General features: G+C 60.8%; 421 protein-coding genes, 10 tRNA genes, 4 pseudogenes and 2 riboswitches (1 of these 437 only partly in view). Of the genes and pseudogenes, 151 read left to right on the forward strand and 284 right to left on the reverse strand.

Translation table 11 applies throughout. From position 1 onward, the window contains the following. The first annotated feature begins 26 nt into the window (after positions 1-26). From pmrG to RB216_RS18895, 3 genes are all read left to right on the forward strand, one after another. Positions 27-701 (forward strand): lipopolysaccharide core heptose(II)-phosphate phosphatase PmrG, encoded by a 675-nt coding sequence (pmrG, locus tag RB216_RS18885; RefSeq protein ID WP_028617017.1) that lies wholly within the window; start codon positions 27-29, stop codon positions 699-701. A gap of 177 nt (positions 702-878) precedes the next feature. Next, positions 879-2,534, forward strand: coding sequence for a lipid IV(A) 4-amino-4-deoxy-L-arabinosyltransferase (arnT, locus tag RB216_RS18890; protein WP_308907728.1), 1,656 nt, complete (start codon positions 879-881; stop codon positions 2,532-2,534). Then, entirely contained in the window at positions 2,534-4,054 is a 1,521-nt protein-coding gene (locus RB216_RS18895; RefSeq protein WP_308907729.1) for an ArnT family glycosyltransferase, read from the forward strand. The genes arnT and RB216_RS18895 overlap by 1 nt, the downstream gene beginning before the upstream one ends. 3 nt (positions 4,055-4,057) lie before the next feature. Here RB216_RS18895 and RB216_RS18900 read toward each other — a convergent pair whose 3' ends face one another. Beyond that, positions 4,058-4,984 (reverse strand): ATP-binding cassette domain-containing protein, encoded by a 927-nt coding sequence (locus RB216_RS18900; RefSeq protein WP_236318141.1) that lies wholly within the window; start codon positions 4,982-4,984, stop codon positions 4,058-4,060. 557 nt (positions 4,985-5,541) lie between these two features. Here RB216_RS18900 and RB216_RS18905 point away from each other — a divergent pair. Continuing rightward, positions 5,542-5,850 carry a DUF6124 family protein gene (locus tag RB216_RS18905; protein WP_028617021.1) on the forward strand — a complete coding sequence of 103 codons (309 nt, stop codon included), beginning with the start codon at positions 5,542-5,544 and terminating at the stop codon, positions 5,848-5,850. Positions 5,851-6,313: 463 nt separating this feature from the next. Here RB216_RS18905 and RB216_RS18910 read toward each other — a convergent pair whose 3' ends face one another. Next, a complete protein-coding gene (locus tag RB216_RS18910) occupies positions 6,314-12,523 on the reverse strand; it encodes a non-ribosomal peptide synthetase (protein ID WP_308907730.1) in 6,210 nt (2,069 codons plus the stop codon). A gap of 490 nt (positions 12,524-13,013) precedes the next feature. Between RB216_RS18910 and RB216_RS18915 the strand changes: the two genes are divergently transcribed. Both RB216_RS18915 and adeC read left to right on the forward strand, forming a co-directional pair. Continuing rightward, positions 13,014-13,805: a helix-turn-helix transcriptional regulator gene (locus RB216_RS18915; RefSeq protein ID WP_068937186.1), complete on the forward strand. Its 792-nt coding sequence runs from the start codon at positions 13,014-13,016 to the stop codon at positions 13,803-13,805. After that, entirely contained in the window at positions 13,805-15,283 is a 1,479-nt protein-coding gene (adeC, locus tag RB216_RS18920) for an AdeC/AdeK/OprM family multidrug efflux complex outer membrane factor (RefSeq protein ID WP_308907731.1), read from the forward strand. The genes RB216_RS18915 and adeC overlap by 1 nt, the downstream gene beginning before the upstream one ends. Here adeC and RB216_RS18925 read toward each other — a convergent pair. Beyond that, positions 15,216-15,620, reverse strand: a complete 405-nt coding sequence (locus RB216_RS18925; protein ID WP_308907732.1) for a RidA family protein — start codon at positions 15,618-15,620, stop codon at positions 15,216-15,218. The genes adeC and RB216_RS18925 overlap by 68 nt on opposite strands. An 87-nt stretch (positions 15,621-15,707) precedes the next feature. Next, entirely contained in the window at positions 15,708-17,048 is a 1,341-nt protein-coding gene (locus RB216_RS18930) for a PQQ-dependent sugar dehydrogenase (protein WP_308907733.1), read from the reverse strand. Positions 17,049-17,342: 294 nt separating this feature from the next. Between RB216_RS18930 and RB216_RS18935 the strand changes: the two genes are divergently transcribed. After that, positions 17,343-17,819, forward strand: coding sequence for an Sbal_3080 family lipoprotein (locus tag RB216_RS18935; RefSeq protein ID WP_308907734.1), 477 nt, complete (start codon positions 17,343-17,345; stop codon positions 17,817-17,819). Here the strand turns inward: RB216_RS18935 and RB216_RS18940 are convergent. The 6 genes from RB216_RS18940 to RB216_RS18965 form a co-directional block, all read right to left on the reverse strand. Then, positions 17,794-18,726 (reverse strand): pyridoxamine 5'-phosphate oxidase family protein, encoded by a 933-nt coding sequence (locus RB216_RS18940; protein WP_308907735.1) that lies wholly within the window; start codon positions 18,724-18,726, stop codon positions 17,794-17,796. The genes RB216_RS18935 and RB216_RS18940 overlap by 26 nt on opposite strands. A 79-nt stretch (positions 18,727-18,805) precedes the next feature. Then, positions 18,806-19,690 carry a LysR family transcriptional regulator gene (locus RB216_RS18945; protein WP_068937183.1) on the reverse strand — a complete coding sequence of 295 codons (885 nt, stop codon included), beginning with the start codon at positions 19,688-19,690 and terminating at the stop codon, positions 18,806-18,808. Beyond that, positions 19,690-20,610 carry a LysR family transcriptional regulator gene (locus tag RB216_RS18950; RefSeq protein ID WP_308907736.1) on the reverse strand — a complete coding sequence of 307 codons (921 nt, stop codon included), beginning with the start codon at positions 20,608-20,610 and terminating at the stop codon, positions 19,690-19,692. Before RB216_RS18950 ends, RB216_RS18945 begins: the two co-directional genes overlap by 1 nt. 18 nt (positions 20,611-20,628) lie before the next feature. Further along, complete coding sequence (locus RB216_RS18955) at positions 20,629-21,249, reverse strand: glutathione S-transferase family protein (RefSeq protein ID WP_028617052.1); 621 nt, start codon at positions 21,247-21,249, stop codon at positions 20,629-20,631. Between the two features lie 112 nt (positions 21,250-21,361). After that, positions 21,362-22,153, reverse strand: a complete 792-nt coding sequence (locus RB216_RS18960; RefSeq protein ID WP_308907737.1) for an ABC transporter permease — start codon at positions 22,151-22,153, stop codon at positions 21,362-21,364. Next, entirely contained in the window at positions 22,150-22,827 is a 678-nt protein-coding gene (locus RB216_RS18965; protein ID WP_122684059.1) for an ABC transporter ATP-binding protein, read from the reverse strand. The genes RB216_RS18960 and RB216_RS18965 overlap by 4 nt, the downstream gene beginning before the upstream one ends. 163 nt (positions 22,828-22,990) lie before the next feature. On the opposite strand from RB216_RS18965, the gene RB216_RS18970 reads away from it, so the two are divergent. From RB216_RS18970 to RB216_RS18980, 3 genes are all read left to right on the forward strand, one after another. Then, the gene (locus RB216_RS18970) at positions 22,991-23,704 is read left to right on the forward strand and encodes a hypothetical protein (protein ID WP_308907738.1); all 714 of its coding nucleotides are present in this window, start codon (positions 22,991-22,993) and stop codon (positions 23,702-23,704) included. A gap of 170 nt (positions 23,705-23,874) precedes the next feature. After that, on the forward strand, positions 23,875-25,071 hold the full coding sequence (locus RB216_RS18975) for a DUF1835 domain-containing protein (protein ID WP_308907739.1): 1,197 nt from the start codon (positions 23,875-23,877) through the stop codon (positions 25,069-25,071). Positions 25,072-25,116: 45 nt separating this feature from the next. After that, the gene (locus tag RB216_RS18980) at positions 25,117-25,941 is read left to right on the forward strand and encodes an HAD family acid phosphatase (protein WP_028617057.1); all 825 of its coding nucleotides are present in this window, start codon (positions 25,117-25,119) and stop codon (positions 25,939-25,941) included. On the opposite strand, the gene RB216_RS18985 is transcribed toward RB216_RS18980, so the two are convergent. Further along, a complete protein-coding gene (locus RB216_RS18985) occupies positions 25,910-27,283 on the reverse strand; it encodes an LLM class flavin-dependent oxidoreductase (RefSeq protein WP_028617058.1) in 1,374 nt (457 codons plus the stop codon). The two genes, RB216_RS18980 and RB216_RS18985, sit on opposite strands and share 32 nt — an antisense overlap. Positions 27,284-27,581: 298 nt before the next feature. On the opposite strand from RB216_RS18985, the gene RB216_RS18990 reads away from it, so the two are divergent. Further along, positions 27,582-27,959, forward strand: a complete 378-nt coding sequence (locus RB216_RS18990; protein WP_028617059.1) for a c-type cytochrome — start codon at positions 27,582-27,584, stop codon at positions 27,957-27,959. 3 nt (positions 27,960-27,962) lie between these two features. On the opposite strand, the gene RB216_RS18995 is transcribed toward RB216_RS18990, so the two are convergent. From RB216_RS18995 to RB216_RS19080, 18 genes are all read right to left on the reverse strand, one after another. Further along, entirely contained in the window at positions 27,963-28,397 is a 435-nt protein-coding gene (locus RB216_RS18995) for a RidA family protein (RefSeq protein WP_122726345.1), read from the reverse strand. An 11-nt stretch (positions 28,398-28,408) separates the two neighbouring features. Continuing rightward, complete coding sequence (locus tag RB216_RS19000; RefSeq protein WP_308907740.1) at positions 28,409-29,992, reverse strand: flavin monoamine oxidase family protein; 1,584 nt, start codon at positions 29,990-29,992, stop codon at positions 28,409-28,411. Between the two features lie 12 nt (positions 29,993-30,004). Next, complete coding sequence (locus RB216_RS19005) at positions 30,005-30,928, reverse strand: ABC transporter substrate-binding protein (RefSeq protein WP_308907741.1); 924 nt, start codon at positions 30,926-30,928, stop codon at positions 30,005-30,007. 18 nt (positions 30,929-30,946) lie between these two features. Continuing rightward, complete coding sequence (locus tag RB216_RS19010; RefSeq protein WP_016978457.1) at positions 30,947-31,720, reverse strand: amino acid ABC transporter ATP-binding protein; 774 nt, start codon at positions 31,718-31,720, stop codon at positions 30,947-30,949. Next, a complete protein-coding gene (locus RB216_RS19015) occupies positions 31,713-32,678 on the reverse strand; it encodes an amino acid ABC transporter permease (RefSeq protein WP_028617063.1) in 966 nt (321 codons plus the stop codon). Before RB216_RS19015 ends, RB216_RS19010 begins: the two co-directional genes overlap by 8 nt. 16 nt (positions 32,679-32,694) lie before the next feature. After that, positions 32,695-35,088, reverse strand: coding sequence for a TonB-dependent receptor plug domain-containing protein (locus tag RB216_RS19020; protein WP_308907742.1), 2,394 nt, complete (start codon positions 35,086-35,088; stop codon positions 32,695-32,697). Positions 35,089-36,218: 1,130 nt separating this feature from the next. Next, entirely contained in the window at positions 36,219-38,330 is a 2,112-nt protein-coding gene (gene gspD, locus RB216_RS19025) for a type II secretion system secretin GspD (RefSeq protein ID WP_308907743.1), read from the reverse strand. Between the two features lie 5 nt (positions 38,331-38,335). Continuing rightward, positions 38,336-38,854, reverse strand: coding sequence for a type II secretion system protein, XpsN-like (locus tag RB216_RS19030; protein ID WP_308907744.1), 519 nt, complete (start codon positions 38,852-38,854; stop codon positions 38,336-38,338). Beyond that, a complete protein-coding gene (gene gspM / locus RB216_RS19035; protein WP_028617067.1) occupies positions 38,851-39,453 on the reverse strand; it encodes a type II secretion system protein GspM in 603 nt (200 codons plus the stop codon). The genes RB216_RS19030 and gspM overlap by 4 nt, the downstream gene beginning before the upstream one ends. Next, positions 39,428-40,420 (reverse strand): PilN domain-containing protein, encoded by a 993-nt coding sequence (locus RB216_RS19040; protein WP_308907745.1) that lies wholly within the window; start codon positions 40,418-40,420, stop codon positions 39,428-39,430. The genes gspM and RB216_RS19040 overlap by 26 nt, the downstream gene beginning before the upstream one ends. Beyond that, a complete protein-coding gene (locus RB216_RS19045; protein WP_308907746.1) occupies positions 40,417-41,118 on the reverse strand; it encodes a type II secretion system minor pseudopilin GspK in 702 nt (233 codons plus the stop codon). Before RB216_RS19045 ends, RB216_RS19040 begins: the two co-directional genes overlap by 4 nt. After that, positions 41,115-41,684, reverse strand: a complete 570-nt coding sequence (locus tag RB216_RS19050) for a prepilin-type N-terminal cleavage/methylation domain-containing protein (protein WP_068937171.1) — start codon at positions 41,682-41,684, stop codon at positions 41,115-41,117. Before RB216_RS19050 ends, RB216_RS19045 begins: the two co-directional genes overlap by 4 nt. Next, the gene (locus RB216_RS19055) at positions 41,681-42,013 is read right to left on the reverse strand and encodes a type II secretion system protein (RefSeq protein WP_068937170.1); all 333 of its coding nucleotides are present in this window, start codon (positions 42,011-42,013) and stop codon (positions 41,681-41,683) included. Before RB216_RS19055 ends, RB216_RS19050 begins: the two co-directional genes overlap by 4 nt. Further along, positions 42,010-42,435: a GspH/FimT family pseudopilin gene (locus RB216_RS19060; protein WP_068937169.1), complete on the reverse strand. Its 426-nt coding sequence runs from the start codon at positions 42,433-42,435 to the stop codon at positions 42,010-42,012. Before RB216_RS19060 ends, RB216_RS19055 begins: the two co-directional genes overlap by 4 nt. 7 nt (positions 42,436-42,442) lie before the next feature. Further along, positions 42,443-42,832 (reverse strand): type II secretion system protein GspG, encoded by a 390-nt coding sequence (locus RB216_RS19065; protein WP_016978124.1) that lies wholly within the window; start codon positions 42,830-42,832, stop codon positions 42,443-42,445. Between the two features lie 13 nt (positions 42,833-42,845). Then, a complete protein-coding gene (gspF, locus tag RB216_RS19070) occupies positions 42,846-44,042 on the reverse strand; it encodes a type II secretion system inner membrane protein GspF (RefSeq protein WP_028617074.1) in 1,197 nt (398 codons plus the stop codon). Then, complete coding sequence (gspE, locus tag RB216_RS19075; RefSeq protein WP_305381833.1) at positions 44,039-45,730, reverse strand: type II secretion system ATPase GspE; 1,692 nt, start codon at positions 45,728-45,730, stop codon at positions 44,039-44,041. Before gspE ends, gspF begins: the two co-directional genes overlap by 4 nt. 222 nt (positions 45,731-45,952) lie before the next feature. Next, positions 45,953-46,993 carry a LacI family DNA-binding transcriptional regulator gene (locus RB216_RS19080; protein WP_028617076.1) on the reverse strand — a complete coding sequence of 347 codons (1,041 nt, stop codon included), beginning with the start codon at positions 46,991-46,993 and terminating at the stop codon, positions 45,953-45,955. A gap of 208 nt (positions 46,994-47,201) precedes the next feature. Between RB216_RS19080 and RB216_RS19085 the strand changes: the two genes are divergently transcribed. Genes RB216_RS19085 through RB216_RS19095 form a run of 3 tightly spaced genes read left to right on the forward strand, consistent with a single transcriptional unit; the run spans position 47,202 to position 51,654 of the window. Beyond that, a complete protein-coding gene (locus RB216_RS19085; RefSeq protein WP_308907747.1) occupies positions 47,202-49,391 on the forward strand; it encodes a TonB-dependent receptor in 2,190 nt (729 codons plus the stop codon). A 2-nt stretch (positions 49,392-49,393) separates the two neighbouring features. Beyond that, on the forward strand, positions 49,394-50,725 hold the full coding sequence (locus RB216_RS19090) for an LLM class flavin-dependent oxidoreductase (RefSeq protein ID WP_308907748.1): 1,332 nt from the start codon (positions 49,394-49,396) through the stop codon (positions 50,723-50,725). Then, complete coding sequence (locus RB216_RS19095) at positions 50,722-51,654, forward strand: sulfonate ABC transporter substrate-binding protein (RefSeq protein WP_308907749.1); 933 nt, start codon at positions 50,722-50,724, stop codon at positions 51,652-51,654. Before RB216_RS19090 ends, RB216_RS19095 begins: the two co-directional genes overlap by 4 nt. Before the next feature lie 110 nt (positions 51,655-51,764). On the opposite strand, the gene fecE is transcribed toward RB216_RS19095, so the two are convergent. The 20 genes from fecE to thrS all read right to left on the reverse strand — a co-directional run bounded on the left by fecE (position 51,765) and on the right by thrS (position 71,672). Further along, a complete protein-coding gene (fecE, locus tag RB216_RS19100; RefSeq protein ID WP_068937164.1) occupies positions 51,765-52,556 on the reverse strand; it encodes a Fe(3+) dicitrate ABC transporter ATP-binding protein FecE in 792 nt (263 codons plus the stop codon). A 4-nt stretch (positions 52,557-52,560) separates the two neighbouring features. Next, entirely contained in the window at positions 52,561-53,529 is a 969-nt protein-coding gene (locus RB216_RS19105) for an iron chelate uptake ABC transporter family permease subunit (RefSeq protein WP_308907750.1), read from the reverse strand. Beyond that, positions 53,526-54,515, reverse strand: coding sequence for an iron-dicitrate ABC transporter permease FecC (gene fecC, locus RB216_RS19110; protein ID WP_068937162.1), 990 nt, complete (start codon positions 54,513-54,515; stop codon positions 53,526-53,528). The genes RB216_RS19105 and fecC overlap by 4 nt, the downstream gene beginning before the upstream one ends. Before the next feature lie 2 nt (positions 54,516-54,517). After that, positions 54,518-55,432, reverse strand: coding sequence for a Fe(3+) dicitrate ABC transporter substrate-binding protein (locus RB216_RS19115; RefSeq protein WP_372514814.1), 915 nt, complete (start codon positions 55,430-55,432; stop codon positions 54,518-54,520). Positions 55,433-55,797: 365 nt separating this feature from the next. Continuing rightward, positions 55,798-58,188, reverse strand: coding sequence for a TonB-dependent receptor (locus RB216_RS19120; protein WP_028617084.1), 2,391 nt, complete (start codon positions 58,186-58,188; stop codon positions 55,798-55,800). A gap of 84 nt (positions 58,189-58,272) precedes the next feature. Then, entirely contained in the window at positions 58,273-59,883 is a 1,611-nt protein-coding gene (locus RB216_RS19125; protein WP_068937160.1) for a gamma-glutamyltransferase family protein, read from the reverse strand. A gap of 21 nt (positions 59,884-59,904) precedes the next feature. Continuing rightward, on the reverse strand, positions 59,905-60,684 hold the full coding sequence (locus tag RB216_RS19130; RefSeq protein WP_028617086.1) for an amino acid ABC transporter ATP-binding protein: 780 nt from the start codon (positions 60,682-60,684) through the stop codon (positions 59,905-59,907). Positions 60,685-60,686: 2 nt separating this feature from the next. Then, the gene (locus RB216_RS19135) at positions 60,687-61,463 is read right to left on the reverse strand and encodes an amino acid ABC transporter permease (protein WP_010209179.1); all 777 of its coding nucleotides are present in this window, start codon (positions 61,461-61,463) and stop codon (positions 60,687-60,689) included. A gap of 11 nt (positions 61,464-61,474) precedes the next feature. Beyond that, entirely contained in the window at positions 61,475-62,281 is an 807-nt protein-coding gene (locus tag RB216_RS19140; protein WP_028617087.1) for an ABC transporter substrate-binding protein, read from the reverse strand. Positions 62,282-62,346: 65 nt separating this feature from the next. Then, on the reverse strand, positions 62,347-63,015 hold the full coding sequence (locus tag RB216_RS19145; protein WP_308907751.1) for a GntR family transcriptional regulator: 669 nt from the start codon (positions 63,013-63,015) through the stop codon (positions 62,347-62,349). A 434-nt stretch (positions 63,016-63,449) separates the two neighbouring features. Next, on the reverse strand, positions 63,450-63,881 hold the full coding sequence (locus RB216_RS19150; RefSeq protein WP_122687056.1) for a hypothetical protein: 432 nt from the start codon (positions 63,879-63,881) through the stop codon (positions 63,450-63,452). Between the two features lie 334 nt (positions 63,882-64,215). After that, positions 64,216-64,292 (reverse strand) — tRNA-Pro (locus tag RB216_RS19155). Between the two features lie 90 nt (positions 64,293-64,382). Further along, entirely contained in the window at positions 64,383-64,739 is a 357-nt protein-coding gene (locus tag RB216_RS19160; RefSeq protein WP_010209127.1) for a MerR family transcriptional regulator, read from the reverse strand. After that, on the reverse strand, positions 64,720-65,022 hold the full coding sequence (ihfA, locus tag RB216_RS19165) for an integration host factor subunit alpha (RefSeq protein WP_002553164.1): 303 nt from the start codon (positions 65,020-65,022) through the stop codon (positions 64,720-64,722). The genes RB216_RS19160 and ihfA overlap by 20 nt, the downstream gene beginning before the upstream one ends. Before the next feature lie 3 nt (positions 65,023-65,025). Further along, positions 65,026-67,404, reverse strand: coding sequence for a phenylalanine--tRNA ligase subunit beta (gene pheT, locus RB216_RS19170; protein ID WP_308907752.1), 2,379 nt, complete (start codon positions 67,402-67,404; stop codon positions 65,026-65,028). A gap of 26 nt (positions 67,405-67,430) precedes the next feature. Further along, positions 67,431-68,447, reverse strand: a complete 1,017-nt coding sequence (pheS, locus tag RB216_RS19175; RefSeq protein ID WP_236318792.1) for a phenylalanine--tRNA ligase subunit alpha — start codon at positions 68,445-68,447, stop codon at positions 67,431-67,433. Positions 68,448-68,556: 109 nt separating this feature from the next. Then, complete coding sequence (rplT, locus tag RB216_RS19180; RefSeq protein ID WP_003174975.1) at positions 68,557-68,913, reverse strand: 50S ribosomal protein L20; 357 nt, start codon at positions 68,911-68,913, stop codon at positions 68,557-68,559. A 30-nt stretch (positions 68,914-68,943) separates the two neighbouring features. Further along, a complete protein-coding gene (gene rpmI / locus RB216_RS19185; protein WP_002553160.1) occupies positions 68,944-69,138 on the reverse strand; it encodes a 50S ribosomal protein L35 in 195 nt (64 codons plus the stop codon). Positions 69,139-69,198: 60 nt separating this feature from the next. After that, positions 69,199-69,750: a translation initiation factor IF-3 gene (infC, locus tag RB216_RS19190; RefSeq protein WP_169850653.1), complete on the reverse strand. Its 552-nt coding sequence runs from the start codon at positions 69,748-69,750 to the stop codon at positions 69,199-69,201. Then, positions 69,750-71,672: a threonine--tRNA ligase gene (gene thrS / locus RB216_RS19195; protein WP_028617090.1), complete on the reverse strand. Its 1,923-nt coding sequence runs from the start codon at positions 71,670-71,672 to the stop codon at positions 69,750-69,752. The genes infC and thrS overlap by 1 nt, the downstream gene beginning before the upstream one ends. Positions 71,673-72,040: 368 nt before the next feature. On the opposite strand from thrS, the gene RB216_RS19200 reads away from it, so the two are divergent. Both RB216_RS19200 and RB216_RS19205 read left to right on the forward strand, forming a co-directional pair. After that, a complete protein-coding gene (locus RB216_RS19200; RefSeq protein ID WP_308907753.1) occupies positions 72,041-72,355 on the forward strand; it encodes a hypothetical protein in 315 nt (104 codons plus the stop codon). Between the two features lie 289 nt (positions 72,356-72,644). Beyond that, the gene (locus RB216_RS19205) at positions 72,645-72,857 is read left to right on the forward strand and encodes a cold-shock protein (protein ID WP_003234260.1); all 213 of its coding nucleotides are present in this window, start codon (positions 72,645-72,647) and stop codon (positions 72,855-72,857) included. Between the two features lie 73 nt (positions 72,858-72,930). Here RB216_RS19205 and RB216_RS19210 read toward each other — a convergent pair whose 3' ends face one another. Next, positions 72,931-73,251, reverse strand: a complete 321-nt coding sequence (locus tag RB216_RS19210; RefSeq protein WP_025857833.1) for an I78 family peptidase inhibitor — start codon at positions 73,249-73,251, stop codon at positions 72,931-72,933. Between the two features lie 144 nt (positions 73,252-73,395). After that, positions 73,396-73,704 carry a hypothetical protein gene (locus RB216_RS19215; RefSeq protein ID WP_028617091.1) on the reverse strand — a complete coding sequence of 103 codons (309 nt, stop codon included), beginning with the start codon at positions 73,702-73,704 and terminating at the stop codon, positions 73,396-73,398. 170 nt (positions 73,705-73,874) lie between these two features. Between RB216_RS19215 and RB216_RS19220 the strand changes: the two genes are divergently transcribed. Further along, complete coding sequence (locus tag RB216_RS19220; RefSeq protein WP_010209115.1) at positions 73,875-74,087, forward strand: hypothetical protein; 213 nt, start codon at positions 73,875-73,877, stop codon at positions 74,085-74,087. A 33-nt stretch (positions 74,088-74,120) separates the two neighbouring features. Here RB216_RS19220 and RB216_RS19225 read toward each other — a convergent pair whose 3' ends face one another. From RB216_RS19225 to RB216_RS19255, 7 genes are read right to left on the reverse strand one after another with little or no spacing between them, the layout of a single operon-like run. Beyond that, positions 74,121-75,149, reverse strand: a complete 1,029-nt coding sequence (locus RB216_RS19225) for a nucleoside hydrolase (protein ID WP_068934153.1) — start codon at positions 75,147-75,149, stop codon at positions 74,121-74,123. Between the two features lie 25 nt (positions 75,150-75,174). Then, positions 75,175-75,579, reverse strand: coding sequence for a D-ribose pyranase (gene rbsD, locus RB216_RS19230; protein WP_068934151.1), 405 nt, complete (start codon positions 75,577-75,579; stop codon positions 75,175-75,177). Further along, positions 75,576-76,493 carry a ribokinase gene (gene rbsK, locus RB216_RS19235; protein ID WP_068934149.1) on the reverse strand — a complete coding sequence of 306 codons (918 nt, stop codon included), beginning with the start codon at positions 76,491-76,493 and terminating at the stop codon, positions 75,576-75,578. Before rbsK ends, rbsD begins: the two co-directional genes overlap by 4 nt. 23 nt (positions 76,494-76,516) lie before the next feature. Continuing rightward, positions 76,517-77,539 carry a LacI family DNA-binding transcriptional regulator gene (locus RB216_RS19240; RefSeq protein WP_016978154.1) on the reverse strand — a complete coding sequence of 341 codons (1,023 nt, stop codon included), beginning with the start codon at positions 77,537-77,539 and terminating at the stop codon, positions 76,517-76,519. A 3-nt stretch (positions 77,540-77,542) separates the two neighbouring features. Beyond that, positions 77,543-78,520, reverse strand: coding sequence for an ABC transporter permease (locus RB216_RS19245; protein ID WP_010209107.1), 978 nt, complete (start codon positions 78,518-78,520; stop codon positions 77,543-77,545). Next, positions 78,517-80,070 (reverse strand): sugar ABC transporter ATP-binding protein, encoded by a 1,554-nt coding sequence (locus RB216_RS19250; RefSeq protein WP_016978156.1) that lies wholly within the window; start codon positions 80,068-80,070, stop codon positions 78,517-78,519. The genes RB216_RS19245 and RB216_RS19250 overlap by 4 nt, the downstream gene beginning before the upstream one ends. A gap of 57 nt (positions 80,071-80,127) precedes the next feature. Further along, positions 80,128-81,084, reverse strand: a complete 957-nt coding sequence (locus tag RB216_RS19255) for a sugar ABC transporter substrate-binding protein (RefSeq protein WP_016978157.1) — start codon at positions 81,082-81,084, stop codon at positions 80,128-80,130. Between the two features lie 554 nt (positions 81,085-81,638). Between RB216_RS19255 and RB216_RS19260 the strand changes: the two genes are divergently transcribed. The 3 genes from RB216_RS19260 to RB216_RS19270 all read left to right on the forward strand — a co-directional run bounded on the left by RB216_RS19260 (position 81,639) and on the right by RB216_RS19270 (position 83,915). After that, positions 81,639-82,727: an asparaginase gene (locus RB216_RS19260; RefSeq protein WP_010209102.1), complete on the forward strand. Its 1,089-nt coding sequence runs from the start codon at positions 81,639-81,641 to the stop codon at positions 82,725-82,727. Positions 82,728-82,969: 242 nt separating this feature from the next. Further along, entirely contained in the window at positions 82,970-83,221 is a 252-nt protein-coding gene (locus tag RB216_RS19265) for a DUF1654 domain-containing protein (protein ID WP_028617096.1), read from the forward strand. Between the two features lie 4 nt (positions 83,222-83,225). Continuing rightward, a complete protein-coding gene (locus tag RB216_RS19270; RefSeq protein ID WP_308907754.1) occupies positions 83,226-83,915 on the forward strand; it encodes an endonuclease in 690 nt (229 codons plus the stop codon). Positions 83,916-83,946: 31 nt separating this feature from the next. Here the strand turns inward: RB216_RS19270 and RB216_RS19275 are convergent, their stop codons facing one another. Next, on the reverse strand, positions 83,947-84,312 hold the full coding sequence (locus RB216_RS19275) for an SPOR domain-containing protein (RefSeq protein WP_032864195.1): 366 nt from the start codon (positions 84,310-84,312) through the stop codon (positions 83,947-83,949). A 262-nt stretch (positions 84,313-84,574) separates the two neighbouring features. Between RB216_RS19275 and csrA (RB216_RS19280) the strand changes: the two genes are divergently transcribed. Next, the gene (gene csrA / locus RB216_RS19280) at positions 84,575-84,769 is read left to right on the forward strand and encodes a carbon storage regulator CsrA (RefSeq protein WP_003192511.1); all 195 of its coding nucleotides are present in this window, start codon (positions 84,575-84,577) and stop codon (positions 84,767-84,769) included. 293 nt (positions 84,770-85,062) lie between these two features. Here the strand turns inward: csrA (RB216_RS19280) and RB216_RS19285 are convergent, their stop codons facing one another. Further along, positions 85,063-85,740 (reverse strand): HAD-IA family hydrolase, encoded by a 678-nt coding sequence (locus tag RB216_RS19285; protein ID WP_028617099.1) that lies wholly within the window; start codon positions 85,738-85,740, stop codon positions 85,063-85,065. Between the two features lie 206 nt (positions 85,741-85,946). On the opposite strand from RB216_RS19285, the gene RB216_RS19290 reads away from it, so the two are divergent. The 5 genes from RB216_RS19290 (at position 85,947) to RB216_RS19310 (ending at position 89,536) form a co-directional block, all read left to right on the forward strand. Next, positions 85,947-86,717 (forward strand): alpha/beta fold hydrolase, encoded by a 771-nt coding sequence (locus tag RB216_RS19290; protein WP_028617100.1) that lies wholly within the window; start codon positions 85,947-85,949, stop codon positions 86,715-86,717. Positions 86,718-86,828: 111 nt separating this feature from the next. Continuing rightward, a complete protein-coding gene (locus RB216_RS19295; RefSeq protein ID WP_028617101.1) occupies positions 86,829-87,074 on the forward strand; it encodes a DUF2790 domain-containing protein in 246 nt (81 codons plus the stop codon). Between the two features lie 42 nt (positions 87,075-87,116). Beyond that, positions 87,117-87,788: a heavy metal response regulator transcription factor gene (locus tag RB216_RS19300; protein WP_028617102.1), complete on the forward strand. Its 672-nt coding sequence runs from the start codon at positions 87,117-87,119 to the stop codon at positions 87,786-87,788. Then, positions 87,785-89,185 carry a heavy metal sensor histidine kinase gene (locus RB216_RS19305; RefSeq protein ID WP_308907755.1) on the forward strand — a complete coding sequence of 467 codons (1,401 nt, stop codon included), beginning with the start codon at positions 87,785-87,787 and terminating at the stop codon, positions 89,183-89,185. Before RB216_RS19300 ends, RB216_RS19305 begins: the two co-directional genes overlap by 4 nt. Positions 89,186-89,311: 126 nt before the next feature. Beyond that, positions 89,312-89,536: a hypothetical protein gene (locus RB216_RS19310; RefSeq protein ID WP_028617104.1), complete on the forward strand. Its 225-nt coding sequence runs from the start codon at positions 89,312-89,314 to the stop codon at positions 89,534-89,536. A gap of 15 nt (positions 89,537-89,551) precedes the next feature. On the opposite strand, the gene pcp is transcribed toward RB216_RS19310, so the two are convergent. The 3 genes from pcp to RB216_RS19325 are packed head-to-tail and all read right to left on the reverse strand — an operon-like array spanning position 89,552 to position 91,864. Then, positions 89,552-90,193 (reverse strand): pyroglutamyl-peptidase I, encoded by a 642-nt coding sequence (gene pcp, locus RB216_RS19315; RefSeq protein ID WP_028617105.1) that lies wholly within the window; start codon positions 90,191-90,193, stop codon positions 89,552-89,554. 7 nt (positions 90,194-90,200) lie between these two features. After that, entirely contained in the window at positions 90,201-91,151 is a 951-nt protein-coding gene (locus RB216_RS19320; RefSeq protein ID WP_122687061.1) for a DUF979 domain-containing protein, read from the reverse strand. Then, a complete protein-coding gene (locus RB216_RS19325) occupies positions 91,148-91,864 on the reverse strand; it encodes a DUF969 domain-containing protein (RefSeq protein WP_028617107.1) in 717 nt (238 codons plus the stop codon). The genes RB216_RS19320 and RB216_RS19325 overlap by 4 nt, the downstream gene beginning before the upstream one ends. 324 nt (positions 91,865-92,188) lie before the next feature. Here RB216_RS19325 and RB216_RS19330 point away from each other — a divergent pair, with 324 nt between their 5' ends. Together RB216_RS19330 and RB216_RS19335 are read left to right on the forward strand one after the other, a co-directional pair. Further along, entirely contained in the window at positions 92,189-92,731 is a 543-nt protein-coding gene (locus tag RB216_RS19330) for a DUF4410 domain-containing protein (RefSeq protein WP_122687063.1), read from the forward strand. 9 nt (positions 92,732-92,740) lie between these two features. Beyond that, positions 92,741-92,926, forward strand: coding sequence for a hypothetical protein (locus RB216_RS19335; protein WP_122687064.1), 186 nt, complete (start codon positions 92,741-92,743; stop codon positions 92,924-92,926). An 86-nt stretch (positions 92,927-93,012) separates the two neighbouring features. On the opposite strand, the gene RB216_RS19340 is transcribed toward RB216_RS19335, so the two are convergent. After that, a tRNA-Val gene (locus RB216_RS19340) sits at positions 93,013-93,089 on the reverse strand. 184 nt (positions 93,090-93,273) lie between these two features. Between RB216_RS19340 and RB216_RS19345 the strand changes: the two genes are divergently transcribed. Then, positions 93,274-94,557 carry an NAD(P)/FAD-dependent oxidoreductase gene (locus RB216_RS19345; protein ID WP_236321141.1) on the forward strand — a complete coding sequence of 428 codons (1,284 nt, stop codon included), beginning with the start codon at positions 93,274-93,276 and terminating at the stop codon, positions 94,555-94,557. A gap of 200 nt (positions 94,558-94,757) precedes the next feature. Here the strand turns inward: RB216_RS19345 and RB216_RS19350 are convergent. The 19 genes from RB216_RS19350 to leuC form a co-directional block, all read right to left on the reverse strand. Next, positions 94,758-94,834, reverse strand: a tRNA-Asp gene (locus RB216_RS19350). Between the two features lie 105 nt (positions 94,835-94,939). Next, positions 94,940-95,016, reverse strand: a tRNA-Asp gene (locus RB216_RS19355). Positions 95,017-95,071: 55 nt separating this feature from the next. Continuing rightward, positions 95,072-95,147: transfer RNA gene (locus RB216_RS19360), tRNA-Val, on the reverse strand. 107 nt (positions 95,148-95,254) lie between these two features. Then, positions 95,255-96,019: an SDR family oxidoreductase gene (locus tag RB216_RS19365; protein ID WP_020372640.1), complete on the reverse strand. Its 765-nt coding sequence runs from the start codon at positions 96,017-96,019 to the stop codon at positions 95,255-95,257. Positions 96,020-96,030: 11 nt separating this feature from the next. Further along, positions 96,031-97,242 carry an O-succinylhomoserine sulfhydrylase gene (locus RB216_RS19370; protein ID WP_028617111.1) on the reverse strand — a complete coding sequence of 404 codons (1,212 nt, stop codon included), beginning with the start codon at positions 97,240-97,242 and terminating at the stop codon, positions 96,031-96,033. A gap of 65 nt (positions 97,243-97,307) precedes the next feature. Beyond that, entirely contained in the window at positions 97,308-98,813 is a 1,506-nt protein-coding gene (purF, locus tag RB216_RS19375; RefSeq protein ID WP_015884965.1) for an amidophosphoribosyltransferase, read from the reverse strand. A gap of 41 nt (positions 98,814-98,854) precedes the next feature. Continuing rightward, complete coding sequence (locus RB216_RS19380; RefSeq protein ID WP_028617112.1) at positions 98,855-99,412, reverse strand: CvpA family protein; 558 nt, start codon at positions 99,410-99,412, stop codon at positions 98,855-98,857. 202 nt (positions 99,413-99,614) lie between these two features. Beyond that, positions 99,615-100,274 (reverse strand): SPOR domain-containing protein, encoded by a 660-nt coding sequence (locus RB216_RS19385; RefSeq protein WP_308907756.1) that lies wholly within the window; start codon positions 100,272-100,274, stop codon positions 99,615-99,617. After that, a complete protein-coding gene (gene folC / locus RB216_RS19390; protein WP_068934125.1) occupies positions 100,258-101,565 on the reverse strand; it encodes a bifunctional tetrahydrofolate synthase/dihydrofolate synthase in 1,308 nt (435 codons plus the stop codon). The genes RB216_RS19385 and folC overlap by 17 nt, the downstream gene beginning before the upstream one ends. Then, positions 101,562-102,482: an acetyl-CoA carboxylase, carboxyltransferase subunit beta gene (gene accD / locus RB216_RS19395; protein WP_016976632.1), complete on the reverse strand. Its 921-nt coding sequence runs from the start codon at positions 102,480-102,482 to the stop codon at positions 101,562-101,564. The genes folC and accD overlap by 4 nt, the downstream gene beginning before the upstream one ends. Before the next feature lie 244 nt (positions 102,483-102,726). After that, positions 102,727-103,359, reverse strand: coding sequence for a phosphoribosylanthranilate isomerase (locus tag RB216_RS19400; protein WP_028617115.1), 633 nt, complete (start codon positions 103,357-103,359; stop codon positions 102,727-102,729). A 64-nt stretch (positions 103,360-103,423) separates the two neighbouring features. Continuing rightward, positions 103,424-104,248 carry a tRNA pseudouridine(38-40) synthase TruA gene (truA, locus tag RB216_RS19405; RefSeq protein ID WP_078049422.1) on the reverse strand — a complete coding sequence of 275 codons (825 nt, stop codon included), beginning with the start codon at positions 104,246-104,248 and terminating at the stop codon, positions 103,424-103,426. A gap of 230 nt (positions 104,249-104,478) precedes the next feature. Beyond that, on the reverse strand, positions 104,479-107,061 hold the full coding sequence (locus RB216_RS19410; RefSeq protein WP_308907757.1) for a FimV/HubP family polar landmark protein: 2,583 nt from the start codon (positions 107,059-107,061) through the stop codon (positions 104,479-104,481). 162 nt (positions 107,062-107,223) lie between these two features. Continuing rightward, entirely contained in the window at positions 107,224-108,234 is a 1,011-nt protein-coding gene (locus RB216_RS19415; protein ID WP_308907758.1) for an aspartate-semialdehyde dehydrogenase, read from the reverse strand. Positions 108,235-108,409: 175 nt separating this feature from the next. Next, entirely contained in the window at positions 108,410-109,522 is a 1,113-nt protein-coding gene (gene asd / locus RB216_RS19420; protein ID WP_016976627.1) for an aspartate-semialdehyde dehydrogenase, read from the reverse strand. Between the two features lie 64 nt (positions 109,523-109,586). Further along, positions 109,587-110,669, reverse strand: a complete 1,083-nt coding sequence (gene leuB / locus RB216_RS19425) for a 3-isopropylmalate dehydrogenase (protein ID WP_028617119.1) — start codon at positions 110,667-110,669, stop codon at positions 109,587-109,589. Between the two features lie 53 nt (positions 110,670-110,722). Then, entirely contained in the window at positions 110,723-111,487 is a 765-nt protein-coding gene (locus tag RB216_RS19430) for a class I SAM-dependent methyltransferase (RefSeq protein ID WP_028617120.1), read from the reverse strand. Positions 111,488-111,622: 135 nt separating this feature from the next. Further along, a complete protein-coding gene (leuD, locus tag RB216_RS19435) occupies positions 111,623-112,267 on the reverse strand; it encodes a 3-isopropylmalate dehydratase small subunit (protein ID WP_017256547.1) in 645 nt (214 codons plus the stop codon). A 10-nt stretch (positions 112,268-112,277) separates the two neighbouring features. Further along, positions 112,278-113,696 carry a 3-isopropylmalate dehydratase large subunit gene (gene leuC, locus RB216_RS19440; RefSeq protein ID WP_028617121.1) on the reverse strand — a complete coding sequence of 473 codons (1,419 nt, stop codon included), beginning with the start codon at positions 113,694-113,696 and terminating at the stop codon, positions 112,278-112,280. A 139-nt stretch (positions 113,697-113,835) separates the two neighbouring features. On the opposite strand from leuC, the gene RB216_RS19445 reads away from it, so the two are divergent. Together RB216_RS19445 and RB216_RS19450 are read left to right on the forward strand one after the other, a co-directional pair. After that, positions 113,836-114,726, forward strand: coding sequence for a LysR family transcriptional regulator (locus tag RB216_RS19445; protein WP_028617122.1), 891 nt, complete (start codon positions 113,836-113,838; stop codon positions 114,724-114,726). Positions 114,727-114,792: 66 nt separating this feature from the next. Continuing rightward, entirely contained in the window at positions 114,793-118,089 is a 3,297-nt protein-coding gene (locus RB216_RS19450) for an EAL domain-containing protein (protein ID WP_308907759.1), read from the forward strand. On the opposite strand, the gene RB216_RS19455 is transcribed toward RB216_RS19450, so the two are convergent. The 13 genes from RB216_RS19455 to uvrB form a co-directional block, all read right to left on the reverse strand. Next, complete coding sequence (locus RB216_RS19455) at positions 118,086-120,011, reverse strand: hypothetical protein (RefSeq protein ID WP_308907760.1); 1,926 nt, start codon at positions 120,009-120,011, stop codon at positions 118,086-118,088. The genes RB216_RS19450 and RB216_RS19455 overlap by 4 nt on opposite strands. 57 nt (positions 120,012-120,068) lie before the next feature. Further along, on the reverse strand, positions 120,069-121,019 hold the full coding sequence (locus RB216_RS19460; protein ID WP_268964266.1) for a hypothetical protein: 951 nt from the start codon (positions 121,017-121,019) through the stop codon (positions 120,069-120,071). 80 nt (positions 121,020-121,099) lie between these two features. Next, entirely contained in the window at positions 121,100-122,056 is a 957-nt protein-coding gene (locus RB216_RS19465; RefSeq protein ID WP_122687070.1) for a hypothetical protein, read from the reverse strand. A 551-nt stretch (positions 122,057-122,607) separates the two neighbouring features. Then, positions 122,608-123,585, reverse strand: coding sequence for a tRNA dihydrouridine synthase (locus tag RB216_RS19470; RefSeq protein WP_308907761.1), 978 nt, complete (start codon positions 123,583-123,585; stop codon positions 122,608-122,610). A 55-nt stretch (positions 123,586-123,640) separates the two neighbouring features. Then, complete coding sequence (locus RB216_RS19475; RefSeq protein ID WP_028617128.1) at positions 123,641-124,075, reverse strand: acyl-CoA thioesterase; 435 nt, start codon at positions 124,073-124,075, stop codon at positions 123,641-123,643. A gap of 39 nt (positions 124,076-124,114) precedes the next feature. Next, positions 124,115-124,948, reverse strand: a complete 834-nt coding sequence (locus RB216_RS19480) for an alpha/beta hydrolase (protein WP_028617129.1) — start codon at positions 124,946-124,948, stop codon at positions 124,115-124,117. A gap of 15 nt (positions 124,949-124,963) precedes the next feature. Then, positions 124,964-125,503, reverse strand: coding sequence for a TetR/AcrR family transcriptional regulator (locus RB216_RS19485; RefSeq protein WP_010209050.1), 540 nt, complete (start codon positions 125,501-125,503; stop codon positions 124,964-124,966). Positions 125,504-125,685: 182 nt separating this feature from the next. Then, positions 125,686-125,761: transfer RNA gene (locus RB216_RS19490), tRNA-Glu, on the reverse strand. 77 nt (positions 125,762-125,838) lie between these two features. After that, positions 125,839-125,914 (reverse strand) — tRNA-Ala (locus RB216_RS19495). Between the two features lie 50 nt (positions 125,915-125,964). Then, a tRNA-Glu gene (locus RB216_RS19500) sits at positions 125,965-126,040 on the reverse strand. 78 nt (positions 126,041-126,118) lie between these two features. Next, a tRNA-Ala gene (locus tag RB216_RS19505) sits at positions 126,119-126,194 on the reverse strand. A gap of 147 nt (positions 126,195-126,341) precedes the next feature. Next, on the reverse strand, positions 126,342-127,823 hold the full coding sequence (gene gltX, locus RB216_RS19510; RefSeq protein ID WP_015884987.1) for a glutamate--tRNA ligase: 1,482 nt from the start codon (positions 127,821-127,823) through the stop codon (positions 126,342-126,344). Positions 127,824-127,943: 120 nt separating this feature from the next. Then, on the reverse strand, positions 127,944-129,959 hold the full coding sequence (uvrB, locus tag RB216_RS19515) for an excinuclease ABC subunit UvrB (RefSeq protein WP_010209048.1): 2,016 nt from the start codon (positions 129,957-129,959) through the stop codon (positions 127,944-127,946). Between the two features lie 344 nt (positions 129,960-130,303). Between uvrB and RB216_RS19520 the strand changes: the two genes are divergently transcribed. Next, positions 130,304-131,500 carry an amino acid aminotransferase gene (locus RB216_RS19520; RefSeq protein WP_028617132.1) on the forward strand — a complete coding sequence of 399 codons (1,197 nt, stop codon included), beginning with the start codon at positions 130,304-130,306 and terminating at the stop codon, positions 131,498-131,500. A gap of 188 nt (positions 131,501-131,688) precedes the next feature. Next, positions 131,689-131,898, forward strand: a complete 210-nt coding sequence (locus tag RB216_RS19525; protein WP_028617133.1) for a hypothetical protein — start codon at positions 131,689-131,691, stop codon at positions 131,896-131,898. 105 nt (positions 131,899-132,003) lie between these two features. On the opposite strand, the gene ptrR (RB216_RS19530) is transcribed toward RB216_RS19525, so the two are convergent. Beyond that, positions 132,004-132,876: a putrescine utilization regulator PtrR gene (gene ptrR, locus RB216_RS19530; protein ID WP_068932731.1), complete on the reverse strand. Its 873-nt coding sequence runs from the start codon at positions 132,874-132,876 to the stop codon at positions 132,004-132,006. A 104-nt stretch (positions 132,877-132,980) separates the two neighbouring features. Here ptrR (RB216_RS19530) and RB216_RS19535 point away from each other — a divergent pair, with 104 nt between their 5' ends. Then, positions 132,981-134,363, forward strand: a complete 1,383-nt coding sequence (locus RB216_RS19535; RefSeq protein ID WP_028617135.1) for an aldehyde dehydrogenase family protein — start codon at positions 132,981-132,983, stop codon at positions 134,361-134,363. 31 nt (positions 134,364-134,394) lie between these two features. Here RB216_RS19535 and RB216_RS19540 read toward each other — a convergent pair whose 3' ends face one another. Further along, entirely contained in the window at positions 134,395-135,303 is a 909-nt protein-coding gene (locus RB216_RS19540; RefSeq protein WP_236318774.1) for a LysR substrate-binding domain-containing protein, read from the reverse strand. A gap of 110 nt (positions 135,304-135,413) precedes the next feature. Between RB216_RS19540 and RB216_RS19545 the strand changes: the two genes are divergently transcribed. Beyond that, a complete protein-coding gene (locus tag RB216_RS19545; protein WP_028617137.1) occupies positions 135,414-136,613 on the forward strand; it encodes an MFS transporter in 1,200 nt (399 codons plus the stop codon). 3 nt (positions 136,614-136,616) lie between these two features. On the opposite strand, the gene RB216_RS19550 is transcribed toward RB216_RS19545, so the two are convergent. Both RB216_RS19550 and RB216_RS19555 read right to left on the reverse strand, forming a co-directional pair. Then, positions 136,617-136,922 (reverse strand): protealysin inhibitor emfourin, encoded by a 306-nt coding sequence (locus RB216_RS19550; RefSeq protein ID WP_028617138.1) that lies wholly within the window; start codon positions 136,920-136,922, stop codon positions 136,617-136,619. Between the two features lie 13 nt (positions 136,923-136,935). Beyond that, a complete protein-coding gene (locus RB216_RS19555; RefSeq protein WP_308907762.1) occupies positions 136,936-138,000 on the reverse strand; it encodes a M4 family metallopeptidase in 1,065 nt (354 codons plus the stop codon). A 128-nt stretch (positions 138,001-138,128) separates the two neighbouring features. Here RB216_RS19555 and RB216_RS19560 point away from each other — a divergent pair, with 128 nt between their 5' ends. After that, the gene (locus RB216_RS19560; protein ID WP_308907763.1) at positions 138,129-139,055 is read left to right on the forward strand and encodes a DNA/RNA non-specific endonuclease; all 927 of its coding nucleotides are present in this window, start codon (positions 138,129-138,131) and stop codon (positions 139,053-139,055) included. Positions 139,056-139,359: 304 nt separating this feature from the next. Here RB216_RS19560 and RB216_RS19565 read toward each other — a convergent pair whose 3' ends face one another. After that, positions 139,360-139,803, reverse strand: coding sequence for a hypothetical protein (locus RB216_RS19565; protein ID WP_028617141.1), 444 nt, complete (start codon positions 139,801-139,803; stop codon positions 139,360-139,362). Positions 139,804-139,906: 103 nt separating this feature from the next. Continuing rightward, positions 139,907-140,101, forward strand: a riboswitch (cobalamin riboswitch). A gap of 101 nt (positions 140,102-140,202) precedes the next feature. Here RB216_RS19565 and RB216_RS19570 point away from each other — a divergent pair. Genes RB216_RS19570 through RB216_RS19580 form a run of 3 tightly spaced genes read left to right on the forward strand, consistent with a single transcriptional unit; the run spans position 140,203 to position 142,987 of the window. Beyond that, positions 140,203-141,213: an ABC transporter substrate-binding protein gene (locus RB216_RS19570; RefSeq protein ID WP_028617142.1), complete on the forward strand. Its 1,011-nt coding sequence runs from the start codon at positions 140,203-140,205 to the stop codon at positions 141,211-141,213. An 8-nt stretch (positions 141,214-141,221) separates the two neighbouring features. Next, positions 141,222-142,226 carry a FecCD family ABC transporter permease gene (locus RB216_RS19575; protein ID WP_308908891.1) on the forward strand — a complete coding sequence of 335 codons (1,005 nt, stop codon included), beginning with the start codon at positions 141,222-141,224 and terminating at the stop codon, positions 142,224-142,226. Next, complete coding sequence (locus tag RB216_RS19580) at positions 142,223-142,987, forward strand: ABC transporter ATP-binding protein (protein ID WP_028617144.1); 765 nt, start codon at positions 142,223-142,225, stop codon at positions 142,985-142,987. Before RB216_RS19575 ends, RB216_RS19580 begins: the two co-directional genes overlap by 4 nt. 47 nt (positions 142,988-143,034) lie before the next feature. On the opposite strand, the gene RB216_RS19585 is transcribed toward RB216_RS19580, so the two are convergent. From RB216_RS19585 to RB216_RS19595, 3 genes are all read right to left on the reverse strand, one after another. Next, positions 143,035-143,532 carry a GNAT family N-acetyltransferase gene (locus RB216_RS19585; protein WP_308907764.1) on the reverse strand — a complete coding sequence of 166 codons (498 nt, stop codon included), beginning with the start codon at positions 143,530-143,532 and terminating at the stop codon, positions 143,035-143,037. Next, complete coding sequence (locus RB216_RS19590) at positions 143,529-143,753, reverse strand: hypothetical protein (RefSeq protein ID WP_068932742.1); 225 nt, start codon at positions 143,751-143,753, stop codon at positions 143,529-143,531. Before RB216_RS19590 ends, RB216_RS19585 begins: the two co-directional genes overlap by 4 nt. Positions 143,754-143,853: 100 nt before the next feature. Then, positions 143,854-144,393 (reverse strand): hypothetical protein, encoded by a 540-nt coding sequence (locus RB216_RS19595; protein ID WP_308907765.1) that lies wholly within the window; start codon positions 144,391-144,393, stop codon positions 143,854-143,856. Positions 144,394-144,539: 146 nt separating this feature from the next. On the opposite strand from RB216_RS19595, the gene RB216_RS19600 reads away from it, so the two are divergent. Beyond that, the gene (locus RB216_RS19600) at positions 144,540-145,226 is read left to right on the forward strand and encodes a hypothetical protein (RefSeq protein WP_068932745.1); all 687 of its coding nucleotides are present in this window, start codon (positions 144,540-144,542) and stop codon (positions 145,224-145,226) included. 2 nt (positions 145,227-145,228) lie between these two features. After that, entirely contained in the window at positions 145,229-145,663 is a 435-nt protein-coding gene (locus RB216_RS19605; protein ID WP_308907766.1) for a DUF6678 family protein, read from the forward strand. Here the strand turns inward: RB216_RS19605 and RB216_RS19610 are convergent. Beyond that, positions 145,639-146,583, reverse strand: coding sequence for an alpha/beta hydrolase fold domain-containing protein (locus tag RB216_RS19610; protein WP_308907767.1), 945 nt, complete (start codon positions 146,581-146,583; stop codon positions 145,639-145,641). The two genes, RB216_RS19605 and RB216_RS19610, sit on opposite strands and share 25 nt — an antisense overlap. Next, positions 146,583-147,023 carry a tryptophan-rich sensory protein TspO gene (gene tspO / locus RB216_RS19615; RefSeq protein WP_028617148.1) on the reverse strand — a complete coding sequence of 147 codons (441 nt, stop codon included), beginning with the start codon at positions 147,021-147,023 and terminating at the stop codon, positions 146,583-146,585. Before tspO ends, RB216_RS19610 begins: the two co-directional genes overlap by 1 nt. A 193-nt stretch (positions 147,024-147,216) precedes the next feature. Here tspO and chrA point away from each other — a divergent pair, with 193 nt between their 5' ends. Beyond that, on the forward strand, positions 147,217-148,404 hold the full coding sequence (gene chrA, locus RB216_RS19620) for a chromate efflux transporter (protein WP_068932750.1): 1,188 nt from the start codon (positions 147,217-147,219) through the stop codon (positions 148,402-148,404). Here the strand turns inward: chrA and RB216_RS19625 are convergent. The 3 genes from RB216_RS19625 to RB216_RS19635 all read right to left on the reverse strand — a co-directional run bounded on the left by RB216_RS19625 (position 148,393) and on the right by RB216_RS19635 (position 150,274). Next, on the reverse strand, positions 148,393-148,965 hold the full coding sequence (locus tag RB216_RS19625; RefSeq protein WP_028617150.1) for a nucleotidyltransferase family protein: 573 nt from the start codon (positions 148,963-148,965) through the stop codon (positions 148,393-148,395). The genes chrA and RB216_RS19625 overlap by 12 nt on opposite strands. A 25-nt stretch (positions 148,966-148,990) precedes the next feature. Then, a complete protein-coding gene (locus RB216_RS19630) occupies positions 148,991-149,224 on the reverse strand; it encodes a hypothetical protein (protein ID WP_028617151.1) in 234 nt (77 codons plus the stop codon). Between the two features lie 105 nt (positions 149,225-149,329). Further along, positions 149,330-150,274 (reverse strand): hypothetical protein, encoded by a 945-nt coding sequence (locus RB216_RS19635; RefSeq protein WP_308907768.1) that lies wholly within the window; start codon positions 150,272-150,274, stop codon positions 149,330-149,332. A gap of 222 nt (positions 150,275-150,496) precedes the next feature. Here RB216_RS19635 and RB216_RS19640 point away from each other — a divergent pair, with 222 nt between their 5' ends. The 4 genes and pseudogenes from RB216_RS19640 to RB216_RS19655 all read left to right on the forward strand — a co-directional run bounded on the left by RB216_RS19640 (position 150,497) and on the right by RB216_RS19655 (position 154,132). Beyond that, positions 150,497-151,486: a zinc-dependent alcohol dehydrogenase family protein gene (locus tag RB216_RS19640; protein WP_028617153.1), complete on the forward strand. Its 990-nt coding sequence runs from the start codon at positions 150,497-150,499 to the stop codon at positions 151,484-151,486. A 340-nt stretch (positions 151,487-151,826) separates the two neighbouring features. Then, positions 151,827-152,066 carry a DUF6124 family protein gene (locus RB216_RS19645; RefSeq protein WP_305381930.1) on the forward strand — a complete coding sequence of 80 codons (240 nt, stop codon included), beginning with the start codon at positions 151,827-151,829 and terminating at the stop codon, positions 152,064-152,066. Between the two features lie 273 nt (positions 152,067-152,339). Further along, positions 152,340-152,558 (forward strand): hypothetical protein, encoded by a 219-nt coding sequence (locus RB216_RS19650; RefSeq protein WP_068937482.1) that lies wholly within the window; start codon positions 152,340-152,342, stop codon positions 152,556-152,558. Between the two features lie 142 nt (positions 152,559-152,700). After that, positions 152,701-154,132: pseudogene (locus RB216_RS19655) on the forward strand (IS1182 family transposase). Between the two features lie 392 nt (positions 154,133-154,524). On the opposite strand, the gene RB216_RS19660 reads toward RB216_RS19655, so the two are convergent. The 5 genes from RB216_RS19660 to RB216_RS19680 all read right to left on the reverse strand — a co-directional run bounded on the left by RB216_RS19660 (position 154,525) and on the right by RB216_RS19680 (position 157,229). After that, positions 154,525-155,043 carry a GNAT family N-acetyltransferase gene (locus RB216_RS19660; protein ID WP_308907769.1) on the reverse strand — a complete coding sequence of 173 codons (519 nt, stop codon included), beginning with the start codon at positions 155,041-155,043 and terminating at the stop codon, positions 154,525-154,527. 70 nt (positions 155,044-155,113) lie between these two features. Then, the gene (locus RB216_RS19665) at positions 155,114-155,275 is read right to left on the reverse strand and encodes a hypothetical protein (protein WP_308907770.1); all 162 of its coding nucleotides are present in this window, start codon (positions 155,273-155,275) and stop codon (positions 155,114-155,116) included. Positions 155,276-155,315: 40 nt separating this feature from the next. Continuing rightward, positions 155,316-156,047: a hypothetical protein gene (locus RB216_RS19670; protein ID WP_236321657.1), complete on the reverse strand. Its 732-nt coding sequence runs from the start codon at positions 156,045-156,047 to the stop codon at positions 155,316-155,318. 123 nt (positions 156,048-156,170) lie between these two features. Beyond that, positions 156,171-156,857 (reverse strand): hypothetical protein, encoded by a 687-nt coding sequence (locus tag RB216_RS19675; RefSeq protein ID WP_305381964.1) that lies wholly within the window; start codon positions 156,855-156,857, stop codon positions 156,171-156,173. A gap of 45 nt (positions 156,858-156,902) precedes the next feature. Beyond that, positions 156,903-157,229 carry a hypothetical protein gene (locus RB216_RS19680; protein ID WP_308907771.1) on the reverse strand — a complete coding sequence of 109 codons (327 nt, stop codon included), beginning with the start codon at positions 157,227-157,229 and terminating at the stop codon, positions 156,903-156,905. Between the two features lie 118 nt (positions 157,230-157,347). On the opposite strand from RB216_RS19680, the gene RB216_RS19685 reads away from it, so the two are divergent. Next, positions 157,348-157,647 (forward strand): hypothetical protein, encoded by a 300-nt coding sequence (locus tag RB216_RS19685; protein WP_028617167.1) that lies wholly within the window; start codon positions 157,348-157,350, stop codon positions 157,645-157,647. A gap of 17 nt (positions 157,648-157,664) precedes the next feature. On the opposite strand, the gene RB216_RS19690 is transcribed toward RB216_RS19685, so the two are convergent. Further along, on the reverse strand, positions 157,665-158,273 hold the full coding sequence (locus RB216_RS19690; protein ID WP_122687155.1) for a LysE family translocator: 609 nt from the start codon (positions 158,271-158,273) through the stop codon (positions 157,665-157,667). A 112-nt stretch (positions 158,274-158,385) separates the two neighbouring features. On the opposite strand from RB216_RS19690, the gene RB216_RS19695 reads away from it, so the two are divergent. The 3 genes from RB216_RS19695 (at position 158,386) to RB216_RS19705 (ending at position 160,977) form a co-directional block, all read left to right on the forward strand. Then, positions 158,386-159,249: a LysR family transcriptional regulator gene (locus RB216_RS19695; protein ID WP_305381969.1), complete on the forward strand. Its 864-nt coding sequence runs from the start codon at positions 158,386-158,388 to the stop codon at positions 159,247-159,249. 47 nt (positions 159,250-159,296) lie between these two features. Then, positions 159,297-159,659, forward strand: coding sequence for a hypothetical protein (locus RB216_RS19700; RefSeq protein ID WP_308907772.1), 363 nt, complete (start codon positions 159,297-159,299; stop codon positions 159,657-159,659). Positions 159,660-159,729: 70 nt separating this feature from the next. Beyond that, on the forward strand, positions 159,730-160,977 hold the full coding sequence (locus RB216_RS19705) for a hypothetical protein (RefSeq protein ID WP_068932068.1): 1,248 nt from the start codon (positions 159,730-159,732) through the stop codon (positions 160,975-160,977). Here RB216_RS19705 and RB216_RS19710 read toward each other — a convergent pair whose 3' ends face one another. Further along, positions 160,978-161,565 carry a TetR/AcrR family transcriptional regulator gene (locus RB216_RS19710; RefSeq protein ID WP_016976475.1) on the reverse strand — a complete coding sequence of 196 codons (588 nt, stop codon included), beginning with the start codon at positions 161,563-161,565 and terminating at the stop codon, positions 160,978-160,980. Positions 161,566-161,673: 108 nt separating this feature from the next. Here RB216_RS19710 and RB216_RS19715 point away from each other — a divergent pair, with 108 nt between their 5' ends. After that, on the forward strand, positions 161,674-162,912 hold the full coding sequence (locus RB216_RS19715; protein ID WP_308907773.1) for an epoxide hydrolase family protein: 1,239 nt from the start codon (positions 161,674-161,676) through the stop codon (positions 162,910-162,912). A 67-nt stretch (positions 162,913-162,979) separates the two neighbouring features. Next, entirely contained in the window at positions 162,980-164,155 is a 1,176-nt protein-coding gene (gene solA, locus RB216_RS19720) for an N-methyl-L-tryptophan oxidase (RefSeq protein ID WP_028617173.1), read from the forward strand. 273 nt (positions 164,156-164,428) lie between these two features. On the opposite strand, the gene RB216_RS19725 is transcribed toward solA, so the two are convergent. Continuing rightward, complete coding sequence (locus RB216_RS19725; protein ID WP_028617174.1) at positions 164,429-165,151, reverse strand: BPL-N domain-containing protein; 723 nt, start codon at positions 165,149-165,151, stop codon at positions 164,429-164,431. Positions 165,152-165,277: 126 nt separating this feature from the next. Between RB216_RS19725 and RB216_RS19730 the strand changes: the two genes are divergently transcribed. After that, entirely contained in the window at positions 165,278-165,904 is a 627-nt protein-coding gene (locus RB216_RS19730; protein WP_236321169.1) for a LysE family translocator, read from the forward strand. Here the strand turns inward: RB216_RS19730 and RB216_RS19735 are convergent, their stop codons facing one another. Together RB216_RS19735 and RB216_RS19740 are read right to left on the reverse strand one after the other, a co-directional pair. Further along, on the reverse strand, positions 165,905-166,531 hold the full coding sequence (locus RB216_RS19735) for a glutathione S-transferase family protein (RefSeq protein WP_305381976.1): 627 nt from the start codon (positions 166,529-166,531) through the stop codon (positions 165,905-165,907). A 68-nt stretch (positions 166,532-166,599) separates the two neighbouring features. After that, a complete protein-coding gene (locus RB216_RS19740; protein ID WP_068932071.1) occupies positions 166,600-167,238 on the reverse strand; it encodes a TetR/AcrR family transcriptional regulator in 639 nt (212 codons plus the stop codon). Between the two features lie 135 nt (positions 167,239-167,373). Here RB216_RS19740 and RB216_RS19745 point away from each other — a divergent pair, with 135 nt between their 5' ends. Continuing rightward, entirely contained in the window at positions 167,374-167,814 is a 441-nt protein-coding gene (locus tag RB216_RS19745) for a hotdog fold domain-containing protein (protein WP_068932072.1), read from the forward strand. Between the two features lie 38 nt (positions 167,815-167,852). Here RB216_RS19745 and RB216_RS19750 read toward each other — a convergent pair whose 3' ends face one another. From RB216_RS19750 to RB216_RS19770, 5 genes are all read right to left on the reverse strand, one after another. Then, positions 167,853-169,589 carry an OPT family oligopeptide transporter gene (locus RB216_RS19750; protein WP_068932073.1) on the reverse strand — a complete coding sequence of 579 codons (1,737 nt, stop codon included), beginning with the start codon at positions 169,587-169,589 and terminating at the stop codon, positions 167,853-167,855. Positions 169,590-169,769: 180 nt separating this feature from the next. Further along, complete coding sequence (locus tag RB216_RS19755; protein ID WP_308907774.1) at positions 169,770-171,827, reverse strand: methyl-accepting chemotaxis protein; 2,058 nt, start codon at positions 171,825-171,827, stop codon at positions 169,770-169,772. Positions 171,828-172,047: 220 nt separating this feature from the next. Continuing rightward, positions 172,048-172,338 carry a DUF3144 domain-containing protein gene (locus tag RB216_RS19760; RefSeq protein ID WP_028617181.1) on the reverse strand — a complete coding sequence of 97 codons (291 nt, stop codon included), beginning with the start codon at positions 172,336-172,338 and terminating at the stop codon, positions 172,048-172,050. Positions 172,339-172,377: 39 nt separating this feature from the next. Continuing rightward, the gene (locus RB216_RS19765; RefSeq protein ID WP_308907775.1) at positions 172,378-173,073 is read right to left on the reverse strand and encodes a tRNA (adenine(22)-N(1))-methyltransferase; all 696 of its coding nucleotides are present in this window, start codon (positions 173,071-173,073) and stop codon (positions 172,378-172,380) included. Beyond that, positions 173,070-173,789 (reverse strand): FadR/GntR family transcriptional regulator, encoded by a 720-nt coding sequence (locus tag RB216_RS19770; protein WP_028617183.1) that lies wholly within the window; start codon positions 173,787-173,789, stop codon positions 173,070-173,072. Before RB216_RS19770 ends, RB216_RS19765 begins: the two co-directional genes overlap by 4 nt. Before the next feature lie 382 nt (positions 173,790-174,171). Here RB216_RS19770 and RB216_RS19780 point away from each other — a divergent pair, with 382 nt between their 5' ends. Next, entirely contained in the window at positions 174,172-175,533 is a 1,362-nt protein-coding gene (locus RB216_RS19780) for an MFS transporter (protein ID WP_308907776.1), read from the forward strand. 19 nt (positions 175,534-175,552) lie between these two features. Continuing rightward, positions 175,553-176,878: a glucarate dehydratase gene (gene gudD, locus RB216_RS19785; RefSeq protein ID WP_305381987.1), complete on the forward strand. Its 1,326-nt coding sequence runs from the start codon at positions 175,553-175,555 to the stop codon at positions 176,876-176,878. Positions 176,879-176,997: 119 nt separating this feature from the next. On the opposite strand, the gene RB216_RS19790 is transcribed toward gudD, so the two are convergent. Continuing rightward, positions 176,998-177,921, reverse strand: a complete 924-nt coding sequence (locus tag RB216_RS19790; protein ID WP_308907777.1) for an ABC transporter substrate-binding protein — start codon at positions 177,919-177,921, stop codon at positions 176,998-177,000. Between the two features lie 241 nt (positions 177,922-178,162). Between RB216_RS19790 and RB216_RS19795 the strand changes: the two genes are divergently transcribed. Continuing rightward, positions 178,163-179,404 (forward strand): acyl-CoA dehydrogenase family protein, encoded by a 1,242-nt coding sequence (locus RB216_RS19795; protein WP_308907778.1) that lies wholly within the window; start codon positions 178,163-178,165, stop codon positions 179,402-179,404. A gap of 105 nt (positions 179,405-179,509) precedes the next feature. Here RB216_RS19795 and argE read toward each other — a convergent pair whose 3' ends face one another. From argE to RB216_RS19830, 7 genes are all read right to left on the reverse strand, one after another. Next, a complete protein-coding gene (gene argE, locus RB216_RS19800) occupies positions 179,510-180,673 on the reverse strand; it encodes an acetylornithine deacetylase (protein WP_308907779.1) in 1,164 nt (387 codons plus the stop codon). Further along, positions 180,670-181,344 carry a DUF1028 domain-containing protein gene (locus RB216_RS19805; RefSeq protein ID WP_068932080.1) on the reverse strand — a complete coding sequence of 225 codons (675 nt, stop codon included), beginning with the start codon at positions 181,342-181,344 and terminating at the stop codon, positions 180,670-180,672. The genes argE and RB216_RS19805 overlap by 4 nt, the downstream gene beginning before the upstream one ends. 9 nt (positions 181,345-181,353) lie before the next feature. Next, entirely contained in the window at positions 181,354-182,085 is a 732-nt protein-coding gene (locus RB216_RS19810; RefSeq protein ID WP_028617190.1) for a class II aldolase and adducin N-terminal domain-containing protein, read from the reverse strand. Between the two features lie 54 nt (positions 182,086-182,139). Continuing rightward, the gene (locus RB216_RS19815; RefSeq protein ID WP_068932082.1) at positions 182,140-182,970 is read right to left on the reverse strand and encodes an ABC transporter substrate-binding protein; all 831 of its coding nucleotides are present in this window, start codon (positions 182,968-182,970) and stop codon (positions 182,140-182,142) included. Positions 182,971-183,012: 42 nt separating this feature from the next. Then, positions 183,013-183,885 carry a phytanoyl-CoA dioxygenase family protein gene (locus RB216_RS19820; protein WP_068932083.1) on the reverse strand — a complete coding sequence of 291 codons (873 nt, stop codon included), beginning with the start codon at positions 183,883-183,885 and terminating at the stop codon, positions 183,013-183,015. 25 nt (positions 183,886-183,910) lie between these two features. After that, the gene (locus RB216_RS19825; RefSeq protein ID WP_068932084.1) at positions 183,911-185,428 is read right to left on the reverse strand and encodes an amino acid ABC transporter permease/ATP-binding protein; all 1,518 of its coding nucleotides are present in this window, start codon (positions 185,426-185,428) and stop codon (positions 183,911-183,913) included. A 312-nt stretch (positions 185,429-185,740) separates the two neighbouring features. Next, on the reverse strand, positions 185,741-186,715 hold the full coding sequence (locus RB216_RS19830) for a LysR family transcriptional regulator (RefSeq protein ID WP_028617194.1): 975 nt from the start codon (positions 186,713-186,715) through the stop codon (positions 185,741-185,743). 182 nt (positions 186,716-186,897) lie between these two features. Between RB216_RS19830 and RB216_RS19835 the strand changes: the two genes are divergently transcribed. The 4 genes from RB216_RS19835 to RB216_RS19850 all read left to right on the forward strand — a co-directional run bounded on the left by RB216_RS19835 (position 186,898) and on the right by RB216_RS19850 (position 189,785). Continuing rightward, positions 186,898-187,320, forward strand: coding sequence for a RidA family protein (locus RB216_RS19835; RefSeq protein ID WP_028617195.1), 423 nt, complete (start codon positions 186,898-186,900; stop codon positions 187,318-187,320). Between the two features lie 17 nt (positions 187,321-187,337). Beyond that, on the forward strand, positions 187,338-187,778 hold the full coding sequence (locus RB216_RS19840; RefSeq protein ID WP_028617196.1) for a type II 3-dehydroquinate dehydratase: 441 nt from the start codon (positions 187,338-187,340) through the stop codon (positions 187,776-187,778). Between the two features lie 184 nt (positions 187,779-187,962). Beyond that, entirely contained in the window at positions 187,963-189,213 is a 1,251-nt protein-coding gene (locus tag RB216_RS19845) for a flavin-containing monooxygenase (RefSeq protein ID WP_236321108.1), read from the forward strand. A 125-nt stretch (positions 189,214-189,338) separates the two neighbouring features. Further along, positions 189,339-189,785, forward strand: a complete 447-nt coding sequence (locus tag RB216_RS19850; protein WP_028617198.1) for a hypothetical protein — start codon at positions 189,339-189,341, stop codon at positions 189,783-189,785. Between the two features lie 56 nt (positions 189,786-189,841). On the opposite strand, the gene msrA is transcribed toward RB216_RS19850, so the two are convergent. Continuing rightward, positions 189,842-190,348 carry a peptide-methionine (S)-S-oxide reductase MsrA gene (gene msrA, locus RB216_RS19855; protein ID WP_028617199.1) on the reverse strand — a complete coding sequence of 169 codons (507 nt, stop codon included), beginning with the start codon at positions 190,346-190,348 and terminating at the stop codon, positions 189,842-189,844. A 132-nt stretch (positions 190,349-190,480) separates the two neighbouring features. Between msrA and RB216_RS19860 the strand changes: the two genes are divergently transcribed. From RB216_RS19860 to RB216_RS19870, 3 genes are read left to right on the forward strand one after another with little or no spacing between them, the layout of a single operon-like run. Continuing rightward, positions 190,481-191,524, forward strand: a complete 1,044-nt coding sequence (locus RB216_RS19860) for an alpha/beta hydrolase family protein (protein WP_236321106.1) — start codon at positions 190,481-190,483, stop codon at positions 191,522-191,524. Between the two features lie 27 nt (positions 191,525-191,551). Beyond that, positions 191,552-192,070 carry a DUF2569 domain-containing protein gene (locus RB216_RS19865; protein WP_308907780.1) on the forward strand — a complete coding sequence of 173 codons (519 nt, stop codon included), beginning with the start codon at positions 191,552-191,554 and terminating at the stop codon, positions 192,068-192,070. Positions 192,071-192,076: 6 nt separating this feature from the next. After that, positions 192,077-193,471 carry an aminotransferase-like domain-containing protein gene (locus RB216_RS19870; protein ID WP_236321105.1) on the forward strand — a complete coding sequence of 465 codons (1,395 nt, stop codon included), beginning with the start codon at positions 192,077-192,079 and terminating at the stop codon, positions 193,469-193,471. Here the strand turns inward: RB216_RS19870 and panB are convergent. After that, positions 193,459-194,274, reverse strand: coding sequence for a 3-methyl-2-oxobutanoate hydroxymethyltransferase (gene panB / locus RB216_RS19875; protein WP_068932090.1), 816 nt, complete (start codon positions 194,272-194,274; stop codon positions 193,459-193,461). The two genes, RB216_RS19870 and panB, sit on opposite strands and share 13 nt — an antisense overlap. A 139-nt stretch (positions 194,275-194,413) precedes the next feature. On the opposite strand from panB, the gene RB216_RS19880 reads away from it, so the two are divergent. Then, positions 194,414-194,575: a DUF2986 domain-containing protein gene (locus RB216_RS19880; protein WP_068932091.1), complete on the forward strand. Its 162-nt coding sequence runs from the start codon at positions 194,414-194,416 to the stop codon at positions 194,573-194,575. A gap of 1 nt (position 194,576) precedes the next feature. Here RB216_RS19880 and RB216_RS19885 read toward each other — a convergent pair whose 3' ends face one another. The 6 genes from RB216_RS19885 to RB216_RS19910 form a co-directional block, all read right to left on the reverse strand. Next, positions 194,577-195,788: a YeeE/YedE family protein gene (locus tag RB216_RS19885; RefSeq protein ID WP_308907782.1), complete on the reverse strand. Its 1,212-nt coding sequence runs from the start codon at positions 195,786-195,788 to the stop codon at positions 194,577-194,579. A gap of 240 nt (positions 195,789-196,028) precedes the next feature. Then, a complete protein-coding gene (locus tag RB216_RS19890; protein ID WP_308907783.1) occupies positions 196,029-196,826 on the reverse strand; it encodes a DNA/RNA non-specific endonuclease in 798 nt (265 codons plus the stop codon). Positions 196,827-196,959: 133 nt separating this feature from the next. After that, entirely contained in the window at positions 196,960-197,979 is a 1,020-nt protein-coding gene (locus tag RB216_RS19895; protein WP_068932093.1) for a sensor histidine kinase, read from the reverse strand. Between the two features lie 8 nt (positions 197,980-197,987). Next, entirely contained in the window at positions 197,988-199,448 is a 1,461-nt protein-coding gene (locus RB216_RS19900; protein WP_028617207.1) for an ATPase domain-containing protein, read from the reverse strand. Then, positions 199,445-199,879 (reverse strand): hypothetical protein, encoded by a 435-nt coding sequence (locus RB216_RS19905; protein ID WP_122687114.1) that lies wholly within the window; start codon positions 199,877-199,879, stop codon positions 199,445-199,447. The genes RB216_RS19900 and RB216_RS19905 overlap by 4 nt, the downstream gene beginning before the upstream one ends. A gap of 61 nt (positions 199,880-199,940) precedes the next feature. Further along, positions 199,941-201,152, reverse strand: coding sequence for an MFS transporter (locus tag RB216_RS19910; protein WP_308907784.1), 1,212 nt, complete (start codon positions 201,150-201,152; stop codon positions 199,941-199,943). Between the two features lie 121 nt (positions 201,153-201,273). Here RB216_RS19910 and RB216_RS19915 point away from each other — a divergent pair, with 121 nt between their 5' ends. After that, positions 201,274-201,978, forward strand: coding sequence for a TetR/AcrR family transcriptional regulator (locus RB216_RS19915; protein ID WP_236318877.1), 705 nt, complete (start codon positions 201,274-201,276; stop codon positions 201,976-201,978). Here the strand turns inward: RB216_RS19915 and RB216_RS19920 are convergent. Both RB216_RS19920 and RB216_RS19925 read right to left on the reverse strand, forming a co-directional pair. Beyond that, complete coding sequence (locus tag RB216_RS19920) at positions 201,881-202,804, reverse strand: LysR family transcriptional regulator (RefSeq protein WP_236318878.1); 924 nt, start codon at positions 202,802-202,804, stop codon at positions 201,881-201,883. The genes RB216_RS19915 and RB216_RS19920 overlap by 98 nt on opposite strands. Positions 202,805-202,949: 145 nt before the next feature. After that, positions 202,950-203,408: an Hsp20 family protein gene (locus tag RB216_RS19925; RefSeq protein WP_028617212.1), complete on the reverse strand. Its 459-nt coding sequence runs from the start codon at positions 203,406-203,408 to the stop codon at positions 202,950-202,952. Between the two features lie 446 nt (positions 203,409-203,854). Here RB216_RS19925 and RB216_RS19930 point away from each other — a divergent pair, with 446 nt between their 5' ends. From RB216_RS19930 to RB216_RS19940, 3 genes are all read left to right on the forward strand, one after another. Then, positions 203,855-204,838, forward strand: coding sequence for a DUF1852 domain-containing protein (locus tag RB216_RS19930; protein ID WP_308907785.1), 984 nt, complete (start codon positions 203,855-203,857; stop codon positions 204,836-204,838). Positions 204,839-204,864: 26 nt separating this feature from the next. Continuing rightward, a complete protein-coding gene (locus RB216_RS19935) occupies positions 204,865-205,893 on the forward strand; it encodes a methionine synthase (protein WP_068932097.1) in 1,029 nt (342 codons plus the stop codon). A 100-nt stretch (positions 205,894-205,993) separates the two neighbouring features. Beyond that, positions 205,994-206,506, forward strand: a complete 513-nt coding sequence (locus RB216_RS19940; protein ID WP_308907786.1) for a flavin reductase family protein — start codon at positions 205,994-205,996, stop codon at positions 206,504-206,506. Positions 206,507-206,775: 269 nt separating this feature from the next. On the opposite strand, the gene RB216_RS19945 is transcribed toward RB216_RS19940, so the two are convergent. From RB216_RS19945 to RB216_RS29890, 4 genes and pseudogenes are all read right to left on the reverse strand, one after another. Beyond that, a complete protein-coding gene (locus tag RB216_RS19945) occupies positions 206,776-207,183 on the reverse strand; it encodes a HEAT repeat domain-containing protein (RefSeq protein ID WP_308907787.1) in 408 nt (135 codons plus the stop codon). Between the two features lie 21 nt (positions 207,184-207,204). Continuing rightward, positions 207,205-207,495 carry an immunity protein CdiI family protein gene (locus RB216_RS30010; RefSeq protein WP_500809289.1) on the reverse strand — a complete coding sequence of 97 codons (291 nt, stop codon included), beginning with the start codon at positions 207,493-207,495 and terminating at the stop codon, positions 207,205-207,207. Between the two features lie 224 nt (positions 207,496-207,719). After that, positions 207,720-208,061: an Imm2 family immunity protein gene (gene imm2 / locus RB216_RS19950; protein WP_204941201.1), complete on the reverse strand. Its 342-nt coding sequence runs from the start codon at positions 208,059-208,061 to the stop codon at positions 207,720-207,722. Positions 208,062-208,072: 11 nt separating this feature from the next. Continuing rightward, a pseudogene (locus RB216_RS29890) lies at positions 208,073-208,222 on the reverse strand (deaminase domain-containing protein); the annotation flags it as partial. Between the two features lie 53 nt (positions 208,223-208,275). On the opposite strand from RB216_RS29890, the pseudogene RB216_RS19955 reads away from it, so the two are divergent. Together RB216_RS19955 and RB216_RS19960 are read left to right on the forward strand one after the other, a co-directional pair. Further along, positions 208,276-208,409, forward strand: a pseudogene (locus RB216_RS19955) (tyrosine-type recombinase/integrase); the annotation flags it as partial. Between the two features lie 205 nt (positions 208,410-208,614). Beyond that, complete coding sequence (locus tag RB216_RS19960; RefSeq protein ID WP_068932100.1) at positions 208,615-209,136, forward strand: hypothetical protein; 522 nt, start codon at positions 208,615-208,617, stop codon at positions 209,134-209,136. An 86-nt stretch (positions 209,137-209,222) separates the two neighbouring features. On the opposite strand, the gene RB216_RS19965 is transcribed toward RB216_RS19960, so the two are convergent. From RB216_RS19965 to RB216_RS19985, 5 genes are all read right to left on the reverse strand, one after another. Next, positions 209,223-209,897 carry a hypothetical protein gene (locus RB216_RS19965; protein ID WP_032864257.1) on the reverse strand — a complete coding sequence of 225 codons (675 nt, stop codon included), beginning with the start codon at positions 209,895-209,897 and terminating at the stop codon, positions 209,223-209,225. 308 nt (positions 209,898-210,205) lie between these two features. Further along, positions 210,206-225,142, reverse strand: coding sequence for a two-partner secretion domain-containing protein (locus tag RB216_RS19970; protein WP_308907788.1), 14,937 nt, complete (start codon positions 225,140-225,142; stop codon positions 210,206-210,208). 33 nt (positions 225,143-225,175) lie between these two features. Continuing rightward, entirely contained in the window at positions 225,176-226,897 is a 1,722-nt protein-coding gene (locus tag RB216_RS19975; protein WP_308907789.1) for a ShlB/FhaC/HecB family hemolysin secretion/activation protein, read from the reverse strand. Positions 226,898-227,103: 206 nt separating this feature from the next. After that, positions 227,104-227,179 (reverse strand) — tRNA-Asn (locus RB216_RS19980). A gap of 60 nt (positions 227,180-227,239) precedes the next feature. Continuing rightward, positions 227,240-228,136, reverse strand: a complete 897-nt coding sequence (locus RB216_RS19985; RefSeq protein ID WP_308907790.1) for a LysR family transcriptional regulator — start codon at positions 228,134-228,136, stop codon at positions 227,240-227,242. A gap of 102 nt (positions 228,137-228,238) precedes the next feature. Between RB216_RS19985 and lldD the strand changes: the two genes are divergently transcribed. Beyond that, a complete protein-coding gene (gene lldD / locus RB216_RS19990) occupies positions 228,239-229,369 on the forward strand; it encodes an FMN-dependent L-lactate dehydrogenase LldD (RefSeq protein ID WP_010208917.1) in 1,131 nt (376 codons plus the stop codon). Here the strand turns inward: lldD and RB216_RS19995 are convergent. From RB216_RS19995 to RB216_RS20005, 3 genes are read right to left on the reverse strand one after another with little or no spacing between them, the layout of a single operon-like run. Then, the gene (locus RB216_RS19995) at positions 229,366-230,598 is read right to left on the reverse strand and encodes a CaiB/BaiF CoA transferase family protein (RefSeq protein ID WP_028617227.1); all 1,233 of its coding nucleotides are present in this window, start codon (positions 230,596-230,598) and stop codon (positions 229,366-229,368) included. The two genes, lldD and RB216_RS19995, sit on opposite strands and share 4 nt — an antisense overlap. 26 nt (positions 230,599-230,624) lie before the next feature. Then, entirely contained in the window at positions 230,625-232,154 is a 1,530-nt protein-coding gene (locus tag RB216_RS20000; RefSeq protein WP_308907791.1) for a 3-hydroxyacyl-CoA dehydrogenase, read from the reverse strand. Between the two features lie 2 nt (positions 232,155-232,156). After that, entirely contained in the window at positions 232,157-232,942 is a 786-nt protein-coding gene (locus RB216_RS20005) for an enoyl-CoA hydratase (RefSeq protein WP_305382041.1), read from the reverse strand. A gap of 262 nt (positions 232,943-233,204) precedes the next feature. Here RB216_RS20005 and RB216_RS20010 point away from each other — a divergent pair, with 262 nt between their 5' ends. The 4 genes from RB216_RS20010 to RB216_RS20025 all read left to right on the forward strand — a co-directional run bounded on the left by RB216_RS20010 (position 233,205) and on the right by RB216_RS20025 (position 237,837). Beyond that, positions 233,205-234,050, forward strand: a complete 846-nt coding sequence (locus tag RB216_RS20010) for an IclR family transcriptional regulator (RefSeq protein ID WP_122555173.1) — start codon at positions 233,205-233,207, stop codon at positions 234,048-234,050. Positions 234,051-234,119: 69 nt separating this feature from the next. After that, positions 234,120-235,274 carry an acyl-CoA dehydrogenase family protein gene (locus tag RB216_RS20015; protein ID WP_028617230.1) on the forward strand — a complete coding sequence of 385 codons (1,155 nt, stop codon included), beginning with the start codon at positions 234,120-234,122 and terminating at the stop codon, positions 235,272-235,274. 54 nt (positions 235,275-235,328) lie between these two features. Then, positions 235,329-236,603: an MFS transporter gene (locus RB216_RS20020; RefSeq protein ID WP_028617231.1), complete on the forward strand. Its 1,275-nt coding sequence runs from the start codon at positions 235,329-235,331 to the stop codon at positions 236,601-236,603. 307 nt (positions 236,604-236,910) lie between these two features. Then, positions 236,911-237,837 carry a GGDEF domain-containing protein gene (locus RB216_RS20025; protein ID WP_308907792.1) on the forward strand — a complete coding sequence of 309 codons (927 nt, stop codon included), beginning with the start codon at positions 236,911-236,913 and terminating at the stop codon, positions 237,835-237,837. A 21-nt stretch (positions 237,838-237,858) separates the two neighbouring features. Here RB216_RS20025 and RB216_RS20030 read toward each other — a convergent pair whose 3' ends face one another. From RB216_RS20030 to RB216_RS20060, 7 genes are all read right to left on the reverse strand, one after another. Continuing rightward, a complete protein-coding gene (locus tag RB216_RS20030) occupies positions 237,859-238,659 on the reverse strand; it encodes an iron-containing redox enzyme family protein (RefSeq protein ID WP_308907793.1) in 801 nt (266 codons plus the stop codon). Between the two features lie 46 nt (positions 238,660-238,705). Then, the gene (locus RB216_RS20035; RefSeq protein ID WP_308907794.1) at positions 238,706-241,168 is read right to left on the reverse strand and encodes an EAL domain-containing protein; all 2,463 of its coding nucleotides are present in this window, start codon (positions 241,166-241,168) and stop codon (positions 238,706-238,708) included. A 71-nt stretch (positions 241,169-241,239) separates the two neighbouring features. Continuing rightward, entirely contained in the window at positions 241,240-243,042 is a 1,803-nt protein-coding gene (locus tag RB216_RS20040; protein WP_028617235.1) for an ABC transporter ATP-binding protein, read from the reverse strand. After that, positions 243,035-243,637 (reverse strand): DsbA family protein, encoded by a 603-nt coding sequence (locus RB216_RS20045; protein ID WP_174890965.1) that lies wholly within the window; start codon positions 243,635-243,637, stop codon positions 243,035-243,037. The genes RB216_RS20040 and RB216_RS20045 overlap by 8 nt, the downstream gene beginning before the upstream one ends. Positions 243,638-243,673: 36 nt before the next feature. Next, positions 243,674-244,615, reverse strand: a complete 942-nt coding sequence (gene trhO, locus RB216_RS20050; RefSeq protein WP_028617236.1) for an oxygen-dependent tRNA uridine(34) hydroxylase TrhO — start codon at positions 244,613-244,615, stop codon at positions 243,674-243,676. A gap of 117 nt (positions 244,616-244,732) precedes the next feature. Next, positions 244,733-245,029 (reverse strand): BolA family protein, encoded by a 297-nt coding sequence (locus tag RB216_RS20055; protein ID WP_236321042.1) that lies wholly within the window; start codon positions 245,027-245,029, stop codon positions 244,733-244,735. Between the two features lie 6 nt (positions 245,030-245,035). Further along, positions 245,036-245,554, reverse strand: a complete 519-nt coding sequence (locus RB216_RS20060) for a DUF2059 domain-containing protein (RefSeq protein ID WP_014719258.1) — start codon at positions 245,552-245,554, stop codon at positions 245,036-245,038. Between the two features lie 193 nt (positions 245,555-245,747). On the opposite strand from RB216_RS20060, the gene RB216_RS20065 reads away from it, so the two are divergent. Then, positions 245,748-247,130, forward strand: coding sequence for a class II fumarate hydratase (locus tag RB216_RS20065; protein WP_122725772.1), 1,383 nt, complete (start codon positions 245,748-245,750; stop codon positions 247,128-247,130). On the opposite strand, the gene RB216_RS20070 is transcribed toward RB216_RS20065, so the two are convergent. The 3 genes from RB216_RS20070 to pap form a co-directional block, all read right to left on the reverse strand. Continuing rightward, positions 247,127-248,083 carry a DMT family transporter gene (locus RB216_RS20070; RefSeq protein ID WP_068932110.1) on the reverse strand — a complete coding sequence of 319 codons (957 nt, stop codon included), beginning with the start codon at positions 248,081-248,083 and terminating at the stop codon, positions 247,127-247,129. The two genes, RB216_RS20065 and RB216_RS20070, sit on opposite strands and share 4 nt — an antisense overlap. A gap of 70 nt (positions 248,084-248,153) precedes the next feature. Further along, the gene (locus RB216_RS20075; protein WP_308907795.1) at positions 248,154-249,338 is read right to left on the reverse strand and encodes a thiolase family protein; all 1,185 of its coding nucleotides are present in this window, start codon (positions 249,336-249,338) and stop codon (positions 248,154-248,156) included. A 206-nt stretch (positions 249,339-249,544) separates the two neighbouring features. Beyond that, positions 249,545-251,059, reverse strand: coding sequence for a polyphosphate:AMP phosphotransferase (gene pap, locus RB216_RS20080; protein WP_028617241.1), 1,515 nt, complete (start codon positions 251,057-251,059; stop codon positions 249,545-249,547). A gap of 141 nt (positions 251,060-251,200) precedes the next feature. On the opposite strand from pap, the gene mnmC reads away from it, so the two are divergent. Then, a complete protein-coding gene (gene mnmC / locus RB216_RS20085) occupies positions 251,201-253,183 on the forward strand; it encodes a bifunctional tRNA (5-methylaminomethyl-2-thiouridine)(34)-methyltransferase MnmC2/FAD-dependent 5-carboxymethylaminomethyl-2-thiouridine(34) oxidoreductase MnmC1 (RefSeq protein WP_028617242.1) in 1,983 nt (660 codons plus the stop codon). Positions 253,184-253,195: 12 nt separating this feature from the next. On the opposite strand, the gene RB216_RS20090 is transcribed toward mnmC, so the two are convergent. Then, positions 253,196-257,785, reverse strand: a complete 4,590-nt coding sequence (locus tag RB216_RS20090; RefSeq protein WP_308908892.1) for an NEL-type E3 ubiquitin ligase domain-containing protein — start codon at positions 257,783-257,785, stop codon at positions 253,196-253,198. Between RB216_RS20090 and RB216_RS20095 the strand changes: the two genes are divergently transcribed. The 5 genes from RB216_RS20095 (at position 257,711) to RB216_RS20115 (ending at position 263,314) form a co-directional block, all read left to right on the forward strand. Continuing rightward, on the forward strand, positions 257,711-257,980 hold the full coding sequence (locus tag RB216_RS20095; RefSeq protein ID WP_308908911.1) for a hypothetical protein: 270 nt from the start codon (positions 257,711-257,713) through the stop codon (positions 257,978-257,980). The genes RB216_RS20090 and RB216_RS20095 overlap by 75 nt on opposite strands. A gap of 328 nt (positions 257,981-258,308) precedes the next feature. Next, positions 258,309-260,081 (forward strand): N-acetylglutaminylglutamine amidotransferase, encoded by a 1,773-nt coding sequence (locus RB216_RS20100; protein WP_028617244.1) that lies wholly within the window; start codon positions 258,309-258,311, stop codon positions 260,079-260,081. 3 nt (positions 260,082-260,084) lie between these two features. Further along, entirely contained in the window at positions 260,085-261,818 is a 1,734-nt protein-coding gene (gene ngg, locus RB216_RS20105) for an N-acetylglutaminylglutamine synthetase (protein WP_028617245.1), read from the forward strand. Between the two features lie 24 nt (positions 261,819-261,842). Continuing rightward, positions 261,843-263,027, forward strand: coding sequence for an osmoprotectant NAGGN system M42 family peptidase (locus RB216_RS20110; RefSeq protein WP_308907796.1), 1,185 nt, complete (start codon positions 261,843-261,845; stop codon positions 263,025-263,027). 59 nt (positions 263,028-263,086) lie between these two features. Continuing rightward, complete coding sequence (locus RB216_RS20115) at positions 263,087-263,314, forward strand: YheU family protein (RefSeq protein WP_003192759.1); 228 nt, start codon at positions 263,087-263,089, stop codon at positions 263,312-263,314. A 7-nt stretch (positions 263,315-263,321) separates the two neighbouring features. Here RB216_RS20115 and csrA (RB216_RS20120) read toward each other — a convergent pair whose 3' ends face one another. Together csrA (RB216_RS20120) and RB216_RS20125 are read right to left on the reverse strand one after the other, a co-directional pair. Next, entirely contained in the window at positions 263,322-263,525 is a 204-nt protein-coding gene (gene csrA / locus RB216_RS20120) for a carbon storage regulator CsrA (RefSeq protein ID WP_028617247.1), read from the reverse strand. Positions 263,526-263,654: 129 nt separating this feature from the next. Then, positions 263,655-264,470 (reverse strand): SDR family oxidoreductase, encoded by an 816-nt coding sequence (locus RB216_RS20125; RefSeq protein WP_028617248.1) that lies wholly within the window; start codon positions 264,468-264,470, stop codon positions 263,655-263,657. Between the two features lie 328 nt (positions 264,471-264,798). Between RB216_RS20125 and RB216_RS20130 the strand changes: the two genes are divergently transcribed. Then, a complete protein-coding gene (locus tag RB216_RS20130) occupies positions 264,799-264,951 on the forward strand; it encodes a DUF3309 family protein (RefSeq protein ID WP_015885095.1) in 153 nt (50 codons plus the stop codon). A gap of 166 nt (positions 264,952-265,117) precedes the next feature. Here the strand turns inward: RB216_RS20130 and RB216_RS20135 are convergent, their stop codons facing one another. From RB216_RS20135 to RB216_RS20155, 5 genes are all read right to left on the reverse strand, one after another. Then, positions 265,118-267,205, reverse strand: coding sequence for an LTA synthase family protein (locus tag RB216_RS20135; RefSeq protein WP_028617249.1), 2,088 nt, complete (start codon positions 267,203-267,205; stop codon positions 265,118-265,120). Between the two features lie 358 nt (positions 267,206-267,563). Beyond that, positions 267,564-267,755, reverse strand: a complete 192-nt coding sequence (locus RB216_RS20140) for a PLDc N-terminal domain-containing protein (RefSeq protein ID WP_003172956.1) — start codon at positions 267,753-267,755, stop codon at positions 267,564-267,566. 68 nt (positions 267,756-267,823) lie between these two features. Then, positions 267,824-268,354 (reverse strand): hypothetical protein, encoded by a 531-nt coding sequence (locus RB216_RS20145; protein ID WP_308907797.1) that lies wholly within the window; start codon positions 268,352-268,354, stop codon positions 267,824-267,826. 42 nt (positions 268,355-268,396) lie between these two features. Continuing rightward, positions 268,397-268,912 (reverse strand): ankyrin repeat domain-containing protein, encoded by a 516-nt coding sequence (locus RB216_RS20150; protein WP_028617251.1) that lies wholly within the window; start codon positions 268,910-268,912, stop codon positions 268,397-268,399. A 111-nt stretch (positions 268,913-269,023) separates the two neighbouring features. After that, the gene (locus RB216_RS20155; protein WP_028617252.1) at positions 269,024-270,850 is read right to left on the reverse strand and encodes a long-chain-acyl-CoA synthetase; all 1,827 of its coding nucleotides are present in this window, start codon (positions 270,848-270,850) and stop codon (positions 269,024-269,026) included. A gap of 352 nt (positions 270,851-271,202) precedes the next feature. On the opposite strand from RB216_RS20155, the gene RB216_RS20160 reads away from it, so the two are divergent. Beyond that, positions 271,203-271,481, forward strand: coding sequence for a DUF3509 domain-containing protein (locus tag RB216_RS20160; RefSeq protein ID WP_122687130.1), 279 nt, complete (start codon positions 271,203-271,205; stop codon positions 271,479-271,481). A gap of 60 nt (positions 271,482-271,541) precedes the next feature. Here RB216_RS20160 and RB216_RS20165 read toward each other — a convergent pair whose 3' ends face one another. The 4 genes from RB216_RS20165 to aroC form a co-directional block, all read right to left on the reverse strand. Continuing rightward, positions 271,542-271,811 (reverse strand): response regulator transcription factor, encoded by a 270-nt coding sequence (locus tag RB216_RS20165; RefSeq protein ID WP_068932116.1) that lies wholly within the window; start codon positions 271,809-271,811, stop codon positions 271,542-271,544. Between the two features lie 212 nt (positions 271,812-272,023). Continuing rightward, complete coding sequence (locus RB216_RS20170) at positions 272,024-272,554, reverse strand: 1,2-dihydroxy-3-keto-5-methylthiopentene dioxygenase (protein WP_068932117.1); 531 nt, start codon at positions 272,552-272,554, stop codon at positions 272,024-272,026. After that, entirely contained in the window at positions 272,551-273,711 is a 1,161-nt protein-coding gene (locus RB216_RS20175; RefSeq protein ID WP_308907798.1) for an MFS transporter, read from the reverse strand. The genes RB216_RS20170 and RB216_RS20175 overlap by 4 nt, the downstream gene beginning before the upstream one ends. Before the next feature lie 10 nt (positions 273,712-273,721). Beyond that, entirely contained in the window at positions 273,722-274,813 is a 1,092-nt protein-coding gene (gene aroC / locus RB216_RS20180; RefSeq protein WP_068932118.1) for a chorismate synthase, read from the reverse strand. A 143-nt stretch (positions 274,814-274,956) separates the two neighbouring features. On the opposite strand from aroC, the gene RB216_RS20185 reads away from it, so the two are divergent. Beyond that, positions 274,957-275,919, forward strand: coding sequence for an alpha/beta hydrolase (locus RB216_RS20185; RefSeq protein WP_122687131.1), 963 nt, complete (start codon positions 274,957-274,959; stop codon positions 275,917-275,919). 99 nt (positions 275,920-276,018) lie between these two features. Continuing rightward, the gene (locus tag RB216_RS20190) at positions 276,019-276,825 is read left to right on the forward strand and encodes a hypothetical protein (protein ID WP_305382076.1); all 807 of its coding nucleotides are present in this window, start codon (positions 276,019-276,021) and stop codon (positions 276,823-276,825) included. A 61-nt stretch (positions 276,826-276,886) separates the two neighbouring features. Here RB216_RS20190 and prmB read toward each other — a convergent pair whose 3' ends face one another. Beyond that, positions 276,887-277,795, reverse strand: a complete 909-nt coding sequence (gene prmB, locus RB216_RS20195; RefSeq protein WP_016976374.1) for a 50S ribosomal protein L3 N(5)-glutamine methyltransferase — start codon at positions 277,793-277,795, stop codon at positions 276,887-276,889. 238 nt (positions 277,796-278,033) lie between these two features. Between prmB and RB216_RS20200 the strand changes: the two genes are divergently transcribed. The 5 genes from RB216_RS20200 (at position 278,034) to RB216_RS20220 (ending at position 280,816) form a co-directional block, all read left to right on the forward strand. Then, on the forward strand, positions 278,034-278,624 hold the full coding sequence (locus RB216_RS20200) for a cysteine hydrolase family protein (protein WP_016976373.1): 591 nt from the start codon (positions 278,034-278,036) through the stop codon (positions 278,622-278,624). Between the two features lie 141 nt (positions 278,625-278,765). Then, positions 278,766-279,086 carry a hypothetical protein gene (locus RB216_RS20205; protein ID WP_028617257.1) on the forward strand — a complete coding sequence of 107 codons (321 nt, stop codon included), beginning with the start codon at positions 278,766-278,768 and terminating at the stop codon, positions 279,084-279,086. Between the two features lie 75 nt (positions 279,087-279,161). Further along, on the forward strand, positions 279,162-279,719 hold the full coding sequence (locus RB216_RS20210; RefSeq protein ID WP_068932120.1) for a Smr/MutS family protein: 558 nt from the start codon (positions 279,162-279,164) through the stop codon (positions 279,717-279,719). Between the two features lie 78 nt (positions 279,720-279,797). After that, positions 279,798-280,343, forward strand: coding sequence for a GTP cyclohydrolase I FolE (gene folE, locus RB216_RS20215; protein WP_003442011.1), 546 nt, complete (start codon positions 279,798-279,800; stop codon positions 280,341-280,343). 101 nt (positions 280,344-280,444) lie between these two features. Next, positions 280,445-280,816, forward strand: a complete 372-nt coding sequence (locus RB216_RS20220; protein WP_028617259.1) for a glutathione S-transferase N-terminal domain-containing protein — start codon at positions 280,445-280,447, stop codon at positions 280,814-280,816. Between the two features lie 93 nt (positions 280,817-280,909). Here the strand turns inward: RB216_RS20220 and RB216_RS20225 are convergent, their stop codons facing one another. The 3 genes from RB216_RS20225 to RB216_RS20235 are packed head-to-tail and all read right to left on the reverse strand — an operon-like array spanning position 280,910 to position 283,843. Further along, complete coding sequence (locus RB216_RS20225) at positions 280,910-281,227, reverse strand: AtuA-related protein (protein ID WP_236320547.1); 318 nt, start codon at positions 281,225-281,227, stop codon at positions 280,910-280,912. Next, positions 281,224-282,549, reverse strand: coding sequence for an acyclic terpene utilization AtuA family protein (locus RB216_RS20230; protein ID WP_028617261.1), 1,326 nt, complete (start codon positions 282,547-282,549; stop codon positions 281,224-281,226). The genes RB216_RS20225 and RB216_RS20230 overlap by 4 nt, the downstream gene beginning before the upstream one ends. A 1-nt stretch (position 282,550) precedes the next feature. Further along, positions 282,551-283,843 carry a CitMHS family transporter gene (locus RB216_RS20235; RefSeq protein ID WP_016976366.1) on the reverse strand — a complete coding sequence of 431 codons (1,293 nt, stop codon included), beginning with the start codon at positions 283,841-283,843 and terminating at the stop codon, positions 282,551-282,553. Positions 283,844-283,967: 124 nt separating this feature from the next. Here RB216_RS20235 and RB216_RS20240 point away from each other — a divergent pair, with 124 nt between their 5' ends. Beyond that, a complete protein-coding gene (locus tag RB216_RS20240) occupies positions 283,968-284,855 on the forward strand; it encodes a LysR family transcriptional regulator (protein WP_308907799.1) in 888 nt (295 codons plus the stop codon). A gap of 74 nt (positions 284,856-284,929) precedes the next feature. On the opposite strand, the gene RB216_RS20245 is transcribed toward RB216_RS20240, so the two are convergent. Beyond that, positions 284,930-285,532 carry a glutathione S-transferase family protein gene (locus tag RB216_RS20245; protein WP_028617263.1) on the reverse strand — a complete coding sequence of 201 codons (603 nt, stop codon included), beginning with the start codon at positions 285,530-285,532 and terminating at the stop codon, positions 284,930-284,932. A gap of 10 nt (positions 285,533-285,542) precedes the next feature. Next, positions 285,543-286,709 carry an aminotransferase-like domain-containing protein gene (locus RB216_RS20250; RefSeq protein WP_028617264.1) on the reverse strand — a complete coding sequence of 389 codons (1,167 nt, stop codon included), beginning with the start codon at positions 286,707-286,709 and terminating at the stop codon, positions 285,543-285,545. Positions 286,710-286,790: 81 nt separating this feature from the next. Between RB216_RS20250 and RB216_RS20255 the strand changes: the two genes are divergently transcribed. The 3 genes from RB216_RS20255 to RB216_RS20265 all read left to right on the forward strand — a co-directional run bounded on the left by RB216_RS20255 (position 286,791) and on the right by RB216_RS20265 (position 289,384). Further along, a complete protein-coding gene (locus RB216_RS20255; protein WP_028617265.1) occupies positions 286,791-287,222 on the forward strand; it encodes a MarR family winged helix-turn-helix transcriptional regulator in 432 nt (143 codons plus the stop codon). A 177-nt stretch (positions 287,223-287,399) separates the two neighbouring features. After that, a complete protein-coding gene (locus tag RB216_RS20260) occupies positions 287,400-288,746 on the forward strand; it encodes an NCS2 family permease (RefSeq protein WP_028617266.1) in 1,347 nt (448 codons plus the stop codon). A gap of 11 nt (positions 288,747-288,757) precedes the next feature. Continuing rightward, positions 288,758-289,384 carry a LysE family translocator gene (locus RB216_RS20265; protein WP_028617267.1) on the forward strand — a complete coding sequence of 209 codons (627 nt, stop codon included), beginning with the start codon at positions 288,758-288,760 and terminating at the stop codon, positions 289,382-289,384. Between the two features lie 358 nt (positions 289,385-289,742). Here RB216_RS20265 and uraH read toward each other — a convergent pair whose 3' ends face one another. Further along, positions 289,743-290,096 carry a hydroxyisourate hydrolase gene (uraH, locus tag RB216_RS20270; RefSeq protein ID WP_028617268.1) on the reverse strand — a complete coding sequence of 118 codons (354 nt, stop codon included), beginning with the start codon at positions 290,094-290,096 and terminating at the stop codon, positions 289,743-289,745. A 345-nt stretch (positions 290,097-290,441) separates the two neighbouring features. Here uraH and puuE point away from each other — a divergent pair, with 345 nt between their 5' ends. The 8 genes from puuE (at position 290,442) to RB216_RS20310 (ending at position 297,683) form a co-directional block, all read left to right on the forward strand. After that, positions 290,442-291,368 (forward strand): allantoinase PuuE, encoded by a 927-nt coding sequence (gene puuE, locus RB216_RS20275; RefSeq protein WP_028617269.1) that lies wholly within the window; start codon positions 290,442-290,444, stop codon positions 291,366-291,368. Next, on the forward strand, positions 291,365-291,880 hold the full coding sequence (gene uraD, locus RB216_RS20280) for a 2-oxo-4-hydroxy-4-carboxy-5-ureidoimidazoline decarboxylase (RefSeq protein WP_028617270.1): 516 nt from the start codon (positions 291,365-291,367) through the stop codon (positions 291,878-291,880). The genes puuE and uraD overlap by 4 nt, the downstream gene beginning before the upstream one ends. Positions 291,881-291,921: 41 nt before the next feature. Next, a complete protein-coding gene (gene alc / locus RB216_RS20285) occupies positions 291,922-292,917 on the forward strand; it encodes an allantoicase (RefSeq protein WP_028617271.1) in 996 nt (331 codons plus the stop codon). A 121-nt stretch (positions 292,918-293,038) separates the two neighbouring features. Beyond that, complete coding sequence (locus tag RB216_RS20290) at positions 293,039-293,542, forward strand: ureidoglycolate lyase (RefSeq protein ID WP_028617272.1); 504 nt, start codon at positions 293,039-293,041, stop codon at positions 293,540-293,542. Between the two features lie 51 nt (positions 293,543-293,593). Continuing rightward, on the forward strand, positions 293,594-294,895 hold the full coding sequence (locus RB216_RS20295) for a urate hydroxylase PuuD (protein WP_028617273.1): 1,302 nt from the start codon (positions 293,594-293,596) through the stop codon (positions 294,893-294,895). Positions 294,896-295,100: 205 nt separating this feature from the next. Then, on the forward strand, positions 295,101-296,447 hold the full coding sequence (locus RB216_RS20300) for a nucleobase:cation symporter-2 family protein (protein WP_068937429.1): 1,347 nt from the start codon (positions 295,101-295,103) through the stop codon (positions 296,445-296,447). Between the two features lie 58 nt (positions 296,448-296,505). After that, a complete protein-coding gene (locus RB216_RS20305) occupies positions 296,506-296,874 on the forward strand; it encodes a hypothetical protein (protein WP_126570984.1) in 369 nt (122 codons plus the stop codon). A 23-nt stretch (positions 296,875-296,897) separates the two neighbouring features. Beyond that, positions 296,898-297,683: an outer membrane protein OmpK gene (locus tag RB216_RS20310; RefSeq protein ID WP_028617274.1), complete on the forward strand. Its 786-nt coding sequence runs from the start codon at positions 296,898-296,900 to the stop codon at positions 297,681-297,683. A gap of 91 nt (positions 297,684-297,774) precedes the next feature. Here the strand turns inward: RB216_RS20310 and RB216_RS20315 are convergent, their stop codons facing one another. Then, positions 297,775-298,908, reverse strand: coding sequence for a patatin-like phospholipase family protein (locus tag RB216_RS20315; RefSeq protein ID WP_308907800.1), 1,134 nt, complete (start codon positions 298,906-298,908; stop codon positions 297,775-297,777). A gap of 30 nt (positions 298,909-298,938) precedes the next feature. Further along, entirely contained in the window at positions 298,939-299,874 is a 936-nt protein-coding gene (locus RB216_RS20320; protein WP_308907801.1) for a lipid A biosynthesis lauroyl acyltransferase, read from the reverse strand. Between the two features lie 119 nt (positions 299,875-299,993). On the opposite strand from RB216_RS20320, the gene minC reads away from it, so the two are divergent. From minC to RB216_RS20360, 8 genes are all read left to right on the forward strand, one after another. Then, on the forward strand, positions 299,994-300,731 hold the full coding sequence (gene minC / locus RB216_RS20325) for a septum site-determining protein MinC (protein WP_028617277.1): 738 nt from the start codon (positions 299,994-299,996) through the stop codon (positions 300,729-300,731). 166 nt (positions 300,732-300,897) lie between these two features. Then, entirely contained in the window at positions 300,898-301,710 is an 813-nt protein-coding gene (minD, locus tag RB216_RS20330) for a septum site-determining protein MinD (protein ID WP_003175251.1), read from the forward strand. A gap of 3 nt (positions 301,711-301,713) precedes the next feature. Beyond that, positions 301,714-301,968 carry a cell division topological specificity factor MinE gene (minE, locus tag RB216_RS20335; protein ID WP_003175252.1) on the forward strand — a complete coding sequence of 85 codons (255 nt, stop codon included), beginning with the start codon at positions 301,714-301,716 and terminating at the stop codon, positions 301,966-301,968. Between the two features lie 97 nt (positions 301,969-302,065). Beyond that, positions 302,066-302,701 (forward strand): RluA family pseudouridine synthase, encoded by a 636-nt coding sequence (locus RB216_RS20340; protein WP_308907802.1) that lies wholly within the window; start codon positions 302,066-302,068, stop codon positions 302,699-302,701. Positions 302,702-302,898: 197 nt separating this feature from the next. Then, entirely contained in the window at positions 302,899-304,188 is a 1,290-nt protein-coding gene (locus RB216_RS20345) for a M18 family aminopeptidase (RefSeq protein ID WP_028617280.1), read from the forward strand. A 100-nt stretch (positions 304,189-304,288) separates the two neighbouring features. After that, positions 304,289-304,465, forward strand: coding sequence for a hypothetical protein (locus RB216_RS20350; RefSeq protein WP_010208820.1), 177 nt, complete (start codon positions 304,289-304,291; stop codon positions 304,463-304,465). Between the two features lie 52 nt (positions 304,466-304,517). Further along, positions 304,518-306,683 (forward strand): mechanosensitive ion channel family protein, encoded by a 2,166-nt coding sequence (locus tag RB216_RS20355; protein ID WP_308907803.1) that lies wholly within the window; start codon positions 304,518-304,520, stop codon positions 306,681-306,683. A 17-nt stretch (positions 306,684-306,700) separates the two neighbouring features. After that, complete coding sequence (locus RB216_RS20360) at positions 306,701-308,038, forward strand: amidohydrolase (RefSeq protein ID WP_308907804.1); 1,338 nt, start codon at positions 306,701-306,703, stop codon at positions 308,036-308,038. A 182-nt stretch (positions 308,039-308,220) separates the two neighbouring features. On the opposite strand, the gene RB216_RS20365 is transcribed toward RB216_RS20360, so the two are convergent. From RB216_RS20365 to RB216_RS20385, 5 genes are all read right to left on the reverse strand, one after another. Further along, a complete protein-coding gene (locus RB216_RS20365; protein ID WP_028617283.1) occupies positions 308,221-308,445 on the reverse strand; it encodes an MbtH family protein in 225 nt (74 codons plus the stop codon). Positions 308,446-308,527: 82 nt separating this feature from the next. Next, the gene (locus RB216_RS20370; RefSeq protein ID WP_305382096.1) at positions 308,528-309,922 is read right to left on the reverse strand and encodes an aspartate aminotransferase family protein; all 1,395 of its coding nucleotides are present in this window, start codon (positions 309,920-309,922) and stop codon (positions 308,528-308,530) included. 263 nt (positions 309,923-310,185) lie between these two features. Further along, a complete protein-coding gene (locus RB216_RS20375; protein ID WP_122687139.1) occupies positions 310,186-310,953 on the reverse strand; it encodes an N-acetylmuramoyl-L-alanine amidase in 768 nt (255 codons plus the stop codon). A gap of 123 nt (positions 310,954-311,076) precedes the next feature. Continuing rightward, the gene (locus RB216_RS20380) at positions 311,077-312,399 is read right to left on the reverse strand and encodes an ATP-binding protein (protein WP_028617286.1); all 1,323 of its coding nucleotides are present in this window, start codon (positions 312,397-312,399) and stop codon (positions 311,077-311,079) included. Beyond that, entirely contained in the window at positions 312,396-313,076 is a 681-nt protein-coding gene (locus tag RB216_RS20385) for a response regulator (protein ID WP_028617287.1), read from the reverse strand. The genes RB216_RS20380 and RB216_RS20385 overlap by 4 nt, the downstream gene beginning before the upstream one ends. Before the next feature lie 161 nt (positions 313,077-313,237). On the opposite strand from RB216_RS20385, the gene dsbD reads away from it, so the two are divergent. From dsbD to dsbG, 3 genes are read left to right on the forward strand one after another with little or no spacing between them, the layout of a single operon-like run. Next, positions 313,238-314,965, forward strand: a complete 1,728-nt coding sequence (dsbD, locus tag RB216_RS20390; protein WP_308907805.1) for a protein-disulfide reductase DsbD — start codon at positions 313,238-313,240, stop codon at positions 314,963-314,965. Then, the gene (locus RB216_RS20395; protein WP_028617289.1) at positions 314,966-315,808 is read left to right on the forward strand and encodes a TlpA disulfide reductase family protein; all 843 of its coding nucleotides are present in this window, start codon (positions 314,966-314,968) and stop codon (positions 315,806-315,808) included. Then, positions 315,784-316,545 (forward strand): thiol:disulfide interchange protein DsbG, encoded by a 762-nt coding sequence (dsbG, locus tag RB216_RS20400; protein WP_122687140.1) that lies wholly within the window; start codon positions 315,784-315,786, stop codon positions 316,543-316,545. Before RB216_RS20395 ends, dsbG begins: the two co-directional genes overlap by 25 nt. Positions 316,546-316,608: 63 nt before the next feature. Here dsbG and RB216_RS20405 read toward each other — a convergent pair whose 3' ends face one another. Continuing rightward, positions 316,609-329,499 (reverse strand): non-ribosomal peptide synthetase, encoded by a 12,891-nt coding sequence (locus RB216_RS20405; protein ID WP_308907806.1) that lies wholly within the window; start codon positions 329,497-329,499, stop codon positions 316,609-316,611. A 53-nt stretch (positions 329,500-329,552) separates the two neighbouring features. Further along, positions 329,553-330,305 carry a thioesterase II family protein gene (locus RB216_RS20410; protein WP_028617292.1) on the reverse strand — a complete coding sequence of 251 codons (753 nt, stop codon included), beginning with the start codon at positions 330,303-330,305 and terminating at the stop codon, positions 329,553-329,555. Positions 330,306-330,607: 302 nt separating this feature from the next. On the opposite strand from RB216_RS20410, the gene RB216_RS20415 reads away from it, so the two are divergent. Further along, the gene (locus RB216_RS20415) at positions 330,608-331,159 is read left to right on the forward strand and encodes an RNA polymerase factor sigma-70 (RefSeq protein WP_005789991.1); all 552 of its coding nucleotides are present in this window, start codon (positions 330,608-330,610) and stop codon (positions 331,157-331,159) included. 42 nt (positions 331,160-331,201) lie between these two features. Here RB216_RS20415 and RB216_RS20420 read toward each other — a convergent pair whose 3' ends face one another. Both RB216_RS20420 and RB216_RS20425 read right to left on the reverse strand, forming a co-directional pair. After that, the gene (locus tag RB216_RS20420) at positions 331,202-331,990 is read right to left on the reverse strand and encodes a substrate-binding periplasmic protein (protein WP_073860026.1); all 789 of its coding nucleotides are present in this window, start codon (positions 331,988-331,990) and stop codon (positions 331,202-331,204) included. 94 nt (positions 331,991-332,084) lie between these two features. Then, complete coding sequence (locus tag RB216_RS20425; protein ID WP_028617294.1) at positions 332,085-332,708, reverse strand: TetR/AcrR family transcriptional regulator; 624 nt, start codon at positions 332,706-332,708, stop codon at positions 332,085-332,087. Between the two features lie 153 nt (positions 332,709-332,861). On the opposite strand from RB216_RS20425, the gene RB216_RS20430 reads away from it, so the two are divergent. The 8 genes from RB216_RS20430 (at position 332,862) to ppnP (ending at position 342,176) form a co-directional block, all read left to right on the forward strand. Next, positions 332,862-334,640 carry an acyclic terpene utilization AtuA family protein gene (locus tag RB216_RS20430; protein ID WP_308907807.1) on the forward strand — a complete coding sequence of 593 codons (1,779 nt, stop codon included), beginning with the start codon at positions 332,862-332,864 and terminating at the stop codon, positions 334,638-334,640. A gap of 13 nt (positions 334,641-334,653) precedes the next feature. Next, entirely contained in the window at positions 334,654-335,526 is an 873-nt protein-coding gene (locus RB216_RS20435) for an SDR family oxidoreductase (RefSeq protein ID WP_028617296.1), read from the forward strand. Positions 335,527-335,529: 3 nt separating this feature from the next. Continuing rightward, complete coding sequence (atuC, locus tag RB216_RS20440; RefSeq protein ID WP_308907808.1) at positions 335,530-337,146, forward strand: geranyl-CoA carboxylase subunit beta; 1,617 nt, start codon at positions 335,530-335,532, stop codon at positions 337,144-337,146. A 45-nt stretch (positions 337,147-337,191) separates the two neighbouring features. Next, positions 337,192-338,349 carry a citronellyl-CoA dehydrogenase gene (atuD, locus tag RB216_RS20445; RefSeq protein WP_308907809.1) on the forward strand — a complete coding sequence of 386 codons (1,158 nt, stop codon included), beginning with the start codon at positions 337,192-337,194 and terminating at the stop codon, positions 338,347-338,349. Further along, entirely contained in the window at positions 338,346-339,107 is a 762-nt protein-coding gene (locus RB216_RS20450; protein ID WP_308907810.1) for an enoyl-CoA hydratase/isomerase family protein, read from the forward strand. Before atuD ends, RB216_RS20450 begins: the two co-directional genes overlap by 4 nt. A 221-nt stretch (positions 339,108-339,328) precedes the next feature. Beyond that, positions 339,329-341,212: an acetyl/propionyl/methylcrotonyl-CoA carboxylase subunit alpha gene (locus RB216_RS20455; RefSeq protein WP_308907811.1), complete on the forward strand. Its 1,884-nt coding sequence runs from the start codon at positions 339,329-339,331 to the stop codon at positions 341,210-341,212. A 73-nt stretch (positions 341,213-341,285) separates the two neighbouring features. After that, entirely contained in the window at positions 341,286-341,828 is a 543-nt protein-coding gene (locus RB216_RS20460) for a 3'-5' exonuclease (protein WP_236318607.1), read from the forward strand. A gap of 63 nt (positions 341,829-341,891) precedes the next feature. Continuing rightward, positions 341,892-342,176 carry a pyrimidine/purine nucleoside phosphorylase gene (ppnP, locus tag RB216_RS20465; protein WP_010208796.1) on the forward strand — a complete coding sequence of 95 codons (285 nt, stop codon included), beginning with the start codon at positions 341,892-341,894 and terminating at the stop codon, positions 342,174-342,176. A gap of 66 nt (positions 342,177-342,242) precedes the next feature. On the opposite strand, the gene RB216_RS20470 is transcribed toward ppnP, so the two are convergent. Together RB216_RS20470 and RB216_RS20475 are read right to left on the reverse strand one after the other, a co-directional pair. Next, entirely contained in the window at positions 342,243-343,049 is an 807-nt protein-coding gene (locus RB216_RS20470) for an MOSC domain-containing protein (RefSeq protein ID WP_028617302.1), read from the reverse strand. Positions 343,050-343,088: 39 nt separating this feature from the next. Further along, the gene (locus RB216_RS20475; protein ID WP_028617303.1) at positions 343,089-344,024 is read right to left on the reverse strand and encodes a chemotaxis protein CheV; all 936 of its coding nucleotides are present in this window, start codon (positions 344,022-344,024) and stop codon (positions 343,089-343,091) included. A 540-nt stretch (positions 344,025-344,564) separates the two neighbouring features. Here RB216_RS20475 and RB216_RS20480 point away from each other — a divergent pair. From RB216_RS20480 to RB216_RS20490, 3 genes are all read left to right on the forward strand, one after another. Further along, entirely contained in the window at positions 344,565-345,014 is a 450-nt protein-coding gene (locus RB216_RS20480) for a hypothetical protein (protein ID WP_028617304.1), read from the forward strand. A gap of 370 nt (positions 345,015-345,384) precedes the next feature. After that, a complete protein-coding gene (locus RB216_RS20485) occupies positions 345,385-346,275 on the forward strand; it encodes a sensor histidine kinase (protein ID WP_308908893.1) in 891 nt (296 codons plus the stop codon). Continuing rightward, a complete protein-coding gene (locus tag RB216_RS20490; protein WP_028617306.1) occupies positions 346,272-346,931 on the forward strand; it encodes a response regulator transcription factor in 660 nt (219 codons plus the stop codon). The genes RB216_RS20485 and RB216_RS20490 overlap by 4 nt, the downstream gene beginning before the upstream one ends. Here RB216_RS20490 and yegS read toward each other — a convergent pair. The 15 genes from yegS to flhA all read right to left on the reverse strand — a co-directional run bounded on the left by yegS (position 346,890) and on the right by flhA (position 362,888). Then, complete coding sequence (yegS, locus tag RB216_RS20495; RefSeq protein WP_236321611.1) at positions 346,890-347,810, reverse strand: lipid kinase YegS; 921 nt, start codon at positions 347,808-347,810, stop codon at positions 346,890-346,892. The genes RB216_RS20490 and yegS overlap by 42 nt on opposite strands. An 865-nt stretch (positions 347,811-348,675) precedes the next feature. Continuing rightward, positions 348,676-349,068 carry a DUF2802 domain-containing protein gene (locus RB216_RS20500; protein ID WP_028617308.1) on the reverse strand — a complete coding sequence of 131 codons (393 nt, stop codon included), beginning with the start codon at positions 349,066-349,068 and terminating at the stop codon, positions 348,676-348,678. Continuing rightward, entirely contained in the window at positions 349,069-349,551 is a 483-nt protein-coding gene (locus RB216_RS20505) for a chemotaxis protein CheW (RefSeq protein ID WP_010564003.1), read from the reverse strand. A gap of 80 nt (positions 349,552-349,631) precedes the next feature. After that, positions 349,632-350,423: a CheW domain-containing protein gene (locus RB216_RS20510; RefSeq protein ID WP_122685399.1), complete on the reverse strand. Its 792-nt coding sequence runs from the start codon at positions 350,421-350,423 to the stop codon at positions 349,632-349,634. Next, positions 350,423-351,211 (reverse strand): ParA family protein, encoded by a 789-nt coding sequence (locus RB216_RS20515; protein WP_028617310.1) that lies wholly within the window; start codon positions 351,209-351,211, stop codon positions 350,423-350,425. Before RB216_RS20515 ends, RB216_RS20510 begins: the two co-directional genes overlap by 1 nt. Positions 351,212-351,262: 51 nt before the next feature. Further along, positions 351,263-352,150, reverse strand: a complete 888-nt coding sequence (gene motD / locus RB216_RS20520) for a flagellar motor protein MotD (RefSeq protein ID WP_028617311.1) — start codon at positions 352,148-352,150, stop codon at positions 351,263-351,265. Positions 352,151-352,292: 142 nt separating this feature from the next. Further along, entirely contained in the window at positions 352,293-353,033 is a 741-nt protein-coding gene (locus tag RB216_RS20525; RefSeq protein WP_016976609.1) for a flagellar motor protein, read from the reverse strand. Next, on the reverse strand, positions 353,033-354,163 hold the full coding sequence (locus tag RB216_RS20530) for a protein-glutamate methylesterase/protein-glutamine glutaminase (protein WP_028617312.1): 1,131 nt from the start codon (positions 354,161-354,163) through the stop codon (positions 353,033-353,035). The genes RB216_RS20525 and RB216_RS20530 overlap by 1 nt, the downstream gene beginning before the upstream one ends. A 48-nt stretch (positions 354,164-354,211) precedes the next feature. Then, a complete protein-coding gene (locus tag RB216_RS20535; RefSeq protein ID WP_122554742.1) occupies positions 354,212-356,407 on the reverse strand; it encodes a chemotaxis protein CheA in 2,196 nt (731 codons plus the stop codon). Positions 356,408-356,418: 11 nt separating this feature from the next. After that, positions 356,419-357,207 carry a protein phosphatase CheZ gene (locus RB216_RS20540; protein WP_028617314.1) on the reverse strand — a complete coding sequence of 263 codons (789 nt, stop codon included), beginning with the start codon at positions 357,205-357,207 and terminating at the stop codon, positions 356,419-356,421. Positions 357,208-357,225: 18 nt separating this feature from the next. Continuing rightward, positions 357,226-357,600, reverse strand: coding sequence for a chemotaxis response regulator CheY (locus RB216_RS20545; protein WP_015885173.1), 375 nt, complete (start codon positions 357,598-357,600; stop codon positions 357,226-357,228). 168 nt (positions 357,601-357,768) lie between these two features. Continuing rightward, the gene (gene fliA, locus RB216_RS20550; protein WP_016976604.1) at positions 357,769-358,509 is read right to left on the reverse strand and encodes an RNA polymerase sigma factor FliA; all 741 of its coding nucleotides are present in this window, start codon (positions 358,507-358,509) and stop codon (positions 357,769-357,771) included. Then, positions 358,506-359,339: a flagellar synthesis regulator FleN gene (fleN, locus tag RB216_RS20555; RefSeq protein WP_003192912.1), complete on the reverse strand. Its 834-nt coding sequence runs from the start codon at positions 359,337-359,339 to the stop codon at positions 358,506-358,508. The genes fliA and fleN overlap by 4 nt, the downstream gene beginning before the upstream one ends. A gap of 105 nt (positions 359,340-359,444) precedes the next feature. Continuing rightward, a complete protein-coding gene (flhF, locus tag RB216_RS20560) occupies positions 359,445-360,761 on the reverse strand; it encodes a flagellar biosynthesis GTPase FlhF (RefSeq protein ID WP_028617315.1) in 1,317 nt (438 codons plus the stop codon). A gap of 12 nt (positions 360,762-360,773) precedes the next feature. Further along, a complete protein-coding gene (gene flhA / locus RB216_RS20565; RefSeq protein WP_218168778.1) occupies positions 360,774-362,888 on the reverse strand; it encodes a flagellar biosynthesis protein FlhA in 2,115 nt (704 codons plus the stop codon). Between the two features lie 481 nt (positions 362,889-363,369). Here flhA and RB216_RS20570 point away from each other — a divergent pair, with 481 nt between their 5' ends. After that, positions 363,370-363,612 carry a DUF6124 family protein gene (locus RB216_RS20570; RefSeq protein ID WP_032864218.1) on the forward strand — a complete coding sequence of 81 codons (243 nt, stop codon included), beginning with the start codon at positions 363,370-363,372 and terminating at the stop codon, positions 363,610-363,612. Positions 363,613-363,656: 44 nt separating this feature from the next. Here the strand turns inward: RB216_RS20570 and RB216_RS20575 are convergent, their stop codons facing one another. The 37 genes from RB216_RS20575 to RB216_RS20760 all read right to left on the reverse strand — a co-directional run bounded on the left by RB216_RS20575 (position 363,657) and on the right by RB216_RS20760 (position 400,621). After that, the gene (locus tag RB216_RS20575) at positions 363,657-363,857 is read right to left on the reverse strand and encodes a cold-shock protein (RefSeq protein ID WP_028617317.1); all 201 of its coding nucleotides are present in this window, start codon (positions 363,855-363,857) and stop codon (positions 363,657-363,659) included. Between the two features lie 15 nt (positions 363,858-363,872). Continuing rightward, on the reverse strand, positions 363,873-364,082 hold the full coding sequence (locus tag RB216_RS20580) for a S1 domain-containing protein (RefSeq protein ID WP_016976562.1): 210 nt from the start codon (positions 364,080-364,082) through the stop codon (positions 363,873-363,875). 128 nt (positions 364,083-364,210) lie between these two features. Then, positions 364,211-365,347 carry a flagellar biosynthesis protein FlhB gene (flhB, locus tag RB216_RS20585; RefSeq protein WP_028617318.1) on the reverse strand — a complete coding sequence of 379 codons (1,137 nt, stop codon included), beginning with the start codon at positions 365,345-365,347 and terminating at the stop codon, positions 364,211-364,213. Between the two features lie 3 nt (positions 365,348-365,350). Further along, a complete protein-coding gene (gene fliR, locus RB216_RS20590; RefSeq protein ID WP_028617319.1) occupies positions 365,351-366,136 on the reverse strand; it encodes a flagellar biosynthetic protein FliR in 786 nt (261 codons plus the stop codon). 4 nt (positions 366,137-366,140) lie between these two features. After that, positions 366,141-366,410, reverse strand: a complete 270-nt coding sequence (gene fliQ, locus RB216_RS20595) for a flagellar biosynthesis protein FliQ (protein WP_010208761.1) — start codon at positions 366,408-366,410, stop codon at positions 366,141-366,143. Positions 366,411-366,414: 4 nt separating this feature from the next. Beyond that, positions 366,415-367,158: a flagellar type III secretion system pore protein FliP gene (gene fliP, locus RB216_RS20600; RefSeq protein WP_016976565.1), complete on the reverse strand. Its 744-nt coding sequence runs from the start codon at positions 367,156-367,158 to the stop codon at positions 366,415-366,417. Next, complete coding sequence (gene fliO / locus RB216_RS20605; protein WP_016976566.1) at positions 367,158-367,601, reverse strand: flagellar biosynthetic protein FliO; 444 nt, start codon at positions 367,599-367,601, stop codon at positions 367,158-367,160. Before fliO ends, fliP begins: the two co-directional genes overlap by 1 nt. Before the next feature lies 1 nt (position 367,602). Next, entirely contained in the window at positions 367,603-368,070 is a 468-nt protein-coding gene (gene fliN, locus RB216_RS20610; RefSeq protein WP_016976567.1) for a flagellar motor switch protein FliN, read from the reverse strand. 34 nt (positions 368,071-368,104) lie between these two features. Beyond that, complete coding sequence (gene fliM, locus RB216_RS20615; RefSeq protein WP_027603859.1) at positions 368,105-369,073, reverse strand: flagellar motor switch protein FliM; 969 nt, start codon at positions 369,071-369,073, stop codon at positions 368,105-368,107. A 9-nt stretch (positions 369,074-369,082) separates the two neighbouring features. Next, positions 369,083-369,583, reverse strand: coding sequence for a flagellar basal body-associated protein FliL (fliL, locus tag RB216_RS20620; RefSeq protein WP_028617320.1), 501 nt, complete (start codon positions 369,581-369,583; stop codon positions 369,083-369,085). A gap of 97 nt (positions 369,584-369,680) precedes the next feature. Beyond that, positions 369,681-371,021, reverse strand: a complete 1,341-nt coding sequence (locus tag RB216_RS20625; protein WP_028617321.1) for a flagellar hook-length control protein FliK — start codon at positions 371,019-371,021, stop codon at positions 369,681-369,683. 862 nt (positions 371,022-371,883) lie between these two features. Further along, a complete protein-coding gene (locus tag RB216_RS20635) occupies positions 371,884-372,231 on the reverse strand; it encodes an Hpt domain-containing protein (protein WP_236319071.1) in 348 nt (115 codons plus the stop codon). Between the two features lie 30 nt (positions 372,232-372,261). Next, entirely contained in the window at positions 372,262-373,980 is a 1,719-nt protein-coding gene (locus RB216_RS20640; protein WP_308907812.1) for an ATP-binding SpoIIE family protein phosphatase, read from the reverse strand. Next, a complete protein-coding gene (locus tag RB216_RS20645) occupies positions 373,977-374,282 on the reverse strand; it encodes an STAS domain-containing protein (protein WP_028617324.1) in 306 nt (101 codons plus the stop codon). The genes RB216_RS20640 and RB216_RS20645 overlap by 4 nt, the downstream gene beginning before the upstream one ends. Before the next feature lie 166 nt (positions 374,283-374,448). Continuing rightward, positions 374,449-374,898, reverse strand: coding sequence for a flagellar export protein FliJ (gene fliJ, locus RB216_RS20650; protein ID WP_028617325.1), 450 nt, complete (start codon positions 374,896-374,898; stop codon positions 374,449-374,451). A gap of 3 nt (positions 374,899-374,901) precedes the next feature. Next, positions 374,902-376,260 carry a flagellar protein export ATPase FliI gene (gene fliI / locus RB216_RS20655; protein ID WP_308907813.1) on the reverse strand — a complete coding sequence of 453 codons (1,359 nt, stop codon included), beginning with the start codon at positions 376,258-376,260 and terminating at the stop codon, positions 374,902-374,904. Then, complete coding sequence (gene fliH, locus RB216_RS20660; protein WP_308907814.1) at positions 376,250-377,014, reverse strand: flagellar assembly protein FliH; 765 nt, start codon at positions 377,012-377,014, stop codon at positions 376,250-376,252. The genes fliI and fliH overlap by 11 nt, the downstream gene beginning before the upstream one ends. Before the next feature lie 10 nt (positions 377,015-377,024). Further along, positions 377,025-378,044 (reverse strand): flagellar motor switch protein FliG, encoded by a 1,020-nt coding sequence (gene fliG, locus RB216_RS20665; protein WP_010208743.1) that lies wholly within the window; start codon positions 378,042-378,044, stop codon positions 377,025-377,027. Beyond that, on the reverse strand, positions 378,037-379,815 hold the full coding sequence (fliF, locus tag RB216_RS20670; RefSeq protein WP_028617328.1) for a flagellar basal-body MS-ring/collar protein FliF: 1,779 nt from the start codon (positions 379,813-379,815) through the stop codon (positions 378,037-378,039). Before fliF ends, fliG begins: the two co-directional genes overlap by 8 nt. Before the next feature lie 16 nt (positions 379,816-379,831). Continuing rightward, positions 379,832-380,161: a flagellar hook-basal body complex protein FliE gene (fliE, locus tag RB216_RS20675; protein ID WP_015885194.1), complete on the reverse strand. Its 330-nt coding sequence runs from the start codon at positions 380,159-380,161 to the stop codon at positions 379,832-379,834. 132 nt (positions 380,162-380,293) lie between these two features. Continuing rightward, positions 380,294-381,670 carry a sigma-54-dependent transcriptional regulator gene (locus RB216_RS20680; RefSeq protein ID WP_122554744.1) on the reverse strand — a complete coding sequence of 459 codons (1,377 nt, stop codon included), beginning with the start codon at positions 381,668-381,670 and terminating at the stop codon, positions 380,294-380,296. A gap of 7 nt (positions 381,671-381,677) precedes the next feature. Next, a complete protein-coding gene (locus RB216_RS20685; RefSeq protein WP_308908894.1) occupies positions 381,678-382,889 on the reverse strand; it encodes a sensor histidine kinase in 1,212 nt (403 codons plus the stop codon). 110 nt (positions 382,890-382,999) lie between these two features. Beyond that, entirely contained in the window at positions 383,000-384,475 is a 1,476-nt protein-coding gene (locus RB216_RS20690) for a sigma-54 dependent transcriptional regulator (protein WP_028617331.1), read from the reverse strand. Positions 384,476-384,645: 170 nt separating this feature from the next. Next, positions 384,646-384,942: a flagellar protein FliT gene (fliT, locus tag RB216_RS20695; protein ID WP_078049623.1), complete on the reverse strand. Its 297-nt coding sequence runs from the start codon at positions 384,940-384,942 to the stop codon at positions 384,646-384,648. A gap of 25 nt (positions 384,943-384,967) precedes the next feature. Next, the gene (gene fliS / locus RB216_RS20700; RefSeq protein ID WP_308907815.1) at positions 384,968-385,372 is read right to left on the reverse strand and encodes a flagellar export chaperone FliS; all 405 of its coding nucleotides are present in this window, start codon (positions 385,370-385,372) and stop codon (positions 384,968-384,970) included. A gap of 140 nt (positions 385,373-385,512) precedes the next feature. Continuing rightward, positions 385,513-386,904 carry a flagellar filament capping protein FliD gene (fliD, locus tag RB216_RS20705; protein WP_028617334.1) on the reverse strand — a complete coding sequence of 464 codons (1,392 nt, stop codon included), beginning with the start codon at positions 386,902-386,904 and terminating at the stop codon, positions 385,513-385,515. An 80-nt stretch (positions 386,905-386,984) separates the two neighbouring features. Further along, entirely contained in the window at positions 386,985-387,338 is a 354-nt protein-coding gene (locus tag RB216_RS20710; RefSeq protein ID WP_122687325.1) for a flagellar protein FlaG, read from the reverse strand. A gap of 73 nt (positions 387,339-387,411) precedes the next feature. After that, the gene (locus RB216_RS20715) at positions 387,412-388,836 is read right to left on the reverse strand and encodes a flagellin N-terminal helical domain-containing protein (protein WP_308907816.1); all 1,425 of its coding nucleotides are present in this window, start codon (positions 388,834-388,836) and stop codon (positions 387,412-387,414) included. A gap of 264 nt (positions 388,837-389,100) precedes the next feature. Then, positions 389,101-390,030, reverse strand: a complete 930-nt coding sequence (locus RB216_RS20720; RefSeq protein WP_010208730.1) for a ketoacyl-ACP synthase III — start codon at positions 390,028-390,030, stop codon at positions 389,101-389,103. 275 nt (positions 390,031-390,305) lie between these two features. Continuing rightward, a complete protein-coding gene (locus tag RB216_RS20725; RefSeq protein ID WP_028617338.1) occupies positions 390,306-391,928 on the reverse strand; it encodes a flagellar hook-associated protein 3 in 1,623 nt (540 codons plus the stop codon). A gap of 14 nt (positions 391,929-391,942) precedes the next feature. Continuing rightward, complete coding sequence (flgK, locus tag RB216_RS20730; protein WP_122687322.1) at positions 391,943-393,991, reverse strand: flagellar hook-associated protein FlgK; 2,049 nt, start codon at positions 393,989-393,991, stop codon at positions 391,943-391,945. Positions 393,992-394,001: 10 nt separating this feature from the next. Continuing rightward, positions 394,002-395,273: a flagellar assembly peptidoglycan hydrolase FlgJ gene (flgJ, locus tag RB216_RS20735; RefSeq protein WP_061449189.1), complete on the reverse strand. Its 1,272-nt coding sequence runs from the start codon at positions 395,271-395,273 to the stop codon at positions 394,002-394,004. 4 nt (positions 395,274-395,277) lie between these two features. After that, positions 395,278-396,366 (reverse strand): flagellar basal body P-ring protein FlgI, encoded by a 1,089-nt coding sequence (locus tag RB216_RS20740; protein WP_033901075.1) that lies wholly within the window; start codon positions 396,364-396,366, stop codon positions 395,278-395,280. Between the two features lie 27 nt (positions 396,367-396,393). Further along, the gene (gene flgH, locus RB216_RS20745) at positions 396,394-397,089 is read right to left on the reverse strand and encodes a flagellar basal body L-ring protein FlgH (RefSeq protein WP_028617341.1); all 696 of its coding nucleotides are present in this window, start codon (positions 397,087-397,089) and stop codon (positions 396,394-396,396) included. A gap of 52 nt (positions 397,090-397,141) precedes the next feature. Continuing rightward, positions 397,142-397,927, reverse strand: a complete 786-nt coding sequence (gene flgG, locus RB216_RS20750) for a flagellar basal-body rod protein FlgG (protein ID WP_005790105.1) — start codon at positions 397,925-397,927, stop codon at positions 397,142-397,144. Between the two features lie 63 nt (positions 397,928-397,990). Continuing rightward, positions 397,991-398,731, reverse strand: coding sequence for a flagellar basal body rod protein FlgF (locus tag RB216_RS20755; RefSeq protein ID WP_015885209.1), 741 nt, complete (start codon positions 398,729-398,731; stop codon positions 397,991-397,993). Positions 398,732-399,058: 327 nt separating this feature from the next. Further along, positions 399,059-400,621 carry a sigma-54-dependent phenylalanine hydroxylase transcriptional regulator PhhR gene (locus RB216_RS20760; RefSeq protein ID WP_028617342.1) on the reverse strand — a complete coding sequence of 521 codons (1,563 nt, stop codon included), beginning with the start codon at positions 400,619-400,621 and terminating at the stop codon, positions 399,059-399,061. Positions 400,622-400,878: 257 nt separating this feature from the next. Here RB216_RS20760 and phhA point away from each other — a divergent pair, with 257 nt between their 5' ends. The 3 genes from phhA to RB216_RS20775 all read left to right on the forward strand — a co-directional run bounded on the left by phhA (position 400,879) and on the right by RB216_RS20775 (position 403,320). Then, positions 400,879-401,670, forward strand: a complete 792-nt coding sequence (gene phhA, locus RB216_RS20765; protein ID WP_028617343.1) for a phenylalanine 4-monooxygenase — start codon at positions 400,879-400,881, stop codon at positions 401,668-401,670. A 97-nt stretch (positions 401,671-401,767) separates the two neighbouring features. Continuing rightward, positions 401,768-402,124 carry a 4a-hydroxytetrahydrobiopterin dehydratase gene (locus tag RB216_RS20770; RefSeq protein WP_010208721.1) on the forward strand — a complete coding sequence of 119 codons (357 nt, stop codon included), beginning with the start codon at positions 401,768-401,770 and terminating at the stop codon, positions 402,122-402,124. Beyond that, a complete protein-coding gene (locus tag RB216_RS20775) occupies positions 402,124-403,320 on the forward strand; it encodes an amino acid aminotransferase (RefSeq protein WP_068937100.1) in 1,197 nt (398 codons plus the stop codon). The genes RB216_RS20770 and RB216_RS20775 overlap by 1 nt, the downstream gene beginning before the upstream one ends. 90 nt (positions 403,321-403,410) lie before the next feature. Here RB216_RS20775 and RB216_RS20780 read toward each other — a convergent pair whose 3' ends face one another. Further along, positions 403,411-404,220, reverse strand: a complete 810-nt coding sequence (locus RB216_RS20780) for a UDP-2,3-diacylglucosamine diphosphatase (protein ID WP_068937101.1) — start codon at positions 404,218-404,220, stop codon at positions 403,411-403,413. A 137-nt stretch (positions 404,221-404,357) separates the two neighbouring features. Here RB216_RS20780 and RB216_RS20785 point away from each other — a divergent pair, with 137 nt between their 5' ends. The 3 genes from RB216_RS20785 (at position 404,358) to RB216_RS20795 (ending at position 406,505) form a co-directional block, all read left to right on the forward strand. Beyond that, a complete protein-coding gene (locus tag RB216_RS20785) occupies positions 404,358-405,107 on the forward strand; it encodes an AraC family transcriptional regulator (protein ID WP_068937102.1) in 750 nt (249 codons plus the stop codon). A 99-nt stretch (positions 405,108-405,206) separates the two neighbouring features. Next, the gene (locus RB216_RS20790) at positions 405,207-406,091 is read left to right on the forward strand and encodes a DMT family transporter (RefSeq protein ID WP_308907817.1); all 885 of its coding nucleotides are present in this window, start codon (positions 405,207-405,209) and stop codon (positions 406,089-406,091) included. Positions 406,092-406,223: 132 nt separating this feature from the next. Next, positions 406,224-406,505, forward strand: coding sequence for a hypothetical protein (locus RB216_RS20795; protein ID WP_308907818.1), 282 nt, complete (start codon positions 406,224-406,226; stop codon positions 406,503-406,505). Between the two features lie 33 nt (positions 406,506-406,538). Here the strand turns inward: RB216_RS20795 and RB216_RS20800 are convergent, their stop codons facing one another. Next, entirely contained in the window at positions 406,539-406,826 is a 288-nt protein-coding gene (locus tag RB216_RS20800; RefSeq protein WP_028617348.1) for an Rdx family protein, read from the reverse strand. A gap of 84 nt (positions 406,827-406,910) precedes the next feature. Between RB216_RS20800 and RB216_RS20805 the strand changes: the two genes are divergently transcribed. Continuing rightward, positions 406,911-409,100, forward strand: a complete 2,190-nt coding sequence (locus RB216_RS20805; RefSeq protein ID WP_308908895.1) for a patatin-like phospholipase family protein — start codon at positions 406,911-406,913, stop codon at positions 409,098-409,100. Positions 409,101-409,330: 230 nt separating this feature from the next. Here the strand turns inward: RB216_RS20805 and RB216_RS20810 are convergent, their stop codons facing one another. Both RB216_RS20810 and recQ read right to left on the reverse strand, forming a co-directional pair. Beyond that, entirely contained in the window at positions 409,331-409,765 is a 435-nt protein-coding gene (locus RB216_RS20810) for a MarR family transcriptional regulator (RefSeq protein ID WP_028617350.1), read from the reverse strand. A gap of 121 nt (positions 409,766-409,886) precedes the next feature. Next, positions 409,887-412,013, reverse strand: coding sequence for a DNA helicase RecQ (gene recQ, locus RB216_RS20815; protein WP_016976542.1), 2,127 nt, complete (start codon positions 412,011-412,013; stop codon positions 409,887-409,889). A 275-nt stretch (positions 412,014-412,288) separates the two neighbouring features. On the opposite strand from recQ, the gene RB216_RS20820 reads away from it, so the two are divergent. From RB216_RS20820 to RB216_RS20830, 3 genes are all read left to right on the forward strand, one after another. After that, on the forward strand, positions 412,289-412,876 hold the full coding sequence (locus tag RB216_RS20820) for a UPF0149 family protein (RefSeq protein WP_028617351.1): 588 nt from the start codon (positions 412,289-412,291) through the stop codon (positions 412,874-412,876). 20 nt (positions 412,877-412,896) lie between these two features. After that, positions 412,897-413,304 carry a YbaN family protein gene (locus tag RB216_RS20825; RefSeq protein WP_308907819.1) on the forward strand — a complete coding sequence of 136 codons (408 nt, stop codon included), beginning with the start codon at positions 412,897-412,899 and terminating at the stop codon, positions 413,302-413,304. A 73-nt stretch (positions 413,305-413,377) separates the two neighbouring features. Next, positions 413,378-416,848 (forward strand): hybrid sensor histidine kinase/response regulator, encoded by a 3,471-nt coding sequence (locus tag RB216_RS20830; protein ID WP_236318671.1) that lies wholly within the window; start codon positions 413,378-413,380, stop codon positions 416,846-416,848. 107 nt (positions 416,849-416,955) lie between these two features. Here the strand turns inward: RB216_RS20830 and RB216_RS20835 are convergent, their stop codons facing one another. Both RB216_RS20835 and RB216_RS20840 read right to left on the reverse strand, forming a co-directional pair. Beyond that, positions 416,956-418,320: a DNA recombination protein RmuC gene (locus RB216_RS20835; protein ID WP_174890966.1), complete on the reverse strand. Its 1,365-nt coding sequence runs from the start codon at positions 418,318-418,320 to the stop codon at positions 416,956-416,958. A 175-nt stretch (positions 418,321-418,495) separates the two neighbouring features. Beyond that, on the reverse strand, positions 418,496-418,819 hold the full coding sequence (locus RB216_RS20840) for an SEL1-like repeat protein (protein WP_025855837.1): 324 nt from the start codon (positions 418,817-418,819) through the stop codon (positions 418,496-418,498). Between the two features lie 457 nt (positions 418,820-419,276). Between RB216_RS20840 and RB216_RS20845 the strand changes: the two genes are divergently transcribed. The 4 genes from RB216_RS20845 to RB216_RS20860 all read left to right on the forward strand — a co-directional run bounded on the left by RB216_RS20845 (position 419,277) and on the right by RB216_RS20860 (position 422,445). Beyond that, positions 419,277-419,582, forward strand: a complete 306-nt coding sequence (locus RB216_RS20845) for a hypothetical protein (RefSeq protein WP_028617356.1) — start codon at positions 419,277-419,279, stop codon at positions 419,580-419,582. Positions 419,583-420,025: 443 nt separating this feature from the next. Next, the gene (locus RB216_RS20850; RefSeq protein ID WP_005790139.1) at positions 420,026-420,250 is read left to right on the forward strand and encodes a hypothetical protein; all 225 of its coding nucleotides are present in this window, start codon (positions 420,026-420,028) and stop codon (positions 420,248-420,250) included. Between the two features lie 282 nt (positions 420,251-420,532). Then, positions 420,533-421,015 (forward strand): hypothetical protein, encoded by a 483-nt coding sequence (locus RB216_RS20855; RefSeq protein WP_308907820.1) that lies wholly within the window; start codon positions 420,533-420,535, stop codon positions 421,013-421,015. Between the two features lie 146 nt (positions 421,016-421,161). Further along, the gene (locus tag RB216_RS20860; RefSeq protein WP_068937109.1) at positions 421,162-422,445 is read left to right on the forward strand and encodes an OmpP1/FadL family transporter; all 1,284 of its coding nucleotides are present in this window, start codon (positions 421,162-421,164) and stop codon (positions 422,443-422,445) included. A gap of 65 nt (positions 422,446-422,510) precedes the next feature. Here the strand turns inward: RB216_RS20860 and RB216_RS20865 are convergent, their stop codons facing one another. The 18 genes from RB216_RS20865 to RB216_RS20950 all read right to left on the reverse strand — a co-directional run bounded on the left by RB216_RS20865 (position 422,511) and on the right by RB216_RS20950 (position 438,875). Beyond that, positions 422,511-423,062 (reverse strand): glutathione peroxidase, encoded by a 552-nt coding sequence (locus RB216_RS20865; protein WP_028617359.1) that lies wholly within the window; start codon positions 423,060-423,062, stop codon positions 422,511-422,513. A gap of 150 nt (positions 423,063-423,212) precedes the next feature. Continuing rightward, on the reverse strand, positions 423,213-424,412 hold the full coding sequence (locus RB216_RS20870) for an MFS transporter (protein ID WP_163002072.1): 1,200 nt from the start codon (positions 424,410-424,412) through the stop codon (positions 423,213-423,215). A 63-nt stretch (positions 424,413-424,475) separates the two neighbouring features. Continuing rightward, positions 424,476-424,880, reverse strand: coding sequence for a MarR family winged helix-turn-helix transcriptional regulator (locus tag RB216_RS20875; RefSeq protein WP_016976530.1), 405 nt, complete (start codon positions 424,878-424,880; stop codon positions 424,476-424,478). A gap of 42 nt (positions 424,881-424,922) precedes the next feature. Next, positions 424,923-425,651 (reverse strand): adenosylcobinamide-GDP ribazoletransferase, encoded by a 729-nt coding sequence (locus RB216_RS20880; protein WP_028617361.1) that lies wholly within the window; start codon positions 425,649-425,651, stop codon positions 424,923-424,925. A 2-nt stretch (positions 425,652-425,653) separates the two neighbouring features. Then, positions 425,654-426,229, reverse strand: a complete 576-nt coding sequence (gene cobC / locus RB216_RS20885) for an alpha-ribazole phosphatase family protein (RefSeq protein ID WP_308907821.1) — start codon at positions 426,227-426,229, stop codon at positions 425,654-425,656. Beyond that, the gene (cobT, locus tag RB216_RS20890; RefSeq protein WP_028617363.1) at positions 426,226-427,281 is read right to left on the reverse strand and encodes a nicotinate-nucleotide--dimethylbenzimidazole phosphoribosyltransferase; all 1,056 of its coding nucleotides are present in this window, start codon (positions 427,279-427,281) and stop codon (positions 426,226-426,228) included. The genes cobC and cobT overlap by 4 nt, the downstream gene beginning before the upstream one ends. Beyond that, on the reverse strand, positions 427,278-427,799 hold the full coding sequence (gene cobU / locus RB216_RS20895) for a bifunctional adenosylcobinamide kinase/adenosylcobinamide-phosphate guanylyltransferase (RefSeq protein WP_068937112.1): 522 nt from the start codon (positions 427,797-427,799) through the stop codon (positions 427,278-427,280). The genes cobT and cobU overlap by 4 nt, the downstream gene beginning before the upstream one ends. 91 nt (positions 427,800-427,890) lie before the next feature. Continuing rightward, positions 427,891-429,342: a cobyric acid synthase gene (locus RB216_RS20900; protein WP_308907822.1), complete on the reverse strand. Its 1,452-nt coding sequence runs from the start codon at positions 429,340-429,342 to the stop codon at positions 427,891-427,893. Next, on the reverse strand, positions 429,339-430,328 hold the full coding sequence (gene cobD / locus RB216_RS20905) for a threonine-phosphate decarboxylase CobD (protein WP_028617366.1): 990 nt from the start codon (positions 430,326-430,328) through the stop codon (positions 429,339-429,341). The genes RB216_RS20900 and cobD overlap by 4 nt, the downstream gene beginning before the upstream one ends. Beyond that, positions 430,321-431,229, reverse strand: a complete 909-nt coding sequence (gene cbiB, locus RB216_RS20910; protein WP_308907823.1) for an adenosylcobinamide-phosphate synthase CbiB — start codon at positions 431,227-431,229, stop codon at positions 430,321-430,323. The genes cobD and cbiB overlap by 8 nt, the downstream gene beginning before the upstream one ends. Beyond that, on the reverse strand, positions 431,226-431,876 hold the full coding sequence (bluB, locus tag RB216_RS20915; protein ID WP_068937115.1) for a 5,6-dimethylbenzimidazole synthase: 651 nt from the start codon (positions 431,874-431,876) through the stop codon (positions 431,226-431,228). The genes cbiB and bluB overlap by 4 nt, the downstream gene beginning before the upstream one ends. Continuing rightward, complete coding sequence (locus RB216_RS20920) at positions 431,873-433,204, reverse strand: cobyrinic acid a,c-diamide synthase CobB (protein ID WP_308907824.1); 1,332 nt, start codon at positions 433,202-433,204, stop codon at positions 431,873-431,875. The genes bluB and RB216_RS20920 overlap by 4 nt, the downstream gene beginning before the upstream one ends. After that, positions 433,201-433,812, reverse strand: a complete 612-nt coding sequence (cobO, locus tag RB216_RS20925) for a cob(I)yrinic acid a,c-diamide adenosyltransferase (protein WP_010208674.1) — start codon at positions 433,810-433,812, stop codon at positions 433,201-433,203. Before cobO ends, RB216_RS20920 begins: the two co-directional genes overlap by 4 nt. Before the next feature lie 79 nt (positions 433,813-433,891). Continuing rightward, positions 433,892-434,142: riboswitch (cobalamin riboswitch) on the reverse strand. A gap of 154 nt (positions 434,143-434,296) precedes the next feature. Further along, positions 434,297-434,833: a C40 family peptidase gene (locus RB216_RS20930; protein WP_028617370.1), complete on the reverse strand. Its 537-nt coding sequence runs from the start codon at positions 434,831-434,833 to the stop codon at positions 434,297-434,299. 144 nt (positions 434,834-434,977) lie between these two features. Then, positions 434,978-435,607 (reverse strand): C40 family peptidase, encoded by a 630-nt coding sequence (locus RB216_RS20935; RefSeq protein WP_016976518.1) that lies wholly within the window; start codon positions 435,605-435,607, stop codon positions 434,978-434,980. 213 nt (positions 435,608-435,820) lie between these two features. Next, positions 435,821-436,525 carry a DnaA regulatory inactivator Hda gene (gene hda / locus RB216_RS20940; RefSeq protein ID WP_010208669.1) on the reverse strand — a complete coding sequence of 235 codons (705 nt, stop codon included), beginning with the start codon at positions 436,523-436,525 and terminating at the stop codon, positions 435,821-435,823. A gap of 203 nt (positions 436,526-436,728) precedes the next feature. Then, positions 436,729-437,802 (reverse strand): AI-2E family transporter, encoded by a 1,074-nt coding sequence (locus RB216_RS20945; RefSeq protein ID WP_028617371.1) that lies wholly within the window; start codon positions 437,800-437,802, stop codon positions 436,729-436,731. A 32-nt stretch (positions 437,803-437,834) separates the two neighbouring features. Then, positions 437,835-438,875, reverse strand: coding sequence for a DUF2066 domain-containing protein (locus tag RB216_RS20950; RefSeq protein WP_028617372.1), 1,041 nt, complete (start codon positions 438,873-438,875; stop codon positions 437,835-437,837). 342 nt (positions 438,876-439,217) lie between these two features. On the opposite strand from RB216_RS20950, the gene purM reads away from it, so the two are divergent. From purM to RB216_RS20970, 4 genes are all read left to right on the forward strand, one after another. Further along, positions 439,218-440,276 (forward strand): phosphoribosylformylglycinamidine cyclo-ligase, encoded by a 1,059-nt coding sequence (purM, locus tag RB216_RS20955; RefSeq protein WP_016976515.1) that lies wholly within the window; start codon positions 439,218-439,220, stop codon positions 440,274-440,276. Further along, the gene (gene purN, locus RB216_RS20960; protein ID WP_028617373.1) at positions 440,276-440,926 is read left to right on the forward strand and encodes a phosphoribosylglycinamide formyltransferase; all 651 of its coding nucleotides are present in this window, start codon (positions 440,276-440,278) and stop codon (positions 440,924-440,926) included. The genes purM and purN overlap by 1 nt, the downstream gene beginning before the upstream one ends. An 8-nt stretch (positions 440,927-440,934) precedes the next feature. Then, positions 440,935-441,648, forward strand: coding sequence for a DUF3108 domain-containing protein (locus RB216_RS20965; protein ID WP_308907825.1), 714 nt, complete (start codon positions 440,935-440,937; stop codon positions 441,646-441,648). A 264-nt stretch (positions 441,649-441,912) separates the two neighbouring features. After that, positions 441,913-442,101, forward strand: coding sequence for a hypothetical protein (locus RB216_RS20970; RefSeq protein WP_016976512.1), 189 nt, complete (start codon positions 441,913-441,915; stop codon positions 442,099-442,101). 81 nt (positions 442,102-442,182) lie between these two features. Here RB216_RS20970 and RB216_RS20975 read toward each other — a convergent pair whose 3' ends face one another. The 8 genes and pseudogenes from RB216_RS20975 to RB216_RS21010 form a co-directional block, all read right to left on the reverse strand. Then, on the reverse strand, positions 442,183-442,728 hold the full coding sequence (locus RB216_RS20975) for a DUF2058 domain-containing protein (RefSeq protein ID WP_028617375.1): 546 nt from the start codon (positions 442,726-442,728) through the stop codon (positions 442,183-442,185). Positions 442,729-442,753: 25 nt separating this feature from the next. Continuing rightward, positions 442,754-443,587 (reverse strand): nucleoside triphosphate pyrophosphohydrolase, encoded by an 834-nt coding sequence (mazG, locus tag RB216_RS20980; protein WP_028617376.1) that lies wholly within the window; start codon positions 443,585-443,587, stop codon positions 442,754-442,756. 8 nt (positions 443,588-443,595) lie between these two features. After that, positions 443,596-445,839, reverse strand: a complete 2,244-nt coding sequence (gene relA / locus RB216_RS20985) for a GTP diphosphokinase (RefSeq protein WP_028617377.1) — start codon at positions 445,837-445,839, stop codon at positions 443,596-443,598. 119 nt (positions 445,840-445,958) lie between these two features. Beyond that, entirely contained in the window at positions 445,959-447,311 is a 1,353-nt protein-coding gene (gene rlmD / locus RB216_RS20990) for a 23S rRNA (uracil(1939)-C(5))-methyltransferase RlmD (protein ID WP_308907826.1), read from the reverse strand. Next, positions 447,311-448,213 carry a cysteine synthase CysM gene (cysM, locus tag RB216_RS20995; protein ID WP_028617379.1) on the reverse strand — a complete coding sequence of 301 codons (903 nt, stop codon included), beginning with the start codon at positions 448,211-448,213 and terminating at the stop codon, positions 447,311-447,313. Before cysM ends, rlmD begins: the two co-directional genes overlap by 1 nt. A gap of 111 nt (positions 448,214-448,324) precedes the next feature. Continuing rightward, positions 448,325-448,921 (reverse strand): tRNA-uridine aminocarboxypropyltransferase, encoded by a 597-nt coding sequence (locus RB216_RS21000; protein WP_028617380.1) that lies wholly within the window; start codon positions 448,919-448,921, stop codon positions 448,325-448,327. Positions 448,922-448,927: 6 nt separating this feature from the next. After that, a complete protein-coding gene (locus RB216_RS21005; protein ID WP_028617381.1) occupies positions 448,928-449,821 on the reverse strand; it encodes a LysR family transcriptional regulator in 894 nt (297 codons plus the stop codon). Between the two features lie 8 nt (positions 449,822-449,829). Further along, positions 449,830-449,931 (reverse strand): annotated as a pseudogene (locus RB216_RS21010) (outer membrane lipoprotein carrier protein LolA); the annotation flags it as partial. Positions 449,932-450,078: 147 nt separating this feature from the next. Between RB216_RS21010 and speB the strand changes: the two are divergent. The 4 genes from speB to RB216_RS21030 are packed head-to-tail and all read left to right on the forward strand — an operon-like array spanning position 450,079 to position 454,401. Next, a complete protein-coding gene (gene speB / locus RB216_RS21015) occupies positions 450,079-451,029 on the forward strand; it encodes an agmatinase (protein ID WP_065909690.1) in 951 nt (316 codons plus the stop codon). Further along, positions 451,029-451,451 carry a YybH family protein gene (locus RB216_RS21020; protein WP_308907827.1) on the forward strand — a complete coding sequence of 141 codons (423 nt, stop codon included), beginning with the start codon at positions 451,029-451,031 and terminating at the stop codon, positions 451,449-451,451. The genes speB and RB216_RS21020 overlap by 1 nt, the downstream gene beginning before the upstream one ends. A 21-nt stretch (positions 451,452-451,472) precedes the next feature. Then, positions 451,473-452,984 (forward strand): purine-cytosine permease family protein, encoded by a 1,512-nt coding sequence (locus RB216_RS21025; RefSeq protein ID WP_028617384.1) that lies wholly within the window; start codon positions 451,473-451,475, stop codon positions 452,982-452,984. A gap of 34 nt (positions 452,985-453,018) precedes the next feature. Continuing rightward, positions 453,019-454,401 carry a sodium:solute symporter family protein gene (locus tag RB216_RS21030; RefSeq protein ID WP_028617385.1) on the forward strand — a complete coding sequence of 461 codons (1,383 nt, stop codon included), beginning with the start codon at positions 453,019-453,021 and terminating at the stop codon, positions 454,399-454,401. 443 nt (positions 454,402-454,844) lie between these two features. Here RB216_RS21030 and RB216_RS21035 read toward each other — a convergent pair whose 3' ends face one another. The 3 genes from RB216_RS21035 to ptrR (RB216_RS21045) form a co-directional block, all read right to left on the reverse strand. Then, a complete protein-coding gene (locus tag RB216_RS21035) occupies positions 454,845-455,447 on the reverse strand; it encodes a peptidoglycan recognition protein family protein (RefSeq protein WP_028617386.1) in 603 nt (200 codons plus the stop codon). Positions 455,448-455,681: 234 nt separating this feature from the next. After that, positions 455,682-455,804: a PA1414 family protein gene (locus RB216_RS21040; protein ID WP_003193089.1), complete on the reverse strand. Its 123-nt coding sequence runs from the start codon at positions 455,802-455,804 to the stop codon at positions 455,682-455,684. 142 nt (positions 455,805-455,946) lie between these two features. Beyond that, the gene (gene ptrR / locus RB216_RS21045) at positions 455,947-456,840 is read right to left on the reverse strand and encodes a putrescine utilization regulator PtrR (RefSeq protein ID WP_028617387.1); all 894 of its coding nucleotides are present in this window, start codon (positions 456,838-456,840) and stop codon (positions 455,947-455,949) included. Between the two features lie 103 nt (positions 456,841-456,943). Between ptrR (RB216_RS21045) and RB216_RS21050 the strand changes: the two genes are divergently transcribed. Next, complete coding sequence (locus RB216_RS21050; protein ID WP_308907828.1) at positions 456,944-458,152, forward strand: MFS transporter; 1,209 nt, start codon at positions 456,944-456,946, stop codon at positions 458,150-458,152. Here RB216_RS21050 and RB216_RS21055 read toward each other — a convergent pair. After that, positions 458,064-459,113 carry the 3' portion of an NCS1 family nucleobase:cation symporter-1 gene (locus tag RB216_RS21055; protein ID WP_308907829.1) on the reverse strand. It continues 393 nt past the right edge of the window, so only the last 1,050 of its 1,443 coding nucleotides appear in the window; its start codon lies off the right edge, out of view; its stop codon occupies positions 458,064-458,066. The genes RB216_RS21050 and RB216_RS21055 overlap by 89 nt on opposite strands.

Raw genomic sequence — 459,113 nt, forward strand, 5'->3', positions numbered from 1 at the left:
ATTAATAGAACATTGCCAACACTACCATGGTGAATAAAGTGGTTGACCTTACCCTGACCAAACCGCGCTCGCGATGGGCCTTTATCAGGCGCCTGCGACGGCTGTGGCTGGGCTTGTTCGTGGTGGGTTTGCTGCTTGCCGCCAGCCTGCTTTGGCACGCATCGCCAAAGGACCTCGGTATCGGCAATCGCCTGTTGACCTCCCACGTGCTGCCCCTCTGGCGTGACGGCGACCTGATCGTGCTGGTGCGTCATGAAGAGCGTTGCGACCGCTCGACCAACCCTTGCCTGGGCCCCGTGGAAGGCCTCACGATTCATGGCAGCCAACAGGCCGAAGAGCTCGGAAACGCCTTTAAATCATTGGGCATGGGCACAAGCGACGTACTTGCCAGCCCCACGATTCGCACTGCGCAGACCCTGCGTTTCATGTTCGGCAAAAACGAGTTGACCTCCGGCCAGCAGGCCGTCTGCGGCACGGCCATGGGCGAAGAATTGCTCAGTCATAAGGCCCCTGGACGCAACCTGGTGTTCGTCACCCACAGTGGCTGCATCGCCGACTTCGAAAAAGCCCAGGGTTTCCCCCATGCTGCGTTCCCCGAATACGGCAGCGCGTTGTTTGTGCAGACATTACCCAACGGTAAGTTGAAGATCCTGGGCATCGTCAATGGCCCGGACTGGCCCGCCGCATTGAAACAACTCTAGAAATATTCCTGTCCGGTTGTTCAGCAAAAAGACAGCCCTGTTCTGGCATGTTTAGTTGCGCCCTTTAACTAAGGACGTCATGAATATTTTCCGTCATTCAGTGAACATTGTGATTTGCTCTTCTATTACTTCATTACTTGAAATCCCCACAACTAAACGTCAGGGAGCGACGTTTGCATGACTCATTTAAAACCCCTGCCAGTCTTATTACTGGCCTTTGTCGCGTTTTACCTGTTGCCCCTGGGCCTGCACGGCTTATGGATCCCGGACGAAACCCGCTACGCCCAGATCAGCCAGGAAATGCTCCAGAGCGGCAACTGGGTAGCGCCGCATTTCATGGGCATCCGCTATTTCGAAAAACCCGCTGGCGGCTATTGGTTGATCGCCTTGGGCCAGTCGGTGTTCGGCCAGAACCTGTTCGGTGTGCGCATCGCCTCGGCCCTTACTTCCGGCTTGAGCGTGCTGCTGGCCTACTTGATCGCCCGCCGCCTGTGGAATGACCCGCGCAAAAGCTTCGCCTGCGCCCTGCTCTACCTGAGCTTCGGCCTAGTGGCCGGTCAAGCGGGCTATTCCAACCTGGATCCGCAATTCACCCTGTGGGTCAACCTGAGCCTGGTAGCCCTGTGGTTTGCCCTCGACAGCCACACAGTGCGCGGTCGTCTGTGGGCCTGGGCCGTCGTGGGCCTGGCCTGCGCCCTGGGTTTCCTGACCAAGGGGTTCCTGGCCTTGGTTCTGCCGGTGTTGATCGCCGTGCCTTACATGCTCTGGCAACGCCGCCTGGGCGAACTGCTGCGCTATGGCCCGCTGGCCATGCTGGTGTGTTTGCTGGTGTGCCTGCCTTGGGCGTTGGCGATCCATCTGCAGGAACCGGACTTCTGGCGGTTCTTTTTCTGGAATGAACACATCCGCCGCTTCAGCGCCGACAACGCACAGCACGTGCGGCCGTGGTGGTTCTTCCTGCCGATCATCGCGGTGGCTTGCCTGCCCTGGGCTGGGCTGCTGCCGAACACCCTGTGCAAGACCTGGCAGGAAAAGCGCCAGCCGGCGATCGCTTTCCTGGCCCTGTGGCTGTTGTTGCCGCTGGGTTTCTTCAGCCTGAGCAACGGCAAGCTGCCGACCTACATCATGCCGTGCCTGCTGCCCCTGGCCTTGTTGATGGGGCATACGCTGGTCGGCCTGATCAACCAGCATAAAGCCCGCACGATCTGCCTCAATGGCCTGCTCAACTTCGTGATCGGCATGGCGGCCATGATCGTGCTGATCTACCTGCAAATCGCTCGACCGCTGTACAGCAACAGCCATGCGGAAATGTTCAGCCTGTCCCTGGCGTTTATCGTGTTGCTGGGGTGGATCCTCACCAACCTGCTACAAGCCTTCCGCCCGCTGACGCTGTGGGCGATGCCGGCCCTGGGCATCGGCTTGCTGGTGATCCTGCTGCCGGCAAGCATGCCGGAGTGGATCGCGGACAACGAAATGCCCGACCAGTTTGTGCTCGAACACTTGGAAGAACTGCAACAGACCCAAGCCCTGCTGAGCAATGAACTGGGGAATGCCAGTGCCTTGGCCTGGCGCCTGAAACGCCCGGAAGTCGCGTTGTATGACACCGAGGGCGAGCTGCGTTACGGCTTGCAGTACGCAGGGTCAGTGCATCGCAAAGTGGGGTTGGACGACGTGCAGACCTGGCTCAAGGAAAAGCGCCAACAGGGCTCGGTCGGCGTGCTTCTGCGCGTCAACAGCACCAGTGAAATGCGCGAAGCCGGGCAACTGCCACCGGGTGGCAAACGCTACTACAAAGGCTCCCTCGAACTGATCATCTACCCGCAATCGCCTTGATGTCAGCTTTCTGGAAGACCGAACGCGGCGCCCTGCTGCTGTTGCTGGGCGTCACCGCCCTGCTTCTGCTGGCCGGTTTGGGCGCGCGCGACCTGTGGGGCCCGGAGACCCGATGGGCGAACATCACCTTGCAGATGCTGCAGAGCGGTGACTATTTCGATCCCTACCTCAAGGGCGCGCCCTATTACGACAAACCCCTGCCCTCCTACTGGCTGATCACTGCCAGTGCCCACATGCTGGGTGGCCTCGGTCCCTGGTCACTGCGCTTGCCGTCCGTGATCGGCGCCTGGCTGAGCGTGTGGCTGGTCTACCTGATCGGCGAACAGCTACTACGCAAGGGCACCGGGCTGATTGCCGGCTGGATGCTCGCCACCACCTTCTACTTCCTGTTCTGGGCGCGCGTGGCCACGGCGGACGTGCTGACGGTGTGTGGCGTGCTGGCGGCGGTCTGGTGGTACTGGCGCGGGCCGGAGGACACGCGGCTCGGTCGCTATACCGTGTTCTTCCTGCTGCTGGCCGTGACATCGCTGTTCAAAGGGCTGATCGGTTTTGTGCTGCCCGGCCTGGTGCTGCTACCGCACCTGCTGGCTGAACATCGCTACAAACGCCACCTCAACCTGCGCCTGGTGTGTGCCTTGCTGATCGCTGCAGCGGTGTATGCCGTGCCCTTCGTGCTGTCCCATGTCTACGGCGCGCCCACCTATGGCGAAAGCGGCCTGGCGCTGGTGTTTCGCGAAAACGTGGTGCGGTTCTTCGATCCCTTCGACCACATGGGCCCGATCTACACCTACCTGATCTACCTACCCGCCTACACCCTGCCCTGGGTGCCCTGCTGGCTGCTCGGTTTGTGGCTGGCGCTGCGGCACTGGCGCCAGACCCCACCTAATGTGCGCTGGCTGGTGTGGGGCCTCGGTCTGTTGTTCGTGTTCTTTACCGCCAGCGGCAGCCGCCGCAGCTACTACGTACTGCCACTGGTGCCCTTCGCCCAATTGCTCGGCGCCTGGTGGGTCAGCGAACGCCTGCTGGCCAGGCCTGACAGCACACCGCGTTGGTTCAAGGGGTTCGCCATTGCCGCCACGCTGATGCTGTTGATACTCGGCGTGGTCTACCCCTGGAGCAACGGCAATGGCGGCGTGACGCGCTTTGCCGAGGACGTGCGAACCGAAGCGACGCAAAGCGCGCCGTGGGAGCAATGGCAACTCGTGTTGGTGGAAGCGGACAACAAAGTGCCGATGTACCTGCAAAACGGCGGCAAGCCGTTCTACTACGTGGCCGAGACCCAGGACTTCCCGCGCCAGGGCGATAGCGCGGCATTCCTGGCCTGGCTGGAAAAAACCAGCGGCAAGGCCTTCAATCCGCAACGCACGATCATTGTCGCGCAGTACACCAAGGACGATCCCGCGCCACTGGCTTATCTGGGTAAGGATCATCGGGTCATTAGCACCCAGCTGGATAATGGCGAGCGCCTTTTCCACAGGCGGGAGAATGGGAGCGTGGCGTTCATTCCCACGGTCCACTGAGCATCAGGGGTGTTTGTTTTTCCCTGGGGTCGGGACGTCGATGGGCGCAACGCTGCTGCTCAACCCCGCCACCTGCTCCTGCACCGCCCGCCCCTCCGCCCGATTGCGGATAAACCCAGCACGGGTAAACCGCTCCAGGAACGGCACCGGCAGGGTTTTGTCCGGTATCACTGCCGGCTGCTCGGCCACATCACCGAACAGGGTATACGCGGCACTTGGCAAGTGCCGGGTGTTGAGGTCGCTGGTCAGCCTTCCTTCCTGCAACACGATCGCGCGGTTGGTGACCCGTTGCAGGTCGGACAGGCGCTGGGAAATGTAGAGGATCGCCACGCCCCGTGCGCGCTGGCTATCGATCAGGCCAAGCAGGCTTTCGGCGTCGGCTTCCGACAGGGCGGCAGTGGGTTCGTCGAGAATCAGGAATCGGGGTTTCTGGGCAAAGGCGCGGGCCAGCACCAGCAGTTGGCGGTCCGCCTGGCCGAGGCGTTCGACCGGGTGTTGCAGCGGCAGGTCCAGGCCCAGCCCGGCGGCGATGGCTTCGGCACGTTGCAGCAGGTTTTTGCGGTTGAGCAAGAAGTCGGCATCGGGTTGGCCCAGTTCATCGAGCAGCAGGTTCTCCGCCACACTCAGGCCGGGGGCGATCCCATCGTCGGGACGTTGGTGCACCGCCACGATGCCGACCCGGCGCGCCGACAACGGTGAGGTGAAACGTTGGCGCTGGCCATCGACCCACAGCTCACCGGCGTCCGGCGCCAGGGTGCCGCTGAGGATCTTTACCAGGGTCGATTTTCCCGCCCCCGTGGCGCCGAGCAACGCCACGCCTTCGCCCGGATAAATATCCAGGCTGACCTGATCCAGCGCCCGTTGGGCACCAAAGGTTTTGCACAGGCCAAGCAGGCGAATCAGGAACTTGGGGGCAACGGGGTTGCTCATGGCTCATCTCTAAGGCGGAACGGTGACTCATTACAACGCTCTGCGGCGCTGATTTATTCCGAACAACAATGAGTTATGTCCCGAATTAAATGCATTACCTCATGAACAATCCAATAGCTGAATCGCATAGCCAAAATCTTTTGAGTTATAAGGCACTTGTCAGCAGTTTGATGAATGCTTTCAGCAGGGCAACCATCAATCCCACGCGGGCCGCGGTAGAGTAGTGAGCGGTAGGATTGGTGGCATTTGGTCATGGTTTGTAAAGGGCCAGCAAGGCGTGTCGCTTTTAATTGCAGGACGTTTCCTAGACAATCCTCGCCGCCTTGTGCCTGTTGGGGTCGGTGGCTAGTCTTCGCTCCGTCACTGAACTTCAGTGATCGGGTTTAGCAGCCTGACTTCAATGGGCACACGGTTCACATCTGCGTTTATGGTGGCTGTGCGCGGGGCACCTTCGGGTGCGCTGGTTTTCCTATTGACCGGTCTGCTAACCCGCGTACAGCTGCCACCCGCGTTTAGCAGCGTCGGCGGTAGCTCCTTTACTCAATAGGAGTTGCACCATGAACAAAGCCCTACCCGACCCACCCTGTGACCCCGCCAAAGACCGCGCCGCCTTCAACCGCGCCATTGACCATTACCTGCCTTCACAGGGTTTCCACGCCATCAACGAAGACCTCAGCTTCGAAGACGCCCTGCTCTACACCGCCAGTTTGCTCGACAGCGCTTCAGCGACTGCATTGGATTGCGGCGCGCTGCTGCCCAGCCCCGAGCGGGCCAAGATCCTGGCGGTGTGGCATTTACTCGAAATTGCCAAGACGACGGTGGATCGCTCCATCGCATGCTTGAAACCGTCGCCTACCCCTGCCTGAACGCGATCAAAAAATGTAGGAGCTGGCTTGCCGGCGATGGTCTTCAACGATGACGCGGGGAACCAGACAGAACGCGGCGTTCTCACGTTTTTCGCCGGCAAGCCGGCTCCTACAGAAAACGAAAAGCGTATCTACGATGCGAAGCGAGTCGCTCTTGATCTTGATTTTGATCTTAGGCGCCCCGTCAAACACGCTGGCCGAACGCAGGCTTGAATCCATGGGTAACCCGGCAGGACGCCGGGTTAGCCGCGCTGGGCCAAGGATGGCCCATCGCGGCGGCCCACGGATTCAAGCCGGAGTGAGGGCACACCGAGCCTAAGCGAGGTGCCGAGTGTTGGGGCAAGAGCGTTTTGCTTACTTTTGCGCTCTATCAAAAGTGAGCCGCCGTAAGGGCGGAACCCATACCCGCCGTTACCGCAGCAATGGATATGTACACCACCAAACCAGCTCCCACAAAAACACATCAGATCCTGCGACGCCGGTTGAGCTGGGGAATGGCCGCCTGAGGAACCTCCACCCGCTCCACCTGCGTCGCCGTCTGCGCCGCCAATTGCGCCAACGTCGGATGACTGAACAACGTCCGCGCATCCACCTCCAACCCCGCCTTGCGCATCCGCGCCACGAGATTCACCGCCAACAACGAATGCCCCCCCAACTCAAAGAAATGGTCATGCCGCCCCACCCGCTCAAGCTTCAGCACCTCAGCCCAAATACCGGCCATCAACGTCTCAACTTCCCCCACCGGCGCTTCATAAGCCCGACTCACCACCGACTCCAACCCCGGTTCCGGCAACGCCTTACGGTCAAGTTTTCCCGCAGGATTGAGCGGCAATTCATCCAACTGCACAAACGCCGCCGGCACCATGTACTCCGGCAACTGCTCCAGCACATGCGCGCGCAGGGCTTCCAGGCTCGGCGCCTCCCCACGCACAGTGAAATAGGCGACCAAACGCTCATCCCGAATCAACACCGCCACTTCCCGCAACGCCGGATGCGCCATCAACCTTGATTCAATTTCCCCCAGCTCCAAGCGCACGCCGCGCAGTTTGACCTGGAAGTCATTACGCCCAAGGAACTCAAGGTTGCCGTCCGGCAGGTAACGCACCAGGTCGCCAGTCCGGTACAGCCGGTCGCCGTCAACAAACGGGCTGTCGATAAACCGTTCGGCGGTCATCTGCTCCAGCCCCAGGTAACCACGGGCCACGCCGACCCCGCCGATATGCAATTGGCCACTGACCCCCATGGGCGTCGGCCTGTCATGTTCGTCCAGCACATACAGACGCGTGTTGTTGATCGCCCGGCCAATCGGCAGTTGCAGCGCAGGCACCGGCGCGTCGGGCTCCAGGGTCCAGGCGCTGCTGTCTACCGTGGCCTCGGTAGGTCCGTAGACGTTATGCAGGCGCACCTTGGGCAAGCGCGCCTGCACGCCACGGGACAGGGCTTCGGTGAGTTCGCCGCCGCCACACAGCACATCAGTAAGGCTGGTGCACAGGGCCGACTCTTCCAGTTCAAGAAACTGCTGGAGCATGGCCGGCACGAACTTGATCACGCTGATCTGCTGCTCGCGAATCACCTGCGCCAGGTACGCAGGCTCACGGTGACCATCAGGCCGGGCGAGCACCAACCGCATGCCGTTGGTGAGCGGCCAGAACAGCTCCCACACTGAGCCGTCGAAGCTGAAGGGCGCCCGTTGCAACAGGGCCCCGCCCTCGGCGTTGGGGCACAACTGCGAGCCCCAGTGCATCAGGTTACCGAGGCCCCGATGCTCGATCATCACGCCTTTGGGCGTGCCGGTGGAGCCCGAGGTGTACATCACGTAGGCCAGGTTGGCGACGCTCAAGCCCGGCACCAACGGATTGCCGATGGGTGCCTGGCTCCAGGCGCAGTGGTCGAAGTCGATCACCGGGATCGACACATCACCCGGCAAGTCGCGGGTTGCCGCGTGCACCAGCAGTGCAACCGGTTGGCTGTCGTGGAGCATGTAGGCCAGGCGCTCGCGCGGGTAGCCAGGGTCCAGCGGCACATAGGCGCCGCCGGCCTTTAGGATCGCCAGCAAACCCACCACCAGATCCAGCCCGCGCTCGACGCACAGCGCCACGCGGGAATCCGGCTGCACCCCGCGTTCGCGCAGGTGGAAGGCCAGTTGATTGGCGCGTTCGTTAAGCTCGCGGTAGGTCAGTTGCCGCTCGCCGGCCTGCACCGCCACGGCGTGGGGAATGTGCCGCGCGTGGGCTTCGAACAGCGCCTGCACGGTGAAGGTTTCGGGGTATGCGGTTTCAGTGGCGTTGAAGTCCACCAGCAAGGTGTTCAACTCGCGGGCGGGTAGAACCTGAATTTCACACAGTGGCGTTTGCGGTGCCTGCTCCAGCGTATCCGCCAGGTTGACCAGCACGGTTTCGAGGTAATCCAACAAGCGCTCGGCGCCGACCTGGCGCGGGGCCTTGGCCTTGATCCGAAAGCCGCTGGCGATGTCGTCCACGGTCAGCATCAGCGGGTAACTGAGGATGTCTTCACTGCTGAGCAAGGCGATGCCCGGCACCAGGATCAGGTCACGATCGGCGTCGGTGTGGCGGTAGTTGAGCAGGCTGTTGAAGAGTGGCGATGCACTGCTGCAACGCTGGGCCAACGCCAGCGATGCCTGTTCATGGGCGAGCAAGGCGCTGAGCCGAGCGTGGGTATCGATCAGGGCATCGGCGACGTTTTTCCCGGCCAGGCGCACTCGCAGCGGCAAGGTGTTGATGAACATGCCCAGGGCCCGATCAGCGCCCTCGCCTGCCTGCAAACGGCCGAGCAAAACCGTGCCGAACACCACGTCATCGCGGCCCGCTACGCGGCTGAGCACCTGGGCCCAGGCCAGATGGAACAGGCTGGCCGCGCTCACGCCCAACCCGCGCGCCTGGGCACGCAGGCGCTGATTGAGCCGGTCGCACAGTGCGCGTTCGGCTTCACCGGTGTGCGCCCGGTCCGCCTGGCGTTCCTGAAGCCCGAAGGCCAGCGTCGGCTCGTCGATATCACCCAGTTGCTCGCGAAAGAACGCCTCATGCCCGGCCTGACGTGCCGGCGAACGGGCTTGCGTCACCACATTGCGATATGGCACCGGCACCGGCAGTTGTGCCTGCTGGCCGAGTAAATGGGCACGGAGTTCCTGCATCAGGATCGTGGTGGACGTAGCATCGTTGACCAAGTGATGGAAGCGCAGACGAGCGATCCAGCGTTGGTGCTGCGGTTCTTCGGCATAGTCCAGGGCCATGAGTGGCGCCTGGCGCAAATCCAGCGGTAAATAGTCCTCGCGCAACGGTTCAACACGTAACAGCGCCTCGCGCCACACCACTTGCATCGGCTGCTCCAGGGCATCCCATACCAGGCTGGTGCGCAGGATATCGTGGCGATTGATCACCTGTTGCAGGGCCTGGGCAAACGCGTCCAACTGCTCACGTCGGGCAAAACTGAACAACGCTTGTTGCTGGTACGGATCACGCTCGTCGGTGATGTGGTGGTAGAGCAAGCCCTCCTGCAGCGGCGCCAGCGGGTAGACGTCCTGCACGTTGGCCGCGCCGCCGGGAATGCTCGCGACAATGCGCGCCAGGCTCGCCGGATCCAGTTCGGCCAGGTGAGGTTCGTCCACCTCGCCGTATTCACTGGCCGCCGCCAAGGCTGCCAGGGTCGGCTGGCCGAACAGCACCTGCACATCGGCACGCAGCCCGACCTGGCGCATGCGCTGCACCAATTGCACGGCCAGCAACGAATGCCCGCCGAGTTCGAAAAAGTGGTCGTGGCGCCCGATCTGCTGCACGTGCAACAGCTCGGCCCAGAGTTGCGCCAACAGGGATTCCACCCCGGCGTGCGGGGCTTCATACACGCGCGTGACAAAGGCATCCTGGGTCGGCGCCGGCAACGCCTTGCGGTCGAGTTTGCCGTTGGCGGTCAGGGGCAGCGCGTCCAGTTGCGTGTAGGCGGCGGGCAGCATGTAATCGGGCAGCGAGGCCTGCAGGTGGGTGCGCAGGGCTTCGATCTGCACCGCTTCGCGGGGGACGAACCAGGCGAGCAATTGCCCATCGCGTGACTGCACCACCGCCTCCTGCACGTGCGGATGAGTGGCCAGGGCGGATTCGATTTCGCCCAGTTCGATGCGCATGCCACGGATTTTCACTTGGTCGTCGTTGCGCCCCAGGTATTCAAGGTTACCCTCCGGCAGCCAGCGCGCGAGATCGCCGGTGCGGTACATGCGGCCTTCGATAAACGGGTCGTCGAGGAAGCGTTCGGCACTGAGCTCGGGGCGGTTGAGGTAGCCCCGTGCGACACCTTTGCCGCCGACGTACAGCTCCCCCGGTACACCGATGGGCACCGGGCGTTGCTGTTCATCCAGCAAATACACTGTCGCATTGGCGATGGGCGCGCCGATGTGCAGCGGCTGGCCCACTTCCATGGGACCGGAGGTGGCGACCACCGTGGCTTCGGTGGGGCCGTAGTTGTTGATCACCGCAAAGGACTGCGCCTGGGTAAAAGACCGCAATCGGTCGCCGCCGATCAGCAGGGTGCGCAGGGTCGGATGTTGCAGGCCTTGGCTGAAAGCGTACTCGGCCACGGGCGTCGGCAGGAAGCCTACTTGCAGCGGCTGCGCTCGCCACCAACTGAGCAGCGCGTCGATATCTTCGGCGCCGTCATGAGCCGGCGGCAGGTGCACGGTGGCGCCCACGCACAGCGCAGGCCAGATTTCCCAGGCCATCGCGTCAAACCCGAAGCCGGCGACACTGGCGGTGTGGCTGCCGGCGCGCAGGTCAAAGGCCTGGCAATGCCAGTCCACCAGGTTCGAGACGGTGTGATGCTCGACCATCACGCCCTTGGGCAGGCCGGTGGAGCCTGAGGTGTAGATCACATAGGCGAGGTTGGTGGCGCTGACCGGCACGCGGGGGTTGGTGCCCAGGTGGAAGGTCGGGCGATCCAGCTGGATCACTGGCACCTCCAGCGCAGGCAAACGCGTCAGCAGATCGTGCTGGGTGAGCACCACCACCGGATCGCTGTCTTGCAGCAAATAGCTCAGGCGCTCGGCGGGATGGGCCGGGTCTACGGGTACGTAGCAGGCGCCGGATTTCAGGGTCGCCAGCAACCCCACCAGCGTCTCCAACCCGCGCCGCGCCAGGATCACCACGCGGTCGTCCGGCTGTACACCACGCTCCAGCAGTTGATGGGCCAGCGCATTGGCCTGCTGGTTGAGCTGGGCGTAGCTCAACTGCCGGCCTTGGTACACCGCCGCCACGGCGTCCGGCGTGCGTGCGGCCTGGGCTTCGACGCGGCCGTGCAGGGTTTGCACCGGCGCGTTGGCCTGGGCGGTGGCGTTCCAGAGTTGCAGCTGGGCCTGTTCGGCGGGCGTCACCAGGGAGAAGTCACTGATCTTCAGCGCGACGTCCTCCAACCCTTGCTCCAGCAGCCAGGTAAAGCGCTGCGCCAGGGCGAGTACTTCATCGTGCTGGAAGTACGCTTCGTTGTAGACGCAATGCAGGCACGCGGTGTCCTGGTAACGGTTGCTGCGCAGGTGGATCGCCAGCGGCAACGGCTCATGATGGTTGGACACCTTGACCGCACGGGCCTCAGTGGTGCCGTAGCGCAGTTCATGATCGTCCTGTTCGAAGGACACCGACAGGTCGAACAACTGACCGCGATCGGTGCGGCGCAAGCCCAGCTCACGGTTCATCTCGCTCAGGGGAAAACGTTGGTGGCGGAAGTCCTGCTTCAGCTGGTCGCGAACCCCACGGACTAAAGCGCTGAACGGCAACTGCTCATCGAACTGCAAACGCACGGCGCTGACCTGGGTGAACAGCCCGACGGTGGAACGAAAACGCGCATTGGAGCGGTTAAGAATCGGCAGCCCCACCACCCATTCCGGGCGCTGGGCGGTGCGGGTGAAATACACATACATCGCCGCCAGCAGTACATGAAATGCCGAGGACTGGTAACGGTTCGCTACTTGTTCCATGCGGTTGAGCAGCGCCACCGGAAACGCTTGGGCCAGCGTATTGCTGGACGCCTTGGCATTATTCCGCGGCGTCAGCAATGGTTCCGGCAGCACCTGGTATTTGCCCAGCCAATACCCACGGTCGCGGGCGTAGCGGGCCGAGGCGTGATAGCGCTCATCCGCGTCAATAAAGTCGATGTAGGACGGCGCAAGCAGCTCCGGTTGCCGAGCTTGTTGCAGGTCGGTGTACAGCCGGGCCAGGGATTGCAGCATCTGGCCGAAGCCCCAGCCGTCGAGGATCAGGTGGTGGGCCTGGGTGCCAAGGCGGTAGTGGTCGTCGTCGAGTTTGACCAGAAAGAAGCGAAACAGCGGCGCGCCCTGCAGGGTGAATGGCCAGGCCATTTGCGCCTGCATCAGCGCATGGCTTGCAGCCTTTGGATCAGGCTCGCCGGAAACATCATGCAGGGCCATGTCGACAGGCACCGTGGTAGCGAAGGTCTGCCGAGGCAAACCGTTGGCGTCGGTATGCAGTTGCGCGCGTAACGCATCGTGCTTGAGCACCAGCAACTCGATGGCGCGCTGCATCAGGCCTTGCGCGATGGGGCCGGCAAAATCCACATAGCCGCCGATGTTGTACAGCGGCGAATCGCCCACGCGCAGTTGGTCGAGCCAGATGTCCTGTTGGGCGGCGGTGAGGGGGAAGCTGGAGGAATGCTTCATAAGATCCTTCTCATGGGGTTCAGGCACTGGCCGCGCAGGGAGGCCCATTACGACGAATAGGCCGGATTGGAGCATGAGGGATCGAGGCTGTCTGACACCCTAAACCCGGACATCCAAATGGATAGATTGAGCTTGGCTGAAGGTTCACTGCTGAAACGATTAAAGCTGTGTAGGAAATTGGCTACACCTGGCCGCTGTAAGTATTCATCGATAGTTTTTAAAAATAATTATTTTTCTTTATTTATCAATTTGTTAAATAAATATAAACGTCTCTTCTGATTTATTTCGGCCGGAATTGCCTCTCAGAAACGTCGAATTAATGACGTGGTTTTTATGGCAGGTTGTGTCCCTCGTTTCAGCTACATACGTAGGACGAATCCCCTGGCTAAATACAATCTCGACTACCGACTCTGGTGTGTGAGCAACGGATCGCCCCCGCAGTGGCCCAGAGAGTCTGTTGAAGGTTTTCGATTTCAAGGATGAGATGGCTATGAGTTTGACCAGCAGTATTGCCAACCCGCAAAGCCCGAATTTCTATGCCGAAATGGGCGAGTTAATTGCCAGTAGTGGCCAAACGGATTTCGCCGCACACATGCTGCACCTGGTGGACAAGTGGGTGTCGATCCATCTGGTGGACCTCAGCGAATGGACCCTCGACGAGCTGCGCGACCGCGTGCTCGATATCAAGCTGCTTGGCAGCGCCGGCCAGACCCAGGACCTGCCGCCGCTGGTGCTGAACTCCATGGACGACCACCCGTTGCTGCGGGAAATGCTTGGCATGCAGGACCCGCTGTTGATCCAGTTGAAGGCCAAGGCCAAGAGCGTGTTCCCGCGTGGCGCCTCACACCAGTGCAACCTGGTGTCGCGCCAGGGCAACCGGCGCTGCGTGATTTCGTTTTATCGCCCACCTAACCATCGCGGATTTTCCCTGGCCGAGTTGTCGTTTCTCAAGTGCCTGTCGGACACCCTGCTGCCACTGATCGAATGCCACGCCCAGAGCCTACGCCAGGCGCCCCATCCCGAGGCCGAACCGGCCCACACTTTGCTGGAGCAATCCCAATTGCAGCGTGAGTTCTACAAGCGCTTGTCCCTCGGTGAAATCACCCTGTCGGCACGCGAACAAGAGGTGTGCCTGGGCCTGCTGACCGGTGGCACCGTGCCGCAAATGGCGGAAAAACTCAGCGTGAAGAACAGCTCCATCGAAACCTACCTCAAGCGCGCCGCCGCCAAGTTGGGCGTGAGTGGCCGACATGGCCTGGCCAAATGGATGGTTGGCGCCTGATGAATAAATTGAGCGCATTGGCGATGGCAGGGCTGCTTGGCGGCTGCTCGTTGATACCGGATTATCACCGGCCTGCGGCGCCCGTGCCGGCGCAGTATCCCCAGGAAGGGGTGTACGCGCTGGCGCAATCCGGCACGTCGGACTGGCGGCAGTTGTTTCATGACCCGGCGTTGCAACGGTTGATTGGCGAGGCCTTGGTCAACAACCGCGACCTGCGGGTGGCGGCGCTGAACGTCGAGGCGTTCCAAGCGCAGTACCGCATCCAGCGTGCGGACCTGTTTCCGGCCGTTTCTGCCACCGGGGCCGGGCAACGCCGGCGTTTGCCGGGGGATGTGACCGGCACGGGCAAATCTGCCATTACGTCGAGCTATTCCGCGACCCTGGGCATCAGCGCCTATGAACTGGATCTGTTCGGCCGCATCCGCAGTCTCAGCGAACAGGCGATGCTCACCTACCTCGGTACCGAAGAGGCCCGGCGCAGCGCGCAGTTGAGCCTGGTGGCCAACGTCGCGAATGCCTACCTGACCTGGCGCGCCGACCAGGAACTGCTGGCCCTGGCCCGACAAACCCTGGAGGCCAACGAGCACAGCCTGCGCCTCACCAGCCGCAGTAAAACCGCCGGCAAGGCGTCGGCACTGGATGTGGTGCAAGCCAGCACCAGCGTCGAAAGCACCCGCGCCAGCGTGGCCCGTTATGAGCGCCAGGTCGCCCAGGACCTCAACAGCCTGGCTCTATTGGTGGGTGGCCCGGTGGACGAACAACTGCCGTCGCGCCCACTGGCGGATGACTTGGTCGCAAGGGTACCGGCCGGCCTGCCTTCGGACCTGCTGCAACGCCGTCCGGATATCCTCCAGGCCGAGTACCAACTGCGCGCCGCCAATGCCAATATCGGCGCCGCACGCGCTGCGTTTTTCCCTTCCGTGAGCCTCACCGCCAATGCGGGCAGCACCAGTACAGAGCTGTCGGGGCTGTTCAAGGGCGGCTCCGGCAGTTGGACGTTCCAGCCGCAGATCAACCTGCCGATCTTCAACGCCGGCAGCCTGCGCGCCAGCCTCGACTACGCCAAGCTGCAAAAGGACATCACGGTGGCGCAGTACGAAAAATCCATCCAGACCGCCTTCCAGGAAGTCGCCGATGGCCTCGCGGCCCGGCAGACCTATACCGACCAGTTGGAGGCACAACGGGATTTCGTCGCGGCCAACCAGCAGTATTACAACCTGGCCGAACACCGCTACCGCAGCGGTGTGGACAGCAACCTCACCTTCCTGGATGCGCAACGTACGCTGTTCAACTCGCAGCAGGCGCTGATCGTCGACCGCCTGGCGCAGTTGGTGGCCGAGGTGAAGTTGTACACGGCGCTGGGCGGTGCGTGGGGAGAAGCCCTTGCGGACGCGGGCGGGGTTGTCGCGTTTAACCCTGAGGAATCACCGCCTCCGCCTCGATCTCGATCAACCACTCCGGCAACGACAACCCGCTGACGATAATCCACGAAGACGGCGGCGGGTTGTGCCGGAAGCGCTGCCGCAGCGCCTGTGCGATGGGTTCCTGCTGGTCGCGGGCGGACTCGGCGATATACAGCCTCAACATGATCACATGGGACAGATCACCGCCGACTTCGGCCAGCACCTTGCCGATATTGTCCAGCGCAGCGGCGGTCTGCTCGGTAATGCCTGGGCCGACCGTGCGCTCGTCCGCATCCACCCCCACCTGGCCGGACAGCATGATGCGCCGACCCTGTGGCACCTCAAGGGCCTGGCTGAAGCCGTATTGCAGGGAGTTGAATACCGTCGTGGGATTGATGACCTTTCGTTGCATGACGCTTCCTTGTTGTCGGTAGGAAAACAAGGCTAACCCAAAAGCATCGCTCAATCTGACGGTTCAACATCCCGCAACATATCGGGGTCAGGGCTTGCTCTGTGTCACCCGCCACACCGTGTTCCCCACATCATCCGCCACCAGCAATGCACCCTGCCCGTCCAGGGTCACACCCACCGGCCGGCCTTGCGCTTCGCCTTCGGCATTGAGAAAACCGGTGAGGAAGTCGACCGGCGCACCCGACGGCTTGCCCTCCTTGAACGGGATAAATACCACCTTGTAGCCCGCTTGCGGGTTACGGTTCCAGGAGCCGTGCTCACCGACAAACACCCCATCGGCAAAGGCAGCCGGCATGCCGCGCGCATCGGAAAAGGTCAGGCCCAGCGGCGCGACGTGCGTACCCAGGGCGTAGTCCGGCGCGATAGCCTGGGCGACCTTGTCCGGGCGTGGCGGTTGGACGCGCACATCGACGTGGCTGCCGTAATAGCTCCACGGCCAACCGTAGAATGCACCGTCCTGCACTGATGTGAGGTAGTCGGGCACCAAGTCGCTGCCGATTTCGTCGCGTTCGTTGACCACCGTCCACAGTTGGGTAGAACCCGGTTTCCACGCCAGGCCGTTGGGGTTGCGCAAACCGCTGGCGAACAGGCGTTTCTCGCCGCTGGCCACGTCCAGTTCCCAGATCGCGGCACGCCCCTCTTCAGCGTCGAGGCCGTTTTCGCCGACGTTGCTGTTGGACCCCACCGTCACATACAGCCGGGTGCCTTCGGGGTTGGCCAGCAGGTTTTTGGTCCAATGATGGTTGATGCCGGCCGGCAGGTCGGTGACCTTGACCGGAGTGGCGTCGATATGGGTCTGGCCTGGGGTGTAAGGCACCTTGACCACCGCGTCGGCATTGGCGATATACAAGTCGTTGCCCACCAGCGCCATGCCGAACGGCGACATCAGGCCGCTCAAGAACTCGGTCCGTACTTCGGCATGCCCATCGTGATCGGCATCGCGCAGCAAGGTGATGCGATTGGCGCTCGGTGTATCCGCGCCGACACGCCCCATTACCACACCCATCGCCGTGCGCTTTGCCCAGGCGATCATACCCGTGCCGCCGTCGTTGGCGCCTTCGGGCATGGGCGGGTGATTACTTTCAGCGACCAGCACATCACCGTTGGGCAGGGTGTAGACCCAGCGCGGGTGATCGAGGTTATCGGCCAGGGCCGTGACGGTGAAACCTTGGGGGACGGTGGGTTGCACGCCGTCAGACCAGCCAACGGCCTTGGAGACCTTGAGCGTAGGGATCAAAGAAGTGCTGGGCTCGGGCAGTTGCGGCGCAGGCCCGACTCCGGCTTGAAACGGTATTTTGGACGCTTCGCCACAGGCACTGAGAACAGCAGCGGCGGCAATCAGGAGCGCAAGGCGGCTCGGTACATTCATGGTGCAAACCTCGGGGCAGAAACCTGAGGGAGTATTGCCCTATAACGCGCGGGTAGCCACCGGCCGTGGCGCAATTGAATGTTAACCATGGGGCACGAATGGCATCGAAGTCTCTCTTTTGTCGGACTGCTCTTACACAACTATAGAGCTGGGGCCGCTTCGCGACACAACGGGACGGTGCGACGGTTCGACAAGCCAGCTCCCAACACATGATCCCTTGCGTCTGAAATGCTGCGCTCGCCATCAGACCTTCACTGCTATCATCAAGCCACTACTGAAGATATGGACGTCGCTATGCGCCTGATAATAGCTCCCGCTTGTTTGCTGGCCGCCTTAACCCTGGCTGGCTGCAGCATCAAGCAAACCGTCACGCCGGTTGCCTTCAGCGGCGCCCAGGCGCCTGAGATCTGCATGATCCCCGCCGAAGGCTTGCGTGCCGGGTTCAATGCCACCTACACCGCGCAGTTGCGCAGCAAAGGGTTCCAGACTCGTGAGCTGCGGCCCGGCACCCCACCGGCCAGTTGCGCGCTTTCGACGACCTACATTGGTCAATGGAGCTGGGACCTGGCGCTGTACATGAGCTATGCCGATATCCAGGTGTTTGAAAATGGCCGCCAGGTGGGCAAGGCGCTGTATGACTCGACCTCGGGTGGCGCTCGAATGGGCAAGTTTATCGATGCACAAAGCAAGATCATCGAGATGACCAACCAGTTGTTCCCGAATGCGTACTATGGTCCGGGACTGCCTACCAACTCCCCATCGCCAGACTGAACGGCGAAAACTCCGCGAACTGCCACCGCAACGCCAACGCCGCCGGGCGGCGCACCACGTGTTCCACCGTCACCGTCCACAACCGCTGGGCGCCCTCGAATAGCGCCACTTCCGGGCCGTCGAGGATCAACGTGGTACGCCCGGCCACTTGCAGCACATCGCCCGATTCAAAGTCGATGAACAACAGCCCGGCCACCGGATTGGCTTGCAGGTTGCCCAGGGTGGCGAAAAACAGGTTGCCGGCAAAGTCGGGGATGGTCAGCACGTTGCCTTCGACCCGCACAAAACCCGTGTTGCCACCTCTATGAGAAACGTCCACCGAGCGTTGAGCGTCCACCTCGACGTAGCTGGCGACGAACAGCGTGTCGGCGTTGCGGATCAGGGTTTGGGCGGCAGCGTCCAAGTCGTTGAAGCGTTCGACCGCCGTGCCGGGTTTACGGGCAATGCCATCGACCGGGCGCAGTTGGATGTACTTGGGGCAATTGCCGAAGGTGTGTACCACGTCGACCGAAAAGCCATCGTGATCGAGTGCACCCACACGGCCGTTCATGCGATTGCGACGCCGGGTGTTGAGGTCGATGCCCAACAGGCCGACAGCTGCCCCCTCACGCAGAGCGTTGCGGGCCGGGTCGGTCGCGGACGGCAGGCTGTCGATCTGCAGGGTCTGCGGGCCCGGCGAGTGGGCAAAGCCTGGCGCGCCTTCGATCATCGTCGCCCAAGGGATGCCCTGCTCGTCCACCGCACCCAGTATCAGGTAAGGCAACAAGGGATAGAAATCCCGGTGCTGTTCCGGCAGGTGATCGCGGATCACCTTCGGCCCGACCACGGCCATGCGGTCGGCCACGCCCACCGCCTCTTGTATGTGCCGTTCGCCGGCATGCCAGGGAGATTGTTCGATCAGGTTCATGGCAAGCACCTCAGGTTGGATGTGTCGATGCTGCACCCTGCCAGCCGGCGTGAGAATCAACACGCCAGGCAATCCACTATTACGCCAGCTGAAATGCCGGGTGTTCGCGCAGCGCCATTACGCAGTGGTCGACAAAGCTGCGCACGCGCATCGGTGCATTGCGACCTTCGCGGTACACCACCTGCACCGGCAGTGGCGGCAGTTCAAAATCCGGCAATACGCGATGCAGTTGCCTGCTCAGCAGGTGTTCGTGCACCGGATAACTCAGGCAGCGAATCAACCCCGCGCCCTGCACCGCCGCATTGATCGCACCCTGTACCGTGGCGCAGCCCAGACGGGCACGGGCCTTGAGTTGATAGCCCGGGAAATCCCAATGCACCTGATCGGCGCTGGCGATCAGCCGGTGCTGCTTGAGGTCGTCCGGGTGTTGGGGCTCGCCGTGAGCTGCAAGATAGTCGGGGCTGGCGCAGAGAATATGCCGCACCTGCCCCAGCGGCCGGGCGATCAATGACGAGTCGGGCAGTTCACCGACGAGGATGGCGACGTCGAGCCCTTCTTCGTGCAGGTTCGGGTAATAGTCGTGGTAGCTGACGATCAGGTTCACCTCGGGATAGCGGTCCAAGTAGTCGGCCAGGACCGGCGCCATCACATAACGGCTGAACAGGAACGGCAAAAACACCCGCAGATTGCCCTGGGCCTGCACATGCAGCCCCTTGGCCGAGGCTTCGGCGGCGTCCACCGCAGCGAGCAGGCGCACGCAGTCCGCCAGGTAGGCCCTGCCGGCGTCGGTAAGGCTCACGCCACGCGTGCTGCGCGCCAGCAACGGCACGCGCAAACGCGCCTCCAGGCGGGCGATCGCGCGTACCAGGGTCGGGCCGGAGACCTGTGCGTCACGCGCCGCCGACGCCAGGCTCGGCTGCCCGGCCAGCGCGGCGAACAACTGCATATCGCGATAACGCTCCATCAACTGCGCCGTTTCATCGCCGGGTTCAGGGCGGCGTCCTGGCCCAGGCGATGGGTAAGGAAGTCGACAAAGGTGTTGATCTTGGCCGGCACCCGGCCGCTCTTCTGGAACACCACCTGGATCGGTAACGGCGCCGACTCATAGGCTTCGAGGATAATTTCCAACTCTCCCGCCGCCACCGCGGCTGCGACCTGATAGGACAACACCCGCGTCATGCCCCAGCCCAAGCGCGCCAGGTTGATGGCCGCATTGTTCGCCGTGACCACCAGACGTGGCTCGATGGTCACAGTCAAGGGTTGGCCGCCGTCCACAAATTCCCAGCCACTCACCAAGGAACTGGACGACGACGTGGCGATCTTGGCCTCATGCAACTGCGACGGATGCGTAGGCCGCCCGTGCTGTTCGAGGTATGCCGGCGATGCGCAGACCACCCGGCGCACTTCGCCGACCTTGATCGCCTGCTGCCCCGGTTCATGCAAGTGACCGATACGCACCGCCACGTCCACACCTTCGTCGGTCATGTTGACCACGCGATCGACCAGTAAGGCGTTGATGTTCACCAAGGGGAACCGGTCCAGGTACTCCCCCAGTACCGGCGCCACATACAGCTCGCCAAACAGTACCGGCGCCGTCAAGGTCAGGTGACCACAAGGGATGGAATAACTGCCTGCCGCCGCTTCCTCGGCCTCATCGAGCTCCGCCAGGATGCGCCGGCAATCTTCCAGGTAACGCTGGCCGGCTTCGGTGAGGTGCAAGCTGCGGGTGGTACGCGCCAGCAATTGGGTGCCGATGCGTTCCTCCATGGCGGCGATGGCCCGCGTCACACTGGGTGGCGAGGTTTTCAGGCGACGCGCGGCGGCGGCGAAGCCCTCCTCCTCGGCCACCGCCAGGAACACCTGCATTTCATGAAATCGGTCCATCGGCGCGCCTCTAGAAAGTTATTGCGACTGCAAGCCTACCGCCGTGCGCGGCATGCCCACGAACCCCGGCAATCCCTCAATGCTGGCGAGCCAGGCGCGCACATGAGGGTAGTCGGCCAGCGACACATTGCCTTCTGGCGCATGGGCGATGTAGGTGTAGAAGGCCACATCGGCAATGGTCGGCTGCTCACTGGCCAGGAAGCGGCTTTGGCCCAGCTGCGTTTCCATCAGTTTCAGCAACGCGTGGGACCGGCTGATTGCGGCGGTGGTGTCCACCTGGGCACCAAACACCAGGGCAAGGCGTGCAGTCGCGGGTCCCGCGTGGAGTTGCCCGGCGGCGGCCGAGAGCCAACGCTGCACACGGGCCTGGCCCACCGGGTCGCTCGGCAGCCACTGGCCTTTGCCGTAGGTGTTCGCCAGGTAGACCAGGATCGCATTGGAGTCCGCCAGTACCACACCGTTGTCATCGATGGCTGGCACCTGGCCGAAAGGGTTGATGGCAGCAATGAACTCGGGCGCTTTGTGGGCGGCTTGCTTGAGGTCCACCAACACATAGTCCGTGGGCAAGCCGAGCAGCGACAGCATCAGCTCGACGCGGTGGCTGTGGCCGGACAACGGGAAACCGTAAAGTTTGATCATGAGGGGCTCCAATCAAGTGGGGTATCAACGCCCCGCATGTTCCGCCGCTGCACCGGCCGTTGGAATCACCAGGATTTACAATCCAGCATTTCACCCGATGAAACAATCCCATTCAGCGCTCTTCCAGCCTATCCCGCAAGAACCGATGGCTCACGGAAAACAACCGCCGATACGTGAGCAACACCGCCCCCACCGTGCCCAGCGCCGACGCTGCGGCAATCAGAAACATGATCACGATCTGATACCGCACCGCATCCACCGGGCTCTCCCCCGCCAGCACCTGCCCGGTCATCATGCCGGGCAGGCTGACGATGCCTACGACGGTCATCTGGTTCAACGTCGGGATCATCCCGGCGCGCACGGCCTGGCGGATGGCTTCCTGCGCCGCCTCCCAGCGCAAGCCGCCGAGGGCCAGGATCATTTCGATGGTGTTGCGGCCCGACGTCAGCTCCTGGGTCATGCGTTCGATCCCCAGGGACACGCCGGTCAGGGTGTTGCCCAGGATCATGCCGAGGATCGGAATTGCATACTGCGGCTCGTACCACGGGTGGATGCGAATCACCGCAAACAAGCCCACCGCCGTCACCAGCCACGAACTGCCCCACACCGACAGGATGCTGTCCACACGCTGCCCCCGGTAAGTGCGCCGCCCGCGCCCCGCCGCCGAGATGCCGGCGATCAAGGTCATGGCGCACATCAACGGCAGCACCACGTACCAATAAGCAAATTCGAACACCCAGCCCAGCAGGTAACCGATGGCCAGCAGTTGCACCACGGTGCGCACCGCCGCCCACAACAACTGGCGCTCCAGGCCCAGGCGCAACAGCAGGGAAAGCGCGCCGTTGATCAGGATCAGCGAGGCGGCGATGCCCATGTCCAGTGCGGTGAGATTTTGATAGTTCATGGCTGGGCCACTGCGCTCAATACACCGGCGCTCATCTGCAAATGGATGTCGCTCATGCGCCGCGCCTGTTCCAGGTCGTGGGAGACCCAGATACAGGCGCGGGAGGGATCCCCGGCAAACCAGGCGTCGATCAGCGCTTCCACTTCGCGGGATGAGGTGGGGTCGAGGGCGGCGGTGGGCTCGTCCAGCAGCAGCACTTCGGGATTGAGTTGCAGAGTGCGGATCAACGAAACCACCTGGGACTCACCGCCCGACAGGTCGGCGGCGCGCTTGGCCAGAAAGTCAGGATTCTTGCCGGCGTGGCCCAGCAGTGTGGTCACCGTCGTAAGGTCAAAGTGGCGTTTGCGCGACGTCTTGAGGCTGAAGGGGAAACGCAGGTTGTCTTCCACGGTGCCGTCGAGCAGCGCCGGACGTTGCGACAAGTAGCTGATGTGGCAGCGGTAGTGGGGAATCTGCGCGTTGTTAATCGGCTGGCCATTCCACAGGATCTGCCCGGAACTGGGCGCATCCAGCAGGGCGAGTGCGCGCAGAAACACGCTTTTGCCGGAGCCGGATGAGCCGGTGATCGACACGCGATCGGCGGCATTCAAGGTGAAATCGGTGGGCTGGAGCAAGGCCACGTGGCGGCGCTCGTCCATGCGCGTGAGGGCGCGGGTTTCGATCAGTGCGCTCATGAACGCGGTGTTCCTCTGAATCTGGATGGTGCAATGGTGAGGCACACTGGCCGGGATTTCATTCAAAAAATTCAAACTTATGTGCATGACCCGATGCGCGCAGACGGCCTGGGCAAAGCACATCCTGCTCGCTAGACTTGCGCCCCTATAAAAAGGAGCCCTCATGGACGAACAGAAAGCATCCGATGCCCCCGTTTCCCGCTTGAGCGCAGCGTGGTTGTGGCGACTGATAAAGCGTCAAAGCCTGCCGATCATGCTGTTGTTGTTCGCGCTGTTTTACTCAAACGGCTACGCCTATCTGGAAACGTATAACAACGCGCTCGGCGTACCCGTCAACCGTCTCGGCTACGACGCTTATCACTACGTGGTGTACGGCGGAAACGACATTCTGGTCAAACTGGCTGCCTTGCTTATCTTCACCGCAGCGGTCCTGGTTTTCGCCTGCCTGATGTACTTCACCGAAAACCCTGACCGTGTTTTACCCACCCGGGAATTGGCCCCCCACACACGTCGCTATCGGATGCTGCGCAGGCTGGAGAAGAGCTACAGAAAAGCCACGACGCCGATATCCGGCGCACTGCTGATCAGTCTTCTGGCATTTTTCGCCTGGATCATCTGGTCGCTGGCGTACGCGCAGTCGATGGCACATGGCAAGCTGAGGGCCTACGAAGTGATTCATGATTGCACGCCATCAATCCTCCAGCTCAACAACCTCGATGTGGTCACGGCCTGTATCGTCGGCGAAAGCGACGATATGTTGTATCTGGTGGAAAAACACAGGGAGGGCGGCGAAATCCAGTTTCAGAAACGCCGAGTTCCCAAAGACCGTATTCGTTCGACCACAGGACCCACTACGCTGCTGAAAAAGCCCGACTGACCCCTGTGGGAGCCGGACATTTGCAATCGGGCGCAGCACTGCCTATATTTCCCGCCTGGCGCTCTCTACGCCACCTTCCGCGGAAAGGGCTGCGCCCAAGACACTGCAACACCCTCTTTTTTCTACGACTCCCCACCTTGAAGCGGAAAAGGTTTGTGCAAGGAGATCGTATGTCCCGCCACTTCAATTCCGATGGCCGCCTCAACCTTGAACAGCAGCGCAAGCGTGCCAAGGAACTGCTGCCACGCCTCAAAGCCCAAGACCCGAACGCGACCTTGTCCCTGGCCCAATGGGAAATCGCCAAGCAGCTGGGTTTCAGCAGTTGGCCAAAGCTCAAGGCGCATATCGATGCTATCGAATTCGCCGCCCGCCACCCCGACTTTACTGCCAGCGACGAAGCCCGCACCACCCATTGGCGCTGCGGCAATGACATTGCCCACAGCCTGCAGCTGGCGGGGTTCAAGGGACAGTTTCGGATGCTCACCGACCCGCTGTGCATGGGCCCGGTCCGCGATCTGCCCAGCCAAGCCTTCCGCGCCATGCGCAGCGCTTTTATCAGCCAGGCCTTTGCCATCGATGAAGCTGATGCGGCACGTCGTGTCGATGCTGAATACGACCACCTCGAAGCCTTGGCCAGCGCCGATCACAGTGTGCTGTGGTGCGAAGCGGATGCGTATGACCAACTGTTCCTGATTCGCGCACTGGCGGGTCTTGAGCAAGCACCGCGCAAGCTGGAACTGATCGAGGTCGACCGCATTCCCGGCGTGCAGCGTTTTATCGGCATCGGCCAACTGGCGCCGGATGTGTTGGCCTGGCTGTGGCCGCAACGGCGCTTGATCGATGATCACGCCGTGCAACTCGCCAAAGAGGCCTGGTCGGCATATTGCGACAGCTCGCCAGTCAAGTGGGCGCAATTGGCCCATGGCAGCCATCCCGCCTTGCCATTGCTGGCCCCGGCGCTGTTGCGTCAGTTGCAGGAGTTGCCAGGTCTGCGCGATGGGCTGTCGCTGACCGAACGCCTGACCCTGACTTACCTCGCCGAGGCTGGACCAACGCCATTCGGCCGGGTCTTTGCCGAGTTGATGGCCAAGCGCGAACCGCTACCGTTTCTGGGGGACATGATGTTTCACGCGCTGCTGCGGCCGCTAATCGATGGCGACAACCCTTTGCTGACGGCCACCGAGACGCACCTGGAATGGCCACACCAGGTGCTGGCGTTGACTGCGCTGGGGCAAACCGTGCTCAACGGCCATGCCCACTGGCGGGATCATGCCAGTCATGCGCGATGGGTGGGGGGTGTATGCCTGCGACCTGGCCAGCCGCATTGGGCGATTGATGAAAACATCCTGCCTGTATGGCGCACGTGATTAGGCTAATGTGCGCCCATCCAACTTTCATCTGCGAGACTGTCCATGCGTAACCTGATCTTCGCCAGCCTCTGCCTGCTGGCGGGCTGCCAACAAACGCCACCCGCCAACGACCAACTCGACGCCGTGCTCTGGACACAGACCTCCATCGAGCATGAGCTGATCTACCGTCAGCTCTTCGCCAATGCCACCCGCCAACTCGACGTGGCGCTGGCTGATCCGACCTGGGACGCCCTGCCCTTCCCCCCGCGCAACCTCAAAGGGTTGCCGCCGGCGATCGTGGTCGATATCGACGAAACCCTGCTGGACAACGTGCCGCTCAACGCCCGCGATGTGGTCAACAACCAGGTTTATTCCTACGACCGCTGGAACACCTGGGTCGACCAGGCCAAGGCCCAGGCATTGCCCGGCGCAGTCGCCTTCGTGCAAGCGGCCCAGCAGAAAGGTATCGCGGTCTACTACCTGACCAACCGCGAACACAGCCAGGTCGCCGCCACCGTGAAAAACCTGCGCCTGCGCGGTTTCCCGGTGGAAAGCGACGTACGTGTCCTCGCCGCCAGCACGCCCACCGGCCATTGCGAAAGCGCCGGCTACGGCAAGAACTGCCGCCGCCAATGGGTCGCCGCCCATGCCCGCGTGTTGTTGATGGCCGGTGATTCCCTGGGGGATTTCGTCCAGGCCGAGCACAACACCGTCGCGGATCAACGCAAGGCCGTGGCGCCTTATGTGAACTGGCTGGGGCAGCGCTGGTTTCTGTTGCCCAACCCGACGTATGGCAACTGGTACAGCGCGCCGTATGGGGATGATGAGAAGTTGCCGTTTGAGCAAAAGCGCATGCTCAAGCAACAGGCGTTGCAGTTGCAGCAATAGCCCGCGCGGCTGAACGGGCCTGGGATGCTGCCGTATGCCGATTCACCGGCACCGGCAGCCCCAAGTGCCCGCGCAACGTGCTGTGACTGTACTCACTGCGAAACAACCCGCGCTCGCGCAACAGCGGCAACACCTGATCGGTAAACCGCGCAAAGTCCTCCGGCGCGCCCACATGGATGTTGAACCCATCCACCGCGCCCTCCACAAACCAGCGCTCGATCTCATTCGCCACGGTCTTGGGCGAGCCGACGAAACTGGAAAACGGCTTGGCAAACCGCAGCGCCGCCTGACGCAACGTCAGACCCTGTTCACGGGAGACTTGCTTGATGTTCTCCGCATGCCCGCGATAGCCATTGCTGCCCAAGTCACCCAATTCCGGAAACGGCTCATCCAACGGATATTGGCTGAAGTCGTGGTAATTGAATGGCCGGCCTAACTGCACCAACGCTTTGTGCAGATCCAGCTCGCCATTGCGCTCGCGGTCGATGGCCTGGGCCTGCTCATCGGTATCCGCAATGATTGGCGAAATACCCGGCAGGATGGTTACGTGGTCAGGGTTACGTCCAGCGGCGGCGGTGCGTTTTTTGATGTCGCTGTAGTACGCCTGGGCATCTTCGAAATTGCCCACGCCAGCAAAAATTCCCTCGGCATAGTTGGCCGCCAGGCTGCGCCCGGATTCGGAGATTCCCGCCTGGAAAATCACCGGTTGGCCTTGGGCTGAACGGGCTATATTCAGCGGCCCGGTGACCGAGAAAAACTCGCCATGGTGATCGAGGCGGTGTTGGCGCTGCGGGTCGAGGAACACCTTGGTTTGCTTGTCACGCACAAAGGCGTCGTCTTCATAGGAGTCCCACAAGCCCTGCACCACCTCCAGGTGTTCGGCTGCGCGGCGATAGCGCTCGGTGTGGTCGATGTGTTGCTCGCGGCCAAAGTTACCGGCCGCGCCTTCCAAGCCGGTGGTGACCACGTTCCAGCCGGCGCGGCCGCCGCTGATGTGGTCCAGGGACGCAAACTGCCGCGCCACGTTGAAGGGTTCGGTATAGGAGGTCGTAAGGGTCGCCACCAGGCCGATTTTCGAGGTCGCCCCGGCGATGGCCGAGAGCAGCGTCAAGGGCTCCAGGCGGTTGAGGAAATGCGGCGCGGAATCCGGCGTGATGTAGGGGCTGTCGACGATGAACACCAGGTCGAACTTGGCCGCTTCTGCCTGCTGGGCCTGGGCGCGGTACCAGTCGATATCCACACTGGCATCGCCGGGGATCTGCGGGTGCAGCCATTCGTTTTGTGCAGTGCCGACACCGGTGAGAATGGCGCCGAATTTGAGTTGCCGGGGTGAGGTGGGCATCAGGGTATTCCTCCGTGGATGGCCGCGGTGCTGGCCTGTGGAGATCGACCTTAATGCCCGCGAGCGGGGCTTGTGAAAGGCTTTGTAGATCTATGCTAATTATTAAAATTACTGATCTAAACCAAGCAAAAACCTCCGAAACAGGCATAACAAACAACAGCGCTGTCGCGGGGCGTTGAAGCGGCTTTGGACACGATCATGAGAAAACAAGGAGAATGGCGACCTTTCAAACTCAACGCGCTGGCATCAGGTTCTTCCCTCGATCCCAATCTGATTCAAGCCACAAGGTCATATGGATATGAAACGGGTACTTATCGCTTGGCTCGGCCTGTTATCGCTCACCCAACCCTCACTGTCCTTCGCGGATAACCTCAACGGGAAAACTCTCTTTTCCCAGCGGTGTGCGATGTGTCACGGCGCCGATATCAAAGGCACAGGCCCCTTGGCCAACAAGAGCAATCCCCCCACCCCTGACCTGACCACCGCCGCGTTCAAAAAACGCCTGAATGATTATCCAGGCGTTATTGTCTCGTCGATCATCCTTCGTCCCAATGGCGACTTGATCCCAAGAACCTTGCGAGAGAACGGCGTGAAGCTGGCACCGTTCGCTTGGAGGGTTAACGACTTCCGCGATTTGAACCAGTACATGAGCAGTGTGATCGCAAAAAGTCGATGAGTCTCACACCGCTCTTGCCGCGATCGCCTCCACTTCGACCAACGCTCCGGGCAACGGCAATGCCACCACCTGCAACGCCGTGCGCGCCGGTTTATTCGGTTGCTCAGGCGTGCCAAAGAACTGCGTGTAGCCTGCCTGCAAGCCGGCGAAATCCAGCTTGCCGCCTGTCTCTTCGGCTCCTACCAGAAACACCCGCAACTGCACGATGTCGCCCAGGTCCAGGTCTTGCTGGCGCAAGATCTTGCGCAGCTTGTTGAACACCGACACCGTCTGCACTTCGGTAGTGCCATAGGCGGCCGGCGTGCCCGCCGGGGCGTTTGCGTCGTGCAGATCGGGCAGGGTGCCGCTGACAAAAATCAGGCTGGCGGAAGCCGGTACGGTGACCGTCTGCGAGATTGGGAAATCGCCGACGCTGGTACGTTGAATGCTGTTGCTCAAGATGACTCTCCTTATGAAGCGGCAAGTGCCGCGCTGTGCCGTTGTTGGGTAACCCGTTCCGCCAGTTGCCCGACCACATGGCGCGCCGAATTGGCCGCCGATTCCTGCCAGATGCCCACGCCGCTCTGCACCAACCCATCACCGGCAAAGTACACACGGCCGTGGCCGGCTTCGAGCAAGGCGCTGGCGTCGGCCGGAAAGTGTTCGCGTTGCAGCCACGGGCCTTCGCTGTAGGGGATCTGTTCCCAGGACACCGCCAACGGATTGCGCAAGTGTTTGGAATAGCCGGGGTGCAGCAGCTCCACAGCTTCTTTCGAGGTGGCGTACTGCTGGTCGAACGGTTGCGCACCAAATACGTCGGCGCCCTCCCCGGTCACATAGCCCGCCACCAGCAAGCCTTCGCGGGTGTTGAGGTCGTTGCTCGGGTACCACAGCAGGCGCGCCGGGTGTTCGATCCACGACAGGCCCCCGTAGGTGCGGTAGTCGGTTTCCCAGAATCGCGGCGACTGCCACGCCACTTTGGTTGCCTGGTCGCTGCGGGTGCTGAGCAAGGCGGCCTTGATCGGGTCGCTGAAGTCAGTGTCGAGCTTGGCCAGCAGCGGCAACGGCAGGGTCGAGATCAGGTAATCGGCACGTACCACTTGTTCGCGACCGCTGAGCTTGTCGTGATAAGTAACGGCTACACCGTCTTCCAATTGGCGGATCTGCCGCACCTGGGCGCCCAGTTGCACCTGGCCCCGGACGCGCTTGTAGAAGGCATCCGTGATGCGGTCCATACCGCCCACCGGCTGGAACATGGTGGCGGAGAACTCCGGGAACTCCGTGTGCAGCAACGCGCCCCACAGCTCCGGATGCAGCAGTTGATCGAGTGATAACGGGCTACGACTGGCGGGCAAGGCGCCGGGGTGCGCAGGTGATTCCAGGTGCCCCGAACGGATCGTGCCCTCGAAGGCCAGCGCCTGTGACAGGTCGCCATACACCTGCAGGAACACCAGCAATCGCCTGCGTTCCTCACCGCTCAATACATCATCGAGGGCATCACGCTGCACCGCCTTGGCCAGCAAGCCGGACACATGCCCCCGTGCATCGTTGATGGCCTGGCCCACCGTGAATGCCGGCTTGCTCACATCCGGCCGCACCTGGGCGCCATGGCTGCTGTTGACCAGCACCTCCAGCGGCACGCCCAACTCGCTGCAATAGTCGAGAATGGTGCGATGCTGGCTGGGAATCCGCGCCGGCCCGGCGTTGAAGTAGTGCCCTTGTTCGAACGTTGCGGTTTGCGTGCGGCCGTCCTTGTAATCCACACGATCGCCGTTGCGGATCGTCCAGGTGCGGCCGCCCACGCGGTCACGCGCCTCCAGCACTTGCACCTCGAACCCGGCGCGGCTCAACTCCAGTGCCGTCACCAGCCCCGCGATCCCGGCGCCCAACACCAGCACGCGGGTGCCCTGCCCCAGGCCTTCCTTGAGTTTCAGCGGTTGCGGGCGACGGTGTGACGACGGCCCCAGGCCCAATACCGCCAGTGCCTCCTTGACTGCCTTTTCGCCGCCTACCGCAGCAATGCTCGACAGCGCTTCACGTCGTGTCAGTCCCATGTTCGATGCTCCTTAATCCGGTAGGCCCGGTGGGTTGATCAACGACTGGTCGACGCGCTCGATATCCAGGCCCCAGCGTTGCAGCACCTGTTCGTATTGGCCGCCGGCAATCGCGCCTTCCAGGGCGGTGTGGATCGGCTTGACCAGGCCGTTGTCCTTGCGCGTGGTCACCGCGATGTCGGCTTTTAAAGGCCAGCCACCATTGACCGTGCCGACAAGCTTGATACCTCCGGTGATTGCCGCCGAATAGGCGTACACCGAGTTAGGCCCGAACAGCGCATCGCTGCGCCCGGATTGCACCGCCAGTTGCGCGGCGGCCTGGTCGTCGAAGTACTGCAACAGCGCCGGTTTGAGGCCGGCTTTTTCATTAGCGTCGTTCCAGGCCAACAGGACCTTTTCCTGGTTGGTGCCGGAGCCAACGATGATCTTCAGCCCGGCAATGTCTTCGGCCTGCTTGATCGCGCTGATCTTGCTGGTGCTCTTCACATAGAACCCGAGCACGTCCTGGCGATAAGTCGCGAAGTCGAAACGCTTCTTGCGCGCCTCGGTCACCGTGACGTTACTGATCACCGCGTCGTACTTGCCCGAGCTGACGCCCAGGGGCCAGTCTTCCCAGCTGGTCTGCACCACGTTGAGTTGTAGGCCCAGGCTGTCGGCGACCAGTTGCGCAGTGTCGGCCTCGCTGCCGATGGTGGTTTTGTCATCGCTGGCCAGCAGCGCCAGAGGCGGCCCGGCCACACCGGACACGGCCACGGTGAACTTGCCCGGCTGGGCGAACTTGAAGCCCGGCGGGATCTGCGCGATGGCCGCTTCGTTACGCGGTACATGAATGCGCGCACGGTCGGGGCTGAGGTCGACCTGTTGCACGGCGAACGCGCTTTGTGCGGTGCTGACGGTCAGCGTCAACAGGGCGATACGGGCGGTAGAGATAATCATGGGCAGTCACTCCTTGAACTAAAGCACCTTGCCGAGAAAAGCCACGGTGCGGGGATGTCGGGGTTGGCGGAAAATCTGCTCGGGCGGCCCTTCTTCGATCAACTGGCCGTCGCAGAGGAACACCACGTGATCGGCCACTTCACGGGCAAAGCCGATTTCGTGGGTGACGATCACCAGGGTCACGCCCAGTTGGGTCAGGCCCTTGATCACATCGAGCACTTCGCCCACCAGCTCCGGGTCGAGCGCCGAGGTGGGTTCATCGAACAGCAGCACTTTGGGGTCCAGCGCCAAAGCGCGGGCGATGGCGACACGCTGTTGCTGGCCGCCGGAGAGCTGGCGCGGGTAGGCATCGACCTTATCCGCCAGACCCACCTTGGCCAGCAGCTCGGCCGCCTTGGTTGGGGCCTCGGCCTTGTTCCAGCGCTTGTGGGCCAGGGGCGCCTCAGCGACGTTCTCCCAGGCGGTGAGGTGCGGGAACAGGTTGAAGTTCTGGAACACAAAGCCCACGTCGATGCGGCGCTTGAGAATTTCGCGCTCTTTGAGCTCGTAGAGCAGGTCACCCTTGCGGCGATAGCCGACGTATTCACCGTCGATGGTGATATGCCCGCTGTCGATCTTTTCCAGGTGGTTGATGGTGCGCAGCAAGGTGGACTTGCCCGAGCCGGATGGCCCGAGGATCACCGTGACCTTGCCCGGATCGATGGTCAGGTCGATGTCTTGCAACACCTGTTGGTTGCCAAAGCGCTTGCCCACGCCCTGGATCTGAATGCGCCCGGCGCGTGCTTCAGCCATGGGTTTTCTCCTTCAACCAACCGCGTAGGCGTTGCAACGGCGTGGGCGGCAGCACCCGTGCGGTGCCACGGGCGAAATGGCGCTCGACGTAGTACTGCGCGCTGGTCAGCACAGTGGTGATGATCAAGTACCAGACCGTCGCCACGATCAGCAGCGGGATCACCGCCTGGGTGCGGTTGTAGATGACCTGCACGGTGTAGAACAGCTCAGGCAAGGCCAGCACATAGACAATCGAGGTACCCTTGACCAGGCCGATGATTTCATTGAAACCCGACGGCAGGATCGAACGCAGCGCCTGCGGCAGGATGATCCGGAAAATCCGTCGCGAGGCAGGCAAACCCAACGCCGCAGCGGCTTCGTGTTGCCCGGCATCCACACCGATCAGCCCGCCGCGAATGATCTCCGCCGCGTACGCCGCCTGCATCAGGCTCAAGCCCAATACGGCCACGGTGAACTGGCTGAGCACGTCCACGGTGGACCACTCGGCGAACACCACCGAGGTGAACGGCACGCCGAGCACGATGTGGTCATACAGGTAGGCAAAGTTGTACAGGATGATCAGCACCAGCAACGCCGGCATCGAGCGGAAGAACCAGATATAGCCCCAGGCCAACGCCGCCAGCAGCGGCGAGCCTGACAGTCGCGCCAACGCCAGCGCCGTGCCGAGAATGATGCTGAACACCGTGCTCAACAGCGTCAGCAACAGCGTCTGCCCCAGCCCACGCAGCACCGACGGCGAGAAAAACCACTGGCCGAACACACCCCACTCCCAGCGCGGGTTGGTGGCCAGGGAATGCACGATGGCCAGCAGCACCAGCGCCGCGAAGATCGACCCGGCCCAGCGCCAGGGATGCCGTGCGGGCACCACTTGCAGGGCCTTGATCGGCGTGGAGACACGGGCCTGGCGCACCGGGCTGGGCGAGTCAATCAGGTCATAGGATTTGGCGACGATGGGCATGGTGTGTTCCTCGGCCTCAGAAGGCATAGGTCAAGCGGGTGTAGTAGTACCCGCCGGTAAAACCGTAGGGCGAATAGACGCCGTAACTGCTGACCATGGTGCTGCTCGGCACCCCTTGTTTCTTGGGGTAGATATCGAACAGGTTCTTGGCGCCAACAGCGATATTCAGGTCTTTGGTGAGGTTGTAGCCAAGGTCGAGATCGGTGATCCACTTGGCACTGTAGATACGGTCCAGGTCGCGATTGGCCGACGCGTTCACTTCTTTGTAGGAACCGTAGCGAGTCAGGGCTAGGTTGAGGTTGAAGCGATCGATGCTCCAGTCGCCGCCGAGGATCAGCTTGGTGCTGGGCTGCACGCCGGTGATCAGGTTGCGCGCCTCGCGGTTCATCAACTCGTAGGACGTGCCCAGGATATTGGTGGACTCCTTGTAGTTGAGGATCCGCGTCTGGTTCCAGTTGAACGCGGCGGTCCACTTCACCGCGCCGTACTGGCCGAGGTCCTGGCTGTAGTTGCTGACCAGGTCCAGGCCTTTGGTGCGGGTGTCGGCGCCGTTGATGAAGTACTGGCCGCCGGAGGTGGAGTTGATGCCGTTGTTCTGCAATACCTGGGTGATCTCGGGGCCGAGCAAGGTGCCGGTGAGCGTGATGCGATCGCGCAGGTTGATCACATAGGCATCGGCGGTGAAGCTCAGGCGATCAGTGGGCGTGAGGGTGAAACCGAGGCTGAAGTTGGTTGAGCGCTCCGGCTTCAACTCCTGGGCGCCGAGGGCCTGGGCGGCAGCTGAGCCCACCGGCAACACGCCGTAGTTGATCGACTGGTACACGCCGTCAACCACGCCATACGTGGTGGAGCGCGCACTGAACAGGCTGTTGGCGAGGGACGGCGCGCGGAAGCCGTTGCTGACAGTGGCGCGCACGGCGAACTGCGGGGTGAAATCATAACGGGTGGTCAGCTTGCCGCTGCGGGTGGCGCCGACGCCCTGGTTGTAGTGTTCGTAGCGGAACGCCGTGCCAACGTACCAGTCGGGCACCGGGTTGAAGCCCACATCGACATAACTGGCCAAGCTGTTGCGCGACGCGCTGCTTTCTTCATCCGGCGAAATGCCGTTGGTGACCTGCGCGCCCGACGACGCACAGTTGCCCGGCGCCACGCAGTAGCCGCCATTGGCATAGGACTCATAATCGCCGGCCTGCACCTCATAGGTGTCGCGCCGATGTTCGAAGCCGACGCTCAGGTCCAAGGGTTTTTGCAGGCCGATATCGAAGCCGCGCTTGAAGTCGAGGTTGGTGGTCAGCTCGGTGGAAATCCAGGTGCCGGAGGTGAAGTGATTCGGCGTGGCCTCGCCCAACGACGGGTTCTGGTTATGGGTGGTGCCCTGCTCCGCGTCGTTACGCCCGTAGGTGGTGGACAGGTCCCAGTTCCACTCGCCAATGGTGCCTTTACCGCCGAATGCCGCCTGGAAATCGTCTTCATCAATGAACCAGGTCGGCGTGTAGCCAGCGGGATAACCGTTCGGCCCGGTGGTGATGGTGTTGGTGATGGTCGGCAGGCGAAAGTTCTGGCCCTGCTCGGCCTTGCGGCGAGAATAGGTGGTAAAGGAGTACAGGCTGAAGCTGTCATCGATCGGCAGTTCGGCGTTGTAGCCCAGGGTCAGCAGGTTGGTCTTGGGTGTGCCGTAGCCACCATAAGTCGACCGCCCGGCTTGCTCGTAGGCTTGCGCGTAGCTGTAGCCGTTGGCGCTGGCCTTGTTGTCGTCATTCTGGCTGCGGGCGTCCAGGGCCAGTTGGACAATGCCGCCGTTGCCGATCTCGAAACCCTTGTTGAGGCTTTGCTGCACGGTCTGTTTCTTGCCGTCATAACCCTGGCCGACGTTGGTCACCGAGGTGCCGCTGGTGTCGGCCTTGAGGATCACGTTGATCACCCCGGCAATGGCGTCGGAACCGTATTGGGCGGCGGCGCCGTCGCGCAGGACTTCCACGTGATCGATGGCACTGATAGGGATCAGGTCAAGGTCGGCCGGGGCTGCGCCGGTGTTGATGCCGTTGATGTTGAGGGTGGCAGCGGTATGACGGCGCTTGCCGTTGACCAGCACCAGCACTTCGGCGGCGCTCAGGCCACGCAGGTTGGGGGCGCGGGCGATGCCGCTGGCGTCCCAACCGGTTTTTTCCGGCAGGGTCAGGGACGGGATCACGGCGCTCAGAGCTTCCATGAGGCCGGGCTTGCCGGTGTTCTGTAATTGCTTGGCGCTGACTACATCGATCGGCACCGGACTGCTGGTGACGGTGCGTTGCTCGGCGCCGCGGTTACCGGTGACCACTACGGTGGACAGGGTGCTGTCGTCCTGGGCTTGGGCGGTGTTGGCCAGGATGGCCAGGGCCAGTGCGGCGGTGGGTTGTAGGGCTCGCTTCATATGCATTCCTGCGTTTCCAAATCGCGAAGTCGGGCAGTCACGCGGGTGGGCGCGGTGCTCGGGTTTTTTCTGGGGTGTCAGGGCGATTTGGGGCTAGGTGTGGGGCGAGGTTTGAATTGGCAACATACGTTGAACTCCCTTCCAACGATTCTGCTGCGGGGTGGCAGCGCAGAATCCGAATCTAGATTGGTACCATCCGAGGTCAGGGGTAGGCTGTTGAGTTCAAACATAACGGAATGGATTTTAAAAATATAATGCTATTTGGGCATAAGCTAATATTCTTAGATTTCATTATTTATTAGATATTTTATTCGTATTGGTAATGTTTTTTTGAAACTGGGCATGAGTACATATCCGTTGTTGCGGTAACGGCTGCTTATGGTTCCGCTCTTACAGCGGGTCACTTTTGGAAAAGAGCCCGGAATGCCGGCCCAGCCAAAAGTAACCAAAAGGGCTCTTGCCCCAACACTCGGCACCTCGCCTAGGCTCGGTGTGCCCGTAATCCGACAGTGATTTGGGGGGCCGCCGCCACGCGCCATCCATGGCGCGGGGCGGCTAAACCGGCATCCCTGCCGGTTTACCCCCCAAATCCCTGTCGAATTCCGGCCAGCGTGTTTGACGGGGCGCCTAAGATCAAAATCAAAAGCAAAAGCACAGCGGCCTGACAGCCGGCTTGAGTGGTGTAGAGCAAAAGCAAACGCGGTCCTGTAGGAGCCGGGGGGACGCCTAGTTCTTGCCGGCGATGGTCTTCAACGATGACGTGGGGGAACCAGACAAAACGCGGCGGTCTCACGTTTTTCGCCGGCAAGCCGGCTCCTACAAGTCCGCGTATCCACGATGCGAAGCGAGTCGCTCTTGATCTTGATCTTAGGCGCCCCGTCAAACACGCTGGCCGAACGCAGGCTTGAATCCGTGGGTAACCCGGCAGGACGCCGGGTTAGCCGCGCTGGGCCAAGGATGGCCCATCGCGGCGGCCCACGGATTCAAGCCGGAGTGAGGGCACACCGAGCCTAGGCGAGGTGCCGAGTGTTGGGGCAAGAGCGTTTTGCTTACTTTTGCGCTTTTCAAAAGTGAGCCGCTGTAAGAGCGGAACCATAAGCCGCCATTACCGCAGCAACGGATATGTACACCTACTGACCAGGCCGCAACAACTGCATCTGCTGCCGATAATCATCCGTCACCTGCCGCGCCTGCCCACTACTGGTAATCACCTTAGGCGTAATCAACACAATCAACTCCGTCCGATCCTTCGACTTGCTAGTACTCCCAAACAACCACCGCAACCCCGGCACCCTACCCAGATACGGCACCGCACTCACACTCTCCCCGTTGTCCTGCTTGATCAACCCCCCCAGCAACACCGTCTGCCCACTCTGCACCGCCACCTGCGTCGACACCGAACGCGTCGAGATACGCGGGTTCACCGGCGTGTCGCTGTTACCACTCTGGTTCTCGGCATCACTGACCTGCTGCTGGATATCCATATACACCAAGCCCCCCGGATTGATCCGCGGCACTACGTCGAGGATCACCCCGGTCTGCACATACTCGACGCTGCTCAAGGTGGTATCCGCATCCCCGGTGTTGACGGTGGTCTGGCTGATGGGAATGTTGTCCCCCACCTGAATCTGCGCCGGCTGGTTGTTCATCACCACCAGCGACGGCGCCGACAGCACCTGGGTGCGGCCATTGGTTTCCAGCGCATGCAACGCCACCTGCAGATTCGAACTGACAAACGAGTAGAACAACGAATCCGTCGCCCCCAACCCCGCCCCACCACCGCCGAGTGCGCCCTGGCTGCCGGAAGCATTGGCGACGGTGGTGCTGGAGGAATTACCCGCCAGCCGCCCCAGGTACCACTGCACGCCCAAGTCCAGTTCACCGGTGAGCTTGACCTCTAGGATGCGCGTCTCGATCTGTACTTGCAGCGGCGGGTTATCGAGCCGCTTGATCGCCGCTTCGATCTCTTTCCATTGCGCGGGCCGGGTGCGCACCAGCAGTTGATTGCTGCTCTTTTGCGCGGTAATGCGGGTGCCGGCTTCGAGCGCGCTGGTGGGCGCGACGTCCTTCTCGTCCGGTTCCGGCGCTTCGCCAGCAGGCGGATTGTTCTGCAAGCCGCCGGTATTGAGTGACGACAGGGTCGTGGTGCGCAGGCCAGGCGCGACCTTCGCCGGTGTGTCGTCCTTGATCGCCCCGGTGCCGTAGATCTGCCGAAGGTACTTGGCCAGGTCGGCGGCCTTCATGTTGCGCACGTCGTAGACGTACATCTGCGGCTCGTTGCCGCCGCCCTCGTCGATGGTGCGGATCCAGTCGCCCACTTCGCTGAGGTACTGCGGCTGGGAAGAAATCGCCACCACCGAGTTGGTCCGTTCAATCGGCAGAAAGCGCAGCATACCGGCCAGGGGCATGCCGCTGTCAGGGCCGAACAGGCTTTGCAACTGGGGCATCAATTCGGCCACGGAAGCCCGTTGCAGGCCGAACACGCCCACCGACATGCCCTTGAGCCAGTCCACGTCAAACGTGTCGATGGTGTCCTGGTAATTGGCCAGCTCATCCGGAGTGCCGGCCAGGCTCAACACGTTGCGGGCTGGGTCGACCAGTAAAAATGCATTCTCACGCGCGAACGGCTTGAGCAATTTCTGCATCTCGGTGGCGGAGATATAGCGCAGTGGGAACAACCGCGCCGACAGGCCGCTGGACGGTTGCGCCACGCTCATCTGCGGCACCAGCTTGCCCGCCACCGCCTGGCTGGCGGGCAGGATCACGTAGCGGTCACCCTGTTTGATCATGGCGTTGTCGGTCCAGGACAGCAGGGTTTCGAGGATCGACAGCGCCTGTTGTTTGTCCACCGGCTTGGAAGTGGAAAAGCTCACATTACCCTTCACGCCTTGGGCGATGCTGTAGTTTTCATGCAGCAGGTCGCCCATCACGCTGTTGATCACGGCTTCGATGGGCTGGTCGGCGAAGTTGAAGACGATATCGCCGCCCTCCTCTTTCGCCACCGGCTGTGCTGCCGGCCCGCGCACGAACTGCTGGTTGCCACGGATCAGTTGGCGCTGCGTTGGTGTTTTAACCGCAGGCGGTGGACTTTCCGGCGCGGCTTGCTCCGTCGGCAAGCGTTGCGAGCCGGTGCCTTGCATCGCTTCGTGCAGCAGATCGTCGTCCGCATCCAGACGGTCGGGAAAGGATCCACAACCGCTCAGGACAAAAGCGGTCGCCAGGCAAAACGTTGAGGTGCGCATGTCGATCAAGGGAGGGGCTCGCGGGGCAAAGTGATGGGGGGCCGGTTGGACGGCGGCGGCAGGCGCTTGGCGTAGAGGCTCAAGGTTTGCGTGCGGCCATTCAGGCTGAATCGGGCGTATTGCGGGCTGAGGTGGTCCAGGCGCCAGCCGTTGGGCAGGGCCTGACCGAGGCGGACGGTCAGGGCGCGGCCGTCGGTTTGCTTAAGCATGGCCATTTGCAGGTTGCCGGTGATCATGATGCCGCTGAGGGTCAGGTTGGCCAGGCTGGTGACCTGGGCTTTGCCCACGACGCGATCCGGACTGCGGTCGGGGCTGAACAGCGGTGCTTGCCAAGTGGCGGCCAGGTTTTCCAGCGGGACGCTCGGCGCGACCTGTACCTGGGCGGTGGGATGGGCGTGCGCGGGCGCTTCAGGCAGCCATTGCGGTTCATCACCGATGCTGCTCAGGATCACCGCCATCAACAGGCCCAGCAAACCCGACAAGCCGAGCAGGCCCCACTCCACGGGGCGTAATCTGCTGATCATGGCGTCACCCGCGCCGGTTGCAGGTAACCGCGCACCAGCAGGTGCACCACCAGCTTGCCCGCACCGCCACTGGCCGGCGCCTGTTGGCTACGGCGGATGCGCAGTTCATCCACAAACAGGAACGGCGGCTGGTACTCCAGCTCATGCAGCAGCGCTTCCAGCGGTTCGATGGCGCAATCGAGGGTCAGGCTGACCTTGACCTGGCGATACGGCTCGCCGTCGTCCTGCTCCGGCGTGATGGGCTTGCGCTGGGTCAGACTGCAACCGCCGCCGAGGTTGGCGTGGCTGTTGATCAGGTCGGCAAGACGCTGCATCAGGTCGGCGGCCACCACGTCTGGGTCATCCCCCGGCAACAGGCTGGTGCTGCTGGCCGGGTCCTGGCGGGCTTGCTCAAGCTGTTGGCGCAGCGCATCACGTTGACGCAACACGCCGGCATAGCGCTGCTGTTGCTCGCGCAACTGTTCGGCCTGTTCGCCCATGTCGCGCAGGGGGCCGGCGAACCAGCTGTCGATCAGCAGCCAGTAGGCCGTGCCGAGTACCAACGCCAACACCAGCAAGGCAGCGCCACGGCGTTCACGGGGTGTGAGGGATCGGCGCATCGGCGGCCTCCTGGCGTAGGTGGGCACGCAAGGCAAACTGGTCCTTGCCGGTGCGGGCATCGGGTTGGATCACCCCTTCGAACTGGGCGTTTTCCAGGCTGCGGCAGCCTTTGATGCGGGTAATCAGTGCGCTGGCCTTGGCGCTTTGACCGGAGAAGGAAATCTCGCCGTCCTTCACGTCCAATTGATCCAGCCAAGTGTCGGCGGGCAGGCAGGTGGTCAGGTCGTTGAGCAGCGCGGCGAGGGGCGGTTGCGCCAGTTTGCGTCGGGTAAGGTACTGCGCCGCGCCCCGGGTATTGAGCAGTTGCTGGCGCAGGGCATGCACCTCGGCGACCTCGGCTTTCTGTTGCTGCACACTGGCGTGCATGGCGTCGATGACGCGTTGGCGGTCGTTGAGCCACAGCAGCATCGCTGCGATCAGCAAGGCCCCGCACAACCACGGCAGGCTGCGTTGCAAACCCATGCCCGGCGGGCGTTGGCGCGGGCGCAGCGGCGGGGGCAGCAGGTCGATGCCGAGGTTGGCCGCATCCACGCGATGGGGATGCAGGCCTAGGGCGGTGCAGTCGCTGAGAATCTGGTCCAGGCGTTCGCGCAGGATCGCTACCAGCGTGACCTCAAGGTGGGTGGACGTACGCCGTTCCTGACGCGCGACGAAGTAGAGTTGGTCGGCCTCGAACGGGGTGTAGCGGTCCAGCTCATAACCGACCACCGCGTTGAGGTTGCGTCCGGCGGCCAAAGGCAGTTGCACGCGCTGCAGCAGCACGGCATCCGCGCCAAGCATCAGCACCTGGCGCGCGCTGTCCGACGTGGCTGGCGCCGCTAACGGCCAGTGGTGGATCTGCTCCGGCGGTTCTGGCCGTGCCAACCAACTCGGCACACAAGCGCGCAACTCCGCGAGCCACAAGCGCCAACCCTGTTGCAACAGGCTGCCGCGCCAGTGTCGGGCAATGGGTTCCAGTCGATTCATTCTTGCCAACGCAGCACCCGGTAGGGTTGTGCGCTGTCCTCCGATGGGCTCAATAAAACAGTGACTTGCAGCCGCGCCTGATAACCGCCAGGGCGCTCGGCGCGGCTGTCGACGACCAGCACTTCTCCCGGATCGGCACCTTCGGCGTTCTGGCGCGGCAGGTTCAGCGCCTTGCGCATCAGCGGGCTGGCGAAGGCGGGATCGGGGCGGTCCAGGTCGCTCCACAGGGTGATCTCGGGCAGCAATTGGCTGTAGAGGAGTTGGGTCATGCCGGGCAGTTGGCGCACTTCTTCCAGCACCCGGAACGGCGCCAGGCCTTGTCGGCGGCGCGCGTCGAGGGCCTTGGACAGTTGCGTCGCCTGGGCTGGGGTGGCGCCGCAGGCCAGGGCCAGGCGCGTGAAATCCTGTGCCTCGGCGTTGATCAGGTAAAGCTTGCCGCGCTCGCTGCGCAGGCTGACGTGCAACTGGGCGTCATCAAACACCAAAGGAATCTCGCGGCCCTCGGCCACCCAGCGCCGGTCAGCCATGACCAGGGCGATACCGGCTTCGGCGGCCAGCACGGTTTGTGTGTGCTGGCGCAGCCACAGGGCCTGTCGGCTTTCCAACTGCACCCAGCCGGCCAGGCCGCCGAGCAACACGCTGAGCAAGGCAAGCACCCACAGCACCAACAGCAGGGCCGCACCGCGTTGGCGCCTCACTCTTCCACGCTCCCGCTGGACAGGTTCAAGCGCAAAGCAATCACCTGGGTGACCCAGGTCACCGGGCCGTCGACGCTGGCGGCGATGCGCACGGCCGCAGGCAGGCGTTTGGGCCATGGCCATTCACTGACCCAGCCGGTGGGTTGACCCAGCGGTGACACGCCGCGATAGCTGAACTGCAACCCTTCGATGTTTCTCAGCAGCACCTGCGGTTCACGCTGAGAAAAGCCGACCTGCAAATCCTGTTCGACCCGTTGCAGGCTGAACCGGTGGATCCCACCACCGAGCACACCGGGCAAGGTCGAGACAAACTCCAGCCGCTGCGCCGTGCCAACAAAAAAACCATCGCCCTCGCCCACCGCCAGCGGCAACGCCTCGCTGATCGCCGTGCGTAAAAACTGTTGAGCGGCGCGCACTTCATCCAGGCTCACGGTATACGCCTGGGCCTTGGACACGGCACGATTGGCACCCAGCAATGCGCCCCCAACCAGCACCAGCAAAACGCCCAACAAACTGAGCACTACGAGGATTTCCAGCAAGGTAAAGCCCTGCTCGCGGCGCTTCACAGGCGCGCCTTCAAGGTGCTGAAACGGGCCTGGTGCGGGCCTTCGCTGAGCGTCAGGTCGAGGCGAAACACATGCGTCTGTTGCCGGGTGCTGATCAGTTGCCAGTGAATACCGTCGAGCTCGCCTTGGCTGACGCCGTTACTCAATCGTCCCGCTGCCTCCTGATCGAAAATCGTCAGCGCCGCCTGGGTAAGCCGATCACTGTGGGCCACCTGGGATAACGAGCGCGCGCTCTGGCCGAACGCAACCAGCAGCACCGTGCTGCACACCGCCATCAGTGTCAGCGCGGCGAGCATTTCCAGCAGCGTGAACCCGGCCTGGTGCTTCATGGCAGCGCCTTGGATTGCACGCTGCCGGTGAGCCAGCCGATATCGATGCGCCAACGCCGGGTGCCATTCGCCAATAGAAGATTGCCGCCCGTGGAGCTACCGTCGGGATAGAACTCGACGGAGGGGCCCACCTGCTCGGCGGTGTGCAGTGTCACTTGCAGCTCGGACGGCCACCGTTGCAGCGCACGTCCCGGCGCCTGGAACGTACGGTCTTGCATATCGAATGAAGTCCGTGCCGCCTGCCCGCTGACTATCGCCCCCGCCCGCGTGGTGCGCAGCGCTTCCACCACCTGCCCCACCGCGCGGCGCTCTTTTGCCGCCTGCAGGCCCTGGCGCACGCCCAGCCCCAGCAAGCTGGCGGCGAGGCTGATCAACAGGATCACCACTAGCATCTCCAGCAGGGTAAAGCCGCGCTGGACCATGGCCGCGTTATTCCCAATTGCCCAGGTCGGCGCTATAACCTTCGCCGCCCGGCTGGCCATCCTGACCGTAAAAGATCAGGTCGAAGGCCCCGTGCTCGCCGGGAAAACGATAGCCAAAGGCATGCCCGAACGGGTCCTTGAGGTCAGAAGGCTTGGCATAACCGCCGGGCCTGTCCACCAACTGTTGCAGGCTGGTGGGCGGCGCGCCGACGTCGAGGGCGTAGCTGTCGATCTTCATGCTCAGGCTGGCCAGCTGCGCCTTGCCCGCGCCGTACTTGCCCTTGTCGACATTGCCGCCGACCTGGCGCACGACGATGGTGGCAACAATACCCAGCAACACGATCACCGCGAGCATCTCCAACAGGGTGAAACCGCTTTGGCGGCGTGGTTTTCTCATGGGTCAAGCTCCTTCATATATTGCTGGTCAGGCTCATCAGCGGCAGCATGATCGCCAACATGATCACCGCCACCAGCACCGCCATGACCACGGTCAGGGACGGCACCAGTGCGGCAAGCAGGCGGTCGATGCCGCGCTTGGCTTCGACGTCGAAGATGTCGGCGACCTTGAGCAACATGCTGTCGAGTTCGCCGGCCTGTTCACCGACGTCAATCATTTGCAGGGCCAGCTCGGGCAACAGCGGCTGGCTGCCGAACGCGCTGGCGAGAGTACCGCCGCCTTTTACCGATTCCGTCGCATGGCCCACTTGAGCCCGCAACGCGCGGTTGGTGCAGACGTGCCGCGCAATCACCAAGGCTTGCAGCAACGCCACGCCATTGTTGAGCAGCGTGCCGAGGGTGCGCGTCAGGCGTGCCGCTTCGACCCGTTGCAACAACGGGCCGATCACGCGAATGCCGAGCAGGCGTCGATCGTATTGTTCTCGAAATGCCGGATTGCGCAGGCGTACGGCCCAGCAGCCACCGCTGACGATCAGCCCGGCCAACACCACCAGGCCATAGCTGCCCAGGAACTCACCCAAGGCCAGAATCACCTCGGTAATCAACGGAATCGGCACGCCCAGGTCCTGGAAGATCGGCACGAACTGCGGCACCACATACGCCAGCAACAACGCCAGGGAACCCAGCACGCCCACCACCAGAAAGGCCGGATAGATCAGCGCATTGATCACCTCGCCGCGCAGCCGCTCGCTGCGTTCCAGGTAATCGCTGAGCTGACGCAGGGTACTTTCCAGCGCGCCACCGGCCTCACCGGCACGCACCATGCTCAGGTACAACGGTGAGAAGCTGTCGCCCTCGTGTTCCAACGCGGCGGACAGTGGTTTGCCGGCCTTGACGTGATCGCGGATGCGCTCGATCAGCGCGCGCACCTGAGCGGGGCCGGGTTGCTTGAGCAACAGGGTCAACGAGCGTTCCAGAGGCTGGCCGGCCCCCAACAGCGTCGCCAACTGCTGGGTAAAACTCACCAACGCCGTGCCCTTCAACTGCCCACGTGGGTTGCGCAGCAGGGGTCTGCCGGCTGCTTCAATCTGCAACAGCAACAGGCCGCGCTTGTGCAAGGCGGCGACGGCGGCAACTTGATCCGTGGCTTCCAGCGTACCGTTCTGCGGCATGCCCTGGTTGTCCAAGGCGCGGAACTTGAACAGGCTCACGCGCTGTCCCCACGGGTGACGCGCAGCACTTCTTCCAACGAGGTAATACCGGCCAAGGCCTGGCGCAGCCCTTCTTCATACAGGGTGCGCAAACCGGCGCGGCGTGCGGCCTGTTCCAGCGTAGCGGCATCGGCGTGACGCATCAGCAGGCTGCGCAGCTCATCGTTCATCACCAGCAGCTCAGTGAGCGCACTGCGACCGTGATAGTCCCCGCGATAGAGCAGGATCGGACGCTGCTCGGTCAGACGATCCAGGCCATGTTCTGCGATCAGTTCCGACGGCGCTTCAAAGGCCACGCGGCTGGCCGGGTCCAAGCGCCGCACCAGGCGCTGGGCGAGAATGCCGCTGACGGTCGAGGCGATCAGGTAGCTTTCCACGCCCATGTCCAGCAGCCGCGTGATACTTGCCGCGGCGCTGTTGGTGTGCAGGGTGGAAAGGACGAGGTGCCCGGTCAGCGACGATTGAATGGCGATGCGGCAGGTTTCCAGGTCGCGGATCTCGCCGATCATGATCACGTCCGGGTCCTGGCGCACGATGGAACGCAGTGCCCCGGCGAAGTCCAGGCCGATGGCGGGCTTGACCTGGATCTGGTTGATGCCTTCGAGCTGGTACTCCACCGGGTCTTCCACGGTGATGATCTTGCGCTCGGCGGTGTTGAGCCGCGACAGGGCGGTGTAGAGCGTGGTGGTCTTGCCGGAACCGGTGGGCCCGGTGACCAGCAGGATGCCGTGAGGCCGCTCGAGCAGGTCGAGGAAAGCGGTCAGGCGCTGGCCGTCGAACCCCAGGCTCGGGAAGTCGAACTGCACGGTTTGCCGGTCCAGCAGGCGCAGCACCACCGACTCGCCGAAACTGGTGGGCACCGTGGACACCCGCAGGTCGAGCTCCTTGCCCTGGATGCGCAGCATGATGCGCCCGTCCTGGGGTAGCCGACGTTCGGCGATGTCCAGCCGCGCCATGATCTTCACCCGCGAGATCACCGCCGCCGACGAACTGACCGGCGGCGCTTCGGCATCGTGCAGTACGCCGTCGATGCGATAGCGTACCTTGAGTTGGTTCTCGAAGGGTTCGATATGAATATCCGAGGCGCGCTGCTCCACGGCGCGTTGCAGAATCAAGTTCACCAGCCGGATCACCGGCGCTTCGGAGGCCATGTCCTTGAGGTGTTCGATATCTTCCTGGGCGCCGCCCTGCTCATCGAGGTTCTCGATCAGGGTGCCCATGGCCGAGCGGCCTTGGCCGTAGTATCGCTCGATCAACGTGTCGACTTCATTGCGCGGGCCGATCGCCAGCCACACCGGCACCTGGCACGCATAGGCCAGGGCCTGGAACGGATACCGTTGTGCCGGATTGGCGGCCAGCACCCGCAGGCCGTTCTGGTGCCAGCCCATGGGCACCACTTGGTAGTGACGCATGAAGCGTTCGGTCAGTGCAGGCAAGGGATCGAGCAGCGGCGGCGCGGCGTCGGCCAGCAACAGCGGCGCGTCGAGCAACGCCGCCCAGGCACGGGCCAATTCAACTTCGGAGACCAGGCCCAGACGCGTCAGCAGACTCAACAGATCGTCCGTGGACAGGCGTCGGGCGCGCTCCAGGTCCACGGTTTTCAGCCCGGCATGCTGCATCAGCCACGCACACACCTGCTCGGTGTGCGGGATCTGCATCTGGCAGGCATCGATAGGCGCTGACGACATAATGTTCAGGTATCTAGTGTTACGAGAAAGTATGGCTATTTGAAACTACGGAAACATGCCATTAGTTAGCCATAACCCAGGGAAAAGTAAGCCGGGGTTATCGACTGGAAGTTATAGACCTAGTTCCTGAAACAGGGGAATAAAATAAACATAATCGCCAAGAACCTTGCGCCAGAGCCTTAGCAGCTAATAGCCATCATCCCACTAGTTGCAATTAGCCACTTAGGCGCTTTCACGCGCAATCAAACGGCATTCCAATAAATTCAAACGCGTTACTTCATCTTCTACAGGCAGCACACCCAAACTTTCAAGGACGCGGGTAGCGGCCAACACACCTATTTCCAATGCGGGCGGCTTGATCGTACTCAGGCTCGGCAACAGCATTTCGGCGAACGGGTAATCGCCGAAACCGAGCACCGCGCACTTCTCGGGGATCTTCAGCCCGGCCCGCTGCCCAGCCAGCAGACCACCGGCCGCCAGGTTGTCATTGGCGAAAAATATCGCATCCGGCGGCGTCGCGTGACTCATCAGCGCTTCCATCGCCTGTTTGCCGGCGTCGAAAGGCGCGCGATCCGCGTCGGGAGCGAAGACCCAGGGCTGCACACCCAACGCGATCAAGGTCGCGGCGAAGCCCTCACCCCGCTCCATGGCGCTGAAGTCACCGGCTGCGCTGTTCTGCACGAAAGCAATGCGCCGATAACCCTGCCCATGCAGATAACGCGCAGCGGTGACGCCCACTTCGTAGTGGGAAAACCCGATCTGCAAGGGCGCGCGCTCGGGCACGTAGTCCCAGGTTTCTACCACCGGAATATCCGCGTCGGCGATCATCTTTTCAGTCGCCGCGCTGTGGAAGCGGCTGGTCAGCACCAGCGCCGCCGGCGACCAGCCAAGGAACGCACGCACCGCGCTCTCTTCCTGCTCGGCGCTGAAGTAACTCGACGCCAACAACAGTTGATAGCCATGCCGGCTGAGGGTGTCGCTGAAGCCCTGGATGGTATTGGCAAAGATCGGCCCCGAGATGTTCGGGATCACCATCGCCACGATGCGCCCACGCGCCGACGCCAGCCCGCCGGCCACCAGGTTGGGCACGTAACCCAGCTCGGCCACCACCTCGGCGATGCGCTCGCGGCGTTCGGGTGACACCTGTTCCGGCTGGTTGAAGTAACGCGACACGGTAATCGCCGACACCCCGGCCTGGCGGGCCACGGTATTCAAGGTGACACGCCCGGCGCCACGGCGTTTGCGCGGTTTGTCTTCGCTCAAGGGATAATCCTGTTAAAAACCAAAAAGAATATAGGACTAATTTTTCAGTATTTGACGTTCTAAACCAGACCTACCAATAATGCCGATGTTAGCGCTAACAAAGCGCGTTGTCTGCTACTCGCTCGAGCGAATGCCAAAGACATTTCACAGGCGCTGACGGTCGCAAGAACCGCAGCGGTTCAGGGCAATCTTTTCGAGCGGGCACAGCATGCACACCTTCCAACGCAGCACTTTCCTGATACTGGCCGGGTTGACCGCCCTGCCCGCCCCCGGTGCCTTTGCGGCCGACGCGCAGGAGCCGACACTCAAATCCGTGACCGTCACCGCCACCCGCCGCGAAGAATCACTGCAAAAAGTCCCGGTGGCCGTCTCGGTCCTCGATGGCGAACAGCTGGAGCGCGACAACCGCAACGGCGTGGCGAGCATCGCGCAGCAGGTACCGTCGCTGAACTTCCGCACCGGCGCCTCGAACAAGGACACCTCGCTGTTCGTGCGCGGCGTGGGCACCATTTCCACCTCCCCCGGCGTCGAGCCGACGGTGGCCACGGTGATCGACGGCGTGGTCTACGCCCGCCCCGGCCAGGCCACCCTTGACCTGCTCGACCTGGAACGCATCGAGGTGCTGCGCGGCCCCCAAGGCACGCTGTTCGGCAAAAACGCCTCGGCCGGTGTGCTGAACATCACCAGCAAGGCGCCCACCGCCGAGACTCATGGCTATATCGACCAGTCGTACTACAGCGGCAACGAGAGCCGCACCCGTTTCGGCATCGGCGGCAGCCTGGTGCCGGATGTACTCAAGGGTTCGATCAGTACGCTGTTCGGCAGCTACGACGGTAATGTCGACAACCAGCACAATGGCCAGGAGGTCAACGGCTACAACCACAAGGGCATTCGCGGCAAGTTGGAATTCACCCCCAACGACGACCTGAAACTGACCCTGATCGCCGACTACATGCAGTCCCACGACGACGCGCCGAACGGCGTGGTCAGCAAGTCCCTGACCCCGGCGTTCGCCAACGCGCTGAGCCCGGTGCGGGCCTCCAGCGACAACCGCGACATCAACACCGATACCCGCAGCCATGTGGAAGACACCAACAAGGGCCTGTCCGCCCAGTTGGACTGGAACCTCGGCGAGTACACCCTGACGTCGATCACCGCCTGGCGCGGTTGGGACAACACCCAATACCAGGACGGCGACCGCCTTGGCACGGTGACCGCCGTGTTTCCCGGTACCGCCGACAAAGGCCAGCTTGAGTTCAACCAATACTCCCAGGAACTGCGCCTGGCCTCACCTAAGGGTGAGTTCCTGGAATATGTCGGCGGCCTGTTCTACATGCACGGCAAGGATGAAGAAACCTATCAGCGCGCCCTCACCACCACCACGCGTACCGACCGCGGCATCGCCGACTACAGCACCACCAACGACAGCTACGCCGTGTTCGGCGAGACCACGCTGAACTTCACCTCGCGGTTTCGTGGCATCGCCGGCCTGCGCTACACCCACGATGACCTGAAATACGATCACCGCCGCACCTCCACTTCGGCCACCACGGTCAGTGGGATTCAGCCGGCCACGTCCAGTTCCGGTTCCGTGGACGAAGACGGTTGGTCCGGTCGCCTGGGCGTGCAGTACGACATCAGCGATAGCGTCACCAGCTACCTGACCTATTCGCGCGGCTACAAAGGCCCGGCCTACAACGTGTTCTTCAATATGCAGCCGCGTGACACCGACGCGCTCAAGCCGGAAACCTCCAACACCTGGGAAGCCGGGATCAAGGCCACCGCCTGGAACAACCGCCTGACCACCAACCTGGCGGTGTTCCACAGCGATTACGACAACTACCAGGCCAACTTTTTCGACACCGTCGCCGGGCAAGTGGTGACGCGCCTGATCAACGCCGGCAGCGTCAGCACCGAAGGCGTCGAGCTGGATTACGCCTTGCAGGCCACCCAGCAACTCAAGCTGTCCGGGGCCCTGGCCTACACCCGCGCGCGCATCGACGAATTCGCCTGCCCGGCCGGTGCCGCCGCGACCTGCAACGTGAATGGCAAGCCGCTGCCTTTCAGCCCGGACTGGAAAAGCTACGTGCGCGCCGACTACAGCATCCCGCTGGATAATGGCCTGGACATCGAACTGGGCACCGACTACAGCTGGCAGAGCGAAGTGCAGTACGACATCAGCCAGAACCTTGACACCAAACAAGGTGCCTACGGCATCTGGAACGCCAGCGTGGCCCTGGCCGACTACAGCAATGGCTGGCGCGTCGCATTCCTGGCGAAGAACCTCGCCGACAAATCCTACTCACCGCTGCTGGCCAGCGGCGGCAACTACATCTACCGCGCCGTGCCCCGTGACGACGAACGTTACTTCGGCGTGCAACTGCGCAAGGATTTCTAAGCATGAGCCGTCAACTGAAACTCGGCGCCTTCCTCATGGCCACCGGGCACCACGTCGCCGCCTGGCGCCACCCGGACGTGCCGGCAAATGCCGGGCTGGATTTTGCCCAGTACAAGCACCTGGCGCGGGTGGCTGAAGCGGCCAAGTTCGATGCGCTGTTCGTGGCCGATAGCATTGCGGCAGCCACGGGTGAAATCGCCAGCCATATGGCGCGTTCAGATCACTTCGAACCGCTGACTCTGCTTTCGGCGTTGAGTGCGGTGACGGACCACATCGGCCTGATCGCCACGGCGACCACCACCTATAACGAGCCCTACCACGTGGCGCGCACATTCGCCTCGCTGGATCACCTGTCCGGAGGCCGTGCAGGCTGGAACCTGGTCACCTCGGACGCCGCTGCCGAAGCGCAGAATTTCGGCCGCGATGAACACCTCGGCCACGCCGAGCGCTACAGCCGCGCCAGGGAGTTTCATCACGTCGTGACCGGGTTGTGGGACAGCTGGGAGGACGATGCCTTCGTGCGGGACAAGGCCAGCGGCAACTACTACGACCCGGCGAAACGGCATGTGCTGGACCATGTCGGTGAACATTTCCGCGTCAAGGGCCCGCTGAACGTGGCGCGCTCGCCGCAGGGCCACCCGGTGATCGTGCAGGCGGGATCATCGGAAACCGGCCGTGAACTGGCGGCGCAAACGGCAGAAGTGGTGTTTACCGCGCAAACGTCGCTGGAAAATGCGCAGGCGTTTTATGCGGATCTCAAAGGGCGGCTTGAGCCATACGGGCGTGAGCCGGACTCGCTGAAAATCATGCCGGGGGTGTTTGTGGTGGTCGGGCAAACCGAGGCCGAGGCCCAGGCTAAGTTCGAAGCGTTCCAGGAATTGGTGGAACCCGAAGTGGGCGTCGCCCTGTTGGGCCGCATGCTGGGTAATTTCGACTTGTCCGGCTATCCATTGGACGGGCCGTTGCCGCAATTGCCGTTGACCGACAGCGGGCAGCGCAGCCGTCAACAATTGCTGAGTGACCTGGCCCACCGCGAACAACTGACCCTCGGCCAGCTGGGCCGACGGATCGCGGGTGGTCGCGGGCATTACAGCCTGATCGGCACGCCCGCGCAGATCGCCGATGAGCTGCAACGCTGGTTCGAAAACGGCGCCGCCGATGGCTTCAACATCCTGGTGCCGCACCTGCCGGGCGGGCTGGAGGATTTCGCCCAAGGGGTCGTGCCGGAGCTGCAACGGCGCGGCCTGTTTCGCAATGAATACACTGGCACTACCTTGCGTGAAAACCTCGGGTTGGCGCGCCCCGAAAACCGCTTCAAAAAGGATGATGCATGAAGATTCCAGCGCTGTTACTGGCCCTGCTGGCCGTCACTCAAACCGTACTGGCGGCCGACCCCGCGACCCTGCGCATCGGCTACCAGAAAGGCTCCATCGCCCTGGTGCTCGCCAAGGAACATAGCCTGCTGGAAAAACGCTTCCCGCACACCGAAGTGAAGTGGATCGAATTCCCCGCCGGCCCGCAGATGCTTGAAGCATTGAACGTAGGCGCACTGGACGTGGGCTCGACCGGCGACATCCCGCCGCTGTTCGCCCAAGCGGCGGGCGCGGACCTGGTCTACATCGGCGCCGAACCGCCCAAGCCCAGCGCCGAAACCATCCTGGTGCGCAACGACAGCCCGCGGCATTCAGTGGCGGACCTGAAGGGCAAGAAAGTCGCCTTCCAGAAGGGTTCCAGTTCCCACAACCTGATCCTGCGCGCCCTGAACAAGGCCGGGCTGAGCTACAAGGATATCCAGCCGGTGTACCTGCCACCTGCCGACGCGCGCGCGGCGTTCGAACAAGGCAGCGTGGATGCCTGGGCCATCTGGGAGCCCTATTCATCCTTGGCATTGAGCCAAAGCCCCAGCCATGTGCTGGCCAATGGCGAAGGCCTGGGTTTGTCGGGGCCGGTGTATACCGCGCGGCGCGACTATGCGAAGGCCAATGGCGTGTTTGTACATGACCTGCTAGATGAGCTCAGCGCTGCCGAAGCGCTCACCCGCAGCCAGCGTGAAGACAGCCTCAAGGTGTTGACCGAATTCATGGGCCTGCCCGCTGAGGTGATCGCACGGTACATGGACAACCGCCCGCCTTCGCCGATTTTGCCGATTAACGAGAAGATCATCCAGGCACAGCAAGCCACGGCAGATTTGTTTTATCAGAATCGGTTGTTGCCCAAGGCAATTGACGTCAGCAAAGTCGTATGGAGATCTGCAGGCAACTGAGGTCAAGAATGTGGGAGCTGGCTTGCCTGCGATGAGGCCGTGTCAGTCGATGCATGGGGTGACTGACACACCGCTATCGCAGGCAAGCCAGCTCCCACATTTGAACCGCGTCAGGCGTGACAACGGGTGCTTTTTTCCACTACGCACATCGGCGCGCCAGACACCGGCTCATTGATGATCTGCACCTGCACATCAAACACCTGCCGCATCAACTCGGCATTGATCACTTGCCCCGGCGCACCATCAGCCACCAACTTGCCGCCGTGCATCACCACCAAATGGTCGGCGTAGCGGCAGGCCTGGTTGATGTCGTGCAACACCGTGATCACGGTCTTGCCTTCAGCGGCCAATTCGCCCATCAAGTCCATGAGTTCGACTTGATGGCTGATGTCGAGGTAGGTGGTGGGTTCATCCAGCAACACCACCGGCGCATTCTGCGCCAACACCATCGCCAGCCAAGCACGTTGGCGCTGGCCGCCGGACAGATCGGCCAATGCGCGGTCAGCCAACACGTCCAGTTCCAGGCGCTGCATGGCTTGGGTCACGTGGGATTGATCACTGCCGCTCAAGCGTCCCCACAGCGAGTTATGCGGGCTGCGGCCATAGGCGACCAACTGACGCACGCTGACACCTTCCGGCACCGGCAGCACCTGCGGCAAGAACGCGATCTGCCGCGCCAACTCGCGGGCGGACAGGCTGGCGTAGGCCTGGCCATCCAGGGTCAACTCGCCCTGGGTCGGCTTGAGGATGCGCGCGAAGGCCTTGAGCAAGGTCGACTTGCCGCAGCCATTGGGACCGATCAAGGCGGTGACCTTCCCGGTCGGCGGCGCAAAGGACAGGCCTTGCACGATGCGCGTGGTGCCGTAGCCAATGTCGAGCTGCCGTGCGTGAAGAATACTCATGTGATCAGCCCTTGAACCGTGCCAGCAACCAAAGAAAATACGGCGCGCCAATCACCGCCGTGAGCACCCCGGCGGGGATTTCGCTGGGCGCGATCAACGTGCGCCCCAACGTGTCGGCCAGCACCAGCAGCAACGCACCGATCAGCATCGCCGCCGGCAGCAGGTACTGGTGATGCCCGCCCACCAACCGCCGCGCCATGTGCGGCGCGACCAGGCCGATAAAACCGATCGGCCCGATCACCCCCACGCCCAGGCTGGTCAGCAGCACCGCGCAGGCCATCGCCAACCAGCGTGTGCGACTGAGTGGCGTGCCGAGGCTATGGGCCGCTTCATCGCCGAGGGCGATCAGGTTCAGCGGCTTGGCCAGGCACAGCCCCACCGGGATCAACACCAGGAACGGCAACACCAGCGCCACATGGTGCCAGTTGCGGCTCCATAGGCTGCCGGTGAGGGCGAGCAAGGCGGTGTTGATATCCAGCGGATGGGACAGGATCAGAAATTCGGTAACACTGGACAAAGTCACCGCAATCGCCACCCCGGAGAGCGCAAAACGCACCCCGGAAAAACTCACCCCTGTGTTGTACAGCGCCAGCAACAACGCCCCGCCGGCCCCGCCCAGACAAGCCACCAGCGGCAGCCACACCATCGGCAAATGCGGCCAACTGATGATCGCCACGGTCAGCGCCAGCCCGGCGCCTTGGGTCACACCGAGGATTTCCGGTGAGGCCAGCGGGTTGCGGATCACACCCTGCACAATCGCCCCGGCCAGGCCGAAGGCTGCACCTGCGAGAATCGCGATCAGGCTGCGGGGCAGGCGGTGGTTCCAGACTTCGAAGTCGAGGGCGTCGTGGGCCAGCAGGCGGTCCAGCACAGTGTCTGGGGTGAGCCACACAGTGCCGGCGCTGAGGCTGATCGACGTCGCCAGCAGCAACAGGCCGAGCAGCAGCCATAAGCGCAAGGGAGGCCGGGTCATAGGGCGCGCCTGGCAAGAAAAAGGAAGAACGGCGCGCCAATCAGCGCGGTGACCACACCCGCCGGGGTCTCCACCGGAAACGCCACAGCGCGGCTGAGCAAGTCGGCGCCCAGCACGATCACCGCACCCAACGCGGCGCTCAGCGGGATCAGCCAGCGGTAGTCATTACCGAGGAACTGGCGAAGGATATTCGGCGCGATCAACCCGACAAACCCGATCGGCCCCACCGCGCAGACGCTCGCCCCCACCAGCAAAAGGCTGGCGATGAATACCTGCAAACGCAGGCTAGCAATGCCCACGCCCAGGGAGCGTGCGGCGTCTTCGCCGAGGTTGATCAGGTTCAAACGCGGCGCGCACCACAGCGCCCACAGGCCGCCGATCAAGGTGCACGGCCACAGCAGTTGCACCTGGGCAGCGCCGACATTGGCCAGGGAACCGGCCAACCAGTTGAGCACGCTTTGCGCCTGGGCCTCGACCAGAATCACGGTGAGCCGGGTCAATGCCGCGCACAACGCAGCCACGGCCACGCCGGCCAATACCAGGCGTCCCTGGGCGGTGGTCGGCGACCAGGCGCCGCCGAGGCTGAACACCGTGATCCAGGCCAGGGCGCCACCCAGGCAGGTCATCAACAAGGCACCACCGGCAAACGGCGGCGCGACCAATCCAGTGGAAAACAACGCCAGCCCCAACGCCGCACCCGCCGTCACACCAAACAAGGACGGCGAGGCCAGGCGGTTGCGGGTAATGCCCTGCATCAACGCACCGGCCAGCCCCAGGCAAGCGCCGACCAACGCGGCACACAGCGCCCGTGGCACGCGCAACTGGGCGACGATGTAGGCCATATTGCCGCCCACGCTGCCTTGGTGAACCAGGCCATTCCACGCATCCGCCGCCGTGATCGTGAACGGTGACCAACTGTACAGCGACAGCCAGAACAACCCACCACCCAGCAGCACAATGCCGGCCGCCGCGAAACTTCGCCCCATGCTTATTGGCTGAATACGGCTTTACCGCCCTTGAGAATCGCCAGCGCATCCTCGGCGATCTGCTCCGACGCCAGCACACCGCGATTGCGTGCCCAGCTGTCGCCGTCCACTTCCGCAACCTGTTTATTACGCACCGCCCCCAACACTTGCCACAGCGGCTGCTTGCTCCAGTTGTCGACGATGCTGGGGCGACGGTAATGACCGACCAACAACCAACCAGGGTCGAGGGCGAGCAGTTGCTCCAGGCTGACAAACTCGGTGGGCGCCGCATTGGCGCGTACCGAGGGGACTTTCAGGCCAATGGCTTCGAGCACGCTGCCGGCGTAGGAGTCCGGGCCGTGCACGGAGAAACTGTCTTCACGGGCGACGCCAAACAACACGCTGGCGCCGGCCGGAATCTGTTGCGCGATGGCCTTGAGGTTCTCGCGGTTCTTCTGGATCCGCGCTTCCATCTGCGCGTTCTTGCCCAGCGCCTTGCCGATCAGCTCGGCGGATTTCAGGCTGCCCTGGTAATCCTCGCCGCGTGACGGCAACAACAGGGTCGGCGCGATGCTCGCCAGGTCGCTGTACAAGGCCTGATGACGGTTGAGGTCGGCGACGATCAAGTCGGGCTTGAGCCTGGCGATTTCCTCGATACTCGGCTGCGAGCGCAAGCCCACGGACGTCCACTGGCCGATGGCCTGGCGCACACGGGGCAACACGCGATTGGCGTCGCCATCATCGGCAGCGCCGACGGGCGTTACCTCGACGGCGGCCAGGCTGTCGAGAAAAGAGAATTCCAGCACCACCACACGCTTGGGCACATCGGGCAGATGCACCGCGTGCTGGCCGTCGTTGAGGTCGATGGGGGCGGCGCTCAGCAGGCTTGAAGACAACGCCAGGACGCAGGCGGCAAGGGTGGGGATGGAGCGCAGCATTCGCATGACAAGGACCTCGGCGTTAAAACACCCCAGCTAGACAGGCCGGGGAAAACGGCGGGTACTATTCCATATCGGGACGGCGTGATCAAAAAACATTCTCATTAACGCCGAAATCGAGTGTGTGTTTGTTGTGGTAACTGGCTTGTTGTGGTGAGCGGGCTTGCCCCGCACTGCGTGGCGAAGCCGCCCCAAAACCTGGCACCTCGCTCTACCTGACACGATGTGGTGTTCTTGTTGGGGCTGCTGCGCAGCCCAGCGCGGGGCAAGCCCGCTCACCACAACAAGCCACTCACCACAGCAAGCCAAGTCACTACAAACAGCCTGCTCACCTCAACAAGCCAGTCCCCACAACAAGACTCGTGTTAGAAGTCGACCGTGGCCGACAGCAGATAGGTACGCGGCGTAGACAAGGTCAGGCCTGGCTCGCTATCGTCCGACGCACCCGCCGAACTCCAGTAGCGCTTATCGGCGACGTTCTCCACATTCGCCCGCAAGGTGATGTGTTTATCGTCCACCTTGAACCCGTAGCGCGCCCCCACGTCGAGGCGGTTCCAGGCGTCGATTTCCTTGACGTTGGACTGGTCCAGGTACTGCGAGCTGGAATAGATCCCACGGCTGGTCAGGGTCAGGCCTTCGAGGCCCGGCACATCCCATTCAGCGCCCAGGTTGACGTTGTACTTGGGCGTGGCCGGGGCGCGGTTGCCGTCCCAGGTGCCGTTGGTGGTGTCTTTCAGCTCACTGTCGATGTACATCACCCCGCCAAGCAGGCGGAAGCCCTTGAGCGGTTCGCCGAACACGCTCAGTTCTACGCCTGAGTTCTCGCGCTTGCCGTTAGGCCCGAATACACGCGTGGTGGCGTTGGTTTCATAGGCTGGTTGCTTGATGCGGAACACCGCGGCGGTCACGGCGAACGCGCCAGCGTCGTATTTGGCGCCCACTTCCACCTGGCGACTGATGAACGGCGGGAAGATCTGGTCTTCGTTGATCGAGGTGGACGGCGCGATCTTGCCCTGGCTCAGGCCTTCCATGTAATTGGCGTACAGCGACAGTTTGTCGGTGGCCTTGAACAGGATGCCGCCCGACGGCGAAACCTTTTCTTCGTCGTAGGCCGTGGCGCCTTTGACGCCGTCGCTCCAGTCATCGACCTTCACGCGCTGCCAGCGTGCACCGAGGGTGAGCAGCAGACGGTCGTCGAAAAAGCCCAAGGTGTCGGACAAGGCGACGCCGGTAAATTTGTTTTCGGTATAGACCTTGGGATCAAACCGCGTCGGCCGTGAAGGCGTCGGGGTTTGCACGGGATTGTAGAGGTTGCTCGAGGGTGACGTATAACGCGCGCCGCCGTTGGTGAAGTCCATGTCGAAGTAACTGGCGGCCAGGTTGACCTCATGGCTTACCGGCCCGGTGTGGAACCAGTTGCGCACGCCAGCGGTGTAGGTGCGCACGTTTTCATCGCGCGTGAAGTCGCGAGGCGACACTGCGAAATCACCGGCCGCATTGCTGACGGATACCGCGTGACGCAGGAAATCGTGGTTGCTTTTACGCGCGCCCACGCCGCCGTAGAGCATCACGTTGTCGCTGAGGTCGTACTCGGCATTGACCGTGCCGAACGTGTCGTTGGTGCGGGCCTTGCTCCAGGATTGCGCATAGTTGCGGCGCACGTCATTGGCACTGGGCACCGGCGCTGCGGCCGCCACCTGTACGCGCTCTTGCGGTGCATCGGTGTCGCGCTCGGTGTGGCCGATGTCGGTGGAAAGGCGCAGGCGTTCGCCACGGAAATCCAGGCCCAGCACGGCCATTTCGCGGTCGACGCTTTGGTGATCCCACTCGGTGTCGCCGGACTGCTTCACGCCGTTGAAGCGGATGCCGAACTGGTTGTCTTCGCCAAAGCGCCGGCCAATGTCCACCGCGCCGCCGGCCTGGCTGTCGGACGCCCAATTGCCGGTAAACGAGTTGATGTCCTTGTCAGTGGCGCGCTTGGGCACCACGTTGATCCCGCCGCCCACGCTGCCACGCGGCGAGATGCCATTGATCAACTGGCTCGGGCCCTTGAGGATGTCGACGCGGTCGGCCATTTCCATGTCGATGGTGTAGGTCGGCAGCACGCCATACAGGCCGTTGTAGGCCACGTCACTGTTGAACAGGCTGAAGCCGCGAATGGTGAATTGCTCGTAGCGTCCACCCGCCGGGTTTGTGGCGCGCACCGAGGGGTCGGCGGCGATCAGGTCGCCTAGGGTGCGGGCCTGTTGGTTCTTTACCGCGTCAGCGGTGTAGGTGGTGATGCTGAACGGGGTTTCCATGAAGTCCCGCGTGCCGAGCATGCCCTGGGCCGTGCGGCGCGCTACCTGGCCGCCGGCGTAGGTGTCGCCGTCATACAGGCCGGTGGTGCCGAGGATCGACGTCGGGGCCAACTCAAGGCTGCTGCCGTCCGGCGCCGGTATCAACATGTAGGCCTGCGCGCCCATCGACTGCAGTTGCAGGCCAGAGCCTTGCAGCAAGCGGGCAAAGCCCTCCTCTACCCCATATTCGCCGGACAAGCCGCTGCTACTGCGCCCGCTGACCAAGGCCGGGTCCACCGACAGGTTTACGCCCGCCAACCCGGCGAAGCGGGTGAGCGCCGCACTCAGGCTGCCGGCGGGCACTTGGTAGCTGCGGCGGGTGGCGGTGTCTTCGGCGTAGCTGACGGCGGCGAAGAACGGACTGGCGCTGAGGCTCAGCAGCAGGCTCAGTTTCAGCAAGGGGCGGACGACGGGCATTGGCGGAAGCTCTCAATAGTGTTCACTTGCCTGGAATGACAGGCGAGATGAAAAAATGGGACAGGCTCCGCCAATTTTTTTTGCTTACCACACTGCGATCGTTGAATCCGCCCTCGGCTCGGTGCCGCCGCACAATACACCACTGACCGGGTCGCGCAGGATGATCTGCCCGCGCCCGTAGTCAGTGAGGTCGCTGGCGATCTGCACCTGATGTCCGCGCCGTGCCAAGGCGTTGGCCAAGTCGCGGGACGCGCCCTGTTCGATGCCGACCTTCATGTCACCCAGCCATTGCCAGCGTGGCGCATCCAGCGCCGCTTGCGGGTTGAGGCCGAAATCCACCAGGTTCATCACCATCTGCACGTGACCCTGGGGCTGCATGTAGCCGCCCATCACGCCGAACGGGCCGAGGGCCTGGCCGTCCTTGGTGAGAAAGCCGGGGATGATGGTGTGGAAGGTTTTCTTGCCCGGTGCCAGGCAGTTGGCGTGCGTCGGGTCGAGGCTGAACTCCTGCCCACGGTTTTGCAGGGCGATGCCGCTGTCGGGCAGCACCACGCCGGAGCCGAAGCCGTGGTAGTTGCTCTGGATAAACGAAACCATATTGCCTTCGGCGTCGGCCGTGGCCAGGTACACCGTGCCGCTGGCGTGAGGGTCGCCGGGTTTGGGCGCCTGGGCCTGCTCGCCGATTTGTCCACGGCGACGGCGGCTGTAGTCATCGCTGAGCAGGTCAGCGACGGCTACGCGCATGTGCAGCGGGTCGGTGATGTAGTGCAGGCCGTCGCTGTAGGCGAGTTTCATCGCCTCCAATTGGCGGTGCCAGGTCTGCTGGCTGTCGCGGTGATCGAAGCTGAAGCCTTCGAGGATTTTCAGCGCCATCAACGCCACCAAACCCTGGCCGCTGGGTGGGATTTCCCACACGTCCACGCCCCGGTAACTGACGTGGATCGGCTGCACCCACTCGGCGCGGTAATCCTTGAGATCGCTGGCGCGCAGGTAGCCGCCGCTGGCCTTGGAGTGCGCGTCCAACCGTTCGGCCAGGGCACCGCGATACAGGCTTTCGCAACGGGTGTTCGCCAGTTCTTCGAGGGTACGGGCCTGGGCCGGGTTGCGAAACATCTCCCCGGCCCGTGGCGCGCGGCCGTCGATCAGGAAGGTGTCGAACCAGGCGTCCAGCGCCCCGTCACGATGGGGCGCGAATTCTTCCAGGGTGAGTTGCCATTGATGGGCGACTACCGGCGACAGCGGGAAACCGTCGCGCGCCAGGCGGATGGCCGGTTGCAGCAACTGGGCAAACGGCAATTTGCCGAAACGCTGGGACAGCTCGGCCCAAGCCGACGGGCAACCCGGCACCGTAACCGGCGTCCAGCCATACAGCGGCATTTGGTCATGCCCGGCGGCCTTGACCGCCTCGACACTCAAGGCAGCCGGCGCATGGCCGTTACCATTCAAACCGTGCAACTGGCCCTTGCACCAGACCAGGGCAAACGCATCGCCGCCGAGGCCGCAGCCGGTGGGCTCCACCACCGTCAAAGCGGCCGCCGTGGCAATGGCAGCGTCGATGGCGTTACCGCCCTTCTGCATGACCTCGATACCGGCCTGGGCGGCCAGGGGCTGGGACGCCGCGACCATGCCACGCTGGGCAAACACGCTCTGGCGCTGCGAGGGATAAGGGTACTCATGAGCAGAAAATTCAAACATGGCAGAGGCTCTTCCAAAAGGTCATAACACGCGGCTGAGAAAAGCTCGGGTACGGGGATGGCTGGGGCGGCTGAAAATCTGCTCAGGCGGCCCTTGTTCGATGAGTTCGCCCTGGTCGAGCACCACCACGCGGTCGGCCACTTCACGGGCGAAGCCCATTTCGTGGGTGACCACCACCATGGTCATGCCCTCCTCGGCCAGCTCCTTCATCACCTGCAGCACTTCGCCGACGGTTTCCGGGTCGAGGGCACTGGTGGGTTCGTCGAACAGCATGGCCTGGGGTTTCATCGCCAGGGCACGGGCGATGGCCACCCGTTGCTGCTGGCCGCCGGAGAGCATCGATGGGTAGTGGTTGGCTTTGTCCGCCAGACCGACCCGCGCCAGTAATCCACGGGCCTGTTCCAAGGCTTCGGCGCGTGGCGTGCCGAGTACCTGGATCGGCGCTTCGATGATGTTTTCCAGCGCGGTCATATGCGGGAACAGGTTGAAGCGCTGGAACACCATGCCGATGTCGCGGCGCTGGCGGGCAATGTTACGCTCCGAGTCGCGCACCAGGCTGCCGTCGCTGCGCTCGCGATAACCCATGGCGCGGCCGTTGACGCGGATACGCCCGCCCTGGATGTCTTCCAGCAGGTTGATGCAGCGGATAAAGGTGGTCTTGCCCGAACCCGAGGCGCCGATCAGCACCACCACCTCACCGCGCCGTACTTGCAGGGAAATCCCCTTGAGGATCTGCAGCGTACCGAACGACTTGTGGATATCCAACGCTTCGATGATCAGTTCTTCACTGTGGTGCGCCATGGTTATCGTCCCCTCAGCAGTTTCAAGGTGCTGCGCCCGAACATGCGGCTGGACGCCGGTGGCGGCGCGGAAGGCCGGTCGGACTGGCCGAAACGCGCCTCCAGCCAGCGCTGGAAGAAGCCCCAGAGCGTGGTGAGCATCAGGAAGTAGATCGCCACCACCAGGTACAGCTCGAACACGCGGAACGTGGCCGAGGTGACCATCTGCGTGCTGAGCAGTAATTCCTGCACGCCGATCACGCTGACCAGGGTGGTGTTCTTGAGCATCACGTTGAACTCGTTGCCCAGCGGCGGCACGATCACGCGGAACGCCTGGGGCAGCACAATGCGCCGCATCAGCTTGGCAAAGCCCATGCCCAGGGAGCGCCCGGCTTCGTATTGGCCCTTGTCGACCGCACCGATGCCGGCGCGGATGATTTCGGCCATGTAGGCGCCTTCGTTGAGGCCCAGGGCGATGATCGCCGCCTGGATATTGCCGGGCACGACCAGGCCGAACAGGTCGATGTCCTCAAAGCGGAAAATCCCGCCCGCCGCCAGCGCGGTGTAGAGAAACACGATCTGCACCAGCAACGGCGTGCCGCGCATCAACCACACGTAAAAGCGCACCGGCAGGTGCAGCAGCGGGTTCTTTGACAGGCGCAACAGCGCCGCCGCCAGGCCCAGCACGCAGCCCAGCAACATCGCTGACACCGCGATCAGGCAGGTCAGCCACAGCCCGGTGAGGTACACCCCGCTGGGCTGCAACAGGTACTGCCAGAACACATCCCAATTGAAGTTCATGGCGGGCAACCTCAGTCGAGAGTGTCACTGCTGACATGCCATTTGTTCAGCAACGCCACATAGCTGCCATCGCTGCGCATGTCACTGATCACTTGCTGCACGGCGGCGGTGAGTTGCGGGTCGTCCTTGCGCATGCCCAGGCCGGTGAGGATGCGGCTGAAGGCCGGCACGCCTTCCTCGAACAGGTCCGGGGCCATCGCGGCGTAGTAACCGGCGGTTTCCACGGTGGTGCCGTAGGCGTCGACCTGGCTGATGCGCAGGGCCTGGAAGGCATCGGTATCGGTGTTGTACACCACCAGCTTCATCGGCGGCTTGCCGGCCTTGGTCAGGCTGTCGTTTTGCGCGTCCAGCAGGGTCTTGATGGTGGAACCGTTGAGCACCGCAACCTTGTGCCCGGACAAGTCATCCAGGGCCTTGATGCCTTTGGGATTGCCCTTGGGCACCACCACCGACTGGCTGGAATACATGTAGTTGACGATGTCGATCACCTGCCGCCGCTCGGGCTTGTCGAACAGCTGGTCGACGATCATGTCACACTGCTGCGCAAGCAACGCCGGCACCAGGCCGGAGAACGGAATCACCCGCCACTGCAGCTGTTTGTCGCCCAGGCGCTTGGCAATCTCGAGCCCGAGGTCGACGGTGAGTCCGCGCGGTTTCTGCGCTTCATCGAAGGACACCAGGGGCGGCGAATCCATCCCCGAGCAATACACCAGTTTATCGACGCTCTTCAGGCGCTCCGGCACCTGGGGCGCGGCAATGGCCCATTGGGTACAGAGGCCGAGGGAGACAGCCACCAGCAAGGCGCGGCGTTTATGCATGACCAGACACTCCAGTTCGTTGGTTAACGGGGCAGGACTCAAAGTCAAAACACAGCAGGTCTTTCTTATTGTTCGGCTTGCAGGAATTGGATCAGCGCTGGCACGGTCCCCTCGATGTGCTCGCGCACGACCGCCTCGGCGCGGGCCGCGTCACCGGAACGGATGGCATCGAGGATCACCGCGTGTTCCTGGCGGGCGCTGAGGGTTTTTTCGCCGTGCTGCAGCCACAGGCGCATGGGCGCTTCCACCAGCGAGTACAGCGCCGAGATCTGTTTCATCAAACGCGGGCGGCCACTGAGGCTGCACAGGTATTCGTGGAAGGCGCGGTGGCGGCTGACCCAGGCGGCACTTTCGTCGCGGTAATCGTCCATCTCGTCGAGCAGGCGCTCCAGTGCGGCCAATTGGCGTTCGCCGATGCGTGCGACTGCCACGCGCACCGCCAGGCCTTCGAGGGCACTGCGCATCTCGAACACTTCGTGCAATTCATCGATATCCAGGCCGCTGACCACGGCGCCCCGGTTGGGCCTGAGGGTTACCAAGCCTTGGGCATCCAGACGACGGAAGGCTTCGCGCACTGGCATGCGGCTCATGCCGATTTCGCTGGCGATGTCTTCGGCAATCAGCCGGTCGCCCTTGCGGTAGCGACCACCGCAAATGGCGTCGAGCAGGAAGTTGTAGGCCTCCTCCTCGGCGGTGAGAGGCTGGCGGTCAACATAAGCGGGGGCAAATTGCATCGGCAGCACCTTTTGAATTTTTGTATCCAATTATCCATAAATACAAAAAAGCAGGATGTGTGCCAACTGACCTGGCGATGGCCAAGTGATTGATTCAGATGAAGTCGCGGAAAAATGTTGGTAGTTGAGTGAAAAGCATACGTAGGAGGCTGCTACCAAATGGCTCAGAAAGCGCCCCATCTGTGGGCGGAAGTAACGGGGTCGATCAGCGCGACTTCACGCGGATACTGCCGTCGTTCGAATTGATGTCGATAAGGTTATGGGTGATGACATCGGGGTTTAAACCTGTCTGACACCTCGATAACTCCGGACAGTATTGTTCCCCATGCCACCCTGGCGGATGTTGAGGGCAGGTCCCCGTGTTGATAGCTCTACAAATGGCAGATACAAGAAGCCCGGCGCTGGGCCGGGCTTCAATGTAACAACGTCAGGGGCTAACGATGCTTGTTCTTGTGTTTATGCTTGTTGTTGCTTTTGTGCTTCTTACCATCCGATCGATGACTGTTCTCATCATCTGCCAGGTTATTCCCCAGCGCGCCGCCTGCTGCACCACCTACACCGGCGCCGATAGTCGACCCAGTTGTGCCTCCGAGGCGATTACCAATGAGCGAGCCGCCGGCTGAGCCAATACCGCCACCTAGCGCAGCTTCCGCTCTGTTGCCTCGTTGAGCGCCGACAGCACTGCCGGCGGCACCACCAACACCTGCGCCTACCGCTGCGCCCGTTGAGCCACCGAGCTGTTGACCTACGATATTGCCAAGTGCACCACCAACGCCGCCTCCAAGAGCGGCTGTGCCATCTCCGGCGGCCATCGCTCCTTGCGAAATGAAGGCGCCCAAAACCAGGGCGGGTAGTGTCATTTTCATTGTGTGAACCTCTGTGGGTTGTCAGCAGGCGCTCACGGTTTAAAACACGCCTGGAATTTGGAGGAGAACAAAAGGCCGAAGTTCTATGCCGACTATGCCCAAGGGCGAATGGTTGTAACAAGGTATTCCGTGATGGTGCGAGGGGGAACGCTTAACGCCAAAGGCCCTGCCAAACTCGCTATCAAGAAGCATTCTTGTCAGTGCTAAATATCTCGCGCGCTTACAACGAGGCGACATCACGAAATGGTCGAAAATTCTGCAGGGGTCAATGTGGTTTTTTTTCGGGCATGAAAAAGCCCAACCTTTTCAGGTTGGGCTAAGTCATTGAAATATATGGTCGGGACGGAGTGATTCGAACACTCGACCCCTAGCACCCCATGCTAGTGCGCTACCGGACTGCGCTACGCCCCGACTAGGCGTGTTACTGGGTTTGCTTCTTGACGAAGCGATCCGGAATATACCGCAAGCTTTTGAAATGTGGAAGTATTTTAAAAGCTTGAATCACTTCTTCAGCACTACCAGCACATCTTCAAGTTCTGCAATCATCTGGCGGATCATTTGTTTGTATTGGGTGGTGTCGTCTTTGGCTTCATCACCGGACATACGCTGGCGCGCGCCGCTGATGGTGAACCCTTGGTCGTACAGCAACGCGCGGATCTGTCGGATCATCAGCACATCCTGGCGCTGATAATACCGACGGTTCCCGGTGCGTTTGACGGGGTTGAGTTGAGGAAACTCCTGCTCCCAATAGCGCAGCACGTGCGGTTTTACCGCACAGAGCTCGCTGACTTCACCAATGGTGAAGTAGCGTTTGCCTGGGATGACGGGTAGCTCGTCGTTATGACTTGGTTCCAGCATAAGCCTCAACTCGGGCCTTCAACTTCTGCCCTGGACGAAAGGTGACCACACGGCGAGCCGTGATCGGGATTTCTTCTCCCGTTTTTGGATTGCGGCCAGGCCGCTGGCGTTTGTCCCGCAGGTCAAAGTTGCCGAAACCGGACAATTTGACCTGCTCATTGTCTTCCAGAGCGTGTCTGATCTCTTCAAAAAACAGCTCGACCAATTCCTTGGCCTCGCGCTTGTTCAGACCCAACTCTTCGTACAGACGTTCCGCCATCTCAGCTTTCGTCAAAGCCCCCATACGTCACTTCCTTAACGTGGCGTTCAACCTTTGTTCAAGCGAGGTGAGGATATTTTGTGTCGTGGTATTCACCTCATCGTCATTAAGAGTGCGCGATGGATGCTGCCAGGTCAAGCCAACTGCAAGGCTTTTTCTATGCGGATCAATACCTTTACCCTGATAGACGTCAAATAGCCTGAGGTCTGTCAGCCATTCCCCTGCATTTTCACGGATTACATCCAGCACGGCAGTGGCGGCCACTTCACGGTCGGCAATCAAGGCCAGGTCACGGCGCACTTCAGGAAAGCGAGACAGCTCGCTGAATTTAGGCATTTTGCCCGAAGCCACTTCAGCCAAAACCAGTTCAAATACGAAGACCGGACGGTCGAGACCGAGGGTTTTCGACAGCTCAGGGTGGATGGCACCGACGAAGCCCACCAGACGGCCTTCACGCTCGATGCGCGCAGTCTGGCCCGGGTGCAACGCTGGATGGCTGCCCGGCAGGAAGGTGAATGCATCCAGCGCACCGGCAAAACCCAGTACCGCTTCCACGTCAGCCTTGACGTCGAAGAAGTCCACGGCATCGCGGCCTTGCGCCCAGCCTTCCGGCAGACGGCTACCGCAGACCACGCCAGCCAACATCGGTTCTTGTTTCAGGCCGTCCAACTGTCCTACGAAACGCAGGCCACTTTCGAACATGCGCACCCGATCTTGCTGACGGTTCAGGTTATGGGAAAGGGCTTTCACCAAGCCTGGCCAAAGCGACGAACGCATGGCTGCCATGTCGTTGGAGATCGGGTTGGCCAGCAACAGTGGCTCGACGCCTGGGTTGAACAGCTCGAACTGCTTGGGATCGATGAAGCTGTAGGTCACCGCTTCCTGATAACCACGGGCAACCAGCAGGCGACGCAGCTCAGGCAGGTGCGCACGCGCCTCGGCCTTTGGTTGTGGCGCCAGGCGCGCTTGCGGATAACGGACCGGCAGGCGATTGTAGCCGTAGAGGCGGGCCAGCTCTTCGATGAGGTCGACTTCCAGGCTGATATCGAAGCGATGGCTTGGTACTTCAATGTGCCACTGCCCTTCCCCACTCGAGGAAATAGCCAGGCCGAGGGCCGACAACAGTTGCTCGATTTCAGCCGGCTCGATGACCAGGCCAAGCATCTGCTCGACGCTCTTGGCGCGCAGAGTGATCGGTGCAACGGACGGCAGGAACTGTTCGTTGACGGTTTCGGTGATCGGGCCGGCTTCGCCACCGGTGATTTCCAGCAGCAGGCCAGTGGCGCGCTCCATGGCTTCACGGGCGAGATTCCAGTCCACGCCACGCTCGTAGCGGTGCGAAGCATCAGTGTGCAGGCCATAGGAACGGGCCTTGCCGGCGATGGCGATCTGGTCGAAGAACGCACTCTCAAGGAACACGTCACGGGTAGTAGCGGACACACCGCTGTGCTCGCCACCCATCACGCCGGCAATCGCCAGGGCGCGGGAGTGGTCGGCGATGACCAGGGTGTCGGCACGCAGGCTGACTTCCTGACCATCAAGCAACACCAGTTTCTCGCCTTCTTCGGCCATGCGTACGCGGATGCCGCCGTTGATTTCGGCAAGGTCGAACGCGTGCAGCGGCTGACCCAGTTCCAGCATCACGTAGTTGGTGATGTCGACGGCAGCGTCGATGCTGCGTACGTCGGCACGGCGCAGGCGTTCAACCATCCACAGCGGGGTTGGCTTGGACAGGTCGACGTTGCGGATCACACGGCCCAGGTAACGCGGGCAGGCGTTTGGCGCCAGCACGTCAATTGGGCGTACTTCGTCGTGCACAGCCGGCACGGCGGCAACCACTGGACGGGTGACTGGGGCGTTGTACAGCGCGCCCACTTCACGCGCCAGGCCCGCCAGGGACAGGCAGTCGCCGCGGTTCGGGGTCAGGTCGACCTCGATGCTGGCGTCTTCCAGGTCAAGGTAAACGCGGATGTCCTGGCCCACAGGCGCGTCGGCCGGCAGCTCCATCAAGCCATCGTTGCCCTCACCGACTTGCAGCTCCGCCTGGGAGCACAGCATGCCGTTGGACTCAATGCCACGCAGCTTGGCCTTCTTGATCTTGAAGTCGCCCGGCAACTCGGCACCGATCATGGCGAACGGAATCTTCAGGCCCGGGCGCACGTTTGGCGCTCCGCACACGACCTGGAAGGTTTCCGCGCCATTGCTGACCTGGCACACGCGCAATTTGTCGGCATCGGGGTGTTGTTCGGTGCTTAGCACCTCGCCCACGACCACACCGCTGAAAACACCGGCGGCCGGCGTAACGCTATCGACCTCAAGACCGGCCATCGACAGACGCGCAACCAACGCGTCGCGATCTACCTGCGGGCTTACCCAGCCACGCAGCCATTGTTCACTGAATTTCATCCTGCTCTCCTAAAGATTCGTTACGACTAGCGAAATTGCGCGAGGAACCGCAAGTCGTTGTCGAAGAACAGACGCAAGTCGTTCACGCCGTAACGCAGCATGGCCAGACGCTCAACGCCCATGCCGAAGGCAAAGCCCGAGAACTCTTCTGGATCGATGCCGGACATGCGCAGCACGTTAGGGTGAACCATGCCGCAGCCCATGACTTCCAGCCAGCCGGTCTGCTTGCAGACGCGGCAGCCTTTGCCGCTGCACATCACGCATTCCATATCGACTTCAGCGGATGGCTCGGTGAACGGGAAGAACGATGGGCGGAACCGCACCGCCAACTCCTTCTCGAAGAACACCCGCAGGAATTCTTCGATGGTGCCTTTGAGGTCGGCGAAGTTGATGTCGCGATCAACCAGCAGGCCTTCGACCTGGTGGAACATCGGCGAGTGGGTGATATCGGAGTCGCTACGGTACACACGGCCTGGGCAGACAATGCGGATCGGCGGCTTGTTCGCTTCCATGGTGCGGACCTGTACCGGAGAGGTATGGGTGCGCAACAGCATGTTCGCGTTGAAATAGAAGGTGTCGTGCATCGACCGGGCCGGGTGATGGCCTGGGATGTTGAGCGCCTCGAAGTTGTGATAATCGTCTTCGACCTCGGGGCCTTCGGCAATGCCGTAGCCAATGTGGGTGAAGAACTGCTCGATACGTTCCAGAGTCCGGGTGATCGGGTGCAGACCGCCCGAGGCCTGGCCGCGACCAGGCAAGGTTACATCAATGGACTCGGCGGCGAGTTTGGCCGCGAGATCGGCCTCCTCCATGGTCGCCTTGCGCGCATTGAGTACCTCTGTGACACGCTCCTTGGCGACGTTGATCAGCGCACCGACTTGCGGACGCTCTTCTGCCGGCAAATTCCCCAGGGTCTTCATCACCTGAGTCAATTCACCTTTCTTGCCAAGGTAGTGAACCCGGATTTGCTCCAGGGCATTGATATCTTCAGCGCTTTGCACAGCCGCAAGGGCTTGGGCGACGAGCGCGTCCAGGTTTTCCATGTACAGACTCCAGATACAAAATAGGGGAAGAGCTTGAAGGCTCTTCCCCTATTTAAGACGTTTACCACCTTGGGCTACAGACGTAACCCAGGGTGATTGTCGGGGGTACTTAAGCCAGAGTGGCTTTAGCTTTCTCGACAATCGCAGCAAACACCGCTTTTTCGTTCACTGCCAGTTCGGCCAGAACCTTACGGTCGATCTCGATGGAAGCTTTTTTCAGGCCAGCGATGAAACGGCTGTAGGACAGACCGTTAACACGTGCACCAGCGTTGATACGAGCGATCCACAGAGCGCGGAACTGACGTTTTTTCTGACGACGGTCGCGGTAGGCGTATTGGCCTGCCTTGATTACCGCTTGCTTGGCAACACGGAATACGCGTGAACGCGCGCCGTAGTAGCCTTTAGCAAGTTTCAGAATTTTTTTGTGACGTTTACGGGCAATGACGCCACGCTTTACACGAGCCATGAGTTACTTCCTCTATTCTTGATCCAAAAATTAACGAAGGCGCAGCATGCGCTCGACTTTTGCCACGTCAGACGGATGCAGCAAGCTGCTACCGCGCAGTTGACGCTTACGCTTGGTCGACATTTTGGTCAGGATGTGGCTCTTGAAAGCGTGCTTGTGCTTGATACCGTTAGCAGTTTTCAGAAACCGCTTAGCAGCACCACTTTTAGTCTTCATCTTTGGCATGTTCGGATACTCCGCATTCAGTTGATAAACATAATCAGAAGGCCTGCCGTGCCCTGTTGATTACTTCTTCTTTTTCGGGGCGATGACCATGATCAGCTGGCGTCCTTCCATCTTAGGATGCTGTTCAACGGAACCGTACTCCAACAGGTCAGCTTCAACCCGCTTGAGGAGTTCCATGCCCAGCTCCTGGTGGGCCATCTCACGGCCGCGGAATCGCAAGGATACCTTGGCCCTGTCCCCATCACTCAGGAAACGTACCAGGTTGCGCAGTTTTACCTGGTAATCCCCTTCCTCCGTCCCTGGACGAAACTTGATTTCTTTTACTTGAATCTGCTTCTGGTTCTTCTTCGCCGCTGCAATCTGCTTCTTCTTTTCGAAGATCGACTTGCCGTAGTCCATCACCCGGCAAACAGGCGGGACTGCGTCGGCGGAGATTTCCACCAGGTCCAATTTGGACTCTTCAGCGATACGAAGCGCTTCATCAATCGAGACGATGCCAATCTGCTCGCCGTCAGCGCCAATTAACCGAACCTCGCGTGCCGAGATATTCTCGTTGATCGGGGCTTTCGGTGCAGCTCGTTTATCTTGTCTCATTTCACGCTTAATAATAATTACTCCGAATCTGGGCGACCACGCCGGGAAACCGCTTGCGCGAGGAACTCAGCGAACTGGGCGACGGGCATCGAGCCCAGGTCAGCACCTTCACGAGTACGCACAGCGACAGTCTGCATCTCGACTTCCCGATCTCCGATAACCAAAAGATAGGGAACCTTGAGCAAAGTATGCTCGCGGATTTTAAAGCCGATCTTTTCATTTCTCAAGTCGGACTTGGCACGAAACCCGCTTTCGTTGAGAGTTTTTTCAACTTCGGCGGCAAAATCTGCCTGTTTATCAGTGATATTCATGATCACTGCCTGGGTCGGAGCCAGCCACGCAGGGAATGCACCCTCGTAGTGCTCGATCAGGATCCCGACGAACCGTTCGAACGAACCGAGGATCGCCCGGTGCAGCATAACCGGGTGTTTACGGCTGTTGTCTTCGGACACGTATTCGGCGCCCAGACGGATCGGCAGGTTAAAATCGAGCTGCAGGGTACCACACTGCCAGACGCGGCCAAGGCAATCTTTCAGCGAGAACTCGATCTTCGGACCGTAGAAGGCGCCTTCGCCAGGCTGCAGATCATACGCAAGGCCCGCGCTGTCGAGCGCAGCGGCCAGTGCCGCTTCGGCGCGATCCCATAGCTCGTCGGAACCGACGCGTTTTTCCGGACGAGTGGACAGCTTCATCTCGACTTCGGTAAAGCCGAAATCGCGATAAACGTCCATGGTCAGCTTGATAAACGCGGCGGATTCGGCCTGCATCTGCTCTTCGGTGCAGAAGATGTGGGCGTCATCCTGGGTGAAACCACGCACGCGCATGATGCCGTGCAGCGCACCCGAGGGCTCGTTACGGTGGCAGGCACCGAACTCGGCCAGGCGCATCGGCAACTCGCGGTAGCTTTTCAGGCCTTGGTTGAACACCTGCACGTGGCATGGGCAGTTCATTGGCTTGATCGCGTAGTCGCGGTTTTCCGACTGAGTCGTGAACATGTTGTCGGCGTAGTTGGCCCAATGCCCGGATTTTTCCCAGAGGCTACGGTCAACAACCTGGGGCGTCTTGATCTCCAGGTAGCCATTGTCGCGCTGTACTTTGCGCATGTACTGCTCAAGCACCTGGTACAGGGTCCAGCCGTTCGGGTGCCAGAACACCATGCCCGGCGCTTCTTCCTGGAGGTGGAACAGGTTCAGGCGCTTGCCGATCTTGCGGTGGTCGCGTTTCTCAGCTTCTTCGATGCGCTGGATGTAGGCCGCCAGCTGCTTCTTGTCAGCCCAGGCGGTGCCGTAGATCCGCTGCAGTTGCTCGTTCTTCGCGTCGCCACGCCAGTAGGCGCCGGACAGCTTGGTCAGCTTGAACGACTTGAGGAAACGTGTGTTCGGCACGTGTGGGCCACGGCACATGTCGACGTATTCTTCGTGGTAGTACAGGCCCATGGCCTGCTCTTCCGGCATGTCTTCCACCAGGCGCAGCTTGTAGTCCTCGCCACGGGCGGTGAACACGTCGATCACTTCGGCGCGCGGCGTGACCTTCTTGATCACGTCGTAATCTTTTTCGATCAGCTGGTGCATGCGCTGTTCGATCGCAGCCAGGTCGTCCGGAGTAAAAGGCCGCTCATAGGCGATGTCGTAATAGAAGCCTTCTTCAATGACCGGGCCGATCACCATTTTCGCGGTTGGATACAGTTGCTTGACCGCGTGGCCAATCAAATGCGCGCAAGAGTGGCGAATGATCTCCAGCCCCTCTTGATCCTTGGGCGTGATGATTTGCAGGCTGGCATCGCCGGTGATCAAGTCGCTGGCATCGACGAGCTTGCCGTCGACCTTGCCGGCCACGGTGGCCTTGGCCAGGCCAGCACCAATGGATGCGGCGACCTCGGCTACGGAAACCGAATGATCGAATGAACGTTGACTGCCGTCGGGAAGAGTAATAGTTGGCATGGCGCCTCCTCTCCTAGTGGTGACCCCTACCAAAGGTCACGTGGGTTGGGATGAGCCAGTACAAGATCCAACACCAGGCCGTTCAATGATGAACGCCTGCCTTACAGCGGCAGGAGCCTTTCGGCCAACCGATAATCGAACCAGAGTGACTGGAGTGAGCTAAAAAAGAACCTGGCAAGGCGGCAATTGGCACGCCTGGAAATAGCCAAGCGCAAGATGCTAGCACAGATGAACGGTCATCGCGGCGCTGCTATCTTGCGTAAATACAAATTCCGCCCTTTATAGCTGCAAAAGTGAACTTGGGCTGTACGCGAGCCCTCAAACCCTCCGAGAATCGCCGTTCGTCCTCGACCCAAAGGAGCATCCTCATGATGCGTTTTACCTCTACCCTCGCTCTCGCCGCCTCCCTGACCCTCCTTTCCTTCGGCGCACAGGCGGCAGCCCCGTCGAACTGGCCAGCCGGTGCACGCGACAGCTTCGTCAGCGACTGCAGCGCCGCCGCCAGCCAGAACGTAGACGTCAAAACCGCCAAAGCCCATTGCGAATGTGGCGCTGACAAGATCAACGCCGAACTGAGCACTGCCGAAATCAAAGAACTGATGACCAATCAGAACGCTAGTCCGGAGCTTAAAAACAAAGCTGTCGCGGCTATCTCGTCCTGCAAAGTCGTGAAGAAAAAGTAAGATTTGCGACTGATCACACAGCTGTTTTGCCGGAAAAATGGCCCGAAAACTGCCATTTCTCACAAATTACACAGGTTTTACGGCTTTTTTTACCAGCTGATATTTCGAGCTTAAGCCCCGTAAATCGGGGCTTTCAGCCGATCAAGGCACTAAACGCAACGCTATTGATTAGCAAACAATGCCTTGGGGGGGCTCCCAAGCCGAACATTTCGACTATGATAGCCCGGTGTGCCCAGTTGGCCTGAGCAGCACAGCACTACTGAAAATATATGTTTCTTGGAGATACACCATGTCTAATCGCCAAACCGGCACCGTTAAATGGTTCAACGATGAAAAAGGCTTCGGCTTCATCACTCCTCAAGGTGGCGGTGACGACCTGTTCGTACACTTCAAAGCTATCGAAAGCGACGGTTTCAAAAGCCTGAAAGAAGGCCAAACCGTTTCCTTCGTGGCTGAGAAAGGCCAAAAGGGTATGCAAGCTGCACAGGTTCGCGGCGAGTAATTCTCCGCTGAGCTAAAAAAACCCCGTCCATGTGACGGGGTTTTTTATGGGCGCTGCAAAAGCCTGGAGCGACTTATCCGCAATTGACCCGTGTGATCACCAGATTGTCGTCGGTGTTCAGGTTCAAGCGATCGGAGCGGTACTCCAGGGTGATCATGTCGTTCGGCTTGAGGATGCGCGCATTCTGCGCACCGGCACGGGTACGCGCCTGCTCCAGCAACTGGGGCGAAGCTTTCTGGCCGATGGTGAATTCGGCGGCCTTCGACTCACAGCGGCTATGACCGGCATCGGCCACGGCGGCGTCTTTGGCTGGCTCAGAGGCACCCGGGGTGCTGCAACCCGCCAACGCGAGTGCTGCCAACAAAGTACCGAATGATGCGAGCTTCCAAGGCATGAAGCCTCCTATGATAAAAAATGGACAGAGATCGTGCGACAGCGATTGTGCGGATTGGTTTCAAGACGTAAACCGCCGCTGGGCAAGTCTGCCTGACTCTCGACAGGCATTCGCCCGGTCAATCGTGACCAGATATGAATGTATTCAGTAGATGTCGATGTAGTCGAACGCCGGCTTCGGCCAGTTTTCCTTCAGCGCATTGAAAATCTGCGTCACCCAGACTTCGTCGCTGGCGGCCACATTGCCTACGTACCCGGAACCCTTGGCCCAGGTCTCCAGGCGAAACAGCAGCCCGTCGATGTCTACACCGCCTACAACCTTCCCAGAGGAGATGTAGGCGATTCCAGCTTTGGTCACCCGTAACTGGGTATGTTCGTCGTCGTTGGCACTGGCGAGCAGTTGGCGCACATTCGCCAATGTCAGGTTCTCGGGGTTGCTCAAATCGATCTGCACGTGGTGTCCCCGGCAATTAAACAGGCGGACAGTGTCGCACAGCGCTGCCGTCATTCCGAATCGCCTCATGCCTAAGTATCAGTGCCAAACGCGATACAAAATGGTTAACTGGCCCGGTAAGCACCGCGTTCCAGCGCACTACCCAGTACTTTCAGCCCCGCGAGACAGTCATGACCACCGTAACGCTCCAAGCCGACATCAAAGCCAAGTGGCCCCAAGGGCAAAGCTCATACAGCCCCGGCAGCCCAGAGGAATTGGCAATCATCGGTATCGACCTGCTGGTCAAGGAACTGGGCACGCAGGCGGCACAAGCGTTCATCGGCCAGATATTCGAGAAATATCCGGCCGATCACATGGGGGCACACGACCCCGAGCGCGAATAAGAACCGGCCGGCGAACGCCGACCGGTAGAACCATTACTTCAGACGCGCCAGGCGCTCGGTCAGCAGATCGAAAAAGCCCTGGGCGTCGCCGTTCTCAACCCAGAACACATTCTTTTCCTGCTTCAGGCCGTCGTACCAATCGACGATGGTCTGGCCAAAGGTCGGCCCCTCACGGCTATCCACCACCATATTGGCCTGACGACCACTGAACAGCGAAGGCTTGAGCAGGTAAGCAATGACGGTAGCGTCATGCACCGGACCACCTGGAATACCGTAGTGCTCCATGTCGCCCTTGACGTATTCGTTAAGAATATCGCCCACCACCTTGCTCGCGTTGTTCTTGATGTCGGCGATCTTTTTCAGGCGTGCTTCGCTGGTCAGCACCTTGTGGGTCACGTCCAACGGCAGGTAGGTCAGCTTGACGCCGCTCTTGAGCACAATCTCGGCTGCCACCGGGTCGGCGAAAAGGTTGAATTCCGCCACCGGAGTGATATTGCCGCCATTGAAGTGCGCGCCACCCATCACCACCACTTCCTTGATGCCTTGGGTGATTTCCGGCGCCTGGGTCAGTGCCAGCGCCAGGTTGGTCTGCGGGCCGAGCATGGCGATGGTGATGCTGTGCGGCTTGGCGGTGCTCAGGGTCTTGATCAGGTAGTCAACGGCATTGCCGTCCGCCAGGCCCTTCTTGGGCTCATGCACGGTGACGCCGGAAATACCCTCCTTGCCATGGATGTTCTCGGCGTAGATCGGCTTGCGCAGCAGCGGCGCTGGCGCACCGGCGTACACCGGGATTTCCTCGCGCCCTGCCCACTCGCGGGCCAGGCGCGCGTTGCGGGAGGTCTTGTCCAGGCGCACGTTGCCGGCGACGGTGGTCAGCGCACGGATATTCAGCTCATCCGGGGAGGCCATGGCGAACAGCAAGGCCACTACATCATCAGCACCGGGGTCGGTATCGATGATCAGATCGATCTTTTCCGCCGCCTGGGCGCTTGCAGCAGTGAGTGCGGACAAAAGCAGAACACTCCGGAACAGGTTTTTCAGGGTTGGGAGACCACGTTGCATAAAACACTCCTTGTCGTTGGGAACGCTAGAACGTTACGCCGGATACCAGCGCGATATTGCAGTAAGGCTGACATTCGCCAGTGCGCACCACGGCGCGCGCCTTGCGGCTGAGCTGCTTAAATTCTTCATGGCTGACCAGGCGTCGCTCACCGAGGGCAGCCTGTTCTGTGAGCGTGTTGAGTTCAGCCAGCGCCGGCGGTTGCTTGAGCAGGATTTCTTCGGCCAACACATGGCACTCCACCTGCATTTCACTGAGCACGATACGCAAGGTGCTGATGAAGTCCGGGATGCCTTGGGTCAACGCCAGGTCAATCAGCTCGACGCCAGGGGGCACCGGCAGGCCGGCATCACCGATCACCAGGATGTCGCCGTGCCCAAGTGAGGCGATCACACGCGACAGGGCAATATTGAGCAGAGGTGTCTTTTTCATGAGTGCACAAAACCTTGTACGTCGTGCAGCGTTGGAATAGAGGGTTGCGCGCCGGCACGGGTGACCGACAACGCCGCCGCGACCTGGCCAAAACGGATGGCCTCTGCCTCGCTCTTGCCGTTGGCCAGTGCCGCCGCAAAGCCGCCGACGAAGGTGTCGCCCGCGGCCGTGGTGTCGACCGCCTTGACCTTTGGCGCTTGCAGATGCTCAAAGCGTTGGCCGTCGGTAAACAGCGTGCCCTGAGACCCCAGGGTGATGATCACTTTACCGGCTCCGGCCTGGATCAGTTGGGTCGCCGCCACCTTGGCGCTGTCAATTGAGTCGACCGTCACGCCGCTCAGTGCAGCGGCTTCGCTTTCATTGGGAATGAGGTAATCGATCGACGCGTACCACTCAGCCGGCAATGGACCGCTGGCCGGGGCTGGGTTGAGGATCACCGTCTTGCCCAGCTCGCGGCCGCGCTTGAGGGTGTAGCCCACTGTATTCATCGGCACTTCCAGTTGGCAGACGATCACGTCAGCCGCCTGCAGCACCGCGTCGAACGCCTGCAACGAGGCCGGCGTCAGTTCACCGTTGCTGCCCGCCACGATCACAATCGCGTTCTGGCTGCTGTCATCCACCACGATCAAGGCCACGCCACTGGAGCCATCCACGGTACTGACGGCCTGGCAATCAATCCCCTCAACCAGCAATGCGTCACGCAATTGAGTGCCATAGGCATCGGTGCCGACGCAGCCGATCATCGACACATCGGCGCCCAGTCTCGCCGAAGCGACGGCCTGGTTCGCGCCCTTTCCGCCAGGCACGGTGGAAAATGTCTGCCCGATGAGTGTTTCACCGGCACGCGGCAGCCGGCTGGCGCGGGTCACCAGGTCCATGTTCAAGCTGCCTACTACCACTACTTTTGCTGGCATACATCAGTACTCATCAATTCGGTTCAGCGGTATTGCGCGAATGTTCCGGCGACGGGCGCCGTCGACTCACGCAATACGATGCTCGGCGTCACGATGCGTTGATCGATCGGCATGTGGGGTGTCGCAATTCTTCGCAGTAACAGCTCGGCCGCCGTCTCGCCCAGTTGCACGATCGACTGCCCGACCGTCGTCAACGCTGGGTAGACGTAACGGCCCATTTGGATATCATCAAAACCGATCACTGACAGCTCGCCCGGCACGCGGATATTGCGCTCGGCTGCTGCGCGCAACACGCCGAAACCGATCATGTCGTTGCTGGCAAAAATCGCGCTGGGCGGATTGTGCGCCAACAACTGCACGGCGGCGGCATAACCGCCCGTGCTGGTGAAGTCGCTCTCCTGGGTGCGATTGGCTGCCACGTCGACTCCCGCCTCTCGCAGCGCGCGGTGATACCCCGCCAGACGCATCTGCGCGACCCGGGTATGGGCCGGACCGCCGATGCAGGCGATGTCTCGGTGGCCCAGTTCGAGCAAGTGTCGGGTCGCCAGGTAGGCGCCCTCCTCATGGTCGATACGCACCAGGTCCACGTCAATGCCATCCAGCGCCCGGTCGACGATCACCATGGGCGTACGCACCGCGCTCAAGCCGGCGGCAAGACCGCTGTCGTCGCCGCCCACCGAGGTCACGATCAAGCCGTCGATGCGTTTTTCCAGTAACACACGCAAATAGTTGCGCTGCTTTTCAGCGTTGTCGTCGGAGTTGCACAGGATCACGCAATAGCCGTTACGCTCGCAGTAATCCTCGATGCCGCGGGCCAGTTCCGCAAAATACGGGTTGAGGCTGTTGGGCACCAGCAAACCGATGGTGGCCGTGGTCTTGGCCTTGAGCGAACGCGCTACGGCACTGGGCACGTAGTCGAGCTGCTTGATCGCCGCTTCGACCTTGATACGTACCGGCTCGCTGACCGGGCGCGTCTTGTTCACCACATGGGACACCGTGGTGTAGGAAATACCCGCAAGCGCTGCCACATCCTTGATCGTTGCCATAGTTCAGCCTCGCCGACTGGCGCGCTGACTGCGGTAGGTATCGAGGACCACGGCAATCACGATCACGGCGCCGGTAATGATGCGCTTCGTGGGCTCCGTGGCACCGATCTGCGCCAGGCCGGCGGCCAATACTGAAATAATCAACACACCAAAAAAGGTGCTGATCACTGAGCCGCGCCCGCCCATCAGGCTGGTACCGCCGATCACCACCGCCGCAATCACTTGCAGCTCAAGGCCGGAGCCGGCATTCGGGTCTGCCGCTTCCAGGCGCGAGATCTGGAACAGCGCGGCCACACCGGCCAGCAGGCCCATGAGGCTGAACACCAGGATCTTGTAGGGCTTGGGATTGATCCCTGCCAGACGCACGGCCTCTTCGTTGGTGCCGATACCGATCAGGTAACGACCAAACACGGTACGCGTCAGTACAAGCTGCGCAGCGATGATCACCAGCAAGGCAATGATGAATGACGGGGAGATGCCAAAGGCAATCGGGTTGGACAGCCAGGCAAACGAATCACCGATGTAAGCGGTACGCGAGCCGGTCATTTGGTACGCCACGCCACGGGCCATTTCCAGCACGCCCAGGGACACGATGAACGACGGAATGCGCCAGGCCACGGTGATCGAGCCGGTAATGGTGCCCGCCAACGCCGCACAGCCCATGCCCAGCACGGCAGCCGGCAACACGCTCCAGCCCCAGCCGAGAATCGCCACGCTGACAGCCGACGCCGCCAGGGCCAGTACAGAACCTACCGACAGGTCGATGCCGCCGATGATGAGGATGAAGGTCATGCCCACCGCCAGCACCATCAGGTCTGGAATCTGGTTGGCCAGGGTGCTGAAGGTGTCATAGGACAGGAAGTGGTCGCTAAGTACCGAGAACAGCGCAATCATCGCCAGCAAGGCGCCCGCCAGCCCCAGGTAAGTACCCAGGCCATAGAAATTGCCGCCAGTCTTGCCGGGGGAAGTTGTGGTTTTCATGGGGTATCCCTAAGTACTGCGTCGTTGAGCAGCGCATCACGTTTCTGATAGCCGGCGAAAGCGGCGGCGAGCAATTCGTCCTGGGTCCAGCTGTCGCGCTCGAAGGTCTCGATCAAGCGCCCGGCGGACAACACACCGATGCGGTCGCAAATCAGCATGAGTTCACGCAGGTCGCTGGACACCACCACCAGCGCTTTGCCCTGGCGGGTCAACTCGCCCAGCAAGGCATAAATATCGAACTTGGCACCGACGTCGATGCCACGGGTCGGCTCATCGAACAGCATTACCGAGCAATCACGCTCCAGCCAGCGGCCTATCACCACTTTCTGCTGGTTACCACCGGACAGCTCGGAGACCAACTGCGCCGGACTGGAACTGCGGATGCGCATGGCATCGATCTGACGCTTGGCCAGCGCGGTTTCATTGCGGCTGTTGACGACGCCACCGCCGGAAATTTCCGGCATGTTGCCCAGGGCAATGTTGGCGCTGATGGATTGAGTCAGCAGCAGGCCTTCGCCTTTGCGGTCCTCGGTTATCAGGGCAATGCCATGACCCACCGCGTCCACCGGCGAGCGAATGCTCACCACTTGGGCTGGCGAGCCGAGCGCCACGGTACCGCTGTCGGCCAGGTCGGCGCCGAAGATCAGGCGCAACAGTTCAGTACGACCGGCACCGATCAGGCCGGAGATGCCGTAAATCTCGCCCGCACGCACTTCGAAGGACACGTCGCGGACTTTGTCCGAGCGGGTCAGGCCTTTCACCGTCAGGGCCGGGCCACCAATGGTGCGCGGGCCCAGGTCGATGTGCTCGCCCAGCTCGCGACCTACCATCAAAGTGACCAGTTGTTCGCTGTTGTAGTTGGCCATCGGCTCGACACAGACCAGCTTGCCGTCGCGCAATACCGCAATGCGTTGAGCCACACGGGCCAGCTCTTCCAGCCGGTGTGAAATGTAGATGATCGCCACGCCCCGGGCCTGCAGGCGGGTGATTTGTTCAAATAGCATCTCGACTTCACGCGCCGTGAGCATCGCCGTGGGTTCGTCGAGGATCAGTACGTGGCAGTCGCCAATCAGGTTACGGGCGATCTCGACCATCTGCTGATGGCCAATACCCAGGCTGCCGACCAGTGTGTCCGGGTCGATAGCATCCAGGCCGACTTGGGCCATGGCCTCGATCGCAGCCTTGCGCAGTTGTTTGCGGCTGATCCAACCACAGTGGCTGGGCAGGTTATCCAGGAACAGGTTTTCGGCGACGGTCAGTGTCGGCAGCAGGTTGAGTTCCTGCATGACCATGCGCACGCCCAGTTCTTCGGCCTGGGTGCGACTGCCGGGGCGATAGTCCTGCCCATTGAACTGCATGTGCCCGGTGGTCGGCGTGACCAGCCCGCCGATGATCTTCGACAAGGTGCTTTTGCCTGCGCCGTTCTCACCGGTCAACGCCAGCACTTCCCCGCGATTGAGCGTCAGGGTGATGTCGGACAGAACCGGCTGGGCATAGGTCTTGCCGATACCGCTGACCGAGAGGACAGCGTTCGGGGCGGAAGATGACATAGGAAAATCTCCAGGCGCCCGCTCAGGACGAGCGGGCGCTGTTGGGTACTGCCAGGATTACTTCTTGAGAACGAGCTCGACCGGGGTTTCGATCACGCCATCTTTGGCATCGACTTTCTCACCCTTGACCAGCTTGAGCGCGTTCTGGATACCGAACACGGCTTGCTGGGCAGCGGCCTGGTCAGCGGTGGCGAGTACGCGGCCGTCTTGCAACATCGGCTTGATGGCTTCGATGTTGTCGTAGCCCACGACCAGTACTTTGCCGGCCTTGCCTGCCGCACGTACGGCGGAGACAGCGCCCAACGCCATGTTGTCGTTACCGGCCAGCAGGGCCTTGAGGTCCGGGTACTCACTCAGCATGGCGGACGCGACCTTCTGGCCCTGGTCGATTTCCCAGTTGCCGGATTGGGTGGAGACGATCTTCATGCCGGCAGCGTCCATCGCATCCTTGTAGCCTGCGGTACGCTGCTGGGCGTTGGTGGTCGTCGGCACGCCTTCGATGATGCCGACCTTGTCACCCGAGGCCAGCTGCTTGGCCAGGTAGTCGCCCACCAACTTGGAGCCTTTGCGGTTGTCCGGACCTACGAACGGAATATCGAGGTTTTTGCTTTTGAGCACATCCGGGTCCAGGCGGTTGTCGATGTTGACGACCTTGATACCGGCATCCGAAGCCTTCTTCAGCACGGTGACCAGCGCCTTGGAGTCAGCCGGCGCGATGACGATGGCATTGACCTTGGCGAGGATCATCTGGTTGACGATATCGATCTGCGCACTGGTGTCGGTTTCGTTCTTGATCCCGTTGGTGATCATGTCGAAATCGGCGGCGTGTTCTTTCTGATAGGTCTTGGCACCGTCTTGCATGGTGACAAAGAATTCATTGGCGAGGGATTTCATGACCAGGCCGACCTTGGGTTTGGCGGCGTCATCGGCAAATGCAGAGGAGAGAGGCAAGGCAGCGGATGCGGCAGCAAGCACAGCGACAGCAAGAAGACGTCCAGCGAATGGCAGCTTCATGGGTTCACTCCGATCTTATGATTATTGTGAGCAACGCTTGCACCGAAGATCGCTTCGGCAGCCTTCCCACCCGGGTGGCTGATACGAGCTGTCACGATACTCCAGGAGTAATCCGTGAAACATCCCGCAAACGTTTGCGTTGTTCAAACTATGAGAACCTTGTCGAGATTTGTCAACGGTTGAAAACTGCCTTTCATCCACGCCCTCCCTTACGCCTGACCTTGGGTGCAGTTAAACATTGCACGCTTCCGGTCGTTCTCTAAAACGACAGGCTGCGCGACATCATTCATGCAAACTCAAAAGCCAAGCGGTCAACACTTTTCGGACAACCGAACGCAATACCGCCCGATGTTCGGAAAGCCGGACGCCTACTTCATCCCAGTCACCAGAAAAATAGCAAAAACCGTTATATATCAAATATTTATTTTATAACCATAAACACAATCAGCCTGGTACAGATCCTGCTCTACTCCATCACCTCGTGGCATTCAGAACCGCCCGGGTGTTCTAGATGAACCTGCTACAGCACTCATCAAAAACCAGAGAGAAAAATAATGAAATCTGCACTGAAAAACTTTGTTCCGGGCGCTTTAGCCCTCCTGCTGTTGTTCCCCGTTGCCGCCCAGGCAAAGGAAGTTGAATCCAAGACCAAACTGTCCAATGTGGTGATCCTTGCCACCGGCGGCACCATTGCCGGCGCCGGCGCCAGCGCGGCCAACAGTGCCACCTACCAGGCGGCCAAGGTCGGCATCGAGCAATTGATCGCCGGTGTTCCTGAGCTTAGCCAGATCGCCAATGTACGCGGCGAACAAGTTATGCAAATTGCGTCCGAAAGCATCAACAATGAAAACCTGCTGCAACTGGGGCGTCGCGTCGCCGAACTGGCTGACAGCAAGGACGTGGACGGCATCGTGATCACCCACGGTACCGACACCCTGGAAGAAACCGCCTACTTCCTGAACCTGGTGGAAAAAACCGACAAGCCAATCGTAGTGGTCGGCTCCATGCGCCCAGGCACCGCCATGTCGGCAGACGGCATGCTCAACCTGTACAACGCCGTGGCCGTGGCCGGTAGCAAAGATGCACGCGGCAAGGGCGTGCTGGTCACCATGAACGACGAGATCCAGTCGGGTCGCGACGTCAGCAAGATGATCAATATCAAGACCGAAGCATTCAAGAGCCCATGGGGCCCGCTGGGCATGGTGGTTGAAGGCAAATCCTACTGGTTCCGCTTGCCAGCCAAGCGTCACACCATGGATTCTGAATTCGATATCAAAAACATCAAGAGCCTGCCCGATGTCGAGATTGCCTATGGCTATGGCAACGTGAGCGATACCGCTTACAAGGCTCTGGCTCAAGCTGGCGCCAAAGCGATCATCCACGCTGGCACCGGCAATGGCTCAGTGTCCTCCAAGGTCGTGCCTGCTCTGGTAGAACTGCGCAAGCAAGGTGTGCAGATCATTCGTTCTTCCCATGTGAATGCCGGCGGCATGGTGCTGCGTAACGCCGAACAGCCTGACGACAAATACGATTGGGTCGCGGCCCTCGACCTCAACCCACAGAAAGCCCGCATCCTGGCGATGGTCGCCCTGACCAAGACCCAGGACAGCAAAGAGTTGCAACGGATGTTCTGGGAATACTGATTCCTGCTGTCCTCTGTAGGAGCGAGCTTGCTCGCGAAGGTCGTTAACACTGACGCTGTTTGTCTGGATTAACCCATCGCCCTCAAGCTTCTCGCGAGCAAGCTTGCTCCTACAAACCCCTTCTACCGCCCTACACGAAATTGCCTGAATTGCTGTCAGACGGACTTCTTGAAGTTTAAGTAGTTGCGAAATCACCTACAGTTAAATACTGTATGTGCGTACAGCTTATTAAGGAATACTCCGTGGCAAAGTCCTCTCCCGCAGTGCCAACCCCACCTGGTGCCTACGAACGCCTGGCCATTCGTGTGCAAAAGATCATCAATTCGACCAACGCGCAGAAAGCCAAGGCGGCCTTGATCTTCCGTTTGCCTGACGAACCTGAAGATGAGTGGGCGCGTTTGCTGGAGGAAATCGCGGAAAACGACAACGTCACCCTCGCTTATCGCGACGACGGCGGTGTGCAGATTTTCTGGGTTGTGCCGAAGGAAGATTGATTCAATGAGTGTCCGTTTTATCGCTGTGTTCTGTCTGTTTTTTGCCATCACCGCCCACGCCCAGGCGCCCCGCACCTTCAGCGAAGCCAAGAAGGTCGCCTGGAAACTCTACGCTCCCCAATCTACCGAGTTCTATTGCGGCTGCAAGTACACTGGCAACCGGGTGGATTTGAAAGCCTGCGGCTACATCCCACGCAAAAACGCCAACCGCGCTGCGCGCATTGAGTGGGAGCATATCGTTCCGGCTTGGCAAATCGGGCATCAGCGCCAGTGCTGGCAAGATGGCGGGCGCAAGAACTGCACGCGCCACGATAATGTGTTCAAGCGCGCCGAGGCCGACCTGCACAACCTGGTGCCGAGCATCGGCGAGGTCAATGGAGACCGTAACAACTTCAGTTTTGGTTGGCTGCCAGTGCAAAGCGGGCAATACGGCTCATGCCTGACCCAGGTGGACTTCAAAGCCAAGAAGGTGATGCCACGCCCATCCATCCGGGGAATGATCGCCCGCACGTATTTCTACATGAGCAAGCAGTACGGCTTGCGCCTGTCAAAACAGGATCGCCAGTTGTACGAAGCCTGGAACAAGACCTACCCAGTGCAAGCCTGGGAACGCCAGCGCAACCAGACCGTGGCGTGTGTGATGGGGCGCGGCAATGAGTTTGTCGGCCCGGTGAACCTTAAAGCCTGCGGTTGAATGTGTGCGGGGCTTGCGCCCCGCCAGGCTATTACTGGGCGGCCTTGTGCTCAATGATCTCTGACACCGTGTCAGTTTTCTTGGCACGGGCCATCTTCTCGTTAAGTAGCGTCTGCTTGGCCTCAGCCTCCGCCTTGGATGCGAACGGCCCCAGCAGGACTTCATCCTTGCCGTCCATCTTCACGATATAAAAATTGAAACCATGTTCCAGCAACCAGGCCGTGAGGTCGGTGATTGCCTGCAGCTTGTGGTCGGGCGGGCCTACCCGAATATCCCATTCCTGAGCGGCAATTGCGCCGGTTTGAGGCTGGCTTTCAGTCACGGCAGGCTTGGCCTTGGGCGCATCGACGCTTTTGCCTTCACCGCAACCGGCCAATGCCAACACCGCAATTGCCATCGCTACTTTACGCACTGCCCTGCTCCTTCAAAGATAAAGAGGCGACTTTATCATTCACTGTCTATTCTGGCCGTCATAAACGTTGGCTTAAACAATGCGAATCATGTATCGCAGACCTGTATGATGCCGCCATGGGAATTAATGTCGCCTCTATGCGTCCTAAAAGAGGCAGTCACAGGGAAGCGCTTAGCAGTAAGCTACACACATCCGACACCTGCCCTGTCTGAAACATGTGTCCTTAAAAGTAATCAAGGAGAAGTCCATGCTTATACTCACCCGCAAAGTTGGTGAAAGCATAAACATCGGTGATGACATCACGATCACCATCCTGGGCGTAAGCGGCCAGCAAGTACGAATCGGCATTAACGCACCCAAGGATGTTGCCGTGCATCGCGAGGAAATCTACCAGCGCATTCAGGCTGGCCTGACTGCTCCGGACAAAAACCAGACGCCTTGAAGCCCTCCCAGTAGCCAGCCCTTTCGTTCACTGTAACGGCTGGCGAAAACCTCCTTGAACGGCTCTGTCTTTGTTGCGTGAATCACGTCCTCTCTGCGTTCATCTTCATGGAAAGATGAAGCTGTGTTCACGCCTGGAACTGACGCCTGGAACTGTTAGTTTCACTCACGGCCGAATCGCTTGCCTGCCCTCCCACCATCCGTGTGTATTCAGGAATACATCCACGAGGATGTGAACGGATCCAGCCAACGCCCAACAAAGCCAAGCCCCATTACGGACTCGACCTTTTCATGTCAGGCGACCCCGTCCTGCAAGTACAGCAAACCGTCCGCGTCACGCAGCACGCTTAGCTGTTCGTACCCGTCTATCGAAGAATGCTCGGTGAGCATGGGCGCATGATGCGTCGACGTCACAACCATCACGTCCGCCCCCGCAGCCTCTCCCGCCCGGATGCCTACTGTCGCATCTTCAAACACCAGGCAATCCTGCACCGGTACGCCCAATCGTCGCGCCCCCAGCACGTAACAGTCGGGGTTCGGTTTGCCAATCGCGACATCTTCGGCGGTGACCATTATTGCCGGCGGCGCAATGCCTGCCGCTTGCAGTCGACGTAGCGCCAGCTCCCTGGGCGCCGAGGTAACCAGCGCCCATTGAGCATCCGGCAGACTGTTCAAAAACGTGACGGCGCCGGGAATCGCCACGACACCTTCGACATCATTGATTTCAGCCTGGGTAATCCACTCTGCCTCCACCTCGGGATCGACGCCCGGCAATGCCTGACGGGTGATGGTATCGATCGCACGGGCACCGTGAATGGTGGCCAGGAACGCCGCCACTTCCAGACCATGGTTCTTAGCCCAGATGCTCCACACCCGCTCGGCGGCGGCAATGGAGTTGAGCAACGTCCCGTCCATATCGAACAGAAAGGCACGGTAACGGCGGTTGTATACGGCTGAACCTCGGATGGACACTGCGCAGTTTCCTCATGGGCGGAGACAAATAATGGGCCCACTGCAATCTACGGATCACCTGGACGGTTGTAAACGCCACCGACGCGATTGCATTACAGCTTTGTAATCAAGCGGTAAGTCTTTCCACCACCCTCACTTCATACAGTTAAGTCGTCAGTCGCCCACATCGGATGACGCCACTTCCTACTGATGAAAAGGGTCCACCTATGAAACCTGCTAGCAAACTCTGCCTGATCGCCGCCAGCCTGCTGATGCTGGGCACTGGCAGCGCCATGGCCGGCACCATCGCACCGGTCAAAGCCAAGAATGTGGTGCTGGTGCACGGCTCCTGGGCTGACGGTTCGAGCTGGTCCGAGGTGATTACCCGCCTCCAGGCCGCGGGGCTGCACGTCACCGCCGTGCAAAACCCGCTGACCTCGGTGGCCGACGATGTTGCCGCCACCCACCGTGTGCTGGATCAACAAGACGGCCCGACCGTGCTGGTCGGCCATTCCTATGCAGGCACCGTGGTCAGCGACGCCGGGGTCAACCCGAAAGTCAGCGCCCTGGTCTACGTGGCCGCCAGGGCTCCAGACGCCAACGAAGACTTCGTCGCGCTCTCAGCCAAGTACCCGACCATGCCTGTTCGCGCTGGCGTCGAAGACCACGACGGCTACCTCACCCTGAGCCAGGACGCCTTCCTCAAGTACTTCGCCGCCGATGTGCCACACGCCAAGGCCATGGAGCTGTACGCCGTGCAGCAACCCATCACCAAGACCCTGTTCAGCGGCCGCACTGTCAATGCGGCCTGGCACACCAAGCCATCGTGGTATGCGGTGTCGGCGAATGACCAGACCATCAACCCTGACCTTGAGCGCTTCCTCGCCAAGCGTATGAACGCCACCACCATCGAGCTGCCATCGAGCCACTTGTCACTGGTGTCCCACGCCAAGGAAATCACCGACCTGATCCTCGAAGCCTCGGGCCGCCAGCCTTAAGCCTTGCATTACAAACTTGTCATCATCCTGTTGGTTGGCTGTTCGGGGCGCCTGGTTACTGTGAAGTCACTGCCATGACCTGGCAGCCAACCCTTTAAGAGAGATACCACCATGAAACTGTTTATCCTCGGCTTTACCGCTTTGCTCGCTACCGGTTCCGTACTTGCCGCTGAACCTGTCATCCACGACAAAACCGGCTTCTTCGTCCACCTGGACGTGGCCAAAGTGCTGTCGAGCACCGACACTTATGGCCAATGCGGCATCGTCCCCGCCCGCCTCAACTACCTCGACAGCCAAGGCCGCGAACACGTGTTGGACTACCAGGTGCAGGGCATCGGTTGCGCCAGTGACAATTGATCGGGCTACACTTGCGCCACGCATTGAAACAGGGCATTACCCATGAACATCCTCGTAGTCGAAGACGAACCCAAGGCCGGCAACTACTTGCTCAATGGCCTGCAGGAGCTGGGCTATTCCGTCAGTCTCGCCCGCGACGGCGTGGACGGCTTGCACCAGGCCCTGGAAACCCCGTTCGACGTGATCGTACTGGATGTGATGATGCCGAAAATGGACGGCTGGGAAGTGCTGCGCCGCCTGCGCAAGGAAGCCGACACACCGGTACTTTTTCTGACGGCTCGCGATGACATTGCCGACCGCATCAAGGGCCTGGAACTGGGCGCCGACGATTACCTGATCAAACCGTTCTCCTTCGCCGAACTGGTAGCACGCTTGCGTACGCTGACCCGCCGTGGCCCGAGCCGGGACGAGGAACAGCTGCACATCGCTGACCTGCAGATCGACGTACTGAAGCGCCGCGTTACCCGTGCCGGCACGCGCATTACCCTGACCAATAAAGAGTTCGCCCTGCTGCACCTGTTCGCAACTCACCAGGACCAGGTGCTGTCCCGTTCGATGATCGCATCGCGGGTGTGGGACATGAACTTCGACAGCGACACCAACGTGGTAGACGTCGCCGTACGGCGCCTGCGCTTGAAAATCGACGATCCGTTCCAGCTCAAGCTGATCCACAGCGTGCGCGGCATCGGCTACCGCTTCGATACCCAGCCATGAACAAACGTCGCCATTACTCCTTGACGCTGCGTCTGGCGCTTGTCTTCGCCCTACTCGCCTTCGCCTTGCTGGCAACCCTGGGTGTGGCGCTGTACCGCGAGCTGGAGCGAGAGTTGATCAAGCGGGACGATGCCGCATTGATTTCCCGCGTCGACCAACTGCGCAACCTGCTCAACGACAGCAATACCCTGGACCTGATCAAGACCAAGCCGGAGCTGTTCCAGAACATGCTGGGCAACCGTGAATCGATACTGAGCATCGCCGCGCCTGGGCAAAAACCTCTGCTGACGGTCAATCCCGGTAATATCGACCTGCCTTCCGTTCCCCCGGTGCCCAAGAACCACGAGCTGACGTTTGCCGACGTGCACCACTTCCCCAGCATTAACGGTGTGCCGTTCGCGACCGTGGCCGCGTCCATCGACTCCGGCGACCTGGGCAGCCTGCAAGTCACCACGGGGCGCCTGATGACAGAGCGCACCGCCATGCTCGCCAGCTATCGCTTGAGCGTTTATATCCTGGCGAGCATCGCCGCAATCATTCTGGCGGTGGCCGGTTATCTACTGGTGCATCGTGGACTTGTACCGTTGCGCCGCCTGGCCCGGCACGCCCAAGGCATCGGCGTCGGCAATCTCGCCGAACGCCTCGACAGCCGCGGCGCACCCAAAGAACTGCTACCGATGATTGATTCGTTTAACACCATGCTAGAGCGGCTAGCCAAGGGTTTTGTCCAACTGGGCCAGGTGTCCACCGACATGGCCCACGAACTGCGCACCCCCATCAATAACCTGCTGGGCGAAACCCAGGTTGCCCTGCAACAAAACCGCAGCATCGAGAGCTATCAGCAACTGCTGGCGTCCAATGTCGAAGAGCTTGAACGCCTGGCGCGGATGCTCGACAACATGCTGTTCCTGGCGCGCACCGACCCGGCCAGCGCCCTGCGCCAGCGTCAGGAACTCAATGCCGCAAATGAAGTGGAACGCATCGCCGAGTACTTCGAAGGCTTGGCGGCGGATCGGGATATCAGTATTCGCGCTGAAGGTGACGGGGTGATCTGGGCGGAGCCGATGCTACTGCGCAGGGCCCTGGCGAACCTGTGTGCCAACGCCATTAAATATGGTGCGCCGAGCACCGAGTTGGTGATACGGGCGATTCCCGATGCCGAGGGCATTCACCTGAAAGTCAGCAACCGCGGTGAGACCATCGCTGCCGAGCATCTGCCGCGACTGTTCGAACGTTTTTACCGTGTGGATGAATCACGGGAACGGTCAGCGCAATCCAACGGGTTGGGCTTGTCGATTGTGGCGACCATCATGCAGTTGCATAACGGGCAATACAGCGTGAGCAGTGAGGCCGGGGTGACGTGTTTTGATTTGTTCTTTCCGAAGCGGGAAGACTGAGCAGCAGACCCCCGGTGTTATTTTGCAAAGGTTTGTCCCTTATCGCTGGACGAAAGCCACACTATTCTGGCTTCCCAAGGGGCTCAAGGCAGAGCCGGCAACAGTAAAAACCATGGAGATTCGGGAATGGAAATACGATTAGGTCTACTGGAAAAGGGGCTGGCTGAAATGAACGAGAAGCTGATCACCGTTTCGAGCAAGGCAGACGCCATGGATAAACACTTCGCTTCCAAGGCAGACCTGGCAACCACTGAGCTGAACCTTATCAAGTGGTACGTGGCAACCGCATTCGCAATGACAGGCCTGGCTTGCGCCATCACCTTCGGACTTACCCGATTGTTTGCGATGTGAGAGGCGCTGGGCCGGTCAACCGACCTGCCCGCCCGCCTCCTTTACATCCACAAGCGTTTGCCACGCAGCCAGTAAAGCTACCTGCAATCCCGCAACCATCATACCCAGCGCCATTGAAGGCTGCTGCGAACCCGCCACCTGCTCTGGCAGAAACGGTACGTGGATAAACCCACTGCGCACTCCCGACCCTGCAAGCGCATGCTGCAAGAGATAAAACACCTGATTACACACAAATGTCCCCGCCGTCTGTGATACCGAGGCTGCGATCCCCGCTTCACGCACGGCCTTGACCATCGCCTTGATCGGCAGCGTCGTGAAGTAGGCCGCCGGGCCATCAGCGATGACCGCCGTATCGACAGGCTGCTCGCCCAGGTTATCCGGAATACGAGCATCGTTGACATTAATCGCCACCCGCTCGATAGAGAGAGTGCTACGGCCTGGTCCCAGACCAGTAGCGATCACCATCGCCGGACGCAACTCATCGATCAACCGGTTCAGGCACTCACCGGCAGTGGCAAATGCGCAAGGCAATCGACGCGCAACTATCTGCACATCGGGCGCCAGTTGCGCACCGTCCAGTTGGCGCACAGCCTCCCAGGACGGATTAACCAAGTCTTTATCAAAGGGCTCAAAGCCCGTCAGCAATACGGTTTGCATCTTGACCTCACATCAACACGTAGAGCAGCACAATATTGACCACCAACATCATCAGCGCCGTGGGCAGTTGAGCCTTGATCACGGCGTTCTTGTCCGGCAGTTCGAGCAACGCAGCGGGCACGATATTGAAGTTGGCGGCCATCGGCGTCATCAGTGTGCCGCAGTAGCCGGAGAACATGCCAATCGCTGCCATTACGGCCGGGTTCCCGCCGTAGATACCCACCAGTACCGGCACGCCAACACCGCCCGTCATCACTGGGAAAGCCGCGAATCCATTACCCATGATCACCGTAAACAAGGCCATGCCCAGCACATAGACCATCACCGCCACCAACTTGAAATCCATGTTGATGTAGGTCGTGGTGACGTGCGCAACGGCCGTACCGACCCCGGCTTCGTTAAACAGCAAGCCGAGCATCGCGAGCATTTGCGGAAGCACCATCGCCCAGCCGAGGGCTTCGGTGAGACGGCGGGATTCGCGCAAGGCTTGCACCGGCGTATCACGAGTGAGCCAGCAGGCCAGGCCAAGTGCGATCAAGCAGCCGATGCCAAGGGAAACGAAGGTGGTGTTTTTCGGATCCAGCAGCGGCACGCCGCCGATCTCGGTGCGTTTGAGCAATACCGAGCCGATCACCGTGGTCAGCGGAATAGCCAACGCAGGAATGAAGAGTTTGTGACCCAGGCGACCGGCACTGGCGCGGGATGCCTTGTCATGCAACTCGGCATGCTTGCCACGGCCGACGCCGCCCATGCCGGCGATCAATGCCATCACCACGACGCCAGCGCCGATGGCGACCGACGGCAGGCGCTCGCCGATCAGGAACGGAATAGCGAACAACAGCCAGAACAACGCACTGGACCAGCGCTTGGGATGGCTCCGGTCCATCAAAATCATCCCCGCGGTGATCAGCAGCAGAACCCCAGCGAGCCAGTACAGGTATTGAATGGAAATGATCATTGCGCGGCCTCCGCTGGCGTAGTGGCAGATGTCATCTCACGGGTGAGCCTTCGATCAAACCGATGCAGACGGATTGCATGAATGATGAAGGCACAGATCGCAGTAGGGATGCCCCACACCGCAATGTGCAGAGGCTCAACATCAATCCCTGAGCCGAGCAGGAAGGTGTGCATCAATGCGATGGCGCCAAATGCGACAAAAATATCTTCACCAAAAAACAGGCCGACGTTGTCAGTCGCGGCGCACATGGCCAACACCTTGTGACGCAGCTTGTCCGGCAACTTGCCGTAGCGTTTTTCTGCTGCACCTTCGGCCATCGGCGCCAGCAGCGGGCGCACCATCTGCGGGTGCCCACCCAAGCTGGTCAAGCCCATGGCAGCAGTGGATTCACGTACAAACAGATAGATGATCAGCAGGCGCCCCACCGTGGCGCGTTCGAAGCGTGCGATCCAGTTCTGCGCATGCAGGCGCAGCCCGTGACGCTCCAGCAGGCCGATAACGGCAAGGGGCAACAACAGGATCAATTGCAGGGCACGGGTCTGAAGGAAGCCATCGCCCATGGTCGCGAGGATTTTTTCCAGTGGGAAATGGGCGGCAAGCCCGGTGGCGATGGCGGCGGCGGTGACCACCAACAGCGGGTTGAAGCGCAAGATAAAGCCAACCACGATCACCAGTACGCCGATCAACGGCCATAAGTTCACAACAGTTTGCATGGCGTGAGGTCCTTAAGTGCGCGCTGCGGCGCCATTACAGCAGGATGTGAACAAAGGGTTCACAGCAAGAAGTGGCGTGCAGTCGGCTCAGTTTTTTATTGTTGACCCGAAAGGTCGAGCGTCAGTGGCGGCAACTTTGCTGCCTGGGGACGGGAGGTGTCCAACAAGAAAAATTGTTGCTGCGAACCAATAATTCTTGTGGGTGATTGGACGCGGTACACGTAACAAGATGTGGACAGACCTGACGGGATTCGCGCATCTTAGCGCCGCCCGTTTCTCAGGCCTTTGCGGCCCTCCCGTTAACGTTGTGGATATGGAAATTCAATGAAAACCCAAAAAATCCTGATCGCTATCTCCTGCGCCGTTGCGCTGTCCATGCTGGGTGGTTGCGCCGCCAAGGTGAAAAGTGGTGGCGGCGCCCTAGCGATCCCGGACGCCGCCAAACACAACTTGGTGGTGAGCATCAAAGGCGAAGGCCAGGTCGAGCAAAACCCGGACTGGAACCTGCTCAAGCGCGACTGGAACAATGCGCTCCAGGTCGAAGCCCGCCAAGCCGGCTTCAATGTCACTGAAAGCTCCGCGGTGGCTCCCAGCGGCGAAGACGGTGTCGGCATCAACATCAATGTGAGCAAGTTCCGTTACATCGAGCCGGGCTCGCGCTACGTCGCGGGTGCGCTGGTAGGTAATGCCTGGGTGTTCTCTCGCGCCGATTACTCTGACCTTAAATCCGGCGCACCGATTGGCTCGCGCACCTACGACACTTCGTCGTCCGCCTGGGAAGGCATTGCCTCGGCCATGACACAGAAGCAAGTACAGGCGATCGCCAAGCAGATGATCAGTGATATCAAAAGCGCCAAGGCCAAGTAAATCGCCACCGTGAGCGAATTTCTAGAATTTATCTGGCGGCTCATCGGCACGCTGTTCAATCTGCTCGAGTTAGCGAGCGATTACACACCACCACGGCGAAAACGCGTGTTCTCATTCGGGTTCGTGATGTTTTTGCTGTTGGTGGCGCTGGTTGAACTGGTGTTGTTGCAGATGTTTCTTGGCGAGACCGGCTGAGGCGGGGTTTTAGAAATCGCAGACAACAAAAAAGGGCCCACCTTTCGGTGAGCCCTTCTAGACCGCCCAGCAGAGCGGATTTTGTTTGGTAGGCGCGATTGGACTCGAACCAACGACCCCCACCATGTCAAGGTGGTGCTCTAACCAACTGAGCTACGTGCCTGCTGTGAGGCGGCATTCTACGGAATTCCGGAGGGGTGTCAACATCTTTTTTGCAGCTAACCCTATGAATATGCGAATTTTTTATTTGCGCGGAGCACACCCGTGAATTTCGGGTGGCTGGCAGGCAATTTTCAACTCAGGTAGGATCGACGCACTCGTAAAAAATATAAAACAGAGGTTCCAGGATGGCGAACACCCCCTACCCCCAATCGTATTACGCCGCATCCGCGAATGCCGTTCCGCCTCGCCCGGTACTGCAAGGTGAGGTCGAAACCGATGTGTGCGTGATTGGCGCCGGCTACACCGGCCTCTCCAGTGCGCTGTTTCTGCTGGAGAACGGTTTTCGCGTGACGGTGCTCGAAGCCGCCAAGGTGGGGTTCGGCGCCTCGGGCCGCAACGGCGGGCAGATCGTCAATAGCTACAGCCGCGATATCGACGTGATCGAGCGCAGCGTTGGGCCTAAACAGGCGCAACTGCTTGGGCAGATGGCATTCGAAGGCGGCAAGATCATCCGCGAACGCGTGGCCAAGTACCAAATCCAGTGCGACCTGAAGGATGGCGGCGTATTCGCCGCACTCAACAGCAAACACATGGGCCACCTGGAGTCGCAGAAGCGCCTGTGGGAGCGCTACGGCCATACACAGCTGGAGCTGCTGGACGAGCGCCGCATCCGTGAAGTGGTGGCCTGTGACAACTATGTAGGTGGCTTGCTAGACATGAGCGGAGGCCATATCCATCCACTCAACCTGGCACTCGGCGAAGCGGCGGCCGTGGAATCTCTGGGCGGCACGATCTACGAACAATCGGCAGCCGTACGAATCGAGCGCGGTGCCAATCCGGTGGTGCATACCGCGCAGGGCAAGGTCAGGGCCAAGTTCATTATCGTCGCGGGCAATGCCTACCTGGGCAACCTGGTGCCGGAGTTGGCGGCCAAGTCTATGCCGTGCGGCACGCAAGTGATCACTACCGCACCCCTCGGTGACGAACTGGCAAAAACGCTGCTGCCGCAGGATTACTGCGTCGAAGACTGCAACTATTTGCTCGACTACTACCGTCTCACCCGCGACAAGCGCCTGATCTTCGGCGGTGGCGTGGTGTATGGCGCGCGCGACCCGGCAAATATCGAGGCGATCATCCGTCCGAAGATGCTCAAGGCCTTCCCGCAACTCAAGGACGTGAAGATCGATTACGCCTGGACTGGCAATTTCCTGCTGACCCTGTCGCGATTGCCGCAGGTGGGACGCCTGGGCGATAACATCTACTACTCACAGGGCTGCAGTGGCCATGGCGTGACGTACACGCACCTGGCCGGCAAGGTACTGGCAGAGGCGCTCAGAGGCCAGGCAGAGCGTTTTGACGCGTTTGCCGACCTGCCGCACTACCCTTTCCCGGGCGGGCAACTGTTGCGTACGCCGTTTGCAGCGCTGGGTGCCTGGTATTACGGCCTACGCGACAAATTAGGATTCTGACTCGAAACCTGTAGGAGCCCGCTTGCGGGCGATGGCGTCCTGAAGTCGCCATCGCCCGCAAGCGGGCTCCTACAGGGCGCGCGCATCAAATCGCAGACACAAAAAACCCCGGTCTTTCGACCAGGGTCTTTGCTATCGGATCAAAGTAGCCAGAGGCTTGCTTCGTGCTTCAAGGCGTTCAGTGGGCCTTGAGGCAGATATGGCGCAGCGGACGGGACTCGAACCCGCGACCCCCGGCGTGACAGGCCGGTATTCTAACCGACTGAACTACCGCTGCGTATCGCTTGACTGATTGAGTGAAAACCCTCAACCGTCTTTGAACATCTGATCGATCAACCTTGGTTGTTCAATCTCAAGCCCGACGAATCAGACCTGGAAAATATGGCGCAGCGGACGGGACTCGAACCCGCGACCCCCGGCGTGACAGGCCGGTATTCTAACCGACTGAACTACCGCTGCGCGTCGGTGCAACCTTTAACGTTGCGTCTTGCCCTGGGGCAAAACTCTCAAGAAGTGGTGGGTGATGACGGGATCGAACCGCCGACCCTCTGCTTGTAAGGCAGATGCTCTCCCAGCTGAGCTAATCACCCTTTGCTTCGTTGAGGCCGCGAAATTTACGCAGGTAGCGGACCTAAGTCAATAGCCTGCTTGAAGTTTTTCTGAAAAAGACAAAATTGCTTCAAGACGGCTACCCGCCCTACTCGCTGTAAATCATCTTCTTGCTCATGCCACCGTCCACGACAAACTCTTGCCCGGTAACAAACCCCGCCTGGCGCGACAGCAGCCACGCCACCATCGCCGCCACGTCTTCTACAGTGCCTACCCTGCCCGCCGGATGCTGCGCATGATCAGCATCACTCAACGGCTCGGCCCGACGTGCAGCCGGATCACGCGCATCGATCCAGCCAGGGCTGACCGCATTGACCCGTACTTCCGGCCCCAGGCTCATCGCCAAGGCATGCGTGAGGGCCAGCAGACCACCTTTGCTCGCCGCGTAGGCTTCGGTGTCCGGTTCCGACTGGCGGGCGCGGGTCGAGGCCAAATTGACGATGGCACCGCCATGGGCACGCAAGTAAGGCGCACAGTGCTTGGCCAACAACATCGGCCCACTGAGGTTCACAGCAAGCACCCGATTCCAGTACGCCAGGTCGAGGCTTTCCAGGGTGATATTGCGCGGGTCAGCCACCGCCGCATTGCAGACCAACGCGTCCAGGCGCCCAAACTGCCCCAATACCTCGGCAACACCTTGGGCCACTTGCTTCTCGTCGGCCACGTCCATGCTGATGAACCAGGCGTTTTCACCCAGCACCTTGGACACCTTGGAGCCGCGCTCGCGGTCCAGGTCAGTCAACACCACCTGCCAGCCTTCGCTGATCAGCCATGCGGCAATCCCGAGACCAATGCCTCGCGCCGCACCTGTGACCAGCGCAACGCGCCCGTTAGTGGCAGCCGCCGCTTCCATGGACCACTCGATCACAAGGCCGCCAGCCCGCGAGCCAAGTCAGCTTGCAAGTCAGCTACGTCTTCCAGGCCAACCGCAATGCGGATCAGGCTGTCACGGATACCCGCCGCTTCACGCTCCTGCGGCGCCAGGCGCCCGTGGGAAGTGGTACTCGGGTGGGTAATGGTGGTCTTGCTGTCACCCAGGTTGGCGGTGATGGAAATCAGGCGAGTCGCATCGATAAAGCGCCAGGCGCCCTCTTTGCCGCCCTTCACCTCAAAGCTCACCACAGCGCCGAAACCACGCTGCTGGCGCTGGGCCAATTCGTGCTGCGGGTGGCTCTTGAGGCCGGCGTAATGCACCTTCTCGATACCGTCCTGCTGTTCCAACCACTGCGCCAGAGCCTGGGCGTTGGCGCAGTGGGCCTTCATCCGCAGGTTAAGGGTCTCAAGCCCCTTGAGGAAGATCCAGGCGTTGAACGGGCTCAAGGTCGGGCCAGCCGTGCGCAGGAAGCCGACGATTTCTTTCATCTGCTCGCTGCGACCTGCAACCACACCGCCCATGCAACGGCCCTGGCCGTCGATGAACTTGGTCGCCGAGTGCACGACGATGTCCGCCCCCAGCTTCAACGGCTGTTGCAGCGCCGGGGTGCAGAAGCAGTTGTCCACGACCAACATGGCACCTTTGGCATGCGCCACTTCAGACAACGCAGCGATGTCCACCAACTCAGCCAATGGGTTGGACGGCGACTCGACGAACAGCAACTTGGTGTTGGCCTTGATTGCCGCATCCCAGCCGGAAAGATCCGCCAAGGGCACGTAGTCCACTTCGATACCGAAGCGCTTGAAATACTTCTCGAACAGGCTGATGGTCGAACCAAACACACTGCGCGACACCAACACATGGTCGCCAGCACTGCACAGGCTCATCACCACCGCCAGGATCGCCGCCATACCAGTGGCCGTCGCTACCGCCTGCTCAGCACCTTCCAGTGCCGCAATACGCTCTTCGAACGCGCGTACCGTCGGGTTGGTATAACGCGAATACACGTTGCCCGGCACTTCCCCAGCGAAGCGCGCAGCGGCATCGGCGGCGGTGCGGAACACATAGCTGGAAGTGAAGAACATCGGATCACCGTGCTCACCTTCCGGGGTGCGGTGCTGGCCGGCGCGCACAGCCAGGGTATCGAAAGCTACGCCATCGAGGTCGCTGTCCAACCGACCGGCATCCCATTCCTGACTCATGCTGCGACTCCTTACTCAATTCTTTATTTAAGATACAAAACCGGCCCCTCAGGGCCGGTTGTCACTCAGTTGTTGTACAGGTCGATGATCGCGCTGACCGCCTGGGTCTTGATCTTCGACGAGTCGTTACGCGCCTGCTCGATCTTGTTCAGGTAGGCCTCGTCGACATCACCGGTCACATACTTGCCGTCAAACACGGCGCAGTCGAACTGGTCGATCTTGATCTTGCCACCACCGACCGCCTCGATCAGATCAGGCAGGTCCTGGTAGATCAGCCAATCAGCACCGATCAGGTCGGCCACGTCCTGGGTCGAACGGTTGTGAGCGATCAGCTCATGGGCGCTCGGCATGTCGATGCCGTAGACGTTCGGGTAACGCACCGCTGGGGCTGCAGAACAGAAGTACACGTTCTTCGCACCGGCTTCGCGGGCCATCTGGATGATCTGCTTGCAGGTAGTCCCGCGCACGATGGAGTCATCCACCAGCATCACGTTCTTGCCGCGGAACTCCAACTCGATGGCGTTGAGCTTCTGGCGCACCGACTTCTTGCGCGCAGCCTGGCCCGGCATAATGAAGGTACGGCCAATGTAGCGGTTCTTCACAAAGCCTTCGCGGAACTTGACGCCCAAGTGGTTGGCCAACTCCAGCGCAGCGGTGCGGCTGGTGTCCGGGATCGGGATCACTACATCGATGTCGTGTTCAGGACGCTCGCGCAGGATCTTCTCGGCCAGCTTCTCGCCCATGCGCAGACGCGCCTTGTACACCGAAACACCATCGATGATCGAATCCGGACGCGCCAGGTAGACGTGTTCGAAGATGCACGGGGTGAGTTTCGGCGCCACGGCGCACTGACGGGTGTGCAACTTGCCGTCTTCGGTGATGTACACCGCTTCGCCCGGCGCAAGGTCGCGAATCAGGGTGAAACCCAGCACGTCCAGGGATACGCTTTCGGAAGCGATCATGTACTCGACGCCTTCGTCAGTGTGACGTTGGCCGAACACGATCGGACGGATGCCATGCGGGTCACGGAAACCGACGATGCCATAACCGGTGACCATGGCCACAACGGCGTAACCACCGACGCAACGATTGTGCACGTCAGTGACGGCGGCGAACACGTCTTCTTCGGTCGGTTGCAGCTTGCCGCGCTGGGCCAGCTCGTGGGCGAACACGTTGAGCAGCACTTCCGAGTCGGAACTGGTGTTGACGTGGCGCAGGTCAGATTCGTAAATCTCCTTGGCCAGCTGTTCAACGTTGGTCAGGTTACCGTTATGCGCCAGGGTGATGCCGTAAGGCGAGTTGACGTAAAACGGTTGAGCTTCAGCCGACGTAGAGCTACCGGCGGTCGGGTAACGCACATGGCCAATGCCCATGTGCCCGACCAGGCGCTGCATGTGACGCTGATGGAACACGTCACGCACCAGACCATTGTCCTTGCGCAGGAATAACCGGCCGTCGTGGCTGGTCACAATACCGGCAGCGTCCTGGCCGCGGTGCTGGAGGACGGTTAGCGCGTCATACAGCGCCTGATTGACGTTCGACTTACCGACGATACCGACGATGCCACACATGCGACGCAACCCCTACTTAATGAATCTTGACTGAACACAGCTTACTGAGGCGTTTTGGCCGGTAAGAGGTGCTCCTTGAACGGTATATCAGCGGGTACGCTGATTCCGCTGGCCAGCCACTGACTGCTCCACCCCAATATGAGGTTCTTGGACCAATCTGCAACCAATAGAAATTTTGGCACGAGCACAGACTCCTGCCACCACGAATCCTGCTGTACCGGCCCCAGGCTCAACAGCCCGACCGCCACGACCACCAGCAACGCGCCACGCGCGGCGCCGAAGGCCATGCCGAGGAATCGATCGGTACCGGAGAGGCCGGTGACACGTATCAACTCGCCAATAAGATAATTGACCATTGCTCCCACCAGCAGCGTGGCGATGAACATGATGGCGCAGCCCGCGATGACGCGAGCCGAAGGTGTCTCGATGTATCCGGCCAGGTAGACCGACAACGAACCGCCGAACATCCAGGCTACGACTCCTGCGATGATCCAAGTCAGCAACGACAGTGCTTCTTTTACGAAGCCGCGGCTGAGACTGATCAAAGCGGAGATGGCGACGATTGCAACAATCGCCCAGTCAACCCAGGTAAATGGCACGTTTGAGCCTACGGACAGATAAGGCGGCGCATTTTAGCAGAGCGTCGGGCTATCGGTAAGCTGTGATTACGGCTGCTTTGCAAATCAACGGGTTGTACCCCTGAATGTAGGAGCCCGGCTTGCCGGCGATAGCGATTTTATAGATGCCATCGCCGGCAAGCCGGGCTCCTACAGGTCAGCCACACGTCAAGCAGGGATCAAATCAGCCGCGTTCAGGCTGGAAACGGGTCACAAAACCCTTGAGGTTCTGCTGGCGATCCAACAAGTCCCGCAGGCGATCCGCCTCGGCGCGCTCGATCAGCGGCCCAATAAACACGCGGTTTTTGCCGTCGGCGCTGCGGATATACGCGTTATAGCCCTGGCTGCGCAGCTTCTTCTGCAAAGCATCAGCGCCTTCGCGGTTACCCAGGCTGGCCACTTGAATCGACCAACTGATCGGCAAGCCATTCGGATCAATACGGCTCTGGCCCACATCCGGCTTGCCCGGTGCCGCAGGTTGCGGCGCTACCGGCTTCGGTGCGGGCGCAGGCGCGGCAGGCTTGGCCGCTACGGTCGGCGCAGGCGCCGGCTTGACCACCGGCACGCTCGGCTGAACCGGCATCGACGGCGCTTGCTGGGCCGCAACCTCAGCATCGCTCGGCACCGGCTCTTCTTCCGGCAAGGCCTGGGGCTCAGGCACCACCACCGGTTCAACCTGTACTTGCGGCACCGACGGCGCCTGCGGGGCAGCCGGCGCTTCGACGACTAATTGACGCTCCTCGTCCTGACGCGAAAACAACATCGGCAGGAAAATCACCGCCAACGCCACCAGAACTAGGGCTCCGACCATTCGCTGCTTGTATGCGCTATCCAGTAATGCCATGTGCAGCTTCCTCCGTGGAGCGCCGGGCCAACCACTCGAGCGCCTCGGCAACACAATAAAATGACCCGAACAACAGAATCTCATCATCGGGGGTGGCAAGGGCGCACTGTGCTTCAAGGGCAGCGGTCACGCTTGCATACGACGCCACCGGCGCACCAAGGTTCTGCAAGGCCACTTCCAGCTCGGCGGCCGGACGGCTGCGCGAGGTATCCAGTGGCGCTACAGCCCACGCCTGGACATTGCCCAGCAAGGGTGCAACTACACCGTCCAGATCCTTATCGGCCAGCAAGCCAAAGACTGCAAGGCGACGACCGACCGGCGGCGTACGCGACAGGCGTTGTGCCAGGTACTCGGCCGCATGGGGGTTATGCCCCACGTCCAGCAACAGATTCAGGCACTTGCCTTGCCATTGGAACGCACGACGATCCAATCGCCCGACCACACGGGTCGATAGCAAGGTGGCGGCAATCTGCCCGGCATTCCACGGCAAGTCCAGCAACAGATAGGCCTGCAGTGCGAGCGCGGCGTTTTCCATTGGCAGGTTCAGCAGCGGCAGGTCGCGCAGCTCTACTGCCTGGCCGCGAGCATCGTGCCCACGCCATTGCCAGTGTTGCGCACCGATTTCGAGATTGAAGTCGCGACCGCGCAGGAAAAACGGGCAATCCAGCTCGCGCACCTTGTCGAGCAAGGTGTGCGGCGGATCCAGGTCGCCGCACAGCGCAGGCTTGCCCTGGCGGAAGATCCCGGCTTTTTCATAGGCCACGGATTCGCGGGTATTGCCCAGGTAATCGGCGTGGTCCACACCAATACTGGTGACCAACGCCAGGTCGGCATCTACCACGTTGACCGTGTCCAGACGCCCGCCCAGGCCGACCTCCAGCACCACCACATCCAGTTGCGCACGCTCGAACAGCCAGAACGCCGCCAGGGTGCCCATCTCGAAGTAAGTCAGGGAAATCTCGCCACGGCCGGCATCGAGCGCAGCAAAGGCTTCGCAGAGTTGCTCATCGGTGGCTTCGACACCATTGAGCTGCACCCGCTCGTTGTAACGCAGCAGGTGCGGGGAATTGTAGACGCCAACTTTCAGCCCTTGGGCCTGCAGCAGCGCCGCGACAAAGGCACAGGTAGAGCCCTTGCCGTTGGTGCCGGTCACCGTGATCACGCGCGGTGCCGGCCGGCCCAACCCGAGGCGGGCCGCTACCTGTTGCGAGCGCTCCAGGCCCATGTCGATGGCGGACGGATGCAACTGCTCAAGGTAGGCGAGCCATTCGCCCAGGGTACGCTGGGTCATAGGTTTGCAGGCACCGGCGGCACGACAATCGGTTCAACCTTAGGCGCGACGTACACAGGCGTCGGCAGGCCCATCATTTGTGCCAGCAGGTTGCCCAGGCGTGGACGCAGTTCACCGCGCGGAATGATCAAGTCGATCGCACCGTGCTCCAGCAAGAATTCGCTACGCTGGAAACCTTCCGGCAGTTTTTCACGCACGGTCTGCTCGATCACACGCGGGCCGGCAAAGCCGATCAGGGCCTTTGGCTCGCCGACGATCACATCACCCAGCATCGCCAGGCTGGCGGAAACGCCGCCGTAGACCGGGTCGGTCAGCACGGAGATGAACGGGATGCCTTCTTCGCGCAGACGCGCCAGTACCGCAGAGGTCTTGGCCATTTGCATCAGGGAGATCAGGGCTTCCTGCATGCGCGCACCACCGGAGGCGGCGAAGCAGATCATCGGGCAACGGTTTTCCAGGGCGTAGTTGGCGGCGCGAACAAAGCGCTCACCGACGATGGCACCCATGGAGCCGCCCATGAAGGAGAACTCGAACGCCGACACCACGACAGGCATGCCGAGCAGTTTGCCGCTGACGGAAATCAGCGCGTCCTTCTCGCCAGTCTGCTTCTGCGCGCCGACCAGACGGTCCTTGTACTTCTTGCTGTCGCGGAACTTGAGGCGGTCAACCGGCTCCAGGTCTGCGCCCAGCTCGTTGCGGCCTTCGGCGTCCAGGAAGATGTCAATGCGGGCGCGAGCGCCGATACGCATGTGGTGGTTGCACTTGGGGCAAACGTCCAGGGTCTTTTCCAGCTCCGGACGGTACAGCACCGCGTCGCAGGATGGGCACTTGTGCCACAGACCTTCAGGAACCGAGCTTTTCTTCACCTCGGAACGCATGATCGAAGGGATCAGTTTGTCTACTAACCAGTTGCTCATGCTTTCTTTCTCCAGTACCGGTGGCTTGAACACAGCCCCGCGTATGCCCTTGAGCTAAATTCATATGTGGCGATGAAACATGCTGGACGGGGTCAGACGTTCGACCGGCCTTTTCCCGCATGTCCCCTCAGCCTTCCAGACAACCTGCCAGCGCAGGGTTGCCACTTCGTTTCCAGGCCACCCTCAGGCGGCACCGGGCTGTTTTACACAGTGGTAGTTATGGACGGCGGCAGACTGCCAGCCGTCACATCCGGTCACTGCTGTTGCGCACGGCCTGCATGAATGCGCGAATCTTGCTGTGATCCTTGATGCCCTTGCCCTGCTCCACGCCGCCGCTGACATCCACGGCATAGGGTCGCACCTGCTCTATCGCCGACCCGACATTGCCGGGGTTGAGCCCGCCGGCCAGGATGATCGGCTTGCTCAAGCCAGCAGGAATCAGCGACCAATCAAACGCCTCACCGGTTCCACCGGGCACGCCCTCGACATAGGTGTCGAGCAGAATCCCACGGGCGCCACCGTAGGCGGCACACGCTGCCGCGATGTCATCCCCGGCCTTCACGCGCAACGCCTTGATGTACGGACGCTGGTAGCTTTCACATTCGTCGGGCGTCTCGTCGCCGTGAAACTGCAGCATATCCAGCGGTACGGCATCCAAGGTTTCGTTGAGTTCGCAACGGCTGGCGTTGACGAACAACCCCACGGTGGTCACGAAAGGCGGCAAGGCGGCGATGATCGCCCGCGCCTGCAACACATTCACCGCCCGCGGGCTCTTGGCATAGAACACAAAACCGATGGCATCCGCCCCCGCCTCGACCGCCGCCAGCGCGTCTTCTATGCGGGTAATCCCGCAAATCTTGCTGCGAACGGCTGACATGTCGTGGAAACCCCAGGGATTGGACCGAGAAAGTCCCGGATGGTAACAAAAGCTTTTCCGGGCGTCAGCCGCCAAGTTCGCTGAAACCTGTGAGGAAGTGTGGCCCGATGAAACGATCCGGCAGTTCGAACTCGTCGCGGTACTCCACATCCACCAGGTATAGGCCGAACGGATGCGCCGTGACCCCGCCGGTACGGCGAACCCGGCTTTCCAGCACTTCCTTGGCCCACTCCACCGGGCGCTCGCCGGTGCCGATGGTCATCAGCACCCCGGCGATATTGCGCACCATGTGATGCAGGAAGGCCCCGGCGCGGATATCCAGCACGATCATCTTGCCGTGGCGGGTCACGCGCAGGTGATGGACTTCCTTGATCGGCGACTTGGCCTGGCACTGGCCGGCACGGAAGGCGCTGAAATCATGCACGCCCACCAGGTGCTGCGCGGCTTCGGCCATGCGCTCGGCGTCGAGCGGGCGATGGTTCCAGGTGATTTCTTCGTTGAGGTGCGCCGGGCGGATCTGGTCGTTGTAGATCACATAGCGATAACGCCGGGCGATGGCCTTGAAGCGCGCGTGGAAATGCGCGGGCATGACCTTGGCCCAGCTGACACTGACGTCATGGGGCAGATTGATATTAGCGCCCATCACCCAGGCCTTCATGGAGCGTTCTGCCTGGGTGTCGAAATGCACCACCTGGCCGCAAGCATGCACGCCCGCATCGGTGCGCCCGGCGCACATCAGCGACACCGGCGAATCAGCAACTTTGGACAGGGCATTTTCCAGGGTTTCCTGCACCGTCAGCACGCCAGACGCCTGACGCTGCCAGCCGCGATAGCGCGAACCTTTGTATTCCACGCCCAGGGCGATGCGGTAAAAGCCTGCGGCCGCCATTTCGGCGGCCGCGTTATCTATATTTGCCAAGAACTGAGAGCCTGATGAGTTGCGCAAAGACGGCCATTATAAAGACCGTAAAGCGTGATGGGCACTTTTGTTACGGATTGGCCCCTAGCAAAATGTGGGAGCGGGCTTGCTCGCGAAGGGGGCGGATCAGTCACAACTTCATTGACTGACACGCCGTCTTCGCGAGCAAGCCCGCTCCCACACTGGGTAGGCGTCGCCCGTTAAATGCGACCGAGCATTTCCTTGGCCTCGCCACGCTGGGTCTCGTCACCTTCGGTCAGCACTTCCGAGAGGATGTCCCGTGCGCCGTCTGCGTCCCCCATGTCGATATAGGCCTGGGCCAGGTCGAGCTTGGTGGCAACTTCGTCGGTGCCGGAGAGGAAGTCGAATTCCGGCTCATCATCGCCCAACGCCGCATCTTGCGCAGTGAAGGACGGTTCGATGGACGGATGCTCCAGGCTCTGGGACAGGCGGTCCAGCTCGGCGTTGACATCATCCAGCTCCGACGCAAATGCATCAGGCTTGGCCGGCGCTTCCGGCTCATCGGCCAGGGACAGGTCGAAATCTTCCGGCAGGTCGAAGTCGTCCAGTGCCGCAGGTGTGAGGGTCGGTGGCTCGACGGCCGGCACGTCCTTCATCTGGTCTTCGAGGCCCGATAGAAAGTCGTCATCGGATTGCGCCGAAGCCGGGGCGTCCAACTGCAGGTCCAGATCGAAGTCCGACAGGTCGTCCGGCGCAGCCTGGGCTTTGGTCTGGGCTTCGGTCTGCTGCTGCAGGAGCGATTCGAAGGTCTGCTGATCGTCCTTGACCACCGCTGGAGAGGCTTCTTCCAGATCGTCCAGGCTCAGATCAAAATCGGTGTCGAACGCGTCGGGCTCCGAAGGCGCAGGCGCTGGCTTGTCTTCCAGTAAATCCTTGACGTATTGAGCATCTAAGGCAGCTGCGGCCACCGCCGCGCTGACGCCTGCCGCCAGCACGGCCATGGCCGGGAAGCGACTCTTGAGCTGCTCGACCTGGGCATGGTTTTCACCATTGGCCACCAGCTGACGCTCCTGTGTCACAAAGCCGTCCTTGTCGTTTTGCAGGACGTAGACTTCCATCAGTTTCAAACGCAGGTCGCTGCGCTTGGGCTCATGCCTGATCGCCTGTTGCAGCACGTCGGCGGCCTGGTTGAGGTGGCCACGGTCGATATGGGATTGAGCCTGGGCCAACGCATCGCTTGAGTTCACCGGGGCCACGGCAACGGCCAGCGGCGCGAGCACGGAAGCAACGGTCGGCACCGCAACAGCCGGCGCGACCACCGGGGCCGGTGCTGGCGCCGCGGCCAGCTTGACGTTTGGCGGCGGCACTTCCAGGCCTTCGAAGCTGTCCGGCGGCAGGTCGTGATCGATGTTCGAGGTGAACTCTGGCTCTTCCGCCAGGGCCCGCGCCATGCGCAGGTGCTTTTCTTCTTCGCGGCGCGCATTGCGATGGCGCGCCCACAACAGCAGGAGCAACAGCACCAGCAAGATAGCGGCGCCGCCAAGTACGCCGAGCACGACCGGGTTGGTCAGCAGGTCGTTGAATTTGCCCTCGGTGGTGGCCGGCGCTGCATCCGCCTTGACCGGCTCAGGTGCTGGCGCTGGTGCGGTGGGTGCAGGGGCAGCAGTGGACGTGGCGGTATCGGGCGCTACCGGGGCAGCCGCCGGTTCGCCTGCCAACTGCGCGGGCATCGCCGCCGTGGCCGCGGTAGCCGGGACACCCTTTTCCGCCTGCAAACGCGCCAGTTGATCGTTCTTCAGTTGAATCAGCTTTTGCAGCTTGTCCAACTGGCTTTGCAAGTCGGCCGCGCGGCTTTTCAGTTCTTCGTTGTCACGGCGGGTGGTGTCCAGTTGCTCCTGGGTCATCGCCAGCTTGTCGCTGAGTGCCGCGCTATCGCCGACCTTGCCTTTGGCCCCCGTCTTGGCCGCCTCGGCCGACACCAGGCTCAAGTTGTCCTTGGCGTTGGTGCTGGCTGGGGCGTTGCCGGCCTGGGTGCGCTTGGTGGCGTCCAGTTGCTGCTTGCCGGCTGCGGGATTGGTCGCGGCACGCCGACCCTGGCGCCAGGCGGCGTTCTGCGCGCTCACCTCGGCAATCGCCTGGGGTTGCGGCAATGCGGTGCTTTGTACGGTGTCCGGGAGGCGCAGGACCTGGCCGGTTTTCAGGCGGTTGATATTGCCGTCCACAAAGGCATCGGGGTTCAGCGCCTGGATCGCCAGCATGGTCTGCTGCACCGAGCCGCCATTGCGGTTCTTCGCGGCAATTTCCCACAGGGTGTCACGGGAGGTGGTGGTGTGCTGCGCCGTTTTGCTCGCGGCCGGCGCGGTGCTGGCCGGTGCAGCCGAGCGCGGTGCCGGCGCGGCGGTCGTCGGTGCCGGCTGGTCGAACTTGGCCGGGTCGAGCAACACGCTGTAGTCACGCATCAGACGGCCATTAGGCCATTGCACCTGCAACAGGAAACGGACGTAGGAATCAGGCAGCGGCTTGCTGGAGGTGACGCGCACCACACTGCGGCCGTTTGGATTGACCACCGGGGTAAACGTCAGGTCATCGAGAAATGCCTGGCGATCAACGCCCGCGTCCACAAACGCCTGGGACGAAGCCAAGCTCGGCGTGATCTCGGACGCCGTGAGGCCGCCGACATCGAGCAATTCGATTTCCACCGCCAACGGCTGGTTCAACTTCGACTTGAGGGTCATCTCCCCCAGCTGCAGCGCCTGCGCCATACCGGAGGACAGCGCCGAGGCGGCCGCTATTGCTAACACCAGTTTGCGAACTTGAACCATAGCCTCATCCTTTGTTTGAACACTCCCCGGCCTGCGAGAAGGTTGGTAACCGCTGCCATAAGGCATGGCGAGCCGATAGGTCACCGACGCGCAACTTTTCCTGCCTGGGGCCAAGCATAGCGCTTGGCTAGAATCAATCTACAAATTGCCGCCAAGTATCTTTTACGCAAGGCCTTTTATCAACAACTGCGCCAGCTGCACGGCGTTCAGTGCGGCGCCTTTGCGTACGTTATCTGACGTCAGCCACAGATTTAGTTCCGCCGGGTCATCCACACCTGCGCGAACCCGTCCTACATAGATCACGTCCTGGCCTACCGCGTCGCCCACCGCCGTTGGGTAGTCACCCTCCTCCACAAGCTCTATTCCTGTCGCTGCGTCGAGCAGGCGGTTCACGGCGGCGAGGTCGACCGGTGCGCCCAGTTGCAGAGACACAGTCAGGCTATCGCCAAAAAACACCGGGGCTTGAACGCAGGTTGCGGAAATCTTTAGTAATGGAGTTTCCAGCACTGCACGCAATTCGTGTATCAGCCTTTTCTCCAGATCAGTATGACCTTGGGCGTCCGGCTTGCCGACTTGTGCCAAAAGATTGAAAGCAACCTGCCGATCAAAGAAAGTGGGCTCCAGCGGGCGCATATTCAGCAACTCGGCGGTTTGCCGGGCCAGTTCGCTGACGGCTTCACGCCCCTGGGACGACATCGCCAGGTTGGCGGTAACGCTCACTCGCTGGATATCCAACAGACCGCGCAATGGCGCCAGGACTACCGCCAAATGGGTCGCCGACGGGCTTGGGCTGCCGAGCCGGAAGGGTTTTTCCAGGCCGTCGAGCACATGGGCATTGGCTTCCGGCACCACGCGCGGTGCCTGTTCGGCCGACAACGCGCCGGACAAGTCGATCACCGAGCAGCCCGCCGCCGTGGCACGCGGCGCGAAACTCAAGGTCACCGCCGGCCCCGCTGCAAAGAACGCCAGCTGTGCTTTGCCGAAGTCAAACTCATCGACTTCCCTCACCCGCACGTTCTTGCCACGAAACGGCACCGACGCGCCGGCGGAATTACTGCCCGCCAGCAGATGCAGGGTACCCACCGGGAAGTCCAGCTCTTCGAGGATCTGCACCAGGGTTTCACCCACGGTGCCGGTGGCGCCAATCACGGCGATATCAAAGGTCTGGGTCATGGAGGCTGCCTCGGGCATTGCGGGGGGAGCGGCACTTTACCGGGTGGCTGGGGGTGAGGCAATTAACTCGGCTTTTGTGGTGTGGCTGATGGCCTGTTCGCGAGCAAGCCCCAAAGACCAATAAAAAACCCGCGCCTGTCACCAGAACGCGGGTTTCTTCAACACATCAAAGCGATCAACGCTCCAGCAAGATCCGCAGCATCCGGCGCAGCGGTTCGGCCGCGCCCCACAGCAGTTGGTCGCCTACGGTGAACGCGCCGAGGAACTGGCTGCCCATGTTCAGCTTGCGCAGGCGGCCCACTGGTACATTCAGGGTGCCGGTGACCTTGGTCGGGCTCAGCTCCTGCATGCTGATGTCGCGGTTGTTCGGCACCAGCTTGACCCAAGGGTTGTGCTGGCTGATCAAGGCTTCGATATCACTGATCGGTACGTCTTTGTTCAGCTTGATGGTCAGCGCCTGGCTGTGGCAGCGCATCGCGCCGATACGCACACAGATGCCATCCACCGGGATCGGGCTCTTGAAGCGACCGAGGATCTTGTTGGTCTCGGCCTGGGCCTTCCACTCTTCACGGCTCTGGCCGTTCGGCAGCTCTTTGTCGATCCACGGGATCAGGCTGCCGGCCAAAGGCACGCCGAAGTTCTCGGTCGGGTAGGCGTCGCTGCGCATGGCTTCGGCCACACGGCGGTCGATGTCGAGGATCGCGCTGGCCGGGTCGGCCAGTTGATCGGCGACAGCGGCGTGGGTCGCGCCCATCTGTTTGATCAGCTCACGCATGTTCTGCGCGCCGGCACCGGAGGCCGCCTGATAGGTCATGGCGCTCATCCACTCGACCAGGCCGGCTTCGAACAGGCCACCCAGGCCCATCAGCATCAGGCTGACTGTGCAGTTGCCGCCGACGTAGTTCTTGGTGCCCGCGTCCAGCTGCTGGTCGATGACCTTGCGGTTCACCGGGTCGAGGATGATCACGGCATCGTCCTGCATACGCAGGCTCGACGCGGCGTCGATCCAGTAACCCTGCCAGCCGGCTTCACGCAGCTTCGGGAAGACTTCGCTGGTGTAGTCGCCACCCTGACAGGTCAGAATCACGTCGAGGGTTTTCAGCTCTTCAATGTTGTAGGCGTCCTTGAGCGGGGCAATATCCTTACCCACGGACGGCCCTTGGCCACCAACGTTCGAAGTGGTGAAAAACACCGGCTCAATAAGATCGAAATCCTGCTCTTCCAGCATCCGCTGCATGAGCACGGAACCGACCATACCGCGCCAACCGATCAGACCTACACGTTTCATCGCAACTACACCTTGTTAAAAAGTGGGCCGCCTTGCAGCAACAACTGCAAGCGGGCCCGAGAGATTACAGATTCCGCAGCGCGGCGACTACTGCGTCGCCCATTTCTTGCGTACCGACCTTGGTGCAACCCTGCGACCAGATGTCGCCGGTGCGCAAGCCCTGGTCCAGAACCAGGCTCACGGCCTTCTCGATCGCGTCCGCCGCGTCCGCCAGGTTGAAGCTGTAACGCAGCATCATCGAGACCGACAAAATCGTCGCCAACGGGTTGGCAATGCCCTGGCCCGCGATGTCCGGCGCCGAACCGTGGCAAGGCTCGTACATGCCCTTGTTGTTGGTGTCCAGGGACGCCGACGGCAGCATGCCGATGGAACCCGTGAGCATCGACGCCTGGTCGGACAGGATGTCGCCGAACAGGTTGTCGGTGACGATCACGTCGAACTGCTTGGGTGCACGCACCAGTTGCATGGCCGCGTTATCGACATACATGTGGCTCAATTCGACGTCCGGGTAGTCCTTGGCCACTTCTTCGACGATTTCACGCCACAGCTGGCTGGAGGCCAGCACGTTGGCCTTGTCCACCGAGCAGACCTTCTTGCCACGCACACGGGCCATGTCGAAGCCGACACGGGCGATACGGCGGATTTCGCTCTCGCTGTACGGCAGGGTGTCGTAGGCCTGGCGCTCGCCATTTTCCAGCTCACGCACGCCACGTGGCGAGCCGAAGTAGATACCACCGGTCAGCTCACGCACGATCAGGATATCCAGGCCCGCGACCACTTCCGGCTTGAGGCTCGACGCATCGGCCAGTTGCGGGTAGAGGATCGCTGGGCGCAGGTTGCCGAACAGGCCCAGTTGGGCACGGATTTTCAGCAGGCCGCGCTCAGGGCGGATGTCACGTTCGATCTTGTCCCACTTCGGGCCGCCCACGGCGCCGAGCAGTACGGCGTCGGCCACACGCGCACGGTCCAGTGTCTCATCGGCCAGCGGTACGCCATGCTTGTCGATGGCGGCGCCGCCGATCACGTCGTGGCTCAGCTCGAAACCCAGGCTGTACTTGCTGTTGGCGAGTTCCAGCACCTTGACCGCTTCGGCCATGATTTCCGGACCAATACCGTCGCCAGGGAGAATCAGAATCTGCTTGCTCATGCGTTCCTCATTTCATCAAGCGACCCGCCCGTGGGCAGGTCGGGAAAAATCAATCAGCGTTCAGCGAAGACCACCAGCACGTCGGTGCTGAAGGTACCGTCGGCCTGAATTTCGTAATAATCGCGCACTTCCTGGCCCATCGCCTTTTGCAGCTCAAGGATGGCAGCGCGCAGTACTTCTGGCGTGCGCATGCGCTCGACCCACGAGGTGTATTCCAGGCGCAGACGCTGGCGACTGCTGGTGCGCACATGCAAGCCGGATTCGCTGAGCTGCTGCATCCATTCGGCGGCGGCGTAATCGCGCACGTGGCTGGTGTCGCGCAGCACTTCGACGGTTTGCAGGTAAGTGTCCAACAGCGGGCTGCCCGGTGACAAGACGTCGACGAACGCGGCCACACCACCCGGTTTAAGCACGCGGCGCACTTCACGCAGCGCCAGGCCGAGGTCGCTCCAGTGGTGGGCCGAGTAACGGCTGAACACGAAGTCGAACTCGCCATCGGCGAACGGCAGGCGCTCGGCGGCGCCGTGGACGGTGCGGATGTTGTCCAGACCGCGATCTGTCGCCGCAGCGGCGACTACGTCGAGCATCTGCTGGGACAGGTCGTAGGCGACGACTTCTTTGACCAGTGGCGCCACATGGAAACTGACGTGACCGGCACCACAGCCCAGATCCAGCAGTCGTGCAGCGCCCTGCCCGGCCAGTTCGGCCTGGAGCAGCGCGAATTCGGTGCCTTGGGCGTGCACGGCACTGCTCAGGTAGGCGGAGGCTTGCTCGCCGAATTGTTTTTGCACGACTTGGGTGTGGGCGGTGGTGGTCATGGTGATTTCCTTGGGTTTTGTGGTGTTGGTACGGGCGTTATCGCAGGCAAGCCAGCTCCCACAATTGACCGTGTTAACAGGTCAACATGTGGGAGTCGGGCTTGCCCGCGATGGGGCCCGCACGGTTACCGCAAATCAGGCATCGCGAAACAACCAAGGCTGGCTCGCCCGGTGCTTGGCTTCAAACGCGGCAATCGCATCGCCGTCCTGCAAGGTCAGGCCGATATCGTCCAAGCCGTTGATCAGGCAGTGCTTACGGAACGCATCCACTTCAAAGTGATACACCTTGCCGTCTGGACGGGTCACAGTTTGCGCGGCCAAGTCGACGGTCAGCTGGTAGCCCTCTTCGGCTTCCACCTGCTTGAACAGCTCGTCGACTTCCTCGTCGGTCAAGATGATCGGCAACAGGCCGTTCTTGAAGCTGTTGTTGAAGAAAATGTCGGCGTAGCTCGGCGCGATGATGCTGCGAAAGCCATATTCTTCCAGGGCCCACGGCGCGTGTTCACGGCTGGAACCGCAACCGAAGTTCTCACGGGCCAGCAGTACGCTGGCGCCTTGGTAACGGTCGGCGTTGAGAACGAAGTCCTTGTTCAGCGGGCGCTTGGAGTTGTCCTGGTAGGCGTAGCCCACGTCCAGGTAGCGCCACTCGTCGAACAGGTTCGGGCCGAAGCCGGTGCGTTTGATCGACTTCAAGAACTGCTTGGGGATGATCTGGTCGGTGTCGACGTTGGCACGATCCAAAGGGGCGACAAGGCCGGTGTGTTGAGTAAAAGCACGCATCGGGTATTCCTCAGATCAATTCGCGAACGTCGATGAAACGACCGTTGACGGCCGCCGCAGCGGCCATGGCCGGGCTGACCAAGTGGGTACGCCCACCCGCGCCCTGACGCCCTTCGAAGTTACGGTTGGAGGTGGACGCGCAATGCTCGCCCGATTCCAAACGGTCCGGGTTCATCGCCAGGCACATCGAGCAGCCTGGCTCACGCCATTCAAAACCGGCTTCAAGGAAGATCTTGTCGAGGCCTTCGGCTTCGGCTTGCGCTTTGACCAGGCCCGAACCCGGCACCACGATGGCTTGCTTGATGGTCGATGCCACTTTGCGGCCCTTGGCGATCACCGCCGCTGCGCGCAGGTCTTCAATCCGCGAGTTGGTGCAGGAACCGATGAACACGCGATCCAACTGGATATCGGTGATCGCCTGGTTGGCCTGCAAACCCATGTACTTCAAGGCGCGCTCGATGGAACCACGCTTGACCAGGTCGGCCTCTTTGGCCGGGTCCGGCACGTTCTGGTCAACGGCCAGGACCATTTCCGGCGAAGTGCCCCAACTGACTTGTGGCTTGATCTGAGCAGCGTCGAGTTCGACCACGGTGTCGAACACCGCATCGGCGTCGGAGACCAGGTCTTTCCAGGCCTCTACCGCAGCGTCCCAATCCGCGCCTGCCGGAGCGAAAGGACGACCCTTGACGTATTCAACGGTCTTTTCGTCCGCCGCCACCATGCCCACGCGGGCACCGGCTTCGATGGACATGTTGCAGATGGTCATGCGGCCTTCGATGGACAGGTCGCGAATGGCGCTGCCGGCGAACTCGATGGCATGGCCGTTACCGCCGGCGGTGCCGATCTTGCCGATCACGGCGAGGACAATGTCTTTAGCGGTCACACCGAACGGCAATTTGCCCTCAACGCGAACCAGCATGTTCTTCATCTTCTTGGCGACCAGGCACTGGGTGGCGAACACATGTTCCACCTCGGACGTGCCGATGCCATGGGCCAGGGCGCCAAAGGCACCGTGGGTCGACGTGTGCGAATCACCGCAGACCACGGTCATGCCCGGCAAAGTGGCGCCCTGCTCCGGGCCGATCACGTGCACGATGCCTTGACGCACGTCATTCATCTTGAATTCGGTAATGCCATATTCGTCGCAGTAGTCGTCGAGGGTCTGCACCTGCAAACGCGACACCTGATCGGCAATGGCTTCGATGCCGCCCTTGCGCTCAGGGGTGGTGGGCACGTTGTGGTCTGGCGTGGCGATGATGGAGTCGACGCGCCAAGGCTTGCGCCCGGCCAGTCGCAGGCCTTCGAACGCTTGGGGCGAGGTCACTTCATGGATGATGTGACGGTCGATATAGATCAGCGATGAGCCATCATCGCGCCGTTTCACTTCATGGGAATCCCAAAGCTTGTCGTAAAGCGTTTTGCCGGCCATCAGTCGGTCCTCATCAGCGGTGTTCTCTATGCCGGGCTTTTCAATAACCCTTTGGCTTGTGAGGCTGATGGTATGGCGCTACATTAAATAACTCAAATTCATATTTTTTATGCTTTGGATTACCAACTGGAATACTACAATGGACCTGGCCAACCTCAACGCCTTTATTGCCATCGCCGAGACCGGCAGCTTCTCCGGCGCCGGCGAGCGCCTGCACCTGACCCAACCGGCCATCAGCAAGCGTATTGCCGGCCTGGAGCAACAATTGAAGGTGCGCTTGTTCGATCGCCTGGGTCGGGAAGTCGGTCTGACCGAGGCTGGACGGGCCTTGCTGCCCCGCGCTTATCAGATTCTCAACGTGCTGGACGACACGCGTCGCGCCCTGACCAACCTGACCGGCGAAGTCAGCGGCCGCCTGACCCTGGCCACCAGCCACCACATCGGCCTGCATCGCTTGCCGCCGGTGCTGCGCACTTTTACCCGGGAATACCCGAATGTGGCGCTGGATATTCAGTTCCTCGATTCGGAAGTGGCCTACGAAGAAATCCTCCATGGCCGCGCCGAAGTGGCGGTGATCACGCTGGCGCCCGATCCTCACAACCTGGTGCGCGCCACCCCAGTCTGGGACGACCCGCTGGATTTCGTGGTGGCGCCGGAGCACAGCCTGATCAGCAACGGACGCATCAGCCTGGCCGATATTGCCGGCCACCCAGCGGTTTTCCCCGGTGGCAACACCTTTACCCACCATATCGTCAGCCGGTTGTTCGAGGCCCAGGGCCTCACGCCGAACATCGCGATGAGCACTAACTACCTGGAAACTATCAAGATGATGGTGTCCATCGGCCTGGCCTGGAGCGTGTTGCCGCGCACCATGCTCGATGATCAGGTGGCAAGTATCGCTTTGCCGGGCATACAGCTCAGTCGCCAGCTAGGCTATATCGTGCACACCGAAAGGACGCTGTCGAATGCTGCGCGGGCTTTCATGAGCCTATTGGATGCACAAGTCGATCTGCCAGGGACCCCGGCATGAAACTGTGCGGCCTCAAGGTCAGAACTGAACCGCGCCTTACGCCCATTGAGCCAAGGCCCTTTGATAATGCGCAACCCCGTCGATTCCGTGCCACCCTTGCCCCGCATCTACGCCCTTGACCCTCAAGCGGCGGAACAAAGCTGGGACAACGCTCCGCAATTGCTGGCAGCGCTCAATGCTGCCCGGCTGGGTGCGTGGAGTTGGGAGATCGACACCGGCAGAATAAGCTGGTCGCGCGGCACCCAGGCACTGTTCGGTTTTGATCCGCGCCAGCCGCTGCCCAAGGATCTGGATTACCTCGACCTGCTCGCGCCAGAGGATCGCGCCCGTGTGGTGCGGGCCTTTCATGCCGTACTGGCGGGCGAGCCGTTCGAACAGGCCATGCATCACCACATCCAGTGGCCGGACGGCACTCACCACTGGCTGGAGATCAATGGCAGCATGGCACCCGACAAGGCGGGCCGGCGCCGCATGATCGGGGTGATCCGCGAGACCACCCGCCAGCGCGAACGAGAGTACGCCCTCAGTCACTCCGAAAAACGCTTCGCCACGTTGTTCCACCTGTGCCCGAACATGGTCCTGCTGACCCGCCAGGCCGACGGGCTGATCAGCGAAGCCAACCAATACTTCGAAATGCTGTTCGGCTGGCCGCTCGCCGACGCCATCGGCCGCACCACCCTGGACCTGGGTCTGTGGCGTCACCCGGAGCAACGTGCGCAGTTGGTGAAGGCTACGCAGCGCAAGGGCGAGCCCATCACCATGGAGGTGCAGTTTTGCGCCAGCAACGGCCAGATCCACGACGGCACCCTAAGCGCGCAAAAGGTCGAGCTGGAGGGCGAGGCCTACCTGATCAGCACGTTTCTGGACACCACCGAGCGCAAAAACGCCGAGCAAGCCCTCAAGGACAGTCAGGAACGCCTCGACCTGGCTCTGGATTCAGCGCAACTGGGTACCTGGGACTGGCACATCCCCACCGGCATGCTCTATGGCTCGGCCCGCGCCGCCCAATTGCACGGCCTGCCGCCGGAACCCTTCCATGAATCCTTCGACGCCTTCTTCGAAGGCATGCCCGATGACGAGCGCGAGAGCATGCGCAACGCCTACCGCACTCTGCGTGAGGGCCCGGCCGGCAACTACCAACTGACTTACCGCGTGCCCATGGAAGACGGCAGCTCACGCTACCTCGAAAGCCGCGCGCGCCTGTACCGCGATGAACACGGCGCGCCGCTGCGCATGGCCGGCACCTTGCTCGACATCACCGACCAGGTCGAACGCGAACAACGCCTGACCGCCTCCGAAGAGAAATTCGCCAGCCTGTTCCAGGCCAGCCCCGATCCGATCTGCGTCACCAGCCTGGACAGCGGCGCGTTTATCGAGATCAACCCCGCGTTTACCCAGACTTTTGGCTGGACGGCCGCCGAGGTAATCGACAAAAGTGCCGAGCAGATCGGCCTGTGGGACGAATCCAGCAAGCGCCTGCAGCGAATCGAGCGAGTGATCCGCGAGCAGGCGCTGAGCAATGTGGCGATCGTGGTGCATCACAAGAATGGTCAGGCACTGACCTGCGTGATTTCCAGCAGGCTGATCAAAGTGGGGGACCAGCCGTGTATCGTCACCACCTTGCGTGACATCACTCAGCAACAACGCTCGGAAGCCGCGCTCAAGGCCAGCGAAGAGAAATTCGCCAAGGCCTTCCATTCCAGCCCTGACGCGATTTCCATCACCGAGCGCGACACTGGCCGCTATGTGGAGGTCAACGACGGCTTCTGCCGCCTGACCGGCTATCGCGCCGAGGAAGCCATCGGCCTGACCCTTTACCAGATCGGCATCTGGGCCGACGAGAACCAGCGTGCCGCGCTACTGGCCGAATTGCAGATCAAGGGCCGCATCCATCACCTGGAAATGCTCTGGCACAACAAACGCGGTGAGTTACTGGCGGTAGAAGTCTCGGTTGAACCCATCACCCTCAACGAAACCCCCTGCCTGCTGCTGACCGCACGGGACGTGAGCCTGCTGAAAAACGCCCAGGCGCAGATCCGTCACCTGGCCTACCACGACCCACTGACCAACCTGCCCAACCGCGCCTTGTTGATGGACCGCCTGAGCCAGCAGATCGCGCTGCTCAAGCGGCATAACCTGCGCGGCGCGCTGCTGTTCCTCGACCTCGACCACTTCAAGCACATCAACGACTCCCTCGGCCATCCGGTCGGCGACACGGTGCTGAAGATCGTCACCGCACGCCTGGAAGCCAGCGTACGCATGGAAGACACGGTGGCGCGCCTGGGTGGCGATGAGTTCGTGGTGCTGCTCAGCGGCCTGGATGGCACCCGCCTGGAAGTCAGCAATCAGGTACAGGAACTGGCTGACACCTTGCGCGAGCTGCTTTCGGAGCCGATGTTCTTGGATGGCCATCGCCTGCAGGTCACGCCCAGTATTGGCGTGGCGCTGATTCCCGACCACGGCACCACGCCGGCGGACTTGCTCAAGCGGGCCGATATCGCTCTGTACCGCGCCAAGGATTCCGGGCGCAATACCACGCAGATGTTCCACAACAGCATGCAGAAAACCGCCAGCGAACGCCTGCGCATGGAGACCGACCTGCGCCTGGCCCTGTCGCGTGGCGAGTTCAGTGTGCATTACCAACCGCAGGTGGATGCACGCGGCAACCGCATCGTCGGCGCCGAGGCCCTGGTGCGCTGGCAGCATCCACAACTGGGGGCGCAGTCGCCTTCCGAATTCATCAAGGTGCTGGAGGACAGCGGCCTGATCCTTGAAGTCGGCACTTGGATCCTGGATGAAGCCTGTGCGGCCTTCCAACAGTTGATCGGGGAAGGCCTGGTCGACCCGCTGAATTTCAGCCTGTGCGTGAACATCAGCCCTCGGCAGTTCCGCCAGAACGACTTCGTGGAGCGGGTGGAGCGCAGCCTCAAGCAGCACGAATTGCCATTCAGCCTGTTGAAACTGGAAATCACCGAGGGCATCGTGATCCAGAACCTGGACGACACCATCAGCAAAATGCGCCGCCTGAAAAAACTCGGCGTGAGCTTTGCGATGGATGACTTCGGCACCGGGTACTCATCACTGACCTACCTCAAACGCCTGCCGGTGGATGCGCTGAAGATTGATCAATCCTTCGTGCGTGACGCCACCCATGATCCCAACGACGCCGAGATCATCCGCGCCATTGTCGCCATGGCCCGTAGCCTGAACCTGGAGGTGATTGCCGAAGGCGTGGAAACCCAGGACCAACTGGCCTTCCTGCAGGGCCTGGGTTGCCATTTGTACCAAGGGTATTTGCACAGTCGACCGCTGCCTATGATCGGATTCCGGGAGCGTTTGCTCGCGGGAGATGGCCGGGGTTAAACCAGTTTCAAGGCGTGACCGCCCTGTTGCATCCAGGGCGAACCTGGCAACTTGCGCTTGATGCCATATTCATCAATCGCCCCCTCAGCCACGACCACCGAATGCCCGAAGTTCGCCAAGGTGCCTGGCACGCCTGATGCCAGCTCCTGCACGCTACTGGAGCGGGTAAAGGCGTACAGGCCGAGGCGGCGTAACGCATCGCCCGGAACCTCACCGTCGTTCAGCGTTTTCAGGGCGGCGTCGAAACCCGCGCCCGCGCGAAATTCGTGATTTTCCAGTTGGGCACGCTTGGCGCTCGCCGCGTAGAGAAAGACAGCATCGTCAACCAGGCCTTTATCCTCACCATGAAAGTTGGCGGCCGCTCGCGCCCTTTCCAACTCGGCATGAGTGAGACTCACCGTGCAACCATCACGCATGGTGAGGGTGAAACCTTCGGGCGTTTCGGTGACACGCTTGAAGGTCCCCAGAGGGTTTTGCCCGTACTTCATCATCGCTGCCTTGATGGCCGACACCGTGACGCAGTTACCCTCAACACCTTGATAGAAACCGCTCCAGATATTGTCGGGCTTGACGCCGACGGGTGCAGCCGGGAACTGCGCAAGCCTGGCGCTGTGGTTGACAGGCAAGTCCGCAGCCAGCTGGTAGCCGTAGCTTTTACCGACGGACTCCTTCTTGTTACCGCTATGTTTGATGCCATTCACTACCAATGCACCTGCATAGCTATAGGTATCGGTGACGCCGACGCTGTGCGGTTCGAGCAGTTTGTCGGGTGGCACCATCCGCAAATAGCCGATTACCCCCATCCCCTTCAAGACGCCGTAAATGTGTGCTCCCTGCAAGGAGCTCGATAACGCCGTATCAAACGGGACATTACTCTTAACTTGTTTGCCCTTGACATAGGCGGCCAGCATGAAATTGGCATCGGCGACCATTTGCGCGTCAGGGCCGGTAAACCGGGAGGCTTCGGCAGTGCGTCGCAACTCCTCCTTTGACAACTTCACTCCAAAACCATCTTTCATAGTGACGCTGTATCCATTCTCAACGACCTCGACCTTTTCAAACATGTCGGAGGGCGAACGACCGAACCTGAGCATCATCATCTTGATCACAGAGATATAGCTGCTCATCTCAGCTACGTCACCGAAACTTCGCTCGGCCTCAGTGAAACCACGCAAAACCTCGGCGGCCTTGGGGCGGAGACTCGTCGTGGCCAGGTCGACTTCTGGCTCGACGATCGGAGTGAAGGCCGCCGGGATGATGCAGGGCTTCGGCGCACTTTCGTGCACCAGCGTATACATGTAGCTACGGTCAGGCGAACTCGCCCCGCCCAACCGGTGAGCCACGCCAGCATGAATCAGAGAGCCACCAAGGTCCCAACTGTCAGCCACTCCCATCCCGCCTGTGCCGACAACCGCGGCAGTGGGTACATATTGAATCTGGCCGGACAGCCCCAGCCCTTTGAGTATGTTAAAGGGCGTTTCACCCTGTAGGGTTCGAGTCAGGACCGAGGCAAAACCTGGCAGACCAGCAGCGTCTGCGTTGCGCAGATGCTTGCGTTTGACGAACGCAGCCAGGATGAAATTGGCGGTGTTCAATACCCCCTCGTCATGACCGGTAAAACGCGATGCAGCAGCCGCCTGCTGCAACTCCTGCCTGGAAAGATGCACCCTGTAACCATCTTTCATGGTTACATCGTAACCATCGCAATCAATCCGTACATCGTTGAACATATCGATAGGATGCGGGCCAAACGTGAGCATCATCAACTTGATGACCGCGCTGTGCGAACTCGCGTTGAAATGCTCGCCGAAACCCCGCTCCGGCGCATCGAATGCTGGAATGCGAGAGATTTCAGCGTGGCTCGACAACTGCGCTGCCATGGGATTTGAGCGCGCGAAAGATCCAATTGCAAACGTACTCATATCGTTAACTCTTTTACTAATAAGTTGGACGAGTTCGTGCCAGATCATATGTTGTCGTCAGATCAACGCGATGGCTTGGCCGTGTGTAGGCCGGCCGCCTTTGCGCCCATAGAGCTCTTCATGCCCATCCACGACAGCCACTGAGTGCCCGCTCCGATTGACCATGCCAATCAAAGATTTATCAGCGAAATCACGTGCCGATACGCGCTTCATATGATCCTTTAGCCCCAGCCGCATGAAGCCCTCCCCCGGCCCACACTCATCCTCACCTTCGTTAAGGCTTCTTATGGCGGCTTCAAAATTTTTACCTGCCCACCCGTCGTTATTCTCGTTTTGCGCTCGCTTGGCAGAACATGCAAACAGGAAGTGCGCATCCTTGAGCATTTCGAGATCAGTTCCCCCAACGAAGTTCGAGCCGCGAATGGCACTTTCCAGCTCCGCCTTACTGAGTTTTACAGTCACGTCATCACGCATCACGACCTTAAATCCATCGGCGGTTTTCTCGACAGACTTGTAAATATCCTTAGGGCTTTGGCCAAACTTTTCCATCGCCGCCTTGATTGCGGAGATCGTTACGCAGTTACCATTCATGCCCTGACGAAAACCGCTGAAGACATTAGTGGGCTTTGAACCTTTAGGTTTATTGGAAAGCTCGGGAATAGGTCCGCCTTGTTTATCGGTGGGTTTCGTATCGGGAGTGGGTGGCACAGGTCGCGGCGGTACAGGTACATCATTGTTTTTTGGCTCAACCGGACGCACGTCGCCACGCAGGAGGCTTTGCAATTGGGTGAAAAACTGCTTGAACAGTTCTCTCAACAGGTTGAATAAGGCGGAAGTGCCCGCGTTATCACTGAAACTATCGGACTTCACCTCTGAGGGAGGAACAGGTGTTGCAGTCCGAATGTTTTCTCTTCGTGCAGAATCAAGCGATGCACGAACTGAAAGGTCTGGTGCCCGGTAAGGTTCAATAGTTGGCGGTGCAACACGGTTATGGCTTATCGATACCATGGCTTAACTCTCATTGAGTGCCCCCTGGCCGTCACGACCAGGGAGCCAGCGTTTATGTTTGACCCATCAAGATAACGGGCTCAAAAACGTGAGCGGAGGCTGGGCCTGTTAGCTCGATGGTTGTCGAAACGCGTTTGGGAATGGCAGCTGAAATCATCAACCAAGTCATCAGGTGCAGGGCAAGTAAGATCTGGAATGGATGGGGTGACCGGAGGCTGTGGCGACGGGTTCGTATCAAGCCCCGGCGACACTGGCAGTTGTGGCGATGGCTGCTTATCAAGCGCCGGCATTAGTGGCGGTTGTGGCGATGGCTTCGTATCAAGCCCCGGCGTCACTGGCGGTTGTGGCGTAACTTTCTCACCTGTATGCGGGCAATGACAGTTCTGGACCTGCACCGTCACGTTCACATCAGACGACAGCTTGTTCTTATAATCCTCAGGGATGAGAGAAGGCCTTGCCGGCTGGGCATCGAGCTTGCCGTCAGGCGACGTGGTCATCTGGGTACGGCCATCGGGCATGACCTTAACCTCCGAGCCCGGCTTCACCAGTGTCTTGGTATCCGCTTCGGGAGCAACCTTGTGCTCCGCCTTCGCATCCGGAACGACCTTGGCATCAGTACTAGGCAGCACGGTCGTCTTGGTATCCGCCCCCGGCGCAACCTTCTGCTCCGCCTTCGCATCCGGAACGACCTTGGCATCGGTGCCAGGCAGCACGGTCGTCTTGGTATCCAAACCAGGCTTCACTTGGGGCTGGGCATCAAGTTCACCGGGCTGGCGGGGCAACACCCCCATTCCCGCGAGCATGCTACGCATCGCCTTGACCATGAACTCAAACATGGTAAACAACTTTTCCAGGGACTCCTTATTCATCGGCACACTGTTTTCTTTTGGTGCCGGACCACTGTCCTTAAGAAACTTATTCATACTGTCCATAGACGCAGACAATTCGAGCGACTTATCAGCTTGCACGGAAGGCTGATTAAGCTGTGCATAATGTGTATTCATCGGAAGGAATTGCTTGTTCGAGACATTAGACATGTTTTTATTCCTAAAACTGCGCCCACTCCCGCACTGGCAGGAGAGAGACAATTATTGACATTAAGTGTGGAACAACAGTGAGCTCAACAAACTCGCAAGATTCGTGGGGCGTAACGCAGATGAGTTCCGAACAATCGAGACTTATATAAAGAAACCAAATGACCACCAGAGACGTTTGCCTGTGGACATCCGCAGGAAAATTCAGGCTGTACGCGCCTCACACCCCCGCAAGAGTGGAAACGTAAAGAAACACCCCACGAACAAAGCAACTTAAAGAAAACAACAAAGCTATATAAAAAATAAAAAGCATGTTAGTCAGCGCGCACGCAAGCCCCCTAGAACATTAAAAATTAAAGATTGGTATCATTCGAGGCAGATATTAATACGTCCTTGCACATATCTCGCAACACCACAAATAAAACGCCCAAAACAAATAAACACATCAGGCTGGCCAGGTAGTGCCTGGTGACGCCAAACGCATTTTTCAGACAAAAAAAAGGCACCTTTCGGCGCCCCTTGCAGCAATAGATGAAACACCTATATATGTAAACCTAATCTTGCAATGCAGCCGGCTGTTCAGACTGTGCGGGCATGCCCAGCAAACGCCCGACCTGCTCCAGGTCGGTTTCCCTGCGCATCAGCGTAAACAACTCCACCGCCTCTGGATAATTGCGGGTGAGCATCGCCAGCCATTGCTTCAAACGCCCCGGCGCCTGGCGCTCGGTCAATTGCGCCACCGATTGAGTCCAGAAATCCTGAAGCATGGGCTGCATGTCTGCCCAGGTCATCTCGACGACTTCCTCGCCCGCCCGCGCGGCAGCGATCTGCCGCGCTAGGTCCGGACGCGCGACCAGGCCACGGCCCAGCATGATGTCTTCGGCGCCACTCACTTCGCGACAGCGCTTCCAGTCTTCAACGCTCCAAATATCACCATTGGCGAAGACTGGCACCTTGACCACATCCTGTACGCGCGGGATCCACTCCCAGTGGGCGGGCGGCTTGTAGCCATCGGTCTTGGTGCGCGCATGTACCACGATATGCGCCGCGCCACCCTCGGCCAGCGCCGTAGCACAGACCAGGGCGCCATCCGGACTGTCGAAGCCTAGGCGCATCTTGGCGGTGACCGGAATGTGGGCCGGCACGGCGCGGCGCACGTGTTCGACGATCTGGTTGAGCAGCTCGGGCTCTTTGAGCAGCACCGCACCGCCACGGGACTTGTTGACGGTCTTGGCCGGGCAGCCGAAGTTCAGGTCGATGACCTGCGAGCCGAGTTCACAGGCCAATGCCGCATTTTCCGCCAGGCACACCGGGTCGGAGCCGAGCAATTGCACGCGCAGCGGCACGCCGGCAGCGGTGTGGGCGCCGTGCAGCAGTTCCGGGGCGAGCTTGTGGAAATACGCGGGGGTGAGCAGGCGGTCGTTGACGCGGATGAACTCGGTCACGCACCAGTCAATACCGCCGACACGGGTCAGCACGTCCCGCAGGATGTTGTCGACCAACCCCTCCATGGGCGCCAAAGCAATTTGCATGGAAAACACTCAACAAAAATCGTGGCGCAGTTTACTGGGTTTCCCACAGCAACCGTTAACCCCCTGTCAGGGCGGGGCCATAACCGTCGAGAAACTCAGCGGGCATACGCTTGGGCTTGCCGGTGGAGAGTTCGATGCAGACAAAGGTGGTTTGTGCACGCAGCAGGGTGGTGCCATCACGCGGGCGGACCAGCTGGAACCGCCGGGTCATCTTCAGGCGCTGGTCCCAGTCGACGATCCAGGTGGCCAGTTGCAGTTCATCGCCCTCGTAGCCGGCGGCCAGGTAGTCGATCTCATGGCGCACCACCGCCATGGCGCGGTCCAGGCGGCGGTATTCGGTCAGGTCCAGGCCCAAGCGCTGGGAATGGCGCCAGGCACAGCGCTCCAGCCAGGACACGTACACCGCGTTGTTGGCGTGCCCCAGGCCGTCGATGTCTTCAGGGGCGACCTGCAGATCGATGATAAACGGCGTTGCCAAATCCCAGCCCATGCCTTGCTCCCAGTCGATTAACTTAACCGGGGCAGTGTATCAGGCGGTTTGCCGCGCCTGTAGACGACGGCCGGCGAGCAACGCCAGCACAGCGTCGATTACGCGAGGGTCGGCCAGCACTTTCTGATGCCCACCCTGCTCCAGGCGCAACAGGCGGCTGTCGAACCAGGCTTCGTGAATGGCCTGAGAGGCCTTGACCGGGACGAAAGCATCGTCTTCGGCATGCACGATCAGGCCAGGGATATTCATCTGGTAGTGGGCCACATCCAAGTGCTTGAGCGGCATGCCGAACGTTTGCTCGACTTCCTGGATGAAGGCTGAGCGCGCCCGCGCCGGCAAACCGACCATCTTGGTGAAGCCGCGCAGCACATCCAGGAAGCGAGACGGCGCAGCGATGCTTACCAACGCCTCGGTCCGCAAACCCAACTGCACCGCCAGCATCGCACTGGCGCCGCCCATGGAATGGCCAATCACCGCGTGCAGTGGCGGCAACTCGGCTGCCGCTTCGAGCATGGCACGGGCGAACAGCAGCACATGGGCTTCACGCCCTGGCGAACGGCCATGGGCGGGACCGTCCAGCGCAATCACTGAGTAACCGTTATCGACCAATGCCGTGATCAGGCTGGCAAATTGAGTCGGCCGCCCTTCCCAACCGTGCATCAGCAACACTGCCGGCCCTTGGCCCCAGCGCAAGGCGGACAAACCAAAACGCAAGGTGATGCGCTCCGATTGCGCCAGCAGCGGCAGCTCCCAATCACGCGGCGGCAGGTCGCGGGGCGTCATGAAGGCACGGCGCATCTTGTTGGCCACCGTTTGCGGCGCCAGATGCCCCAGGGTGCCGTTGAAGCGACGGATCCAGGTTAACGTGCCCATGGTGACAGCCCTCTTCTAGCGCACGGCCGACTTGGCGGCGCGCAGCACACGGTCAGACAACTCACCCGGCCCCAAGGCACGGGCCAAGGCCAGGCCACCGATCATCAGTGCCATGTCGGCCAGGGCTTTATCGGTGTCTTCAGGACTGGCGGCGAGTTGCGCGGCCATCAGCTCGCAGTGTTCGTTCAGCGCTTGGCGGAACTCATCCGGCAGGCGGCTCATCTCGCCGACAGTCGCCGGAATCGGGCAGGCCTGGGCGGTTGAGTCACGGTGCTTGCGCGACAGGTAGAACGCCGCCACCAGGCTTCTGCGCTCCTCTCCGGTCAACTGGGCGTCCATGTCATCAATCGACGCACGACGCTTGGCCAGCAACTGGGTGAAGGCCTCCAGCATCAGTGCGTCCTTGCTTTCGAAATGCGCGTAAAAACCACCGACGGTCAGCCCCGCCGCGCCCATGACTTCACCCACACTCGGTTCGGCCGGACCGCGCTGGATCAACGCGGCGCTGGCGGCCTGCAGAATGCGTTCGCGGGTTTGCGCTTTTTTATCGCTCATCATTGCCTCCGATGTTCATGGGTTGAATATTATTACCATAATAATATTTCACAAGCCACAGGCATGACCGCTGGTCAGAAGAGAAGAATGGGATGGAGGATAGATTTGGCCAAACGCCAGACAAACAAAAGGGCCATTCAATAATTGAATGACCCCTAAAAATCCCGCAGAGCGGGTAATCGTGGCGTCCCCTAGGGGACTCGAACCCCTGTTACCGCCGTGAAAGGGCGGTGTCCTAGGCCACTAGACGAAGGGGACACAAACCTTCTGTACACTGATCAGACTGAGACTGATCGATCCAAGGACGGTGTGGCCGGAACCTTGGAACTGTAAATTGGTGGAGCTAAACGGGATCGAACCGTTGACCTCTTGCATGCCATGCAAGCGCTCTCCCAGCTGAGCTATAGCCCCAAATTTTTCGTCTTTCGACGCAGCAGACCTTCCGAACTGCTTGTTGAAAATGGCGTCCCCTAGGGGACTCGAACCCCTGTTACCGCCGTGAAAGGGCGGTGTCCTAGGCCACTAGACGAAGGGGACAAAACCTTCTGTACAACTGATCAGGGCTGAGACCTGATCGATTCAAGGACGGTGTGGCCAGACCTTGAACCTGTAAATTGGTGGAGCTAAACGGGATCGAACCGTTGACCTCTTGCATGCCATGCAAGCGCTCTCCCAGCTGAGCTATAGCCCCTCATCGGTGAGGACGGGGCGAATCTTAATGGCGCTTTGGAAGTGTGTCAAATTTATTTTCAACATTTTCCAAAATTTTTTGCCGGGATAACAATCACTTACCGTCGAAACCCCGGAAAACCGGGGTTTCGCCGTTTCAACCGCGTGCTTAAGCGATAGCGCCCAGCAGCTTTTCCCACTCTTTGTTTTCTTTCTTCGACACACCACCAAGCAAATCAAGGGCTTGGCGCAGACGGAAACGGGTCAGGTCCGGGCCGAGAATTTCCATCGCATCGAGCACCGACACCGAACTGGCCTGCCCGGTGATCGCAGCAAACATCAGCGGCATGGCATCGCGCAGTTTCAATTCCAGGGATTCCACCACCGCCTGGATCGTCGCGGTAATCGCATCCTTCTCCCACTGTCGCAGGCTTTCCAGCTTCCACAGGATCAACTGCATCAATTGGCGAACCTGGTCACCCGAGAGTTTCTTGGACTCGAACAGCTTAGGGTCAGGATTCACGCCCCCGGCAAAGAAGAAGCTGGCCAACGGCGCGACCTGGCTGAACGTCTCCACCCTGCCCTGCACCAGCGGCGCGATCTTCATCATGTATTCAGGGTTCAACGCCCACTGCTGCACGCGGCTGGCGAATTCTTCCACCGGCAGGTCACGCAGCCACTGGCCGTTGAGCCACGACAGCTTCTCGATATCGAAGATCGGTCCGCCGAGCGACACGCGGGACAGGTCGAAGTTATCGACCATTTCCTGCAGCGAGAACTTCTCGCGCTCATCCGGCATCGACCAGCCCATGCGACCCAGGTAGTTGAGCATCGCTTCCGGCATGAAGCCCATACGCTCGTAGAAGGTCACCGAGGTCGGGTTCTTGCGCTTGGACAGCTTGCTCTTGTCCGGGTTACGCAGCAGCGGCATGTAGCACAGCTGCGGTTGTTCCCAGCCGAAGTACTCGTAGAGCAGGATCAACTTCGGCGCCGACGGCAGCCATTCTTCGCCGCGCAGCACGTGGGTGATGCCCATCAGGTGGTCGTCGACCACGTTGGCCAGGAAGTACGTCGGCAGGCCGTCGGTCTTCATCAGCACCTGCATGTCCATGCGGTCCCACGGAATCTCGACGTCACCGCGCAGCATGTCCGGCACCACGCACACGCCTTCACTCGGCACCTTCATGCGGATCACGTGAGGCTCGCCGGCAGCCAGGCGCTGGGCCACTTCTTCTTTCGACAGCAGCAACGCGCGGCCATCGTAGCGCGGGGTTTCGCCACGGGCCTGTTGCTCGGCGCGCATCTGGTCCAGTTCTTCCGCGGTGCAGAAGCACGGGAACGCATGGCCCATGTCGACCAGTTGCTGGGTGTACTGCTTGTAAATGTCGCTGCGCTCGCTCTGGCGGTACGGGCCGTGCGGGCCGCCGACATCCGGGCCTTCGGCCCAGGTAATGCCCAGCCAGCGCAGGGCATCGAAAATCTGCTGTTCCGACTCACGGGTGGAGCGCAGTTGGTCGGTGTCTTCGATCCGCAGGATGAATTCACCGCCGTGCTGCTTGGCAAAGCAGTAGTTGAACAAGGCGATGTAAGCAGTGCCGACGTGGGGATCCCCAGTAGGCGATGGCGCGATGCGCGTGCGGACGGTGGTCATGGCAGGTCTCGAATGGGCGATATAACTGAAAATTGAAACAAGGGGCGAATGGTAACACCAGCACGGGGGGTTCTGGCAGACCGAGGTGCTCGCGAAGAGGCCATCACCGCCCCTGCAAGATCAAACAGCCAGCAACCGCTCGCGCAACTTGCCAATCTCATCCCGCGTCTGCGCCGCTGCCTCAAACTCCAGGTCCCGCGCCAACTGGTACATCTTCTCTTCCAACTGGCGGATGCGCTTGGTGATCTCGCTCGGCGAGCGCAGTTCGTTCTCGTACTTGGCGCTTTCCTCGGCGGCCTTGGCCATGCCCTTACGCTTCTTGCTACGCGAGCCCGGCACGGTGGCGCCTTCCATGATGTCGGCAACGTCCTTGAACACGCCTTTCGGGGTGATGCCATTTTCCAGGTTGAACGCGATCTGCTTGTCGCGACGGCGCTGAGTCTCGCCAATCGCACGCTCCATGGAGCCGGTGATGCGGTCTGCGTAAAGAATCGCCCGGCCATTGAGGTTGCGCGCCGCACGGCCAATGGTCTGGATCAGCGAACGCTCGGAGCGCAGGAAGCCCTCCTTGTCCGCATCGAGGATCGCCACCAGCGACACTTCCGGCATGTCCAGGCCTTCGCGCAGCAGGTTGATCCCCACCAGCACATCAAAGGTGCCCAGGCGCAAGTCGCGGATGATCTCCACACGCTCCACGGTGTCGATGTCCGAGTGCAGGTAGCGCACGCGCACGCCGTGGTCGGCCAGGTAGTCGGTCAAGTCTTCGGACATGCGCTTGGTCAGCGTGGTGACCAAAACCCGCTCCTCCAGAGCCACACGCTTGGTGATTTCCGAGAGCAAGTCGTCGACCTGGGTCAGCGCCGGGCGGATTTCGATTTCCGGGTCAACCAGGCCGGTCGGCCGCACCAGTTGCTCGATCACGCGGCCGGCATGCTCGGCCTCATAATTACCCGGCGTGGCGGACACAAAGATGGTCTGCGGGCTGATGGCTTCCCACTCATCAAAGCGCATCGGCCGGTTATCCAGGGCCGACGGCAGGCGGAAACCGTACTCCACCAGGGTTTCTTTACGCGAACGGTCGCCCTTATACATTGCGCCCACTTGCGGCACGCTGACGTGGGACTCGTCGATCACCAGCAGCGCATCAGGCGGCAGGTAATCATAAAGCGTCGGCGGCGGCGCACCGGATTCACGGCCCGACAAGTAGCGTGAGTAGTTTTCGATACCGTTGCAGTAACCCAGCTCCAGGATCATCTCCAGGTCGAAACGGGTACGTTGCTCCAGGCGCTGGGCTTCCACCAGTTTGTTGTTGGAGCGCAGGTACTCCAGACGCTCGGCCAACTCGACCTTGATCCCTTCGATGGCGCCCATCAGGGTTTCACGCGGGGTCACGTAGTGGCTTTTCGGATAGAAGGTGAAGCGTGGCAGCTTGCGAATCACCTCGCCGGTCAATGGGTCGAAGGCCGACAGGCTCTCGACTTCATCGTCGAACAGCTCGATACGGATCGCTTCCAGGTCGGATTCCGCCGGGTAAATGTCGATCACATCGCCGCGCACGCGGAACGTGGCGCGGGCAAAGTCCATGTCGTTGCGCGTGTATTGCAGGCTGGTCAGCCGGCGCAGCAGTTCGCGCTGGTCAAGTTTGTCGCCGCGATCGACGTGCAGCACCATCTTCAGATAGGTTTCCGGGCTGCCCAGGCCGTAGATGCACGACACGGTAGTGACGATGATCGCGTCCTTACGCTCCAGCAAGGCCTTGGTCGCCGACAGCCGCATCTGCTCGATGTGGTCGTTGATCGACGCATCCTTCTCGATAAAGGTATCGGAGGATGGCACGTAGGCTTCTGGCTGGTAGTAGTCGTAGTAGGAAACGAAGTACTCCACCGCGTTGTTCGGGAAGAACGCCTTGAACTCGCCGTACAGCTGCGCGGCCAGGGTCTTGTTCGGCGCCAATACCAGCGTCGGTCGGTTGATCTGCGCGATCACGTTGGCAATGCTGAAGGTCTTGCCCGAGCCGGTCACCCCGAGCAGCGTCTGGTGCGCCAAGCCGGCCTCAATGCCCTCGACCATCTGGCGAATGGCTTCCGGCTGATCGCCAGCGGGTTCAAAGCGGGTGACGAGTTGGAAATCCGACATAACGTACCTCGTGTAGTCACCCCCGGACTGTAAACCCGTCGAGGACGAAATAGACCGCCACCCGCGAAGAATCAGAGCGGATAGTAGGAAAAAACCATGATAGACATAGAAGTGGTGGCGAATGTGACGGGTTTCAAGGCAATCGCCCTACGCGCCCTGACCGATCAATGTTGCAATAAGACTAACGGTCAGCAAATAAACCGAAAAACTTGGCCGAAAAGCCGTTTCGGCTGTCGCCTCAGGCGGTGATGGTCTCTATACTAACTCCCCGTTTGTGCACCGCTCTAGTGCATTCGGCTGGAGCGCGACACGTCCCTCCTACCCCCCATAGAGCTGCCGCAAAAATGAGCCTGTTCTCCGCTGTCGAAATGGCACCACGCGATCCAATCCTGGGCCTCAACGAAGCATTCAACGCCGATACACGAACCACCAAGGTCAACCTTGGCGTGGGCGTTTACTGCAACGAGGAGGGGAAGATTCCACTCTTGCGTGCCGTTGCCGAAGCGGAAGCCATTCGCGTGGCGCAACACGCCGCCCGTGGCTACTTGCCAATCGACGGCATCGCGGCCTACGACAAGGCCGTGCAAACCCTGCTGTTCGGCGCAGAATCGCCGCTGCTGAACGCTGGCCGCGTTACCACCGTGCAAGCGGTAGGCGGCACTGGCGCGCTGAAGCTGGGTGCTGACTTCCTCAAGCAGTTGCTGCCAAACGCCGTCGTGGCCATCAGCGACCCTAGCTGGGAAAACCACCGCGCCCTGTTCGAAACCGCCGGTTTCCCGGTGCAGAACTACCGCTACTACGACGCCGCCACCCACGACGTGAACCGTGCCGGCCTGCTCGAAGACCTCAACGCCCTGCCACCCCAGTCCATCGTGGTGCTGCACGCCTGCTGCCACAACCCGACCGGCGTCGACCTGACCCCGACCGACTGGCAGAACGTGCTGGACGTGATCAAGGCCAAGAACCTGGTGCCGTTCCTCGACATGGCCTACCAGGGCTTTGGCGACGGCATCCACGAAGACGCCGCCGCCGTGCGCCTGTTCGCTGAGTCGGGCCTGACCTTCTTTGTGTCCAGCTCGTTCTCCAAGTCGTTCTCCCTGTACGGCGAGCGTGTGGGCGCACTGTCCATCGTCGGCGACTCCAAGGAAGAAAGCGCGCGCATCCTGTCCCAGGTCAAACGCGTAATCCGCACCAACTACTCCAACCCGCCGACCCACGGCGCGGCGATCGTTGCAGCGGTACTGAACAACCCTGAACTGCGCGCCCAGTGGGAAGCCGAACTGGCCGAAATGCGCCTGCGCATCCGTGGCATGCGTGAGCAGATGGTGGCCGAACTGGCCAAGGCTGCTCCGGGCCACGACTTCAGCTTCGTCGGCCGCCAGCGTGGGATGTTCTCCTACTCCGGCCTGACTGTTGAGCAAGTTACCCGCCTGCGCAGCGAATTCGGCATCTACGCCCTCGACACTGGCCGTATCTGTGTGGCGGCGTTGAACCAGTCGAACATTGATGCAGTCACAAAGGCAATTGTTCAGGTTCTCTAAACCTGACGGCGCTGCGGAAAGGGAAGCCACGGCTTCCCTTTTTTATGCCTGTCGGAAAACCGCCTGCTCCCCTAGACTGAATCCTGTAGGAGCCCGGCTTGCCGGCGATGGCGTCCCCATGGGCCTCATCGCCGGCAAGCCGGGCTCCTACAGGCAGAGTGTTCCGACATTACCCCAATGAGTAACCTATGAGAAACGACGACCTGGACCTGCGTGCCGACCGCGACGAACTGCATGACTACGCCCCACGCGCACCGCAACCCAAGCGCCAGAAGAGCCTGGTGCTGCAAGTGGCACTGGGTGTGTTCCTCGGCGGCCTGGCACTGTGGCTGGTGCAATTGGGTGCGACCGCACTGATGGCGAAGCTGGCGATGGGCACCCTGCAATTTGGCGGCTGAAAACGATCAAAATGTGGGAGCTGGCTTGCCTGCGATAGCATCAACCAGTTTTGCCTCATACACCGAGGTGCCAGCATCGCAGGCAAGCCAGCTCCCACATTTGAATTACTGCGCTACCAGATTGCGTTCCTCCAACAACTTCACGAAACTGTTCAAACTCTGCGACACCGTCCCCCGCCGCCAGATCAGCCATGTGTGCAGGATCCGGAAGTTGTCCGTCAGCGGCCACACGCTCACCGCCGCCGACCCCGGCATGCTGTCGAGCATGCTGCGCGGCATAAGCGCCAGCCCCGCCCCGGCGCTGACACAGGCGAGCATGCCGTGGTAGGACTCGATCTCGAAGATCTTGCCCGGTACCGCGCCGTCCTGTGAGAACCAGCGCTCAAAGTGATGCCGGTACGAACAGTTGGAGCGAAAGGTGTAGATATTTTCGCCATTCACGTCCTGGCCGCGTTTGATCGGCGCGTGGTGCAGCGGCGCAATCACCACCATCTCCTCTTCAAACACCGCCACGCCTTCCAGGGTGGAATGCAGCACCGGTCCGTCGACAAACGCCGCCGTCAGCCGCCCCGACAGCACGCCTTCAATCATGGTGCCCGAGGGGCCGGTGCTCAGGTCCAACTCAACCTTGGTGTGCTTCTGGTTGTACGCCGCCAGCAGCGCCGGGATGCGCACCGCTGCGGTACTTTCCAGCGAGCCAAGGGCAAACGCGCCCTGGGGCTCCTCCCCCGCCACGGTCGCGCGGGCTTCCTGCACCAGGTCGAGAATGCGCCGCGCATAGCCAAGGAAATTCCACCCGGCCGGGGACAGGCGCAGGCGGCTTTTCTCGCGGATGAACAATTCCACGCCCAGGTCCTGCTCCAGTTGCTTGATGCGCGTGGTCAGGTTCGACGGCACACGATGAATCAACTGCGCGGCGGCGCTGATGCTGCCTTGCTCGGCAACGGCCTTGAAGATTTCCAGCTGCACCAGGTCCAAATCATTCTCCAATCGTGAACGTATTGCTTAATATTATTCAGTTTCCAGAAAAGAGATAGCCCCGTACGCTGAACCCCACTGAATTCACTCAGCAGGACGGTGCCATGAACGCGACTACCCACGCCCTCTCGATCAACCCGGCCAACGGCGAAACGGTCGGCAGCTATCCGTATGAAACCGCGCAGCAACTGGACGCCGCCCTCGACCGCTCCACCCTCGCCTTCCGCGCCTGGCGCCGCCAGCCAGTGAGCCAGCGCGCCGAGTTGCTGCTGAGCCTGGCCAGCGCGTTGCGCGAACAAGCCGAAGACATGGCGCAGATGATCACCCTGGAAATGGGCAAACCCATCGCCCAGGCCCGTGCCGAAATCGAAAAATGCGCGCAACTCAGCGAATGGTACGCCGCCCACGGCCCGGCCATGCTCGCCCCTGAGCCGACCCTGGTAGACAATGGCAGCGCGCAGATCGAATACCGCCCGCTGGGCCCGATCTTCGCCGTGATGCCGTGGAACTTCCCGGTGTGGCAAGTGCTGCGCGGCGCCGTGCCGACGATGCTGGCCGGCAACACCTACGTGCTCAAACATGCGCCGAACGTGATGGGCAGCGCCTATCTGATCCAGCTGGCGTTCCAAAAGGCCGGTTTCGCCGATGGCCTGTTTGAAGTGGTCAACGTGACCAACGAGGGCGTGTCCAAAGCCATTGCCGACCCTCGCATCGCCGCCGTCACCCTCACCGGCAGCGTGCGTGCCGGCGTCGCCATCGGTTCCCAGGCCGGTGCCGCGCTGAAAAAATGCGTGCTGGAGCTGGGCGGTTCCGACCCCTTTATCGTGCTCAACGACGCCGACCTCGACGCCGCCGTGCAAGCCGCGCTGATCGGTCGTTTCCAGAACAGCGGCCAAGTCTGCGCCGCCGCCAAACGCCTGATCATCGAGGAAGGCGTAGTGGAAGCCTTCACCGCCAAATTCCTGGAAGCCAGCCGTGCCTTGGTGATGGGCGACCCGACTTCAGCCACCACCTACATCGGCCCGATGGCACGCTTCGACCTGCGCGACGAGTTGCATGGCCAGGTCCAGGCCACTTTGGAAGAAGGCGCGACCCTGCTGCTGGGCGGCAATAAAGTACCCGGCGCCGGTAATTACTACGAGCCGACCGTGCTGGGTAACGTCACCGACCAGATGACTTCGTTCAAACAGGAACTCTTCGGCCCGGTCGCTTCGATCATCACCGCCCGCGACGCCGACCACGCCGTGGCCCTGGCGAATGACAGCGAGTTCGGCCTCACCGCGAGCATCTTCACCACCGACCCGGCCAAGGCGCGCGATATCGCCAACCAGCTGGAAACCGGCGGCATCTTCGTCAACGCCTTCAGCGTTTCCGACCCTCGGGTGGCGTTTGGTGGCGTGAAAAAGAGTGGTTTTGGCCGCGAGCTGTCTCACTTTGGCGTGCGGGAGTTCTGCAACGCGCAGACGGTGTGGCTGGACCGCAAGTAACACACGTGGGTGGTACGGGCACGGGTTGTGGCTATCGCCCTCCCAGCCCCGCCACCAAGGCTTCCAGCACCACACTGACCTTGGGCAACGCCTGGCGATTCCTTACCCAGGCCAGCCTGATCGCAGCCCCCTCGGTGGCCAGCTGCGGCAGCACCTCAACCAGCTTGCCTTCCTCCAGCGATGGCCGGACGACCCACGACGGCAGTTGCACGATCCCACAACCGGCCAACGCGGCCTGCATCAAGCCATCGCCATTGCCAATCACCAGGTGCGGCGACATCTGCCAGCGCCGTGCAGTGCCCTGTTCACCGGCGAAGTTCCAGGGGCTGACGCGTCCGTCCACCCAGCCGTAGGCGAGGCACTGATGCCGTTCAAGCTCACGCTCGCACGTCGGGGTGCCATGGTTCGCCAAGTAATCCGGCGAGGCACACAACGTATGCCATTCGTGGGCGAGCACACGCTGTTCGATCGTTTCTGGCCAGCCCTGCGCCCCACCGACACGCACCACCAGATCCACACCCTCCTTGAACGGGTCCACTAACCCGTCGCTGAAGGAAATGTGCGGCACCAAGGACGGAAAAGTCTTCAGCAAAGGCAGCAGCACCGGCAACACCCGGACGCGCCCAAACACATTGGGCAGATCAATGCGCACACGTCCACGCGGCTCGCTTTGCTCGGCGCGCAGCGAGAGCTCGGCCTCCTCCAGGTCAGCCAGCACCCCCGTACAGGTACGGTAAAACGCCACACCGGCCTCGGTGAGGGACAAGCGCCGCGTTGTGCGCAGGAACAGTCGAGCGCCCAGGCGCGTTTCGAGCCGCGCGATGCTTTTGCTGATGGCCGAGGCAGTCAGGCTCATTTTCTCGGCAGCGGCGGTAAAGCTGCCGGAGTCCGCGACACACACAAACACATCAATACCTTTCAAGCGTTCGGAAGAAAACATGCACGCCCCGCATTTGTGAATTCAGGTCAGCCAAACTTGTAATTAACATCCTAAATCAGAATTCAAATCAACAGTAAGCTATGGCCGATGAACCTGGCACTGAGGCTCGGATGCTGACCACGCTGAAAAACTACCCCCTGACCGTCAACCTGCTTCTGAGTGCGTCACTGGTGTTGACCCTCGCCAGGGCCATCACCCTGCCCTATCTGGTGATCTACCTGTCGAGCCAGTTCCAATTGGGCGTCGCCGACATCGGCCTGGTGATCGGCAGTTCACTGATCGTCGGCTCATTATTGAGCCTGTACGGCGGTTTCCTGGTGGACAGCCAGCCAGGTTACCGCTTGATCCTGGGCTGTTGCGCGGTGTTCACCTGCGGGTTTCTGGGAGCGTTTGCCGCGCGGGACCTGTGGGTGTTCTACGCCTGCCTGGTCGCGATCAACCTGGCGTACGCCGTCATTGATATCGCGGTCAAATCAGGATTTGGCCGCCTACTGCCCGTCGATGCGCGCAGCGAAGCGTTTTCGATCAAATACACCCTGACCAACATCGGCTACGCCGTCGGCCCTTTTCTCGGTGCGGGACTGGCCGCGCTCGCCATCAGCCTGCCCTTCCTGGCGTCGGCGATGCTGGGCGCCGGTTTTTTTATCGTTTACGCCGTGTGGGGTGACAAGCACTCGATGCCCGTGGACACAAGCCAGCCCGGCGCGCCATTCCTGGCGGTCGGCAAAGTGCTGCTCAGTGATTATCGGCTGGTGTGTTTTACCCTGGGCGGTGCACTCAGTGCCGTGGTGTTCGGCCAATTCACCGCTTACCTCTCGCAATATCTGATCGTCACCACGACACCCGAAATGGCCTACCGGATAATCAGCAGCGTGGTGGCCACCAACGCGCTGATGGTGATCAGCCTGCAGTACGTGATCGGCAAGCGAATCACCCATCAGCACTTGAATCTGTGGCTCGCAGGTGGGTTGGGCATGTTCATCGTCGGCCTGGCGGGGTTCGGCTTGTCCACCTCGCTGATGTTCTGGGTGGTAGCCATGGCGGTCTTCACGCTGGGAGAGATCATCGTGTTCCCTGCCGAGTACATGTTCATCGACATCATCGCCCCCGATCACCTGCGGGGCATGTACTACGCTGCGCAAAACCTGGGCAACGTTGGCGCAGCCTTGGGCCCGGTGCTGTGCGGGATGGTGTTGGCGACACACCCCGCCCACACCATGTTCTATATGCTCGCGCTGTTTGTGGTCGCGGGCGGGTTGCTCTACAGCCTGGGCGCGTCTCTGGCAGGCAAGGTTAACGCTGCCACCTGAACATCAGCAGCGCACATGCCGACGCACACACTGCACCAGCCCGTCCAGCGCCTGCGACTTCACCGGCGCCAGCACGCAGACCGTGTGCTCGCGCTGATCCTCCTTCACCGTCAGGGTGTAATGCACCTGGCCCGGATTACCGGTGGCAGGTGCATTGCTTTGCGGCAATTGAAAGAAGTCGCAGGCCTCGACAAGCCGCCGCAACTCCTGCTGGTCCTGCTCCGGCAGCGCGTCCAGTTCCACCGTCTGTGGCTTGGCCAGGCCCGGAAAGAACCCAGGCCCGCCATTTTCCTTGATTGAAATTTGCATGGTTGTTCTCGCGTCAGACAGCAATGCCGACCGCTTTCCAACCGTCCTTGACCGCTTTCTGTTCATCCTTGTTTGCGCCGTAGAGTCGGCCCGCAACATCGTAAGTGATACGCGCAAAGCGCAGGAACCCGGAGTTGGGCCGCAGCCGCGCATCCCGCAGCGCGTCGTACCAGATACGCCCAGCGCGCTCCCAGGCAAACCCGCCGAGCTTGGTCGCCACCTGATAGAACGCATGGTTGGGAATACCGGAATTGATATGCACCCCGCCATTGTCCTCGTAGGTCTGCACAAAATCATCCATGTGCCCCGGCTGAGGGTCCTTGCCCAGCAGTTTGTCGTCAAACGCGGTGCCGGGGGCTTTCATCGAGCGCAGGGCGGTGCCTTTGATCTTCTTGGTGAACAGTCCTTTGCCGATCAGCCAATCAGCGTCTTCCGCGCTTTGATTCAAGGCATATTGCTTGATGAGCGAGCCGAACACATCCGACAGTGACTCGTTCAACGCTCCGGACTGATTGAAATACATCAGCTTGGCCTCGTCCTCGGTGACGCCATGGGCCAACTCATGGCCAATTACGTCAAGCGCCACCGTGAAGCGGTTGAACAACTGCGCATCCCCATCGCCAAACACCATCTGGGTCGAGTTCCAGAACGCATTGTTGTAGTTCTGGCCAAAATGCACCGTGGCATCCAGCGCCATACCGGCGTCGTCGATGGAGTTGCGATCAAAGACCTGGTCGAAAAAATCGAAGGTGGCGCCCAAGCCCTCGTAGGCTTCGTCCACCGCGGCATCACCGCTTGCGGGTTGCCCCTCACCACGCACCAGCGTGCCCGGCAGGCTGTCGGTACCCTCGGCGCTGTAGATCGAGCGGCGCTTATCGGCCCCCATGGCCAGGGCCATGTGTGCCGGTCCTTTGGCAGGTTCGGCGACCATGCGCAACGAGCGGAACGTGCTGTCCTTGGCGCGGGTGCGCAGCGCGACCTCCCGTTGCGCCTTGTCGCCGTTGCGCGCGATCTGGTCGAGCATATAGGGCGGGATCAGGCAGAAAATCGGATTGCGATGCGGCTGACGAACACACATTGGCTGGCTCCATTTGGCAGGTGACAACGTCCGGGTCATCGATTCAGGATAGCCCCCAGGGGTTAACGCGTGTCATCAATTGTCATTAACCTATGTTGCAGTCGTGTTTATCCAAGGAGGACTGACTGATGCCCGCACGTAAAACCAAAATCGACCTTTCATACCGCCCCAGGCTCGCTGACCTGCGCCCGTTGATCGCACTGAGCCCCACAGTGCTGGAGGCACGGGCGGCGACGCCACGCGTCACCCCAGCCAGAGACTTGAAGGACCGACGCGGCTACGCCGAGGACTTTCTCGGCAGCTTCGGGGTGCCCTGGCCCACGGTTGAAGATACCTTGGCGGGGGATGCACAGAAGCGCCTGGACTACACGCACTTCTCGATCACGATGTCACGCGCCAAGCGGCTTGCGCTGTATGTGGGCGTCAACATCGATGGTGGTCAGCACGTCGACATCATTCGCAGCAACGACACCTGGGCGTATGACGGCCGCCTGCCCATCGATGCGCAGGTGGGCGAAGCGCTGTATGCCAGCAATGGCCTGGATCGCGGCCACCTGGTCCGCCGACAAGACCCCAACTGGGGCGACGAGGCGCAAACCGCCAACTTCGACACCTTCCATTTCACCAACTGCTCGCCGCAGATGAGCGGGTTCAACCAGAAGACCTGGCTGGAGCTTGAAGACTACATCCTCGATAACACCCAACGCTGGAAAGCCCGCGCCACAGTGTTTACCGGCCCGGTGTTCGCCGACGACGACCGCGTGTACCGAGGCGTGCAGATCCCCAAGGCGTTCTGGAAAGTGGTCGCCTACCTCAGCGACAACGGCAAGCCTAGCGCGAGTGCCTACATGATTGACCAGAGCCGCGAACTGGGCCAACTGGACCTGGTGTTCGGCCAACTCAGGACCTACCAGCGCAGCGTAATCCAGATAGAGCGCCTGACCGGCCTGCGCTTCGGCAACCTGGCCGACTACGACGGCTTCAGCAACGAAGAGCGCGCCACCGGCACGCGGATTGAAGCGCTGATACAGGGTCCTGAAGACATTCGACTCTGACCGACGCTTCACATATTGAACTGCGTCACACCCAACGCCAACCACGATGCGAAGCGAGCCGCTCTGGCTCTTGATCTTGATCTGGCTTTTGATCTCAGGCGCCCCGTCAAACACGCTGGCCGAACGCAGGCTTGAGTCCGTGGGTAACCCGGCAGGACGCCGGGTTAGCCGTCAGGCCGCCTTCGCAGGCAAGCCAGCTCCCACATTCTGGATCACGGGAGTAACAGTAAGATTGCAGCCGGCCGTCAAGCTGCCAGCGCCGTACCCCGCGTGGTGTAGATACCTGCGCCCTTTGGCCGCCCCCTCATTGCGCATTGATGTAATGAAACTGCGCCTGCGACTTCTCAACCGCCGCACGCACGTTTTCCTTCTGCGCATCGGTGCCCGAGTAGTAAATCTGCAGACCCTTCAAATCCTGCCCTTCGACGGCTTTGCCGATCACCGCAACGTCGACCGGCGTGCCAGCCCCCATGATTAAAAAGAACACATCGCCCAAGCGCTTGGTATTCAGCAATTCGCCCCTGAGGCTGGCAGCGTTTTGGTCGCCGGCCATGGAAATCGCCAGGGTGTCGCCGAACATACCGCTTTTGGGGATGCTCATCGTGTGCAAGCGAAGCTTGTCTGAGTCGGCCGGCATCGACTTGACATAGGCGGTGGTGGCCTCGTCGAGAATCTGCTGTTCGGATTTACCTTGCGTGGCACAACCGGCCAGGGTGGCGATAAGGACGAGCGCGACAAATGATTTCACGGTGTATTCCTTGTGATAAAGCGATCCATGGGCTGAGCATCATAGGAGCCTCGCCGCCAGAGAGCTACCGTTGAGTTCACGGCCTCCCGTTCAACCGCGTGATCGACTACCATACCGCGCCGGTTCCCGAACGGGACTAATAGGGAATCCGAAGCGCGGTACACCCGTGCCAATCGGAACTGCCCCCGCAACTGTAGGTGCTGAGCCTGCTCCCTGATGCCACTGGACCTTGTCCGGGAAGGCCGGAGCCTGGCGACGACGCATCAGTCAGGAGACCTGCCGGCCCAAGCTCAATTACTAACCGGCGGGGTGTCCGGGAAGGACATTCTTGCTGTCGCTCTCGCAGCGCTTAAGGGTGTATTTCCGAATGGCACGCACGGTTCACTCGGAGATTGCCCCATGCTGCCACGTGTTACCGCCCTGCTCGCTGGCCTGGGTTTCTGTGCCCTGGCCCAGGCCGCGCCCACTCACTATCCGTTGACCGTGGAAAACTGCGGCAGCCACCTCACCTTCCAGCAAGCGCCGGCCCGCAGCGTGACCATCGGCCAGGCCGCCACCGAAATGCTCTACGCCCTGGGCGTGGGCAATAAAGTGGTCGGCACCTCGCTGTGGTTCAACAGCGTACTGCCACAGTACAAAGCGCAGAACGACAGCATCGAGCGCCTGGCCAACAATGAGCCAAGCTTTGAGGCCGTGATCGCCAAACGCCCGCAACTGGTGGCTGCCGAGCTGGAATGGGTGGTCGGGCCGCAAGGCGTGGTTGGCACCCGCGAGCAATTTCATGAGCTGAAGATCCCCACCTACCTGTTGCCTTCGGACTGCGAAGGCAAGGACAACCTGGTCGGCGCCGACGGCACGCGGCTGGAGCCGTTCCGTATCGAAACCATTTATAAAAGCATCAGCCAACTCGCCGAGATCTTCGACGTGCAGGCACGCGGCCAACAGCTGAACGAAGAACTCAAGGCGCGCCTGGCCAAATCCGTCGCCACCGTGCAAAGCAAGGGCCTCAAGCAAGCCAGCGCCTTGGTGTGGTTCTCCAGTTCCGAGATGGCCAGCGACCCTTATGTGGCCGGCCACAAGGGTATTCCGCAATTTATGCTGGAAACCCTCGGCTTGCATAACGTCGTACAGTCCGACGAAGAGTGGCCCGCCGTCGGCTGGGAAACCCTCGCCAAGGCCAACCCGACCGTGCTGGTGATCGCGCGCATGGACCGCCGCCGCTACCCCGCCGACGACCATGAAAAGAAACTCGCCTTCCTGCGCAGCGATCCGGTGACCCGCAACATGGACGCGGTGAAAAACAACCGCATCATCATCCTCGACGCCCTTGCGCTGCAGGCCAGCATCCGCACGTTCGACGGCCTTGAACAACTGGCCACGGCCATCGACGGCTACGATCTGCACCCATGAATACCAGCGTGATCCACACCCTACTCGCCCTGGCCCTGCTATTAGCCGCCGTCCTCGCGGGCGTGGCCATCGGCGAAACCGCCATCTCGCCGCACGTGGTACTGCAGGTACTCGCGAACAAACTGTGGGCCGCCGGTTATGCGCTCGACCCCATCGACGAAGGCGTGGTGTGGAACTACCGCCTCACCCGCGCCCTGATCGCCGCGGCGTGTGGCGCCGGGCTGGCGACGTGTGGCGTGATCCTGCAATCGCTGCTGCGCAACCCGCTGGCCGATCCGTACCTGCTGGGCATCAGCGCCGGCGCCTCGACCGGCGCGGTGCTGGTGGCGTTGATCGGTGTGGGCGGCGGGTTGATTTCGTTGTCGGCGGGCGCGTTTGTCGGCGCCATGGCCGCGTTTGCGCTGGTGATCCTGCTCGCGCGCGCCAGCGGTTCGGCCAGCGGCACCGGCCAGATCATTCTGGCGGGCATTGCCGGGTCGCAGTTGTTCAATGCACTCACCGCGTTCCTGATCACCAAATCCGCCAGTTCCGAACAGGCGCGCGGCATCATGTTCTGGCTGCTCGGCAACCTCAGCGGCGTGCGCTGGCCTTCGGTGTGGCTGGCGGTGCCAGTGGCGATTGGCGGGTTGGCCGTGTGCCTGTGGCACCGTCGTGCGTTGGATGCGTTTACCTTTGGCAGCGACTCGGCGGCCTCCCTCGGCATTCCGGTGCGCCGGGTGCAGTTTGTATTGGTGGGCTGCGCGGCGCTGGTGACGGCGGTGATGGTGTCGATTGTCGGCTCCATCGGTTTTGTCGGATTGGTGATTCCCCACGCCGTGCGCCTGCTGCTCGGCACCGGGCACTCGCGCTTGCTGCCGGCCAGTGCATTGGGCGGCGCGTTGTTCTTGATTGCGGCGGATGTGCTGTCACGCACCCTGATCAAAGGCCAGGTGATTCCGGTCGGCGTGGTCACCGCGCTGGTCGGTGCGCCGGTGTTTGCGCTGATCCTCATTGGCCGGAGGAATGCGCGATGACCGTGCTGAGCTGCGCAGGATTGGGTTTTAAAGTGCGCGAGGCGCAGTTGCTGAGCGACATTCATCTGGAGGTTCAGCCAGGTGAAACACTGGGGATTGTCGGTCCCAATGGTTCTGGCAAATCCACCTTGCTCAAGCTGCTCGCCGGCCTGCGCACGCCAGCGTCCGGCGAAGTCCTGTTAGGCGGCCAGCGCCTTGGCAAGCTATCGCGCCGCGCCATCGCGCAGCAACTGGCGGTGGTGGAACAGCAGGCCGACACCGACGACGCCATCCGCGTGTTCGACGCCGTAGCGCTGGGCCGCACACCGTGGCTGTCGGCGCTGAGCCCCTGGTCCTGCGAGGACGACGCCATCGTCAACCAGGCGCTGCACGACGTCGACGCCACCCACCTGAGCCATCGCGCCTGGCGCAGCCTCTCGGGCGGTGAGCGCCAGCGCGTGCACATCGCCCGTGCGTTGGCGCAGCGGCCGCAGATCCTGTTGCTGGATGAGCCGACCAATCATTTGGATATCCAGCATCAGCTTGGCATTTTGAAGGGCGTGCAAGGGTTGCCCGTCACCACCTTGATTGCCCTGCATGATCTGAACCAGGCATTGACCTGTGATCGGCTGGCGGTGCTGGATCACGGGCGGTTGGTGGCGCTGGGCAAACCACTGGAGGTGCTGACGCCGCAGCGTTTGCAGGAGACGTTCGGGGTGCAGGCGCATTACCTGACGGACCCGTTTGATGGGGCGCAGATATTGCGGCTACGCCCAAACTGATCAACGCGTCCCACTGTAGGAGCCCGCGCCTACAGTGGGTGGTGGTGTTAGAGGGTGCGTTGCATATGCGTCGTGCGCCACACCGGGTCCGTGTCCACATCGACCACCTCGAACCCCTGCCGCAGCCAAAAATCAATCGCCCCCGGCAAAAACGGATGAGTGTGCAGGTACATCACCGCGACCCGATCTGCTTTGGCCTGCGCCTCCAGCGCATGGTACAACTCGCCCGCCAGACCAAAGCGGCGGAACGCCGGCAGCACAAACAGGCGCACCACCTCCACGGTCTTGCGGCCCTGGTAATCCAACTGCGGGAAACGCCCGTCATAGGGTAGGTAGCCAATCGCAGCGACTATCTCGCTCTCATCGCGGGCCAGCAGAAATTGCCCATCACCGTGCAGATAGATCGCCTCGAACTGCGCCAAGTCCGCCGGCATCCCCGTCGCGCTGAGCTTGGGGAAAAGCTCGGCACGGGCTTGCAGCACGAACCTCAATACCTCAGGGATATCCGCCGCAGTGGCCACCTGAATGATCGGGCTTGAACTCATGCAACGGCTATCTGTGTAATCCCCACCACCTGCGCCTGCTCCAGAATTTCATCCGGGCTCGCATCCGCGGGCGGCAGGATCAAGCCATTCTCGGCGTCGCCAAAATGCAGCTGTAGCAAGTGCAACGCCGCTTCATGCACCTGCAATTGGGGTTGCTTGAGTTCGAACACATGGGTGCGGGGCTCGTCGTTGAACAGGTAGTTGAGGGTGTATTCGCGCATAGGGGAAACCTTGTGATGAAAGTAGAGCAGCTGATCAACCTGACTCATCGATCAGTTTTTAAGTTCAATGGATCAGCCTTTACCACCTCCCATGCAGCATTCACTGGTGCAACTCACACGCCGCACTGCCCTTCATACCCGACGCATGCACGCTCACATGACGCACCCTAAAACCAGGCGCTTGGACAAGTTTCTTCTCTTCCCAAGTACCCCCGCTTTCGACTTGGTAGCCGATAGCGCCATCGGCTTGCCAGGTCAGGCGCAGGGTGTACACACCCTTCTGGTCGAGCGTTTGATGAATCTCCGTATCAATGATCGGCGCGGCTTTGTTGAACGTACGCAGGTTGAAAATGCGCTGGTCCGTGCCGGCCGGGGAGTAACTGGAGAGAAACAGCGTGTCGTCTTCGGCAGCGTCCTCGGCGGCTGCGAGAATCACCGAGGGCACCCACTTCTCGCCACGGTCCTGGGTGTCGGTGGTCACCTTGCACGTCAACTGGCCATTGTCGGTGACGTCCTGGCGCCAGGCTGTCTCGAAGTAGCCATAGGGCACGTCGAAGCGCAGGGATTTCTCGGTAACTTGCTCGCAGCCGGCCAGCAGGTAAAGCGCCGATAGACTGATGAATCCTTGAAGAACCTTCACATGCTTTCCTTGGCTTGAATGGGAGGAGCGAAAGAATATCCGGCCTTTAGGGCAAAGTGGATTGATTTAGCTGGGTTGCGTGAGGTGGTATACGTGCGCGACGCCTCTATAACTGGAACCACCCATGTCCTCAATGGAGCCTCATCATGGCTGAAAACACGCTTGTAACTGCGGTTGTTACCGCTGTCCTGACTTCACTCCTGACGTTGACAGGCACCTATGCCCTGCAATCACGCCAAGAGGCGCGGGATGAGGCAAACCAGTTTCGGGACGCTGCTCAAAACACTGTGCAAGAAACCGTCGCTATTCTGGATGATGGCTACAACGCACTGGACAAGTTGACCCGCGCAACGCATGAAACCGGGTGGAAAGAATTCTCCCAAGGTCCCTGGCGCGACTACATGGCATTTGAACGCCGCTGGCATCAGAGAATGATTGTCCAACACTTCAAGCTGGAGCGGTATTTCGGCAAAGACATGGCCGATACACTGATTGACTTGGACGACATCCCAATGGGCCCAACCTACGCGAGCAGTGATAAGGAAGACCCAACTGTCAGGCGCTACAATCTCCAGAAGCTCGCGGCCGATATCGAATACACCGTACGAATCATGACCGCTACCCAAGACATCATCGACGAACACCTCGGGGCTAAAAAACCTGATGGGTTGATGGAGATGATTGTTGCTGTAAACAGCAACAGAGACACAGCGGGCCGTCAGCTCAAGGAATACGATGCAGGCACGATCAGATTGCTCAAGTCACTCGACGAAAGGCTGACGCAGCTGGGCGCCAAGAAGGTCACTGTCGTGCACGGGAATCAGAAGGGCTGAACATGACTGCACTCCCCATGGCCGATGCTCGGCAGAATGATAAAAACCGAAAGATTATCCAAACCACGGTAGCGGCAAGAAACCTGGTTGGCGCGGCAAACGATACCAAGTGGAACGAACTGATTACCCATTTCCGTCAGCTCCCTGGGTGGCACCCGTCTTATCGTTCCAAATCCATCAAGGGTCATATCTCAGATTGGGATGTGGAGTGGTTTTACCATCTTCCGTTTCCATTTGCGTACGTCGAATGGTTCGACATCGGATTGTGGGAAGTGGCGCCATCGTTGGGCGTGCTACTGCCAACAACTTACATTGACCATACAGAAGAAATATCGAAAGCCGTGGCGCGCATAGGCTTCGAGTTTGAAGTGCAAGCTGACGTGCTGAGAATTTGGGGTTACCTCCCAAAATCCTACGAAGACTTTCCACCTGCATAAGATGAATAATCGATAAGCCGAGTAATCCACGCTCGGCTATGAGCGAGTACTCGCTCCCCCATCACCACCGGAAAATGAATAAACCCATGCGCCGCCTCCGGCAACAAATGCGCCTCAGCTCCCGGCCACCGCTCAGCGATCAACAGCGTGTCATCCCTCAACGGGTCCAGTTCCCCCACGAACATCAACGCCGGGGGCAGGCCTTCGAAGTCGCCATACAAGGGTGACAGCGGCGGCAACCGACGCGCGTCATCACTCAACCCCGGCGTGAGCAGGCGCAGCGCCTCGACCATACCCGGGCCGTCCAGCAACAAGGTGTCGGGCCCCGCCGCGCGCGCGCTGGGTGTGCCGGTCAAGTCGTAGACGCCGTAATACAACACCGCCCCGCTCACCCGTTGGAGCAGCGCGGGCCATTGCTTCAACGCCAGCAACGTCGCCGCTGCCAGGTGCCCGCCCGCCGATTCGCCGACGACGATCACCGGCAGGCCGGCAAATTCCTCAGTGGTGAGCAGCCACCGCGCGGCCGCCAGGCAGTCGTCCATCAGCCCTTCGACCGGCGTGTCGACCGCCAGCCGATAATCCACCGACACCACCGCCACGTCGCAGGCGTTGACCATGCCCAGGTTGAGGTCGTCATCCATCTGCGCATTGCCGATCACCCAGCCGCCACCGTGGATATCCAGCACCACGCCCTTGGGCTTGCCGCCGGGGCGCAGGATGCGCACGGGGACCGAGTCGACGTAGTGGGTGTCAGCCAAAGGCGCTTGCTTGATCTTTTGACTGACCCGCAACAGCGCCTGGATCAAACGCGGCGTGACGCGATTGCGGATCTTGAAGCGCGGCAACCAGGCAAGCTTTTGATTGAAGCGGCGCATCTCGGCCCGTTCAGGCTCGCTGGCGGGCCAGGCTTTAACGGCCATCAGCGGTTATTCCGCAGAATCGAGAAGTTGAGCGCCGCCGCCACACAAAGCCACGCCAGGTACGGGAACAGAATCAAGCCGGTGATCAGGTCCAACTGCACCGCCAGCACCACCATCGTCGCGACGGTCAACCACAACACTGCCAGAATCACCATCCCCGCGAGGATGCGATGGGCGCCGAAGAACACCGGCGTCCACAAGGTGTTCAACGCTATCTGCGCCGCCCACAGCGCCAACACCATTTGGCTGCCAGGGATCAGGCTGAGACGGTAACCGGCCCAGGCCAGCAGCAGATAAATGATCGTCCACGCCACCGGGAACAACCAATTAGGTGGGGTGAAGCTGGGTTTGACCAGGGATTCGTACCAGGCACCCGGCTTGAAAATAAGGCCGGTGCTCGCGGCGGCGGCACAAGCCAGCAGAAAAATAAAGAAAGTCATCGTCTGTCCTTGGCTGTAGTCAGCGGTTGTGAAGGGCCGGCTTTTTCCGTGCCTGCTTAAATGACTCAAGCGCGCGGGCAAAAATTCAATCAAAGCGGCACATCGGGCAAACCGACACCGCTTCTTCACGTCATCAAATTTCGCTAAGGTGCTCGCACGTTAGCCCGATTTGTCATGAGCGAGACCCCTCACTTTGGCTCACCCCTCTACCCATCCTTGGAAGGTGTTCCTGATCTTCCTGCGATTGGGCCTCACCTCCTTCGGCGGCCCGATTGCGCACCTCGGCTATTTCAGGCAGGAGTTCGTCACACGGCGACGCTGGCTGAGCGAGCGCAGTTACGCCGAACTGGTTGCGTTGTGCCAATTTCTGCCCGGCCCGGCCAGCAGCCAGGTCGGCATCGCCCTGGGCCTGTCCCGCGCGGGTTACGGCGGTGCCGCTGCGGCCTGGGCCGGTTTCACGTTGCCATCGGCCATTGCGCTGATCCTGTTCGCCCTGGGTCTTGCGCACTACGGTGCCGTAATCCCCACCGGTGCGTTGCATGGCCTCAAAGTCGTCGCCGTGGCCGTGGTGGCCCAGGCGGTTTGGGGTATGGCACGCAACTTGTGCCGGGGCGTGGCGCGTTTCACGCTGATGCTGATTGCTGCAGGCGTGGCACTGCTGGAGCCGTCTGCCTGGGGCCAGGTCGGTGTGATCATCGCAGCAAGCGTGGCCGGCCTGTTGCTGTTCAAGCTCGAACCCGGCGCCGAGCATGACGCGCTGCCAATCGCCATCAACCGCCGCGCAGGCGCCCTGTGGCTGGGGCTGTTTGTGATTGCGTTGGTGGGCTTGCCGGTCCTGGTCAACTGGCTGCCCAATCCCACCCTGGCCCTGGTGGATGCCTTTTATCGCACCGGCTCACTGGTATTCGGCGGCGGTCACGTGGTGTTGCCTCTGCTGCAAGCCGACGTGGTGGCGCCGCAGTGGGTAAGCAACGACGTTTTCCTCGCCGGCTACGGCGCCACCCAGGCCGTACCTGGCCCGCTGTTCACCTTCGCCGCCTTCCTCGGCGCCTCGATGAACCACGCCCCGACCGGCTGGCTGGGCGGCACGGTCGGCCTCCTGGCGATCTTCGCACCGTCGTTTCTGCTGCTCTTCGGCGCCCTGCCCTTTTGGGCCAGCTTGCGCCGCAGCCCACGCACCCAGGCTGCACTGGCCGGGGTGAATGCGGCGGTGGTGGGGCTATTGCTGGCGGCGTTGTACCAGCCGGTGTGGACCAGCGCGATTTTCACTGCGCTGGACTTCAGCCTGGCAGTGGTCGCCCTGACATCACTGATGGTATGGCGCTTGCCACCCTGGCTGGTCGTTGCCGGCTGCGGCGTACTGGGAGGCTTACTGGGCTGAACCCGGCTCCACGATCCGCAGCCAAGGCCAGCGCGCCTGATAACTTCTGGCCTTCTGCGCAAACAACGCTGGCTCCGGATGCAGCGGGTTGATGCGCAGCACGCCCTGTGCGATGTCTTCCAACCCATACGGCGCATACAACTCGCCCGTGGCAATCTCCAGGCCGATGCAGGTGCCCGCCACCAGATACCGGTCGATGCCCTGCTTGGCCGTGTGCAACTGTAGATAAGGCCGGCCGAAGCGCTCGCCGTACCAAAGATGAACCCGCGCCTGGTTCTTCACTTCCACATTCACGCCCAGGTCCTGGAACAACTGCTCGGCCGCACGGATTACCCTATCCTCGGCCTCGTAGGACAAGTCCGTATCAAAGTAGAAAACGTCGTAGTCCTTTACGCCCTGGGCAGCAGGCAAGTTCGACTGATGATTCCACACCGCCTGGAACAGGCAGCCCGCCGTGAGGAAACATTGGTCCACCCCGAGGTCAGGCAGGCGCGCGGTGATCTCGGCGTTGATGGGGTTGGCCATGGCCAGGTTGAGCAGGGTTTCGACGGTCAATGTCATATGCACTCCTTGGAACCACGCTGTATCAGCCTTTCAATTCACCTGCACGGTGAGTCGCCGCGTCGTCGTAAATCACATACAACGACTCGGCGATCTGGCTTTTGATGGCCTTGGTGGATTCCAGCCCGAGCACAAACCCTTCGGCTTTACCGCCGGCACGGTTGAGTGCTTCGTGGGTGGCGGCACCGGTGATGGCGTCGAAGAGCTTGCTGGCGTGGGGGCCTACGCCTTTCGGCAGGGAGATTTGGTCGATGGACATGGGCAATACCTTGCGAGAGAGAGATCGGTAGCGCGTGGAACCACTGCCGGGAGGGCATGGTAGACCGGCTGGCATAGAAAGGGGCGGCTTTTGCGCAAATCGCACTCAGGGGCCGGACTTGAACCGGCCTTGAATCGCAATACGCAGACAGGCCCAGGCGATGTAGCCAATGATCACCACCTCGACGACACCGATAAACAGGTTGAATGAAAAGCTCACAGGGTGATCGGCCCAGTCGAAGGTCGTTGCACGTGATCGAAACCCACTGACCCGCAGCCGCCCGGTCAACAAGGCGGGCACCAGTGCGAAGACCTGCGACAGCTCCAACACCCCCAGAAACGCACCCAGCAAGCCCAGTAGACCCCGTGCGGGTCTGCCGATGGTTTCGGTCGATTCAGGTAAAGAAGCAGGCTCTTTTTCTTTTCGCGCACGGGCGACCTTGGCCGGGGATGGAGCAGGCCGATAGGGCGGCGGCTTGCGAGGCGCCGACGCATCGATCACGTCGGACGGCACCGCCACGTTCAGATAGCCAGCCAACTCCACCAGCCACCGCTCGGTGCGTGGGCTGCCCGGCACTACCGGAACGTTGTCGGTGGTCAGGCGGTGCTCGGTGCCATCGCGCATCACCAGCCACAGCTGGGTGTAGACCGGCTCGGCCTGCGGACGGCGGCGCAGTTCGAGATGGCTGGGGTGGTCAAGCCGAAAGGCCTGACGCACACGCTCACGGCGCCCAAAGGCATTGCGGGTCAGACGTTGGCCTTCGCCGTCGTGCCGCGACAGGCGCAAGATCTCGCGAATGCCGGTGTAAAACATCAGGAACAGGCCAAGGGCAGGCATCAACAGCAACGCGAGCACGATCAGCAGCGAGGACAGTGGGTCCAGGCCGACCAGCGGCAAATACCCTTCAATGATTCCACACACCACAAACGCCACAGGCACGCTCACGGCCAGCCCGCCCACCAGCCACACAGCACCACTCTGTACCCTGTTGTGGGAGTGGATGAGCACGTCATCTTGCGCGGTACGCTCGAACCGATGGCCAATCCACATGCCGCTCTCCTGATGCGCTTGCGAGGCACCGGATGATACGGGAGCGCGCCCATTTCTTTCATGACCCTGCCCACAAAGCCGTGATATCGATAAGTTACTTCCCCCCTGGCCACTGTTCGGCACCTTGCTCAGCGCATCGACCCAGCCCAGTGGCGCTATGTTGGCACTGGCGATTGGAGTGGCCTACATTGAACGCCTCATCGATCAACACCGAGGCCCCCCATGCCACGCATTGTCCGAATCCACGCCTACGGCGACGCCAGCGTCTTGAAACTCGAAGACATCGACGTCCCTGCCCCCGCCGCCGATGAAGTGCAAATCGACGTCAAAGCCTTCGGCCTCAACCGCGCCGAAGTCATGTTCCGCAACCACGCCTACCTGCAAGAAGCCGAATTCCCCAGCCGCTTGGGCTACGAAGCGGCCGGCGTGGTCACCGCAGTCGGCGCCGACGTCATCGACCTCCAAGTGGGCGACGCCGTCAGCGTCATCCCACCTCTCGACATCGCCCGCTGGGGCACCTACGGCGAAGTCGCCAACGTGCCCGCCCACCTCACCGTCAAACACCCGCACAACCTCAGCTTCGTCCAAGCCGCCGCCTCGTGGATGCAATACGTCACCGCCTGGGGTGCCCTGGTCGAACAAGCCAAACTCACCACAGGCGACTTCGTACTGGTCACCGCCGCCTCCAGCAGCGTCGGCCTCGCCGCCTTCCAGATCGCCCGCAGCGTCGGCGCCACCGCCATCGCCGTCACCCGTACCCGCGCCAAACAACAAGCCCTGCTCGATGCCGGCGCCCACCACGTCATCGTCAGCGACGAAGAAGACCTGGTGCAACGCGTGATGCAACTGACCGACGGCAAAGGCGCCCGCGTGGTGTTCGACCCTATCGGCGGGCCGGGCTTTGAAGCACTCACCCAAAGCATGGCTCAGGGCGGGATCTTGCTGGAGTACGGCGCACTAAGTTCCGAGCCGACGCCGTTTCCGTTGTTTACCGTGTTGGGGAAATGTTTGACGCTCAAGGGGTATTTGTACGCCGAGATCGTCGCAGACCCGGCTGCGTTGGCGCGGGCCAAGGCGTTTATTTTGGATGGGCTCGCGTCGGGCGCGTTGGCGCCGGTGATTGCGAAGACGTTTGCGTTGGATGAGGTGCAGGACGCACATCGGTATTTGGAGGCGAACCAGCAGGTGGGCAAGGTGGTGGTGACGGTGTGAGGGCGATGTCCTAGGACATTTCCCAAAGCTGGGGATTGGGTTGCCCGATTGCCTACGCCTGCGTCAGAATCCGCCGGCTTGTGCGCTGGGGTGGTGGAATCTATGGTTGCGCGGTCGCTGAATTTTTCGGTGATCGGGTTTAGTAGCCTGATGGTTCAATTACGTTGAGTGCATGAGCTTCATCAATCTGACATTCCTGTCGGTGCTTGATGGTGGCTGTGCGTAGGGCGCCTCCGGGCGCGCCGGCTTTGCGTAATTCCCCGGTCTACTAACCTGCGTACAGCTGCCACCCTTTCGTTTAGTAGCGATGGGGTGACGGCCCGACTTGGGAATTACGAATATGTGCAAAGCCTCATCTGACCCAACCGTCCTCTTTACTGTCAGTCCAGACGCCAGTACTGAAAGCCTCATTACCAATAGCTACGAGACCTTTAGCTCGGTTAGCACTCTTCTGCTCGACCTCTCGGAAGACCTCAGCGGTAAGCACCGTGACATTGCACTGGCGATTCACCAATTGAGCGAATTGGGCGTGCTGATGACGGCAAGACTCCTCGACCGCGAAGCACCGTGCCCTCGTTAAATAACAGAAATTCCAGTCACTAGCGGACTGCTCGTCGAATCGTCGTATGCGGGAGTTACGATTTGGCGACTTTGCTTCCCATGAAATCGATGAACTCCGGAGCAGGTCTAAACTCCCGGCTTTACCTATGTAGTTCAGGGTCTGCTTTCGGCCCAGAGTGTGTAAAAACTCCAAAGCCAGCTCGGATGATTAAAAATCGCTCCCAAACGCGCATTGCCGCATCTGTCCGGCGCCAGTAGGATTCGGTCATCGCTGACATAAATGGATGTGTATATGGAAAGCATGCCGAGACTGGAAATTGAGCGCGTTGCGTATCAAGAGTTTTTAACTCTTTGGGAACGCGGAGCATTCGATAATCAGCGCTTAGGCCAAGCGTTCTATAACCATTTTCGGCTTCATCGTCTGAGCGACCAAACGCGCCTGTTCGGTCTCTATGAAACTGACGGAGATAAGGCCATGACCGCGATCTCCCGCCTGTTCCAAATCAGATAACTCCGACCCCGCGTTTCGCGAGAGCAGGGTCAGCCTTGGGTCAATAGTTACCTCTCATAAAAGACTGCGTTTGTTCAGAGTGTGTAAACGCTTTTGCGAACCCTTGCTATGATTTCTGAGGATTTCATCGCAGGGATCGCCTATGAAGCGCTTTATCCAAGGTGAATATCGAGGCCAAGGCACCTTACTTCCGGCTAGCCTCGACGACTACGTCAGCGATACCAATCCGGTGCGCGTAGTCGATGTATTTGTCGACGAACTCGACTTGGTCAATCTGGGTTTTGAAGGTGCCGTTCCAGCCGATACTGGCCGGCCTGCCTACCACCCCGCGATCTTGCTGAAGATCTACATCTACGGCTATCTCAACCGCATCCAGTCGAGCCGACGTTTGGAGCGAGAAGCCCAACGCAACGTCGAACTGATGTGGTTGACCGGGCGTTTTGATGCCGGACTTCAAGACCATCGCCAACTTCCGAAAAGACAATAGCAAGGCCATCCGAGGCGTCTGTCGCCAATTCGTTGTGCTGTGTCAGCAGTTGGGACTGTTCGGAGAAAATCTGGTCGCCATCGATGGCAGTAAATTCAAAGCCGTCAACAATCGTGACCGCAATTTCACCAGCGCCAAACTGAAGCGGCGAATGGAAGAAATTGAATCGAGCATCAACCGTTACCTGACGGCACTCGATGCTGCCGATCGGCAAGAACCAACAGCTTCCGAGCCCAGTGTCGTGCGGCTGGAAGAAAAAATCGCCAAGCTCAAAACTCAAATGAAGGAGCTTCAGGCGATCGAAATCCAGCTCAATGAATCGCCTGATAAACAGGTCTCACTGACCGACCCAGATGCTCGCTCCATGATGACGCGCGGCACGGGAATCGTCGGCTACAACGTGCAGACAGCGGTCGATACGCAGCACCATTTGATCGTTGCACATGAGGTGACCAACGTTGGTTCCGACCGCGATCAACTCAGCTCAATGGCCAAGCAGGCCCGCGAGGCCATAGCGTCAGAAACATTGTCGGTGGTGGCGGATCGAGGTTACTTCAAAAGCGAACAAATCCTGGCTTGTCACGATGCAGGCATCACCGCCTACGTGCCCAAGCCGATGACCTCTGGAGCCAAGGCTGACGGGCGTTTCAATAACGATGCCTTCATCTATGACGCGGAAAAAAACCAATACATTTGCCCGGCTGGCGAGGCGCTGATCTGGCGCTATTCCAACGTTGAAAAAGGCCTGAAGTTGCATCGTTACTGGAGTTCGAAATGCCAGGGCTGCGCGTTGAAAGCACAGTGCACGCCGAGCACGGAACGACGAGTTCGACGCTGGGAGCATGAAGCCGTCTTAGAGGAAATGCAGCTTCGGCTGAGCAACGCGCCAGAGATGATGCGAGTCCGAAAACGGACGGTTGAGCATCCCTTCGGGACGCTCAAACAATGGATGGGTGCGGCGCACTTCCTGACGCGAAAGCTGGCCGGGGTGAGTGCAGAGATGAGCTTGAGTGTGCTCGCCTACAACTTGAAACGGGTCATGAAGATCATGGGTGCCAACGGTTTGATGAAAGCGCTGACTGCCTAAAAAGGCCGATTTGGCCCATCCCAGAAGCTGTAAGAACAGGCTGGTGTGTTCCAAGTTACGACTGATGCGACCCGCGACATTGACCGTGCGATCGCTCAGCCACGAACGTAAATGACCCAAGACGATCAGGTTATGAGCGTTTTTACACACTCTGGGCCGATAGCAGACAGTCATTCTCGCTCTGCTCCGGAGTACACAACTATCCCCCTACCTCCCCAGCAACTCCCGAACCCTCCCCCCAACACCTCCACCGCAAACGGCTTCAACGCACCTATCCCGCCCAGCAACCCCACATCCATCACCAGCAGATCAATGTGCACATCCGACCTCAACAAACGTCCGGCAGACTCACCTTCCTTTCCTAGAGGCTTGGAGGCCTGACAGTTTTGTAATTACGCCACTGGCCATGCCATGGCACACCGACTGTCCGGAGCGAATCCATGCTTGTATTCCTCACTCAATATCCCCGCCAGCCTCTCATCTAGATCTGCGGTGGCTTTAGCCTGAAAGCCTATGCGGGAGTAAAAGGGTGCATTCCATGGCACGTTTGTGAATGTTGTAAGCGTTACAAAACTAACTCTGATTGAGCGCGCATAATCCTTCGCGGCCTCAACCAGTCGCCGCCCTGTACCTTGTCCTTGCATCGATTGCATCACTGATAATTCATAGATGTGAAGATCACTGCCATGGCGCTCGGCGCTGAGAAATCCTTGTGGCCGATTCTCGGCATCAAGTGCAACCCAACATGTCGATAGCGCAATGAGTTGGCTATGACGTTCGATGGACATCGGAGGCGATTCAGCCAGCCAACTCAACTCATCAATCAAGCGAAATGCTTGAACAGCGGAGGTTTCAATGGCAGGCAGGCGTTGTGCATCTTCCGGTACAGCAAGGCGGATAGTTACAGGCATATATTGCCTTTGGTGAGGTGAGTGAGGTAGCGGTCAAACTGGAAAAGCCAGCTTTGGATAGTCGAAGATATCATGCACTCAGACGACCGGACGCGCGCCCTTCGGGGCACAGCAACTGCAGGGTGCCGAACGGCGAGCCGGAGAGCGCTTTGAGGTCTTGCTCGCCGATCCGGTCAACGCTAATGCGGTGCAGGCATTCGATGTCCGAGAGGGCGGATTCCGAGTCGCTCAATCGTTATTCTTCAAGATAGGCGACACGCTTATGACCGGGACTACTTCTCCCTACCTTTAATCGATGTTAGCGCATCAAACGCTCGCTCATAGAGCGTTAGAGGCGTCTTGCCGAAGGAAACCGGTGCTGGCGAAAACATCTCAAAGAACTTCACGGCCCTATCGGCATCGCCATCTGAAGCGATGAGTGCACCTGCCTGGGCATCGTATAACTCCGCCAATTGAGAGTAATACCGGATAAAAGAAATCGCGATCTGGAGCATGAGAATAGCTAGCGCAATCGCGCCGAAAGAAAACGCGACGGACGATATTGAAGAGACCCAATCAGCTCCTCTAACTGCCGAGCCCGAGTCCTTCCCATTGAATGCTTTTTCTGCGCGCTCATAAAAGCCAACCAACTGGTCAACTTCATGAAGGTATGCCAAACGCTCCTCAGATATAAGCTTCGCTTTCTTCACTTCTTCCCCATCCATCCCCCTGCCCATAATGATCAAATCATTAGGGTAAGCCTTATTTAATAAGTCGCGAGATGTGTATAGAAAAATACTTGGATCACGAGGTTCACTGTTCGAAATTTTCTCAGCTAAACTTCGGTAGGAAAACGCGTTATTTGCACTATAACTAAACACAGCACTCACTGCTGCGACAATCGAAACAAATATGACAAGCACCATTAAAGATCTTGTTCGTCGCGCCCGTGAAGCCCGAACTTTTAAGTCTTCTATTGCAGCGTCAAAGTCAAACTTCTTCAACCTCTCGTCCAAATCATCCATATCTTTTCACTCTATAATTTCCAATACATAAAGGTGGCGAACTTTCTTCGAAAGATAGCACCCGAGGCGACCTGCCAATATATTAGAAACCACGGGCCGCCCATCTGCTTTTCATCACATGGCTTACAACCCAAGCCCATAGTTAAACATCGCCATGTCCATGACCCGCGCTGTTGGATAGCTCAGCTTCAACCGCCCGGTCTTGAACGTTAGGGGGCGAAATTTCATGCTTTGAACCACACCTGCCAGCGCGGTGAGGCCCTTTCCGCTGGCCGCAGTGATGTGTGGAAGGCGCGGAAATAGATCTCGGCAAGCCGCAATATAAAAACGGTCCAGCGCCGGGCACTCCCCCCAGACGCCCATCAGGATTTTGGTCTTGAGCGTATCCGTCCAAGAGACGTTACTGGCCAGCTGCTCCATCGCCCCTAATACATCGTCCAAGAGCTTCTGGTTGTAGACCAGGTTTGGCGAGCCCGCTGCAAAATCATCCAAAGAGAGCTCAAGCAATTCCGGACCTTTGCCCGTAAAGAGAGACTTGGCCAATGCTTTCATCAGATCAAGGTTGCTGTTTTGCAACAACCCCGAGGAGCCGCGGAACATTCCCCAGTTCGCCAGGTAGAACCCGATGTGCAGCGCTGTCGTGTCGATATGATCATCATTGATGAGGTCCGCCCAATGAGGTCGGCATTCGTCCCAGATGTACTCGTAGAGGAACTCCCATGCCTTGAGTCGCGGGTAGTCGTTACCCGGTGATGGCTGGATATTCTGGTAATACATTTGAGCATAACGGTTAACGTCAAACATCTTCATCCGGCTTCCTGCGCGAGGCTTCCCTATTGATTACCGCAGCGCAAGTTATCGGCAGGGCGGGCGAGATAATGAGGGCAACATGCCGATCTCAGCAGTCAGCCCCAGCAAATCATTCACCAGCTCAAGGGCTTCCTGCTGATAGCCCTCACGCCAACGCGCGGAGAAGTCCTCGGGCCTGCCCTGCTCTTCCCACTCGGCCAATGCCAAGCCATTGATGATTTCCAGCTCGAACCATTGGCGCTGCCACGCGGCAGCGTCCACCACCAGCACAGTGTCCTGCCACAGGAACTCGGTGTGAGCGACAAATTGGCTCCATGGAAACAGCCCGTATGGGGCCCTTTCTGCCTGCGCGATCAGTTGCGCTTTGTCCATTTAATGCTCCTTTCTAACGACGCCCTCTTTTTCCCAGCCATGCTCTCACAGCGCAGAAAAATAGCCTGGCATTGTTGTAGACTTCCCGGCCCTCAACCCCCTACTTGAGAACATGGACGTGAAAAAAATCCTGCTGCTCGGATGCATCTCCTCGGCCTTGACCGGCTGCACCTTCACCGGCGCCAATGAAGTCGCACCGGGCGAATACATGATCACCAGCCATGGCAGCATCTTCAATTCCCGAGAAGGCCTGCTGGAAAACATCAACCAGAAAGCCGCGAAAGTCTGCGACGGCAAGCCGTATCACCTGGAAGGCGACAGTGGCGCGAACATGGTGGTGAGTACCACCACGCATATCGGCCAGACGCCCACTACCGTGCTGGGCTTGAAAGCGGTGTGTGAAGGTCGCAAGGACTGAAGCCCATGCCATTGCCGTCAGCTGTGGATGGGTAACGCCAACCCAAACAGCACAAAGAACCCGCCGCAGACTTTGTTGAACCGTCGCCCCGTTCGCGCCAGCCAAGGCCGAACGCGGTGCGCGGCGCTGGCCACGGTGTATTCAACGACAAACTCGACGACCGCGTAGGTCAACGCAATGGCGGCCGTCTGCGCGATGAGGTTTCTGTGTGGGTCGAGGAACGGTGGAATAAACGCGGTAAACAGCAACAAGGCCTTGGGGTTTGACAGGGCCGATACCCACCCTTGGCGGAACAGCGACCAGTGTCGCTGGCTCACCGTGCCGGTCGTATCCAGGCTGACGGGGGCCGAGCGCCACAGGCCGAAACCCAGCCAGATCAGATAAAGCCCGCCGGCCACTTTCAAAGCCATGAACCAGGTGGCCGAAGCCTGGATCAGTGCCCCCAGGCCCAACGCGCACAGCGTCAGCACCATGGCAAAGCCGAGTACACCACCGCTGATGGTGAACAGGGTTTTGCGGCTGCCGTGGAGCGCGCCATGGGTCAGCACCAGCAGCGCATTAGGGCCTGGCACTACGGCGATGCCGCAGCAGGTGAACAGGTACAGCAACCAAGTCTCGAAGGGCATGATCAGGTCCGGCAACGGTGGGTTCAAGCCCGCATCCTGCGAGCGAACAGCTATCATGAAAAGCGCATAATTCACGCAACAGTCATTCGATTAACGAATAGAGGTCACCCGCATGCCTTCCAGTGATTTGCAGATCGATTGGCTCAAGTGCTTCGTGGCAGTGGTAGACGCCGGTTCGCTCTCGGGCGCGGCCCATGAGGTGAACCGGTCGCAGTCTGCCGTCAGTATGCAAATGAAGAAACTGGAGGCCGCGCTGGGACGCCCCTTATTGAGCCGTGGCCCGAGGCATCTGCAGTTGACCGATGACGGCCAGACGCTGCTGGGTTATGCGCGTCGTATGCTCGCCCTGCACGCCGAGACCCAGGCGGCGTTTCATGGCGAAACCTTGACCGGGCGCATCCGCCTTGGGGTCGCGGAAGACTATGCGGCCAAGTACCTCACGCCGGTGCTCAAGCGTTTTGCGCCGCGCTACGCCGGTGTGGACATTGAGTTGACCTGTGAACAGTCCACCGCCCTGATCCCACGGGTGCGTAGCGGTGATCTTGATCTGGCGCTGGTGTCCAGGGACTCGCCGCACAGTGGCACGTTCCTGTTCAAGGAACCGATGGTGTGGGTAGGCTCGCCTCAGTTCGAACTGTGGCGCCGGGACCCGGTGCCCATCGCCGTCTACGAAAGCGCCAGCCTGGCGCGGCGGTATGCGGTGAATTCACTGGCCCAGCAGGGGCGTCAGTTCAAGGTGGTGTACAACAGCTCCAGCCTCGCCGGCCAAGTGGCTGCGGTCGAGGGCGGGCTCGCGATTGCCGCGATCACTCAGTGCACCGTGCAGCCGTCACTGCAGGTCTTGGGCAGCGAACAAGGGTTGGGGAGTATTGAACCGATGGAGGTGTCGATTCTGCGCAGTCGAGACTCTCGCGGGTCCAAGGCGGTCAACAGTCTGCATGCGTTTATCATCCGTGCGCTTAGGGTTCAGGCGTAGCGCGCGCCCTGTTAATCTGCGGCACCTGCCTTCTTACGGAGCTCTCTGTGAGTTCATCAAAACGCGACAGCACCCGCATCGAACGCCGCCTTGTCGCCGCGCTCACCGACGCCTGCGAAACCGCCAAAGCCGAAATCCCCGGGTTTGAATGGCTGACGCACACGGTCAATTACGCCGACTTCCCCGGCAGCCTGCGTATCACCTGGGTCTTTGACACCCGCGCCAGCCAGGCGCAGGCCGTGGCGACAGGGCTGGACGCGCGTATCCGCGAGTTGACCGCCTCCGCGCTGGACGACGCCGAGATCCCGCCCGTACCGTTGGCGCGTTGCGTTCACTTGGATTCTGAAGAAGCCTGCCATGCCCAGCACGGCGGTAACTGGCGTTTGCGCCTGATGCGCTCAGCCAACTAGAGACTGACACCCAACTGCTGGATAATGTCTCCGCCCTGTTCCTCGCCTGTCGATAAGGAAGTCCTGTCCCATGAAGTTGCCGTTTTCCGCTGCCCTGCTCGCGTCAGCCCTGCTGTCGCCTTCCTTTGCCCAGGCCGACGACGCCGCGTTGGTCGACACGCTCAAGGCCTTCACCCGTTGTGACGAGACGTTCTTCAGCCGCCTGAACACGCACCGTGATGCGTGGCAGGCCTATGCCCCACTCAAGCAGGAAAAGAACTTCACCTGGATCGCGGTGCGCGACCGCACCGAACCCAAGGCCTCGGCAGTGCCGGTGACCGCGCCGGCCATCGCGGGGTTGAAGTTGTTGTCCTATAACGATGAGGTCAGCGATCTCGGCCCGCTGGGCCTGTATTACTTCTGGGGCTTCACGGTGGACGGCACGATGGATGAAGTCGCCCCGCGCGTCGCGGCGTTGCTGGACCAACCCGGTGCGCTGCAAAAAGGCGAGGGGCAATACACGCGCAGCGAGTTGAAGGTGGGCAACAGTTGGCAGGCGATCAAGCCCATGCCGGGCAAGGCACCGGGGCTGCGCAATGTGGAGCGGGTGCTGATCGTGGAGCCGGAGGGCAAGCATTCCCGTGTGAGCTGTTCGGTGCAGGGTGGCGTGAATGCCGGGTTGCTGGCGTTGTTGCGGCCGGACATCGCGCCAGTGGATTACCCGCGCACCGTCGCCGACACCCATCTGGCCGATGTGCCGGTGCCACCCAACGTGCTCCAGGGCCTCGACGCGCCGCTGTTGCAGCCTAAGTTCAAGACGTTGAGCTACAGCTATCTGTCGAAGAACGCCGCGGGCAAGGACGCGCCGATCACCATCCGGTTCAAGGCCGAGGGCGGTTTGTTGGTGAAGAATGAAGCCTACGGCGGCGCCTTCAATGTGGACCGCCTGATGCTGGCGGACCTGATCCAGCTGAAATCGAAAATGAACGGCGTGGGCGAAGGCCAGGTGCTGCAGACCCGAGAGGCCGAGGTGAAACTGCCGACGAGCTGGGCGCCGGGCCAAACCCTGAGTGCGCACCTGAAGATGGCCAATGTGCCGGTCAAGCCTACCGACAAACCGGTCGAAACCACCTTGACCTGCAAGGTGGGCGAGCGCTTCCCGGCGCGCAAGGTGTTTGCGTCGTTGACGGGCGATGCCATTCGGTTGACCTGCGAGCAGGACGGTTATTCGTCCAATCGCGCGTTTATCGAAGACCTGGGCGTCGCGTTGACGCTGGAGTCGACGTCGAGCCAGACCCACTATGTGAATGAAATCCAGACCCTCGACGTGGTGCGCTGACTAAAGCCCCTGCCCCTGCAAAAACGTGTCGACCTGGCGTTCGAAGCCAGGTCGCTCGAACTTCACGAGCGCCATGCGCCACAGGCCTTGCAGGTAGGTAAGGATCACCGAGGCGGTCACTTGCGGGTCGAGGGCGGCTGGTAGCAGGCCTTGGGCCTGATCTTCGCCCAGGCGCTCGGCCATGATGCCGCGCACCGCTTCCAACCCCTGCTCGGCGCGCTCGCGCAACTCCGGGTCTGACAACACCACGTCCGTCACCATCGCGGCCACCATGCACAGGGGCGATGGCATCTGTGCGCCTTCCAGGTCATCGAGGATCACGCTGAAAAATGCGCGAATACCCTCGGCCGCCGTGGGCGCTGACACCAAGGCTTCCAGGCGCCGCGCCACCACATCGTCTTCGTAACGCTGCACGCAGGCCAGGTACAGCTGCTTCTTGCTCTTGAGCGAGTTGTAGAAGGAGCTTTCACCGATGTCCATGACCTTGAGCAAGTCGCGCAGGCCGGTGGCGACGTAGCCGCGCTGCCAGAACAACACCTTGGCCTTCTCGACGGCCTGGTCGTAATCAAACGCAATTTTTCTCGCCATGGGTCACCTGCCGATTCTGTATCGACCGATACAATATCATTGACGAGGGATTTCTGCTCAGGCTATTTTGTAGCGACCGTTACAAACCATAGAACCCTGGAGACAGAAATGCCCGCGACATTCGATTTTTCCGCCCATCGCCCCTTGGTATTGCCGCCAGCCACAGAGGCCGTCACCCCGTTTGAGGTGCACGTGCCCCAGGCCGCCATCGAGGATTTGCAACTGCGTTTGCGCCTGGCCCGTTGGCCCGATCAGGAGTTGGTGGAGGACTGGTCCCAAGGTGTGCCGTTGGATGCAGCGAAGTCGCTGGTGGACTACTGGCTCAACGGTTATGACTGGCGCACGTTTGAAGCGCGCTTGAACAGCTTCCCGCAGTTCCGTACGCGGATCGACGGCGTGGGTATTTATTTCATTCACGCCCTCTCGCCGCACCCGAACGCTACGCCCATTTTGCTGACCCACGGTTGGCCCGGCTCGGTGTTGGAGTTCCTGAATGTAATCGAGCGCCTCACCGATCCGGTGGCGTTCAGCGGCAAGGCTGAAGACGCGTTCCATGTGGTGGTGCCGGCGATTCCCGGCTACGGCTTTTCCGACAAACCCACCGAGCAAGGCTGGAATCCGGCGCGCATCGCCCGGGCCTGGGCGGTGCTGATGACGCAGCGGTTGGGTTACAAGCACTGGGTGGCCCAGGGCGGCGACTGGGGTGCGGCCATCACCACCGCGTTGGCCGGCCAGGCACCCGAGGGGTTAAAGGCGGCGCACGTGAATTTGCCGATGGTGGTGCCGGCGCAATTACCCGCCCGCCCCACCGAAGAAGAGCGCCAGGCCCTTGAAGACATCGAGCGTTACGTCAGCGACAAGGCCGGCTACGCCAACCAGATGAACACCCGCCCGCAAACCATCGGTTACGCCCTGAACGATTCGCCGGTGGCCCTGGCCACGTGGATGTATGAAAAGTTCTGGGAGTGGACCGACAACAACGGCCGCCCCGAAGACGCACTCACCCGCGACCAGATGCTCGATGACATCTCGTTGTACTGGTTCACCGGCACCGGCACGTCCAGCGCGCGCCTGTATTGGGAAGGCGTGGGCGCGACCATTCGTGGCGCGGACTTCTTCTCGTCGTCGCGCGGCGGCGTGGAGCATATCCAGGTGCCGATGGGCGCGAGCATTTTCCCCGCCGAAACCTTCAAGCCGCCACGGGCGTGGGCAGAAGCGGCATGGGCCAACCTGTTCTATTGGAATGCTGTGGACAAGGGCGGGCATTTTGCGGCGTTTGAACAGCCGCAGATTTTTGCCGAGGAACTGTGGAAGGCATTCCGGCCGTTTCGCGCAACCACAGGCTGATTGGACCCTTGTGTTTTAGCCGTGGCTGCACTCAACTATGTGGCCTCCCCTCTAGCGAGTATCGACATTGGAACGTTATGAATCGCTGGTCATCGGCTTGGGCGCCATGGGTGCCGCCACGGTGTACCAACTGGCCAAGGCCGGTGTAAAGGTCGCCGGTATCGACCGTCATCACCCGCCCCACACGTTTGGCTCCAGCCATGGCGATACGCGGATCACGCGGTTGTCGGTGGGTGAAGGCGCGCAGTACGTGCCCATCGTGCGTAATTCCCATCGCATCTGGCGGGAGTTGGAGGCGCTGTCGGGGGAGTCGCTGTTCGAACAGTCGGGGTTGCTGGTGCTCACCTCCCGTGAGGATTTCGACCCAAGCGATGAAACCGACTTCACCCTGCGTACCATCGGCCTGGCGCAAACCTACGGTATCGAGCATGAGGTGCTGGACGCGGCGCAGATTCGCCAGCGCTTTCCCCAATTTGCCCAGGTGGCCGACAGCGCCATCGGCTATTACGAACCGGGCGGCGGGTTTGTGCGGCCCGAGCGTTGCATCGAGGTGCAACTGCGCCTGGCCGAGCAACAGGGCGCGACGTTGTACACAGGCGAAACCGTGACCCACATCAGTTCGGATGAACAAGGCGTCACGGTGACCACTGACCAGCGCACCTTGCAGGCCGACAAGCTGGTGGTCAGCGCGGGCAACTGGGCGGGGGGTTTGCTGGGGGCGCCGTTTGATCGGTTGCTCAAGGTCTATCGTCAGCAGCTGTTCTGGTTCGAAACGGAGCCGGATGCGGCGCTGGTCGGCGCGTCTCCTACGTTCATTTTTACCCATGGGCCGGGCGAGGGTTATACCAACTACGGCTTCCCCGCGTTACCTGGCGAGGGCAGTTTGAAAGTGGCGACGGCGCAGTATCACACCGTGTCCACGCCGCAGACGCTGGACCGCACGGTGTCGCCCACCCAGGAACGGGAGATGTACGAGCAACAGGTGCAGGGCCGCATCGCCGGGCTGACGGCCAAGGTGGTCAAGTCAGCGGTGTGCGCCTACACGGTGACGCCGGACCATCATTTCATCATCGACCGGCACCCGAGGTTGCAGCACACCTTGGTGGTGTCGCCGTGTTCGGGGCATGGTTTCAAGCATTCGGCGGCATTGGGTGAGGCGTTTGCGCAGTGGTGCGTGAAGGGCGAGAGCGAGTTGGATCTGTCGTCGTTTTCGTTGAAGCGTTTTGAAGGGCAATCGTTCTAAGGACCAGCCGTTTCAGGGTCTTTGAAAAACCGGCGATATCTGGCTGATACCCTCCCATTAAGGGCGAACACTACAACTGTGGCGAGCGGGCTTGTCCCGCGTTGGGTTGCGAAGCGACCCTAGAAGGATGAATGCGGTGAGTCAGGCACTCTTCGGCCGCTGCTCCTGGGGCTGCTTCGCAGCCCAACGCGGGACAAGCCCGCTCGCCACAGGGTACTTATCGCCATCTCTACCTAAAGACCTTGAAAGGGCTGGTTCTAAGGACGAGAGGCTTCAAAAGCTGCGGACCAATGAACCAAACAGATCACCCTCGGGCATTTTGCTCACTGGGATCTCGGCATTTTCAAACCACTCCCGACTGGCCTCAGGGTGCGGGCCGCTCAGCACCACCACGCCCTTTTCATAGGTATACCGCGCCGCCGCGACGTCACCGTTGCGGTAGGTGGCGATGGTTTTATACGACCCTTTCGGAAAGTACGGGCCATCCTGGAAGAAAACGTGGTCAGGCTTGCCCGCCCACGTGACCTGCACCGCGGCGTCGGCGATGCCGGGCACTTCGAAACCGGGGCGGCCGACTTCGCCGTCGAGGTCCTGGGGGATCAGGCCAAGGTTGTTGTCATCCGCCAGGTAGGCGCCCATGCACAAGCCCAAATAGCGCCCGCCGTGGGCGACGTAGTTGCGGATGGCCTCGCTGCGCGCATCACCCAGGCTGCGCAGCGCTGCGGGAATGTCCTGGCCGCCGCCGGGTTGCACGTAGAGGTCATAGCGCGCCAGGGTTTGCGGCGTGATGTCGATCGACTCATCCGCGCCAACAAAATCGATGTGATAGTTGGGGTTGAGTCGATGCAGGGCCTTCGCCACATTTTCGGAACAGTCGTCACAACCCGCCGGGCCCCGGTAGATGGCGACATGGGTGATAGGCGTCGCGGCCTCGGCCGGTGGCGGCAGTAACAGGACAAAGGCAAACAACGTGGCAGTGACGGCTCGCAGGTTCATGGCGATGGGCTCCAGGGCAGACATCCCAAAGCCTATAGCGATCGCGCCGTTCAATCCGTTAACAGTTGTAAACGCCATTCACTTGAGGATAACTGGGGGCCGTGCCCTATTTCGAGAGCGTCCGCCATGTTTGAACTCGCCTCCCTCATCACCTATGTCGCCGTAGTGATTGGCCTGTTTCTGATTCCAGGCCCCTCTGTGTTGCTGGTGATCACCCGCACCGTGCAAGGCGGACGCAAGGTCGGCGTGGCGACCGGGCTGGGCGTGGCGTGCGGCGACTTGCTGCATACCCTGGGCGCGGCGTTGGGGTTGTCGGCGATCCTGATGACCTCGGCCACGGCGTTCAACGCGGTGAAGTGGGCCGGCGCGGCCTACCTGATCTACCTGGGCGTACGCGCGTTCATGGCCAAGACCGGCACACAGGCGGGGCTGACCTTGCGTGCCGTCACCCCGCGCCAGGCATTTTTCCAGGCGGTGGGCGCCGAGGTTCTCAACCCGAAGACCGCGATTTTCTTCCTGGCGTTCCTGCCGCAATTCGTCCACCCGGAATCCGGCTCGTCGCTGGTTCAGTTCGCGGTGCTGGGCATGATCTTCTCGGTGCTCAGTGCGGTGTACACCAGCCTGCTCGCCCTCGCCATCCGCCCCTTGAGCCGAGGCATCAAGGGGCTGTCCAAACTGCGGCGCTGGGAAGGCAAAATCATCGGCACGCTGTTTATGGGCCTGGGGCTGAAGGTGGCGTTGCAGCAGCGTTAGTCACTTGGCAAACGCATACTCCCCGCCCTGCGCCACCGCCTTGCGATACGCAGGTCGCGCCTGGAATTTCTCCACCCACGCTGCCAGGTTCGGGTAGGCCTGCAACTTGCCCTGGGCCCTGGCGATTTCGCCGATAAAGCTCATCTGGACGTCCGCGCCGCTCAGCTCATCGCCAAGCAGGTAGGCTTTGCCCGCGAGCACGTCGTTCAGGTAACCGAGGTAGTTGGCCACTTCCGATTCGATCCGCGGATGCAACGGCGCGCCTGCCTCGCCCAGGCGGCCGACGTAGAGGTTGAGCATCAACGGCAACATGGCCGAGCCTTCGGCAAAATGCAGCCACTGCACGTAGTGGTCGTAGGTGGCGCTGGCGGGGTCCGGTTGCAGGCGGCCCTGGCCGTGGCGGCGGATCAGGTAGTCGATGATGGCGGCGGACTCGATCAGCACCAGGCCGCCGTCTTCGATCACCGGCGATTTGCCCAACGGGTTGATCGCCTTGAGTTCTGGCGGAGCGAGGTTGGTTTTCGGGTCGCGTTGGTAGCGCTTGATCTCGTAGGGCAGGCCGAGTTCTTCGAGCAGCCACAGGATGCGTTGCGAGCGTGAGTTGTTGAGGTGGTGGACGATGATCATTGAAGGCTCCGCAGGGCGAGAGGAATGTCTTGGAAACAGACTACGCCAGCCTCCAAGAGTGCCGACAATTAAATGTCTGCCGATTGTGCAGGCGTTTGGCTGATCGAGGCCCACGCCGCCTGCGCCAGCAACGCGGCGTAGTGATTGGGGCTGTGTTTGACCCGGCCGGATAACCACGCACGGGCATAGCTTTCGGCCGAGCCGATGATCAGCGACAGCAACAGTTCTGCCGGAATATGGCTGAACGCCTCGCGGCGGCCTTCGTCGCTCATCCACTCGGTCAATTGCGCATTGCGCTGCTTGTTGCGGGTGAGCAGTTCGTCCTTGTGCGGGCCGTTGGCCACGGCGAAACGGCTCTGGAACATAAAGCGCGCCCATTCGGGTTGCGCATCCACCCACTCCACATAACTGCGCACCAGCGCTTCCACACCGGCCTGGGCGGTTTGCGCCGGCTTCAGATAGTGGTCTCGCAAGGCGGCCTGATCTTCCAGCGCGGCAAAATACAGCGCGGCGACGATGCCTTCCTTATTGCCGAAGTGATGGTAGATGGCGCCCACGCTGGTCTCGCACCGCGCGCGGATGGTTTCGATATTCGTCGCTTCAATACCCACGTCGTTAAAGCTGGCCAGGGCCTCGCGCAGGATGCTGCGCTTGAGGTCGCTGCGCCGGCCCGGGAAGGTGCGCTCGATCAGGTCAGGTGCGTGCATGGAGTGGCTCGCCAAATGTACGGAGTCTAAAGGTACAGCCGCCTGCAGAGAAGGCATGGCTTGACACCCATGGAATTTACAGAATATCGTTCCGTTACAGAATATTATTCTGTTAACCCATTGCGAGGATAATCCATGAGCCAGTTTCTCAGCATGTTCAACAGTGCAGGCCCTGCAGCCTTCAGCCAAATGGCCTGCCAAGTGGCGCCCTACTTCAGCACCATCAACCCGGAAATCGCCGAACTGCGCCCTGGGCATGCCGTGGTCAATGTGCCGTTTCGCAAGGAAATCACCAACCACTTGGCGTCCGTGCATGCCATTGCGTTGTGCAACGCGGCGGAATTGGCAGGTGGGACGATGACGGACGTGTCGATACCGTCAGGTGCCAAATGGATCCCAAAGGGCATGACCGTGGAGTACCTGGCGAAGGCCAAGACGAACATCCGTGCCGTAGCGGATGGCAGCGGTATTGATTGGTCCACCGCGGGGGACAAGATCGTGCCGGTGGATATTTTTGATGAGGGCGAAGTGAAGGTGTTCACCGCCAGGATCACCATGAATGTGAAGATCGCCTGAGGCCATGGCGGCTGGCTCGGCAACTGCCGAGCCACGCTTCAGTGCACCATCGACCACAGTGAAGCACCTACGCCGGTGATGCTCTCCCCCGCAATCAAGCCAGCGGCGGCGGTAATCGCAAAGCGCTCGGTGAGGCTCGGCCAGCGGCAGCTCAGCAGCCAGGTCAGTATCGCGCCCAGGGCCATCATCAACGAGACCGAGGCCGGCAGCACAAAGGCCAGGCCCAGGGCGGCGGCACTCGGGAGGAAGCGGGCACGATGGGCAGGCAAGGTGCTGTCCAGCACACCGAGCACTACGCCAACCAGGCCGCCGATGGCAATCGCCCAGCGAATGCTGGTGGACAGTGAATCCACCCCATGGGTGAGGGTTAGCGCCACGGCTTTCCAGGTAGCGACCGCCGGGGCCGGCCACTCTTCGGTGAGCAGCATGGTTTGCGGGTCCGGGATCAACGCCAGGTAGGCGAATACGCCAACGATACTGCCGATGAAAATCCCCAGGATCTGCGCGATCACCTGCTTATGCGGCGTGGCACCAATGGCCTTGCCCACTTTGAAATCATTCATCAAGTCGGTGCACTGCCCGGCCGAGCCACCGGCCGTGTTGGCGCTCATCAGGTTGATCGGCACCTGCCCCGGCGCGACGATGCCAAAGCTCAGCTGGGACAGTTGCCCAATGGCGCCGATGGGCGGAATGCCGGTGGCGCCCACCACGCGCGCGGCGACGGCGGCGAGGCAGATCGCCAATGGGATCGTGAGCAACGCCATGCCCAGATTAATGCCGAACAGCAGCGCCTGCAGACTCACCACCAGCACAATCGCCAGCACAAAACCGGCGGCCGGCCCCGGTTTTGGCACCGTCCAGGTCGATTCGCCGCCGGAGTGCGTTGATCGGTACAGGGCCCACAAACGAATCGCCAGCGAGGCCAAGGTGGAACACACCATCAAGCTCACGCCCGGCCACAGCAACCACTCCACCAGCGCGGCGAACTGCGGGCCGCTGCTGCCCGCAGGCAAGGTCACCAGGTGTTGCGCCAACAACCAGGGGCCCAGGCCGCCCCACGCGAGCAAGGCGCCGAGCAGCAGGGTCAGGCCCACGCGAATGCCGATGATACCGCCGAAGCCCACCAGCAACAGCGAAGGGTCGGCGGTGAAGGTCAGGCGCTCCAACTGAGCGCTGGGCGACCAGCGCGGGAAGGCCCACATAAAAGTATCGACCCACTTGACCAGCCCGGAGAGCAACGCGGCGCTGAGCAGCACCTTCAAGCGCGTCGCGGCTTCGCGCCCATGGTTGTAGATGTGCAGCAAGGTTTCCAGGGTGGCCATGCCCTCGGGGAACTTCAGCGCCTTGTCATTCAGCAGCGAGGGCCGTAGATACCAGGCGATCCAGATGCCCAGGAAACTCACCGAGAACACCCAGGCAATCATGGGGATAGCGTCTAACTGGTTGCCCGTCAGCAAGGTATAGGCCGGGATCGGCGCTACCAGTCCGCCGGAAATGATTGAAGCGGCGGCCGAGGCGACGGTCTGGTTGATGTTGCTTTCATGCAAGGTCCACGGCAGGTGGTCGGTGGAACGCTTGGCCACTCCTTGAAAGATGGCGTAGCCGATCAACAGCGCGATGATCGACATGTTGAACGACCAACCGATTTTCAACCCGGCGTAGACATTGGACGGCGTGAGCAGGATGCCGAGGACACTGCCTGTGATGACGGCGCGCAGGCTGAGTTCGCGGGTGACGGGGCCGTGCGGGAGGGTCGTTGGCGGGGCTGAAGTCATGCGGAGTCCTTTCGGCGACGAAACAGGGCGACCTAGTAAGTGAGCCCTGTAGAAGCCGAAGGTTCCTGTGGTGGGGGAGCTTGTTGTGGTGAGCAGACTTGTTTTGGTGAGCAAGCTTCCTGTGGTGTGAGCGGGCTTGCCCCGCTCACCACAGGAAGCGTGGTCACCACAAAAACCTGTTCAGCCCAGGCGAAACCGCGCGGTGTTGTCGCTCAATGCCTGGCTGCCTTTGCTCAAGGTGTCGGCCGCTCGGTTCACAGCCCGCGCGCCGTCGAGCAAACGCCCGGCCGCCTGGTCCACTTGCTGGATATTGCCGCTCACTTCATCCGCCGTCGCCGCTTGCTCTTCAACAGCAGTGGCGATCTGCGCCAGGGTGTCGGTGACGTGTTGCACCGCACCGGCAATCTCGCCCAAACGTGTGCCCAGCCCGGTGACGGATTCAGCATCCGTCAGTGCCTGTTCACACGCGGCGCCCATCAACGTGACCGCCTGGCTGACCGTGGCGCGCAGGCTGTCGACCGTGCCGGCGATCTGCGCCGTAGACGCCTGGGTGCGTTGCGACAAGCTGCGCACTTCATCAGCCACCACGGCAAACCCGCGGCCCTGCTCACCGGCACGGGCGGCTTCGATGGCGGCGTTGAGCGCCAGCAGGTTGGTCTGCTCGGCAATGCCACGGATGGTGTCGACCACCGACTGAATCTGCTGGCCCTGCTGGCTGACCTGCTCCAGCGCATCGGCGGTGTCGGTCAGGCGCAGGTTGAGTTGCTGGATGCTGGCCGTGGTGCGCTGGCTGTCGCGGCTGCTGTCTTCGGCGATGCGTCGGGTCTGCTGGGCGCTGCCCGAGGCTTGTTCGCAGCTTTTGGCGACGCCCAGGGAGGTGGCGGCCAACTGGGTCGCGGCGGCGGCGATCTGGCTGATTTGCAGTTGCTGGTCTTCGACTTCGGTCAGGGTGCTGCCCGATTGCGAATTGAGGGTGAGCACCGCCGAGCCGAGTTGCTGCGTCTCGTGGTTGACCCCCAGCAGGCTGGTGCGCAGTTGCACCACCGCAACGTTGAGCGCGGTGCTGATGGCCGCGAGTTCGTCGCGCCCTTCCACCGCCACCTCGACGCACAGGTTGCCGTCGCGCAGGGACTCGGCCAGGGTGGTGATGCCACTGGCACTGCGGCGAATCGAGGCTTGCAGGCATATGAACAGGTAAAGCGCGGCCAAGGCCAGCAGGCTGAATGTCGCCGCGACGGGAATGAATTTCTGCAGCGAACGATCACGGTAGTAACCCAAGCGCGCGTCCAGCGAATGCAGCGACTGGTTACGCAGCGCGCCGAGGCTGTCGAGCATCGCGTCGACACTGCGTTCGAAGCCTGCGGTGTCGAGCTTGATGGTGCCGCCGAAGACGCCGTCGTCGAGCACCTTGAGTTCGTTGTCCAGCCGTTGCAGGCTGTCGTCGTACTGCGCGGTCCAGGGTTCGAGACCGGCGTATTGCTTGGCCTTGAGCGAGCCTGCCGCCTTGACCAACTGGTCCCGCGCGTCGCCGATCCGACCGCGCAGGTCACGCATCTGCAAGCGGCTTTGCAACGTGAACTGCCCCGACGCGATAGACGACTGGCCGACACTGGCCATGCGCCCGATACGCTCGATCAGGTCAGGGGTGTGCTGGGTGGAAATCTGCATCAGCAGGTAGGTTTCCAGCCACGGGTCGAGGATCAACCCGGCGTCGAGGGTGATCTGCTCGCGCAGGGTTTGCATCGCGGTCAGGGCCGCGGTGAAACGGTCGTAACCGTCCGGCCACCAGCCCACCGTGCGCAGGGATTGGGAGTCCATGCCCTTGACTGTCGCCTGCAAGGCGTCGAAGCGCGCGAGGATATCAGTGCTGGCGTTCTGGGCTTTGAGTGAATCGCCCAGGGTTTGCAGGCTTTGCAGGATCACCGGGAAATTGGCGTCGACCTTGTCCATCGCCGCCTTCGCCGCCGGGGTGGGCGCGTGCAGTATGTCCGCCGCCTTCCAGCGTGCGGCCAGGTTGCGCTGGGCCGTCAATTGACCGTCCAGCGCATCCAGGGCCAACAGTTGCCGGACACCGGACTGCTCGCTGGAAATCACGGTCAATTTGTCGCGATAGTCCGAGCCGATCATCCACAGGCTACCCGCCAGGGGCAGCATGAACAGGAAGAACAGGATCTGGAACTTGCGCGCAAAGCCGAAACGCCCCAACAGGCGTATACCCGGTAATAAAAGGCTGTGCATGTCCGACCACTCCCCAAAAACGACCCACGCGGTGCGCCGCGGGGTGAAGCCTTGAAATGACTAACGGCAAAATGCCATGTCATTGATTAGCTTGACACTAGCAAGATACGGGCCGCTGTCAGCGCGCCCGAGATAGGCGGCGCGGGGACCAATCGAGAACGTAGCGTGCGCGAAAATGGGGCAAAAGCACTCAAGGCCTGTGCAGACCTGTAACAGTGGCCTATCGGGTCGACATGTACCGGTCAAAATTATTGATGTGATCGTCCAGATTATCCTCAAGCATCATCCGGTACTGGTCGCAGAAGTACTTCAACATCGCCTCCCGCGCCTCGGCCATTTCCGCGCCGGACTTGAAGTTGCGCGCGCTGGCCCAGGCGTTGAAGCGCGTGGTGCCGAACATCATCGAGGCGCTGACCTGGCCGAGGTTTTCGTGAGCCTGGAGTTGCTCGTTCGACAATTCGATGTGCGCGTCGGCGCGGTCGTAGAAGGTGGGGTCGGTGGCGTCGGCCATGGTGGGTGTCCTAGGTCATCAGGTTTGAATGAAGGGGTATCAGGCCAGTAGCGCGGTAATCCATTTCGCCTGCTGCACGATCTCTTTTTGCTTCTCTTCCGGCACCGCTTGCCGAGCGTGCTCGAAGCTGGCCAGGGTCTTGTGTTTTTGGCGCAGCATATGTTGCCATTTGGCGATGAACACTGGGCTGCGCGCCTGCAGTTGCAGCGGCCCGAAGTACAACTGCTCAGCGGTGTAAGCCACTGGCCCGGCGCGCTCTGCGACAATGATCTCGTAGTAAAAGCGGTTTTCGCGCAGCAACTCTTCTCGAAGGATCGAGTAACCGTTATCCATCAGCCATTGGCGCAACGGTTGCTCACCGCCGTTGGGTTGCAGGATCAATCGCTCTTGGCCGCTCAGGTGCCGCTTACCGCTTTCGAGAATGTCACGGATAGTCTCGCCGCCCATGCCGCAGACGCTGATCGCGGTGATGCCGTCATCGGGCTTCATGGCCGCCAAACCATCAGCCAGACGCACGGTGATCTGTTGCTCCAGGCCGTTGTCGCGCACGGTACGTTGCGCCGCATGAAAGGGTGTGGTCGCGACCTCCCCCGCCACTGCCATCGTGATCAGGCCACGGCGCATCAATGCTACCGGCAAATAACCGTGATCGGAGCCGATATCGGCCAGACGCGCGCCCTTCGGTACGTTGGCGGCGACGCGCTCCAGTCGCAGGGATAAGGTGTGTTCGTTCAACGCCCCTGCTCCCCCGAAAAACGGTCCCGGCTGTTGGTCAGATGCAACACCATGGCGGCGCGGGCGGCGTCCGGGTCCTGGCGTTTGATCGCGTTGAAGATCGCCTCATGTTCCAGGTTCGCCAACTGGCCCAGTTGGGCAAAGTCGGCGCCGCCACGCTCATCGCCTTTCACCTGGGTGCGCGGGATCATCGCATTGCCCAGGTGCAGCATGATTTCAGTGAAGAAGGTATTGCCGGTGGCCTCGGCGATCAGTTGGTGAAAGCGTTTGTCTTCCTCCACGCAACTGTCGTTGTTGGCCAGGGACGCCTGATAGTCGTCGAGTGCCTGGCGCATGTGGGCCAGTTGTTGGTCGGTGCGGCGCACGGCGGCCAGTGCGACGGCTTGCACTTCCAGGCCCAGGCGCAGCTCGAGCATGTTGCGCACGCTGGCCACCGTGTCCACATGGAGGCGCAGGCCCTGCTGGGCGTGCTGTTCCAGCACAAAGGTGCCGATGCCGTGACGAGTCTCAACCAGACCGGACGCCTGCAACTTGGAAATCGCTTCGCGCACCACGGTTCGGCTCACGCCATGCTCAGCCACGATGGTGGATTCAGAGGGCAGCTTTTCGCCGGGTTTCAACTGGCCGAGCAGGATGCGCTGGGTCAGCGCGTCGACCACGCCCTGGGCCAGGTTGGTGGAGCGTTTACGGACAGCGGGTCCATGTTCAATGGGCATAGTGACGAATCCACAGAGTTAGCGGGTGCGAGCTTAACACCCTGTAGGAGCGAGCTTGCTCGCGAAAAACCTGAGCACGCCGCGTTCATCCAGGGTGCCCGCGTTATCTTTGACGTTTTTCGCGAGCAAGCTCGCTCCTACACAGAATGTCGTGTGAGGCAGAAGATCTCAACTTGTATGACAACTAACATTAATCCAGTTACCGTCCTCCGCAAACACCCAGCCCCGAAAACCCCTTAAAACCTAATAGATGCTCAAAAAACCTGTTTATAAACACAAAAAAATCACCCACCCCATTGCGACCTGAAAAAAACAACTTGTATGATGTCTATCAACAAGACACGCAAACCCGCATAAAAATAATCAGGGGGAGTTTTGAATTGTGACCAATTCAATCCATGTATCTGCCGTACCCGAAAGTGATCCCGTCCTCGCGCGCGCCGTGAGCAAAGTGAAGCGCCATGTGCTGCCACTGTTCGTGATCATGTTCATCCTCAACTACATCGACCGGGTCAACATCGGCTTTGTGCGCACGCACATGGAGCACGACCTGGGCATCGGCGCCGCCGCCTATGGCTTCGGCGCCGGACTGTTCTTCATCGGCTATGCCCTCTTCGAAGTGCCCTCCAACATGTTGCTGCAAAAGGTCGGTGCGCGTATCTGGCTGACTCGCATCATGTTCACCTGGGGCATCGTCGCCACGCTGATGGCGTTCATCCAGAACGAAACCCACTTCTACATCCTGCGCTTCCTGCTGGGTGTGGCCGAGGCCGGTTTCTTTCCTGGGGTGATCTACTACTTCACGCGCTGGCTGCCTGGCGTGGAACGCGGTAAAGCCATCGCCATCTTTTTGAGCGGCTCGGCGGTTGCGTCGCTGATTTCCGGCCCGCTGTCAGGCGTGCTGTTGCAAATCGAAGGCTTTGGCTTCCACGGCTGGCAATGGATGTTCGCCATTGAAGGCTTGGCTTCGGTGGTGATTGGCTTCTTTGTGTGGTTCTGGCTGGACTCCAAACCCCACGACGCCAAATGGATGACCCGCGAAGAACAGGATGCACTGGTCAATGCCATCGACCAGGAACAGCGCGACCGTGAGGCCCTCACCAGCGTCAAGCCGTCCCTCGGCAAGCTGCTCAAGGACCGCCAGATCCTGCTGTTCTGCGCGCTGTATTTCTGCATCCAACTGACGATCTACGCCGCCACCTTCTGGCTGCCGAGCATCATCAAGAAAATGGGTGACCTCAGTGATGTGCAGGTCGGGTTCTTCAACTCGATCCCCTGGCTGATCTCGATCATCGCCATGTACGCCTTCGCCTCGTTGTCGGGCAAGTTCAAGTTCCAGCAGGCCTGGGTGGCGGCAGCGCTGTTGATTGCGGCAGCGGGCATGTTCATGTCCACCACGGGCGGGCCGGTCTTTGCCTTTGTGGCGATCTGCTTTGCGGCTATCGGTTTCAAGTCGGCATCGTCACTGTTCTGGCCGATTCCCCAGGGCTACCTGGATGTGCGTATCGCCGCCGCCGTGATCGCGTTGATCAACTCTATCGGCAACCTGGGCGGCTTCGTTGCGCCCACCACGTTCGGCTTCCTGGAACAGACCACCGGTTCGATCCAGGGCGGGCTCTATGGTCTGGCCGGCACGTCGGTGCTCGCAGCGATCCTGGTGTTTTTCGCCAAGACCGCGCCCTCTGCCGCGCTGACGTCACCGAGCGCCGTGCCCACCCGCGCCGCCCTCAGCAAACCTCTTTAAGACCATTCAGGAACTTGCCATGACTACGCCCGTCGTTACTCACTTCCAGGTTATCCCCGTCGCCGGCCACGACAGCATGCTGCTCAACCTCAGCGGCGCCCACGGCCCGTACTTCACACGCAATATCGTCATCCTCAAGGACAGCTCCGGCAACACCGGCGTGGGTGAAGTGCCCGGCGGCGAACGCATCCGCGAAACCCTGGAAGACGCCCGCAGCCTGGTGATCGGCCAACCCATCGGCCAGTACCAGCGCATCCTCAACCAGATGCGCAGCACTTTTGCTTCCCGCGACGCGGCGGGTCGTGGTTTGCAGACCTTTGACCTGCGCATCACCATCCATGCCGTCACCGCCATGGAAGCCGCGCTGCTCGACCTGCTGGGTCAGTGTCTCGAAGTCCCGGTGGCCGCCCTGCTCGGTGAAGGACAGCAACGCGACGCGGTAAAAATGCTCGGCTATCTGTTTTATGTCGGCGACCGCAGTGCCACCGACCTGGCCTACCGCAACGAAGCCGACAGCGACGATGAGTGGTTCCGCCTGCGCCACGAAACCGCGCTGACGGCCGACGCCGTGGTGCGCCTGGCCGAAGCCGCCAAAGCCAAATATGGTTTCAATGACTTCAAGCTCAAAGGCGGCGTGCTGAGCGGCGACGAAGAAATCGAAGCCGTCACCGCCCTGGCCGAACGCTTCCCGGATGCGCGTATCACCCTCGACCCGAACGGCGCCTGGTCATTGAAAGAGGCCATCCGCCTGTGCCGCGACCAGCACCACGTACTGGCCTACGCCGAAGACCCCTGCGGTGCCGAAAACGGCTACTCGGGCCGCGAAGTCATGGCTGAATTCCGCCGTGCCACCGGCCTGAAAACCGCCACCAACATGATCGCCACCGACTGGCGCGAAATGGGTCACGCGATCCAACTGCAATCGGTGGACATCCCCCTCGCCGACCCACACTTCTGGACGATGCAGGGCTCGGTACGCGTTGCGCAGATGTGCCATGAATGGGGCCTGACCTGGGGCTCGCACTCCAACAACCACTTCGACATTTCCCTGGCGATGTTCACCCAGGTCGCCGCAGCAGCACCGGGCGACATCACCGCCATCGACACCCACTGGATCTGGCAGGACGGCCAGCACCTGACCAAGGCGCCGCTGAAAATCGACGGGGGTTATGTAAAAGTGCCGAGCAAGCCTGGCCTGGGGGTGGAGATCGACATGGACGCGGTAGCCAAGGCCCATGAGGTGTACAAAGGCATGGGCCTCGGCGCGCGGGATGACAGCGTGGCGATGCAGTTTTTGATTCCGGGGTGGCGCTTCAACAACAAGCAGCCGTGCCTGGTGCGCTGATTCAGATGTTTGTAGGGGCGGGTTTGCTCGCCAAATACTCGAGACCGCCGCAGTCCTCCTGAATGCCCGCGTTATCGTTGGCACTCTTGGCGAGCAAGCTCGCTCCTACAATCAAGGATTTAAAGCACCCGATCAAACAACGGCGCCACGTCATACCGCTGCTTCAACATCTGCGCATCCACCAGAAAATCCGCCGTGGCCTGGGCCTCGCTGATGATCGTCGGCGAGATCGGCAGCACCTTGATCGCATCGCGCTTGAACCACACTTTGGCGATTTCCGGCGCCGACTGGTTGGCCTTCGACCAGGCTTCGGCGTACTCATCCACGTGCGTGTTACTCCACACCCGGGCACGGGTCAGGCGGGCGATGAAGTCCTTGATGATCGCGCTTTTCTGCGCCAGCGCCGGCTCGTAGGCGACGATGTAGGTCGGTGCGCTCATCAGGCCCTTGGCGTTGCGGATCAGCGTGCTGCCTTCTTTTTCCTGCAGCGACACGTAGGGTTCCCAGGTGCCGAAGGCGTCGATGTCGCCCTGGGTCAGCGCCAGGCTGGCCTCGGCCGGCAGTAGGTATTTGAAGTGAACGCTGCTGCGCGGCACCCCGGCTTCATCCAGCGCTTTATAGGCCAGTTGCTGGCTCCATGAGCCGTTCCAGATGGCGACGGTCTTGCCCTTGAGGTCGGCCACCGACTGAATGCCCTTGCGCGCGACGATGCCCACGCCGTCGAGGCTGGTCTGGGTGCTGGCGACGACTTTGACCGGTGCGCCATTGGCGGCCAGGCTGATCACCGGGGTGTCGCCGACGATACCTACGTCCAGCGCGCCGCTGGCCACGGCCGAGGCCACCGGCGAGCCGGTGTTGAAGCGCTTGAAGTCGATTTTATAAGGCAAGTCTTTCAGCTCGCCCGACAGCTCCAGCACGATGCGGTTGGAGAAGAACTGGTCACCCACGGTAAGGGTCAGCGGTTCTGCGGCGCCGGCCGATGGCCCATACAAAGCAAGAAAGGCCAGGCCCAGCAAAGACAGCAGTGTTCGACGGTTGATCATGGAAAATCCCACAGGGTTGGAGGGTTGGTTCAACCATCCGTGGGCGTGCAGTCTGGTCGTTGGTCGTAGAAGCTAACGCAATAAAAGCGCGGGGTTTAATACTGTTGGGCACTATCGATAGAACCGTCGTACAGGTCGCTAGCTGCTTTTCGTATTAAAAACTTCGCCGCGCCTGAGTTAGGGTGAGCTCACCAGACCACTGGACCCCAGCACCTGAACCATTTTCTGCAAGGTCCATTGCATGTCGATTCCCGCTTTGAACATCTGGGGCGCACCGCCCACTGCCCGTTACGAACAACTGGCCGCACCGTTTCGCCCGCTCTTTGCGCAGATTCTCGCGCAGGCGGCGGTGGCGGATCAGACACGCGGCAGCCTCGCCACCGTGATCCAGCAACTGAACGCCTTGGGCCTGCCGCGCTGGCGCCTGCCAGCCAGTTATGGCGGCCAGGATGCAACGTTGGTCGAGTTGCTGGCGCTGCTCACAGAGCTGTCCGCCGCCGACTCCAACATCACCCAGGCCCTGCGCGGGCACTTCGGTTTTTGCGAAGACGTGCTCAGCGCCAAGGACTTGGATTGGCGCGCCAAGTGGCTGGACCGGCTCGGCCAGGGTGCCCTGCTCTCTCCCGGCAGCACTGAAGTCGGCAACCAGGCCCGTGGCGATTTCGAAACCCGCCTGCACCGTGACGAAGCCGGCGCCTTGCGCATCAGCGGCAGAAAGTTCTACACCACCGGCGCGCTCTACAGCGACTTGATCAACACCATCGCGACGGGCGAAGACGGCACGATCTACAGCGTAGTCGTCGACCTCAAGGCCCCCGGCGTGCAGATCGTCGATGACTGGAATGGCTTCGGCCAACGCCTCACCGCCAGCGGCACCTGCATCTTCGACAATGCGCCCGTGGTGGATGACGATGTACGCCCCACCCAACAGCGCTTTGGCCACGGCCAGTCGTTCTTCCAGCTCTACCACCTCAGCACCCTCGCCGGCATCGCCCGCCGCGCCGCCCTCAGCGGTGCCGAGGAACTCAGCCAACGCGCGCGCACCTTCACCACCGGCAATGCCGACACCGCCGGCCAGGACGTACAACTGCTGCAGGTGATCGGTGAAGTCGCCAGCCAAGCCTACGCCGCGCAAGCCATCGCCCAGCAAGCGGCGCAACGGCTGGAGCACACCGCACGGTATGTGATCGCCCATGACCAGCCATTGCACGATGACGATCCGCAGATTGCGCTGGCTGAATTGGAAGTGTGCCTGGCAGTGAACCCGGTGGTGGATGCGACACTGGCGGCCACCACGGCGCTGTTCGATGCACTGGGCGCCAGTGCCACCGCCAGTAACAAGGCGCTGGACCGGCTGTGGCGAAACGCGCGAACCCTGGCGAACCACAACCCGCGCGTGTACAAATCGCGGATTGTGGGGAATTACCTGGTGAATGGGATTTTGCCGCCTGCGCAGTGGCGAGTAGGCGTGGCGAAGGTATAACGGCCATAACTTGGCCCTATGCTGAGCGGGCCTCTGTATGTTGAGCGGGCTTGCTGTGGTGAGCGGGCTTGCCCCGCGCTGGGCTGCGAAGCAGCCCCAAAACGGCTAACGCGTTTTTGCAGGGCGGCTCACAAACCCCAGCACCCGCGCCAGCATCCGATCACACGCCTGCAACTGCGCCACGCTGATGAACTCGTCCGGCTTGTGCCCCTGCTCCATGCTGCCCGGCCCGCACACCACCGTGGGAATGCCGGCTTGGTCGAACAGCCCACCTTCAGTGCCAAAAGCCACGGTGCCGAATTCCCTTGAGCCGCAGAACTGCGCCACCCACTCGGCGGCCTGACTTTCCAGCGACGTGGCCAACCCCGGATAGCTGGACAACTCGCTGAGACTGATCGCCGATTGCCCACTCACCGCCCGCATCGCCGGCAGCAGGGTCTGCTCGGCGTATACCTGTAATTGCCGGGCGACCTGCCAGGGATCCTGAGTCGGCAAGGAGCGCACTTCGAAGTCGAAACTGCAGTCCTGCGGGACGATATTCAGGGCCTTGCCGCCGTTGATAAGGCCGGTCTGCACCGTGGAAAATGCCGGATCGAAACGCTGATCCAGATGCTGCGGCGCCTTGAGCGCTTCGCCGAGCCGCACCAGTTCGCTGATCAAGCGCGCGGCGTATTCAATGGCATTCACGCCCGTCGGCGCATAGGCCGAATGGCACGCCGCACCGTGCACGTGGCAACGCATCGCCAGTTTGCCCTTGTGGCCGAATACCGGCTTGAGTTCGGTGGGTTCGCCGATCACGCACAGCAGCGGCTTGACCGGCTGCCCATGGAATCGCTCGATCAGCGAACGCACACCCAGGCAACCGACTTCTTCGTCATACGACAGCGCAATGTGCACCGGCATGCGCAGCGAAGCCTTCGCCAGGGCCGGCACACACGCCAGCACACAGGCGATATAACCCTTCATGTCCGCCGTGCCACGGCCGTACAACTTGCCGTCTTTCTCGGTGAGGTCAAACGGCGCCACGCTCCAGCGCTGCCCATCCACCGGCACCACGTCGGTATGCCCGGACAACACAATGCCGGGCACGTCTGCCGGGCCGATAGTGGCGAGCAGATTGGCCTTGCTCTTGTGTTCGTTGTACACCAACTCGCAGGCCACGCCGTGGTCCTGCAGGTACGTGCGCACAAAGTCGATCAAGGCCAGGTTGGATTCGCGGCTGGTGGTGTCAAAACGCACCAGTTGCGCCAGCAGGTCGCGGCTGTTCATCGGTCGTCTCCCGGTACGGCGTAGCCGGGTGCGACCTGTGGGTTGATGGCGCGGTCGATGTAGGCCTGCAACTGCCCACGATAAGCCTGCCAGAGCTGGTCGAGGGCGCCGATGGGGTCTTCATCCGCCCAGTCCACGCGCAGGTTGACGATGGGCCACAAGAGGTCATCGACGATAACCAGCGCCGCCGAATGCACCGGCCCGGCTTCACCACCGCCCGCCACGCCGGCGTGCATCGCGGCCAGCAAGCGATCGGCAAGGTGCCCCGAGGTCGTTTCGAACGCCGTCACCATGGCCTCGATCACGCAGGGGTTGGCCAACATGTTCCCCGCCGCCACGCATTGCTCGCCACTCACCGCGTTGTGAATACCCAGGGTCTGCGCGCCGCTGAAATGCGCCGTGCGGCCTGCGTTATCAATCACCGTCACCTGGCGATATTCACTGTGATCCTGCCCAGCCAAGGCGGCCAGCGCCTCACTGGGCGCCAAGCCCTGTTCCAACAGGTCCAGCACCTGGGGGCCTAGGCTGGGCAAGGTGATGTTCTGCGACGCCACCGCGCCCACGCCGGGCCGTAGCCACGGGCAACGCGCGCCCACCGCAATGCTTGATGAGCTGATGGCGATACCCAACTGGCCCGTCTCGGCGCAGCGGGCGACAACGGAAAAAGTCATGTGGAGTCCTCAGTCGAGCACGGAAGGGTCTGCGTCGATCATCAACTGCTTCATTTCTTCAAAGTGCTGACGCGAGAAATCGGCAATACCTTCCCAGCCGCGCGCAGTTTTTTCCGCCACTTCATCGGACAGCACCCGCAACGGCTGCCCGGTGGACCAGGCGGTGACGAGGATCTGGCAGGCGCGCTCCAGGGTCCAGATATCGTCAAACGCTTCACCGATGGAACCCGCCGTGACCATCACGCCGTGGTTGCCCATCAGCAGCCGACTCTTGCCATCCAGCAGCCCGGCCAGGCGCGCGCCTTCGGCCTCGGTGTCGGCCATGCCGCCGTACAGCTCGTCCACCGCCACGCGGTTGAAATAGCGCGCGGTGTTCTGGTCGATCGGTGGGATATGCGGCTTGGCCAGGCATGCCACAGCGGTGGTGTAGACCGGGTGCAAATGCAGCACCGCGCGGGTTTGCGGCAGCAGCCGATGAATTTGCCCGTGGATTGACCAGGCGGTGGCGTCCACATTCGGGTGATCGGCACAGGATGAATCGTCGGCGTTCAGCAGCAACAGGTCACTGGCGCGGATACGGGAGAAGTGCTTCCACTTCGGGTTGAGCAAAAACTGTTTGCCATCGGCCGATACGGCGGCGCTGAAATGGTTGGCCACCGCTTCATGCATGCCCAGGTGCGCGATGATGCGAAAGGTCGCCGCCAGGTCGATGCGCGTCTGGTCTTCGTGGGATAACGCCATGAATCGGTCTCCGCAGGGCGCGGCCGCACGCGAATGCGGCACGCGCTGATAGGTTTACTTCGGCATCAGTGCCGCGATGTCGGCATCGGTCGGCGCTTCGAAGTTGTACTTCTTGAGCAAAGCGGCGTACTCAGGCGTAGCGCGGTATTTTTCCAGGCCTTCAAGCAAGGCTTTTTTCACCGTGTCATTGCCCTTCTTCACGCCGAAGCCATTGAGCACCGGGTAGATCAGGGTGTCGGACGAGATCACCACGCGGCTGCCGAGCTTGTCGATCACGCCACGGGCCACGGCAGCGTCGGTGATCTGCGCTTCAACCGCGTGGGCCAGCAGGGCCTGGGTGGTTTGCGGGTCGGTGCTGTATTCGCTGATCTGGATCGGCTTCAGGCCCTTGGCCACGCAGTACTCGGCCGACAGCTTGTTCATCTGTGCCAACCACGACGTGGCGCCCATCGAGCCGATCTTGTGGCCGCAGAACTCTTCCGGGGTCTTGGGCTGGAAGCTGCTGTCCTTGAGGGTGAGGATCGACTCGCCGCTCTTGAGGTAAGGGATCATGTCGATGACCTTGACCCGCTCCGCCGTGATGTACATCGACGAATTGGTCACATCGAAACGCCCGGCTTGCAAGCCGGTGATCAGGTTGGGGAAACGCGTGTCGAGGGTCTCGACCTTGCGGCCCATGACCTTGCCCAGGCCGTCCATGAACTCGATGTCAAAGCCTGCGGGCTTGTTGTTATCCATGTACTCATACGGGAAGAACGTTACGTCGGAACCGGCGATGATCTTGCCGTCCTGCTGGAACGCCGAAGCCGCCAACGAAGTCATCGCAACCGCAGCGCCCAGCAGGCACACGGCAAGGGGACGAACACTTTTACGAAACGCTGTCATGGTGATTACCTGCAAGGTTTTAGTAAGTAGCAAGGAATGTGGCTAGGCAGTGGCTGAGTCTTGTCCGGCCTGTTGCACGAAGAACGAAGCGCCACGGGGCTTTTGCGGCAAGCGCATGTGGTTGTCCGTGGAACGCACCAAGCCACTTTCTTCACCGGCCACCAGCAGGCCGGCATGTGCGCTGGGCAGAGGGTTTTCGCCGAATGGCAGCGCGTCTTCAGCGGCGTACACGCTGATGAAGAGGGTGCGCGGCAGTTCGGTCTCGTTAGGGCTGGAAGCATGCAAAAGGCGGGTGTGCATGAAGCACACGGAGCCCGCGGGACCGTAGCAGGCCACCGCTTGCTGGCAGTGTTCTTCGACGACAGCGTCGTCCACCGAACCGGTAAAACGCTGGTGCTGCCAGTGTGACCACAGCGGGCCTTTGTGGCTGCCGGGGATCACGTTCAGCGGGCCGTTTTCCGGGGTCACTTCGCTGACCATCAGCAAGGCGGTGACGATATCGTCGTTGCTGTGGGGCGTGAACAGGAAGTCCTGGTGCCACTTCACCTGGGTCGCCGTATGGGGCAGTTTCGAGTTGATCTTGCTGTGGTGAAAGCGCGTGCCGTGGGCGCCGATCAACTGCGCGGAAATCGCCGCCATGCGTGAGTGCAACGCCACACGCTCATAGGCCGCTGAAATCTCGGTGGGCGAACTGACCCGGCGCAGCGACGGGTGATCGGCGCGGTGATCGCCCTCCAGATCAAAACGCTCGCGGCCATCGACGGTGGCGCCCCAGCCCTGCGCGTGGCTGCGGCTTTCTTCGACCCACTGGTCGAAATCGTGCTGCAACGCGGCCACTTCCTCCGGCGACAGCACGCCTTCGACCACCAAGAAACCGTCACGCTGGAATTGTTCGATTTGCGCTTGCTCGATCATTGTGTTTTTCCTGAACGTTGAAAGGTCACGCCAGCGAGACGTCCTTGAGGAACGCCTCTACGCGTGGGTTGTGGCCGCTGCGCAAGGCGCCCGGCGTGTCGTCGCAGACCACGCGGCCCTTCTCCATGAACACGATGCGGTCGGAGACCTTGAAGGCGAAGTTCATCTCGTGGGTGACAATCACCATGGTGATGCCCTCCTCGGCCAGGGCTTCGATGACTTGCAGCACTTCGTTGACTTTCTCCGGGTCGAGGGCCGAGGTGGGCTCGTCAAACAGCATGATCTGCGGGCGCATCATCAAGGCGCGGGCGATGGCCACGCGTTGTTGTTGGCCGCCGGACAGCTGGTGCGGGTATTTCCAGGCATGGTCGAGCATGCCGACCTTGTGCAGCAGTGCGTAGGCCTGCTGCTTGAGCTCAGACGTCGTGCCCAGCCGATGGTATTTCGGCGCCATCAGCAGGTTGTCAAGCACGCTCAAATGCGGGAACAGGTTGAAGCTCTGGAACACCATGCCGATGTTCAGGCGATGTTCGGCGTGCTCGATGTACTGGGGTTTCTGCGCGCCGACTTTGTTCAGGTGAATAAAGGGCAGGCCATTGATCCTGATCTCGCCGTTATCCAGTTGTTCAAGGCCGTTGAGCAGGCGGATCAGCGTGGTTTTACCAGAGCCGGACGGGCCGATCACCGACACCACTTCGCCGGGCTGGATCTGCAGGTTGACCGAGCCCAGCACCTCGATATCGTTGTAGGCCTTGTGCAGCCGTGCGGCTTGCAACGCGGGTTCGCCGTTGCTGGCCGGGCGCGCCAAGGCGATGCGCTGTTGGGTGGCCAGGGCCAGCACCGCTGCATCGGGAACACGGGAGACGTTGCGCTGGTTGACGTCGAGAAAGCGCTCCAGGCGTTTAAGCAGGAAGTCGAACACCGTGACGATAAACACGTAGAAAAACGCCACCGCCGCCATGGTCTCGATCACCAGGAAGTTCTGCGAATACAGACGCTGGCCGACCATCAGTATCTCGGTCAGCGAAATCACCGACACCAACGAGGTGAGCTTGACGATAGAGATGTACTCGTTGGCCAGCGACGGCAACGCCACCCGCAATGCCTGGGGAATCACTACGCGCCATTGCGTGCCGAAGAACTTCAGGCCCAACGCCCGCGCCGCTTCGCCCTGCCCTTTGGGGATCGAGAGCAGGCCACCGCGATGGATCTCGGCCACGTAGGCGGTCTCGCAGATCACCAGCGCCAGCAGGCCGGACCAGAACGGGTCGGCCAGGATCGCCGAGGTGCCGGGCAACGCTTGCGGCAGGTTGTAGATAAAGATCAGCAGCACCAGCAGCGGCAGGCTGCGGAACAGCCAGATATAACCACGCGCCGGCACGCTGAGCAGGCCGTGCCTGGATTGCTTGGCCAGCGCCAGCAGAAAGCCCAGGCCGATGCTCAAGACCCAGGTCAGGGTACTGAGCTTGATCACCGTCCACGTCGCGCGCCAGAACTCGGCATCGCCCAGCAAACCAAACATGTAATTCCAGTCGAATGTCATCGTCGCTGTGCCCTGAGAAGTTGATCTACATCGATGGGTTCAGAGTCGTGGGGGGGAGGCACTTGGGTCAATTCGTAAAAGCCGGCCCTTTGAGTAGGGAGAACCTATGCAGTGCCAGGGCGCTTGTTTTCTGTGGTGACTGGGCATGCTGTGGTGAGCGGGCTTGCCCCGCGCTGGGGCGCGAAGCGGCCCCAATCCAGCCCACCTTTTTATAAGTCATCACTCGCCAGCAGATTTTAGGGCCGCTCCGCGCCCCAGCGCGGGGCAAGCCCGCTCACCACAATGCAGCCGGCGCCTGTATTTGGTGCAAGCTCAGCTCACCCCACTCAAGACCCGCACTGCATGCGGATCAAAAAAGCTCGGCGGCGCCATGCCGGGGATGTACTGGTCGGACACAAACATGCGGCAGCGCTCGGCAAACGCCGACACCACGCGCGACAGCTGAGTGTTGCTGGCCGTGGCGTAGCCCAGGCGCATCGGCCGGTGGGCGCCCGCCAGGCGCAGGCGGATCACGCGCTTGCCGTCCTGAGACAGGTTCGATTTCGGCCGCGCATTCGCGAAGGAATAGCCGATCCCATTGCCGACCATGGCGCGCACCGTTTCGAGGTTGGTGGAACGCATGATGATATTCGGCGTGGTGCCGGCCTGGATGAACAGGCTGAGGAAATAGTCGCGGCTCCAGGGCGTGTCGAGCAGCACTACCGGGTAGGCCTCAAGGTCTTGCATGCTCACAGCCGGCGAGTTCGCCAGCGGGTGATACTCGCCGACCATCACATAGGGCGGCAGCTGTGCCAGGGGCTGGAAGTCGATGTCCGGGCTGGTCACCAGGTCGTAGGTCAGGGCGATATCCAGCTCGCCACTGCGCAGTTTTTCCAGCAACTCTTCGTGGTTGCCTTCGGCTTGCGTCAGCCGCACGCCAGGAAACGCACGGCCGAAACCAAACACCAATTCCGGCGTGATCATCGGCGCCAGCGACGCCAGGCAGCCGACCCGCAACGGCCCGCGCACGGTGTTCAAGGACTCCGACGCGATGGTGTAAAGGTTGGTCATCTGCTCCAGGATCAGCTTGGCTTCCTGCATCACCAGGCGCCCCACCGCCGTGAGGGAAATGCCCTGGGCGTGGTGGCGGATAAACAGCTGGATGCCCAGCTCGGCCTCCATATGGGTGATCGCCGCCGAGATCGACGGCGACGACACGTGGATGCGTTCAGCGGCAGCACTGATGCTGCCTGCCTCTCCCGATGCAACGAAATACTCCAGTTGACGCTGAGTAATACGACTGAGCATCACGCCTGCCCCTCAACAATGACTGTACCGGAAGCGTTGCAGGGTTCGTGCCGGGTCAGGCGCCAGGCGATGAGTTGCACGGGCTTCGGTTTTTCCTAAGCACTACCCCGCACAAATGCTGGTTTCGTCGTAACCGGGCCAGTGTGAAGCTAGCGGCATCCCGCTTCCCATGAGTTGCCGTTATGCCGACCCACACCCGCATCCGCATGTTCAACACCCAACAGACCTACCCCAACCAGACGCTGGACAACGACCTGTGCCAAGCCGTGCGCGCCGGCAACACCATTTATGTGCGCGGCCAGATCGGCACTGATTTCGACGGCAACTTGGTTGGTCTCGGCGATCCACGCGCCCAGGCGGAACAGGCGATGAAGAACGTCAAGCAACTGCTGGAAGAGGCGGGTTCTGATCTGTCGCACATCGTGAAGACCACCACCTACCTGATCGACCCGCGCTACCGCGAGCCGGTGTACCAGGAAGTCGGCAAGTGGCTCAAAGGCGTATTCCCGATCTCGACCGGGCTGGTGATCTCGGGCTTGGGCCAGCCGGAGTGGTTGATGGAAATCGACGTGATTGCGGTTGTGCCGGATGACTGGCAGCCCTGAATAACCTGGAGTACGCCATGACCCACCCTGTGTTTTTCCTCAACGGGCCCAACGCCAACCTCTACGGCCTGGACAAAGCCGGCACCTACGGCAGCGAAAGCTTCGCCAGCATCCAAGCCCGCTGCCAAGACCTCGCCGCGACCCTGGGCCTGACCCTGGATTTTCGCCAAAGCAACCATGAAGGCGTGCTGGTGGACTGGATTCAAGAGGCACGACTGAACGCCGACGCCATCGTGATCAACGCCGCCGGGCTCAGCTACAGCTCGGTGCCGATCCTTGATGCGCTGCTGGCCTTCGACGGTCCGATCATCGAAGCGCACATGAGCAATATCTGGAAGCGCGAACGCTTCCGGCACCACTCCTACGTGTCCAAGGCCGCCACCGGTGTGATCGCCGGGTTGGGGGCGCTGGGTTACCAACTGGCACTCACGGCCGTGGCCGAGCTTTTAGAAACATAAGCTTCAGAGACAGCCGAGCTGTTGTGGTGAGCGGGCTTGCCCCGCGCTGGGGTGCGAAGCGGCCCCACACCTGACAGCGAGGTTTGCCTGAAAGAACGCCATGACTTGATCAGGGCCGCTACGCGCCCCAGCACGGGGCAAGCCCGCTCACCACAAATAGTTAACCTATCCTCGGGAACCGACCATGTCAGTAGAAACCATCAACACCCTGGTCGTCGGCGCAGGCCAGGCCGGCGTCGCCATGAGTGAACACCTGTCGCTGATGGGCGTGCCGCATATCGTGCTGGAACGCCACCGCATCGCCGAACGCTGGCGTTCAGAGCGCTGGGACTCCCTGGTCGCTAACGGGCCGGCCTGGCATGACCGGTTTCCCGGCCTCACATTCGAAGGCATTTCGCCGGAAGCCTTCCCCCCCAAAGAGCGTATGGCCGACTACTTCGAAGCCTACGTGGACAAATTGCAGGCCCCCGTGCGTACTGGCGTCGAGGTGCAGCAGGTAGAGCGTCATGTGGGACGACCGGGCTTCAAGGTGACCACATCGACCGGCGTGATCGAAGCCGCCAATGTGGTCGCCGCCACCGGCCCGTTCCAGCGCCCTTCCATCCCGAACATCGTCCCGAGCACCGCGCCGCTGCATCAACTGCACTCTTGCACCTACAAGAACCCCGGCCAACTCCCCGAGGGCGCCGTGCTGGTCGTCGGCGCTGGCGCCTCCGGCTCGCAAATCGCCGAAGAACTGCAAAAGGCCGGCAAGACCGTGTACCTCTCGGTGGGCGAACACTACCGCCCTCCCCGCGCCTATCGCGGCCGTGACTACTGCTGGTGGCTGGGTGCATTGGGCCTGTGGGATGAAGTCAAAATCCAGCCGAAGAAGAAGCACGTGGCCTTTGCGGTCAGCGGTTACGAAGGCGGCAAGACAGTCGACTTCCGCCGCCTGGCGCACCAAGGGATTCACTTGGTGGGCGTCACCCAGGATTGGAAAGACGGCGTCATGACCTTCCAACCCGGCTTGGCCGAGAACGTGGCTCAAGGGGATCGCGCCTACTTTGATGTGCTGCGCGATGCAGATGCCTATATCGAAGCGAACGGGTTGCCGTTTCCCCCGGAACCGCAGGCCTGGGAGTTGTTGCCAGATCCTGAGTGTTTGGTGAACCCAGTGTTGAGCCTGGACCTGGCAGAAGCGGGCGTGACCACAATCCTCTGGGCCACTGGCTTCACGTTCGATTTCAGCTGGTTGAAGGTCGATGCATTCGATGAGAAAGGCGAGCCGTTCCACAAGCGCGGGATCTCGGCGCAAAGCGGGATTTACTTTTTAGGCCTGCCGAATCTGGTCAACCGCGCGTCATCGTTTATCTACGGGGTGTGGCACGACGCGAAGTATGTAGCGGACCACATCGTGTTGCAGAATGAGTACATGGCGTACGGCAAATCCTGACGCCCTGACGATGGTTTGGTGTTTTCTCGACTCATCGGTGTTGTGTCAACATGGGCTCTATTACCCCATGGATTTAGCCAGGGAACAGCCGATAGTGCTGCCCTGGGACACAAGGAAACGATGACGTGGCAACAGAAAAAACCAAGAAGGTGTTTTGGTATTCGGCGTGGGGATTGCTGTTTGCAGGTTTGGCCGGCGTGCTGATAAAACAGGCCTTCGAAGAGACACCCGAGCCCAGCAAACCCAGCTACCTCAGCGACCTGATCATCCTGACCGCGCGAACGACGGCTCGTAATCGAATGGTCAACGAGGACATAAGGTTCGACCGGGCGGAAGCGGCCAACAGCCACGCGATAAGGTTCTATTACACGTTGGTCAATTACGACACCCAGCCTGATAGCTTTGACCTGGACGCAACACTCTCAGACATCACCCAGGCAGTTTGCGCCGCGCAGATGCCAAAAGACTCGTCAATCCTCACACTGGGCGGCACCTTCATTTACATTTTTGGCAGTAAAAACGTAAAAGAGGTTGGGCGATTCGAAATCGACAAGCAGAGTTGTGCTGGCTAACGGTGAAGGGGGCGGATTGATTCGCCCCCCTTTTAATTTTCTGCCGATGCGTCGCCTTAACCCCGCTTCGGCAACTTCCAGTTCGGCCGAATAAAGTGGCAGGTATACCCGTTGGGAATCCGCTCCAGGTAATCCTGATGCTCCGGCTCTGCCTCCCAAAACGGCCCCGCCGGCTCAATCTCCGTCACCACCCGCCCTGGCCATAACTTCGATGCATCCACATCCGCAGCCGTGTCTTCGGCAATGTCACGCTGCTGCTCACTCAGGTAATAGATCGCCGAGCGATAACTCGGCCCAAGATCATTGCCCTGTCGGTTCGGTGTGCTCGGGTCATGGATCTGGAAGAAGAACTCCAGAATCTGCCGATAACTGATTACCGCCGGGTCAAACACGATCTCGATCGCCTCCGCATGGTTGCCATGGTTGCGGTAGGTGGCATTCGGCACATCGCCGCCGGTGTAGCCGACGCGGGTGTGCAGCACGCCGGGGTAGCGACGCAACAGGTCTTGCATGCCCCAGAAGCAGCCGCCGGCGAGGATGGCGGTTTCGGTTGGGTTGGTCATGGTCGGTTCTTCCGCGCAATGGATACAGGCAAGTTATGGGGTTGGGTTGGCAAATACCAAGGGTAAAGGGGGGTACCCAGACGATCGGTTTCAGGTAATGATGCGCGACCAAAATCAAGGAAGATAACAACAATGAAAACCGCCTTGCGCGCCCTGCTTGTGTTTTGCCTGACCACGCCCGCCCTCGCGGCCGAAAGCCCTGTCGGCTTCAAGACCACCACCCTGCCCGACGCGCAGACCAGCCGCCCGCTGGAAATGGTGGTCTGGTATCCCGCTGCTGCAACCAGCGCAAAACCCCAGCTGATCGCCGACAACGGGGTGTTCATCGGCGCCCTCGCTGTGACAGATGCACCACCGGCTGCCGGTGAGCATCCTTTGGTCGTGCTCTCCCACGGCTACGGCGGTAATTGGGGCAAACAGGTGTGGTTGGCCAGTGCCTTGGCGCACAAAGGATACATCGTAGCGGCAGTCAACCACCCTGGCACCACCACCAAAGATCGCAGCCCGCAGGCCGCCGCTCAACTATGGAAACGCCCGGCCGACCTGAGCCGTGCCATTGATGCGGTCCTGGCCCAGCCCAAGCAATTTGGCGCGGTGGCAAAAAATCGCATTGCCGCCGTCGGCCACTCCCTCGGCGGTTGGACCGTGCTTGAGATTGCCGGCGCGCGTTTCGATCCCGATCTGTTCACCCAAGCCTGCGACGCACACCCGAAGCTCGGCGGCTGCATGGGTTACCACGAGATGAACCCCGCCGGCACACCCGAAGGCAAAGTCCAGTTGGCCGCTGACTTGAGCGACAAACGCGTCACCGCCATTGTGTCCCTGGACCTGGGCCTCGCGCCCGGCTTCACCGACGCCAGTCTGGCCACACTTTCCGTACCGGCGCTGGTGATCGCGGGTGGCGTGCCCACGGAAGATATGGACCCTAACCTGGAGTCCGCCGCGCTGGTCAAGCGCCTGCCCAAAGCCTCGACCCAGTACGTGGAGATCGGCGACGCCACTCACTTCACGTTCATGTCGATCTGCAAGCCGGGCGGCATGGAGCTGATTGAAGAAAGTTCGCCGGGCGATGGCATGATTTGCCGGGATGGAGACGGGGCTCGGCCAAGGGCAGAGATCCAACAACAGGTGGTAGGACTGATGACTGCGTTTTTGCAGCAATCGTTCAGCCATTGATCAACTGAATCACCCATGGAGCGCAACATGCAAGAAAGCCAAGAGTTGAGAGGGTTACGAGGCTGGCTCGTGCTCATTGTAATAGGCCTGGTCATCTCGATTTCCCGCACGGCCTATAGCCTGCTTGCGGTGCATTACCCTATTTTTGCGGATGGCTCCTTTACCCTGATGTCGACGCCTGGAACTGAGTTGTACAACCCGTTGTGGGCGCCGATTCTGGTGTCGGAAGCGCTGATTAATGTGTTGTTTGTCGCTACCTACGCGTACCTCATTTACCTCTTCATCACCGAGCACTATCTATTTCCCAAGGTCTATATCGCGACGGTGATTGCTTCGGCGGTGTTCATTCCGCTCGATGCCTGGGTGTGCTCATTAGTGTTTGTAGATGAACCCATCTTCGACGCCAACACGACAAAAGAGCTGGCACGGACATTGATTGCCTTGTTCATATGGGTGCCTTACATGCTGGTCTCCAGACGGGTAAAAGCAACGTTTGTCATGCATAAGCCGCAGAGCGCTGACGCGCACACGGCCGTCGGCTCTTGAGTACGCATGGCTAACCCCAAGGACACCGCCTTCGCCTATCAAGCGGTGTACCGCTACCTCGTCGAGTTGATCGAGGCCGGCCCCGTGCAAAGCGAGCAAAAACTACCGTCCCTGCGCCAATTGGCGCAGCGCCTCGGCGTGTCGGTGTCGACCACCAAATACGCCTATTCGTTGCTGGAGGATGAGGGACGGATCTACGCCCGGCCCAAGCTCGGTTATTTCACGCGGTTGATACCCGCGCCTTTATCGACTGAACGCTCATCCAACCTGCTCGACCAGGTCTTCGCCAACTCCCGCCAACCGGGCATGCTGGCCCTGAGCGCCGACGTCCCGGCCATCCTGCTGTCGCTGGAAAACCCGCTGCTGATGATCGAGCGCGAACTGGCCCGCCACTACCCGCGCGCCCTGACACCGCAGTACCTGCCCTTCGGCGAGCCCGAGTTGCGCGCGGCATTGGCTGAACGCTACACCTGTTCCACGGGCAACTACTGGCAGGCCGATCAGGTGTATATCGGTGCGGACCTGCACAGTGTGTTGGAGCTGGCGCTCAACGCCCTGGACCTGGCAGGCAGCGTGGCGCTAGTAGAGTCGCCGTGTTCGTGGGCGATCCTGCGCCAGTTGCAGGCGGCGAACATCCGGGTGATCGAACTGAACCTGGACGACGACGGTCGTTTCGACCTGCTGGCCTTGAATGAACTGCTCGAACATACGCCCGTCCGCCTGGCAGTGCTGTCATCCACTGTGAACATTCCCCACGGCAGCCGCATGCCCGCCGAGGATAAGCAGCAGGTCTGCCGGTGGCTGGCGGAGCGGGCTATCTGGTTGTTCGAAAACGATACGTACGGCGACTTGTATTTCGCGCCCCAACCGGCGCGCTATCGCGACTTTGCCGACCCTCAGAAGCTGCTGGTGTTCTCGACCTTCGACAAGGTGATCGGCTCGGAAGCCCCCTATGGTTATGTGCTGTGCCGTGGATGTGGGCCGCAGTTGCAGCGTTTGTTCCTGGAGCGGGCGTTTCGCCTCTCACCGATCCGTCAGAAAGCGATCGCCAAGCTCTACACCTCCAAACGCATCGACGCGCACCTGCACAAGCTGCGGGCCTTGCTGCACGAGTGCATGATCCGCATGAAAAACCTGCTGGACGAATACGCCCAGGGCGCCTTTGAGGTCATGACTGCGCAAGGCGGCGCGTGCTTCTGGCTTGCGGCGACGCACCCGGTCGACATGCGCCAGGTGCTCGAACGCTTGCTGGCCGAGCGCATCGTCATCGCCCCCGGTGAACTGTTCAGCCAGCAAGGCAGCTGGAAACAGCACCTGCGCCTGAGCTTCACCCTCGATTGGAGCAAGGATATCGCCCAGGCCGTGGAGCAGTTGTCGCGCGCGGTTCGTCAGAGCCCGTAGCAGTGCCGTGCCTCTGGGAAGCGGCCGTGGCGAACGTCTTCGGCAAACCGCTCGCAGGCGTCGCGGATCAATGCCCCCACATCCGCGTACTGTTTGACGAAGCGCGGCAGGTGTTCACCGCCCAGGCCCAGCACATCTTCAGTGACCAGCACTTGGCCGTCGCAGGCCGGTGATGCGCCGATGCCGATGGTCGGCATTTTCGAGTCGAGGGTGATCTGACGGGCCACGCCTTCAGCCACGCCTTCGAGCAACAGGCTGAACGCCCCCGCCTGCAGATTGGCCCGTGCGTCCTCGGCAATCCGCGCGCCGGCTTCAGCGGTGAGGCCCTGGGCCTTGAAGCCGCCCATCACGTTGACGAATTGCGGCATCAGTCCTATATGGGCCATCACCGGAATACCCCGCGCCACCAGGAATTCGACAGTGCCGGCCAAGGCCTGGTTGGCCTCCAGCTTCACGGCATCGCAGCCCGTGCGCGCCAGCACCTGGGCGCAATTGCGAAAGGCCTGCTCGTTGGATTCCTGATAACTGCCAAACGGCATGTCGGCAATGACACACGCCAGGCGCGTGCTGTCGACCACGGCGCGGGTGTGGCCGATGATTTCTTCAAGCTGCATGCTCAAGGTCGAAGGCCGGCCATAACCGACCATGGCCGTGGAATCGCCGATCAGGATGAAATCGACCAACGGATCGATCAGCTTGGCGATGGCACTGGAGTAAGCCGTCAGAGAGACGATTTTCTGCTGCCCTTTCATGGCAACCAATTGTGGGACGGTCAGGCGTTTTGTACGAGTGTGGAGGCTCATCTGGTGACTTCCGTTGTGCGGTGGAGCACCCGATTATTGGCGAAAGGACAGGCGATTCAATGCACAGATCGGCGCTAAAAAGCGACCCAGTGAGCGAAGCTGGTATCATCCCGAGCCTGAATAACCCGGGTAGAACCACATGAACCGCCAGAAAAAACTCCAGCAGCTCTTCAAGGAAAAAGCCAGGAAGGCCAACGCGAAATTGGCGCCGAAGAAAAAGGATAAATACATCAGCAAGGCGGACCGCGAAAAGCTGGCGGCTGAAGCGGCTCAGGCGCCAGACAGTGCCCCGGAAAGCTGATTCAGCAACCGCTCAATGCCACCTGCGGCCGCTCACCCGCAAAGAAAAACGGTCGCAGACGCACACCCACGCTGTTGCCAATGAACGCCGCCACCAGCCATACCCAGCCATGCAGGCTGCCCGAGGCGATGCCGCTGAAGTACGCGCCGATGTTACAGCCGTACGCCAGGCGCGAACCGTAGCCGAGCAGCAGGCCGCCGATCACCGCAGCCACCAGTGAGCGCGCCGGAATCTTCAGGCTGGGGGCGAAACGCCCGGCCAGGCCGGCGGCCAACAACGCGCCGAGGACGATGCCGATATCCATCACGCTGGTGATGTCTTCCCACACCGGTGCAGCCAGGGCCTTGGCGTTGCCCGGCATCTGCCAGAACGCCCAGCTGGCTACGTCCACACCCAAGCCACTGGCGACCTTGGCGCCCCACAGCGCAAACGCCGAGGTAATGCCCCATGGTCGACCCGCCAATGCGAGGGTGGCGTAGTTGAGCAAAGCCAGGCCGATGGCGCCCCACACCAATGGCCACGGTCCGCGCAGGAAGCGGCGCAGGCCTTGGTGCTCGCTTTTCACGCCCTCCTCCAATTGACCATGACGGCGCTTTTCCAGGCGCACGGTCACCCGCGCAATGATCGCGAACACCGCCAGGCTCAGGCCCATCGCCGGCACCACGCCAAAGCTCTTGACGATGGACACCGCCGGGAAGGCCGGCAGCGCAAACCACCAGTCCACGTGGTGCGTGGCGATCAGCGAACCACAGATAAAGAAGAACAACGTCACCAGCATGCGCGCATTGCCGCCGCCCACAGTGAACAGCGTGCCCGACGCACACCCGCCGCCCAACTGCATGCCGATGCCAAAGATGAACGCCCCAAACACCACCGACACCCCGGCCGGCGCCACCAGCCCGACCACCGGCTGCCCGAACAAACTGCCCGCCCCCAACGCCGGGAAGAACAACAGCACCGCGATCGCCAGCATCACCATCTGCGCACGCAAACCGGCGCCACGGCGATCATTGATGAACACGCGCCAGGCCGAGGTAAACCCAAAGGCGGCGTGGTAGAGGGTCAAGCCCAGTGCCGCGCCAACCACCAGTAACAGCACCTGGTGCGAGCCGACGCTGTTTTGCAGGAACAAGGCGCCCAGCACCAGGAGGATAAAGGCCACCAACGGCGCAACGGGCTTGCGCGCGGGAGCGAGAGGAACGGAGGTGCTCATGGGGTATCTCGGTAGGTTTGAATGGGCGCGAGTATAAACCCCAACCCAAGACATTGTGGTGAGCGGGCTTGTTGTGGTGAGCGGGCTTGCCCCGCGCTGGGCTGCGAAGCGGCCCCATTAAAAACACCGAGCACCGTCAGTTAAACCGAGTCGCCAGAATTTAGGGCCGCTTCGCAGCCCAGCGCGGGGCAAGCCCGCTCACCACAAAAAATCTATATGCCATTGGAAAAAGAGGCTTGGTCAACCCCGCCCCACCGACCCCGACACCGGAAGATCCCCTAACAACCTGAGCCCGGTGCTCTTCACAAACGTCTCGTAATCCATCGGTTTTTGAATGCGCGTCTCGGCATTGGGCAGCACATACGCCCAGGCACGTTTGCTGGAGGCGTCGTACACCAGCTTGAACAGGCGCGTCGGCACCCAGACCTTGTTGTCCCCGATGGTGCCGTAGCCAGCATCGAACAACGGGCCGGTGAACACATACACATCGCCGCCAGCACGCTTGGCGAACTTGCGCACGTCGGCCTCGACCTTGCTCCAGATCTTGCGGTTGTTGGTCGGGTCTTGCGGCACCATGTTCGACAGCGCGAACGACTGGGCCATGGCGTGGGCGTCAGGCGCATCAGCGGCCGGAGCCTGGTGGCCGCGGTCCACCGCCGGATGCTGGCTGCGGTAGTCACTCAACTCCGCGCGCCCCGCCTTGGGAATGCGTGGGTCGGGGTAGAACTGGTTGGTGCGTTCCTCGCCTTTGGCGTCTTTCAACTGCGCGGCGTTCAGACGTTCGACCACCACCAGCGGCGTCTTGCTGGTTTGCGAGTACAGCACCGCAAAGGTGTCGGAGCACAGCGCCAGAGGCTTCATCGATGCCGGGACGGTGGCGGTTTTGATCGGCGTGGTGGCGGGGAAAAGTTGCGCGCAACCTTCAAACGAACTGCGTTGCTGCGCGGGGGAATAGGGATTGGCCAGGCTGCGAGCGTCGACAGCGGCGCAAAGCAAAACAAGGGCCGACAGCCCGACTGCAATGTTGCGTAGGTACATGCGTTAGATCTTATGGTGAGGGTGAAACGGACGACAGGCTCCGAGGCGCTGAGCCGACAGACGCGCGACCTCAGGCGATCGGGCGGAGCTTATGGACCCTCATAAGCCAATTTGGTGCCGCGCGCTCGCCCCGTTATGCCAATAGCGGCAGCATCACCACAAACTCGCTGCCCTTGCCGTGGCCCTCACTCACGCCCGTCACCGTGCCGCCGTGGGCTTCCACCAGTTCGCGCACGACGGTCAAGCCAATACCCAGGCCAGCACTGTTGAAACCGATAGCGTGTGCGTCTTGCACGTAAGGATCAAAAATGAACGGCAAAGCCTTGGCGGTCACACCGATGCCGTTGTCACAAATGCTGATCCTCACCTGCTCGGCCTCGACGGTGACAACCATCGAGATTTTGCCACCCGCTTGGGTGTACTTGGCTGCGTTACCCAGCAAGTTGTGCAGTATCTGCGCAAGCCTCACCGGGTCGCCGTTCATCAGCAGGCTAGCGTCGGGAAGCGCCACATCAAATTGCTGGTTACGCGCGATCATCACTGGACTACAGGTATCGACAGCAGCATTGAGGATGCGCAGCATGTCCACCTCACGGCAGTGGATGCGCAGCTTGCCGGTGCTGGCGCGCGACACATCCAGCAGGTCGTCGACCAGCTGGGATATATGCTGAACCTGGCCTTCGATCAACTCACGCATGCGCGGCAGTTGGTCGCTGGGCAACCTGACCATGCGCTCGGCGATCATGCTGATGGGTGTCAGCGGGTTGCGCAGTTCATGGGCCACCATCGCCAGGATACTTTTCTGCTGGCCCAGCGCACGTTCGGCGGTGCCCTGAAGGTCCTGAGCGCTGAGCGCGGCGATTACCAACTGCGCATTCGCTTCGCGCAGTTCCTGGAACAGCTGCTGCTCTTCGGCCTGAGGCGCCGCAGTCGCATCGGATTGCGCAAGGAGTATTGCCAGCACCAACTGCTGATTGGCTTCGACCAATTGTTCGACGTGCTGAGCGTCCTCCAGACGATTGTTCGCGTCGCTCAACTGGTCCTGCAGCGCAGCCAACACGGCGCGGGCTTTAACGGTTTTGCGACCGAGCAGGAAGAGTTCGTGGGCCGCATTGGCGACCCTGCGCTCGTCTTCTCCGGCGCCGTTATTCATACGTCAGCTCAAACATTGTCACTCCCTGTGCGCCGGGTAGTCGGGCGACCACCCAGCAGCCCCTCCTGATCAGGCAGCATCTCGCCGATCTGCAGGCCATCGTCATTGATGTGGTATTGGCGCAACTCATCGCAGTGAGCACTGGCGCGCACCTTGACCACGGCCATGATGCGCAACAATCGGCTGCGTACTTCGATGTAGCGCTGCACGATGATCGCATCGGTCAGGAACGCCGTGCCGTAGGGACTGAAGCGCAGGTCGGTGTAGCGGTCTTCCAGTTCCGAGGTCATCAACACGCTGACGCCGGCGCGGGTCAACGCGGTGACCATGCGTGACAACGACTCACGGAAGTCCGCGCGGAACGTCGGCGCGAGGGCCAGCTCAAAGCCCGACAGCGAATCGATGACCACCCGCGTGGCACTCAAGCGGGTGATTTCGCTGAGGAGCAAGTGAACAATTTCGTCAATCGACAGGTCAGGCGCCCGACTGTCTACCAAACCGACCTTCCCGCTTGCGATCAAATCGGCCAGCACCGCGTTTTGCGAGTGGTTGGGGCGTTGCTCAAACACCGCGATAACCCCGGTTTCGCCACTGCGCGCGCCCTCGGCCAGGAAAGTCGCCGCCAAAACGCTTTTACCCGACCCCGAAGGCCCTGCAACCAGCAGTGAATAACCCCGTGGCAATCCGCCGCCGAGCATCTCGTCAAGGCGCGGCACGCCCATTTTCAGGCGTTGCACAGGCAGTGTCATCGGTTTATCGACCGGGTTCAGCGCGGCCGGCGCAAAAACCTTGATGCCGGAACTGGCGATACGGAAGGTGTGCAGCCCCGGCAAAGTCGGTTGGCCGCGCATTTTCATGATTTCCAGCTTGCGCACCATCGAATTGCGTTCAACGCTCTGGCGCATCCAGATCAGCCCATCGGCCACGGTGAAAATCGGGTTGGTGTCGGTCTCGGTGAAATACTCGCCAATCAGGAATGTGGTCGCCTGCCAGGTGGTCATCAACATGCCCAGTTGTTGAACGAACTGCGGCAGGTTGTTATTGGGATTGTGCTGGGTCTGGCTGGCCATCACCACCGAGCGGAAGGAGTCGACAAACACCAGCGACGGCGAGTGCGCCTCCACTTCGCTGACAATGCGCCGCAGCACTTCATCCAAGTCTCCGGCCAGGGTGTCGTCGGCCAAGTTGATGTAGCGGATCGACTGGTTGATCGCTTCGTCGTCGAAAAAGTCGAACTGCTGCTGATAACGCAGCATCTTCAGCGGCGGCTCGCCCAGCACCGTGAAAAACAGCGCGGGACGTTCGGGTGTCGCCAGGGCAAACATCATCTGATGCGCCAGGGTGGTCTTGCCACAGCCGGGCGGGCCGGCGATCAGGTTGAACGAAAACTCCGGCAAACCTCCGCCCAGCACCTCGTCCAGACCTGGCACGCCGGTAGCCAGGCGGTTGATAGTTACTTTGGTGCTCATGGCGAATTTTCCTGCGAAGGGGTGTCGCTCAAAGAAGGTGCCCACACGTCGCGCAATAAACGGGCGGTCAGCGAGGGTCCGATCAGCGTGGTGAGCAAGGTGTAGAAGGTGGTCAGCAGCACCTCACCGAAAAACAGCGCATCGGCTTCACTTTGCTCGAGCAATACGGCCTTGAGGCCGTCACGGTCGGGCGTTGCCTGCAAATGCTCGTAAGTACCGGCCAAGCGGGCATGGGACGAGGCACTGAGGTGCAGGCTGCGGCGCAACAGTGCGACACAGCCTTGCTGCCCGATGATGGGCGTGAGTGCTGCGTCCATGTCCTGCAATATCGAAATGATCGCGTCGGCGATGCCTGCAATATCAGCGGTGGGACCAACACGGTGCGCCAGAGAAGCTACGATCTGGCGGCTCTCTTCGCTTAGCGTGGACATGAAGGGCTAATATCCGATGAATTGAGACCCAGCCTACACCTTATGGCGCCCAACCGAGGGTTTAATGTGCCACGACTGCCGCACCCGCCCGTTGCCCGGGCTTGAAGCCATGCTCGCGCGCCGCCCACGCGATCACCAGCGCCACTCCGATCAACACCAGCATTGCCCACGGAAACGACGCCACGCCCCAGGTGTCCAGCAACACCCCGCCGACCACACCGCTGCCGGCAATCGCGCTGTTCCACGCCACCACATTCAGCGACAGGGCCACGTCCGCGCCGTCCCCCGCTGCATCGGCCAAGGCGGTCTGCAGCAAAGTCGCGGCGCCGCCGAAACTCAGGCCCCACACCGCCACGCCGACATAGATCACCTCAGGTACATTCCCCAGGAAGCCGAACACCAGGCTTATCGCCGCAAAGGTCACCAAACTCACCAGCACGGTTTTACGCAGCAGCGGCTCGACCAATTTGGCCGTAAGCCAGATCCCTGCCAACGCGGCGACCCCGAACGCCAACAGCACCAAGTCAACTCGGTCGGTCAAACCGGCAGGCAGCACGAACGGCGCAATGTAGGTGTAGAGCATGTTGTGCGCCAGCATCCAACTGATCACCACCGCCAGCACCGGCCGTACGCCCGGTGTGGTCAACACCTTGCCCAAGGACAGGCGTTGATGTGCGGGTGGAGGCGCGTAGTCCGGGACTTTCACCAACACCCACGCAATCAGCACTAGGCTCACCGCCGACATCAAGCCAAAGGTCGTGCGCCAGCCCACCAGCCCACCCAGCCACGTACCCAACGGCACACCCAACGACAGAGCAATCGGCGTACCGACCATCGCCAGTGCCAGTGCCCTGCCCTGTTGGTGCGGCGCAACCATGCGCCGGGCGTAACCGGCCAGCAGGCTCCAGGCCAGCCCCGCCGCCACACCGGCAAAGAACCGCGCCACCAGGGTCACGCCGTAGTGAGACGACAACGCGGTGATGGAGTTGAACAGCAAAAAGCCGACGATGGTCAGCAACAACACATTGCGCCGCCGCCAGCCACGGGTGGCGATGGTCATGGGAATCACCGCCAGCACCGAGCCCAAGGCATAGGCCGTGACCATCTGCCCGGCCATCGACGGCGAAATCGCCAGCCCCTCGCTGATCAACGGCAACAGGCCCGCCGGTAGCGTTTCGGTGACGATGCAGATGAAGCCGGTCATGGCCAGGGCAAGCAAAGCACCGATGGGCAAACGGTCGGATGACGCCGGTAACGTAAGTGAGGGGGTCACGGGAAACTCCTTGAGCGGGACTTAGATACTGATCGATATAAATGTTGCAGGCGAGCATAGCGCGTTGTCAACGACTTATGTATCGACTAGTATTTATCTCGCTATCCACCGGAGACCAGACATGGCACAGATGGGCCGCCCCCGCACTTTCGACCGCGAACACGCCGTAGACCAGGCGTTGCACCTGTTCTGGCAGCACGGCTACGACGCCACCTCCCTCGCCCAGCTCAAGGCCGGCTTGGGTGGCGGTATTTCCGCGCCGAGTTTTTATGCGGCGTTCGGCTCCAAAGAGGCGTTGTTCGATGAATGCGTGCAGCGTTATCTGGCAACCTACGCCCAGGTCACCGAGTGCCTGTGGGACGAAAGCCTGTTACCGCGCAAGGCGGTTGAAACAGCGCTGCGCCAGTCGGCGCGCATGCAGTGCGAAGACGGCCACCCCAAGGGCTGCATGGTAGCGCTGGGGGTGATGAGCGCACCGAGCCCGGAGAATGCGCGGGTGGCGGGTGGGTTGACGCAGTCGCGACGACGCACCAGTGCGGGGATTGTGGCGTGTGTGGAGCGGGCGATGCGCCTGGGGCAGTTGCCGCAAACGCTCAACCCGACCGTGATGGCGACGGTGTTTGACAGCTTCCTGCAGGGCATTTCGATCCTGGCGCGGGACAATGTGCCCCATGCAACCATCGACGCAGCGATCAGCCAACTGCTGTTGACCTGGGATATCGCCGCCTCTACGGCGCCGCCCATTCGTCCCGACACTGCATCAGGAAATCCACAAACGCCCGTACCCGATGCGGCACATAGCGCCCATGGGGATACAACAAGGTAAACGGCCGCGAGCGCCCGCCAAACGGTTGCAACACCTCCACCAGGCTGCCAGTGGCCACTTCCTGCTCGACAATGAACTTGTAGGTCTGGAACAACCCCGCGCCATGCTTGGCCAGGGTCACGCCGCCAAGTACATCGTCGGAGCAACTGTACCCCGCCTCCCCCGCATATTCCTGAGGCTTGCCATCCACCTGGAATAACCATGGGATGCGCCGGCCACTGCTCGGCAGTTCGTACTGGATGCATTCATGGGCAGGCAAATCTTCCAACGTCTGTGGGATGCCGGCGCGCTTCAGGTAGGACGGTGACGCCACTACCACCAATTCGCCGTCTTCCAACAGGCGGGCAATCAGCGACGAGTCCGGCTGGGCGCGCACGCGAATGGCCAGGTCATACCCTTCGGCGACAAAGTCGATATTGCGGTTACTGATGTGGATATCCACCGTGACTTGTGGGTACAGAGCACGAAACTTCGGCAGCAGCGGCAACAAGCGGTGATGGGCATAGGTGGTAGGAATGCTGATGCGCAGCAGCCCCGACGGCACGGCCTGTGCGCCCATCACTTCCTGTTGGGCTTCCACCAGTTGGGTCAGGGCCTGGCGGCATTGCTCGAAGAACGTCCGGCCGCTGTCGGTGAGACGGATGCTGCGGGTGGTGCGCACAAACAGGCGTGAACCCAGGCGCTCTTCCAGGCGCGAGATGCTGCGGCTCACGGCAGCCGGGGTGACACCCGCCACCTGCGCGGCGGCGGTGAAGCTGCTGGCTTCGGCGGCGAGGCAAAACAACTCGATACTGCCGAGCTGCAAATCTTCGAAATGGCGTTTCATGATCGCTCCCTGGAACAACAGCCGCGAGAAATTGCAGCACGCCTGTACCAGTTGCGCCACCTCTTGATTCAACCCGTATTGCCTGCGCGTTAGCGAGGGTCTTACGAATAAAGGCGCTCCTTAGAGCGCCTTTATTCATTTCAACTCACTGCTCGCCAATGGATTTCACATCAGCCTTGGCAGCGCCACCAATCGCAATGCGTTTAGGCTTGGCTTCCTCCGGTACTACCCTGAGCAAGTCGATGCTCAGTAAACCATTGGAAAGCTGCGCGCCTTGCACCTCGATGTGGTCGACCAGGCGGAACGACAGACGGAACGCGCGCTGGGCGATGCCTTGGTGCAGGTAGGTGATGCCCTCGTTGTGTTCACGTTTGCCGCCGGCGACCGTCAACACGCCCTTTTCCACCTGGATTTCCAGGTCATCTTCCACCAGGCCTGCGGCTGCGATGACGATTCGGTAGTGGTCATCGCCATGCTTTTCGACGTTGTGGGGTGGATAGGTGGTACCGGCCTCGCTGCGAAGCGCCGATTCGAAAAGGTCGTTGAAACGGTCAAAGCCGACAGAATGGCGGAACAGTGGGGCCAACGAAAGAGTAGTAGCCATTGCAAAATCTCCTGAGGTTTCTCCAAGTGATTTGGTACGCGACCCGGATTCGGCATTGCGTAAAACCTAAATAGGTTCAGGCGATAAATTTTCAAGCGGCACCCACAAAAAAATTTTATCCGGTGCACGGGGGCCTGAGGAAATGCGGTAGCTGCGGGCCCACGCCACCGACGATGCCCCGCTTGAACGGCAACTGGCGCGTCGGGCCGTCGGCCAGGGTGGCGAACTCGGCATAGATCTGGTTAAAGCCTGCATCGCTGCAGGCTTTTCTTTGTCCGCTGACCCGTCATGAGAAGGGCTAACGATTCAGTGAAATCAATTCATTTTCACTCAAGCAATCGCCCAGCCTAGAATGTTTGTTAATTAAAGACACTGTAAAGACCTCTGAGTGAAAACCAGATGAGACGTTCTTTCAGGTTTATCTCAGACATCAGGGTGCCAGGGTAATGAGCAAAGCATTCACGTTCAGCATTAAGCGAATTCGTTTCGACGAAAACTATCAACCGTCCGAAAACACGCGCATCACGACCAACTTCGCCAATTTGGCGAGAGGCAAAAGTCGTCAAGAGAACCTGCGCAATACGTTGAGGATGATTGACAACCGCTTTAATACCCTGGCGCATTGGGACAACCCCAAAGGTGATCGTTACACCGTCGAACTTGAAATCATTTCCGTTGAGATGGCTATCGATGCGGACAGCAGTACCAACGCCATCCCCCTGATTGAAATATTGAAATCGAACATTATTGATCACACGACCAACGAGCGTATTGAAGGCATTGTAGGCAATAACTTCTCCTCTTACGTGCGTGATTATGACTTTAGTGTGGTGTTGTTGGGGCACAACAAAGATCAGCCACAATTCAGCACGCCGGAGAACTTTGGCGAGCTGCACGGAAAGCTATTCAAATGCTTCGTCAACTCAGACGCCTACAAGGAAAACTTCAATAAACCGCCGGTTATCTGCCTGAGCGTTTCAAACACCAAAACCTACCACCGGACCGAGAACCAACATCCTGTCTTGGGCATTGAATACCAGCAGGATGAATACTCGTTAACGGATGAATATTTCAAGAAGATGGGGTTGAAGGTTCGCTACTTCATGCCATCCAACAGCGTTGCGCCATTGGCATTTTATTTTTCCGGCGATTTGCTCAGTGATTACACACCTCTTGAGCTGATCAGTACCATTAGCACCATGGACACGTTCCAAAAGATCTACCGGCCTGAAATCTACAACGCCAATTCGGCAGCCGGACAATCCTACCAACCCAGTTTGAAGCATCAGGACTATTCATTAACCCTGATTGTTTATGACCGCGAAGAACGTAGCCGGCTGGCTATCGAGCAAGGAAAGTTTGTCGAAGAGAACTTCATCAAACCCTACCACGCTGTTCTTGAGCAGTGGTCCGCTCATTGCGCGCTTTGACTTATCAGAATACAAGGTCACCCATCGTGAAAAAATTACTACCCACTTCAACTGCTGGCAGCCTGCCTAAACCCGTTTGGCTTGCCCAACCTGAAACGCTTTGGTCACCCTGGAAACTGCAAGACGAGGCACTGGTTGAAGGCAAACACGATGCTTTGCGTTTGTCGTTGCAAGAACAACAACACGCCGGCATTGACATCGTCAGCGATGGCGAACAAACACGCCAACACTTCGTCACGACCTTCATTGAACACCTGGACGGCGTTGACTTTGAGAAACGTGAAACCGTCCGGATTCGTGATCGCTATGATGCAAGCGTCCCCACGGTCGTGGGCGCAGTGTCTCGCCAAAAGCCTGTGTTTGTTGAGGACGCAAAGTTCTTGCGCCAACAAACCAGGCAGCCGATAAAGTGGGCGCTGCCAGGGCCCATGACGATGATCGACACGCTGTATGACAACCACTATAAAAGTCGCGAAAAGCTGGCGTGGGAATTTGCCAAGATTCTCAATCAGGAAGCCAGGGAACTGGAGGCGGCGGGTGTCGACATTATCCAGTTTGACGAGCCGGCCTTTAATGTTTTCTTTGACGAGGTGAATGATTGGGGCGTGGCCACCCTGGAAAGGGCCATTGAAGGCCTCAAATGTGAAACGGCTGTGCATATTTGTTATGGCTATGGCATCAAGGCCAATACCGATTGGAAAAAGACGCTGGGCTCAGAGTGGCGACAGTACGAAGAAGCCTTTCCAAAGCTGCAAAAATCCAGCATCGATATCATCTCGCTGGAATGTCACAACTCGCATGTCCCCATGGATCTGATCGAACTTATTCGCGGCAAAAAAGTGATGGTAGGGGCCATTGATGTGGCCAACCACACCATTGAAACGCCCGAGGAAGTCGCCAACACCCTCCGCAAAGCGCTGCAATTTGTGGACGCCGACAAGCTCTACCCTTGCACCAACTGTGGCATGGCCCCGCTGCCTCGCCAGGTAGCCAGAGGCAAGCTGAATGCCCTGAGTGCAGGTGCGGAAATCGTTCGAAGAGAGCTCTCGAACTAGTGCCGGGCGAAGGCCAGAAAGAGCGCATGGCAGATTTTAAAATGCCACGCCACTTCGGGCCTTCGCGCTTTCATACAGCACCCACTATTCAGGATTCACTATGTCACTCTCCAATACCGCTATCGAGCCATTGTGCTTTCGCGAAGCGCTCGGGCACTACGCATCCGGTATCACAGTGATTACATCCCATGTGGATGATGAGCCGATTGGCTTTACTTGCCAGTCATTCTATAGCGTGTCGATGAGCCCGCCGCTGGTGTCATTCAGCGTCATGTCCAACTCGGCCAGCTATCTCAAGATTCGCCAGGCAGGTCGATTCGCGGTGAATATCCTGTCAGTTGAGCAGGTCAGGATTTCCAACCAGTTCGCCCGTCGAGGCACGGATAAATGGCACGGCATAGAATGGCAGGAATCGCCGCTGGGTAATCCGGTCATTGCCGGCAGCCTGCATTGGCTGGATTGTGAAATCCACGCCGAGCACGTCGCGGGTGATCACCTGATCGTGATTGGTGAAGTGAAAGCGCTGGATTTATCCAAAGAAGCTGTTGCGACGCGGCCATTGCTGTATTTCAAAGGGCAATATTGCAACATAGGTGTGCATGGCATCGTTTGAGGGTTTATTTGTACGGCTCTTTTTTATGTCGCTATCTGCCTCCACGACCTGGACTCGAATCGACCCAATGATTAACAGTCACTTGCTAGCTGTTAGGCGCACTGGGGCCACGACGAAATGTGGCGCAGAAAATAGGTTAGCTGCATAGCGTGGGTCGCATGAATGCGTCACGCCAGGAAAGTTAGTCGGGTTGGGGTGGCTTGTCAAAGCGGCGCAAAGCAATGACCTGTAGGAAAAGGAGGCGCCCTCTGTCAGCTACCGAGCAATCTTCATGCCTCACTTAACTTCCTGACCAACGTAGCCGCCATTAGCTTCAACGTTCTGCTCTCTGCCTCAAATCCCTCATCTAGAGCGCGTATGACCTGCGCCCTGTCATGAAGGTAGCCAGCCAAAAAAACTGACTCAATTGATTCAATTGCATGAATGACAACCGACTCCTCTCTAGCTTTTAGAAGCGTTAGCAAAACACGCAACGCCCGCTCATCATTCGAGTCACCGAGAGACTCCGCGCACCGACCTCGCCAGACTTCAGACTTCGCCAGAAGAGTAGATTCAAGTTTGTTCCAACTTGAATTATCAAGCTGAGAGATATTGGAGATCGCAATATCAACCCCCACATCCGACCAGTAATCTTCTGACCCTATCGATTCCAGCAAAAAATCATATTCTTCAAACATACTTCCCCCATCAGAACTTCGTCAGACCCGAGAAGCAACGGGGACGGACCTATTCAAATTCCGACCTAAAAGTCTCCATAAAAAATCTAAAGGACAATACTCAACGTTATAGCTACTCCCTAACTCAGCCTGCATCTCTTGGGCCAATCCGCGCCCATCATTTACATGGCGAACCTTCTCCTGCGGAAAGCAAAATCCGGAGTCACGAGGATATTCGTCATTGAAAGTGCTTTGATACTCATCATCCCACAGCTTGACTTTATCGCTCAGAGTTCGCGAAATAGGTAAGTCTCCGATGTCAATGTGCCCCATTTAATCTGAATCAGGAAAAATATCGGCCCTGCCAGATATTCATTCGCCAATCTTAAGTTAATCATTCTAAAACCCTCCATGTACTTGCCTAATTCGCGCGCACCACAAGGCCATTAGTGCTGACTCCGACAGCGATATTTTGCTCAATCCCATTATGACTGATGCGATACACATTTGCTGAGCCTGCGGTTTCCTACGACCTAAAAACCACCTTTATACAGAGCTTAACAAACCCCTAATACTTGAAGATCATCTATAAAATCTGCGGCTTCTTCCGGCGGCAACTCTTTCAACACAGAGGAAAGGCCAATCTGCTCGATCAGCTTTAAGGCAGCATCCATATGATATTTCTTGACACTCTCGGAAGATCGACCCGCTGAAAGAACAAGGGCTAAAATTTCAAGCATCAATTTCTCAACTGGCAGGTCGAAGGAATTTTCGAGTTCGCTATAGGCAAAGCCTACCTCGCTTTCACCTTCGACCCAAGCGCTTCGATGCCTAAGCTTTACTCTGCAGTAGCTGTAGTAACTGCCCAAAAACCAAGCCCTAATTTCAGCGTAAGTCACTCTTTCCTCCATCACGGAGTATTCCTTGGTGGACGCAACATGACGCCCTGATTATCGAAAATATTCACAGTGACATTAGGATACTTCGCCCTGAACTGCTCCGCTACATTTAGACAGTTTGCACAGGCTGCTTTCTCTGTCAGGATACTTACGGTTCCGCTGGCTGAGGTGTGGTGGTTTCAGGACTCAAAAAACCTTTGACCTTGATCCCATTACCGTCAACAGAGCGCTTCGAACAATGGGATACGACACCCGGCCCAATATTTGCGGGCATGGATTCCGGAAAATGGCTGGCCGCGCGCTAGTCGAATCTGGCAGTGGTCAGTCACTGCGATTGAGCGGCACCTCGTCCGTTGGCTTCCCGTTAAGCAAGAGGTTCCCTGAGTTGTCGATGATAATGCAGTCGATTTTTCAGTTAACATTAGCCAGCGACTAGATTAAATACCGTTAATCCAAGTCAAAAATGTCATTGAAAGCTAGCAATAACAACTTTTCAGCATTGCGCAGCCCCCTGAATTTTAGCGGGTGAGCCCGATATTATTAGGAAGTAATTGTGTACGGAAATCACAGATTTGTCTGGTGTACTCTGCTAGCAGGAGCCGTGGCGCTCAGCGGTTGTAATTCGATATTGTTGGGAAAACAATACGACTTCCCACCTTCGGGTGCTCCCTCTGCAACGATTCGCCTTGAAAATAAACGTGGAACCTCGCTGGAGGCCGTGAACCTCAACGAAAAAGGTTGCTACGCGGGTCACACACCGCTGCCCTATTCCGGAGACTCTATCGAAACGCCGATTGCCGTGGGCAAAAAGCTGGTATTGACTTACGAAAGGGTAATCGGTGGCAAGCAGTGTCAAATACACTTTTCTTTCACACCTCAGGACGGTGCTACATACAACTTGAAGACAGGTTATTGGAGTGAGGCCAAGACAGGCATTCTTCCCATGTTTAACTATGACCAGAGTTACTGCGGAATTGGTGTAATCAAAAAAGTCGGGGATCTGGAGAGCGTCGAACCCATTCAACAGCTGCGGATCAAGCCCACAGGTCTTGCCTGCCTAATGTTTGTGAAATAGACGGTATAACAACAAAAAAGGGGACAGATTTATTTTCCATTCAGCCTAGTAAATGAATAACAAATAAATCTGTCCCTTTCTCGTATTCAACCTTTCAGCGCTGGCAAAGACAGCACGTCATCGTAATTTGGCCAGTCTTCTCTGGCACGGTTGAGTACACCTTGCATCAACTCGTCCAACTCAGGCACTGGCTGCTCGGGCGGCAATTGATCAAAGGGCGCGGCCAGCAGCGGATGATCAATCTTCTGCGGATTGGCTAAACCTTCCCACTGGCGCAGGCGCAGGATATAGAGAATTTCCACCGGCACGCGCTCCAAGTGCCAGTCCTGATTGAAGTCGTAGGAATTCTTCTGGCTCTCTTTGCCGGTTTGCCAAGTGTGGCGGTCACACGCGGCCAACAGGCAGGGCATCAGGTCGTCAGGGCTGGGAGTGCGCCACTTGGCCAACAAGGCTTCGTAGATGGGTTCGTCGTAAGCATAAGCAGGCCATTGATGCGAGACATCGCCCACCCAATCGGCAAACACACGCAGCATAAAGGCTTGGGCGCGGCGGTGTTGCTCCTCGTACTCAATCACTAATTGATGCCCACGGTTGAGAGCCGCATGGGTGAGATAGCCCTGATGGATGACTGCATCCTTCCAGCCTAACATCGCCATAGCGGCCATCATATTAGTGGCGGTTTGGATGCTGTAGTTCTGGCGCCGTCGATCATTGCCTGCCGCTTTGGCAATAATGTCGAACTGGCCCGCCCAGAAGAACAACTGCCAAATGCCTACTTGGTAATAGCGCAGCCAATGGGCCAATTCCAGAAGCCATTGCGGATTATCTGGTGCGGTTGCCAATGCCTTGTGGGCTCGTGTAACGGCCATCCATTCAGAGCTACTACGCGTAACGTTGTCACTATTCGGTACAGGCATTGATGGCTTCGCAAATGCATCACCGCGCTCAACATATTCACGGATGCCGTTCAACTCGTATTCATCTGAGACGTGTGGTCCCTTGGCTATGCGCACCAGCACACTTTTGTAGGAGGGCCATTTTGGGTTTACGCCCGAGCGCTCGCACTGAATTACTTCTTGGTCCATGGTTCCACCTTAAATTCTGCTACACCTGTTTTACCGGGGGCGGGAACACCGACTTTGACTGTTACACCTTGAACCTTGGCTTTTCCTGAATCCAACGCCGCTTGCAAAGCATCACGCAAGGCAGGATCAGAGTCGGCAATTGATTTATTACCCAGCCACCCCTCCAACCGCGTCCTCGGGTCCCCATGCGGCGTACCGGCCTTACTCACGCCATTCACCGAAGACTTCGCATCCATCACTACCACGGTAATCGTATCGCCATTGATCGCCACCGCGCAGCCATCACAGCCGTGGTTGCTACCGTTCTGCAATGGCTTGAAATTGAGGCCGGTTTTTCCATTGAGGGTTTGAAGGGCCAGTTGCTCGCCCAACACCCCATCATTTACAAGCGAACCGGTCTTCCAATTGGGAAGGTGCGACAGCGGGATACTTTCAAATGTCTGCCCAAACAGGTCTTCAACCGGGCTGAGCTTCGGTGGGCTGATTGCATCAGGGATAACCTGCACTGGTCCTTTTGCACCCTTCAACTCCACCTTAACAACCTTAGCAGCGACCTTTTCGACGAGCAATGCCCCTCCTTTTAGGGCTCCTCCCACTCCCGTCGCAAGCGCCGCCACTTCGCTTATCAGCTTCCCGGTTTCACGCCCTGCGTTAAACGATCCACTCGCCCCGGCTCTCTCATACTCCGCTTCTAGATTGTCAATGCGTTGGATATAGGACTGCTTCATGGCGTCCGAGACGTTACCCAGCACATCCCCGCTTTGAACCACGGATTTCAATGCCCGAAACGTCTCCATCGGGCTGCTGGCAGCTTCCAAGATGCCCTTGACCGTATCAAGTAGCCCTTCCGGCACCCCAACCACTGCCCCACCCGCAAAGCTGGCGTCCTGCCCAGCATCGATCAATTCCCACTTCGTATTGATCCTGAGCCGATCCAACGAGTCACTGCTTTCTGCCAGCTCTTTCTCTCTCTGAGCCTTTTGATGATCGCCCAGGTAGTTATACTCCGTAGCATTTTTAGCTACCCAGCCACCCTTCTCGATCGACTTCGCATCAGCATCCTTCTGCGAAGCCGCTGCCAGCACTCCCACAATCTGTGAGCTCATGGACAACAAGGTCTTATCGCCTTTAACCAAAGAGTCCAGATGAACGACTAGAGCTTCGTTGATCCCGGCTGCCAAAGCCCCCGTTCTGAAGTCCCCACCTGTGGCCTTCGAGAGCAAGCCACCCACCATTGCATGAACCACAATTTTAGGAGGGTAGCCTTCCGTCAGTACCCCATGGGTGTAGTCGCCAATGGCATTAAAACTTGCTGCAGCCAATGTATTGAACAATGCGCCTTTGAGTGCATCACCAAAATCACCACCTTGTCCGAGCGCTTTGCTCAGCAGAGTCGACGTACCGTTCTGCAAGGCTTGGTTCGCCGCAAACTGTCCAACGCCGGTCCAGGTGTTGAGGGCTGGCGAACTGATAACCGCCCCTGTGTTTAGATTGGTCTGCGTGCCTGTCCAACCATCGAAAAGCCCTTTCGTCAGGCCTGCCGTCACGCCCGATATCACGTAGCCCTTCATCGCATCCGATGAGGTGACGTCCTTGAATACTGCCCCCAGATTGCCACGATTATTGACAACGCTGACGCTTGCATTAGTCGCAGCACTTGAAGCAACAGCCCCCACCGCCGCCCCCGTGACACCACCACCCGCCGCAGCCGCAGCCATGGGCCCAACGACCGCAGCCATCACGATCGCGATAATGATCTGCGATGCAGGACCAAGCCCGGAGTTGCTGTATTTGAAGCTCTCGTGAATTTCCTTAACTTGATGCCAATCTACATCGCCACGCCTTTCTGCGTCCTTTATCCATGCCAATTGCGGGTCAGCTTTGACCATTGCATCAATGGACTGACTAACGGTTTGCTGATTGACCTGCGTTACATCAATTTTCAAACCATCCACCGCTTTGATCGCAATGGCGCCTGCGGCAGCCATTTGCGTTTGACGCACGGTTTCGTCGGTATTGCCTTTGCCTTTGGATGACACCCAAAAAGCATTGTTATTGGACTTCTCGTGGCTTTCCTGATGAAGATCTTTAACACCCTCAAACGTCACGCTACCGCCACTGGCAATGGTCAGATCATTGCCACTTTCCAACTTGGCTGCCTGGTACTTCTGATCACCCTGGCTCTGAATCGTAAGGTCGCCACCGGTTTTTATTTCACTGCCGATGTTGGTGACTTTAGTCACCTCGTCACGCTGGGTTTTCTTGGTGCCCCAACTCCCCTTCTTCTTCATGTCATACAGCGAATAATCGCTGTCTTCTGCCGACAGCAGCGCCAATTTACCGCCAGCAACCAGATATGCTTCGTCCCCCGCAGTGATCCGACTGGCAATCATCGCCAGATCCTTACCCGCACCCAGCGATACATCCCCACCCGCACTCAGCGCGGTCGAAACCTGACTGACATGATCTTCCTGACGTTTCTCCTTTTTGCTTTTGCGGGAGGAATGTTCCTCATCTGCAGCCGAAGCCAGAATCAAATCACCACCGGCACTCATGTTGATGTCGCGCTTGGCATCGATCTGACTGGCGATCGCTGCGATGTCTCGTCCCGCCTTGACATTCACATCGCGCCCGGCATCCACATCGGAGCCGTGTTGTGTGGCGCTGCTGGTTTGCAAGCGCTTGCCCATATCCATCGCATTGCGTTCTTCGGCGGCGACCAAGCTGGCATCGCGCCCAGCGACAATGGTCATGTCGCGACCGCTTTGCAGACCACCACCGACACTGGCAAAGTCTCGCCCGGCGCTGATGCCCAGATCATTCGCCGCCTCAACCCGCGCAGCGCTATCCACATAATCGCGATGCTGCGAATACCCTGCCCCTTTGTCATCCCAACCGGTCACGCTGCGCTCGTTGATTACATCGCCATTGATGGCGGTCAGCGTCACATCGCGCCCTTTGATGATGCCCCCCGCTTTGTTGACGATGTTGTTGCCCGCCAACAGGTCAAGGCGGTTGCCTGCTTCGATCAGCCCGCTGTTGGTCACATCATTGGCGGCCTTGGCCGACAGGTTGTTGGTGGCGCGCAGGGTGCCGGCGTTGACCAGGTTTTCACCGGCGATCAGGTTCAGGTCGTTACCGGCGATCAAGGCTCCGGTGGGGGCAAGACGGTTATTGGCCTGGGCCAGGTACAGCACCGGCACCAGGACTTTTTCACCGTTCACTTCGTGCTCTTCCAGCCACACGATGTCATGCGTCAGGGCCGCGACCTGTTGCGAGGTGAGGCTGACGCCCATCGACAGGTTCAGTTGCTGCTTGCTGCTGATGGCGTTGTCCATCAGGTACTTGAACAGTTTTTCGTCGGTGGTCTGGCCGTCGATAAAGCGTTGGCCGGTGCGCGCTTGCACGGCCTGCTGAACCAGACGTTGTTCGTACAGGCCATCGCCCAGGCGCTTCCAGCTTGTGTCTGGGTTGTAGCCCAGGCCTTGCAGCAGGTAGTCCGAGCTCATGAATTGCTTGAGGTCGGTGAGTACCGGGTTGGTCTCGATCAGGTATTTGTGCGGCTGCGAGACGGCACGGCTGTCCGGCAGGCCCTGGACGCGGCTGATGGTTTGGCCGGCCAATGCCGTGGGCTGGCTGACGACGGGTGGTTGTACGTGACCGCCAGCGAGTACGTCCTGAGCAGCCGGGGTAAGGCCCGGCAGTTGGGTCTGCGGCGCAGCGATCGCCGCAACGTCGGTACTGCGCGTGATGGTCGACAAGCCCGGCACACTCAGATCAGGGAGAGCCCCGCCTGGTGACGTATGCACAACCCTATCGCCAGGGGTGACGGCAGGCAGGCCGATGCCCGGCCGCGAACCATCGACCGCAGGCTGGGAAACATCAGCGGGATTGCGCGCGTCAATGCCGTCAACGCGGGTGATGTCGGCACCGTTGGTGCGCCCCGGTAGCCGGGTTTGCACATCGGCGCTACCTACACCGCCGGTATCGATGGCACTGGCGACCGCATTAAGCAAACCCGTTTCACGGGCAGCCACGGCGACCTGACGCGTGCTGGTGGCGACTTGCGCCGCCTCGCCGACTTGAATCACGCGGCCATGGGTGGATGGCAGCGCTTGCTGGCGCTGGCTCGGATCAAGGCTGGCGCTGCCCAGCGTCCAATTCTGATTAACAGTGCCCGTCTGCCCGGTGGTGCCGCTTTGACCACTTAAACGAAACAACCCGTTCTGCCCGCTGGGCAAACCGAAGCCCGGCAGGGTCAGGGGGTTGACCTGCTGTTGGGCAAGGTCAGGTGGCAACTGTGCATTGAGCACCACCACCTGGGTTTTATTGGCGCCTACGCCGGTGTCCAGCGTACGCCCACCCACCCCCAGCGCAGTCTTGATCACGTTGATGTTGTTGATGCTTTTACTGGCGGTGAGCGCAGCGTTGCCACCGGCCTGAATAATCGCCGGGGCCACCACTTGGGTGCCGCCTTGTACGGCGATGGGCTGGTTGATACCGGGAAACAGCGACGGACTGAACCGCGCCATCAAGGCCGCAAACGCCGCCTCATCCACTGGCGAGCCCTGCGGGTGCGCGCGGTTATAGGCCTGCACCGCGGCGACCATCTGGTTGTACTGGCCTTTGGAGATTTTGGTAATGCCGCTGTATTCCTGGCTCTGGGAACCGGAACCACCGGTGGCTGCCTGGTTAAGGATGTTTTCGCCAGTAATCGATAGGTCATTGGCGGCCGACACCACGCTGTAGCGGTTGGTGAAGTTCTGCCCGGTAACCACCATGTTGCGCCCGGCGCTGAGGGTGGCCGAAGGCGAGTCGATTTCAAGCACACTCGACACGGTACGGCTCAAGGTCACCGCAGGGCGCCGGTCACTCCAACCGCCGCTGCAATGCTGGGTGCACCGAATGCCCACGCCCACGGACGTCAGCTGCTGGTTGAGCTTGAATTTCTCACGCTCGTTGACCACGTCATTGGCCGCGATTCTGAGGTCGCCCATGCTCTCGATGCTGGCGGAAACGTTACGCAGGCTCTGCGCCTGGGTTCCACCGGCTACACCCGCTACCGTGAGGTTGCCCAGGCTGTAGATGTCCGAATAGTTGTTGGTCAGGCTGCCCAGGTTGAAGGTCGAGTCCTGGCCGCTGAACAGGAATGCGCGTGCGCCGACACCGCTTGCTGCATGATCGTTGAGCAGGCTCTGTGCCGTCAGTACCAGGTTCTGTGAAGCCCCCAACGTGCCGGTGTTCACAATGCTGCCAGCGTTGATGCGCAAGTCGCCGCTGGAGGTCAAACGCCCACGGTTGAGCAGTTGGCCCCCGGTGGTCAGTTGGGAAGCGCCACCGCCTGCCACGCTGGCGGTTTCATTCACGGTGATCTGCGCGGCGCTCAGGCCCAGGTTACCCAGGCTGCTATAGCGCCCGTTACCGCCGTAGCTGCCGGCCAGCGTCAGATTGGCCGTGCCGTCACTGGCGATCAGGCCGTCGTTGTTCCAGTTGCCGCCGTTGCCCGTCAGGCTGTCGGAGGCGAGTAACTGGCCGCTGGCGGTCTGGTTCAGGGTATTGACGTTGACCGTCAAGCGCCCGGCCTGGATCACGCTGCTGTTGGTCCAGCTATCTGCGGCCAGGGTCAGGCCGCCACGCGTCACCAGGTTGCCGCCGGCATTGATCAGGTTGGCGGTGGCGATATCAAAAGTGCCAGTGCCGCCGTGCAACAGGCTCCCGCCTTGGTTCAGGAAGCCGCCGGCATTCAGGGTCAGGTCAGCGTTGGAGGTTTCCAGTCGACCATTACGGTTATCGAATGCACCGCCGAGCTGGAAGTTGGTTTTGCCGCTGCGGCCCAGCGCGCGCAGTTGCCCGCCTTGGTTGTCGACGCTGCCGCCCGTCACGCTCAGGGTATTGTCGCTTTCAATCACGCCGCTGCGGTTGATCAGCGCGCCACTGGCGCTCAGCTCAACAGCACGACCTGCAATCTGCCCGGCGCTGTTGTCCAGTTGCACACCACTGACTCGCATCGAGCCGGTGGCATACACCCCGCCATTGGCATTGGCGAAGTAGTTGGCGTTGACCACTGCATCGCCGGTCTGCGCAGCGATGAAGCCGCTCTGGTTGTCGAGGCGGTTGGCATTCAGGTCAAGGCGATGGGCCTGGAGCGTGCCGCCTTGGTTATTGAGGTCGCCGCTGATGTTCAGGCCCAGGCCGGTCTGGCCCTGCACCTTGCCTTTGGCGTTGTTCAATCCCACCGCGGTCAACTGCACATCGGCGTCCTGGCTGTAGATCAGACCGTCGCTGTTGTTCTGCACGATACCGGTGCTGGTGATCGCTACGCGGTCTTTACCAGCGAGGGTGCCGCTGCCACTGTTGTTCAGGCCACCGCTGAACAGCGTCAACAGACTTTGGCTGATGATTTTGCCCTTGGCGTCGTTGTTGACCTGCATCGCCCGTTGCAGCAGCAATGGGCCGGAACTGGCAATGCTGCCGCCGCTGTTGTTGAGGGTGCCGAGCAGGTTGAGGGTCAGGCGGCCGTTGGTGGCCAATGTACCGCCGTTGTTGTTCAGGTCGGTGCCGGTGACGGTCATCGCTTGTTGGGCGTTGATCGTGCTTTGGTTGGTCAGCGTTGCCGCCTGCAGATCCAGCGTGGTGCCACTTTCTATCAAACCGCCATCGACGTTGGTCAACGCACCGGCCACGTTGAGCGTTTGCCCGTCGCCACTGGACAGTACGCCTTTGCCACCGTTATCCAGGCTGGCGGCACTGACGCCCAAACGGCCTTGGCTAACCAGCGCGCCTTCGTTGTTGTTCTGCAACGCGCCGCTCAGGCGCACATCAATTGCACCGCTACGGCTGGAGAGCGTGCCGTTGTCACGGTTGTCTAGGTTGTCACCCCTGACGTTCAGACCTTGCCAGCCGGACAGCAGGCCTCTTGCGGAGTTGTTCATCGTGGACGCGTTGACGGTCAGCACTTGGCTGCTGATCAGCTTGCCGGCGCTGTTGTCCAGGTTGCGCGCCGTCAGGGCGAAGCTTTGCTGGCTGGAGATTTCGCCGCCCTGGTTATTCAGGTCACGCAGGTTTTTCAGGGTCAGCGGGCCGTTAGTCAGCAGCAGGCCGTTGCGGTTGTCCAAGTCGCTGTTGTTGAGGTCCAGGGTCATCCCCTGCTCGCCCACGACGCGACCGCCCGCCAGCGCCAAAGCGTTGAGGTTTGCGGTCAACACGCCTTTGGCCGAGACTTCGCCGCCGTTGCCCGTGTGGAGGCTGGCAGCGTTGAGGTTCAGGGATTGCTTGGCACTGATCAAGCCTTGGTCCTGGTTGTTCAGCAGGCCATCGCTGGTCAGTTGCAAGTCGCTGCGGCTATTGAGCGTGCCGCCACGGTTGTCGACGGAGCCTGCGTGAGCGTCGAGGCTGGCGGCGCCGATCAGGCCTTTCAAGTTCGCCAGGGCTTGATTGACGCGCAGGGTCAGGGCCTGGTTACTCAGCAGCTTGCCGTTGCTGTTATCCAGACTTTGCGCGGCCAAGGTGAAGGCTTGGGCGCTGGAGATTTCACCGTCCTGATTATTGACACTGTTGAGGTTGTTGAGCGCCAGCGGGCCAATAGCGTTGATCAATCCGCCTCTGTTGTTCAGTTGGCCGTTGTTCAGGTCCAGACTCAAACCCGCGTTGCTGAACAGCTTGCCGCCCTGCTGATCCAAACCCGTGACGCTGGCGGTCAGTGCCTTGGCGCTGCCGATGCTGCCGCCATTGTTCAACTGTGCGGTGGTCAGGGCCAGGGTGTCGCCGCTGTTGAGACGGCCGGTTTGGTTGTTCAGCTCGCCCGTGGTGATGGCGACAGGGCCTTTGCCGCTGATGACGCCTTGCCTGTTGCCAAGATTGGCGCTTTGCAGTGTCAGGCCGCCGTCGGTGAGCAATTTACCTTCGCTGTTGTTAAGGCTGTCGGTGACCGCGACGGTCAAACCATTGGCGCTGGACAGGCTGCCCTTGCTGTTGTTCAGGCTGCGGGCTTTGACGGCCAACGCATCTTCGCTGCCAAGTACGCCCTGGCTGTTATCGAAGTCGCCTGCGAGGTCCAGCTTCAGCGACTCTTGGCTGAGCAGCTTGCCGCCGTTGTTATCCAGCGATGTGCCGGTCAGGATCAAGCGTTGGCCGTTGAGTTCGCCGAGGGTGCGGTTGATGAGTTGATCAACGGCGAGGTTCAACGTCCCGCCTGCGAACACCATGCCCTTGTCGCTGTTGTTGAGTTGTTGGCCGATGACGCTGACGTCGGCGTTGCTGGTCAGTTCACCGGTGCGGTTGTCGACAGTCGCCACGTCGAGTTTCAGCGCTTTTGTGGCGCCTACCAGACCGTTGCGGTTATCGAGATTTGCGCCGCTCAGGTTGAGGGCGTCGGTGCTGATCAGTTTGCCGTTCTGGTTGTCGAGTTTGCTGGCGTTGATCGTCGCAAGCGCCTTGCCCGCGATCTCGCCATTGCGGTTGTCCAGCGCTGCGCTGGTCAGCAACAAGGCACCGTCGGCGATCACGCTGCCGCGTTGGTTATCGAACCATCCGCTGGCGCTGAGGGTGACATCGCCACGCCCACTGAGCAGGCCTTCGGTGTTGTCCAGGCGAGTGCTGCGGGCATCGAGGCTGGCGGCGTTGATATGGCCTTTGAGGTTGGCCAGCAGTTGGTCGACGCGCAGGGTCAGTGCCTGGTTGCTGATCAGTTTGCCGTTGCTGTTATCCAGGTTTTTTGCGACCAGGGTGAAGGCGTTTTGGCTAGAGATTTCGCCGTGCTGGTTGTTGATAGTGGCGAGGTTGTCGAGTGTCAGCAGGGGTGCGTTGATCACCCCTGCGTTGACCAGTTCACCGTTGTGCAGGTCAAGGTTGAGTTGCGTGGTGCTGACCAGTTCGGCGCCGCCCCATTGCGTCAGGCCGGTGAGGCTGGCATTCATGGCGCCGACGCTGCCGATATGCCCGCTATTGTTGAGCTGGGTGGCGCTGAGGTCGAGCTTGTCGGCGCTGATCACGCGGCCGTCGATGCCGTTGGTGAACAGTCCGGTGTTGACCGTGGCCAGACCTTGGCTTTTGAGCAGGCCGTTAGTGTTCTCCAGGCTGGTACTGGTCACTGTGAGGTTTTGGCCGCTTTCGACGGTGCCACCTTGGTTGATTAGCGCCGCTGCGCTCGCAAGGGTCAGCGGTCCTGCGCTGGAAATCTTGCCGCGGGTGTTGTCGATGCGCTGGCCTGCCAACTCCATCGAGCCTTCGCTGGTGAGCTTGCCACCTGTGTTGTCCAGGCCTGCCTTCAGTTGAAGTGCCAAAGCACGCTGAGCGCCAACAGTGCCATCGGTGTTATCTACAGCAGTGCCGGTAAGCCGGGCGTCCTGGGCAAAGATCAAACCTTTGGCCTGATTGATCACCTCGGCCATCGCCAATTCCAGCCCAGTACCGGCCAACAACTTGCCGCCGCTGTTATTCAGACGCGTGCCGCTGAACTCGATGTTCTGCTGGCTGGAGATTTCCCCGCTGCGGTTGTCGGTGCTGCCGACCTTGAGTTTCAGCACTTTTGTCGCGGCGAGCAGGCCGCCGTTTTGGTTATCCAAGGTGTCAGCGTTGAGGCTCAGATTGCCCTGGGCGACCCACTGACCGCCCTGCTGATTGAGCACACCAACCGTGGCGTCCAGATCATCCTGGCTGGCGATGCGCCCCTTGGCGTTTTCGACGGTATCGAGGGTCAGGCGTACCGGGCCCATCGCGCTGGTCAGGCCGTTCTGGTTGTTCAAAGACTGGCCGGCAAGTGCCAGCGCCTGCTTGCTGTTAAGCACGCCTTCGCGGTTGTCGAGTTGGCCGACGCGCAGGTTTAGGCCCTGATTGGCGCGCACCGCGCCGCCACGGTTGTCCAAGCTATTGCTGCGTAGCGTCAGCAGGTTCTGTCCGGACAGGCGACCGGCGCGGTTATCCACACTCCCCGCCTGGATGTCCATCACGCCTTTGGCGAGCAAAGCGCCTTTGGCTTGGTTATCAAGCAGGCCGTCGACCTTCACCGTCAGGCTGCCATCGGTCGCCAGGCTGCCGGACTGGCTGTTATCCAGGCTGGCCGCGGTCACGTTCAAACGCTGGCCGGCGCCCAAGGTGCCGCCTTGGTTGGACAGCGCGCCGGTGGTGGTCAGGTCGAGGCTGATGTCGCCCATCACATGACCGTCGTTGCGGTTGTTCAGGGTCATCGCGTTGACCACTGTGGCGCCGCTGCTGGAAACTTCGCCGTCGTCGTTAAGCAGGTCGGCGCCCAACGTTAACGCGAGGTCTTTGGAACTGCTGAATACGCCGCTGGTGTTATCCAGCCGTTCTGCTTGAGCAGTCAGGCCTGCCGCAGCAATGACGCCCTTGAGGTTGATCAGCGCTTGGTCGACTTTGAGGGTCAGCGCCTGATCGCTGAGCACATGGCCGTCGCTGTTATCCAGACTTTGCGCGGCCAGGACGAAGCTACGCTCGCTGGAAATCTCGCCGTGCTGGTTGGCGACGGAGGCGAGGTTTTTCAACAGCAATTGCCCCGGCGCGTGGATCAGGCCACCGGCGTTATTGAGCGCGCCGAGGTTCATGTCCAGGCTTAAATCGCTGGTGCTGTAGAGCTGGCCACCGTTGCGCTGATCCAGGCCGGTGAGGCTGGCGGTCAGTGCCTTGTTACTGGCGATATGGCCGTCAAAACGGTTATCCACCTGCCCTGCCGTCAGCTCCAGGAGATCGGCACTGGTGAGGCGCCCGCCGCTCTGGTTATTCAATGCACCGGTCGTGATGCGCACAGCGCCGTCGCCGATTATTTTGCCGCCGCTGTTGTCGATACTGGCGCTGCTCACGGCCAACGCCATCGCGCTAAGCAGTTCGCCGTTGCGGTTGCTCAGAACGCCGTTGGCGGTCAGATTCAACGCCGCGCCGCTGCTGAGGCGGCCGCCATCGTTGTTCAGTGTGGCTGTTTGCAGGGTCAGACGCTTGTCACTGCGCACGGAGCCTTGCTGGTTGTTCAGTTGGTCGAGTTCCAGACTCAGTGCGCCGTTCGCCAGAAGGCGACCTTTGAGGCTGTTGTCGAACTGCCTGCCGTTAAACGACAGGTCGGAGAGGCTGGACACTTCGCCGCCTTGGTTGTTCAGGCGATCAACTTTCATCACCAGCGACTGGCGTGCATTGAGCAAGCCACCCTCGCGGTTATCCAGTTGCGTGCCGCTTACCTGCATCGGCCCGGCTGCCGTTACGCTGCCGCCACGGTTATCGAATTGACCCATCGCCAGGTCCGCCTGCTGACCGCTGACAAAACGGCCGCCACGGTTGATCGCGATACCACGGGTGGTGACGTCAAGTAACCGGTCCCCTTGCAACAGCCCTTGGCTGTTATCCAGGCTCATACTGCTCAAGGTGGTGGTAGCACCGATGATTTCACCGTGGCGATTGTCCAGGGCCGTGTCGACGGACAGCGTCAGATCATCGCGGACTTTGAGCTTGCCTTCGGCGTTAACCAGGCTGTTTGCGTGCAGGTCCAACCCCGTGGCGGCGACCAAGCCTTTGGTGTTGTCCAGCGCGTTGGCAACGCGCACCACAAGCCCTTGCTCGCTGAGCAACTTGCCGCCCCGGTTGTCGAGGCTGCCGGCGGTAAACACCAGGGCCTGGGCACTGGAAATTTCCCCGCCCTGGTTATCGACACTGCTTAAATTGCTCAGTAGCAATGCACCCGGCGCATGAATCAAACCGCCTTGGTTATTCAGGTGACCGTGGTTCAGGTCCAGGTCGACACCCGCCTGGCTGTGGATATTGCCTTTGGCGCTGTTGTCCAGGCTTGCCGTGCTCACCCGCAATGGGCCGGTTGCGCTGAACAGTCCGGCCTGGTTCAGCAAGTGCGCGCTGATCAACGCGGTAAGGCGACCGTCGCTGGTCAGCTTCCCGCCACTGTTGTCCAAGCGCGTCGCGGTGATGTCCATCGCCTGCCCGGCGAACAGCGTGCCCTGGCGATTGTCGATCAGGCCCACGCTGTTGAGCGAGAGCATCGCGTCGCCTTGCAGCAGGCCCTCGCGGTTATCCAGCGACGTACTGCTGACCGATGCCGTGCGCGCCAACAGCTTGCCACTGCGGTTATCCAATGCTCCGTCGATCTGCGCGATCAAGCCATCGCCGGCGCTGAGCGTGCCACCTTGGTTAGCCAGGCCGGCGGCGCGCACATCCAGGGTTTTAGCCGAGATCAAGCCTTGCGTGTTATCGAGTGCGTGGGCGATGCGCACGGTCAAACCCTGCTCGCTGAGGAGCTTGGCGTGGTGGTTATTCAGGGTGTCCGCGGCCAGGGTGAACGCCTGGGTGCTGGAAATTTCGCCGCCCTGGTTATCGACGCTGGCGAGGTTGCTCAGCAGTAATTGGCCAGGGGCGCTGATCGTGCCACCCTGGTTATTCAAATGACCGTTATTAAGATTGAGGCGCACATCCCCCTGGCCGAAGAATCGACCATCGTTGTGCTGATCCAGACCACTGACGCCAGCATTCAGCATTTGGCCCGCGCTGATGCGGCCGCCCTCACTGTTATCCACTTGGCCGGCGTTCAAGTTGAATGCGCCGTCACCGCGCAAGGTGCCACGCTGGTTATTCAGCGGGCCACTCGATTGCACAGTGAGGTTATGGGCGACAAGCGTGCCTTGTTGGTTATCAAGGCGACCCAGGTTGAGGCGTGCATCACCTTTGGCGGCAAACAGACCGGTCTGGTTGAGCAATTGCCCGGTGATCGCCGCGACCAACGCGCCGTCGCTGGTGAGCGTGCCTGCGCTGTTGTCCAGGCGGGATGCATTGAGAGTAGCGGTTGCACCTGCCGCCAATGTCCCGCGCTGGTTGGACACCACACCGCTGTTGAGCACCAGGGCGCGATCACCTTGCAGGCGGCCGCGGTCGTTGTTCAGTTCACCCGTGGTGGACGCGAGGTCGGTGGCCAGAAGCTCGCCGCTGCGATTGTCCAGCAGGCCTGCGGTATTCGCCGTCAGACGATTACGTGCGCTGAGCTTGCCGCCCTGGTTGTTCAGGTTGGCGGCGTTGATGTCGAGGTTTGACGCCGAAACCAGGCCCAACGCATTGTTCATCGCGCCGGCGATACGCAGGGTCAGATCTTGGTCGCTGAGCACTTTACCCGCGCCGTTATCGAGGCGGTTGGCGGCCAAGAGGAATGACCGCGCGCTGGAGATTTCCCCTTGGCGGTTATCGACCGTATTGAGGTTATCAAGGGTCAACTGACCGCTGGCGTTGATCTGGCCGTTGCGGTTATCCCAATGCCCTTGGTTGAGGTTCAGCGTCAGTGAGTCTTGGCTGGTAAGCGAGCCTTTTTGGCTGTTGTCGAGGGCGCCACTATTGATCTGTACTGTCTGACGCGCAGCAATTCGGCCGCCCTGGTTATTGATCAAACCTGATGCGTTGAGGCTCAACGACTGCCCGGCCGACACCAGGCCTGCCACGTTATCCAACGCTACCAATTGCAGCGTGACCTGCGCCTGGCTCGACAGCTCGCCGCTGCGGTTGATCAATTGCCCGATACCCGCCGTCAGGTTGCCGGTGCTGGTGACCAATCCGCGTTGGCTGTTAAGCAGTTGATCCGCGTTGATTCTGAGGTTGCCTGCGCTGAGAATGCGGCCTTGGTTTTGGTTATCGAGTTGGGTGGCGGTCAGTTGGGCTGCCCGTTGGGCACTCAGGGTGCCGCCCTGATTGGCCAGCTCGCCCGTGTTGATGGTCAAGTCACGGCTGGCGATCACCGTCTTGCCAGTGTTGTCGATGCTGTGAGCTTTTAAGCGCACATCGCCTTGGGCATTGCGGGTGCTATCTGCATTGACGCCCGCTTCGATAATCCCGTTATTGGTCAACCGCCCAGCGGCATCCAGCGTGATGCTGTCCTTGGCTGCCAGGGTTTGCTGATTGGTCAGTGCGCCTTGGGTACTCACCGACAAGTCGGTCCCGGCATACACTGCGCCTTTGGCCTCTACGCTGGCCGCTTTGACCACCACTGCCGTACCGGCTGAGGTTTGGCCCATGACCACGTTACCCGCAGCGTCAATCTGGATATCACCACCGGCAACCATATCCCCGGACAGCTTTACGCCGACGCCTGCTTCGGTCCCAACCAGCTTCACCGCCCCCACGTACATGCCGCCCAACGCCGACGAGTCAATCGCCAGGTCCGGCGCCTTGCTGCCGTCCGCTGCACGCGCCGTGGCGTTCAACGTGCGCGCATCCACATCGTTGCGCCCCGCCACGATGGTGAGTTTCTTCGCCTGGATTTGTGCATTGATGGTGGTGGCGCGGGTGATGATTTCGAACTGGTCGACGTTGCTGGCGTTGAGGCCGGTGCCTTCAATGGACACGTTGCCCTTGTCCACCTGATAGCGGCTGATCTGGCCGTTTTCGATGACCGCCTTGCCCGTGGTGAGTGTGGCTTGTGGAGTGTTGATAAAGCCGCAGCCGTTGCAGCTGATGCCGTAAGGGTTGGCCACGATCACATGGGCCGACCGCCCCGCCACTTCAGTGTAGCCACGCAGTTGGCTGGGGCTGCCGCCATTCACCTCATTGAGAATGACGCTGGCGGCGCTGCCATGGAAATTTGGGTTGCCGACGATAATTCCGCCGAGCTGGGTGGCCTGGGTGCGGTCGGTGGCATTGTTGAGGATGACCCCGTTGGCACCGACGTTGTAGTCGTGGAATTGGTTATGCGACAGCCCATTCGCGTTCGGCGCGGCAATATTCACGATCGGTACGCCGTTGCCCGCTTGTCCGAGCGTGGTACCCGGCCCGCTCACTGCAATCCCGTCCGCCTGAGCCAGCAGCGGCTGCCAGAACATGGCGTTGGCCAGTACCAATGCCAACCCGCGCTTGGGCAAGCCCAGGAAGGTGGACCGGTTTTTTACGGCTGCAGAAGGCTGGCGCGCAAGGTAGGCGAACTGGCGAACATCCATGTCATGTCTCGATGCCCAAAGGGCGGTAAAAATTTAAAGGAAGAAATCCATGCGGAAATAGATCGGCGCTTCACGTTCCGTGATCGGGCCCGGTCGTTCCAAAGAGTGTGCAAAGGTCACCGTGGCCGCGACGTTCTTGCCGCGTGCAAACAGTTCCAGGGAATTGCTGCTCATGCGCCCATGCTGCTCGGCGTTGTAGCGACCATGGCGGATCACGCCCTGGTCGTAGCCGAGGCTGGTGCCGTATTCGGCCAGCACGGGTTGCAGCCAGGCCCAGGTCACCGGGCGGCTCCAGCGCAGGTCGTTGCGCCAATAGCCGCCGCTGTCGCCGGAGAGCATCTGATCCTTATAACCACGAATCGATGACTGCCCGCCCAGGCTTATGCGCTGGGGGCTGAACAGCACGTCCTCACTGCGCTGGCCGGTCATCAGGCTGCTGAAGCTCAACGACTCGCCCCACAGCTTGAACGGGTACAGGTAGCTCACGGTTGCGGTGTATTTGCGGTAGCGCGCATCAGCCTGACCCGGCCGTGGGTTGTGATTGGCCTGGGCGTCGAAGGCGCCAATGCCGTCCTGCATGCCCAGGTCGATGTTAAGGAATGACTCGCCAATGCGCCGACCGTGGTTGATGCCGAACTGCGCTTCGCTGAGACGGTTGCTGCTCAGGACCAGCTTGCTGTCTTCAATGAAATTATTGGTACGCAGGTAAGCCACGCCAGTGCTGAGGGAGGTTTTGCTCAGCGCGTCACGGTGAATGACTCGCTCCAGGCGCAACTGGTGGCTCTGGCTGTCGCCCGACTGCTTGAAGTTGAAGTTGTTGGCCTGGGCCAGGGAGCGGTATTCGGACTCGCTGTAGCTGTAATTGAGGTTCCACCAGCCAAACGGCAGGTTGTAATTGAGCATCGAGTTACGCGAGGTTTTCTGGTGGTCGCTGACGGCATCATGACCGCCACGCAGGGAAAGCTGGTCGGCAAGGCCAAGCGGGTTATCCCAATCGAGACTGGCGCCCCATTGCTGCTCACCAGTGCTGCGCTGACCGCCGTTATGGCGTGACAGCCCAACGCGCCAGGGCTTTTGCGGGGTGTTTTTAACCAGTACATCGCTGCCGCCCACTTCTTTACCCGGCGCCAACTCCATCTGAGCCTGATTCGACGGCAGGCGGTTCAACTGATCGACCATCTGCTCAATTTCGCGCAGGTTAAGCAATTCACCCGGTTTACCTGGAAAGCTCATCCCGAGTTGGCGGTCGGTGATGCCGCTGCCCTGCGCGCCCTTCAACTCTTCCAGCCGGCCTTCGACTACTTGGATCTTGAGCACGCCACTGGAGAGGTCCTGTTGGAGCAAGTAGGCACGACTGGTAACCAGCCCTTTGGCCAGGTAGCGGTCAGTGATGACCTTGAGCACCTCATTGAGTTGCGGCACGCCCAGGCACTGGCCAATGTAGGGCTGGATCAGCGCTTGGCGTTCGCGTTCAGAGAGCGCGTCGGCACCGGAAACTTCGAGAGTCTTGATGGGAAAGCAGCGGGTGTCGACGGGCGCTGTTGGCTTGGCAGGCGCGGCTGCTTTGCCCGGCAAGTCCTTGAGTTCTTCGAGACGACGCTGCTGCTCTTCGAGCAAACGGTCCTGACGGTCACGAATCAGATCGGTGATGCCCGGCGTGTTCTGCGGGGTGGCGGCTTGAGCCAATCCGGCTGCGCTCAGGCAAAAAAAAGCGGACAGCAGGCCGAGCCCGGTCCGGCGTAACAAACGCCACATCAATAGATCCCTCTATATGGCACAGAGCCATCAATGAGCGGCGATCATAGGGTGGCGATATAGTGGCGTCAATTAAATGTATGGATTTGTTTCAACATCGATACAGAGACGGCTGAATGCTGGCCGCGCTGTAGGTTTGATCACCCTGGAGAAATCCAAGGCAAAAAAAAGCCTGCATCTCTGCAGGCTTTTTTTATGTCGCTATCTGGCTCCACGACCTGGACTCGAACCAGGGACCCAGTGATTAACAGTCACTTGCTCTACCAACTGAGCTATCGCGGAATGCGCCGTATGTTACTGATTAAAAAGGATAAGTCAAGCACTCCCTTTCATTCGGTGTGATTAAACCGGATGACCGGTTGAATCGGCGTGTTCCCTTGCCAACTCCAGCCAGGCCAAAGCCGCCGGTGGCAGATGGGCGCTCGAGCGCCAGGCCAGGGCGATGTGCCAGTCGGTGTGGGGTTCATCCAACGGGACCAGGGCGATGCCAGCGTGTTGATGTTTGTGCGCCAGCATGCGTGGCACGAAGGCCACACCCAGTCCGGCGGCGACCAGGTCGATGATGAAGTCGATCTGCCCGCTGCGTGCGGTCACCTTGGGGGTGACGCCTTTGCGCTCGCAGGCAGCGAGGATCTTGGCGTTGAGGGCAAAGCCGGCTTCGAAGAGGATGAACGGTGAATCGGCCAGGTCAGTGAAGTCGATGCGCTTGCGCTGGGCCAAAGGGTGGCTGATGGGCAGCACGGCCATCAGCGGCTCATTGCGCACAGGTTGGCAGTCGAAGTCTTCATCCACCGGCAGCAGCAGCGCCGCCAGGTCGACCTCCCCCGCTTCCAGGCATTCGCGCAACTTTTTGCTGCCGTACTCGGTGAGTTCGATGTCGATGTCCGGGTAGCGGTTGCGGTAGGTCGCAAACATCGTCGCAAACAGCACACCGCAGCCCACCGGCGGCAGGCCGATACGCAGCACGCCACGCTTTAAACCGCGCAGGTCGTTGATCTCGGCCACCAAGTCGTTGCGCTCGGCAAGCAGCACCAAGGCGCGTCGGTAGGCGATTTCGCCGGCAGCGGTGAGTTCGTTACGGTGGCCCAGGCGGTTGAGCAACGGTGTGCCCAGTTCATCTTCCAACGTCTTGACCGCCTTGCTCACGGTGGATTGGGTCAGGCACACCACCTCGGCGGCCTGGGAAAAACCACCCTGGCGCACCACTTCGACAAAGGCACGCAATGTTCTCAGGTTCATCAGTATTCCTTCGGCGACTGACCACCAGCGATAAAAGTTGTTTTTATCATGCCAGAGAATTGCCTATCCTGACTTCACCTTGCCTTGTGGAGCCCTCCAATAATGATCATCTCGTCCGCCTCCGACTACCGCGCAGCCGCCAAGCGCAAGTTGCCGCGCTTCCTGTTCGACTACATCGACGGCGGCGCCTACGCCGAACACACGCTGCGTGCGAACAGTTCGGACCTGGCCGAGATCAGCCTGCGCCAACGCATCCTGCGCAATGTGGACAACCTGAGCCTGAAGACCACGCTGTTCGGCCAGGAGCTGGACATGCCGGTGATACTCAGCCCGGTGGGCCTCACCGGCATGTACGCGCGACGTGGCGAAGTGCAGGCGGCCAAGGCGGCGGCAAACAAGGGCATTCCGTTCTGCCTGTCGACGGTGTCGGTGTGCCCGATTGAAGAGGTGGCATCGCAGAGCGCGCAGGCGATCTGGTTCCAGCTGTATGTGCTCAAGGACCGTGGTTTCATGCGCAATGCGCTGGAGCGCGCGCAAGCCGCGGGCGTCACTACATTGGTGTTTACCGTGGATATGCCCACGCCCGGCGCGCGCTATCGCGATGCCCACTCGGGCATGTCCGGACCGTTCGCAGCACAGCGGCGCATGCTGCAAGCCGTCACCAAGCCGCAATGGGCCTTCGATGTAGGACTGATGGGCCGTCCCCATGACCTGGGCAACATCTCCAAATACCTGGGCAAACCCACACACCTGGAAGACTACATCGGCTGGCTGGCGAACAATTTCGACGCCTCCATCAGTTGGAAAGACCTGGAATGGATCCGCGAATTCTGGAAAGGCCCGATGATCATCAAAGGTATTCTCGACCCTCAGGACGCCAAGGACGCGGTGAGTTTCGGTGCCGATGGCATCGTGGTCTCCAACCATGGCGGTCGCCAGTTGGATGGCGTGCTGTCCACTGCCAAGGCCCTGCCTCCGATTGCCGATGCGGTGGGCGACGATCTCACGGTTTTGGTGGACTCCGGCATCCGCTCCGGGCTGGACGTGGTGCGCATGCTGGCCTTGGGTGCCAAGGCCTGCCTGCTGGGGCGTGCCACCGCCTACGCGCTGGCGGCCGACGGCCAGCACGGTGTGGAAAACCTGCTGGACATCTTCGCCAAGGAAATGCGCGTGGCCATGACCCTCACCGGCGTCACCTCCATCGCGCAGATCGACCGCTCTACCTTGGTCTAACCCTGCTGCTCGACGATCCCTCGCGCCTTGAGTTGGGCCAGTTGCTCCGCCGACAAGCCCAACCGTTCACCGAGGATATCGTCGGTGTGCTGCCCCAGCCTCGGCGCCGGACGCACATATTCCACGGGCGTGCCGGACATTTTGATCGGGCTGCCGACCATGGCAAAGTCCGGGTTCTGCGGGTGTGGGATGTTCACCATCAGGTTACGCGCGATCACCTGGGGTTCTTCCAGGGATTGCGCAATCGAGTTGATCGCCCCCACCGGCACCTTCGACGCATGGATGCACGCCACCCACTCATCGGCGCTGCGCCCCAGGAAGTGCGCCGAGAGCAACGCGACGATGTCTTCGCGATGGGCCACGCGGTCGGCATTGCGACAAAAGCGCGGGTCCTGCGGCAAGTGCGGCAGGCCGATGCTCTGGCACAGGGCGATGAACTGGCTGTCATTACCGCAGGCGATGATGAAGTCACGGTCGGCGGCGCGGAACACCTGGTAAGGCACGATGTTGGCGTGGGCATTGCCATAACGCTGCGGCACCTTGCCCGACGCGAGGTAGTTCATGCTCTGGTTGGCCAATGTGGCGACTTGTACGTCCAACAACGCCATATCGATGTATTGACCAACGCCGGTGCGCTCACGGCTGAGCAATGCAGCCTGGATCGCCACGGTGGAATACAGGCCGGTCATCAAGTCGGAAAACGCCACGCCAACTTTTTGCGGGCCGCCGCCCGGCAAATCATCACGCTCGCCAGTAATGCTCATCAAGCCACCTATGCCCTGGATGATGAAGTCGTAACCCGGCTCTTCGGCACGCGGCCCGGTCTGGCCGAAACCGGTGATGGAGCAATACACCAGGCGTGGATTGATCTCGGCCAGGGTCGCGTAATCCAGGCCATAACGGGCCAGGGAGCCGGCCTTATAGTTCTCGATCAGTACATCCGAGCTGGCCGCCAAAGCGCGTACCAACTCCTGACCTTCGGGAGTGGCCATGTCGATGGCCACGGATAACTTGCCGCGATTGGTCGACTGATAATAAGAAGCTTCGCCGGAAGATTCGCCGGTGTCGGTCTTCATCCAGGGCGGCCCCCAGGCACGGGTGTCGTCGCCGCTTTTCGGGCGTTCGATCTTGACCACTTCCGCGCCAAGGTCGGCCAACACTTGCCCACACCAGGGGCCGGCCAACACACGGCTTAAATCCAGTACCCGCAAACCTGTCAATGCACCCATCGTTCTTATCCTGTGAGGTTGGGAAATCAGCCGGCTGTCGGCTCTTCATGGCGCAGGGAAACACCCAGCATCGCCCGCCGCCGTAACCAGGGGCTGGGGCGGTAACGTGGGTCGTGGGTGAGTTCGCTCATGCGCTGCAAAATCGTCAGGATCCGCCGAGGCCCAAGGGCATCGCCCCAAGCCAGCGGCCCCTTGAGATAACCGAGGCCCAGTTGCACGGCCTGGTCGATATCCTCGACGCTGGCGATGCGCTGCTGGGCAATGTCACAGGCCAGGTTGACCACCATCGCCAAGGTGCGCTGGGCCACGAAGCCAACGCTGTCGCCAATCACCGTGACGCCCACACCGTCTGCTGCGAGCAAAGCGTGAGCCGCATCGCGCATGGCGGGCGAAGTCAGTGGGTTCTGCATCAAGGTGCGATGACGCGACAGGTCCGTCAGCAGGTCAATGCTCAGGGTGCGCGCGGGGTCGGTGTCGAAGCGCACGCAGGCGCTGGTGGCGTCGCGGCCATACGGGGCCAGCAGGCACAACGCTTCAGGCGAAGGTTGCGCGGCGTGTTCCAGATGGGCGCCCAGTTTGATCACCAGGGCGCTCAAGCGCTCGTAGTCTTCACTGTTTTCCGTGGCGATCCAAACCGGCGGTTGCGGGTTTACAGTCGGTACGGGTTGAGGCTGAGGGCCATTGATGAGCTGGCCGTTTTCATACTGATAGAACCCATGCCCGGTCTTGCGTCCAAGGCGTCCAGCCACCAACATCTGCCGGGTCAGGGGCGACGGTTTGTAGCGGGGTTCCTGATAAAACTGGTTGTAGATCGACTCCATCACCGGGTGGGACACATCCAGGCCGGTGAGGTCCAGCAACTCCAGCGGCCCCATCCGGAACCCGGCGCCGTCGCGCAGGATGCGATCGATATCACCGCGCTCGGCGATGCCCTCATCAAGCATCTTCAACGCTTCAGTACCATAAGCACGACCGGCGTGGTTGACGATGAAACCCGGCGTGTCCTTGGCGCGCACGCCGCGATGGCCGATGCGTGCAGCCAGGGCCAACAGCGCGTCGCCAACCTTTGGCGCGGTGGCCAGGCCGTCGATCACCTCCACCACACGCATCAGCGGCACCGGGTTGAAGAAGTGCAGCCCGGCCACGCGCTCAGGGTGCTGGCAACCGGTGGCGATGGCCGTGACAGACAGCGAAGAGGTGTTGGTGGCGAGGATGCAGGTCGGGCTGACGATGCCTTCCAGCTGTTGCAGCAGGCCGCGCTTGGCGTCGAGGTTTTCCACGATGGCTTCGACGACCAGGTCGCAATCGCTCAGGTCATCAATCGCCTCGGCAACCCGCAGGTTGGCCAGCGCCGCCTCCATCGCGGCCTGGCTGATCTTGCCCTTGCCCACCAACTTGGCAAAGGTGCCGCTGAGATTATCCCGCGCCGATTGCGCAGCGCCTTCACGGGCATCGAACAGATGCACCACCACACCGGCCTGGGCCGCGATTTGTGCGATACCGGCGCCCATGACGCCAGTGCCCACCAATCCCATCGTATTCAGGGTGTCGGTCATGCTTATTCCCCCCGGTAGTGCGGTGTGCGTTTCTCGAAGAACGCGGCGGCGCCCTCCTTCTGGTCCTTGGAATCGAACAGCAATTGGAAGGCCTTGCGCTCCAGTACCAAGGCGCTTTCCAGCGGCAGGTCGGCGCCGGCCAGCATCACTTCCTTGATCTGCTCCACCGCCAACGGCGGCAATGCGGCAATCTGCGCGGCCAGTTCCAGGGCGCGGGGCAGTGTCTGGTCGTCGCTGACCATTTCGCTGAGCATGCCCATCGCCAGGGCTTCTTTCGCGCTGACCATGCAGCCCGTGAGCGCAATGCGCATGGCCTGGAATTTACCCACCGCGCGGATAAGGCGTTGAGTGCCGCCCGCACCGGGCATCAAGCCGAGCTTCACTTCCGGCTGGGCAAATCGCGCCGACTCGCCCGCCACGATCAGGTCGCAATGCATCGCCAGCTCGCAGCCACCGCCCAGGGCAAAACCGTTGACAGCGGCAATCACCGGCTTGGGGCAACGACTGATGGCTTCCCACAGGTATTCAGTGTGGCGGCGGTACATATCGATCGCGCCCGCACTGGCGAACTCCTTGATATCCGCGCCGGCCACGAAGAACTGCTCGCCACCGGTCAGCACGATGGCGCGTACATCCTGGCGTCGGGACAGTGTGCGGAAGTGCTCGGCGAGAGCTTCACGCACCTGGGCATTGAGGGCGTTTTTCACTTCAGGGCGGTGGATACGCACCACGGCCACGCCATTGTCATGGATGTCGAGGGTCACCACGGGTGAGTTGGCGCTGGTCACATTCACTCCTGCTGCATTGTTCTTGTTAGTTGGATTGGCGCATGTTTCGCTGTGCGAAATAACATTCCGTATTTGATGATTAGCATAAGTACCGACCCCGCTGGTGTAAACGGAAAAACGCGGACAACGCTCAAACCATCGACTAACTCGCTGTTTTAGAGGGTTTTATCTCATCTGAAAATCAAGGCGCAAAAGATTGCTTAGTTTCGCTGTGCGGAATACTATTTTGTTTTGTTGATTTTATAAAAAAATGAGGATTACCATGCGCCGTCGAAACCCCGAGCCGGACAGCACAGAAGTTTCCGCTTTCGAGCATGTGTTGATCGACCCGATGAACAACGATGAGGAGGAAGACAAGGATCGCCAATTCGTCACCGCCCTGGCCCGTGGCCTGGAACTGTTGCGCTGTTTTACGCCGAGCGAAAGCGTGCTGGGCAACCAGGAACTGGCGCGCAAGACCGGCCTGCCGAAACCGACGATCACCCGCATGACCCACACCCTGACCCGCTTGGGTTACCTCAAGCACCTGCCGCAGTCAGGCCGGTATCAGTTGGATGTAGGCGTGATGGCCTTCGGTTACGCGATGTTGTCGAACCTGTCGATCCGCGCCGTGGCTCATCCGTTGATGGAGACCATGGCCAAGTACGCCCAGGCGGCCGTTGCGATGGCCACTCGGGACCGCCTCGACGCGGTGTACCTGGACGTGGTCCAAGGCGAAGCGAACATGACCATGCGCCGCCAGGTCGGCACACGGTTGCCGTTGCATTTGAGTTCAGCAGGCCGCGCCTGCCTGGCAGCAATGCCGGAAAACGAGCGGGAGTTCATTCTCGACCATATCCGCCAGCGCCATCTGGAGGACTGGCCGAGCATCCGCAAGGGGCTGGAACGCGCCTTCCGGGACTACACCGATTTCGGCTATTGCATGTCGATCGGTGAGTGGCACCGCGATGTCAACGCCATCGCCGTGCCGCTGCGACACGCACAACACGGCTTGCTGGCGTTCAACTGTGGCGGACCGAGTTTCCACCTCTCCCGGGAGAAACTCGAAGACGACATCGGCCCACGCCTCAAGCACATGGTGAACAACATCGAGGCCGCCACCCGCTAGCTGGACCGGTGCATGGCCTCGGCAGATTGACGATAACAGGCCCGCCGAACGGGCCGCTGAGGAATGCACATGATCCGAGACGCACAAACGCTTCATATCCTGGTGGACGCCATTGCGCAGTTCGTCGACGAAGCGCTGATCCCACGGGAAAACGAAGTCGCCGAGACAGATGAAATCCCGGCGGACATCGTCAGCCAGTTCCAGGACATGGGCCTGTTCGGCCTGACCATCCCCGAAGCCTACGGCGGCCTCGGGCTGACCATGGAAGAAGAGGTGACCATCGCCTTTGAACTGGGGCGCACCTCACCGGCCTTCCGTTCCTACTTCGGCACCAACAATGGCATCGGCTCCATCGGCATCCTGCTGGATGGCACCGACGCACAGAAAGAGCACTACCTGCCGCTGTTGGCCAGCGGCGAGCTGCTCAGCTCGTTCTGCCTCACCGAGCCAGACTCGGGCTCCGACGCCGCCTCACTGAAAACCACCGCCGTGCGCGATGGCGACCACTATGTGATCAACGGCACCAAGCGCTTTATCACCAACGCGCCCCACGCCGGGATTTTCACCGTGATGGCGCGCACCGACCCGGCGATCCGTGGTTCGGCCGGTATCAGTGCGTTCATCGTCGAACGTGACACACCCGGCCTGTCCCTGGGCAAACGCGACCACAAGATGGGCCAGCAAGGCGCCCACACCAGCGACGTGATTTTCGACAACGTACGCGTGCCAGCCAGCCAGTTGATCGGTGGCGTGGAAGGCGTGGGCTTCAAGACCGCGATGAAGGTCCTCGACAAAGGCCGCCTGCACATCGCCGCCGTCAGCGTGGGCGCTGCCGAGCGCATGTTGAACGACGCGCTGAACTACGCGATCGAGCGCAAGCAATTCGGCCAGCCGATTGCCGAGTTCCAGCTGATCCAGGCCATGCTTGCCGACAGCAAGGCCGAGATCTACGCCGCGCGTTGCATGGTGCTCGACGCCGCCCGCAAGCGCGACGAAGGCCAGGACATCGGCACCGAGGCGTCGTGTTCGAAGATGTTCGCCACCGAGATGTGCGGCCGCGTCGCTGACCGTTGCGTGCAGATCCATGGCGGTGCCGGCTATATCAGCGAGTACGCCATCGAACGTTTTTACCGGGATGTGCGCCTGTTCCGCCTGTATGAAGGCACCACGCAAATCCAGCAACTGGTGATTGCCCGCAACATGATTCGCGCGGCGCAACGCTAGGCCTCACCGCACCACCATACCCAATGCCCTAACAACTACAAGCAAGGTATCGCTATGGAAGTCGCCGCATCGGCGGGCGCGTTGTCGCCTGCAAAAAGCAAACTGTGGATCGTCGTTTTCATCTTCTGCTTCCTCGGCCTGTTGATCGATGGCGCGGACCTGATGTTGCTGTCCTACAGCCTCAGCAGCCTCAAGGCCGAGTTCGGCCTGACCAGCGTCGAAGCCGGCAGCCTGGGCAGCTTCACCCTGGCCGGCATGGCCATCGGGGGTATCTACGGGGGCTGGGCCTGTGACCGTTTCGGGCGGGTAAAAACCGTGGTGTGGAGCATCGTGCTGTTTTCCGTGGGCACGGCGATCCTGGGCATGACCCACAGCTATTGGCAGTTTGCGGCCACCCGGTTTTTCGCCTCCCTCGGCCTGGGCGCGCTGTACGTGGCGTGCAACACGTTGATGGCCGAATACGTGCCGACCCGCTACCGCACCACCGTGCTCGGCACCCTGCAGGCGGGTTGGTCGGTGGGCTACATCGTTGCCACCCTACTGGCCGGTTGGATTCTCCCGGAGCACGGCTGGCGCTGGCTGTTCTACGTGGCCATCATCCCGGTGATCCTCGCCGTACTGATGCAACGCTTGGTGCCGGAGCCTCAGGCCTGGTTGACCGCGCGCGCCGAACGGGCGAAAGACAAAGCCAACGGCAGCCAGGACGTCCTGAAGAAAAAGCCCGATGGCATGTTCAAGCTGATCTTCAGCGACCCCAAGGCCAGCCGTATGTTCCTGCTCTGGGCCCTGACCGCAGGCTTCTTGCAATTCGGTTACTACGGCGTGAACAACTGGATGCCGTCGTACCTGGAAAGCGAGCTGGGGATGAACTTCAAGTCGATGACCAGCTACATGGTCGGCACTTATGCGGCGATGATCTTCGGCAAGATCCTCGCGGGCCTGGCGGCGGACCGTCTCGGTCGACGCGTGGTATTCGCGTTCGGCGCTCTGGGCACGGCGATCTTCCTGCCGGTGATCGTGCTGTTCCAAAGCCCCGAGAATATCCTGTGGATGCTGGTGGTGTTCGGCTTCCTGTACGGCATTCCCTATGGCGTGAACGCGACCTACATGACCGAAAGCTTTGAGGCCAAGTTTCGTGGTTCGGCGGTGGGTGGTGCGTACAACATCGGCCGTATCGGCGCAGCGGTGGCGCCGGCAGCCATCGGCTTCCTGGCGTCCCATGGCTCCATCGGCATGGGTTTTTTGGTGATGGGCGGCGCGTACTTTATCTGCGGTGTCATACCGGCGTTGTTTATTCGCGATAAACAGTTCGATCCGCAGAAACAGTAAGGCCACCGCTTAGTTGCCAATTAACTGGCGTCATCATCCAGCGACTGCTTTTAGCGATAAAAGCAGTCGATTGATTTATATGACTTTTTATTAGTTCTAAGCGATTTGGCATGAATCTCGCTCTACCCTTATTCAAGCAGGTTAAGCGATGACAAGACGTGCGGCAGCGCCCAGGGGTTATAACCCTGTGCAAAGCGGTCTAAACTGTTACTCATGTTTTACGGAACTGAAGGAACAGTAAGACGCTTGGCATTCGCCACTCTCATCGAGCCTGTAAGACAGCCCAGTGCTTAGAGGCCGATCGCTTATGAAAACACCCACCCAGACCAACGCAATTGACTTTGACAGTGCCAAATTGCAACGCCTGGGGTTTGGTCAGCCATCCCTCCTCCCACGCCGCCCCACGACGCTGGAGCAACTTCGCCAGCAATTGGGCTTGCAATTACAAACCAGCCTGGAGCCGGAGCGCATCCTCGGTGTGTTCTTCCGTGAGATCCAACGCCTGGTGCCCCTGGACGCGTTGCAGTACCGCCATCAGGCCAGCGACTTGCGCCTGGAGTTCGGCCATCGCGGGCATCACTCAGTGAGCTATAGCCTGAGCCATGAAGGCGAGCACCTGGGCGAGCTGATCTTTCGTCGCAACCAGCGCCTGGCGGAAGAAGAGCTCGGCCAGCTCGAATCCCTGCTGACCACCTTACTCTACCCAATCCGTAACGCCCTGCTCTACCGCGCCGCCACCCGCAGTGCCTTGCGCGACCCGCTGACCGAGACCGGCAACCGTATAGCCATGGACCAGACCCTGCAACGGGAAGTCGACATGGCACGCCGGCACCTCAATCCGCTGTCCTTGCTGATGCTCGACATCGATCACTTCAAGATCATCAACGACACTTACGGCCACACCGCTGGCGATAAGGTACTGCGCGCCGTGGCCGGGGCGATCAAGCGCCAGTTGCGTAACGTGGATATGGTGTTCCGGTTTGGCGGGGAAGAGTTTCTGATCCTGCTGTCCAACACGGGCCGGGATGCCGCTGCGATGGTCGGTGAGCGCCTACGCCAAGCGGCGCAGGCCCAGGATTATTGGGCGGATGACACGCGGATCGAATTGACGGTGAGCCTGGGCTGCTCGACTTTGCTGGCCGCAGAGTCTACCGAAAGCCTGCTGCGTCGGGCCGACAGTGCCTTGTATGTGGCCAAGCGAGAGGGTCGCAACCGTCTGGCAATGGCGGGGTAAGCCCCCGCCACTCTCATTTCATCAAGCTTCGCTGGCGACCCGCACCTGGCGCTCGCGCACCACGGCTGGGGCTTTTTCTTTCTCCAGGCGCATGCAGCTTTCCAGGAACAGGTACATGTAGTCGTAGCTCTTGCACACGGCCTGGCGCAGCTCGGTCTGCAGTTCCTTGGTCGGGTTCATCCCGGCCAGGGTGCAGATGATTTCCAGGGCTTCCCATGGGTGGGCATCATCGTACTGCGCGTGCATCTTCAGCCACTTCATCGCCCGCTTGCGCTCTTCCTCTGGGAAAGCCGCCGAATAGACGCCGGTAGAACACACCACGGCGGACCATTCACCCGTGGCACCCTCGATCGCATAGTTGGTCGCGGCAATGGCCACGATCAGCGAGTCGGCAGAGCTGGTGTGCCAGCACCAATGGCTCAGCGCGTGCAGTTCCGGTGGTACGTTCTGGGCCTGCAATTCCTCCAGGCTCACGCCGTGGGCACGGGCCCAATGCACCCAATAGTCGGCGTGATTGAGTTCCACGCGAATATTGCGCATCAGCCAGCGGCGCGCCATGTCCTCCCCAGGATGGCGGGCAAATTTGGTCTTGGTGAGGTTCTGTGCCATGTACAAGGCAAACTGTTCCACCACGGGCCATCCACCGATCAGGTAGTGGCGCATGGTCTTGGCGCTGAGCGTATTGTCGCGCATGCGCTGGTACAGTTCGTGTTCGACAACGCGGCGCTTGCTCTCGCTACAGTCCAGGATCAGTTTCTGAGCCCAGGCAGGGTAACTGGAGGCTTCCATAAGCGGGCCGGTTCTGATGAATGTGTCGATCACTGTTAAGGCTCCTTTTTAAGTGTGATTGTACAGACCAGCGAATGTTTCAGCGGAATGTGCCGGGCGCCTTGAATAACAGAGGCTGCGGCCGCACAGGTCGACACTGCAAGCTATCAAAGGTAAACAATTGCGGTCGTTCAATCAGGTAGCCCTGAGCGTAATCCACACCAATTTCGAGTAATGCCTGTTCGATTTGCGGTGTCTCGACAAATTCAGCAATTGTGCGCTTACCCATGACATGGCCGATGTGGTTTATCACTTCGACCATCGCGCGGTTAATCGGGTCGTCCAGCATATCCTTTACGAAACTTCCATCGATCTTCAGGAAGTCTACAGGTAAATGTTTGAGATAGGCGAATGAGGACATTCCGGCACAAAAGTCATCAAGCGAAAACTGACAACCTAAAGCTTTGAGTTCATTAATAAAACGGATCGCACTGCCCAAGTTTGCAATAGCACTGGTTTCGGTTATTTCAAAACAGATCATGCCCGGCGGAATATTGTATGTATGAAACTTCTCACGTAGAAATCCAAGGAAGTCTTCATCACCAATAGTGATGCCTGACAGATTGATCGCACACATGGCCATTGGGCGTCCCGGCCGCTCCTGTATGCACCGGCTGATGAGCTTGAACACATTCTCGACCACCCAGCGGTCCAGGGACGTCATCAAACCGTAACGTTCGGCCGCCGGGATAAAGCTGTCGGGCAGGATGATACGGCCGGCCTCGTCATGCAGGCGCAACAGGATCTCGATATGCCCATCGCCGCCGTCGGTAGGCCCCAGCGGTGAAATTTCCTGGGCATATAGGCAGAACCGGTTCTCTTCCAACGCCATGTGCAGGCGCTGCACCCAGGCCATTTCGCCAAAACGCAGCGACAGTTCCGAGTCGTCGGCGTGGTACACCTGCACGCGGTTGCGGCCTTTTTCCTTGGCCATGTAGCACGCCATGTCGGCGGCGCGCAGTGACGTTTCCAGCGTGGTCGGAGTGTGGCCCAGGTGCACCAGGCCGATGCTGACGGTGGTCATGAACGGCCGGCCCTTCCATACAAAGTGCAGGCTTTGCACGGTGTGGCGCAGGCTCTCGGCGATCTTCTCCGCGACTGCCGCCGGGCAGTTTTCCAGCAGGATGCCGAATTCATCGCCCCCCAGACGCGCCAGGGTGTCGCCCTCGCGCAGGTCAGACTGCAGCAGCGCGCAGATATGCCGCAGCAGTTCGTCGCCGGCCGCGTGGCCACACGTGTCGTTGACCAGCTTGAACTGGTCCAAGTCGAGGAACATCAACGCATGACGCTCGCCCAGCCGCTGCGCGGTGGGATGCAGCACCTGTTCCAGGCGGAATTCGAATTCGCGGCGGTTGGCCAGGCCAGTCAGGGCGTCGTGGGTCGCCTGCCAGGACAGGTTGGCGATGTATTGACGCTCCTGGGTCATGTCATGCAACACCAGCACCGCACCCGTGACCTTGCCGGCACTGCGGATCGGCGCGCCCACCAGCGTCACCGAGACCGTGCTGCCGTCCAGGCGCTGGATGGTTTTGGAATGCTCGCTGCCGCCACTGAGTTGGCCCTTGACGATATGTTCAATGAGCGTAAAGCCGTCGGGCTGAGCATTGTCGTCCAACAGGTTGAACAGCGCAGCCAAGGGCAGGCCTTGGGCCTGGGCCGAATTCCAGTGGGTCAGCGCCTCAGCCGCCGGGTTCATGTAGGTGATGGCGCCGTCGACGTCGGTGGTGATCACCCCGTCGCCAATCGACTCCAACGTGATCTGCGCACGCTCCTTCTCTTGCTGCAGGGCATTGGCAAACGCGTGGCGCTGGGTCAGCAACTTATGGGTACGCAGCAGTGCCAGGACGATCAGGCCGAGGGCAGTGGCCAGGTTGGTGATCAGCAACAACCGCAGGATCATCCGCGAGCCTTCGCCCAAGGCATCACTGAACGCTTTGGCCGCCGGTGTCACACCTTCGTTGATGGCGATAATGTGTGCTTTCCACTGGCGTACGTCGTTGGCGCTGACGTGGTCACGGGTGATTGCGCCGTGCATCTCGCGGGCCAACTCATCCAGTTGCACCAGGTAACCATCGCCCACTGTCCATAACTCGATGGCTTTTTCCAGGTAGCTGAAATGGCGAAAGTTGAGGTACAGCCAGATCAGGCTGGAAACGTCATCCGGGTGGTTGCCGCCCTTGAGGATGCCCAAGCGGGCAGCGCTGAGGTCTGGTGTGGATTGGTCCAGCGCAACCCGCAATTCATGCCCGCCCTGTGGCACGGCGATGGCCTGCTGGTATTTGAGGTAAGTGGCTTCGTCGCGGTTGTCGGCGTAGAGCGTCAGGTAATAGATGGCATCTTTCTGGCCCTTGGACCACAGACTTTCACCTGCCACGTAGCCGCGCACTGCCGAGAGCACGTAAAGACTGACGCAGCCTAACAATGCCTGGAACAGCACAACGGCGATGAAGGGCCAGACAATGCCCAACAGCCGTGGCGTTCCGAGAGTCCGCTTTTGCTTCATGAAGCCCCTTGCACATGCACCGCTGGATACGCACGCGAAACACCGCTTCCGATAGCTCAGCCTAGGCTAAATCAACGAACTTGCTGCAAGTGCCCGTAGAGTTTGGCGTACAACCCACCGTCAGCAATCAGCTGTTGATGGTCGCCGTCCTCTGCAATGTGACCGCCGTCGAACACTAACACTCGGTCGGCTTGCTTAACCGCCGACAGGCGGTGGGCGATAATCAGTGTAGTACGGCCGCTGAGGAACCGCGCCAGCGCCTGATGCAGGTTGTATTCGGTGGCGGCGTCCAGGGCGGAAGTCGCCTCGTCGAGGATCACCACTTTCGGCTCGGCCAGCACCATGCGCGCAATCGCCAGGCGCTGACGCTGCCCACCGGAAAACCGCACCCCGGAACGCCCCACCACACTGTCCAGGCCCATGGGCAATGCCTTGACGGTAGCATCCAGCTGGGCGATTTCCAGTGCCTGCCAGCAGGCTTGATCACTGCGTTCGCGGCCCATGGTCAGGTTGGCGCGCACGGTGTCGTTGAACAGCGCCGGGTGTTGCAGCACTACGGCGACGTTTTCGCGAATGGTTTCCAGGCCGATTTCCTGCTGGGTAGCACCGCCAAAGCGGATAGTTCCAGCCTGTGGCGTATAAAGTCCGAGCAACAGTTGCACCAAGGTACTTTTACCGCCGCCACTGGCGCCGACGATTGCCACCTTCTCACCGGGTGCGATGGCCAGGTTCAACTGGTCGAGCACCAAGTCTTCGCCATAACCGAAATTGAGGCCGCGCACTTCGATGCCTACAGTCTCGCGCCCAACGAAAGGATCTTCGCCGCCGGCGTATTGCGGCTCATCGGCACGCGCCAGCAGTTCGTTGATCCGCGTCAGCGCGCCGCCTGCCGCGTAATAGGCGTATTGCAGGTTCAGCAATTGCTCCACCGGGCCGATCATGAACCACAGGTAGCTGAACACCGCGAGCATCTGGCCGATCGACAGGTCGGAGAACAAAACGGTAAGCATCGCCGCTGCGCGGAAGATGTCGATACCGAACTGAAACAGCAAACCGCTGGCGCGGCTGGAGGCGTCGGTTTTCCACTGCGAATGGATCGCGTAGTCGCGCACTTCCTGGGCACGCTGGCCCAGACGCCCGAGGAAGAAGCCCTGGCGATTGCCGGCGCGGACCTCCTGGATCGCGTCCAGGGTTTCAGTCAGCGCTTGGGTAAAACGCGAAGTGCTGTCGTTTTCCAACTTCTTCAGGTGTTTGACGCGCTTGCCCAACTGCACCGTGGCGTAGATCACCAGCGGGTTGAACAACAGGATCAGCAATGCCAGCTGCCAATGCATCCACACCAGGATCGCCGAGGTACCCACCAGGGTGAGCATGGCCACCAGGAAGCGGCTGAGGGTTTCGCCGACAAATTTGTCCAGCGTGTCGAGGTCGGTGACCAGGTGAGTCGTTACCGTGCCGCTGCCCAGGCTTTCGTACTCGCCCAGGGAGATACGCTTGAGCCGCTCGATCAGGCGAACACGGATGCGGTACACAATATCCTTGGCCAGCCGCGCAAACAGCCGCGCCTGCACCACGTTGAACACCAGGGCACCACAGCGCAGGAACAGGGTCACCAGCAGCATCAGGCCGATATAGCCGGCCGCCTTCTGCCAGCCCAGCGGCAGCGCGTGATTCATCACCTTGAGGGCAGCGTCGCCGTGGCCCAGCAGGACCTCGTCCACCAGCAGCGGCAACAGCAAGGGAATCGGTACGCTGCACAGGGTCGCCAGCACGGCGACGCCATTGGCGATCCACAGGGATTTCTTGTGACGCAGCGCCAGGCGGCGAATTTCCGCCCAGGTCAGGCGATCGGTGCGCTGGGCGGGTTCATGCACAGGTGGCTCGCTCCAGCCATCGGCCCAGCAGAGGCGACAGCTCGGACAGCGGCTGGTAACCGTTGGTCAGCAACGCCAACTGACCATTACGCTCGGCCAGCAGCGTCGGGAAACCGGCGATGCCCAGGTCTTGCACCCAGGTGAAATCGGCCGCCGTGGCGGCATGCTGCTCAGCGCGGTCAAACTCGCCGGCAAACTCGATGCGCGGGATACCCGCCTGCTCGGCCAATTCCACCAACACGCTGGCGAGGGTCACGTCGCGGCCTTCCACATAGAAAGCACGCTGGATCAGTCCCAGCAGTTTCCAGGCGCAGTCCGGCGCCAGGCTGCGGGCGGTGACGATGGCGCGGCACGCCGGCTCCGTGTCGTAGACAAAACCGTCGGGCAACGCGCCTTCACGCTTGAACGGCTGGCCGGTGGCGTCAGTGACCGCCTGCCAGTGTTCCAGGATATAACGCCGGGTGGTCGGCTCCAGCGCTGCGCCGCTGCCGGTACGCAAGCCGCCCACCACCAGATGCAACTCGACGCCGGCCGCCTGGGCCTGCTCCACCAACGCCTCGGCCACCGGGGCAAAACCCCAGCACCAGGAACACATCGGGTCCATTACATAGAGCAGGCGCGCGGACATGGGTCAGGCCTCGGAAGGGGTTTGCTTGTAGTTGAAGCCAATCGGGTGCGGCATGTTGCGGGCCTTGGCCAGCTCGATCTGCTTCTGCCGGTCGATCGCGCTGCGACGGGTCTTCTCCGGCAGCTTATCCCAGCAATGCGGGCAACTAATGCCAGCCACATAATGCTCGGAAGCGCGGTCTTCGACACTGACCGGTGTACGACAGGCATGACATTGATCGTAGTCGCCTTCGCTCAGGTCGTGGCGCACGGTCACGCGATTATCGAAAACAAAGCAGTCGCCCTGCCATTTGGTTTCTGCCTGCGGCACCTCTTCGAGGTACTTCAGGATGCCGCCCTTGAGGTGATAGACCTCGTCAAAGCCTTCGCTGAGCATGTAGCTCGACGCCTTCTCACAGCGAATGCCACCGGTGCAGAACATCGCGACTTTCTTGTGCTTGGCCGGGTCGAAGTTGGCTTTGATGTAGTCGGGAAATTCGCGAAAACTGGTGGTTTTCGGGTCGATCGCGCCTTCAAAGGTGCCGATGGACACTTCGTAGTCGTTACGGGTGTCGATCAACAGCACTTCCGGGTCGCTGATCAGCGCGTTCCAGTCCTGCGGGTCGACGTAGGTACCGACTTTCTTGTTCGGGTCGACGCCTTCGACGCCCAGGGTCACGATCTCTTTCTTGAGCTTGACCTTGGTGCGGTAGAACGGCTGGTCGTCGCAGTAGGATTCTTTGTGGTCGATGTCGACCATGCGCGGATCTTTCTTCAGCCAGGCCATCAGGCCATCAATGCCTTCGCGACTACCGGAAACCGTGCCGTTGATGCCTTCTTCGGCGATCAGCAAGGTGCCTTTGATGCCGTTGTCGACCATCGCCTGCAACAGGGGCTCGCGCAGGGCGACGTAGTCTTCGAGGGTGACGAACTTATACAGTGCCGCCACGACAATCGGTTGAGTCATGGGTGTTCTCTCCAGGTGGCTACCCTCGCAAAGGGTGAACCGGATGCAAAAAAACGCGCCGGCTGAGCGGCGCGTTGCAGATTCTAACAAATGCCTGGTGTCAGAGACACCCGATCATCAATCATGTCCGCCAGCGCAGGTCGGCGAGGCCGGGGCTGCGTCGATTTTCGCCCATTCTTCAGGCGTGTAGGTATGCAGCGCCAACGCATGAAACTCGGTCATCAGGTCACCCAGGGTGGCGTAGACCTTCTGGTGGCGCTTGACGCGGTTGAGCCCCTCGAACTGCGGGCTGACCAGCACGGCCTTGAAGTGGGTCTGCAACCCACGGCTGTGCATATGGCTTTCATCCAGCACGCTCAAGTGGTCAGTGCCCAAGGCGGCAAGCGCCGTTTCGATACGCTGTTGCATGGTCATTCCTGCTTACTTCTTCTTGGCCGGAGCGGCGGCTTTAGGCGCCAGCTCGTTGGTCATGTCTTCCAGCAGCTTGTTGACTACCGGCACGGCGCTTTCCAGCTTGGCCTGGGTCATCTGGGCCGATTGCTGGGTCAGCTGCGGCATTTTTTCCAGGACTTTCTTGCCCAGTGGCGACTGGTAGAAGGCAACCAGGTCCTTGAGCTCGGATTCGCTGAAGTTGGTGGTGTAGAGCTTGACCATGTCAGGTTTCAGCTTTGGCCAGCCGATGGCCTGGTCCAGGGCGGCGTTGGCCTTGGCCTGGTAGCTGTCCAGTACGGACTGCTTGGCGGCAGGCGCCTTGGTCTGTTCAAAACGCTGGGCGAACATTTGCTGCACTTGCATGTACACCGGGGTACCCAGCTTGTCGGCATGGGCCAGGGTAAGGAAGGCTTCGGCACTGGCGTTGTGGCTGGCGGTATCGGCAAGAACCTGGCCGCTGGCGCAAACCAGAGCAACCGCGGTACAGATGGCACGAAGACGAGTCATCGAGTTTCCTTTTCTAGCAGGCGAGGTCAGACCCCAAGGGCGCCCATTCTGCGCCTAAAAAACCTTATGGCTCAACCCCGAGCCTTGCTGGATAACGATTCTCGAGGGATGAACCCGATGAAAAGTCTTTTAGGGAACCCACTAGGCCGAACACGGCCTAAACTGCGCAAACGAACCTGAAGGAGTGTGCCCGATGAGCCGTATCGAAACCGACAGCCTGGGAGAAGTTCACGTCCCGGATGACGCTTACTGGGGCGCCCAGACCCAACGTTCGCTGGTTAACTTCGCCATTGGCGAACAGCGTATGCCGCTGGCGGTATTGCACGCCCTGGCCCTGGTCAAGAAGGCCGCAGCACGGGTCAATGACCGTAATGGCGACTTGCCCGCCGACATCGCCCGCTTGATCGAACAGGCCGCCGACGAAGTACTCGATGGTCAACACGACGACCAATTCCCCCTGGTGGTCTGGCAGACCGGCAGCGGCACCCAGAGCAACATGAACGCCAACGAAGTGATCGCCGGCCGCGCCAACGAACTGGCGGGCAACAAACGTGGCGGCAAGAGCCCGGTGCACCCCAACGATCACGTCAACCGTTCCCAGAGTTCCAATGACTGCTTCCCCACCGCCATGAGCATTGCAGCGGTCCAGGCTGTGCATCAGCGCTTGCTACCGGCAATTGCGACGCTTTCCGGCGGCCTGGCTGAACAAGCAGCCAAACATATGAAGCTGGTGAAGACCGGCCGCACTCATATGATGGATGCCACGCCGATCACCTTCGGCCAGGAGCTTTCGGCGTTCATCGCCCAGCTTGACTACGCCGAACGCGCCGTTCGCGCCGCACTGCCCGCCGTCTGCGAGTTGGCTCAGGGCGGCACCGCCGTCGGCACCGGGCTGAATGCGCCCCACGGTTTTGGCGAGGCGATTGCCTCCGAGCTGGCGGCGTTGTCGGGCTTGCCGTTCGTCACCGCGCCGAACAAATTCGCCGCCCTTTCCGGCCATGAGCCGTTGGTGACGCTACACGGCGCCCTGAAAACCCTGGCCGTGGCCCTGATGAAAATCGCCAATGACCTGCGCCTGCTGGGCTCCGGCCCGCGCACCGGGTTGGCCGAGGTGAAGTTGCCGGCCAACGAGCCCGGCAGTTCGATCATGCCAGGCAAGGTCAACCCGACGCAGTGCGAAGCGCTGTCGATGCTGGCCTGCCAGGTGCTGGGCAATGACGTGACCATCGGCATCGCTGCCAGCCAGGGGCACTTGCAGTTGAATGTGTACAAGCCGGTGATCATCCACAACCTGCTGGAATCCATCCGCCTGCTGGCCGACGGCTGCAACAACTTCCAGGAACACTGTGTGGCCGGGCTTGAGCCAGACCCCGTGCAGATGGCCGAGCACTTGGAGCGCGGGCTGATGCTGGTGACCGCGCTCAACCCGCACATCGGCTACGACAAGTCGGCGGAAATCGCCAAGAAGGCTTACGCCGAAGGGTTGACGCTAAGGGAGGCCGCGCTGGACCTGGGCTACCTCACCGACGCGGAGTTCGACCAGTGGGTTCGCCCGCAAGACATGCTCGGCGCCTAGGACGCCATGCGCAACCGCCGGGCCTTGAGCCCGGCGAGCAACGACGGCGCCAGCGCCACGGTCGCCGAACCCAGCACCACCACCAACGCCCCGGCATAGCCCAGGGCGTTGATCTCTTCGGCCTGCACATACTCAGGCCACAGCCACGCCGACAGGGCGACCGCCACGAAAGTCACCAGCGGTGTAAGCGCCAGGGTCGCACTGACCCGCGAAGCTTCCCAATGGGCAAGCGCTTCGGCAAACGCGCCGTAGGCCACCAGGGTATTCATGCAGCACGCCAGCAACAGCCAGCCCTGCAGCGGGCTCAGGTCCAAAGCTTCCATAGGATGCGCCCAGGGCGTGAGCAACAAGGCGCAGGTGAGGTAGATCACCATCATCACTTGCAGCGAGTTCCACACCGTCAACAACTGCTTCTGGCCCAGGGCGTAGAACACCCAGATTGAAGTGGCCAACAATATCGTCAGCACACCGGCGGTATAGGCACCCAGGGATGTCAGCAACTCCTCCAGACGCTGGTTGAAGAACAGGCCAAAGCCTGCAATCAACACGAATAACCCGAGCACCTGCCCGCGACTGAAACGCTCCTTGAACACAAACACACTGGCGATCATCAAGAAGATCGGCCCCATCTGCACCACCAGTTGCGCCGTGCCAGGGCTGAGCATTTTCAGGCCCACCAGGTACAACACGTAGTTGCCCACCAGGCCGCACACCGCCATCCCTACCAGCCAGCCACCCTTGGGGCCCAGCACCTTGCGGCTGGGCAAGCGCTTGGTCAGCGCCAGGTAGACGAACAGGCAACTGCCAGCCACGATCAGGCGAAACCAGGTAACGGTGATCGGGTCCATCACCTGCAGCACCTGCTTGAGTTTGATCGGCAGGATGCCCCACAGAAACGCGGTCAGCAGGGTCAGGAGAAAACCATAGACCCAGCGGCCGGAAGAGATGTGCATGAGTGCCCCAGAAGCCAGAGGAAGTGGAGCCGCATTCTAGGGGCACCCGACGCACTTTGTGTAGCGAAGATCAGCGCACCGCTTCGAACAATCCGGTGGCGCCCATGCCACCGCCCACGCACATGGTGACGATGCCATAACGCAGATTGCGCCGCTGCAACTCACGTACCAGATGCCCCACCTGCCGTGAGCCGGTCATGCCGAATGGGTGGCCGATGGAGATCGATCCGCCGTTGACGTTGTATTTGGCATTGTCGATTTCCAGGCGATTACGCGCATATAAGCACTGGGACGCGAAGGCTTCGTTGAGTTCCCACAGGTCGATATCCGCCACTTGCAAGCCCTTGGCCTTGAGCAGCTTGGGCACCGAGAACACCGGGCCGATGCCCATCTCGTCCGGTTCGCAACCCGCCACCGTGAACCCACGGAAAAACGCCTTCGGCTTGAGGCCCAGTTCAAGGGCTTTTTCCAGGCTCATCACCAGCGTCATCGAGGCGCCGTCGGAGAGCTGCGACGAGTTACCCGCCGTCACCGAGCCGTCCTCGGCAAATACCGGCTTCAAGCCTTGCAGGCTGGCCAACGTGGTGTCCGGGCGATTGCAGTCGTCACGGTCGACCACGCCCTCGAGCACCTGCACTTCACCGGTGTTCTTGTCTTCGACTTTGTACTTGACCGCCATCGGCACGATTTCATCGTTGAACAAACCGTCTGCCTGAGCCTGAGCGGTGCGTTGCTGGCTTTGCAGGGCGTACACGTCCTGCTCTTCGCGACTGACGTTGTAGCGACGAGCGACGATCTCCGCAGTCTGGCCCATGGGGAAGTAGATACCCGGCACCTGCTCTTTCAGCAGCGGGTTGATCAGGTTGTCGGTGTTGACGCTTTTCATCGTCAGGCTGATGGACTCGACGCCACCGGCAACGATGATATCGCTGCAGCCCGACGCGATCTGGTTGGCCGCGATGGCAATCGCCTGCAAGCCCGACGAGCAGAACCGGTTGAGGGTCATCCCCGCCGTACCGGTGCCCAGTTGTGACAACACCGCCACATTGCGCCCGATGTTGTAGCCCTGGGCACCTTCGTTGGAGCCGGCGCCGACGATGCAGTCCTCCACGGTGGCAGGGTCGATTCCATCGCGGGTGAGCAGCGCGTTGACGCAATGGGCCGCCATGTCATCCGGGCGGGTCTGGTTGAACTTGCCACGAAACGATTTGGCCAGGCCAGTTCGTACGCTGTCGACGATCACTACTTCACGCATGGGCTACCTCGATCTTGTGGTTGTCGGGAGATGGATCGAGGATAGATCCAGCTCCCGCCAACCGCGACGATCATTCACCCCGCCTATACAAAACCATGGCGCCGAACCTATCTGTAGGAGCGAGCTTGCTCGCGAAAACTCGAGAGCGCCTCGCTTACCCAGAAAACACGCGCCATCATTGACGATTTTCGCGAGCAAGCTCGCTCCTACTTCTTGCCTTTCTTGTCGTGCTTGTCGGACTTGTCGAACGCCGCCTCCAGCGCCCGGTTGATCGTGCGCAGCACCTTGACCCGCGCCCAGCGCTTGTCGTTGGCCTCCACCAGTGTCCAGGGCGCGATTTCGGTGCTGGTGCGGTCAACCATATCGCCCACGGCGGCACGGTAGTCGTCCCACTTGTCGCGGTTGCGCCAGTCGTCTTCAGTGATCTTGAAGCGCTTGAACGGGATTTCCTCACGGGCCTGGAAACGCTCCAGTTGGGTCTGCTTGTCGATGGCCAACCAGAACTTGACCACGATCACACCCGCGTCGCGCAGTTGCTCTTCAAAGTCGTTGATTTCGCCATACGCGCGCATCCAGTCCGCTGGGGTGCAAAAGCCCTCGATGCGTTCCACCAGTACACGGCCATACCACGAACGGTCGAAGACAGTGAACATGCCCCGCGCCGGGATCTTCTGCCAAAAACGCCACAGATAAGGCTGGGCACGCTCGTCCTCGCTCGGTGCGGCAATCGGCACGATGTGGTACTGGCGCGGGTCCAGCGCCGCCGCCACCCGACGGATCGCCCCGCCCTTGCCCGCCGCGTCGTTGCCTTCGAACACCGTGATCAACGCGTGCTTGCGCATGCGTTTGTCGCGCATCAGGCCGGAGAAGCGTGCCTGCTCGGTGATCAACTGTTCTTCGTAATCGTCCTTTTCCAGGCGCTGCGTCAGGTCGAGGCTGTCCAGCAGGCTCTTCTTGTCCACGGAGGCGATCAACGGTGCCGGGTTCATGCCGCTGGCCTTGCCTTTGACCAGCTTCAACGCATTTTGCAGGCCTTCCAGCAGCAGCTTGCCCACGGTGAGGCTGCGATAGTTGCTGTCCACCCCTTCGATTACATGCCACGGTGCATAGTCGCGGCTGGTGCGGCGCAACACGCGCTCGCCGAAATGCACGAATTTGTCGTAAGTCTCAGACTGCTGCCAATCCAGCGGGCTGATGCGCCAGCTGTGCAGCGGGTCATCGGCCAGGGCCTTGAGCCGCGCCTTCATTTGCTTCTTGGACAGGTGAAACCAGAACTTGAAGATCAGTGCGCCTTCATCACAGAGCATCTTTTCCAGACGCTCCGCACCGGCGATAGCCTGGTCCAGGCGCGCGTCCTTGATCTGCCCATGCACGCGGGCCTGCAGCATCTGGCTGTACCAATTACCGAAGAAAATCCCCATGCGGCCTTTGGCGGGCAGTTGCCGCCAGTAGCGCCAGGCCGGCGGCCGGGCCAGCTCTTCGTCGGTCTGCTGGTCGAAGGTGCGCACCTCGATCAGACGCGGGTCCATCCATTCGTTCAATAGCTTGACCGTCTCACCCTTACCGGCACCCTCGATACCGTTGATCAGGATGATCACCGGGAAGCGCTTCTGCTGCTGCAGCTCGTATTGCACCTCCAGAAGTGCCTCACGCAGCGCAGGGACTTCGGCGTCGTAGGTGTCTTTGTCGATGGCGTGACCGATTTCGGCGGATTCGAACATGGGCAGCTCCGTTTCAAGATGGCTCAAGACTAGCGGATTGGGCAGCAACACGCGGGAGGAAATTCCATCGGTGCTTGCCGTGGGTCAATTCATTGCCTGTTGATCGGCTAGAATGGCGGCCTTGTCTTGACCGAGCCGCCCATGAACCCCATCACCCACGCCCAGCTCGACTGGGATGACCAAGGCCGCCCGCACTCACGGGTGTTCGACGACGTGTACTTCTCCGATAAGTCCGGCCTTGAAGAAACCCGTTATGTGTTCCTGGAACAGAACCGCTTGCAGGAGCGTTTTGCCGCCTTGCCGGTGGGCGGGCGCTTGGTGATTGGCGAAACGGGGTTCGGCACGGGCTTGAATTTTTTGTGCGCCTGGCAGTTGTTCGAGCAATACGCGGTAGCCGGTGCGCACCTGCACTTTGTCAGCGTGGAAAAGTACCCGCTGAGCCACGCCGACCTGCAACGCGCCCTCGCCCTTTGGCCTGAACTACAACCCTTTGCCGAACAATTACTCAAGCAATACATCGCGATCCACCAAGGCTTCCAACGCCTGATCCTGGATAACGGCCGCGTGACCCTTACCCTGTTGATCGGCGATGCCCTGGAGCAACTGCCGCAACTGGATGCGCAGATCGACGCGTGGTTCCTCGACGGTTTCGCCCCAGCGAAAAACCCGGACATGTGGACCGCCGAACTGTTCGCCGAACTGGCGCGGCTGGCCGCACCGGGGGCAACCATCAGCACGTTTACCAGCACCGGTTGGGTGCGCCGGCTGATCAATGCCGCCGGCTTCAAGATGAAGCGCACGCCGGGTATTGGGCATAAATGGGAGATCCTGCGCGGGGAGTTCCTCGGTTGGCCAGCGCAGACGCCCTTGCCGCCTGCCGCCAAGCCGTGGTTCGCACGGCCGCCTGCCATTGATGGCGAACGCCACGCCCTGGTAATCGGCGGCGGCCTGGCCGGCTGCACCACGGCGGCCAGCCTGGCGGCGCGCGGCTGGCGGGTCAGCCTGCTGGAGCGCCATACGGCCCTGGCGCAGGAAGCCTCGGGCAACCCGCAAGGCGTGCTGTACCTCAAGCTATCGGCCCACGGCACAGCCCTGTCGCAGTTGATACTCAGTGGTTTCGGCCACACCCGACGCCTGCTGGAGCACCTGCACCGTGGCGTCGACTGGGACGGGTGCGGCGTGCTGCAACTGGCCTTCAACGCCAAGGAGGCCGAGCGCCAGGCGCAGTTGGCCGCTGCCTTTTCGCCCGGCTTGCTGCACCTGCTGAACCCGGCCCAGGCCCAAGCGCGCGCAGGCGTGGCGCTGGAGCACGGCGGGTTGTTCTTTCCCGAGGGCGGTTGGGTGCATCCTCCGGCGTTATGCGAGTGGCAGGCACGCCATCCGCTGATCACGGTGCTGACACATCACGAAGCCCTTGAGCTGCAACGCGTTGACGGCCAGTGGCACGCCCTGGCCGGTGACACCCGGCTGGCCAGCGCGCCGGTGGTGGTGTTAGCCGGTGCGGCCGAGATCAAGCGTTTTCCGTTCAGCGCCGACCTACCCCTCAAGCGTATTCGCGGGCAGATCACCCGCCTGGCGCAAACCCCGCAGAGCGAAGCCCTGGCTACCGTGGTCTGCGCCGAAGGCTACGTGGCCCCGGCGCGCCTGGGCGAGCACACCCTAGGCGCCAGCTTCGATTTCAAGAGCGACGACCTGACGCCCACCGTCGCCGAACACGCCGGCAACCTGGAGATGCTGCGCGAGATTTCCGTCGACCTGACGCAACGGTTGGGTGCCGACGCGTTGGCCCCCGAACAGCTGGAAGGCCGTGCCGCCTTCCGCTGCACCAGCCCCGACTATCTGCCGATTGTGGGGCCGCTGGCCGAACGCGCAGCCTTCGACCAGGCCTACGCAGCGTTGCGCAAGGATGCCCGCCAGATCCCAGAAGCCGCCTGCCCGTGGCTTGACGGCCTGTACATCAACAGCGGCCACGGCTCGCGCGGCCTGATCACTGCGCCACTGTGCGCCGAACTGCTCGCAGCCTGGCTCAACGACGAGCCGTTGCCGGTGCCCGCCAGCGTGTCAGAGGCGTGCCACCCCAATCGGTTCGCCCTGCGGGCGTTGATTCGCGGCACGGGTGGGTGATAACACGGGCACCTAGCAGACATTCAACGCGCCGGGTTTGAGTGCGTCCTCGGTCTGGCGCCTGATTTCAGCCGCTTCAACCGGCATGCGCTCACTGGTAATCACGTTCATTTGCTCGACGTAGTCGGTATCGGTCAGTGTCTGGCGTTGATCGAATACCCGCTGCGCGCGTTCGTGGAAAGAACCCAGTACGTCTTCAAACCGTCCTTGAAAGCGTCTTTTCAAATAGTCGATCCAGAACGGCAACCCGACTATAAAGTCCAACAATTCGGATGAAAGCTCGGCCACCCGGACCTTGTCAGCGGCAGCCACCAAATCCTTATTCGTCACCTCGGCCAATTGCCCAAAGCGCATATGCCTGGGTTGGCCGGGCAGGTCTAACTTGTCGGCCAGACCTATGCGAAACGCCAGGCTCACTTCCAACGGGTCGGCGCTGGGATGACTGAGGCTGTGGCTGCGGGCATAGCGTTCAACCTGGTCGAGCCGAAACAGGCCCTTACTCAACTTCAGCAGCGGCTCAGCCGTCAACTGGCCGCTCTCGACGCCTTTTGAAGCCTCATGAAGAAGCGTCAGCACCTCAAGGTTGCTGAAGCTTGCAGCTGCAGCATCATCACAATTGAGTGGCGTAGCGGCACGGTCAAAGATTTCTGCACGCAAGCCTGCATCGGCTTCAGCAGCCTCCAACACCCACCACACCCGTTGGCTCATGTCCACGCGAACATTTTTTGCATCAGCGGTACTGCCCAGTCCGGCGAGGAGATTGAACAGCCCCTCGGAGCCCTCCTCGGCCCTGAGTGCTGCCCAGGTGGCGCGTTTCATCTCTATATCCGCCCCCATATCCTTTAACCAGCGCTCTTGCGCCCGTTGCTCAGTCAAACGGGCAGGATCATCCTCCAGGAAACCCATGCCGACACCGACGCGACTCCGGTAGGCACTGACCAACTGGCGGCTAGGCGTGTCCAGGGGGTTATCCCCCAAATGGAGCGTTTGTGCGAGAACTCGTGGGACTTCAGACAGCCACCGAGGCAGTGTCGTAATGTGATTGCCGCGCAGGTCAACCGTTTCCAGGTAGGGCGGGCGTCGAAACCCCGCTGGCAACTCCTTCAGAGAACAACTGTTCAGGAACAAGGCGCGCAAGTCGAACATCCGATCGATCAGCGGCGCGTTTAGCAGTGGGTTGTGGTTGAGGTTCAACACCCGCAGTTCGGTCAAGGTTGCAAGTTGCGTTCGACCAGCCTCCGTCAGTTGCAGTTGGTTGCAGTTCAAGTACAGGCGCCGCAGCAGGGACATCTGCGACAACACCGTCGGTACTTGGGTCAACTTGTTGCCCGCCAGGTCGAGCATATTGACCCCCTTGAAGCGCTCAAGAAAAGACCCGACCTGATCATCGAGGTCCATATTGCGCAACACCAAGCGACGCACATGACCAAAATCCACCCCGACGGGCAACTGGGGCAAAGCACCGACATTCAGGCCCCCCAGCTCCAGTCCGAACATCTCGATACCGCGCTCGTTGCGCAGCAGTGTTTTACGCTTCCAGCTGCGCTCAATCGCCTTGGCGACTGCTTTGCGTCCGTCACGCAAATCACTCCTGGCCGAACGTGAAAGGCCCTTTACAGCGGCTTTTTCGTCGCACCACCGTGCCAACGCGAGCTGTAGAGCCTTGAGCTGTTGCTGCAACACCTTGACGGCCCTGGCGCGCGACAAATGATCCGTGCCCATGTCTTGAAGCAACAACGTGAGCTGGCGTGAACTCAACTTGGGGTAGAGCTTGCAAAGCTTGCGCATCAAGGCTGCCGGCTGTGGCGCCAGCTCCTCCAGCAGCGCCTGAACACACGCCACCGCCGGCTCAGGCACTGCGCGCTCCGGCCAGAGGTAACGGGCAAGCGTCTTGCGCTCCGTTTCGGCCTTGCCCAGTAACTCTTGGTTCAAGTGGCTGGCACGTTGAGTCCCATTCAATCTCAGCGTGGCGATTTGATCAGCGGATAACGTCTCGGTCAGGGCTTGGTAAAAACCCTCCCCACCCGTTGCTAATGCCCCCAAGGCTTTGCCCCGTGCATCAAATGCCTGAAAGCCATCGGCAGACGCTACAACCGTCCGGTGCAATGTCGCCGCCTGCCCGCCGAGTTGCGCGATCACTTCGCCATTGAGCGAACCGCGGCGTAGCTGCAATGCCTGGGTCTGTGGCCAGTCGACAACTCGCCCCAGCAGCCCGACGGCCAGGCGCTGGGTGGCCTCATTGCCATATCTCGGCCAGTACAGACCACTGAGTGCGCGGTCTTCTTCAAGCAGTCGCAGGGCCTCTCGGGTTCGTTGCGCCAGCAACAGGGGCACCCGCCGTGTCTCGCGCAGGCGCACGCGCTGCCGGGTCGAAGCGTTGGAGAGCAGCTCCCAGGCCTGGCGATTCGGCAAGCCTGGGTAGTGATGAATAAGCAGCGCATGATCGCTGTGCGTAATAACGTTGGCTTCCTGGTACAGCTGATCATGAACCTGCCGATGGCTGCGTTCGAGCGACTTCAACAAGCGGCGCTTCAAGATCACTTCTGCTTCGCCAGGTTCTACGACGCCACCCAGCAATGCCTGTGTTTCCTCCGTGTCCAATGCGGCCAGCAGCGTAGGCATCACCTCGCCACGTTCAAGCTGCTTTTCGGTGATATGAATGCTCAGGTCTTCGTAGTCAAACGGCGCTGCATCAGGATAGCTTTCAAGCAGGTTGCCCTCCTCGTCCAGCACTTCAAAAAAGCGCCCGCGGGGCCAGCCGGGCATATGGGGCAATGCAAGCATTTGGGTGCGTGCCGTACTCAGATCCAACTGCGCCTGATGCTCAAGCTGCCAGGTCAGGTCACGCACTTTCTGCTCTTGCATGAAGCGCACTACTCCATCATTGAAACGTTCCGGCAATGGCAGGTTTTCCTGGGCCAGGTAACGCAACCGAGGCAGGGACAACTCGGCGATGGTTGCAAGTTCCCTCAACCGCTCCCCCGTCAGCGTCCCGAGGAATGAATTCGACCGCGTGATAATGTACGCAGGCTCTTCCCAGTCTTGAGGCCGCTCCCACTCAAACTGCCATCCCGCCGTGCCGTTGTGCTTGAGCGGGGGGCGGTACGCATCGCTGCGTAGCGGGTGAATGGCAGACCACTGCTTCACAGCGGCGTCATAGGCGATCGCATGCACCCGAGCTTCGATCTTGGCGTAAGCGTGTCCATTGGTCTTGTACACCCCCATGGCATTGGCAACCGTGCCGGAAACCACCTCCGGGGGGTATCGATATGCCGTTGTGCGGCGGCGCCATAACCACACGCTGCCGTCCGGCCGCTTGACGGCCTCCATGCCATCAAAAAACACCTCCGGTCGAGTCACCCATCGCTTGACCCCACCGAAGGCCTTCACCCCTACGGCGAACGCTGCCATGCCAGCGATGCTCTCCGCCACGTTGACCAAATGTTCAAGCGCCTCGGTTTTTTCATTGTGGCTCCAGTCGTCGATGCCCTCGAACATCTCGCCCAGTAACTGGCCAATACCCTCCCCCATCATCAATAGCCCAATCATCGGCACCACGAACCCTGCAATGTTGAGCAGGGTCAAGCCTGCATCCAGGTAGCTTTGCAGGCGTTTCTGGCGAGCGTCATCATCGGCCTGTGCGGTGGGCACTGCCAATGTGATCGCATCCAGCAGCAGCTTGCCGGTGCACACATTGAAAAAGAACCTGGACAGGTTGCCCGGTTCCTCGATTGGCTCCAGCCGCGCCAGGGTTCGGCTCCTATCAAATCGCTGGAAGAACTGAAAGCGTTCGGTCTCGGCCAGGTAGCCGGTAAAAAAACGCCGATAAGCCTGCACTTGAAGTTTGAGCGTCAGGTATTGCTTGAAATCCTCCAGCGACGGGTACTCGTACCACCGCCGCGTCGGCTCGTTAGGCATGTACAACACCACCGGCCCCGTGGGAAAGCCGTCTTCGTTGGCATTGGCCAGGACCATCACGCCCCACACGCAGGCCCCCCCGATACTCAAACCTCGCCACACCATGGGCTTACCTTGAAAGAGCAGGTGCGCCATCTGGCTGGCCGGTAAGTCGCGCTTGATCAATTCAGACAGCAACGTGTAGGTCGGCGGGCTGACATCGCCCTTGGCATACGCAATATGCAAGTCAACCAGCATCTCCAAGCGCCGGGCATTGCCGAGCTGCAAGACTGCCGGGTTGTACCCTCGGTCAGACTCCAGCGCCGCTTCACTGGGCGCCGGCAGGTTGAACACATCGCGAAGGTGCAGTTGGTAGGCAGCGCCCAGGTCCAGTTCACGACAGTAACCCGCGAACGCCTCAGCACTGAGACCGCGCACGACCGTGTTCCCGGCACGAACGACCGAGCCTTTCGGCAGCTCGGCTCCATCCTGCGAGAAGTTCTGCATGGCCGCCTGCAGCAAGCTGTGCTTCTCAATCTTGATCTGATCATACGTCGGTCCGAAAACGCTGGTCATTGTGAAAGTGCGCCGCGGCACTTCCAGCATGTCGAGTTCGACATTCAGCGACGCATGCCCCTTGGCGGACAGAAACGCCTTGAGTTTCTCGGCGCAAAATTGTTTGAGCGGTTTGACACGCCCCAACAACCGAGCTGCCTGTTCGCGCGGTCGTTCACTCTGTTCATGGGCCTGTTGCAGCGCTTGGAGAGTGGCGGCATCGGCATCCTTCCACCAGGCGGGCAATTTTTGCTGCAACACCAGGGCTATATCCAGGTCTCCCGTCAGTTCCAACAGCGCGGCGGTAACGTCCTCCTCCGACACCGGCGTAACGGCGTGGCTTGAATCCTGTGTCTCAGTCATTGGCAATCATCCTTATTGCGTTGAGAAATACCGCCCAACGATAAGGCCGATCCTGGATTCAAATGACGCAAATACTCGGGCGATCAGGCACCCGACCCCCCGACTTTTTGCATGCATCCCAGCGTTGTTTACCGCCATTTAAGCCAACGCCACGGCACACGCAGACTGGCATTCAACCGATCAAGGCTCTTTGCCTTATAACCGATTGTTCTAAAACTCCCAGGATAGGCGTGTGTCAGTTTCTGGGTACGCGCCCTTCTGGGCGTATTGAGTGTTTCCCCTCCCCAACGGAAAAACCGGTAAGGAATTTATGTGCGGATTAGCTGGCGAATTACGTTTCGATGCCCAACCTGCCGACCTGGCTGCGATTGAGCGCATCACCCATCATCTGGCCCCCCGTGGGCCCGACGCCTGGGGCTTCCACGCCCAAGGGCCGATTGCCTTGGGGCATCGACGCCTGAAAATCATGGACCTGTCGGACGGCTCGGCCCAACCGATGGTCGATGCGCACCTGGGCCTGTCCCTGGCCTTCAACGGCGCGATCTACAACTTCCCGGAACTGCGTGAAGAGCTGGAAGCCCTGGGCTACGCCTTCTATTCCGGCGGCGACACCGAAGTGCTGCTCAAGGGCTATCACGCCTGGGGCGAAGCGCTGCTGCCCAAGCTCAACGGCATGTTTGCTTTTGCGATCTGGGAGCGTGACGCCCAGCGCCTGTTTATTGCCCGTGACCGCCTGGGCGTGAAGCCGTTATACCTGTCGCGTACCGGCCAGCGGTTGCGCTTCGCTTCGGCACTGCCGGCGTTGCTTAAAGGCGGCGACATCAATCCGATCCTGGATCCGGTTGCGCTTAACCATTACCTGAACTTCCACGCCGTGGTGCCTGCACCGCGCACCTTGCTCGCCGGCGTCGAAAAAATGCCGCCGGCCAGTTGGATGCGCATCGACGCCAGCGGCAACACCGAGCAGAAAGTGTGGTGGACCCTGCCCTACGGCCCACACGACGATGAAAAAAACCTCACTCTCGAAGACTGGACCGACCGCGTGCTCGACAGCACCCGCGAAGCCGTGGCCATTCGCCAACGTGCGGCTGTGGATGTGGGCGTGCTGCTTTCCGGTGGCGTCGATTCGAGCATGCTCGTCGGCCTGCTGCGCGAAGTGGGCGTACAGGATCTGTCGACGTTTTCCATCGGTTTTGAAGATGCCGGTGGCGAAGCGGGCAACGAGTTCCAGTACTCGGACCTGATCGCCAAGCACTACGGCACCCGTCACCACCAACTGCGCATTGCCGAAAGCGAGATCATCGAGCAACTGCCCGCCGCGTTCCGCGCGATGAGCGAGCCGATGGTCAGCCACGACTGCATCGCCTTCTACCTGCTGTCGCGGGAAGTGGCCAAACATTGCAAAGTGGTACAGAGCGGCCAGGGCGCGGATGAACTGTTCGCCGGTTACCACTGGTACCCGCAGGTGGACGGGGCGAGCGATCCCTACGCGGCTTATCGCGAGGCTTTTTTCGACCGTAGCTACGACGACTACGCGGCCACTGTCGCGCCGAAATGGCTGACTGCCAACGACGCCGCCGGCGACTTTGTGCGCGAACATTTCGCCATGCCCGGCGCCGACGCCGCCGTGGACAAGGCCCTGCGCCTGGACAGCACGGTGATGCTGGTGGACGACCCGGTCAAACGTGTCGACAACATGACCATGGCCTGGGGCCTGGAAGCGCGCACGCCGTTTCTGGACTATCGCCTGGTGGAACTCTCGGCCCGTGTGCCTGGCAAGTTCAAACTGCCTGATGGCGGCAAGCAGGTGTTGAAAGAAGCTGCGCGTCGCGTGATCCCGAGCGAAGTCATCGACCGCAAAAAAGGCTATTTCCCGGTGCCGGGCCTCAAGCACTTGCAGGGCGATACCCTGAACTGGGTACGCGAACTGCTACTCGACCCGAGCCAGGATCGTGGCCTGTTCAATCCCGCGATGCTCGACCGCTTGCTCACTGACCCGCAAGGCCAATTGACCCCGCTGCGCGGCTCCAAGTTGTGGCAGCTGGCGGCGCTGAACCTATGGCTCAGCGAACAAGGAATCTGATCGATGAAACCCCATGCAGCGGCTTACAGCCAACGCTTGCTCAAAGGCCAGGCGCCCACTTATGAGCGCCTGCAAGCGCGCCTGGCGGAAGATGGCAGCCCCTTGGCAGCCGAACCAATTGCCGTGCATTGCGGTTGGGGCCGGCTGTTGATCGGTCATACATTCCCAGACCCTGCCAGCCTCGCCCAAGAGTTGCTCAACGAGCAGCCGGGCGAACGGGATATCGCACTGTATGTGGCGGCGCCCCAGCAGATTCTGGGGATTGATCCGCAGCAGTTGTTCCTTGACCCGTCCGATACATTGCGCCTGTGGTTCAGCGACTATCGCCCGGCCACTCGGGTGTTTCGCGGTTTCCGCATTCGCCGGGTCCAGACCGAGGCGGATTGGTTGGCGGTGAATCAGTTGTATCAAGGCCGCGGCATGTTGCCGGTCGACGCCGAACGCCTCACACCGCGCCATCAAGGTGGCCCGGTGTATTGGCTGGCGGAAGACGAAGACAGCGGCGCGGTGATCGGCAGCGTCATGGGCCTCAATCACCAAAAGGCCTTTCACGACCCGGAAAACGGTTGCAGCCTGTGGTGCCTGGCAGTCGATCCGCAATGCACGCGGCCCGGCGTGGGCGAAGTATTGGTGCGCCATTTGGTGGAGCACTTCATGAGCCGTGGCCTGAGCTATCTGGACTTGTCGGTGTTGCACGATAACCGCCAGGCCAAGAACCTTTACGCCAAGCTTGGCTTTCGCGCGCTGACCACTTTTGCGATCAAGCGCAAGAACGGCATCAACCAGCCGCTGTTTCTCGGCCCGGGCCCACAGGCGGGGTTCAATCCCTATGCGCGGATCATTGTCGAGGAAGCCCATCGGCGTGGCATCGACGTGCAAGTGGATGACGCCGATGCGGGCTTGTTCACGCTGAGCCATGGCGGGCGTCGCGTGCGTTGCCGTGAATCCTTGAGCGATTTGACCAGCGCCATCAGCATGACCCTGTGCCAGGACAAAAGCCTGACCCACAAAGTGCTGAAAGCCGCCGGTTTGAAACTGCCGTCACAGCAACTCGCGGGCAGCGCGGATGACAACCTGGAGTTTCTCGACGAACACCAGCGCATCGTGGTCAAGCCGTTGGATGGCGAACAAGGCCAGGGTGTGGCAGTGGATCTGCAAAGCATCGAGGAGGTGCAGCAGGCGATTGAAGCCGCGCGGCAGTTCGACAGCCGTGTGTTGCTGGAGAGCTTTCACGAAGGGTTGGACCTGCGCATCCTGGTGATTGGTTTCGAGGTGGTCGCCGCTGCGATCCGTCGCCCTGCCGAAGTGACCGGTGATGGCCACCATTCCATCGGCGCGTTGATCGAAGCCCAGAGCCGTCGCCGCCAGGCCGCCACCGACGGTGAAAGCAAAATCCCGTTGGATGCCGAAACCGAACGCACCTTGAAAGCCGCCGGTTTCGACTACAGCAGCATCCTGCCCCGTGGTCAGACCCTGGCCGTGCGCCGCACCGCCAACCTGCACACCGGCGGGTGCCTTGAAGATGTCACCGCGATCCTGCACCCAACGCTGGTGGACGCCGCCGTGCGCGCCGCCCGTGCCCTGGACATCCCAATGGTGGGTCTGGACCTGATGGTGCCCGCCGCCGATCAACCCGAATACGTGTTTATCGAAGCCAATGAACGGGCCGGCCTGGCCAATCATGAACCGCAGCCTACCGCGGAGAAATTTGTGGATTTGCTGTTTCCCCATAGCTGAACGATCCGAACCCCAGGAGTCTTTATGAGCCGAACCATCCCCGAACCGGATCTGAATTACCTGCAAAAAGTCCTGCTGGAAATGCTCGCTATTCCCAGCCCTACCGGATTTACCGACACCATCGTGCGTTACGTCGCCGAGCGCCTGGAAGAACTGGGCATTCCCTTCGAAATGACCCGGCGCGGCACCATCCGCGCTACGTTGAAAGGCCAAAAAAACAGCCCAGACCGCGCCGTGTCCGCTCACCTGGACACCATCGGCGCCGCCGTGCGTGCAATCAAGGACAATGGCCGCCTGAGCCTGGCACCGGTGGGCTGCTGGTCGAGCAGGTTCGCCGAGGGCAGCCGCGTCAGCCTGTTCACCGATAACGGTGTGATCCGTGGCAGCGTGTTGCCGCTGATGGCCTCCGGGCATGCGTTCAACACCGCCGTGGATGAAATGCCGGTGAGCTGGGATCACGTGGAACTTCGCCTCGACGCCTACTGCGCGACCCGCGCCGATTGCGATTCCCTGGGGATTGGCATCGGTGACTATGTGGCCTTCGACCCGTTGCCGGAATTCACCGAGAGCGGCCACATCAGCGCCCGCCACCTGGATGACAAGGCCGGTGTCGCCGCCCTGCTCGCCGCGCTCAAGGCCATCGTCGACAGTGGCGAACCCCTGCTGATCGACTGCCATCCGCTGTTCACCATCACCGAGGAAACCGGCAGCGGTGCGGCTGCTGCCTTGCCTTGGGACGTCAGTGAGTTTGTCGGCATCGATATCGCCCCGGTCGCCCCCGGCCAGCATTCAAGCGAGCACGCGGTAAGCGTGGCGATGCAGGATTCCGGCGGGCCGTATGACTATCACCTGTCGCGGCATTTGCTGCGCCTGGCGTCGGAGAATGAATTACCCGTGCGCCGCGACCTCTTCCGCTATTACTTCAGCGATGCACATTCAGCGGTCACCGCCGGCCACGATATCCGCACGGCCTTGCTGGCGTTCGGTTGCGATGCGACCCATGGCTACGAGCGTACCCACATCGATAGCCTCGCGGCCCTGAGTCGTTTGCTGGGTGCTTACATTCTCAGCCCGCCAGTGTTCGCCAGTGATGCGCAACCGGCCCAGGGCTCCCTTGATCGATTCAGCCATCAGATCGAGCACGAGACGCAGATGGAGAGCGATACCCGTGTGCCACCGGTGGACAGCCTGGTGGGCAACAAGTCCTGAGGCTGGCAACTATGATCCCGGCGCAGTAGCATCGCCGGGATCCATCACCCGAGGCTTGTATGCTGATTCCCTACGACGCACTTGAAGTCGACACCCTCACCCGCCTCATCGAAGACTTTGTCACCCGTGACGGCACCGACAATGGCGACGACACGCCCCTGGAAACCCGCGTGCTGCGCGTGCGCCAGGCATTGACCAAGGGCCAGGCACTGATCGTGTTCGACCCGGAGAGCGAGCAGTGCCAGTTGATGCTCAAGCACGACGTGCCCAAGCATTTGTTCGACTGACCGGGTTTCAAGGGTTGGGCACAGGCTCCGGATGCGTTCTGGCGCCTTGGCGTTCGAGGATTTTCTGGTACACCTCCGCTCGATGAACCGGCACCCCGGCCGGCGCGCCAACGCCGAATTTCACCTGGTTACCGTTCAACTCAAGGATGTGCACGGCGATGTCATCGCCGATGGAAATGACTTCGCCTACACCGCGGCTTAGGACCAGCATGGCGGTTGTCCTTTTAACAATGAAAGGACCTCGACCATGCGCGCACTGGGTGGGCCGCAGCAATGGCTCGCGACGAAAACAGGCACTGCCTACAAGAGCAGGTAAATTACCTGACAGAGCACTACCTGATCAGCCCTTGGCCGCCTGCGCTTTGGCGCGCATTTTGTCGGCCATAGTGGTCATCTCGTCATAGAGCAACTGCGGGTTCTTTTGCTTCAAGGCCCACGCCATCCGCCCTTGTTCATGGGGCAGGATCATGAACTCGCCCTCTGCCACGCGCTGGTAGATGTAATCGGCAATCTGCGCCGCCGAAATCGGCGAGCTTTCAAGCAACTTGCCCACCTGGGCCTTCATCGCCGGGGTTGGCCCACGAAACGAATCGAGCAGGTTGGTCTGGAAGAACGATGGACACACCACGTGCACGCCGACTTCCTGCTGCTTGAGTTCCACCAGCAGGCTTTCCGACAGCGCGACCACGCCGGCCTTGGCTACGTTGTAGTTGCTCATCGCCGGCCCCTGCATCAATGCCGCCATGGACGCGATGTTGATGATGCGACCCTTGCTCTTTTCCAGCAGCGGCAGGAACGCTTTGCAGCCCTTGACCACGCCCATCAGGTTGATTGCGATCTGCCAATCCCAGTCCTCCAGGGACAGTTCGGCAAAGAACCCACCGGAGGCCACGCCGGCATTGTTGACGATCACATCGATGCCACCCAACTTGACCTCGCAAGCCTGGGCAAACGCGGTGAGCTGGCTGTAGTCGCGCACATCGCAACGCTGGATAAACCCGTCGCCGCCTGCCTCGCGTACCAGTTTAAGAGTTTCCTGCAGGCCCGGCTCGCTGACGTCCGACAAAGCCAACTGCCACCCTTCACGGGCCCAACGCAAAGCGATTTCGCGGCCCAGGCCCGACCCGGCACCAGTGATCATCATGCGATTTTGCATAAGAAGTAGCCTTGTGGTTCACGGAAGAAGTGACCGGCAGTGTAGCGAAGGTCTTTCCTGCCCCCATCCACCATCAGAATGATGAATGCCCCTGGCAAACCGGCAGCTGGGTCGGAGGCTCGCGTATAGCCTAAGTTCAATATTTTTCAACTAACCACGCGCATTCGCGAACGCATTAAAAGAAATAAGCAAGTTTGCGAAATGCTTTAAAAAAATACTGAATTTTCCGCAGTTGTCGACAGTCGGAGTTGTTAAGGCGTTCGTGAATCAACTAGCGGGCCTATCGTTAATAACCGGTCTTTGCTGAAGGCCAATAAGGAAAAAAACCATGAGCCTCATTCTGATCATTATCCTGATCCTCCTGCTGGTCGGTGGTCTGCCAGTATTCCCTCACTCGCGCAACTGGGGTTATGGCCCGTCGGGTATTCTGGGTGTCGTACTGGTGGTCCTGCTGGTACTGTTGTTGCTCGGCCGGATATAAAAGCCAACCCCTGTAGGAGCGAGCTTGCTCGCGAAGATCGTTAACGGTGACACGGAGTTTCTGAATAAACGCGTTGCCCTTGCGTTTTTCGCGGGCAAGCCCGCTCCTACAGTAAACAAAGCAAAAAAAAGAGGCCTTTGAAGGCCTCTTTTTTATTGCCGGTTAATTAGTCCGGCTTACCGTCAACTACGCCGGCAGTGTTATCCAACAGGCTCTTGGTTGCCGTCTGCAGGAATGACTCCAGCTTCTGCCGTAATGCAGCTTCGTCCGGCGATTCAGCAATCACTTTGCCGGTCGGGTTGGCGCCCAGCTCATATTCCCACAGCTTGGGCGGCATTTCCTTCGGCAGTACCAGCACCCGGTCGCCGGTGAGCAACGCGACCGTCTGGTCGCTGCCTGAAGGCTTGATCACGCCAAAGCCCTTGTCGCCTTCCGGCAGGTTCAGCAGGTCGCGACCCCAGCACTGGTGCAGGGTTTCGCCACCCAGGCGGCCCATGATGGTCGGCACGATGTCGATCTGGGTGCCGACGGTGTGGTCACGCTCGCCGAACTTCTCTTGGATGCCTGGTGCAATCATCAGCATCGGCACGTTGAAGCGGCCCAGATCCATTTCGGTGATTTGCTGCTCGTTACCGAAGCCGTGGTCGCCCACGATGACGAACAGGGTTTCCTTGAAGTACGGCTCCTTGCGGGCTTTTTCAAAGAACTGGCCCAAGGCCCAGTCGGAGTAGCGCATCGCCGTCAAATGCTCGTCGAGGCTGCCACGACCCGTGACCTTCTCCACCGGCAATGGCGTCGGCAAGGCATACGGTGTGTGGTTGGACAGGGTTTGCAGCAAGGCATAGAACGGCTTGCCGCCTTCGCGGGCTTTCAATTCTTCCAGGCCACGGTTGAACATATCCTGGTCGGACACGCCCCACGTCGGGTCGGAGAACACCGGGTCGACGAAGTCGTTACGACCGATGAAGTTGGTCATGCCCTGGTTGCTGAAAAAGCCCGACTGGTTGTCCCAGGCGAAATCGCCGTTGTAGACATACACATCGTCAAACTTGCGCGCACTGAGCAACTGCGGCAGGCCCGACAGCTTGTGGCTGCCTTCAGGGGTCTGCATCAGGTATTCGAACGCCGGCAGGTTCGGGAAGCACGCCATGGTGGCGAACATCCCCTGGTGGGTGTGCGTGCCGTTGGAGAAGAAACGGTCGAACAGCAAGCCTTCCTTGGACAGTTTGTCGAAGTACGGCGTGATATTGCCCGGACGCCCCAGCGCGCCTACCGAGTGACCGGCGAAGCTTTCCATTAGGATCACGACGACGTTCTTGATCGGCAGGGTTTTCTCGGCCGGCGGAGTGAACTCACGGCGCACGGCGGCGGTGTCGGTATCCACCAGTTTTTCGGTCGGCAGCACCAGCATGTCACGCACGGTCTGGGTCGCCAGCGGCTGCTCCAGTGTGGCTTTCCAGGTATTGTCACGGTGTTCAGAGAAACGTGCCTTGGCCGCACCGATCAACGACAGCGTGCCATTGAGGCCCAACTGGTTGGCGAAGTTCGAGTCGGTGGTGTACACGTCCCCCCAACGCAGCGGCGGGCCCTGGCGCAGGGTGCCACGAATGGCGACCACGGCGATCAGCAGGCAGACCACAAACACCGCAATGCGGGTGTACCACGGTGCCACTTGACGGGTGCCGATACTGCCACCGCTGAACGGCCCGCGTGGGCGCGTTGCGCGGTCGGCGCCCTTAAAGGCCATGCTCAGGATCAGCGTCCCCACGGCCCAGGCCAGCAGGTAGCGCACCACCGGGAAACCGTACCAGAGCATGCTCATCACGGTTTTCGGGTCTTCCTTCACATATTGGAAGACCAGACCGTTGAGGCGCTGGTGGAATTCACGGTAGAAGTCCATTTCCATCAGGCCCAGGAACAGGGCAATGCTGGACGCGACGGTCAGCCACAGACGGAAGAACCCACGCGCGGCCATGGCGCGGACGCTGAACAGCGCCAGCAGCAGCGGAACCAACGCGTACATCACAAAGCGGATGTCGAAGCGCGTGCCATTGACAAACGCTTCCAGGAAGGTCGAGGCCGGCGTGTCGAGGATCATTTCGCGGTTGTACACCAGCAGCGCCAGGCGCAGCAGGGAGAACATCACCATCATGACCAGTGCGCAGAGCAGCGTGTACGCCAGATGGGATTTGACGGTCGGTTGCAGCAAGCGATTTGAAGCTCGCTGCTGATTCAGGGCGTCCGGGTTTGCCATGTCGTTTTAGGACCCATTGGAAGTTTAAGTGACGAAGTGGTGCAGTGGCGCGAATGGTGCCCGATCAATGCCAGCAAGGCTATTAATTACTGAACGCACACCGCAGCCCCGCCTTTAGTGGCGCTTGGAATAGAGCCCTGGCAGGGAAATAAAGCCGGCGAATTGTCTTGGATGGGATGTGAAAATTCTGTGCAGCGAATATTTCGAAACATAAATCTAATGATGTGCTGAAACCAATGTGGGAGCGGGCTTGCTCGCGAATGCAGTGTGTCAGTCGAAACATCCGTGACCGATAGACTGCATTCGCGAGCAAGCCCGCTCCCACATGGACTGTGCCCAGTCTAGATCGATTGGATAATCAAATCCGCACGTTGCCCCGCGGTCCGGCGATTGCCCAGATGATCAGCCCCAGCACCGGCAGCAGCAGGATCAACAGGATCCACAGCACCTTGGCGCCCGTGCTCGCGCCGCTTTTGAACACGTTGATGATCGCCCAGATATCCAGCGCCAGAATGATCAGCCCGATCAAGCCGTTAAAAGTGGAACCCATGGTGTCGCTCCTAAGTGAGGGCATGCACTTGTAGGATAGTCAGCGCTGGCGGGGGTTCCGTTTTATTTTCAGACGTGAACGGCGATCTTTAGCGCTTCCAGGGACGGCTCAGCCTTGATGCCGACTTCAGCGCACAGCGCCAGCACGCGGGGCAGATCGTTACCGTACACCAGCACGGCCTGGATCTCGTCATCCAACAGTTGACTGAAATTGAGCAGCACATAGCCACCGTCTTCCGGGCTCAGCGCACTCATCTGGATCTGGATGCGGTTCAGCGCGGTGAGGTCTTCGGTCTTCGCAAGCTGCTTGGGCTTGAGGTTGAATGCCACGCCAGGACCAAACGAGGCGACGATCTGCGCGAACAGGTCGCCGTAGGTGTCGGCCTGGAACAACGCGGTCTCCGGCAGGCTGCCGACGACGACCCACTCCCCCAACGGAATCGGGAAGCTGTCGTCGTAGTTGATATCGGGGTTGGCCGCCAGAAATGCCACGGGGTCCGCGTAGGCCTGGGCCGCCTCATCGGCAATGCGCGCCACTTCGTCCTCGCTCATGACACCGGCGCTGATTTTGCTGATGAGTTCGACGAGGGCGGTTTTCATGGGTGTTGTCCTGTGGCGGGCGGGTTTTCGAGCGCGCGTAGCCTACACCAGTTTTTGCAACTTCGCCGCCGTATCCACTGCGCCCATGGTGTGTGCTGCCGCCAACGCGGTTGCGCCTTGGGCATCAGTAGCCTTGGGGTTGGCGCCCTGGCCGAGCAGGTAGTCGAGCATTTCGACGCGATTGAACATCGCCGCCATCATCAATGCTGTACGGCCATCGGAGGACGACGCATCCACTGGCGCACCGCCTTCGATCAGTGCCTTGACCACCTCCAGGTTGCCCTTGAACGCCGCGCCAGCCATCGGCAACTGGTTCTTGTCGTTGGCAATCAGAGGGTCAGCCTTGAATTCCAGCAGTACTTTTACCGCGTCGGCATGACCGTGGTAGGCCGCCAACATCAACAGGGTGTCGCCATTGTGATTACGGAAGTTTGCCGGCAAGCCCTTGGCCAGTAGCGCGGCAAGCATGGCGGCGTCGCCTTTGCGGGCGACGTCGAACACCTGCTCGGCAAATTCTGCTGCTTCATCATCGGTCATTTGTTTGGCTTGTTCTGACATGTGGGGCTCCTTGTCTGGTCCTTTATATGGCGCCCAGTGTCGCGACGGAGTTCCCACCTGTCATGGCTTTTTTGTCAAAAGGCGCCATAGGCAGAATCAATAACGCAGCTTTTAATAACGGAACTGGCCACCTTGGATCTGCGCCAACAATTGTCCCGTCACCGGCACATAGCAGTCCGAACCCGGCAACCAGGCATAGACCGGGTCATTGCCCGCTTTTTCAGGGTCGAACGCCTCCTCCTTGAGCTTTACCTTTTGGTATTTGAACGTACCCGTGGTTTCCATCTTGACCTTGATACGCAGGAACAACGGCACCGCGTAATGCGGCAACTGGCCGTGGGCGAATTGCAGCAACTCACGCATATCCAATGAGGCCAGGGATTCGCTCGGGGTGATGGCAACCATGCCGGCGCGGCCGTTAGTGTTTTCGATTTCCACACCGTAGGCCACCACTTCAGCGATCTGCGGGTGCTGCAGCAGCACGTTCTCGACTTCGGTCGTCGAGACGTTTTCGCCCTTCCAGCGATAGGTGTCGCCCAAGCGGTCGACAAATTGCGCATGACCGAAGCCGATGCTGCGCACCAGATCGCCGGTATTGAAGTAGCGGTCGCCCTTCTCGAATACGTCGGTGAGGATGACCTTGCGGTTCTTTTCCGGGTCGGTGTAGCCGTCATAGGGTGACTTTTCATCGATCCTGGCCAATAGCAGGCCTTGTCCACCCGTCTTCACTTTATGCATGAAGCCATCGCTGCCACGGATCGGCTCACCGCTGTCGTGGGCGTAGTCCACCAGCGCCCAGTGCTGAAGGCAAAAGCCGACGGTGTTATCGAAATTCAGAATGTTGGTGAACCCGATATTGCCGTCGCTGGCGGCATACAACTCGCAGACATGCTCAACCCCGTACCGCGCCTTGAACTGCGCCCACACGCCAGGACGCAGGCCATTGCCGACCATCTTGGTCACACCGTGATCACGGTCGTTGAGGTTGGCCGGTTGATCGAGCAGGTAACGGCACAATTCACCGACATAACCCAAGGTGGTCGCCTTGAACCGACGGGCCTCATCCCAGAACTGGCTGGCGCTGAACTTGCGCCGGATGGCGAACCCTGATGCCCCGACAATCGCCGAGCCCCAACACACGCAGAGGCCGGTGGCGTGGTACAGCGGCAAGGTGCAATAGAGGACATCGTCCGGGCCCATGTCCAAGGCGATGCTGCCGAAGCTGACAGCGGTTTTGGTCCAGCGGCCATGTTTCATGATGCCGGCCTTGGGCAGGCCCGTGGTGCCGGAGGTGTAGATATAGAAGCAGGGATCGTTGAAGAAGATCTGCGCGGTACTGGCCGGGTTATCCACCGGGGCGTCGGCGCTGGCGGCTATCAGATCGGAGTACCCGTCAGGCAGCGCGCTGGCCTGTTGGTCAGCGACAAACCAGGTGCGCTCGGCGGGAATTTCCACTTGATTGCGTACGGCCTCGTATGAAGCCACCAATTCCGCGCCCACCACAATCGCCGCCGGGCTCACCAGGTTCAGGCTGTGCACCAGCGCCGCTTGGGTCTGCGCCGTATTGAGCATGGCGCAGATGCCGCCCAACTTGGCTACAGCCAGCACATTCAGCAGCAGCTCGGGACGGTTTTCGATAAACATCGCTACCACATCGCCCTTGCGAATGCCCTGGGCCTGCAAGTGGTGGGCGATACGGTTGGCGGACTGGTTGGCTTGCGTGTAGGTGAGCACGCGGTCGGCGTACAACAAAGCGGTGCCCTGTGGATTGCGCAGGGTAGCTTGCTCGAAGTGCCAGCCCAGGCCACAGGGCTGCTGAGGGTCGGTGACGTTGGCGGCACGCATGCCGCGCACCACCCGTGGCAGGGCGCGAACAATGGCAGGCACCTTACGCAGCATCATGCCCCAGGTGATCATGTCGTTTTGCGAATGGCTCATGGGAACGTCCTTTTTCTTATTCTTCGTAAACCTTGCGGGAAAGTACGTCAGCCTCTCTTCGGCTGTACACGCAGGATTTGAAAAGTTTTGTATCCCGATGAACGCCCGCTGAAAAAAGGAATTCAGCGACGCCGATGCAGTCTCTAGGAATAAGGGTGGGCCCGTTCGGCGCCGTGGAGCCACGCAAAATGCAGGATGCATGATGGCCATTCATGCAAATTGCACGAAACCGAAAATTTGTAATTTTTATATCTTATTGATTTATAACGATATTTCATAAAACCAATAGCTGGCACAATCACTGCACCTATCTCTCCATGCTTGCCAACTTGAGCCAATGGAGCTGATAGACATGAGCCTGATCCAAGATAAATTCGCTTCAGTATTCTCCAACTACGACGTCACCACCCAGCCACGTCCCGACGGCGGCATCCTCTTGACCCTGCGCAACAGCGAAGGCAAGCAGGTCAAGCGCTCCATCTCCTACCAGCAGTTGCACACGGCCGACCAATTGACCTGGGTGATCAGCGCTATCCGCCGCGACCTGGCTGAACAAGCCAGCGACCTGCCACAGATTTCGATGCTGCAAAGCCAGAACCGCTTTGCCCTGCCGACCTACCACTCGGTCTAAGCAGCAGATAAAGCAAAGGGCCGCGACACCCTAGGGTGTCGCGGCCCTTTTTCCATGTATTCAGCAAAGCCCCTTGCGCGCCGCTTCGTTCATTGCCTGGACACGGTTATTGACCTCCAACTTGCCGTAGATATTGCGCAAATGGAATTTCACCGTGGCTTCAGACGTGGCGCGTATCTGGCTGATCTCCCACACCGTCTTGCCTCCCGAGGCCCAGCGCAGTATTTCCAGCTCCGTGGGCGTCAGACTCTTGCCCGCCAGATTAATGCGCCGCCTGACAGCGTTGGGCACCGAATACGGCGCCTGGAACAATTCCCGTGGGCCTCTCATTGGTTTCTCTCCATTTTTATTGACTGACGCCCTATCACCCTTCGAATTCCTCCTATTGACGGATGATATAAACGTTATTGCCGGGGAGAGTTACATAAGGCGTGGGACTAAAGCGCGCCCCCCACAATAAACAGCAAGACCCTACAGGAGCTTAAGTTTCTTCCTACAACAACTTGCAACATGCGGGGATTGAAGTTTCTGGTAGCTAGCGATTAATCATCCAAAGCGGGAAAACTGTGGGCAATATCGTCACCGGTGAATTCAGGAATCCACCCTTTCGCGGTATTGAATAAACGCAACGCCACGAAGTGCGGGTTATCACCCATGTCAAACCAGTGCGCCATACCGGCCGGGACCACCAGCAGGTCGTTTTTCTCGCAGCGTACGGCGTATACGTAATCGCCTATGTGCAACGCGAACAGGCCCTGGCCGGCGAGGAAGAAACGCGCGTCGTCTTCGCTGTAGCGGCGCTCCTCAAGAAACTGCCCACGTAACTCGGCGTTCTGCGCGGGGTCTGCGGCATTCCTCAGCACCTCGGCGGCGCTGTAGCCGAGCTTATCGATCTGCGCCTGACAGGCGGCGATCAGCTCGGCATCGCTGGCGCCCCGCTCGACCGAACCAGGCTGCCAGCGCTCAAAACGCACGCCCTGCTCGGCCAAGGTGGCGGCGATGTCCTCGAAATGGGTCAGGACCTTGTTCGGCGTATCCGGTGTAGCGACGGAGTAGACAGCGACATAGCTCATTGAAGGGTTCCTTGGTTCTGCTCTTGCAATCGAAAACCGATGATAACGGTGGCCGCCAGGGCAGCGACGCTGGCGATGCTGAAGGTCAGGGTCGGCCCCAACAGGTTCCAACTGTAGCCTGAATACAGAGCGCCCAATGCGCCGCCAGTGCCGGCCAGCGCCGCATACAGCGCTTGGCCCTGGCCTTGTTGCCTGTCACCGAAACTGCGCTGCACAAAGGCAATCGCCGCCGCATGAAAACTGCCGAAGGTAGCGGCGTGCATCACCTGCGCCAGTAACAGCACCCAGAAAAATTCGGCAAACGAGCCCAGCAGCAGCCAGCGCAGTGCCGCCAGCAGGAAACTCGCCAGCAACACCCGGCGTACCGAAAAGCGCGAAAGGATGCGGCTCATGGCCAGGAACATCAGCACTTCCGCCACCACCCCCAACGCCCACAACATCCCGATCACACCGCGGCTGTAGCCCAAGTGTTCGAGGTGCAAAGTGAGAAAGGTGTAATACGGGCCATGGCTCATCTGCATCAGCGCCACGCAGGCATAAAACGCCAGGACGCCGGGGCTGCGTAATTGCTTGAGAAAACCGTCACCCGCCGGGCGATTGCCGTGGCTGGCAGGCTGCGCATTCGGCACCCACAGGCTGGCACCGATGATGCCGGCCATGATCACCACGACCACTACCGGGTAGATGTCCAGGCTCAGCCAGTCGAACAGGCGGCCCATGACCACCACGGTGAGAATGAAGCCGATGGAGCCCCACAGGCGGATCTGGCTGTAGCGCGAGGTCTGTTTTTGCAGGTGCGCAAGGGTGATCACTTCAAACTGCGGCAGCACTGCATGCCAGAAGAACGCATGCAGCGCCATGACCAGCGCCAGCCAGGCGTAGGTGTGGCTGATAAATATCAGCGAAAAACTTGCCAGGGTGCACACCGCGCCGAACCGCACGATGGCCAGCCGCCGGCCGGTGTAGTCGCCCAGCCAGCCCCACAGGTTGGGCGCCACGCAGCGCATCAGCATGGGGATGGCGACCAGCTCGCCGATGCGCGCGCTGGAGAACCCCAGGTGGTCGAAGTACAGCGCCAGAAAGGGCGCCGTCGCCCCCAGGAGGGCGAAGTAGAAGAGGTAGAAGCTGGAGAGGCGCCAGTACGGAAGGGCTGTCACAGCCGAACCGTCACAGCTGGCCCAGCACCGGCGTACTCACGCGAACATCGGCATTCTGCCCACGGTTGCGCAGCAGGTGATCCATCAACACGATGGCCATCATAGCTTCGGCGATCGGTGTTGCACGGATGCCCACGCAAGGATCGTGGCGCCCCTTGGTGATCACGTCCACCGGGTTGCCGAGCACATCAATCGAACGGCCCGGCGTGGTGATGCTCGACGTCGCCTTGAGCGCCAGGTGCGCCACAATCGGCTGACCGGAAGAAATGCCACCGAGGATGCCGCCCGCGTTGTTGCTGAGGAAACCTTCCGGGGTCAGCTCGTCGCGGTGCTCGGTGCCGCGCTGGGACACACAGGCGAAGCCGGCGCCGATTTCCACGCCTTTCACCGCGTTAATGCTCATCAGCGCATGGGCCAGCTCCGCGTCGAGGCGGTCGAAGATCGGTTCGCCCAGACCGGGTTTCACGCCTTCGGCAACCACAGTGATCTTGGCGCCGACGGAGTCCTGGTCGCGGCGCAACTGGTCCATATAGGCTTCCAGTTCCGGCACCTTGTCCGGGTCGGGGCTGAAGAAGGCGTTGTCTTCCACGCTGTCCCAGGTCTTGAACGGGATTTCAATCGGGCCCAACTGGCTCATGTAGCCACGGATCACAATGCCCTGGGTTGCCAGGTATTTCTTGGCGATGGCACCGGCCGCCACGCGCATCGCGGTTTCGCGCGCCGAGCTGCGGCCGCCGCCACGGTAGTCGCGCTCGCCGTATTTGTGGTGATAGGTGTAGTCGGCGTGGGCCGGGCGAAACAGGTCCTTGATCGCCGAGTAGTCCTTGGACTTCTGGTCGGTATTGCGGATCAACAGGCCGATGGCGCAACCGGTGGTGCGGCCTTCGAACACGCCAGACAGGATCTCGACTTCGTCGGGCTCCTGGCGCTGGGTGGTGTGGCGGCTGGTGCCGGGCTTGCGGCGGTCGAGGTCGCGCTGCAGGTCTTCCAGGGACAGCTCGAGGCCGGGCGGGCAGCCGTCGACAATGGCGACCAACGCCGGGCCATGGCTTTCGCCCGCGGTGGTGACAGTGAACAGCTTGCCGAAGGTATTGCCGGACATGCAGGGCGCTCCGTGAAATCAGTTGAATCAAGTCAACCGTAATAACTTAAGGCGGCCAGTATACGCAGGCTAACCGAGTAGTTCATCCTCGAAACCTTAGCGGTAGACCTTGGTCCAACCGGCACCTCTCTCTTGATGGCGCGATGATGCTGCGAGTTCTGCTTTTGACCCTCACCCTGTTTTCCAGCCTAGGCTTCGCCGCCTCCCCTGTGGTGCTGCAACGGCCAATCAGCCTGGACACCGGTAGCGGCGAGCTGTTTGGTTCGCTCTTGCTGCCCAAATCCGACAAGCCAGTACCGGTGGTGCTGATCATCGCCGGTTCCGGCCCTACCGACCGCAACGGCAACAGTGCCGACGGCGCGCGCAACGACAGCCTCAAACGCCTGGCCTGGGTGCTGGCGCGGCATAACATTGCCAGCGTGCGCTACGACAAGCGCGGCGTAGCGGCCAGCCTGGCGGCGACCCCCGACGAGCGCAACCTGACCCTGGACGCCTACGTCGCCGACGCCGTGGCCTGGGGCAAATTGCTCAAGTCTGACAAGCGCCTGGGCCCGCTGATTGTGCTGGGCCACAGCGAAGGAGCGTTGGTGGCGGCCCTCGCCGCGCCGCAATTGGACCCGGCGGGCGTGGTCTCGCTGTCCGGCAGCGCGCGCCCGGTGGATCAAGTCATCCGCCAACAGTTGGCCGATCACCTGCCCCCTGCCCTGCTGCTGCGCAGCAACCAAATCCTCGATCATCTCAAGGCCGGCCAAGTGGATGCGGATGTGCCTGGCCCGCTGGAAGGCATTTTCCGACCCAGTGTGCAGCCGTATCTGATCAGCCTGTTCCGTGCCGATCCTTCGGCAGCCTTTGCCAAATTGAACATGCCGGCACTGATCATCCAGGGCACCAACGATATCCAGGTCGGTGTGGGCGATGCCCAGCAACTGAAAAAGGCCAAGCCCGACGCGCAGCTTGTGCTGATCGAGGGTATGAACCACGTGATGCGCATCGTGCCCAACGAGGTGAAACAGCAATTGGCCTCCTACAACGACCCGCAACTGCCCCTCGCCGCCGAGTTGGGCAACCGCCTGGTGCGCTTTATCGACGGACTTCAACCCCGTTAAGCGACAATTTGCCTCCAGTCCTGGGGAAAACGGCCGATAAGCCCAGAGTCGACAGTAAAAAGACTGTCGACTCGCAGGGCTTGGACAGGATCGCGCCGCATGACAACCACTGAAGCAACACCGGAATCCACCGCCGACACCCCGGCTGACACAACCGAGGCCGTCGACGCGGCGCCCCTGCCGTGGGCGGATGTCCAGCCTGAGCATTTCAAAATGCTGCGCCTGGCGCCCCTGGCCACCGACCGTGCCACCGGCGTGCGGCCGTTGCGCTTCGTGCAGTTCGGCTACGCCGAGCGCAACGACAAACACCACAGCCTGTTGCGCATGGTCATCCAGTTGCCCGGCCAGCGCGTGCGCCGTGAACAGAATCACCTGGATATCTGGGTTGATCACGATAAACATCGCGTGCACTTCGGCCCCGGTAATAGCCTGGAAATCGAACCGGCCAACCGTGGCATCGGTCGTTTCCTGGTGGCCCAGGGGGCCGCATGGGCGAAAAAGAAATGGTCGCACTATCGCCTCGACGGCGTTGACCTGGCCAACAAGGACGCGCTGAACGAAGCCACCCGCCTGCGTCGCGATCACTTCCTGCGCATCCAGGGCTTTGATGTGGCTTATGCCGATGTGCAGCACCTCAAGGGTAACGTGCAGCCGGGCAAGGTCAGTGATGTGCTGGACAGTTGGAACACTGAAAAAGTGCAGTTCGTCGAGATTCTGGAAGCGGCGCAGATGCTGCAACAGGCCGAGCAGAATCTGTTGGAGCAGGAAGTGAAGCTGCGCAAGGAAGAGGAAAAGGTCACCAAGTTCAAGCGTGAGGACAGCGGGTTGCGCTTTACCATCACGTGCCTGGTGGCGTTTACAGTATTTCAGGCGGGATTATTGATCTGGATTGCTACACACCGCTAATCCAAATGCTTGATTAAATCTCCTGTAGGAGCCGGCAAGCCGGGCTCCTACAAGGTGTGCGTCACACTCGGGCGGCGAACACCGCCTGATGTTGACGGCACTGCTCAGCCGTCAACATGAACACCCCGTGACCGCCGCGCTGGAAGTCCAGCCAGGCAAAGTCCACTTCCGGGTACAACGCCTCGACATGCACCTGGCTGTTACCCACTTCAACAATCAGCAACCCCTTCTCGGTGAGGTGGTCCGCCGCCTCGGCCAGCATGCGCCGCACCAGGTTCAGGCCATCATCGCCACACGCCAGGCCCAGTTCCGGTTCGTGCTGGTATTCGTCAGGCATATCGGCGAAGTCTTCGGCATCCACATACGGCGGGTTGGACACGATCAGGTCAAAGCGCTGGCCCGGCAGGCCGTCGAATCCGTCCCCCTGCACGGTGTAGACACGTTCATCGACGCCATGGCGTTCGATGTTCTGGTTGGCCACTTCCAGGGCTTCGAAGGACAAGTCCCCCAGCACCACTTCGGCGTCCTGGAACTCATAGGCACACGCGATACCGATGCAACCGGAACCGGTGCACAGGTCGAGGATGCGTGCCGGTGGCTGCGCCAGCCAGGGTTCGAAGCGGTTTTCGATCAGTTCGCCGATCGGTGAACGCGGGATCAGCACGCGTTCATCGACGATAAACGACATGCCACAGAACCAGGCCTCGCCGATCAGGTAAGGTGTCGGCACGCGTTCGTGGATGCGGCGATGCAACAAGCGTTGCAGGTGGGCGACTTCCTCTTCTTCCAGGTTGCAATCAAGGTAGCTGTCGGCAATTTCCCACGGCAAGTGCAAGGCACCGAGCACCAGTTGCCGGGCATCGTCCCAGGCATTGTCGGTGCCATGGCCAAAAAACAGGTCTTCCCCATGGAAACGGCTGACAGCCCAACGGATGTGGTCGCGCAAGGTGCGCAGGCGGGAAGTGGTCACGGGGCAAGCTCCTGGAAAAAACGACTGGCGATTCTAACAGCCTTCACCTGTACCGACGATGTACGAAAACCCGTCGCCATCCGTCGGATTTCATCCAAATTGCCATCATTGTGTTAAACAGGCCCACCTCTTGACATGGCTGCACGTCAACAACGGCGTACCTTACGATGGTAGCGATTCACAGAACCGCTCAGCCAGTGGACAATGTCGCAAAAGCCCCCCTCACAGGAGCCCCAGAATGTCCGTTCCAAAGACGATGTTTCAACTCAGCGGTCGTGGTTACGCAGCAGCGAACCTCAGCCATGCGACCCTCGTGATCATCGACGCCCAGAAGGAATACCTCAACGGCCCGCTCGCCCTCTCGGGCATGGACGCGGCCGTCGGCAACATCAAGCAGCTTGTGTCAGCCGCCCGCAACGCCGGGCGCCCGATCGTGCATGTACGTCACCTGGGCACCGTGGGTGGTCTGTTCGATCCACAGGGCGAGCGTGGCGAATTCATTCCGGGCCTTGAGCCGGAAGGCGACGAAACCATCATCGGCAAGCTGCTGCCCAGCGCCTTTCATGGCACCGGCCTGGAAAAACACTTGCAGGACCTCGGCTCCCTGGACCTGATCGTCTGCGGTTTCATGAGCCACTCCAGCGTCAGCACCACCGTGCGCGCCGCCAAGAACCTGGGCTTTCGCTGCACCCTCGTGGAAGACGCCTGCGCCACCCGCGACCTGCCTTACAAAGGTGGCATCCTCAGCGCCGAGCACGTGCAGCAAACCGAAATGGCCATCATGGCCGACAACTTCGCCACCCTGGCGTTGACCAAAGATCTGATCTGATCGACCTTCAGATGAGCGGCGCGGCCTGTTTACGGCCCCGCTCATCCGCAAAGCCCTTTCATTTGGCGCATTTACCCCTCGCCCCGGAACAACCTGTGTATTGTCCGGTCGAAGGGCCGATACCCTGGAGGAAAGGTCGGAATGAAGATATCCGATGGTTTTGACGCTCGTCGCTTGCGCCCAAAGGGCCCGAGCAACTGGCGTCTGCGCCTGGTAGCCGGCATTGCCGCGTTGCTGGCGATAGTTGGTTTGCTGTTGGCCGGCGCTGGTGGCGCCGGTTTGTTTGGTCACTCGCCAGCCCTTGGTGAATTGAATGCCAGCCCTGGCGGCTCGGCGATTCTGTTGGTGATCGGGCTGCTGGTGCTGTGGTTGGGCGTATGGTTATGGCGGCGCAGCCGTCGGAAGATGCGTCAGCCGTTGTCGCTGAACATCGCTTCACACCTGATGAAAAAGCACGACTGATGGCGCTTGGATAGCGTTTCCTGCGCCCTGGCCGCCGCGATTTAGGTAAACTGCCCGCCCTTCGCGGAGGCCAACATGCAAGACGACGATTTTTCCCTATTCAAAAACGAGCTGCGCGGCGTCAAGCCGATCAAGCACGACCGCGCCGACACCGGCAAACCCAAGGCCGACCGGGCGCAGATCGCCAAGCTGCGTCAGGCCGCGACCGTGCGCACCGATGCCACCACCGTGGATGGCCTGTCGGACCAGTTCGTGATCGACGTCGGCCCCGAAGACGAGCTGATGTGGGCCCGCGATGGCGTGCAGGAAAGCCAGATGCGCAAGCTCAAGGCCGGCCAGATCCCGTTCGAAGGCAGCCTTGACCTACATGGCATGAATGTCGAAAAAGCCCGAGAAACCCTGTGGGCCTTCCTGGCTGAAGCCACCAAGTTCGAAATCCGCTGCGTACGCGTCACCCACGGCAAGGCTGTGCGGCTGGACGGCAAGCGCCCGATGATCAAAAGCCACGTCAACACCTGGCTGCGCCAGCATGCCCAGGTGCTCGGTTTTGCCTCATGCCAGGCCCGCCACGGCGGCGCGGGGGCGGTGTATGTGATGCTCAAGCGCACCATGATGGAAGGGCGCGACGAGTAACAAGTGCCATCGTCAGGCTTGCAGCGATGTGCCCGCCACCGTAACCTTGCGCTTTGCGAAAATCCCACAGGTAGTTTCATGTCCCTGGAACAGAATTACACCGCGATCCTCGGCCAACTCGGCGAGGACGTTTCCCGCGAGGGCCTGCTCGACACGCCAAAGCGTGCCGCCAAGGCGATGCAGTACCTCTGCCGCGGCTATGAGCAGACTCTGGAAGAAGTCACCAACGGTGCCTTGTTCAGCTCCGACAACAGCGAAATGGTGCTGGTCAAGGACATCGAGTTGTACTCGCTGTGCGAACACCACCTGTTGCCGTTCATCGGCAAGGCCCACGTAGCCTACATCCCGAGCGGCAAAGTGCTGGGCCTGTCCAAGGTTGCGCGGATTGTCGACATGTACGCGCGCCGCCTGCAGATCCAGGAAAACCTCAGCCGCCAGATCGCCGACGCGGTGATGCAAGTGACCGGCGCCCTGGGCGTGGCCGTGGTGATCGAAGCCAAGCACATGTGCATGATGATGCGCGGTGTGGAGAAACAGAATTCGTCGATGATCACTTCGGTGATGCTGGGTGAGTTCCGCGAAAACGCGGCCACCCGCAGCGAATTCCTCAGCCTGATCAAGTAACAGGCTGTGCACAAAAAAACCGGCGTTCATCGCCGGTTTTTTTTCGTCTGCAAAATTGAGGTAAGCTGCGGCCCCTTCTTCATGGGCAAGAGGTTTCAGCCATGTTCGTCAAAGCACTTCGAGTGGGCCTCGGCCACGTCATCATCGCGGGCGACTTTCTTACCCGCCCACGCAAAAAGCAGCGTTCCGCCGAGCAACAGGCACAGGTGAATGCAGCGGCCAAAGAGCTGACGCTGTATCAGTTCCACGCCTGCCCGTTCTGCGTGAAGACCCGTCGCACCCTGCACCGCCTGAATGTGCCCGTTGCGCTGAAAGATGCGAAGAATAACGACCAGGACCGCCAGACCCTGCTGGAGCAAGGCGGCAAGATCAAGGTGCCGTGCCTGCGTATCGAAGAGAATGGCCAGACCACCTGGATGTATGACTCCAAGGTGATCATTGATTACCTCGATAAGCGTTTCGCAGCAGTCTGACAGCCCCCCACCTGTAGGAGCCCGGCTTGCCGGCGATGGCGTCCGTAAAATCGCCGCCTGGCGTTGGGGCCTCATCGCCGGCAAGCCGGGCTCCTACAGGGCGTTGATATCCAGATCCAGCAGCGCGGACCCTAGGCATTTGCCATGGGCATCCAGCGCCAGCGAGCGGGTGACGCCGCCGCGCAGGATGCCCGGCAACACGAAGTTCAGCGCCTGCACATTCGGCAACTCATAACGCCGCACCGGCGCCGCACCCGGTTCCCGTAAGCCCGCGAAAAACTCGGCCACGCGCTCGGCCGTCAATTGTTCGCAGAGCAGTGGGTAGTCCTCGACACGATAAGCAATGATCGAAATGTTCGACGTGTCGCCCTTATCCCCTGTGCGGGAATGGGCCAGCATCTGCAGCTTCATGCTTCGATCCTCGGGTTGACCTTATCGCGCGGCAGCAACAACGACGCTACCGCCACCACCTGACGCACGCTTTTGCTGGCACCGCCGCCGCCCGACGGGCCGTTGGTGTAGAGGGTTTCCACTTCATTGCCCACCCGAACCGCCTCACCACGCTCCTCACAGCGAGCCGCCACGCGCAGGCGCACTTCCCAAGGCTCGACCGTGCTGCGCGGACCGTGGAGCGAGTCCATGCCGATCAACTCAGCACGCACGTCCTGCATCTTCACGCCCATCAGTTCAAGACGCTTGAGGACGACATCCCGAGCCAGCTGCGCCCGTGCGACAGCGCCGGGACCGCCGTAGGACATCTGCCCTTCACCTATCCAACCGTCCAGATAGCCGACACTGACCTTCAACTTTTCGGGGCGCGCGAGGCCATCTGCACCTCGAGCACGCACGCGGTCGACGCTTTCCTCAACGAAACTCACTTGAGAGAAATCGGCCGTCACGTCAGGCGTGAGGTACGCCGCCGGGTCGTGCACTTCATAGATCAGCTGTTCAGTGCAGGTCGCACGGCTGACCCGCCCGCCGGACCCACCCACCTTGGTAATCACCGCCTCACCGTCCTCAGCGATCTCGGCCAAGGGGAAACCCAGGCGCGCCAGGTCCTCCACATCCTTGAAGCCAGGATCTGCGAAATAGCCGCCGCTGACTTGCCCGGCGCATTCAAGCAAATGCCCCACCAACGTGCCGCGCCCCAGACGCTGCCAATCGTCCGCTGCCCAACCGAATGCAAACATCTGCGGTGCCAGGAACAGCGAGGGGTCAGCCACACGCCCGGTGATCACTACGTCCGCATCGGTCTTCAACGCCTGCAGAATGCCGTCGACGCCCAAATAGGCATTCGCGGAAATCAGTCGTGCGCCCAAGGAACCGACCGTCTGGCCGTTATCCAGCAAACACTCGGGCTGCAACACGCTCAACACATCATCGCCGACGACAGCGACCACCTTGAGATCAAGGCCCAATTCTTTGGCGATTCGCCGCACTTCACTGGCCGCTGCCACCGGATTGGCCGCGCCCATATTGGTAATCACCCGCAAGCGACGACGCCCGGCTTTCACGCCAACGAAAGGCAACACGCGGCGCATACGCTCACTCAACAACGGGTCGTAACCGCCCTCTGGATCGCTGATTCGCGCCTGCTGCGCCAAAGCAATCGTGCGTTCGGCCAGGCATTCGAACACCAGATAATCCAGGTCGCCCTGCTCGGCCAGTTCCACGGCAGGTTCGATACGGTCGCCGGAATAGCCGGCGCCGGAACCGATGCGCAAGGTTTTCATCTCAAATAACTCCCAAGAGCAACGCAGTCAGGGTCATCAACACCGACGCGGCAAACAGAAACGGAATGGTGAAGCGCTGGTGATCGGCCAGTTCGATCTTGCACAGGCCCACCAACAGGAAGGTCGCGGGGGTCAGCGGGCTGACTGGGAAGCCAGTGGTGTGCACACCCAGCAACGAGGCCTGGGCTACTTGCAGCGGGTCGACGCCTAGGGCCTTGCCGACTTCGGCGATCACCGGCATCACGCCGAAATAGTAGGAATCCGGGTCAAACAGCATGCTCAGTGGCATGGAAATGAAGCCCACCACCGCCGGGATCAACTTGCCGTGGCCGGCCGGAATCTGCGCCACCGCCACTTCGGCAATCGCCTTGAGCATGCCGGTGCCCTGCATGATGCCGGTGAACACCCCGGCGGCGAGCAGGATGCTGGCCATGGTCAGGGCGGTTTTGGCATGGGCGTCGATGCGGGCACGCTGGGCGTCGACGTTCGGGTAGTTGATACACAGTGCCACTACCGTGCCGAGCATGAACATCACCACCGGATCGACCCAACCGGCAATCATCACCACCATCACCAACACGGTCAGGATCAGGTTGACCCAGAACAGGCGCGGGCGACGCAGCTTGATGTCATCGTCACTCAGCACCCGTTGCGGCACCGCATCCACGGTGGAGCCAGCGCCGAGGCCCAGGCGTTTCTCTTCGCGACGGCCGAGCCACCAGGCACAGGCGAACACAAAGATCAGGCCGACAATCTGCACGGGGATCAGCGGCTGGAACAGGTCCGCCACCGGCACGTGCAGGGCCGCAGAGGAACGCAGCACCGGACCGGTCCACGGCAAGAAGTTGACCCCGGCCGCCATCGCGCAAACACAAGCCAGGATGCGTTTATCGATGCCCAGCCGTGTATACAACGGCAGCATCGCCGGCACCGTCACCAGAAAGGTCACCGCGCCGGAGCCATCCAAATGCACCAGCAGCGCCAGGGTCGCGGTGCCTACGACAATGCGTGTAGGACGCGTGCCTACCGTGCGCAGGATGCGATCAATGATGGGGTCGAGCATGCCGGCATCGGTCATGATCCCGAAAAACAGGATCGCAAACACAAACATGCCCACCACGGGGGCGACGTTCTTGATGCCGGTGATGATGAAGGCGCTGGTTTGCAAGCCGAACCCGCCAAGCAGCGCGGCGATGATCGGCAGGGCGATCAGGGCCACCAGTGGCGAAAGGCGTTTGCTCATGACGGCAGCGAGCAGGCACAGGATGGTAATGACACCCAGGGTAGCGAGCATGGGTTACTCCAGAGCGGCCTGATGGCCGGTTATTGTTTTCCCTGGAGTATTGGAAGCGGGTTAATCTTTGTAAATTGGAATATTCACCCGCTAGTGTTCGGAAAAACAAAATGAAGCTGCTCTTATGAAAAACAGCATCCAACACATCCAGGCTTTCCTCGCCGTCGCTCGCACCGGCAGTTTCACCAAGGCCGCCAACGAGTTGCACCTGTCGCCCTCTGCGCTCACCGTACAGGTGCAACAGCTGGAAGACTGGCTCGGCGTCGCCCTGCTCGACCGCAGCCCTCGCCATGTCAGCATCACCGCTGCGGGCCAGGACGCGCGGGGCCCCATGGAAAAACTGCTGCTGGACCTGGACAACATCGTCACCGGCTCCCGCGACCTTGCCGCCCTGCGCCGAGGCGTGGTCACTATCGCTGCCCTGCCCTCCGTATGCGCCGGCACATTGCCGCCGGTTCTACGCGTGTTTCGCGAGCGCTTTGCCGGGATCGAAGTGCGCCTGCATGACCTGGTGGCCCATCGCATTCATGCCCAAGTGCGTTCCGGCGAGGTGGATTTCGGCATCGGCGTGCGCGCACGGCTCAGCCACGGCCTGGAATTCGTGCCGGTGTTGAATGATCGCTTGTGTGCGTTTGTGCCGGTCGACCATCCGCTGACCCGCCATCGCACACTGACCCTGGAGCAGTTGGCCGATCAGCCGATCATCCTCACTGGCCGCGACAGCAGCGTGCGCGAGCAAGTGGATGCATTGTTCGATGAGACTCGGTTGACGATGAACGCCGGCATGGAGGCCAACTACATGTCGACGGTATTGGCATTGGTGCGCCAAGGGTTGGGGATCAGTGTGCTGCCGGAGTCGGCGGCGGACAGCCTGGAGGGATTGAAACGCATCAACATCGATCATCTCGGCGTGAACCGGGAGATCGGGTTGATCAGTCGCAGCGGGATGGGCTTGAGCCCCGCGGCGCAGCGGTGTTTTGATCTACTGAATACAGAATTGCGATCCCTGTAGGAGCCCGGCTTGCCGGCGATGGCGCCCCTGAAAACGCTATCGCCGGCAAGCCGGGCTCCTACAGATTAGGGTACTCAGTCCAACATGGCGACGTGCTTGGGATGGCTGGCCACTCGCGCCAGCCAGGCTTGAACACCCGGATAAGCATCCAACTCAAAACCACCCTCATTCGCCACATGGGTGTAGGCATACAAGGCCACATCGGCGATGGAGAACTGATCGCCCACCAGATACGGCGTGAGTTGCAATTGGCGCTCCATCACTTTGAGCGCTTTGTAACCGCCCTTGTGCAGCTTCTTGTATTCCTCCAGGCGATCCTCAGGCAACCCCAGGTAAAACTGGATAAACCGCGCCACCGCAATGTACGGCTCGTGGCTGTACTGCTCGAAGAACTGCCACTGCAGCACTTGCGTGCGCAGGCGCGGTTCGGAAGGTAGGAATTCACTGCCATCGGCCAGGAAGTTGAGAATCGCGTTGGACTCCCACAGGCAGGTGCCGTCTTCCAGTTCCAGCACGGGGATCTTGCCGTTGGGGTTCTTCGCCAGGAATTCGGCGGTCTGGGTGTCACCCTTGAGGATGTCCACATCCACCCATTGGTACGGGATGCCCAACAGGCTGAGCATCAATTTGATCTTGTAGCAGTTGCCCGACTTGTAATCGCCATAAACCTTGTACATGGGGCTCCCCTTATGCCGCTTGCGCGTGCTGTGCTTGACGGACAACCGCGGCCAGGCGCTTGAGACCTTCGTCGAGGCGGGCCGGGTCGATATGGCTGAAATTGAGCCGCAGAGAACCATGATGTTGGTCCGGCTCGGAAAAGAACGGTTCACCGGGCATGAACGCTACATTCTGTTCCAGCGCTTGCGCCAACAAGGTGCGGGTGTCGAGTGGCTGTTTCAAGGTCAGCCAGAAGAATAATCCACCTTGGGGCACTTGCCAGTCGGCCAGATCGGCGAAGTGACACTTTAGCGCAGCCTGGAATGCATCGCGGCGCTGGCGGTAAAAACTACGCAGTTCCACCAGATGCCGTTGGTATTTTTCGCTGCCGATCCACTGCATCGCCTGCCATTGGCCAACACGATTGGTGTGCAGATCGGCCGATTGCTTGAGCTTGAGCAAGTGCGGGAACAGGTCCGGGCTGGCGATCAGGTAGCCGACGCGCAAACCCGGCAACAGGGTCTTGGACACGGTGCCGGTGTAGATCCAACTGGCTTTTTTCAGGCGCCCGACGATGGGTTTGGCGCTGCCGCCGTCGAAGGTCAGTTCGCGGTAGGGCTCGTCTTCAATCAGAGTGACGCCGAATTCATCGAGCAGCGCAGCGACGGCTTCGCGCTTGGCTTCGCTGTAGCGTACGGCGGAGGGATTCTGGAAGGTCGGGATCAGGTAGATGAACGCCGGGCGATGGCGTTCGAGGTTGGCGCGCAACGCGGCCAGGTTAGGGCCATCGGCTTCCAGTTGCACGGTAAGACAATCGGCACCGAACAGTTGGAATATCTGCAAGGCGGCGAGGTAAGTCGGGCCTTCCAACAGAATCTGCGTGCCTTTGTCGATGTACAGCTTGGCCGCCAGGTCCAGGGTTTGCTGGGAACCGCTGACCACCAGCACCTGGCTGGCCTGGCACGGCACGCCGAGTGCACGCGCTTCGGCGGCAAGCAATTCGCGCAACTGTGGCTCGCCTTCGCTCATGCCGTATTGGCCAATGTTGAGGGGCATGTCGTCCCAGTTCAGCGCAGGCAGCATGGCTTCGGCCGGCAGGCCACCGGCGAACGACATCACTTCCGGGCGCTGGGCTGCCGCGAGGATTTCACGGATCAAGGAGCTTTTGAGGCGCGTAACACGTTCAGAGAAGGCCATAAGGTCACCGGTAGCGAAGCCTGTGGGAAATACGTCAAACTAGTTGACCGAAATTACGACGACTCACACGGATACGTCAATATGCTTGACCTTAAAAACCCCACCGCTCAGCAAACAGCCATGGAAGCGTTCTTCTTCGGCTACCAGGCGTTTACCGCCAAAGCCGACGAAATGCTGGAGCGCCGTGGCCTGAGCCGGGTGCACCAGCGCATTGTGTTTTTTATCGCACGCTACCCGGCCTTGAGCGTGAAGGAACTGCTGGAGTTGCTCGGTGTGAGCAAGCAGGCGCTGAACATGCCGCTGCGCCAATTGCAGGAAATGCACCTGGTGAACAGCGTTGCATCCGAGACCGACAAACGTAAACGCCTGCTGGAATTGACCGACGAAGGCCTGCGTTTCGAGCAATCTCTGCGCCGTGAACAGGTGAAACTGTTGCAACGCGCGTTCAGTGAAGCGGGCGAAGAGGCAGTGACAGGATGGCTGGCCGTCAATCAGGCATTGAGCGCGAACTAGCCCTTCACACCGCTATTCGAAAACATTATTTGCTTTATTTGTATACAAAAGCATAATTCGCCTCGTGCGAGTTCCTGACCTATTGGTCAACAAAACCCGCCAGTACCTCAAAGCGCTGTTGCCCACACCCGTGACCGGCGCTGGAAATAACAATAAAACTCTTGAGGAGTACTCGCTGTGGATAGCCGCAAATCCGAAGCCCCGACGCTTGACCTTGCCCCCTCACAGAACGGCTGGCTGGAACGCCTGTTCAAACTGCGCTTGCATGGCACCACAGTGAAGACCGAGCTGATCGCCGGCCTTACCACCTTCATCACCATGGCGTACATCATCTTCGTCAACCCCAACATCATGGCCGACGCAGGCATTGACCACGGCGCGGCATTTGTTGCCACCTGTATTGCCGCCGCGCTGGGCTGCCTACTGATGGGCTTGTATGCCAACTGGCCGGTGGGCCTGGCGCCGGGCATGGGCTTGAACGCGTTTTTCACCTACACCGTGGTCGGCACCATGGGGTACACCTGGGAAACCGCGCTGGGGGCGGTGTTTATCTCCGGCGTGCTGTTCATGGGCCTGACGCTCTCGCGAGTGCGTGAATGGTTGCTCAACAGCATCCCCGTCAGCCTGCGTCATGCCATGGGCGCGGGCGTGGGCCTGTTCCTAGGGGTGATCGGCCTGAAAACCGCCGGCATCATCGTCGACAGCCCGGCCACGCTGATCAAGCTCGGTTCACTGCATGAACCCGCACCACTGCTCGCGGCCGTGTGCTTTCTGCTGATCGCCATCCTCAGCTACCACCGTGTGTTCGGCGCGATCCTGATCAGCATCATCGCCGTGACGCTCGCTGGCTGGGGCCTGGGCTTGGTGCATTACAACGGCATGATCTCCACCCCGCCGAGCCTGGCGCCGACCTGGATGGCCATGGACATTAAAGGTGTATTCAATGTCAGCATGATAAGCGTTGTATTTGCATTTCTTTTTGTACACATGTTTGATACCGCAGGTACACTCATGGGCGTCGCGCAACGGGCCGGGTTGGTCAATGCCGAGGGCAAGATCGATAACCTCTCCCGTGCATTAAAGGCCGACAGTGCCTCCAGTGTGTTTGGTGCGATGGTCGGTGTGCCACCGGTCACCAGCTATGTGGAAAGTGCTGCTGGCGTGGCCGCTGGCGGTCGCACCGGGCTCACCGCCGTGACCGTAGGCGTGCTGTTTGTGGCGGCGATGTTTTTTGCACCGCTGGCCGGCATGATCCCGGCATATGCCACCGCCGGTGCGCTGATTTACGTTGCGATGCTGATGATGGCGAGCATGGCCCATATCAATTGGGATGAAGCCACCGACAGCATTCCCGCGATCGTCACGGCAATCATGATGCCGCTGACGTTTTCGGTTGCTGACGGTATTGCCCTGGGCTTTATCACGTACGTGGCGCTCAAGGCCGGCACTGGCAAGTACCGTGAGATTTCCGTCAGCCTATGGGTGCTGTGCGCGATCTTTATCGCCAAATTCATATTTCTATAAAGGAGTAACGGATGAACCTGGAAACCTGGCTACTGTTCAGCGGCGCGGCATTGGTGGTGATCCTGATCCCGGGGCCCCTGTCATTGCTGATGATCAGCAACAGTCTCAACTTCGGCCTGCGCCGTTCGTATCCAGCGTTTCTCGGTGGGGTGTTTGCCTCGATCTGCCTGTTGAGCGCCTCGGCCCTGGGCCTGGGCGCTCTGCTACTGGCCTCCGAGCAGGTGTTCAGCGCCTTGAAAATTGTCGGCGCGCTCTACCTGTTTTACCTCGCCTGGCAGAGCTGGCAGCAATCGCGCCAACCAGCGCAAGGTGCCGTAGTGCCCCAGGCCATCGCTACCCCACGCTTTCGCACGCTATTTGGCCGAGCGTTTGTACTGGGCGCGAGCAACCCCAAGGACATCCTGTTTTTCGCCGCCTTCTTGCCCCAGTTTCTCAATGGCACGCAGCCCTTTCTCCCGCAATTGCTGATCATGATCGCCACCTGGACCGTACTCGACCTGCTGTGCAAGTTGACCTACGGCCTGGGCGCCCATGGCGCTGCGCGGTACTTGCGCAGCGGCAAAGGCCAGAACTGGTTCAACCGCGCCAGCGCCGCCTTGTTCGGCGGGGCTGGCGCGGCGTCGCTGCTCAGTCGCTGAAGCAGGCACTCAGATACCTTCAAGCTTGACGAAAAACACCGTGAACGTCCGCGATTGGCATCGTGCTGGATACCCGCCAGCACGTTGACCAGGCGCCCCTGCGCGAGGGCTGCCCTGACTTGCGCCATGACACTGCGCTGGCCCACCCATTGGCCACGACTGCCCGCCTGGAACCAGGCATCCGACCGCTGCATGCCGTGCTCATGAATGCCTCCTTGGCATTGCAAACCAGAGGCTAGGTGAACGACGCACGGCGGGAGAGGTAGACAGTTAACCAGAGATCAAGACGAAAAAAAGCCCGCAGTGTGGGCGGGCGAAAAACCAACGAAGAGCTTTGGGGGTGTGAAGCGAGGTGACGCTAGCTACCGCGATAGGTGGAGTAGCTGTAGGGCGAAATCAGTAGCGGGACATGGTAGTGATCCTGTTCGGCGCTGATGCCGAAGCGCAGGACCACCACATCCAGGAAGGCCGGTTCGGGCAGTTGCACACCACGGGCGCGATAGTAGTCACCGGCGCTGAATTGCAGCTGGTACACACCACTGCGGTAATCATCGCCCTGCAACAAGGGCGCGTCGCAACGGCCGTCGCTGTTGGTGACGGCGGTGGCGACCAGTTCCAGCTGCGCGCCTTCGACGCGGTACAGCTCAACCTTGATTGCGCTGCCGGGGCAGCCGTGTGCAGCATCCAAAACGTGTGTGGTCAAACGTCCCATGGCGTCTACGCGCCTCCCATAGTCAGTAGAAGAGTGGTCCGCACTTTTTCAGGGCAGCGAAAAAGCCGGCGATGGCTGATTAAGACACTTTTTAAAAAAATTGTACACAATAAAAATCACAAACCTATGGATCTACCTGCCTGCGTTGCTCAACGGCACAATCGATGAGTAATCCTTGCTTTTAAACGACCTTTTGTCCATTAGCTGACCAACCAGGCAAGTTTCTTGCTACACCATTCATCTAGAGCCCTGCAGAAAAAATGCAGAAATGTAGGCTTACAAAGTGCGCGATAAGTTGTATACAATCACTCATCGCTAACACGACGAACAAGAAGGAAGACTGCAGTGAGCGCTGACTACCCACGCGACCTGATCGGTTACGGCAGTAACCCTCCTCACCCCCACTGGCCGGGCAAGGCGCGCATTGCGCTGTCTTTCGTACTCAACTACGAAGAAGGTGGCGAGCGCAATATCCTGCACGGTGACAAAGAGTCCGAAGCCTTCCTCTCGGAAATGGTCTCGGCCCAGCCGCTGCAAGGCGCACGCAATATGAGCATGGAGTCGCTGTACGAATACGGCAGCCGTGCCGGCGTGTGGCGCATCCTCAAGTTATTCAAAGAATTCGATATCCCGCTGACCATCTTCGCCGTGGCGATGGCCGCTCAGCGCCATCCGGATGTGATCCGCGCGATGGTCGAGGCCGGCCATGAGATCTGCAGCCACGGCTACCGCTGGATCGACTACCAGTACATGGACGAGGCCCAGGAGCGTGAGCACATGCTCGAAGCCATCCGCATCCTCACCGAGCTGACCGGCGAGCGCCCACTGGGCTGGTACACCGGCCGCACCGGCCCCAACACCCGGCGGCTGGTGATGGAGGAAGGCGGCTTTCTCTATGACTGCGACACCTACGACGACGACCTGCCCTACTGGGAACCCAACAACCCCACCGGCAAGCCGCACCTGGTAATCCCTTACACCCTGGACACCAACGACATGCGCTTCACCCAGGTGCAGGGTTTCAACAAGGGCGATGACTTCTTCGAATACCTCAAGGACGCGTTCGACGTGCTCTACGCCGAAGGCGCCGAGGCACCGAAGATGCTTTCCATTGGCCTGCACTGCCGCCTGATCGGCCGCCCGGCGCGCCTGGCGTCGTTGAAGCGGTTCATTGAATACGTCAAAGGTCACGAACAGGTGTGGTTCACTCGTCGTGTGGACATTGCCCGTCACTGGCACGAAACCCACCCGTACACGGGAGCCGCGAAATGACTGCGTTTCACACCTTGAAACCGTCGACCCTGAGCCGCGATGCATTCGTCGCAGCCTTCGCCGATATCTACGAACATTCGCCATGGGTAGCCGAAAAGGCCTACGACCTGGGCCAGGACGCTTCGGTCGACCAGATCGAAACCCTGCACCAGCGCATGAGCGACATCCTGTTGAGCGCCGATCATGCCAGCCAGTTGGCGCTGATCAACGCTCACCCAGACCTGGCCGGCAAAGCTGCCGTCCAGGGCCAACTCACCCAAGCCAGCACTGATGAACAGGCTGGCGCGGGGATTCACCAATGCACGGCCGAAGAGTTTTCTCGCTTCACCGAGCTGAACGATGCCTACAAGGCCAAGTTCAAGTTTCCCTTCATCATGGCGGTAAAAGGCAGCAACCGGCATCAGATCCTGGCCGCGTTCGAAACGCGCATTCACAACTCGGTCGAGGCCGAGTTCAAATGTGCACTGGCCGAGATCAACAAGATCGCGTTGTTCCGATTACTGACCCTCTAAACGACCATCCCCAGCCACTCTCTCTAAGGCAGACAAGAAGAATGAAAGCTTACGCCGTACCTTTCGAAAAGTTCGTCAACCTGGCCGACGCCCGCCTGGGCACCAAGATCATCTCCGTCACCGATGACTGGTTCGCCGACGCCAACCGCCTGTTCCAGCCGACCCCGGCCGTATGGAAGGAGGGCGTTTTCGATGACAACGGCAAGTGGATGGACGGCTGGGAGTCGCGCCGCAAGCGCTTCGAAGGCTACGACAGCGCTGTGATCCGCCTGGGCGTACCGGGCAGCATCAAAGGCGTGGACATCGACACTTCATTCTTCACCGGCAACTTCCCGCCGTCGGCCTCCCTGGAAGCCTGCTTCCTGGCTTCGGGCGAGCCGGATGACAAGACCCAGTGGGTGGAAGTGCTGTCGGCCGTCGAGCTGCAAGGCAACAGTCACCACTACCACGAGATCAACAACGACCAGGCGTTCAGCCACCTGCGTTTCAACATCTACCCGGATGGCGGCGTGGCCCGTCTGCGTGTGTACGGCGTGCCGTTCCGCGACTGGTCCTCGGTGGGCGACAACGAACAGGTCGACCTGGCTGCCGCTCTTAACGGCGGTCGTGCCCTGGCCTGCTCCGATGAACACTTCGGCCGCATGAGCAACATCCTCAACCCAGGCCGTGGTATCAACATGGGCGACGGCTGGGAAACCGCACGTCGTCGCACGCCAGGCAATGACTGGGTGATTGTGGCGCTGGGCCATCCGGGCGAGATCGAGAAAATCATCGTCGACACCCTGCACTTCAAAGGCAACTACCCGGACACCTGCTCGATCCAGGGCGCCTTCGTGAAGGGCGGCACCGACAGCCAGATCGAAACCCAATCGCTGTTCTGGCGCGAACTGCTGCCGGCGCAGAAGCTGGAAATGCACGCTGAACACACGTTTGCCGAGCAGATCAAGGCGCTAGGCCCGATTACTCACATCCGCCTGAATGTGTTCCCGGATGGTGGTGTGAGCCGCCTGCGGGTCCTCGGTAAAGTAGCCAAGTAAGCACTGACCCCGAACCTGTAGGAGCCCGGCTTGCCGGCGATGGCGTCCTCAAGATTGCAATCGCCGGCAAGCCGGACTCCTACACAGAAATCACAGCATTCAAGAGATTAAGAAGACAGCCATGCGCACACTGATGATCGAACCCCTGACCAAAGAAGCCTTCGCCCCTTTCGGAGACGTTATCGAAACCGATGGCAGCGATCACTTCATGATCAACAACGGGTCGACCATGCGCTTCCACAAACTGGCAACGGTGGAAACCGCCAAGCCAGAGGACAACGCCATCATCAGCATCTTCCGCGCCGATGCGCAGGACATGCCGCTGACCGTGTGCATGCTGGAACGACACCCGCTGGGCAGCCAGGCTTTCATTCCGCTGCTCGGCAACCCCTTTCTGATCGTGGTCGCGCCACTTGGCGATGAACCTGTATCGGGCTTGGTCCGCGCCTTCGTCACCAACGGCAGGCAGGGCATTAATTACCATCGCGGCGTCTGGCACCACCCGGTGCTGACGATCGAAAAGCGGGATGACTTCCTGGTGGTTGATCGCAGTGGCACAGGCAATAACTGCGATGAGCATTTTTTCAAAGAGGATGAGCGGTTGATCCTCGCCCCCCACCAATAAGAGAAGGTCTGATCACCCGACAACAAGGGTGACAGGCGAGAGGTAAAGACTGTGGAAGCACATTTGATGGAATGGCTGAACCTGAGCGTGCGCTGGGTTCACATGATCACGGGCGTCGCGTGGATCGGCGCTTCTTTCTACTTCGTCTGGCTGGAAAACAACCTCAATCGCGTCAACCCCAAGAGCGGCCTGGCCGGTGACTTGTGGGCGATCCACGGTGGCGGTATCTACCACCTGGAAAAATACAAACTGGCCCCGCCGACCATGCCGGACAACCTGCATTGGTTTAAATGGGAAGCCTATTTCACCTGGATGTCCGGTATTGCGCTGCTGTGCGTGGTGTTCTACTGGAACCCGACCTTGTACCTGCTGGCCCCGGGCAGCAGCCTCAGTGGTCCGGAAGGCGTATTGCTGGGCATTGGTTCACTGTTCGCTGGCTGGTTCATCTACTCCTTCCTGTGCGACTCGGCCCTGGGCAAGCGCCCTGCCTTGCTCGGTTTCATCCTGTTCGTGCTGTTGATTGCCGCCGCGTACGGCTTCAGCAAAGTGTTCAGTGGCCGTGGCGCCTACCTGCACGTGGGTGCGGTGATCGGCACCATCATGGTCGGTAACGTGTTCCGCATCATCATGCCGGCGCAACGCGCGTTGGTGGCGGCAATCGCGGAGAACCGCACGCCAGACCCGGCACTGCCGGCCAAAGGCTTGTTGCGTTCACGTCACAACAACTACTTCACCTTGCCGGTGCTGTTCATCATGATCAGCAACCACTTCCCGAGCACCTACGGCAGCCAATACAACTGGCTGATCCTGGCGGGTATCGCGGTAGCAGCGGTGTTGGTACGGCACTACTTCAACACCCGTCACAACAGCCAGAAATATGCGTGGACCTTGCCGGTAGGCGCGTTGGCGATGATCAGCCTGGCGTACGTCACCGGACCAAAACCGGTGTCGACCGCACCGGAAGTGGCCAAGGCACCCGCCGCCATCGAGTACCAGCCATTGCCGGAAACGGCGTTGGGTGGTGGCTTGAAACCCGCTGCGCCGGCCGCACCCGCCGCTCCGGCGGCTGAACCGGCACCGGCCCAGGCCACCACGGATTTCGGCCAGGTCCACAGCGTGATCGAGCAGCGTTGCACCGTGTGCCATTCGGCCAAGCCCACCAGCCCGCTGTTCAGCACCGCACCGGCTGGGGTGATGTTTGACACAGCGGCACAGATCCAGCAGCAGGCCGCGCGTATTCAAGCGCAGGCCGTGGCGAGTCAGATTATGCCGTTGGGCAACATCACCCAGATGACCCAGCAGGAACGGGACCTGATTGGCACCTGGATCAATCAGGGGGCCCGTACCAACTAGCTAACGATGTCCTGTAGTGAGCGGGCTTGCCCCGCGCTGGGTGGCGAAGCCGCCCTAAAACCAGCCCCCTGGATTCTGTCTGGAAGTACACGGTGGCCGGATTGGGGCGGCTTCGCCACACAGCGCGGGGCAAGCCCGCTCACTACAGAGCTCTCCGCTACACAATTGTTGAAACAACAAAAATAAAAAAGATCCGAGGTGTTGCATGACCGAGTTAGCCGAACCGCAGATTCCTGCCGCGCCCGCCATGGTGCGGCTGCCCCTCTTGCAACTGATTCTGGTAGGCCTGCAACACGTCTTACTGATGTATGGCGGCGCCGTCGCCGTGCCCCTGATCATTGGCCAGGCCGCCGGTTTGAGCCGTGAAGAAATCGCTTTTCTGATTAACGCCGACCTGCTGGTCGCCGGTATCGCCACCATGGTGCAGTCTTTTGGCATCGGTCCGGTGGGCATTCGCATGCCGGTGATGATGGGCGCCAGTTTTGCCGCCGTCGGCAGTATGGTCGCGATGGCCGGCATGCCCGGCATCGGCTTGCAGGGTATCTTCGGCGCGACCATCGCCGCCGGGTTCTTCGGCATGCTCATCGCGCCATTCATGTCCAAGGTCGTGCGCTTTTTCCCGCCGCTGGTGACCGGCACAGTGATCACCGCGATTGGCCTGTCGCTGTTTCCTGTGGCCGTGAACTGGGCCGGTGGCGGCAGTTCCGCCGCCACATTTGGCTCGCCGATCTACCTCGCGATTGCCGCACTGGTACTGGCCACCATCCTGCTGATCAACCGCTTCATGCGCGGTTTCTGGGTGAATATCTCGGTGCTGATCGGCATGGGCCTGGGCTACGCCTTGTGCGGTGCGCTCGGCATGGTCGACCTCAGCGGCCTGGCGATGGCACCGTGGGTGCAGGTGGTGACGCCGTTGCACTTCGGCATGCCCAAGTTCGAGTTGGCGCCGATCCTGTCGATGTGCCTGGTGGTGGTGATCATCTTTGTCGAATCCACCGGGATGTTTCTCGCGCTGGGCAAGATCACCGGCCAGGATGTCACGCCGAAGATGCTGCGCCGTGGCCTGCTGTGTGATGCCGGCGCGTCATTCTTTGCCGGCTTCTTCAACACCTTCACCCACTCTTCCTTCGCGCAGAACATCGGCCTGGTGCAGATGACCGGCGTGCGTTGCCGTTCGGTGACGATCATGGCCGGGGTCTTCCTGATTGTCCTGAGCCTGTTGCCCAAGGCCGCCTACCTCGTGGCATCGATTCCACCGGCGGTGCTGGGCGGCGCGGCCATCGCCATGTTCGGCATGGTGGCGGCGACCGGCATCAAGATCCTGCAGGAAGCCGACATCGCCGACCGTCGCAACCAGTTGCTGGTGGCGGTGAGTATCGGCATGGGCCTGATCCCCGTGGTGCGCCCGGAGTTCTTCGCGCAGTTACCGCTGTGGATGAGCCCGATTACCCACAGTGGCATCGCCATGGCCACGCTCAGCGCGTTGTCGCTGAATATCCTGTTCAACATTCTCGGTGGCGCTGAACGCCCTGAAGTCGCTCATACGCATTGATTCCCCCTGTTACTAAAAAGCAAAGAATAAAAACAATAACGAAACAGGGAACACAAGCATGCACACCCTTCACCTGGGGCCGGCCACAAGCCGTGCCCCATTCTCGCCCCACGCGCGCTTTAACAGCGCACTTGAGCCACGGCCTGGGAGCCAGTATTCTCCGCGCCCGCTCGAATCGACTCAAAAAAAAACAGCGAATGTAAAAGCTGACTGCAAGGCCAACTTATCCCGGCCTTATGTCTGCGGCCAAAGTGCGCAAAAGTCCTCTGAATTCGACTGCATCCCATGCAGCCGACGGGGATTTTTTGGCTTTTTAAACACCTTGGCGCAGCTCTTGCTAAAAGCACTAAAGCTGACCGAACAGACGATTTTTGCAGCGAACCAAAAGGCGCCACACCAGAGCGCCTGCGTAGAAGAAAAACCATAAAACTTTAACTCGGGAGCAACCGAATGAAACCTATGTTCAAAGGCCTGATGCTGGCGGGATCCCTGCTGGCCGGTGGCCAAGCCGTGGCCGGTGACCTGTTGCAGTGGCAAAACAACAGCCTGACTTACCTGTGGGGCAAGAGCTTTACCGTCAACCCGCAAATCCAGCAAACCGTCACGTTCGAACATGCGGATGCCTGGAAGTACGGCGACAACTTTATCTTCGTCGACCGCATCTTTTACAACGGTAAGGAGGACGGCAACGTCGGCCCCAGTACTTACTACGGTGAAATAAGCCCGCGCCTGTCGTTCGGCAAGATCTTTGATAAAGACCTGTCGTTCGGCCCGATCAAAGATGTACTGCTGGCATTCACTTACGAGTTTGGCGAAGGCGATAACGAGTCGTACCTGCTCGGCCCGGGCTTCGACCTGAACATCCCCGGCTTCGACTACTTCCAGTTGAACTTCTACCAACGCCAGACCGAAGGCAATCGTCCGGGTGACGGCGTCTGGCAGATTACTCCGGTCTGGTCCTACACCATCCCCGTGGGCAACTCTGACGTGTTGATCGACGGCTTCATGGACTGGGTGACGGACAACGACAAGAACGCCCGTGGCACTTACCACGCCAACCTGCACTTCAACCCACAGGTCAAATATGACTTGGGTAAAGCGCTGCATTGGGGCGACAAGCAGTTGTATGTCGGTTTTGAATACGATTACTGGAAGAACAAGTACGGGATCGAAGATTCGGGTGCGTTCAAGACTAACCAGGACACCGCAAGCTTCCTGGTCAAGTATCACTTCTGACCCCGGCTGATTTCCATTCCCCTACCCGTGTAGGAGCCCGGCTTGCCGGCGATAGCGGTCCTGAGGACGCCATCGCCGGCAAGCCGGGCTCCTACAGGTTCGGTGTCAGGCCGAGGAACCGCATTAGCTCCTCGCGCTTGGCCAACGCATCTCGCCGCCCCAGCTCGATCAACTCGCTGCAATACCCCGCCTCGAACAGCAAGTAACTCAATACCCCCGCCCCGCTCGTCTTGGTCGCCCCCGGCCCACGCAGAAACAAGCGTAATGCCGCCGGCAATTCCTGACGGTGCCGTGCCGCGATTTCGTCGATTGGCTGACTCGGTGCAATCACCAGCACTTCCACCGCCGCCACGCCAGGCGCGGCGTGGCTGTACTGATTCAAGCGCTCCAGCAACTCGATATCGCTTTCCAGGCTGTCAATGAACGTGCTGTTGAGCATATGCCCGCCAATCTGCGCCAGAGTAGGCTCCTGGCCGGTGTAGGTACGCTGCGCCGCCGGTTCATTGCCGCGTGGGTTGCCGCTGACGCCGACCACCAGCACGCGACTGGCACCCAGGTGCAACGCCGGACTGATCGGCGCCGATTGCCGCACGGCGCCATCACCGAAATACTCCTGGTCAAGTTTGACCGGGGCGAACAACAAGGGAATCGCGGAGCTGGCCAGCAGGTGTTCAACCGTCAGTTGGGTCGGCACGCCGATACGACGGTGGCGCAACCAGGCATCGATAGTGCCGCCGCCCTGATAGAAGGTCACTGCGTGGCCGGACTCGTAGCCGAAGGCGGTCACCGCCACCGCATGCAGATGTTTGGTGCGAATCGCTTCATCGATGCCAGGCAAGTGCAGCTTGTCCCTGAGCAGCGCTTTCAGCGGCGTGCTGTTGAGCAGCGCCACCGGCACCTGCGCGCCAAGACCGAGGAGGCTGTGGATAAAGAAGCGACTCGCCTGGCGAATCACCCCCGGCCAATCACTGCGCAGCACCAGATGACTGCGAAAGCCCTGCCAGAACGCGGTAAGACGTTGGATCGCGGCCCTGAAGTCCGTAGCGCCACTGGCCAGGCTCACCGCGTTGATCGCGCCGGCCGATGTGCCGACAATCACTGGAAACGGGTTAGGCGCCCCCGGCGGCAACAGCTCGGCAATCGCCGCCAGTACCCCCACCTGATACGCCGCTCGCGCCCCGCCGCCGGAAAGAATCAAGCCTGTAACCGGTTCAGCTGGGCGCATTGCGTCACTCCATGTGGGGAAATGTCTGTCTTATCGGCGGCGTTTTTCGTACAGCTTAGGCTCACCCGGTGGCCGGCTCTTGAAGCGGCGATGGGTCCATAAGTATTGCTCAGGGCATTCACGCACCGAGGCTTCGACCCACTGGTTGATGCGCACGCAGTCGACTTCATCGCTTTCGCCAGGGAAGTCAGTCAACGGCGGGTGGATCACCAGACGATAACCGCTGCCGTCAGCCAGGCGTTGCTGGGTGAACGGCACCACCAGCGCCTTGCCCAGCTTGGCAAACTTGCTGGTGGCAGGCACGGTGGCGGCCTGGATGCCGAACAGCGGCACGAAAATGCTTTGCTTGGCGCCGTAGTCCTGGTCCGGTGCATACCAGATGGCACGCCCGGCGCGCAGCAGCTTGAGCATGCCGCGCACGTCTTCGCGCTCCACGGCCAGGGAGTCGAGGTTGTGGCGTTCGCGGCCACGGCGCTGGATGTAGTCGAACAACGGGTTGCCGTGCTCGCGGTACATGCCATCAATGGTGTGCTTCTGCCCCAGCAGCGCGGCACCGATTTCCAGGGTGGTGAAGTGCAGGGCCATGAGGATCACGCCCTTGCCGTCCAGTTGGGCCTGCTTGAGGTGTTCCAGGCCTTCGACATGGGCCAGCCGCGCCAGGCGCTGGCGCGACCACCACCAGCTCATGGCCATTTCAAAGAAGGCGATGCCGGTGGAGGCAAAGTTTTCCTTGAGCAAGTGTTTGCGCTCTTGGGCGGATTTTTCCGGGAAGCACAGTTCCAGGTTGCGTGCGGCGATGCGGCGACGCTCGCCGGCCACGCGGTACATGCCGGCGCCCAGCAGCCGACCAATGGTCAGCAGCGCGCGGTAGGGCAGTTGGGTGACCAGCCACAGCAGGCCGAGCCCCAGCCATAACAGCCAGAAACGCGGGTGAAAAAATACAGCTCGAAAACGCGGGCGATCCATTACAGATTCCGGTAAAGACAAGGGCCGCGCATTCTACAACGGTTCGACTCGGCTTGCGGCGAGTGAGTGTTCTCGTTATAAGTCTCGACACTTTTCGTGACAAGCCGCTTTTGCCGACCATGAGCCAAACCGAACCGCTAGACCAAGATCCCGTGTTCCAGCTGAAAGGCAGCATGCTCGCCATCACCGTGCTGGAACTCGCCCGTAACGACCTCGACGCCCTGGACCGCCAGCTCGCCGCCAAAGTCGCCCTGGCACCCAACTTTTTCAACAATGCCCCGCTGGTGCTGGCCTTGGACAAACTGCCCGCGGGCCAAGGCGTCATCGACCTGCCCGGCCTGATGCGTGTTTGCCGCTCCCACGGGCTGCGTACCCTGGCGATTCGCGCCAGTCGTATCGAAGACATTGCTGCAGCGATCGCCATTGAACTGCCAGTACTGCCACCGTCCGGCGCGCGCGAACGTCCGCTTGAACCACTGGTCGGTGAAGAGAAGAAAAAACCGGAGAAGCCACCGGAGCCTGCGATCAAGCCTACAAAGATCATCACCTCGCCCGTAAGGGGCGGCCAGCAGATTTACGCCCAGGGCGGCGACCTGGTGGTGATCTCTTCGGTCAGCCCAGGGGCGGAACTTCTCGCCGATGGCAACATCCATGTATACGGCCCGATGCGCGGACGTGCCCTCGCCGGCATCAAGGGTGATACCAAGGCCCGTATTTTTTGCCAGCAGTTGACCGCTGAGCTAGTGTCCATCGCAGGCCAGTACAAGGTTTCAGAAGATTTGCGCCGTGATCCGCTGTGGGGGGCTTCGGTGCAGGTCAACCTGTCGGGCGATGTGTTGAACATCATCCGTCTTTAACGGATACTGCCGCATTTTCCAAGCATCTCTAGACTCTGATAGCACAGCGAAACCGGCATTACTTATGTAGGAATTATTTTTTCCTACGAGGCTGTCCGCCTGCAGCGAGTTCCAAGAGATGTTTTTCAGGGACCGAAATGTCCTTCTTCCTTAGGGGTGAAACACCTTGGCCAAGATTCTCGTGGTTACATCCGGCAAGGGTGGTGTGGGTAAGACCACCACCAGCGCCGCTATCGGTACCGGTCTCGCGCTGCGCGGCCACAAGACAGTTATCGTCGACTTCGACGTCGGCTTGCGTAACCTCGACCTGATCATGGGCTGCGAACGCCGCGTGGTGTATGACTTCGTCAACGTGGTCAACGGTGAAGCCAACCTGCAACAGGCCCTGATCAAGGACAAGCGCCTTGAGAACCTGTACGTGCTGGCCGCCAGCCAGACCCGTGACAAAGACGCGCTGACCAAAGAAGGCGTAGGCAAAGTCCTGGCCGAGCTGAAGGAAACCTTCGAATACGTGGTCTGCGATTCGCCGGCCGGTATCGAAACCGGTGCTCACCTGGCCATGTACTTCGCCGATGAAGCCATCGTCGTGACCAACCCGGAAGTCTCCTCCGTACGTGACTCGGACCGCATGCTGGGCCTGCTGGCCAGCAAATCCAAGCGCGCCGAAGAAGGCCAGGACCCGATCAAGGAGCACTTGCTGCTCACCCGCTACAACCCGGAGCGCGTCAGCAACGGCGAAATGCTTGGCGTTGAAGACGTGAAGGAAATCCTCGCCGTGACCCTGCTGGGCGTGATTCCAGAATCCCAGGCCGTCCTGAAGGCTTCCAACCAGGGTGTGCCGGTGATTCTTGACGACCAGAGCGACGCCGGCCAGGCGTACAGCGATGCCGTCGATCGCCTGCTGGGCAAGACCGTGGAACACCGCTTCCTCGATGTCAAGAAGAAGGGATTCTTCGAGCGTATCTTTGGAGGCAACTAAACAATGAAATTTCTCGACTTCTTTCGCGCCAACAAAAAGCCAAGTACCGCGTCGGTAGCGAAAGAGCGTCTACAGATCATCGTGGCGCACGAACGCGGCCAACGCAGTACACCGGACTACCTGCCAGCCTTGCAGAAGGAACTGGTCGAGGTGATCCGCAAGTACGTCAATATCGGCAACGATGACGTGCATGTCGCTCTGGAAAATGACGGCAGCTGCTCGATTCTGGAACTCAATATCACCCTGCCTGATCGTTGATCGAACAGGCGGCCGCCACGGCGGCTCGTTCACCCTGATCCCTTTTTTGGGGGCCGGGTGGGCGAGCCGCCGTTGGCGTTTGTTACGAGGCTGTTTAATGCCGCTGTCCAACATTCATATCCTGCATCAGGACGACGCCGTCCTGGTGGTGAACAAGCCCACCCTGCTGCTTTCGGTGCCTGGCCGCGCCGACGACAACAAGGACTGCCTGATCACCCGCCTGCAGGAAAACGGCTACCCGGAAGCCCGTATCGTCCATCGCCTGGACTGGGAAACCTCAGGCATCATCCTGCTGGCCCGTGACGCCGACACCCACCGCGAACTGTCCCGCCAGTTTCACGACCGTGAAACCGAAAAGGCCTACACCGCCCTGGCCTGGGGCCAACCGGAACTGGACAGCGGCAGCATCGACCTGCCCCTGCGCTACGACCCGCCGACCAAGCCGCGCCACGTGGTGGACCACGAGTTCGGCAAGCATGCGCTGACCTTCTGGAAAGTGCTGGAACGCTGTGGCGACTGGTGCCGCGTAGAGCTGACGCCGATCACCGGGCGTTCGCACCAACTGCGTGTGCACATGCTCTCCATCGGCCACCCGTTGCTGGGTGATGGCCTGTATGCCCATGAGCAAGCTCTGGCCGCCTGGCCGCGCCTGTGCCTGCACGCGAGCATGCTGAGCTTCACCCAGCCGCAAAGTGGCGAGCGTTTGCGCTTCGAGTGCCCTGCCCCGTTTTAAAGCTGCGAACGCAGTACAGTGGGGGAGCTGGCTTGCCTGCGATAGCGGTCTATCTGTGCCAAATGCATTGACTGACACACCGCTATCGCAGGCAAGCCAGCTCCCACAGTAGTTTTGTGTGTTGCTCAAGAAGGTAGCTTCACGCCAAATCGCGAGCCAATACGGTAAACTCCGCGCACTGCTGTCTGGAGCTATTTATGCGCGAAGCTTTGAATCAAGGCCTGATCGACTTCCTCAAGGTCTCCCCTACTCCTTTTCATGCCACTGCCGCCCTGGCCCAGCGCCTAGAAGCGGCCGGTTACCAGCGTCTCGACGAGCGCGAGACCTGGACCACCGAGGCTAACGGTCGCTACTACGTGACCCGCAACGATTCCTCGATCATTGCCTTCAAGCTCGGCCGCCATTCGCCGTTGCAGGGCGGTATCCGCCTGGTCGGTGCCCACACCGACAGCCCGTGCCTGCGGGTCAAGCCCCAGCCTGAGCTGCAACGCCAGGGCTTCTGGCAACTGGGCGTGGAAGTCTACGGCGGCGCGCTGCTGGCGCCGTGGTTCGACCGCGACCTATCCCTGGCTGGCCGCGTAACCTTCCGCCGCGACGGCAAGGTCGAAAGCCAGTTGATCGACTTCAAGCTGCCCATCGCCATCATCCCCAACCTGGCCATTCACCTGAACCGTGAAGCCAACCAGGGGTGGGCGATCAATGCCCAGACCGAACTGCCGCCGATCCTCGCGCAGTTTGCGGGTGACGAGCGCGTGGACTTCCGCGCCGTGCTCACCGAGCAGCTTGCACGGGAACATGGCTTGAACGCCGATGTGGTGCTCGACTACGAGCTGAGCTTCTACGACACGCAAAGCGCTGCGGTTATCGGCCTGAACGGCGACTTCATCGCCGGCGCACGCCTGGATAATCTGCTGTCGTGCTATGCGGGCCTGCAAGCCTTGCTCACCAGCGACAGCGAAGAAACCTGCGTACTGGTGTGCAACGACCACGAAGAAGTCGGCTCCTGCTCGGCGTGCGGTGCCGATGGCCCGATGCTGGAACAGACCCTGCGTCGCCTGTTGCCGGAAGGGGATGAGTTCGTACGCACCATTCAGAAATCCCTGTTGGTGTCTGCGGACAACGCCCACGGCGTGCACCCCAACTACGCCGAGAAGCATGACGCCAACCACGGCCCCAAGCTCAACGCCGGCCCGGTGATCAAGGTCAACAGCAACCAGCGCTACGCCACCAACAGCGAAACCGCCGGGTTCTTCCGCCACCTGTGCATGGCCCAGGAAGTACCGGTGCAGAGCTTCGTGGTGCGCAGCGACATGGGTTGTGGCTCTACCATCGGCCCGATCACCGCCAGCCATCTGGGCGTGCGCACCGTGGACATCGGCCTGCCGACGTTTGCCATGCACTCCATTCGTGAACTGTGCGGTAGTCATGATTTGGCGCATCTGGTGAAGGTGCTGGGCGCGTTCTACGCGAGCCGCGACTTACCCTGATGTGGCATGGGGTTGATGTGTTTCTGATACACATCAACCCCACTTCCTGCAATCCGACCTAGACTTGTCAGTATTTCCACTCCGACAAGGCCGTCGCACCATGATCTCCATGTCCTCCTTCCACGCCATGCTTATCCCGATCCTGATCGGCATGATCATGCTCGCCGTGGGCTTCAACTTCCGTGACAAGCCCCTCGGCGTGTTTGGCATGTGGATTGGCATGCTGCTGATCCTGGGCACCGTGGTGTACAAGATCCTCGCAAAACTGGCTGAATGACGATTGCACTCGTACACTCGGTCAACTCGTCGTTTCCAAGGTTGACCGCCTCGTGCTTTCCCGTCTGTTTGCCCTGCCCTGCTACTGCCTGATCGCCCTGCTGACGCTGCTGCCGCTGACGTCTGCCCATGCCGTGGGCTTGCCGGGCCTGCTCGGCAACACCAACAAGACCCAGCCCCAGGCCGAAGTGCCGCTGGGGCAGTCGTTGGACGAGGTGATCAAGACCTTGGAAAACGACCAGCAACGTACCCAGTTGCTGAGTGACCTGAAAAAGCTGCGCGAAGCCACGAAAAAAGCTCAACCGGCCGCGGAAGAAGGCGTGCTGGGGTTGATCGGCGGCACCCTGGCCAACCTGGAAGCGCAGTTCTCTGGGGCCGACAGCCCGCTGGGGCGCTGGTCCAATGAAATCGACCTGGCCAAAGAAGAACTCAGTGCGCTGATGCTGCCAGCCAACGAATGGCTGCCGATCATTTTCGGTTTTGCCCTGATCCTTGCCGTGTGGAGCCTACTCGCCGCCGCGCTGATCTGGCTCAGTCACCGCGTGCGCGAACGCTTCGGCCTGCCCGAAGAACTGCCGCAACACCCGCGTACCTGGGACATGGTGCGTTTTGCCCTGCGTAAACTCGGCCCATGGCTGATCGCGCTGGTGATCACCGTGTACCTGAGCTACGCCCTGCCCTCGTCCCTGGGCAAATCCCTGGCGATGGTGTTGGCCTACGCACTGGTGGTCGGCACCTGTTTCTCGGCGATCTGCGTGATTGCGTTTTCGCTACTCGACGGCCCGCATCGCCATCGAGCGCTGTATATCCTGCGTCACCAAGCTTTCCGCCCACTGTGGTGGATCGGCAGTTTTGCCGCCTTCGGTGAAGCCTTGAGCGACCCACGACTGGTCGCAGCACTTGGGCAACACTTGTCCCATACCGCCGCGACCATCGCCAATGTGATGGCGGCGCTGTCTACTGGCGTGTTCATCCTGCGTTTCCGCCGGCCTATCGCCCACCTGATTCGCAACCAGCCGCTGTCACGCCGCCTCACACGCCGCGCCCTCAGCGACACCATCGAAATCATCGGTTCCTTCTGGTATATCCCGGCGTTGCTGCTGGTAGGTATTTCGCTATTCGCCACCTTTGTCTCTGCTGGCGATACCAGCACGGCATTGCGTCAGTCACTGTTGTGTACGGTGCTGCTGGTGTTGTGCATGGTGATCAACGGCCTGGTACGGCGTCACGCCCTCAAGCCGCAACGCGGGCACAAGCGCCATGCGCTGTACTCCGAACGCCTGAAGAGCTTCGTCTACACCCTGGCCCACCTTATCGTATGGCTGGTGTTTATCGAGCTGGGCCTGCGGGTGTGGGGCCTGTCGCTGATCCGCTTTACCGAAGGCGACGGCCATGAAGTCAGCGTCAAGCTGTTCGGGCTGGCCGGGACCCTGCTGTTTGCCTGGTTGATCTGGATCCTCAGCGACACCGCGATTCATCACGCCCTCACCCGCTCGCGCAAAGGCCTGGCCAATGCCCGCGCGCAGACCATGATGCCGCTGATCCGCAACGTGCTGTTCGTGACCATCTTTATCATCGCCGCCATCGTCGCCCTGGCGAACATGGGCATGAACGTCACGCCGCTGTTGGCGGGTGCTGGTGTGATCGGCCTGGCCATCGGTTTCGGCGCGCAGTCCTTGGTGGCGGACTTGATCACCGGCCTGTTCATCATCATCGAAGACTCCCTGGCCATCGATGACTACGTGGATGTCGGTGGTCACCTCGGCACCGTCGAAGGCCTGACCATCCGCACCGTGCGCCTGCGTGACATCGACGGCATCGTGCACACCATCCCGTTCAGTGAGATCAAGAGCATCAAGAATTACTCGCGGGAGTTCGGCTACGCGATCTTCCGCGTGGCCATCCCGTACAACATGGAGATTGACGACGCCATCAAGCTGATGCGCGATGTCGGCCAGAAAATGCGCAACGATCCGCTGCAGCGCCGCAATATCTGGTCACCGCTGGAGATTCAAGGCGTGGAGAGCTTCGAGTCGGGCAGCGCGATCCTGCGCGCGCGATTCAAGACCGCACCGATCAAGCAGTGGGAAGTGTCGCGGGCGTTCAACCTGTCCCTCAAGCGTCATCTGGACGAAGCCGGGCTGGACCTGGCTACGCCGCGCCTGAGTGTGCAGGTGGTAACCGCCGGCACTGTGCAGGAGAAAGATCAACAACAATAAACTCAGGAGAGGTCCCTATGCGTTTAACCGGTCTGACACACCCGTGGGTTTTCGGCGCGCTGTGCGCCGTTGCCAGCAGTGCCGTGATTGCCGCCAGCAGCGGCCAGGACAGCGCCCGTGAGGAAATTGCCACCCAGGCAAAAGCCCTTGAGCCGGCGCTGCTGGAAACCCGACGCGATATCCACGCCCACCCGGAATTGGGCAACACCGAAATCCGCACGGCCGAACTGGTTGCGAAACAACTGCGCGACCTGGGCCTTGAGGTAAAAACCGGCGTCGCCCGTACGGGCGTCGTTGCAGTACTGAAAGGCACCCTCCCCGGCCCCACCGTGGCCCTGCGCGCCGACATGGACGCGCTGCCGGTGAAGGAAGTTGCCGACCTGCCCTTCGCCTCCAAAGCCAAAGGTACCTACCTGGGCAAGGAAGTCGACGTGATGCACGCCTGCGGCCACGACGCCCACGTCGCCATCCTGCTGAGCACGGCGAAAATCCTGAGCGGTATGCGCGAACGCCTGCCGGGCACTGTGGTGTTCTACTTCCAACCGGCCGAAGAAGGCCCAAGCGACTTCATCCCCGACGGCAAAAATACCTGGGGCGCCAAAATGATGGTGCAGGAAGGTGTGATGAAGGCGCCCAAACCGGACGCGGTGTTCGGCCTGCATGTGTGGGCCGGCGTGCCCGCCGGGCAGATTGCCTACCGTCCTGGACCGACCCTGGCCAGCTCGGACGATTTGCGCATCAAGATCCTCGGCAAACAGACCCACGCCGGCCGCCCTTGGGACGGCATCGACCCGATCACCGTGGGCGCGCAGACCATTGTCGGCCTGCAGACCGTGGTCAGCCGTCGCACGGATATCTCGTCATTCCCGTCGGTGGTGAGCATCGGCACCATCAATGGCGGCACGCGTTACAACATCATTCCGGAGTCGGTGGATATGACTGGCACCATTCGCTCCTACGACTACGGTATCCGTCAGAAGCTGCACGCGGACGTGCGCCAGACCGTGGAAAAAATCGCCGAAAGCGGCGGCGCCAAGGCCGAAGTCACCATCATCGAGAAGTACGATCCCACCATCAATAACCCGGCGCTGACCGAGAAGATGTTGCCGAGCCTGCGTTGGGCGGCCAAGGATGATGTGGTGCAGGGCCCACTGGTGGGCGGTGCTGAGGACTTCTCGTTTTATGCCAAGGAGGCACCGGGGCTGTTTGTGTTCCTGGGGGTGACGCCCAGGGATCAGGACATGAGCAAGGCGGCGCCGAACCACAATCCGGGGTTCTTTGTGGATGAGTCGGCGTTGGTGGTGGGGGTGAGGACGTTGGCGTCGTTGGCGACGGATTATCTATACACCAACTAATCGCCGAGATGGTTTCCTGTGGTGGGCAGGGTTGACCTGTAGTGAGCGGGCTTGCCCCGCGCTGGGCTGCGCAGCAGCCCCTAAAAAGCCGGGAGCGCTTCGCACTCCAGCGCGAGCAAGCTCGCTCACCACAGAAGCCCGTTCACCACAGAAGCTCGCTCACCACAGCAAGCCCACCCGTCTCAGCCCGCGAGCGCAGCCCCGTCCATTTTCTGGCGCAAGCTCAACGGACGCATATCCGTCCAGACTTCTTCAATGTAGGCCAGGCATTCTTTCTTCATGCCGCTCTTGCCCACGGTGCGCCAGCCTTCCGGCACGGCCTTGTAGTCGGGCCAGATGGAATACTGTTCTTCGTGGTTGACCACTACCTGAAACAGGATGTCGTCGCGGTCAAATACTGAGGTCATTGCTGTTCTCCATCGCTAAAAGGCTGGCTGCGCACCGTGCGCAGCACTGATATCTGTAAAAACGTACCAAGCCTGCAAAAAATTAGAGGCTGGCGACCGCCGCCGCCAACGCACGTCCGAAGATGTCCGCCACTTGGTCGACTTCAGCCGCCGTGATCACCAGCGGCGGCAGGAACCGCACCACACTGCCGTGCCGACCACCGAGTTCCAGGATCAAGCCGCGCTTTAGGCATTCACGCTGTACCAACGGCGCCAGTTGGCGATGCACGGGCGGATGACCCTGAATGTCTAGTGGGCCATTTGGGTCCACCAGTTCGACACCCAGCATCAGCCCACGACCGCGAATATCACCCAGGTGTGGGAAGTCGCGTTGCAGAATGCGCAGGTGTTCGCCCAGGCGTTCGCCCATGGCCGCGGCGTGACCGGCCAGGTCGTGGTCCTTGAGGTAGCGCATCACCGCCGAGCCCGCCGCCATCGCCATCTGGTTACCACGGAAGGTCCCGGCATGGGCGCCCGGCAGCCAGGTGTCGAGCCAGTCGCGATACACCACCACCGCCAGTGGCAGGCTGCCGCCGATGGCCTTGGACATCACCACCACATCCGGAATGATGCCGGCGTGTTCGAAAGCAAACATTTTGCCGGTACGACCGAAACCACTCTGGATTTCATCGACGATCAACGCCACGCCCGCCTGCTCGGTGATACGGCGCAGGCCACGCAGCCAGTCGAGATCCGCCGGAATCACACCGCCCTCGCCCTGCACCACCTCGACAATCACCGCCGCCGGCAGTAGCACGCCCGCTTCCGGATCATTCAGCAGGTTTTCCAGGTAATGCAGGTTGACCCGCACGCCCTCCGCGCCACCCAGGCCAAACGGGCAACGGTAGTCGTAGGGGTATGGCAAAAACTGCACGCCATTGCCGAGCAAGGCACCCAAGGGTTTCTTCGGCCCCAGGCTGCCCATCAGGCTCAGGGCGCCCTGGCTCATGCCGTGGTAACCGCCCTGGAACGACAACACCGTGCTGCGCCCGGTGGCAGTGCGCACCAGCTTCAACGCGGCTTCCACCGCATCGGTGCCGGTGGGCCCGCAGAACTGGATCTTCGCCTCCCGCGCCAATGCCGGCGGCAACAGGCCGAACAGGTCCTGCACGAACTGGTCCTTGACCGGCGTGGTCAGGTCCAGCGTGTGCAGTGGCAGTTCATCGGCCAGCACTTGCTGGATGGCCTCGATCACCACCGGGTGGTTATGCCCCAACGCCAGGGTGCCGGCGCCGGCCAGGCAGTCGATGAAGCTGCGGCCTTCCACGTCTTCCACGTAAATACCCTTGGCGCGCTTGAGCGCCAGGGGAATACGCCGAGGGTAGCTGCGGGCGTTGGACTCCTGCTGGCGCTGGCGGGCGAGCAAGGGTGTTTCGTCGAACTGGTAGAGCGTTTCATGCACCTGGGCGTCTTCGATACGGCTGGTAGCGACTGACATTTCTCGATCCCTCAATACGCTGATGTGGTGACCAAACTGCCGATCCGCTGGCGTCTGGCCCAAGGGGCATGCGCACGGATTTCCTGTTCTGGAAACGCACCAGCATGAGAGGGATTTAGTGACTGTGATCGTTAACTGATGGATGAAGATCCAAATGTGGGAGCGGGCTTGCTCGCGAATGCAATCTGCCAGTTGATGGGAGTGGCGACTGACGCACCGCCTTCGCGAGCAAGCCCGCTCCCACATTTGAACCGCGTTCGGCATCAGAGCCCCAAGTATTTTTCGTTCAGCGCATACAAAATCGCGCAGGTCTCCCCGTCCAGAAACCCGCAGTAATCCCGAGGCCGAAAGTGCATCTGAAACGCCCTCGTTCTCTGCTGAAACCCTTGCCGATTTTTCGCAGGCGCATACCCGTAACGCTGAAACGCCCGCTCCACCTCGACCTCTGGCGGCAACCCGAGGCAAAAGCGGCGCTGGTACATTGCCCGCGTCGCCTCATCAAACCAGGCCCCTACCCCCGCCTCATGCAAACGCTGCCATGGCAGACGCGGCCCCGGATCACTCTTGCGGCTGAACGCCACGTCCGAATGCCCGAGAATGTCGGTAGGTCCAATCTGTGGATACCGCCCAAGGATGTCGCGCACCAGGGCAATCAACACCTGGATTTGTTCGTCACCATAGGCTGGAAAGGTGAACACCCCGTCGTCATCCCGTGCCAGGTTGACGATTTCGATGCCAATCGAGCGGCTGTTGAGATTGTCGCGACCTGCCCAATGGCTCACCCCGGCATGCCAGGCGCGTTTGTCCTCCTCCACCAACCGGAAGACCCGCAGTTCTTCATAGCCCGCAGCGCGGTAGCTGGGGTCCTCTGGATCGGGCAGTAGGTAGTGCGCACTGACCCCGTCCTGGGTCAGGGTGCGCAGGGATGAGCCAAAAGGCACCGCTGTGTAATGCACGATCACCTGCCGCACGGGTTCGCCGTTGCGCTCGTTGAAGCCTTTGGCAGGGAAGCTTGTATCGATGACCAACATAAGAACCGTCCTTTTCAATACAGGCCGAGTCGTTCAGCCCGTTCAAGCGCAAAAAATTACCGCCATCCTGAAGGCTTGATCCTCAGGAGGGCGGTAACTATGTGGCACTTGAAAGAAAAGTGATCAGCGCCGTAGCGGCATGCCCAATTCGACGCGCAGGCCATCCGGCTGGCTGTCGAACTTCAAGGAGCAGGAGCAGCGCTGCACGATCGCTTGCACGATCGCCAGGCCCAGCCCGCAGCCTTCGCTGTTGCCATTGCGCCAAAAGCGTTGGGTCAGGTATTGCAGGTCCTCCGGCGAAATCTGCTTGCCGTGGTCACGCACGCAGAACACCACGTTATCCGCCTCGATCAATACGCGCAGTTCCACCCGCGTGTCCGCCGGCGTGTGGCGCAAGGCGTTGTCCAGCAGGTTGCGCAGGGCCGCGACCGCCAGGCCCACCGGCATTTCCACCGGGGTAACCGAGAGGTTATCCGGCAGGATCAGGTCGATGCGCGAGTTATCACCGGCATTGGCATCCTGGATGGCCAGCCGTGCCACGTCCTCGGCACTGGAGTGCATGCCATCGTCAAATGACAGGTTGCCCTCCACCCGCGCCAGCAGCAGCAATTGCTCCAGGGTGCGATGCAGGCGGTCGGCGCCTTCCTCGGCGTGGGCCAGGGATTGGTCGCGGGCTGCGCCGTCGGTCATGCGCGCCACTTGCAGGTGGGTCTTGATCGCTGTCAACGGGCTGCGCAGTTCATGGGCGGCGTCGCCGGTCAGGCGGCGTTCGCGCTCGATGGTCTTGGCGATGCGTTGCAACAATTGGTTCTGGGTGTCGAGCAGTGGCTTGAGTTCGCTGGGCAACGGGTGGATCTGCAGCGGTTCCAGGGAGTCCGCACTGCGCCGCATCAGAGCGTCACGCATGCGGTTGAGCGGCAGCAGGCTCTGACCGATGCCCAGCCACAACAGGCACAGACAGCCGAGCATTGCCACACCCACCGGCACCGAAGCGGCCAGCAGAATCGACAGGTTCAACGCCTCACGCTCCACCTGACGGTCGGCGGTGGTGATCAACAGGTCGCCACGGGATAGCGTGAAGCTGCGCCAATTCACCCCATCGATCACCTGATCACGAAAGCCACTCTGGCGCGATTCCAGGCCTTCATCCGGCGTGGCATGACTGCGCGCCAATACTTCGCCACGCAACGAACTGACCTGGCACGCCATGCCACCCGGCACGTTGAGTTGTGCCCCATGGAAATGCGCGCCGCCACTGACACTGGCCAGGCCCGGCATCTGCTCGGTCAGCCCCGCCACCATGCGCGCCGATGCCACCAGGCGTTGGTCGAGGGAGAACATCATCTGGTTGCGCAGATCGTTGAGCATCCAGGCTGCCGCCAGGGCCCAGATCAACACAAAAGCGGCGCCCAGCTTGAACGTCAGGCGCAGGCGCAGGCTTTTCACGATGCGTCCTCGCCCCCATCCGCAGGGCCCAGGCGATAGCCGAGGCCGCGCACGGTCTCGACGATGCCATTGCCCAATTTGCGCCGCAGGTGGTGGATATGCACGTTGAGGGCGTTGCTTTCCAACTCGTCGTTGAAGCCGTAGACGCTGTCCTTCAGTTGTTCACTGGACAGCACCCGGCCCTTGTTGTGCAGCAGGGCTTGCAACAGCGCCTGTTCGCGGCGCGACAGGTCCACCGGTTCGCCGCCCAGGAAGGTCTCGCGGCTGCTGGGGTCGTAGGCCAGGCGGCCATGTTCGATCAGGTTGACGCTGCGTCCCGCTACACGGCGCAGCAGGGTTTGCAGGCGGGCAGCGAGTTCGCGCAGGTCGAAGGGTTTGAGCAGGTAGTCATCGGCGCCGGCTTGCAGGCCGTCGACACGGTTGGTCACCGAATCGCGCGCGGTGAGGATCAGCACCGGAATCTCCAGGCCCTGGCTGCGCTGTTGCTGCAGCAACTTGAGGCCGTCTTCGTCCGGCAGGCCGAGGTCGAGCACCATGATGTCGAACGTCGCCGCCTTGAGCATCGCGCGCGCAGCACCCGCCGTGGCCACGTGTTCGACGGTGAAGCCTTGGGCGGTGAGGCCGGCCACAATGCCGCTGGCGATCAGTTTGTCGTCTTCACAGACCAGTACGTGCATGGTGAACCCTTCATGAAAGATGGGGAGATTAAAGGGGCAGCGGATTAAGCGCAGATTATGCCGCTAAACACCCCACACTCAATCTAGAATAGCCGTGGTTAATCATCGGTTAATCAACGCCACACATTGTGTGCCTACTTGCATCGAACTAAGGCTTGACCATGCGGCATCTGTTTACCTTTCTGCTGGTGTTGTTCGCGGGATTCGCCCAGGCCGCGCCGGGCAATCCGTTTGAGACCAAACCCGACTTCCTGCCGGTGGGCAAAGCCTTCACTTTTACCTCCGAACGTCTTGAAAGTGGCGAGACCCAGCTGTACTGGCAGATTGCCGACGGTTATTACCTGTACAAGCAACGCATGAAATTCGATGGCCTGGCCGAGAAGCCCGCGTTGCCGCAAGGCGAGGCGCATAGCGATGAATTCTTCGGCGACCAGGAGGTGTATCGCCAGGGCCTGGAAGTGAAGATCCCGGCTGGTGCTACCGGGCAGGTCAAGCTCGGCTGGCAGGGCTGTGCCGATGCGGGCCTGTGCTATCCGCCGCAGTCGATCACCGTGGACCTGGGCGGCAACCCGGCCGTCGCCGCGACCGCCGAAGCTCAGGATCAGAGTCTGGCCAGTGGCCTGCAACAACGCAGCCTGGGTTGGAGCCTGCTGATTTTCTTTGGCTTGGGACTGCTGTTGGCCTTTGCCCCGTGTTCATTGCCGATGCTGCCGATTCTCGCCGGTTTGGTGGTAGGCAGTGGCGCCAGCCCGCGTCGCGGGTTTGCCTTGGCCAGCAGCTACGTCGTGTGCATGGCGCTGGTGTATGCCGCGCTCGGCGTATTGGCTGCGTTGCTTGGCGCCAACCTCGCCGCGCTCCTGCAAACCCCATGGATCCTCGGCAGTTTCGCTGCGCTGTTCGTGATCCTCGCCTTGCCGATGTTTGGCTTCTTTGAACTGCAACTGCCGGTCTTCCTGCGTGACCGCCTGGACAACGTCAGCCGCCAGCAAAGCGGCGGCAGCCTGGTCGGCGCGGGAGTTCTCGGCGCCTTGTCCGGCCTGCTGGTGGGCCCGTGCATGACCGCACCACTCGCCGGCGCCCTGCTGTACATCGCCCAGAGCGGCAATGCGCTGCACGGTGGCCTGATCCTGTTCGCCATGGGCATCGGCATCGGCATTCCGCTGTTGCTGCTGGTGACCGTGGGCAATCGCTTCCTGCCCAAGCCAGGCACCTGGATGAATGTGCTCAAGGGCATCTTCGGCTTCCTGTTCCTCGGCACCGCCGTGCTGATGATCCGTCCGGTGCTCGATGAAAGCTTGTGGATCGGCCTGTGGGGCACGCTCGCGCTGGTGATGGCCTACTGCGGCTGGACCCTGGCCCGCGAATACGGCCTGGCCGCCAAGGTGTTTGGCGCCGGTTCCCTGGTGCTCGGCCTGTGGGGAGCGGTACTGCTGGTGGGCGCAGCCGGTGGCAGCGATGACCTGTGGCAACCGTTGAAGGTCTACAGCGGTTCGCGGACCGCCGCCGCGCCGAGCGCCCACGACGCCTTCATGACCATCAGCGACCCCGCCGTGCTGCAAAGCCAGCTCGACAGCGCCAAGGCCCAAGGCCAGTGGGTGCTGGTGGACTATTACGCTGACTGGTGTGTGTCGTGCAAGATCATGGAAAAACAGGTGTTCGGCAAACCCGAGGTGATGGCTGCCCTGAAAGACGTACGCCTGCTGCGCCTGGACGTCACCGCCGACAACGCCGCCAGCCGCGAGCTGCTCGGCCGCTATAAAGTCCCCGGCCCTCCGAGCTTCGTGTGGATCGGCCCGGACGGTGAAGAACGCCGTGCCCAACGCATCACCGGCGAAGTGGATGCCGCCGCCTTCCTGCAACGCTGGACGCAAACACGGGACGCCCTCTGAATGCTGACCCTGACCATCGGCACCTTCGCCATCGCCCTGAATCACATCCTGCTGATCAGTGCGCTGATTCTCGCCACCCTGGTGGGCTGGCGCGTGGCCAAGCGTGGTGGTGAAAACCCGGAATCGGTGCTGTTCAGCCTGTTCCTGCTGGGCATGTTGGTGGCCCGCGTCAGCTTTGTGCTGATGTACTGGAGTGATTACAGCCACGCTCCGCTGCAGATGGTCGACCTGCGTGACGGCGGCTTCCTCGCCTGGCCGGGTGTGATCGCGCTGATCCTGGGTGCGCTGCTCTACGGCTGGCGCCGCCCGGCCCTGCGCAAGCCGCTGGGCGCCGGGGTGATCACCGGCCTGGTGTTCTGGGGCCTGACCAGTTTGTCCCTGAGCCTCTACGACAAAGGCTCGCAACTGCCGGACATCACCTTGCGCAACGCCAATGGCGACGTGGTGCAACTGGCCGATTACAAAGGCGGCCCGCTGGTGATCAACCTGTGGGCCACCTGGTGCCCGCCGTGCCGTCGCGAGATGCCGGTGCTGGAACGTGCCCAGCATCAACGCCCCGACGTGACCTTCCTGTTCGTCAACCAGGCCGAAAGCATGCAGAGCGTCAGCACCTTCCTCGCCACGCAAGGCCTGACCCTCGACAACGTGCTGTTCGACGCCAGCGGCCGCCTCGGCCAGGCCGTTGGCTCGATGGCCTTACCGACCACCCTGTTCTACCAAGCCGATGGGCGCCTGATCAACAGCCACCTCGGTGAACTGTCCCAGGCCAGCCTGGCCCGTGCCATGGAACCCTTCGACGCCACAATAAGGAAACCGACATGCCAAGCCTCCGCCACCTGCTGATCTCGCTGCCGCTGACGCTTGCGGCCACCCTGGCCCAGGCCGAAGACTGGCCGGCGCCGATCAAACAGATCGAAGCCAAGGGCGCCAAAATCCTCGGCAAGTTCGACGCCCCCAGCGGCCTCACCGGCTACGCCGCCCAGTACCAGAACCGTGGCATGGCCCTGTACCTGACCGCCGACGGCAAAAGCGTGATCGCCGGCAACCTGTACGACGCCCAGGGCAACGACCTGAGCAGCGCGCCGCTGGAAAAACTGGTATACGCGCCGATGGCCAAGGAAGTCTGGGCCAAGATGGAAAAAAGCAGCTGGATCCAGGACGGCGACGTTAAAGCCCCCCGCATCGTCTACCTGTTCAGCGACCCCAACTGCCCCTACTGCAACATGTTCTGGGAACAGGCCCGCCCGTGGGTAAAGGCCGGCAAAGTCCAGTTGCGTCACATCATGGTCGGCATCATCCGCGAAGACAGCCCAGGCAAATCCGCCGCGCTGTTCGCCGCCAAGGACCCGCAAAAGGCCTTGGAAGAGCATGAAGCCGCTGGCAAGGGCAGCAAGTTGCAGGCACTCGACAAGATTCCGGCGGATATCGAGGCCAAGCTTGATAACAACATGAAGTTGATGGACGAGTTGGAGTTGTCGGCGACGCCGGCGATTTTCTATCTGGATGACAAGGGTGGGTTGCAGCAGCAGCAGGGGGCACCGTCGCCGGAGAAGCTGGTGAAGATTCTTGGGCCGAAGTAAGCGGCGCCCGGTCTGACGCCATCGCCGGCTTGCCGGCGATGAGGCCCTGACAGACAACGAAGCTTAAAGCCCCTCCAACTCCGCCATCAAATCACTCAACCGATCCACCTTCTCGGCACTGATGTCATTCGCTGCCAACCCGTCGATATACTCAGCCAACTCGCCTACCGTGCTGCACTCGAACATCGCCCGCAGCGGCACGTCCCGCTGCAAGGTCTTCTGCACCCGCGAGGCAATCTGCGTGGCCAGCAACGAATGCCCGCCCAGCTCGAAGAAGTTGTCTTGCACCCCTACCCGCTCAACCTTCAGCACTTCGGCCCAGATCGCGGCCAAGGTGGTTTCCAGCTCGTTGCGCGGCGCCAGGTAGTCCTGGCTCTGCAACTGGCCGATCTCCAGCGCAGGCAACGCCTTGCGGTCGAGTTTGCCATTGGCGTTGAGCGGCAGGCGGTCGAGCCACAGCCAGTGCAGCGGCACCATGTATTCCGGCAGTTCAGCACGCAGGCGTTGCTTGATGCGGTCGAGGCGTTCGCTTGGGTTCAGTGCCTCATCCGCCGCCACCAGGTAGCCGACCAGATGCTTGCCGTTGACGCCTTCCTGCACGCCTACCGCCGCATCGCGCACTTCCGGTTGTTCGTGCAGGCGCGCTTCGATTTCACCCAGTTCGATGCGGTAGCCGCGAATCTTCACTTGATGGTCGACACGCCCGACGTATTCCAGCACACCGTCACTGCGACGGCGCGCGAGGTCGCCGGTGCGGTAGAGGCGTTCGCCGGGCGCGCCGAACGGGTTGGGTACAAATACCGGCGCGGTGCGCAGCGGATCGCTGACGTAACCGCGACCGACACCGGTACCGGCGACGCACAACTCGCCAACTGCGCCTTGCGGCACCAGTTCCAGCGCGCCATCGAGCAAGTACAAGCGGTTGTTGTCGGTCGGCGTACCAATCGGCAAGTAGGTGCCACGGGTAGACGCCAGGTCGACGCGATAGAACGCCACATCGTCCGAACATTCCGCCGGACCATAAGCGTTCACCAGCCCGATCTCGGGGTAACGCAACAACCACTGATGCGCCAGCTCCGGTGGCATCGCTTCGCCGGTTGGCAGCATCCAGCGCAGGCCATCCAGGCTGATGCGGTCCTGGGCCAACATGCCCTGGATCAGTGATGGCACGCTTTCCAGCACGGTGATCCCTTGGGTCTGAACGTGTTCCAGCAGGCCTTGGGGATCATGCGCGATGGTGTTCGGCACGATATCCACCCGCGCGCCAAACAGCGGCGCGGCAAGGAACTGCCACACGGAAATATCGAAGCTTTGCGACGCAGTCTGCGCGATCACATCGGCGTCGCTCAAGGTCAGGTATGGCACCTTGCTCAACTGGTTATTGAGCATGCCGCGCTGTTCCACCATCACGCCTTTGGGCAGGCCGGTGGAGCCCGAGGTGTAGATCACATAGGCAAGGTTGTCCGGGCGACTGTAGACGCCGGGGTTTTCGCCACGTGCCGGTATCTCTTCCCACACCAGCAACTGGCAGTCGAAACCCTCCAGCAATTCGATGGCCTGCTCGCGGGATGCTTCGGTGCAGACCAGCAACGGCGTGCGGCTCAGGTCGATGATGCTGCGCAGGCGCTGGCTGGGCAGGCCTGGGTCCAGCGGCAAGTAGCCTGCACCCGCCTTGAAGCTGCCGATGATCATGCCGAGCAGGTCGAGGTTACGTTCGGCCAGCAATGCCACCGGCTGATCCAGACCGACACCCGCGGCTATCAGCGCGTGGCCGAGGCCGTTACTGCGGCGGTTCAGTTCGTCATAGCTCCATTGCTGATCAAGGCAACTGGCGGCAATGCGCTGTGGATGCGCGGCGACCTGTTCTTCGAACAGCTCGATGTAGCTGCGCTCCAGCGGGTAAACATGCTCACTCTGGTTGCAGCCCTCCACCAGGAACTCACGCTCCTGCTCGCCAATCAGCGGCAGGTCGGCCATGTCGCCATGGAAGCCTTGGACCAACGCCAGCAGCAGGCGCTTGAACTCGCCGAGCATGCTTTGCACGGTGGTTTCGTCGAAGTAGCGCTGGTCGTAAGACAGGTGCAAGCCCAGGTCATCGCCCGGATAACACACGGCCGTCAGCGGGAAGTTGGTGTGGGTGCGGCCGGAATCCGAGGTGGCATTCAGGCTTTGTGCGCGGTCCAGCACCGAGACTTCCACCGGGGCGTTTTCGAACACGAACAGGCTGTCGAACAGCGGCTGGCCCTTGGGCAGTTCGCTGTGTTCCTGAATCGTCACCAGCGGCAGGTATTCGTACTCGCGCAGTTGCATATTGCTGTCGAGCAAACCACTCAGCCACTGGCGCACGCTGCAACGCTGGTCATCCTCGGGCAGTTTCACACGCAGGGCGATGCTGTTGATGAACAGGCCGACGGTGCGTTGCATCTCCGGCATTTCCACCGGGCGGCCGGCCACGGTCACACCGAACAACACGTCGCGATCGCCGCTCAGGCGACGCAGCACCAGCGCCCATGCCGCCTGGGCAAACGTGTTGACGGTCAGTTGGTGAGCCTGGGCCAGTTCGCGCAGTTGCGCACCGTCGCGGGCGTCGAGGCGGGTGTAGCAGTCGCCCACCACCATGCCGCCGCTGTGGCCCGCGTGCTCACGCAGGAACGGCCGGTCGCTCGGGATCGGCGTGGTGCGTTCGAAGCCTTGCAGGTTCTGCTGCCACCATTGGCGTGCCTCATTCAGGTTCTGGCGTTGCAGCCAGGCGATGTAGTCGCGATAACGCGGCGGTGTGGCCAGTTGCGGGTCGCGGCCTTCACCGAGGGCCATGTAGAGCTCGAAGAAGTCATTCATCAGCAACGAACGGCACCAGGCATCGATAAGGATGTGATGGTTGCTCATCATGAACCAGTAGCGCTCGGCGCCGACGCGGATCAGGCGAAGGTGGAACGGTGCCTGGTTGAGCAGATCGAAACCGGCTTCGCGCTCTTGCTTGAGCAGCGCTTGCAGGCGCGGCTCCTGTTCGCTTTCCGGGTCGTTGCTCCAGTCCAGGTATTCAATCGGCGTGCTGCCCGGTTTGTGGATCACTTGCAGCATGTCTTCGCCGACGTTCCAGCAGAACGAGGCGCGCAGGGCTTCGTGACGGGCGATCACCGCCTGCCAGGCCTGGGCGAAACGCTCGGGGTCGAGGGCGCTGTTGATGCGGTAGCGGTCCTGCATGTAGTAGAGGCCGGTGCCGGGCTCCAACAGGGTGTGCAGCAGCAGGCCTTCCTGCATGGGGGTCAGCGGGTAGACGTCTTCGATGGCGCTGGCGGCAATCGGCAAGCTGTCGAGTTGCGATTGGGTCAGGTGCGCCAGCGGGAAGTCGGACGGCGTGAGGCCACCGGCATCGTCTTGCAGGCAATGCGCGACCAGGCTTTGCAGCTCAGCGAGATAGGCATCTGCCAGTTCATGGATGCTCTGTTGATCATGGCGTTCGCGGCTGAAGGTCCAGCGCAGCACCAGTTCACCGCCGTACACCTGGCTGTCGACGCTCAACTCGTTGGGCAGCGGCGCGTCCGGGTCATGGGCCAGGCCGGCGGGCTCGTCCAGCGGATGGAACAGCGCATCGGCGCCGAAACTCTGGTCGAACTGACCGAGGTAGTTGAAGGTGATCTGTGCGCTCGGCAGCGCAGCCATGCTCTGTTTGCACAGGTCATCGGCCAGGTAGCGCAGCACGCCATAGCCCAGGCCTTTATGTGGCACGCCGCGCAGTTGTTCCTTGATCGCCTTGATCGAATCGCCCTGCCCGGCGAGCGGGGTCAGGCGCAGCGGATAGGCGCTGGTGAACCAGCCGACGCTGCGGGTCAGGTCGATTTCATCGAACAGGGTTTCGCGGCCGTGGCCTTCCAGTTGGATCAACGCCGAAGCGTGGCCGCTCCAGCGGCACAACACGCGGGCCAAGGCGGTCAGCAACAGGTCGTTGACCTGGGTGCGGTAGGCACTTGGCGCCTGCTGCAGCAACTGGCGAGTGTGTTCGGCATCCAGGCGCACGCTGACGGTGTCGGCATCGCGATTACGCAGCGAACCTTGCGGACGGGCCACCGGCAATACGGTTTCCGGCCCAGCCAATTGGTCTTGCCAGACGCTCAATTCTTCACGCAGGGATTCGCTGCCGGCATAGGCCTGCAAACGCGCGGCCCAGTCACGCAAGGCGCTGGTCTTGGCCGGCAGGCTGACGGACTGACCGTCGCTGAGTTGACGGTAGACGTTTTGCAGGTCTTCCAACAACACGCGCCACGACACACCGTCCACCACCAGATGATGGATCGCGATCAGCAACCGTTGCTGCCCCTCGGGACCGTCCACCAGCAAAGTACGCAACAGCGGGCCGTGTTGCAGGTCGAGGCTGCGTTGGGTGTCGGTGAACAGCGCGGTGCAGTGCGCCATGTCGCGCACTTGCGCCTGCATCAACACGCCGCCTTCCGGCACGGCCAAATGCTCGGCGTGCCATTGCGCGTCGCGCTGGCAGAAGCTCAGGCGCAGGGCGTCGTGATGTTCCAGCACTGCCAGCAGCGCTTGCTCCAGGCGATGGGGATCGAGCAGTTGCAGCGGCTTGAGGACCAGCGCCTGGTTCCAGTGCTGACGGTTCGGGATCTCGGTGTCGAAGAACCAATGCTGAATTGGCGTCAGGCCCGAAGGGCCGGTAAGCACGCCTTGCTCTGCGGTGATTTGCTCGGAGCGCGTGGCTACGGCGGCCAGGGTCTGCACGGTCTGGTGCTGGAACAGGTCACGCGGGCTGAAATGAATCCCGGCCTGCCGCGCACGGCTGACCACCTGGATCGACAGGATCGAGTCGCCACCCAGCTCAAAGAAGTTATCGTCCAGCCCGACTTGCTGCACGTTCAGTACCGCACACCAGATCGCAGCCAGGGTGCTTTCAAGTTCATTGCGTGGCGCCACATATGTTTGGCGGTTTGCCTCAGGATCTGGTTGCGGCAGGGCACGGCGGTCGAGCTTGCCATTGGCGGTCAGCGGCATGCTGTCCAGCACGATCAGGTGCGCGGGCACCATGTAGTCCGGCAGTTGCGCCTTGAGATGGGCCTTCAGCGCGTCACGCAGCGCGCCGTGCTCGGCATCGCTGACCAGATACGCCACCAGCTGTTTGCCGCTCGGCGAATCCAACGCCAGCACCACCGCTTCGCGCACGGCTGCATGTTCCAGCAGACGGGTTTCGATCTCACCCAGCTCGATACGGAAACCACGGACTTTCACCTGATGGTCGATCCGCCCCAGGTACTCCACCAGGCCATCGGCGCGTTGGCGCACCAGGTCACCGGTGCGGTACAGGCGCCCGCCGTTGCGCGCAAACGGGTCCGCGACAAAACGTTCGGCGGTCATGCCCGGACGCTGGTGATAACCCTGGGCCAGGCCCGCCCCGCCGACGTACAACTCGCCGGTCGCGCCTTGCGGCACCAGGGCCAGGTCGGCGTCGAGAATGTAAGCCACGCGGTCACCGATGATGCTGCCGATCGGCACGCTGGCGGCGCCCTCCTCCAACTGCTCCGGTGCAAGGCTGGCCAGCGGCATCACCACGGTTTCAGTCGGGCCATAGGCGTTGAAGAACACCTGCGGCTGGAACGCGGCACGGATGCGCTGCAAGTGTTCGCCGGTCAGGGCTTCGCCGCCGGTGATGCACATACGCACCGGCAAGGTCTGCTGCTGAGTGGCCAACCACTGCGCCAACTGGCTGCCGTAGCTCGGGGTGAAGCCCAGGATGTTGATGCCATGGGTGCGGATCAATCCGCAGATTTCCTCGGCATCCCACTGGCCCTGAGCACGCAACACCACCTGCGCGCCGCTGAGCAGCGGCACCAACAGGCGCTCGGTGGCGGCGTCAAAGTTGATCGAATAGAAGTGCAGCTCGCAGTCATCCGCGCGCATGCCAAACCGCTCGATCACCGCCGCGCAATGCATGGCGATTTCACCGTGGGACACCACCACGCCTTTCGGCTTGCCGGTGGAGCCGGAGGTGTAGATCAAGTACGCCTGGTGTTGCGGCAGGCTGATAAGCGGCAGCGCATCGGCCGGGTAGTTGGTCAGCACCGGCAAATCATCTTCCAGGCACCAGCAGGCCACGGTGGCCGGCAACTCGCCGAGGGCTTCGAACATCGCCGCATCGCTGAGCAGCAGGCTGATGCCGCTGTCTTCGATCATGTAGTGCAGGCGATCCAGCGGATATTCCGGGTCCAGCGGCACGTAGGCGCCGCCCGCCTTGAGGATCGCCAGCAGGCCGATGACCATTTCCAGGGAGCGCGGCAACGCCAGGCCGACACGCACCTGCGGGCCGACCCCACGCTCGCGCAGCATCCAGGCCAGGCGGTTGGCGCGGGCGTCGAGTTCACGGTAGCTGAGAGTCACGCCAGCAAAGGTCAGCGCCGGCGCATCGCCACGGGCTGCCGCCTGCTGGCTGAACAGTGGGTGGATGCACTGATCGAGACGGTGCTCACCTTTCTCGATGCCCAGGCTGTCTTGCAACACACGCTGTTCATCCGCGCCCAGCAACGGCAATTCGCTGAGACGCTGCTGCGGATCCACGATCAAGGCTTCCAGCAGGTTGCGCCAATGCTCAGCCATACGCGCAATGCGCGGTTCGTCGAACAGGTCGGTGCTGTAGGTCAGGCAGCAACCCAGGCGATGGTCGAGGTCGGTGACTTCCAGGTTGAGGTCGAACTTGGTCGCGCGGGCATCGTTGGCCAGGTATTCGACGGTCATGCCAGCCAGTTGGCGGCTTTGCTGGAACTCCCAGCGCTGCACGTTGCACATCACCTGGAACAGCGGGTTGTACGCTGCGCTGCGCGGGGGTTGCAGGGCTTCCACCAGATGATCAAACGGCAAATCCTGATGGGACTGACCCTCGATCACGGTGTGGCGCACTTGCTCGAACAACTCAGCGACATTCATCTGCCCATTGAGCTGGCAACGCAGCACCTGGGTGTTGAGGAACGCACCGATCAGGCCTTCGCTTTCCGGGCGAATGCGGTTGGCGACCGGAGCGCCGATACGCAGGTCGGTCTGGCCGCTGTAGCGATAGAGCAACACAGCCAGGGTGGCGGTCATGGTCATGAACAGGGTAAGGCCGCGTTCGGCATTGAAGGCACGTACGCGGGCCGCAAGGTCGTCGCTGAGGTCGAAGCGATACAACTCGCCCTGGTGGCTTTGCACAGGCGGACGCGGACGGTCGCCGGGCAGTTCCAGCAGCGGGTGTTCATTGCCCAGTTGCGCAGTCCAGTAATCCAATTGGCGCTGACGTTCGCCGGATTCCAGCCACTGGCGCTGCCACACGCTGTAGTCGAGGTATTGCACGGGCAGCGGCGCCAGCGGCGAGTCGCGCTCGTCGATAAAGGCTTCGTACAACGCGCTGAGTTCACGGGCAAATATGTCCATGGCCCAGCCTTCGGTGACGATATGGTGCAGGGTCAGGACGAGGTAGTGTTCCTGCTCGCCGGCCTTGACCAGGCACGCACGCAGCAACGGCCCGGTTTCCAGATTGAATGGCGTGTGCGCCTCGTGATCGGCCAGTTGTTGCAGGCGCGGTTGGCGTTCGGTTTCGCTCAGCGCGGAAAAATCCTGCCAGTCCATGCGCAGTCCCGTTTGCGGCGAAACCTTCTGATAGGCCACACCGTCGACGCTCGGGAACGTCGTGCGCAGCGTTTCGTGGCGCATGATCAGCGCTTGCAACGCCGCCTCGAAACGCCCCACATCCAGCACGCCGCGCAGGCGCGCCATGCCGCCGACGTTATAGGCCGGGCTGTCCGGTTCCATCTGCCACAGGAACCACATGCGCTGCTGGGAATAGGACAACGGCACCGGTTGGCTGCGGTCGACCTTGGCAATGGCAGTCTGTTGGTTGCGCTGGCCCGACGCTTGGATCAGGCCGACCTGCTCGGCAAACGCCCCCAACTCACTGGCTTCGAACAGGGTGCGCAACGGCAGCTCGACGTCACACGCGTGGCGGGTGCGAGAGATGATCTGCGTGGCCAGCAACGAATGGCCGCCCAGGGCGAAGAAGTCATCGCGCAGGCCGATGCTTGGCAGGCCGAGGACTTCGCGCCAGATGGCGGCGATCTGCTGTTGCAACGCGGTTTCGGGTTCGACATGTTCACACACTTGCCACACCGGTTCCGGCAATGCACGGCGGTCCAGCTTGCCGCTGGGGCTCAGCGGCATGGCGTCCAGACGCATCAGCAGCGCGGGCACCATGTACTCCGGCAGCTCGGCGGCCAGGGCGGTTTTTACAGCCTCCTCATCCAGTTCGCCCTGAGCGGTGAAGTAACCGATCAACTGCCCGTCACGCACCCGCACCACGGCTTGGGCGATACCCTCCAGGGCGAGCATGCGCGCTTCGATTTCTTCCGGTTCCACACGAAAGCCGCGCAGCTTGACCTGCTGATCAAGCCGACCGAGGTACTCGATCACGCCGTCGGCATTCCAACGGGCGCGGTCACCGGTGCGATACAAGCGTGCGCCCGCTTCACCATAGGGATCGGCAACAAAACGCTCCGCCGTCAACCCGGCACGTCCGAGGTAACCACGGGCCAGGCCGATTCCGCCGATGCACAGCTCACCCGGCACGCCCAACGGCACAGGGTTGAGCTGTTCATCCAGCACACGGCAGATCACATTGCCCAGCGGCCGGCCAATCGGCGAGCGCTCGCCGTCTTCGGCGCGGCAGTGCCAGTGAGTCACGTTGATCGCGGTTTCGGTCGGGCCATAACGGTTGTGCAATTGCACCGCTGGCAACTGTGCCAACACGCGATTACGCAACTCGGCGGGCAAGGCTTCGCCGCCGGAGAACAGGCGACGCAGGCTGGTGCATTCAGCCACCAACGGCTCGTCGATAAACAACTGCAACAGCGGCGGCACAAAGTGCAGCGTGGTCACGCCGTGTTCCTGCACCAACTGTGCGATGCGATGGGGGTCGCGATGTTCACCAGGGCCAGCCAGCACCAGACGGCATCCGGTAATCAGTGGCCAGAAGCATTCCCACACCGACACGTCAAAACTGATCGGCGCCTTTTGCATCAGCACGTCGGTTTCATTGAGTTGATAAGTGGCCTGCATCCATTGCAAGCGCTCGGCCAAAGCCGCATGCGTATTGCCCACGCCTTTGGGCTGGCCGGTGGAGCCGGAGGTGTAGATCACGTAGGCGAGGTTATCGCCATGCAGGTGCAGGCCGGGCGGCTGGGTTGGCCAGCTATCGAGGTGCAGGCTGTCCATGGCGATCACGCAAACGCCTTCGGCACTCGGCACCTGTTCCAGCAGTGCAGTCTGGGTCAGCAGCAGGTGTACGCCACTGTCCTTGAGCATGTAGGCCAGGCGCTCGGCGGGGTAATCCGGGTCCAGGGGCACGTAGGCGCCACCGGCCTTGATGATCGCCAGCAAGCCGACCAGCAATTGCGGCGAACGCTCGGCGGCGATGGCCACGCACACATCCGGGCCGACGCCTTTGTCGCGCAGGTAATGGGCCAGGCGGTTGGCCTGGGTGTGCAGTTGGGCGAAGGTCAGGCTGCCGCCGTCCCAGACCAGCGCGGTGGCGTCCGAGGTCGGCTGGTTGAGCAGCTCCGGCAGCCACTGCTGGGCTGGCGCGCAGGGTGCTTCGCTGTAAAGCGCCTGTTCGTCCTGCTGCATCAGCGCAAGGTCGCCGATGGCTTGCTGGGGGTGCTCGCAGACGGCGCGCAACAGGTTGATGTAGTGCTCGGCCAGGCGCTGGATCGTCGCGTTTTCGAACAGTTCATCGGCGTAGTCGAACGACAGGCTCAGGCGCCCGTTGCGGTCTTCTTCGGTGTGCAGTTGCAGGTCGAACTTGGCTTCGCGACTGTGCCACGGCAACTCGTCGGCGAGCATGCCCGGCAGGCGGCGCAAGGCGCTGAGGTCGCGTTGCTGATGGTTGAACATGACCTGGAACAGGCCCTGCTCGCGGGCCTGCGGGAAGGCTTCCAGCAGTTGTTCGAACGGCAGGTCCTGATGGGCTTGGGCACCCAGCGCCGCCTGGCGTGTCGCGGCTAATAGCTCGTTGAACGGCAGGCGTCCATCCAGCTCGGCACGCAACACGAGGGTGTTGATGAAGAAGCCGACCAGGCCTTGGGTTTCCTGGCGCGGGCGATTGGCGTTGGGCACGCCGATGCGAATGTCGCGCTGGCCGCTGTAGCGATGCAGCAGGCTTTGGAATGCCGCCAACAGCAGCATGAATGGGGTGGACTCGTTGGCCTGGGCTGTCTGGCGAATCGCGTCGCAGAGGCTCGCGCCAAGCCGCACGGTGTGACGTGATGCAGTGTGACAGTGGTGTGCCGAGCGCGGGTGGTCGGTCGCCAGGCTGAGGGTGGGGTGCTCCTCACCCAACTGCGCTTTCCAGTACGCCAGCTGACGCAGGCCTTCACCTTCGGCCAGCCATTGGCGCTGCCAACTGCCGTAGTCGGCGTATTGCAGGGCCAGGGGCGGCAGTTCCAGGGTTTGGCCTTGGGCTGCGGCGGCGTAGAGGCGCGAGAATTCGTCGATCAAAATATTGAGCGACCAGCCGTCGGCGATGATGTGGTGCAGCGTCACCAGCAGTTGGTGATCTTCATCGTCGAGGCGCACCAGGGTCACCCACAGCAACGGGCCTTTTTCCAGGTCGAACTGGGTGCGCGCTTCGTCTTCGCGGATCTGTTGCGCACGGGCTTCGCGCTCGGCAACGGGCAGGTCGCTGAGGTCGATGACTTGCAGTTCGAAATCCGCTTTGGCATCGACACGCTGGAAAGCCTGGCCGTCGCGCTCATAGAAGCGCGTACGCAGGGCTTCGTGGCGCTGGATCAATTGCTGGAAGCTGGCGCGCACGGCGTCTTCATCCAACTCGCCGCGCAGGCGCAGCGCGCCGGGGATGGTGTAGGCGCTGCTGTGGGGGTCCAGTTGCCAGGTGATCCATAGGCGGTTCTGCGCCAAGGATTGGGGCAATTCCTCTTGACGCGACAAGCTGTGAATCGCGCCTTGGGCGACGCCACCGTCTTGCTGCAACTGCGCAACGTTGGCCGCGAAGCCTTCCAGGGTCGGCGCTTCGAACAGCATGCGCAGGTTCAGTTCCAGGCCGAGGGTTTCGCGCAGGCGTGCGACCACCTGGGTGGCGGTGATGGAGTTGCCGCCGAGCAGGAAGAAATGATCATCGGCGGCAACGCTTGCGATGTTCAGTTGCTCACACCAGATCGCCGCAATCTGGTTGTGCAACTCGGATTCCAACGCCCCATCGCTCACCTGCGCTTGCAGGTCGGGGAACTGGGCATAGCTGTCGAGGCTGCCGTCCTTGTGACGAAGCGCACAGGCTGCGCGCTGCACTTTGCCGCTGGAGGTCTTCGGCAAGGCGCCGGGGTTGAGCAGCACCACCACGCTTGGCGCCTCTTGATACGCCTCGGCGACGGCCTGTCGGATCGCCTTGATCAGCGCTTCAGGCGGTAGGATTTTCTGCACGCTGCGGCTGATTTCGGCGGCAATGCCGATACCTTCCAGGCCCTGTTCATTTACCGCAAATGCCGCAACCCGGCCTTTGCGCACCACTTCCACTTCGCGCTCGATGGTCTGCTCGATGTCCTGGGGATACAGGTTGTGGCCGCGTACGATCAGTAAATCCTTGAGGCGTCCGGTGATATACACCTCGCCGTCACGGATGAAGCCCAGGTCGCCCGTGCGCAGCCAGGTACGACCAGCGTGCTCTACGAAGGTCTTGGCGGTGGCTTCGGGGTTGCGCCAGTAGCCGTGGGCGATGCTCGGGCCGGTGGCCCAGAGTTCGCCGACGCTGTTGTCGCCCAGCTCGGTGAGGGTGTGGGGGTCCGCGATCAGCACCGCGTGTTCCGGCTGGCTGGTGCCGCAGCTCATGATCGCACTGCCCTGCCCCGGTTTGGCGCGGTTGGCGGCCAGGGCCTGCTCGTCAACACGCAGCGCCGGGATGCCATGGCCACGGCTGCCGCCAGCGACAAACAGGGTCGCCTCGGCCAGGCCGTAGGAGGCAAAGAAATTGTTCGGGGTAAAACCACAGGTAGCGAACTTCTCGGCGAAGCGTTCCAGGGTGTCGAGGCGGATCGGTTCAGAACCGGAATAGGCCACGCGCCATTGGCTCAGATCCAAGCGTTCCAGGGCCGTCTCGCTGACCCGTTCGCTGCACAGGCGATAGGCGAAATCCGGACCGCCGCTGATGGTGCCGCCGTATTCGCTGATCGCTTCCAGCCAGCGCAAGGGGCGACCAAGGAAGTAAGCTGGCGACATCAGCACGCAGGGCACGCCACTGAAGATCGGTTGCAGCAGGCCGCCGATCAGGCCCATGTCGTGGTACAGCGGCAGCCAGCTGACGATCACGTCATCCGGGTTCAGGTCGATGCCAAAACCGCGACGGATCAACACTTCGTTGGCGACCAGGTTGCCGTGGCTGACTTGTACGCCCTTGGGAAGCGCGGTGGAGCCAGAGGTGTATTGCAGGAACGCGATGTCGTCCGGATGCAGGTCAGGGGCGACCCAATGGCCGAGGCTTTCCAGGCTATCGACGCTCAATACCGGCGGCGCGTTTTCGATCTGCGACAAGCCATCGGCGAGGCTGGCGATGGTCAGCAACAGGCGCGGCTCGGCATCGCTGATGATCGACAGCAGGCGCTCCTGATGGTGACGACGGGTGGACTCCGGTGGATAGGCCGGCACTGCAATCACACCCGCGTAGAGGCAACCAAAGAACGCCGCAACGTAATCCGGGCCGCTGGGAAACAACAGCACGGCACGGTCACCCTGGTCCGCATTGGCTTGCAAGGCGGCGGCGATGGTGCGGGCGCGCTGGTCCAGGTCACGGTAACTGAGCACAACGCTGTGCTCGGCGGATTCGGCGAGGAAGCGCAGGGCGACCTGGTCCGGGGTCTGCGCGGCGCGACGTTGAAGGGACTGGACCAGGGTGCGGGGAAGTTCGAAGGCGTCCATCATGGGGTTCCTGCCTGAAATCGGCTTACGGGAAATTCAAGAATTCGGGGGCTTGTTCAGCCGACGGCGAGTGACCGTGCCGCGCCATTGCGCCAGCGGGCCAGGTGTTCGTCGGCGTAGCGCCGCATGCAGCGCAGCACGGCGCTTTCGTGTTGCATGAGGAAGAAGTGGTGGCCGTCGAACATGTCCAGAGAAAAGCCGCTGGCGGCGTCGAGCTGCCAGTCGAGCAACTGGTCGGCGCGCACGCTGTCCTGCTTGCCGCCGAACACGTGGATCGGCATGCCCAGCGGTGCGCGCTCGCCGTAGGTGAAGCTGCCGCACAACAGGAAATCGGCGCGCAGGATCGGCAGCATCAACTGCATCAACTCGGGGTTGGCCAAGGCCTCTTCAGCGGTGCCCTGCAGTTCGCGCAGACGGGCGATCAGTTGTTCATCGGTCTTTTCGATGGCGTACTCGCTGACGTCGCGACGCGCCGGCCCGGCCGTTCCGGAAGCGAACAGGGCCAGCGGCGGCGGCACGTTGCGCGCACGCAACGCATGCGCCAATTCGAAGGCGAGCAGGCCGCCGAGGCTGTGACCGAACAAGGCATAGGGGCCGCTCAAGTCGTGGCTGATTTCGTCCGCGAGCTGGGCCGCCAAGGACTTGATATCGCGCTGCAAGGGCTCGTCCATGCGCACGCCACGCCCTGGCAATTCCAGCGGACACACCTGCAACCATTCAGGCAAGGCCCGGCGCCAGCGCGCGTAAACCATGGCGCTGGCGCCCGAATAGGGCAGGCAGAACAGGCGCAGTCGGGTCGGCGTACTCATCGAGTGACGACTCCAAACTGAAACACGCTGTATGCACGATAGAAACCCATTTCGCCCTCCTGCGGGTGCTGATCCTTGGCCGTATTGCTAACGGACCTGTCACCCAGAAGAACGGACGGCACCGGCAAATAATTAGTCGCCGGGTACGAGAGAGACGTGGTTCACACCTAACAAGAAAGCATAAGATTAGTTCGCCTTCTCATTTGACAATCATTATCATTCAGCATAATTTGTTGCCCGATGTGTAGGAGGCCTCAGCAAGGACGCCCTCCCCTAACCTCTTTTGCGACAAGGTGATTTCCATGACGGAACAAGTATCCACAGGCAGGTGCGACTCACCGCTTCTCCAGGCGTTCGTCGATAATCGGCTGATTCTGGTGAAGATCGCGGCACGCATTACCGGCTGCCGCTCCCGTGCCGAAGACGTAGTGCAGGACGCCTACTTCCGGCTGCAGTCGGCACCGACGATCACGTCATCGTTCAAGGCTCAATTGAGTTATCTGTTCCAGATCGTGCGCAACCTGGCCATCGATCACTACCGCAAGCAGGCCCTGGAGCTCAAATACTCCGGGACGGAAGAGGAAGGCTTGAATGTGGTTATTCACGGCGCTTCACCGGAAACCTCGCACATCAACTTCAACACCCTGGAAAACATCGCCGACGCCCTGACGGAGCTGCCGCAACGCACGCGCTACGCGTTCGAGATGTACCGTTTGCACGGCGTGCCGCAAAAGGACATCGCCAAGGAACTCGGCGTGTCGCCGACCCTGGTGAACTTCATGATCCGGGATGCGCTGGTGCACTGCCGCAAGGTGTCGGGGAGCCATAGCGATACGTTTGCGCGGCGGGTTTGACAGACCGCTGTAGGAAATGTGGGAGCAAGCCCGCTCCCACACTCAGGGCACCGCTGTCACATCGATACGATACGGCTCGAAAATCTTCAGCATCTCGCCATCATCGCGCAAACGCTTGAGCAGCGCGGCAAACGCTTCCCCCGTAATCGGCGCTTTCGGGCGCAACAAGGCGAAGTGGTGATAGACCTGGTCAATGCGTTCCGACACCAGGAACTGCCCGGCCATATCCGCGTTGCGCACCATGAAGTCACTCAAGTACGAACGCGTCACCAGGGCGATGTCGGCACGCCCGCGCGCGACCATCAACAGGTTGCTGTCATGGGAGTAGGTCAACGTGGCATTGAAGTGCTCGGCCATGTACTTGGGGTCGGGGTTGAAGTTGGCGAAGGCGTAGTGATAACCGCTGAATACCGCCAGGCGTTTGCCGTTCAAGTCAGCGAAGTAAGCCTGATCACGGCCGGGCTCACGCTGGGCGACGAAGATTTCGGCGTCTTCCAGGCCCATGTCGACTGTCGTGTGGGAAATCTTCTGCCAGCCCCAGGCGGGGTTTTCGAAGATCGCCATATCGACTCGGCCCTGCTCGAAATCGCGGAAGCGTCGAGGGATAGAGGTGGGCACCAACACAAATTGGTAGTCGGTCTGCGAGGCGTTCAGGGCCTCGACCAGTTGTGGCAGCAACCCGGTGTCTGCGCCCTGCTCCGGGCGCACGGTGTAGGGTGGAAAGTGCGCCGCACCGATGCGCACCAACTGCGCAGCCGAGGCTGGCATCCACCACGCGGTGCCCAGTGCCCAAAAGGTAAGTCCTGCAGCCAGCCGCCATGGCGAAAACATCAAGGCACACACCGTTCAAAAACACTAATGGCAATAAGCTAGGCGTTTTTGTCTGGCGAGACAACTTTCTACCGGCAAATTAATAGCTTGCACTTCAATCGGTCTTCAAAACCATCAACAAGGCTTCTTCAGCCAGCTGTTCGAGGGTCATGCTGCCTTCTGCGCGGAACCAGGTGGTCGTCCACGACAACGCCCCGGTCAGAAAACGTCGGGTGATAAATACATCGCCCTTGATGTAACCGGCGTCCTTGGCCTCGCCCAGCACCTGCAGCCACAGCGCCTCATACACGTCACGCAGGGCCAGCACCTGGGCCTGGCCGTCGGCCGACAACGAGCGCCATTCGTACACCAGCACCGCCATCGCCTCGCCGCTGCCGCCCATGATCGACTGCAATTCGCAGCGGATCAGCGCCAGCACCCGCTCGCGTACGTTGGTGGTTTCCTCAAGGGACGCGCGCATCATCGCGGTGTTGTAGTGGATGGTTTCTTCCATCACTGCACGCAGGATCTCGTCCTTGCTCTTGAAGTGGTGAAAGATACTGCCGGACTGAATGCCCACAGCACTGGCCAGGTCACGCACGGTCGTGCGCTCGAAGCCTTTGTTGCGAAACAAGTGGGCCGCCGTCTGCAGCAGCTTGCCCCGGGCGCTGTCGGGGTCGGTCAATTGGCCGCCGTCGACCATGGTGCGCATCACCCGCTGGGCTTTATGCTCATCCATGCCTCTCTCCTCTACTTCCACGGACGTCTTGGCCGGCAATTTAGGCCGTGGCGGCCACCCAAGCAAGCGCTTGGCTAAAACTTGTGACTGGAGTTTACAAACCAAGCGCTTGCTTGGTAGTCTCGCCCACAGCCATTCGAGGAAGGATTTCTCATGAGCAAGACGGTTCGTATCGGCTGTGCCAGCGCCTTCTGGGGCGACACCTGCACCGCCGCCGCCCAGCTAGTGAACGGCGGCACGCTGGATTACCTGGTGTTCGACTACTTGGCGGAAGTCACGATGTCGATCCTCGCTGGCGCGCGCATGAAGGATCCCCAAGCGGGCTACGCCACGGATTTTGTCGACGTGCTCACGCCGTTGCTGGCGGATATCCAACGCCAGGGCATTCGCGTGATCAGCAATGCTGGCGGCATCCATCCACAAGCCTGTGCCGCCGCCCTGCAAGCGGCGTGCGACAAAGCCGGTGTCGAACTCAAAATCGCCGTGCTGTTGGGCGATGACCTGCTTCCCCAGCTCAAGCCACTGCACGGCATTACGGACATGTTCAACGGCACACCCTTGCCGCCCGCGTGCGTGTCCGCCAATGCTTACCTCGGCGCACCGGGCATCACCCAAGCACTGGCCCTGGGCGCGGATATCGTCATCACCGGCCGCGTGGTCGACAGCGCCGTGGTCAGCGCGGCGCTGGTGCATGAGTTCGACTGGTCCTGGCAGGACTACGACCGCCTCGCCCAGGCCGCATTGGCCGGGCATATCATCGAATGCGGCGCGCAGTGCACCGGTGGTAATTTCACCGATTGGCGCGACGTGCCGGACTACGCACACATCGGTTTTCCCATCGTTGAAGTCAGCGCCGACGGCCAATTCACCGTCAGTAAGGTCGACGGCACCGGCGGGTTGATCAGCGAACTCAGCGTCGCCGAACAGTTGCTATATGAAATCGGCGACCCGCGCGCCTATCTGCTGCCGGATGTGATCTGCGACTTCAGCCAGGTCAAATTGCAGCAGCAGGGCAAAAACTGCGTGCGCCTGCACGGCGCCAAGGGGTTGCCGCCCACCGATCAGTACAAGGTCAGCGCGACCTACCCGGACGGTTTCCGCTGCACCGCCAGTTGCCTGATCGCCGGAATCGAGGCGGTGGCCAAGGCCGAGCGGGTCAGCCAGGCAATCATCGACAAGACCTCGGAGCTGTTCAGCCAACGCGGCTGGGCGCCGTACACCGAGGTGAATATCGAACTGCTCGGCAGTGAAGCGACCTATGGCACTCACGCAAGGCGCCAGGACTGCCGTGAAGTGGTGGTGAAACTGGCGGTGCGTCACCCGAATAAACAGGCGCTGGTGCTGTTCGCCCGTGAGATTGCCCAAGCTGCCACTGGCATGGCGCCGGGCCTGACCGGCATAGTCGGCGGACGACCGACCGTGTACCCGTTGATCCGGCTGTTTTCATTCCTGATCGATAAATCCGCCTGCGAGCTGCTGATCGACTTTCAAGGGGAACGCCACGCCTGCACCCTGCCGGTTGCCGACGCCCCCGCCCTGCCCGAAGCACCGATTGACCCGCCCAAGCCACAAGGCCGCGCCGACGCCAGCGTACCGCTGGTGAAACTGGCCGTGGCGCGCTCCGGCGACAAGGGCAACCACAGCAATATCGGCGTGATCGCCCGCGATCCCGAGTACTTGCCGTGGATCGCCGAAGCGCTGACCCCGGAAGTGATCGTCGACTGGATGGGCCACGTGTTGGACCCCGTGCACGGTCGCGTCGAGCGCTGGTATTTGCCCGGCAGCCACAGCCTCAACTTCCTGCTGGAAAACGCCCTGGGCGGCGGCGGTATCGCCAGCCTGCGCATCGACCCGCAGGGCAAGGCCTTCGCCCAGCAACTGCTGGAAATCCCTATCGCCGTGCCGCAACAGATCGCAGATTTTCTCAAATGACAGGAGCGTTGCCGTGGCCTTCGACTCGATCTTCAAAGCCGACCTGTTCCAGGGTCACACCGTGATTGTTACCGGCGGCGGCAGTGGCATTGGCCGCTGTACCGCCCATGAACTGGCGGCCCTGGGTGCCCAGGTGATCCTGGTGGGGCGCAAGCCGGAAAAGTTGGAGAGGGTCGCGGCGGAAATTGCCGAAGATGGCGGCGTTGCGCAGTGGGGCGCTTGCGATATTCGCGACGAAATCAGCGTCACCACACTGGTCAGCCACCTCATTCAACAGTACGGCCCGATCCACGGCCTGGTTAACAACGCCGGAGGGCAATACCCGTCACCGCTGGCTTCAATCAACCAGAAAGGCTTTGAAACCGTAGTCCGCACCAACCTCGTCGGCGGCTTCCTGATGGCCCGCGAAGTGTTCAACCAATCCATGAGCAAACACGGCGGCGCCATCGTCAACATGCTCGCGGACATGTGGGGTGGCATGCCCGGCATGGGTCACTCGGGTGCCGCGCGCGCCGGCATGGACAACTTCACCAAGACCGCCGCCTTCGAATGGGGCTACGCCGGGGTAAGGGTCAACGCCGTTGCGCCGGGCTGGATCGCCTCCAGCGGCATGGACACCTATGAAGGCGCGTTCAAGGCGGTGATCCCGACGTTGCGCGAACACGTGCCGCTCAAGCGTATCGGCACCGAATCGGAAGTCAGCGCGGCCATCGTGTTCCTGCTCAGCCCCGCCGCCGCGTTTATCAGCGGCAGCACCTTGCGCATCGACGGCGCGGCCAGCCTGGGCAGCCGCGCCTGGCCGTTGCACAAGGCGCAGGCACCCAACGAGCCCTTCAATGGCTTTCATCGTGCCTACCTGCCGGATGTGCTCAAGGCGGAGAAATAAACCATGCCGGTGATTGAATCCCTGATCGACGCCCACAGCGCCCAGTTCGCGCAAAACCGCGCGGCCATGCTCGCGACCATCGCCCAACTTCATCAGTTGGAATCCAACCTGCTCGCCAAGGCTCAGGAAGCCAAGCCCAAGTTCGACAAACGCGGCCAACTACTACCCCGCGAGCGCCTCAACCTGCTGCTGGACCCCGGTGCGCCGTTCCTGGAACTGGCCAGCCTGGCCGGCTACAAGCTGCACGATGACAAGGACGGCAGCGCCGCCGGCGGTGGGTTGATCGCCGGCATCGGCTACGTCAGCGGCGTGCGCATGCTGGTGGTGGCCAATAACAGCGCGATCAAGGGCGGCACCATTTCCCCCACCGGCCTGAAGAAGTCCCTGCGCCTGCAACAGATCGCCATGGAGAACAAACTGCCGGTGGTGACCCTGGCCGAAAGCGGCGGCGCCAACCTCAACTACGCCGCAGAGATTTTCGTGGAGGGCGCGCGCAGCTTTGCCAACCAGGCACGCATGTCGGCCATGGGCTTGCCGCAGATCACTGTGGTACACGGCTCGGCCACGGCCGGCGGCGCCTATCAGCCTGGGCTGTCGGATTACGTGGTGGTTGTGCGCGGGCGGGCCAAGCTGTTCCTCGCCGGACCGCCGCTGCTCAAAGCCGCAACGGGTGAAGTAGCGACGGATGAAGAACTCGGGGGCGCCGAGATGCACGCGCAAATCGCCGGCACCGCCGAATACCTGGCGGAAAACGACGCTGATGGCGTGCGGATCGCGCGGGAGATCGTCGGCCTGTTGCCCTGGAATGATCGCCTGCCCGCAGTGCCCAAACGTCCCTATAAGGAACCGCTGTACCCCATTGAAGAACTGCTGGGCCTGATCCCCGACGACCCGAAAAAACCCTACGACGTCCGCGAAATCCTCGCGCGCCTGGCCGACGGCTCGCACTTCCTCGAATTCAAAGTCGAGTTCGATGCTCACACCGTCTGCGGCCACCTGCACATCCAGGGCCGCGCCGTCGGTGTGATCGGCAACAACGGCCCGATCACACCCAAGGGCGCGAGCAAGGCCGCGCAATTTATCCAGCTGTGCGACCAGAGCCGCACGCCGTTGCTGTTCCTGCACAACACCACCGGTTTCATGGTCGGCACCGAGTCGGAGCAGCAAGGGGTGATCAAGCACGGCGCGAAGATGATCCAGGCTGTGGCCAATGCACGGGTGCCTAAACTGACGATAGTGGTGGGCGGTTCTTATGGCGCCGGCAACTATGCGATGTGCGGCCGTGGGCTCGACCCGCGCTTCATTTTCGCCTGGCCCAACAGCCGCACGGCGGTGATGGGCGGCGCGCAGGCGGGCAAGGTGCTGCGCATTGTCACCGAGGCCAAGCAATTGAAAGAGGGCCTGGTGCCGGACCCCAAGGTGCTGGACATGCTGGAACAGATCACCGCGCAGAAGCTCGACAGCCAGTCCACTGCGCTCTACGGCAGCGCGAACCTATGGGATGACGGACTGATTGATCCACGGGATACGCGAACCTTGCTGGGCTTTCTGCTGGATATCTGCCATGAGGCCGAGGTGCGTGAGTTGCAAGCCAATACCTTCGGTGTAGCACGCCTCTAAATTTCGCCCGAGACGCTCCGCGTCGCGATAAGGAGAACAATAAAAATGATCTTTACCCAGGAACACCAGGAATTGCGCCGCAGCGTCCGCGCCTTCGTCGACCGCGAGATCAACCCCCATGTGGACGAATGGGAAAAGGCCGGGCGCTTTCCCATCCACGAGATCTTCCGTAAGGCCGGCGACCTCGGCCTGCTGGGCATTTCCAAGCCGGAGCAATTCGGTGGAATGGGCCTGGACTACAGCTACTCCATCGTCGCCGCCGAAGAGTTCGGCACCATCCGCTGTGGCGGCATCCCCATGTCCATCGGCGTGCAGACCGACATGTGCACCCCCGCCCTCGCCCGCTTCGGCAGCGATGAACTGCGCGACGAATTCCTGCGCCCGGCGATCAGCGGCGAGCAGGTCGGCTGCATTGGCGTCTCGGAAACCGGCGCCGGCTCCGACGTGGCCGGGCTCAAGACCCACGCGCGCAAAGACGGTGACGACTACGTGATCAACGGCAGCAAAATGTGGATCACCAACTCGCCCAGCGCCGACTTCATCTGCCTGCTGGCCAACACCTCCGACGACAAACCGCACATCAACAAATCGCTGATCATGGTGCCGATGAACACCCCCGGCATCAGCGTCAGCCCGCCCCTGGAAAAGCTCGGCATGCACAGCTCCGAGACTGCCCAGGTGTTCTTCGACGGCGTGCGCGTGCCCCAACGTAACCGCATCGGCCACGAAGGCGCGGGGTTCATGATGCAGATGCTGCAGTTCCAAGAAGAACGCCTGTTTGGCGCGGCCAACATGATCAAGGGCCTGGAGCACTGTATCGACAGCACCATCGAATACTGCAAAGAGCGCCAGACCTTCGGCAAGGCGCTGATCGACAACCAGGTGATCCACTTTCGCCTGGCCGAACTCGCCACCGAAATCGAATGCCTGCGCGCGTTGGTCTACCAGGCCACCGAGCAATACATCAAAGGCCAGGACGTGACCCGCCTGGCCTCCATGGCCAAGCTCAAGGCCGGGCGCCTGGGCCGCGAAGTCAGCGACAGTTGCCTGCAATACTGGGGCGGCATGGGCTTCATGTGGGACAACCCCGTGGCCCGCGCCTATCGCGATGTGCGCCTGGTGTCGATCGGCGGCGGCGCCGACGAAATCATGCTGGGCATCATCTGCAAACTGATGGGCACCTTGCCGGGGAAAAAATCATGAACACCCTGCTGCTCGAACCGCACAACGGTGTGCTGCACATCACCCTAAACCGCCCGGAATGCCGCAATGCGATGAGCCTGGAAATGGTCAATGAACTGCGCAGCGTGCTGGCGCGGCTGGACAGCCAGACGCGGGCCGTGGTGATCAGCGGCGCGGGCGGGCACTTTTGCGCCGGGGCGGACGTGAAAGACCTGGTCACGGCGGGCAATCAACTCCAGGCGCTGAACCGGGCGTTTGGCACCTTGCTGCAGGCAGTGGAAGCCGTGCCGCAAGTGGTGATCGTGGTGCTGCAAGGCGCGGTGCTGGGCGGCGGTTTTGGCCTGGCGTGCGTGAGCGATATCGCCATCGCCGATCACCAAGCGCAATTCGGCCTGCCGGAAACCAGCCTGGGCTTGTTGCCGGCGCAGATTGCCCCGTTTGTGGTCAAGCGAATTGGCCTGACCCAGGCACGCCGCTTGGCACTGACCGCCGCGCGCTTTGATGGCGTAGAGGCCGAGCGACTGGGGGTCGTGCACTTTACCGAGCGCGATCCGCAGGCGCTGGCAGAACGATTGGATGCAGTGTTGAGCCAGGTACTGAAGTGTGCGCCAGGCGCCAATGCACGGACCAAAGCGCTGCTGCTCGCGAGTGTGGATGAACCGCTTGAGGCAGTACTGGATCGAGGAGCGCAGTGGTTTGCCGAGGCCGTGAGGAGTGAGGAAGGGATTGAGGGGACGCAGGCGTTTGTGCAGAAGCGGAAACCGAAGTGGTGCAGATGACGCCTTCGCGGGCAAGCCCGCTCCCACATTTGGACCGAGTACGGCACGTACAAACCGGTCGGCTCTAAGGCCGCCGCGCTTTTGATTTTGATTTTGATCTTGGGCGCCCCGTCAAACACGCTGGCCGAACGCAGGCTTGAATCCGTGGGTAACCCGCTGTAAGAGCGGAACCGCCAGCAGCCGTTACCGCAGAAATGGATATGTACCCGAGGACCGCAGCAATGCCGCAGCTAACAAAAATCCTGATCGCCAACCGCGGCGAAATCGCCTGTCGCCTCCAGCGCACCGCCCAGGCCTTGGGCTATCGCACCGTGGCCATCTACAGCGACGCCGACGCCCAAGCTCTGCATGTGCAGATGGCTGACGAAGCCGTGCACATCGGTCCGGCCCCTGTCCAACAGTCCTATCTCAATATCGCAGCGATTCTGGAGGCAGCGCGCAAAACAGGCGCCGACGCCATCCACCCCGGCTACGGCTTCCTCTCCGAAAACCCCGACTTCGCCCGCGCCTGCCAACACGCCGGCCTCACCTTCATCGGCCCCAGCGTTGAAGCCATCGAACTGATGGGCAGCAAACGCCTGTCCAAACTCGCCATGCTCGAAGCCGGCGTCCCCTGCATCGCCGGCTACCAAGGCAGCGCCCAGGACGACACCACCCTGCAACAGGAAGCCGACCGCATCGGCTACCCCCTGATGATCAAGGCCAGCGCCGGCGGCGGCGGTCGCGGCATGCGCCTCGTACACCAATCGAAAGACCTGCTGGACAACCTGCACACCGCCCGCTCGGAAGCCAAAAACGCCTTCGGCAGCGACGAACTGATCCTCGAACACGCTCTGATCGACCCGCGCCACGTCGAAATCCAGCTGTTCGGCGACAGCCACGGCCACCTCATTTACCTCGGTGAGCGCGACTGCTCGATCCAGCGCCGCCACCAGAAAGTCATCGAAGAAGCCCCCTGCCCTGTCATGACGCCCGAGCTGCGCCAAGCCATGGGCGAAGCTGCTTTGAAGGCCGGACGTGCGGTGAACTACGTCGGCGCCGGCACCGTGGAGTTCCTGCTCGACCGCCACGGTCGGTTCTACTTCCTGGAAATGAACACGCGCCTGCAAGTGGAACACCCGGTGACCGAACTGATCACCGGCCTCGACCTGGTGGACTGGCAACTGCAGATCGCCGCCGGCCAACCGCTGCCGTTGACGCAGGCCGACGTCACCCTCAGCGGCCACGCCATGGAAGTGCGCTTGTACGCGGAAGACCCGACCCAAGGCTTCCTGCCGCAAACCGGCGATGTGTTGCGCTGGGACCCAGCCACTGGCGTGCGTATCGACCATGGCGTGATGGAAGGCCAACGCATCAGCCCGTTCTACGACCCGATGCTGGGCAAGATCATCGCCCATGGCGCCACCCGCGAAGAGGCGCGACGCAAATTGCTCCGGGCAGTGGAAGACACGGTGCTGCTGGGGGTCGCGACCAACCAGCTGCTGCTGGTGGATTTGCTCAAGCATCCGGACTTTGTCGGCGGCGATTTCAGTACCGGGTTTATCGCTGAGCACTTCCGCGAAATCCCGCCCCTGAAGCCATCAACAGAACAGCTGGCCCTGGCCGCCGCGCTGTTTTACCAGCACAGTGCCAACCAGCACCCCCAAGGCCTGGCGGGATGGCGCAACAACGCCAGCGCGCCTTGCACCTATCGCCTGGAGGTCAACGGGAACATCCATACCGTCAGTGCTGAGCCACTGCAACTCACTACCGACGATCGCCACGTCACCCTGGTATTCAACGGCATCCGGCGCCGCATGGCCTATCACCTCGACGCCAATCAGTTGTGGCTGCCCGGCCTCAAGGTGATCAACCGCACCCAGCAAGTCGCCAGCCGCCAGGCCGACGCCAGCAGCGGCACGGTCAAGGCGCCGATGGACGGTGCAATCGTCGATGTGCGGGTCAGCGTCGGCGACAGCGTGACCAAAGGCCAATTGCTGCTGGTACTCGAAGCCATGAAAATGGAGCATCCGCTGACGGCCGGTATCGACGGCGTGATCAAGGGCGTGCAAGTGATTGCCGGTGATCAGGTGCGCAATCGTCAGGTTCTGCTGGAGATCGTCTAGCCCCTAGGCGGAACTACAGGGCCGGGCTACGCTCTATCCCCAACAGAAAGGGAAGAGTACGGGAACCTGCACGATGCCTCATTGGCTGATTATTGACCTTGAAGCCACAACGGATGAAGGCGGCTGGCCCGTGACGGAGATGGAAGTCATCGAGATCGGCGCGAGCCTGGTCAACCGTCAGGGCCGCGAGCTGGACCACTTCCAGCGCTTTGTGCGGCCGCTGCGCCGGCCATTGCTGACGCCCTTTTGCCGCCAACTGACCCACATCACCCAGGCCAATATCGATAACGCGGCGCCGATTACCGAGGTGTGGCCGCTGTTCGAGCGCTGGCTGGGCCAGCATCAGCCGCGCCTGGAAGGCTGGGCCAGCTGGGGCGATTACGATCGCAAGCAACTGGAACTGGAATGGCAACGCCATGGCCTGGCCAGCGCACTCGCCACCACGCCCCATGTGAACCTCAAGCAACGCTTCGCCAAGGCCCGCCGCCTGGACAAGCCCCTGGGGCTCAATGGCGCCCTGCAATTGGCGGGGATGCAGTTTCATGGCCAGCAACATCGGGCGCTGGAGGATGCACGCAATACGGCGCGCCTGCTGCCGCTGATTTTGCCGGTCTAGGCAGCTCCTCTGCCCTTGGGCATACTGGCCGACCTTTCCAGACCCTTTTCCGAGGAATCGCCCATGTTTAAAGTCAACGAGTACTTCGACGGCACCGTCAAGTCGATCGCTTTCGGCACCGCAGAAGGTCCGGCGACCATCGGCGTCATGGCCCCCGGCGAATACGAATTCGGCACCGCCCAACGTGAAATCATGCACGTGGTGTCCGGCGCGCTGACCGTCAAACTGCCGGATGCCAGCGAGTGGGAAACCTTCGCCGCTGGCAGCCAGTTCAACGTGCCGGCCAACAGCAAGTTCCAGCTGAAAGTCGCCGTGGACACTGCTTACCTGTGCGAATACCGCGGCTAAGGCTTTCCCGGAAGCAAAAAAATGCCCGTCTCACAAGCGACGGGCATTTTTTATGCGTGAGGAAAACTACTCCAGGATCGTCACCGGCATCCCGACTTCCAACCGCCCAATGCCATCGTTGACCAGGTTCTGGCCGAAAATCGCACCGTCTTCGGTCTTGCGGTAAGCCTCCAGCGTGGCGAAGGGTTCGCGGTCGGCGCTGCGCTCGCCGGTTTGCGGGTCGATGGTGGTGAGGATGCAGCGCGAGCACGGCTTGACCGCACGGAACTCCACGTCGCCGATGCGCAGGCGTTTCCAGCCGTCTTCGGCGAAGGCTGCGCTGCCCTCGATGACGAGGTTGGGACGAAAGCGCAGCATGTCCATGGGGCGGCCGATGCGTTGGGAAAGATCGTCCAGCGACGCCTGGCCGATCACCAGCAGCGGATAACCGTCGGCAAACGCGACCTGATCGTCGTCCTTGCCGTAACCGGCCTGGGTGGTGCGGGCGCGTTCAACGGGGATTTGCACCAGGCGCGTCGGTTTGCCGATGAAGTCGCTGACCCAAGCGGCCGCCGCGTCGCCCGCGTCCGGTACGCGCAGAGTGTCACGCCAGATCGTCACACCCCGCAATTCGGCGTCGCTACCCGGCAGCGCCACGTCCAGCGCGGCGTAGCCCGGAGAACTCAATGTGAGGCCGCCGCTGCTGTTCCACAGCGCCGACAACTGACTCATCTTGGCCACGGCACGCTGCGTGAGGAAACGCCCGCTGGCTTCATCCACCAGCATCCAGCGTCGGTCCCCGTCCACCCCGAGCTTATCCAGGCCGACCTGCTGCAGGATTTCGGCCTTGCCGGACTTCAAGGGGTAACGGTACAACGCACTGAGACGAAGCATGGGCCTGCATTCCTGAGGGGCAAAGCCGTCACCCTAAGGTCAAGCGGGCGCTTCGTCCAGCATCAGACGCTGACGCACCACATCGACCAGCTTGTCGGGCTGGAATTTGGACAGGAAGTTGTCACAGCCGACCTTCTTCACCATCGAGTCGTTGAAGCTGCCGGACAACGAGGTGTGCAGCACTACATACAGGCCACGCAGGCGCGGGTCGTTGCGGATTTCGGTGGTGAGGCGGTAACCGTCCATCTCGGGCATTTCGGCGTCGGTGAAGATCATCAGCAGCTTATCGGTCATTACATGGCCGGCGTCAGCCCAGGCCTTGAGCATGTTCAGCGCCTTGAGGCCGTCACTGGCGATGTGCATCTTCACGCCCAGTTGGCCGAGGGTGTCGCGCAGTTGCGAGAGGGCCACATTGGAGTCGTCCACCAGCAGCACCTCACGGCCACGGGCGCGCTCCAGCACCGGGTCTTCGAGTTTTTCACGGGAGACCTTGGCGTTATACGGGACGATCTCGGCCAGGACTTTTTCCACGTCGATGATTTCCACCAACTGGTCGTCGACCTTGCTGATGGCCGTGAGGTAATGCTGGCGGCCGGCGCTGGTCGGCGGCGGCAGGATAGCTTCCCAGTTCATGTTGACGATGCGGTCCACACCGCCCACCAGGAACGCCTGCACCGAGCGGTTGTACTCGGTGACGATAATGGTGCTGTTAGGGCCCGGCACCAACGGGCGCATGCCGATGGCCTGCGACAGGTCGATCACCGGCAGAGTCTGGCCCCGCAGGTTGACCACGCCGCAGACGAAAGGATGGCGCTGCGGCATCAAGGTCAGCTTGGGCAGTTGCAGGACTTCCTGCACCTTGAACACGTTGATCGCGAACAGCTGACGCCCGAACAGGCGGAACATGAGGATCTCCAGGCGATTCTCACCCACCAGCTGCGTGCGTTGATCTACCGTGTCGAGAATGCCAGCCATTAAAAGCTCCTGATGCGCAAAGGGATTGTGCTGCTCACTTAAGGCTTGTTATCGGCGGCAAGCGCCAGACCTTGACCCTTGTAAAATGCCACGTAAATTCATTGATGTCACACTGACATCATGGTTTACTGCGCTGGCCTCTCCAAAGAGCGGTACAGCGACGTTGCACGACATTCAATTCGATGCAAGGTTCCGCTACGTAAGGGATTCCCCTATGCACAATCAGGCCCAACCTGATATTCGCAATATCTAATAGCCATTAATGTGACGCCATTCTCAATGCATGAATGGAGTCAGGCTTTTGTTTGCCATCCCAAGCCCTCGGCCCACGGCCCTTCCAGACATCCAGATGTCGGCAATTGAAGGTGCGCAATTGACCCCGCCTACGAGGGCCGCGCAGAGCCGTCGCCGTCACTCTAATAAACGCCCTACTAAAAACTCGGAAGCAACCTACAGATTCCAGTCATATTTGATCGCTACTTTTAAGCCATTCACCCGGTGCGACATCTCATCACCCGACCTTATGTTGTGGAGACTTGCATGATGAACGACGGTAAGGAGTGGCAACTTGCTCTTCCCGAATTCCTGCATGAAGCTGAAAAGCTGCTGGTCAAGTCGGAAGAGTGCCTGAGCCACCTGCACTTGATCCGAAACGACAGTGACGCCATCGACTGCATGAAGATCAGCCTGATCAAGCTCGCTGAAAAGGCCGACTGCCTTGCCCTGCAAGCGATCAGCGAATTTTCACGGCATATCCAGTACCTGATCGCCAATGCCGAAAGCCCCCTGCAATTGCATGATCAAGCCTTGGACGCCCTGGAGGAGTGCCTCAAGTTGCTGGCCTGGCAGTTGGAATTGATTGATGTAAAGACAGGTCAGTTGGCACTGGATGAAGCGGAGCAGACCACGCTGATTGCTACGGTAACGCTGCATATTCCACAAAAGGATTTCAGTGTTAAACCACAGCAACGCATGCATCACGCGTCCTGAGTCGATCGCAGGTCGTATTTAAACCTGAAGTTGTCTGAAAACGACATAAGCTGTTAATCCAACCGAGTTGAACTGAGCCGACAAAGATATCAATTAGCCATTAACCGCAATAACGATACAACCAAACAAAAATAATATAACCCCCCACTCCATGAACTCTGGGAATACCGCCCGGAGCATTTGCGCAGTTAATACCCCTTGCCAGGCACGGCACTAGGCGACCAACGGTAACAGTGGTGGTACTATGCCCGACTCGAAGTGACTCAACTTCATCATGCATAAAAACGATTCGATAACGCATTCCAAACAGAGTCCTGTCAGCCGCCGCGACCGGACTTCCCGCAGCGAACCTTCATTGGCTCCATCCGCTATGTACGCCAACCTCAAGACACTCATCGCAAGGTACGCGTCCCGCAGCAATGCACGCCGTCTGATCCTCGCCCTGTGCCTTGGCTCGCTGCTGCTGAGCCTGTGGGCCTACAGTTTCTCCGCCGCCTTGCCGCTGCTGGTGGTACTTAACCTGGCCACGCTGGTGGTGGTCGGCCTGCAACAGTGGCACTCGCGTAAATCCATCAAGTTCCAGCCCCAGGAACTGGCCGATCGCCTGCTGCAAGTGCAGGAAAACGAACGCCACCGCCTCAGCCGCGAATTGCATGACGATATTGGCCAACTGCTCACCGCCGCCAAGCTGCAAAGCGAATGGCTCAAGCGCCGCCTGCCCGAAGACCTGCAAAGCCAATGCACAGTACTGTGCAACACCCTGAATGAAACCCTGGCCAAGGTGCGTGACGTCTCCGCCATCCTCAACCCTCGCCAGCTGGCCAGCCTGGGTTTGGAAGCCAGCCTGCGCGCGCACCTGCTCAAGACCCTGGAAAACACCCCAATTCACTGGAGCCTGGAATGCCAGCAGCGGTTGACCGGCATCCCCGAAGAAATGGCCGTGGCGGCCTTTCGCATCACCCAGGAAGCGGTGACCAACATGCTACGCCACGCCCAGGCGCGCAATCTGCTGGTACGCCTGCAACGCCTGCCCGAGGGCCTGTCGCTGAGTATCTGCGATGACGGCCAGGGTTTTTCGCCGGCCATCAACCCGGGCCTGGAAGGCCAACGAGGCATGGCCGGCATGTCCGAGCGGATTGATCAGCTTGGCGGTTCGTTATCCGTCAAGAGCCAGCCAGGCAAAGGGACACGGATCGACGCGCTTTTCCCCTGGGCGCCCCGCGCCCTCGAACGGGCCAGTTCCCCTAAGGTTATCGAGTGACCTGCACATTACTCCTGGTGGATGACCATGCTCTGATCCGGGCCGGCGTACGCGCGCTGGTCCAAGACATTCCCGGCTACACGGTGGTCGGTGAGGCCAGCGATGGCATACAGTTGCTGGAGCAGTTCAGCGCCCTGCTGCCCGATATCGTGCTGTTGGACCTGTCGATGAAGCACACCGGCGGGCTGGATGCCCTGCAGCAACTCAAGCGCGCCTACCCCAAGAGCCGCGTGCTGATCCTGTCGATGCACACCGACCCGGAACTGATCATGTGCGCGCTGGAATCCGGCGCCCACGGCTACCTGCTCAAGGACACCACCGCCAACGAGCTGGAACACGCATTGCTGGCCCTGCGCAACAACGAGCGCTACCTGAGCCCGGCGATTGCCCACACGGTGATCAACCAGGCGCTGGTGCGCAGCCAGGGCCCCACCACCCCGGCCGGCCATAGCCATAACCTTACCGCGCGGCAGTTGGAGATTCTGCGGTTGATTGTGCGCGGCAAGTCCACCCGGGAAATCGCCCACGGCCTGGGCCTGAGCATCAAGACCGTGGAAGCGCACCGCTCGCAGATCATGAAGCGTTTGCAGATTTTCGACGTGGCGGGCCTGGTGTTATTTGCGGTGCGCGAGCAGATCATCAGCCTGGACGACTAACGGCGAATCCACCGGCAGGTGCACGCGCAGGGCCTTGGGCAGGGCCTCGAAATGCAGGTCATCGCCCTCCAGAGGTTCGCCATCCAGGTTGATATACAGGCCTTGTGCGACCTTGATATTCACCCATGGCAGGCGCGCCCGCACAAACATGGTGTCCAGGCCCCAGCCATTGCTCATCAACTCACGCAAGGTGCCGACCACCTCCTGAGGGGCGGGCAAGATGCTGACATCCAGCAGGCCGTCATCGGCCATGGCGCCTGGGCACAGTTCATGCCCACCGCCTGCCTGGCGACCGTTGCCGATGCCCAGGGCGAGCAACTCGCCTTTCCAATGGAAATCCGGGCCATCCAGCTCGGCGTAGGCGGCCTTTAACTCGCTGAACCGCGTCAAACCCGTGAACAAGTAGGCGGCGCCGCCCAGGACTTTCTTCAAGTCCTCGGAAGTGTTGGCGGTGACTTGGCTGCCGAAGCCGCCGGTGGCCATGTTGAGGAAGATCTGCCCGCCGACTTGGCCGAGGTCGATCGCCCTTGGCGGCACGTCCAGCAGCGCCAGGGCCTGGGCGGGCTCCAGTGGCACGCCAGCGGCCTTGGCGAAATCGTTCGCGGTGCCCAGGGGCATCAGCACCAGGCTGGCGTCGGTCTTGGCCTGGGCCATGGCTTCGGCCACATCGCGCAGGGTGCCGTCGCCGCCACCGGCGATGATATGGGTGTAGCCGTCAGTGAGGGCTTCGTTGACCAGCCGCTGGGCGTCGCCGCCTTCCCAGGTGACCCGCACTGCCAACTCGCCGCCCTGCTCGCGCCGTGCCTGCACGGCGGTGCGGACGTCCTCGTTGAGGGCTTGCTTGCCGTGGAGGATCAACAGGGCTTTGGGGGTGGTCATTGCGGGAATCTCCTGATTCAAGGGTGCTTGGAGGATGTGGACCTTGGGCGGGGAGAAAAAAGCCATTGGATGGGAAAAAAATTGGATGATTGAGTACATATCCGTTTTTTGGGTAACGGCGGGTATTGGTTCCGCCCTTACGGCGGGTCACTTTTGAAAAGAGCCCAAAAGTAACCAAAAGGCTCTTGCCCCAACACTCGGTACCTCGCCTAGGCTCGGTATGCCCGTAATCCGACAGTGATTCGGGGGGCCGCCGCCACGCGCCATCCATGGCGCGGGGCGGCTAAACCGGCATCCCTGCCGGTTTACCCCCCGAATCCCTGTCGAATTCCGGCCAGCGTGTTTGACGGGGCGCCTAAGATCAAGATCAAAAGCAAGAGCACAGCGGCCTGACAGCCGGCTTGAGTGGTGTGAAGCAAAGGCAAAGGCAGTCCACTGTAGGAGCTGGCTTGCCGGCGATGGTCGTTAACGATGACGTGGGGTGTCTGGATGAACGCGGCGGTCTCACGTTTTTCGCCGGCAAGAACTAGGCGTCCCCCCGGCTCCTACAAGGGAACGCGTATCCACGATGCGAAGCGAGTCGCTCTTGATCTTGATCTGAGGCGCCCCGTCAAACACGCTGGCCGAACGCAGGCTTTGGAGCGTGGGTAACCCGGCAGGACGCCGGGTTAGCAGCGCTGGGCCAAGGATGGCCCATCGCGGCGGCCCACGCTCCAAAGCCGGAGTGAGGGCACACCGAGCCTAGGCTAGGTGCCGAGTGTTGGGGCGAAGCGTTTTTGGTTACTTTTTGCGCTTTTCAAAAAGTGACCCGCTGTAAGAGCGGAACCATAAGCAGCCGTTACCGCAGCAACGGATATGTACTCAATCAACTCTTATGCAACTTACTCATCAGTTGCGCCTCAGCCTGAGTCAACCCACACGACTGAGTAAGCTCATCCACCGTAGCCCCCATCCCCACCAGCTTAGCAGCCTGTGCAAACGAAAGACTCGAAGGATCCCGCTGTTCAATCTGCGCCAGTTTGTCAGGCAACGGCGCAAGAATCGCGCGCAACTCATGCACCTCGTCCCCGACTTTCACCGCACTCTGCTGAAAGTGATCAACCCGCTTCACCAACTCCAGCACCCGTCGATCACGCAGAGCATCACGCTCAGCCTGCTGCAACAACAGTTCACGCTGCTGACGCACATAGCGCAACAGAAATGCCAAAGTCCCGGCCCACAACAAGGCCAGGACAATCACCGCGGCCTCAAGGAACAATCAGATGCTCTCCAGTTCCGACCATTCTTCTTCGCTCATCATCTTGTCCAGCTCAACCAGAATCAGCAGCTCGCCGTTCTTGTTGCACACGCCCTGGATAAACTTGGCGGACTCCTCGTTACCCACGTTCGGCGCAGTTTCCACTTCCGACTGGCGCAGGTAAACCACTTCGGCCACGCTGTCGACCATGATCCCGACCACTTGCTTGTCGGCCTCGATGATGACGATACGCGTGTTGTCGTTGACTTCAGTCGGCACCAGGCCGAAACGCTGGCGGGTGTCGATCACTGTCACCACGTTGCCGCGCAGGTTGATGATACCCAGCACGTAGCTCGGCGCACCCGGCACCGGGGCGATCTCGGTGTAGCGCAGCACTTCCTGCACGCGCATCACGTTAATGCCATAGGACTCGTTGTCCAGTTTGAAGGTAACCCATTGCAGGATCGGATCATCCAAACCTTGTGCGGACGCTGACTTGTTCATACCCCTGACCCCTTCAAATGCCGTTGAGTACGGCGTGTGTGCTTCGCTGACCGCATTCGCATGCGGCCCTTATTGTTCAATCAACTGTGTTTGTTCAGTGGCATCGATTTGACGGCACCGCTGGCGATCAACTCAGCCAGTTCGGCGACGTCGAGCAACGCGCACATGTGTTCGATCACGGTGCCCGCCAGCCAAGGCCGTTGGCCCCGGTGGCTGCGCCATTTGATTTCGTTCGGGTCCAGGCGCAACGAGCGGCTGACTTGATGCACCGCCAGCCCCCACTCGTAGCCCTGCACCGAGATCACGTATTGCAGGCCCTGACGGAAGTCGTCGCGGTAGCGGTCGGGCATGACCCAGCGCGCGGTATCCAGGACTTTGAGGTTGCCGGCCTGGCTGGGCAGAATGCCGAGGAACCACTCCGGTTGCCCGAACAACGGCGTCAGCTCCTGGCCCTCCAGCGAATAGATCGAGCCCAGGCACACCAGCGGCACCGCCAGGGTCAACCCGGCGACGTCGAACAGCAGGCATTCGAACGGTTCGGCAGCCCAGCTCGGGCGGCCATCACCGGTCACCGGCGGCGGTGTGATGCTCGGCGGCAGGTGCACTTGCACCACCGGCTCGACCACAACAGGAGCAACTACTACAGGCGCCACCACTATCGGTGTGATCGGCACTACGACCTGCGCATCGCGGGCTTGTTCTTCCAGCACCGCCAACTGGAATTCATCCAGCGCGGCTTCGGGTTTAACAGCCGGTTCCAACACCAGGATCGGTTCCGGCAGTTCTTCGGCGGTCGCATCCTGCAGCAGGGCATCCAGATAGGATTCCAGCGCCAGTTGCGGCCGAGTCTTGAGTTCGACAGGACGGTTCATCACGCCACCTGCGCCACAAGCTGCTGCGACAGCAGGTGCTTGAGCAACGCGCGGTAGGCGAGTACGCCACGGCTCTTACCGTCGAACTGCGATGGCGCGAGACCTGCGCGGCTGGCGTCACGCAGGCGCGTGTCCACTGGAATGTAGCCATTCCAAATGGTGTCCGGATAGGCATCGCGCAACACGCGCAGGGTGCCGAGGGACGCCTGGGTGCGGCGGTCGAACAAGGTCGGCACGATGCTGAACGGCAGCGCTTGTTTGCGCGAACGGTTGATCATCGCCAGGGTGCTGACCATGCGCTCCAGGCCTTTGACGGCCAAGTGCTCGGTCTGCACCGGAATCACCAGTTGCTGGCTCGCCGCCAACGCGTTGACCATCAACACGCCGAGCAACGGCGGGCTGTCGATGATTGCGTAGTCGAAATCCTGCCAGAGTTGCGCCAGGGTCTTGGCGATCACCAGGCCCAACCCGCTCTGCCCCGGCGACTGGCGCTCAAGGGTGGCCAGGGCGGTGCTGGACGGCAGCAGGGAAATACTTTCGTTGCTGGTGGGCAGCAGCAGTTGCCCCGGCAGATCGGCCGGCACGCTGCCCTTGTGCAGGAACAGGTCGTAGTTGCTGTGTTCCAGCGCATCCGGGTCATAGCCGAAATAGCTGGTCATGGAGCCGTGAGGGTCCAGGTCCACCACGACCACGCGCTTGCCCGCCTCGGCCAGCAAGCCGGCTAAGGCGATGGACGTGGTGGTCTTGCCGACCCCACCTTTTTGATTGGCAACTGCCCAGACTCTCATTCGGTTGGTTCCTCCCGGCAGGCACAGGCGCGACCGAGACATTGCATAAGGTTATTGAGCCGGCGACGGAGAATTGACGGCGCTCTGACGAACCGGCGGTTTTACAGGGGGCGGTGCAGTTTGTGTGCCAGCCCGCTTCAAGGCGGCATCCGGTGTTGCATTGGCGGTACCGGTGCCGGTCAGGCTGCGGCGCACATCCAGGTTGCGCGACACTACCAACACCACCCGGCGGTTCTTCGCGCGGCCCTCTACCGTAGCGTTATTGGCCACCGGCTGGAACTCACCATAACCCACCGAGGCCAGGCGCCCAGGGTTCACGCCCTGCATCGCCAGCATGCGCACGATGCTTGACGCACGGGCCGAGGACAGCTCCCAGTTGGTCGGGTACTGCGCGGTGCTGATCGGGAAATTGTCGGTGAAGCCTTCGACATGGATCGGATTTTCAAACGGCTTGAGAATCGCCGCCACCTTGTCGATGATGGTAAACGCCTGGTCGCTCGGCAACGCGTCGGCGCTGGCAAACAACAGGCTGGAATTAAGCTCGATTTCCACCCACAACTCGTTGCCGCGCACGGTCATCTGGTTGGAGCTGATCAGGTCGCCAAACGCTGCGCTGATGTCATCGGCGATGCTTTTCAGTGGATCGCTGGTGCCACCCACGCCGGCAGCGGTTTCATCGCTGTCGTTGACCAGCGGCTTGGCCGGGGTCACGGTCTTGGGCCGCTCTTCACCGATCGGGATCGGCTTGAGGGCGCGGTCGGCGTCGTTGAACACGCCAATCAGCGCCTGGGAAATAACTTTGTACTTGCCTTCGTTAATCGACGAGATCGAGTACATCACCACGAAAAACGCGAACAGCAAAGTGATGAAGTCCGCGTAGGACACCAGCCACCGTTCGTGGTTGACGTGTTCTTCGGGCTCGCGACGGCGACGGCTCACAGGCAATACCCCCAGCAACACAAATCACCTGTAGGAGCCGGCTTGCCGGCGAAAAACCCGAGAGCGCCGCGGGGCATCAGGCAACCCGCGTTATCGTTGGCGATTTTCGCCGGCAAGCCGGCTCCTACAGGGTGCATGTTCATCAATCCATGAAGCCCTGGAGCTTCAATTCGATGGAGCGCGGGTTCTCACCCTCGGCAATCGACAAAATACCTTCGAGCAACATCTCGCGGTAACGCGACTGGCGCAGGGCAATCGACTTGAGCTTGCTGGCCACCGGCAACAACACCAGGTTGGCACTGGCCACACCGTAGATGGTGGCAACAAACGCCACGGCAATGCCGCTGCCCAGTTGTGAAGGGTCGGCCAAGTTGCCCATCACATGGATCAGGCCCATTACCGCACCGATGATGCCAATGGTCGGCGCATAGCCGCCCATGCTTTCGTAGACTTTGGCGGCGTTGATGTCGCGGCTTTCCTGGGTGTAGAAATCCACTTCCAAAATGCTGCGGATCGCTTCCGGTTCGGCGCCATCTACCAGCAATTGAAGGCCTTTGCGCGCGTAGCTGTCGGGCTCGGCATCGGCCACGCCTTCCAGGCCCAGCAGGCCTTCCTTGCGGGCGGTGAGGCTCCAGTTGACCACGCGGTCGATGCCGCCAGGCAAGTCGACACGTGGCGGAAAAATGATCCAGATAAGGATCTGCATGGCGCGTTTGAAGGAGCTCATGGGCGACTGCAGCAATGCCGCGCCCACGGTGCCGCCGATCACGATCAGGGCGGCCGGGCCGTTGGCCAGGGCGCCGAGGTGACCGCCTTCGAGGTAGTTGCCGCCGATGATCGCGACAAACGCCATGATGATACCGATCAGGCTCAAAACATCCATCAGAGGCAAGCCTCCACCAGATGCTTGCCGATGTCGTCCAGACTGTAGACGGCGTCAGCCAAGTCGGCCTTGACGATGGCCATGGGCATGCCGTAGATCACGCAGCTGGCCTCGTCCTGGGCCCAGATGGCGCTGCCGCCCTGCTTGAGCAGGCGCGCGCCCTCACGGCCGTCGGCGCCCATGCCGGTGAGCACCACCGCCAGAACTTTGTCGCCGTAGGACTTGGCTGCCGAACCAAAGGTGATGTCCACGCATGGTTTGTAGTTCAGGCGCTCGTCGCCCGGCAGGATTTTGATCGCGCCACGGCCGTCCACCATCATTTGCTTGCCACCCGGCGCCAGCAACGCCAGGCCAGGACGCAGGATGTCGCCATCCTCGGCTTCCTTGACGCTGATGCGGCACAGCTTGTCCAGGCGCTCGGCGAAGGCCTTGGTGAAGGCAGCAGGCATGTGCTGGATCAACACGATCGGCGCCGGGAAGTTGGCCGGCAGTTGGGTCAACACGCGTTGCAGGGCCACCGGGCCGCCCGTGGACGTGCCGATAGCCACAAGTTTGTAGGCCTTGCGCTTCGGCGCAGGCGAATGGGCAGTCGCAGGCGCAGCAGCGCGAACCGGCGCCACGGCAGGCCGTGCAACCGGCGCAGGCGCTGGACGAGCAAACGATGACGTCGGTGCAGCCGGTGCTGCAACCGGTGCAGGCGTCGGCGCTGGCGCGCTGAACAGGCTGCGACGGTTACTGCGGGAAATACTGTGCACCTTCTCGCACAGCATCTGCTTGACCTTCTCGGGGTTGCGCGAGATGTCTTCGAAATTCTTCGGCAGGAAGTCCACCGCGCCGGCGTCCAGCGCATCCAGGGTGACCCGGGCGCCTTCGTGAGTCAGCGAGGAGAACATCAACACCGGGGTCGGGCAGCGTTGCATGATGTGCCGGACCGCGGTGATGCCATCCATCATCGGCATCTCGTAGTCCATGGTGATCACGTCCGGTTTCAACGCAATGGCTTGATCAATCGCCTCTTTGCCGTTGGTGGCCGTGCCGACCACCTGGATCGTTGGATCGGCGGAAAGAATTTCCGAGACGCGGCGGCGGAAGAAACCCGAATCGTCCACCACCAGGACCTTGACTGCCATAAACACTCCGTTAGGCGGGGCGGGCACTACCGCCCTGCCCCACCAGAATCAAATACGCCGAGCGGCGTAACGCTTGAGCATGCTCGGAACATCGAGAATCAGCGCGATCCGACCGTCACCGGTGATGGTCGCACCCGACATGCCCGGGGTTCCCTGCAGCATTTTGCCCAAAGGCTTGATGACCACTTCTTCCTGGCCCACCAGTTGATCGACCACAAAACCGATGCGCTGGGTGCCCACGGAGAGAATCACCACATGGCCTTCGCGCTGCTCTTCATGCTTGGCCGATGCCACCAGCCAGCGCTTGAGGTAGAACAGGGGCAACGCCTTGTCGCGCACGATCACCACTTCCTGGCCGTCCACCACGTTGGTACGCGACAGGTCGAGGTGGAAGATCTCGTTGACGTTGACCAGCGGGAAGGCGAACGCCTGGTTGCCCAGCATCACCATCAGGGTCGGCATGATCGCCAAGGTCAAAGGCACCTTGATCACGATCTTCGAGCCCTGGCCCTTGGTCGAGTAGATGTTGATCGAGCCATTGAGCTGGCTGATCTTGGTCTTCACCACGTCCATGCCGACGCCACGGCCGGAGACGTCGGAAATCTCGGTCTTGGTCGAGAACCCCGGGGCAAAGATCAGGTTGTAGCACTCGGTGTCGGTCAGGCGGTCGGCGGCGTCCTTGTCCATCACGCCGCGCTTGACCGCGATATTGCGCAATATGGCCGGGTCCATGCCCTTGCCGTCATCAGTGATCGACAGCAGGATGTGGTCGCCTTCTTGCTCCGCCGCCAGGATCACTTTGCCGTTGCGGGACTTGCCCGAGGCTTCGCGTTCTTCAGGGGTTTCCACGCCGTGGTCGACGGCGTTGCGCACCAAGTGGACCAGCGGGTCGGCCAGGGCCTCGACGAGGTTCTTGTCGAGGTCGGTTTCTTCACCCACCAGTTCCAGGTTGATCTCTTTCTTGAGCTGACGCGCCAAGTCGCGAACCAGGCGTGGGAAGCGGCCGAAGACTTTCTTGATCGGCTGCATCCGGGTTTTCATCACCGCGGTTTGCAGGTCGGCGGTGACCACGTCGAGGTTCGACACGGCTTTTTGCATGGCTTCATCGCCGCTGCTCAAGCCCAGGCGCACCAGACGGTTACGTACCAGCACCAGTTCGCCGACCATGTTCATGATGTCGTCCAGGCGCGCGGTATCAACCCGCACGGTGGTTTCGGCTTCACTGGCAGGCTTCTCGGCAACCGGTGCTGCGGCGGCACGCGCCGGAGCAGGAGCCGCTACAGGCGCAGGCTTGGCGGCCGGAGCCGGCGCGGCGGCCTTGGCAGCAACCGGTGCAGCCGTGGCAACAGCAGCAGCGGCCGGGGCCACTTCGCTGAACTTGCCCTTGCCGTGCAACTCGTCCAGCAGCGATTCAAACTCGTGATCGGAGATCAGGCCGTCGCCGGCCGGTGCTGCACTGGCTGCGGCAGGCGCCGCAGCCGTGGCGGCGACTTCCGGCAGGGCGTCGGCCGCGAAGGTGCCCTTGCCATGCAGTTGGTCGAGCAACGCTTCGAATTCGTCGTCGGTAATGTCGGTGTTGGCATTCGCAGCAGGCGCCTCGGGCGCAGCGGCAGGTGCCACGGCGTCCGCTGCAAACTGGCCTTTGCCATGCAACTGGTCGAGCAGGGATTCGAACTCAGCGTCAGTGATGTCTTCGCTGGTTGGCGCAGCGACGGGCGCCTTGGGTGCCTCAGCCTCGGCCTTCACAGCACTGAGGGAGTTGAGCAGCTGTTCGAACTCGCTGTCGGTCACATCCGGCTCAGCTTCGGCCACAGGCTCGGGAGCCGCCTCAACCACAGGCGCAGCCGAGGTGTCGGCCGGTTCCGCCAGGCGCGCCAGGGCGGCCAGCAGTTCCGGAGTGGCAGCGGTGATCGGTGCACGGTCGCGCACCTCGCTGAACATGCCGTTGACCGCATCCAGTGCTTCGAGAATCACGTCCATCAATTCCGAATCAACGTGACGCTCACCCTTGCGCAGGATGTCGAACACGTTCTCGGCGATGTGGCAGCACTCCACCAGCTCATGGAGCTGGAGGAAGCCGGCGCCCCCTTTTACAGTGTGAAAACCGCGAAAAATTGCATTGAGCAGGTTCGCATCATCCGGTCGGCTTTCCAGCTCGACCAGTTGCTCGGACAACTGCTCTAAAATTTCGCCGGCCTCTACAAGGAAATCCTGAAGGATTTCTTCATCGGCGCCGAAGCTCATGTGGGTGCTCCTTAGAAGCCTAAACTGGATAACAGGTCATCGACATCATCTTGACCCGATACAACGTCTTCACGTTTATCGGCATGAATCTGCGGACCTTCACCCTTGGCGAGATGTTTTTTTGGATCTTTTTCCGAGAGGATCGCTTCGCGGTCATGTTCAATACCGGCAAAACGGTCAACCTGGCCTGCCATAAGCACCAATTTGAGCAAGTTGCTTTCCACTTCGGTGACCAACTGGGTCACACGCTTGATCACCTGACCGGTGAGGTCCTGATAATCCTGGGCGAGCAGAATGTCGTTGAGGTTGCTGGAAACCGTGCGGTTTTCCTGCTCGCTGCGTGACAAGAACCCTTCGACCCGACGCGCCAATTCACGAAACTCTTCTGCGCCCACTTCGCGGCGCATGAAACGGCCCCAATCGTTGCTCAGGGCCTGGGCTTCGTTGGCCATGCCGTTGACCAGGGGCGTGGCGTTTTCCACCAGGTCCATGGTGCGGTTGGCCGCCGCCTCAGTCAGCCTGACCACGTAGGACAGGCGTTCGGTGGCATCGGTGATCTGCGAGATTTCCTCGGCCTGGGGCATATGCGGGTCAATCTGGAAATTGACGATCGCACTGTGCAGCTCGCGTGTGAGCTTGCCCACTTCCTGGTACAGGCCGCGGTCACGGGTCTGGTTGAGCTCATGGATCAACTGCACCGCGTCGCCGAATTGGCCTTTTTCAAGGCTGTCGACCAACTGGTGAGCATGCTTTTTCAGGGTCGACTCGAAGTCTCCCTGTGACGTTTCTTTATGCTCCATAGCTCCCCCGCGATGGCATTAGCCGTGGATGCGTTCGAAGATTTTTTCGATCTTCTCTTTCAAGGCCAATGCAGTGAATGGCTTGACCACATAACCGTTGACCCCGGCTTGGGCGGCTTCGATGATCTGCTCACGCTTGGCTTCGGCGGTCACCATCAGCACAGGCAGGCTGCGCAGCTTTTCGTCAGCGCGCACGTGGCGCAGCAAGTCGATGCCGGTCATGCCCGGCATGTTCCAGTCCGTTACCAGAAAGTCGATGCTCCCGCTGTTGAGGATCGGAATCGCCGTAATGCCGTCATCCGCCTCGACCGTGTTAGTGAACCCAAGGTCACGCAACAGGTTTTTTATGATCCGCCGCATCGTTGAGAAGTCATCAACGATGAGGATTTTCATGTTCTTGTCCAATTCGACCTCCAAGCAGTCTTAAACGCGCCCAGCACCTGGACGCGCCATTTCAATCAACAGGCATTACACAAAAAGGACTGCCGAGGGCACCACGGGTCGAACCCGCGAAGGCTGCTTGCCCTCGCGGTATCGTCTGCAGTGTCCCCACACTGCCTGTCAGCGCGCTCGCCACTCTCCCAAACGCCCCCGCAAGCGGGCTGCGCACTGGCTGTGCAACTGGCTGACCCGCGACTCGCTGACCCCCAGGACCTCACCGATTTCCTTGAGGTTCAGCTCTTCGTCGTAGTACAGCGCCAACACCAGTCGCTCACGCTCCGGCAAATTGGCAATCGCGTCCGCCAACGCCCCCTGGAAACGCTCATCTTCCAGGTCACGCGATGGCTCCATATGAGCGCTCGCGCCGTCCTCGTGCAGCCCTTCATGTTCGCCGTCCTGCAACAGGTCGTCGAAACTGAACAGGCGGCTGCCCAAGGTATCGTTCAAAATCCCGTAGTAATCGTCGAGACTCAATTGGAGTTCGGCCGCAACTTCGTGATCTTTAGCGTCGCGACCGGTTTTTGCTTCAATTGCGCGAATTGCATCACTGACCATGCGCGTGTTGCGATGCACCGAACGCGGCGCCCAGTCACCTTTACGTACTTCATCGAGCATCGCGCCACGGATACGGATACCCGCGTACGTCTCGAAACTCGCACCCTTGCTCGCATCGTATTTGGTCGACACTTCGAGCAGGCCGATCATGCCCGCCTGGATCAGGTCTTCGACCTGGACGCTGGCGGGCAGGCGTGCCAGCAAGTGATAGGCAATGCGCTTGACCAAGGGCGCGTAGCGCTCGATCAACTCGCCCTGACTGTCACGGGCAGACTTCTTGTACGCGTTGTAGCCAGTCGCTGTCATAGCACGGGTCCTGCGCTCGTCTGATGCACCAATCGCTCGACGAAAAACTCCAGATGCCCCCGAGGGTTGGCAGGCAACGGCCAGGTATCGACCTTCTGGGCAATAGCCTTGAACGCCAATGCGCATTTGGAACGAGGGAACGCTTCGTAGACTGCACGCTGCTTTTGCACAGCCTTGCGCACACACTCGTCGTAGGGAACTGCGCCGACGTATTGTAAAGCGACATCGAGGAAGCGATCCGTGACCTTGGTCAACTTGGCGAACAGGTTGCGCCCTTCCTGCGGGCTCTGGGCCATGTTGGCCAGGACGCGGAAGCGGTTCATGCCGTAGTCACGGTTAAGCAGTTTGATCAGGGCATAGGCGTCGGTGATCGAGGTGGGTTCATCGCAAACCACCAGCAACACTTCCTGCGCGGCGCGCACGAAGCTGACCACGGACTCGCCGATCCCGGCGGCGGTGTCGATCACCAGCACGTCGAGGTTGTCGCCGATATCACTGAAGGCCTGGATCAGGCCGGCATGCTGCGCCGGGCTCAGGTGCACCATGCTCTGGGTGCCGGAGGCGGCTGGCACGATGCGGATGCCACCGGGGCCCTGCAGCAGCACATCGCGCAGCTCACAGCGGCCCTCGATCACATCGGCAAGGGTGTGTTTGGGTGTCAGCCCCAGCAGAACGTCCACGTTCGCCAAGCCCAGGTCAGCATCCAGCAGCATGACACGACGGCCAAGCTCTGCCAGGGCCAGGGACAAATTCACTGACACGTTAGTTTTCCCGACGCCACCTTTGCCGCCGGTCACCGCGATCACCTGTACGGGATGCATGCTGCCCATTTTATTTCTTTACCTTGTCTTGCTTAGACGCAGGCTACATGGCTTGGCCGCGTGAATCGCTTGCAGACCATCGATGTAGATACATTTCACGGTGTTCATCCTGCCTCAACCGACCCGTTTTGCCGGGCTGTGGTAGAGGTCGGCGAACATATCGGCCATCGCTTCCTCGCTAGGCTCTTCTTGCATTTGCACGCTGACTGCACGGCTGACCAACTGATGACGGCGCGGCAGATGCAGATCATCCGGGATCCGCGGCCCGTCGGTCAGGTAGGCGACCGGCAATTCATGACTGATGGCCAGGCTCAGCACCTCGCCCAGGCTCGCGGTTTCATCGAGCTTGGTGAGAATGCAACCGGCCAGGCCACAACGCTTGTAACTATGATACGCAGCGGTAAGAACCTGTTTCTGGCTGGTGGTTGCAAGCACCAGGTAATTTTTCGACTTGATGCCACGCCCCGCCAGGCTTTCCAACTGCATGCGCAATGCCGGGTCGCTGGCTTGCAGGCCGGCAGTATCGATCAATACCACGCGTTTGCGCAGCAGCGGGTCGAGGGCGTTGGCCAGGGACTGGCCCGGGTCGACATGGGTCACCGACACATTGAGGATCCGGCCCAGGGTCTTGAGCTGCTCCTGGGCACCAATACGGTAGCTGTCCATGCTCACCAGCGCGATATTCTGCGCGCCGTATTTGAGGACGTAGCGGGCAGCCAGCTTGGCCAGGGTGGTGGTCTTGCCCATGCCGGCGGGGCCGACCATGGCGATCACACCGCCTTCTTCCAGGGGTTCGATTTCCGGGGTAACGATCATCCGCGCCAGGTGGGCCAGCAACATGCGCCAGGCCTGGCGAGGCTCTTCGATTTCGGTGGTCAGCGCCAGCAGGTCGCGGGACAACGGGCCGGACAGGCCGATGCGTTGCAGGCGACGCCACAGGTTGGCTTGTTGCGGCTTGCTGCCTTGCAGCTGGTTCCACGCCAGCGAGCCCAACTGCACTTCCAGCAGTTCGCGCAGGCCGTTGAGTTCAAAGCGCATCGAATCAAACACGCGCTGGTCAACCGCAGGCGCCGGAGCAGGCGCAGCAGGACGCGGCGGTTCTTTGAAGGTGGGCTCGACCAGCGGCTCGGCAGCGGTCAGTGGCAAGCCGGCGAACAACTGGCGATTGGTGGTGGCATCGCTGTCGCCGCGCATGCTCAGTTCAGCCTGGGCCGAAACGATGCGCGAGGCGGTTTTGCGCAGCTCGTCTTCGAGTTCCATGTTCGGTACACGCGGCGCCAGCGCCGAGGGGGTGTAATCCAGGGCAGCCGTCAGCTCGACACCGCCGGCAATACGACGGTTTCCGATAATCGCGGCGTCGGCGCCCAGCTCATCACGCACCAGTTTCATGGCCTGACGCATATCGGCGGCGAAAAAACGCTTCACTTGCATAACCCACTACCCTCAGCCGTTGGGCCCTACTGTCGCGACGATAGTCACTTGCTTGTTGTCAGGAATTTCCTGATAAGCCAAAACGTGCAAATTCGGTACTGCCAAACGCCCAAACCGCGACAACATCGCCCGGACGGGGCCTGCCACCAGCAGAATCACCGGCTGGCCCTGCATTTCCTGGCGTTGTGCGGCGTCGATCAACGAACGCTGCAGCTTCTCAGCCATGCTTGGCTCCAGCAGAACGCCCTCTTCCTGGCCTTGTCCTGCCTTCTGAATACTATTGAGCAATATTTGTTCCAACCTTGGTTCCAAGGTGATCACAGGCAGCTCGGAGTCAAGCCCTACAATGCTTTGGACGATTGCACGCGACAATCCGACGCGCACCGCAGCTACCAGGGCGGCAGTATCTTGACTCTTGGCGGCATTGTTGGCGATGGCCTCGGCAATGCTGCGGATATCGCGTACTGGCACCTGTTCGGCCAACAGCGCCTGCAACACCTTGAGCAACTGCGACAGCGACAGAATGCCCGGTACCAACTCTTCGGCGAGTTTTGGCGACGCTTTGCCCAGCAAACCCATCAATTGCTGGACTTCCTCGTGGCCGATCAACTCGTGGGAGTGTTTGTACAGGATCTGATTAAGGTGAGTCGCGACCACAGTGCTGGCGTCCACCACGGTGTAACCGAGGGATTGCGCCTGGCTGCGCTGGCTGATTTCGATCCAGACCGCGTCCAGGCCAAAAGCCGGATCTTTGGCGGTAATGCCGTTGAGGCTGCCGAACACCTGCCCGGGGTTGATCGCCAGTTCGCGGTCCGGGTAGATCTCGGCTTCGGCCAGGATCACGCCCATCAGGGTCAGGCGATAGGCACTTGGGGCCAGGTCGAGGTTGTCGCGGATGTGCACGGTGGGCATCAAAAAGCCCAGGTCCTGCGACAGTTTCTTGCGCACGCCCTTGATCCGCGCGAGCAATTGGCCACCCTGGTTGCGGTCCACCAGCGGGATCAAGCGGTAGCCGACTTCCAGGCCGATCATGTCGATCGGGGTTACGTCATCCCAGCCAAGCTCCTTGGTTTCCTGGGCGCGGGCCGGGGATGGCAGCAGTTCCTGCTGGCGGGCGATCTCTTGCTGGGCGATGACTTTGACCTGGTTCTGCTTTTTCCAGAACAGGTACGCGGCGCCGCCAGCCAGGGCCGCCATGCTCAGGAATGACACGTGCGGCATGCCCGGCACGATACCCATGATCGCCATGATGCCCGCCGCCACGGCCAGGGCCTTGGGCGAAGCGAACATCTGCCGGCTGATCTGCTTGCCCATGTCTTCGGAGCCCGAAGCACGGGTCACCATGATGGCCGCCGCTGTTGATAACAACAGTGATGGCAATTGCGCCACTAAACCGTCACCGATGGTCAGCAACGCGTACACCTTGCCCGCATCGCCGAAGGTCATGCCGTGCTGGAAGATACCCACGGCCATGCCGCCGATGAGGTTGATGAACAGAATGAGCAGACCGGCGATGGCGTCACCGCGCACAAATTTGCTGGCACCGTCCATGGAACCGTAGAACTCAGCCTCCTGGGCGACTTCCAGGCGACGGGATTTGGCTTGGTTCTGGTCGATCAGGCCGGCGTTGAGGTCGGCGTCGATGGCCATCTGTTTGCCGGGCATCGCGTCGAGGGTAAAACGCGCGCTCACTTCGGAGATGCGCCCGGCGCCTTTGGTGACCACCACGAAGTTGATGATCATCAGGATCGCGAACACCACGATACCGACCACGTAGTTACCGCCGATCACCACCTCACCGAAGGCCTGGATCACCTTACCGGCAGCGGCATGGCCGTCCTGGCCGTGCAGCATGACCACACGGGTCGACGCCACGTTCAGCGCCAGGCGCAGCAGGGTCGCCACCAGCAGAATGGTCGGGAATACCGCAAAATCCAACGGCCGTAGGGCGTAGACGCACACCAGCAGGACGACGACGGACAGCGCAATGTTAAAGGTAAAGAACACGTCGAGCAGGAACGGCGGCATCGGCAACATCATCATTGCCAGCATCACCAGCAACAACAACGGCACACCCAGATTGCCTCGCGAGAGGTCAGTCAGGGTGCTGCGGGCGTTGCCGAGCATTTGAGAGCGATCCACCACCGGTATTCCTCGTGTCCTTTGAAGCAAAGTTTTGACGCAATTGGGCGTCTTGCAGGCGGTATTGCAAGAAGCCTTCCAACTTTTGCTTTGGCCCTTCGATGACCTCCCAAGCGACCAAGCAAGCCCGCTCCCACATTTTGGATTTGTGTTCACCGGCCGCTACCGAGGAAATTTCCGACAAGGTTTTGGGGTTGCCCCTAGGAAAGCCGCTCTCTAGTCTCCGTACACCGCTGCAAACGCAGTGGTCGGGCGTCGCGGCCCGGTTTACTACGGAACAAAAGCACCATCTCCCTTTCAGTAAGCGGTTTTTTATCGTCTACTGTGCGGCGCTATGGCGGCTGTGCGCGGGATACCTTCGGGTATGCCGGGTTGTTCCTAGACCGGTCCGCGAACCTGCGTACAGTTGCCACCCTCCATCGCGTCGCGGCGATCAGTGGCGGCTCCACTTTTTAGGAACCTCACAATGATTAAACCCACCCCAAATCCCCCCATCAGTCTGTTTACCGTCGTAGACACTCTCAAAACCGAAGACCTGCTGGTCAACCTCACCGAAACCCTCGCCTCGGCCGACGCGCTGATGAGTGATTTTGCGTTTGAATTGGAAGGGCCAAAACGCGAAGGCGCGCTGGGTGTTGCACAGTTGATTGGGCTGGCAAAGCTGCTGGCTGACAGAGTGTTGGCGGACAGCGAGCACTTGATGGCCTGAGGGCGGATCGTTCCTGCACTACCCTGCGGGAACGATCATCAAGCTCATAGGACGCGGACGTTCTCGGCCTGAGCGCCTTTGGCCCCCTGCGTTACCTCGAACTCTACTTTTTGGTTCTCTTCAAGCGTCCTGAAACCGTCGCCCGTGATGGCCGAGAAGTGGACAAATATATCGCCCCCACCGTCTTGAGTGATAAACCCAAACCCCTTCTCCGCGTTAAACCATTTCACCGTACCTGTTGCCATTGCCGTTCTCCTGACTTACGGGATAACGCGAACGTCGGATGCATAGACCGCATCGCGCCCATGGACTCTCTTGACCTCAACCCGCAGGCCCACGGCAAGCCGAATACCTCGCGAACCGATGAAATTCACGCGCACGTCGTCTTCACCGTTTTCCAGGGCAATCAAGCCCATCCCGGATTTCTGGTCGTAATATTTGACAGCGCCTCTGACCGCCTTCAAAACCACTCTCCCTGCATCTCATCTACAGCTTTCGCGCAGTGCTTTAAGCAATGGAACCGCGAGAACGCCCCTCTGGCTACTGTCAAAGTTGACAGGTATACAGGCATTCACGACGAGTGGTAGGGCGTGAGAAATCAGGAATCGCGGCGCAAATCCGGTGGAATCGGCAGATCCTTGAGTGGATCCGGACGCTTGCCCTTGCCCGCGCGGTACTGGCGAATCTGATAGACATACGCCAACACCTGAGCCACGGCCAGGTAGAGCCCGGCGGGGATTTCCTGGTCCAGGTCGGTGGAATAGAAGATCGACCGCGCCAGTTCCGGCGATTCCAGCAGCAGGATGTCATTGGCCACGGCGATTTCGCGGATCTTCAGCGCCGTAAAGTCACTCCCCTTGGCCAACAGCATCGGCGCGCCGCCTTTCTCCGGGTCGTATTTGAGCGCCACGGCGTAGTGGGTCGGGTTGGTGATGACCACGTCGGCGTCGGGTACTGCGCCCATCATCTTGCGCTGGGACATTTCCCGTTGCAGCTGGCGAATACGCTGTTTGACCTCGGGTCGGCCTTCCTGGTCCTTGTGCTCGTCGCGCACTTCCTGCTTGGTCATCAGCAGTTTCTTGTGGCTCTCCCACAACTGGATCGGGGCATCCACGGCAGCGATGATGATCAGCCCGGCGGCCATCCACAGCGCGCTCCAGCCCACCACCTGCACGCTGTGGATGATCGCCGACTCCAGCGGTTCATGGGCGATGCGCAGCAGGTCGTCAATGTCGGACGACAACACCATCAGCGCCACAAACAGGATCAGGATGAATTTGGCCAACGCCTTGAGCAACTCCACCAAGGCCTTGGCGGAAAACATGCGCTTGAGCCCGGCAGCCGGGTTCATGCGGCTGAATTTCGGGGCCATGCTGCCGGCGGCAAACAACCAGCCACCCAGGGCGACCGGGCCGATCAGCGCAGCCAGCAGTAAAGTGATCAGGATCGGCTGCACCGCCAGGATCGCGATCTTGCCCGAGTGCAGCAGGTACTGGCCCATGGCGTCAGGGTTGAGCAGCACGTCGCGGGGCAAGGTGAAGTTGTGCTTCATCAACTCCATCAAGTCCAGCGCCAGGCCGCCGCCGTAGATCAGCAAGGCGCCGGCGCCGGCCATCATGGTTGCAACGGTGTTCAGCTCTTTGGAGCGCGCAATCTCGCCCTTTTCCCTGGAGTCCTTTTTGCGTTTCTCCGTGGGGTCTTCTGTTTTGTCCTGACCACTCTCGCTCTCGGCCATGGCTCAGCGCGCCCGTGCCAGATCACGTAAGAACTGCAAGGCGTCGGTCGCCAGCGGTTGATACTGATTGAGAATGTCGGCCAGGCCGACCCAGAAAATCCCCATGCCCAATACCAGGGTCAACGGGAAACCAATCGAGAAGATGTTCAGCTGTGGCGCCGCACGGGTCATCACACCGAACGCGATGTTGACCACCAGCAACGCGGTAATGGCCGGCAACACCAGCAACAGCGACGCGCCGAACACCCAACCCAGGCGCCCGACGATTTCCCAGAAATGATTGACCACCAGCCCCGAGCCCACCGGCAAGGTGGTGAAGCTTTCGGTCATCACTTCAAAGGCTACCAGGTGGCCGTTCATCGCCAGGAACAGCAAGGTCACCAGCATGGTCAGAAACTGCCCGATTACCGCCGCCGATACGCCGTTGGTGGGGTCGACCATGGAGGCGAAGCCCATGCCCATCTGGATCGAGATGATTTGCCCGGCCACCACAAAGGCCTGGAAAAACAGCGTGAGGGAAAAGCCCATCAGCGCGCCGATCAGGATCTGTTCGGCAATCAGCAGCAACGCGCTGAGATCGATGGCATTGACCGGTGGCATCGGCGGCAACCCTGGCACGATCACCACGGTAATCGCCACCGCAAAGTACAGGCGCACGCGACGTGGTACGAGGGTGGTGCCGAACACCGGCATGGCCATCAACATCGCCGTCACGCGGAACATCGGCAGGATGAAGGACGCCACCCACGTGCTGATCTGGGTATCGGTCAATGCCAGCAACGACTGCATCCGGTCAGCCGATCAACTGCGGAATACTGCCGTACAACTGCAGGATGTATTCCATGAAGGTCTGCACCAGCCAAGGGCCGGCCACGATCAGGGTGACCAGCATCACCAGCAAGCGCGGCAAAAAGCTCAAGGTTTGTTCGTTGATCTGGGTCGCGGCCTGGAACATCGCCACCAGCAGGCCCACCAACAGGCTCGGCACGACCAGCACGGCGACCATCACAGTGGTCAGCCACAGCGCTTCACGGAACAGGTCGACAGCTACTTCTGGCGTCATTGCGCTATACCCCGCCGAAACTGCCGGCCAACGTGCCGATAATCAGCGCCCAGCCGTCGACCAGCACAAACAGCATGATCTTGAACGGCAACGAGATGATCAACGGCGACAGCATCATCATACCCATGGCCATCAGCACGCTCGCCACCACCAGGTCGATGATCAGGAACGGAATGAAGATCATGAAGCCGATCTGGAACGCGGTTTTCAATTCGGAGGTGACGAACGCCGGCACCAGGATGGTCAGCGGTGCCTGGTCCGGGGTGGCGATGTCGGTACGCTTGGACAGACGCATAAACAGCTCAAGGTCGCTGGAGCGGGTCTGCGACAGCATGAAATCCTTGATCGGGCCCTGGGCCTTGTCGATCGCATCCTGGGCGGTCATTTTCTCCGCCAGGTAGGGTTGCAACGCTTGCTGGTTCACCTTGTCGAACACCGGCGCCATGATGAACAGCGTCAGGAACAAGGCCATGCCGGTGAGGATCTGGTTCGACGGCGTCTGCTGCAGGCCCAGGGCCTGGCGCAGGATCGAGAACACAATGATGATCCGCGTGAAGCTGGTCATCAGCATGACGAACGCCGGGATAAAGCTCAGCGCGGTCATGATCAGCAGGATCTGCAGGCTGACCGAATACTCCTGCGCGCCAGCCGCGTTGGTGCCCAACGTGATCGCCGGGATCGACAACGGGTCGGCGCCAAACGCCAGTGGCGCGGCCAGCAACAGCATGAGCGTCAATAAAACGCGCATTACTTCTTATCCTTCTGATCCTTGCCCAGCAACTCCATCAGGCGCTGGGCGAATTCTGGCGTGGCGGACTGGCTCTGGTCCACGCTCACCGGGGTCTTGAGCACATGCAGCGGAGTGATGCGACCGGGCGTGATGCCCAGCAGGATCTGCTCCTCGCCCACTTGCACCAGCACCAGCCGATCACGCGGGCCGAGGGCGCGGGAACCGATCATCTCGATCACCTGGCCATTGCCCGGCCCCACGCGCTGCACCCGGCGCAGCAGCCAGGCCAGTGCGAAGATCAAACCCACCACCAGCAACAAGCCCAGCACCAGCTGGGTCAATTGCCCGCCAATGCCGCTGCTCACCACTGGTGCAGCGGCAGCGGTGGCTTGCGCGGCCGGCTCAGCCGCGAGGGCGCTCAATGGCAGCGCCAGAAACAGTCCCGCCATCGAATATTTCATCTCAGCGCAACTTCTTGATGCGTTCGCTCGGGCTGATCACGTCGGTCAGGCGGATGCCGAACTTCTCGTTGACCACCACCACTTCGCCGTGGGCAATCAGGGTGCCGTTGACCAGCACGTCCAGCGGCTCACCGGCCAGGCGGTCCAGCTCGATCACCGACCCCTGGTTGAGTTGCAGCAGGTTGCGGATGTTGATTTCGGTGCTGCCGACTTCCATGGAGATCGACACGGGAATGTCGAGGATCACATCCAGGTTCGGGCCGTCGAGGGTCACCGGGTCGTTGTTCTTCGGCACGCTGCCGAATTCCTCCATCGGCAGACGGTTGCCGGCCGGAGAGGTGGCGGCGTCAGCGGCCAGCAGCGCATCGATGTCATCCTGGCCAACATCGCCGGTTTCTTCCAGGGCAGCCGCCCATTCGTCAGCCAGGGCCTGGTCTTCGGCGGAAGTGTTTTCGTGTTCGGTAGCCATTACATGTCCTCGGCGAAGCAAAAATGAGTGTTGATCAGCGACGATTGATCGGTTCGACCACTTGAAGAGCCAAGTTGCCCTTGTGGGAACCGAGCTTGACCTTGAATGACGGCACACCATTGGCGCGCATGATCATTTCGTCGGGCAATTCGACGGGGATGATGTCCCCTGGCTGCATGTGCAAAATATCGCGCAGGCGCAACTGGCGACGGGCCACCGTGGCGCTCAGGGGTACGTCGACGTCCAGCAGGTCTTCGCGCAGGGCCTTGACCCAACGCTCGTCCTGATCGTCCAGGTCGGACTGGAAACCGGCGTCGAGCATCTCGCGCACCGGCTCGATCATCGAGTACGGCATGGTCACGTGCAGGTCGCCGCCACCGCCATCGAGTTCGATGTGGAAGGTGGACACCACAATGGCTTCGCTGGGGCCGACGATGTTGGCCATGGCCGGGTTCACTTCCGAGTTGATGTACTCGAAATTGACTTCCATGATCGCCTGCCAGGCTTCCTTCAAGTCGATGAAGGCCTGCTCCAGCACCATGCGCACTACCCGCAATTCGGTCGGGGTGAACTCACGGCCTTCGATCTTGGCGTGACGGCCGTCGCCGCCGAAGAAGTTGTCCACCAGTTTGAACACCAGCTTGGCATCCAGGATGAACAGCGCGGTACCGCGCAACGGCTTGATCTTGACCAGGTTGAGGCTGGTCGGCACGTACAACGAGTGCACGTATTCACCGAACTTCATCACCTGCACGCCGCCCACCGCCACATCCGCCGAGCGGCGCAGCATATTGAACATGCTGATGCGGGTATAACGGGCGAAACGTTCGTTGATCATCTCCAGCGTCGGCATGCGTCCACGGACGATGCGATCCTGGCTGGTGAGGTCATAACTTTTGACGCTGCCGGGCTCGGCAGCCATTTCGGTCTGTACCAGACCATCGTCGACGCCATGCAGCAGCGCATCGATCTCATCCTGGGACAGCAGGTCTTGCACGGCCATGTCGTGATCCTACTGCAATACGAAGTTAGTGAAGAGCGCCTGCTCGACCACGACTTTGCCGAGTTCCTTCTGGGCCACTTCCTGCACGCTGGCTGTGACCTTCTGGCGCAGCATTTCCTGGCCCACCGGGGTGGCAAGTGTGTCGAAGCTCTGGCTGGAGAACAGCATCACCAAGTTGTTGCGGATCACCGGCATATGCACCTTGAGGGCATCCAGGTCCGAAGCATTACGCGCCAGCAAGGTGATGCTCACCTGCAGGTAGCGTTGGCGGCCATTCTGATTGAAGTTGGCGACAAAGGCCGGAAGCATCGGCTCGAAGATTGCCGGTTGCTTGACGTTACTGGCGGTTTCGGCGGCGGGTGCCGGCTTGCTGGCACTGCTGTGCATGATGTACCAGGTGCCGCCGACCGAGGCGCCGATGGCCAGGAGCAGGCCCACGACTATCAACAGGATAAGCTTGAGCTTACCTTTGCCTGCGGGTGCTTTTGCTGCGTCGTCGCTCTTCGCCATGCCAATAATCCGTCACTATTCGGGGATTCATAGATCTACGGAAAGGCAAGAGCAAGTGTTATGCCAGAGTTGTCTGGCACATCCCTGTAGGAGCGAGCTAGGCGTAGTAGTCGACCGCGCTTGAACCGATCACGGTTGAGGTGACTGGCGCCACGGCCTCAGCCACATCAATGTGGTTACCACTGTCGCCGTTATCACCACCGCGCCCGCCGCTGCCGCTCACGCCACGGGTCTGGGCCTGTTGCTGCTGTTGCTCCTGGCCACGGGACTGGTCGGACACGTTCACATCCACCTGCCCCATGCCCTGCTGGGCGAACATCTCCCGCAAGCGGCCGGACTGGCTTTCCAAGGCTTCACGTACCACCGGGTGGGCGCTCATGAAGTTGACCTGGGCTTGCTGGTCGGCGGTCATGTTGACCTTGATATCCAGGCGACCGAGTTCAGCCGGCTGCAACTGGATCTCCGCTGACTTGAGGTTGGCGCTGGAGAGGTACATCACGCGGTTGACGATTTCATCGGTCCAGCCGCTCTGGTGCATGGCCAACGGCGCATTGGTTACCGGCGGCAAGGCGTTGGCGGTTTTCGGCGTGGCGGCCTGGGTCAATGCAGCCAGGCGGTTGGCGAAGTCGTCGACACGGGTGTCGCTGCTGGCGTTTTTCAGGTCCTTGAGGCCGTCCTCGATCAACCCGCCGAAGGCCTTGTCACCGCCCGTGTCAGTGCTGTCCTTGGTGGCTTGCTGGTCGACCATATTGGCCAGGCCGGCGGCAAAGTTCTGTGCGGCGGTGGGTTGATCCTGAGTTGGCGCCGGAGCGGTTTTGGCCTGGGCCTGACTGCTGGCCGAGACATGACCGCCCTGCTCCATCGCCAGGCGCACGGCTGGCATGGCGTCCAATGGGTCGGCTTCCGGATCAAAGACAGGCTTGGCTTCCTCGGTGGCCGCGACGGGTGCCGCGACTACCGGCTGAGTCTTGTCATCCTTGGCTGTGGTGACAGGCGCCGGGGTTTCCACCGGCACTGGCACGGCGACTGGAGTGACGGTGGCAATCAGAGCCGGATCGACCACCGGGTCAGCTGGAGGCTGCTGTACCAGGGTCGGGTCGGTTGACGCTTCGTCATCCTTGCTGGCGCTGTCGTCAGTCTTGGCCGGCGGGGTGGCAGGCAAGGGTTTGCCGCTATCGGCAACGGCTGGCGTGCTGGCGGCAGGTTTGTCGCTGCTTGCCGCTGGCTTGGCACTGGCGTCGGAGGACTTGCCGGCGGTGGGCTTGGGCGAATTGTCGTCGGCCTTGGTCGTGGGTTTGGAAGCCTGGTTGGCGAACACTTGAGCGAAGCCAGGGCCCTTGTCCCGTGGGTCCGCAGCCGCTGCCGGTGGGTTGGCGGCGGGCGCTTGAGGCTTGGCCGCGGGGGCAGCCTGAAGGAGCGAATTCGGGGCGACTGGCATAGGTAAAGGTCTCCACTGCATGGGGGTCGGGGATGCAGTATTGGGAGGTAGAGCAAGAGTTGGGCCAGGTTTGGGGTCGGTTGGTTTTATTGAGTACATATCCGTTTTTTAGGTAACGGCTGATATTGGTTCCGCCCTTACGGCGGGTCACTTTTGAAAAGAGCCCAAAAGTAACCAAAAGGCTCTTGCCCCAACACTCGGTACCTCGCCTAGGCTCGGTATGCCCGTAATCCGACAGTGATTCGGGGGGCCGCCGCCACGCGCCATCCATGGCGCGGGGCGGCTAAACCGGCATCCCTGCCGGTTTACCCCCCAAATCCCTGTCGAATTCCGGCCAGCGTGTTTGACGGGGCGCCTAAGATCAAGATCAAAAGCAAGAGCACAGCGGCCTGACAGCCGGCTTGAGTGGTGTGAAGCAAAATCAAACGCGGTCCTGTAGGAGCCGGCTTGCCGGCGATGGTCTTCAACGATGACGCGGGGAATCAGACAAAACGCGGCGGTCTCACGTTTTTCGCCGGCAAGAACTAGGCGTCCCCCCGGCTCCTACAAGGGAAAGCGTATCCACGATGCGAAGCGAGTCGCTCTTGATCTTGATCTGAGGCGCCCCGTCAAACACGCTGGCCGAACGCAGGCTTTGGAGCGTGGGTAACCCGGCAGGACGCCGGGTTAGCCGCGCTGGGCCAAGGATGGCCCATCGCGGCGGCCCACGCTCCAAAGCCGGAGTGAGGGCACACCGAGCCTAAGCGAGGTGCCGAGTGTTGGGGCGAAGACCTTTTGCTTACTTTTGGGTCTTTCCAAAAGTGAGCCGCCGTAAGGGCGGAACCAATACCAGCCGTTACCGCAGCAACGGATATGTACTCAATCAAATCTGAAACCGCTGCCGCTCCGTCTCATACAACGGCTTAACCAACGCAAACTCCCGATCAATCTGATCCACCAACTCCCCCAGATCCCCAACCACAGGCCCAACGGACTCCACCTCCAACCGCTGACACAAATGCGCCAACCTCACCGCCCCAAGGTTCCCACTACTCCCCTTGAAACTATGCGCAATCCGCCCCAACGCCTTCGCATCATCCCTAGCCTTGCGCAGCGCCTCGACACGTTTCTGGGAATCATCAAGAAAGGTATCAAGCAACTTCGGATACTCGCCTTCCATGACTTCCTGCAACCCCGACAACACCGCCGGGTCCAGATGTAGATCAACCACTTGCTCGCTCCTTGATCAAGAATCGGCGGATTATGTCAGAGCCTCCCAGCAAAACTCCACGCAGACACTACGCCCGCCATCCGACCAGCCTACATCGCTGCTCAATTGCCGCACCAGGCTCAAACCCCGGCCAGACAGACGGTCCATATCCAGCGGCCGCGCCAGCACCTGCTCCACATCAAACCCCAGACCGCTATCCTCAATGCGCAGGGTCATCTTCCCACCCGCCCCAACCGGCACCACCTGCACATGCACCCGTATATACCCACTGTTCAGTTGCGCCAGGCGCTCATTACGCTGACGGTAATACTCGGCAAACCCTTGAGCATCACACTTGAGACTCGAATCCAGCCCCAGCACCCCATGTTCCAGTGCATTCGAATACAGCTCCGCCATCACACTGTAGAGCGCCCCGCTCTGCTCGCGCAGGCCATGGATCTCCAACAACAGTTGCAGCAGATAAGGCAACGGGTTGTAACGCTTCAAGGTTTCGGCACGGAATTCGAAACTCACCGACCAATCCAACGGACACGATTGCCCGCTGTCCGCATACAACGGCCCCGAGGCACGCAGTTGCTGGCCAGGCTGCAGGGTGATTTCCACCATGCTCACGTCATCGCGCACTTCACCGCGAAACGCCGCCAGTGCCTGTTCTATATCTTCAAATAAACGATCAGGCTCGCGATTGGCAGCAAACACCTGCTGTAAACGTTCGGCGCCGAACAATTGGTCGTTGGCATCTGCGGTATCCAGCACCCCATCGGACAACAGGAACACCCGATCACCCAGGGCCATGGGCCAGACTTCAGTGCGATCATCAAAGGCCTCAGCCGACAGCACCCCCAACGGCAAATGCCGCGATTCCAGCGGCGTGCGTTTGCCGGTGGCAATTTCATGCACGTAGCCTTCGGGCATGCCGCCGCTCCACACCTCCACCACCCGCCGCTGCGTGCTCAGGCACAAAAGGGTGGCGCAGCAGAACATGTCCACCGGCAGGATGCGTTTGAGCTTGGCGTTCATCTCGCGCAGGGTTTGTGCCAGGCCGTAACCCTTGGCGGTCATGCCGTAGAAGACTTCCGCCAGGGGCATGGCCCCCACCGCCGCCGGCAGGCCATGACCAGTGAAGTCGCCGAGCAGCACGTGCATGTCGCCGGACGGCGTATAGGCCGCCAGCAGCAGGTCGCCGTTGAACAGCGCATAGGGCGATTGCAGGTAGCGGATATTCGGCGCGGCATTGATGCAGCCCGAATGCGCGACCTTATCGAACACCGCCTTGGCCACCCGCTGCTCATGCAGGAGGTAGTCGTGATGCTTGGCGATCAGGTCGCGCTGTTGCAGGACCGTGGCCTGCAACCGGCGCAGGCGGTCCATGGCGTTGATTTTCGCCGCGAGAATCAACTGGTTGTAGGGTTTTGGCAGGAAGTCATCGCCGCCGGCATCCAGGCACTGGGCCAGCGCTTCGCTCTCGCGCAGGGAAGTGAGGAAAATTAGCGGCACCAGCTCTTCGCCCGCCAACTGCTTGATTCGCCGTGCTGCCTCAAAGCCGTCCATCACCGGCATCAGCGCATCCATCAACACCAGTTGCGGGCGCTCGCGGGTAAACACCTCGACCGCTTCAGCGCCATTGGTGGCCGTAAGTACCTGGTGACCCTGGCGCCGCACGATGGTCGACAGCAACAGCAAATCGGCGGCGCTGTCTTCGGCGATCAGGATCGTCAGCGGTTCGAGGACCGGGGCCAGGGCGCTCAACTGATGTCGAACAGTTTGTCGAAGTTGGAGATGGCAAGGATCTTGCGCACGTCGGAGTTGCTGTTGATTACCTGGACCTCAGCATTATCGCCACCGGCATGGTCACGCAACAGCAGGAGCATGCCCAGGGCGGAGCTGTCCATGTAGGTGGCCTCCTTCAAGTCGACGACGTACAACTCAGGCACTTTGTAGAAACGCTCGTAGGCATCGCGAAACGCCTGATGGCTGCCGAAATCAAACCGGCCCTTGACCGCGATCATCAACTTCTTCCCATCCAGGGATACTTCTGACTCGACTGACATGCGACTGCTTCCTTGTCTTTGGCAATGACACAAGGTTTAGCAGGCGAACCCGATCTGAGCAACACCACAAATCAACTGTGGGAGCGGGCTTGCTCGCGAATACGGTGTGTCAGTTGATATATTTGTGACTGACCCACCGCATTCGCGAGCAAGCCCGCTCCCACATTTAGAACTGGGACTGGCGTGGAAGGCGCTGGGACAGTTCGTCGAGCAGCTTTTGCTCGCGCTTGTCTTCAAGCGCGCGTGCTTCGTCGATATAACGCTGCACCAATTTGCGCAAACCTTCGACCCGGGCAAACGCTGCTTGCCAGCTCTCGCGGGCTTTATCGAGGTTGTTCTGGTGCCAGGCCAGGCTCTGGCGCTGCTGGCCGACGGCCGTTTCCAACTGATTGAGAAAGCCCTGGTAGCCCATCAACCACTGGCCCGAGACGCCTTTGCTGCCCCGCTCGATCCACTGCTGCTGGTACTCGCCGCGAAAGCGCTCCAAGTCGCCCAGCTTGCTCTCCGCCAAACGGACTTGCCCCTGGAAATAACCCAGGCGCTGCACGGCGGTTTTCTCGGCCTTTTCGGCCATGTCCACCACCGGAGCCAGGCGGGCGGCGCGGCTGTTGGCCATGGCTTAACCGCCCGGCGCCGGGGCGAAGATCGAATGCAGGTGCGCTTCGCTTTCGCCCATGCTGATCTTGTCGTTGAGGCCCTGGCGCAGGTAGGTCACCAACTGCGGTTGCAGGGCGATGGCCAGGTCGGTGTCGCGATCGCCGCCAGCCACGTAGGCGCCGACGCTGATCAGGTCGCGGCTCTGTTGATAGCGCGACCACAATTGCTTGAATTGTTGCGCGCGGATCATGTGTTCCGGCGTCACCACTGCCGGCATCACCCGGCTGATGGACGCTTCGATATCGATAGCCGGGTAATGCCCCTCTTCGGCCAGACGCCGCGACAGCACGATGTGACCGTCAAGTACACCCCGCGCCGAGTCGGCAATCGGGTCCTGCTGGTCATCGCCTTCGGACAGCACGGTATAGAACGCGGTGATCGAGCCACCACCGGCTTCGGCGTTACCGGCACGCTCCACCAGCTTGGGCAGCTTGGCGAACACCGACGGCGGATAGCCTTTGGTGGCCGGCGGTTCGCCGATGGCCAGGGCGATTTCCCGCTGGGCCTGGGCGAAACGCGTGAGCGAGTCCATCAGCAACAGGACGTTCTTGCCCTTGTCACGGAAATATTCGGCGATGCGCGTGCAGTACATGGCGGCGCGCAGGCGCATCAGCGGTGCATCGTCCGCTGGGGACGCGACGACGACCGAGCGCTTGAGGCCTTCTTCACCGAGGCTGTGCTCGATGAATTCCTTCACCTCGCGGCCCCGTTCGCCGATCAGCCCGACCACGATGATGTCAGCCTCAGTAAAGCGCGTCATCATGCCCAGCAACACCGACTTACCCACGCCGGTACCGGCAAACAGGCCCAGACGCTGGCCACGGCCGACCGTCAATAATCCGTTGATGCTGCGAATGCCCACGTCCAGCGGCACGCTGATGGGGTTACGGTTGAGCGGGTTGATGGTGGGGCCGTCCATCGGCACCCAGTCTTCAGCCTTCATGCCGCCCTTGCCATCCAGCGCGCGGCCGGCGCCGTCGAGTACGCGGCCGAGCATGCTCATGCCCATCGGCAGACGGCCGGTGTCGGCCAAGGGCACCACACGGGCGCCGGGGGCAATGCCCGCCAGGCTGCCCACGGGCATCAGGAAAATCTTGTTGCCCGAAAACCCCATCACTTCGGCTTCGACCTGCACCGGGTGGTAGCTGTCGTCGTTGATCACCATGCAGCGGCTGCCCATGGCGGCGCGCAGGCCTTCGGCTTCGAGGGTCAGGCCGACCATGCGCAGCAGGCGACCTTCAAGGATCGGCTGGCCAGGCAACTCGGCGGCTTCGGTATAACCGCTCAAGCGCTTGGCGAAGCTGGTGCGATCAAGGCGCATCGGGGGCGTCCAGGTCCAGGCTGAGGTCCGGCTCGGCAGGGTTCAGCACCTGCTCGTGGGCCTGGTCCAGCAGCTTGGCCATGATCTGGCTGATGCGGGTTTCCACCGTGGCATCGATGCGACTGTGTTCGGTCTCGACGCGGCAACCACCGGGCTGCAGCGAAGCGTCCTCGACTATCCGCCAGGTTTCTTCATGGCGCTCGCGCAGGGCTTTGACTTGTTCGAAATCCTGAGGATTGATGTACAGCCGTACATTGCCGACACCCAGGGGCAGCAGCTTGAGGGCTTCGCGCATCACGCTTTCGATATGGCTGGAGTCCAGCACCAATTCGCGCTGGATCACTTGGCGAGCGATGTGCTGCACCAGCTCGACCATGGCTTTTTCGATTTGCGCATCCTGCTCGGCGATGGGGTCGAACAGCCCGCCCATCAAGCGTTCCAGGCTGGCCAGTCTGACGCTCAGCGCCTCCTCGGCTTCCTGGCGGACCTTGAGGGTGGTGCTGCGAAAACCATCTTTTTCACCCGCCGCGAAGCCCTCGTTGTAGGCCTCCTGGCGGATAGCTTCCAATTCTTCCAAGGTCAGTGGCTGGACTTCGTCCAGCGGCACTTCTTCCATCTCCGCCGGCGGCTCGATTACTGGCTCCGGTTCAGGCTCCGGCACATGCGGATCGAAGCTGGGCAACGACCAGATGTCGAACCCACCGACGTCCCGCGCGCGAATCAGATCGCTGGGCGCCTCATCTTTGTTCGACATGAAAGGCGCCTTAGATCATTTCTTCGCCGCCCTTCCCGCCGAGAACGATTTCTCCGGCTTCGGCCATACGGCGGGCAATGGTGAGGATTTCTTTCTGCGCGGTTTCCACGTCGCTGACGCGCACCGGGCCTTTGGCCTCCAGGTCGTCGCGCAACAGTTCCGAGGCGCGCTTGGACATGTTCTTGAAGATCTTCTCTTTGACGTTTTCGTCCGAGCCCTTGAGGGCCAGCACCAGCACGTCGGAGGACACTTCGCGCAGCAACGCCTGGATGCCACGGTCGTCGACATCGGAGAGGTTGTTGAACACGAACATGAGGTCTTCGATCTGGCCGGACAGGGTGTCGTCGATCTCGCGGATCGAGTCCATCAACTGGCCTTCGACCGAGCTGTCGAGGAAGTTCATGATGTCGGCCGCGCGCTTGATACCGCCCAGGGTGGTACGCGAGGCATTCGAGTTGCCAGAGAACTGCTTCTCCAGAATCGTGTTGAGTTCTTTCAGGGCCGCCGGCTGCACGGTGTTCAGCGACGACACGCGCAGGATGATGTCCAGGCGCACTTTATGGTCGAAGTGGCCGAGCACTTCACCGGCCTGGTCCGGGTCGAGGTAGGCCACCACGATCGCCTGGATCTGCGGGTGCTCGTAGCGGATCACGTCGGCAACGGCGCGCGGCTCCATCCATTTGAGGCTGTCGAGGCCGCTGGTGTTGCCACCGAGCAGGATACGGTCGATCAGGCCGTTGGCCTTGTCTTCGCCCAGGGCCGAGGTGAGCATCTTGCGGATGTAGCTGTCGGAGCCAACGCCCAGGCTGGTCTGGTCGCCGACGATCTCGACGAACTCGCTCATCACCTGCTCGACTTGCTCGCGGTGCACATTGCGCATCTGCGCCATGGCCACGCCGACACGCTGAACCTCTTTGGGGCCCATGTGGCGCAGCACTTGGGCGGCGTCGGTTTCACCGAGGGACAGCAGCAGGACTGCGGCTTTGTCGACCTTGGTGAGCTTGGCAACAGCGGCTCGATTATCACTCATCTGCGTTGATCCACTCTTTCACGACCTGGGCCACACGGCCCGGGTCTTCTGCTACCAGACTCTTGATTGCGTTCAACTGAGCGTCGTAACCCTCGCTCGGGCTTGGCAACAGGATGCTTTGCGGGCCGCCGAGGCTGACGCGGTCGTTGGCCAGTTCGCCGTCGAGGCCGCCCATGCCACCCAATTCCACGTCGCCACCTGCAAGTGCAAGCTGTTTCTTGCCGTTGCCGGTGATGTTGTTGAGGACTGGGCGCAGCACACCAAATACCAGCACCAGGATGAACAACACACCCAGCACTTGCTTGACGATGTCCCAGAACCACGGCTGCGAGTAGAACGACGGTTCAGCGATCACTTCGCCACGCTCGGCGGAGAACGGCATGTTGATCACGCTGACACTGTCACCACGGCTGGCGTCAAAACCGACGGCGTCCTGCACCAGGCGAGTGAAGCGCGCCAATTCGTCGGCGGTCCATGGAGCACGGGTAACGGCGCCGTCAGCGGCATTGACCTTGACTTGGTCATCCACCACCACCGAGACCGACAGGCGATTGACGCGACCCTGTTGCTGCTTGGTGTGGCTGATGGAACGGTCAAGCTCGAAGTTCTTGGTGGACTGGTTACGTTTGTCCGCCGGGTACGGGGCGAGCATCGGCTGGCCAGTGGCCGGGTCCATGATTTGCTGGCCGTTGGCATCCAGCAGTGGCTGGCCTGGCTGAATCGCGCCAGCGCTGGCAGTAGCGCCACCGGTGGTTTGCGGCGCCGAAGCCGGGGCTGGCGGCTGGTTGCTCAATGCGCCCGGCACACCTTGCGGCGGGCCATTGGCGGCGGTGCGTTGTTCGCTGGTGGACTGCTCGCTGCGCAAGGCAGGCTGGTCCGGGTTGAATTGCTCGGAGGTCGACTCGACGGCGCTGAAGTCCACATCGGCCGACACTTCAGCCTTGTAGCGGTCGTTGCCCAGCACCGGTTGCAGGATGTTGTGCACGCGCTGGGTGAGCATGCTTTCGACGCGGCGGCTGTAGTCGAACTGCTTGCCGGCTTGAGTCAGCGCGGAGTTTTCGCCCTGGTCGGACAGCAGGTTGCCCTTCTGGTCGACCACAGTGATCTGCGACTTGCTCAGCTCAGGCACGCTGGTGGCGACCAGATTGACGATCGCCAGGACCTGGCCAGGCTCCAGGGAGCGGCCCGCAAACAGTTCTACCAAGACCGAGGCACTTGGCTTGCGCTCGTCGCGCACAAACACCGAGCTTTTCGGAATGGCCAGGTGCACGCGGGCACCCTTGACGTTGTTCAGGCTGGAGATGGTGCGCGCCAGCTCGCCTTCCAGGCCGCGACGGTAGCGGGTGGCTTCCATGAACTGACTGGTGCCCAGGCCCTGGTCCTTGTCGAGGATCTCAAAACCGATGTTGCTGTCGGACGGGGTCACGCCGGCGGCGGCGAGTTTCATGCGCGCACGGGCCACATCGTCGGCCTTGACCAGCAGCGCCCCGGAGTTGGGCTCTACGGTGTAGGCGATGTCGGCGGCGGCCAGGGTTTCCATGATCTGCTTGGAATCCATGCCCGCCAGGCTGCCATACAGCGGCCGGTAATCGGGTTGCTGCGACCACAGCACCACGGCAAAACCAATCGCCACGCTGGCAGCCAGGCCGACCATCAGGCCCACCTGACGCAACATGGTCATTTCGGAGAGGTTTTCCAGGAACGACAGGCCAAACAGCGGCGGCTTGCCGTCTGCCTTGGCGGGTGCGTTGTCCACGACTGCTTCTGCCATGACTTAAATCTCGTCCTTAAACCGGCATCTGCATGATGTCTTGGTAAGCCTGAACCAACTTGTTACGCACCTGGGTCAACGCCTGGAACGAAACGCTGGCCTTTTGCGAGGCGACCATCACGTCGGTGAGGTCCACGCCGCTTTTGCCGATCTCGAACGCGTTGGCCAACTGGCTGGAAGCTTGCTGGGTGTCACTGACTTTGTTGATGGCCTGGCCGAGCATGTCGGCGAAGCTGCTTTGGCCCAATTCCGGCGCTGGCGCGACGGATTTCGGTTGAGCCATGGCATCCATTTGCATGGAGCGCATATCCAACATCAACCGATTGAACTCAATACCCTGGCTCATGAACTTCTCTCTCCGACAACCCGCATGTTTTTTGACGCTACGCCGCAATTACTAGGGAAGGTAGCAACAAGGGTGCCAGCTCTGGTTCAACTCGTAAGAAAAGGCGACAAACCTTGTCGACCTTGTTACCGATTATGTTGCGAACAGATACGCTTCCACATCCATCCCTGCATCGCGCATCTGCGCCAGCTTGTAGCGCAACGTCCGCGGGCTAATGCCCAGACGCTCGGCAGCCTCTTTGCGACGGCCGCGCTCGGAGCGCAGGGTGTCGATGATCATCTGGAATTCACGGCGACGCAGATCGTCGCCCAGCGCACCGGCCGTTTCGATTTCGGCAACCATAGGCGCAGGGGCGAGGGTTGGCAGCGGCGCCGCACCGCTGCCCATGGCCAGGCAAAAATCCTGAGGCTGGATCAGGCCGCCCTGTTGCAGGATCAGCGCGCGCTGGATGGCGTTGTCCAGTTCCCGCACATTGCCCGGCCATGGATAGGCGATCAGGCAGGCTTGGGCCTCGGCCGACAGGCGCGCCTGGGCGTGCTTCATTTTTTTGACGTGGTTGTTCAGCAGACGCTCGGCCAGGGGAATGATATCCGCCGGGCGTTCGCGCAACGGGCGCCAGGCGAGCGGGAATACCGAAAGCCGGTAGAACAAGTCTTCACGGAAGCGCCCCGCCGCCACTTCGCCCGCCAGGTCGCGGTTGGTGGTGGCGACTACGCGGATATCCAGCTGGATCGGCTTGCGCGCGCCGACGCGCTCAACCTCACGCTCCTGCAGCACCCGCAGCAACTTGGCTTGCAGGCCCAGGGGCATTTCCGAAATCTCATCGAGCAGGATGGTGCCGCCGTCGGCCTGTTCGAACTTGCCCGCCTGGGCCGCGATGGCGCCGGTGAAGGAGCCCTTTTCGTGGCCGAACAGTGTGGCTTCGAGCATGTTGTCTGGGATCGCCGCGCAGTTGATTGCGATAAACGGCTGCTTGGCGCGGGTCGATTGCTGGTGGATGTAACGTGCCAGCACCTCTTTGCCCGTGCCGGACTCGCCGGAAATCAGCACCGTGGAATCGCTGCGCGCCACGCGGGCCGCCAGTTCCAGCAATTGCGCACTGGCCGGCTCGAAGGCAATCGGGCCTTCGCCTTCACTGGCCGAAATCACGCCCAAGGCATGCCGCGCGACCAGCTCGATCAAGGCTTTAGGTTCGAAGGGTTTGACCAAGTAATCCGCCGCGCCCTGGCGCATGGCGTCGACCGCACGCTCGACGGCGCCATGGGCGGTCATCAGCAGCACCGGCAACTGCGGCTGGCGCGCACGCAGCAGGCTGAGCAACTGGTGGCCGTCCATGCCGGGCATGTTGACGTCGCTGACCACCAGGCTGAAGGACTCCTGCTCCACCGCCTCCAAGGCGTCCTCGGCAGACCCGACCGCCCGATAGTCATGGCCCGCCAACAGCAGCGTGTCAGCCAATGCTTCACGCAGGGCGCGATCGTCTTCCACCAACAGAACCTTGATAGCCATAACCTTTCTACTCCGCGCTTGCCGCGCTGGAAAACAGCGGCAAGGTCATCAATGCACAGGTGCCACGCCCAACACGGGAATGCAGTTGCAATTCTCCCTGATGGGCACGTGCCACTGCCTTGACCACGGTCAGGCCCAGGCCGGTACCGTTGGTCTTGGTGGTGAAAAAGGGTTCGCCCAGGCGCCGCAACACAGCGGGCTCGATGCCACTGCCGCTGTCGCTGATGCACAGGCGCAGGTTTTGCCCGCGGTTGTACAGGTGCACCTTGAGCCGCGCACCGGAGCCGCTGGCCTGTGTGGCGTTTTCGATCAGGTTGAGCAGCGAACCCACCAGCGTGTCGCGGTTGCACAGCAGCTCACCGAGGTGGCTGTCGCACTGCCAGCGCACCTGAACGTCTTGAATATGGGCGGCGGCCGCCGCTTGCAGGGCCTGCATCAACTCGGCCGGCGTGATGCGGTCGGTCAGCGGCAATTCGCCGCGAGCGAACACCAGCATGTCGCGCACCTGATGCTCCAACTCATGCAGACGCTCCTTGAGGCGACCGGCAAAACGCTGGTGGGTGGCGGTGGGCAATTGCTCATCAGTCAAATGACTGGCGTAGATCAGGGCAGCCGATAGCGGCGTGCGGATCTGATGCGCCAAAGAAGCGACCATGCGCCCCAGGGATGACAAACGCTCATGGCGCGCCAACTGGTCTTGCAGGTGACGGGTTTCAGTCAGGTCATTGAGCAACACCAGTTGGCCTGGCTCTGCGTCCAGGGAACGAGTGGCAATGGACAAGCGGCGGCCATCTTTCAGGGAAATTTCGTGACCGTCGTCTTCACGCGGCGCAAAGCAGCGGGTGATGACATGCCGCCACAGTTCGCCTTCCAACGGCAGGCCAAGCATGTCGCAGGCCGCCGGGTTGGCTTCGCGCACACGGCCTTCTTCGTCGATGACAATCACACCGCCGGGCAGCAGCGACAGCAGGTTTTGCAGGCGGTTGGCCAAGCGTTCTTTCTCGGCCAGCTCTTCCATGCGCTGGGCACTGACCACCGCCAACTCGCCTTTGAGCTCAGAAACCCGGGCTTCGAGCAGGCTGTAGGAATCAGTCAATTGGCTGGACATCTGGTTGAACAGCGAAAAAGCCTGTTCCAGGCCCTGGCGGCTTTGCTGTTCTACAGAGGGAACCAGCCCTGCAATCGCAGGACCGGAAGAATGTTGGGCGGCGTGGGGCATCATGCTCTCTCGCTTGGCTGACCGTCAGTTAAACGGAACGTTGCGAGGGCTGTAGCAATACCCGTGCCGAAAAAAAACCACTGAAGTTTCAGTGATTTAAAAAACAGGCGTCAATCATCCGCCTGTTCATCACCTTCTTTGCGGCTCATGCCGTACTTGCGCATCTTCTCCACCAGGGTGGTGCGACGGATGCGCAGGCGCTCGGCGGCACGGGCGACGATGCCGTTGGCGTCGTCCAGGGCCTGCTGGATCAGGCCTTGTTCCAGGTTGCCGAGGTAGTCCTTCAGGTCCAGGCCTTCGGGCGGCAGCATCGCGGTGTTGCCAAAGTCTGGCGTATGGCCATTGATGGCGACGCGCTCTTCCATGTCGCTGCGCAGGCTGTCGACCAGTTGCTCGTCTTCGTCGTCGACGTAGCGGAATTTCTTCGGCAGCTCGACCACGCCGATCACGCCGTAGGGGTGCATGATCGCCATGCGCTCCACCAGGTTGGCCAGCTCGCGCACGTTGCCCGGCCAGCCGTGGCGGCACAGGGACATGATCGCGGCGGAGTTGAAGCGGATCGAACCACGCTTCTCGTGCTCCATGCGCGAGATCAACTCGTTCATCAGCAACGGGATGTCTTCCACGCGCTCACGCAGCGGGGCCATCTCGATCGGGAATACGTTGAGGCGGTAGTACAGGTCTTCGCGGAAGCTGCCGACCTCGATCATGCTTTCGAGGTTCTTGTGGGTCGCCGCGATGATGCGCACGTCGACGCTCTGGGTCTTGTTGCTGCCCACGCGCTCGAAGGTACGTTCCTGCAATACGCGCAGCAGCTTGACCTGCATCGGCAGCGGCATGTCGCCGATTTCGTCGAGGAACAGCGTGCCGCCGTTAGCCAACTCGAAACGCCCGGCACGGCTGGTGATCGCGCCGGTAAAGGCGCCCTTCTCGTGGCCGAACAGTTCGCTTTCAAGCAGTTCTGCCGGGATCGCCCCGCAGTTGACCGGCACGAAAGGCCCGTCGCGGCGCTTGGAGTGATAGTGCAGGTTGCGCGCGACCACTTCCTTGCCAGTGCCGGACTCACCGAGGATCAGCACACTGGCGTCGGTATCGGCCACTTGCTGCATCATCTGGCGCACGTGCTGGATGGCGCGGCTGGTGCCGACCAGGCTGCGGAACAGGTTGGGTTCGCGGTGACGGCCGCGCTCGCGGGCCTGGTCGTACATCTCGCGATAGACCTGGGCACGGTGCAGGGAATCGAGCAATTTGCTGTAGCTGGGGGGCATTTCCAGGGTGGAAAGCACCCGGCGGCGCTGGTCTTCGGGCAGGTCGACGGAAGAAATATCGCCCATTAGCAACACGGGAAGGAACTCATCCCAGGTTGACAGTGTCTTTAACAAGCCCAAAACAGCGCCAGGAGCGTTTACCGTCCCGATCAGCACACAAATGACTTCACGGCTCGATGACAATGAGCTGACCGCCTGCTGCCAGTCATGGCTGCCGCAGGGCAGATTTTCTTCGCCAAGAAAATTCAAAATCACCGCTAAATCGCGGCGGCGGACGCTATCGTCATCAATCAGCAGAATTTTGGTTTCACGCCACATGCAATAGCAACTTCCCTAGTAAAACTTCCTGCCCCGGAGTGAGGGCAATCGAGACGCCTGTAAGACTTTGTACCTTACTAGACGTCTGAAATCTGAAAACAGCACTAGTTAAGTCAAAAATGCTGGCACAGTCAAATATATGACGCACCGTTCGGACTAACTGAGCCCATTCAGCCGAACAGATGGTAAACCTTTGACGCGTTTTTAGCTTGGTTGATCTGCGACATCTCTTCGAAAATCGCCTGGCGCTCGCCAGTCGTCACCTCAAGCAATTGCTGGTACACCGCCAGCAGGCTTTCAAGCTTTTCGCGCAACGCATCCTCATCGACCGGCGCTTCACTGAGCACCTCGTCGATGACATGACGACAGCCCAGGTCCAGTTCGCCAATGGCGTCCCAGTTACGGTCCGCCAGCGCGCCGATCAGCGCCTCACGGGTTTCATCAATGCGTTGCAGTGCTTGGCTCATGACGTGTTCCTCAAGGCCGGTGGCCTTATTGTGCGGCGGTCTGTGGCGCGCCGATGGCATCCCAGCCTTCTTTAACGGTAATCATCAAACGCGCTACTTCGTCGATCATCTCGGCATCGTTGTGCAGATTCGCTTCCATCAGACGGTTGGTCATGTAGGCATACAGACTTTCCAACTGCTGGACGTAAGCCGGGTTATCGCTCTTTTCCGCATCCAGGCCGTCACGCAGGCCGATTACGATATCAATCGCCTTGCCGAGCATCAGGCCCTTGGTCGCGATATCGCCGCGCGCCAACGCACCTTTGGCCTGGGCCATGCGGTCGAGGCCGCCCTCCATCAGCATCTGCACCAGACGATGAGGGCTGGCTTCGGAGATCTGAGCATGGGAATTGACCTTCTGGTATTGGCGAAGGGCTCTCATGGGATTCATGTTTCTACCTCGTGACAGGCGACAGCGAAAAGGATTTCAGTAACCAATATGTCGACTGGGTCGCAAAAAGCTTTAGCACCAGTCGTCCTCCGATACAAAAAGGCCAGGCAGGTTGCCTGGCCTTTTGCATTCACTTGGAATCAATTATTGGTCTTGGGGTTGTTCAAGGCGTTGAGCGTGGTCATGACGCTGGTGCTTTGCTGGCGCAGCTGGGCGACCAGGGTGTCCATGGCGTTGTACTTGTCGGACAGGCTTTTGGTCAGCAGGTCCATACGCTCGTTCAGGGTTTCCTGCTGCTTGCCCAGGTCTTTCAGGCTGTCAGACAGTGAGGTGGAGCGTGTGGCCAGAACGCCAGTAGACGCCTTGGCGAAATCATCGGTCGCGCTTTTCATACGCGCCAGCATGCCATCCTTGCCGGTGAACATGCTATTGATGTCGGCACCGTTGGTTTTAACCGCCGCATCCCACTTCTTGTCATCAATCGTCAGCAGTCCAGTGGTAGAGCTGGTGCTGATACCAAATTGAGCCAAGGACTTGAACTGACCCGTCCCGGACAACTCATTGAACTCATTACGGATCGCGGCCTGCAGCGATCGCATGGTCGAGTCGCCTGTCAGGGCGGCTGGCGTGGTGCTGCCGTCCAGGTTCTTGGTGACCTTGGTTTCGGCATTCATGGCCGTAATCAAGGCGTTGTAAGTATCAATAAAGCCCTTTACCCCAGACTTCAGCGCCGTATTGTTGGTACTGACGGTGATGAGCGTAGCGTTTTTATCGCCGGACGTGCCCGTCTTGTAAGTTGAAGTTGCCACCAACTTGATGTTCACACCACTAAGGGCACCTTCGATATTGTTGGTCTTGGATACAGACGCAACACCATCAATGCTGTACTGCGCATCCTTGGGATAATCGACAACAGTGGAACCCACGTCCAGCCCAGAAGTGCCCGAAAGCGTGAGGTCCGAGCCCGTGCCCATGGTCGTCGAAGTAAGGATCAACCGAGAACCATTGGAGTCGGTCTGGATGTTTGCACTCAACCCCGATGTGCCGAACTGGGAATTGATCGAATCTCGCACCTGCTGCAAGGTTGCACCGGCCGGAACGCTGAGATCGTAATTCTTACCTGACTGGGAAATGGTCAACGTAGTCGGCTTGTTCGTGGCATTAACAACTGTCGAAGTGCCGCCAGTGAAGTTTTTACTCGACAACTTTGACGCCTGAGCCAACTGGTCGACGATCAGCCGGAAGCTACCATTCGACGCCGTATTACTGGCCGTCATGGTCGCCGTCTTCTCATCCGAAGAGGAACCGGTCAAACCGGTAAAGCTGCTGTCCTTGGACATGGTGTCCAGCGCACCACGAAACGCATCCAGCGCCGCCTGAATCTTGCCGATCGAAGACAGCGTGGTGGTCGCCTTCTGGGACGCGGTATTGATCTGCGTCTGCTTGGGCACCTTTTCGGCGTCCACCAAGGACTTCACGATCGCTTGCGTATCGATGTTTGAACCGATACCACTTACCGTTGAACCCGCCATCATCTATCTCCTGTTCGGTGGCTGCCGTTATCTTGACTGGTTATGCCTCAAGACAAGACAGCAACAAGTTTCATGCCAGCTCAGGCTTTGTCGTCAAACAACAGGTGGCTTGCGCTGGAAAGGTTCTGTGCCAGCTTCAGTGCCGTTTCCGAAGGAATCTGGCGAATCACTTCACCACTGTCGGTGGCGATGACCTTGACCACCACTCGATGGGTGGAGTCATCAATGGAAAAATCCAGACTGCGCTGGGCAGCTTGTACAAATTCGCGAATATCGGTTACTGCTTTTTCCAGGTCCGCGCGCTCAGGCTCTTTGCCTGTGGCTGGCGCTTCCTGGACTTTGGTGATGCTTTTATCGGCAGCTGCTACCGGTGCAGGTGCGCCTTGAGGGGCAACCGGCGGATAAGACTGGTTCAGCTTTACACTCATGTCCATGTCCAATCTCCTCTAAACCGAAAAACGGAAGGGCACGTAGACGCGCCCTTCCGTTAGTTACCAAGCGCTGGGCTTACTGAAGCAGCTTCAGTACAGCGGATGGCAGCTGGTTAGCCTGCGACAGGATCGCGGTGGAAGCCGATTGCAGGGTTTGTTGCTTGGTCAGTTCGGCGGTTTCGGAAGCGAAGTCGACGTCCTGAACGGTGGAACGTGCAGCGGTGGAGTTCTTCTGAATGTTCTGCAGGTTGTCTGCAGTAGTAGTCAGACGGTTCTGGGTAGCACCCAGACCCGAACGAACGCCGTCGATGGTGCCGATGGCTTTGTCGATTACAGCCAGGGCGTTTTGGGCCTTGGTGGCGTCGGTCACGTCGGTTTGAGCGATGGTGGTCTTGGTCGACGAAACGGTAGCGGCGGAGAACACATCCGAAACACCGGTACCGGTGTCGCTTAGGGAGTAGCCCTTAGCCGAGTCAAGAGAAACTTGACCGGTAACGATGATCGCAGGAGCACCCAGCGCAGTAGTAGTAGCGAATGCACCGGAACCATCTTTCGCGCCGACCTTGATGTTCGCCTGAGCGTTGGCATCAGCGCCTGCGAACGACAGGTTTTCGCCAGAGTCAGACTTAACCGACAGAGTTTTGTTAGATTCGTCATAGTTAACGCTGATGCCAAGCTTGGCTGCGTTAGACTTCAGTTGATCAGCCAGGCTCGCCAGGTCGGTAACACCTACGAAATTTACAGCGCCACTGGTACCTACAGCCAAGGTGAAATTCGAAGGTGTTGCTGCACCCACTTCCAGCTTCACTTCAGTGCTGGCGGTAGCAGTCAGGCCACCGATCGAACCGTTCAAACCAGCAGCAATATCTTTTGCCGAAGCCGCTGCACCGTAAGCGACAGTTTTAGTTTGACCGTTGCCGGTTACAGTGATGTTGCCGCCAGCCAAGCCGGTCGCACTCGGCGCAATGGCCTTGCTTTTGACTTGCTGCGAGCCAATAGTGCTGGCCGAAACGTTTTCCAGGCTCAGGTTGATGGTTTCGTTGGCGTTGGCGCCAACCTGGATAGCTTTGGTACCGTACGAACCGTCCAGCAGCTTCTGGCCACCGAAAGTAGTGGTTTGCGAGATACGGGTCAGTTCCGAAGTCAGAGCCTGGTATTCGTCGTTGTTCGACTTACGGTCGTCAGCGCTCAGGGAACCAGTAGCCGAGGACAGAGCCAGGGTACGCATTTTTTGCAGGATGTCGGTCGAAGCCTGCATCGCGCCTTCAGCGGTCTGAGCGATCGAGATACCATCGTTCACGTTTTTGACTGCTTGGCCCAGGCCGTTGATTTGGCTGGTCAGGCGGTTAGCGATCTGCAGGCCGGCAGCGTCGTCTTTAGCGCTGTTGATACGCAGGCCGGAAGACAGGCGCTGCATGGAAGTGGCCAGGGCGCCGCCAGCTTTGTTCAGGTTGCCCTGAGTAGTGATGGAAGCAATGTTGGTGTTTACTGTTAAAGCCATGACGAAATCCTCGTTGGATGGATACTGCGGCTTCCGGCCCTGGCAACCGCCGGGTGTGGCCTGAGAACCTACGTAATAGTTATCGTCGTGCTAGCCGGTTGCTTGAGGATTTTTTTTGATTTTTTTACTGGCGCCGTGCCACCCCTTGCAATTCAAGGGTTTACGCGGGCCCCAAACCCCGTTTTCATTGGGTTTTCTGGCGCCAAATAAAAAACGCCGAGGCTCTTTCGAACCTCGGCGTTTTTTATTGAAGCTATCAAGGCATCAAGGGCGATAGAGAATCGCCGAGCCCCACGACAGGCCCACACCAAAACCGCTGATTGCCACGCGCTTCCAGGTAGCGTCCATCACGTGCTTTTCCAGCAGCAGCGGAATGCTCGACGACACGGTATTACCGGTCTCGACCATGTCCTTGATGAACTTGTCCACGGGTGCATCTTCAAAACGACGCGCCACGGCGTCGACAATCGCCGCACTGCCCTGGTGGATGCAGAACGCATCGATCTCATCGGCCTTGAGATCTGACTCATTGAGCAGCTCATGCAAATGCGCCGGCACCTTGAGCAGGGCGAAGTTGAAGACCTGGCGGCCGTTCATGAAGAACACGCCGTCACTGACCTTCAGGTGCGGCGCACCGGAACCGTCGGTGCCGAACTTCGACTTGCCCAGCAACCACGGCGCATCTTCGCCCATCCAGGTGGCAGTAGCAGCATCGCCAAACAGCATGGTGGTGTTGCGATCTTCCGGGTCGACGATCTTGGAGTACGGGTCAGCGGTGATCAGCAGGCCGTTTTTCAGGCCCGCGGCTTCCATGAAGCCCTTCATCGCATAGATGCCGTAGACGTAACCGGAACAACCCAGGGAGATATCAAAGGCCGCGACGTGGGTCGGCAGGCCGAGCTTGTCCTGGACGATGGCCGCCGTGTGGGGCAAGCCCTCTTCATCACCGTTCTGGGTGACGACGATCAGCGCGTCAATGGATTCGCGTTTCAAATCCGGGTTGTTGGCAAACAAAGCGTTGACCGCCTCGACACACAGATCGGAGGTTTCCTGCGCGGCTTCCTTGCGCGGCAGGAACGCCGAACCGATCTTGCCAATGATGAATTCTTCATCCTTGGCGAATTTGGCACCCTGGGCGTAGTTATCGATCCCGTCTGCCGGCACGTAACTGGCGATGCTTTTTATGCCAATCATTGTGGCTTCCCAATACTAAATAGCTGGAGAACACCCCTGGGCCACGCCCGGAGTGCTGACAATAAAGGGGATAACCCCATAAAAATCTCGCTGAAAGCCGTCTCGCAAGGACCCTGTGACGACTTATCCTTTTCACACGATACAGTGAAGATGCGCTTTATGACTCACAGGTCACTCAATTTTGTGTGCTTTATGCAAAACCTTCAAACAATTAAATCCCGGAAACGACAACGGCCCGCCCTGTTTCCAGGGCGGGCCGCTTGACGTAAAGCTATTTACATCTTGTTGAACAGGCTCAACTGCGAGATTTTCACGAAGGCCAACTGCGACGCCTCCAGCATGGTTTGCTGCAGGGTCAGGTTGATCGCCGCTTCGCCCATGTCGATGTTCGCCAGGGCGCTCATGGTCGATTTGTTGGCCAGCCCGACACTTTCGTTTTCGCTGGACTGCACGGTGAGCGCGTTCTGCCGCGCGCCGATGGAACCGCGCACGTTGTCCACTTGGTCCGCGGAACTGGTCAGGTTGCTGACAGCGGCGTTCAGGGCATCCTGCAGCTTCACCCGCGCGCCAGGAATACCGTCGGCCGGTTGCTCCAGGGCCTTGCGCAATTGGCTCAAGGTGTCGAGCGCACTCTGGGTTTTCTGGGTGCTGGCGCCGATCGCGAATTGATCACCCACAGCCGGTGTGCCACTCAAGCCAAAGGTCACACCGGCGACAGTGATCGAGTTCGGCGTGGTAGTGGTGTCGATGACGCCTGAATCAATCGGCTTGCTGTTGGCGTTGTAGGGCTGTGCAAACACCTGGAAGGCCGACGAATCAGTGTCGCTGAACTTGACCAGCACACCGCTGTTGGCCGGGAAGGTGCTGGCATATTTAGCGGGGTTGCTGACCGTGGCATTGGTCAGCTGCGTCGGCGACGTGTTGCTAGCGGTGCGGGAGACGTTAAACGTGTCCGGCTTGGCGGCCAGGGTGAACTCACGGCCTTTGACCATGGCATCGGCATCAGGCCCGGTGGCTTTGTCGGTCAGGTCGACGGTGATATCGAACTTGACCCCGCGTATGTTGATGCTGGCGCTGCCTTCCTTGGTGGAGTCGAACGTGCCATTACCCGGGAGTTGCGAGGTAATGTCGTTGTTGTCCTTGTCGGTCACCACGTACTGGGTGCTGCTGCTGAAGGTCACTTTGTACGGCTGACCGTCGGCGAACGACTTACTGTAGTCGACACTCGAGGTAATCAGACCGGCCGAGATGGCAACTTTGTTGTCATTCACCTGCGACGGTGTCGTCGCCGGAGGCACAGGGGCCGGCGTGGTGTATGTGGACTGGGTGCGGCTGTTGTTGGCCGCGCCTTCCAGAATGGTCTTGCCGGTGTCGCCCGTACGCACGGTCAACGTCTCGGAAACCTGCAGGCTCAGCTCGTTTTCGTCGCCCTGATAATTGTAGGTGCCGTCAATGTTGCGCGAGTACGGTGGCGTATCGGTCTTGGAGCCGGAGAACAGGTAGTTGCCCGCCGCATCCTTGCTGTTGAGCAAGCCCAGCAACTGGTCTTCAAGGGCACCCACTTCGACCGAGATGGATTTGCGATCGGCATCACTGGTCACGCCACCGGCCTTCAACGCCAACTGGCTGGCGGCCTGGATCGTCGCGCTGATCGCGGTCAACACGCTTTCTTCGTTAGTCAGCGAGCTCTGGATATTGGTGATGTTGCCACTGAACTGCGCCAGCATGTCTTTCTGCTGCTGCAGCATCAGCAAACGCTGCGCCGCCACCGGGTCATCCCCAGCGGTTTGCACGCGCACGCCGGAACTCGCCTGCTGCTGAGCCTGCACCACGCCGGCATAGTTGTTCTGGTACTTGGCGGCACTGGTGTCGAAATACTGCTGTGTAGAAATGCGCATCGTCCCAGACTCCCTTAAAGACTATTGATCAGCGTGCTGAAGGTTTCTTGCGCAGCCTTGATGATCTGCGACGACGCTGTGTAGTACTGCTGGAACTTGATCATGTCGCCCGCCTCTTCATCCAGGTTGACCTGGGACACGGAGTTGCGCGCATTTTTGTTAGCCGTCAGCAACGCGTTGGTGGCAGTCGTGTCCGTGGTGGCCGCTGCGGCCTTGGCGCCGACCGTCGAGACCAACTTGCTGTTGGCCCCGACCAGGCTGGTGCCGCCGGTGCCATCTGCCGCCACGCCTACGGTCGCCTTGGTTTGCAGGTTCAGCAGTTCCTGGGCATTGCGGTTGTCGGACTTGCCACTGGCATTAAACGAAAAGGTGGTGCTGTCACCATCGGTCGGTGAGCCAGCCACCGAGGTGTCAAAGCTGAAGCTCTTGGCCGGCACCACCAGGGCGCCGCTGGCATCGCGCATCGGTACGTTGATGCTGATCTTGTTGGCCTGACCCGGAATAATGGTGCCGGTGCCGATCGGATCGCCCTTGGCGTCGTTGATCGTGTAGCTCTGGGTGCCGTCGGCCGCAGGCTTGCCAAATACCATCTTCACCGGCATCGAGTTTTCAATGCCGACGCGCAGTTGCGCGGTATTGGCGCCGCCCTGGAGATCCAGCGGCACGGTCAAGGTCGGCGGCGTGAAGGTGCCGGTGCCCTGGTTGGTTTTGCTGGCCTCGCCTTTGAGCGGTGCAGCGAAGGCAATCTTGCTCGGGTCGGTGAGGACTGTGCCGATGTCCTTCGCGCCGCTGGCGGTCGGGCTGACCTTGAAGCTGTCACCGGCCGACATCGGGCCATTTTTAAGCTCAAGGGTAAAGCCGTCGATCACCGAAGGCGGTGTGGCGGAGATATCAAAGGTGCCCATGGCTTTGCCATCGGAGCGCTGCACCGTCACTTTGTTGAGATTGGTCGGGTCACTGAAGGTGACCTTGTAATCGTAGTTGGTCAGCTTGCTGGAGTCCTTGATCGTCACACCCAGGCTACCGGCGCCTTGGTTGCCTTGGCCAGCCACACTACGCAAAGCCACCGCCGCCGCGCTGTTGATGTCCTTGAACATCGACGCGCCGAACTCACCGTTGAGGTCGATGCCCTGCCCCAACTGGCTGTTGATCGTATCGGCGGTGACGATGGCGATGCGACCCAAGTCGTTGATGGCTGGCATCAACACGTCACTGCGATAGCGCATCAGGCCGCCGATACTGCCGCCACTGATCACATTGCCTATGTCTACCGCCGTGTTACCCGGCATGTTCATCTGAATGGTGTACTGGGTCGGATCGTCCTTGCCAGGCACTGCAGAAATCGAGTTGGACTGATCGCCCAGCACCAGGGATTGACCGGTGCCGGTGCTGACACTGAACACACCGTTTTTCTCGGTGGCGGTCACGCCGATCAGCTCATTGAGCGAGCGTACGGCCTCGGCGCGCGCATCCAGCAGGTTGGCCGGCGTGGTGTTCGACGCGCCTTGAACCTGGTTGATCTGCTTGTTGAGGGACGCAATCGACGAGGTCAGTTGGTTGACCTGGTCAGCCATGGAGGTCAACTGACTGTTGATGGTCTCTTTTTGCTGGCTCAACTGGTTGGAGATCGAGTTGAACCGGTTGCTCAAGGTCTGGGCGCTGGTGAGCAGAATCTGGCGCGCCGACGTGTCGCTCGGATTGGCGGATGCGGTCTGAGCCGCCGCGAAGAACGCGCTGAGCACGGACGACATGCCGGTGGTCTTGTCCGACAGCGTCTTGTCCACGGCGCTGACCTGATCCAGATACGCCTTGGCATCGCTGTTGAGCGAGGTGCTGTTCTGGTACGCCGCGTCGAGAAACTCGTTATATACCCGGCGTACATCGGCCAGGGTGGTGCCACTGCCGATGAACACGCCACCGAACTGGTTCGCCGCGTTGGCGTTCTGGGTGGTCTGCTGCCGTGAGTAACCCGCTGTGTTGGCGTTGGCAATGTTGTTACTCAAGACCGACAACGATCCTTGAGCGGAATTGAGTCCTGACATCCCGATACTGAGCAAACTCATGGTTCAGACCTTATAAATGTGTGGTTGCGCCAGCGGCAGCGTAATTCTGGTAACTGTCCATCGTTTTGGCGATCTGCGAAATCTTGCTGGCATAGGCCGGATCGGTGGCGTAACCGGCTTTTTGCAACTCGCGCACAAACTGTTCCGGGTTGTCGGCCGACTTCACAACTTCTTTATAGCGATCATTGCTTTGCAGCAACGTCACCAGGTCATGGAAGCTGTCCTGATAGGAGTCGTAGGAACGGAACTGTGCCGTCTCCTTGACCATCGCTCCATCACGGAACTCGCTGGTGATCGCGCGCGCCTGGCCGCCCTGCCAACTCTGGCCGGCCTTGATGCCGAACAGGTTGTGGCTGCTGCTGCCGTCTTCGGCGCGCATCACCGATTTACCCCAGCCGGTTTCCAGGGCAGCCTGGGCCACCAGGTACTTCGGATCGACACCAATACGCGCGGCGGCCGCCTTGGCCATCGGCAACATGGTGGCGACAAATTCATCTTGCGAACTGAAGGCTTTCTTCGCCGGTGCCAACGGTGGCTGGGCCACGGCGCGGCCGTAGACCTGCATGCGCCCGCTCGGCACGGCGAAGGTGCGCGCCGCACTGTTGACGACGTTGTCGTCAGCGGCGCTGTTACGCAGTGGCGCGGCCTTGGCTTCGCCGGTCACCTGGGTGCTTGGCACAATGCCGGCAAGCAGGCGATCAGTCAGCTTGCTCGGCAAGGCGATGCGCCGCTGATTCATCAATTCCATGTCGTTGCTATGGGCCGACGGGGCACCCGCCTGTGGCTCAGCCACGCGGTAAGCCCACAGCGGACGCTGGCCATTGGAGCGACCCAAAGGCCCGTCAGCCTGGGTGCCCGCGGCAATTTCTGTCGGCACATCAACTTTCTTCACAGGCTCAGCCGCCGCCGGGCCTTGCAAGGTGGCGGCCTGGGCCTCCACCGGTTTGTTCTTCTGCATCTGGCGCATCAGCACGTCGGCCAAGCCGATACCACCGCCTTCGCGGGACATCGAGACCGCCAGCTGCTGGTCGTACATTTCCTGGTACTGCTTGGCGGCGGGCGTGTTCATCGGGTTGTCCTTGCCCAACGCCTCGGTGGCCGAACGCATGGACTTGAGCATCTCGCTCAGGAACAGCGATTCGAACTCCTGCGCCACCTTGCGCATGTTGCCTTCGCTGTTCTTGTCGGCACCGACCTTGAGCTGGTTAAGCCGGTTCAAGTCGGAGTAAGACCCCGAGTCCGCCGTGCTGCTGATGCCGCTCTTGCGCATATCCATGGCCATGGCCTCAGATCACGATCAGGTCGGCTTGTAAGGCGCCGGCCTGCTTCAGTGCTTCAAGAATCGCCATCAAGTCGCCGGGCGCTGCGCCCACCTGGTTCACCGCGCGGACAATCTCATCCAGGGTGGTGCCGGGGCCGAACTTGAACATAGGCTTGGCTTCTTGCTGGGCGTTGACGCGCGAACGCGGCACCACCGCCGTCTGGCCGTTGGACAATGGCCCCGGCTGGCTGACGATCGGGTCTTCGGTGATGGTCACGGTCAGGCTGCCGTGGGTCACCGCTGCTGGCGATACCTTGACGTTCTGACCGATCACGATGGTGCCAGTACGCGAGTTGATGATGACTTTGGCCACGGCCTGGCCTGGGTCGACTTCAAGGTTTTCCAGGATCGACAGGTAGTCGACGCGCTGGCTTGGGTCCAGCGGCGCGGTCACACGGATCGAGCCGCCGTCGATGGCCTGGGCCACGCCAGGGCCGAGCATGTCGTTGATCTTGTCGACCACGCGCTTGGCGGTGGTGAAGTCGGAGCGATTGAGGTTCAGGGTCAGGCTGTTGCCTTGATTGAAACCGCTTGGCACGGTGCGCTCAACGGTGGCACCACCCGGGATTCGACCGGCTGACGGCACGTTGACGGTGATCTTCGAACCGTCGCGACCTTCGGCGTCAAAACCGCCCACCACCAGGTTGCCCTGGGCAATGGCGTAGACGTTGCCGTCGATACCCTTGAGGGGCGTCATCAGCAAGGTGCCGCCGCGCAGGCTCTTCGAGTTACCGATGGACGACACAGTGATATCCACCACCTGGCCCGGCTTGGAGAACGCCGGCAAGTCAGCACTGATCGACACCGCCGCGACGTTTTTCAACTGCACGTTGCCCGAACCCGCCGGCACCTTGATGCCGAACTGCGAGAGCATGTTGTTGAAGGTCTGCAAGGTGAACGGGGTCTGCGTGGTCTGGTCACCCGTACCGTTGAGCCCCACCACCAGGCCGTAACCGATCAACTGGTTGGAACGCACGCCGGAGATGCTGGCGATGTCCTTCAGGCGTTCGGCCTGGGCGACAGCGCTCAAGGAAAGCAGGAGTGCGGCCGCCATCAGCTGTTTGAAGTTCAAAGTGGCCACCTAGAAAGGGAACAGCGGGCTAAGGAAGAAACGGTCGAACCAGCCCGGCTGGCTTGCATCAGCGAACGAACCTGTACCCGAGTAGGTGATGCGCGCATCGGCAATCCGCGTCGACGGCACCGTGTTGTCGGTGGAGATGTCATCGGCGCGGACCATGCCGGCAATGCGCACCAGCTCGTCGCCGGTGTTGAGGGTCATCCACTTTTCACCGCGCACGGCGATGATGCCGTTGGGCAATACGTCGGCCACGGTCACGGTGATCGAACCGGTCAGGCTGTTGCCCTGCCCTGCCGCGCTCTTGCCGTTGGTGGCACGATCGCCGCTGTAGCCGGCGCTGAGGCTGAGGTCGCCGTCACCCAATGGATTATTGGTGTTGGGCACCGCGCCGAACAACGAGGTCAGGCCGAGGTTGGCCTTGCTGGTCTTGCCGATCTGCGAGTTAGCGTTCTTGCTGGCCTGGGTGCGCTCGTTCAGGGTGATGGTGATGATGTCACCGACCCGGAACGCCTTACGGTCGCTGTACAGGTTCTGTTCGAAACCGGCCTGGTAGATCGAGCCATTGTTGGCGGCCGCTGGCAACGGTGTGCGTGGCAACACCGGCGCGTAGTACGGGTCATTGGGTTTTGGCGTCGGGGCGACACAGCCCGCGAGCACGGCAATCCCACTCAATGCCAGAACAGAAACATAGCGATTCATGACCCTTACCTCACGGTGTTGCAGGCGCCTCAAGAGCGCCCCATAGACTTGATTACAGATTCTGCGTTACGAACGAAAGCATCTGGTCGGCGGTGGAGATCACCTTGGAGTTCATCTCGTAGGCGCGCTGGGTGGTGATCATGTTGACCATCTCCTCGACCGTGCTCACGTTGGAGGTTTCCAGGGTGCTTTGCAGCGTGGTGCCGAAACCGTTCAAGCCAGGGGTGCCGATTTGCGGCGCGCCGCTGGAGGCGGTTTCCAGGAACAGGTTGTTGCCCATGGCTTGCAGGCCGGCCGGGTTGATGAAGTCGGCGGTCTGCAGGTTGCCGATCACTTGCGACGCGGGGTTGCCGGCCACGGTGATGGACACGGTGCCGTCGTTGCCGACGGTGAAGGTCTTGGCGTCTGCGGGGACGACCACGGCCGGTTCCAGGGCAAAGCCGTTGGCGGTGACGATCTGGCCGTTGGAATCCAGGTGGAACGTACCGTCACGGGTGTAGGACGTGGTGCCATCCGGTTGCAGGATCTGGAAGAAACCACGGCCGTTGATGGCCATGTCCAGCGGCTGGCCGGTCTGTTGCAGGTTACCGGCGCTGAAGTTCTTCTGGGTGCCGACGATCTGCACACCGGTACCCAATTGCAGACCCGACGGCAGTTCGCTGTCCTGGGTGGACTGGGCGCCCGGCTGCTTCTTGATCTGATAGAGCAAGTCCTGGAACTCGGCACGGTCACGTTTGAAACCCGTGGTCGACACGTTGGCCAAGTTGTTGGAAATGGTGGTCAGGTTGGTGTCCTGGGCGGACAAACCTGTTTTGGCAACCCATAGAGCCGGAAGCATGCTGTTCTCCTTCGTGCGCCTGTTTGTTGGCGCTGCATCGCAAAATTAGTGAGTGGGCTGCAATCAGCTCATCTGCATGACGCGCGTCATGGCTTGGTCGTCTTCCTTGGCGCTGTTCATCATCTTGATGTGCAGCTCGAACTGCTTGGAAAGCGCCAGCACCGCGGTCATTTCTTCCACCGCGTTGACATTGCTCGCCTGCAGGAAGCCCGAGGTCAGCGTGACCGTCGCGTCAGCCTGGGCCGGCTGGCCATCCTTGGTGTGGATAGTGCCGTCGAGGCCTTTATTCATGTTCTTCAGGTCCGGCTGGACCAGCTTGATGCGGTCCACTTCAGCCATCACGCGCGGGCCTTCACCCATGGCGCGGATGCTGATGGTGCCGTCGGCACCCACTTCAATTTTCTGCTGGGGCGGCACGGCAATCGGACCACCGTTGCCCATGATCGGCATGCCGTTGCCGGCGCGCAGCACGCCCAATGCATCGACGTTCATGCTCGCGCTGCGTACATAGGCTTCGCTGCCGTCCGGGGTCTGCACAGCCATCCAGCCATTACCGCTGACGGCGACGTCCAGGTCACGGCCGGTCTCGATCATCGCGCCAGGAGAAAAGTCAGTGCCCGGGCGCTCAGTCAAGGCAAACGCCCGCGCCGGAAAGCTGTCACCGAACACCGGCATCGAACGTGCCTGCTCCAGGTCACGTTGGAAACCATTGGTGGAAATGTTCGCCAGGTTGTTGGCATGGGCCTTCTGCGCCAGAGCATTCTGGCTGGCGCCGGTCATTGCCACATAAAGGTACTTGTCCACGCTCTTTCCTCTTTCTGACGGACGCTTGCCGCCCACCGCTGTACTGATGAGGCTTAAGCAATTTGCGAACCAACTTTTGAAAAGAAGGTGAAGTACAGGCGGGGCGGGGGTTTGCCGTGAGGTGGAGAGATTTCTGGATTGAGCGCGAGTCGAAAAAACGGCGGACTACTGCCGCCTGCGGCAAACACATGTCTGGAAAACGACGAAGATCCGATTTGGGAGCGGGCTTGCTCACGAATGCGGTGGTTCACTCACTCATGTGTTGAATGACACACCGCATTCGCGAGCAAGCCCGCTCCCACATTTTGACCGCGTAGTGTCCGCGAATTATTTATCGGTCTTCAGGATTTCGTAATCGCGCAGTTTATTGGCGATGGTGGTGTGGGATACCCCCAGTCGCTTACCCAACTGCCGGCTGCTGGAATGCTCAGCGTACAAGACTTCCAACACCGCCTTCTCAAACCGCCCGACGATGTCATCCAGGCCACCCTCCAGCGAGAAATCGCCAAGCGGCTGACGCACGCCGTAATCCGGCAACCGGATATGTTCGGCCTTGACAGTCCCGCCGTCACATAACGACACCGCCTGGAACAACACGTTTTCCAACTGCCGTACGTTGCCCGGCCAGTGGTAGTGGCTAAGGCGATCCATGGCTGCTGGCGCCAGCTTGGGCAACGGGCAGCCGATCTGGCGACTGGCCTGGTCGAGAAAGTGATCAACCAGCGGCGCCAAACCATCGAGGCATTCGCGCAGCGGTGGAATATGTAGCGACAGCACGTTGAGGCGGTGATAAAGGTCCTGGCGGAATTCGCCACGGGCACACAGCTCGGACAAGTCCACCTGGGTCGCGCAGATCACGCGCACGTCCAGGTACACCTCTTCATCGCTGCCTACACGTCGGAAGCATCCATCCTGCAAAAAACGCAGCAACTTCACCTGTAGCCGCGCGCTCATCTCCCCGACACCATCGAGAAACAACGTACCGCCCGCCGTCAGTTCCAATAGCCCCAACTTGCCTTCGGCCCGTGCGCCTTCGAATGCGCCGGGACCGTAGCCGAACAGCTCGGTCTCGGCCATCGACTCTGGCAAGCCCGCGCAATTAAGCGCCATCAACGGCGATTGCCCACGCGGGCTGGCCAAGTGACAGGCGCGCGCCAGCAGTTCCTTGCCGGTGCCGGTTTCGCCTTCTATTAATAGAGGCGCATCCAGCGGCGCCATGCGTCGGGCTTCGCGCACCACGGCGGCCATGACTTTGGAGCTTTGGAAGATGCTGTCAAAGCCACGCAGCTCCTGCTTGCGAACGTTGTAGATGCGCTCGCCGACGCGGTCGGCGCGGTGCAGGGTCAGCACGGCACCGGCCATGGCCTCGCTGTCATCATGCTCGGAGGATTGCAGCGGCGCGATGTCCGCCAAGAACACGTCGCCCTTGACCTTGACCCGCAGACCGTTGATCCGCGATTTGCTCGCGCGCACCAGTTCCGGCAAGTCGAAGTCCTCGGCATACCGCGACAACGGAATGCCCGGCACCTCATCCACCCGCACCCCGAGCAACTGCGCCGCCGCGCGGTTGGCGGCGACGATAGAACCACCCATGTCGATGGACAGTACCGGGAACTCCAGCGCGCCGAGCAGTGCATTAAGCTCCATATGCCGACGCTCACTGGGCATCAGCCCTACCCTTTTGACGCCGAACACTCCGGCAATCGCCTCGAACTGCGGGCGCAGCGCTTGGAACTGCATGTTCACCAGATTCGGGCAAAACAGGTAGATGGCATTGCCATGCTCACCGCCGACCTCGCCCTTGGCGACGTTGACACCGTATTCCACCAACAGGTTGAGGATGTCCCGCAGGATGCCGATGCGGTTCTGGCAGTGCACTTTGATACGCATGAAGAGGCCCGAAAAGTGGGGAGGCGCCGCGTCTTTATGTCGCTGGGCGCAGATAGTCGTCAAGATTATGTGACAGCTTGCAGGCTTTTCCCAGCCCAATGCAGCGGCCAGCCTCACAAGCGTAACGAATACTTTACGAAAAATGGTAAGTTTTCCTACGCAGAGCCGTTTTAAACGAGTGGAATCCGGCCGCGCACGGGTTATCAATAAGCTCATCGCAGGACATAACAAGAACGAATGCCTAGCAGGAGAGCCGTATGAAGCAGACGCAGTACGTGGCCCGCGAGCCCGATGCGCAAGGTTTTATCCACTACTCGCCGGAAGAACATGCGGTGTGGAACACCCTGATCACTCGCCAGTTGAAAGTGATCGAGGGTCGCGCCTGCCAGGAATACCTGGATGGCATCGACAAGCTCGGCCTGCCCCATGACCGCATCCCGCAATTGGGCGAGATCAACCAGGTGCTGGCCGAAACCACCGGCTGGCAAGTCGCCCGTGTGCCGGCGCTGATCCCCTTCCAGACGTTCTTCGAGTTGCTGGCCAACAAGCAGTTTCCAGTGGCGACGTTTATCCGCACCCGCGAAGAACTGGACTACCTGCAAGAGCCGGACATTTTCCATGAGATCTTCGGCCACTGCCCGCTGCTGACCAATCCTTGGTTCGCCGAATTCACCCACACCTACGGCAAGCTCGGCCTGGCGGCCACCAAGGAGCAACGCGTGTACCTGGCGCGCCTGTACTGGATGACCATCGAGTTCGGCCTGGTGGACACGCCCGAAGGTCGGCGCATCTACGGTGGCGGCATTCTGTCGTCGCCCAAGGAGACGGTGTACAGCCTGTCGTCCGAGCCCGAACACCAGGTGTTCGATCCACTGGAGGCGATGCGCACGCCGTATCGCATCGACATCCTGCAACCGCTGTACTTCGTCCTCCCCAACCTCAAGCGCCTGTTCGAAGTGGCCCAGGAAGACATCATGGGCATGGTGGAGCGCGGGATGCAGCTGGGTTTGCATGCCCCGAAGTTTCCCCCAAAACCCAAAGCTGCGTGAACCTTACATCTTGAGGCCAGGTGAGTCTGTTCCCTGGCCGCGCGTTGCTTTAGGGTGACGCTACTGATCTTCAAACACTCGAATTCAGGACACCATCATGACCACCTTGAACCAAGCCCACTGCGAAGCCTGCCGTGCCGATGCCCCTCAAGTCAGCGACGAAGAACTGCCGGTACTGCTCAAGCAGATCCCCGACTGGAACATCGAAGTCCGTGACGGTGTGATGCAACTGGAAAAGGTCTTCCTGTTCAAGAACTTCAAATTCGCCCTGGCCTTCACCAACGCCATGGGTGAAATCTCCGAAGCCGAAGGCCATCACCCAGGCCTGCTCACCGAGTGGGGCAAGGTCACCGTGACCTGGTGGAGCCATTCCATCAAGGGCCTGCACCGCAACGACTTCATCATGGCCGCGCGCACCGACGAAGTGGCCAAGGACGCCGAGGGCCGCAAGTAATGCATTTCGATGCCATTGGCCGCGTACCCGGCGACCCGATCCTCGGGCTGATGGACCTGTACGCCCAGGATGCCAACCCGAATAAGTTCGACCTCGGCGTGGGTGTCTATAAAGACGACCAAGGCCTGACGCCAATTCCACACTCGGTAAAACTGGCCGAACAGCGCCTGGTGGACACACAAACCACCAAGACCTACATCGGCGGCCACGGCAATGCGGCGTTCGGCAAGCTGATCAGCGAGCTGGTCCTCGGCGCGGACTCCGCGCTGATCCGCGAACGCCGTGCCGGCGCCACCCAGACCCCAGGCGGCACCGGCGCCCTGCGCCTGAGCGCCGACTTCATCGCGCAAAACCTGCCTGGTCGCGGCGTGTGGCTGAGCAACCCGACCTGGCCAATCCACGAAACGATCTTTGCCAAGGCCGGGATCCCGGTGAGTCATTACCCTTACGTGGGCGCTGACAACCGCCTGGATGTGGCGGCGATGCTCGCCACCCTGTCCAGCGTGCCCAAGGGCGACGTGGTGCTGCTGCACGCCTGCTGCCATAACCCGACCGGTTTCGACCTGTCCCAGGACGACTGGCGCCAGGTGCTGCAGATCGTGCGCGAGCGCCAGTTGCTGCCACTGATCGACTTCGCCTACCAAGGCTTTGGCGATGGTTTGGAGCAGGATGCCTGGGCGGTGCGGCTGTTTGCGACCGAGTTGCCCGAAGTGCTGGTCACCAGTTCGTGCTCGAAGAACTTCGGCCTGTACAGCGACCGTGTCGGCGCGTTGATCGTGTGCGCGGCGGATGCCGAGAAACTGACGGATGTGCGCAGCCAACTGGCCAACACGGCGCGCAACCTGTGGTCGACGCCCCCGGACCATGGTGCTGCGGTAGTGGCGACCATCCTGGGCGATGCCGAGCTGAAAACGCTATGGAGCAACGAGGTCGAAGCCATGCGCTCGCGGATCGCACACCTGCGTTCGGGCTTGGTTGAGGCGTTGGCGCCACACGGTCTGTCGGAGCGGTTTGCGCATATCGGGGCGCAGCGTGGGATGTTCTCCTACACCGGATTGAGTGCCGAACAGGTGAAGCAACTGCGCGAGAAACACAGCGTGTACATGGTGAGTTCGGGGCGGGCTAACGTGGCGGGGGCTGATGCCACGCGGTTGACGCTACTTGCCGAAGCCATCGCCGACGTTTGCCGCGACTGACACCTCACCCTGTAGGAGCCGGCTTGCCGGCGATGGCGCCCTCAACATTGCTATCGCCGGCAAGCCGGCTCCTACGAGGGAGGTTGTGTTTCAGCCAGCAACCATTTCGGCTTTGAGCTGCGCCTCCTTGGCCTGCGCATCCGCCAACCGATATAACTCGATACTCCCATCCCAGTGCTCGATCAACGCTGTGCACGACTCCACCCAATCTCCGCAGTTGAGGTAATCCACCTCGCCCACCTTGCGAATCTCCGCATGGTGGATATGCCCGCACACCACACCATGCAACTCGCGCTTGGTCACCTCATGGGCGATGGCTTCTTCGAAATCGCTGATGAAGTTCACGGCCGTCTTGACTTTGTGCTTGAGGTACGCCGACAGCGACCAGTAGCCATAGCCGTAGCGCGCACGCCAGTGGTTCAGCCAGCGGTTCAGCGTGAGGGTGAACTCGTAGGCCGAGTCACCGAGGAACGCCAGCCAGCGGTGGTAGCGGGTGATCACGTCGAACTGATCGCCATGAATCACCAACAGATGCCGGCCATCGGCAGTCACGTGCACCGCTTCGTCCACCAGTTGGATATTGCCCAGGATCAACTTGGAATAACGGCGCAGGAACTCGTCATGGTTGCCGGTGACATAGATCACCTCGGTGCCGCGCTTGGCCATGGTCAGCAGACGGCGGATCACGTTGGTATGGGCCTGGGGCCAATACATGCCGCCACGCAGTTTCCAGCCGTCGATGATGTCACCGACCAGGTAGACCTTGTCCGCGTGATAGCCCTTGAGGAACTGCGATAAATGTTCGGCCTGGCAATCCCGGGTGCCCAGGTGCACATCGGAAATCCACAGGGTACGAACCCGTTGCTTGCGGCTGGGCTTGGCGAACTCGGCACTGGTCATGGGCATCCCTCGACGGTGTTTTCGCGAGCTTGCGCCCTGGCGATTAATAGCCCATGACAACTGTGCGTCAGTCTGATGACAGCGCTCAGGGCCCGCAAACCGTTGTAGACTGCCAGCTTGCCGCCCAGGAGACCGCAATGGGACCCACCCTCGCCCTACGCCACTACGTCGAAGCGCCCCTCGCCCACAGCCATGACCATGCGCAGCTGGTATTCGGCCTGTCCGGGCACCTGGACCTGGAAGTGGACGGCCGTGGCAGCCAAGTGCGCGAAAGCAGCGTGATGGTGCTGCCCTTCTCCGCCCACCATGCGTGCGGCAGTCGCGATGGTAGCCGCTGCCTGGTGCTGGATGTGCCCACTGAGCATTGGGTGCTGCAATCGTTGGGCGAGCATGCCGATGCCAGTCGTCGCCTGCTCGATCAGCCCGCGCGGCTGACTTTGGACTCGCGGCAAAGCCAGCTAGTGCAATGGCTGGCGCACAGCCCGGTGCATGACCCGTTGATCGTGCAGCAAGGCGCGGTGCTGTTGCTGGCCAGCCTGAATCATCCGCTGGACCAACCCCTACCAGGCCGGCGCCTTCCGTATGCGGCGTTCAATGCACATATCGAACGGCATGTTGCGCACCCACTGCAGGTGGCCGACCTGGCGCGTATCGCCGATCTGTCGGTGGCACGCCTGCACGCACGCTTTATGGCGGAATGCGGGCAAACACCGATGGACTACATCCGCAGCCGTCGCCTGCACATGGCCTTGGACCTGTTGCGCAAGACACCTCTGCCCATCGGTGAAATTGCCGATCGCGTCGGTTACGCCTCGCAAAGCGCCTTCGCCGCCGCGATGCTGCGAGAGTTTGGCGCCTCGCCGGGCGCTTTGCGTCGCAACCCGTAGGAAGAGTTTCGCGATAAACACCGCGAGCCGGGCGACAGACACCCACGCGGGCGCCCCACTAGACTGCGTTTCTGTCACCCCCATGACTCAAGGATCGCAATGACTCCCCGTTCAGCCCTCGGCGCCCTGCATATCGGCGCATTGATGTTTGGCCTCACCGGCGTATTCGGCAAACTGGCGGCCGCCTCCCCGGCCATCATCGTCTTTGGTCGCGCCGTGTTTGCCGTAGTAGCACTGGCGGTATTCGCACGGTTCGCCAGCAGCACCGCCTGGAAAACCCTGGAACTGCGCGACTGGCGCCGGCTGCTGATCAGCGGCGTGTTGCTGGCAGCGCACTGGGTGACCTTCTTCATTGCCGTGAAAGTAGCCGGCGTGGCGGTTGCAACCTTGGGCTTCACCGCATTTCCGGCCTTTACCGTGATCCTCGAAGGGCTGATTTTCCGCGAACGCATTCGCGCCAACGAAGTGGTGCTGGTCGTACTGGTCAGCGTCGGCCTGGTGTTGGTTACCCCCGACTTCAACCTTGCCAGCGAGGCCACTGGCGGATTGCTCTGGGGGATCGCCTCGGGGTTGCTGTTTTCCCTGCTGTCACTGAACAACCGCGCCAGTTCCGGACGTATCCCGGCGGTGCAGGCAGCGCTGTGCCAGAACGTGGTGGTCGCCGTGTGCCTGTTGCCCGTGGCGGCGCCCGGTCTGACAGAGGTGCGAGCATTTGACTGGCTGTGGATCGGTTTGCTCGGGGTGTTCTGCACGGGTCTGGCCCACAGCCTGTTTGTCGCAAGCCTCGCGGTGATCAAGGCGCGCACCGCTTCGGTGGTGTTTGCCATGGAACCGGTCTACGGCATCACCGCGGCCTGGCTGCTGTTTGCCGAAACCCCGACGTTGCGCATGCTGTTGGGCGGCGTGTTGATCATCGTCGCAATCGTGCTTTCCGGGTTGATGGGCGGTGCCAGCCAGGCCAAACAGCCTGCGGCGACGGCCTGATCTATACTTTGAATATCCGCAACAGTCTGCAGTCGTTCTACGGATAACCGACAGCTCGATGACAGCCTGGGTATTTTCTGAAGTTGCTGCACGCGAGTGGTCACAACCTCAACGCGATGCGGGAGCTTTACCATGGAAATGCTCATCAATTTGTTAGTGCAGATCATCAGCGGCGCCGTCGGCGGCAACATTGCCGGCATGACCAAACAGAGCCTCGGGACCGGGCTCAATACCCTGATCGGCGGTGTCGGCGGGCTGGTGCTCGGCCAAGTCGTCGCGGCACTCACGGGCACCTCGGGCGGCGAAGCCCTGGATGTGGCGGCAGTGGGCAGCAACGTTGTCGGCGGTGGTGTCGGCGGGCTGGTACTGACGTGGGTGATTGGCTTTATCAAGCAAAAGATGGCGGCCAAATAACCACCGTGTCACCGCCCCACGGGGCGGTGACTTTCACTGGGTGCGATCGTTATGCCCCAGGTCACGCTGCGGGTCGATCTGGTCGCGTACGCGCTGCTTGAGCACCTTGGCCTCGGGAAAACCGCCGTCCGCCTTGCGCTCCCAAATCTGCACGCCATCACACGTGATACGAAACGCGCCGCCGGTGGCCGGTTCCAGCGCCACTTTGCCCAAATCATCGGCAAACGTGCTCAGCAGTTCCTGCGCCAACCACGCGGCGCGCAGTAGCCACTGGCACTGGGTGCAATAGGTGATGACGATCTCGGGTTTGATCGAAGACATAATTTGAGAGGCTCCAGGCGTAACGGGCTCGGCGGATCGAGTGGCTATAATAGCGGCCTTTATCGCCCAGCCTCGAGATTCATGATGCGCCGCCTGCTGTCCTGCCTGTTTCTGTGCCTGCTCCCCCTTTTCGCCGACGCCGTTGAACCGTCACGCCCGAAAATCGGCCTTGTGCTGTCTGGCGGTGCCGCCCGCGGGCTGGCGCATATCGGCGTGCTCAAGGCGCTGGAGGAGCAAGGTATACAGATCGATGCGATTGCCGGCACCAGCATGGGCGCGGTGATTGGCGGGCTGTACGCCTCGGGCTACAAGATCGATGAGTTGGAAAAACTGGCGCTGAGCATCGACTGGCAACAGGCACTGTCCGACGCACCGCCTCGGGAAGACGTGCCGTTCCGGCGTAAGCAGGATGACCGGGATTTCCTGGTCAAACAGAAACTCAGCTTTCGCGACGATGGCAGCCTGGGCCTGCCACTGGGCGTAATCCAAGGCCAGAACCTGGCGTTGCTGCTGGAAAGCATGTTCGCCCACAGCAGCAACACGCGTAACTTCGACAAGCTGCCGATCCCCTTTCGCGCGGTGGCGACCGATATCACCACCGGCGAGAAAGTGGTGTTCCGCAAGGGTCATCTGCCCCAAGTGATCCGCGCCAGCATGTCGATCCCGGCGGTCTTCGCGCCAGTGGAGCTGGACGGCCGGTTGCTGGTGGACGGCGGCATGACCGATAACATCCCGCTGGATGTGGCGCGGGAAATGGGCGTGGATATCGCTATCGTCGTCGACATCGGCACCCCGCTGCGTTCACGCAAACAACTGGCGACGGTGGTGGACGTGCTCAACCAATCGATCACCCTGATGACCCGGCGCAACTCCGAAGAGCAGCTCAAAGACCTGCACCCCAAGGACGTGCTGATCCAGCCGCCCCTAGCCGCCTATGGCGTAACTGATTTCGGCCGCGCCAAGGACATGATCGATGCCGGTTACCGCGCCACCCGCGCCCTCGACGCGCGCCTGGCCCACCTGCGCCCCGCAGAGCCGATCGACCCGCAACTGGTAGCCGCCCGCACACCCGGCGAACGCACGCCGGTCATCACCGCCATCAACGTGGAAAACGACTCGAAAGTCAGCGACGACGTGATCCGCTACTACATCCGCCAGCCCCTGGGCGAGCCGCTGAACCTGGGCCGCCTGCAATCGGACATGGGCACCTTGTACGGCCTGGATTACTTCGAGCAGGTGCAATACCGCGTGGTGAAAAAGGGCCAGGACAATACCTTGGTCATCAGCGCGCGCGGCAAACGCAGCGGCACCGACTACCTGCGCCTCGGCCTGAACCTGTCAGATGACATGCGTGGCGACAGCGCCTTCAACCTCGGCGCCAGCTACCGCATGAACGGTATCAACCGCCTCGGTGCCGAATGGCTGACGCGGGTGCAGATAGGTGATCGCCAAGAGCTGTACAGCGAGTTCTATCAGCCGATGGACACCGGCTCGCGTTACTTTGTCGCGCCGTACATCAGCGCCCAGGCACAGAACGTCGAGCTAATCCTGGACAACGACCCCATCTCCGAATATCGCCTGGAACGCTACGGTTTCGGCTTGAACGTCGGACGGCAGATCGGCAACAGCGGCGAGATCCGCTTCGGCGTCGGCGAAGCCTGGGGCAAGGCGGATGTGCGCATCGGTGACAGGGATTTGCCCAGCGTGAGTTTCAGCGAAGGCTTCTATGAACTGAAGTACTCCTTCGATTCCCTGGACAACGTGTACTTCCCCCACACCGGCGAAGACATCGGCCTGGCCTACCGCGAGTTCGAACCCGGCCTGGGCTCGGACCAGCGCTACCGCCAGTGGGAGTTCAAGCTCGACAAAGCCATGAGCCGCGGCCCGGACACCTTGGTACTGGGCGGGCGCTACGGGCGCACCCTGGATGATTCGGACGTGGTGATTTCCAGCTTCCTGCTGGGCGGTGCGCGGCAGTTGTCGGGCTTTCGCCAGGACGCGATCTCGGGGCAGAACATCAGCCTGATGCGCGCGGTGTACTACCGCAGGCTCACACCGCGTTCGTACCTGCCGCTGGATTTCCCGCTGTACCTGGGTGCGTCACTGGAACGCGGCCGGGCGTGGAACAACGACAATGAATTCGACAGCGGCTACATCAACGCGGCGAGTATTTTCCTGGGCTTTGATACACCGTTGGGGCCGCTGAATTTCAGTTATGGGTTCAACGATGACAACCAGAAGGCGGTGTACCTGAACCTGGGGCAGACGTTCTAAACGTCTGACGCTGAACCCGACGGCTAAACGCGCTTGATGTGGTGAGCGGGCTTGCCCCGCGCTGGGCTGCGAAGCAGCCCCATTGCGGTCACCGCGTTTTTTCCGTGAGAAATTAGTCGCCTGTTTTTGGGGCCACTTCGCGCCCCAGCGCGGGGCAAGCCCGCTCACCACAACAGCCCGCTCACCAGACAAAGCCCGCATGCCACAGCAAGCAGCGCGCCGGGTATTCCTCAGGATTTCTCCAGATTCGCCAGGATGTGCCCATGCACGCGCATGCACACGCTCAAATCAGCTTCATCCACTCCCACGAACAGCTCATGCCGTAGCGCGGTAGCGATAGTTTCGATTTGTTCGATCAGCGGCCGGGCGGTATCGCACAGCAGGATGCGCTTGGCACGGCGGTCTTCCACCACGGCCTGGCGTTGCACCAGGCCCTGGCCTTCAAGGCTGTCCAGCAGGCGGGCCAGGGTTGGCCCTTCGACGCCGACGCTTTGCGCCAGCTCACGCTGGGTGGGTGCTTCTTCAAAACGAGCGAGGTGCAGCAGCACCAGCCAGCGCGCCTGGGACAGGCCAAGCCCCGCCAGCCGGCGATCCAGCTCGGCGCGCCAACCACGGGACATTTGCGCCAGTTGCATGCCAAATCGGTGTTGATCGGTTAACGGCATAAAAAACTCATGTTTAAGACTGAAAATAAAGTGTGGCTAATTATTAGTCAGCTAAGCATGAGCTTTGCCCATAGGCAAGAGTTGCTATGTACTGATTCGTTACATTGTCGTAATTGGCGCACTAAATCTCGAATTCAGACTGCAAAGCCGCCCGCACGCAGTACAAGACACCTTCAGGAACACGCCCCGTAAACAGCGGTGCAATCTCCGCAACAGGTGGCAATTCGCCCTCTCCGTCCAGGAACGCATCCTGGATTTCGCCGAGCAGATCCTCTGGCAAATCAAGCGCCTGCTCCAACGACAACTGCTGCTTGCCAATGGATTCGGCAAGCAAGGTGTAGACGTTCTTCTCCGAGCATTGCAACTGGCCGGCGATCTGGATCGGGGTCATGCCAGCGCGTGCCAGGCTGATTAGTTCGTGGCGAATATCGGCGACTTCCTTCGGTGCTTCGGCCTGGCCGCCGAGCACTTCGAGGAACGCCTGGCCGTAGCGCTCCAGCTTGCGTGCACCGACGCCGCTGACCCTGGCCATTTCCGACATAGTCGTAGGTTGCTCGCGCAACATCTCCAACAGCGTCGAGTCGGGGAAAATAACGTACGGCGGCACGCTGTGTTCCTGGGCCAGTTTGCGGCGCAGGGTGCGCAGGGCTTCCCACTGTTCGCGTTCTTCGCCACGTACAAGCTGACTGGCCTGGCTGGTGCTGGTCTTGGCGGTGGTCTGCGGCTTGAGGTCGCGGCGCAGCTCCAGCGTCACTTCCCCCTTGAGCAGCGGACGACAACTGTCGTTCAAGCGGAGGCCGCCGTACCCTTCGATGTCGATATCCACCAGGCCGCGCGCCACCATCTGCCGGAACAGCGAGCGCCACTCGCCTTCGGCGCGGGCCTTGCCGACGCCGTAGACCGAGAGTTTTTCATGGCCGAAGCTGCGTACTTTCTCGTTGTCCTTGCCCAGCAACACATCCACCAAGTGACCGACGCCATAACGCTGGCCGGTGCGATAGATGGCGGACAAACCCTGGCGCGCCGGCTCGGTGGCGTCCCAGGTCTGCACGCCGTCGGTGCAGTTATCACAGTGGCCACAGGGTTCGGGCATGTCTTCGTCGAAATACGCCAGCAAGGTCTGGCGGCGGCAGCGAGTCTCTTCGCACAGCGAGAGCATGGCGTCGAGTTTGTGCTGCTCCAGGCGCTTGTGGCGCTCGTCGCCCTCGGAGTTCTGCAACATCTGCTTAAGCATCACCACGTCTTGCAGGCCGTAGACCATCCACGCATCCGCCGGCAAACCGTCACGGCCGGCACGCCCGGTTTCCTGGTAGTACGCCTCAAGGGATTTGGGCAGGTCCATGTGCGCAACGAAGCGCACGTTGGATTTGTCGATGCCCATGCCGAACGCGATGGTGGCGACCATGATCAGGCCTTCCTCGTTGAGGAAGCGCTTCTGGTGAGCCGAACGCGTGTCGTTGGGCAGGCCGGCGTGATAGGGCAGCGCCGGGTAGCCTTGCTCGCAGAGAAACGCAGCCACTTCATCGACCTTCTTGCGCGACAGGCAATAGACGATGCCCGCATCGCTGCGTCGCTCGGAAAGGAACGCCAGCAACTGTTTGCGCGGCTGCTCCTTGGGCACGATGCGGTAGAAAATGTTCGGTCGGTCGAAGCTCGACAGGAAGCGCTCGGCGTTCTGCAGGTGCAGGCGCTCGACGATTTCTTCGCGGGTACGCTTGTCGGCAGTGGCGGTCAGCGCAATACGCGGCACATCGGGAAACAGCTCCGCCAATTGGCCGAGCTGCAAATACTCGCGGCGGAAGTCATGACCCCATTGGGAGACGCAATGGGCTTCATCGATGGCGAACAGGGCGATTTCCAGGCTCTGTAAAAACGCCAGCATGCGCGGCTGCACCAGACGCTCGGGCGCCAGGTACAGCATCTTCACTTCACCGCGCTTGATGCGAGCGGCGAGGTCACGCTGCTGTTCGGCACTGAGGGTGGAGTTCAACGATGCGGCGGCGACACCCAGCTCTTCCAGGGTTGCCACCTGGTCGTCCATCAATGCAATCAAAGGCGACACCACCACGGCCAGGCCATTGCGCAACAGCGCCGGCACCTGGAAGCACAACGATTTACCGCCGCCGGTAGGCATCAGTACCAGTGCGTCACCGCCACTGGCCACGCGCTCAATGATCGCACCCTGGCGGCCACGAAAACTGTCGTAGCCGAAGATGTCCTTGAGGACGCGTTGTGCCTGCTCGAGCATGTAAAACTCCAAAATAGTGCCGAAATCCCTCTGTACAGGCTGGCCGAAAAAAACCGCTTTCACGGGAAATAATCCGTAAGCGAAGTTTTCGCGCACTGGGCTTGGCCTGCAAGGGCATCACAAAACGCGGCAGTATACCCGAGCGTTACCCGCCAAAGGGCGCCACTGACGAATAGCGGGCGCTATCTAAAACCTGGCAAATATGCAGTGCGGCTGGCCTGTGCGCTCAAGAAAGCCTAGAATTCAGCATCGTTTATTCCCAAGGTAGTCCTTCAATGTCCTTCGCTGAGCAACTAACCCGCCTGCAAGCCTTCCTCGACGCCGATGAGCTGCATGACGAGGCGCTGGACTACGTGGCCGCCCACGGCTACCTGACCGCCCTGTCGATCTGCTCCGACGTCGTCCCCGACCGTGAATGGATCGATGCACTGTTCGCCGAAGAGCCGCACTACGCCGATGCTGCCCAACGCGAAGAAATCGAATCCACCCTGCTGGCCCTCAAGGCCCACATCGGTCGCCAACTGGCCTCCGACGAGGAATTCGAGCTGCCATGCGAACTGGACCTGGGCGAAGAACCGGATGATTCCGACCTGCGCGGCTGGTGCATCGGCTTCATGGAAGGCGTGTTCCTGCGCGAAGCCGCCTGGTTTGAAACCGCCGAGGAAGAAGTCAGCGAAATGCTGCTGCCGATCATGGTCGGTTCGGGCTTGTTCGACGACCAGCCTGAGTTCGCCGACATCGCTGCCGACGCCAACCTGATGGACGACATGATCGTTCAGATCCCGGAAGCCCTGACCGCGCTGTACCTGCTTTGCAACGCACCTGACGAAAAACCGGCGATCCTCAAGCCACGTCACCACTGAGTCGCTTGCCCGTGACACCCATGGGCAATCGCTCTCTGCTCCTGCGCTACCTGCTCCTGGCCATCGGCTGGCTCAGTGTAGCGTTGGGGGTGATCGGCATTTTCCTACCGGTATTGCCGACTACGCCCTTCCTGCTACTCGCCGCCGCCTGCTTCGCCCGTAGCTCCCCGCGTTTCTACCATTGGCTGGTGCAACACCCGCGCTTGGGGCCGTGGATCCGTGACTACCTGGATGGCAATGGCATTCCCCTCAAAGGCAAGGTCTACGCCATCGGTTTGATGTGGTTGAGCATTGGCGTGTCCTGCTACCTGGTGCCACTGCCGTGGGCGCGCGGGTTCATGCTGACCAGCGCGGTTCTGGTGACGATCTATATCCTGCGCCAAAAGACCCTGCGACATAAGAACCCACACGACCTTGGTCGACACTGACTAACCCCAGGCATTCTGCGAGACTGTCCAACCGGGCCTGGAATGCCTGGGTGTTCTTATGTGCGGAGTTACCATGACGTTGTCCAGCGGGCTGATCGCCGCCGTTGCCCTGGCCTATATGGCCATTATGTTTGCCATCGCCTTCTACGGTGACCGCCGCCGCGCGCCATTGCCGCCGCGCATGCGCGCCTGGGTGTACAGCCTGTCGCTGGCTGTTTACTGCACCAGTTGGACATTCTTCGGCGCTGTAGGTCAGGCTGCCGAGCAGCTGTGGGCATTTTTACCGATCTACCTGGGACCGGTACTGTTGCTGGTGCTGGCCCCTTGGGTGCTGCAGAAGATGATTCTGATCAGCAAGCAGGAAAACATCACCTCCATTGCTGACTTTATTGCCGCGCGCTACGGCAAGTCCCAATCCTTGGCCGTGGTGGTTGCACTGATCTGCCTGGTCGGCGTGCTGCCTTATATTGCCCTGCAACTCAAAGGCATCGTGCTGGGGGTCAACCTGCTGATCGGTGCCGGGGCCGACACCACGGGCACCCGCGCCCAGGACACCGCGCTGATCGTGTCGCTAGTGCTGGCGCTGTTCACCATTGTGTTTGGTACGCGCAATCTCGATGCCACGGAACACCACCGTGGCATGGTGCTGGCGATTGCCTTTGAATCGCTGGTCAAGCTGTTTGCGTTTCTGGCGGTCGGCGCGTTTGTGACCTACGGCCTGTACGACGGTTTCGGCGACCTGTTCAGCCAGGCCATGCTCGCGCCACGGCTGGAGGAATACTGGAAAGAGACCGTCAACTGGCCCTCCATGGTGGTGCAGACCGGCGTGGCCATGATGGCGATCATCTGCCTGCCCCGGCAATTCCACGTCACGGTGGTGGAGAACATCGACCCCCAGGACCTGCGCCTGGCTAAGTGGGTGTTTCCCGCCTATCTGATTCTTGCCGCACTGTTTGTAGTACCGATCGCCTTGGGCGGCAAGATGATGCTGCCCAGCTCGGTACTGCCGGACTCCTACGTGATCAGCCTGCCGATGGCCGAAGCTCATCCCGCGCTGGCCGTGCTGGCATTTATCGGTGGCGCATCAGCCGCCACCGGCATGGTCATCGTGGCGAGCATCGCCTTGTCGACCATGGTGTCCAACGACATGCTGCTGCCCTGGCTGCTGCGTCGTTCCAGCGCCGAGCGGCCGTTCGAAGTGTTCCGCCACTGGATGCTGTCGGTACGCCGGGTGAGCATCGTGATCATTCTGTTGCTGGCCTACGTCAGCTATCGCTTGCTGGGCTCCACCGCGAGCCTGGCGACCATCGGCCAGATCGCCTTTGCCGCCGTGACCCAACTGGCTCCGGCCATGCTCGGTGCGCTGTATTGGAAACAGGCCAACCGACGCGGGGTGTTCGCCGGGCTGGCAGCCGGTACTTTCCTGTGGTTCTACACCTTGGTCCTACCGGTGACGGCGAAAAGCCTGGGCTGGTCCCTCAGCCTTTTCCCTGGGCTGACGTGGATGCATTCCCACCCGCTGGGCCTGTCCGTCACGTCGTTGACCTTGGGCACCGTGTTCTCCCTGGCGGGTAACTTCACGCTGTTTGTGTGGGTGTCGATGCTGTCGCGCACGCGGGTTTCCGAGCACTGGCAAGCCGGACGTTTCATCGGTCAGGAAATCAGCCAACGCGCCAGCGCTCGCTCGATGTTGTCGGTGCAAATCAGCGACTTGCTCAGCCTGGCGGCGCGCTTTGTCGGTGAAGAGCGCGCCCAGCAAAGCTTTATCCGCTTCGCCTATCGCCAAGGCAAAGGCTTCAACCCTAACCAGAATGCCGACAATGATTGGATCGCCCACACCGAGCGGCTATTGGCTGGCGTGCTGGGGGCATCTTCGACACGTGCCGTCGTAAAAGCTGCTATCGAAGGGCGGGAAATGCAGCTGGAAGACGTAGTCCGCATCGCCGACGAAGCGTCGGAAGTGCTGCAATTCAACCGCGCGCTGCTACAAGGCGCCATCGAGAACATCACCCAGGGCATCAGCGTAGTCGACCAGTCCCTCAAACTGGTGGCCTGGAACCGGCGTTATCTTGAGCTGTTCAATTACCCGGACGGGCTGATCAGCGTCGGCCGACCGATTGCCGACATCATCCGCTACAACGCCGAACGCGGGCTGTGCGGGCCGGGCGAGGCCGAAGTGCATGTGGCGCGACGCCTGCATTGGATGCGCCAAGGCCGTGCGCACACCTCCGAGCGCTTGTTCCCCAATGGTCGGGTGATCGAGCTGATCGGCAACCCGATGCCCGGGGGCGGTTTTGTTATGAGTTTCACCGACATTACCGCGTTCCGCGAAGCCGAGCAGGCGCTCACCGAGGCCAACGAAGGTTTGGAACAACGGGTGACCGAGCGTACCCATGAACTGTCGCAACTCAATGTGGCGCTCACCGATGCCAAGGGCGTGGCCGAGTCCGCCAGCCAGTCGAAGACGCGTTTCCTGGCGGCCGTCAGCCATGACCTGATGCAACCCTTGAATGCCGCACGGCTGTTTTCCGCTGCCCTCTCCCACCAGAACGACGGACTGTCCAGCGAAGCCCGGCAATTGGTGCAGCACCTGGACAGCTCACTGCGCTCTGCCGAAGACCTGATCAGCGACCTGCTGGATATCTCACGCCTGGAAAACGGCAAGATCAATCCGCAACGCCAGCCGTTTGTACTCAACGAACTGTTCGACACCTTGGGCGCAGAGTTTAAAGCGCTGGCCCAAGAGCAAGGCTTGCGTTTCCGCCTGCGCGGCAGTCACTTGCGCGTCGACAGCGACATCAAGTTGCTGCGGCGCATCCTGCAGAATTTTCTCACCAACGCTTTCCGTTATGCCGACGGCCCAGTGCTGCTTGGCGTACGCCGACGCAAGGGCGAGCTGTGCCTGGAAGTGTGGGACCGTGGCCCCGGTATCCCGCTGGATAAACAGAAGGTGATCTTCGAAGAATTCAAGCGCCTGGACAGCCACCAGACCCGCGCGGAGAAAGGCCTGGGGCTGGGCCTGGCAATCGCCGACGGCTTGTGTCGGGTGCTCGGCCATCGGTTGAGCGTGCGTTCATGGCCAGGCAAAGGCAGCGTGTTCAGCGTGCGTGTGCCGTTAGCGCGCAACCAGGCCAGCCCGCAGGTCAAGACGCCACAGGAAACCGGACTGCCGTTGAGCGGTGCACAAGTGCTGTGTGTGGATAATGAAGAGAGCATCCTGATCGGCATGCGCAGCCTGTTGACGCGCTGGGGCTGTGAAGTGTGGACCGCCACCGACCAGGCGCAATGCGCGGCGTTGCTCGCCGACGGTGTGCGCCCGCAACTGGCACTGGTGGACTACCACCTGGACCATGGCGAAACCGGCACTGAGCTGATGGGTTGGTTGCGCGCACAATTGGCCGAGCCGATTCCCGGCGTGGTGATCAGCGCCGACGGCCGACCGGAGATGGTGGCCGAGGTGCATGCGGCGGGGTTGGATTACCTGGCCAAGCCGGTGAAGCCTGCAGCGTTGCGGGCACTTTTAAGCAGACACCTACCTCTGTAGGAGCGAGCTTGCTCGCGAAGAACGCACAGGCAACACGGTCATTCAAAATGCCCGCGTTATCGTTGACGTTTTTCGCGAGCAAGCTCGCTCCTACAAAAGGCGATCGTTTATTCAGGCAGATGGGCCACGCCATCTGAATCCGTCATCGCCCGCTCCAGCAAATCAGCCGGCAGGCTTTTACTCGCCCGAGCACCCAGCAAGCGCAATTGCTCGGTGCGGCTGACCAGATTTCCGCGTCCATCTGTCAGCTTGTTTCGCGCCGCGCTGTAAGCCTTATCCAACTGCTGCAAGCGGTTGCCCACTTCGTCCAGGTCCTGGATGAACAGTACGAACTTGTCGTACAGCCACCCGGCGCGTTCGGCGATTTCCCGGGCGTTCTGGCTCTGACGTTCCTGCTTCCACAAGCTGTCGATCACGCGCAGGGTCGCGAGCAAGGTGGTCGGGCTGACGATCACGATGTGGCGGTCAAACGCTTCCTGGAACAGGTTGGGCTCGGCCTGCAATGCAGCAGAAAACGCCGCCTCGATGGGCACGAACAGCAACACGAAATCCAGGCTGTGCAAGCCTTCGAGGCGTTTGTAATCCTTACCGGCCAAGCCTTTGACGTGGTTTCGCAGCGATAGCACATGCTGCTTCAGGGCCGCCTGGCCGATAACTTCATCCTCCGCCGCAACGTACTGTTGATACGCAGTGAGACTGACCTTGGAGTCCACCACCACCTGCTTGTCGCCGGGCAACATGATCAATACATCGGGCTGGAACCGCTCGCCATCCGGGCCTTTGAGGCTGACCTGGGTCTGGTATTCACGGCCCTTCTCCAGGCCTGCATGTTCCAGCACCCGTTCAAGGATCAGCTCTCCCCAGTTACCTTGGGTTTTCTGGCCCTTGAGCGCGCGGGTCAGGTTGGTCGCCTCGTCCGACAGACGCAGGTTGAGTTGCTGTAGGCGCTCCAGCTCTTTAGCCAGGGAAAAACGCTCGCGCGCCTCGTTCTGATAGCTTTCTTCCACGCGTTTTTCGAAGGACTGGATGCGCTCCTTCAGCGGGTCGAGCAATTGGCCCAGGCGTTCCTGACTGGTTTCGGCGAAGCGCTGTTCACGCTCATCGAAGATCTTGCCGGCCAGCTCGGCGAATTGCGCACGTAGCTCATCGCGCGAGCCTTGCAGGTCGGTGAGGCGTTGTTGATGGCTGTCCTGCTGTTCACGCAATTCGGCGCGCAAGGCGGCCGACAATGCATCGAGGCGACGCAGCTCGGTTTCCTTGGCGCTGCGATCAAGGTTCCAGGCGTGGGCAGCATCGCGGGCGTTGTCACGATCGATTTGCAGCAACTCGACCTCGCGGCGTACTGCTGCGAGATCGGCTTGCTTGGCGGCGTTGGCCTGGCTCAAGTCGCTGATTTCATCGCGGCTGGCATCCAGCTGTGCGGCCAGGCCTTCCTGGGCCAGCTGTGCAGTGGCCAAACGCTCCTCGAGCAACTCCCAGCCAGTCATGCGTGCGGTCAACCGTCGCTGGAGCTGCCAGCACACGGCCAGTAAAGGCACGGCAGCGCCAGCCAGGCCCAGGGCAATACTGGTCCAGTCAAAAACCATAGACATGTCTGCCATCACCGAAAAAAAACAAGGTTAGCGGAGCACAGGGCCTGAGGACAGCTCAGTCTTCGACCTGGCCCAATTCGCGCTGGGCGCGGCGGTCACCGGCACGGGCGGCCAGGCGTAGCAGGTCGTGGCCGATGCGGCGGTCGCGGGCATTCCCGCATTCGCGGCACATCAGTTGGCCCAGGCGGCTCTGTGCAGCGACCACACCTTCCCGGGCTGGCTGCTTGAGCAAACGCCCGGCGAAATGCTTGACGTTGGTGTTGTGGCCCAGGCGAGGACTGTCGAGCAACCACAAAGCAACTTTCAAGGAGAAGCGCTTGGGGGCGGTAACAGTTTGAGGAGTGTCGGTAACAGAAGGTGATACTGAGCGAAACTTCATAAAGCACTGTGGGACAGAACGGAAGGCGCGCCACTCTACTCTTTTTTTCGCACAGGTAAAGCTGAAAAAACTCTGCACGCCCGTTCTAGAGCAAGCGCTCGGGACAATCCACAGAAGCTGTGGATAACTCAGTGGACAACCCTCCTTTAACTCGCGCAAAGCCCCATGGAATGGGGGCCGCAGTCAAACTGACGATTTTTTCACCAATAAAAAAAAGCCAGATTTTTCATTGACTTAAATTTTCATTGCAGGCAAATGGCGGCCTCGCAGTGCAGTTGACAGTGCGGTTACACACGCCGCAACCAATGTGCACAAGTACCCATCCGATGGTTATATCACCGGTGTTTTTTGAAGCCACTCGCTACAAAAATGTTACCGCAGGGACAAATCAGGGACTTCTCAAATCTTTCCCGGCTCGCCACACTCCCCGACCTACAACGCAAAAATGGGTGGGTTGATGAAAGGGATTCTGTTATTCGCCGTATTGCTGCTGGCGATCTGCGCCGTTTCCTTGGGGATCAATGCAGCACTGCCGTCACCGGATGGGGCGCTGTTCGCCATTGCGATCCTGCTGTCGGCGGCGTTCACTGCCGTGAGCCTGTGCATCGAACTGGGCGAAGGGCGGATAAACGACATGGGCGACGTGATGAAAGTGGTCGAGACCGGCCAATCCTTACGTCTGACCCTTGCCGCCTACGGGCTGGGCTGTTCACTGGCGGCAGCGACTACGGTGCTGGTCTATCGAGGCCTGCTGGGCGGCTGATGAAAGTTTTTTGACTGACATACTTCCCTTACCGGTTTCAATCCGTTACTATCCGCAGCGTTAGTACCAAGCTGAAAGTCAATTCTGGTCGAACAACTCCCTTGTCCAACACGGGATCGACCACCTCGATGGTTTCCAGGTATCACTTGCGACGACACTGCCTTTGAAGAAGCAAAGGGTGGCGCGAAGTTTCCATACTCTGACCGAACCAACCTGCAAATTGATCAGGATCTTCACCCCGGGCCCAGAACCTTTGCCCCTGTTGTGTTGCCTGCCCTCCTAAGTACCTACCTGCCAGCCCAAGCGCGCCTAACTTATCAGCGCTTCAAACTGGCTGCTTTGTTCCAGTCGGTTTCTTCGTTCGATCAATCGTGGTCAACGTCGCTGGAACGTTTTAATACGGCACGGTTCTTATCTGTGTCATTTGTAGGAACACCAATAATATGAACGCTCAAATCCATACTCAGGATGCCATTCGCACCCTCACCAACGCTTTTGCTCCAATGAACTGCCTGATCATGGCCGCTCGCAAAGGCTGCTTCAGCTTCACCCTGGTCAACGAACACGGCATCGCTCGTCACAGCGAACGCCTGTACCCCGATCAATACTCCAGCGCAGAACCGCTGCAGGCCGTGATCGAGCGTACCCGTCAGGCACTGACTGCCTGATCGACCCGAGTCGCTGAAACACAAAAACCCTGTTTAAAAAGCAGGGTTTTTTATTGCCCGGAATTTGCCAATTGAGCTTTTGCACTAAGTTCAAATAGATATAAACGTTATAACTAAATGAAGAAGATGTTTTAAAAACAGTCCTTTACATCACAAATATGACACTACACTTCAACTCAAGCGGCATGATCCGCTTCCGGCGAGCCTGAGATCCGATCCACTGCTGCCAAGCCCCCACACCTTCTCAGGCTTCGTCGACCACTTTCACGGATTGAGGCTTGTATGGGTATCGCTGCCAGCGAATTGTGTCGTTATGTGATCCGGCCGACCTTGATGTACCTGGGCCGCCACAACCCAACGGCCGAGTCTCTGCTGCTGGGCATTGCCGCCAGCCAGTCGGAACTCGGTTCCGCACTGCACGACCGCCGTGGGCATGGCCTGTACAGCATCACCGAACCGCGCCACCGCGCCTTGTGGGATGACTACCTGGCGCTGGACCCCGAGCGCGCCAGCCTGGTACGTGGGCTCGCGAGCCAGCACGCCTTCCTCAGCGCGCCGCAACTGGAACTCACCGTCAACCTGCGTTACGCCACGGCCATCGCCTGGCTTTTGGTCGAACAACACACCCCCGCACTGCCTCCGCCCGGTGATGTGCTGGCAATGGCACGTATCTGGAAAGAAATTTTTCACCCACAAGGACGGCTGCGCGATTTCACTCAAGCCTGGCAAACCTGTGTTTCACCCCTGAATCACGTGGCTTGCTGACCGGGCAATTTGCAAGATTCGCCAAAAACCCGGGAATTTGGTCGGATTGTCCTACAAAACCGCTCTATCTCCTACATTACAGCCTATAGCGCGATCTTAAAATTATTGTTACTTTCCGCAGCGGTGATCACCACGGAGTTCTAATAATGAAAAAAGTAATGCTCAAGACCACACTTAGCCTCGCCGTTGCCATGGCATCCTCCCAACTGTTTGCAAGCGGTTTTGCACTGAACGAACAGAGCGTCAGCGGGATGGGTACGGGTTTCGCAGGTCGCTCTTCTTCTGCCGATGATGCAAGCACTGTTTACGGTAACCCGGCCGGTATGGCTCGCCTGAATGGCCAGCAAATTACAGGCGGTGTTGCTGCGATTGATGCTTCGACCGATATCAAGGATGCAAGCGGCCGCCCAAGCGGCTCCAACAAAGGTGACATGGTTCCGTTCACCGCGGTGCCATTTGGTTTCTACACCAACAAACTCAATGACCAGTGGGCTATCGGCTTCGGCGTTTATGCTCCGTTCGGCCTGGTGACCGACTACGAAAGCGGCTTCCAGGGCCGTGGGTTCGGCAGCAAGAGCGAAGTGAAGGTCATGACCTTCCAGCCAACTGTCAGCTATGCGTTCAACGACCGAGTATCCATTGGCTTTGGTCCGACGATCAACCGTATTTCCGGTGTGCTCGAGTCGGATAAAACACTGGTGATTGGTGCCCCATTCGGCGACACCAACGTCAAGATCAAGGGTGACGATACTGCGCTCGGCTTCAACTTCGGCGTATTGGTCCAAGCGACCGACACCACCCGCGTCGGCCTGACCTACCATTCGAAGGTCAAGTACAAGCTGGAAGGGCACACCACCGTCAGCGGCCCGGTCCAAACTCAAACGGCCCTGCGTAATAACCGTTACGATGCCTCCTTGAAAATCGACACCCCAGAATCCTATGATCTGTCGGTGACGCAAGACCTGACTGACGCATGGAAACTGTATGGCGGTGCGACCTGGACACGCTGGAGCCGCCTGAAAGAAATCACCGTCAAAAACGAAGGCGTGACTGCCGTAAACGGTGGTGCCTTGGCACCAAGCCGAATCAGCAACATCACCGAAGAGCAAAACTGGCATGACACCTGGGCTTACGCTGTGGGTACGTCCTATCAGTTGACCAAGCAGGTAGTGCTGCGCACCGGCCTGACCTTTGACCAGTCGCCAACCAACAACAAAGATCGCTCGCCACGTATTCCTACCGGCGACCGTACGATCTTCAGCGTGGGTCTTGGCTACAAAGTGATGGATAACATGACCGTCGACCTGGCTTACTCCTACCTCAAGGAAGAAGACGTCAAGGTCAACAACACCTCCCTTCCGTCGAACTACAAAGCCAAATACCAAAACAGCGCCAACGGTTTCGGCCTGGGCATGACCTACACCTTCTGATCCAGACGGGTGTAAAAAAGCCCCGCTCTCCTGCAAAGGAGGCGGGGCTTTTTAATGGCTGACGATCAAGGCTTGGACGCTATCGCCTCCTCCACTGCCTTGATCATGTCCGGACTGTCCGGCTTGGTGAGGCTGGAAAAGTTGGCGATCACCTTGCCCTGCCGATCCACCACGTACTTGTAGAAATTCCACTTCGGCGGCGCGTCGGTCTGCTGCGCCAACACCTTGAATAGATGCACCGCGTCCGGCCCCTTGACCTTCTGTGGCTCGGTCATGGTGAAGGTCACGCCGTAATTCACGTAGCAGACCTTGGCGGTTTCTTCGCCGGTCTTGGCTTCCTGCTTGAAGTCATCCGATGGCACGCCGATCACTTCGAGCCCTTGGCCCTTGTAGCGTTGGTACAACGCTTCAAGGCCTTTGAACTGTGGTGCGAACCCGCAGAAGCTGGCGGTGTTGACGATGATCAGGGGCTTGCCGGCAAAGCGCTGGCACAGGTCGATGGATTCCTTGGCGCGCAGCTTGGGCAATTGGCCTTCCAGCAGCGGCGGGCAGCTGGCAGCCAGCGCAACGCTGCCAATAGCCATCAGGACGGGTACAGCAAGCCAACGCATCTGCATGTCGTGTGTCCTTGAAAGTTGTCAAACCACGAACTTAACAGATCGACATACCCAGTTGCATCAACGCCAGCCCGCCGTTTTGCCAGCCCCACCAGGCCAGCAACATCAAGAACAACACCGCGGCGAGTATCAACCCGCGTATCGCTATGCTCATGCCGCCTCCATCTGCGCCTGCAATCGCGCCACTGGCCGCTCGCGTACCGGCCAATTCAGGGCCGCGGCGAGCAGGCTCAGCAGGATCGCGACCTGCCAGATCAAATCGTAGTTGCCGGTTCGATCATAGACCACCCCTCCCAGCCAACCACCCAGGAACGAACCGAGTTGGTGGAACAGGAACACGATCCCACCGAGCATGGAGAGGTTTCGTACACCGAACAATGTGGCGACGGTGCCGTTGGTCAGCGGAACGGTAGACAGCCACAGGAAGCCCATCGCCATGCCAAACAGATAAGCGGTGACTTCAGTGACCGGCGCCCACAGGAACAGCACGATCACCACCGCACGCAGCAGGTACAAAGCAGTCAACAAGCGCGGCTTGGACATGCGCCCACCGAGCCAGCCGGCGGTGTAGGTGCCGAAAATATTGAATAGGCCAATCAGCGCCAGCACCGTGGTCCCGACGGTGGCCGGCAAGTGCTGATCCACCAAGTAGGCCGGCAAATGCACGCCGATAAACACCACCTGGAAACCGCAGACAAAAAAGCCGAAGGCCAACAGCCAGAAACCGGAATGGGAACAGGCTTCCTTCAAGGCTTCGCGCAAGGTTTGCTGACCCGCCACCACCGCCAGTGGTCGGTCCTTGAGCATGCTCACCAGAGGCAGGATCAGCGCCACCATCAGGCCCAGTGCCAGCAGTGCCGCAGACCAGCCCAACCAGCTGATCAAGCCCAAGGTGCCCGGCACCATGGCGAACTGACCGAACGAACCGGCAGCACTCGCGATGCCCATCGCCATGCTGCGTTTTTCCGGCGCCACAGCCCGGCCGACCACACCCAGAATCACCGAGAACGAGGTGCCGGACAGGCCGATACCAATCAGCAAGCCGGCACTTAAGGACAACGACCACGCCGAATCGGACATGCCCATCAACACCAGGCCCGCCGCATACAGGACGCCGCCGACGAACACCGCTTTAGTCGCGCCAAAGCGGTCAGCCAGGGCGCCGGTGAACGGTTGCGCCAGGCCCCAGATCAGATTCTGCAAGGCGATGGCAAAGGCGAAGGTCTCACGGCCCCAGCCGAATTCGCTGCTCATCGGTGCCAGGAACAGGCCGAAACCGTGCCGCACGCCCAACGACAACGCCAGGATCAGCGCACTCCCTACAAGAATCCATCCACTGGTGCGCCACATCGAGGTCATTTCTTATTCTCCGCTCGCGGGTATATACCCGCTTGTATTCGAACAAATCCGCGCTCAGGCGAGTTCGTCCAGCAAGGCCAACAAGGTTTCGCGTTTTTCCGCGCCGAGTTGATCGATCAATTTCTGCTGCGCCGCTTCCCAGGCGGGTAATGCTGCGGCCAGTCGTGCGACACCGTCCTCGGTCAACATCACCAGGCGGTTGCGCAGGTCATCGCCTTCCACCAACCGCACCAGGCCCTCGCCTTCCAGCACCCGCAGGTTGCGCCCCAAGGTGCTGCGATCCAGACCCATGGCTTCTGCCAGGCTGGAAATGCTCGGCTGGTCGAGGCGCTGCAAGTTACACAGCAAAGAATACTGGGCGACGTTGATCCCGAAGCCATCCAGGGCGCCGTCGTAATGCCTGCTGACGCCACGGGCGGCACGTCGCAGGTTGGTACATAAACATTGGGAGGCAAGCATGGAAGGTGTATATACCCGCGATTAAGGAAATGCAAGAAAGTGTTACAGCGCCAGGCCGACCAGAACCGCGACTTCCAGCAGCTCCAGCAAGGCGCCTGCGGTATCGCCCGTGGTGCCACCCAGCCGATTGACCATCAGTTGGCGCAGCCCCAGGAAGCAGATCACAGCGAGCAGTACAGCCATCCCGCCACTGAAGCCGCCAATGAGGATGCAGGCCAGACCACTGAGGATCAGTACCTGTTGACCGACAATTCTCGGTAAATGATCCGACAATGCCTGGCCCAATCCACCGGCACGCACATAACGCGTGGTGAGAAACAGTGCCAGCATCGAGGCGCGGCCGATCAGCGGCGCCAGGATCAGTGCCGCGCCGTTGTGTTGCTCAATCAAGGCTACCAACGCGGTGAACTTGAGCAGCAGCACCAACCCGAGGGTGACTACGGCAATCGGCCCGCTACGTGGGTCCTTCATGATTGTCAGCGTACGCTCGCGGTCGCCAAAACCGCCGAGCCAGGCATCGGCGCTGTCCGCCAATCCGTCCAGGTGCAGGCCACCACTGAGCAACACCCAGGCCGCCAGCAGCAGTGCGGCATGCAGCAACAACGGCGCGCCCATCAATACCGAATTCAAGCCCCACAACAGCACACCGAACAACACACCCACGACCGGATAAAACAGCAGTGAACGCCCCAATTCCTGAGGCTGCGGCATACCCGGCAAGCGAATCGGCAAACTGCTGAGAAACTGCAGGGCGATCCAGAAGGGCAACATGTCTAAACCCCCTCCTTCAGGGCGCCGTCAGCGGCGACGTACAGACTGAACAACCCGCCATGGCCCACTTCGACGTTCAGCAATTGCTCCCTCGGCAAACCACGCGCTCGCGCCAGTAGCAGACGCATGACACCGCCATGACTGATCAACAACACACGCTCACCGGCATAGGCCTGATGCAAGCGTGCGACAGCGCCCAGGACCCGGTCGGAAAAAGCGCTGACCGGCTCCCCCTCCGGTGGCGTAAAGCGGTAGGGATCAGCCCAGAACAACCCAAGCCCTTCGGCGTCGGTCTCCATCAAGGCCGCCGCGCTCTGCCCTTCCCAGGCACCGAAGTGCAACTCTTGCAGATCCTTTTCCAGGATCACCGGCAGCTTCAGTTGAGCCCCCAACTCCTCGGCAAACCGCGCGCAGCGTTGCAGCGGCGAGCTGACCAGTCGGTCCCACGGCCCCTGTTCCATCACGGCCGCGCGCATCTGCGCCCAGCCGTTGGCGGTGAGTGCATCATCCAGACTGCCGCGCAGGCCGCCGCCCAGTTCGGTTTCGCCGTGACGCAGCAGGTCCAGGCGCAGGGTCATGCCGGGCGGTCTGCCACGGCGGCTTCGGCGAAGGTCGCCATCTGCCCGTGCAATGCACACGCCAGACGCACCACCGGAACCGCCAACGCCGCGCCACTGCCTTCGCCCAAGCGCAGGCCCAGTTCCAGCAGCGGCTGCGCGTCGAGGCTTTGCAACACATGGCGATGACCCGGCTCGGCGCCGCGATGACCGAACAGCAGCCATTCACGGCATGCCGGGTTCAAGCGTGTCGCGACCAGCGCCGCAACGGTACAGATAAAGCCATCCACCAGCACCACGATGCCGTCCTGGGCGCAGGCCAGGTATGCGCCCACCAGCGCAGCAATTTCAAAGCCGCCCAGATTGAACAGCGTCTGCAACGCATCAGCACGCTGACCGGCGTGCAGCGCCAGGGCACGCTCGATCACGGCCACCTTGTGGCTGACGCCTTGGGCATTCAAACCCGTACCGGGCCCCGTGAGATCACTGACCTGACAATCGAGCAAAGCACACGCCAGCGCACTGGCGGCGGTGGTGTTGCCGATGCCCATCTCACCGCCGATAAACAGCTGCGCCCCGCTCGCCAATGCACGTCGCACACTGTCGCGGCCGGCTTGCAGGGCGAGCTGCCCCTGTGCCTCGGTCATCGCCGGACCGTTGACGAAATTGGCGGTGCCCGCGCCGATATTCAGGTGACGCACACCGGGCAGGTCCAGAGACGGCGTGACCGTGCCGAGGTCGACCACTTCCAGCTGTGCGTCCAGCTGCCGCGCCAACACACTGATGGCCGCACCACCGCTGACAAAGTTGAGCAGCATCTGCCCGGTGACTTCCTGAGGAAACGCCGACACGCCTTCCGCGACCACGCCGTGGTCACCGGCGAAGATGGCAATCCACACGTGATCCACCAAAGGTTTGACCTGGCCCTGCATGCCCGCCAATTGCACCGCCAGCGCCTCCAGCTGGCCGAGGGAGCCGGCCGGCTTGGTCAATTGCTGCTGGCGTGCCAGAGCGTGTTCATACGCTTGCACGTCGATCGCTTTACAAGGGTTGAACCACCATGTGTCAGTCATAACGCAGTACCTTTCAAAGTCAGGGGCAGGCCGGCAACCGTCAGGACAACACGCTGACAGCGCTCGGCCAAGGCTTGATGCAGCCAACCGGCTTCATCCACATAGCGGCGAGTCAATTCGCCCAGCGGCACGACACCCAGACCGGTCTCGTTGCTGACAAAAATGATTTCACCCGGCAGCGTGGCCAGGGTTTCCAGCAATTGATCGCGCTCAGCGGCCAGACGATTCGGGTCTTCGAGCATCAGCAGATTAGTCAGCCACAGGGTCAGGCAGTCCACCAGCAGGCACTGCGCAGGTGCCGCGTTTTCGCGCAGCACGCGAGCCAGTTCGACGGGTTCTTCGATGAGGCCCCAATGCTCGGGGCGACGCTGGCGATGCAAGGCGACGCGTTCATTCATCTCACCATCCAGCGGTTGGCTGGTGGCGATGTACGTGACGGTCAAACCACTGTCGCTGGCGAGTTTTTCGGCAAGGCGGCTTTTACCGGAGCGGGCGCCGCCGAGGATCAGTTGAAGCATGGGATGGCACCTTGGGTTGGCTGAAATGTATCGGCCATCAGGCCGCCTTCGCGAGCAAGCCCGCTCCCACATTGGGACCGCGTACTCACCGTCAAACCCCACACAGCTTGCGTAACAACTCGGTATCCAAGTGGTTCTCCACCAGGTCCGCCAAACGCTCGATATCGCGCTCCCGCAACGCGTGATAATCCACGTCCTGCACATCCTGCAAACCCGCCCAGCGCAGCAAGGCGCTACACGCCGCCGGGCTTTCAAACAAACCATGCAGGTAGGTCCCAAGAATTTGCCCATCGGCACTTTGCGCGCCATCACAGCGACCGTCTTCCAGGACCACAGCAGCATTCGACAACGCATCACCCGTCGTCACGCCCGCATGAATCTCATAACCACTGACGTCGGCATCCTCCAACACCAAACGCCCACGCACATTGCGCAACTGCTTCTCTTCTTCGAGCGTGGTGCTGAACGCCAGCAACCCCAGGCCATCGCTGGAACCGGCAGCCCCTTCCAGGCCCAACGGGTCATGCACCTGCTCGCCAAGCATCTGCAACCCCCCACAAATACCCAGCACCTTGCCGCCATAGCGCAAGTGCCGCGCAACGGCGGTGTCCCAGCCGTTGGCGCGCAGATAGGCCAAGTCGCTGCGCACGCTTTTCGAGCCGGGGAGGATGATCAGGTCGGCAGCCGGGATCGCCTGGCCAGGCCCAATAAATTGCAGATCCACTTGGGGATGCAGGCGCAGCGGGTCGAAATCCGTGTGGTTGCTGATGCGCGGCAGCACGGGCACCACCACCTTGAGTACCTGGGCCGCCTTGTCGATCTGGCGCTGATCAATACCGTCTTCGGCTTCCAGGTGCAGGTCCATCACGTAGGGCAACACGCCCACCACCGGCTTGCCGGTGCGCGCTTCCAGCCAGTCCAGGCCGGGCTGCAGCAGCGCGATGTCACCGCGAAAACGGTTGATGATGAAACCTTTGACCCGCGCCTGCTCCGTGGGCGACAGCAGTTCCAGGGTGCCGACCAAATGGGCAAACACCCCGCCGCGATTGATATCGGCGATCAGCAACACCGGGCAATCCACGGCTTCGGCGAAGCCCATGTTGGCGATGTCATTGGCGCGCAGGTTGATCTCCGCCGGGGAGCCCGCGCCTTCCACCATCACCACCGAGTAGGCTTGGCTCAAGCGTGCGTGGGAGGCCAGCACCGCCTGCATCGCGATGGCTTTGTAATCGTGATAGGCCACCGCGTTCATGGTGGTGACGGCGCGACCATGGATGATCACTTGGGAGCCGGTGTCGCTGTTTGGCTTGAGCAACACCGGATTCATGTCGGTGTGCGGCGCCAGGTGGGCGGCCTGAGCCTGCACGGCCTGGGCGCGGCCGATTTCGCCGCCTTCGGCGGTCACGGCGCTGTTGAGCGCCATGTTCTGCGGCTTGAACGGCGCCACCGCCACGCCCTGGCGCACCAGCCAGCGGCACAGCGCCGTCACCAAGGTACTTTTGCCGGCGTCGGAGGTGGTGCCTTGCACCATCAGCGTACTCATGTGGCGTCCTTATAGGCGACCAGGGCTTGGTCCAGGCGCAGCCAGTCAGCCTCGGTGTCGGGCAGGCCAAAGCGCAGGCTGCTGTCGTGGACAAACAGCCGGAGCAAGATGCCGCGCTGGGCCATGAATTCGTGCATACGTTCGGCGTGGGGCGTGATCAGCCATTGAAACAAGGCGCAGCCGCCCTGGGGTTGGAAGCCGTGGCGCTCGAGCAAGGCAAACAGACGCTGGCCCGCCTCGATGCAACGCGTGCGCTGGCGCACATGCCCGGCCGTGTCGCGCAAGCACACCTGGCCCAACACCCGCGTCGGTCCGCTGACCGCCCAGGGGCCGACCTGCTCGGCCAGCAACTTGAGCAGCTTGCGCTCGGCCAACACAAAGCCCAGTCGCACCCCGGCCAGGCCGAAGAACTTACCGAACGAGCGCAACACGATCAGGCCGACCTGGTGGGCCTGGCCCGCCAGGCTCAGTTGAGGGGTGACGTCCATGAACGCTTCGTCCACCACCAGCCAACCGCCGCGCTGGGCCAGCCGCGAATGCCAGTCCAGCAGGCGTTGCGGGGTCAGGCTCAGGCCGGTGGGGTTGTTGGGGTTGACCACCACCAGCACGTCGAGGCCATCGAGAAAGAAGTCGACTTCCTGCTCCTGCACTTCGCGCACCACATAGCCGGCGCGGCGCCAGGCTTCGGCGTGCTCGGCATAACACGGCGACAGCACGCCGACTTTGCCGGCGCGGCGCAGGCGAGGCAGCAACTGGATGGCGGCCTGGGAACCGGGCACTGGCAACAGGTGCGCAGCGCCGTAGTATTCGCTGGCCGCCTGCTCCAGGCCATCGTCGGTTTCCGGCAGGCGCGCCCAGGCCCGCAGCGGGATCTCGGGGATCGGCCAGGGCCAGGGCGCGAGGCCGCTGGACAGATCAAGCCAATCGGCCTCGGCTATTCCGTATTGAATCGCCGCCTTGCGCAACCGGCCACCGTGCTCAAGCATAGAATTGCGCCCCCGCGCATAGGATCAGCAGCCACAACCATACGCCGCGCTGCACCAGTTGCCAGCCCCGCTCGATGGAATCGGCATCCGCCGCCGGGCCCTCGCCCAATTGCGGACGCTGGTGCACTTCACCGTGATAGATCGCGGCACCGCCCAACTCCACGCCCAGGGCGCCAGCACCAGCCGCCATGACCGGGCCAGCGTTAGGGCTGTCCCAAGTCGGGCCTTGGGTGCGCCAGCATTTGAGCGCCAGGCGCGTCTTGCCCAGTACGGCGTAGGTCAAGGCCACCAAGCGTGCAGGAATGTAGTTCAGCACGTCGTCGATCTTGGCCGCAGCCCAACCGAAGCGTTCGAAGCGTTCGTTGCGATAGCCCCACATCGCATCGAGGGTGTTGCTGAGGCGGTAAAGCACCACACCCGGCACGCCCGCGACGACAAACCAGAAAATCGCAGCAAACACGGCATCGCTGCCGTTTTCCAACACTGACTCGGTGGCGGCGCGGGCGACTTCAGTGCTGTCCAGTTCACTGGTCTGACGGCTCACCAAGTAGCTGACGCGTTTGCGCGCTTCCTCGAGGTCATCACTGCGCAAGGCCTGGGCCACTGGGATCACATGTTCGCCGAGGCTGCGCATGCCGAGGGCGCAATACAGCGCCAGAATCTCCAATATCCAGCCGATGTAAGGTGCCCACGATAAAGCGGTCGCCAGCAGGGTCAGCGGCACCACGGCGATAAACCATGCAGTCACGCCATGGCTGCGCCAGCCGCGGCCACCGGTATTGAAACGTTGCTCGATGCGCCCGGCGAAATTGCCGAACGCCACCAGCGGATGCCAGCGCCTGGGTTCGCCCAGCAGCGCATCCAGCGCGACTGCAGCGACACACAGCAAAGCCACACTCATTGACTCACTCCCCACCCATTTTCGTACACCATGTCACTCAGCGGCCGAGGCTCGGTCCAGCCTTCGAGCTGCAACATCGGTGCCGGGTAAAATTCGGCCACCGGCCCCAGGCATAGCACGGCCAACGGTTTCGCGCCGGGCGGCAACCCCAGCAGATCGGCCAGGGCCTGGGGTTCGAACAGCGAGACCCAGCCCATGCCCAGCCCTTCTACTCGGGCCGCCAGCCACAGATTCTGGATAGCACAGGACAATGACGCCATGTCCATTTCCGGCAAGGTGCGCCGGCCAAAGATGTGGCGTTCGCGATCATCCATCAAGGCCGCCACCAGCACTTCGGCGCAGTCGTGGATGCCTTCGACCTTGAGCTTCATGAACTCATCGGAGCGCTCACCCAAGGCTTCGGCGGTACGTACGCGCTCTTCTTCCACCAACTGTTGAATCTGCCCACGCAGTTGGCGGTCGCTGATGCGGATAAAACGCCAGGGCTGCATCAGGCCGACGCTGGGTGCCTGGTGCGCGGCCTGGAGCAGGCGGTGGAGCAATTCGGGGGCGACGGTGCCGCCGCTGAAGTGGCGCATGTCACGACGTTCGGCGATGGCGCGGTAAACAGCCTGGCGGTCGGCCTCGGGAAAGGCGTTGTCGGTCATGGCCTCATCGCCGGCAAGCCGGCTCCTACAAGATCGGGCGCGAACAATGCGGCCACCGCCAGGGGATTCGAGGGGAAATAGAAATGTACGTAGGACGCCGTCATTCGCCCCTGGCGATAAACCGCCTCGGCGCCGCGCCCGCCATTGGGGCTCAGGCCACGTGCAATCGGTTGCCACTCGGTGGTGGTCAGCGAATGGTGATAGGTATGGCCGCGCAGCGTGCCTTCAGGCAAGTCGACATTTTGCAGCGCCAAGGCCGCGAGTTTCTTCTGCATCACCGCATCGCCTTGCAGCAAACCCACCAGTTCGGCGCGAGTGCCGTCGACATCGGTCAGCGAGTCCAGCAGGTAGAGCATGCCGCCGCATTCGGCGAGCAGCGGTTTACCGGCGGCATGATGAGCGCGGATGGCGTCGAGCATCGGGGTATTTTCCGACAGCGCCTGGTGGTGCAGTTCCGGGTAACCACCGGGCAGGTAGAGGCTGTCGGCGTCAGGCAATTGCCGATCGTGGATCGGCGAGAAAAACTTCAGCTCGGCGCCCATTGCCCGCAACAGGTCAAGGCTGGCGCCATAGGTGAACGCGAAGGCTTCGTCGCGGGCCACGGCGATGCGCACGCCATTAAGCAGTGGCTCGGCGTCGATCACTTCAGGCGCGGCAAAAGTGACCGGCGGCGGCAAGGCGACTTCGCAACTGCTGCCCAGCGCTTGGGCGGCGGCATCGAGACGTACATCGAGGTCATTCAGTTCGCTCGCCTGCACCAGACCCAAGTGACGGCTAGGCAGTTCGATACCGGTCTCGCGAGACAACGCGCCGTACCAGCGCAGGCCTTCGGTGAGGCTGCCTTCGAGCAATTGCGCATGGCGCAGGGTGCCAACGCGGTTGGCCAGCACGCCGGCGAACGGCAAATCTGGCTGATAACGCGCCAGGCCCAGGGCCAACGCGCCAAAGGTCTGGGCCATGGCGGTGCCGTCAATCACGCCCAAGACAGGCACGCCGAAGTGTCGCGCCAGGTCGGCGCTGGACGGCGTGCCGTCAAACAGGCCCATCACGCCTTCGATCAGGATCAGGTCCGCCTCCCCTGCCGCTTCCCACAGCAAGCGGCGACTTTCCTGCTCGCCCACCATCCACATGTCCAACTGATACACCGGCGCACCGCTGGCGCGTTCGTGGATCATCGGGTCAAGGAAATCCGGACCACATTTGAACACGCGCACCTTGCGCCCCAGGTTGCGGTGCAAACGGGCCAGCGCGGCGGTGACAGTGGTTTTGCCCTGGCCGGACGCCGGTGCGGCGATCAAGACGGCCGGGCAATGACGGGGCTGATTCAAAGTTCGACGCCCTTCTGTGCCTTGATACCGGCCTGGAACGCGTGCTTGAGCATGCCCATTTCGGTGACGGTGTCGCCCATTTCGATCAGCTCAGGCTTGGCGCCACGGCCGGTGACCACCACGTGTTGCATCGGCGGGCGGGCTTGCAGGTCGCTGAGTACCTGGTCCAGGTCGAGGTAGCCGTGCTTGAGGGCGATGTTCAGCTCATCAAGTACGACAAGACCAATAGAAGGGTCCTGCAGCAGCTCGCGGGAAACCGCCCAGGCGGCTTCGGCAGCGGCGATATCGCGCTGGCGGTCCTGGGTTTCCCAGGTGAAGCCTTCACCCATGACATGAAAACGCACTTGCTCCGGGAAGCGGCGGAAGAACAACTCTTCACCGGTGCTGTTACGCCCCTTGATGAACTGCACCACGCCGCACTGCATGCCGTGGCCCATGGCCCGGGCCAGCATGCCGAACGCGGAACTGCTCTTGCCTTTGCCGTTGCCGGTCAACACCAGCAGCAGGCCGCACTCGTTCGGGGAATTGGCGATGCGTTCATCGATCACGGCTTTTTTGCGCAGCATGCGCGCCAGGTGGCGTTCGTCGCGGTCGGGGGAATCGGTCATGGCAGCTCTCCGTTGGGGCTGGACAAAAACGGCGGGCAGGAAAAAGAAAAAACAGACAGCCAAGCATCGCCCACCGTGATGCTGTTGGATGTTGCAGGCCGGTCTCCGGGCTCATGAGTGACGCACGTCTTATAGACACGCAGACCGACGCTGCGCCTTCCCATATCGCGAGCGATACAGTGGCAAAAGGCAGCGTCTTGACTCATTTACCGTTGCGGGGGCAGCGCCGGAATCGCGGCAGCACTGTGTACAAGTGCGCTCACTCACCGGCTTCCCTGTTTCACTCCGTCGACCCATGGGTCACAGAGCACCTGGAACAAGCGGCGAAGGTTAGTGGGTTGGGGGTGGAGCGTCAATTAAACCCACCACAAAACCAATGTGGGAGCGGGCTTGCTCGCGAATGCGGTGTGTCAGTCAGCACATTAACAAACTGACAGACCGCATTCGCGAGCGAGCCCGCTCCCACATTTGGATCTCTGCCAATTCAGGGATTCCGCGCCAGATTCCCCGGTAATACGCGCTTGGCGCTCAGGTAGGCATTCTGCCAATACGCCTTGGACAAGGTGTCCAACTTCACCGTACCGCCGGTTTGCGGCGCGTGCACAAAGCGGCCTTCACCGACGTAGATGCCGGCGTGACTGACCTGTGAACCGCCGCCTGTGGCGAAGAACAGCAAGTCGCCAGTCTGCAGATTTTGCTCGCTGACATCCTGCGCGCGCATCACGATCAGTTCACGGGTGGTACGCGGCAGGGAGATGCCAGCAGCATCGCGGAAGACAAACCCGATCAGGCCGCTGCAATCAAACCCGGAGTCCGGTGTATTGCCGCCCCAACGGTAAGGCGTGCCGACCAGGCCCAGCGCGCGGAAGAGTACGTCTTCAGCCGCAGGCGAGAAATTCTGGGTGGAATAGTTGAACACCGGCTTGGGTTTAACCGCTACAGGCGCGGGCGGTGGACGACTTGCGCAGGCGCTGAGCAGCGCGGCGCAAAGAATAAGGATCAGGCGGGCCGAGGTCGACATGGGCAGAACAATCCTGGTCTGGATGCGGCTTTCGCTGCCGAACGCTGAAAACCAGAACGCGCAAGCAAAGCTCGCGCGAACGGATTACAACAATGTCCAGGGATTCTAGCGCTTACACGTCAAACTTCAAGTATCACTTTAAGTTTACTTGCTAGCGGTAACCGTCGTCGGGGCCATGGCGAGTGCGCGCTTGGCTTCGATGAAAGTTTTGCTCCAGTAGCTATCACCCAGGTTGTCGACTCGGACACCGCCACTGCGACGGCTGCTGGAGTGGATAAACTGGTTATCGCCCAGGTAAATACCGGCATGGCTTACACGACCACGACCCGCTGTACTGAAGAAAAGCAGATCACCCGGCTTGAGGTTGTTGCGCGCGACCAACGGTGCATCCACGTTGATCATTTCGCGGGTGGAGCGCGGCAGATTCATGCCCGCTTCTTCGCGAAACAGGTAGCCGATAAAACCGCTGCAGTCGAAACCTGCTTCAGAGGTGCCGCCGAAACGGTAACGGGTACCGATCAGGGACATGCCGCGTTCGAGGATGCTGTCGGCAAGAACTGGGAGCTGGTAAGGCTTGCTACCGGAGAAATTGGCCAGTTCTTTTTCCGTTGCCAGCTCTTCTTCATAAACAGAAGCAGACTGTGCAGCAACGAATTTTGCCTGATTTTGAACCTGTGGTTTTTGCTGTTCTGCCACCTGTTGAGGGTGGGAGGCGCAACCAAACAACAGGGTAACGAGTGCGAGGGGCACGAGGGGTGCGAAGCGATTTAGCATGGGCACGACCGTGGCTGATATGTAAAGAAGACGAGACTATGCCCTCTATCACATCGATTTGCAAATTCAATCGTGATCTATGTGACTTCTTGTTTGGACTATGACATCTAAGCCCTTAACACCCTATATCTGCCTTTTGCGTAGCCAAACCGGCTCAAACGCAGGTTTTCTGGCGCCTGGAATTTGCCGAAAGCCGTGAAAACAGCTGGCTGGCTACCAACCCAAGGTTTCTTTCAAGAAGGGAATCGTCAGCTTGCGCTGGGCCTGCAAGGAAGCCTGATCGAGCTGTTCGAGCAGGTCGAACAACGCGCTCATGCTGCGCGTACCGCGGGTGAGAATAAAATGCCCGACTTCGTCGGTGAGGTGCAGGCCGCGACGGGATGCACGCAGTTGCAAGGCACGCAATTTGTCTTCGTCGGACAGCGGGCGCATTTGGAAGATCAGCGCCAGAGTCATGCGCGACTTGAGGTCGGCCAGCTTGATCGGCAACTCGCGCGGCGAGGTGGACGCGGCAATCAGCAGGCGCCGGCCACTGTCACGCAAGCGGTTGAATAAGTGAAAAAGCGCCTCTTCCCACTCTGCCTTGCCAGCGATGGCTTGCAGATCGTCCAGGCACACCAACTCGTACTGCTCAAGATGGTCGAAGATGCCGATTCCGCGATCCATCAGCTCAGCCAAGGGCAGGTAAACCGCCGGTTCGCCCATCTGCTCGAAACGCAAGCACGCGGCCTGTAACAGGTGGGTACGCCCTACGCCGTGCTTGCCCCACAGATAGATCAGGCTTTCGGTCCACCCGGCGTCGGCTTCGCAGAGCCGCTCGACATAGCCGAGTGCAGCGGCATTGGCGCCTGGGTAGTAGTTGATAAAGGTGGCGTCGTCACGCAGACGCACACCCAAGGGCAGCTGAATCGGTTTCATGCTGACTGAACGGCTCCAAACGAACCGTTAGTGGCCTCTGTGTAAAGTTTGCAAAGTTTATACCCGTGACGCCGGGCGCACAATGCAACAGACCCCAAGCAAAATCAAAGGTTTGCGTTAACTTGTTGGATTTACGCAGATTGTTTGACGCCCCAGCTTCAGAAACAACAAACCCGGCATGGGCCGGGTTTGTTGCAGAGGGATTACAGATCGGGGTCTTCAACCCCCGTGTACACATCCGAATCCTTATACAAATCGTGTACATGGCGCACCAGTACCATGATCACCGCCGCCACCGGCAGCGCCAGCAAGATACCCGTAAAGCCAAACAGTTCACCGCCCGCCAGGATCGCAAAGATCACTGCCACCGGGTGCAGGCCGATTCGATCACCCACCAGCAACGGCGTCAGCACCATGCCTTCGAGGGCCTGGCCGACCATGAACACCGCTACAATCCCCAGCATCGGGTAGAGGTCGCCGCCAAACTGGAACAGCCCCGCCACCAATGCCGCGCCGATACCGATCACAAAGCCCATATACGGCACGATTGCGGCAAGGCCGGCAATCAGGCCGATCAACAGGCCCAGCTCCAGGCCGATGGCCATCAAGCCAGCGGCGTAGATGATCCCCAGGGCCAGCATCACCAGCAATTGGCCGCGCACAAAGGCGCCAAGCACTTCATGACACTCCTCGGCCAGAGACACGATGCGCTCTTCGCGATTACGCGGCAGCAGGCTGCGAATCTTGGCCATCATGATGTCCCAGTCGCGCAGCAGGTAGAACGCCACTACCGGGATCAGCACCAGGTTGGTCAGCCAGCCGATCAACGCCAGGCTCGACGCCGTGGCCTGACTGAGGACCACACCGACGATATCGGTGGTCTGCCCCATATGCTCGCTGATGGCCGCCTTGACCTTGTCGAACTTCCAGAAGCCATCCGACAACCCCAACTTCGCCTGCGCCCACGGCATCGCTGTGTGCTGCAACCAATCAAGCATCTGCGGTGCCAGCTCATACAGGCGGAACAGTTGCTTGGCCAACATCGGCACCAGCACCAGCACCAACGCCGTGATGATCAAGGTAAACAGGGCGAACACTGCCACTACGCCCCAGGTTCGCGACAACCCGGCTTTTTCCAGGCGATCCACCACCGGATCGAACAGATAGGCCAGCAGCAACGCAACCAGGAACGGCGTCAGGATCGAATGCAGCAGGAACACAAACGCGCACAGCAGGACAATCCCGCCTAGCCACACCCAACGACGCGTATCGGCCATAAACCACTCCACCTATATAAAGAAGAAAACTGCTACCAACGAAAACGCAGTTGCGCCTGAGGTTCGGGAGCAACCGCAGGCTGAGTGCCGTCTACTACAGGCTGCTGGACCGGCGCTTCACCTGCGGGAATCTCCTGCAATTTGGCCAGGCTCAACTGGGTACGCAATTGATCGGCACTGCCATTGACGCGGTACACGATGCGATTGCCATCGACTAACTGCGGCTGACCGCCAAACGGCTCCAGCAGATGACCCAGTGCGGCATAACGCTCCAAGGTCATGCCCTGCACTTCCAGCAATTGTTCGGTGCTCACGCCGGGTTTGACCGCAAAGCGTGGCGCGAGCTTTTGGCTGACCGCCAGCATCACCGCGTCGGCCACAGCGCCGGTGTCGGCCCCTTGCACGGTGCCCTGCTCGCTCTTGTCGCCCAGCCACAGGCGCCATTTGGCTTGCCATTGGCTGCCTTCCTGGCGCGCATGCACGGCCAGCAAAGCGTCGGCGCCGTAACGCTCGGAGGCGGCGCGCAATGGCGTGGCATCAGCACTTTCCAGGTTCGGTGCGGTGGCGACCACCTGCTCATCCAGGTCGCCCAGCGGCAGGCGCAGCGGCAAGCCACGGTGTTGCGCGGCACGGCGCAGCGCCTGGGCGACGGTCTGGCCATCACCCACCAGGCTGCTGCCTTCGGTGGAGTCGTTCAGCCACCAGCCAAGGATCGACGGCCGATTGCTGCCCCAGATCGACAAGCCCGCTTCGCGCAGGACGCGATCAGTGCTTACCGGGTCGAAATCCACTTGCAGGCTTTCCGGCGGGCCGGCGTCGTAGCCGTACTGGCTGATGATTTGTTGCGGATCTTTACGAACGGCCGCCAAACCTGGGCCCTCGGCGGCCTTGGCGTCGCCGGTCAGGCGGATCACCAGGGTCTGCACTGCACGCTGGGTGGCCTGGTCGCGCTCTTGGGGCGACTGGCTGCTGACGGGTTCGAGTACTTGATAAAGGCCATTGAGGGTTTCGGCATGACTCGCCAGGCTGACCAACGACAAGCAGCCTACAAAGAAGAATTTACACAGACGCATGGAAGATTCCCGAACGACAAATTTAGCGGCTGGAACAGACCGCGTGAACTCGGTTTGCCAAGGCTGTGACCACGGCGACCGATAAAACATTCACAGGGTCTTGGTAAGTTTTCGTACTGTCACAACGCTAGCGCAGTAAAGGCTATACCTTAATACGCGCCAAAGCAGACTCGATTAGCATTTTTTTAACGCCATATGCCCCTGCCCGTCGGCCCGAGGATGGCCGCTGCCCCTCAAGCCTGATAAAATCGCGCGCCTTCGCAGACCGTCAACGGCGTGGCCTTTATAAAAGCCCCCGCCCGCTCGGTCGTTACCCCTGAATCCCCCCTAAAGGCCTGGATCATGAGCAAGCAACCCTCCCTGAGCTACAAGGACGCCGGTGTAGACATCGACGCCGGTGAAGCATTGGTCGAACGCATCAAGAGCGTCGCCAAGCGCACTGCGCGCCCCGAAGTCATGGGCGGCCTGGGCGGTTTTGGCGCCCTCTGCGAAATCCCGGCCGGCTACAAGCAGCCTGTCCTGGTGTCCGGCACCGACGGCGTGGGCACCAAGCTGCGCCTGGCACTGAACCTGAACAAGCACGACACCATTGGTATCGACCTGGTTGCCATGTGCGTCAATGACCTGGTGGTGTGCGGCGCAGAGCCGCTGTTCTTCCTGGACTACTACGCCACCGGCAAGCTGAACGTGGACACCGCTGCACAAGTGGTGACCGGTATCGGCGCTGGCTGCGAGCTGTCGGGTTGCTCCCTGGTCGGCGGCGAAACCGCTGAAATGCCAGGCATGTACGAAGGCGAAGACTACGACCTGGCCGGCTTCTGCGTCGGCGTCGTGGAAAAAGCCGAAATCATCGACGGCTCCAAGGTTGCCGCCGGTGACGCCCTGCTGGCCCTGCCTTCTTCCGGCCCGCACTCCAACGGTTACTCGCTGATCCGCAAGATCATCGAAGTGTCCGGCGCCGAGATCGAGAACACCCAACTCGACGGCAAGCCGCTGACCGACCTGCTGATGGCCCCGACCCGCATCTACGTCAAGCCTCTGCTCAAGCTGATCAAGGACACTGGCGCCGTCAAGGCCATGGCCCACATCACCGGCGGCGGCCTGCTGGACAACATCCCGCGCGTGCTGCCAAAAGGCGCCCAGGCCATCGTTGACGTGGCCAGCTGGCAGCGTCCGGCAGTATTCGACTGGCTGCAAGAGAAAGGCAACGTCGACGAAACCGAGATGCACCGCGTGCTGAACTGCGGCGTAGGCATGGTCATCTGCGTGGCGCAAGAGCACGTTGAAACCGCGCTGAACGTCCTGCGTGAAGCTGGCGAGCAGCCTTGGGTCATCGGTCAGATCGCCACTGCCGCCGAAGGCGCGGCCCAGGTCGAACTGAAGAACCTCAAGGCTCACTGATGCCTGAGACCTGTGATGTCGTGGTGCTGCTTTCCGGCACCGGCAGTAACTTGCAGGCCCTGATCGACAGCACGCGCACCGGCGACAGCCCGGTGCGCATTGCTGCGGTGATCTCCAACCGCAGCGACGCCTACGGCCTGCAACGCGCCAGGGACGCGGGCATCGACACCCGCTCGCTGGATCACAAGGCTTTCGACGGTCGCGAGGCCTTCGACAGCGCCTTGATCGAACTGATCGACGCCTTCAACCCCAAACTCGTGGTACTCGCCGGTTTCATGCGCATCCTCAGCGCTGACTTCGTGCGGCATTACGCAGGGCGCCTGCTCAATATCCACCCTTCCCTGCTGCCCAAATACAAAGGCATGCACACGCACCAGCGTGCGCTCGATGCCGGCGACAGCGAGCACGGCTGCAGCGTGCACTTTGTCACCGAGGAACTCGATGGCGGGCCTCTGGTCGTACAGGCAGTGGTTCCGGTAGAGTCTGACGACTCGGCGCAGACGCTTGCGCAACGGGTTCACACCCAGGAACACAGGATTTACCCGCTGGCGGTGCGCTGGTTTGCCGAGGGGCGGTTGATTCTTGGCGACCAGGGTGCATTATTGGACGGTCAGTTACTCGCGGCCAGCGGCCACTTGATTCGAACCTAGGAGATTTTATGCGTCGCGCTTTGCTCTTCGCTTTTGCGCTGTTCGCCTTGCCAACGGTGCAAGCAGCAGACCTTCACCCTTTCTCCGTCAGCTACACCGCCGACTGGAAACAGTTGCCCATGAGTGGCTCGGCTGAACGCAGCCTGGCCAAGAATGGCGACGGCACCTGGACCTTGAACTTCAAGGCTTCCATGATGATCGCCAGCCTCACCGAAACCAGCGTGATCCTGTTTGACAAGGACGCCCTGCAACCGAAGAGCTACACCTTCGAGCGCGGTGGCCTGGGCAAGGCGAAGAAGATCAACCTGGACTTCGACCAGACCGCCAAGAAAGTCACCGGCTTTGAAAACAAGGACGCGGTCAACGTGCCCCTGCAAAGCGGTATGCTCGACAAGTCGACCTACCAGTTGGCCCTGCAGCGCGATGTGGCGGCCGGCAAGAAGAGCATGAGCTACAACGTGGTGGAAGGCACCGACGTCGACACCTACGACTTCCGCGTGATTGGCCCGGAAAAGGTCCAGACCAAGGTGGGCTCCATCGACGCGATCAAGGTCGAGCGCGTGCGTGACCCGACTCAGAGCAAGCGCATCACCCAGATGTGGTTTGCCAAGGACCAGGGCGGCATCCTGGTTGCCCTGCGTCAGGTGGAAACCGATGGCAAGGAATACAACATCATGCTGCAGGACGGTACCGTTGACGGTAAGCCTGTCAAAGGTAGCTGATAGGTAACTGGAACAAAGAGCCTCGCGAATGCGGGGCTTTTTTTCGCCTGTCGATTGGGTTCCACCCTGACGCGAACATGAAACTTTTGTCATAAAACTCAGCGCCCTGCGACGCAATGTCGCGATTTACGCGGCCTGCAGGACTGTTGCATTTGCTGCAATGAATTGTTGCGCGAAAAGTCGGTTTACTTAGCAAGCTAACAAATCATATAACAAAGGCCTGCGACGACTTGCCGCAGATCCACCAGAGATTGGAGCAAGCAGATGACTGTAAAAGTAACTGAACGCGACGACGAACATATGTCCCACGAAGCACTGGGCCATGGGATTCACATCTGGGATGTACACCAACAAGACCTGTTGGTCGGCATGTTTCACAACGAGAGCGACGCTCATAATTATAAAAACGAGCTCGAAGCCCTTGAGATGAGACGCCAGTCAGAAAGTCGTTAACCCCATACTGTAGGAGCGAGCAAGCTCGCTCCTACAAATAAAAACCCCGCCTTTTGAGCGGGGTTTTTCATGCTTACAGACTTACCACATTAGATCATCCGGGATCTGGTAGGCCGCGTACGGATCATCCTCGTCCGGCACCTGGCTCTCCGTCAGGATATTGAGCTGCACGATACGCTCCGGTGCGCGCTCCTGGATCTTCAGCGCCGCCTCGCGCGGGATCACCTCGTAGCCGCCGCCGTGGTGCACGATAGCCAGGGAGCCGTTGCTCAGCTTGTTGCGCATCAGGGTGTTGACCGACAGGCGCTTGACCTTCTTGTCATCCACGAAGTTGTAGTAGTCCTCAGTGGTCAGCTTGGGCAGCCGCGAAGTCTCGATCAGTTGCTTGACCTGGGCGGTGCGGGCCTTGGCCTCGGCTTTTTCCTGCTGCTGGCGGTTCAGTTCCTGGTCGCGCTTGACCTTCTCGGCGTGCGCCTCGGCCGCCAGGCGGGCCTGGGTGTCATCCGCCTCGATTTGGCCTTTGTGGACCAGGCGCTGCTGCTTCTGTTTCTCTTTGCCGACCTGCTTGGCCTGCTTTTGGTTGACCAGACCTGCTTTGAGCAACTGGTCGCGAAGGGAAAGGCTCATGGTGCTTACTCACTTAGGCAACTGCTCAACCGCAGCTGGACACATTCTTTTCCTGACGTTTGGCTTCGCCCCACAGGGCGTCCATCGTTTCGAGGGTGCAATCTTCTATGGATTGGTGCGTATCGCGCAATGCCTGTTCGATAAATCGGAAGCGTCGTTCGAACTTGGCATTGGCGCCACGCAGCGCGGTTTCCGGGTCGACCTTGAGGTGACGGGCCAGGTTGACCGCCGCGAACAGCAGATCACCGACCTCATCGGCAATGGCCACCGAATCGTTGTCGGCCATGGCTTCGAGCACCTCATCCAGCTCTTCGCGCACGTTATCCACCACCGGCAGGGCCGACGGCCAGTCGAAGCCGACCTGGCTGGCGCGCTTCTGCAATTTGGCGGCACGAGACAGGGACGGCAGCGCCGTGGGCACATCGTCCAGCAGGGAGAGCTGCTCCGGCGCATCGGATTTTTCCGCACGCTCCTCGGCCTTGATCTGCTCCCAGCGTTCCTTGACCTGTTCTTCACTCAGCTGCGGGATATCCAGCGGTGCATACAGATCGCCGGTAGGAAACACGTGCGGATGACGCCGGATCAGCTTGCGCGTGATGCTGTCGATCACACCGGCGAATTCGAAGCGCCCTTCTTCGCGCGCCAACTGGCTGTAATACACCACCTGGAACAGCAGGTCGCCCAGCTCGCCTTGCAGGTGATCGAAGTCGCCGCGCTCGATGGCGTCGGCCACTTCATAGGCTTCTTCCAGGGTGTGCGGGACGATGGTCGCGTAGGTTTGCTTGATGTCCCACGGGCACCCGTATTGCGGGTCCCGCAGGCGATTCATCAGGTGTAGCAGGTCTTCCAGCGAATACATCGACTCACTCATGGGGTACGGTTACGGCGTGTCTCAATGATGTTCGGCAACTGGGAAATCCGCCCCAGCAACCGCCCCAATGCGTCCAACCCCGGAATCTCGATCGTCAGGGACATCAACGCGGTGTTGTCCTCTTTGTTCGAGCGGGTGTTGACCGCCAGCACGTTGATCCGCTCGTTGAGCAGCACTTGCGACACGTCACGCAGCAAGCCGGAACGGTCGTAGGCGCGAATAATGATGTCCACCGGGTAGGTGAGCACCGGCACCGGGCCCCAGCTGACCTGGATGATCCGCTCCGGCTCACGGCCGCCCAGTTGCAGCACCGAGGCGCAGTCCTGGCGGTGAATGCTCACGCCACGGCCCTGGGTGATGTAGCCGACGATGGCGTCACCCGGCAACGGCTGGCAGCAGCCGGCGATTTGGGTCATCAGGTTGCCCACGCCCTGGATCTGGATATCGCCGCGCTTGCCGGGTTTGTAGCCGGTGGCCTTGCGTGGGATCAGCTCCAGCTGTTCGCTGCCGCGCTCCGGCTCGACCAGTTGCTGGGCCAGGTTGACCAGTTGGGCCAGGCGCAGATCGCCGGCACCAAGGGCGGCGAACATGTCTTCGGCGATCTTCATGTTGGCTTTTTCGGCCAACTTGTCGAAGTCTACCTGGGGCAAACCGAGGCGCCCCAGTTCGCGTTCAAGCAAGGTTTTACCGGCGGCGACGTTTTGGTCGCGCGCCTGCAATTTGAACCAGTGGACGATCTTCGCCCGCGCCCGCGAGGTGGTGATGTAGCCCAGGTTCGGGTTCAGCCAGTCGCGGCTCGGCGTGCCGTGCTTGCTGGTGATGATCTCGACCTGTTCACCGGTCTGCAGGCTGTAGTTGAGCGGCACGATGCGCCCGTTGATCTTGGCGCCCCGGCAGTTGTGGCCGATCTCGGTATGCACACGGTAGGCAAAGTCCAGCGGCGTCGCACCCTTGGGCAAGTCGATGGCGTGACCGTCCGGGGTGAAGATGTAGACCCGGTCAGGCTCGATATCCACGCGCAGCTGTTCGGCCAGGCCGCCGATATCGCCGAGTTCTTCGTGCCATTCCAGCACTTGGCGCAGCCAGGAGATCTTCTCTTCGTACTGGTTGGACCCGGCCTTGACGTCGGTGCCCTTGTAGCGCCAGTGCGCACACACCCCCAGTTCAGCCTCTTCGTGCATGGCGTGGGTGCGGATCTGCACTTCCAGCACCTTGCCCTCGGGGCCGATCACCGCGGTGTGCAACGAGCGGTAGCCGTTTTCCTTGGGGTTGGCGATGTAGTCGTCAAACTCCTTGGGAATGTGCCGCCACAAGGTGTGGACAATACCGAGCGCGGTGTAGCAGTCGCGCATTTCCGGTACCAGCACGCGCACGGCCCGTACGTCGTAGATCTGGCTGAAGGCCAGGCCCTTGCGCTGCATTTTGCGCCAGATGGAATAGATGTGCTTGGCACGACCGCTGATGTCGGCATCGACGCCGGTGGCCTGCAACTCGGAACGCAACTGGCCCATCACGTCGGTAATGAAGCGCTCGCGGTCCAGCCGCCGCTCGTGCAGCAGCGTGGCGATCTGTTTGTATTGATCGGGTTCGAGGTAGCGGAAGGACAAGTCCTCCAGCTCCCACTTGATATGGCCGATACCCAGGCGGTGCGCCAGCGGCGCATAGATATCGAAGACTTCGCGGGCAACGCGGTTGCGCTTCTCGTCGTCGGCAGTCTTCACCGCACGGATCGCGCAGGTACGCTCGGCCAGCTTGATCAGGGCGACACGCACGTCGTCGACCATCGCCACCAGCATCTTGCGCAGGTTCTCGACCTGGCCCTGGGTGCCCAGCACCATGGACTGGCGCGGGCTGAGGCTGGCGCTGATGGCGGCCATGCGCAGCACGCCGTCGATCAATTTGGCCACCACCGCGCCGAAACGCTGGCTGACGGTGGGCAACGGGATGTGCCCTTCACGCACGCCGCGATAGAGCACGGCGGCGATCAGTGAATCCTGGTCCAGCTTGAGATCGGCGAGGATCTCGGCGATTTCCAACCCGGTGCGAAAGCTCGAAGTGCCTTCTGCCCACAGGTTCTTGGCCGCATTGTCTTGCTGCTCAGACTCGCGAGCGAACTCGCAGGCTGCTTTCAAGGCTTCACGGTCCAGTGCCGGGTCGACACTGATGGCATGATCCAGCCATGCCTCGAGATTGATACTGCCGTCGGTGTTGATCGGCTGGTGTGCTCTCACCTGTACCATCTTGCTTACCTTCCCTACGACGCACCTTTGATGCGCCAGAATTCATCGCCGACCTTCTACTGCTCCCTGGCAGATCACAGGCCCTGGAGACGACAGGCCGGTCGGATTAAACGGGCATCCTAGCCCGCTTCAAATAACGCCATCGCCTCGACATGCGCGGTTTGCGGAAACATGTCGAGGATCCCGGCACGTTTTAGCCGGTAGCCTTGCTTGACCAACTCAACTGTATCCCGCGCCAGCGTGGCCGGGTTGCAGGACACATACACCAGACGCTTGGCTCCCAGGGTCGCGAGCTTGCGCACAACCTCCAGGGCACCATCACGGGGTGGGTCCAAGAGTACCGCAGAAAAGCCCTGTTTGGCCCATTCCGCGTCAGTCAAAGGCTGGGACAAATCGGCCTGAAAAAACTGCGCATTATGCAAATCGTTGCTGACAGCGTTGACGGCCGCGCGGTCCACCATGGTCTGCACGCCTTCCACCGCCACCACTTCACGCACTTGGCGCGCCAGTGGCAGGGCAAAGTTGCCCAGGCCGCAAAACAGGTCCAGCACCCGTTCGTCGGGTTGTGGCGCCAGCCAATCCAGGGCCTGGGCGACCATAGCCTCGTTGACGCCGGCGTTGACCTGCACAAAATCGCCAGGTCGGTATGCCAGCTCCAGCCCCCACTGTTCCAATCGAAAACCCAAGACTGAATCGACTTCGACCGGCTCAGGTTGACCCTCGCCATGCAGCCACAATTGGGCTTCATGGAAGGCGCAGAATTCCTTCAACACCTGCAGATCCGCTTCCGATAACGGCGCCATGTGCCGCAGCAACACGGCGATCGACGTACCGCTGAACAACTCCACATGCCCCAAGGCCTGCGGTTTGCTCAAGCGCCGCAACATATTCGGCAGGCGCTGCATGATCGGTTGCAAGGCCTGTACCAGCACGGGGCAATCGTCGATGGCGACGATGTCCTGGCTGGCCACGGCGCGAAAACCTACTTCCAGCTGTTTCGCCTTGGCATCCCAGCGCACGGCGACGCGGGCTCGGCGACGGTAGCCGAACTCCGTCCCACTCAACGGTGCGGCCCACTCTTGCGGTTCGACACCGGCCACACGGGACAGTTGCTCGGCGAGCATGCGCTGTTTCAGGGCAAGTTGTTCGCCGTGGGGCAAATGCTGCACGCTGCAACCGCCGCAGCGGCCAACATGGGCACACGGCGCCGGGCGGCGCAGTTCGCTGGCCTTGAACACGCGCTCGGTGCGCGCCTCGACGATCTTGCCGTGAGCCCCCAACACTCGCGCTTCAACTTCTTCGCCGGCCAGCGCGCCATTCACGAACCAGGTGCGGCCTTCAAAGAACACAATGCCCCTGCCGTCATTGGCCAGGCGCTCGATGGTCAGGCGTTGTTTCTTGCCCACAGGGATTTGCGGGGCCCGGCTGCCGCCCGTCGGTTGGAAGCGCAGGCCTCTCTCGTGCTTGGCCATCAGTTGGGTTCGTCGAAGATGCCGGTCGACAGGTAGCGGTCGCCTCGGTCACAGATGATCGCGACGATCACCGCGTTCTCCACTTCCTGGGACAAGCGCAACATGCCGGCCACCGCGCCCCCGGACGACACGCCGCAGAAAATACCTTCTTCACGGGCCAGGCGGCGGGTGGTGTCTTCGGCTTCACGCTGAGCCATGTCGATGATGCGGTCCACGCGAGTCGAATTGTAAATCTTCGGCAGATACTCTTCGGGCCAGCGGCGGATACCGGGAATGGCCGAGCCTTCCATCGGTTGCAGGCCGACGATCTGGATCGCCGGGTTCTGCTCCTTCAGGTAGCGGGAGTTGCCCATGATGGTGCCGGTGGTGCCCATGGAGCTGACGAAATGGGTGATCGTACCCTGGGTCTGGCGCCAGATTTCCGGGCCGGTGGTGGTGTAGTGCGCCTCCGGGTTGTCACCGTTGGCGAACTGATCCAGCACCAGGCCACGGCCTTCGGCGGCCATGCGCTCGGCCAGGTCCCGTGCGCCTTCCATGCCCTCTTCCTGGGTCACCAGGATGAGCTGGGCGCCGTAGGCGGTCATCGCCGCCTTGCGTTCGGCGCTGCCGTTGTCGGGCATGATCAGGATCATCTTGTAGCCCTTGATCGCGGCGGCCATGGCCAAGGCGATCCCGGTGTTACCCGAAGTGGCTTCGATCAGGGTGTCGCCGGGCTTGATCTGCCCGCGCAGCTCGGCGCGGGTGATCATCGACAGCGCCGGGCGGTCCTTTACGGAACCGGCCGGGTTGTTCCCTTCGAGCTTGAGCAACAGGGTATTGCTGGTTTCACCCGCCATGCGTTGCAAGCGGACCAGGGGCGTGTTGCCGACGCAATCGGCGATTGTAGGGTACTGCAAGGTCATGGCGTATTCGCAATCCAGACTGCGGGGGCGAACATCATACCGGGAAAGGCCGGCGGGCCATATCACGCAAAGTGCGGACCTTATGGCTAAAAGGAATAAGCCACCGAATGGTCACCGCTGTCCATGGTTGCGCTGGAACACGTCAGGCCCCATCGCCGCAATCTGGCCGTCGATCAACGCATCGAAGGGTTTGAGCAAGGGTGCAAACGAAGCTGGCGATTCCAGGACCTCCAGCGCCTGCACAATCGCCTCCACTGTCGACAGCGCACCGGGGCCGGGGGCCTTGCGCAACCTATAACGGGACACCGCACTGTCGGCCAACGCGACCCTTGGCAACGCCGCCAATAGCGGGTTGAGGTGCAAAAGCTTGCGCGCCTTGCGCCAAGTGCCGTCGGGAACCACCAGCAGCAGCGGCTGATCTTCGGGCGCGTACACCTTTAATGGCTGGGCGTCGTCAGCCGGAAACAGCAACCGAGCCTGGTAGCCGGGCACGTTCAACAACGTCGGCAAGTCTTCAAACACCTCCCCTACTACCAACTGCGCGTTGTTCAAACCCAAAGCCGCCAGCCGTGCGGTATTCAACGCATGGTTGACCTCGCTCGGGTGCTGCAACAGCAACACCCGCGTGCGACTGTCGAGATTGGGGATCAACGCGCACAGACAGTGGGCGACAGGCCTGAGGCAACGGGAACATTGGGGTCTGGACATGGTTTATCAGGCCTGGTTTAGCTGGGCTTTGAGTAAGTCGCGGAAGGTCTGGATCAGCGGTTCGCGGCTGCGGCCTCGACGCATGATCATCGAGAACGGCGCCTGATAGCCGAAGGTCGCCGGCAGCAACACACGCAGGTCGCCCTTATCGGCCCAGGCCTGGGCATAGTGCTCGGGCAGGTAGCCGATGTAGGCGCCGGACAGCACCAGGATCAGCTGCGCCTCCATACTCTCCACGGTGGCTGCGCTGTGCTTGAAGCCGTGGCGTGCCAACTCGGCCTGGCTCCAATAGCCGCGACCGACCATCCGTTGCTGCGTGATCACCTGCTCGGGAATGCGCCGTTCATTGAATAAAGGATGCCGCGTGCTGCAATACAGCCAGTGCTGCTCGCGGTACAACGGCATGTAGATCAGCCCGCTCATGCGGTTGGAAAACGCGCCGATGGCCAAGTCCAGGCGGTTGTCCTGCACGCCCAGTTGCAGCTCATAAGGGCTCATCACCGACAGATGCAAGTGCACCGCCGGGTGTTCCAGGCTGTAGGCGCCGATCACTTCGGCGAAGGGCAACGCTTTGTCGCTGACCGTGGAGTCCAGCACACCCAGTTTCAGCGTGCCGCGCAACTCGCCCTTCAACGCGGCGGCGTATTGCTCGAAACCTTCCAGCTCGCCCAGCAGACGCAAGGTCTCTTGATGAAACAATTCGCCTTTGCTGGTGAGGCTGAACCCGCCACGCCCGCGATGACACAGCACCAGGCCCAACGCCGCTTCCAGCTGGCTCATGTACGTGCTGATGGCCGATGTGGACAGGTTGAGTTCGTGCTGGGCATTGGCAAACCCCTGATGCCGCACGACGCTGACGAAGATGCGCAGGAGTTTCAGGTCGGGCAAGGCGTTGGCCATGAGGCCTCCAAAAACGCGGTAATTGTAGGAGCGAGCTTGCTCGCGAAAAACCTGAGAGCGCCGTGTAGAACCAGATGCGCTGCGTCATCGTTGACGGTTTTCGCGAGCAAGCTCGCTCCTACAAAGGTTGGGACCAGTTTACCTCAGGCAATAGTTTAGAAAAATCTGAACTAAGTATTTGCCCCTGCCGATTCTTTCGTTTCCATGTATTTCGCAGAATCGGCCCCTAACAAACAAAACAACGATGAGGCACTCCCGTGGACAAGATTTTCCACCAACCACTGGGCGGCAACGAAATGCCGCGCTTCGCCGGCATCGCCACCATGATGCGTCTTCCCCACCTGCAAACGGCCAAGGGCCTGGACGCCGCCTTTGTCGGCGTGCCCCTGGACATCGGCACCTCGCTGCGCGCCGGCACCCGCTTCGGGCCGCGTGAAATCCGCGCCGAATCCGTGATGATCCGCCCTTACAACATGGCCACCGGCGCCGCGCCGTTCGACTCGCTGTCGGTGGCCGACATCGGCGACGTGGCGATCAACACCTTCAACCTGCTCGACGCCGTGCGCATCATCGAAGAAGCCTACGACGAGATTCTCGAACACGACGTGATCCCGCTGACCCTGGGCGGCGACCACACCATCACGCTGCCGATCCTGCGGGCGATCCACAAGAAACACGGCAAGGTCGGGCTGGTGCACATCGATGCCCACGCCGACGTCAACGACCATATGTTCGGCGAGAAAATCGCCCACGGCACCACCTTCCGCCGCGCGGTAGAAGAAGGTTTGCTCGATTGCGACCGTGTGGTACAGATCGGCCTGCGCGCCCAGGGCTACACCGCCGAAGACTTCAACTGGAGCCGTAAACAGGGCTTCCGTGTGGTTCAGGCAGAAGAATGCTGGCACCACTCCCTCGCGCCGTTGATGGCCGAAGTGCGTGAAAAAGTCGGCGGCGGCCCGGTGTACCTGAGCTTTGACATCGACGGCATCGACCCCGCCTGGGCTCCGGGCACCGGCACTCCGGAAATCGGAGGGCTGACCACCATCCAGGCGATCGAAATCATCCGTGGCTGCCAGGGCCTCGACCTGATTGGTTGCGACCTGGTAGAAGTTTCGCCGCCTTACGACACCACCGGCAACACCTCGCTATTGGGCGCCAACTTGCTGTACGAGATGCTCTGCGTGCTGCCTGGCGTGGCACATCGCTGATGAGCGCCCACGAAGTACTGCAAGCCGCCGCCGACCTGGTGGCGGCCTTCGCCCGCAATGACCGCGCCGCCTACTTCGGCGCGTTCACGGCGGACGCCAGCTTCGTGTTCTACACCCTGCCCCAACCGCTGCTCAGTCGCGACGCCTACCAGGCGTTGTGGGACAGCTGGCGCCGGGATGAGGGATTCGAGGTGCTGTCCTGCACCTCGAGCAACGCCTTTGTCAGCCTGCAAGGTGACGTGGCGATTTTCATGCATGACGTGGCCACCGAGCTGCGCATGAACGGGGAGCAATTCAAAAGCCAGGAACGCGAGACCATTGTCTTCAAACAGCAAGGGCTTGGCGCAGAACAACAAGAAGGCCTGTGGCTGGCCTGTCACGAACATTTGTCCGCTATGCCGGAAGGGCTGCCGCCCCCTTAGCCAATGTGATCGGAGCAGATCATGAATAATAAAAACAACGATAAAAGTATTCGCAAGATAGAAACCAACGGGGTCGAACAGATCCCGGACCACGAACGTACCGCCGGCCCCAAGGATCTGTTCCGACTGATCTTCGGCGGTGCCAATACCTTTGCCACCGCCGTGCTGGGTTCTTTCCCCGTACTGTTCGGTTTGTCGTTCCAGGCGGGTGTCTGGGCGATTGTGCTGGGCGTGCTGGTGGGTGCGCTGATCCTGGCGCCCATGGGCCTGTTCGGGCCGATCAATGGCACCAACAACGCCGTGTCTTCAGGTGCGCACTTTGGCGTGCACGGGCGGATTGTCGGCTCGTTTCTCTCGCTGCTGACGGCGATTGCCTTCTTCTCACTGTCGGTGTGGAGTTCAGGCGACGCGCTGGTGGGCGGTGCGAAACGTCTGATTGGCTTGCCGGAAACCGACCTGAGCCTGGGCCTGGCCTACGGCGTGTTCGCGATCCTGGTGCTCACCGTGTGCATCTACGGTTTTCGCTTCATGCTGTGGGTCAATCGCATTGCGGTGTGGGCCGCGAGCCTGCTGTTCCTGCTGGGGATCTTCGCGTTCGCGCCGGCCTTCGACAGCCACTTCGCCGGCACTGTCGCCCTGGGTCAGACCGGCTTCTGGGCGGCGTTCATCGGCGCTGCATTGGTCGCCATGAGCAACCCGATTTCCTTCGGCGCGTTCTTGGGTGACTGGTCGCGCTACATCCCGCGTGAGACGCCGAAAATACGCATCATGCTGGCGGTGATCCTGGCGCAAATCGCGACCTTGATCCCCTTCCTGTTCGGCTTGGCCACCGCGACCATCGTGGCGATCAAGGCACCGGACTACATCGCAGCCAACAACTATGTCGGCGGTTTGCTGGCGGTGGCACCGAGCTGGTTCTTTCTGCCGGTGTGCCTGATCGCCGTGATCGGCGGTATGTCTACCGGCACTACTTCGCTGTATGGCACCGGGTTGGACATGTCCAGCGTGTTTCCACGCCTGCTGTCGCGGGTCAAGGCCACGTTGCTGATCGGGGTGATGTCGATTGCCTTCATCTTTATCGGACGTTTCGCCGCCAACCTCGTGCAAAGCGTGTCGACCTTCGCCGTGCTGATCATCACCTGCACCACGCCGTGGATGGTGATGATGATCATCGGCCTGATCGTGCGTCGCGGCTTCTATTGCCCGGATGACCTGCAGGTGTTCACGCGCGGTGAAACCGGCGGCCGCTACTGGTTCAGCCATGGCTGGAACTGGCGCGGGCTGGGGGCCTGGATCCCGAGTGCGCTGGTGGGCCTGTGCTTCGTCAACCTGCCGGGGCAGTTTGTCGGGCCGCTGGGCAATCTGGCGGACGGCATTGATATCAGCCTGCCGGTGACGCTGGGGCTGGCCTCGGTGGTGTACCTGACCTTGCTTCGGGTGTTCCCGGAACCGGCGGCTGTTTATGGGCCCGCCGACTCTCGCAGCAAGCGCACGGATGCGCGCGTTAAACCGGCGCTGCAACAAGCCGCCTGATCCTCATAAAAAAGATAATCGGAGAACCGCCGTCATGGCTTTGGATTTATTCGTCGTACTCATCTACGCCGCCGGCATGCTCGTGCTCGGCTACTACGGCATGCGCCGCGCCAAGACCCACGAAGACTACCTGGTGGCCGGGCGCAACCTGGGCCCGTCGTTGTACATGGGCACCATGGCCGCCACGGTATTGGGCGGTGCGTCCACCGTCGGCACCGTGCGGCTGGGCTACGTGCATGGCATCTCCGGCTTCTGGCTGTGTGCCGCGCTGGGCATGGGCATCATCGCGCTGAACCTGTTCCTGGCCAAGCCACTGTTGAAACTGAAGATCTTCACCGTGACCCAGGTGCTGGAAAAACGCTACAACCCGATGGCCCGCCAGGCCAGCGCCGTGATCATGCTGGCCTACGCGCTGATGATCGGCGTGACCTCGATCCTCGCCATCGGCACCGTGCTGCAAGTGCTGTTCGGCCTGCCGTTCTGGATCTCGGTACTGCTCGGCGGTGGCGTGGTGGTGGTGTACTCCACCATCGGCGGCATGTGGTCGCTGACCCTCACTGACATCGTGCAGTTCGTGATCAAGACCGTCGGCCTGATGTTCATCCTGCTGCCGATCTGCCTGTACCGCGTCGGCGGCTGGGACGAACTGGTGGCCAAGCTGCCCGCATCGAGCTTCAGCTTCACCGCGATCGGTTGGGACACGATCATCACCTACTTCATGATCTACTTCTTCGGCATCCTGATCGGCCAGGACATCTGGCAACGGGTGTTCACCGCCCGTGACGAAAAGGTCGCCAAGTACGCAGGCACTTTCGCCGGTTTCTACTGCATCCTCTACGGCCTGGCCTGTGCATTGATCGGCATGGCCGCGCATGTGCTGATCCCGGACCTGGATAACGTCAACAATGCGTTTGCCGCTATTGTGAAAGTGTCGCTGCCGGACGGCATCCGCGGCCTGGTGATTGCCGCGGCACTGGCCGCGATGATGTCCACCGCCAGCGCCGGCTTGCTCGCCGCCTCCACCGTACTGACCGAAGACCTGCTGCCGCGCCTGCGTGGCGGCAAGCAGTCGAGCCTGGCCATCAACCGCCTGTTCACGATGCTGACCGGTATTGCCGTGCTAGGTATCGCACTGGTGGTGAGCGATGTGATCAGCGCCTTGACCCTGGCCTACAACCTGTTGGTGGGCGGTATGTTGATCCCGCTGATCGGCGCGATCTTCTGGAAACGCGCGACCACCTCGGGCGCCATTACGTCCATGACCCTCGGCTTTGTGACGGCGTTGGTGTTCATGATCAAGGATGGCTTGGATGCGAACACGCCGATCTATTACAGCCTGGCGATTGGGCTGGTGAGTTTTGTGGTGGTGAGTTTGCTGTCGCGTCGGCCAGAGGGTGTGGCGGCCAACGCGGTTTAAGATACAAAGAGGTTTAGAGCGGTTTCTTCAGCGGGCGCGACGTCGGATGTCGTGCCCGTTTTTTTACTCAGCATTCCGGCTGACTTCTTCAAACAAATCTGCGCAAGATTTACAGCCAAAATACTGCTCGGTTATAGGGCATTCGATTTCCCCTGTCGCCCCCGCCCTCACCCGCCAAGTACACACTTTGCCGCGATACTTTAGTGTGCCTTCAAGATAACAAGGTGCCCAGTCGTACTCGTCATGCAGCGTGCGTGCGTCAATAGGTTCAGCGCGCTTGAAGAAGGACGCGACTTGTCGCTCATCCAACGTAACGTCGCTGGGTCGACAGCGCTCCGGTTCTTCGGAGTGAAAACCCGAGATAGCGATGTTGTCGATATCTGGAGCGGAAGCCGCGCACCCGGCGAGTATCCCCCACATGCCCAACAACCCTCGCCGCAGGTTCATTGCCACACCGCGCTGCTGGCTTCACCCGGATGTTTGTAGGAGATTTGCGGATGCGTGTAGACGTCCTCCGGTGTCAGGCGGAAATGGCCATACAACTCAGCCACCAACCACCGCAGGGATTGATTCTGTATAGCGGTCACGTCCTCGTAACGGGCAGCATCCAGATGCTTGCCGACCAGTTCAATTCCCAAAGAGTCCGCGTTCATCGGGTATCGCTCAGGGTAGTCCTTGGTGCGCTCATAGCGGTCCAGCGCTCGAATCTGCAAGGTCCAAGTGAGTGCCTGGATAGGTTGGATTTGAGCGGTATCGCACGTCGCCTTATCCGTTGCCAGGCACTTGGAGCGCAGGTAACGCCCAACGTGGTAACAGCGTTTTTTGAGGCTCGCCGTCTGATAGATCACGCCATTTTTCTCGATGAGAAAGTGCGCTCCATTGCCCTTGGCAACGTAAGCATTAAAGGTGTGTTGCGCCGTCGAAGCGTCCGTCTGGTGGACTACCAAAGCGCTCACGCTACGCAAATCCCCATGCTCGATCGTTGGAAACCGACGGAGTTCGACTCTGTCGGAAATCAACATGCCTTCGCTATCAATGCTCGACATTCCAATGCCCATTCATCCATGTGAAGGCAAAAATATAGAAGGACGAACCTGGAAAAGGGCACGGATGACAAAATAAGAAGAAGGTTCTGACAATGAGGCATGCCTCGTCAGGCAATTGCGGACACTAAGAAATTTACGGCGAATACAGCCTGATGACAGGGACCGAACACGCCCTGAAGAACGACCCGAGATAACAGCGCCCGCGCGATTCAATCACGTGCGCGCTTCCAGGACTTACCTGCGACGTGGGCGACGTTGCTCGTCATCGGTGCGAATCGGCACGGGTTGCAGTGGGGGCTCGATCAAGCCCAGTGCAACACCCAGATCATGGAGCCAGTTTTGAATTTTCTCTTTCATGGTTGCCCCCTTTGAGGGTAATGCTGGTAGGCGCAAGTTCTGTCGCCCTTTCCTACACTGATAGTAGCCCTAAGTCCTACGTAATGCTTGAACGAAACCACAACGAACTATTACTGAATTCATCAAAATCCTGACGGATCGTTCAAGCTATGGCGCGGGTGTCTTGCGGGACCGCAGTCTTGCTGGCTTGCTGCAGGTCGATCCATGCGTTGAGGTTAGCGCCGAGCATACCCTTTCGCCACATCAGCCAGGTGGTCGCAGTGGCAAAAGGCCCTGTCAGCGGATGAACGGACACGCTGCCCTTGCCTGGCAGGCTCTCAAGCATGGATTCGGACATCAACGCCACCCCGGAGCCAGCGATCACGCACGCCAGCATGCCCTGATAAGACTCGATCTCAATTGCCCGCCCCATGGCCACGCGCTCGTGGGAAAACCAGGTTTCCAGGCGCGTGCGATAGGCGCAACTGCGACGGAAGGTGAACACCGAGCGTCCCGCAACATCCTGGGGCCCTCGCACAGGCGGGTGGTCGGCCTCGCAAATAAGCACCAGGCGCTCTTCACACAGCGGCACACCGTCCAGGGAAGCGATGGTAATGGGGCCGTCCACAAATGCCGCATCCAGACGGCCAGTAATCAGGCCTTCGAGCAACTCACCGCTGGGCGCCGATTGCACCTGCAGATTCACCATCGGGTAAGCCTTGTGATAGCCCGCCAGCAGCTTCGGCAAATGCACCGCCGCCGTGCTGTACATGCTGCCTACCACAAAATCGCCGGCCGGTTGCCCGCCTTGCACCGCGCCGTGGGCTTCATCATGCAGGGCCAGCAGACGGGTGCTGTAGTCCAGCAACACCTTGCCGGCCGGAGACAGCTGCAAGCGCTGACGCTCGCGCACAAACAGCTCTACACCGAGCTGCTCCTCCATTTGCTTGAGGCGTGTCGACAGGTTCGACGGCACTCGATGCAAGCGGTCCGCCGCGCGCGTGATGGAGCCCTCTTCCGCCACCGCCTGGAAAATGCGCAATTGACTGAACTCCATACCTTTCTCCAAAACTGAACAAGTTACTCACTATTATTCATTTTTACAGAAAGTCAATCCGCTTTAGCCTGAGGGTATTCGTTTACCCGCAGGAAAACTGACCATGTCTCCATTAGTCCGCTTACTCGCCAGCTTTGTCGCCCTGATGATGGCGATGGGGATTGGCCGCTTCGCCCTCACCCCCCAAATGCCCCATCTGCTCAGTGAAGGGCAGATCGACCTGACCGGCGCCGGCCTGATCGCCGCCGCCAACTACCTGGGCTACTTCGTCGGCGCGGTGGATTCGATCTTCGCACGCAGCCACCACCATGTCCGTGGGCGCTTATATGGCGGGTTGTGGTTGTGTGTACTGCTGACGCTCGCGTCGTACTGGGCCCACGGGTTCTGGCCGCACCTGTTGCTGCGCTTTGGCACCGGTGTCGCGAGTGCCTGGGCCCTGGTGATGATCACCAGCCTGAGCCAGCCGCTGGCGATTGCCGCCGGGCGTGCGCGCCTGGGTGCCTTGGTCTTTGCCGGACCGGGGCTGGGGATTTTGTTGACTGGCTTACTGGCGTTGGGCTCGAACCTGATGGGGCAAAATTCGGGCACATTGTGGCTGGTGTATGGCGGGGTGGCGCTGGTGATGTTGCTGGCCATCTTGCCTTTCCTGCCGAAGCCCTCCGCCAGCGGCACGCCCGTTGTCGGCCAGACCGATGGTGGCAGCAACGGCAGCATCGCGCACTTGTGCTGGATCTATGTGCTGTATGGTCTTGGCTACATCATTCCGGCGACGTTCCTGTCGCAGATGGCCAGCGCGCAATTCAAGGGTGCCTGGCAAGCCGATCTGTTCTGGCCGTGCTTTGGCTTGGCCGCCGCGATTGGCGTGGTGGTGGCGACCCTGCGCCGCAAGGACCCAGACACCACTCGCCGCTGGCTGATGACTACATTGTGGCTGCAAGCGGCCGGGGTGTTTGCCTGCTTGCTGGGCAATGGCTGGGGCCTGGCACTGGGGGTGTTGCTGTGCGGCGGACCGTTCCTGGCTTGCATGCAGTTGGTGATGGCCCGCCTGCGGGACGTTGCCCCCCACGGCTATCAGCGCAGCACCGGACTGCTGACCGCCAGCTTCGCCATCGGCCAATTGAGCGGCCCGTTACTGGCCTCGGTCAGCAGCCATCTGAGTGGCGGGCTGCAACCGGCACTGGTAGTCGCCGGCGCAGGATTACTGGTGGCGGGCTCGATTCTGGTCAGCCGGCAACCAGCGGCGCAGGCACGCGCACCTGTTCACGCCGCGCCAACACCAGGAAAAACAGCCCACCCAGGAAGCAGCCGGTAAACCAGGCGAAGTTGGCCATGCCCTGCAACGCCGGGATAAAGGTGATCGCGACGCCCACCAGCGTCGCGGGCACCAGCGCCTTGACCGCCGTCCAGTTCACGCCGCCGTCGAAGTAGTAGCGCCCGCTGGGGCTGTCATCGAACAACGCGTCCACATCGATCTGCTGTTTTTTGATCAGGTAGAAATCCACCAGCAGAATGCCGAACAGTGGCCCAATGAAGGCCGCGAGAATATCCAGGGTGTAGTGGATCATCAGCGGGTTATTGAACAGGTTCCACGGTGTGATGAAGATCGACGCCACGGCGGCGATCATCCCGCCCGCGCGCCAGCTGATTTTGCTCGGCGCGACGTTGGCGAAGTCAAAGGCTGGGGACACGAAGTTGGCGACGATATTGATGCCGATGGTTGCGGTGACAAAAGCAAAGGCGCCCAGCAACACCGCCATGCTGTTATCGATGCGCGAAACCGTGGCGATCGGGTCATGCAGCATTTCGCCAAACACCGGCAAGGTGCCCGAGACTATCACCACAGTGACCAGGGAAAATGCCAGGAAATTCACCGGCAGCCCCCAGAAGTTGCCGCGCCGTACGTCCTGCATGCTGCGGCAGTAGCGGCTGAAGTCGCCGAAGTTCAGGGTCGGCCCGGAGAAGTACGACACCACCAACGCCGTCGCCACGATCACCTGACCGAATGCCTGCCAGCCCGACAGGGATTTTTCCGCCAGGGTGAAGCTGATGTTCGACCAGCCCGCCTTCCACACGATCCAACCCGCCAGGGCGAACATCACCGCATAGACCACCGGCCCGGCCCAATCGATAAAACGGCGGATGGACTCCATGCCGGCCCAGAACACCGCCGCTTGCAACAGCCACAGGCTGAGGAAACCAAACCAGCCAAGGTAAGACAAGCCCGCAAAATGCGGCTCCGCGTACACCGCCATCTGTGGGAAGAAACGCAGTAC

Origin of the sequence: Pseudomonas canadensis (genome assembly GCF_030980095.1) — a bacterium.
In the GTDB taxonomy this organism is placed as follows: Bacteria; Pseudomonadota; Gammaproteobacteria; order Pseudomonadales; family Pseudomonadaceae; genus Aquipseudomonas; species Aquipseudomonas canadensis.

Excerpts from the sequence above, each read along its gene's own strand:
- RB216_RS20645 (WP_028617324.1), bottom strand. The coding sequence starts at position 374,282 with ATGTCAGTCGAGTCAGAAGTATCCCTGGATGGGAAGAAGTTGATGATC.
- RB216_RS20060 (WP_014719258.1), bottom strand. The coding sequence starts at position 245,554 with ATGACTCGTCTTCGTGCCATCTGTACCGCGGTTGCTCTGGTTTGCGCC.
- RB216_RS20010 (WP_122555173.1), top strand. The coding sequence starts at position 233,205 with ATGCGCCGTCGAAACCCCGAGCCGGACAGCACAGAAGTTTCCGCTTTC.
- flgJ (WP_061449189.1), bottom strand. The coding sequence starts at position 395,273 with ATGGCCATGGATATGCGCAAGAGCGGCATCAGCAGCACGGCGGACTCG.
- RB216_RS19300 (WP_028617102.1), top strand. The coding sequence starts at position 87,117 with ATGAACATCCTCGTAGTCGAAGACGAACCCAAGGCCGGCAACTACTTG.
- RB216_RS19705 (WP_068932068.1), top strand. The coding sequence starts at position 159,730 with ATGAAGTTGCCGTTTTCCGCTGCCCTGCTCGCGTCAGCCCTGCTGTCG.
- RB216_RS20230 (WP_028617261.1), bottom strand. The coding sequence starts at position 282,549 with ATGAAAACCTTGCGCATCGGTTCCGGCGCCGGCTATTCCGGCGACCGT.
- RB216_RS20715 (WP_308907816.1), bottom strand. The coding sequence starts at position 388,836 with ATGGCTTTAACAGTAAACACCAACATTGCTTCCATCACTACTCAGGGC.
- RB216_RS20785 (WP_068937102.1), top strand. The coding sequence starts at position 404,358 with ATGGGACCCACCCTCGCCCTACGCCACTACGTCGAAGCGCCCCTCGCC.
- ppnP (WP_010208796.1), top strand. The coding sequence starts at position 341,892 with ATGTTTAAAGTCAACGAGTACTTCGACGGCACCGTCAAGTCGATCGCT.
- RB216_RS19845 (WP_236321108.1), top strand. The coding sequence starts at position 187,963 with ATGTCAGTAGAAACCATCAACACCCTGGTCGTCGGCGCAGGCCAGGCC.
- RB216_RS19020 (WP_308907742.1), bottom strand. The coding sequence starts at position 35,088 with ATGAAGCGAGCCCTACAACCCACCGCCGCACTGGCCCTGGCCATCCTG.
- RB216_RS19240 (WP_016978154.1), bottom strand. The coding sequence starts at position 77,539 with ATGGCAACGATCAAGGATGTGGCAGCGCTTGCGGGTATTTCCTACACC.
- cobC (WP_308907821.1), bottom strand. The coding sequence starts at position 426,229 with ATGACCCTGCGCCTGGACCTGCTGCGTCACGGCGAAACCGAACTGGGC.
- RB216_RS20880 (WP_028617361.1), bottom strand. The coding sequence starts at position 425,651 with ATGTTGCCCTTCTGGATCGCCCTGCAGTTTCTCAGCAGTTTGCCGATT.
- RB216_RS20190 (WP_305382076.1), top strand. The coding sequence starts at position 276,019 with ATGACAACCACTGAAGCAACACCGGAATCCACCGCCGACACCCCGGCT.
- RB216_RS19670 (WP_236321657.1), bottom strand. The coding sequence starts at position 156,047 with ATGGATGATTTGGACGAGAGGTTGAAGAAGTTTGACTTTGACGCTGCA.
- RB216_RS20415 (WP_005789991.1), top strand. The coding sequence starts at position 330,608 with ATGACGGAACAAGTATCCACAGGCAGGTGCGACTCACCGCTTCTCCAG.
- RB216_RS20530 (WP_028617312.1), bottom strand. The coding sequence starts at position 354,163 with ATGGCAGTCAAGGTCCTGGTGGTGGACGATTCGGGTTTCTTCCGCCGC.
- yegS (WP_236321611.1), bottom strand. The coding sequence starts at position 347,810 with ATGACCACCCCCAAAGCCCTGTTGATCCTCCACGGCAAGCAAGCCCTC.
- gspD (WP_308907743.1), bottom strand. The coding sequence starts at position 38,330 with ATGCGCACCTCAACGTTTTGCCTGGCGACCGCTTTTGTCCTGAGCGGT.
- RB216_RS20420 (WP_073860026.1), bottom strand. The coding sequence starts at position 331,990 with ATGTTTTCGCCATGGCGGCTGGCTGCAGGACTTACCTTTTGGGCACTG.
- RB216_RS20460 (WP_236318607.1), top strand. The coding sequence starts at position 341,286 with ATGCCTCATTGGCTGATTATTGACCTTGAAGCCACAACGGATGAAGGC.
- RB216_RS18905 (WP_028617021.1), top strand. The coding sequence starts at position 5,542 with ATGAACAAAGCCCTACCCGACCCACCCTGTGACCCCGCCAAAGACCGC.
- atuD (WP_308907809.1), top strand. The coding sequence starts at position 337,192 with ATGATCTTTACCCAGGAACACCAGGAATTGCGCCGCAGCGTCCGCGCC.
- RB216_RS19895 (WP_068932093.1), bottom strand. The coding sequence starts at position 197,979 with ATGAATAACGGCGCCGGAGAAGACGAGCGCAGGGTCGCCAATGCGGCC.
- RB216_RS18910 (WP_308907730.1), bottom strand. The coding sequence starts at position 12,523 with ATGAAGCATTCCTCCAGCTTCCCCCTCACCGCCGCCCAACAGGACATC.
- RB216_RS20625 (WP_028617321.1), bottom strand. The coding sequence starts at position 371,021 with ATGCCAGTCGCCCCGAATTCGCTCCTTCAGGCTGCCCCCGCGGCCAAG.
- fliD (WP_028617334.1), bottom strand. The coding sequence starts at position 386,904 with ATGGCGGGTTCAACGGTAAGTGGTATCGGTTCAAACATCGATACGCAA.
- flhF (WP_028617315.1), bottom strand. The coding sequence starts at position 360,761 with ATGCAAGTGAAGCGTTTTTTCGCCGCCGATATGCGTCAGGCCATGAAA.
- RB216_RS19750 (WP_068932073.1), bottom strand. The coding sequence starts at position 169,589 with ATGACTTCAGCCCCGCCAACGACCCTCCCGCACGGCCCCGTCACCCGC.
- RB216_RS19635 (WP_308907768.1), bottom strand. The coding sequence starts at position 150,274 with ATGTGGATTGGCCATCGGTTCGAGCGTACCGCGCAAGATGACGTGCTC.
- uvrB (WP_010209048.1), bottom strand. The coding sequence starts at position 129,959 with ATGTCGGATTTCCAACTCGTCACCCGCTTTGAACCCGCTGGCGATCAG.
- arnT (WP_308907728.1), top strand. The coding sequence starts at position 879 with ATGACTCATTTAAAACCCCTGCCAGTCTTATTACTGGCCTTTGTCGCG.
- RB216_RS19310 (WP_028617104.1), top strand. The coding sequence starts at position 89,312 with ATGGAAATACGATTAGGTCTACTGGAAAAGGGGCTGGCTGAAATGAAC.
- RB216_RS20930 (WP_028617370.1), bottom strand. The coding sequence starts at position 434,833 with ATGTCGACCTCGGCCCGCCTGATCCTTATTCTTTGCGCCGCGCTGCTC.
- leuC (WP_028617121.1), bottom strand. The coding sequence starts at position 113,696 with ATGGCCGGCAAAACGCTTTACGACAAGCTTTGGGATTCCCATGAAGTG.
- alc (WP_028617271.1), top strand. The coding sequence starts at position 291,922 with ATGAAAGCTTACGCCGTACCTTTCGAAAAGTTCGTCAACCTGGCCGAC.
- RB216_RS20200 (WP_016976373.1), top strand. The coding sequence starts at position 278,034 with ATGTCCGTTCCAAAGACGATGTTTCAACTCAGCGGTCGTGGTTACGCA.
- RB216_RS20965 (WP_308907825.1), top strand. The coding sequence starts at position 440,935 with ATGCGTCGCGCTTTGCTCTTCGCTTTTGCGCTGTTCGCCTTGCCAACG.
- RB216_RS20870 (WP_163002072.1), bottom strand. The coding sequence starts at position 424,412 with ATGTGGCGCACCAGTGGATGGATTCTTGTAGGGAGTGCGCTGATCCTG.
- RB216_RS20810 (WP_028617350.1), bottom strand. The coding sequence starts at position 409,765 with ATGCCGTTAACCGATCAACACCGATTTGGCATGCAACTGGCGCAAATG.
- RB216_RS20385 (WP_028617287.1), bottom strand. The coding sequence starts at position 313,076 with ATGCACGTACTGGTCTGTGAAGACGACAAACTGATCGCCAGCGGCATT.
- flgH (WP_028617341.1), bottom strand. The coding sequence starts at position 397,089 with ATGAATCGCTATGTTTCTGTTCTGGCATTGAGTGGGATTGCCGTGCTC.
- RB216_RS20855 (WP_308907820.1), top strand. The coding sequence starts at position 420,533 with ATGGGTATCGCTGCCAGCGAATTGTGTCGTTATGTGATCCGGCCGACC.
- RB216_RS19630 (WP_028617151.1), bottom strand. The coding sequence starts at position 149,224 with ATGTCCATCGACCAAATCTCCCTGCCGAAAGGCGTAGGCCCCCACGCC.
- RB216_RS20975 (WP_028617375.1), bottom strand. The coding sequence starts at position 442,728 with ATGAGCCTTTCCCTTCGCGACCAGTTGCTCAAAGCAGGTCTGGTCAAC.
- RB216_RS18975 (WP_308907739.1), top strand. The coding sequence starts at position 23,875 with ATGTCCCGCCACTTCAATTCCGATGGCCGCCTCAACCTTGAACAGCAG.
- RB216_RS20770 (WP_010208721.1), top strand. The coding sequence starts at position 401,768 with ATGACCACCTTGAACCAAGCCCACTGCGAAGCCTGCCGTGCCGATGCC.
- csrA (WP_028617247.1), bottom strand. The coding sequence starts at position 263,525 with ATGCTGGTCCTAAGCCGCGGTGTAGGCGAAGTCATTTCCATCGGCGAT.
- RB216_RS19675 (WP_305381964.1), bottom strand. The coding sequence starts at position 156,857 with ATGAAGATGTTTGACGTTAACCGTTATGCTCAAATGTATTACCAGAAT.
- RB216_RS19930 (WP_308907785.1), top strand. The coding sequence starts at position 203,855 with ATGAGCAAAGCATTCACGTTCAGCATTAAGCGAATTCGTTTCGACGAA.
- RB216_RS19400 (WP_028617115.1), bottom strand. The coding sequence starts at position 103,359 with ATGTCAGCCGTTCGCAGCAAGATTTGCGGGATTACCCGCATAGAAGAC.
- RB216_RS19090 (WP_308907748.1), top strand. The coding sequence starts at position 49,394 with ATGAGCCGTCAACTGAAACTCGGCGCCTTCCTCATGGCCACCGGGCAC.
- RB216_RS20840 (WP_025855837.1), bottom strand. The coding sequence starts at position 418,819 with ATGAAGTTTCGCTCAGTATCACCTTCTGTTACCGACACTCCTCAAACT.
- RB216_RS20045 (WP_174890965.1), bottom strand. The coding sequence starts at position 243,637 with ATGTGTTCCTGGTGCTGGGGTTTTGCCCCGGTGGCCGAGGCGTTGGTG.
- RB216_RS19000 (WP_308907740.1), bottom strand. The coding sequence starts at position 29,992 with ATGGGACTGACACGACGTGAAGCGCTGTCGAGCATTGCTGCGGTAGGC.
- RB216_RS20725 (WP_028617338.1), bottom strand. The coding sequence starts at position 391,928 with ATGCGCATTTCTACACAGCAGTATTTCGACACCAGTGCCGCCAAGTAC.
- RB216_RS19940 (WP_308907786.1), top strand. The coding sequence starts at position 205,994 with ATGTCACTCTCCAATACCGCTATCGAGCCATTGTGCTTTCGCGAAGCG.
- fliM (WP_027603859.1), bottom strand. The coding sequence starts at position 369,073 with ATGGCCGTGCAAGACCTGCTGTCCCAGGATGAGATCGATGCGCTGCTG.
- RB216_RS19140 (WP_028617087.1), bottom strand. The coding sequence starts at position 62,281 with ATGCATAAACGCCGCGCCTTGCTGGTGGCTGTCTCCCTCGGCCTCTGT.
- RB216_RS20375 (WP_122687139.1), bottom strand. The coding sequence starts at position 310,953 with ATGTTGGTCATCGATACAAGCTTCCCTGCCAAAGGCTTCAACGAGCGC.
- RB216_RS20115 (WP_003192759.1), top strand. The coding sequence starts at position 263,087 with ATGCTGATTCCCTACGACGCACTTGAAGTCGACACCCTCACCCGCCTC.
- cysM (WP_028617379.1), bottom strand. The coding sequence starts at position 448,213 with ATGACCTTGCAGTACCCTACAATCGCCGATTGCGTCGGCAACACGCCC.
- RB216_RS21025 (WP_028617384.1), top strand. The coding sequence starts at position 451,473 with ATGAATAATAAAAACAACGATAAAAGTATTCGCAAGATAGAAACCAAC.
- RB216_RS20825 (WP_308907819.1), top strand. The coding sequence starts at position 412,897 with ATGGGCAATCGCTCTCTGCTCCTGCGCTACCTGCTCCTGGCCATCGGC.
- RB216_RS20760 (WP_028617342.1), bottom strand. The coding sequence starts at position 400,621 with ATGCGTATCAAAGTGCACTGCCAGAACCGCATCGGCATCCTGCGGGAC.
- RB216_RS18955 (WP_028617052.1), bottom strand. The coding sequence starts at position 21,249 with ATGATCAAACTTTACGGTTTCCCGTTGTCCGGCCACAGCCACCGCGTC.
- RB216_RS19430 (WP_028617120.1), bottom strand. The coding sequence starts at position 111,487 with ATGACCACCACCGCCCACACCCAAGTCGTGCAAAAACAATTCGGCGAG.
- gltX (WP_015884987.1), bottom strand. The coding sequence starts at position 127,823 with ATGACCACCGTCCGCACGCGCATCGCGCCATCGCCTACTGGGGATCCC.
- RB216_RS19585 (WP_308907764.1), bottom strand. The coding sequence starts at position 143,532 with ATGAGTTCAAGCCCGATCATTCAGGTGGCCACTGCGGCGGATATCCCT.
- RB216_RS19225 (WP_068934153.1), bottom strand. The coding sequence starts at position 75,149 with ATGCAACGTGGTCTCCCAACCCTGAAAAACCTGTTCCGGAGTGTTCTG.
- fliJ (WP_028617325.1), bottom strand. The coding sequence starts at position 374,898 with ATGGCCAACAGCCGCGCCGCCCGCCTGGCTCCGGTGGTGGACATGGCC.
- RB216_RS20775 (WP_068937100.1), top strand. The coding sequence starts at position 402,124 with ATGCATTTCGATGCCATTGGCCGCGTACCCGGCGACCCGATCCTCGGG.
- RB216_RS19160 (WP_010209127.1), bottom strand. The coding sequence starts at position 64,739 with ATGCTGGAACCAAGTCATAACGACGAGCTACCCGTCATCCCAGGCAAA.
- RB216_RS20690 (WP_028617331.1), bottom strand. The coding sequence starts at position 384,475 with ATGTGGCGTGAAACCAAAATTCTGCTGATTGATGACGATAGCGTCCGC.
- RB216_RS19415 (WP_308907758.1), bottom strand. The coding sequence starts at position 108,234 with ATGACCCAGACCTTTGATATCGCCGTGATTGGCGCCACCGGCACCGTG.
- RB216_RS20245 (WP_028617263.1), bottom strand. The coding sequence starts at position 285,532 with ATGTACAAGGTTTATGGCGATTACAAGTCGGGCAACTGCTACAAGATC.
- RB216_RS19650 (WP_068937482.1), top strand. The coding sequence starts at position 152,340 with ATGGAAAGCATGCCGAGACTGGAAATTGAGCGCGTTGCGTATCAAGAG.
- RB216_RS18900 (WP_236318141.1), bottom strand. The coding sequence starts at position 4,984 with ATGAGCAACCCCGTTGCCCCCAAGTTCCTGATTCGCCTGCTTGGCCTG.
- bluB (WP_068937115.1), bottom strand. The coding sequence starts at position 431,876 with ATGACCGACAACGCCTTTCCCGAGGCCGACCGCCAGGCTGTTTACCGC.
- RB216_RS19465 (WP_122687070.1), bottom strand. The coding sequence starts at position 122,056 with ATGTCTAATGTCTCGAACAAGCAATTCCTTCCGATGAATACACATTAT.
- fliR (WP_028617319.1), bottom strand. The coding sequence starts at position 366,136 with ATGCAGTCGTTGCTGGCATTGACCGATACCCAGATCAGCACGTGGGTG.
- RB216_RS19740 (WP_068932071.1), bottom strand. The coding sequence starts at position 167,238 with ATGCACGCACCTGACCTGATCGAGCGCACCTTCCCGGGCCGGCGCAGC.
- RB216_RS20305 (WP_126570984.1), top strand. The coding sequence starts at position 296,506 with ATGCACACCCTTCACCTGGGGCCGGCCACAAGCCGTGCCCCATTCTCG.
- cobO (WP_010208674.1), bottom strand. The coding sequence starts at position 433,812 with ATGACCGATTCCCCCGACCGCGACGAACGCCACCTGGCGCGCATGCTG.
- RB216_RS19260 (WP_010209102.1), top strand. The coding sequence starts at position 81,639 with ATGAAATCTGCACTGAAAAACTTTGTTCCGGGCGCTTTAGCCCTCCTG.
- accD (WP_016976632.1), bottom strand. The coding sequence starts at position 102,482 with ATGAGCAACTGGTTAGTAGACAAACTGATCCCTTCGATCATGCGTTCC.
- leuB (WP_028617119.1), bottom strand. The coding sequence starts at position 110,669 with ATGAGCAAGCAGATTCTGATTCTCCCTGGCGACGGTATTGGTCCGGAA.
- RB216_RS19830 (WP_028617194.1), bottom strand. The coding sequence starts at position 186,715 with ATGCTCAGTCGTATTACTCAGCGTCAACTGGAGTATTTCGTTGCATCG.
- RB216_RS19250 (WP_016978156.1), bottom strand. The coding sequence starts at position 80,070 with ATGTCATCTTCCGCCCCGAACGCTGTCCTCTCGGTCAGCGGTATCGGC.
- csrA (WP_003192511.1), top strand. The coding sequence starts at position 84,575 with ATGCTTATACTCACCCGCAAAGTTGGTGAAAGCATAAACATCGGTGAT.
- RB216_RS20850 (WP_005790139.1), top strand. The coding sequence starts at position 420,026 with ATGAACGCTCAAATCCATACTCAGGATGCCATTCGCACCCTCACCAAC.
- ihfA (WP_002553164.1), bottom strand. The coding sequence starts at position 65,022 with ATGGGGGCTTTGACGAAAGCTGAGATGGCGGAACGTCTGTACGAAGAG.
- RB216_RS19625 (WP_028617150.1), bottom strand. The coding sequence starts at position 148,965 with ATGACATTGACCGTCGAAACCCTGCTCAACCTGGCCATGGCCAACCCC.
- RB216_RS19925 (WP_028617212.1), bottom strand. The coding sequence starts at position 203,408 with ATGGCTACTACTCTTTCGTTGGCCCCACTGTTCCGCCATTCTGTCGGC.
- RB216_RS18945 (WP_068937183.1), bottom strand. The coding sequence starts at position 19,690 with ATGGAGCGTTATCGCGATATGCAGTTGTTCGCCGCGCTGGCCGGGCAG.
- RB216_RS19220 (WP_010209115.1), top strand. The coding sequence starts at position 73,875 with ATGACCACCGTAACGCTCCAAGCCGACATCAAAGCCAAGTGGCCCCAA.
- RB216_RS20860 (WP_068937109.1), top strand. The coding sequence starts at position 421,162 with ATGAAAAAAGTAATGCTCAAGACCACACTTAGCCTCGCCGTTGCCATG.
- fliA (WP_016976604.1), bottom strand. The coding sequence starts at position 358,509 with ATGACAGCGACTGGCTACAACGCGTACAAGAAGTCTGCCCGTGACAGT.
- RB216_RS21030 (WP_028617385.1), top strand. The coding sequence starts at position 453,019 with ATGGCTTTGGATTTATTCGTCGTACTCATCTACGCCGCCGGCATGCTC.
- pap (WP_028617241.1), bottom strand. The coding sequence starts at position 251,059 with ATGTTCGAATCCGCCGAAATCGGTCACGCCATCGACAAAGACACCTAC.
- RB216_RS19460 (WP_268964266.1), bottom strand. The coding sequence starts at position 121,019 with ATGGTATCGATAAGCCATAACCGTGTTGCACCGCCAACTATTGAACCT.
- RB216_RS20320 (WP_308907801.1), bottom strand. The coding sequence starts at position 299,874 with ATGGATCGCCCGCGTTTTCGAGCTGTATTTTTTCACCCGCGTTTCTGG.
- folE (WP_003442011.1), top strand. The coding sequence starts at position 279,798 with ATGTCCCTGGAACAGAATTACACCGCGATCCTCGGCCAACTCGGCGAG.
- uraD (WP_028617270.1), top strand. The coding sequence starts at position 291,365 with ATGACTGCGTTTCACACCTTGAAACCGTCGACCCTGAGCCGCGATGCA.
- dsbD (WP_308907805.1), top strand. The coding sequence starts at position 313,238 with ATGCGGCATCTGTTTACCTTTCTGCTGGTGTTGTTCGCGGGATTCGCC.
- RB216_RS19145 (WP_308907751.1), bottom strand. The coding sequence starts at position 63,015 with ATGCAATTTGCCCCCGCTTATGTTGACCGCCAGCCTCTCACCGCCGAG.
- RB216_RS21005 (WP_028617381.1), bottom strand. The coding sequence starts at position 449,821 with ATGGCCAACGCCTTGCCCGACCTGAAACTCCTGCGCATCTTCGTCAGC.
- RB216_RS19690 (WP_122687155.1), bottom strand. The coding sequence starts at position 158,273 with ATGCCCTTCGAGACTTGGTTGCTGTACCTGTTCACCTGCTGCGGCATC.
- fecE (WP_068937164.1), bottom strand. The coding sequence starts at position 52,556 with ATGAGTATTCTTCACGCACGGCAGCTCGACATTGGCTACGGCACCACG.
- RB216_RS20070 (WP_068932110.1), bottom strand. The coding sequence starts at position 248,083 with ATGCACATCTCTTCCGGCCGCTGGGTCTATGGTTTTCTCCTGACCCTG.
- RB216_RS20510 (WP_122685399.1), bottom strand. The coding sequence starts at position 350,423 with ATGAACCGTCCTGTCGAACTCAAGACTCGGCCGCAACTGGCGCTGGAA.
- fliN (WP_016976567.1), bottom strand. The coding sequence starts at position 368,070 with ATGGCTACCGAACACGAAAACACTTCCGCCGAAGACCAGGCCCTGGCT.
- RB216_RS19085 (WP_308907747.1), top strand. The coding sequence starts at position 47,202 with ATGCACACCTTCCAACGCAGCACTTTCCTGATACTGGCCGGGTTGACC.
- RB216_RS19290 (WP_028617100.1), top strand. The coding sequence starts at position 85,947 with ATGAAACCTGCTAGCAAACTCTGCCTGATCGCCGCCAGCCTGCTGATG.
- RB216_RS21050 (WP_308907828.1), top strand. The coding sequence starts at position 456,944 with ATGTCTCCATTAGTCCGCTTACTCGCCAGCTTTGTCGCCCTGATGATG.
- RB216_RS19885 (WP_308907782.1), bottom strand. The coding sequence starts at position 195,788 with ATGAGCACCTCCGTTCCTCTCGCTCCCGCGCGCAAGCCCGTTGCGCCG.
- mazG (WP_028617376.1), bottom strand. The coding sequence starts at position 443,587 with ATGTATTCGCTGGAAGACCTGCTACACCTGATGAATCGCCTGCGGGAC.
- RB216_RS19645 (WP_305381930.1), top strand. The coding sequence starts at position 151,827 with ATGTGCAAAGCCTCATCTGACCCAACCGTCCTCTTTACTGTCAGTCCA.
- RB216_RS19060 (WP_068937169.1), bottom strand. The coding sequence starts at position 42,435 with ATGGTCCAGCGCGGCTTTACCCTGCTGGAGATGCTAGTGGTGATCCTG.
- RB216_RS19125 (WP_068937160.1), bottom strand. The coding sequence starts at position 59,883 with ATGTTTGAATTTTCTGCTCATGAGTACCCTTATCCCTCGCAGCGCCAG.
- purM (WP_016976515.1), top strand. The coding sequence starts at position 439,218 with ATGAGCAAGCAACCCTCCCTGAGCTACAAGGACGCCGGTGTAGACATC.
- RB216_RS20350 (WP_010208820.1), top strand. The coding sequence starts at position 304,289 with ATGATCTCCATGTCCTCCTTCCACGCCATGCTTATCCCGATCCTGATC.
- cobT (WP_028617363.1), bottom strand. The coding sequence starts at position 427,281 with ATGACTGACACATGGTGGTTCAACCCTTGTAAAGCGATCGACGTGCAA.
- fleN (WP_003192912.1), bottom strand. The coding sequence starts at position 359,339 with ATGGGCAGCATGCATCCCGTACAGGTGATCGCGGTGACCGGCGGCAAA.
- cbiB (WP_308907823.1), bottom strand. The coding sequence starts at position 431,229 with ATGAGTGTGGCTTTGCTGTGTGTCGCTGCAGTCGCGCTGGATGCGCTG.
- RB216_RS20800 (WP_028617348.1), bottom strand. The coding sequence starts at position 406,826 with ATGTCTTCGATCAAACCCGAGATCGTCATCACCTATTGCACCCAGTGC.
- RB216_RS20525 (WP_016976609.1), bottom strand. The coding sequence starts at position 353,033 with ATGGATGTTTTGAGCCTGATCGGTATCATCATGGCGTTTGTCGCGATC.
- RB216_RS20475 (WP_028617303.1), bottom strand. The coding sequence starts at position 344,024 with ATGGCTGGCATTCTCGACACGGTAGATCAACGCACGCAGCTGGTGGGT.
- RB216_RS20165 (WP_068932116.1), bottom strand. The coding sequence starts at position 271,811 with ATGAGAGGCCCACGGGAATTGTTCCAGGCGCCGTATTCGGTGCCCAAC.
- RB216_RS20575 (WP_028617317.1), bottom strand. The coding sequence starts at position 363,857 with ATGGCAACAGGTACGGTGAAATGGTTTAACGCGGAGAAGGGGTTTGGG.
- leuD (WP_017256547.1), bottom strand. The coding sequence starts at position 112,267 with ATGCGTGCTTTTACTCAACACACCGGCCTTGTCGCCCCTTTGGATCGT.
- RB216_RS20025 (WP_308907792.1), top strand. The coding sequence starts at position 236,911 with ATGAAAACACCCACCCAGACCAACGCAATTGACTTTGACAGTGCCAAA.
- phhA (WP_028617343.1), top strand. The coding sequence starts at position 400,879 with ATGAAGCAGACGCAGTACGTGGCCCGCGAGCCCGATGCGCAAGGTTTT.
- RB216_RS19975 (WP_308907789.1), bottom strand. The coding sequence starts at position 226,897 with ATGTGGCGTTTGTTACGCCGGACCGGGCTCGGCCTGCTGTCCGCTTTT.
- cobD (WP_028617366.1), bottom strand. The coding sequence starts at position 430,328 with ATGCTTGAGCACGGTGGCCGGTTGCGCAAGGCGGCGATTCAATACGGA.
- RB216_RS20140 (WP_003172956.1), bottom strand. The coding sequence starts at position 267,755 with ATGGGTTCCACTTTTAACGGCTTGATCGGGCTGATCATTCTGGCGCTG.
- trhO (WP_028617236.1), bottom strand. The coding sequence starts at position 244,615 with ATGACTCAACCGATTGTCGTGGCGGCACTGTATAAGTTCGTCACCCTC.
- fliF (WP_028617328.1), bottom strand. The coding sequence starts at position 379,815 with ATGGCAGAAGCAGTCGTGGACAACGCACCCGCCAAGGCAGACGGCAAG.
- RB216_RS19820 (WP_068932083.1), bottom strand. The coding sequence starts at position 183,885 with ATGATCGAGCAAGCGCAAATCGAACAATTCCAGCGTGACGGTTTCTTG.
- RB216_RS19695 (WP_305381969.1), top strand. The coding sequence starts at position 158,386 with ATGCCTTCCAGTGATTTGCAGATCGATTGGCTCAAGTGCTTCGTGGCA.
- recQ (WP_016976542.1), bottom strand. The coding sequence starts at position 412,013 with ATGCTCGAGCAGGCACAACGCGTCCTCAAGGACATCTTCGGCTACGAC.
- RB216_RS20535 (WP_122554742.1), bottom strand. The coding sequence starts at position 356,407 with ATGAGCTTCGGCGCCGATGAAGAAATCCTTCAGGATTTCCTTGTAGAG.
- RB216_RS19770 (WP_028617183.1), bottom strand. The coding sequence starts at position 173,789 with ATGCCCATTGAACATGGACCCGCTGTCCGTAAACGCTCCACCAACCTG.
- RB216_RS20360 (WP_308907804.1), top strand. The coding sequence starts at position 306,701 with ATGCGTTTAACCGGTCTGACACACCCGTGGGTTTTCGGCGCGCTGTGC.
- RB216_RS21000 (WP_028617380.1), bottom strand. The coding sequence starts at position 448,921 with ATGTCCAGACCCCAATGTTCCCGTTGCCTCAGGCCTGTCGCCCACTGT.
- adeC (WP_308907731.1), top strand. The coding sequence starts at position 13,805 with ATGAATAAATTGAGCGCATTGGCGATGGCAGGGCTGCTTGGCGGCTGC.
- RB216_RS20020 (WP_028617231.1), top strand. The coding sequence starts at position 235,329 with ATGGAAGTCGCCGCATCGGCGGGCGCGTTGTCGCCTGCAAAAAGCAAA.
- ngg (WP_028617245.1), top strand. The coding sequence starts at position 260,085 with ATGAAACCCCATGCAGCGGCTTACAGCCAACGCTTGCTCAAAGGCCAG.
- RB216_RS20170 (WP_068932117.1), bottom strand. The coding sequence starts at position 272,554 with ATGAGCTATGTCGCTGTCTACTCCGTCGCTACACCGGATACGCCGAAC.
- RB216_RS21040 (WP_003193089.1), bottom strand. The coding sequence starts at position 455,804 with ATGAAAGAGAAAATTCAAAACTGGCTCCATGATCTGGGTGTTGCACTG.
- RB216_RS18980 (WP_028617057.1), top strand. The coding sequence starts at position 25,117 with ATGCGTAACCTGATCTTCGCCAGCCTCTGCCTGCTGGCGGGCTGCCAA.
- fecC (WP_068937162.1), bottom strand. The coding sequence starts at position 54,515 with ATGGGGCGAAGTTTCGCGGCGGCCGGCATTGTGCTGCTGGGTGGTGGG.
- RB216_RS20680 (WP_122554744.1), bottom strand. The coding sequence starts at position 381,670 with ATGGCTATCAAGGTTCTGTTGGTGGAAGACGATCGCGCCCTGCGTGAA.
- RB216_RS19580 (WP_028617144.1), top strand. The coding sequence starts at position 142,223 with ATGACCGTGCTGAGCTGCGCAGGATTGGGTTTTAAAGTGCGCGAGGCG.
- RB216_RS20720 (WP_010208730.1), bottom strand. The coding sequence starts at position 390,030 with ATGATTGGCATAAAAAGCATCGCCAGTTACGTGCCGGCAGACGGGATC.
- RB216_RS20685 (WP_308908894.1), bottom strand. The coding sequence starts at position 382,889 with ATGCCCCACGCCGCCCAACATTCTTCCGGTCCTGCGATTGCAGGGCTG.
- RB216_RS19525 (WP_028617133.1), top strand. The coding sequence starts at position 131,689 with ATGAGAAACGACGACCTGGACCTGCGTGCCGACCGCGACGAACTGCAT.
- RB216_RS19365 (WP_020372640.1), bottom strand. The coding sequence starts at position 96,019 with ATGGAAGCGGCGGCTGCCACTAACGGGCGCGTTGCGCTGGTCACAGGT.
- rpmI (WP_002553160.1), bottom strand. The coding sequence starts at position 69,138 with ATGCCAAAGATGAAGACTAAAAGTGGTGCTGCTAAGCGGTTTCTGAAA.
- RB216_RS19550 (WP_028617138.1), bottom strand. The coding sequence starts at position 136,922 with ATGCAAATTTCAATCAAGGAAAATGGCGGGCCTGGGTTCTTTCCGGGC.
- RB216_RS20290 (WP_028617272.1), top strand. The coding sequence starts at position 293,039 with ATGCGCACACTGATGATCGAACCCCTGACCAAAGAAGCCTTCGCCCCT.
- RB216_RS18950 (WP_308907736.1), bottom strand. The coding sequence starts at position 20,610 with ATGGACCGATTTCATGAAATGCAGGTGTTCCTGGCGGTGGCCGAGGAG.
- flgK (WP_122687322.1), bottom strand. The coding sequence starts at position 393,991 with ATGAGTTTGCTCAGTATCGGGATGTCAGGACTCAATTCCGCTCAAGGA.
- RB216_RS19730 (WP_236321169.1), top strand. The coding sequence starts at position 165,278 with ATGTTTGAACTCGCCTCCCTCATCACCTATGTCGCCGTAGTGATTGGC.
- fliE (WP_015885194.1), bottom strand. The coding sequence starts at position 380,161 with ATGAGCCAGGGTATTGAGTTCAATCGGTTGATGTTGGATATGCGCTCC.
- RB216_RS19810 (WP_028617190.1), bottom strand. The coding sequence starts at position 182,085 with ATGGCGTTATCCCACGAAGACCAGACGCGCATCGACCTGGCGGCGACC.
- pheT (WP_308907752.1), bottom strand. The coding sequence starts at position 67,404 with ATGAAATTCAGTGAACAATGGCTGCGTGGCTGGGTAAGCCCGCAGGTA.
- RB216_RS19325 (WP_028617107.1), bottom strand. The coding sequence starts at position 91,864 with ATGCAAACTGTTGTGAACTTATGGCCGTTGATCGGCGTACTGGTGATC.
- RB216_RS20255 (WP_028617265.1), top strand. The coding sequence starts at position 286,791 with ATGCTTGACCTTAAAAACCCCACCGCTCAGCAAACAGCCATGGAAGCG.
- pcp (WP_028617105.1), bottom strand. The coding sequence starts at position 90,193 with ATGCAAACCGTATTGCTGACGGGCTTTGAGCCCTTTGATAAAGACTTG.
- RB216_RS20015 (WP_028617230.1), top strand. The coding sequence starts at position 234,120 with ATGATCCGAGACGCACAAACGCTTCATATCCTGGTGGACGCCATTGCG.
- RB216_RS19475 (WP_028617128.1), bottom strand. The coding sequence starts at position 124,075 with ATGGGCTGGGATTTGGCAACGCCGTTTATCATCGATCTGCAGGTCGCC.
- RB216_RS20125 (WP_028617248.1), bottom strand. The coding sequence starts at position 264,470 with ATGCAAAATCGCATGATGATCACTGGTGCCGGGTCGGGCCTGGGCCGC.
- atuC (WP_308907808.1), top strand. The coding sequence starts at position 335,530 with ATGCCGGTGATTGAATCCCTGATCGACGCCCACAGCGCCCAGTTCGCG.
- pheS (WP_236318792.1), bottom strand. The coding sequence starts at position 68,447 with ATGGAAAACCTGGACGCGCTCGTCGCCCAAGCCCTTGCGGCTGTGCAA.
- RB216_RS20300 (WP_068937429.1), top strand. The coding sequence starts at position 295,101 with ATGACCGAGTTAGCCGAACCGCAGATTCCTGCCGCGCCCGCCATGGTG.
- RB216_RS20135 (WP_028617249.1), bottom strand. The coding sequence starts at position 267,205 with ATGGCAAACCCGGACGCCCTGAATCAGCAGCGAGCTTCAAATCGCTTG.
- RB216_RS20945 (WP_028617371.1), bottom strand. The coding sequence starts at position 437,802 with ATGGCCGATACGCGTCGTTGGGTGTGGCTAGGCGGGATTGTCCTGCTG.
- RB216_RS19745 (WP_068932072.1), top strand. The coding sequence starts at position 167,374 with ATGAGCCAGTTTCTCAGCATGTTCAACAGTGCAGGCCCTGCAGCCTTC.
- RB216_RS19790 (WP_308907777.1), bottom strand. The coding sequence starts at position 177,921 with ATGATCAACCGTCGAACACTGCTGTCTTTGCTGGGCCTGGCCTTTCTT.
- RB216_RS18985 (WP_028617058.1), bottom strand. The coding sequence starts at position 27,283 with ATGCCCACCTCACCCCGGCAACTCAAATTCGGCGCCATTCTCACCGGT.
- RB216_RS19210 (WP_025857833.1), bottom strand. The coding sequence starts at position 73,251 with ATGCCTTGGAAGCTCGCATCATTCGGTACTTTGTTGGCAGCACTCGCG.
- uraH (WP_028617268.1), bottom strand. The coding sequence starts at position 290,096 with ATGGGACGTTTGACCACACACGTTTTGGATGCTGCACACGGCTGCCCC.
- fliQ (WP_010208761.1), bottom strand. The coding sequence starts at position 366,410 with ATGACGCCAGAAGTAGCTGTCGACCTGTTCCGTGAAGCGCTGTGGCTG.
- RB216_RS20470 (WP_028617302.1), bottom strand. The coding sequence starts at position 343,049 with ATGCTTCGTCTCAGTGCGTTGTACCGTTACCCCTTGAAGTCCGGCAAG.
- RB216_RS19545 (WP_028617137.1), top strand. The coding sequence starts at position 135,414 with ATGCTGACCACGCTGAAAAACTACCCCCTGACCGTCAACCTGCTTCTG.
- RB216_RS20970 (WP_016976512.1), top strand. The coding sequence starts at position 441,913 with ATGACTGTAAAAGTAACTGAACGCGACGACGAACATATGTCCCACGAA.
- flhA (WP_218168778.1), bottom strand. The coding sequence starts at position 362,888 with ATGCTCGGCAACGCCCGCAGCACCCTGACTGACCTCTCGCGAGGCAAT.
- pmrG (WP_028617017.1), top strand. The coding sequence starts at position 27 with ATGGTGAATAAAGTGGTTGACCTTACCCTGACCAAACCGCGCTCGCGA.
- RB216_RS20505 (WP_010564003.1), bottom strand. The coding sequence starts at position 349,551 with ATGAACAAGTCAGCGTCCGCACAAGGTTTGGATGATCCGATCCTGCAA.
- flgG (WP_005790105.1), bottom strand. The coding sequence starts at position 397,927 with ATGCTTCCGGCTCTATGGGTTGCCAAAACAGGTTTGTCCGCCCAGGAC.
- RB216_RS19995 (WP_028617227.1), bottom strand. The coding sequence starts at position 230,598 with ATGGGTGCATTGACAGGTTTGCGGGTACTGGATTTAAGCCGTGTGTTG.
- RB216_RS20250 (WP_028617264.1), bottom strand. The coding sequence starts at position 286,709 with ATGGCCTTCTCTGAACGTGTTACGCGCCTCAAAAGCTCCTTGATCCGT.
- dsbG (WP_122687140.1), top strand. The coding sequence starts at position 315,784 with ATGCCAAGCCTCCGCCACCTGCTGATCTCGCTGCCGCTGACGCTTGCG.
- thrS (WP_028617090.1), bottom strand. The coding sequence starts at position 71,672 with ATGCCAACTATTACTCTTCCCGACGGCAGTCAACGTTCATTCGATCAT.
- RB216_RS30010 (WP_500809289.1), bottom strand. The coding sequence starts at position 207,495 with ATGGGGCACATTGACATCGGAGACTTACCTATTTCGCGAACTCTGAGC.
- RB216_RS20160 (WP_122687130.1), top strand. The coding sequence starts at position 271,203 with ATGAGCCTGATCCAAGATAAATTCGCTTCAGTATTCTCCAACTACGAC.
- fliL (WP_028617320.1), bottom strand. The coding sequence starts at position 369,583 with ATGGCGAAGAGCGACGACGCAGCAAAAGCACCCGCAGGCAAAGGTAAG.
- RB216_RS19610 (WP_308907767.1), bottom strand. The coding sequence starts at position 146,583 with ATGGCCGTTAAAGCCTGGCCCGCCAGCGAGCCTGAACGGGCCGAGATG.
- RB216_RS21020 (WP_308907827.1), top strand. The coding sequence starts at position 451,029 with ATGAGCGCCCACGAAGTACTGCAAGCCGCCGCCGACCTGGTGGCGGCC.
- fliS (WP_308907815.1), bottom strand. The coding sequence starts at position 385,372 with ATGAATCCCATGAGAGCCCTTCGCCAATACCAGAAGGTCAATTCCCAT.
- RB216_RS20790 (WP_308907817.1), top strand. The coding sequence starts at position 405,207 with ATGACTCCCCGTTCAGCCCTCGGCGCCCTGCATATCGGCGCATTGATG.
- RB216_RS19825 (WP_068932084.1), bottom strand. The coding sequence starts at position 185,428 with ATGACATTCGACTGGAATTACATGTTTGGTTTGCTGGGCGATGCCGAG.
- RB216_RS19330 (WP_122687063.1), top strand. The coding sequence starts at position 92,189 with ATGAAAACCCAAAAAATCCTGATCGCTATCTCCTGCGCCGTTGCGCTG.
- RB216_RS20570 (WP_032864218.1), top strand. The coding sequence starts at position 363,370 with ATGATTAAACCCACCCCAAATCCCCCCATCAGTCTGTTTACCGTCGTA.
- RB216_RS20900 (WP_308907822.1), bottom strand. The coding sequence starts at position 429,342 with ATGAGTACGCTGATGGTGCAAGGCACCACCTCCGACGCCGGCAAAAGT.
- RB216_RS20425 (WP_028617294.1), bottom strand. The coding sequence starts at position 332,708 with ATGGATGAGCATAAAGCCCAGCGGGTGATGCGCACCATGGTCGACGGC.
- RB216_RS20875 (WP_016976530.1), bottom strand. The coding sequence starts at position 424,880 with ATGCTTGCCTCCCAATGTTTATGTACCAACCTGCGACGTGCCGCCCGT.
- RB216_RS20410 (WP_028617292.1), bottom strand. The coding sequence starts at position 330,305 with ATGAGTACGCCGACCCGACTGCGCCTGTTCTGCCTGCCCTATTCGGGC.
- RB216_RS18915 (WP_068937186.1), top strand. The coding sequence starts at position 13,014 with ATGAGTTTGACCAGCAGTATTGCCAACCCGCAAAGCCCGAATTTCTAT.
- RB216_RS19535 (WP_028617135.1), top strand. The coding sequence starts at position 132,981 with ATGAACGCGACTACCCACGCCCTCTCGATCAACCCGGCCAACGGCGAA.
- RB216_RS20395 (WP_028617289.1), top strand. The coding sequence starts at position 314,966 with ATGCTGACCCTGACCATCGGCACCTTCGCCATCGCCCTGAATCACATC.
- RB216_RS20095 (WP_308908911.1), top strand. The coding sequence starts at position 257,711 with ATGCCCCTTGGCGGACAGAAACGCCTTGAGTTTCTCGGCGCAAAATTG.
- RB216_RS19865 (WP_308907780.1), top strand. The coding sequence starts at position 191,552 with ATGCAAGAAAGCCAAGAGTTGAGAGGGTTACGAGGCTGGCTCGTGCTC.
- RB216_RS20805 (WP_308908895.1), top strand. The coding sequence starts at position 406,911 with ATGCGCCGCCTGCTGTCCTGCCTGTTTCTGTGCCTGCTCCCCCTTTTC.
- RB216_RS20150 (WP_028617251.1), bottom strand. The coding sequence starts at position 268,912 with ATGTCAGAACAAGCCAAACAAATGACCGATGATGAAGCAGCAGAATTT.
- RB216_RS19305 (WP_308907755.1), top strand. The coding sequence starts at position 87,785 with ATGAACAAACGTCGCCATTACTCCTTGACGCTGCGTCTGGCGCTTGTC.
- RB216_RS20830 (WP_236318671.1), top strand. The coding sequence starts at position 413,378 with ATGACGTTGTCCAGCGGGCTGATCGCCGCCGTTGCCCTGGCCTATATG.
- RB216_RS19970 (WP_308907788.1), bottom strand. The coding sequence starts at position 225,142 with ATGGATGTTCGCCAGTTCGCCTACCTTGCGCGCCAGCCTTCTGCAGCC.
- RB216_RS19520 (WP_028617132.1), top strand. The coding sequence starts at position 130,304 with ATGAGCCTGTTCTCCGCTGTCGAAATGGCACCACGCGATCCAATCCTG.
- msrA (WP_028617199.1), bottom strand. The coding sequence starts at position 190,348 with ATGACCAACCCAACCGAAACCGCCATCCTCGCCGGCGGCTGCTTCTGG.
- hda (WP_010208669.1), bottom strand. The coding sequence starts at position 436,525 with ATGAAACCGATTCAGCTGCCCTTGGGTGTGCGTCTGCGTGACGACGCC.
- RB216_RS20265 (WP_028617267.1), top strand. The coding sequence starts at position 288,758 with ATGAACCTGGAAACCTGGCTACTGTTCAGCGGCGCGGCATTGGTGGTG.
- RB216_RS20865 (WP_028617359.1), bottom strand. The coding sequence starts at position 423,062 with ATGCAGATGCGTTGGCTTGCTGTACCCGTCCTGATGGCTATTGGCAGC.
- RB216_RS19570 (WP_028617142.1), top strand. The coding sequence starts at position 140,203 with ATGCTGCCACGTGTTACCGCCCTGCTCGCTGGCCTGGGTTTCTGTGCC.
- RB216_RS19370 (WP_028617111.1), bottom strand. The coding sequence starts at position 97,242 with ATGAGTCAGGAATGGGATGCCGGTCGGTTGGACAGCGACCTCGATGGC.
- RB216_RS19660 (WP_308907769.1), bottom strand. The coding sequence starts at position 155,043 with ATGCCTGTAACTATCCGCCTTGCTGTACCGGAAGATGCACAACGCCTG.
- truA (WP_078049422.1), bottom strand. The coding sequence starts at position 104,248 with ATGGCGGCCGCAGGCTTTTACCGCATCGCCCTGGGCGTGGAATACAAA.
- RB216_RS20710 (WP_122687325.1), bottom strand. The coding sequence starts at position 387,338 with ATGGACATGAGTGTAAAGCTGAACCAGTCTTATCCGCCGGTTGCCCCT.
- RB216_RS19840 (WP_028617196.1), top strand. The coding sequence starts at position 187,338 with ATGACCCACCCTGTGTTTTTCCTCAACGGGCCCAACGCCAACCTCTAC.
- RB216_RS20430 (WP_308907807.1), top strand. The coding sequence starts at position 332,862 with ATGAGCAAGACGGTTCGTATCGGCTGTGCCAGCGCCTTCTGGGGCGAC.
- RB216_RS19015 (WP_028617063.1), bottom strand. The coding sequence starts at position 32,678 with ATGCCCATCGTCGCCAAATCCTATGACCTGATTGACTCGCCCAGCCCG.
- RB216_RS19725 (WP_028617174.1), bottom strand. The coding sequence starts at position 165,151 with ATGAACCTGCGAGCCGTCACTGCCACGTTGTTTGCCTTTGTCCTGTTA.
- RB216_RS20935 (WP_016976518.1), bottom strand. The coding sequence starts at position 435,607 with ATGCTAAATCGCTTCGCACCCCTCGTGCCCCTCGCACTCGTTACCCTG.
- RB216_RS19385 (WP_308907756.1), bottom strand. The coding sequence starts at position 100,274 with ATGGCATTACTGGATAGCGCATACAAGCAGCGAATGGTCGGAGCCCTA.
- RB216_RS19890 (WP_308907783.1), bottom strand. The coding sequence starts at position 196,826 with ATGTACCTACGCAACATTGCAGTCGGGCTGTCGGCCCTTGTTTTGCTT.
- RB216_RS20220 (WP_028617259.1), top strand. The coding sequence starts at position 280,445 with ATGTTCGTCAAAGCACTTCGAGTGGGCCTCGGCCACGTCATCATCGCG.
- RB216_RS19320 (WP_122687061.1), bottom strand. The coding sequence starts at position 91,151 with ATGATCATTTCCATTCAATACCTGTACTGGCTCGCTGGGGTTCTGCTG.
- fliO (WP_016976566.1), bottom strand. The coding sequence starts at position 367,601 with ATGAAATATTCGATGGCGGGACTGTTTCTGGCGCTGCCATTGAGCGCC.
- RB216_RS18935 (WP_308907734.1), top strand. The coding sequence starts at position 17,343 with ATGCGCCTGATAATAGCTCCCGCTTGTTTGCTGGCCGCCTTAACCCTG.
- RB216_RS18970 (WP_308907738.1), top strand. The coding sequence starts at position 22,991 with ATGGACGAACAGAAAGCATCCGATGCCCCCGTTTCCCGCTTGAGCGCA.
- RB216_RS19735 (WP_305381976.1), bottom strand. The coding sequence starts at position 166,531 with ATGATCATCGTCCACCACCTCAACAACTCACGCTCGCAACGCATCCTG.
- RB216_RS19915 (WP_236318877.1), top strand. The coding sequence starts at position 201,274 with ATGGCACAGATGGGCCGCCCCCGCACTTTCGACCGCGAACACGCCGTA.
- RB216_RS19470 (WP_308907761.1), bottom strand. The coding sequence starts at position 123,585 with ATGCAAATTGCTTTGGCGCCCATGGAGGGGTTGGTCGACAACATCCTG.
- RB216_RS19270 (WP_308907754.1), top strand. The coding sequence starts at position 83,226 with ATGAGTGTCCGTTTTATCGCTGTGTTCTGTCTGTTTTTTGCCATCACC.
- RB216_RS20515 (WP_028617310.1), bottom strand. The coding sequence starts at position 351,211 with ATGAGAGTCTGGGCAGTTGCCAATCAAAAAGGTGGGGTCGGCAAGACC.
- RB216_RS19835 (WP_028617195.1), top strand. The coding sequence starts at position 186,898 with ATGCCGACCCACACCCGCATCCGCATGTTCAACACCCAACAGACCTAC.
- RB216_RS19105 (WP_308907750.1), bottom strand. The coding sequence starts at position 53,529 with ATGACCCGGCCTCCCTTGCGCTTATGGCTGCTGCTCGGCCTGTTGCTG.
- RB216_RS19255 (WP_016978157.1), bottom strand. The coding sequence starts at position 81,084 with ATGAAGCTGCCATTCGCTGGACGTCTTCTTGCTGTCGCTGTGCTTGCT.
- rlmD (WP_308907826.1), bottom strand. The coding sequence starts at position 447,311 with ATGGCCAAGCACGAGAGAGGCCTGCGCTTCCAACCGACGGGCGGCAGC.
- RB216_RS20405 (WP_308907806.1), bottom strand. The coding sequence starts at position 329,499 with ATGATGGACGCCTTCGAACTTCCCCGCACCCTGGTCCAGTCCCTTCAA.
- RB216_RS20740 (WP_033901075.1), bottom strand. The coding sequence starts at position 396,366 with ATGGCGGCCGCACTCCTGCTTTCCTTGAGCGCTGTCGCCCAGGCCGAA.
- RB216_RS20845 (WP_028617356.1), top strand. The coding sequence starts at position 419,277 with ATGAAAGGGATTCTGTTATTCGCCGTATTGCTGCTGGCGATCTGCGCC.
- RB216_RS19040 (WP_308907745.1), bottom strand. The coding sequence starts at position 40,420 with ATGAATCGACTGGAACCCATTGCCCGACACTGGCGCGGCAGCCTGTTG.
- RB216_RS19880 (WP_068932091.1), top strand. The coding sequence starts at position 194,414 with ATGAACCGCCAGAAAAAACTCCAGCAGCTCTTCAAGGAAAAAGCCAGG.
- RB216_RS20065 (WP_122725772.1), top strand. The coding sequence starts at position 245,748 with ATGAGCCGTATCGAAACCGACAGCCTGGGAGAAGTTCACGTCCCGGAT.
- RB216_RS19945 (WP_308907787.1), bottom strand. The coding sequence starts at position 207,183 with ATGTTTGAAGAATATGATTTTTTGCTGGAATCGATAGGGTCAGAAGAT.
- RB216_RS18965 (WP_122684059.1), bottom strand. The coding sequence starts at position 22,827 with ATGAGCGCACTGATCGAAACCCGCGCCCTCACGCGCATGGACGAGCGC.
- RB216_RS19450 (WP_308907759.1), top strand. The coding sequence starts at position 114,793 with ATGCGCAACCCCGTCGATTCCGTGCCACCCTTGCCCCGCATCTACGCC.
- RB216_RS18960 (WP_308907737.1), bottom strand. The coding sequence starts at position 22,153 with ATGAACTATCAAAATCTCACCGCACTGGACATGGGCATCGCCGCCTCG.
- RB216_RS20145 (WP_308907797.1), bottom strand. The coding sequence starts at position 268,354 with ATGAAAACCGCCCTCGTCGAACTCATCAGCAAAATCAGCGCCGGTGTC.
- RB216_RS19010 (WP_016978457.1), bottom strand. The coding sequence starts at position 31,720 with ATGGCTGAAGCACGCGCCGGGCGCATTCAGATCCAGGGCGTGGGCAAG.
- RB216_RS18925 (WP_308907732.1), bottom strand. The coding sequence starts at position 15,620 with ATGCAACGAAAGGTCATCAATCCCACGACGGTATTCAACTCCCTGCAA.
- RB216_RS20780 (WP_068937101.1), bottom strand. The coding sequence starts at position 404,220 with ATGACCAGTGCCGAGTTCGCCAAGCCCAGCCGCAAGCAACGGGTTCGT.
- RB216_RS19095 (WP_308907749.1), top strand. The coding sequence starts at position 50,722 with ATGAAGATTCCAGCGCTGTTACTGGCCCTGCTGGCCGTCACTCAAACC.
- RB216_RS20210 (WP_068932120.1), top strand. The coding sequence starts at position 279,162 with ATGCAAGACGACGATTTTTCCCTATTCAAAAACGAGCTGCGCGGCGTC.
- purF (WP_015884965.1), bottom strand. The coding sequence starts at position 98,813 with ATGTGTGGCATCGTCGGTATCGTCGGTAAGTCGAACGTCAATCAGGCG.
- RB216_RS19455 (WP_308907760.1), bottom strand. The coding sequence starts at position 120,011 with ATGAGTACGTTTGCAATTGGATCTTTCGCGCGCTCAAATCCCATGGCA.
- RB216_RS19150 (WP_122687056.1), bottom strand. The coding sequence starts at position 63,881 with ATGAAAATGACACTACCCGCCCTGGTTTTGGGCGCCTTCATTTCGCAA.
- RB216_RS20315 (WP_308907800.1), bottom strand. The coding sequence starts at position 298,908 with ATGCGCCCAGCTGAACCGGTTACAGGCTTGATTCTTTCCGGCGGCGGG.
- RB216_RS20310 (WP_028617274.1), top strand. The coding sequence starts at position 296,898 with ATGAAACCTATGTTCAAAGGCCTGATGCTGGCGGGATCCCTGCTGGCC.
- RB216_RS20540 (WP_028617314.1), bottom strand. The coding sequence starts at position 357,207 with ATGGAGCATAAAGAAACGTCACAGGGAGACTTCGAGTCGACCCTGAAA.
- RB216_RS21035 (WP_028617386.1), bottom strand. The coding sequence starts at position 455,447 with ATGTCGAGCATTGATAGCGAAGGCATGTTGATTTCCGACAGAGTCGAA.
- RB216_RS19410 (WP_308907757.1), bottom strand. The coding sequence starts at position 107,061 with ATGGTTCAAGTTCGCAAACTGGTGTTAGCAATAGCGGCCGCCTCGGCG.
- argE (WP_308907779.1), bottom strand. The coding sequence starts at position 180,673 with ATGAACAGCCGCGACCTGCTGGCGCAACTGGTGCGTTTTGACACCACC.
- RB216_RS20795 (WP_308907818.1), top strand. The coding sequence starts at position 406,224 with ATGGAAATGCTCATCAATTTGTTAGTGCAGATCATCAGCGGCGCCGTC.
- RB216_RS20130 (WP_015885095.1), top strand. The coding sequence starts at position 264,799 with ATGAGCCTCATTCTGATCATTATCCTGATCCTCCTGCTGGTCGGTGGT.
- RB216_RS20240 (WP_308907799.1), top strand. The coding sequence starts at position 283,968 with ATGAAAAACAGCATCCAACACATCCAGGCTTTCCTCGCCGTCGCTCGC.
- RB216_RS20205 (WP_028617257.1), top strand. The coding sequence starts at position 278,766 with ATGAAGATATCCGATGGTTTTGACGCTCGTCGCTTGCGCCCAAAGGGC.
- RB216_RS19680 (WP_308907771.1), bottom strand. The coding sequence starts at position 157,229 with ATGGACAAAGCGCAACTGATCGCGCAGGCAGAAAGGGCCCCATACGGG.
- rbsD (WP_068934151.1), bottom strand. The coding sequence starts at position 75,579 with ATGAAAAAGACACCTCTGCTCAATATTGCCCTGTCGCGTGTGATCGCC.
- RB216_RS19920 (WP_236318878.1), bottom strand. The coding sequence starts at position 202,804 with ATGAAACGCCATTTCGAAGATTTGCAGCTCGGCAGTATCGAGTTGTTT.
- RB216_RS20485 (WP_308908893.1), top strand. The coding sequence starts at position 345,385 with ATGTACGCCAACCTCAAGACACTCATCGCAAGGTACGCGTCCCGCAGC.
- fliT (WP_078049623.1), bottom strand. The coding sequence starts at position 384,942 with ATGAGCCAAGCACTGCAACGCATTGATGAAACCCGTGAGGCGCTGATC.
- RB216_RS19115 (WP_372514814.1), bottom strand. The coding sequence starts at position 55,432 with ATGCTGCGCTCCATCCCCACCCTTGCCGCCTGCGTCCTGGCGTTGTCT.
- RB216_RS20450 (WP_308907810.1), top strand. The coding sequence starts at position 338,346 with ATGAACACCCTGCTGCTCGAACCGCACAACGGTGTGCTGCACATCACC.
- RB216_RS19710 (WP_016976475.1), bottom strand. The coding sequence starts at position 161,565 with ATGGCGAGAAAAATTGCGTTTGATTACGACCAGGCCGTCGAGAAGGCC.
- RB216_RS20055 (WP_236321042.1), bottom strand. The coding sequence starts at position 245,029 with ATGACCATGCAACAGCGTATCGAAACGGCGCTTGCCGCCTTGGGCACT.
- gspM (WP_028617067.1), bottom strand. The coding sequence starts at position 39,453 with ATGCGCCGATCCCTCACACCCCGTGAACGCCGTGGCGCTGCCTTGCTG.
- RB216_RS19480 (WP_028617129.1), bottom strand. The coding sequence starts at position 124,948 with ATGGGCACGTTAACCTGGATCCGTCGCTTCAACGGCACCCTGGGGCAT.
- RB216_RS19560 (WP_308907763.1), top strand. The coding sequence starts at position 138,129 with ATGCCCGCACGTAAAACCAAAATCGACCTTTCATACCGCCCCAGGCTC.
- RB216_RS20370 (WP_305382096.1), bottom strand. The coding sequence starts at position 309,922 with ATGTCAGTCGCTACCAGCCGTATCGAAGACGCCCAGGTGCATGAAACG.
- RB216_RS20820 (WP_028617351.1), top strand. The coding sequence starts at position 412,289 with ATGTCCTTCGCTGAGCAACTAACCCGCCTGCAAGCCTTCCTCGACGCC.
- ptrR (WP_028617387.1), bottom strand. The coding sequence starts at position 456,840 with ATGGAGTTCAGTCAATTGCGCATTTTCCAGGCGGTGGCGGAAGAGGGC.
- gudD (WP_305381987.1), top strand. The coding sequence starts at position 175,553 with ATGACTACGCCCGTCGTTACTCACTTCCAGGTTATCCCCGTCGCCGGC.
- RB216_RS19005 (WP_308907741.1), bottom strand. The coding sequence starts at position 30,928 with ATGATTATCTCTACCGCCCGTATCGCCCTGTTGACGCTGACCGTCAGC.
- RB216_RS19860 (WP_236321106.1), top strand. The coding sequence starts at position 190,481 with ATGAAAACCGCCTTGCGCGCCCTGCTTGTGTTTTGCCTGACCACGCCC.
- RB216_RS20035 (WP_308907794.1), bottom strand. The coding sequence starts at position 241,168 with ATGAAGCAAAAGCGGACTCTCGGAACGCCACGGCTGTTGGGCATTGTC.
- RB216_RS18930 (WP_308907733.1), bottom strand. The coding sequence starts at position 17,048 with ATGAATGTACCGAGCCGCCTTGCGCTCCTGATTGCCGCCGCTGCTGTT.
- RB216_RS19130 (WP_028617086.1), bottom strand. The coding sequence starts at position 60,684 with ATGGCGCACCACAGTGAAGAACTGATCATCGAAGCGTTGGATATCCAC.
- RB216_RS20365 (WP_028617283.1), bottom strand. The coding sequence starts at position 308,445 with ATGACCTCAGTATTTGACCGCGACGACATCCTGTTTCAGGTAGTGGTC.
- RB216_RS19065 (WP_016978124.1), bottom strand. The coding sequence starts at position 42,832 with ATGAGAAAACCACGCCGCCAAAGCGGTTTCACCCTGTTGGAGATGCTC.
- RB216_RS20480 (WP_028617304.1), top strand. The coding sequence starts at position 344,565 with ATGATGAACGACGGTAAGGAGTGGCAACTTGCTCTTCCCGAATTCCTG.
- RB216_RS20225 (WP_236320547.1), bottom strand. The coding sequence starts at position 281,227 with ATGAAGCTGCAGATGCTGGCCCATTCCCGCACAGGGGATAAGGGCGAC.
- RB216_RS18940 (WP_308907735.1), bottom strand. The coding sequence starts at position 18,726 with ATGAACCTGATCGAACAATCTCCCTGGCATGCCGGCGAACGGCACATA.
- RB216_RS19135 (WP_010209179.1), bottom strand. The coding sequence starts at position 61,463 with ATGAACTTCAATTGGGATGTGTTCTGGCAGTACCTGTTGCAGCCCAGC.
- RB216_RS20345 (WP_028617280.1), top strand. The coding sequence starts at position 302,899 with ATGCGCGAAGCTTTGAATCAAGGCCTGATCGACTTCCTCAAGGTCTCC.
- tspO (WP_028617148.1), bottom strand. The coding sequence starts at position 147,023 with ATGACTTTCTTTATTTTTCTGCTGGCTTGTGCCGCCGCCGCGAGCACC.
- RB216_RS19205 (WP_003234260.1), top strand. The coding sequence starts at position 72,645 with ATGTCTAATCGCCAAACCGGCACCGTTAAATGGTTCAACGATGAAAAA.
- RB216_RS20155 (WP_028617252.1), bottom strand. The coding sequence starts at position 270,850 with ATGAGCCATTCGCAAAACGACATGATCACCTGGGGCATGATGCTGCGT.
- lldD (WP_010208917.1), top strand. The coding sequence starts at position 228,239 with ATGATCATCTCGTCCGCCTCCGACTACCGCGCAGCCGCCAAGCGCAAG.
- aroC (WP_068932118.1), bottom strand. The coding sequence starts at position 274,813 with ATGTCCGGCAATACCTTCGGCAAGCTGTTCACTGTCACCACCGCGGGC.
- RB216_RS19275 (WP_032864195.1), bottom strand. The coding sequence starts at position 84,312 with ATGGCAATTGCGGTGTTGGCATTGGCCGGTTGCGGTGAAGGCAAAAGC.
- asd (WP_016976627.1), bottom strand. The coding sequence starts at position 109,522 with ATGAAACGTGTAGGTCTGATCGGTTGGCGCGGTATGGTCGGTTCCGTG.
- fliG (WP_010208743.1), bottom strand. The coding sequence starts at position 378,044 with ATGAGTGATAATCGAGCCGCTGTTGCCAAGCTCACCAAGGTCGACAAA.
- RB216_RS19985 (WP_308907790.1), bottom strand. The coding sequence starts at position 228,136 with ATGAACCTGAGAACATTGCGTGCCTTTGTCGAAGTGGTGCGCCAGGGT.
- RB216_RS19600 (WP_068932745.1), top strand. The coding sequence starts at position 144,540 with ATGGCTGAAAACACGCTTGTAACTGCGGTTGTTACCGCTGTCCTGACT.
- minC (WP_028617277.1), top strand. The coding sequence starts at position 299,994 with ATGAGCCAAACCGAACCGCTAGACCAAGATCCCGTGTTCCAGCTGAAA.
- RB216_RS19120 (WP_028617084.1), bottom strand. The coding sequence starts at position 58,188 with ATGCCCGTCGTCCGCCCCTTGCTGAAACTGAGCCTGCTGCTGAGCCTC.
- gspE (WP_305381833.1), bottom strand. The coding sequence starts at position 45,730 with ATGTCGTCAGCGCCTATCGATGCCTGCCAGATGCAGATCCCGCACACC.
- fliH (WP_308907814.1), bottom strand. The coding sequence starts at position 377,014 with ATGTCGAACAAAGATGAGGCGCCCAGCGATCTGATTCGCGCGCGGGAC.
- relA (WP_028617377.1), bottom strand. The coding sequence starts at position 445,839 with ATGGTACAGGTGAGAGCACACCAGCCGATCAACACCGACGGCAGTATC.
- RB216_RS19555 (WP_308907762.1), bottom strand. The coding sequence starts at position 138,000 with ATGTGTGTTCGTCAGCCGCATCGCAATCCGATTTTCTGCCTGATCCCG.
- RB216_RS19755 (WP_308907774.1), bottom strand. The coding sequence starts at position 171,827 with ATGCACAGCCTTTTATTACCGGGTATACGCCTGTTGGGGCGTTTCGGC.
- RB216_RS20110 (WP_308907796.1), top strand. The coding sequence starts at position 261,843 with ATGAGCCGAACCATCCCCGAACCGGATCTGAATTACCTGCAAAAAGTC.
- rplT (WP_003174975.1), bottom strand. The coding sequence starts at position 68,913 with ATGGCTCGTGTAAAGCGTGGCGTCATTGCCCGTAAACGTCACAAAAAA.
- fliI (WP_308907813.1), bottom strand. The coding sequence starts at position 376,260 with ATGCGCCTTGATCGCACCAGCTTCGCCAAGCGCTTGAGCGGTTATACC.
- RB216_RS19295 (WP_028617101.1), top strand. The coding sequence starts at position 86,829 with ATGAAACTGTTTATCCTCGGCTTTACCGCTTTGCTCGCTACCGGTTCC.
- fliP (WP_016976565.1), bottom strand. The coding sequence starts at position 367,158 with ATGCGCGTTTTATTGACGCTCATGCTGTTGCTGGCCGCGCCACTGGCG.
- RB216_RS19345 (WP_236321141.1), top strand. The coding sequence starts at position 93,274 with ATGGCGAACACCCCCTACCCCCAATCGTATTACGCCGCATCCGCGAAT.
- RB216_RS20455 (WP_308907811.1), top strand. The coding sequence starts at position 339,329 with ATGCCGCAGCTAACAAAAATCCTGATCGCCAACCGCGGCGAAATCGCC.
- cobU (WP_068937112.1), bottom strand. The coding sequence starts at position 427,799 with ATGCTTCAACTGATCCTCGGCGGCGCCCGCTCCGGTAAAAGCCGCCTT.
- RB216_RS19445 (WP_028617122.1), top strand. The coding sequence starts at position 113,836 with ATGGACCTGGCCAACCTCAACGCCTTTATTGCCATCGCCGAGACCGGC.
- RB216_RS20000 (WP_308907791.1), bottom strand. The coding sequence starts at position 232,154 with ATGACCGACACCCTGAATACGATGGGATTGGTGGGCACTGGCGTCATG.
- mnmC (WP_028617242.1), top strand. The coding sequence starts at position 251,201 with ATGAACCCCATCACCCACGCCCAGCTCGACTGGGATGACCAAGGCCGC.
- rbsK (WP_068934149.1), bottom strand. The coding sequence starts at position 76,493 with ATGCCAGCAAAAGTAGTGGTAGTAGGCAGCTTGAACATGGACCTGGTG.
- RB216_RS20235 (WP_016976366.1), bottom strand. The coding sequence starts at position 283,843 with ATGCTCGCTACCCTGGGTGTCATTACCATCCTGTGCCTGCTCGCTGCC.
- RB216_RS19485 (WP_010209050.1), bottom strand. The coding sequence starts at position 125,503 with ATGAGCGATAAAAAAGCGCAAACCCGCGAACGCATTCTGCAGGCCGCC.
- RB216_RS19760 (WP_028617181.1), bottom strand. The coding sequence starts at position 172,338 with ATGGCCGACGCCACCGACCCCACCTTCTACGACCGCGCCGACGCGCAC.
- RB216_RS19905 (WP_122687114.1), bottom strand. The coding sequence starts at position 199,879 with ATGTCCACGCTAAGCGAAGAGAGCCGCCAGATCGTAGCTTCTCTGGCG.
- RB216_RS20950 (WP_028617372.1), bottom strand. The coding sequence starts at position 438,875 with ATGCGTCTGTGTAAATTCTTCTTTGTAGGCTGCTTGTCGTTGGTCAGC.
- RB216_RS19795 (WP_308907778.1), top strand. The coding sequence starts at position 178,163 with ATGTCGATTCCCGCTTTGAACATCTGGGGCGCACCGCCCACTGCCCGT.
- RB216_RS19030 (WP_308907744.1), bottom strand. The coding sequence starts at position 38,854 with ATGATCAGCAGATTACGCCCCGTGGAGTGGGGCCTGCTCGGCTTGTCG.
- RB216_RS20100 (WP_028617244.1), top strand. The coding sequence starts at position 258,309 with ATGTGCGGATTAGCTGGCGAATTACGTTTCGATGCCCAACCTGCCGAC.
- RB216_RS19200 (WP_308907753.1), top strand. The coding sequence starts at position 72,041 with ATGATGCGTTTTACCTCTACCCTCGCTCTCGCCGCCTCCCTGACCCTC.
- panB (WP_068932090.1), bottom strand. The coding sequence starts at position 194,274 with ATGAGCCTCCACACTCGTACAAAACGCCTGACCGTCCCACAATTGGTT.
- RB216_RS20075 (WP_308907795.1), bottom strand. The coding sequence starts at position 249,338 with ATGCGTGAAGTAGTGATCGTCGACAGCGTACGAACTGGCCTGGCCAAA.
- RB216_RS18990 (WP_028617059.1), top strand. The coding sequence starts at position 27,582 with ATGAAACGGGTACTTATCGCTTGGCTCGGCCTGTTATCGCTCACCCAA.
- RB216_RS18895 (WP_308907729.1), top strand. The coding sequence starts at position 2,534 with ATGTCAGCTTTCTGGAAGACCGAACGCGGCGCCCTGCTGCTGTTGCTG.
- RB216_RS19870 (WP_236321105.1), top strand. The coding sequence starts at position 192,077 with ATGGCTAACCCCAAGGACACCGCCTTCGCCTATCAAGCGGTGTACCGC.
- RB216_RS19715 (WP_308907773.1), top strand. The coding sequence starts at position 161,674 with ATGCCCGCGACATTCGATTTTTCCGCCCATCGCCCCTTGGTATTGCCG.
- RB216_RS20340 (WP_308907802.1), top strand. The coding sequence starts at position 302,066 with ATGCCGCTGTCCAACATTCATATCCTGCATCAGGACGACGCCGTCCTG.
- minE (WP_003175252.1), top strand. The coding sequence starts at position 301,714 with ATGAAATTTCTCGACTTCTTTCGCGCCAACAAAAAGCCAAGTACCGCG.
- flhB (WP_028617318.1), bottom strand. The coding sequence starts at position 365,347 with ATGGCCGAGAGCGAGAGTGGTCAGGACAAAACAGAAGACCCCACGGAG.
- RB216_RS19640 (WP_028617153.1), top strand. The coding sequence starts at position 150,497 with ATGCCACGCATTGTCCGAATCCACGCCTACGGCGACGCCAGCGTCTTG.
- folC (WP_068934125.1), bottom strand. The coding sequence starts at position 101,565 with ATGACCCAGCGTACCCTGGGCGAATGGCTCGCCTACCTTGAGCAGTTG.
- RB216_RS20545 (WP_015885173.1), bottom strand. The coding sequence starts at position 357,600 with ATGAAAATCCTCATCGTTGATGACTTCTCAACGATGCGGCGGATCATA.
- RB216_RS19805 (WP_068932080.1), bottom strand. The coding sequence starts at position 181,344 with ATGACTTTTTCCGTTGTCGCCCGCTGCGCCGAGACGGGCCAGTTGGGT.
- RB216_RS19540 (WP_236318774.1), bottom strand. The coding sequence starts at position 135,303 with ATGTTTTCTTCCGAACGCTTGAAAGGTATTGATGTGTTTGTGTGTGTC.
- RB216_RS19900 (WP_028617207.1), bottom strand. The coding sequence starts at position 199,448 with ATGAGCACCAAAGTAACTATCAACCGCCTGGCTACCGGCGTGCCAGGT.
- RB216_RS19055 (WP_068937170.1), bottom strand. The coding sequence starts at position 42,013 with ATGAAGCACCAGGCCGGGTTCACGCTGCTGGAAATGCTCGCCGCGCTG.
- RB216_RS19815 (WP_068932082.1), bottom strand. The coding sequence starts at position 182,970 with ATGACAGCGTTTCGTAAAAGTGTTCGTCCCCTTGCCGTGTGCCTGCTG.
- purN (WP_028617373.1), top strand. The coding sequence starts at position 440,276 with ATGCCTGAGACCTGTGATGTCGTGGTGCTGCTTTCCGGCACCGGCAGT.
- RB216_RS20185 (WP_122687131.1), top strand. The coding sequence starts at position 274,957 with ATGATGCTGCGAGTTCTGCTTTTGACCCTCACCCTGTTTTCCAGCCTA.
- RB216_RS19590 (WP_068932742.1), bottom strand. The coding sequence starts at position 143,753 with ATGCGCGAATACACCCTCAACTACCTGTTCAACGACGAGCCCCGCACC.
- RB216_RS19605 (WP_308907766.1), top strand. The coding sequence starts at position 145,229 with ATGACTGCACTCCCCATGGCCGATGCTCGGCAGAATGATAAAAACCGA.
- RB216_RS19245 (WP_010209107.1), bottom strand. The coding sequence starts at position 78,520 with ATGAAAACCACAACTTCCCCCGGCAAGACTGGCGGCAATTTCTATGGC.